Raw genomic sequence first — 421,465 nt, 5'->3', positions numbered from 1 at the left:
AAGATAGCTTAGTTGTGAGATTATAATAATTGATATGGTACTGAAAATCAGCACCATATCAAAAATGAAATTTTAAGAATTAGCTAGTATTTGAATGAATTATTCCCATTTGCGGGGGCCAATCCGATAGTGAAGGATGATTTTTAGCTGTCGCAAAAAATCTTTAAATTTATATAAGTCAGTGTCTAGTAATGTTTTGCTTTAGCAAAACGAGCATTCAAAAACTTAATTAAAGATTTTTTGTAGTGTAACGGAAAAAAATCTACATTAACTATTAATTCTTCATTCTTAACTATTAATTAAAAAATTGCTTCGTAATTTTTTATATTAAGTCAAAATTTTATATGTGCGAAAGTTGAGTATTTATAAAACTAAATTAAAAAGGAGTTTAAACACATGAAATTAAAAACAATTTTTAGTAAATTATTGATAGTGCTTATGGCTATAACTGTAGTTTCACCTATTTCAGGGAATAGAGTTTATGCAGATGCCTATAAAGTTGTAACCTTAGGAGGAGATCTAACAGATAGCCAAAAACAAGAAATGCTTAAGTATTTTGGAGTTACCAAACAGGATGCTAATGTAATAGATGTCAATATAGATGAAGAAAAAAAGTATTTAGGAGATGTTGCAAGCAGTGATAAAATAGGTACAAAATCTATATCCTGTGCTTATGTAGAACCAACATCAAGTGGTGGATTAAATGTATCTACAAATAACATATATTGGGTAAGCAGCAGCATGATAAAAAATGCACTGATTACTGCAGGAATAAAAAATGCAAATGTTAAGGCAGCAGCTCCTTTTAATGTATCTGGAACAGCAGCTCTTACTGGAATTTTAAAGGGGTTTGAAAATAGTGCAAATGGCGGCAAAATTGATGAAAATAAAAAGAAAGCTGCCAATGATGAATTGGTTACTACAGGAGAGTTAGGAGATAAGATAGGAAAAGACAAAGCTGCGGGTGTAATGAATGATATAAAAACACAAGTAGTTAAAGATAAGCCTACAACTGAAGCTGGGGTAAGAAAGATAGTTGAAAATGTAACTAATAACTATAACTTAAATTTGAGTACTGGAGATATTGATAAAATAACCAATGTTATGAATAAAATAAATGGTTTAAATTTGAATTTTGGAGATATAAAAAGTCAGTTAGGTAGTGTTGCAGATCAGTTAAAGGGTACTTTATCTAGCGAACAGACTCAGGGATTTTTTGCTAAAATTATTAATGCAGTTAAAAACTTTTTTTCTAATCTATTTTAGTATAGTTCAGAATTGAGAGTGGATAATTGAAAGTTATTATTTACTTTCAATTATCCACTTTAAACTTAAATATAATTGGAGGAATAATTTTGGAATATAAAAATTATAAGATGGAAACTTTTATACCTGAGGAATATGTGACAAAACTTCGAGAGAGTTTGAATGATATAGGAGCATTGACTATAGGCGGAAATTATGATAACTGTATGTCAGTTTCTAAAGTTACAGGGTACTGGAGACCACTTTCAGGAGCAAATCCATTTAAAGGAGAAAAGGGTGAAGTAAGTAGAGAAGAGGAATGTAAAGTAGAGTTTTGCTGTAAAAGTGAAATAGTAGAAAAAGCTATAAGCACTATAAGAAAGGTTCATCCTTATGAAGAACCGGTTATAAACGTAATACCCATTTCGAATTTTGTAAAATATTAAAAAGCATGAAGCTCTAGTAACTTCATGCTTTTTAATATATATTATATTTTTAATTTTGAAACTAATCCTTTAAGCTTTTCATTTCTTTCTTTAGCATATTCTGAAAGATGCTTAGCTTTCTCTGATTTTTCCACTATTGTATTAGTTTTCTCAGCAATAGTAGTAGTTCCATTTGCACCTTCATTTGCAGCAGTTGTTACACCATTTATTATTTCCGATAAATTTTTAATTGAATCAAGAATTTGGTTTGATGCATCATCAAATTCTGAAACCATGTTTTTAATAAAATTTGCATCTAAACTATACTTATCTGTTGCGTTGAGCATAGTTTGGTAATCTAGTTTAACGTTATTTGTCATATAATCCATCATACCATTTGCACTTTGTGCAAGATTATTTACTGAGGCTATTACTTTTTCTGTTATTTGTTTAATTTTTGAAACTGCATTAGAAGAATCATCTGCAAGTTTTGCTATTTCATCTGCAACTACTGAAAAACCTTTACCGGCTTCTCCGGCTCTTGCTGCTTCTATTGCTGCATTAAGAGCTAGAAGACTAGTTTGTTCGGTTATTTCCATTATAGTGTTTGAAAGAACAGTAATTTCATCAACAGATTTTGATTGTTCTAAGGCATTTTTAAGTTTTTCACTTGTTTCTTCATAAATTTCAAGTCTTTTTTTCTCTGATTCTAAAAAGTTTGCCTTCAATTTTTTAGCAGTATCATCAATTTCTTTAGCTGATACTGCACCTTCTTTAGCCTTGTTAGCTATAACTTCCACTGATTTCTCTATTTCATTTGATGTAGCATTCATTTCTTCTGTAGATGCTGCTGTTTCTTCCATAGTTGCTGATAACTCTTCAGTAGTTGAAGCAACATCTTCTATATTTGAATTTAATTCTTCCATATGTTTTACAGTATCTATAACTGCACCTTCTACATTTGAGGACTCATCTTTGACCCCTAGAACAAGCTCACCAATAGAACCTTGCATTTTATCAATGGATTTTGCAAGTATACCTATTTCATCTTCCTTATGTAAAAACTCTTCTGGCATTTTTTCAGTAAAATCAGCATTTGAAAGTACTTCCAGATGATTACATGCTACAGTTACAGGATAAATATTTCTTTTAATAAGCATAAACATTAATGCAATTACTGCTAGGGTAATAATTATAGCCATAAGCATTATTATTCTGAAAAGTTGGGTATATTCAACATACATTTGTTTATCTGAAATTATTGAGACAAAGGCCCATTTGTTAGCTACTCCATTTAAAACTATTGGAGAGTATGCTTTTAGTGATAAAGTTCCTGTTGCTATGGCTTTTTTGTGCGTTTGGAAACTTTCACCATTAGAAATTTTATCCAAAGTATCTTTTTCACTTTTATCCAAATCAACTACATTATTATTCACTAATTCTTGATTTTTACCATTTGCAACAATTTTACCTGTATTTGTAACTATTGATGCATAACCACCCATAGGTTTTGCTTTGTTGACAGTTTGTTGTAGATTTTGGAGTTTAATATCTGCTCCTACCACTCCTAAAAAATTTCCACTATCATCAAGTATAGGCATTGTTAGTGAAGTAATTAAAGTGCTTTTGCCATCTATTTTATATGTATATGGTTCTATTAAACAAGTTTTTTTCGTTTCCTTTGGAAGAAAATAATAACTTCCACTACTTTCGTCATTATAACCTGAGCAAGGTTCTAGTTTTATACTTCCATTTTCTCGTACGAGATAGGGAACAAATCTACCAGTAGCATCATAACCATCTTTATTTATATAGGAACTATCTTTCCCATCAAATGTATTAGGTTCCCAGGCTGTGTATAATCCTAGTATATCGCTATTTTTTTCTAGTGTAGTTTTTAAAATCTCAATTACCTGTTCTCTGCTTAAACTTCCTGATTTTTTACAATATAAGACAGTATTTTTTATTCCTTCCACGGTGGCCTGTGATACTTTAAAGTCCCCCTGTATATCTTTTGCGAAAGCATCTGATACCTGCTTTGCTTGTTCGTTGGCTTGGTTATAAGAACTTTGTTGAACTTTTTTAAGTGTAACTCCTTCAATAATAACAATTCCTAAAAGTACTACTATGCCAAGTATAATACTTAATTTCACTGCTAAATTTAATTTTTTAAACATCTGTGTCTCCTTTCAAATTTTGTAGGATAATTAGTAACATAATTATCCTATGCTTCTGCATTCTTCATCATTTTCCTTTACTTTTATTTATTCGTTATGTATGAGTGAAAAAATTAGTGCAAATACTAAATTTTGTGTAAAATTTTGTAGATAATTTATATTTTATGTATTGTATATACTAAAAAAATATAATGAACATAAAAATAAAATTAACAGTTGACAACAAAAATGAATTGTACTATACTTACAACATAATAATTTTTAGATAAAAACTTAGATAGGGATCAGTAGATTTGTATTATATTTTAAGAGAGTGGTGTAAGGTGTAAATCCACATATAGTATATTTTGAACTCGCCCTGGAGTTGTAGGCTGAATTACAGTAAGCTGAGCCGGCGAAAGCCGTTATTAAATTAAGTATAAATTTGGATGGTACCGCGACAGACTTCTCGCTCCAAGAGAAGCCTGTTTTTTATATTATAATTTTGCGGTATATAAAAAACTGAAAATAAGAAAACTGTGATAGGAAATAGTAAATGTAATTTATATTTTAAAGAGAGTGGGTAAAAGGTGAAAACCCATAGATGTTGTACATTGAACTCATCCTTGAGTCATAGGCTGAAATTACAGTAAGCTGTATCGGCAAAATGTCGTTATTGAATTGAGTAATAATTTGGGTGGTACCGCGAACAGACTTCTCGCCCCAAGAGAGGCCTGTTTTTTTTATACCCCTAAATATTCAGATAGTAGTTTTTTTACTGGCCAATAAAAAACTTGTGTTATATAAAAATAAATTTAGGAGGATTTAATTATGAGTAAGATAAATATATTTGATACTACACTTAGGGATGGAGAGCAGACACCAAATGTCAGTTTAAACATAAATGATAAACTCACTATTGCAAAACAACTTCAAAAGTTATCTGTAGATGTAATAGAAGCTGGATTTCCAATAGCTTCAGAAGGAGACTTTGAAGCAGTTAAGGCTATTGCACAAAATATAGAAGGACCTGTTATAGTAGGCCTTGCAAGAGCTGTAAAGAATGATATATCTAGAGCATGGGAAGCTATTAAATACTCTAAAAAGCCTAGAATACATGTTTTCATTGCAACATCGGATTTGCATATGAAATATAAACTTAAAATGGAACCTGATGAGGTTTTAAAAGAGGCAGTTGAAATGGTAACTTACGCTAGAAGCTTATGCCCTAGCATAGAATTTTCTCCAGAAGATGCTACAAGAACAAGACCTGAATTTTTATATAAAGTAGTGGAAGCTGTTATAGATGCAGGAGCAGATGTGGTGAATATACCAGATACAGTAGGGTATACTACTCCAAGTGAATATGGAGCATTAATAAAAGGAATTAAAGATAATGTGCCAAATATAAACAAAGCCATAATAAGTGTTCACTGTCATAATGATTTAGGTCTTGCCGTGGCAAACTCCCTGGCAGCTATTGAAAATGGAGCACAGCAGGTTGAATGTGCAGTAAACGGCTTAGGGGAGAGAGCAGGAAATGCAGCACTTGAGGAAATAGTAATGGCAATTAAAACTAGATCTGATTGTTTTAACTGTGAAACAGGAATTATAACAGAAGAAATAACGAGGACCAGCAAACTTGTAAGCCATATAACTGGAATGCAGGTTCAAAATAACAAAGCTGTAGTAGGTGCAAATGCTTTTGCTCATGAATCAGGTATACACCAACATGGAGTTTTAAATTGTAGAGAAACCTATGAAATTATGACTCCTGAATCTGTAGGACTTAAGAAAAGTCTCATAGTACTTGGAAAGCATTCGGGAAGACATGCTTTTATAGAACGTATTGAAGAATTGGGATATAAAAATTTAAGTAAAGAAAAAATAGATGAAATATTCAAAGAATTCAAAGACTTGGCTGACAAAAAGAAGCATGTATCAGATGAAGATATAGAAAGTTTAGTAAAAAATGAAATTTTCCAGGTACCAGAAGTATTTAATTTAAAATATTATCAGGTTTCTACAGGAAATGCTGTAATGTCCACTTCTACTGTAGAAATAGAGTACAATGGCAAAAGTATAAAGGAAGCTTCCTGTGGAGATGGACCTGTAGATGCTACTTTTAAAGCCATTGAAAAAGCTATAGGAATTGATGTTACTTTAAATGACTATTTTATAAAATCTGTAGGATATGGAAAAGATGCATTAGGAGAAGCTACTGTAAAGGTTGAAAAAGAAGGTAAAGTTTTTTCAGCAAAAGGAGTAAGTACAGACATAGTAGAGGCGAGTGGCAAAGCTTTTATAAATGCCATGAACAAGATTCATTATGAAAATTCTTTAAAGAAAGCTGCAGAATGTTAAAATAAAATTTTGATAGGAGTTGATAAACATGGGCATGACCATGACGCAAAAAATACTAGCTCACCATGCGAAAATGGATGAAGTAAAGGCTGGACAATTAATAAAGGTTAAATTGGATTTGGTACTTGGAAATGATATAACTACGCCAGTAGCTATAAATGAATTTAATAAAATTGGTCTTAACAATGTTTTTGACAAAAATAAAATAGCAATTGTCCCTGACCACTTTACACCAAATAAGGATATAAAATCTGCAGAGCAGTGTAAATATGTTAGAGAATTTGTAAAGAAAATGGAAATCAAAAACTATTTTGAGGTTGGAAGAATGGGAATAGAGCATGCTTTAATTCCAGAAAAAGGCCTTGCAGTTTGTGGAGATGTAGTAATAGGTGCAGATTCTCATACTTGTACCTATGGAGCTTTAGGTGCATTTTCTACAGGAATTGGTAGTACAGATATGGCAGCAGGTATGGCTACAGGGGAAGCTTGGTTTAAGGTGCCAGAAGCTATAAAATTTGTTCTTAAAGGAAAGCTTACTAAATGGGTAAGCGGGAAAGACGTAATACTTCATATTATTGGCATGATAGGAGTAGATGGAGCACTTTATAAATCAATGGAATTTACAGGTGAAGGAGTAAGTTCACTTACTATGGATGATCGTTTTACTATATGTAATATGGCCATTGAAGCAGGGGCTAAAAACGGAATTTTCCCTGTAGATGAAAATACTATAAATTATGTAAAAGAACATTCAAAGAAAAATTATACTGTATATGAAGCAGATAGTGATGCTGAGTATAGCAAAGTTATAGAAATAGATCTATCAAAAATTCGTCCTACAGTGGCATTTCCACATATACCTGAAAATACAAAGACAATTGATGAGGTAGGAGACATAAAAATAGATCAGGTTGTCATAGGTTCCTGTACTAATGGCAGAATAGGAGATTTAAGGGCAGCAGCTAGCATTTTAAAAGGAAGAAAAGTTAATGAAAATGTAAGAGCTATTATTTTCCCTGCTACTCAAGCTATATATCTTCAGGCAATGAAAGAAGGACTTATTGAAATATTCATAGAAGCAGGGGCAGTTGTAAGTACTCCTACCTGTGGACCTTGTCTTGGTGGACATATGGGAATACTAGCAGAAGGAGAAAGGGCAGTTTCCACTACTAATAGAAATTTTGTAGGTAGAATGGGACATGTAAAGAGTGAAGTATACCTGGCAAGTCCAGAAGTAGCAGCAGCTTCAGCAGTAACAGGTAAAATTTCATCACCAGAGGAGGTAGTAAAATAATGATAAAAGGAAAGGCAATTAAGTATGGAGATAATGTAGATACGGATGTTATAATTCCAGCTAGATATCTAAACACCAGTGACCATAAGGAACTTGCTTCTCACTGTATGGAGGATATAGATAAAGATTTTTTAAAGAAAATAAGTAAAGGGGATATAATGATAGCTGGTAAAAATTTTGGATGTGGTTCTTCTAGAGAACATGCACCTATAGCTATTAAAGCTTCTGGAATAAGCTGTATTATTGCTGAAACATTTGCTAGAATATTTTTTAGAAATTCCATAAATATAGGACTTCCTATAATGGAATGTGAAGAAGCTGCAAAGGATATAGATGAAAAGGATGAAGTATCTGTAGATACAGTTTCTGGAGTAATAACAAATATAACTAAAAATAAAACCTACAAAGCTGTTCCTTTTCCTGAATTTATGCAGAAGATTATAAAATCAGAGGGACTTATAAACTATATAAAAGAAGAGGTGGAAAACAAGTGAAGATAGCTATGATACCAGGAGACGGAATTGGAAAAGAGATAATTGAACAGGCAAAAAAAGTGTTAAAGGCAGCTTCTGTAAAATATAAATTTGATTTTGAATATGAGGAAGTACTTTTAGGTGGCGCTGCAGTGGATGCAACAGGAGTTCCTCTTCCGGATAAGACTGTTGAAGTTTGCAAAAAAAGTGATGCTGTACTTTTAGGCGCAGTAGGCGGACCTAAATGGGATAGTTTGCCTAGCAAACTTAGACCAGAAGCTGGTCTTTTGGGTATAAGAAAAGCCCTTGGGGTATTTGCAAATTTGAGACCCGCTATACTATTTCCAGAACTTATATCAGCTTCAAATTTGAAGCCAGAAGTACTTGGCGGCGGCCTAGATATTATGATAGTAAGAGAATTAATAGGTGGAGCGTATTTTGGAGAGAAAAACAGAATAGATATTGAAGGTGGAAAAAAAGCCTGGGATACTATAAGCTATACCAGCTTTGAAATAGATAGAATTACTAGAAAGGCTTTTGAAATTGCAAGAAAGAGAAACAATAAACTTACTTTAGTAGATAAGGCCAATGTACTTGAAAGTTCCAAGCTGTGGAGAGAAGTAGTGGGAAACATAGCAAAGGAATATAAGGATGTAGAAATAAATTATATGTATGTGGACAATGCTTCCATGCAGCTTATAAGAGATCCTAAACAATTTGATGTAATTTTAACTGAAAATATGTTTGGAGATATTTTAAGTGATGAAGCTTCAATGCTTACGGGTTCTCTTGGAATGCTGCCTTCTGCAAGTGTAAGGGGAGATTCTTTTGGATTATATGAACCTGTACATGGCTCTGCACCAGATATTGCAGGACAAAATAAGGCAAATCCAATTGGAACAATTATGAGTGTTGCTATGATGCTTAAGTACAGTTTTGATATGGAACAGGCCTATGTGGATATAAAAAATGCCATATCAAAGGTACTTAAAGAAGGTTATAGAACAGGTGATATAGCAAAAGAAGGATCAAAATTGGTTGGTACAGAAGAAATGGGAGACTTAATAGTTAAGAATTTATAAGTTGGACAATTATAACAATTTAATGAAATAGAATGCCCGAAAATACTTTAGCAAGTATTTTCGGGCATTCTATTGTCTTTTTTGAACAATAGAAAATAAATTAGAGGGCTAGTATTAAAATGATATATTTTAGTATTATTCTGATACTAAAATATATCATTTTGATAGAAATAGAAAATAAAAGCACAGTTTCAATAGATTTGTAATATTGGTATTAAAATTGCTGTAAATAAGTGTGAAGAAACTTTACACCAAATGGTTTAATAGGGGGGAAATTAATGGTAAATACAAAGACAAAAGTAATATTAGCAATGTTAGGAATACTGTTAGCACCTGCTGGATTGCCAGGTGTGGCTAAAGCTGATATTAACCAAACCCAAGTAACACAAAATATAATAACAGCACATAGAATAGCAGGCGCTGATAGGTATGCAACCTCAAATGCTCTGTCTGAAAAATTCATATCTGCAGATACTGTAATTATTGCAGCTGGTGATAATTTCCCGGATGCATTATGTGCAGCACCTTTAGCAAAAAAGTATAATACTCCAATATTATTGTCAAGTAGTACTGGACTAAGTAGTGATACAATTGCTGAAATAACTAGATTAAAGGCAAAAAAAGCTATAATTATAGGAGGTAGGAGTAGTGTAAATGCTGCTGTAGAGACTCAATTAAATTCTAAAGGAGTTACGTTCACTAGAATAGAAGGTAAAGATAGATATGAGACATCATTACTTGTAGCTAAACAATTAAATAAGCCCAATGCCGTAGTAGTGGCTTATGGTGAAGATTTCCCAGATGCTTTAAGTATATCAGCAATAGCTTCACAGTTAAACATGCCCATAATACTAAGTGGCAAAAATGGATTATCAGCAGATGCTCAAACTTACATAAAGAATAGTGGAGTAACAAAAACATATGTAATTGGTGGAAAAGGGGTTTTATCAGAAAAGATAGACGCAGAAGTATCTAATCCTGTTAGATTATCAGGCACTGATAGATATGCTACAGACCTAAAAGTATTGAGCGAATTTAGTTCAAAACTTAATTTCGATACTGTATATTTAGCAAACGGAAAAGGTTTTGCAGATGCATTGGCAGGTTCGGCAGTAGCTTCTAACACGTCATCACCAGTGGTATTAGTATCTAATGATATGGATACTAATATTAATAAATATTTACAAAAACGTATAAACTTAAATACTAAAGTAGTAGCTTTAGGTGGTGATTCTGTTGTAGAAGATTCTGTAGTTGGAAAAGTAATGGATGATAAATCATCAGTAAATGTTGCAAAAACATATTCAAATTCTGGAACTTTTACTGGGGATACTGTTACTGGATCAGCTATTATTAGTGCACCGGGCGTTAAACTAAAAAATACAACAATAACTGGAGATTTATTAATTGCATCAACTGTTGGAGATGGAAATATAGATCTTGATAATGTAAATGTAACTGGAAAAGTTATTGTTAATGGTGGTGGAAGTCATAGTATTAATTGCCATAATATGAGTGTTGATACAATTAGTTTGGATAAAGCTTTAGGTGAACAAGCTAGAGTAGTTACAGATGCAACATCGAGTATAACTTCTACAACCATAGAGTCTAATGGAAACGTAGATCAATCAGTAGCAAGTAAAACTGGGAAAGTTATAGTTAATCAGGGTGCTTCAGCTACTTTAAGCGGAAGTTTTGATACTGTTGAAGTAGCAGGAAGTGGAGTAAAGGTAAATGTTCAAGGTGCTAAAATATCTGTTTTATATGTTAGACCAGAAGCATCAAATAGTTCAATAAGTACATCTTCTAGTACAATTATAAAAACCTTAAATCTTAATGCAGCAGCGAGTGTTAAAGGAAATGCTAAAATAACTACAGCAAACATAGGAGTGAGTGGGGCTAGTATAGAAGCTAAGCCTACTACTGTAGCACTTGTTAAAGGTGTAACTGCTATCGTGGGCGGAAAAAATAGAAGTTCAGATGATGGAAGCTCCAAAGAAATTTCAACTGTGCCTACAACAAGCCCATCTACAAATACATCTTCAGGTGGTAGATCAAGTAATAATTCAAATACTATACATTATGAACCACTAAATAATGCAATAAAAGAAGCAAAAACAATAGAAGAAGCTGATTGTACACCAGAAGTGTATAAATCAATATTAAATTCAATAAAAAATGGTGAAGCTTTATTAAATAATTCTAAGGCTACACAAATAGAAGTAGATAAAGAAGTTAAGAAATTAGAAGATTGTTTAAAATTGGTTAAGAGCGAGCAGGGAAAAAAGCTAGTTTTGGAAGCCAGATATATGTTTGGTGAAACTGCAGATGTAAAAGATGTGGATGATAATAATTATATTGATATCTTTATAAAAGATGAGGACTACCTATTTTGTGAAGTTATGGAGAGCAAAGGATTCTTTAAATACATTAATGAGCATGGACAATTTATACAATTACCTACACTAAATGTAGCAGGTAGAACTCTTAAAGATGTAAATATGTTTGAATCAAATTGCAACAAAGACATTTGCAATGCTTTTATAAGTTTGGCAGGAAAGAATGATCTTAAAGAGGTTACATTAAAATCTCTAGAAGGGAAATCTTTTAGAGGAAGCCGTAAAGGTATTAATTACACAATTAATTTTAAGGGCAAGGACGAAAAGCCTACAACTCCAACTGATATCTTAGAAAAAACTATTAAAGAGGCACAGTCATTAAAGAAAACTGATTATACAAAGGAAGCTTATAAAATCATTATAGATGCTGTAAATGCAGGACAAAATGTAACTAAGAAGGAGAATGCAACAACAAAGGAGATAAAAGAAGCAATACAAGGAATCTTGGATGCTATGGAAAAGGCAAATGCATCTCAAGACAAAACCAGCGAAATAAGAGTCGCCTTAGCAAAATTGCCGGAAACAGAAGAAGCAGCAAATAAAATGTTGAAAAGTGAATTGCAGCCTTTATTGGAAGATTATGAAACAAAGGTAAAGGAATCAGGTTTATCTATAGGAGAAATAAATAAATTAGATGATCATGGAAAAGTTGAAATTGCAAATAAAAGAATGGCAGATATTGCTAACGGTGAAAAGGTCGTTCATGAAGCAAAGTTTATTTGTGCATATGATTCAAATGGAAAACCAGGAGCAACTTATCTTGAGAAAGATACGGCAGATGATCTTCCTAAAACTGATGGAAAAGAACATTATTTCCTCAATGTACAGGGTGTAGACTTAAACAATAATATTGATGTGCTGATTGATACTAAGAACTACGGCGTTCTGCTTAAAGATGCGGTGCATGGTAAAGATATGTATACGCCATATCAGAAAGCTAGCCAAACATATATGTTTGTTCCAAAAGCCATGACTATCGGGAATGAAACACCAAAATCCGTAAATATTGCTTTGACTAAAGTTAGGAAAGAAATTGATGCTGACTTAGCAAAATTAGCACAAAAGGATAAGTATGAAGAAGTTACCTTAAAAGATATGATAGGTAAGTCCTTTACTGTAACTTTTGGTTCCTATCTAAGAAATGGGACCCCTTCCCATGATCCTATAACTTATACTGTTCGATTTAAAGAAATTATTCCAACAACAGATAAAACATCACTAATTAATATAATAAAAAATGCAAAAACATTGAAAAAAGAAAATTATACACCAAAAATATATGAAGCTATATCAAATGCAATAAGAGATGCTGAGGTAGTATTAAATAATGAGAAAGCGTCACAAAAAGAAGTAGATAATGCATCAGACTTAATACTGAATGTAGAACTTAGAGCAAAAATGGCAAAAGAAAAAATTAGTTCTATAGGTGCTGCTTTATTAAAACTTCCTAAAAATGAACAAGAAGCCGATTTAGTAAATGAAAAAAGTGATTTAGTACTATTAATAAATGAAATTGAAAAAGATGCATATGATTTAAAAGCTTTTGGAGTTTCAAGTGAAGAGATTCAAGCTTTACCTAATTATGAAAGAATAGATATTGCAAAAAAAAGAGTGAATTTAATAGATCAAACTGGAATGTTTTTTGATCAAACAGAGTATCTATTTGGAAGATATGGAGTTGTTAATTATATTGCTCCTAATAATATAAATGTTAAAGTGGAAAAGGACGAAAAATTAGGAGAGGTATTCGATGGTCATAGTATACTTGACTATATAAAAGACAATAGTTCAAAGATAATACAGCCAATAGCATTGAAAATAGGTGATAGGGTAATTCAAAATGTAAACCTTTTTGACCCAAGCTGTAAAAATGATATTAATGCTGCTTTTACAAGTTTTGTGAATAAAACAAAATTTGAGGATGTTGTCCTTTATGATTTAAGAGGGAAATCTTTTACTGCAACACTTAAAGTTAATGATAAAAATATAGACTATATCTTTAATTTTGATGTAGGTAGCGTAAGTGAAGTTGTGCTAACAGATGAGATAAACGCTGTAAAGGCACTAAATAAGGATAAATATACAGCTGAATCATATAAGGTACTAGAGGATGCAATAACATTTGCAGAATCTGTATTAAAAAATGATAAGGTTATCCAAGCTGATATAGATACTGCATATAACAAAATAAAAGATGCAAAAAATTCATTGAAAGAAATAGTTCCAATAGGACCAGTAGATAAGACAGAATTAACAAAAGCAATAGAAAAAGCAAAAGCAGTAAAAGAGGGAGATTGTACATCAGAGATATACCTTATAATACAAGATAAAATAAAAACTGCTGAGGATTTATTAAGTAATAATGATGCTACTCAAAGTGATATAAATAAATTATCAGAAGAAATAATAAATATATTGGATGGAGCTACAAAAGCTAAAACTGATACTGATAAAATAATAGAAGAATTATCAAAATTACCTGAGAGCAAAGATGCGGCAGCCTTAATAGTTGATAAAGATGATTTACAATCTTTAGTAGATGATATCAATGCAAAAATTAAATCTGCAATGCTTTCAGGAGTAACTGATAAAGAAATAAAATCATTAGCTAATTATGAAAGATTATCCATTGCACAGTATAGAATAAAGATTATAGATCAAAATGCTAAGATTATAGATCAAGCTAAGTATGTTTCTAGCGTAGATTATGTAGATGTCAAAAATGTAGATGTTAACAATAATATTGACCTTACAATTAAAGATGGAACTATACTGCTTAAAGATGCTATTAAAGTAGGGAATATGAAAAATTATATGAAAGACACAAAAAAACTACCTATATATCCTAAAAATTTAAAAGTAGGAGATGTAACACTTAATAGTGTAAATATTTTATTACCGTCAGTTAAAAAGCAACTTGATGAGTCTTTTGCAAAGCTAGCTGGTAAAGATAAATTTGAAGATGTAACTTTGAATGATTTAAAAGGTAAGTCATTTACTGCAGCATTTAAGGTTGTGAGTTCAAGTGAAGTTATAACCTATACATTTAATTTTAAATAGAAGAAGGTTATTTTAAATAGAAGAAGGTTAATGTAGAGTTTCAAAATAAAAATAAACTTATACTCCGAATATTTTTACAACCACAAGTATGTTAAATATTTTGATAAGCCTAATCAGAAAATTTGTAAAAAACCTAAGGCATTTTGAAAACTCGTACCTCAGACAATTCAAAAAGCCTAAGTTTTTTAACAAATTTTCCATTAAGGCTTATATACAAAATATTTAAATATACTTGTTTATTGTAAAATATTCTTACGTATAAGTTTATTTTAGTTAGAAACAGTATATTATATAAATACTTTAACATATTCTTGAGAATCATTTTTATCTAAAATAGGAGAATTTCCTACAGAAATTTAGAGTAGTTTATCTAATGCATACACAATCGTATCAGTTGTATGGTTGATATAATTTATAGGTGTTACTAGTTGAAAGTTGAACTTATACATAAAATATACTAACAAAATTGAAATAACGCTTAAAAACTTTTTATATAAGTCTTAGTGAGGTATTTTAGAAAACCTTAGAAGCTTATATATGTCTGAGGTACGAGTTTATATAAGCTTCTTTAGATTTTCAAAATACCGAGCTTTAGACTTATAAAAAGTTTTTAGTGTGATGAAATTTGTTAGTATATGGCTGGTATAAGTTTAACTTTCAGTATAGAAACTCTACAGAGTAATTTACCTCAATTGATAACTATATTGTCCATCTTCTTCAACATTGTAAAAATCAGAATAATCTATGTCAAAAATATTTTTATGGATATTGCTTATATTTACTTTATTTTTTATGAGATATCCTAGTACGCCGCAGTAAGATATATCTCCAACTAGAAGTGCACCGTAGATTACTCCATCTTTGTGAACTATTTTTTGATAAACTCCATCTCCTTCTAATGTATCAACAGCATAACTTTCATCTGCTATATTTACATTACCAAGGGATACGCATGGAAGGTTAAATAAATTCATTGAGTTCTTCATGCCAAAAGTGTCATGTAATTCTCTATTTATACCTACCATGTTGTAAGCAGCAGTTATTCCCTGCTTTACAGCTATAGGCCATATAGGAGCAGTAAAAGTAACATCTCCTGCAGCATATATATTATCTACAGTGGTTTTACAATGTTTGTCTATGACAATGCCTTTTTCAACTTTTATCCTGCTGTCTTTTATAAAGCTTACATTTGGTCTAACACCAGCAGCAACTATTATCATATCGCAATCTATAGAAGTTGAATTTGATAGTACTGCTTTACTTACAGTTCCGTCTTTATTTAAAACTACCTCTTCCAATTTAACTGAAGTAAAGACATCTATACCTTTTTCTTTTAACAACTTTTCATATATAGTGGATGCAGTTTTGTCCAGTTGAAGGGGGAGAATCCTATCTCCCATTTCTACAACTGAAATCTTTATATTTTTCACCATAAGACCTAAAAGTGCATCAATTCCTACAAGACCTGCACCAAGTATTACCACTTGTTTTGCGTTTTTAAGTTTGTCTTGTATAGCAGTTACATCTTCAAAATTTCTAAGGGAGTACACTCCTTTAGCTTCTCTTAATTTTTTAACTGGGGGAATAAAGGAGGAAGCACCAGAAGCTATAAGGAGCTTGTCAAATTTGAAGCTGCTGTTGTCTTGAAGTAAGACTTTTTTCTTGTCAATATCAATATTGCTTACATCTGCATCTTTTATCCATTCTATATTATTTTTTTCAAAGAAATCAGAATCTACAAAATTTATGGTATCTAAATTTCTACTTCCCTCAAGTACTTTGTGGAGTATACATCTTGAATAAACTGCATCATCCTTTGAAATAATAGTTATTTTGGAGGATTTATCTAACTTTCTTAAAGTTTTAGCAGCATTTATTCCAGCAGCACTGGCTCCTATTATTACATATTTTGTGTGAAAAAATATTTTTATTGTTAAACCACTCATAGGAGATCTGCCTCCTTTTCAATATAAATTGCTTCTGTTGGACAATTTTCAACGCATCTAGGTGTATCTCTGTCACCACACAGGTCACATTTAACTACTTTACTTTTGGTCTGAGTATCTGGTTTCAATACTCCATAAGGACAGGACATGACGCACATAAAGCAGCTGGCACATTTATGCTCATCATAGGATACTATACCAGTTTCAGGATCTTTAGTCATGGCACCGCTCATACATGTCATTACGCACTCAGGTTCGTCACAGTGACGGCAAAATATAGGAAGCTTGTTTCCATTATCATCTTTAGATATATGATTTCTACTTTCAAGAAATTTATTGCTGAGATCCAGATCATAAAAAGATTTCCCATTTTCATTGTGTTCTGCCATACAAGCTAAAGTACAATTTAAGCATCCGGTACATAAATCCTTATTTATCATTATTCTTTTCATGAGATCACCCTCTAAATTTTAATTAAGACCTAAGCTTTTCCTTCTTGCAAGTATGGTTTCTTCTAATTTATCTGCAGCTTTTATTACATCGTCTTCTATTATAAGCTTGCCGCCTGTTAGATTTTCCATATCTTCACATAAAACTTTTGTTACCACTTTGCTTCCACCAATGAAAGGAGATATAGCAAGGTGAAGTGGTAATCCAAGGGCAAGACCAAAACTTCCATCTGCCAATGCTTGTTCTTCAAGCCATTGAGGTGCAGAAAGCACAAGTGGAAGCTGTGGAATATCTATTTTTAGGTATTCTGCTAGTTCTTTTGCTACAATTTCCAATCTTCCAATAGCAAGACATGGACCAAAATTTAGTACAGGTGGTATACCTAGGCTCTTACATACTTCTTTTAAGCTATCTCCTGCAAGTTCAGCAGCTCCTGGAGACATAAGTCCTACATTTTCAAGTCCACCACTTGAACAACCTGCAGAAAGTACAATTATATTTCTCTTTATGAGTTCTTTTGTAAGTTCTACTGTAAATACATCGTGACCTTTGGCAGTTAAGTTTGAACAACCTACTATTCCAGCAACACCTTTAATTTTTCCAGCAGCAATTAAGTCTACAAGAGGTTTCCAACTTCCGCCTAAGAAGGATTTTAAGGAACCTTCACTTACACCTGTTATGACGTCATCAAAGCCATGGTTTTTAGGAATATTCATTGTAACTTTAGATCTTCTTTCCTTATAACTTTCAATAGCCGTATCTATAACATGGTTGCTTATTTTTTCTCTATCTTTAAAAGAGTATTCTACATATTCTGCATTTGATTTTTTAGAAACGTCATCTAGGCATATCATTTTAACCATGAACTTATCAGCTATTGGCTCGATGCCAGGAAGAGTACAGTTAAATTCAGATACTATTGCATCTATACCTCCAGTTGCTATTAAGGCTTCACTTGTAAAGTTATTTCCTGCATGACCGGAGAAAACATCAGTATAGTATTTACCTCTTAACTGTAAATCCTGTCCGACACAGGTACATCCAACTAGTTTGAATCCTTTAGCACCAACTGCTTGGGCTTTTTTTACAGCTTCAGGTTTTACAAGTTCTTCTTGAAGGTGGGCAATCATGGAGTGCTGGTGGCCTGTTATCATCAAATTTATATAATCCGTATCTACAACTTTAAAACCAACTTTTGCAGGTCTTATAGCAGGTTCACCTAAAATTATGTCATTTAATAAATTTGTAAGGGTAAGTCCGTAAATCCCAGTGGATATTCCAAGTTTTAAACAATTTAGAAGCATATCTACAGGGTCGCTGTTTAGATTTGTAGAAGTTTTTACTACACCATCAAAAACTTCTGATTTTGCACCGCCAGGCATTATATTTAATTTGTTCCAATTTTCTAGTCTAGGTGCATAAGCTAATTTATTTATAACTTCCATTTTTTCGAATTTTGGTTTGTATAAGTCCTTTAATACGGCATCAGCTACTAGTACAGCTTTTTTATGTGGGTCAGATTCTGTTATACCAAGTTTTTCTGCTAGGGTGTTGAGAGCATTCATTCCTTTTATCTCTCCGCCGGTTTCACCTACTGATTTTACGTTTCTAGCTGTATTTTCGACTATATGGATATAACATCCACTGCCGGCAGCTACAGCTCTAAGAAAGTTTCTTGCAACCATGGTATCAGCACTAGCACCACATACTCCTCTTGGAGCTTTAGGTGTTATTCTGCAGGGACCGTTTGCACAGAGTCTACAGCAGACTCCTAGCTGACCAAAACCACATTTAACACTTTGGCTTTCTACCCTATGATGAGAAGTTTCTACACCATCTAGAGAACCTATAAACTTTTCAAGTACCTTATCTGCTGACTTACAAATTTTGTTATTTGACATAATAAAACCTCCAAACTATACTATTTAAGTATACTATTAAATTATTAAAATTACTGATTAGGATTATTCTCCTAAAGGATAACGTATTCTAAGTGCTAAAGATACTAAGAATACTTATACTAAGAATCAAAAACTGTAATAGTTTAATAGTATTAATTAATACTATTTATTTACAAGTACAACTAACTAAAAAATAATTGTTATCCAATAACAATAATATAAACCTTTTCGGTTTCCTTGTCAATATAAAATATAAAATAATTCTTATTTGATTGAAAATTATTCTATATTGATATAATAGAAGAATAGAAGTATTAAAAATTAAGGAGAAAAACATATGACAAAAGTTTTGTTTAATGAATTAGGTATAAATGGAGAAATAACAGAAGGACTAAAAAAAGAAGGCATTGAATATGCTGCAGAAATACAGTATAAGGCCATTCCAGAAGCTCTTTTAGGTAAAGATGTAGTAGGAGAATCAGAAACAGGCAGCGGAAAAACGTTAGCTTATATTGTTCCTATATTTCAAAAAATTGATTTTGAAAGTAAAGATGTTCAGGCATATATACTTGCACCCACACATGAACTTGCAATTCAAATACATAATGTAATAAAAAATTTAGCTAACAATTCAGGTATTCCAGTTAGGTCTGCAGCTATAATAGGAAATGTAAATATAAAAAGACAGGTGGAAATTTTAAAAAGTGAAAAGCCGCATATAGTAGTGGGTTCTACAGGAAGAATACTTCAACTTATTAAAATGAAAAAACTAAAATCGCATAATATCAAGACCATTGTAGTAGATGAAGCAGATAAACTTCTAGATAAGAACAACATAAACGATGTTAAAGCTATAATAAAAACTACATTAAGAGAAAGACAATTAATGTTTTTTTCAGCTACAATAGATGATAGAACTTTAGATATAGCAAGGGACTTAATGAAAGATTACAAATTTATAAAGGCAGAACAAACAACTTCTATGAATGAAAACATAAAGCACATGTGTTTTATGTGTGAAAGAAGAGATAAAATATTAATTCTAAGGAAACTTGTACATATATTAAATCCGAAGAGGGCCATTGTATTTGTAAATAAGCCAGATGAAATAGAAATGCTTACAGAAAAATTAAAATATCATAAATTAAGAGCAGAAGCTATATATGGAGCTGAAGACAAGAAAGTGCGTAAAAGAGCTTTAGAAAGTTTTAAATTAGGTAAAATTAATTTATTAGTAGCTTCAGATATAGCAGCAAGAGGACTTGATATAGAGGATGTAGATTATGTTTTCAGTTATGATATACCAGAAGATGCCGACAATTATTTACATAGATCAGGGAGAACAGCAAGAGCTGGCAAGGAAGGTACGTCTATATGCATAATTACAAATAAAGAGCAGAAATTATTAAAACAGTATGAAAAGGCATTTAATATAAAAATAGCTTTAAAAGATATGTACAAAGGGAAAATAATAGAGCATATATAAGAAAAAGGGTTATTAAGTATATTAAAGCTTGCAAAAAATGATCTCAGTGATAAAAAATTGCTGGGATCATTTTTTTAAATCCTTATAAAATCCTTAAAATTAGTATTTACAATTAGCATGAATTGATAAGGGAGGATTTATAAAGATGGAAAGATATATTTTACAAACAAAAAATTTATGCAAAAATTTTAAAGGACAGCTAGCGGCAAATAATATTTCACTTGCAATAAAAGAAAATTCCGTTTATGGATTGCTTGGCCCTAATGGTGCCGGAAAATCTACTACATTAAAAATGATTACAGGGATACTTAAGAAAACTTCAGGTGAAATTATTTTTGAAGGACATCCCTGGAGCAGAAAAGATTTAAAGGATATTGGAGCACTAATTGAAGCTCCTCCACTATATGAGAATTTAACTGCAAGGGAAAATCTAAAGGTCAGAACTACACTACTTGGACTTAAGGAATCACGTATTGATGAAGTACTCCAAACGGTTGATTTAACAGATACAGGGAAAAAGCGTGCAGGTCAATTTTCCATGGGTATGAAGCAGAGACTTGGAATTGCCATTGCACTACTTAATCACCCTAAGCTTTTAATTTTAGATGAGCCTACTAACGGACTAGATCCTATTGGTATTCAAGATTTGAGAAATCTTATTCGTTCTTTTCCAGAGCAGGGTATAACAGTTATTTTATCTAGCCACATATTGTCTGAGGTAGAGCTTATTGCAGATCACATTGGAATTATTAGTAATGGAATTTTAGGATATGAAGCAAAAATTAATCCGGGTGAGGATCTAGAATCACTCTTCATGGAAGTAGTTAAAAAATCTAAAAGGGAAATGAGGTAATTAAAATGAGTTCATATTTGAAGGCAGAGAACTTAAAGTTAAAAAGGACAATGACTAAAAAACTTGTTTTGATTTTCCCAATTGTCACACTTTTTTTTGGCTTTATGACAGGAGTTTATTATCAATTAAATACATTTAATTGGTGGTACATGCTTATGCTGCCGGGAGGTGTTTCACTTTTTTGCGCACTTGTAAATCAAAAAGAAGAGAAGAAAATTAAATATAGAGCTATTTTCTCTATGCCTATTGATTTAAAAAAAGTTTGGGTTTCAAAAGTTATTCTTATAGCTGTTTATGTTTTATTTTCTTGTATTCTTTTGGTGTTAGGAGTTGGTATAGTAGGAAAATATGTTTTGCCAAAAGTTATTTCAAGTTTTGCTTTAAGTTCTATAGTTACTATTCCAGGTATAAATGCAATTACAGCAGCTATTGTTATTGCAATAACGTCACTATGGCAAATTCCACTTTGTCTATTTTTAGCTAAGAAATTTGGATTTTTTGTACCGGTTATTTTAAATGTTGCAGTAGGTATAGGCCTTAATGGAGCAATGGCTGTGAAATCCATCTGGTGGATATGTCCGTATAGTTGGACGAGTCGTCTTATGTGTCCTATACTTGGTATACTTCCAAATGGACAGCTGCCAGTAGGAAAAGATACAATGCTTAACCCGGGTGTTATTCCTGTAGGAATTGTGTTATCTATTCTACTATTTATTGTGCTGCTTACTATTACATCAAGTTGGTTTAAAAATCAGGAGGTAGTATAAAATGTTATCACTATTTAGAGCTTTACGGGCTGACTTTCAAAAGTTAAAACATACTCAAATATTTTGGATTCACATTGTAATTCCGATAATAGGTGCATTATTTTTTCTGGTCTGTTACAATTTATTTAACAAGGTAGAGACTATTGAGAAGCACGTACTTTATTTTGAATTACTTGGCATGGTTTTTCCACTTCTAATTGGAATAATTTGCAGCATGGTTGTTTCACAGGAAGAACAAGCAGGTCAATTTCAAGTGCTGCTCGGCAGCACAAAGTCAAGAAGTATTTCATGTTTAAGTAAGCTGATTACCTTAATTTTTATGGGAATGCTTTCACTATTTTTAGCTCTTGCTATAGTACTTTTTGGATTAAAATTGTTTTTACATGTATCCAACATTCCTTATTTATTATATTTTCAGGCGTTTGGATGGCTTATTTTTAGTAATATATTTATTTATGTATTAAGTTTTTTTGTCAGTTTAAAGTTTGGCAGAGGAGCATCTATTTTTCTAGGAATTGCAGGTATGCTCATTGCTGCGCTAATGATTACAGGACTGGGAGATAGATGCTGGATGTATCTTCCCTGGGCATGGGGTGTAAGGTTTTGTGATTTTGCTACTTTGAATTTTATGTCTGCAGCTATGCATAAAGAAATTCCTTATCTTTTATATAATATTCAAAAAGCATCGTGTATTACAGGTGCATATACTTTGGGAATATTGATGCTGCAACTTTTATGGTTTAATTTTTGGGAAGGACGCAAGTGTGATGAATAATATTTTTAATTAATAGTTAAGAATGAAGAATTAATAGTTAATGTGGATTTTTTTTCGTTACACTACAAAAAATCTTTGATTAAGCTTTTGCTGATTTATATAAATTTAAAGATTTTTTGCGATAGCTAAAAATCATCCTTCACTATTAACTTTTCATTATTAATTCTTAACTAATTTGAGGGGGATAGCTATGGCCAAGATTCTTGTAATAGATGATGAAGAGGACATTTTAGTACTTGTAAAAAATGTTCTTGCGAAAGATGGACATGTTGTTACAATTGTCAATAATCCAAAAAAAATTCTGCTTAATGAGTACGCAAAATATGATCTTATTTTATTGGATGTTATGATGCCAGATATAGATGGCTTTGAATTATGTGAGAAAATTCGTGATATAGTAGACTGTCCAATCTTGTTTTTAACTGCTAAAACTATGGAAAATGACGTAATGTTTGGATTTGGAATAGGTGGGGATGATTATATAAAAAAACCTTTTAGTACAGGAGAACTTCGTGCTAGAGTAAATGCCCATCTGAGAAGAGAAAAAAGAGAAAAGCACAATATGATTTCTATCTCTGGTATGAAATTCAATTTGGCAAGTAAGGAAATTATTATAGAAGATAAAAAGGTGCCTATGACAAAAAGTGAATATGCTATTTGTGAATTTCTTGTACGCAGTAAGGGACAGGTTTTTACAAAAGAGCAAATTTACGAAGCTGTATACGGATATGAAAGGGAAAGTGACAGCTCAGGTATTGCAGAGCATATAAAAAATATAAGGGCAAAGCTTGCTATTTTTGATTTATCTCCAATTAAAACGGTTTGGGGGATTGGCTATAGATGGGAATAAATAAAAAACCAGTTACAATGAGAAGAATTTTTTTTAGATATCTAATAACGTTAGCTATTACATTTATTATTGTTTCAGCATTGTATCTTGAATTTGTTTTTTTGCTTATAAAGGCTAACGTATTTTTACCTGCAAATTATAGTGAAAATCTAGCCTCAAATGTAAAATCTAAACTTCAATCAGCACAGACTATAACAGAAAATATGATCCCTAAAGGATGCAAATTTGTTGTTTTCGATAAAAGTTATAGAGTAGTTAAAACAGATTTAAATTCTAAAGATTTAGACGAAGCAAAAAGGTATGCAAGGGGGCAGGGGTATAATAACCATTGGGCGACGAAACAGTATTATATCATACAAAGAAAAGATGGTTTATGCATACTTCAGTATTATATCATAATGAGGTACAGTTCTGACTTTTTAAATAGTAATTTACCTAATCCTCAAGGAATGTTTGTTTTGGTGTATATTTTTTTATTTGTTACCATTATTTTTATAATTTCAACGCTTTATGCACGAAAGCTAAAAAAGCAGTTAAATCCCTTACTTGAAGTATCAGAAAAAATTAAAGAACAGGATTTGGATTTTGAGATAACTCATTCAAGGATAAAAGAATTTGACAGTGTTTTATTGTCACTGTCAGATATGAAAGAGGAATTAAAAAAATCCCTAAAAGAGCAGTGGCATATTGAACAGGATAAAAGAAAGCAGATTTCAGCTCTTGCCCATGATATAAAAACACCCCTTGCGGTTATTAAGGGCAATGCAGAATTATTAATAGATTCACCTTTAAATGAGGAACAGAAGGAATATACAGCATTTATTCATAAAAATTCTAATCAAATTGAGAAATATATAAAAACACTTATTGAATTATCTAGAGCAGAAGAAGGCTTTTGCATACAGCTAAGTAAAGTGAATACAGGAAAGTTTGTAGAAAATATTCATAATCAATTAAATGCACTTGCATGTACAAAAAAGTTACAAGTTGAATTTGAGGAAGAGTGTTTGCCGCAAGAAATTATAATTGATGAAAGTTTACTATATAGAGCAATTATGAATGTCATTTCTAATGGCGTGGATTACTCACCAGATAATAGTAAAATTTATTTTAAAGCCGCAGGTTTTCAGGATAACATATGCTTTACCGTTACTGATAGTGGTAATGGCTTTTCAAATAAAGACATTAAATTTGCTGCAGCACAATTTTATATGGGTGATAACAGTAGAACCTCTAAAACACATTATGGCATGGGATTATTTATTGCCTATTCTATATTAAAGCAACATAAAGGAGATATGTATATAGGAAATTCACCTATTACAGGAGGAGGGCAAATCACTCTTCAAGTTCCACTAGAATGAAATTTATATGACATTTTTTGAAAATAAATTTGCATAATTTAAATATTACTTATATAATAATTTTGAAGTTAACTACCTTCTTTTTCGAGAAGGTTTTTTTTCGTAAATATGATGGAAATATAGAATTATTAATTATGAATATAAATATTTGAAAGGGGAAATTTTATGGAGGGCAAAGAAAGAAATGTCTATGATGTAAACTCCTTAACTTCATTGGAGAAACTTGAACCAGTACGTGTTAGACCGGGAATGTACATAGGATCAACTGGCAGTAAAGGTCTCCATCATTGCATATGGGAGCTTTTGGACAATGCTATAGATGAAATTTCCAATGGATTTGGAGATAGGTCATATGTTACCTTAAACAAGGATGGCAGCGTGTCTGTGCAGGATAATGGAAGAGGAATACCTACTGGACTTCATCCTGTAAAGAAAAAAAATGGAGTGGAAATGGTGTTTACCGAACTTCATACAGGAGGAAAATTCAATAATTCAGTATACAAGACTTCAGGAGGTCTCCATGGTGTAGGGGCAGCAGTAGTGAATGCTCTGTCTACTTGGATGGAAGTAGAAGTCAAGCAAAATGGACATATATATAAACAAAGATTTGAATATGCCTATGATAAATCAGTGAAAAAAAATATGCCAGGTACACCAGTAACAGCTATTAAAGTAATAGGAGATACAAGTGATACTGGTACAAAAGTAACCTTTATGCCTGACAACAAAGTATTTTCTACAATTGATTTTAAAATTGATGTAATAGATGAAAGGTTAAAAGAGTTGGCCTTCCAAAATAAAGGTATAACTTTAAAATTAATTGATAATACTGGAGAAGAAAGTATAGAAAGGGAGTACCATTCGGAAAGGGGACTTCTAGATTTTATAGATTATTTAAATGAGAGTAAAACACCTATTCATAAAGATCCAATATTATTTGAAGGAGAAAGAAAGATAAATGATTTAAGTATGTATGGAGAGGTGTGCATGCAGTTTACGGATTCTACTACCTACCATATAGCAAGTTATGTAAATAATATTCCTACTACAGAATCAGGAACTCATGAAAGTGGATTTAAAACAGGTATGACCAGGGCTTTCAAAGAGTGGGCTAAAAAATTAAATTTACTGAAAGAAAAAGATAAGGAATTTGAAGGGGACGACTTAAGAGAAGGGATGACAGCTATAGTTAAGATAAAAATAACTAATCCTATATTTGAAGGTCAAACCAAGACAAAGCTTGGAAATACGGAAGCCTATACTATGATGAATGATCTTGCCTATACAAAGCTTTCAGAATGGATAGAAGATAATAAAGAAATAGCATCTGCTATAATAAATAATGCTCTTCATGCTGCGGCAAGAAGAGAGAAGATAAAAAAGATAAATGATGCGGAAAAGAAAAAGATAGGTAAAGGTGCAGCTCCTCTTGCAGGAAAAGTTGCTGTATGCACATTAAAGGATTCTTCAAAATGTGAATTTATAGTAGTTGAAGGTGATTCTGCCGGAGGCTCTGCAAAACAGGCTAGAGATAGAAGATTTCAGACTATAATGCCTTCTAAGGGTAAAATTATGAATACGGAAAAACAGAAGCTTGAAAACGTCCTTGGAAGTGAAGAACTTAAGATATTTAATACTGCTATAGGTACTGGAATACTTGAAAATTATAATGAAAGTGATTTAAGATATGATAAAATTATAATTTTAAGTGATGCAGATGTAGATGGATATCATATAAGATCCCTTTGGATGACTTATATATATAGATATATGAGACAGCTCATTTCAAATGGCCACCTTTATATAGCACTGCCGCCCCTTTATAAAGTATATAAGCAGAATAAAGGTAAAGAGGTAATTAAGTATGCATATAGTGATGAGAAACTGCCAGATGCAAAAAAGCAAATAGGAAAAGGTGTGCTTGTACAGAGATACAAAGGACTTGGTGAAATGAATCCAGACCAGCTCTGGGAAACTACTTTAAATCCTGAAACGAGAACACTGCAGCAAATAACTATAGATGATGCTGCTAAAGCTGAAAAGATGGTATCACTTTTAATGGGAGATGTAGTTGCACCTAGGAAAAAATATATGTATAAATATGCACAATTTTAGATTATGCACAATTCGCAGTTAATGAAATTTTATTAGATAGCCTATAGCCTAAAGTGAAAGAATCGGAGGAAATGGATTTGGTTAAGAACACAGTAATTCCAAAAGATAATAATATAATAAAAATTCCTATAGAAGAAGCTATGCCGGACAATTATCTTCCTTATGCAGTAGAAGTGGCAAAGGATAGGGCACTTCCTGATGTCAGGGATGGTTTAAAACCTGTACATAGAAGGATAATATATGGTTCATATATGTTAAAAGCGTTTCCAGACAAACCGTATTATAAGTCTGCCAGGATAGTAGGAGACATTCTTGGAAAATATCATCCTCATGGAGATACTTCCGTATATGACGCCATGGTAATACTAGCCCAGGATTTTACAACTAGGATGCCAATTATAGATGGTCATGGAAATTGGGGAAGTCAGGATGGAGATAATGCAGCTGCTATGCGTTATACAGAAGCAAGACTTACACCTATTGCTATGGAAATGATAAGAGACATAGAAAAGGGTGTAGTAAATATGGTGGACAATTATTCTGGATCTGAAAAGGAACCGGAAGTTCTTCCTGCAAGATATCCCAACTTACTTGTAAATGGAGCTTTTGGAATAGCAGTAGGTCTTGCCACTAACATACCCCCACATAATTTAAAAGAAGTAATAGATGCGACTGTAGCATATATTGATAATAGAGATATAACTGTAGAAGAACTTATGAATTACATAAAAGGACCGGATTTACCTACAGGAGGAATAATTATAGGTAAGAAGTCTATGATTTCAGCCTATGAAACGGGTGAAGGAAAAGTTACACTAAGAGCTAAGACTTCCATAGAAAAATTGGACAGCGGAAGACTTGGAATAGTTATTACAGAGTTCCCTTATAGAAGGAGTAAGGCAAAATTACTTCAGGTAATTTCTGAAATGACTGCAGACAAAAGGTATGCAAGGGCACTAGAGCCTATATCAGACATAAGAGATGAATCTGATAGAAGTGGTATAAGAGCAGTAATAGAATTTAAAAAATCTACAGATATGAAATTGGCTCAGAAGATTTTAAAATATTTACTGAAGAAAACGGATCTTCAATGCAATATATCTTTTAACATGGTAGCATTAGGAGATGGAAAGCCAATAACTATGGGGTTAAAACTCATATTGAAATATTATGTGGAATACCAAAAGGAAATCATAACAAAGAGAACTAAAATGGAGTTGGAAGAAGCAAAAAAGAGATTTCATATTGTAGAGGGATTTATAAAAGCTCTAGGTATAATGGATGAAATTATAAAGACTATTAGAAGTTCTAAATCGAAAAAAGATGCCGCTTCAAATCTTATGGAACAGTTTGATTTTACATACCCGCAGGCGGAGGCTATATTGGAGCTTATGCTGTACAGGCTTACTGGACTTGAAATAGACTCTTTTGAAAAAGAACATGAGAAACTTTTGAAAGTTATAAAAAAACTTACTAAAATATTGGAAAGTGAGAAGGAAATTCTTAAAGTTATAAAAAAGGAACTTATTGAAGTTAGAGAAAAGTATGGGGACGATAGAAGAACTGCTATCGTTGAAGAAGATGAAAAGGCAAAAATAGATGTAGATGAAATTATAATAGATGAAGATATAGTTATCACTATGTCAAAAGAGGGATACATAAAGAGGACCTCTTTAAAAAGTTATAATCGATCTAGTGGAAAAGTCGAAGATATAGAATATAGAGAAGGAGATTTTAACGAGTATTTTATAAATTCCAGCACAAAAGATACCCTTATGTTCTTTACAGATTCCGGTGATATGTATAGGATTAGAGGAATGGATATTCCTGAGTTTAAGTGGAAGGAAAAAGGAGAAAAGCTGGATAATTTAATAAAGGGAATTAATTTAGAAGAAAATCATATAACTTCAGTATATAGTATAAAAGATTTTAATTTGCAAAAGGATTTTGTATTTTTTACTAGCATTGGTGGAATAAAGAGAACAGGAATTGAGTCATTCGTCACAAATTATACAAAACTTATGGCATTAAAATTAAAAAATGAGGAAAAACTTATAGGGGTAGAACTTGTTGATAGAAGTGCAAATGTAGAATTTATAAAAGTAGAAACTAAATCCGGACTTGAGTTTACTGTAAGAAGTCCAGAACTTAATTTAGAAGATAGAAATATAGTTACTACACCACTTGTTACATTACAAGGAGAAGGTTTTGCAGTAAAGATGGATTTTTCAACAGAGCCAGAATATAAAGAGTTTTATATAAACGTAAATAAGTCTGGAATAATTAAAGTTTTAAATTCAGGAAAATCTTCTAAAAGTGTGTTTACTAATTCTTCAAGTTACATATTGATATTTACATTAGATGGAGAAGTTTTTTCTATACCTGCTTTTATGCTTCAGAATGTAGATAATAGTGGCATAGATATTAAGGTATTTATGAAGAATATAGACGTAGGTAACATATTAAAGATAATTTCTGTGGAAAACTTTGATTGTGGATATGTATACTTTTTTACCCAATATGGTATGGTAAAAAAGACAGCATTAATGGAATTTAAACAGGTTGCTGGATGTTCTACTGCTTATAAATTTAAGGATAAAAAAGATTCTCTTGTAAATGTAGAATACAGTGACAAGGAAGAAATAGAAATATTTTTAATAACTGAAAGAGGAATGGGAATAAAGTTTAAAGCAAACACCGTAAATACTATGGGAAAATTAGCTGCAGGTGTTACAGCTATAAGTTTAAAGGAAGATGATAAGGTATCATATTGTTTTCTTATAGATGGTAATGATAGCAAAGATTATAAGCTAAACCTAATTTCTGAAAAAGGAAACAAAGAGCAGATAAATTTAAAAGATGTGGTCCTTCAAAATAGAGCAGGAAGGGGCAAAAGCATTATGCTCATAGTTATGGATGATAAGGTTAAAAAGGTTTATTAATTACTTAACTTTCGAACATGAAATTAACTTAATATAAAAATAATGCGAAGCAAAGCTTCGCAAGTTAAGAATTAATAATGAAAAATTAATAGTGAAGGATGATTTTTAGCTATCGCAAAAAATCTTTAAATTATATAAGTCAGCTCTTAGTAATGTTTTGGTTTAGCAAAACAAATGGTGAAAATCTTAATCAAAGATTTTTTGTAGTGTAACGAAAAAAAATCCACATTAACTATTAATTCTTCATTCTTAACTATTAATTGAAAATATTGCTTTGCAATATTTTTAAACTGCCAAATTTAAAGAGAGTCTTACTTTAAACTAACATAACTGGTTCTTTTAAAGTATGGCTCTTTTCTGTGAGTTTTAAAATAAAATATTAAATACTCAACTTTTCACTAATAAACTATATATAGTATAATTGAGTTATAGTAAAAAAATATTAAATAGGTATTCTATTTAAAAGTAAATTTATGCGTAGATATATTTTTACAATAATGAAGCACATTTAAATATTTTGTATATAAGCCTTAGTAAAAAATTTGTAAAAAGCTTAGAATTTTTTACTTAGACTTATCAAAATATTTAACGGGCTGAAGGTTGTAAAAATATTCGGAGAATAAATTACTTTTCAATCTAGAAATCATTATGTATTACATATGCGAAAAGGAGAAAAAATAATGATAAACGTTGTTAATAATTCAAATAATCCATATTTTAACCTTGCCCTTGAGGAGTATTTTGTGAAATATAAAGATTTAGGAGAAGATATATTAATATTGTGGCAGAATGAACCAGTTATAGTAGTTGGTAAAAATCAAAATACTTATGAAGAATTAAATCTGGAATATGTAGATAAAAACAATATTAAAGTTGTGAGAAGATTGTCTGGTGGAGGCGCAGTATACCATGATCTTGGCAATTTGAATTTTACTATAATAAAAAATAAATCCAAACTGCATAAAAACGATTTCTCTTTCTTTTCACTGCCAGTAGTATCCTGTCTAAATAAGCTGGGAGTTAAAGCAACTTTCAGCGGCAGAAATGACATTTTAATAGATGGAAAAAAGTTTTCTGGTAATTCACAGTATTTTCATAAGGAAAAGTTATTGCATCACGGAACGATTTTATTTTCAAGTGATTTAACTATATTGTCAAAGGCATTAAAAGTAAAAAAAGAAAAATTTGAATCTAAGGGAATAAAATCAGTAAAAAGCAGAGTTACAAATATAAGTGAAAATATTGATAAGGGATTATCACTTATAAAATTTAAAGATATGTTAATTCAGTGTTTTTTTGAAAGCAGAAAAGAAAATCCTAAAAATTATGTTTTAAGTGAGGAAGATACGAAAAAGATAAATGAACTTGTTGACAATAAGTATGGCACCTGGGAATGGAATTTTGGAAAATCTCCTAAGTTTAATTATAATAAAGAAATGAGATTTGATGCAGGAAGTATATGTGTAAAGGTAAATGTAATTGATGGAATAATGAAGGAATTTAAAGTAGAGGGAGATTTCTTTGAGGAAAATCCTATAAAGGAAATGGAAGATCTATTTATTGATAAAAAGTTTAATATTGCAGAGATAAAAAGTATTATAGAAAAAAATGATGTGTCAAAGTATGTTTTAAAACTAACTAATGATGACTTTATGAAATTGTTTTTATAATTTTACATGTATAATTATCAATTTAATACTGTGTTATAATTTATTTGAGGTGATTGTATTATGAAAAAGGCTATAGTTTTACTTGCAAGAGGTTTTGAGGAAGTAGAGGCTTTAACTTGTGTAGATGTTTTGAGGAGAGGTGGGGTACACTGTATAACTTGTTCTATAAATTCGGAAGATGATGTAATGGGTACCCATGAGATACATGTAAAAGCTAACGGCCTGTTAGAAAAAACAGATACGGATAAATACGATGCTTTAATAATACCTGGTGGAATGCCTGGAGCAGCTAATTTGAGGGATAGCTGTGAGGTTATACAAGTTGTAAAAGACTTTAATAATTCTAAAAAGATAGTAGCTGCTATTTGTGCAGGACCTATAGTATTAAAAAAAGCAGGTATTATTGAAAATAAAAAGGTAACTTCCTATCCAGGATATGAAAATGATATAGCACCTGTAAGCTATAGTGAAGATGTAGTGGTCCAAGATGGAAATATTATAACAAGTAGGGGCCCTGCCACTGCTATGCATTTTGCCTTTAAAATTTTAGAAAACTTAGCAGATAAGGACACTTTGGAAAAGTTAAAGAAAGATATGCTTTTTAATTTAGTTTAACAGTATTATAATGTAAATAGAAAATATGAAATACATATGGAGGCAAAACTTGCAAGAATATATACTAGATAATGGGTTGAAATTGTTATATGAATATAGAGCAGGAAAATTAACTTCTCTCTGTATAGGTTTTAATGCAGGGGCATTAGAGGAAGAAAAAAAATTTCATTTAGGTACAGCTCATGCAGTAGAACACCTTATATCTAAGGGAAGTAAAAATAGAAGTGAAAATCAGATAAATTTTGAAATTGAAAGTATATTTGGATTTGAAAATGCTATGACAAATTATCCCTATACAATTTACTATGGTACTTGTCTCTCAGAGGATTTGGAAAGAGCAGTTGAACTTTACAGCGACTTGCTCTTGAATCCTCTTTTTTCAACTAAAGGTTTTAAAGAAGAGATAAATGTAATACTTCAGGAAATTAAGGAATGGGAAGATGATATGTATAGGCATTGTGAGAGTACTCTTTTTAGAAATTCCTTTAAAAAAAGAAGGATAAGAGAACTTATAGTAGGTAATAAAAGCAGCATAGAATCAATTACTTTAGATGAAATAAAAAGTTTTTATGATGACTTTTATTTTCCTGAAAATTGTACCATTTGTGTATGTTCGTCTTTAAATATTAATTTTATTATAGATATAATAAGCACATATTTTGGATTATGGAAAAGTGATTTTAAAAAATATGTGCATGAAAAAAGTTTGTGCGAACCAGTGAGAACTGGAGTATTTGAAGAAATTGTACCAGGCATAACTGGAGCTAAAATTCAATATATATTTGATATACAAAAATTGAATCATAAGGAATTCAAAGCGCTGCTTCTTTTTAATGCTGCTCTTGGACAAGGCACAGATAGTATTCTTTTTAATAAGATAAGGACAGAAAATGCACTGGCTTATGAAGTTGGAAGCAGCATAAAAAATGAAAGGGGAATAAAACTTCTTTCTATAAACATGGGCACTTCTTTTGAAAATGTAAAAAAAGCAATTTCTATAACTTCCGATACAATAGACAAATTGAAATGTTTAAAAGAATATTTTACTGAGGATAAAATAAAGGCTTTAAGTAAAAGTATAAATTTAAAGAGAGAAATAAAATTTGAAAGATCCATTGAATTTTGTAAAGAAGTTGTTACTTCTGAACTTATGCAAAGAGGGTGCAGATATGATGGTTATTCAAATATATATAATTTAGATGATGTCCAAGAAGAAGATATAATTGAAGTTGCAAACAAGGTTATGGTTAAACCCTCTATACAGATTTTAACTGGAAACTAAATCAATTCACAAATTGTGCATTGTGAATTGATTACTAAAAAAGGGGGTGTGGTTATTGCAGGCAAAGTGGATGTTAAAAAGGTGTAAAAAAGATGTAAAAGCTATTGCCAAAATGGCAGGGATAAGTGAAGTTGTAGCTTCAATTCTTGTAAATAGGGAAATAGAAACACAGGAAGAGATAAAAAGTTTTATAAATCCATCCATGAGAGATCTCCAGAATCCGCTGCTCATGAAAGATATGGAAAGAGGCGTGGATATAATATATAGTGCTATAAAAGAGGGAAAAAATATAGCGGTATATGGAGATTATGATGTGGATGGAGTAATGAGCACTTATATATTATACTGTGGACTTTTAAGGTGTGGTGCTATGGTAAAATATCATATTCCTGACAGAATTACAGAAGGTTATGGAATAAATATTCATAGTATAGAAAAACTCAAAGAAGATGGAATACAGCTTATAATAACTTGTGACAATGGAATTTCAGCACTGGATCAAATTAAAAGGGCTGTGGAATTAAATATGCAGGTAGTCATAACTGACCATCATGATATACCTTTTTCAGATGATGAAGATGGGAAAAGAAAATTTTTAATTCCTGAAGCAGATGCTGTTATTGACCCAAAACAGCAAGATTGCAAATATCCTTTTAAAAAACTTTGTGGAGCAGGAGTTGCTTTTAAATTTATTCAGGTGCTTTATGATAAATTTAATATAAAAAAGGAAGAGGCACTTAAATTTATAGAGTATGCAGCTATTGGAACTATATGTGATGTGGTGGATCTCATAGGTGAAAATAGAATTATAGCTAAAAAAGGCCTTGGAATGTTAAATAACACAGAAAACTTAGGAATAAGGGAACTTATAAAAGAGACTTCATTAGAAGATAAAATGTTGAATTCTTACCATATAGGATTTGTAATCGGACCTTGTATAAATGCTACGGGAAGACTCGAAAGTGCAGTTTTAGCACTGGAACTTTTACTTTGTAAAGATCCGGACAGGGCACATGAACTTGCCAAAAAACTTCATGAATTAAATATTCATAGGCAGGATATGACGATTGATAGTCTAAATAAAATAATAGATAAAGTTGAAAAGTCAGATTTGAAAAAAGACAAAGTACTTGTGGTATATGAAAAAGGAGTACATGAAAGTATAGCAGGAATAGTTGCAGGAAGGCTTAAAGAAAGATATAATGTACCTTCTATTGTAATAACTAATGGAAAAGATTTTTCTAAAGGCTCTGGTAGATCTATTGAAGGTTATAATATGTTTGAAGAACTTGTAAAATGCAAGGAGCTAATGTGTCAATTTGGAGGTCATCCTTTGGCAGCAGGGTTGTCTATAGAAGAAGAAAATATAGATAAACTTAGAGATAGATTAAATAAAAATTGCAAACTTACAGATGAGGATATAATACCTAAGATTAGAATAGATAAACAGGTTCCCTTAAACAGCATATCTTTTAAAATGATAGAAGATATAAAGAGATTAGAGCCTTTTGGTAAAGGAAATTCTACACCTGTATTTGGAGAAAAAAATGTGGATGTATTCAGAATTTATTTCATAGGTAAGGACAAAAATACTTTGAAACTATTCTGCAGACTGAAAAATAGTTTAAACAAAATTGATGCACTATCTTTTGATGGAGGGGAAAAGTTTAGACAATTGGTATTTAAAGCTTATGGAAGTGGGGCAGCTTATAAAATTTTAAATAATGATTTTAAAAATCTAAAAATGGATTTTATATATTTGCCTTCTGTTAATGAGTATAAAGGAAATAAGAATATACAGCTTATATTAAAAGATTTTAGATTAGCATAAAATAGAAATAAAACTTGATTTATATTTTTTAAAATTGATAAATGGAGAGATTATATATGAAAACTGCGAGACATACAAAAATACTTGAAATTATTAATTCAAAGGATATAGAAACACAGGAGGAGCTAGTAGAAGAGCTTAAGAGTGCGGGAATAGAAGTAACTCAAGCCACTGTGTCAAGAGATATAAAGAAATTAAAAATTACAAAAGTAGTGGGCCAAAATGGAAAATCAAAATATTCTGTTGTAAGGCATACAGGAAAACTATTTCCTGATAAAATAGTAGCTATATTTTCACAAACAGTTATTGATGTACAAACTATGAAAAATTTTGTTGTAATAAAAACTTTATCTGGTTCAGCCAAGGCAGCAGCAGAAGCTGCAGACTCTTTGGCTTTCGATGGGGTTATTGGCACTGTAGCTGGAAATAATACATTATTTGTAATAACAACAGATGAAAAAACAGCCCTGAATTTGACTGAAAAAATTAGAAAGATGATTTCTAATCAATGAAAAGTACATATTCTTCTGTATAAGTGAATTCGTAAAATAGGTCTTTTCTTTTTTTAGATTCCGTATAATGTAAAATCCTAAGTCATAAATATGTATGTTGCTTCTATTGTTGTACAAAGTATAAATAATTACTATAATAAATTTAAGAGTTGGAAAAATTGTACGAGGAGGAAATAGAATTTGAAAAAAATAATACTTACAGGTGGAGGCTCTGCTGGACATGTTACACCTAATCTGGCCTTAGTTCCAAGACTAAAAGAACTAGGATATAACATACAGTATATAGGAACCGAAAATGGAATTGAAAGAAAAATAATAGAAGATCAAAAAATAGAGTATCATATAATATCCAGTGGTAAACTCCGAAGGTATTTTGATATAAAGAATTTTACTGATCCATTTAAAGTTTTAAAGGGAATACTTCAAGCTATACTTATAATAAGAAAGGAAAAACCCAATATAGTATTTTCAAAAGGAGGATTTGTTTCAGTTCCTGTAGTAATTGCTGCACATATAAATAAAGTACCTGTCATTGCCCATGAATCAGATATAACGCCCGGACTTGCAAATAGATTGTCTGCACCTTATTGCACTAAGATTTGTGCTACATTTCCAGAGTCTTTAAAAAACATAAAGGGCAATAACTCAGTTTTAACAGGAACTCCTATAAGGAAAGAACTTCTAGATGGAAGTAGAATAATAGGCAGGAGAATGTGCGGATTTGATAATGAGAAACCAGTACTTCTCATAATAGGTGGAAGTCTAGGTTCTACGTTTATAAATAATACAGTTAGAAATTCACTAAATGAGCTTTTGAAAAATTATAATATAGTTCACATATGTGGAAAGGGAAATTTAGATAGGTCCCTTAAGGAGAGAAAGGGATATGTACAGTTTGATTACATAAATGAAGAGCTGCCACATATAATGAATGCAGCAGATATAGTTATATCTAGGGCTGGTGCAAATGTAATATTTGAATTACTTGCTTTGAAAAAGCCAAACTTGCTAATTCCACTGTCTAAAAAATCTAGTAGAGGAGATCAGATTTTAAATGCAGCTTCTTTTGAAAAAAGTGGGTATAGTATGGTCCTCCAGGAAGATGAACTTACTTCTCAGGTACTTTTAGATAGGATTTTTAAACTCTATAGTTCTAGAAATGAATATATAAATAATATGGAGGCAAGCCCTGTACAGGATGCAGTAGGTAAAATCATAAATTTAATAGAAAAATACAGTATTTAAGTTTAATACTAAAAATTTATCCGATGACTACCTGCTCTAATACTCCCCTTCTTCAAATGGGAGTAAAGAACAGCTACGTACCTGGATAACGATTTCTAAGCGTCAGATGGAGTCAAAACTCCATCTGACGCCAAGAACTCTGTTTATAGAATAACTTAAAAAAACTGTCTTAAAAAGCTGTTATATAAAAAAATGTTAACAATTAAACAGCTATTTAGTGCAAAACAACCATAAAAATTTAAAAAATACCATAAATTACTTGAAAAATAGTAGAGAATAATGTAGAGTTATAAACGAAGGTGAAAAGCATTACTTGTATTCCTTTTTACAGACTATTATAAATTAAGATAAAGCTGTATTAGGAAAAATGCACACCTGTAATATAAGGTTTTAAATTAATTTTTAATTTTCCCAAAATGTATTTTACATGTTTAGAATTTTGATGTATATTAAAATAGTAGAATACATAAGATACTTAATTTAATAAAGATAGTTAAGTACTTTTCAATGTACTTTTTTAGATATTTAATACAAGTTTTTAATTGTAAAAAAATGCTGTGCTATTTACTGTACTAATGGTAGTACTATATCTGTATTAATTGTATGTAAAAAGTAAGTATAGTTATTTAAGATTATGTTTTGTATTAAATCTAAATAGTACAATGTAGGTTATGTTATACTATTGCTAGTTTAATAAAAAGATTTAATTATATACTTGAAAAGGAGAGGAATTTTTATGCGTAAAATGAAAACTATGGATGGAAATACTGCTGCTGCTTATATTTCCTATGCATTTACTGATGTAGCAGCTATTTATCCAATAACTCCATCATCACCAATGGCAGAACATGTAGATGAATGGGTAGCTAAAGGAAAGAAAAATATTTTTGGACAAAAAGTAAAAGTTATGGAGATGCAATCAGAGGCTGGAGCATCAGGAGCCGTACATGGTTCACTACAAGCAGGAGCATTGACTAGTACATATACTGCATCTCAAGGTTTATTACTTATGATACCTAACATGTATAAGATTGCTGGTGAATTATTACCAGGAGTATTCCATGTATCAGCTAGAGCAGTAGCTGCAAATTCACTTAACATATTTGGTGACCATCAAGATGTTATGGCAACAAGACAAACTGGATTTGCTCTATTTGCAGAAAGTTCAGTACAACAGGTTATGGATCTTTCAGCAGTAGCGCATTTAGCTGCAATAAAAGGAAGAGTTCCATTTGTAAACTTCTTTGATGGATTCAGAACTTCTCATGAAATTCAAAAAATCGAATTATTAGAGTATGAAGAATTAGCAAAATTAGTTGATCAGAAAGCTTTGAATGATTTTAGAAGAAGAGCTTTAAATCCAGATCATCCTGTAACTCGTGGTACAGCTCAAAATCCTGATATATATTTCCAGGAAAGAGAAGTTTCAAACAAGTACTATGAAGCACTTCCAGAAATAGTTGAAGATTATATGCAAGAAATGACTAAACTTACAGGAAGAGAATATCACCTATTTAATTACTATGGAGCAAAAGATGCAGAGAGAATTATAATAGCTATGGGTTCTGTCTGTGAAACTGTAGAAGAAGTAATTGATTACTTAACTGCAAAAGGTGAAAAAGTTGGATTACTTACAGTTCATTTATATAGACCATTCTCAATAAAACACTTTATGAAATACATACCAAAGACTGTTAAGAAAATTGCAGTTCTTGATAGAACAAAAGAACCAGGATCAATTGGAGAACCTCTTTACTTAGATGTTAAGAATGCTTTCTATGGACAAGAAGTACAACCAGTTATAGTTGGTGGAAGATATGGACTTGGTTCAAAAGATGTATTACCATCACATATTCTACCAGTATTTGAAAACTTAAAATCAGATAAACCTAAGGATAGATTTACATTAAGCATAGTTGATGATGTTACAAATAGTTCATTACCTATAGGAGAAGATATAAATACAACACCACAAGGAACTACAGCTTGTAAGTTCTGGGGACTTGGATCAGATGGTACTGTTGGAGCAAACAAGAGTGCTATAAAGATCATTGGAGACCATACAGATATGTATGCTCAAGGATACTTTGCATATGATTCAAAGAAATCTGGTGGAATAACAGTTTCTCACTTAAGATTTGGTAAATCACCAATAAAATCACCATATCTTATAGATAAGGCTGATTTCATTGCAGTTCACAATAAATCTTATGTTCACAAGTATAATGTACTTGAAGGACTTAAAAAAGGTGGTAACTTCTTATTAAATACAATCTGGACCCCAGAAGAATTGGAAAAAGAATTACCAGCTTCAATGAAGAGATATATAGCAAATAATAACATAAATTTCTATACACTAAATGCTGTTAAAATAGCACAGGAAATTGGACTTGGCGGAAGAGTAAACATGATATGTCAGTCTGCATTCTTCAAGATTGCAAATATCATACCAATAGATGATGCTGTTAAGTACTTAAAAGAAGCAGTTGTAACTTCTTATGGTAAGAAGGGACAAAAAGTTGTAGATATGAACAATGCTGCTATAGACAAGGGCGTAAATGCAGTAGTTAAAATAGATGTTCCAGCTTCATGGAAAGATGCTAAAGATGAAGCAGTAGAAGCTAAGAAAGATCCAGCATTCATAGAAAAGATAGTTAACCCTATGAATAGACAAGATGGAGATAAGCTTCCAGTAAGTGCATTTTTAGGAATGGAAGATGGTACATTCCCAGCAGGAACTGCAGCTTATGAAAAGAGAGGAATAGCTATAAATGTTCCAGAATGGCAAGTAGACAAATGTATACAATGTAACCAGTGTTCATTTGTATGTCCACACGCAGCTATAAGACCAGTTCTTACAACTGAAGAAGAATTAGCTAAAGCACCTCAAGGATTTGAAGCTAAAGATGCAAATGGAGCAAAGGGACTTAAATTTACAATGGCTATTTCACCACTTGATTGTTCAGGATGTGGAAACTGTGAAGATGTATGTCCAGCAAAAGAAAAAGCTCTTGTTATGAAGCCAGTAGATACTCAGCTGTCAAAGACAGAAGCTTGGGATTATGCTGTTAATACTGTATCTCATAAGGATAATCCAATGAAGGACAAATATAGTGTAAAAGCAAGTCAGTTTGAGCAGCCATTACTTGAGTTCTCAGGAGCTTGTGCAGGATGCGGAGAGACTCCTTATGTTAAACTTGTAACTCAATTATTTGGTGACAGAATGATGATAGCAAATGCTACAGGATGTTCATCAATTTGGGGAGCATCAGCACCAGCAACTCCATATACAACTAACTATAGAGGACATGGTCCATCTTGGGCTAACTCATTATTTGAGGATAATGCTGAATATGGATTAGGTATGTTCCTTGGAGTTAAACAGACAAGAGAAAGACTTCAAGATAAAATTGAAGAAGCTTTAAAGGGTAGTTTAAGTGCAGAACTTAAAGCTGCTTTTGAAGACTGGATTAAAAACTTTGCTGAAGGTGAAGGAACAAGAGAAAGAGCTGATAAAATAACAGCTTTACTTGAAAAAGAAAAGGGAAATAATGCTTTATTAAATGATATTTATGAAAATAGAGACTTTTTAGTAAAGAGATCTCACTGGATAATCGGTGGAGACGGCTGGGGCTATGATATAGGATACGGCGGAGTAGATCATGTTTTAGCTTCAAATGAAGATGTAAATATTCTTGTACTTGATACAGAAGTATATTCAAATACAGGTGGACAATCTTCAAAATCAACTCCAACAGCTGCTGTAGCTAAATTTGCTGCAAGTGGTAAAAAGACTAAGAAGAAAGATCTTGGAATGATGGCTATGAGTTATGGATATGTTTATGTAGCTCAGATTTCAATGGGTGCTGATAAGAATCAGGCATTAAAGGCAATTCATGAAGCAGAAGCTTATCATGGTCCATCACTTATAATAGCTTATGCTCCATGTATCAATCATGGTTTAAGAGTTGGAATGGGAAAGAGCCAGAGAGAAGCTAAGAGAGCTGTTGATTGTGGATATTGGGCACTTTACAGATACAATCCAGAATTAAAAGAAGAAGGAAAGAAATCATTTAGTTTGGATTCAAAAGAACCAACTACAGATTTCAAGGAATTCCTAATGGGAGAAGTAAGATACTCTTCACTTGCTAAACAATTCCCAGATCAGGCAGATGCATTATTTGAAAAGACTAAGAAAGATGCTCTTCAAAGAATTGCAGGATATAAAAAGCTTGACAGCGAACAGTAATCAAGCAATTTAATAAAAGGTATCAGATGGCGTAAGCTGTCTGGTACTTTTTTAATTAATAGTTAAGAATGAAGAATTAATAGTTAATGTGGATTTTTTTTCGTTACACTACAAAAAATCTTTGATTAAGATTTTCACCACTCGTTTCGCTAAAGCGCAACATTGTTGATTTATATAAATTTAAAGATTTTTTGCGATAGCTAAAAATCATCCTTCACTATTAATTTTTCATTATTAATTCTTAACTTGCGAAGCTTTTGAACTTTGTTATTTAAAAAATTAGTTTGTCCATTTAAAAATATTAAAAAAATACTTTTATTATAGAGCAATTAAGGTTAAAATTAGAACATAACAGTTAAAAGGAGGTGAAGATTCCTGGCAAATATATTTGTAACATACTGTTAAAATAATAAATGCCAGGTTTACTTTATGGATAAAGAAAATTTAAATGAATGCAACTGTGGTTGTACTAGCAAAGAAGAAAATTGTGGCTGCACAGAAACACATGAACATGAACATGACTGCGGCTGTGGATGCGGCTGTGAAGATTCCGATCCTTTAATAGTAGATTTAGAGGATGAAAATGGAGAGATAGTTTCCTGCGAAATAGTTGATGGTTTTGAATATAAAGAAGGAAAATATGCCGTAGTTGAGAATCCTGAGAATGGTTCCACTTATTTATTTAAAGTAGAAAATGAAGGAGAACTTGTTATTCCAGAAGATAACGAATTTGATGAAGTTTCAAAGTACTATGAAAAATTAATGGAAGAAGAATAATTAATTGGCAACATATAGTTTTTTTAACTATATGTTGCCAATTAAAAAGTTTAAAGTTCAAATAATGATGATTTTAATATTTTCTGACGTTAGGAGGAAAATTATCATTATATGTTATTTGTTCTTTGATATTTATTATTTAGTCGATTTTCAATTGACTTCACTTCCATCTTAAAACTTCAATTCCCTGGTTATCTTTTCTTGTGTAATTTATAAGATAAGGATTGCCTACCAATTTGAAGAGGGGCAAATCAGATAGTGAATCTGAGAACATATAAGAATTTTTAAAGTCAACTTCTATATTGTCTTTTTTTAAAGATTCCATAAGTCTTGCTACTTTTTCTTCTCCTTTGCAGTTTTGTCCTAGGATTTTTCTAGTGTGCTTTCCATTTACAATTTCAAATCGTGTACCTATTATTTTATCAACTTCCTCTATTTTATAGAGTTCTTTTAAATAAAATTCTGCAGAAGCAGATATTAGATATATTTTGCAGCCACTATTTTTTAATTTTTTCAAGGTATACAATGCATCTTTATAAAATATTTTACTCAATCTTTTTTCGTAAAATTCTTTTGTCAAAAGTTCCATATCCTTTTCACTTATTCCGTTTATAAATGAAATAAAGTTTTCTTTGGCTTTTTTAGCACTAAAAACCTTCAGTACAAATAAAAGGGCAGACATAATGCTAAAAGGTGCATATACTATGAGTCTAGGACGTCTTTTTACCATAAATATGTAAAATTCCATTAAGGTTTCACTATTTGTTAGAGTAAAGTCTACGTCGAATATTGCGAGTCTTTCCAAATAAATCACTTCCTTATTTAATTATAATATCATACTTTACCGCTATTAAAAACCTTATCTAGTGCAGGGAACTTTGTTTAGAATTATAATATAAAAAAAGTTGCGAAACAATATTTTAAATTAATAGTTAAGAATGAAGAATTAATAGTTAATGTGGATTTTTCTTCGTTACACTACAAAAAATCTTTAATTTAATTTTTGAGGACTCGTTTTGCTAAAGCAAAACATTACTAAGCGTTGATTTATATAAATTTAAAGATTTTTTGCGACAGCTAAAAATCATCCTTCACTATTAATTATTCATTATTAATTCTTAACTTGCGAAACTTTGCTTCGCAAAGTTTTTAAGTTTAATCATTGTAATGTAGAAAATAACTTGTAGATAATGATAGAATATAATAAGGATTAAATGGCAACATTTACTTAAATTCTGTTATAAATAATAATAAAATATAGGAAAAGGGGATTTACATGAGTGAATGTATTGAAAAATTTTTTTTATATAATAATGAATTAAAAGATAAAAAGGAATTCAGTGAAAGTGAATTTAAGCAAGGAAAGTCCATATATGAGGTAATACGTATTATAGATGGAAAACCACTTTTTTTAAAGTTACATTTGAAACGCATGGAAAACTCAGCAAGAATAACTAATTTAAGATTATGGCTTAATGAAAAAGATATTAAAAATAAGATATTAGAACTTATAAAGGCAAATCAAATTTCCATAGGTAATATAAAGATTATTTTTAATTTCTATGAAAAGAATACATTTTTGGCTTATTTCTTGCCTTATAATTATCCATCTCTAGAAGAGTATGAAGTAGGAGTAGACACAATCTTTTATCATGGAGAAAGAGAAAATCCAAATGCAAAAGTGATAAATAATAAGTTTAGAACTAAGGTAGACAGTACGATAAAAGAAAAGAAGGTGTTTGAAGCTATACTTGTGGATAATAGGGGGAATATTACAGAAGGGAGTAAGTCCAATATATTTATGATAAAGGGTAATACCATTGTAACTGCACCATTAAAAAATGTGCTTCCTGGAACTACGAGAAAGGTTGTAATGGATATATGCAGCAAAATAGGTCTTGAGGTGTCAGAGAAAGATGTAAGTTATAAAGATGTAGAAAAATTTGATGCGTTGTTTATATCCGGTACGTCACCAAAAGTACTGCCTATAAAGAAAGTGGAAAACGTTAAATTTGATTCTTCAAATAATAAAGTACTGCTTAAAATTATAAAAGCATACGATAAAGAAGTAAGAGATGATATAGAAAGTTTTGATAGAGATTAGAAATAGAGGGTTTAAGATATATTATATATGGTGTTGAAGTTTTTTATTAGGGGGAGATAATTATGAAAGAATTGTTTCATGGTACTTCACTAGAGGAATGCTTAGAATCTGCCAGCTGTAAGCTAAATCTGCCAAAAGATAAATTACAATATAAGGTTGTTAAGAAAAGCAAATTGCTTTTTAGAAAAAAAGTAATAATAGAAGTATCTTTTGGCGAAGAAGACCAGAGTAATGTAAATTCTGGGATTGAGAAGGAAATTGTAAAAACAAATGAAAAGGATGGAACCATAAAATTAGAAAATGGTAAGATAATTGTAAAGGATCCTATTGAAGATGGGGAACCTGCAGTATTGCATAGGGGACATAATATATCTATTTTTGTAGATGGAGCTGAAGTTAAGGATAAATGTGAAATATTTAGCAAAAATAAAATAGAAATAGTTTTTGAGGAAGATGAACCAAAAAGACAAATGAATATATATCTATCTGATGACAGGATGAAAGCATATGCTGAAGTTAAATATATAACTAAAAACGTTTACAAACTAAAAGACAAAGATGAAAGTCATAAAGTGAATTTTGAAGGAGAAATAATTCAATCAATAAAGCCTCCCATGTATACAGTAAATGAAATTAAGAACGAATTATCTAATAATAAAGTGGTTTATGGTATAATGGAAGAAAATTTGAAAGAAGCTGTAAACGGTGATAAAAAACTTGTAGTAGCTTGTGGAAAAGAAGCTATAAATGGTGAAGATGATTTTCTAGAGAATAAGTTTCAAACCTCGGTAGTTTTAAAAGAAGATACAGTGGGAAATATAGACTTTAAAAGTATAGGTACTATAAATGTTGTAAAAAAAGGAGATATAATTGCAGTAAAACATAATGGAACTTTAGGTAAAGATGGATTTGATGTTACTGGAAAGGTTTTAAAATGCAAACCAATAAAACAAATTAAAGTAAAGGTTGGAAATGGATGTATACTTAAAGATGAAAACACTGTTGAAGCATCAATAGATGGTAAACCCTCCATAAAAAGTAACACTTATTATGTCCATCAGGTACATGAGATTAATGGAGATGTGGATATAAGTACTGGAAATATAAATTTTATTGGTGATGTAATTATACATGGAAATGTAAAAGAAGGCATGAAAGTAGAATGTGGCAATGACCTTATTGTGGACAAAGAAGTAGAAAGGGCTACTTTAAATGTAAAAGGAGATATAAGTATAGGACAAACTGTTGTTAGTTCTCAAATATGTGGTGGTGGTGACAGCGTAAAGAAAATTAAGGCTGTGGAACACCTGAGCAAATTTAATAAGAATATGGAACAGTTAGTGGGGGCTGTAAAAGAGATAAAAGACTATAACCTGCTTGGTAAAAGTAAAAAGGATGGAGAAATAATAAAAATATTATTAGAAAGTAAATTCAAGGGACTTATTAAGATGGGCATAAATGTAATTGCAGACTTGAATGTTGAAAATGATGATTATCGAGAGGATAAAATTGTAAAGTATATCAAAACCAAACTTATAGGAATGGGACCCATAAGCATTAAAAGTTGTTCCGAGTTAAATGAGTTAATGAAAATTATTGAGGATAAAATAGAGGAACTAAAAGACACAAGGGCACTTCCTGTGAAAGTGGTTTTATCTTACTGTCAGGACTCCAATATACAGAGTTCTGGTGATATAATAATAAAAGGAAAAGGAGAATATGTGTCACAAATTGCTGCCAATGGTTCCATTGAATTTTTGCAAGAAAAGAGTGTGGCAAGAGGGGGAACACTAAAAGCTGAAAATGAAATAAAGTGTAAGATTGTAGGAAGTGTAGCAGGGGTTTCTACAAAACTTCAAGTAGGAAGTAAAGACGGCCATATATGGGCAGATGTGGCTTATCACAATACAGTATTTAAAATTGAAAACAAAGAAATTGTTCTAGATTCTCCAAGTAAAGATGTACATGTATATTTGAAGGAAGGGGATATGGTAGTCGATAAATTTGTTCTATAAAAATCCTGTTGCAAAATGCATGATATATGCTATTTTAAGTAGATATATGCTATAATTATGTAATAATTGATTTAAATAAGGATTTACAAGGATGGCTAACAATATTATTTAAGGAGGATTTCAAATGGATGGCAAAGAAATAAAAGTATTGATATTTAGTATAAATGGTGAGTACTATGCTACAGATATTATGGAAGTAGAGAGAATTTTGGGTTATGAAGAGACTACGAAGTTGCCGGATTCTCCTAACTTTGTAGAGGGAGTCATAAATTATGAAGGAAATATACTTCCTATAATATCCTTAAGTAAGAAATTTGGTTTTGCTTCAGCTGAGGAAAGTAATGAGGCCAAGATAATAGTTACAAAACAGGATGGAAATAAAATAGGAATAATAGTTGATGTTGTATCTGAAGTAACGGATGTAAATACTGCAGATATAGAAGAGGCACCTGATATAGCATCCCAAATATCAAAAAGATATATAAAAGGACTTATTAAAATAAAGGACAAGATAATAATATTCTTAAATCTTGATAAAATACTTACGGAGGAAGAAAAGGAACTCATATAATTAAAAATTGAAAGGTGTATATTTATGGATATAAAAGAGATAAGAGTGGGAATAGCAGACATGAATACTGCAAGTTCTCCTGATAGAATTATAACCATTGGTTTGGGTTCCTGTGTAGGTATAGCTCTATATGATAAAGAAAAATGTATAGGTGGGTTGGCACATATAATGCTGCCGGACAGCACCCAATTTACAAATACAAAAAATCCAATGAAATTTGCAGATTTAGCTATTCCTATTTTAATAAAAAAATTAGAAGCCTTAGGTGTAAATAAAAGAAATTTGAAGGCTAAAATAGCAGGTGGGGCTTCTATGTTTAATTTCTCAGATAAAAGTGTAGTTATGAATATAGGAAGTAGGAATGGAGAAGCTGTAAAAAGTATATTAAGAGAATATTCTATTTCAATATTAGCAGAAGATCTAGGAGGAAACAAAGGCAGAACTATGATATTTGATACTCATGATGGGGGTGTCAAGATAAAGACAGTAGGAATTGGGGTAAAGGAAATTTAAAAATTTAATGGAGTGATAATGCTTTGGAAAAAATTAAGGTTTTAGTAGTAGATGATTCTGCATTAATGAGAAAAATTATTTCGGATATGATAGGTGAAGATGAATCTATAAAAGTTGTAGGAACTGCTAGAAATGGGAAGGATCTTTTAGAGAAACTGTCGTTAAACTTTACTAAAAATAATATGCCTGATGTAATAACTTTAGATGTAGAAATGCCAAAAATGGATGGAATAACAGCACTAGGAGAATTGAAAAAAAGTAATATTAATATACCTGTAATAGTTTTAAGCAGTGTCTCCAAAGAAGGGAAAAAGCGTACTATGGAATGTCTTGATATGGGTGCTTTTGATTTTTTACCTAAGCCTTCAGGTACAATATCTTTGGATATAAATAAAGTTAAAACTGAGCTTGTAGAGAAGATAAAGGGAGCATACCTGGCAAATACAGTTAAAACAAATAAAGCACAAGAAAATATACAACTATCTATACAAAAAAATGAAAAAGCTTCCACATTAAAAGCTGCAAGTTCAAATGTAGATAGAAAAATTAAAAAAGATATAAATGCAGTGGTGATAGGAGCATCTACGGGAGGACCTAAAGCACTTTATTCAGTTATAACACAATTTCCTCAAAACATGGGAGTACCAGTATTTGTAGTACAGCATATGCCTGCAGGATTTACTAAGGCCTTTGCAGACAGATTGGATTCTAATTCAAAAATAAAAGTATTAGAAGCAGAGGATGGTATGAATGTTGAAAAGGATACTGTTTATGTAGCACCTGGTGGATTTCATATGGAAGTATGGAGAGATAAGAGAATACATTTGAACAAAGAACCTGCCATTTGGGGAGTAAGGCCTGCAGTGGATAAGCTATTTATATCTGCATCAAAAGTATATGGAGAAAATATTATAAGTGTAGTTTTGACAGGTATGGGAAGAGATGGAGCACAGGGAACTGTAGAGATAAAGAAAAATGGAGGAATTACACTTTCTGAAGATGAATCAACCTGTACTATTTATGGTATGCCTAAAGCAGCTTATGCCACGGGGAAAGTGGACTTAGTTTTACCAATAAACAAAATAGCAAATGAAATAGTAAAAATAATAAAGTTTGGTGGGAGGTAGACTTATGGATATGGCTTATTTTAAGCAGTGGGTTTTGAGAGAATTCAATATAAACTTAGCTGCATATAAACCAAACCAGTTACATAGGAGAATAAATAGCTTGATGTCCAGAGTAGGAGCGAAAAGTATAGATGAATATATAGAACTCTTAAAAAGGGATGAAGAGCAAAGACAGAAGTTTTTAGACTTTATAACTATAAATGTATCTGAATTTTTTAGAAATCCGGATATATTTGAGGAGTTAAAAGTTAGATTAAAGGAAGAACTACTTCCTAGAAATAGTACTTTGAAAATATGGAGTGCAGCTTGTTCAATTGGGGCCGAACCTTATTCAGTGGCTATGTATTTAGATGAATTGTCTCATGGAGTTAGACACACCATAATTGCAACAGATATAGATAATACTATAATTGAAAAAGCTAAAAAAGGAGAATATGTTTTATCAGAAGTAAAAAATGTAAAAAAAGAATATTTAGATAAGTATTTTACGATAAAGGACGATAAATATATTATAAGTCCTATAATAAAAAATTTAATCACATTTAAAAAGCATGATTTAATATTGCAAAATTATGAAAGTAACTTTGATTTAATAATATGCAGAAATGTGGTAATATATTTTAATCAAGATGTAAAAGATAAAATATATGAAAAGTTTAGCAAGTCACTAAAAAAAGGAGGACTACTATTTGTCGGGGCCACTGAAAGCATATACAATTATAGAGATTATGGCTTTGAGAAGGCTTCTACCTTTATATATAGAAAGCTATAAGGAGGGAATAAAATGGATACGTCGCAGTATATGTCTATGTTTCTAGAGGAATCAATGGACAACTTGCAAACACTTAATGAATCATTACTTCAGCTTGAGCAAGAACCAGATAACATAGATAAGGTAAATGAAATTTTTAGAGTAGCACATACAATAAAAGGAATGGCAGCTACTATGGGATTTAATGAAGTGGCTGAACTCACTCACAAAATGGAGGATGTATTATCTGAATTTAGGGATGGACAGCTAAAAGTAAATCAAGATGTAGTTACAGTCTTATTTAAGTGCCTGGATACTCTTGAGCAGATGATAAAAAATATAGAAGATGGGGTAGATGAAGAAACCCCTATTCAAGGTATCATTGAAGAATTGGAAAGTATATCTGGTCAAAAAGATGACAGTGAAGCTAAGAAGCCTAAAAAAGAAGATAATGTCCAGGAACAAAATGCTGCAGTAGAATCTAAAGGTAAAGATTCTATGGTAGAATTGAATGAATATGATATAAATGTAGTTAAACAAGCTGAGGACAAGGAATTTAACGCTTATGAAATAAAAATTAAACTTAGTGAAAGTACTCTTTTGAAATCTGCAAGGGCATTTTTAATATTTAAGGATTTGGAAGCAGTAGGAGAAATAATAAAGTCTATTCCTAGTACAGAGGATATAGAAAATGAAAATTTTGAATTTGAAATATACCTTGTTTTATTAACTAAAAGTACTGGTGAAGATATCCATAAAATTTTGATGAACATATCTGAGGTGGAAGAAGTTACTGTGGAAGATGTGGACATCCAGACAGAAAAAGCAAAGATAATGGGATCAGATTCAGCTAAAAAAGAAGAAGAGATAAAAGCTAAAGCTGAAAAGAAAGCTACTCAGGAAGTAGTAAAGCCAAAACCAGCAGCAATAGCTCAAAATAAAAGTAAAAATCCTCCTAAAAAGGAACCTCATAAAAAAATGCATCAGTCTGTAAGAGTTGATCTGGAAAGATTAGATAAATTTATGAATATGGTATCTGAATTGGTTATAAATAGGACAAGGATGGAGCAAATTAGCAGTAGCTATAAGTTAAACGAATTAAATGAAGTTTTAGAGCAGGTGGCAAGGACAACTTCAGATTTACAGGATTTAGTAATGAAGATAAGAATGCTGCCTCTTGATACTGTATTTAACAGATTTCCTAGGATGATAAGGGATTTATCCGTAGAACTTGATAAAGAGATGGAACTTATAATTGAAGGAGCAGATACAGAACTTGACAGAACAGTAATAGATGAAATTGGAGAGCCTCTAATTCATTTGCTTAGAAATGCAGCAGATCATGGTGTAGAATCTAAAGAAGAAAGAATTGCAAAGGGAAAAGATCCTGTAGGTAAAATAAAACTTATTGCTTATCAGGAAGGAACTAAAGCCGTAATAAAAGTTGAAGATGATGGAAGTGGAATACCTGTAGAGAAGATAAGGGAAAAAGCAGAAAATGCAGGTATAAATACTGAAGGAATGACAGAAGCTGACATAAAGAATCTAATATTTATGCAGGGAATAAGTAGCAATACTGAGGTAACAGATATATCAGGAAGAGGAGTTGGAATGGATGTAGTAAAGACAAAAATATCCTCTCTTGGTGGAACAGTAGAGCTTGTAAGTGAAAAAGACAAGGGATCATCTTTTATAATAAGACTGCCACTTACGCTTCAGATAATTCAAGTACTTCTTGTAGGCGTAGGGGATGAAACCATGGCCATATCTTTAAGCTATGTAGACAGAGTTATAGATTATAAAGATGATTTAGTGAAGATGACTAATAATAAAGAAGTTATAATATATAATGGAAATGTAATACCTCTTATAAGACTTTATGAAAAACTTGGTGTTGAAAAATCAGACAGCAACAAAAATTATATAGTAATAGTTAGAGTAGGAGAAAAAACTGTAGGACTTATGGTAGATTCCTTACTTGGACAGAGGGAAATTGTTATAAAACCTCTTGGAAAAACGCTGAAAAATTTGAAAGAATATATGGGAGCAACCATATTAGGAAATGGACTTGTAACTTTGATATTGGATGTTGCTGCCCTGGTATAAGGAGGAAAATAATGGACTATAAAAACCTTACTCCTATTCAACTTGATGCATTAAGAGAAGTTGGGAATATAGGTACAGGGAATGCAGCTACAGCATTATCTCAACTCATAAATAGAAAAGTTGATATGACAGTACCTGCTATAAATATAGTGCCTTTTGACGACATCTTTACAAATATTGGTGAAGGTGAGGTAGTTATAGGCGTAATAGTTAGAATCTTAGGCGATATACCTAGAAATATACTGTTTATATTTGAAAAGGATACTGCTATGGATCTGATTTCTATGTTAACTGGTCAGAAGGAAGAGGAATTAAGTGATATGGGTAACTCTGTTATATGCGAAATAGGCAATATAATATCTAGTTCCTATATGAACTCTATAGCAAAATTTACTGGACTGCATGTAATACCATCTGTCCCAGCAGCTACTTGCGATATGCTTGGGGCAATACTTTCAACTACATTTATAGAATCAGGACAGTATGATGAGTATGTTCTTGACATAGAAACACTTTTTATGCAAAATAATTCAGAGTTAAGTGGGCATTTTTACTATATTCCGGTGCCCGGTTCAATGGAAAAAATTTTAAGTGCTTTAGGAATAGGATAAATATTTAGTAGTAAATAATTTGGAGGGAAGAAAATGGCTAAAATATTAATTGTAGATGACGCTGCTTTTATGAGAATGATGATAAAGGATATATTAGAAAAGAACGGATTTGAGGTAGTGGGGGAAGCAAACAATGGATTAAAAGCTGTGGAGTTATATAAAAAGGAAAAACCAGATGTAGTTACAATGGATATAACGATGCCGGATATGGATGGTATTGAAGCTGTTAAGGCAATAAAAGGATTTGATGCAGGTGCAAAAATTATAATGTGCTCTGCAATGGGTCAGCAAACTATGGTTATGGATGCTATAAAAGCTGGAGCTAGAGATTTTATAGTAAAGCCTTTTCAACCAGATAGAGTTTTAGAGGCAATAAATAAAGTAGTAGCTTCTTAGTAATAAGAATATAATTATTTGTAAATTATGTAAACAGATAATCAGAAATTAAAATTTTATGGCTAGTATAAAGGTAATATGGTTTATTACGAAAACTATCAAGTAGAGTTAAATTTATTTCAAACCTTAAATAGCTAGATAGTATACTCCATATATTTAATTTCTGATTTCATCTGGTAAGCAGAAAATTAAGATCTGAAATTTTATGCAAAGATACTTGTTACATAGTTTGTGTACCTATGCATATGGAGGTGTAAATATGCAAGTTGTTATATTTAGATTAAATAACGAACAATTTGCTGTAGAAACAGCTAAAGTTCAAAGTATAAATAATTCTATGGAAATAACAAAAGTCCCACAGGCGCCAGCTTACATAAAGGGACTTATAAATTTAAGGGGAAATGTAATATCTCTCCTGGATATAAATCTCTTGATGGATATTCCCAAAGCTGAGATAAGCGAAAACAGTATACTTATACTGGAAATGGAAGATGAATTAGTGGGAATAACAGTAGATCAGGTAGATGAAGTTTTAGATGTAGAAGAAAATGCTATTGAAAAGATAAATGATGAAGGAAAAAAAGTCTATATAGAGGGAATAATAAATTTTAAAGATAGTATAGTTACTTTAATTGATATAGACAAACTTCTTTCAAATTAGAATTTTCTTAAGAAATGAGGGAAGAGAATGGCAGATGTATTATCACAGAATGAAATAGATGACCTTTTAGCTGCCTTATCTGCTGGAGAACTTACTCCAGATGAAGTACCCAAAGAAGAGGAAAAGCAGAAAGTAAAACCTTATGATTTTAGAAGTCCTCAGAAGTTTTCTAAAGATCACATAAGGACTCTTGAACTTATTCATGACAATTATGCCAGAATAATTTCAAATTATTTAACTGCGCAGGTTAGAGCTAATGTAAAAGTAAAAGTGGAATCTGTTCAGCAAATAACTTATGAGGAGTTTATTCATTCTGTACCTAATCCTACTGTTTTAACTATATTTAAAATGCCGCCTTTAAGCGGATCTGTTTTGTTTGAAGTGAATCCTCAATTTGTATTTCAAATTATAGACTTGCTCTTGGGAGGAAGTGGTAATAGAAAATACAAAGTTAAGGAATTTACTGATATAGATAAAAATATTATAAAAGTTGTAAATGCAGGGCTTATATCAAATTTGAAATTGGCCTGGGAAGATGTAATGCCTATAGAAACAGAAGTGGAAGGACTTGAGACAAATCCTGCACTAAATCAGACGCTTGCACCTAATGACCCTGTTGCACTTATAACTTTTTCAGTGGAGATGGGAAACAGTAGTACTTTTATAAACATATGCATTCCTTATCTGAGTATAGAAAAGGTACTTGATAAATTAGTAGTTCAATACTGGTTTCAGGACAGTGATGAAGATATATTGAATGAGTCCAGAGAAAAGCTTAGAAATAGGTTAGATATAGTTGATGTAGAACTCACTGCCATACTTGGAACTGTAGATGTTACGGTACAAGAATTTTTGAACCTTAATGTGGGAGACGTATTGACCCTAAAGGAAAAAACTACAAGCCCTGTGAAACTAATGGTGGAAGATAAGGTGTATTATTATGGAAAGCCTGGTGTAATAGACAAGAACATGGGCGTTGAGATATTAGATATTTTAGATAAGGATGTGGAAAATTATGAGTAATGGATTTCTTTCACAGGAAGAGATAGATGCACTTTTAAATGGAGGAGAAAGTACGCCGGATCCACCATCAGAAACAAATTCTCAAGATGACCCACAGTTGCCAGATATAGAGAAAGATTTACTTGGAGAAATAGGAAATATATCTATGGGATCTGCCTCTACAGCACTTTCTACAATAATAAACCAGCAGGTAAATATAACTACTCCGGTGGTAATTGTAACTACTCTTAAAGAATTGAAAAATGAATTTGAAGTTCCAAATGTTGCTTTGGAAGTTAAATATACAGAAGGTATAATAGGAGAAAACTTACTGGTAATGAAGATTACAGATGCAGCTGTAATTGCAAGTCTTATGATGGGCGGAGACGGTAAAATAGATCCAGATATTAAAGAATTAGGCGAGATAGAAATAAGTGCAGTATCTGAGGCTATGAACCAGATGATAGGGTCTGCCGCTACATCTATGGCTACTATGCTAATGAGGGAGGTAAATATATCCCCTCCTGTGTCTAAAGTATGGAATGATATTACAAAACCTCTTACTGAAGGAATATCTGAAGATGAGACGGTTGTAAAAGTATCATTTTCCCTTAAAATAGGAGAACTAGTAGATAGCAGTATAATGCAGGTATTACCTATAGCTACAGCTAAAAAAGTAGTTTCTATAATGATGGGTCAGGAAGAAACTGCACCAGAGGAGTCAGCTCCTAGTGTACCTGAAAATGATGGTACTAGTACTGAACCTCAACCTGAACCTGAACTTCAACCTGAAGTACCTATACAGCAGCCTCAGCCAGCACCAGCTCAGCCTCAAATGGAGCAAAGGACGCCGGTGTACGAGAAACCTATAGAAACAAATGTAAATAGGCAGCCTGTAGAAGTCAGTAAGGCATCTTTTCAGCCTCTTGGTGGATCTCAAGATACAGAAGTTGTTCCTAAAAATATAGATCTTATACTGGATGTACCTCTTGAAATATCAGTAGTACTTGGAAGAACAAAAAAGAATATTAAAGATATATTGAATTTGGGAACGGGTTCTCTTATAGAATTGGATAAATTGGCAGAGGAACCTGTGGAGATACTGGTAAATGGTAAGAAAGTAGCTTATGGAGAAGTAGTAGTAATAGATGAAAACTTTGGAGTTAGAATAACGGGAATTGTGAGCAATGAGGAAAAAATTAGATCTTTAGGAAAATAATATTATTATGGGTATGGATAAATTTAGAAATAAGATGTGTATCGTGAAAGCTATACACATCTTATTTTAATTTATAATATAATAAAATTTATTTGTGTATTAAAGTGGAAACATATAGGGACTTTTTATTTAAAATAAGCAATTTATCTTCAATTCAAAGTATAAATATTAAATATATGTACCCGATAATGTTACTAGTAAAGAAAAACGATATTTGAAGTAGTTATGGTTAGGGGTGTATTTTTATGAAAATAAATGGGATCAATTCCAGTAAGCTGGTGAACTTTTACAATAGGAATAATGTAGAGAAAAGTTTAAAGAGTGAATCAAACAGCAAGGATTCCATTCACATATCATCTATAGGAAAGAGTCTCAGCCCTTATTCCCTAGATGATAAATTTGTAAATTCTAAAGAGAGAGTAGAAAGCATAAAAAAGTCCGTAGCAAATGGAACTTATAAAGTAGATTCTAAGCTTGTGGCACAAAAAATTATAGATAATATAAAGGGTAAAGTATAATTTTTATATACCTGGGAGGTGATGTAGTTGGAACTGCAGCTGTCTGAGATTATGTTAGAAGAATATGAGATGCTTAAATCACTTTATGAAGCTTTAATTGAACAAAATAAATATCTTGTGGAAAGACAGGTGTTTTTATTAGATAAAATAGTTAAAGTCATAGAAGAAAGAAGTAGAAATGTAGCAAGGCTCGAAGTTCAAAGAAGGAAGATAACTGGGGACAGGCCTATGAGGGAGATTATAAGAGAATCAGGAGATAAAAAATTAGGAAAAGTATATTTAGATATAGTGGACTTGCTTGAAAAGATGAAATTTCAAAAAGATACAAATGAAGCACTTGTAAAACAGTGGCTTGGTTTTGCAAATCAAATGCTTAGGGCATTGAACCCAAACAAACAAGCCAAAACCTATAATGCTTTTGGAAGAAGCAGGTAAATAAAAAGTAAGGAGTTGAATTAAATGCCTGGGTTATTTTCAATATTTAATACGGCAAAAAGTGGACTTTTTGCACAGCAAACTGCCATAAACGTAACATCCCACAATATAGCAAATGCTAACACAGATGGATATTCAAGGCAGAGGGCAGATATGGTAACCACAACGCCCTATACTCTGCCAAGTATGGATAGTGCAGCTGGTGCAGGACAGCTCGGTACAGGAGTAACTATAGACTCCATTGAGAGAATAAGGGATAGTTTTTTGGATTATCAAATAAGGGTAGAAAATGGGGCTAGTGGACAGTATAAAGCACGTGATAAATACTTGAGTCAGGTAGAAAACGTACTGGGAACAGATACTGGGTCAACAGGCAGTGGAATATCCTCACTTATACAGAAGTTTTTTAGTTCCTGGCAGTCACTGTCTACATCATCTCAGAACGTAAGTACAGTGAAAGAGCAGGCCTATCAACTTACTAATGAATTAAACCACACTTATTCACAAATTTCAAATATTAAAACCAATACTAATACAGAAATAAAAAATGTGGTGGTAAATGTAAATACTATATTGGGAAAGATATCTAATTTAAATCAGCAGATAAAAGATACAAAGATGTCAGGACAAAATCCAAATGATCTTTTAGACAGTAGAGATGTACTTTTAGACCAACTCAGCAGTGAATTTGGAATAAGCATTACGGATAAAGACTTTGATGGAATTGATGTGACTACTTCAAATAGTGCTTCCGTCGAAAAGGATAATGGATCTGCACCTTTGTTAAATGGCAAACCACTTAATATAGTTCAAACAGATAATCCGGATGATACAAACGTAGCGACATTTTCCTATATAACTAGTATAACAAATGTAACGGATTCTAGTGATAGTGTTACAAAAGACAGTAGTGGAAATACCATATATAAATATAAAGTAGATTATTATAAAAAAGGAGATACCCTCACAGATGCTAACAAAGTAAGCATATATGTGAATATGACATCTGATCAAGAAAAAGAAATGGATGAAAATAGGGTGCTCTGGGCTGATCAAAATGGTGTTGCTTATAAAGTTACAGGAGGGCAGGATCCTTCAGGCAAAGCAGCAGTTGCTGATGGAGGAAAATTAGATGGTACTTCTACAGATCCCATAAGTTTTAGTGAGCTTGCTCTTTTTAAACCTCCAACAGGTGAACTCAAAGGTTATACATCAGTACAAAAGGATATAGATGATTATCAAGATGAACTCAATAAATTTGCAAAGGGACTGGCACTTTCTGTAAATGCAATAATAAGTCAAAGCAGCACCTGGGTAAAAGACAATCCTACAGATGGTTCTGCAGAGGGCGGAATAAATAATTTCTTTGTAAATGCGGATCAAAAAGATTCATCTAAATATTCAGCAGCAGATGAAAACAATATAACAGCAGCCAATATAACAGTGAATGTGGCAATAATGAATGATCCATCTAAAATAAAAGTAGATAGTAAATATGATTCAAAGGGAAATTCATTAAGCACTAATACTGATGGAAATAGAGCTGTAGCTGTAGCACAGCTTGCCAATAGTATTATGAATATTGGAAGCATAAATACTGATAAGGATACTTCAACTGGAACATCAGATCCTAGAAGTGATAGAAGTGATTTATTAAAGGATATATTTACGTCAAATAATACAATAAACAATGTATATTCTATAGGAAAAGTAAATGGAGGATCTACTTTAGATAACTATTTTAATGATCTTGTAAATAAGGTCGGTAGCCATGAACAGGAAGCTAAACAAACAGTAGATACGCAATCTGTTAAGCGTCAAAGCTATATTCAATCTAGAGAGGCGAACTCTGGAGTTTCAATTGATGAAGAAATGACAAATCTCATTCAATTTCAGCACTGTTATCAGGCAAATGCAAAGATGATATCCACAGTGGATGAACTTTTGGATGTAGTTATAAACCAACTTAAACGATAGGTAACAAAGTTCAAATATCAAATATCAAATATCAATTATATTTTTTATATTTTTTCTTTGATATTTGAACTTTGAACTTTGAAATAAAGGATGTGATTTAGTTTTGAGAATAACGAATAAAACACTATCGAACAATTTTTTAGCAGATATGCAGAGAAATCTTCAAAATTTAAGTAAAATACAGCAGCAGGTATCTTCTACAAAGAATTTTTCAAAGCCTTCTGATGATCCAATAAATGTTGAAAGAGCTATGCAGCTTCAAAGTTCTGTGAATTATACCACTCAGTATGGTTCTAATATAAAAACTGCAAATACGTGGATGGAAACGACAGACACCACTTTAGGACAAATAGGAACTGTACTTAGTAATATAAGAAACAATTTGGAGCAAGCAGGTGGAGTTTATACACAAAATGAAAAAGATAAAATTAATGATGCAGTGAGCCAGGAAGTGCAGCAGCTTGCTACATTACTTAATACGAACTTTCAGGGTGAATATATATTTGGAGGAACTGCAGGACTTTCAAAACCAATAACTACAACTACTGATGCTAATGGAATTGTTACGTTACAGTATGCTGATAAAAATGGAAATGCTGTAACTAATCTTCCTGATGTGGTGTCTAATGGATTTAACGTAAATAATTGGACAGGTAAAAGTATAACTTTTAATGTTGGTGGAACTGATTACCAGGTGGATTTAAAGTCTTCATACTCAGGAATAGATGATGTTGTCAAGGATTTAAATAGCCAGATACAAGGAAAAACTGGACTTACAGATAAAATCAGTGTAGTAAAAACGAATGACGGAAATGTGAAATTTATAGCTGTGAACAATTCGGACAATATAAAACTGTCTACAGATATAAGTGATATGTCCAGAACTTTTTCTGGAACTTCTTCAGCACAATCGAATGGATTTATATTAAGCAACTGGACAGGAAAAAATATAGCTTTTAATGTAAATGGAACGTCGGCTACATTAACAGTAGGTTCCTCAGATACAGATATAGACAGTGTAATTAGTGATTTAAGCAGTCAGTTAAAAAGTAATTCTACAATTAATGGAAAAATAAGTATATCAAAAGCTGAAGATGGCAGTATAAAATTTACTGCTGCGAATAGCAGCGATAGTATAAATATAGATTCGACTAATACTACTGTAGGTGATATGACAAATACTTTATTTGGAACAGCAGAAGTAGTTTCTAGCGGATTTACATCGAGTAACTGGCAAGGAACAGATAAAAATATAACTTTTACTGACGGAACAAATACACCAGTAAAATTAACTCCCTCAGGTTCAACTGCAAGTGATATAGTTAGTAATTTAAATAACCAAATACAATCATCTAGTTTAAAGGGAAAAGTTAATTTTCAAACTGACGGCACTAATATAAAAGTGATGGTAAATGGTAGTGACATAAAGATGACTACTAATATATCTGATATATCACCCCAGCTTTCAAACATGACTATGGAAAACATAGGTGCAGATAAAAACATAGAAATTTCTCAGGGAGTAGTGCTCACTTATAATGCAACAGCATCAGATATAATGCAGTATGGAAATGACTATAATACAACTTCAGGAGATAGTATAAATGCACTTATGGATAGAGTTCAGCACCATTTAGCAGGACAAGTGATGCGTTATACGGATAGTAATAATAATCCCATAACTAGTACTACACCAGGTGCTGTATTAGTTACAGTAAAGAATGATGATGGAACTGCGATAAGTAAATATGGTGTATGGACAAAAGATGCAAATAGTGAAAATGATGCAAAGAAAGAATTAATAGGGCAGGATCTTGTAGATATAGATGCAGCCTCGAAAAAGGTCCTTCAAGTTCGCTCAAAGATAGGTGCAAAAGAAAAGAGAATGAGTGATTTGAGTACTCAGAATGCAGCTTCAATAACTGACTTAAAAGAAGTACTTTCAAAAACAGAAGATATAGATATTACCGAGAAAACTATAGAATATTATACGTCTATTACGGTTTATCAGGCATGTCTCCAAACTGGTGGAAAAGTAATACAGCCTACGCTTTTAGATTATATTAGATAGAGGTAATTATTAACTCAACTTTTGCACATATAAAATTTTGACTTAATATAAAATGATGCGAAGCAAAGCCTTGCAAGTTAAGAATTAATAATGAAAAATTAATAGTGAAGGATGATTTTTAGCTGTCGCAAAAAATCTTTAAATTTGTATAAGTCAGCGCTTAGTAATGTTTTGCTTTAGCAAAACGAGTCTTCAAAAATTTAATTAAAGATTTTTTATAGTGTAACGGAAAAAAATCCACATTAACTATTAATTCTTTACTATTAACTATTAATTAAACATAGAGGGAGATAACAATGAAATTAAACACAAAATATCATGGAGTACTAAACTATGAAAATGAAGATATACTAATGTTTAAAAAAGGCATTCCTGGTTTTGAAAACTTGAGAAAATTTATACTGGTTCCTGCAGAGGAAAATAATTTATTTTATATACTTCATTCTATTGAAGATATTAATATAGGAATTGTGGTAGTTTCACCCTTTAATGTATTGAAAAATTATGAATTTGATTTGAACGAAATTAAGGTATGCGAACTTAATATAAAAAGCAAAAAAGATATTATTGTAGTAAATACAGTTAACTTAAGTACTAAACTAGAAAATATAACAGTTAATTTAAAAGCTCCCATAGTGATGTTTTGCAAACTCAGCAAAATGAAGATGTAGTTAACAAAACTGTAGATAATAAATTATCAAATAGTGAAAATGTAAATGAAAAAGATGTAAAAAAAGCTGTAGATAAAATAAACAAGTTAATGGAAGATACGCCTACTCATTTGAAATATGAAGTGTATGGAAAATTTAAAGATATAATGGTAAGCATAGTAGATAATAATACTAATAAAGTAATACAAGAAATACCACCTAAGAGTATAGTGGATATGGTAGATAAGCTTTGTGAATTGGCTGGAATTTTTCTAGACAAAAAAGTTTAAGACATTGATATTATTCTAGGGGGGATTTTAATGGAATTTAGGTTAAATAAAGTAGACCCGGAAGTTCGCCGCAGAGTAAAAGAAACTACAAGTGCAGGGAAAGTTCATAATAAATCAGGGATTTTTATAAATAAAGATTATAAAGGTAAAGAAAAAAATAATCAGGGAGATTTTAAGTCAGAACTTACAAAATACAAACAGGGCAAAAATAAAAAACGTATTTTTGTAGAAGCAAGTAAAGTGGAAAAAGTTGAAGTAAAAGCATTTAAAGAAGAAAAGGAAAACCTTTCAATAGATAATGAAAGAGGAAATATTTTAGATGTTAAAAAATAATTAATAGTTAAGAATTAAGAATTAATAGTTATGGATGATTTTCTTACGTTAAAACTTCAGAAAATCTAAAATGGAACTATTTAAGCAAAGCTTTGAAAAAACTTAAGTTTAAGATTTTTCGTAGTATAGTGGAGAAAAAATATCATTCATTATTAACTTTTAACTATTAATTTTTAACTTAAAAAAGGGAGGTTTATTGTATGTATGCAGGAAATGCTTATAAAACGTATAAAAGTAACAGCGTAAATTATGCCTCAAAGGAACAGCTCCTTTTGATGCTGGTAGACGGGGCATCAAAGTTTTCAAAAATAGCAAGACAGGCGATGATGGACAGGGATATAAAAAAAGCTCACGAAAATATAATCAAGACTCAGAATATATTTAATGAACTTATGATATCTTTGGATGTTTCCAAGGCAGGAAAATGGGGACAATCTCTTATGAGTGTATATGATTTTATAGTTAGAAGATTAGTAGACGCAAATATGAAAAAAGATGTAAAAATAATGGATGAGGTAATTCCATTAATAGAAGATGTTAGAAGCACATGGGAAGAAGCCTATAAGATTTCTAAAACAAGCAAGTAAAAGCTAAGAGTTAATAATTAAGAGTTAAGGAAGTTTTAGATTTTCTGAAGCAGAGCGTAAGAAAATCATCCATAACTATTAACTATAGACTATTAATTATTAACTAAATAAAAGAGGAGGTTATAAATGTGAGTGATGTAAGTTCAGTAGCATCCGGTACTACTGGTGCCGGCGGCGGTAATATGATTAGATTAACGGGTTTGGCATCGGGTCTTGATGTAGATGCATTAGTAAAAAAAATGATGGCAGGGGAACAGACAAAACTTGACCAGGCCCAGCAAACACAGCAGACTGAGCAGTGGAAGCAAGAGGCATATCAAGATATTATTAAGAACATAAAGGAGCTGCAAAGTAGTTTTTTTGATTCAGGAACCTCAGATAAGAATATTTTATCACAATCAAATTTTGCACCATTTACTGTAAGTGCTGCTAATGGGTCGTCTACAGTAGATACATCAGTGGCAACATTTACTCCAATAGTTGGAGCACAGACAGGAAAATATACAGTATCAGTTGCCCAATTAGCTAAAGGTGCAGGAGTAACTAATACATTAGCAGCAGGAGATACACTTGCTACAAAATTAACTGATATAACAGGTACGTCCGAAAAATCTTTTGGATTAATATTAAATGTAGGTGATGGAAATATAAACATCACTTTGGATAATACAGATGGAAAAGCTACAATAGGAGATTTAGTTAATGCAATAAATAATCAAAGTTCAGGATATGTGAATGCGAAATTCAGTGAACTTACTGGAAAGTTTACCTTATCTTCAGCTGCTACAGGTAAATCTTCAACTTTAACAATAGTAAATGGAACTTCAGCTTCACTTTCCAGTATAATTGGATTTTCTACTGATACTGTTGAAAATAAGGGTGCAGGATTGACTACTAAAGATGTTACAAAAGATGGGGTAACTACACAATTTGTTGTAACTGCAGGAGACTGGAAAATTACTAGTGATAGTGCAAGTAACTATAAGGTTAATGGTTCAGCTGCAATTCAAAATTCACAAAATGCAGATGTAACTATTACAGTGCCAGGAGGTACGTCAGTTCATTTTACAGACACTCCAGGTTCTGAAACCGGTACCCAACCAGGCAAGTCTACTAATAATTTTACTATAGATGGAATGAGTTATATGTTATCGAGTGAAGGCACTGCATCAGTAAATATTGGGTCAGATACGAGTAAGGTATATGATAAGATTAAATCATTTATTGATAAATACAATAGTATAGTAGACGATATTCAAACAAAACTTACTGAAAAGCCAAACAAGGACTATAAGCCTTTGACAGATGCACAAAAATCACAGATGACCACTTCTCAGATTACAGCTTGGGAAACTAAAGCTAAAGTTGGTATTCTTAGAAATGACGATAATCTTGAAATTATGCTCAATGATTTATCAACGGCATTTACTACTTCAGTAAATAATGTCGGACTTTCGTTAGGTCGTTATAGCAGTAATAATTTTGGTATAGATACATCTAAAGACTATACAACACCTTCTCATATTGATATAGTTGACCCAGAACAATTAAAAAGGGCTATAGCAACTAAAGGTGACCAAATATCCAAAATGTTTACCAATATATCTGCTATTCCCAATACTATAGCAAAAGATGGTACTGTAGAATACGACAGCAGCCTTGGACAATATAAAGAAGATGGAATTTTAACTAGAATTTCAAAGATATTACAAAAAAATGTTGGATATACAAATACGACTTTTAATAGTGCTATACTGACTTCTTTTGCAAATAAGCAGTACGACTTTACTCTTACAGGAACTGGAGGAAAAAATACACTTCCAGATCAAATATATGAACAGCAGCTTAAAATAAAAGATATTAAAACAAAAATGGCTACTAAGCAGGAAAAATATTACCAGCAATTCTCCAAACTAGAAACTGTAATGAATCAATTAAATGCTCAGCAATCAGAATTATCTTCTATGCTTGGAAGTTGATATAAAAATTAGAATGGGGAATAAATGATGGATTTATATTTGGAAAAAGATATGGAGAATTTAAGGAATATCACCTGTGAACTTATTAATAAACTTGAGAATGATGATTATGATGGACTTGAAAGTTTAATGAGTGAAAGACAGAAGTTGTTGGATAATTTAAAAGAGTTGAATTGTACAAAAGAACAATATAACGATGCAGTCAAACAATTTAAAATAATTGATTTTCAGAATAAATTATCAAAAATGATGTTTGAAAAGAAAAAAGATTTAAGAAGAAAAATTGATGATATATCTCAAAAAAGAACTTTAACAAAAAGTTATAGTAGACATATAGGTACTACTATATTTAGTAAGAAAATATAATTAGATTATAGAAATAAATAAAAAAACAATTTGAAAGTCGAAAAAAGTAGTAAAGTAAATAAAAATAGCAACGATAAAATAAATAACAAAGCGTAAAGTAAATAACAAAGTTCAAATAACAAATAACAAAAAATGAAGGTTTTCAGCTTTAGCTGAAAATCAACCTAAATTTGAACTTTGATATTTAAACTCTGAACTTTGATTTTGTTAGTAGACCTGAAATTAATTGTCAACTGTCAATTGTCAACTGATTAAGGGTTTAACTATAAATAAAACGGGCAAGGACGCCCAAGTAAAATTCAAGGAGGAATTTATTATGATAATCAACCACAATTTAGCGGCAAATAATGCAATCAGAAACATGAATGTTAATTCAGGTAATGCAAGTAAAGCAATGCAAAAACTTTCTTCAGGTTTAAGAATTAATAGTGCAGCAGATGATGCAGCAGGACTAGCTATATCCGAAAAAATGAGAGGACAAATCAACGGACTTGATCAGGCTTCAGCTAATGCTCAAGATGGTATTTCAATGCTGCAAACTGCTGAAGGTGCACTAAATGAAACCACATCAATTCTTCAAAGAATGAAACAATTAGCAACTCAATCAGCCAATGATACTAACGTAGGTGATGATAGAACTCAAATTCAGGCTGAAATGAACCAATTAACTTCAGAAATTAATAGAATAGGTAATACTACTGAATTCAATACTCAAAAGTTACTTAATGGTGGTGGAGTTGATCCTAAGTTAGCTTCTAAAGCAGGTGCTTTGACTGTACCTTCCCAGCTTGAAGGCGGTCAAGTTGGTGCAACTCAGTTAACTAAGACCTTTAGCATTACTAGTAACTTTACAACTGCTGATGATGGAAAAACAATAACTTTTAATCTAGGTGGAAAAGATTTAACATTTACCTTAAACAAAAATATTTCAGGTGCAAATTCAACTGCAACACAAATAGGAATTAGTGATACAGCAACTAATGTCAATTCTGCTGATGCAGTGGAAAAAGCTTTAGGACTTGCAATTGCTGCTGATGCTGATTTATCTAGCAAATATCAACTTACTGTAGCTTCAAATGCTGATGTAGTTGTAGTTGCTAAAGCATTATCCTTCAGTAATGGAAAATTAACGGGTACTGATGCTGGAATTAATGGCTCTGTAACTTATAGTTCAAGTGCTGCTATGGCGACTGCAACAGTAGCTGAAGCTGTTACAACTGCTGGAGCTGGTGCTAATGCAAGTGCTACAATAGATTTTACTGGCAAAACTGTAGCTGATTTAAAAGGCACGGGATTTGTAATTGACGGTAAGAAAGTAGATTTATATGATAGTACTGATGGAGCTTATAGTGGATATGCAGATTTTGCAGTTGATTTAAAAGGAGCTGGAAATGCTGAGGCAATAGTGGATAAAATAGTTTCTGCTTTATACAATGGAACGGGTGCAGCAGTTGACAAGTTTGGCGTTAGTGTTGCTGATGGTGATTCTTATCTACCAAATGAATATGTAAGCAAGACTGATGGAACCAAATTACAAATTACTGCAAAGACTACAGGAATAGCAGGAAATGCATATACGCTTTCAGATAATTCAGCTGTAGCTGTATCAAATTTTGTTGGAAGTGATAAGCTTACTAATGAAAGTGTAGTTTCAGCTAAAGGATTGAAGGATGGACAACAAACAGTAACTATTACAAATAAAGCTGCAAGCACAAGCACTTCAAGTAGTGCAGTTAGTGGCACAGTTGCTGCTGGTGATTTAACAGGTTTATCCATCAGTGCTAATACAAGCTTAGCTACAGGAACTTATCGTTTGACTAATGATGGCAGTGGTACTGTAGATATGGCTCAACTACAAGTTTTAGGATCGGATGGAACAACCTGGTCAACTGTATCGGGATATGATCATATTTCGATATCAGGTTCAGCACAAACTGCTGGTGATTTAACATTTGCTCTTGCAACAGGTGGTATTACTGCCACTGCTACAGTTGGTACAGATGCTGTTACATTCCAGGTAACTCAAAATCACTATGAAGCACAATTGACTGAAAAAGATGGAACAATAGGTAGTGCAGTAAATGTTGTTTCAGGTCAGCAAAATGTTAGAGTAACAGCTCAAGATGGAGTAGGTGAGGCTGTAATAAATGTAGGAGATATTTCTTCATCATTATCCACTGGAAGCAGTACAACATTTACATTTAATACAAGTGCAGCAGGTGTAAAAAATGAAACTGTTGGTGGAACATTTACAGCTAAATTCCAAATAGGTGCAAATCAGGGACAAAGCTTCCAAATGGATGTAAAGGATATGAGAGCACAAGCTCTTGGTATATCAGGAACAACTGCAGGAGCTTCCCAAGGAGTTGTTGATGGAGCTAAATTTACAACAGCTAAATCTGTATCAAATGGAACTGATAATGTAAGTGTTGAATCTTCTCTTGACATTTCCACACACGATACTGCTACTGCAGCAATTAAAGTTATAGATAACGCTATTAATGCAGTATCAACGCAAAGAGCACAACTTGGTGCTTACCAGAATAGATTAGAGCACACAATAAATAACTTAGGAACTTCATCAGAAAACTTAACTTCTGCTGAATCAAGAATAAGAGACGTTGATATGGCAAAAGAAATGTCAAACTTCTCAAAGAACAATATTTTATCTCAGGCTGCTCAAGCTATGCTTGCACAAGCTAACCAACAGCCACAGCAGGTTCTTCAGTTATTAAGATAATTTTAGATTTTTATAATAAAAGAGTCAGGGATTTTCTCTGACTCTTTTGCATTAAGGCATCTTCAAAAAATTTTATATGTGCGAAAGTTGAGTTACAAAATTAATACCGAGTTTAAAAAAATACAGAATTATTGTTTGTAATAAGAAATTTAATAAAATATGAAAAAGAGTAAGCTGCAAGATTAATATTTTGCAGTTATTTTTGTGCTTAAATATAAATGCATATGGTAAAATATAATATATAGTTGAAAGTTGAGAATTGAAAATTGAGAGTTGAGAGTGAAGGAAGTTATTTTTAACAAGTTAAAAATTTCCTTAACTCTCCACTTTCTACTCTCAATTCTCAACTAAATAAGTAATATGGAAGTGATAATAGTGAAGAGAATATCCTTAGGTTATAGTGATTTTAAAAGAACAGTAGAAGACAATTATTATTTTGTAGATAAAACTTTATTCATAAAAGAAGTAGTGGAGGATGGAAGTGCAGTTATACTACTTCCAAGACCGAGGCGATTTGGAAAAAGTATGAACATGAGTATGCTGAAATGCTTTTTTGAAAAAACAGAAGAGAGCAATGGAGAACTTTTTAAAGATTTAAAAATATATTCGGATAAAGAAATAATGAAAAAGCAGGGACAGTATCCAGTTATATTTATAACATTTAAGGATGAAAAATACTCTAAATGGGAATTTTGTGAAACAGGCTTGAGAAAAATTATAAAAGATGAATTTGCAAAGCATAGATACATTTTAAAAAGTGATATTTTAGATCCTTTTGAAAAAGAGGAGTTTATAAAAATATTAGAAGAAAAAGCGGATTATGTAACTTATTTAAGGGGATTGAAAATATTAAGTAATTATTTATATAGATTTTATAAACAAAAGGTAGTAATACTTATAGATGAATATGATGTACCTATTCAAAGTGGATATTTAAATGGATACTATGATGAAATAATAGAATTTATGAGAAACTTTTTAAGTGCAGGTTTGAAGGACAATGAAAATTTAGAAAAAGGCATACTAACAGGAATACTAACAGGAATACTCAGAGTGGCAAAAGAAAGTATTTTCTCCGGGCTTAATAATATAAATGTGTGTACAATATTAAGCAGTGAATATAGTGAATACTTTGGCTTCACAGAAGAAGAAGTAGAGGAAACACTAAAATATTATGGAATAGAAGCTAACATGGAGGAGTTAACGAACTGGTATAACGGATACATTTTTGGAGATAGAGTTATATATAATCCCTGGTCTGTATTAAATTATGTAAAGAGATGGAAAGATGGTTTTAAACCTTACTGGACTAATACCTCAAGTAATGATCTTGTAAAAACACTAGTTACAAAAGGTGGAGCTGATTTAAAGGGAGATTTAGAAGAACTTATTAAAGGCAGATCTATAGAAAAGCGAATAAATGAAGATATAGTTATGGGAGAAATAGATAAGAATACGGAAAATGTTTGGAGTTTCTTACTTTTCAGCGGGTACTTGAAGGTTGTAAAAAAGAGAATTGATATGGGAGAGATGTATTGTAATTTAAGCATACCGAATATGGAAGTAAATTATTTATACAGGCAGATAATATTAGGTTGGTTTAAGGAAAGCATAAATAATGATAAGTTTAATATAATGCTTAAAAGCCTTGTTACAGGAGATATAAAAACTTTTGGAAAGATATTGAAGGATTTTGTGAAAAACAGTATGAGCTATTTTGATGCAGCAGGAAGTGAAAGCGAAAAAGTATATCATGCATTTGTACTTGGAATGCTGTTAGGACTTGGAGATAACTATGAAGTTAAATCTAACCGTGAGAGTGGATATGGAAGATACGATGTTATGGTAATTCCAAAGGACATAAGTAAAATAGGAATAGTAATAGAATTTAAAAAAGTAGATGAAGATGATGAGGAAGATTTAGAAAAGGCAGCAGATTCAGCACTTAAACAAATTAGAGATAAAGATTATAAATCAGAGCTTATAGAAAAAGACATTAAAAATATAATTGAACTTGGCATAGCTTTTGAAGGGAAAAAAGTGTTGGTTAAAGAAAATGTGTAGATATAGATTATGTGATAGAATAATTGAATAATCACAAATTTCATAGTGAAACTTAATATGAAATTGGGTATAATATTAACAATAAGTATATTTCAATTGGGAGATGATATATTGAAAAAATATACATTTACGGTGCTTATAGAGAAGGATGAAGACGGTGGATTTGTTGCAACTGTGCCTGAACTTAAAGGTTGCCATACTCAAGGAGATAGTATGGTGGAATTAATGGCAAATGTAGATGAAGCAATTAAGCTGTGTTTAGAAGTTTCAGGAAAAGATGGTATAGACGTATTCAATACAGATTTTGTGGAAACAAAGCAGCTTGATATGGTGATGTAATGAGTAAATTGTCTATTATTTCAGATAAAGAATATGAAGAACTTAGAAGTAAATTGTAGTATATAGAGAACTAAAAATGATGGATTTGATTGAATAAGTACTGGTTAGTTTAAATAAACTGCTGGTGCTTATTTTTATGTTTATGGGTAAATCTATGTGGTAAAATATATATAGTTGAGAATTGAGAGTTGAGAGTGAAGGTCAATTTTTCGCTTTAGCGAAACGAGCCTTGAAAAATTTAATTAAAGATTTTTTGTAGTGTAATGGAAAAAAATCCACATTAACTGTCAATTGTCCACTGTCAACTAATTTTGCTTCGCAGTGTGCTTTTTAAGAGAAAATTTCCAATGTGAGAAGCTTTGTTATTTAAATATAAAATTTTTTTATTTTTTGTGTAAAGTTCCTTAAATTTAAAACGAAAATTTAAATAAGCAGAAACAACAGGAAATATAAGAAAAAAATATCTCAGATGGATATAAAGTTTTCTACGAATATACCGAAAACTGAACATAAAAGTTTATAAAGAAAAAGTCAGGACGACTAGTAAACCTATTATACTCTGCAGGATGCAGATGTGAATAGGGGTATTAGTTGTGTTTTTTGATTATAAAAATCCAGGGAGGGACATTAAATGTTAGTATTAGGCAGGAAGCCAGGAGAATATGTGGTAATTGGAGAAAATATAAAAGTTAAAGTTGTAAAAAGTGATAAAGGAGACTTAAGACTTGCTATAGATGCGCCTAAAGATGTAGAAATCACAAGAGGTGAAGTTTGGGAGCAGCAGAGTAAGTGAATAATTAATAATTAAGAATTAATAATTATTTATTTATTGGGAAAAGTTTTTTTACTATATTTGAAAAAATGGTAAATGATAATTAAATTTTAGATTTTCTGAAGCAGAGCGGAAGAAAATCATCCATAACTATTAATTTTTCACTATTAATTATTAACTGTTAAATAAGAACTCAGGAGGAGTCAATTATTTCCGTAATTCAGCAGGATGCTGATGAGGCGGAGATGGTTGGCTCCTTTTTTTAGTTAAGAATTAATAATTAAGAATTAATAATTAAGGAAAGTTTTTCTTCATTATGTTCAGAAAAACATATATAACTATTAATTTTTCACTATTAATTATTAATTGAATAAATCCTAACTAGTATGTCTAAAATTTTAGATATATTTACAAAGTTAGGAGATTAAAAAGTTGAAAGATAGTTTGATTTATAATAAAGCATTTAAATTTTCTATAAAAGTAGTTAATTTATACAAATATTTATGCAATGAAAAGAAGGAGATTATTCTTTCTAAACAGTTGTTACGTTCTGGTACAAGTATAGGTGCTAATGTTAAGGAAGGTTTGTTTGCTCAAAGTAAAAGAGATTTCCTATCAAAGATGAATATAGTACTTAAGGAATCTTCAGAAGCTATGTATTGGTTAGAACTTTTAACAGCAACTAATTACATAGATATTAATACATCAAAAACAATTTTAAGTGAATGTGAAGAGTTAAGTAAAATATTGGTCTCAATAGTTAAGACAACAAGACAAAATTTAAAAAATGATTGAGATTAAAATTAATATTTTAAAAGATTTTCTGAAGAGTAGCGGAAGAAAATCATCCATAACTATTAATTCTTCATTATTAATTATTAATTAACTTGTTAGTAAAGCCTTTGGGTTTAACTATAAATAAATCAAACCTAGCACAAGGAAGTGCAGGTCAAAAATCAGGGAGGGAAATATTATGATAATAAATCACAATTTAATGGCAAATAACGCTATAAGAAACATGAACATCAATTCAGGTAATGCTAGTAAATCTATGCAAAAACTTTCTTCAGGTCTTAGAATCAATAGTGCAGCAGACGATGCAGCAGGACTAGCTATATCAGAAAAAATGAGAGGTCAGATCAATGGTCTTGATCAAGCATCTTCTAACTCTCAAGATGGTATCTCAATGATACAAACTGCTGAAGGTGCATTAAATGAAACAACTTCAATTCTTCAAAGAATGAAACAATTAGCAACTCAATCAGCCAATGATACTAACGTAGGAGATGACAGATCTCAAATACAAGCTGAAATGAATCAATTGACTTCAGAAGTTAACAGGATAGGTAACACTACTGAATTCAATACTCAGAAGTTATTGAATGGTGGAGGAGTAGATCCAACAACAACAACTACTACTGGTAAAATTTTAGATATTGCAGCAAATTTATCTGGAGGTCAAGCAGGTACAACTGCAGCAACTTCAACTTATACTATTACTGATTTAACTTCAGTTAAAAGTTCTATTGATGGTAAAAATATCACATTTAATTTAGGTGGAAAAAATATTACACTTACATTCAATAATAATTTGAATACTGCAGATTCCACTACAACTCAAATAGGAATAAAAGATATATCTGACCAACCTTCATCAGCTTTAGCAATTCGTACTGCTTTAACTAAGGCTATTGCTGCTGATGACACTCTGAAAAATCAGTATACAGTTGATCCTACGGCAGGAAACACTGTTAAGATTACTGCTAATAGTTTATCACTTACCACTGATGGCACACTTACTGGAGTTGATTATGCTAAGGGATCAATTTCGTTTAATTCAACTGATTCAACTATAACTGGTAAGGTTGCTGAAGTTGCTACAGCAGGAGTTGGTAGCAGAGCAACTGCAACTATAGATTTTACTGGCAAGACAGCTGCAGATTTAGTTGGAACAGGTATATTTATTGATGGTAAAAAAATTGACTTTTATGATAGCACTAAAGGACAGTATAAAGGTGATGCTGACTTTTCAGTTGATTTAAAGGGAGCAGGAAGCACTGAAACAGTAGTTGATGATATTGTAAAGGCACTGCATACTGGAACAACTAGTAATATAGCATCAGTTTATGTAACAAAGGCAGATTCTACAAAACTTCAAATAACAGCAACTGCTTCTGGTATAGCTGGAAATACAATTCAGTTGCAGGATAATTTCTCAAGGACAGTATCAAATGTTAAAGATTCAGATAAGCTTACGGGTGAATCAGTTGTATCAGCAAATGGATTAAAAGATGGTACTCAGACAGTAACAGTTACCAATAAAGCTGCAAGTACAAGCACAGCTTCTAGTGCTTACAGTGGTACTACTTTAGTTGCTGCTGATATAGGAGGCATTTCTATTGCTTCAACAACTTCTCTTGAAAGTGGTACTTATAGATTAACAAATTCTGCAGTAGGTACAGCAGGACATGTTCAATTGCAAAAATTAGGAAGCGATGGGTCAACTTGGACAAGTGTATCAGGATATAGTGATATTACGCTTACAAATGGTGCAAGTGTTACAGCCGGTGATTTAACTATAGCAGGAGGCACAGCACCAGCTACACATTTTACAAATGGTGCAGCAGGTACAGATTATATGACATTTAGTATTACACAAAATCATTATGAAGCAGCTTTAACTGAACAAGATGGTACAGTTGGTACAGCAGTTAATGTAGAATCAAATGGTGGGAATGTGACATTAAAAGCACAAGATGGAACAGGAGAAGCTGTAGTTAATGTTGGAAAAGTTGATGATTCATTAGCAATAGGTGCATCAACTAAGTTTACTTTTGAAACTGCTACTCCTAAAGCTACAACTCAGGATACAGTTGGTGGAACATTTACAGCTGTATTCCAGATAGGTGCAAATATGGGACAAAGTTTCCAAATGGATGTTAAAGATATGAGAGCTAGAGCTCTTAATATATCAGGAACAACAGCAGGAGCAGCACAAGGAGTTGTTGCTGGAGCTAAATTTACATCAGCTAAATCAGTATCAAATGGAACTGATAATGTAAGCATTGAATCTGCTCTTGATATTTCATCACATGATACTGCTACTGCAGCAATAAAAGTATTAGATAATGCTATTAATGCAGTATCAACACAAAGAGCACAACTTGGTGCTTATCAAAATAGATTAGAGCATACAATAAATAACTTAGGAACTTCATCAGAAAACTTAACTTCTGCTGAATCAAGAATAAGAGACGTTGATATGGCTAAGGAAATGTCAAACTACTCAAAGAACAACATCTTATCACAGGCTGCTCAAGCTATGCTTGCACAAGCTAACCAACAGCCATCACAGGTTCTTCAGTTATTAAGATAATTGACACTCTAAATCTTTGATTTAGTTAGTGGAACTTACTCCTTCCGATATAAGGAGGAGGAGTTATCTTAAATTTTAGAACACAAATGAGTAATATTAAGGAGTCAGGGTGAATAACTCTGGCTCTTTTTAATAATTTGGAATAAAGGATGTGAGCTAAGAAATTGGCTAAGAGAAAGAATTTTTCAAATTATAGTATATCAAGTGAATGTTTTATTATTTGATAGATATAGAAAAAGAAAAAAAGGGAATAATTACGAGATATATTCTGTAACTAGGATGGTTATTTGTCTTTTGCAAAATTATATTGAAATAATTTTCTGGTATTCTGCTATTATAATAACAACTATAAAGTTATTTTCTGTAGTATCAATTTCATTAGGGGAGGTTATTATTTCTAGTGTATTATGTATGACGACTTATAATATGGATATTGTTAATAAAGTTAATAGTTCAGTTGGAAGAATAGTATCACATATAGTATTTTTTGAAATAATTTGTGGATTTTTAATGACATTAATTTCAGTATCAAGATTTGTAGGATTACTACCAGCAGTCAAAGAAAGAGAAAGTTATAATAAAGATAATAATTAAAACTAAATGTCGAAGGAAAATGTTTCATAATAAAACAGAAGATTAAATTGACTGTAAGTACGCTTTATTGTGAATGTGGCTAAAAAACTAAGAGGGAAATAAAAAATGCAATTTGCAGAAAAAAAGATAAAGGTGTTACAAGGTTTGCATGGTTTGCAACTAATTCAGATGATAATGCAAAGAAATTTGAAAGGGAATGTATTGATAAATATACTTCAATTAATAATTTAATATAAAGTAAAATTAGAAGTACCATGGTTATGTAAATTTAGGAGGTTTTAAGAACAGTCAGAAGCGGCTGCTCTTTTTTATATTTTTAAGGAATGAAAAAAGAATAAATATTTATATAAAATTAAATTTTTATGACTATAATAAAATAATATACTTTATGTTATAGAAAGAGATAACTGTTATATATTATAATAAAATAGAAGATGCAGTTCTCAAAAAGGTTTTTGTTTATCATATTTTGAAAGGAATAAAGTGATATGAAATTAAGCATATGTATGATGGTTAAAGATGAAGAAAAAAATTTAGAAAGATGTTTAAATAGCTTAAAAACTATAATGAGTACCATAGAATCAGAGTTAATTATAGTTGACACAGGTTCACAAGACAGGACCATAGAAATAGCAAAACGATATACAGACAAAGTTTACTTACATAAATGGAATAATGATTTTTCCGCAATGAGGAATATTACAATAAATTATGCAGCTGGGGAATGGATATTTATTATTGATGCAGATGAGGAAGTTTCAAATGAAAATGAATTAATTACTTTCTTAAAATCAGAAAAGTGTAATGAGTATAATACTGCAATTATGCCCGTTGAAAATTTAAATAGCATAAAGGATAGGTACGATTATAGTGTAATACAATCTCCTAGACTTTTTAAAAATGATGGAGAGTTTCATTATAAAGGAGTTGTTCATAATTACCCGATATTTAAAAATCCTGTAATTGTAATAAAAGCTAAGATAGTTCATTATGGATATATTAATGAAGATAAAAGTCTCATGGAAAGAAAATTTTCAAGAACTAGCAAATTGTTAAAATTGGAATTAGAAAAAGATCCAAATAACATTTATTATGGGTTTCAACTTTCTGTTACATATAGAATGCATGATGATTGTAAAGATGCGCTAGATCAGATTAAAAAAACTTATGAGATTATGAATAAAGATTATATCAATAAAAAGGATTTCTTGTATGTTTATTATCAGTATGTTATTTGTTTAATGGATTTTAAAAAATATTCTGAAGCAGAAGAAGTTTGCAGGGAAGGATTAAAATTAGATAATAATTATATTGATCTCGCATTTTATATGGCAAAATCTGAAGCTTTCAGTGAAACTTTTAAGAAATCCATTGAGAATTATAAGAGATATATTACTCTGGTCAAGGAATACAATAACTCTAAATTGAGGTATAATATAAATTTAGGACTGTATACTTTAGGTAGAATAGAAGAAGCGTATAATGATCTTGTTGTAGGCTATTATGGAATTGGAATGTATGAAAAATGTTTAGAATATAGCAAATTATTAACTTCAAAGGAATTTATACAAAATAGTATAGGAGCAGTTGTTAGTTCATATATAAAATTAGATAGGTATTTGGAACTTAACAAGTATTATGAAGATGTAATGATTCCAAATGGCATACAGTTTGAAAATAAATTTAATTATGTTTTAGAACAATGCATGAATGAATTAGAAAAAGGCAAGAGAGAACTTTTGATAAAGAGGTTTGCAGGCTATTCTAATTCTTATTCGTATTTAAATAAAATAAGAAGTTCAGAAGCAATAGCTAGTAATGATTTAAAGAAAATTATTATTGATTTTGTAAACAAAATGGATATGAATTTGCAGCCAAATTATTTTGGAGACTTGATATATTATATGCTTAAAGCTGGTGGAGATATAGGGTCATTGTTGTATAATGTGTGGGATTCTAAACTCAATAAATTTATGGAATATTTAAATGATACACATAAGGATTTATCCAACTTATTAATTGAGTATATTAATTCGCATGATGATGTTAATAATTACAATAATGTTAGGATTAATAGATTATTTTGTAGATATGTATTATTAATTGATAACATAGATGATAAGAGCTATCAATATATATTTAAAAAATATATAAAGTTTGGTATTTCTTACGTGACAACGATATATAGTAAGTGGTGTATAGATAATAAAATAGTATATGATGTAAAGAATAATGAGGATGCTTTTTTTATTTATTTATATCATGCTCAAAAATGCAGAGATAATAATGATATGAAAGGTTATTACAAATATCTGAGAATAGCTTTAGAAACATATACTTATATGAAAAAGGGAATAGAAATTTTAATGCAAAACGAAAAAGTCTTAACAGGCAAAGAAGAAAAAGAATTTGAAAATTATAAGACTAAATTAAAACAGAATATTTCAAAGTTAATTGATTGTGGAAAACTTGATAATGCACAATTTTTAATTTCACAATACGAAGATATTGTGAAAAATGATATTGAAATATATTCAATGAAAGCAGTAATTTACATGATGCAGCAAAAAAATAGCGAAGCTGAAAAAATTCTTTTAGAAGGACTAAAAGTTGACCCAGATAATGCAGATATATTGTTTAATTTAGCTTACGTTTATGAGATGAATCAAAACTATAATAAAGCAATAGAATACTATAAAACTGCATTTTTTGCATCTGATAATAAAGAACTAAAAGAGAAGATAAGAAACATTATTAAAAATTTGTTAGAAATTTTGGATTCTAATATAACAGTTGAAGATTTTTTTAAAAGTATATAAGGAAATTCAAATAGTAAAAAATAAAAGATATTGATGCTTTGTAATTTTTATTGTTTATGCTAATCTAATATTAGGTCAAGTGCTCATTTTGTTATGGAGGCTTAGGGCAAATAGGGCACAGTTTCCACCCTACTAATCCTACGAAAAAATAGTAGGGACAACCAAAAACAGCCGTGGATATCGGCACTACTGACAGTATTGTCATCTTATTTTTTACAATGTCAGTAGTGCTGATATTTATGCCTTCTTATATAACAATATATTTAGGGAGCAGAAAAATAGGCAGAGAACAAATTGTAATTAGAGTTAAAAATTTGATTAAGCAATGGTGACAGGCACCTGTAAAATAATGTAATAATATTTTTAGAACGGTCATTGAAATGGCTGCTCTTTTTAGTATATCTAAATGATTACGAAAAGAACAAATGTTCGTATAAAATTAATTTTTTATGACTATAATAAAAATATATTGTTTATAATGGAAAAAGATGATTGTTATAGATTATAATAAAGTAGAAGATGAAGATAAGCAGATAAATGCAGAAATTATCAATGAATCTTACTTAGTGGGAAAAGCAGATATCCCAAATCTTTGATTTGGTGATAGTCGCTTTCGCTGTGTGCAAGCAGATATCCCAAATCTATGATTTGGTGATAATCGCTTTCACAGAGTGCGTAGGAGTGTTACAGTAGGTAGTCATCAGATAAAATATGTAATAGACATATTATTAAAATAGATACAGGTGAGGTGTGAAAGTGATGAAAAAAAGGTTTAATGTAACGGGAACTTGCATACCGGAAAAACATTATATGGTAGATATTTCTAATAAAATAAAAAAGATAATGAATCTTATAGAAAATGAGGAGTATTTTGTAATAAACAGACCAAGGCAGTACGGAAAGACTACAACATTATTCTTACTTAATAAAAAACTTAAAAGTGAGGAACAATATTTACCTATAAAAATAAGCTTTGAGGGCATAGGAGATTCTGTTTTTGAAAATGAAAAAAGTTTTTCAAGAGCCTTTTTACAGATAGTGGAGAGAAATTTAATATTAAACAATAAAAATTTATCAGGTTTTCTGGAAGAAGAAAGAGTTAAGATTCAAAATTTAAATGATTTATCAAATGCTATAACCAAATTAGTTATGAAAGCAGATAAAAAGGTAGTTTTAATGATAGATGAAGTGGATAAGAGCAGTAATAACCAGCTTTTTTTAAGTTTTTTAGGAATGCTTCGAAATAAGTATTTACTAAGAAATGAACAAGAAGACATTACTTTCCATAGTGTAATACTTGCAGGCGTACACGATGTGAAAAGTTTAAGGTTCAAAATAAGATCGGATGAAGAACATAAATACAACAGTCCATGGAATATAGCCTCGGAGTTTGATGTGGATATGAGTTTTTCAAAGGAAGAAATAGAAACTATGATGGATGAATATGTAAAGGATAAGGGAGTAAAACTTGATAAAGAATATTTTTCAGAAAGGCTGCATTTTTATACTTCCGGTTATCCTTTTCTTATAAGTAAACTATGTAAGATAATAGATGAAAAAATAATGCCAGAAGGGGAACTTGAGTGGAAAAAAGAATATATGGATAAAGCTGTAAAGATACTTTTAAATGATGATAATACGAATTTTCAAAGTTTGATTAAAAATATTGAAAACAACAGTAAACTGAAAGAAATGGTAAAGAGTTTAATTATAGATGGAAATAAAATTAATTACAATATAAGTAATCCAATTATAAATATGGGAATGCTTTATGGAATATTTAAAAATGAAGACAATAGCTTGAAAATAAATAATAGAATATATGAACAGCTGATATATGATTATATGAGTTCATTAATAGAAACATCAACTGATGTTGGATTTTACAATGAAAAGTCAAATTTTATAAGAGAAGATGGAAACCTTGATGTAAAAAAGATATTTTTAAAATTTCAACAATTTATGAAGCATGAGTATTCAGAAAAAAGAAAGTCATTTTTAGAAGCAGATGGAAGACTCTTATTTTTAGCTTTTATAAGTCCTATAATAAATGGCACAGGCTTTGCTTTTAAAGAAGTACAGGGCGGAGAAGAAAAGCGTTTTGATATAGTTATAACTTATAATAAAAAAATGTATATATTAGAGCTTAAAATATGGCATGGTGAAGAATATCACAAAAAGGGACTCATGCAGCTCGGAGAATACTTGGATCAGTACAGTCTGGATCAGGGATATCTTTTAATATTTGACTTCAGAAAATCTAAGGGCGAATCAGAAAAAGTGGATGAGGTTAATATTAATGTAGGCAGCAGGGAAAAGAACATAAAGAATATAGTGGAAGTTTATTGTTAGATACTCCACTAGAAATTTATATGTTGAATTTGCAATAATGACATGTTAAACTTGTAATGTATATTAGATATAGGGTGGTGTAATATGGATAATGAATTATTAAAGGCATTGGGTAATTTACTTGACGAAAAATTAAAATATATAAATGATGATATTAAAGAAATAAAAAGTGATATTAGTGGAATGAAAAGTGATATTAGTGGAATGAAAAGTGATATTAGTGGAATGAAAAATGATATTGAACTTATAAGAATACAGCAGAAAGAACATGGTACTATACTTAGAATACTTGAGGATAAGGCTAATACTAATAAGGCTGAGCATGATAAATTAAGTAATGATATGATTCAACTTTCAGGAAAAGTTGAAGATATGAGAAAAGATTTAGCTACAGTTGAGGTAGTAACAGCTAGAAACATGGAAAATATAGCAAGCTTGAAGATTATAAAATAAATAATAGAATTTATGAGCAACTTATATATGATTATATGAGTTCGTTAATAGAGACATCAACAGATGTGAGGTTTTACAATGAAAAGATTAGTTGAAAGAGTCAAAAAGGTGTATATTAATGAATTTAATGATTTGGAGAAATTACTTAAAAGTAATCCGGGAGTATAAATTCTGGAAAATGTAAGTAGGCATCGATAGCTAGCATATAAGCTGTTGGTGCTTATTTTTGTTAAATGTAATTATTTATGATAAAATTACAATGTGAGGAAATTGGAGGGAGGCAGGCACATGGTAATCAATCATAATATAAATGCAGTAAATGTATTGAGATATATGTCAATAAATACGTCTAAGATGGCAAAAGCTGCTAAGAGACTTTCTTCTGGATTAGCCATAAATAGTGCATCGGATAATCCGTCAGGTTTGGTAGTTTCTCGAAAAATGAAGTCACGAATTATAGGACTAGAGCAGGCATCAAGAAATGCCCAAGATGATATTTCTGCTGTACAGGTTGCAGATGGTGCATTAGATGTGACTACTTCAATATTACAAAGAATGAAGCAGTTAGCAACTGAAGCTGCAAATGGAACATTAAAAGATCAAGATAGAAAAAATATTCAATGTGAAATCAATCAATTAACCTCAGAAATTAACGATATAGGTGACAATACAGAGTTTAATACTATAAAGCTGTTAAGCTTCGATGGTAAAAATAATGGAGTTAATTCTAAATTTGCGGCTCAAGCTGGAGCTAATTTAGGGCAATGCGATGTGATCAAGGTAGAAGATATGAAAGCTAAAGCACTAAATATAAGTGGAGAATCAGGTGGAAGTGTTACATCAAAGGATGGAAAAGTAACAGCAAAACTTGTAGAGGCAAATCCAAATGATAAAGATAATGTAGTTACTGATGGAAATGATAATAAAACTGTAGAGTATGCACTAGATATGACAGATCCTAAAAATGCTAGTGCTGCTATTAAAATATATAGTGATGCTATAGGAAAGGTATCTTGTTTTAGAGTAGGTTTAAGAGCAGCTCTTCAAAATGTATTACAGTGTAGGATAGATTGTCTTGGTGATACAGCAAGTAATATATCTGCATCAGAATCTAAAATAGAAGATGCTGATATGGCAAAGGAAATGATAAATTATTCAAGATACAATATTCTTTCTCAAGCATCACAGGCAATGCTGGTACAAGCTAATCGTAATTCATCAGAACGGATGTCGCAGTTATTAAAATCTTTTATAATGTAGCTTAATTTGTATGTGCAATAATACTAGATACTTAACTTTTGCACATATAAAATTTTGACTTAATATAATAATTTTGCGAAGCAAAGCTTCTCAAGTTAAGAATTAATAATGAAAAATTAATAGTGAAGGATGATTTTTAGCTATCGCAAAAAATCTTTAAATTTATATGAGTCACCTCTTAGTAATGTTTTAATTTAGCAAAACGAGTGGTGAAAAGCTTAATCAAAGATTTTTTGAGAGTGTGACGGAAAAAAATCCACATTAACTATTAATTCTTCATTCTTAACTATTAATTAAAAATATTGCCTCGCAATATTCTTAAACTGCGAAAGTTAGTTATACATAAGTACTTATTTTATCCTTCCCGGATTTTTTGTGAGTTTTTTTGGAAGAAGAAATATTCTTATTATCATCGACTACCGTATTATCCGTTTGACTTTTTTCGGAAGATTGTTTTCCTTGAGTTCCTACATTTTTCTTTGCAGCATTTTTAACTTCTTTTGTTTTAGATGAAATCTGTTCATCTATCCTTCCTATATTGCAGGATAGTTTATCCATTTCAGCGGTCTGAGAATTAGAATAGGTTCCCTTTATTGGATCAGGTTCACTTAGGATAACATTCATTTGTCTTTTCATACCAGCTTTAATAGTATACATTTTAGATAATTTAGAAACATTTGAAGCAATTTTTATTAAATTGTTTAATTGTATTGATTTCTGTGAGTTCTCATCATATGCTATTTTTTCAGTAGAATTTTCTTTCTTTTTTTGTTTTTCTTCATTTTCTTTTTTATGAGTTATTTGTTCTGATTTGATTTCAGCAATTTTTGAATCTATTTGCTGAATTTGTTTGTTTAAATCTTTAATATTTGATTGCTTGCTTTTTTCATCCATATTGCTATCTTTAATTCCCTGGATTTGATTCTGAATTGATTCTTTTTCTTTTTCTAAAGCTTGAATTACATTATTATTAGATTTAATATTACTTATTGAATTTTTTTTGTTTTTTTTGTCTAGTTTATTATCACGAGATAAACTATTTATATTTATAGTTTTTGATTGAATTGAGTTTATAGTCATGTAATCATCTCCAAAACAGGTTTTATATAATTAGACCTTCCCAAAACGTTTATCGTTACAAATATGGGAAACTTAACTATTTATTATTTACTTTGGTATAAAGATTTCTATTTATCTACGATAACATAAATAGTTAATGAAAGAGAAACGAAGTATTTAACTATCCGTTGTTAATTCTCAACTTTTAAGTAGAAAGGCGTGTAATTATGAATATTTCAAAAATTAAATTTAAAAGTAGTTTTTTAAGTATCTACAATAATCAAAACAAGAAATTGGCAAATGCAGTAAAAACAAGGCTAGATTCTCAAAAATCAATGGCTGATACTTTAGAAGTAAATGAATTAAAAGTTGAATTAAGTAAAGCACAAACTTCAGAGAAACATATACAAGAAGGAGTTTCTTTTCTTCAAGAGGAAAATAAAGCTGTAAATTCATTAGAAGATATGTCTGAGAAATTGAAACAAATATCTTCCGAATATAATAGTGGTAAATTGACAGATGAAGATAGAAAAGCTGCAGAAAAACAGGCCAATGAAATAATAAGTTATATGAATAGTGTAGTAAACTCCACTTTTGGAGATAATACTTTTAGAGAGAATCAGATTAATGTAGAAACTAATCATGGATCTGATATTGTTATAGATTTAAAACCTTTTGATATAAGTATAGATGCTGATGTGGATAAAGACAATAAAAAAAATGGTGATGGAAAATTTCACATTGAAGGGAAGCTAGGCATAAGAGATATATTGAAAGACACTAATAGAATAGAGAATAATTTGATAAAACCTTTAGATAAATATTCTGATAATATAAAAAGTCAAATAGGAGGACTTGCAGATGATGCTATGTATCAGAATATGGTAGTAGATATGTCAGTTACAAAATTATGCCAATTAAAAGCTATGGATAAGTATACTGCACGTATTGCATTAAATAATTCCAAAGCGATTTTAGAAAATGCAGCTAATGCACTGGATTGTCAATCATCTAGGTTAGAAAATAGTACTGTTTCACAGCTTCTAAGTTAATTTTATAGGTACAATTCTTTTACTCAGCAGAGAAAAAGTAATGGATATTACTTTAATATGATGGCAAGGGAGAAGAATTAGCAATGCTTAGATATGACGAAGCCATATTTATCCGATCGCTATCATTGCTAACACCCCATCTTCTATTAAAGTGGGGGATAAGCACTGCTACACGCCTGGATAAGTTCTTCCCCTAAAGGATAACAGTATTCTAAGTGCTAAAGACACTAAGAATACTGTTAATAAGGTTCAGCTGGAGAAAGTCATCCTTATAAGCAAACTCCATCTGAACCTAAGAATCACTTGATAAGATAAAAGAGGATATTAAATACTTTTATAGAATAAATTAAATAATATGAAGTAATCAGTTCACAACTAGAATTATTAATTCTTAACTCTTAATTATTAATTATTTTTATATGCGGAAAAGAGGTAGAATATGATGAACATATTAGTTACAGGAGGAGCTGGCTTTATTGGACATTGGATAGTAAAAAAACTGCTGGAAGATGGTCATAGGGTTACAGCCTTTGATAATTTATCTAATGGAAGAATTGAGAATATACAGGAATTTAAAAATAATTCTAATTTCAAGTTTATAGGTGGAGACGTAAGAGATGAAAATAAGTTAGATGAAATATTTAAAAAAAAGTTTGATATAGTATATCATTTGGCGGCATCTATAAATGTTCAAGAAAGCATTGAGGATCCAAGAACTACTTTTTATAACGACGTAGTAGGTACTTTTAATATACTTGAGAGAGCTAGAGTTCAAATGTTTGGTAGAAATGGAAAGATGGATGGAGACGGTTGGGTCCTTGATGCTAATGAAGATACTTATCCATGTAAAGTTGTGTTTACTAGTACGTGCATGGTTTATGATGTGTCAGGGCAGGAAGGAATAGATGAAAAGCATCCAGTAAAGCCTGTGTCACCTTATGGCGGAAGTAAAATAGCAGCAGAAAATATGGTACTTTCCTATTACAATGCATACAAACTTCCAGCGGTAGTTGTAAGGCCTTTCAATACTTATGGACCATTTCAGAAAACTGGAGGAGAAGGTGGCGTAGTTGCTGCATTTATAAACAATTCGCTGCATAGTAGAAATATAAATATATATGGTTCAGGAGAGCAGACTAGAGATCTTCTATATGTTAAGGATTGTGCGAGATTTTTGGCAATGGCAGGGTATTGTGATAAAGTTAATGGGCAGATAGTTAATGCTGGTACAGGAAGAGATGTTACTATAAATGAATTAGCCCAAATTATTACGAAAAACAGAGTTAAAGTAAGACATGTAAAGCATATTTACCCCCAAAGTGAAATTATGAAATTAAAGTGCAATTATAAGAGGGCAAGAGACCTTATAAATTGGGAGCCGGAATATACATTGGAGAAGGGAATTGAAGAAACTGAAGGTTGGATAGAAGGAACTAAACTGCTAAAATAATATCATAGGGGTGTAAAATAAAAAAGAACAGCTAAATATAGTTGTTCTTTTTTATTTTAAGGTGCCTGTCACCAGAATGGAATAAAAATGTCCCACTGCGGTGACAGGCACCAAATGGCAAAAAAATCATATAGAATAAACTATTAACATATGTTAATATAAATTTAATAAAATATTAATCGAAAATTACAACATTTCGAAACTTGGATATGAGGAGGCGTTAAAGTGAAATTTTGTGTTAAGTGTGGAAATAAACTAGAAGATAATGATATGTTTTGCCCAAAATGTGGACATAAATCTGGAGTAGAAAAGGGACAAGAGGATGATGTAGGAAATACTCAAACTTTTAATACTGGCCTTATAAATAAGCAAAATAATGATTCTCAGTTTAAAGAAGATCTTAATAAAGAAGATTTTAATGATGAAGAAGAAGTAGATGACAGTATATTTAATACATTTAGAAGAAAGTTGGGTTTGAATAAAAAAGTGGCAGTAATTATAGGAATAGGTGTTTTATGTATCACAATATTCGTGTCTTTTCTAATAGGTAATGCAGCCAGCAAACCTTCTAATGTGGTTTCAAAATTTCAAAAAGCGGTTGCATCCAGTAATAAAGGACAGTTAGTAGATATTCTTTATTGTAGCGATAATAGATTGAAAATAGATGAAAAGAGTGTAGCTCCTTTAATTAATTATTTTAAGGACAATCCTTCTTATTTAAATGAAGTCGTAAGTCAATTAAATAATGAAGTGGCGAGATCTAATGGAAATTTAAATTCTAATTCCAAAGGTAAATTTGATATAGTTTATGCAGGAAAAAAGTATTTGTTTTTCAAGGATTATAAGATAGGAATAAAGCCATCATTTATATCAGTAAAAACTGGAATAAAGGATGTTCAATTTTCTTTAAACAGTACTCAAATAGCAAAAAGTGATTCAAAGGATTTTTCCAAGCAGCTCGGCCCTTTTATTCCCGGGAAATATAAACTTAATGCAGATTACAAAAACAGTTATGAATCTTTAAATGAATCCCGTGATATAGATTTTATGAATTCAAACGAAGACAGCGAAAATGTAGAAGTGTTTAAGGATGTTTCTTATGTCAATATAAACAGTGATTATCCAGATGCAGAAATATTTTTAAATAATAAGGATACTGGAGTTAAAGCAAAGGATGCCAGTAATTTTGGACCACTGGCTGCTAATTCATCTGTATATGGTGTTGCGGCTGTAAACGGACAAAAATTGAGAAGCAGCGACTATATTCTGAAAAAGGATGATGATTATATAAAACTTGACTTTACTCAATCTCAAACTAGTATGCAAATTGATCAGTATAGAATGCGTAATTTAATATATTGGTATACCTATTATTTTACACAAGCAGTAAATACCGGTGATTTTGAAGATGTTGAGAATTATCTGTATCCTGGAAGCCCACTTTATAATGACCAAAAAAGTTATGTGGCAACTACTTACGAAAAGGGCATAAAGGAAGATATCAAATCTTTTAATGTAATCTCATACAACTTAAGTGATGATAAAAGATCTGGAACTGTAAGTACAGAGGAAGTTTATAATATATATCAAAGTGATAGTACTACTCCTAGTACTAAGACTTTTCACTATACTTATACGTTTAAGTACAATGAGCAATTTTCTGGATATCAGCTTTCAGACATAAAATCTAATTAGGACAGGCATCTTAGCGGGGTGTAAATGATCCCACTAAGGTGCCTGTCACTATAAGGGATCATTTTTGCCCCGCTTAAGCGTGAGATATCGAAAAGAAGATATTGCTAAATGTTTTTCCCTAATTTACGATAATATAGGTATAAAAAATTATTGGAGGGATAAATATGGATATAGCAGCGCTATCAGTGGCAATGAGCCAATCGAGTGCACAGCAGTCAGCTGGTATAGCACTTACAAAAATTGCCATGGATGCAGGAGAACAAAAGGCAGCTGGTATGACAGAAATGTTGAGCAATTCCGCAGTAGATCCTAATGTAGGTAGTCATCTAGATGCAATGGCATAACCCCAGGGGTGTAAAAATTGGTAATGAATCAAAAAGAGCAATTAAGGCAAGAACTGGAGGAAGAGCTTCAGTGGGTAAAGTATAGGCAGCAAATGCTCGATATTATGGAGAAAAAGTTGCTGAGAATGATAAAAATAGCAGAACAAGCTAAACAGGATAATATTGACGAAAAGTACTTAAAAGTTTTGAATGATAAAATAAATGATTTGGCAGCACAGGTTAAGGCGTTAGATGGAGAAAGTAGAAAAGCAGAAGATAAAAAAATATTGTAGGTAAGGTGCCTGTCACTAAGTGGGAACGTTAGTACTCCACTTAGATGACAGGTACCTTTTTATTAAAGTAATTTGTAAATTATACGAAAAATAAATAATGGGATTAAAGGATAACTAGTGCAAATGTGCCACATAGAGGCAAGTATGTGATAAACAAAATGTACTTAAAGATAAAAATTTAAAGGAATATGATAAAAATATCGGTGAAGACAGTAAAGATGACAAAGATAAGTCCATAAATGTATTTGTGTAATTTTAGATTTCTGTAATAGCTAAACTCTTTCCCGGAATTTGTGGGAGATTATATACTAATTTTATGGTGAAATTTGCTATTAAATTAGGTATAATATTAATAATGGAAATGTTTCTTGTTAGGTGCCTGGCACCGAGCGGGACATTTATTGCCCTATCAAGGTGACAGGCACCAAGAATAAAAATGCAAGCAATGGGGATTCTGAACAAAACTAAAGAAAGGAGTTGCCTATATATTAATATGAATAGTTTTAAATTGAAGGGTACGCTTAGAAGTAAGAGATTGGCTCTATTAGTTGCCTCTGCAGCAATTATAGGTATTTTAGGTACTACAAAAGTATATGCATCACCGACAGTAGATAGGTATGGTGGTATGGATAGGTATGAGACATCTGCTAGAGTATGTGATGCTGGATGGAGTACTAATACTGATTATGCTGTATTAGTAAATGGAGATGATTACCATGATGCTCTTTCAGCTGCACCTCTTGCTAAAAAGTACAATGCCCCTATACTTTTAACAAACACAGAAGTGATAAATCCTTATACATCTTCAGAACTTATTAGATTAAATGTAAAAAATGTATTTATAGTGGGTGGAAAAGGTGTAGTATCACAAAGTATAGAAGATTCACTAGTGGCTAAAGGAATGAAGGTTGTTAGAGTTGGTGGTAAAGACAGATATGAAACTGCCCTTCAGGTTGCAGCAAAGATTGGTAAGACCAGTGAGGTGGCATTAGTAAATGGAAATGATTTTAGAGATGGAATGACAATAGCATCGATAGCTGCTTTAAAAGGAATGCCTATAATATTGACAGATGGAGAACATATGCCTGCTTCTGTTAAAAAATATTTAGGTAATACAGCTAAAATGGCTCAAATATATGTAATAGGTGATGGAAATACTATAAGCGACAATGTCATAAGTGGGCTATCTAATGTTAAAAGAATAGGGTCAGGAGGCAATGCATATGCTAGAAATGTAAGCATAATACAAGCCTTTCAAAATGAAGTAAATACTGGTACTTTATATGTAGCTTCTGCTAAGAACTTTCCAGATTCATTGAGTGCATCAGCTTTAGCTCCTAAAACATCATCTCCAGTATTATTTGTGGATAGTCCAATGGATGAGGCTACATCAAATTTTCTTAAAACCCACATAGTAAATAATTTAAAAATATTAGGAGGAACAGGTTCTGTAAGTTATGATTCAGAAACTTCAGTTGAAAATATGACATTAGGGGTAAGCGGTATTGATAATATAGCTGATACTATATGGCAGGGTGAGAAATATACTCCAAGGGCGACTATGGTTATAACAGCTACAGATGGTACCAAAAAGGAAGTTGCTATAGATTGGAACTTAAGTCAAGTAAATACTGCAAATCCAGGCACTTATACTTTTACAGGAAAATTAAGAGGAACAGATACTACAGTATATGCAACTCTTACAGTAAAACCTCTTCCATATAAAATTGATGATTTAACTCAAACTGCGGTTAGCAGGACAAGCTTTGGACTTCCAACTACTGTTTCGGCTCAGATGACGGACGGTACAACAACTGATGTACCTGTGTTATGGGATTACGGTACACAGTCTGGGAATAAACCAGGAGTCTATGTCTTTTATGGAACAGTAGATAAATACAGTAAAAAGGTTAAGCTTACTTTAACGACAATTGATAATGGAACAGGTAAGACTATAAAAACTATAAATAACATAAAGGCAACTGTAACTACTAAATCTAGTTATGTATTTCCAACTACAGTATCAGCTATAATGACTGATGGTTCAACACAAAGTTTATCTGTAACTTGGGCAAATGAAATTAAATATTCTACTGGAGTGTATACTTACGAAGGAACAGTAAGCGGATATAGCAAAAAAGTAGGCCTTATGCTTATAGTTACAGGAGAGGGCGGAAAAGATCCTAATGATCCAAATTATCCTACTAACCCTAATGATCCAAATGTAATGGACTTAGGAGAATTGGAACCTATAATGCAAGATGAAAAATATCCAACCACAGTGAAAGATCCAACTACTGGAAAACAGGTGTCAGTTACATGGACAGATGCTGTTAGTATTGATTCTACTTTTTTAGATAATCAATATTTAGATGATTGTAGAGTTGCTAAATTTACTTTGAATGGAACTATAAGTGGTAATAAAAAGGTTAAAGCAACTATAGGAATAATTCCTAAAATTATTACTCTTAATGTAGATGGAAAAACTAGCAACGTTCCAGCTGTATCTATAAATATTAAGAAAAGTTACTATCCAAATGGTGTATTTAATATGAGTGAGTTATCAACTAGAATAAATGCAGTTATAAATGGGCCAAATGGAATTAGAGAAGCAAAAAATGTACATGTTCTTCTTTGGGATCCACCAGTTGTTGATATAAGTGATGCTAGTACATACTATGTAACGGCAACTATAGAGCATTATAGCACACCTGTGACCGTTACAATAAAAATTGAAAACTAACTAAGTGGTTGACAATATATTTTCTTATGATGTAAAAATTGTTGCTAGATTTCATATAAAAAAGGTAAAAAAATTACAAATTGTTACGATTATAAGAATATAAATGCTCTATTGGATATATTTAGTAAATTATAAAATTAAGTGAATTAACACCCGCGAATTTCACGAGTGAATAATTATAACACAATAATGTATGGAGGTAATAAATAATGAAGAAAACTAGGCTATTGGTAATGACAGCAGCAATTGTACTTGGAATAGGTACTAGTGTTTACGCCAAGTTGCCACCTAATTCCATAGTAGTAGGAAATAATGTTTATGATATAAGTTATTTTACAAATGATGCTAGTGGTACTAATACTGCTAAGGTAAATGATCAGCTAGCAAACAATTTAGGTAAATTATACTATGTAGATTCTACAGGTGTAGCAAAGGATATATTTACAGAAGCAACTGTAGATGATAGTCAGATAGTATCTAAAGTTGGTAACACTTTAACATATTATCCTGGAAATGGAACTACGGAAAAAATTGTTACTGATGCAAATAATAATTTTTTAGATCCTAGTACGATTACTGGTGGATATGTAATAGCTCATATTACTTATAAACAACTACTAGCACAAGGATTAAATTTATTTACTTGTCAGCTCAGTCAATTATCAGGTGTAAGTGGAGCAGCTTATTTTCAGGTAGGAAGCAGTCCAATGACTCCTTTAACAGATGTAGCTACTTATATGGGACAACTTTCTACTGGAGCTAGCAATATGGTACATTTATATGCTAGCGATGGTGCTACAGAATTAGCAAATGGATATTTGAATATAGTTACAAATGGGGCTGCATCAGGAGATAAGAATTTAACAGTTAATTTGACGTTAACTGGAAACTCAACAGATGTAGATAGTTCTACACAAGGAAATAAAGCTTATAATATAGTTAATAATGGATTTGTTACAATTGATAAAAGTGGAAAATGGATTTACTACAGTAACACAGGAGATAGTGGTAAACTTTATAAAAGAAGTGCAACAGGTACAGATGATACGCTCATTAGTAATGACAGTGCAAAATATATTAATGTAGTAGGAGATTGGGTATACTATAGCAATTATAACGATGGTGGAAAGATATATAAGGTTAAAATAGATGGAACTGAGAGACAAAAGGTTTCTGATGATATGGCATCTTGTGTAAGTGTAGTAGGAGATTCCATATATTATATAAATCATAGTGACAATGATAGAATATATGTACAGGATTCTACAGGTAAAAAAATGGTTTTAAGTGACCAAGCCAAATATTTAAGTGTTACAGGAAACTTTTTGTTCTATGTTAATGCAGGAGATTCAGATACGTTATATAGCTATGATTTAAGAAATAGTAGAAAAGCAAAGATAAGTACTATAAATACAAAATTTATTAATGCTTGTAATGATTATCTGGTTTTCTATACAGGCTATGATGGAGTGTTATATAGATCTACAAATGCACAAGGACAGATTCCAGTACCTATGAGTGTGACTACAAATGTACAAACATCTGCAAAAGCCAGTGCTTATAAGGCATTAACAGATAAACCTACAATTATATGTGCTACTGATGATAATAATATTTATTACATAAGTTATGTGGATGGTAATAAAATATATAAGTTAGATAACACAGGAAATGGATATAAAGTTGTAAATGATTCAGCAGATTATATAAATATAATAAATGATAGTCTATATTATATAAAATCAGGGAAAATCTCAGTTGCACCTAAAGATGGAGATGGAACTCAAAAGGGCATTTCCATAACAAAACCTAGATTAAATAGCAGGGTAGTAAGTGTTAACCCTATGCCAACATTTACTACAGATGATATAACAAAATTTAATTTTCCAGAAACTGTTTCTTGCATAATGAGTGATGGAAGTGAACAGACATTAGTAGTTTCATGGAATAAAACTGTACCAAAGCCATCAAAAGGTGTATATACATTTAAGGGCACGATACTTGGATATGGAACATCTGTTACTATGAATGTAGCATTAGATTCCGGAACTATTAATGCTAACAATGTTAAAATCGTAAACAATGTAGGAAGTAAAGACACTATAAGTATTACTGGATTGACTACTGGTGATGTGGTAAATGTTTATAATAGTAGTACTGATACAAAACCATTAAAATCAGCTGTTGTAGATGCAAGCGGAAAAGTAAATATGACAGGCTTAAATCTTTCTCCTGATGGTGGAAATGTATATATTAGTTTAACTAAAACAGGTAGACAAGAAGGTAACAAAGTAGGAGTTCAGTACCAGGCAGAGGCACCAACTGGATTTACAGTAGATGCTGCTAATCAAAATATAACTGGGTTACAGGCTAATAAGTTGTATAAGGTTTATATACAAGATGAAAATTCAAATGGAATAGTACCAGCTCTTCCTACAAGTTATGATGTTTCTACAAAAGCAGATGGTAATGGAGTTCTAAAGGTTCCTACTATGATATCTAAGATAGATGGTAATAAAGATGGAAAGCAAATGCTTAGAGTAGTTGCTACAGGTAATGTAGATAGTGCACCTTCAGCACCAATTGAAATAAGCAGAGCAACAGTACCTAGTTATGTAGGCATTGATCTAAATCTTGGAAGAATAACTGGAACTACTACAGGAATGAAATTCACGTATGATGATTTAAAAACTAACTCAAGCCCAACTTGGTATCCTTGTCAAGCAGGATCTACACCAATTCTTATGACTAGATCACTGCAGGTATCAGTTGAAGTATTAGGCAGTGGCCCAGTACTTGAAAGTAAGCCTGTGTCTTATGGATTATTCCAGATGCCTGTTATAAATGGAATAACAGATGGAGGAACATATACTACTGGAACAGATAAATCTACTGGTAAATCACTATTCCCAACTGTAACTTGGAATGATGATAACATTATTGATGCAAGTAATAGCACAAAATATTGTGCAGTCTTAACTAAAGATGGAAATCCTATTTCAGGAAATGATTCAAAAACATATTCTATGAATAATGGAGTTATTGATACAAATGGAACAACTTATAAGGCTATAAAAGATAGTAGTGATTTGGAAAGTATAATAAAGGCTAATGGTGATGGAAGCTATGCACTTATAGTTGTAGGAACAAAGACTGTATCAGGTATGAATCCATCTAGTGCAACAAATGTTACTACTGTTAAATTTACAGTAAATTCAGCAGTACCTGCAACGGTAGATATAAGATTTGCTGAAACAGCAGGAACACAGAAGTGGACAGATGGTACAAAGACTGCAGTAACTAATGTTACATCAGCTGATATACCAACTCTTTATCAGGCAACACCAAATTGGACGGATTTAGCAGGAACTATTGATACATCAGTAATACAGAGATTAGATACTGCTCCTACTTCGGATTTAAGTTGGAATTTAGCAGCTAAGGTAGCTTTTGAAAGAACTGTTATAAGTCAGGATGGATATTATAAGTTAACAGTTACATCTACAAGCACAGAAAATGGGGCAACAAATGTTTCTACAAAAGTATTTAAGGTTGATACACAAGATAAAGCTATATCACCATCAGTTTTAGGAGTATCAGATGGAGGAATCTATGATAAAGTTATTAGTGGAATTACAATAACAGATACACTAGCTAATACTACAAAAGCTACAATAACAAGAGATGGATATAAAACTGATTATATAGTAGATCCAACAAGTCATAAGGGTGGAACACTAACAGTAAATGGAAGCTATGTATTAACATTGGATACGACAAATAATATAAATGGTTCTAAGACAGAAAAAATTATTAACTTTAAAATTGATGATGCAGAGAGTAATCCAACTCAAGCAGCACCAAAAGCACCAGATAAAAATGGAAAAACAGCAACATTTACATTTAATGATGGCAATGGCAATATAGCAATTGGAAATGTTGATACTAGTGAAGAATATAGTGTAAATAATGGACAATCATGGACACCAGTAACATCAACTGGAACCCAGTTAATTACTTCATCAAATGAGTTAAACTTGTTAAATAAATCTACTACTACAAGTGTACAAGTAAGGTATAGAGCAAATGGAAATATACCGGCTTCAGAGGCACAGGTTATTAATTTGACTGCTTCACCTGTAGCACCATCTGCAAAATTTGAATTTAGCTATGATGCAAATCATAATTTAATAGGTGGATTAAAGAATTCAGATGGGACAGCTATTTCTAATCCTTCAAGTTATGAGTATAGTATAGATGGCGGATTAAATTGGAACAGTGTAGACAATAATGGAGCTTTGAAATCAGAAGATGTCAACATAATAAATACAACTAATGGGGTACAAGTTAGAACTAAGGCAAGTGGTCAAACTAAAGCTTCTAATGTTGAAAAGATATCAGTAACTCAAGCAGCAGCACCTAATGTAACTTCAACTCAAGCAGCAGGTGGAGTTAAATTAACTAGTCTTTCTACAGGACTTGAATATAGGGTAAATGTTGGCAGCACTACAGGAACAAAATGGAATGACTTTACTTCAGGAAATACTATTCCAGTTACACAGTCAGGTTCTATAGATGTAAGGAGTAAAGCTACAGGAACTGCAATGCCTGGTAACATAGCAAATATACCAGTTCAATTGGCAGCAGCACCAGCAATTAAGACTGCAGCAACAGCACCGATATTAAATGTTAAATATTCAGAAAAAGTATTATCAGATGGAAGAAATTTAGTAATAAATACTAAAGTTATTGCATTAACTTATACTTTACAATTAAGTGGTAGTAGCACTACTCCAATAACATTAACTCAGTTAGAAACTGCATTACAAACAGACATAAATACATCTATTGGAAGCGGTGTTATTAAAGTTGGTGATGATGGAACAGGAAAGTTAACTCTTACTACAGTAGCAACAGGAGCTGCAGCTAAAATAGACTTTACTGAACCATCAATAGTAGATGGCAAATCAATTACTACATCAACAGGAGACGGATCAATTAGTGCTGAATTAGGATTTACAGATATAACATCTGTTACAGGAACAAACTAATAATATTAATTAAGATGTCAAGTACTAGTTAGAAAATATAAAAAAGCAGTTCTAGTAATAGGACTGTTTTTTTCATCAAGATGAATGTTTATATAGAGTTTCTGAGTTTATTCGATACTTAAAAGGAGGAAGAAAAATTGAAAAAAGTTATTAAAAGAGCTGCCTTAATTTTATCATTTGTAATGATTTGTTGTATTTCCTATGGTTCCTTAAGTGTTTCAGCAGCAGATTTTAAAAATATGGGAACTAAAACTATAAGTGACGTAAACAAAGTATGGACAGTGAAATTTAGAGAACCAGTAGATATTAATTCTTTAAATAACAATATAAAGCTTCAAGATATTACAAATGGTAGTACTGTTAGTGTAAGTGTTTCAGCAGGTACTGATGAAAATTCAGCAAAGATTAATCCACCTTCTGGAGGATACAAATTATCGCATAATTATAAATTAACCATAGACAAAAATATTAAATCTAAAAAAGGAAGGCATTTATCACAACCTGCTGTACTAAATTTTAGTTTAGCTTCTAATAATAGTAGTATCAATACTGGCGGTAACAGTAGTAATAATAGTGGTGGTAACAGTAGTAATAATAATGGCGGTAATGGTAGTAACAATAATAGCTATACTGCTTCAGCAAATGTGGAAGTTTCCCCATCGGTTCCGTTGAGGAAAATAACGGTATCTACAAATTTACCAAATGTTACAAAATACAAAATAGAAGAAAATAATAATTTTTTTGCTATTAATAGTAGTACTATTACATTTGTATCAAAAAATACATTACAAATCTATTTATATGATAATAGTGGAAAATTGCTTGGAACATCTACATTGGATGTAAGCTCTACGAAAAATAACATTATTATGAATGTAACTTTAAATTAGAAAGGTGCCTGTCACCGACATGGAACAGAAATGTCCCACTGAGGTGACAGGCACTATTTTAAAAAGCAACTATATGTGCTAAAATATTCTCATTATACTTTATAAGACTTGGAATGAATGACATGCTGAAAAGGAAAAATATGCATTAGAAAGGAGAATCGAAATGAAAAAGGTTAGAATAGCATTAATGGGTCTTGGAAATGTTGGCGCAGGAGTTTGGACAATATTGAATTCTAATAAAAAAGAAATAATGAAAAGATCAGGATACGAAGTAGAGGTAGCAAAGATTCTTGTAAGAGATAGAAACAAACATAGGGATGTGGAAGTCCCAGATGAAATTGTAACTACGGATTTTAATGATATATTAGAAGATGACTCTATTAAAATTGTAGTTGAAGTTATGGGTGGTATAAATCCTGCGAGGGAATATATGCTCAAATGTATGGATAGAAAGAAGCAGATAGTAACTGCAAACAAGATGCTGCTTGCAACTGGTGGAGATGAACTTTTTGAAAAAGCAGACAGCAAAGGAGTAATGTTTAACTATGAGGCAAGTGTAGCTGGAGGAATTCCAATAATAAATGGAATAGATGAAAGTTTAACTGCCAATAAAATTGAAGAACTATACGGTATAGTAAATGGAACTACAAACTATATTTTGACTAAAATGCAGTTGGAAAAGTTGGATTTTGATGTGGCTTTAAAACAGGCACAGGATATGGGATATGCTGAAGCGGATCCTACGTCAGATATTGAGGGATTTGATGCCCAATATAAATTAGCGATACTTTCATCACTAGCTTTTGGAACAAAAATTAATGTAGATAATGTGTATAGAGAAGGTATTACAAAAATTAAATCTGTAGATATAAGATATGCTAAAAAATTTAACATGGTAATAAAGCTCCTTGCTATTGCAAAAGAAAATGAAGGTAAGCTTGAACTTAAAGTACATCCAACCATGATTCCAGAATCACATCCACTTGCTAACGTATATGATTCATTTAATGCAATATTTATAAAGGGTAATGCAGTGGGAGATCTGATGTTTTATGGAAGAGGTGCGGGAAGCTTACCAACAGGTAGTGCTGTAGTAAGTGATATTATTGCTATATTGAGAAGTAATATGGATATAGAAAATTTCAATTCTGTAGTGAAAAATAATTTATGGCATAGGGAAATAAAAAATATAAAAGATTGTGCAAGTAAATTTTATATTAGACTTTCTGTAATGGACCAGTCAGGTGTACTTGGCGAAATAACCACAATTTTAGGAAAACATAATGTAAGTCTCCGCTCAGTAATGCAAAAAGGCAGGGAAGAGTCAAAAGATAAAGTAACTATAGTATTGATTACTCATAAGATAGAAGAAGCAGAGATTAATTCTGCTATTAAAGAAATTGTTGATTTGAAATCTGTAATGCAAATAGACAATATTATAAGAATTGAAGATTTTAAATAAATTCAATTTAACCTAAGGCAGTTGTTACTTGAAAAAGTTTTTTATGTAACAGCTGCCTTAATAGATTAAAGTCCTATTTTGTGAAAAAATTTCAATCCCAAAGCAATCATTCCAGATGTTATCATAGGACCTACGGGAACACCGCCTAAAAAGGCAGCGGCAATTACTGCTCCCAAAATTAGCGCTGGCATTACTTCAGTATGACCTTGTACAGTTAAATACTGCATGCCAAGACCACTTAAATAAGTCGTAAAAAGGGATATGAGCAGGGCGAATATTCCAAGCCATGAGGTAAATACATTTCTAATACTTATATATTTCACACTTCCATTTGCAATTGGAATTAGAATTGAAGCTACTAGTATTACTACTCCCCAGAATATTCCGTTTTCCTGTAAAGTTGGGAATACATACTTGTCTATATTAAGAAGTTTTAGAAATAGAAGTATACAGGCAGCTAGAGCTACGGAATTTGCTTTTCCAAGAACTGCAGCTGCTAAAATTATGACTAAAATTATAGTTGATTCCATTTAAATCATCTCCTAAAATATAATAAACAATGGTTAGTATATAACATATAGTAAAAGTGACAAAATATCAGAGTAATAATATATACTATTTACAACTTAATAAAATGCAATTTAGGAGAATAATTCATGGAAAATTATAATAATTTTAATAAATTTTCATTGAAAAAAGTTATTCAATTGTATAGTATAATAGTATATGTTTTGATAGAATAGTTATATTAGGGTTAGTTAATAGATATTAAAAATGTATTTTTAAGGGGAGAACTTGTTATGGATGATAGAATCGTAAACTTCGATGAAATTAAAAATAGAGCTAGGGAAAAAGATGTAGAGAAATTTGAAGATTATGTATATGGACTTTCCTATGATATGTCTCAGGGAAAATTATCAATGGGAGATTTTTATAAAGACATTCAAGAATATATGGAAAAAAATAATATATCACAAGAAAAGCTATTTAACATTCAAAAAAAACTTATGGAAAGATATGGCTTTAATATGGAAGATGTAGAAAAGCAGATGAAAGACATGGGAATTGACATGCCTTCTGTAAATAAAAATGTTGACTATGAATCTTTGAGAAAAACAGTATCATTTCAGGAAAAATATAAGCAAGGCATGGGCAGTGCTTTAGTAACTACTTATAGTATAAATAATTCCTTGAACAGTCTTAGTATACTTATAAGTGAAGAAAAACTTACTTTAAAAAGTGAAAAAGATATAGATTTACAAGATCCCGAGTTAAATGAATTTTTGTGCTCCTATAAAAAGGTAGTAAAAGATAAAAAACTTAAAATATCATTATGCTCAAATGTTAAAGAATTTGAATACTAGTTTAATTATATGAAAATATTCCCTATATTGGCCAATATAGGGAATATTTTAATGTGGATTGGGGGGATTTAGTATGAGAAAATTTAAATTTAAAATATGGGATAAGGAAAAAAAGCGTTTTTATATAAGTGAAAATCCCTATCCAGAACAAAGCTGCAAAGTAAAAGATAAGTTTATATCCCTCGAGTTTACAGGCTTAAAAGATAAGAATGGTAGAGAGATTTTTGAGGGAGATATAATATCTATAAATAATGAAAAAACTTCTATTAAGCTGCCTGTGAAATTTGGAAGGTATTCTTTTGAAAAATTTATAGGCGAATGTGGAGAAATTACTGATGCAACTGAACTCTATGGCTTTTATGTAGAAAATGAATATCTGTATATCCAAATGTTGAAGGAAAATGTAATAGTTACAGGCAATATATTTTGTATATAATTAAATAATCTAATCTTATTTGTATTTGAGAAAGTTGAGTTAGCTATATTGATTTTTACTTTAAGCTGCTATAAACTTATAGTAAAATTTTAATTTTACTATAAGGGGTGGATTGCTTTGAGTAATGATTTTGTTGTATTGTTAAATTGTATGGATGGAAGGACTCAGCTTCCTGCAATAAATTGGATAAGAGATAATTTTCATGTAAAATATGTAGATATAATATCAGAACCAGGAATTGATAAAGTAATTTGCAGCGAAGATGAAAATTTTATCAATTCATTAAAGTATAAGATGGATATATCCATAAATTCTCATGGAGCTTCTACTGCATTTGTAGTAGGTCATTATGACTGTGCAGCAAACAAAGTAGATAAGACAATTCATCTAGAGCAGATAAAAAAGTCTGTTTGCATAATAAAAAAATTATATAAGAATATTGAAGTTATAGGTCTTTGGATAAATGAGAATTTCGAAGTGGAAAAACTTTAGGTATTTATATTGTGATTTTAATAAGGGACTTGTTGCAATAGCAATTTTTTAGATTGATATGAACAGTTCACCTTATAGATAAATATTCTTAAAAGTTAAGAACTATCAATTGTTAAAAAACACGTAGATTAATTGTGAAAGGATGTTTGTAATTTATGAAGCTATTAATAAAAAAAGTTAATGAGGACGCTGTAACTCCATTTTATGCACATAAAGGAGATGCAGGTCTTGATTTGTTTTCAGTAGAAGAAGTTTTAATAAAACCAATGGAAAGGAAGTTAGTAGCTACCGGGATTAAGATTCAGCTTCCACCAAATACAGAAGCTCAGGTTAGACCAAGAAGTGGTCTTGCATTAAAACATGGCATAACTCTTTTAAACACACCTGGTACTGTGGATGAAGGATACAGGGGTGAGATAAAAGTGCTTATGATTAATTTAGGACAGGAACCTTTTTTAGTTGAAAAAAGTATGAAAATTGCTCAAATGGTAATAAAGCCTGTGAAAAGAGTATATGTACAAGAAGTAGAAGAACTAAGTGACACTGAAAGAGGAGAAGGAGGATTCGGTTCTACTGGAACAAGATAAGAGTTAAGAATTAATTACTTCATGTTATTTTTAAACTTCGAAAGTTGAGTTATATGAATAAAAGCTTCTCTCCTGGATATAATTATAGAAAAATAACTAGGAGGTAAAATCTATTGAATAGTGTCACTCTTATTGGAAGGTTAACTAAGGATGCAGAATTGGTTCAGCTGGAAAATTACGATAGAAGTGTAGTTAAATTCATTCTGGCAGTAGGCAGAGATTTTGTAAGTAAAACTGGAGAAAGAGAAGCAGATTTTATTCCTGTTTCCTATTGGACTAATTATGGAAATAAAATGCTTCCCTATTTAAAAAAAGGAAGACTTATAGGAGTAAATGGTAAAATAATTACTAAAAGCTATACTAAAGACGATATAAAAAAATATTTCACTACTGTAGAAGCAGACAAGGTTCAGTTTTTAGACCGCGAAAAGGAAGCTTTGGCATAATTTAAGAAGTACAGTTATAGGATAGGTTGGGGTAAAATTAAAAGATTACCCCAATTTTTAATTGCTATTAAAGGTGCATTATTTATTGTTTTTTACATTATTCTAGAGTATGATATAATAGGAAAATATAGTGAAAAAGTGGATTTCTAAAACTTTTAATCACATTTTAACTTTAAATGTATAAATTTGGTCATAGTTACTTAAAGATAGGGAAATATCAATGAATCTTACTTAGTGGGAAAAGCAGATATCCCAAATCTATGATTTGGTGATAGTCGCTTTCGCTGTGTGCAAGCAGATATCCCAAATCTATAATTTGGTGATAGTCGCTTTCGCTGTGTGCAAGCAGATATCTCAAATCTTTGATTTGATGATAGTCGCTTTCACAGAGTGTGTGGGAGTGTTATAGTAGGTAGCCATCAGATAAAAATTGAAATTAATATTTGAAATTTTGTGTTAACTTAAGGGGGAAAAATATTTTATGTTTAATTTTAAAAGTATTAAAACTAAGTTAATACTGATAATTTCTGCAACAACAGCGGTATTATTATGTATACTTGGAATATCAATTTATGAAAAATCTTATGGGATATTGTATGAAAAGTTTCAAAACAGTTCTGAGCAAATTGTTATAAATGTAAATGGTTCTATAAATAAATTTTTAAACGGTATGGAAAGTCAGATTCAGGTTATTGCCAATAGTTCTGTTTTGAAAAATTTAGATATTAGTAATGATGGGAGTAGAAACAGTGCAGTAGAATTGCTTAAAAATACTAAAGACAGCAATGAAAATATGGTAAGTGTATATTTTGCTGATCTCAGTGGTATGAGAATAAATATGGATGGAAACATACGTCAGCCATCTAAAGAATATGATGCTAGACAAAGAACGTGGTATAAAGACGCTATGAATAAAAAAGGACAAGTTGTATGGACGGATCCATACAAAGATGTAAATACATCACAGATTATGATTACAGTAGCAAAAACTGTGGAGAAAGATGGCAATGTAGTAGGAGTAGCTGCTATTGATGTTTCTCTGAAAAATTTATCTAAAGATATAGCTTCTATAAAAGTAGGAAACACAGGATATGTTTATATTACTAATAAAGAAGGTAAAATAATAGTATATCCAGATTTTAATCAGGTAGGGAAAGACAGTGAGCTTAAAAAAAGTAAATGGGACTATATTAGCTCAAATAAAACTAGTTATTTTAAGAATACATATAATGGAATAGAGAAGCTGTATGCTTATACTACAAATGAGAAAAATTCTTGGAAAATTGTAGGCACAGCTAAAAATGCTGAATTTATAAGTGATACAAGTGGTATAAGAAGATTTATTTTCTGTTTAGTTATTATAGGAATAATAATATCTATAGTAGTAGCTATTTTAATTGGTAACTCAGCATATAAGATATTAAAAAAGTTAAAAGTAATAGTTGCTAAAGTAGGGGAAGGGGATTTTACTTACAGTATCCCTGAAAAGTTTTTAAATAGAAATGATGAGTTTGGAAGAATAAGCAATTACGTACAAAGCATGAATATGAATATAAAGAAATTAGTTGAAGATGTTAAGAAAAATTCTTCAAATGTTGAACAACAAGCTGAAGGTTTAAATGCAATTTCTGAGGAAATATCAGCTTCTTCCCAGGAAGTATCTGCAGTAGTTCAGGATTTAGCTAAAGGTGCTGAAGGACAGCAAAAGTATATAGATAATATGTTTAGTTTGTTAGAAAATGTAAACAAACACATGGAAAACATAAATGATAAATTAAATTCTGTAAAGGTAAGTACGGGTAATGCAGTGAATAAAGTAGATCTAGGGAAAAATGAAGTGGATTCATTGAAAAAGGCAATAGTCACTGTAGATTCTTCTTTTACAGTAGTTTCTGATAAAGTTTACAAGCTTAACGAGTCTATAAAAAAAGTAAGAGAAATAACTGATGTTATAGCACAAATAGCAGAGCAAACAGATCTTTTGGCTTTAAATGCAGCTATTGAATCTGCAAGGGCAGGCGAAGCGGGAAAGGGATTTTCAGTAGTAGCAGAGGAAATAAGAAATTTAGCCGAAGAGTCTCAGGATTCAGCTAAAAAAATAAGTGATTTAATTAGTTATATAAATAGTGATTCAAATGAGGTTATTGTAAATTCTAAAAAGGCTGAAGAATCTATAAATGAGCAGAATATAGTGGCAGAAAATATGGTGAAATCTTTTGAAATGATAGTGGATTCAATTAAAGAGATTGAACCTTTAGTTGATAAAACTTTTATTTCAGCAAATAGCACAATACAATCTAGAAAAGAATTTATGGACAGTATGAATCAGTTTGGAAATTTAATAAGAAACACCACTACATCTACAGAGGAAATAGCAGCATCTACAGAGGAAGTAAGTGCATCCATACAAGAAGTGGCATCATCTGCTGAAAATTTAAACTCTACATCAAAGAATTTAATAAATGTTGTAAATAAATTTAAAGTAGAATAAAAGTGTATAAGAGCTAGCTTAGGGTACTGCTATTAATTCTTCATTACTAATTATTAACAGAAGGGGATTTGTTTATACTACGAATTGAAGTTAATGGAATTAGTATTTGACAGTATGCTTGGTACATTGATAATATATAATATATAACTTGATTAAATTAAAAAGTAAATTAATAGATACAAAAAGTATGGAATAAAAGAGGGGGATTTAACTTGAGTGAACATGAAAAGATATTTATACCTAAAGAGTCTATAGATAAATTGGTTTCAGGATTAAAAAGTATAAGAATTACTACTAGAGAAAAAGCTACGCGGAAAGAAGTAGATAAACTCTTAGATTTACTACAAGAAGATTTAAGTCAAAAAAATATTCCTCTTAAAGAACAAATATTAGAAAAGATGAAGGAAAGCAAGGGAGTAGATCCTAACTTAAATGCTAATTTGTATATACTATATCGTAATTTAGATAGCGGCCAGATTACTGAAGAACATGCACTTGAATTATTTCAAATGTATGTTAAGATAGAGCCCTATAACAAAACTATACTATAATTTAATTCAACTTTCGCAGTTTAAAAACTTTGCAAAGCAAAGCTTTTTTAGTGGACAGTTGACAATTGACAGAGGACAGTGAAGGAATATTTTTCTCCGATGCACTACGAAAAATCTTTAATTTAAAAGAAACTCATGTTTTTTTGTTTCTAAGAAGTACTTTCTGAGCAAGTAATTATCTGAAAATCACAGATTTTAAAGCCTGCTTAAGCCATGTTTTGCATTAGCAAAACAAGCTTAAAAATAAATTAGTTTTCTGACGTAAGGAGGAAAACTCACCTTATCTGATATTTGAGCTTTGAACTTTGTTCTTTAAAAAAATTACGATGTAATTTTTAGTTCATATGTAACGTATATGGAAAATGATTTTAATTCATTGAATAAATGTTTTAATCTAAAGCATTCTATAGGAGATTCCGATAATAATTCATAAGGTTAAGTTTTATTCATTAACTACAGAATAAGTGCTTACCGTATGTAGAAAGGAGTAAATTTTATGAGACTGAGTTATAACATGCCAGCTTTGATAATGCATATGATCCAAAACCAAGCTTTAGATAGGCAAAGTGGAAATTTAGACAGAATATCCAGTGGATGTAAAATAAATAGTGCTGCAGATAATCCAACGGGACTTGTACAAAGCGAGAACATAAGTATTCAAGTTAAGAGTCTTGAGACCGTAACTAGGAATGTTCAAGATGGTGTTAGTATGCTCCAAAGCGCAGAAGGTGGATTAAATGAAATCACAAGTATGGTTCAGAGGGTTAGACAACTTACGCTGCAAGCTGGAGATGGCTCTTTTAATGATGAGGATAGACAAAAAATACAGGGTGAAATAGATCAGATGCTGGATGGAATAAATGAAATGGCAAATGACACGGAATTTAATGGATTTAAATTATTAGGTCAAAACAAAACTATTAGTATGACTGTAGGAACTAATGCTGGGGACGATGTAAATATACCTCAAATAGACTTGACTAATGGATCAGATAGTGTTGTTTCGGACTTGTATAAAATTAAGACTGGTGGAGGAAAAGATGTATTGAGCGGAGATACTGATAGTGCTTTAAGTGTTATAGATAGTTCTTTAAATAAAATAGTATCTTTGAGAAGCAAATATGGGGCTTTGGAAAATAGATTTACCAGTAGTTATGATAATATGCAGGAGTTAAATGAAAAAATGACTGATGCGTACAGCAGTATAAGGGATTCAGATATGGCAGATGAAATGATGAATTATTCAAAAGAAAGCATAGTAATACAGGCCTCTAATGCAATGATCGCTCAGGCTAACAAATTGCCTCAGGATGTTTTACAAATAATACAAAGTTTTAGAAAGTAATAGATTTGAAAAATTAAGTTAAGGTACCTTGCTTTTATAGCCTAGGTATCTTTCTTGTGGTTTTACCCCTAAGGTTATCCACTAAAGGATAAGAAACAATAAAATACCTTACAAATACAGTATTATTTACAATATGCAATATATTTCTATTAAAAGATAATAAACTTATAAAAATGTCACAAAAATATAGAATATAATTTATAATTGTGTTAATGTATCTATATAGAAAAGAATTTTAATTAAAAGTAAAGTAGAATTTAAAATTAAATTATTTAGAGAAGACTTGTAACATATTTGATGATTTTTAGAAAGGGGGAATTTAGGTTGAATATAAATAGTATGTCAAATGACCAATTGGTAAATAATTTGCTTACAAGAGGATTAGATGCAACTGCAGCTAGAAGTAAGGCTATATCAAGTAATATAGCTAATATTAATACTGCTGGATATAAAAGAAAATATGTAACATTTGAAGAAAATCTCAAAAATAGTATAGATAATTTAGAATTAAAAACGGATAGTAAAAAGCATATGAAGTTAGGTAATGATTATGGGGCAATAAATACGAATACAGATGATTCAACTAGTATGAGATCAGATGGAAATAATGTAGATATTGAGGTCGAAACTGTAAATCAAGCTGCAAATGAGCTTATGCAAGATGCACTTATAACCCTCGAAAACAATAGGTTAAGTATGCGAAAAACTGTAATAAGTGGAAATTAAGGGAGGATATTTATGATTCAAGCGTTTAATACATTGAGAATAAGTGCCAGCGGCCTTTCAGCAGAAAGGCTGAGAATGGACACAATAGCTTCCAATATGGCAAATGCAGAGACAACTCGTGGTGCAAACGGACAACCTTATAGAAGAAAAGTTGCAGTTTTTGGAGAAAATTTAAGCAAAGCTTTAAATAGCAATGGAAGTTATGAAGATGTTCCTATGGGGGTAAAAGTTGTAGGAATAAAGGAAGATACCTCACCTTTTAAGAGAGAGTATGATCCTACTAATCCAGATGCTGATGCCTCAGGATATGTTTCTAAGCCAAATGTAAATATATTGAATGAAATGGCTGATATGATGGTATCTGTTAGGTCTTATGAAGCTAGTTTAAGTGCTATTAATTCTGAAAAAAGTATGTTTTCGAAAGCCCTACAGATAGGTAAATAGGAGGACAAAATATGAAGATAAATGAATTTACTCCAGATACTGCTGTGTTTGATAAAGTAGGAGGAAATACTTATAAACAAAATGTATCAAATGATTCCAAAGATAATATAGTAAATAATGAAGATGGCATAGCCTCTTTTTCAAACTTGCTGCAAAGTAAATTAAATGGGGTTAATAATGACCAAGTACAGGCGAATAATAGTATCCAGGAATTTGTAGAAGGAGACAGAAACGATATACACAACGTTATGCTTGATGCTGAACAGGCTAAAATGTCATTAGAACTTGCTGTACAAATTAGAAATAAATTTGTTGAAGCATATCAGGAGATAAATAGAACACAGTTATAGAAGGAGAACCGGATTAAATGGGTAAAATATCGCAGATTTTTAAAAATTTAATAGGCAAGTGGAAAGATTTAAGCAGAAATAAAAAGATAGCTTTTAGTGTTATAGCTGTAGGAATTGTTGCAGCTTTGATATTTGGGGGATTAACTTTAGGAAAAACGAAATATGCGGTATTATTTTCTAACCTAGATGCTACGGATTCAGCTACAATTTATAAGCAGCTTCAAAGTGATAAAGTAGATGCAAAAGTACAGGGAAATTCTATATTAGTGCCTAAAGCTCAAGTGGACAAAATTAGAATGCAGACTCTTTCAGAAGTACAGCTTACTAATGGAAGTCAGGGATTTGAACTTTTGGATAAAAGCAATTTCGGACAAACAGATCAGCAGATGAATGTAAATTATCAAAGGGCTCTCCAGGGTGAACTTGAGAGAACTATAAAATCACTTCCACAAATTGAAAATGCAAGAGTTCATTTAGTACTCCCAGATAATACTGAATTTGTGAAGGACACACAACCAGGGAGTGCTTCTGTAACTATAAAATTGAAATCTGGACAAAGCTTGTCTCAAGATCAAACAAAAGCTTTGGTAGCACTAGTATCTGGCAGTGTGAAAAGTATACCTAAAGAAAATGTTGAAGTTATAGATGATAAGTTAAACCTTCTTTCAAGGGATCTATATCAAAATAAAGATGGCAAGGATAGTGACTCTACTGTTCCTGCTGAAAAACAACAAGAATTGCAGCAAAAATATGAGAATGATATGGAAAAAAGACTTCTTGCCATGCTGGAACCTATATATGGTAAGAACAAAGTAAAAGTAAAGGTAAATGCAGATTTGGATTTTGATGCAGTGCAACAGGAATCCACTACTTATGATCCCAAAAATGTGGTAGTAAGTGAGCATACTGTAAATAATACAAATACAGGTGGTACAAATAATGCAAGTACAAGCCCTGTAGATAATAATATGAGTAACACATCTGTAAGTACTACAAATAGTGGCAATTCAACTCAAAATGAGGTTACGAGAAATTATGATGTATCTAAGGTAGATCAAAAAACTATAAAGGCTCCGGGCAGTGTAAAGAGGCTTACAGCATCGGTTGCACTGGATGGAACTGTAGATGATGCTACTAAGACTTCTATTAGAAATCTTGCAGTGTCTGCTATAGGATATAATCAAACAAGGGGAGACACTATAAATGTTGAGGCAATTCCTTTTGATACTACGGCTCAAGACAATGCAAAGAAGGATTTAGATGCAATGCAAAAGGCTGAAGCCCAGGCAAATCGTAATAAGATTATTATAGGTGCATCTATAGCAGGAGCATTATTAATAGCTGCTATCGTCGGATTTATATTATGGAGAAGAAAACATGCAGAAGATGAGGAAGAATTGTTTGATGAAGAGCTTGGTAATACCCAGGGAATTGATGCTGTTATAGGAGACGATGATTTAACCAAAGAGCAGAATAAGCTTAAATTTAAGCCTGTAGAATTTGAAAATGAAACAGAAGATACTCATGTGGAGAATGAAATAAAGAAATATGCTAAGGATAAACCGGATCAAGTTGCAGACATAATCAAAGCATGGATAGCAGAGGATGAGAGGTGATAAAATGGCTAGGGACAGTAAGAATTTAACAGGAGTACAAAAAGCGGCCATACTATTTATAACTCTTGGACCGGAAGCTGCTGCAGGAATAATTAAAAAATTGCCAGAAGCAGAAATACAAAAAATAACTTATGAAATAGCTAATATCAACTCTGTAAAATCTGATCAAAAAAAGGAAATACTTCAGGAATTTATAGAGATGAATAAGGCTAAGGATTATTTGCTTGAAGGCGGAATAGAGTATGCTAAAGATCTTTTATCAAAGGCACTTGGAAGTCAAAGAGCTATTGAAATATTGGATAAAGTTACAGAGGCAACCCAGCAGTTTAGGCCTTTTGCTATAGCAAGAAAAGCAGATGCTCCTCAGCTTTTAAATATAATATCCGATGAGCATCCGCAGACTATTGCACTTGTACTGTGTTATCTTCAAGCGGACAAGGCTGGACAAATTCTTTCAGCACTTCCTGAAAATGTGCAGGCTGAGGTAGCATTTAGAATAGCTACAATGAGTAATACTTCACAAATGGTTGTAAAAGAAATAGAGAAAGTATTAGATGACAAGTTATCATCTATAGTTAAGTCAGATATGAAGGTAATTGGTGGTGTCCAAACTATTGTAGACATATTAAATCAAGTAGATAGAACTACAGAAAAGAATATTACTGAAGGCCTTGAAAAAGAGGATGCAGAATTGGCTGAGAAAATTAAAGGATCTATGTTTGTATTTGAAGATATCATTACTCTTGATGATGTGTCTATTCAAAGAGTACTCAGAGAAGTGGATACAAAAGAACTTTCTCTTGCACTTAAGGGATGTTCTGAGGAAGTGGCAGATGCAATATTTAGGAATCAATCAAAGAGAGCTTCTGCTGCATTAAAAGAGGATATAGAATTCTTAGGACCTGTTAGACTTATGGATGTGGAGAAGGCTCAGCAGAAAATTGTAGGTATAATAAGAAGATTGGATGAATCAGGAGAGATAGTTCTGGCAAGAGGAGGAGAAGATGCAATCATCGTATAAAGCTATATTAAAAGGTGACAGCATAAACAATTGCGGAACACAAAAAATACACACAGAGTTTAAAATAAGAGAAACATTTAGCAAAACATCCAATGAAAAAAATACTAAAGATGATTCTATTTTAAAAAGCTATGAAAATTTAGGAAGAACTATTTTACAAGATGCTAGTATAAAAAAAGAAAAAATTCTCTCTATGGCTTATGAAAGAGCATCTGAAATCTCCAAAAAAGCTTATGATGAAGCCTATGAAAAAGGATATGCAAAAGGTCAAGAAGAAGGTTATAATACTGCTTATGAGGAAGGTTATAAGAAAAATTTTGATAAAGCAAAAGCAGAGGGAGATCAGATAAAACAGAATGCAAATGATGTTTTAAATAAAGCTGTAGAAGAAAAGAAAAAGTACCTAGAGGAAAAGGAAGAGGAAATAAAAGAATTTATATTAAATTCTGTAGAAAGTATATTAAAACGTGAGGTAAGGGACGCGGATAGTTTAAATGCTCAGGTATTTGATGCTTTGAATCAAATGAAAAAAACCAGCACTTTTATAATAAAAGGTAAAGAAAAGTACTGCAGTGAATTCAAGAAACAAGTAACCTTATGGAAGGAACAGCTGCCTTTTAAAGGTGATATTTTTATAATACCAGATGAATCTTTAGAGGAAGGTAGTGTGGTTATAGAAAGAGATAATGGAAAAATGGTTCTAGGTATAGATATTGCCTATGAGAAAATAAGGAAGATAATTCAGGATGAAAGTTAAGTTTCTGCAGTTAGAGGTGATATTTTGTGATAACTATAAACTTTGATAGGCTTAATAGAAAAGTGAAGGAAGCTACTTATAATTATCAAGAAGGAATTGTGAAAAAAGTTATTGGCTTAACTGTAGAGGTAGAGGGTATTAGAGCTTTTGTAGGAGAAGTATGTCATATTTATAGTGAGGAAAATAGTAAGATTTCCTGTGAAGTTGTTGGATTTAATGAAAGCAATGTAATTTTAATGCCTCTTGGGGAACTTATTGGAATTTCACCAGGTTGCAGAGTAGTACCAGAGAGGATGCCTTTAAATGTGAGATGTTCGGATGAGCTTTTTGGGAAGGTACTTGATGGGCTCGGCAATCCTTTAGATGGTGCTGTTATATCAAGTGGAGAACCTTATCCACTTGATACAGAGCCCCCAGATCCCTTAAAGAGAAGGAGAATAACTGAAGTAATTCCTACGGGAGTAAGGGCAATAGATGGTTTGATAACCTGTGGTCAAGGACAGAGAATAGGAATATTTGCAGGAAGTGGTGTGGGAAAGAGCACTACTCTTGGTATGATTGCAAAATATGCTGAAGCAGACGTAAATGTAATAGCTTTAATAGGTGAAAGAGGTAGAGAAGTTAAGGATTTTATAGAAAAGGACCTGGGAGAAGAAGGAATGAAAAAATCAATCATAGTGTGTGCTACTTCAGATAAGCCAGCTTTGGTTAGATTAAAGGGAGCTTTTACAGCTACAGCTATTGCAGAGTATTTTAGGGATAAAGGTAAGAAAGTAATTTTGATGATGGATTCTGTAACTAGATTTGCTATGGCTCAAAGAGAAATAGGACTTGCTATTGGGGAACCCCCAGCAACTAAGGGATATACACCTTCCGTATTTGCCAAACTTCCGAGACTTATGGAAAGAGCAGGAACATCAGATATAGGATCTATTACAGCTTTTTATACTGTACTAGTAGATGGAGACGATTTAAATGAACCTATTGCAGATGCAGTAAGAGGTATACTTGATGGACATATAGTATTATCCCGTTCTCTTGCTAATAAAAATCATTACCCTGCTATAGATGTACTTGCAAGTATAAGTAGGCTTATGTCTGAAATAGCTGAAAGTGATCATAAAAAAAAGGCTTCTTTTGCAAGAGATATGCTTTCAACTTATAAAAATTCCGAGGACTTAATAAATATAGGTGCTTATGTAAAAGGAAGCAGCGAAAAAATAGATAAGGCTGTAGCCTATTACGATAAAATAATTGCCTATCTCAAGCAAGATGTAAATGAAAGTTCATCCTTTAAAGAAAGTGTTGAAGGATTGAAAAAAATATTTCAATAACAGCCTTAAATTGTGAATTGTGCATTGTGAACTGTGAATTGAATAGAGGGGGATATATGGGTAAATATAAATTTAGGCTTCAAAAATTACTTGACATAAGAATAGACAAGGAAGAAGAAAGCAAAAGAGAATTTCAGCAGGCTAAAAGAGAAAGCTTGAAAGTAAAAGAAAAACTAGATTTATTAAAAGCTAATTATGAGAAATACAATAATATGTCTAACTTTAAAAGTGTTATTGAGCAAAAAATAACCCATAAATATTTAAAAGCTTTAGTTTACAGTATAGATAATGCCCAAATTGAACTAAAGGATAAAGAAAAAGTAGTTGATATGAAGAGAAATGAACTTCAAAAGAGGCAAATAGATAGGAAAACAGTGGATATTTTAAAGGAAAAGCAAGAAACTGCCTTTATAAAAGAGCAGAATAGAATAGAACAGAAGGCAAATGATGAATTTGCCCTTTATGGGTTTATTAGAAATGTTCAAAATACATAGTTTTTTACTTTGAAAGGAGGTGAAATAAATGAATGTAAATATGTTAAATTTGATGTCTTCTATGAATGTACAAGCACCAAAAGTTAAATCAAGTTCTTTAAGTGAAAATAATGACTTTGCTTCTTTTGTTAAATCCAGCAGTAGTGATAATAGCAGTAAGATGGATACTAAAGACACTACGTATAAAGCATCTAATGAATCTATAGATAAAAATAATAGCGTAAGTGTAGAGAGAAATACAACAAAAATACAATCGTCAGATTCCCATAGCAAAAATAAAAATGATATAGATAGTGAACAAAATGATGATTCTAAAATTGAAACTCATTTAAAAAAAGCTGGATTTACAGATGAAGAAATAGCAGATATTAAACAGAAGATTAAAGAGGGAAGTATAGATAAAAACAGTGTACTTTCACTTTTAAGTTTGCTATTTGGAAATAATCAGGATATTCAAAGTAAATCAAATAATTTTTTAAATACAGTGACTAAAGAATTGAGTGATGAAATTTCAAACATTTTAAAAGATGAAAATTCGTCAGGGTCATCAAAAGGAAATTATCTGCAATTTATTTTAAACCAGGAAATATCCAAAAGCCTTAGTGATACTTCAAATAAAGATATAGCAGCTAATATTAAGGATGTTTTGAATAAGACGGTAGATAAGAAACTTGATTTCTTAGTGGATGTTTTAAATAATTTTGATAAAAGTGGACAACTTACTCAAAAGCTTTCTCAAAAAATAACAGATAATATTGTATCAAAATTATCCGGTCTTGTTGCAAATTCAACTGAAAATGATATAAGTGGTTTAAAATCTCAAATATACACTGAACTTTTACAAAAGTTAAATCCCAAACTAGCAGACAATTTAAATTCAGGAAAAAATGTATCAGGAAACAATTTGTTTCAAATTATAAATCAAAATAGACAAATGATTGAGAATTTGGATACAACAGGTAGCTCTCTTCAAAATTCTTCAAATAGTGAAAGTGGTAACGAAAACTCTACTGGAAGTAACAGTAAAAGTACTGACATATTAAATAAAATACTAGGCGGTGATGGAGAAGATACTAAGGACAGTAAAATTTCTAAAGCAGTTAATTTTATGACGCAATTTAATAATGTTAAGGGAGACAATATACTTGTAAATGGTGAGAATGTACAAAATCTTAATTTGAATAAGGCTACTTTTAATTCAGATATGATAAAAACACTCAGGTATATGGACTTAAATAATGTGAAACAGTTAACTGTTAAAATTAATCCTAAGGAATTGGGAGATATAACTATAAATCTTGTTATGGAAGAAGGAAAGATGAAAGCAGTTCTTACAGCTTCAAACAAAGATGCCTATAATCTTTTAAATTCAAATATGCAGGATTTGTCAAATAAACTTCAGAATAATGACATAAAAGTCCAGAGTTTTTCATTGAACTTATATCATGAAGACACAACTTTCTTCAAAAATGGAAGTAATGGAAATCAGAATCAAGATAATGAAAAAAAGAGTAAAAATTTAGCCGTAAATAGCATACAAGATGAAGATGCTCCAGAGGAAAATGACTATTATAGTGACAGCAATGTAAATATGCTGGCCTAGTTTCAAATTTAGTAAAGGAGGAAAACAAAATGCCTATTCCAGGTACAGATAACACTAGTACCAATCAGAAAAGTTATTCTTATCCCATTTCTACTGATAAGAGTTCAGATACTACTTCAAATGGAACTAAAGTAGTTAAAAAGAAAAATGATATAGACAAAAACATGTTTTTAAAAATACTATCTGCAGAACTTGCGAATCAAGATCCAACTAGCAGTGATTCTCAAAGTTCAACTCAGTATATAAGTCAGCTTGCACAATTTTCATCTCTAGAACAGATGGCAAACTTAAATAGTTCAACTAAGATGGGTACTGCAAATTCACTTATGAATAAATATGTGACTTTTAGTGATACAGATGAGCAGGGAAATAATATAAGTGGACAGGTAGTTGGAGTTATTAAAGATGGAGATGATATAGAGCTTAATGTGCTTATGGGACAGGGAAAAGACAAAGATGGAAATATAGTTGATAAATATGAAAAGTTCAACATAGATGATGCAAAAAAGATTGTTGATTTAGGAGATACAACTAATTTCACTGTTAGTAATAACATGTTGTTAAATGCAACTTCACTTATAGGAAAAAAGGTTAATGTAGATGAGAAAGATTCCAGTGGAAATAATTATAGTGGGATTGTTCAATCAGTATCAAGACTATTTGGTGGAGTAACAGTAAAAGTAAAACTTTCAGATGGAAGTACGAAGGATTTTGATTTTAAGGACGTCTCAGACGTAGAAAATTCATAGATAAGCAGGTGAATATCTATGAGCTATAGAGTTATTAATGGTAAGTTGTATTTTGCAGCGGATTTAAAAGCAGTATGTAATGAGAAAAATAGTACAAGAAATAATTTAAATGATTCTAAAGACAAAATATCCTTTAAAGATACTTTAACTAGTGAAATTAGCAAAGATACAAGTTTTACTATATCAAATCATGCAGCAGAAAGGCTGAAGAGCAGAAATATAAATTTAAATGAAAATGACATGAAAAATATAAATTCTGCTATAAATAAGGCAGAAAATAGAGGATGCAGTGAATCTGCTCTACTTTATAAAAATTCAATATTTATTACATCTATAAAAAATAGAACAGTAATTACAGCGCTGGATAAGAATTCAAGTAACGACAATATATTTACTAACATAGATAGTTTAATAATAGTATAAAAAATGGCTGGACCTAAGTGGAAGCCATGTTCTGTGGAGTGAAGGAAGCAGGACAACAATATATTAATAAAAAATTGGAGGAAAAAATATGTTACCATCATTGTACACAGCAATTAGTGGACTTAGAGTAAATCAGCAAAAGTTAAATGTAACGTCAGATAACATAGCGAATTCATCTACTACGGGTTTTAAATCTAAAAATATGATTTTTGAAGATATGCTGAGTCAAAATCTTTCCGATCCAAGTGCACCAGTAAGTGGTGGTCTTGGAGGAATAAATGGAAGACAAAGTGGCCTTGGAGTTAAAATGGCAGGTATAAATACGGATTTTACTGCAGGAAGTACCCAGACTACCAATAGAAGTTTGGATTTTATGGCAAATAAGGGAGGAAGCTATTTTGTAGTTAGTCCTGATGGAGATACTAGTGGCGACAATACTAGTGGCAGCACGGATACTACTACTAAAAGTTATTATTATACAAGAGATGGAGCCTTTACCTTAGATGAAGCAGGTAATCTTTTGACCCAAGCTGGATATCATGTTATGGGATATGATGTAAGTTCTGACAATACTACTAGTACAGATACTGCTAATAAGCCACCAACAAAATGTCTTAAAATTGCTCAGTATTATAATGATAGCGGTGAAGCTGAAGATACTCCTACTGATGCTACTAAGGAGAAGGTTACTTCTTGGTCTGTAGGGCCATCAACAGGAATTATAACTGTAAAAACTGCTGGTGGTGTTTCATATAATGTGGGGCAAATAGCGTTAGCTTCTTTTCAAAATGAAGGTGGCCTTGTAAAGGATGGAGGGAACCTATATGAATCATCTCCAAACTCAGGCGATGCAGCTTACGGAACCCCTGGTAAAAATTATGGCTCTCTTAATCAAGGAGCCCTTGAAATGTCAAATGTGGATTTGGCACAACAATTTACGGATATGATAGTAGCTACTAGAGCTTTTCAAGCCAATGGAAAAATAATAACTACAGATGATACTATACTTGAAGATTTAATTAACTTAAAGAGATAGACATTAATTAAAGTTGAAAGTTCAAATATCAAAGTTCAAATAATTATTATCATTAATTTGTTATTTATTCTTTGTTATTTGTTCTTTAGTAAAAGGTGATAAGTGACAAAGTTAGTGAAAAGATGTCACTTATCACTAAAAAATTACATTTTAGAATAATAGAGACGTTTTAAATCCTTGTTAAATGAAAAAATTGTACATATCAACTCAAATTGGAATTATAATATAATATATAACAGTACATTTAGGAGGACTTTTATGATAAGATTAACTGGACTCGACAATAAAGAATTTATCGTAAATGCAGATATTATAGAAAAATTAGAAGCTATACCTGAAAGTTTAATAACTTTAACTAATGGCAAAAAATATTTAGTAAAAGAATCTAATGATGAAATAGTAGAAAAAGTTATAAAATATAAAAGAAAAATATACACAGGAAATTTTCAATGAATTGTGCATTGTGAATTGTGAATTAAGTAAGGGGGATACACTATGGAAAATAAAGCAGAAAAAAAAGGCTCATCTAAAATTAAAATTATTGCTATAGGTATATTAATATTGGCGGTGGTAGCAGGAGGAGCCTTTTTTGGATATAATACTTTTCTAAAAGACAAAAAAAACACTACTAAAAATACTGTACAACAGCTTAATACTCAGCAGGTTGTAAATAATGGACAAACTACTGGAACAGTTGTAAATTCATTAGATCAGGTTGTATCTTCCCAAACTTTTCAACTTGATGAGATTACGGTGAACCTGGCAGATGAAGGTGGAAACAGATATTTAAAGGTTGCAGTTTACTTAGGATTTAATGAAAAAAAGCTTACATCTGAATTGACTGCCAAAAAACCAATTGTAACCGATGCGGTTATTCAAATTTTAAGAACAAAGAAAGCAGCAGATATAAGTGCTAAAAATATGAACAATATAAAATTGGAAATAATTCAAAAAATAAATCCTATGCTGGAAAAAGGACAACTAAACAATGTATATTTTACAGACATTGTAATTCAATAATACTTTTGTAAGTTTATCCTAAAGGAGAATATAAATGGATTTACAATTTATGTGGATGATTTTTAGAACAGTAATAGCTCTTCTATTTGTAATTTTTTTAATATATATTTCTGCAAAATATGGTGGAGAAAAACTTAAGAATGTTCAAAAGGGTAAATTTATAAGAATAATGGAAAGAGAACAACTGTCAAAAGAAAATAGTTTACTTGTAGTAAAAATAGGAGAAAAAATGCATGTTGTATCTTCTGCATCAGGAAAAATTGAAATAATATATGAATTGAATGAAGAAGAAATTTCGAAGTTTAAAAATAGAAGTACTATACCAGAATATAAAAATTTAAAAGATTTTTATACAAGATCAGGAATGGAGCAATTAGTTAAAAGAGCAAGTGACAAGTTAACTTTAAAAAAACTTATAGATAAAAAGGAAGATAAATGATGAACAGTAGAGATAAAAAGATTTTTATAACTATTTCAATTTTAATATTTGTCATTCTTGTTTTCAAAGCACATAGTGTATATGCAGCTCCAGATGCATCACAGGCAATGCCAATACCAAATATAAATGTATCTATGGATAATGCAGGTACTTCTACTCCACAGCAGTATGTACAAAATATAAAATTGCTTATATTTCTGACAATTATAACATTGCTTCCATCTTTTGCAATGATGATGACAAGTTTTGTAAGAATTATAGTTGTATTTGGTTTTTTGAGAAGTGCCATGGGAACACAGCAGTCACCTCCAAATTCAATTTTGATTGGACTTGCACTATTTATGACAATTTTTATTATGTATCCTGTTTATTCAAAAATAAACACAAATGCTATCGTACCTTATATGCAAAATAAAATAACCCAGGAACAGGCAATAAATGAAGGGGCTAAACCAATTAGAAGTTTCATGCTTAAGCAGACATATAAAAAAGATTTACAGCTATTTATAGATCAAGCTAAATTAAATTATAAGGTTACTGCAGATGGACAAAACGCTCCACTCTATGTAGTAGTTCCGGCCTATATGATAAGTGAACTTAAAACTGCCTTTAAAATAGGATTCTTAATATATATACCGTTTATGGTAATAGATATGGTGGTATCGAGTGTGCTTATGGCTATGGGAATGTTCATGCTTCCACCAACTATGATATCTCTGGCATTTAAACTACTTTTATTTGTAATGGTAGATGGATGGTATTTACTTGTAAAATCTTTAATTATAGGCTTTTCATGAGGTGAATTGAATGAGTGAAAACATGGTAATTAGTATTATAAAAGATGCAGTACAAACGGGACTTATGGTAGGAGCTCCTATACTTATAGTTTCAGTAGTGGTAGGTCTTATAATAAGTATATTTCAAGCCACTACTCAGATACAGGAACAAACACTTACTTTTGTTCCTAAGCTTATTGCAGTAGCTGTAATAGGACTTATTTCAGGAAGCTGGATGTTACAGCAAATAGTAGCTTTTACTGAGAGAATTTTTACGTATATATCCCATATAACACAATGAACATTGCTGCAAAGTATAATTGGAGTGGAATAAATTGATAAATACATTATATTTTACCGCCTTAATTTTAGTATCAATAAGAATTTTTTCTTTTTTCGTATTGGTTCCAATATTTTTTCCAAGTGGAATTCCAAATGTAGTTAAAGTGGGACTCACAGTAGTTATGGCATATATATTGATGCCAGGTATAGATTATGCTTCCATAAGCAGTATAGATAATACTATGTTTTTTGTAATGAATTGCTTAAATGAAGCGGCAGCAGGTCTTACCCTTGGATTTTTAACTAGCTTATGTTTTTCTATGGTGAGAATAGCGGGAAGCCTTATGGATATGCAAATGGGATTTGCTATGGTTAGTATGTTTGATCCTACTTCAAATAGTAATACGACTTTAATTGAGCGTTTACTTTATTGGTTTAGTTTGGTTATTTTCTTTATAGTAGATGGACACCATATGCTTATAAAATCTTTAATTCAAAGTTTTAGTGTAATAAAACTTGGAAGTTTCTTTTTAAATCAAGATTCAATTAATATAATTTTTAAAGCCTTTATAGAGTACTTTGGCATTGCAATTCAAATAGGAATACCTATAGTTTTAATACTCCTATTTACAGATTTGACAATGTCACTTATAGCTAGAACAGTTCCACAGTTAAATATAATGATATTGGGATTGCCTATTAAAGTACTTATAGGGTTTGCATCATTTTGTTTTGCACTTCCAATTTTTCTTAAATTAATAGAACATTTATTTACAGCTATACCTAATTCTATAGATGCTTTTTATAAGGCGTTACCAGTGCTTTTAATATTTGCAAAGGATGATAAGACAGAAGAGGCTACTCCTAAAAAGAAAAGTGATTCTAGAAAAAAAGGTCAGATAGCTAGAAGTAAAGAAATAGGACTTACTATGACACTGCTTGCATCAACTTTAGTTATAGCAGTTCTAGGAGGATATGTTGGAACATCTCTTGGTTCCACAATGGTAGCCTTTTTAAATGACTATATAAATACATCGCTTGATTACAGTAGTGTAAATAAAATACTATTTATAACCATATGGAGAATAGCTATAGTTTTTCTACCTATAGCAGTTCCAATACTTGTGATAGGAGTATTGGCAAATATGATTCAAACAAGAGGGCTTATAACTTTTGAAACCTTAAAACCGGATTTTTCAAAATTAAATCCTATAAATGGATTTAAAAGAATGTTTTCTGCTAGGTCTGTTATGGAACTTTTGAAGGATACCACTATAGTGTCTATAGTAGGATACGTAGGGTACAAATTTATAAAAGACAATTATATGTATATATTAAACTTAGGACAATTGGACTCTAGGGCTGTAGCAAAGGCTATAGGAAGTTTAGCTGTGGGTATATTTTTTAGAATAACTTTAATTATGCTTATAATTGCAATTCTTGATTATATGTTTCAAAGATATCAATATAATAAAGACCTTAGGATGTCAAAGCAGGAAATCAAAGAAGAATTTAAACAGGATGAAGGAGATCCACAAATAAAGAGCAAGAGAAGACAAAAGCAGAGAGAACTAGCTATGCGAAGAATGATGCAGGAAGTGCCAAAGGCTACTGTAGTAGTTACAAATCCTACTCATGTTGCTGTAGCTTTAAAATATGAAGAGGGACAAAATGCACCTGTCCTTGTGGCAAAGGGATTAGATGCTGTAGCTCTTAAGATAAAAGAAATAGCAAAAGACAATGATGTGCCAATAATTGAAAACAGGCCACTTGCAAGGCTTATATATAAAGAGGTTGAAATTGATATGGAGATACCAGCTGAGATGTATCAGACAGTGGCGGAAATACTTGCGTTGGTTTACAAGATGAGGTGATATTTTGGAAAGAAGTAAAAAAAAGTTTAAACTAAAAGATAACTTAGATATAATAATGGCATTAGTAGTTATTACAGTAGTGTTTATGATTATAATTCCAATGCCTGCACAACTTTTAGATGTATTAATTTCATTTAATATAACACTGTCTATAATAATTATACTTTTAACCTTGTTTACTACGGAAGTATTACAATTTTCCATATTTCCTACTTTACTTTTAATAACTACAATTTTTAGATTGGCTTTAAATATATCCTCTACAAGACTTATACTTAGGGATGGAGATGCAGGGGAAGTCATAAATGCTTTTGGCAGCTTTGTAGTAGGAGATAATTATATAGTAGGGGTAATAATATTCATGATTATAATTATCATACAGTTTGTTGTAATAACAAATGGTTCCGGCAGGGTTGCTGAAGTTTCTGCAAGATTTACTTTAGATGCAATGCCAGGAAAACAAATGAGTATAGATGCAGATTTAAACTCTGGTTTAATTGATGAAAAAGGTGCTAAAGATAAGAGAGAAAAACTTCAAGAAGAAGCAAGCTTTTATGGAGCTATGGATGGTGCATCTAAATTTGTAAAAGGAGATGCTGTGGCATCACTTTTAATTGTAGTAATAAATATAATAGCAGGTATTGTAATAGGTATAGTAATTAAGGGAATGGGTGCTTCTGAAGCTGCCCAAACTTATGCAAAGCTTAGTATAGGTGATGGACTTGTATCTCAGGTTCCAGCATTACTTATATCTACAGCTTCAGGTATACTTGTCACCCGTTCAGGGAGTGCTGAAGGTTTTGGTACTCTTGCTATTAAACAACTGACAGGTTTTCCTAAAGTAATAGCTATTGCCGGTGCAGTGTTATTGTTTCTAGCTATAGTGCCTGGTCTTCCACATACAGCATTCTTAATTTTATCAGTAGCTTGTATGATAGCTGCATATATGCTTTACAAAGATGAAGAGCAGCATAATATGCAGCAGCAGGAAATGAAACAACAGGAAATAACTCAAATAGAGAATAAAGAACCAGAAAATGTAATGAACTTAATATCTGTGGAACCCATGGAAGTGGAAATAGGTTATGGATTAATACCACTGGCAGATGAAAGTTCAGGAGGAGATCTACTTCAGAGAATAACCTCTGTAAGAAGGCAGTGTGCTATTGAAATGGGAATAGTAGTTCAACCAATTAGAATTAGAGATAATTTGCAGTTAAATACTAATAGTTATGTAATAAAAATAAGAGGTACAGTAATTGCAAAAGGAGAGCTTATGCCAAATATGCTTCTGTGTATGGACCCTACTAATTCAAACAGTGATATTCAAGGAATAAGCACTACAGAGCCATCTTTTGGGCTTCCTGCTATATGGATAAATAAAGATCAAAGAGAAGAAGCAGAAATAAAAGGACTTACAGTAGTGGATCCTACTACGGTTATGGTAACTCATCTTACAGAGTCAATTAAAAATCATTCTTATGAATTACTTGGAAGACAGGAAGTTAAGCTTATTGTGGATTCTGTAAAGGAAAAGTATCCTACTGTAGTTGAGGAACTCATACCTGACCTTCTTACTATAGGAGAACTTCAAAAGGTACTTCAAAATCTTTTAAGAGAAAGGGTTTCTATAAAGGATATGGTAACTATTATGGAATCTCTTGCAGATAATTCAAGAAATACAAAAGATATAGAAGTACTTACAGAGTATGTTAGATTTGCATTAGGAAGAAGTATATGCAATTCACTTATAGATGAAAATGGAGTTATTACAGTAGTCACTTTATCTAAACAGCTGGAGGATTTAATAGGAAGCAATATTCAAAAGTCAATGCAGGGTTCTTTCCCAGCAGTAGATCCGGATACTACAAGTAAGATATTAAATTCAATTAAAAGTTTACTAGAATCAGTCTATTTTTATGAAAATCAACCTGTAATTTTAGTTTCACCTAATATAAGGGCACCTTTCAGGAGATTAATTGAAATGGTATTTCCATCGGTAAATGTATTATCATTAAATGAAATACCAAATGATGTAGAGATAAAAACCGAAGGAGTGGTTTCAATATAATGATCATTAAAAGATATAAAGTCAATAATATGAATGAAGCTATTACGAGAATTAGGTATGAGCTTGGGAAGGAAGCCGTAATAATAAGCCAGAGAAAAATAAGAAAACCTGGCATATTAGGTTTTTTCTCTAGAAAAATTTTAGAGGTAACTGCAGCTGTAGACAACAAGAAAAAGGAAAACAACCGTGAAGAAGAAATGCAAGACAGTATTGCGGCAATAAAAAAAATTGTAAATGATAAAATGAAAAATAACACCTTATGTAATGACGTAAAAGGTGATAAAATTATAGATAATGATACTAAAGAAAATTACAATACATCGGAGTGTAATTATGAAAATAATATAGTGGATAAAAATAACAACTCTATTATAAAAGAAATGCAGCAGATGAAAGGCATGTTAAATGAAATGATGAAGGGTTCTTATGGCAATGTAGGAAAAAGCGCATTTCAGATAAAGCTTGAAAATAGTGATTTCAATAGTAAAGTAGTGAGCACAATTTTAAATGGAGTAAATATGATAGAAGATGATAGGGATGAAGAGGAGAAGCTAAAAGAAGTAGTTACAAGTATGATAAAAGTAGAAGATAAAGTACTTGAAAACATAGTAGTATTAGTGGGACCTACAGGTGTTGGAAAAACTACTACTATTGCTAAACTTGCAGGTAGGCTTTCTCTTATTGAAAAGAAAAAAGTAGGACTTATAACTATAGATACCTATAGAATAGGTGCAGTAGAACAACTTAAAACTTATGCAGATATAATGAATATACCTTTTCAAGTAGTGTTTACCATAAAGGACATGGGAAAAGCTATAGAGAATATGTCAGATTGTGATGTGATTTTAATAGATACTACAGGAAGAAGCAGCAAAAATAAGATGCAGATATCAGAACTCAGGGCATTTATAGATAAGGTAAATACGGATAATATACATTTAGTTATAAGTTGTACTACTAAAAACAGGGATATAGATGTGATAGTAGAAGGATACAAGGAGCTTAATTATAATAATGTTATAATAACTAAATTAGATGAAACATCTACTTATGGATCTATATTAAATATTTTACAAGCTGCAAAAAAACCTATAAGTTTTGTTACTACAGGACAAAATGTACCGGAAGATATAAAAGTTATGAATACAGAGGAATTAGTTAAACTTGTACTTGGGGAGGATATTATATGCTAGACCAGGCTGAAGAGCTTAGAAAATTAGCTCAAGAGGACAAAAAGACAAGAAAAGAAAAAGTACCTAGCAGTAAAAAACCTAGGATAATAACTGTTACTTCTGGAAAAGGGGGAGTTGGAAAGAGCAATTTTGTAGTAAATGTATCTATAGCACTACAGAAGATGAAAAAAAATGTACTTATATTTGATGCAGATATGGGAATGGGTAATGACGATGTTTTAATGGGATGTTTACCTAAATATAGTGTATATGATGCCATATGTAAGAATAGAAATATAGAAGAGGTTATCATACAAGGACCTTTTGGAGTAAAATTACTTCCAGGTGGAAGGGGAATTTCAAAGATTGCAGATATAACGAAATCCCAAAAAAAAGAATTTATAAAAAAGGTATCTTTACTAGAAGATTTGGATTATATAATACTAGATACAGGTGCTGGAATAAATAGAGATGTACTAGGATTTATTGCCTGTTGTCAGGAACTTATTATAATTACTACACCAGAACCTACATCGCTTACGGATGCATATAGTTTAGCAAAAGCTGTAAGTTATTTTAAATTAAACGATTTTATACAAGTAATTATAAACAAAGCTTCTAATGTTCAAGAAGGAGAGAAAACCTTTAATAAATTTAAGAGTGTAGTAGATAGATTTTTAAATGTGGAAATAAAATATCTAGGCTGTATATTAGAAGACAAAAAACTTGTTCAGGCTGTTAGAAATCAAGTACCATTTTTGATAAATTACCCCAACTCTCAAGCTTCTAAGGATATAAATTTAATAGCTAGTAAATTGTCAGGAACTGAAATAGACAGCAGGAAAAGTAGTATACAGGATTTATTTAAAAAGATTTTTAATACTTTTTCATAAGGAGAAGGAAGAAGATGGATTCCAACATTAAGTTTACAGTTAATAGCAGAATTGAAATAGAAGTGGACAATGAAATATATAAAAGTAATATTCAGGATGTGTCAGAAGATTGTATAAGTATAAGCATACCCGTAAACAATCATAAGTATATGCCTCTTTCAAAAAGTGAAAAGGTGGATGTTATATATTATGAGGGAAAAAATGTATACAAATTTAATACTGTGGTTGTAGGGCGTAAAATAGAGAGAATACTTATGATTATACTGAAGAAACCTGAAAAAGTTCAAATTTGTCAAAGAAGAAATTTTGTAAGAGTACCTTTGATTTTGGATGTGCTGTGTGCCATTTTTCCTTTAGAAAAGGACTTATATCACTTAAATGATCAAGTTGAAGTGTTTAAAGCATGCTCTGTAGACATGAGCGGCGGCGGAATGAAAATAGTTGTAGATGTAAAAATGAAAGATAAATTAAAACATGGAGACATTATTATAGTGACGATTCCAATGGAAAATGACAGTTTAACTTTAAAAGGAAAACTAGTGAGAATTAGTAACAGCAAGGATGAAAGTAAATTGACCTGTGGATTATCTTTTATAGATATGGACAAGAATAGTAGAGAAAGAATAATAAGGGTATTATTTCAAATTATGAGACAGCACATAAAAAAAGGAGCAAAGGAGGATTAAAATATGGCTTTGGCAAATAAATTAGATATAAAAGAAGAATTGGTAAAAAAGTATCTTCCTCTAGTAAAATACATTGCTTCTAGGGTTATAATAGGAAAGACCAAATACATTGAATATGAAGATTTGGTTAGTTATGGAATGTTAGGGCTTATTGATGCAATAAACAAGTTTGATAAAGATAGGGGAATGAAATTTTCCACTTATGCGTCCATAAGAATAAAAGGTTCTATGATAGATGAACTTAGGAGAAACAGTCCTATTTCTAAAGGAGCCATGGACAAGCTTAATAAATACAATGCAGCCATGGATTCCCTTCGCATTAAACTAGGAAGAGAACCTAGAAGTGAAGAAATAGCAAATGAATTAGGTATGCCTTTGAAAAAAATGATGGAAATTGAAAATTATATAAACTATATATCTATAGTATCTCTAGAAGATTTGATATTTTCTGAAGATGATGACATTCCACTTATGGGAACTGTAGAAGATACTAAAAGTCCAAGTCCAGAAAAAAGTTTGGAGAAAAAAGAAATGCTGGAGTATTTAGCCAAAGCGTTAGATCTTTTAAATGAAAAAGATAATTTAGTTATTACCCTATACTATTATGAAAGGTTGACTTTAAAGGAAATAGGACATATATTGAATGTATCCGAGTCTAGGGTATGTCAACTTCACAGCAGGGCAATTTTACATTTGAGAAAAAACATGACTAAATTGAAGTATGTATAGAAATGTTTTTAAGAGGGAGAAAATTTTATGGTTCCAATCATATTGATTATAGCAGGAATACTTTTAGTAGTATTAAATTTTAATGCAGTACGTAAAGAAAAAAACTCTTTTCAAGACAAATTAAATGTAAAGCAAAATGAAATGGGAAACTATGAATTGGAAATTGGCAAAATAAGAAAGGAATTTGCAGAAACTATACTTGAACTTCAAAAAGAAATTGAAGATTTAAAAAAGCAGGGTAATCAGGATTTTCATGAAGCTATTTTATCTGAAGAAGTAGAGGAAAAATTGGTGGAAGAAGAAATTGAAGATATCAAAGACGATGAAGATAATACTGAAGAAGAACCAAAAAAAAGTGAAAATTCAGATAAGGCTGCTGAAGAGTATGCAAATAATATTAAAATTGATGAAATAAGAGGATTATTAAAAGATAATATTTCTGTAAGTGATATATCTGAGAAAACTGGTATTGGTAAGGGGGAAGTTCTATTAATAAAAGAATTGTATGCAAAATAAAAATGTTTTTTGATTTTTTTAGTGATAGAAAGATACTTATAGGTATAGGTATAGGTATTTTAATAACTACTTTTATAATGAGCGGTGTTAAGATCCAATACCAAATGAGTAAAAGTCAAATTGAGGATAAGGCAAGGTCAATGGGAATGCATTATCCTGATGAAATGAAAGTTATGGATAAAGGAGGAAGTAAATGATTAGAAGTTTTTACTCTGCAGTATCTGGAATGATAACTCAAGAGGCAAAACAGGATGTTATAACAAATAACCTAGCAAATGCAAATACTGTAGGATTTAAGCAGGATGATCTTGTGGTGAAAAGCTTTAATGATATGCTTTTGCAAAATTATGACAAAACAGAAGGAAATAGAAGTGTGAGAAATATAATAGGATCTATAAGTCTTGGAAGTGAAATTGATTCAGTTAAAACAGGATTTACCCAAGGATCAATAGATTCTACAGGTGTGTCTACTGATTTTGCTATTGATGGAAGAGGATTTTTTACTGTTAGGGCACAGGATGGAAGAGAGTATTATACGAGAGATGGTCATTTTCACGTAAATACAAATGGAGTACTGGTAAATGATGCGGGAGACAGTGTTTTGGCAAGAAATACTAGGACAGGTGCGTTAGGTGAAATGAATGTGGGAAATGGGAACATGATCTCAGATGATCATGGAAATATAAGTATAGACGGAACTCCAAGTTATAAGCTCTATACAGTAGATTTTAATGATTATAACACTTTGACAAAGGTTGGAAACAATTTATATACAGGAACAAATGCTGCAGAGACAAATGCTGTGGTAAGGCAGAAGTCACTTGAAAAATCTAATGTAAATATAGTAAATACAATGTCTCAATTGCTTACAACTATGAGATCTTTTGAAACTAACCAAAAGGCAGTTCAATCAATAGATGAAACTTTGGAAAAGCTAATAAATGAAGGCGGTAAAGTATAATTAATAGAAAAGGGATGATTTTGTATGCTTAGAGCTATGTGGAATAGTGTAAGTGCTATGAATGCACAGCAGGATAAGTTAAATAGTATATCCAATAATTTAGCAAATGTAGATACTGTAGGATATAAAAAAGAAAATGTAGAATTTAGTGATCTAGTGTATGAAACCTTAAACAGAAAAGGATATCCTACTAATCCTAATGGGACAAATACAATAAATGGTACAGGGGTAAAGGCTACAGAATGGATTAGAGATAATACTCAGGGTCCAATTCAAGTAACAGGGCTTAAAACGGATATGGCTATAGATGGAGATGGATATTTTAAAGTAACTTTAGGAAATGGAACAGCAGCTTATGAAAGGGCAGGAAATTTTACTCTAGACAGAAATGGAAATTTAGTGGACAGTAATGGAAATAAGCTTGAAGTTAATCTTACAGCAGAAGGAAGCAGTTTATTTAATGCAGGGACAGTATTTAAAAATGATAATTTTAAAGTAGATGAAAAAACTGGACAAATATACATGAATGTTGGTAATCAAAGCGTACTTTATGGAAAGATAAATATATATAATGCAGTAGGGCAGAATTCCATGAAATCTATAGGAGCTAATTTATACCAGCCAGCAAACAATGTACAAATGAATATAAATACCAAAGCACATGTGGTTCAAGGCTATTTGGAGCAGTCTAATGTAGATATTGGAAGAGAAATGACAGATATGATAATGGCACAGAGGTCTTTTGAACTTGCATCAAAAGGACTTACTACTTCAGATGAAATGTGGGGACTCATAAACGGTATGAAGAGATAGAGAGTTTCTAATCATAAAATCAACTTATACTCCGGATATTTTTTACAACCTTCAGCTCATTAAATATTTTGACAAGGCTAAGCAAAAAATTTTAAAAAATGCTGAGAATTTTTGAAAACTCGTACCTCAAACAATTCAAAAGTTCTAGATTTTTTAAAAATTTTTCACTAAGTCTTATATACAAAATATTTAAAAGAGCTTCATTATTGTAAAAATATGCCTGCGTATAAGTTGATTTTTAAGTTAAAAAGCTTTATAAAGTATTTCTTCATATATATTTATTTTCAAGAGTAACACTGTATGAGGTATTCTGGGTTGAAACTTGAACTTATATATAAAATATAATAACAAAATTGAAATCACGTTTAAAAACTTTTTTAAATAAGTCTTAGCTTGGTATTTTAGAAAACCTTAGGTACTTAGATATGTCTGAGGTACGAGTTTATCTAAGTACCTTTAGGTTTTCAAAATACCAAGCTTTAGACTTATTAAAAGTTTTATAGTGATGAAATTTGTTATTATATGATCTGTATAAGTCAACTTTCAACTGAGAAACTCTATAATTTTATGAAACATATGCAAGGTACATACATATAATGTACAGATGTAATATTTTCAGGAGGATCAGTGTTATGTATAGATGTCCTTTTATGGACCAAGATGAATATATGGAAGAAGATTATATGTATGATGGGGATATGGACTATCCTCAGAATATGTACTCCCCTGACTTTTATAGAATGTGCCCTATGTTTTTAAATGCTAGGAAGAATGCATATATGAGGTGCATGTATCCTACAAATTATATGCAGACACCAGCACCAACATATCCATATTATGATTCTGAAGAAAAAACGGAATATGTACCTTTCGATGAAAAATATGAAGATTTGCAAGAAGAAACAGAACAAGAGGAAGAAGAGCCAGAAGAAAAAAATATGGAAGACGAACAGGAAACTGTAGATGACAGTTATGGTGGTACAAGAATTAGAACTGTAGATATATCGGATATTCAGGATTAAAAAGAAAAATGGACTACTCAAAGCAATTTCAAAAAATTGCTATTGCAGTAGCCCTTTTATTTGTATTAAGACATGGCAGCAGTAAGAGGTGGGATAACCTGTTTTTTCCTTGATAGAATACCAGGAACATAGGCACCATTATCAGTTAAAGTTATGTTAAAGGCTTTAGAAACTACATCCTGTTTTTCACCTATGGCAATTAATTCAGATCCACCTTTTAATATATCTGTTACCATAAGAACTATAAGACCATAATTTTCTTCTTTACATTTTGATTCCATAACCTTTATAATGTCTTTCCTAATGGATTTAAATCCTTCTGTATCCATAGTCGAAATCTGTCCAACACCTACTTTTACTTCTGAAATATTAAATGCTTTGAAATCTTGATTTAATAATTCTTCAGGAGTTTCTCCTTCAAGAGAAGAACCTGCTTTAAACATATCATTAGAGAAGGTTTCAGGATCTATTTCAGCTATAGCTGCTAATCTTCTAAGTATCATTTTGTCTAAATCTGTGGAAGTAGGTGATTTAAACATAAGGGTATCTGAAATTATAGCAGAACATAAAAGTCCTGCAATTTTTTGAGATGGTCTTATGCCATTTTCAAAAAATTTGGATGCAACTATAGTTGCTGTACAACCTACTGGTTCATTTCTAAAATATATAGGTGAACCAGTTTGGATATCTCCTACCTTGTGATGGTCTAATATTTCAAGTATTTCTGCATCCTCCAATCCTACAACAGATTGAGATTTTTCATTGTGATCTACAAGTATTACTTTCTTTTTGTTTTGTGATATTAAATGATATCTAGACATACTTCCAATAACTTTATTTTCTAAATTCACTACAGGATAACTTCTGTATCTGGTTTGAAGCATAACTTCTCTTACATCTTCTATTAAGTCATTTGTCTTAAAGCAGACTAAGTTATCTTTTTTCATCACATACCCTATAGGAATACTTTGAGGGATTAGCCTAGCAGTTGTAAAAGTATCATAAGGAGTAACTATAATGGAACAATTAACTTTTTTTGCTTTTTCCAGTATGTCATCATTTACTGTGTGATTTCCTGTTATTATCATAAGTGAAGCTTTGGAATCAAGTATAATATCCTGTGCGTCTACCCTGTCACCGCATATAACTATGTCCCCTTCTTCTATGAATTCACAGATACTTTCTGGCTGCATTGCAGCAATTATGACTTTTCCTGTAAACTTGATGTTTTCATTGGAAGCATAAGCACATTTGGCTGATAATGTATCCAGTATATTTTCAAGGGTAGTGCCGCTTTTTTGAATTACATTGGAATCCCATATGTCCATATAACAGGAGGTTATGTTGGATTGAGATGCAACACCTATTAATTTATCGTCTCCATCTACTACAGGGAGGGTTTTAACATTATTTTTACTTATCATTGACCAAGCTGTTTTTATGGAGGTTTCAGGGGATATAGGATTTACATTATCAATATCTAAATCAGAAATTTGAGGTTTAACATTTTCCATTAGTTTTGGTGGGGTAACTTTAAAGTAATCAAGTACAAATTGAGTTTCTTTATTTAGCTCTCCTAACCGTATAGGAATTGTTGTAACTCCTATTTTATTTTTAAATTCAGCATAAGCTATTGCGGAACATATAGAATCTGTATCCGGATTCTTATGCCCTGTAATGTATACAACATCGTTCATAATTTTTCCTCCTAAGTGTATATATGAATAATATATCTATTTACAAAAGTAATGTTACAAATACACATAATATTATAGCAAAAAATCACTTAATTATCTATATATAGGGTTATAATGAAAATTAACTTATACAGGTCATTATATTTTACGTATAAGTTTAAATTTCAATTAAAAACCTTATATTAATTATATCCAGATATTATTATAATTAACAGTTTACAATGCATAATTTTGGTAGATTTTTCTCCCAGAGTGTTATTAAAAATCTAAAAATTAAGCAGTATGAGCATTAAATTTTTAGATTTTCTGTGACAACAGAAAATCATCTTTAATTGTGAACTGTGCATGGTGAATTGTGCATCGTGCACCGTGGATTGTGAATTGACTGTCATAATGTAAGGCAAAAGGGGCATATATTTAATTAACGTAGAGAAAATAAATGCCTTGGAGGGATAAGATTGATTAATGAAAGGGAGTTAGAAAGTGGTTTAACTCAAGTTGAGGCAGAGAGAAGGCTTAAAAAATATGGAGCCAATGTACTTAAACAGAAAAAAAGAGTATCTCCTATAAAAATATTTATTTCTCAGTTTAATGATTTTATAACCTGGATACTTATAGTAGCCACAATTATATCCGGATTTATGGGGGAAAAAGCAGATGCAATAACTATACTCATTATTGTAATTATGAATTCCATACTAGGTTTTGTACAGGAATTTAAGACAGAAAAATCTTTAGAAGCATTAAAAGAAATGGCATCCCCTACTTCAAAGGTTATAAGGGATGGAAAAGTGAAGGTTATAAATGCAGGAGAACTAGTAATAGGTGATGTGATACTTCTGGAAACTGGGGATAAGGTTCCAGCAGATTGTATTTTACTTTCTACTGGAAATTTCATGGTAGACGAGTCCCTTTTAACTGGAGAATCTGTAGGAGTGGAAAAGGATAGTGGAGATAAAAATAATTCACTATACATGGGTACCATAGTGATAAAAGGCAAGGGAAGGGCAAAAGTTGTTGAAACAGGAATGAAGACAGAAATGGGAAAAATAGCAGGTATGCTTCAGGACATTGAAAAGGAAAGGTCTCCTCTTAAAGAAAAGCTTGCTTCCCTTGGAAAAGTGCTTGTAGTCATGTGTATTGCTATATGTATTGTAGTTACATTGACTGGAGTATGGAGAGGTCAAGACAAGTATGAGATGTTTTTAGTAGGAGTTAGTTTAGCTGTAGCTGCTATTCCGGAAGGCCTTGCGGCTATAGTAACAGTAGCACTAGCTCTTGGAGTATCTAGAATGTTAAAGAGAAATGCATTAATAAGAAAACTACCGGCAGTGGAAACACTTGGATGTACTTCAGTGATTTGTAGTGATAAGACAGGAACTCTTACTGAAAATAGGATGACTGTAAAGGCTCTTTATTTTAATGGAAGGGTACATAGGATAGGCAAGGATATTTTACCAGAAAATGTCCTTATGAAAAAAGCTTTTACATATTGTAATGATTGTAATTTTGATATGAAAAAAGCAGATATTTCAGGGGCGGTTATTGGAGATCCTACGGAAGTAGCTCTTATAAAAGCTTTTTTCAAAGATATTAAAACTTTAAACACCTTTTTAGGAAAGGCCAGGAGAACTTATGATATACCTTTTGATTCTGATAGAAAAATGATGTCTGTTATAATGAAAGAAGGTTCAAGAAAGATAGGTTATGTGAAAGGGGCACCGGAGAGAGTTATAAGAAGGTGCAAATATATATTAGATGGAAGTGAAGTACGAATTTTTACTTCAGATGAGAAAAATAAGGCTTTGAAAGCAGTGGAAAAAATGTCTTTTGATGCTTTAAGATGTATAGCAGGTGCTTACAAGGACAAAGAAGTGGTGCCAGGTAAGTCTTTGGAGGAGAATTTAATATTTATAGGTGTAGCGGGAATTATAGATCCACCTAGAAAGGAAGCAAAAGATGCAGTATTAAAATGTAAATTAGCAGGTATAAGGCCAGTTATGATAACTGGAGATCACAAGAATACGGCTTTTGCTGTTGGAAAAGAACTGGACATATGTAAACATGAATCAGAGGTTATAACTGGAGAGGAATTAGACAAGCTGAGTGATAGACAACTTGCAGTTAAGATACAAGACATATCCATATTTGCAAGAGTTAATCCGGGACATAAACTTAGAATAGTAAAAGCCTTTAAAGCTAAAGGTAATATTGTAGCTATGACTGGAGACGGAGTAAATGATGCACCTGCAGTAAAAGAAGCGGATATAGGAATTTGCATGGGAATTGCAGGTACAGATGTAACAAAGGAGGCTTCTTCTATGATACTACTTGACGATAATTTTGCTACCATAGTATCTGCTGTAGAAGAAGGAAGAGTTATATATGATAATATAAGAAAGTTTATAAGGTATCTCTTATCTTGCAATTTAGGAGAGGTTTTAACCATGTTTCTTACTTCTATTTTTTATTTAGATACTCCGCTTTTGCCTATACAAATACTAATGGTAAATTTAGCTACAGATGGTCTTCCTGCTATAGCTCTTGGAGTTGATCCACCTCAGGGAGATATAATGAGGGGTAAGCCTAGAGCTAAAAATGAAAGTATATTTGCACGAGGACTAAGTGAAAAAATTATTGTGAGGGGAGCACTTATTGGAGTGTGCACAGTGCTTGCTTTTGTAATAGGATTATATCTAGGCTTTGGACTTAAGACATCCAGAACTATAGCACTTTGTACTCTAATAATGTCACAACTTATACATGTATTTGAATGTAGATCAGAAAATCATTCATTATTTGAGATAAATTTATTTACAAATGTTTATCTTTTAGCTGCAGTTGCTACATCTATTACTATGGTTTTATGCATACTTTACTTGCCATTTTTACGTGGAGTTTTTCATACATCTGCACTTAGAATTTCACAGTGGGCAATAGTTTTGTTTTTCTCTGGGATAATTGCATTTTTAAACAGTCTTTACTTATACTTTAAATAAAAAAATTAGAATTGCTTAAAAGCAATTCTAATTTTTTTATTTAAATCTTTGAACTTTTTGAACTTTGGGCATTTTTCCCTCTATAGGAATTAAGTCCTTTTTTGTGGTCATATTTCGTATATTTATAAGTTCTACGCTTTCTCTATTCTCTTTTCCTCTTTTCCCTTTAAGTCCTTGAACTAAAACCAGATTGCCTTGATGTATAGATATGAAATCAGGCTTCTTAAACCATCTTTTTTTAATATAAGAGCATTTTACTATGTTTCTGCTTCTATCAGGTCTTACTAAAAGTGTTACTGTTAATTTATTAAATATCCATAATATAGTTTTTTTACTAACTTTGACAGATACAACAGTGCCTTGAACCTGAGTTAACCTGTCGCCATATTTTTTTAAATAAGATTTTGTGTAATATTGAGCAATTTTCTCCTTAAAACTCATGTATATACTAACTCCTTTGTTACTTTATTTTGTTTATACGATTATTAGAAATAACAGACAAAATTTGATTATATTATACCATAGTATATTTATTTTTGAAACACGCCTATAATTTTTAGTATGTTTTTTATATGAGGTTGATATACTTATTTTTTTATTTTCGTTCCTAAATAAACTTTTTAAGAATACTATTATATTAGACTAAGTATACAAGGAGAATGAAATATGAATTATAGGGAATTACCTAAAGAGCAAATCATATATGATTTTAAGTTGGATGATATTGACTTTAGTGAAGATGATAGAGATGATTTAAATAGAAATGTTGATTATATGCCTGAGTATAGTAGAGTATATGAAAATATGAAGGATGCATTAACAATAGATAAACAAGGATACAATGTTTATCTTATAGATGAATTTTCAAAAGATAAACTTAAAAATATTAACAAGTTTATAAATGAAACTATGAAAGATAAAATAGAACTTCAGGATATATGCTATATAGTTATGAAAGATATTAAAAATCCTAAAGTATTGTTTTTAAGGCCTGGGAAAGGTAAAAAACTAAAAAGTATGCTAAAGAAAATACAAAATATATATGCTAATTCTACTTATGAATTTTACAATGGATATGAGGACAAACAAAAGAAATTGTTGGTGCAAAACATTCAAAAAAAACGAAGTTATTTGATAAGTAAAATTGTAGAAATGTCTAAAAGTGAAGGATTTTCATTAAAAATTACGGAAAATGGTTTTAGCTTTGTTCCTTTAAAAGAAAATGGAAAAATGATGAATGAGATAGAGTATGAGTCTTTAGATTTAGAAAAAAAGGAACAAATAGTAAACAAAGTAAATGTACTTAAGATTCATGCAGAGAGGATATTAGATAAATTAAAAGATATGGAATCCTATGAAATGGAAAAGATTAAAATCCTCATAGATGAACATTATAAAAAAGATACAAAGAAATTAAAGGAAGAATATTTTAACGTATTTAGTAAGGATAATAAGGCATTAGAATTTTTAAGCAATATATGTAACAATATAGAAAGTGAAATTAAAGAGATATATTCTATAAACTATGAAGATGATGTAGATAATATACGGAATATAATATATAGGTATTCTGTGAATGTACTCATAGATAATAGTGATAAAGACAAACTACCTATAGTGTTTGAAGAAGATCCGTCTATAAATAATTTACTTGGAAGTATAGAATATGAAAATAAAAATGGGACTTATGTTACTGATCCAAGCCTCATTAGACCAGGATCACTTTTAAAGGCAAATGGTGGAATATTAGTACTTCGAGTTAGCAGTCTTTTAAATAATAAAGGAGCATATTATTATTTAAAAAAGTCTATTATAAGTGGCAAAGTTGACTTGAATTATAATAGAGGATATTTAGAATTATTGTCTTTAAGTGGATTAAAACCAGAACCTATAGAGTTTAATGAAAAAATAATACTTATAGGAGATTACCGTACCTATGATTTACTTTATACTTATGATGAAGATTTTAAAAAGATTTTTAGAATAAGAGCTGAGTGCAAATCTATTTTACAGATGGATAAGGATGCAAAGAAAGCTTTCTTATATAAAGTGCTTTCTATATGTAAAAACAATAAATTACATCCTGCGGATGAGGGAGCTGTAAAGGAGCTGGCGAAATTTTTATCCAGAAAAGCTGAAAATAGAGATAAATTTTTTATGGATGACTATGATCTAGAAAGAATTTTAATAATTTCAGACAAAAGAGTTTGTGAAGATCATAGGGATTTTATAAATGAAGAAGATATCACGAATACAGCTTATAAAGAAGAAATTATAGAGGGTCAGGTAGTGGATTCTTACACAGAAGGTCAGATATTTATAGACGTAAAGGGTAAAACGGTGGGACAGGTAAATGCTCTGTCGATAATTGACACAGGGTATTTTAATTTTGGAAAGCCTATAAGAATAACCTGCTCGTGTTACAAAGGTAATGGAAATATTATAGATATCCAAAAAGAAAGTGACTTAAGTGGAAAAATTCATAACAAGGCAATAAATATATTAAAGGGGCATGTTAAAAATTTAAGCGGTGGTTATAATAGAGTACCTGTGGATTTTTATTTAAGCTTTGAACAAATATATGGAAGAGTAGATGGAGATAGTGCTTCCGTAGCAGAGTTAGTTAGTATTATATCTGCACTTACGAAAATAAGTATAAAACAAAATATAGCTGTAACAGGTTCCATAAATCAGTTTGGAGAAATACAACCTATAGGAGGAGTGAATGAAAAAATAGAAGGTTTCTTTAAAATATGTAAAGTATTAGATAATACAAAAGGGAAGGGTGTACTCATTCCAAAGTCTAATGCAAGCAGCTTAGCATTAAAAAGTGAAGTGGAAAAGGAAATAGAAGATGGTAATTTTCATATTTATATTATGTCTAACTTAAAAGATGCAGTGGAAATTCTTATGGAAGAAAATTATGATAATGTAATTCATGAGGCTAAGAAGGAGCTTAAAAAGTACTATAAAAATAAGGAACAATAGCAGAATTCTTAAAGACTGCAGCTGATCTCGAGAAATCTGCTGCAGTTCTTTTTAGGATTTTATTTCTTCATTAGAAGAAGAAAGTTGATTCCTATTTCTTATAAATAAAGTTGCTATTAAAGCGACGATTACAAATACGGTACACAGCATCAGTGTATAATCAAAAGCATCTGAGTATGCTTGACGGCTTACTAGTTTTACAAGGGTACTTTTAGCTTGAACCTGCTTATCTACTGTAGATAGTCCAATCTGTGAAAGACTTTGCTGAATTTGGTTTAAAAGATTTAAAGCTGTATTGTTAAAAGGAGTTATTTGTTCTGAAAGCTTATGGTAATATATTTCTGCCTGGCTGCTAAGGGAATGGGTCATCATTGTTATTGAAACGGAGCCGGATATTTGTCTTATTGTATTTTGGATGGTAGAACCTTGAGTCACTAATTTTTGAGGCAGCAGATTCATTCCAAAAGTAGATAGAGGCATCATAGTGAGACCTATTCCTGCTCCACGAAGTATCAAAAATAAATTTGCAGTGTCTTTTGAAGTATTAGAGGTAAGCATGCCTAATTGATAACAAGAAAAAAGTAATAAAATTAATCCTGGTAGTATTACTATTTTTTCATTAACTTTATCTATTAGTTTTGCACTTATAGGCATCATAACACCGGTAACAATGGCAGAAGGAAGTAAAAGCAATCCTGTTTGCATTGCAGTGTATCCATCAATTTTTTGAAAAAATAAAGGCATTGCATATACTCCACCCATTAAACACATGTTTATGAGTGCCAGAGCAATTAAGGAAAAAGAAAAATCTAGTCGTGCTAGTAATTTTAAGTCCAGAAGCGGCTCTGGAACAGATAATTCGTTTATAATAAATAGTATTAAATTAAAAATTCCTATTGTTAGTAGAAGGGGATTTTTTATATCACTCCAATCTATAGGATTTTGGCTTAGTATATATAAAATACTTACAATGCCTACTGTTGAAAATACAAAGCCTAAAATGTCAACTTTTTCAGGGGCTTTATGTGGAAATTCCTTAAGCAGTAGTGCTGATAAAATTGTTGTCATAATTCCTATTGGTACATTTACATTGAAAATTAACCTCCAGCTTAGTTTTTCTATAATGTAACCACCTAGAGTAGGACCTATGGCAGGTGCTGCCATGCTTGCTATTCCCCAAAATCCCATGGCAAGTCCTCGTTCTTTGAAATTAAACATTTTAAGAATTATAGTCATACTTACAGGCATGATCATTCCTCCGCCAATAGCCTGAATTATACGGAAAATTATCATGCTTGTGTTGCTCCAAGCAATACCGCAGAGCAGGGAACCTATTGTAAATGATATTAAGGAAAAAATATATAGTTTTTTGTTTCCAAATTTTTCTGAAAGAAATCCTGTAATTGGTACAATTGCACCTAAAGTAAGGGTATAGGCAGTTAAGACCCACTGAACATCATCCAAAGATACATTGAAAACTGCCATCATTTTAGGTATTCCAATATTTACTATACTGCCATCGAGAATAGACATAAATGTGCCCATAATTACTACTGCAAGACTAAGCCATCTATATGAATCTGAGTTATTATCTTCTGCCATTTAAAACTACCTCCTTATTTAATATGAATTTTAACAATTGCGTTGGTTCCCGGCAGCAATTCACAGTTGGTAGTTTCAAATGAAATTTTTACAGGAATTTTTTGAACAACTTTTGTAAAAGTTCCACTAGTTGATGTAGGTATAAGTGCTAGATCAGAATTGGCATATTTACCAATTGATTTAACTTTACCTTTAAATTGCTTATCACCATATTCATCTACTGTAATGTCTACAACTTGTCCAGGCTTTATTTTTCTTGCTTTTGTCTCTTCTATATTGGCATTTACGTATAAATTGCTGGGATTTACCATTATAGCAATTTGCTGTCCTTGAGAAAGTACCTCTCCTACAGTGCCGCTTTTTTTGAGGACAATTCCGCTGATTGGTGCCCTTATAATGGAACTGTCTAAGCTTGTATCAGGAAGATTTCCCATGTCCTGTCTTGCAATTATTTGGTTTTTTTGTACGTAGTCTCCGTCATCTATATTTATTTCTACGAGCTTTCCTGAAATTTGAGGAGTTGCTTTAATCAAATCTCCTTGAATTGTGGAATCGTCTGTTGAAACGTAATACATATTGTTGTATACATAATAGGTAACTATTCCACCAATAGCTATCATCATAAGTAACAGTACTATTCCTATCAATACTTTTCTATTTTTCAATCTTAACACCTACCTTGTTTTTACAGCCTATTTCTGCAAACATTCCTAGTTTTAACACATTATTTTCATCTTTAATAGTAACTTTTACTAGTGCATCTTTGCTATGAGAATCTATCTGGGTGTCTATTACGGAAATTTCTCCTTGAAATATACCGTTATTGATGTTAGATACTTTTACATTAACCTGGTCACCAACTTTTATTTTAGTGAGTAATTCCTGAGGAACATAACTATCTACGTGCAATTGGTCAGCATTTACTATAGTAAGAAGAATTTGACCAACACCAGACATTTCTCCTTCATTTACATTTTTAACGGTAACTGTTCCAGATATAGGGGCTGTAATAACTCCGTAACTAAGTGAAGTTTTTGCTGTATTTACACTAGCCTGAGCTTGGTTTACAGTAGCTTCCACTGCATTTATATCACTTTCGGTTGATCCATTTTGAAGCATAGTTAAATTTTGGCTTACAGATTCATATTGAGCCTTTGAACTGGAAAGGACTTGCTCGGCTTGGTCTACATTTATTTGGGCAGCACTACCACTTGCAAGAAGCTGTTTTTCACGATCGTAATTTTTCTGGGCAATATCATAAGCGTCTTTAGCACCATCTACGGCTGCTTTTGTAGAAGCAATTTGTTCAGGTCTTGAACCGGATTTGATTTTAGCTAGGTTAGCTTGAGCGGTTGCCACAGATGCCTGAGCTTGGTCTACCTGAGCCTGTAGATCTTTTGTATCTAAGTAGATAATAGGATCTCCTGAGTTAACCTTGCTTCCCACATCTACTTTGATTTGAGATATTTTTGCGTTGATCTTAGCAGATACATTGGAAGAGGTATTTGCTGCAATTTTTCCACCAAAGAGGTATATGTCTTTGGATGATGAGGTAGAATTTTTTTTGTTAGATGAATCTAAACTGTCATTGTGAGAAGAACATCCAATAAATAGTAAAGTACATATTAATAATGTTGATATTAGCTTTTTCATTTTTATCCCCCTTAAATTGAAATTTATCTATTATAGAGATATATGTTTTAATCAATGTTTAAAACATTGTTTAATAAAATAATAGTATTTTATAGTAGGATTGTCAATATAAATTTAATATTATCAGCATTTATCATTAGAAATTCAAAATTCTTGAATGTAACTATTGACAAAAAACATATAAATAAGTAATATAATATTCAAAGATGTTTTAAACAATGTTTCATAATACATAGTTATTTTAGGAGGATATTAAATGAAATATAATTCAAAAGATATTCCAAATGCTAAGGATCGAATATTGAATTCTACTCTTTATATTATTGGAAAAGAAGGATTTCAAAATGTTACTATAAGAAAAATAGCAGCGACAGCTGATGTTAATGTAGCGTCAATTAATTATTATTTTGGTTCAAAGGAAGGTGTAATTAACGAGGCGTTAAAATGTCTTACCAGTAAATTTATGAGTTCTTTTGAAATTCTCGAAAATAAGCAGATTGCACCAATAGATAGACTTAGGAATTTCCTTAGGAGTTACTCTGATGCTAGCGTTGAGTATCCAGATGTATTTAGAAATTTTGTCAATCAACTTATTATATATAAGGATGACTTGAAATTTGATTATATTAAATTTATTGAAGATGAAGGAGTCTTTAAGATAAAAGATATTTTATCCGAAGTTACGGGAATTAAAGATGAAGAAAAATTATCCATGATGGCACTGCAGGGAATTGCTAGTTTAATTTTTCCTGTAATATCTGATAACCAAACAAGAAAATTTTCTAATTTAAATTATAAGGATAAAAATGTTAGGTATAAATATATAGATATGTTAATTAAGTCGCTTCAAGGCAATAGTATATAATGCAATTCACGATGTACAATTTGGAATTGTATTAAATTTCCACTCTCTGCTAGAAATTTGTATTGTAATATGCAAAAAAAGAACAAAATGTTTTAACATTTTGTTCCTAAATTATTAACTATGCATTGTGAATTGTCTAAACGTTGAACCTAAAGTTAACTACATCTCCATCCTGCATAATGTAGTCTTTTCCTTCCAATCTATAGCATCCCTTTTCTTTTGCAGAAGTCTCGGAGCCGCATTCCACGAGTTTGTCGTAGGATACAATTTCAGCTCGTATGAATCCCTTTTGTATATCAGTGTGTATCTTGCCTGCAGCTTCCGGAGCTTTAGTGCCTTTCTTTATGGTCCATGCTCTTACTTCTTTTTCTCCAGCAGTTAAAAAGCTCATAAGACCAAGTAACCTATAGCTGCTGTTTATTAATTTATCCAGACCTGCTTCATTTAAACCATATTCCTTTAGCATCTCAAGTCTTTCATCATCTTCTAGAGAAGAAAGTTCTTCTTCTATTTTGGCAGAAATTATTACTACTTCTGAGCCTTCCATTTTTGCATATTCTTGTACTTTCTTTACAAAATCATTTTCCAAATTTCCGGAAGTTAAGTCATCTTCAGAAATATTGGCTACATAGAGTACAGGTTTAGTTGTAAGTAAAAAGAAGCTTTTAACAAGTTCGGCTTCATCTTCATTTAGATCTAGAGTTCTTACAGGATTGCCTTCTTCTAGATGTTTTTTTACTTTTAACATAATTTCATATTCAACTTTTGATTCTTTATCTCCACTTTTCGCAAGTTTCGACACTTTTTCAATTCTTCTGTCCATTACTTCTAAATCTGAAAATATAAGCTCTAAGTTTATGGTTTCAATATCACGAATAGGGTCCACACTGCCATCTACATGTACAATATTCTCATCTTCAAAACATCTAACTACATGTACTATAGCTTCTACTTCCCTTATATGTGATAAAAATTTATTTCCAAGGCCTTCTCCCTTGCTAGCACCTTTTACAAGTCCTGCTATATCGTAAAATTCAATAGCTGTATATACCTTTTTCTTTGAATTGTACATTTTTTCAAGTACATCTAATCTTTTATCTGGTACACTAACCACTCCTACATTTGGTTCTATAGTACAGAATGGATAATTGGCAGATTCCGCACCTGCCTTTGTTATTGCATTAAATAGGGTACTTTTGCCAACATTTGGCAAACCCACAATTCCAAGTTTCATCTATGTACATTCCCTTCTTAAAATATAATTAACTGGTGTAAAATTCATCTAAATTATACTCTACAGAGCATATTATTTCAATAAATGTAGTTAATATAAACTAATTCTGCTGGTTAGTAGAAGGAGATGAAAAAAATTGATGAAAAAATAAATTTAATAGGTTTAAAAAAAATATTAAAAGTCTATTAAAAAAGAGGAAATTTTATGTTAATATAGAATAAGTAATTTGGTGGATTAAAGTGGTTGAAAGTGGAGCGTAATAGAAGTAAGAGGTGTAATGATGTTTTTAGGTGAGTATGAACATTCACTAGATAGTAAAAATAGAATAATTATACCTTCTAAATTTAGAGAAGAATTAGGGAACAAATTTATTTTGACTAAAGGTTTAGATAGTTGTCTTTATGCTTTCCCACTTTGTGAATGGCATTTACTTGAAGAGAAGTTAAAGAAACTTCCACTTACTAATAAAAATGCAAGGGTTTTTGTAAGATTTTTTTTCTCCGGGGCAAATGAAATGGAACCTGATAAGCAGGGGAGAATTTTAATACCCCAGACACTCCTAGAATATGCAGATATAAATAAGGAAATAGTAAGTATAGGAGTATCTAGCAGAATAGAGATATGGAGTAAAGAAAATTGGATAGAATACAATAATTTAAATATAAATTTTGATAATATAGCGGAACAAATGAATGAACTTGGAATATAAGCATCTTTAAAAAAATATCCGTCATATCTTTGACTTGTTATTTTTTTCAGATGCTATAGCAAAATTGGAGGATGTATTATATGAAATTTAAACATGTACCTGTACTACTTAACGAGACTATAAATAGTTTAAATATTAAAGAAGATGGAATATATGTAGACTGCACTTTAGGAGGAGGAGGGCATTCCTTTGAAATCTTAAAGAGGTTATCCCATAAGGGAAGGTTAATAGGAATAGATGAGGATACATCTGCTATAAATGCAACAAGGGAGAGACTAAATGAATTTAAAAATATTACTTATGTTCACAATAACTTTTATTATATAGATGAAATTTTAGAAGAACTTAAAATAGATAAAGTTGATGGTATACTTATGGATCTTGGAGTTTCTTCTTATCAACTAGATGAATCAGAAAGGGGATTTAGCTATATGAAGGACGCTCCCCTTGATATGAGAATGAATAGGGATAGTTCATTATCCGCTTATGAGGTGATTAACAATTATAGTGAGGAAAATCTTTATAACGTTATAAGGGACTATGGAGAGGAAAACTTTTCAAAGAGAATAGCAAAGTTTATAGTAACTGAAAGGGAAAAAGCTCCTATAAATACAACATTACAGCTTGTAGATATAATAAGAAATGCAATACCTGCAAGATTTCAAAAAGAAGGTCATCCTGCAAAAAGAACTTTTCAAGCTATACGTATAGAAGTAAACGGAGAACTTAAAATATTGAACAAAGCAGTAGAGGATAGCGTAAAAAGACTGAATACAGGCGGAAGAATATCAATTATAACTTTTCATTCTTTAGAAGATAGAATTATAAAAACTAAATTTAAAAAATTAGAGAATCCATGTACTTGTCCACCGGATTTTCCCCTATGTGTGTGTGGCAAAAAACCTATTGTAAAAATAATAAATAAAAAGCCTATAATACCTACAGAAGAGGAAAAAGAGAAAAATTCAAGAAGTAAAAGTTCTAAGCTTAGGACAGCAGAGAAAATTTAGTTCTAAAATTTAAAAGAGGTGAATAAAGTGATATTAATGAACAAAGAGAGTATGGTAAATGGAAATACTGCCCTTCAGCCAGAGTACAAGCCTTACAAAGAGACAGAAGAAAGAAAGATTAAAACTAAGGATCCGAATAGGGCGTTAAAGGTAAAAAAGAAACTAAAAGTAATTAGAAACATATGTGTGGTTTTTATTGTAGGTGTTATTCTGGTCTATAGATATTGTGCAATATACAATTCACAGACGGAGCTAAATTCTATAGAAAACGATATAAGTGAAATTAACAAACAAAATGAAAACTTGAGAGTAGAACTTGTAAAATACAATAATTTGGGATACATAGAGGATAATGCAATAAATAAATTACAGATGAAGGTACCGGATAAAGGAAATGCAGTATATACAAATTTAGATAAGAAAGTTATTAAAGTAGAAGAAAATTCGGATGAATCAGAAATGCACAAGGGGATATTAAGTGAGTTGAAGCAATTGATATGGAGGTAAATAATTTTGGCTAAAAAGGAATACAGAGATAGAGTAATTATCAGAAAAAGAATGGTAATTATTTTTAGTTTTCTATTTATGGTTTTCTTTTTACTAGTAGGGAGAATGTGTTATGTAATGATATACAGATCGCCACAGCTTAAATCCATGGCAATAGCTCAATGGACAAGTGATGTCAAAATTGATGCAAAAAGAGGAAGAATTTTAGATAGAAGTGGAAATGAATTAGCAGTAAGTGCTAATGTGTACAGAATTGATTTGGATATGAATACGTTGAGAGACACTATGGAAGAGAAGAAGATATCGGAAGATAAAATATCAGAAGAGTTAGCAGAGGCTCTTTCTATGGATAAGAAAGAAGTATCAAAAATAATGAAAAAAACTCTTCCAGGAGGGCTACCTATTGCTTCTGCTACGCTTAAAAGAAGAGTGGAAAAAGCTGAAGCGGATAAAGTTAGAAGTTTAAATTTAAATGGAGTACTTGTATCTGCAGATACTAAGAGATATTATCCAAATAATAATTTTTTAGCACAGGTAATAGGACATACTAATTCAGATGGAGTTGGACTTACAGGAGTAGAACTTTATTATAATAAGGATTTAGCAGGTACCCCAGGTCGTAGAATTGCAGAATTAGATAGAAAGAGTAAAGAACTTCCCTATACTATTTCAGAATTTACAAAACCTGTAGATGGAAAGGATATAGTACTTACTATAGATGAAATGATACAACATTTTGCAGAAAAATCTGCAGAGCAGGCACTTAAAGATTATAATGCAAAAGCAGTTTCTATAACAATTATGAATCCTAAAAATGGAGAAATACTGGCTATGGCAAATAAACCTGATTACAACCCAAATTCTCCTTGGGTAGATAATAAATCTTACTCAGAGCTTCAAAATATATGGAGAAATAGAGCAGTAAGCGATACTTTTGAACCAGGTTCCATATTTAAAGTTATAACTGCACAAACTGCGCTTGAAACAAATTCAGTTAGTGATAGTGATACATTTACATGTAATGGAAGCATAACCATAGGCAATAGAGTTATACATTGCTGGGTATCTGCTGGACATGGTGTACAAGGTTTTCCAGATATAATTAAAAATTCCTGCAATATAGGCTTTGCAGAGCTTGGCAAAAAAATAGGAAAAGAAAAATTAAATGATTACATACAAAAATTTGGATTTGGTCAAAAAACTGGAGTAGATTTACCAGGAGAAGCTAAAGGAATAATCAAAAAGACGGAAAATATAAGCGATGTAGATTTGGCAACTATTTCTTTTGGACAGACGGATACAGTGTCAGCAGTTCAGTATCTTAGAGCTTTTAATGCAGTGGCAAACGGAGGAACTTTAATTACTCCTCATGTTATGAAAGAAATAGAACATTATGATGAAAATAGTAGCAAAGAAGTTACAGATAAAAAATATGACTTAGCTGGTAATAGTAAAAAACTTTTGGATAGTAGTAAAACTGCAAAGCTTAGATCATACCTAGAAAGGGTAGTTACAGAGGGCAGTGGAAAAGGTACTTTTATAGAAGGTTATCACATAGCAGGAAAAACAGGTACAGCCCAGAAAGCTGGAGTTGGAGGATATCAGACAGGAAAATATGTTTCTTCATTTGCAGGTATGGCACCTTCGAATGACCCTAAAATAACAATTTTAATTTCTATAGATGAACCAGATCCATCCACTTATTATGCAAGTCAAACTGCGGTACCTACAGCAAAGCAGGTTTTTGAAGATGTACTTAATTATCTTGCAGTGAAAGGGGATACATCACCTTAAGGCATTTATCTGATGGATTCATTGATAAAAATAATTAACTTGTTCTTTACATGAAGTGATTAGAAAATTATAATAAAATAGTGAAAGATTTGATAGAAAATTACTTTAAGGCATGCAGTACTATTATTTATTAAGTCTGCATGCCAATGCTATGTGTAGATTATGCACAAAGTGTGATGGGAGTACTATGGATGGTAGTCATCAGACAATTTTAAATTAGGGAGTGTATACTATGAAATTAAAGAAAGTGATGAACGGACTTACATATGAAGTTGTTAAGGGAAATGGTGATTTAAATATAGGGGAAATTCAATATGATTCTAGAGAAGTCAAATCTGGAGATGTTTTTGTATGTATAAAGGGATATGTTACAGATGGACATAAATACATAGATAAGGCTTATAAAAATGGTGCGGCAGCTATTGTAATAAGCGAAGAAGTAGAAAATGTACCCGATTGTACTGTGATAAAGGTAAAGGATACAAGAAAAGCACTTGCTATTATTTCATCAAATTACTATGATAATCCTTCTAAAAAGATGAAAATAATAGGAATAACAGGAACTAACGGTAAAACTACATCTACATTTATGATGAAATCCATACTAGAGACAGCAGGTTATAAAGTAGGACTCGTAGGTACTATAGCAAATTATATAGGAGACAAGAAAATACCTTCTCATAGAACTACTCCTGAATCTTTAGAACTTCAGAAGTTATTTAAACAGATGGTGGATGAAGGAGTTAAGTATTGTGTTATGGAAGTATCTTCTCATTCACTCTACCTAGATAGAGCATACGGAGTGAAATTTTCAGAGGCAATATTTACAAATCTAACGAGGGATCATTTAGATTTTCACAAGACCTTTGAAAATTATTATAAGGCCAAATTAATATTATTTAAAAATACTATTAATTCTGTTATAAATATAGACGACAAATATGGAGATAGAATATATGAAGATGCATTAGGAACCAAGATAACCTATGCTATAAATAAGGAAGCTGATTTAAAAGCTGATGATTTAAATATACATTCTAGAGGAGCTAATTTTAATATAACATATAGGGGGCAGACAGCGCATATAAATTTAAATATACCAGGTAAATATAATATAATGAATGCTCTTGGAAGTGTAGGGGCATGCCTTTGCGAAGGTATAAGTTTAGAAGTTGTGAAAAAGGGACTTGAATCTATGGATGCTGTACCTGGAAGATGTGAAATAGTTACTAAAGGGTATAACCTTGGATACGAAGTCATAGTAGATTACGCCCATACTCCAGATGGGTTGGAGAACATATTGAAAACTGCTAGGGAATTTACTACAGGAAGACTTATAGCTGTCTTTGGCTGCGGTGGAGACAGGGATAATACCAAAAGACCTATAATGGGCAAGATAGGTACAGAGTTATCTGATTTTGCAGTTATAACTTCAGATAATCCAAGAGGAGAAGAGCCTATGGCAATAATTAATGAAATAGTAAATGGTGTTGAAAAAGATGATTACAAGGTAGTTGAAAATAGGAAAGAAGCTATAAAGGAAGCTATACATATGGCACAAAAAGGAGATGTAATTGTGGTTGCAGGAAAGGGGCATGAAGATTATCAGATATTAAAAGATAAGACCATACATTTTGATGAAAGAGAGATAATATCTGAAATTTTAGACAATGCACAGTGATCAATTTACAATTATAGAGTTTTTAGTTTGAAAGTTAACTTATACTAGAGCATATAATGACAAATTGCAGCACATTAAAAACTTTAATAAGTTTTTAAAATTGCCTTCAATTTTGTCATTACATGTTATGTATAAGTTCAAATTTCGATTAGAAAGCCTATAGAGTTTGAAAAAATAAATAACAGATAGCAAAGAACAAATATCAGGTAATGATGGAGTACTTTCTAGTATAAGAAAATATTAGGCTAAAATATTCTAAGACTTTAAAAAGTTATCATTTATTTGAACTCTGATATTTGAACTTTTAACTTTAAGATAATTGCCTAAAAGAGGGGAGAATAAAAATTTGGAATACATGAGTTTTGATGAAATAGTAAATGCTGTATCTGGACAAGTGATAATTTCTGGGAAATATAGTGGATATAGAAATGTAAGTACAGATACTAGAAAAATTGAAGAAAAAGATATATTTATTGCCCTTAGAGGAGAAAGATTTAACGGAAATAAATATGCTGCAGCTGCAAGTGATAAAGGTGCTTCTATATGTATTGTGGATGAAGTATATTTTAAAAAAAGTGAAATAAATGAGTGTACTAGTGTAATTCAAGTTAAGGATGGAAATCAGGCGTTGCTTGATTTAGCAGAATTCTATAAAAGTAAACTTAATGTAAAAGTAATAGGAATTACAGGTTCTGCAGGTAAAACAACAACAAAGGATTTAATAGCATCTGTATTAAGTGCTAAGTTCAAAGTGTTTAAAACAGAAGGCAATCTTAACAATCAAATAGGACTTCCACATATGATATTTAGATTGGATAATAGTTATGATGTGGCAGTGCTTGAGATGGGAATGAATAATAGGCAAGAAATACATAGCATGTCAAAATCTGCCAGACCAGATATTGCAGTAATAACCAATGTACTTAGGGCACATATAGGAAATTTAGGAACAAGAGAAAACATACTTGCAGCAAAACTTGAAATAACAGATTTTTTTTCAAAGGATAATACTTTAGTAATAAATTCAGACAATGATATGTTAGGCAATTTAAAAGAAGATAGATTTAACATAAAAAGAGTTGGACTAGAAGAAAATTCAGATATATCAGCTTATGATATAGAGGTAAAAGAAGATTTTATAAGTTTTAACATATGTGAAAACAATGTTAAGATGGAAGAGAGGTTTAAGGTAAATGTACCTGGAAAGTACAATGTATTGAATTCTCTACTTGCAGTTGCTTGTGGGAGAATTTTAAATATGACTTATGGAGAAATAAGAGAGGGTTTAAAAAATATAGAGACTACTGCAATGAGAATGGAGATATGTAAAGGAAAAAAATTCAATGTAATTAATGATAGTTATAATGCTAATCCTGAGTCAATGAAAGCAGCTATTGATGTTTTGAAAAATTTTAAATCAAAAAGGAGAGTAGCTGTATTAGGTACTATGGGGGAATTGGGAGATGAATCCTGCAAGATGCACGAGGAAGTAGGAAAGTATGCAGGAGAAAATGGCATAGATATCTTGATAGCCCTTGGGGAATATGTAGAAGATTTTAAAAGGGGATTCCAGTTAACAAGTAAAAAAGGAAAATGTATTAGTTTTGATACCTATGCAGAAGCTTTGGAGTTTGTTTTAAAAAAGTACATTGAAAAGGGAGACACAGTACTTGTAAAAGCTTCTAGAGTAATGAAATTTGAAACTATAGCACAAGAACTAAAGAGAAGCAGCAATAATTAGGAGGTGAATGCCCTTTAGCTTAGGGCAATATTATATGTATAGATTAATTTATTCTGTACTAATTGCATTTTTTATAGCTATTTTAGAAGGACCTATTTTGATCCCTCTTCTTCATAAATTTAAATTTGGCCAGAATATAAGAGAAGATGGCCCAAAGAGTCATTTGAAAAAAGCAGGTACTCCAACTATGGGAGGAGTATTGTTTATACTAGCAACTTTTATAACTATGGCAATTATAGTAAAAAAACCATCGGATGAGGCTATGATAGCCCTTTATGCTTTTGTGGCTTTTGGAGTAATAGGTGCTATTGATGATATGTTAAAGATATTGAGAAAGCAAAATTTGGGACTAAGAGCTTATCAAAAAATGATATTATTATTAATTGTATCTGGAATATTTGCCTACTATTCTGCCAATAATCCATATATAGGGACATCTATAATAGTTCCTTTTGCACATAGAAGTTGGAATTTAGGAGTATTTTATATTCCGTTTATAATAATATATTTTGCAGCAACTACAAATGCAGTGAATTTAACAGATGGACTTGATGGATTGGCAACGTCAGTTACACTTTTGATAATGACTTTTTTAGCTCTAGTAAGCTTTGCTATGGGACACGTTACTTTAGCTATTTTCTGTGCAGTTCTTGCTGGAGCACTTTTAGGATTTTTGAAATACAATGCTTTTCCAGCTCAAATATTTATGGGAGATACAGGATCTCTGGCACTGGGAGGTGCAGTAGGTGCAGTAGCTATGATACTAAAACTTCCACTATTGGTTATAATAATTGGAGGAATATACGTAATAGAGGCAGCGTCTGTAATGCTCCAAGTGGCTTCCTTTAAACTTACAGGAAAGAGGATATTTAAAATGGCCCCAATCCATCACCACTTTGAACTTTCAGGTTGGCATGAGACTAAAGTAGTTTCTATATTTTGTATAATTACAGTAATATTGTGTCTGTTAGGATTTCTATCTTTGTAAAATGAAAAGAAGAAGGTTATCTTTAAATATAGTAATTTTTAAATGCTTTTGTCAGCCTCATATAGTAATAATCTAGGAGGATTTTTATGAGAATTAGTAAACCAAATACTAAAATGGGCTCTATAGACTTTTTGCTCTTCTCAACTATAATGTTATTGGTAGCTATTGGAGTTGTTATGGTCTATAGTGCCAGTTCTTACAAAGCATTTTTTGATAAAAGTACAAGAGATAGCATGTTTTATTTAAAAAGGCAAGGGTTATGGGCAATAATTGGAACATTCCTTATGTTTTTTACAGTAAAATTTGATTATAAGAGAATAAAGAAATATACTAAATTGCTTATGATAGTATCTGTAATATTTTTACTTGCAGTTTTTGCCTTTGAATCTAGAAAAGGTGCACAAAGATGGATAACAGTAGGTTCTGTTGGATTTCAACCTTCTGAAATAGCAAAATATATTGTGGTTTTATATATGGCAAAAAGTATAGAGCTTAAAGGTGGAAGGAAGATAGAAACCATGCTGTATGGTGTGCTTCCATATCTTTTAGTTTCTGCATTTTATGCAGGACTTGTATTTGCAGAAAAGAATTTAAGTATAGCAGCTGTAATAATGATAGTTACACTCATAATTTTATATGTATCGGGAGCTAAAATAACCCATGTACTTGGCGTAGTTGGGCTTGTAGTCCTTGGGGGAATAGCAGGTATAATATTTGAACCTTATAGAATGGCTAGATTTACAAGCTTTCTAAATCCTTGGTCTGATCCTAAAGGAAAGGGATATCAATTGATTCAATCTCTTTTAGCAATGGGATCAGGAGGAATATGGGGAATGGGACTTGGTAGGTCAAGGCAAAAGTGTTATTACATACCAGAACCTCACAATGATTTTATATTTTCTATTATAGGAGAAGAATTAGGACTTATAGGATGTACTGTAATTGTTATATTATTTATAGTTTTTGTGTGGAGAGGAATTATTATTGCTATAAGGGCGAAGGATACTTATGGAACCATTTTAGCAACTGGAATAACTTCGGTTATTGCAGTTCAGGCGATAATAAATATTGCAGTTGTAACTGGTGCCATGCCTGTAACAGGAGTACCATTACCTTTTATAAGTTATGGAGGTTCGGCTCTCACAATCAATATGATAGCAGTTGGAATACTTTTGAATATATCAAGGCAAACAGAAAGTGGTTAAGAATAGCATTGCAAATTTTTTTGTAATGCTATTGTGGACTTTTAGGGACTTAGAAAGATAATCACTTAATGTAAAAATAATGCGAAGCAAAGCTTTTGAAAATTAAAAATTAATAATGAAGAATTAATAGTGAAGGATGATTTTTAGCTGTCGCAAAAAATCTTTGAATTTATATAAGTTAGCACTTAGTAATGTTTTGCTTTAGCAAAACGAGCCTTCAAAAATTTAATTAAAGATTTTTTGTAGTGTAACGAAAAAAAAACCACATTAACTATTAATTCTTCACTCTTAATTATTAACTAAAAAAGTTGAGTAAGCAAATTTTAATGAAGTAAAGTATATAAATATTTAATATAAATTTAAGGGTTATTTTAATGAAATTACTGTTATTAAGTGTTAATATATATATATCTTATGTTATTTTATATTATAAGTGAAAGGATAGGAAATGAGTCATATTATTACGAAAACAGATAATGAATTGATTTTGAAAAGACGAAAAAAAGTAAAAGTAAAACGAGTTCTTATGCTTATGGTATTTTTAATAGCATTATTTTTTACACTCTGCTTGAAATTGCCCTATTTTAATATAAAGTATATTAAAGTGTATGGAAATAAAAGTATTTCAAGTAATAGCATTATTGAGGATTCAAAAGTATATGGTGGAAATAATATCTTTTATATTAATCTAAAAGATGCATCAGAAAATATATTAAAGAATCCATATATAGAAGATGTTGATATAGGCAGAAAGCTTCCTGGAACCATTAATATTAATGTAAAAGAAAGAGAGGCAACCTTTTATATAGAAAGCAGCAAAAAATATTTCATTGTAGATAAAAATGGAGTTTTACTTCAAAGGAGAGACAACATAAATAATATGAAGTTAGTTAAGTTAAATGGAATTGATTGTAGTAAAGTTAAAGTGGGAGAATGTATTTTAAATAAAGATGATAATAAAATTAAGGCTGTAACTACCCTAGGAAGTATAATTCAAAATAATAAATTACCTTTTGAAATTACTTATATGGATGTAAGTAATTCTGTGGATATTAAAGTTTACTTTAAAGATATGTGTGTGGAATTGGGACAAGGAGATAATTTAGGTAAAAAGGTAAACAGGGCTTTAAATATAATGTTAAATGAAAAATTGGGCAGTGCCAGGGGATACATAGACGTAAGATTTGATGGAAATCCTGTATTTCACATTGAAAATTAGGAGGATAAAATAAAATGCGTAAAGTTGCTTCACAAATTAGTGTTGCTTTGGTGTGCTGTATACTTGGATTCATGCTTACCTACCAATTTAGAGTACTTATGAAACAGGATAATACATTAAATTTAAATAATCAAAATAGTTCTGATGTTACTGTGGAAATAGAGCAGTATAAAAAGGAAAAAGCTGCACTAGAAACGAAGGTAAATGATCTTCAAAATAAAGTAAAGGGCTATGAAGATGCTGCAGCAAGCAAGAGTGATTCTACAAAAAACCTTCTGGATGAATTAGAAAATTCTAGAATACTTATAGGAGAGGTAGATGTAAAGGGACAAGGTGTCGTTATATATCTTAATCCTAACAGCAATCTATTTGGAAATAGTGTTAACAATCACATAACCGATAAAGATTTAGTATATCTCGTAAATGAATTGAGATTTGCAGGTGCTGAAGCTATATCTATAAATGACATAAGAGTTGTTTCAAGAACGGGTATAAGGACAGCAGGAAATTATATACTTATAAATGATGAAAAAATATCACCATCAAAAAGAATAGTTATACAAGCTATAGGAGACAAAAGTTTGTTATATAGTGCCATGAGTTTTCCAGAAGTATTTTCAGATTTAAAAGCGATATGTGATGTTAAGTTTGAAAAATCTGATAGTTTAACTATAAAGAAATATAACAAACCATATAAATTTGAGTATGCAGAGCCTGTGAAAGAATAAATTAGAGGTGATAAAAAATGATAGGATTTGTTGGACTTATATTGGGAATAATTATAGGTGTGGTTTGGAATGTAAATATTCCAGATAAATTTTCACCTTATATGTCTGTGGCTATCTTAGCTTGTCTTGACTCGGTATTTGGAGCTATAAGAGCTAATTTGTCTAAAAATTTTAAAACAGATATTTTTATATCCGGATTTTTTGGAAATGCAGTACTTGCTGCAGCATTTGCTTATTTAGGGGATAAGCTTGGAGTACCTATATATTTGGCAGTGGTTATAGTTTTTGGAGGAAGGATATTTAATAATTTTGCAATAATAAGAAGAGTATTAATTGAAAAAGCTAAATCACATCAATGAGGTGAAATAAATGAAGAGTAGTGAAGCTAATACTTTTGTTTTTATAGCTTCTATAATAATAGGTATATTAATATCCACCAATATAAGTTTTACAAAAGGTAAGACTAATAAGAGAGTGTTTTTAAATGCAAAACAGTATCAAGATGCATATAATTATAAAAATCAGCTTCACAGTGAGATATCGGGATTATTAAAACAATATAATGATACCTATAACAAGCTAAAAAAATATAGAAGCAGTGAGAAGAATGAGGCTCAAGTTGTAGCTGGAATAAATCAGGAATTAAATCAAAACAATATTGTACTTGGAAAAGTAGCTGTAAAAGGTCAGGGAATAAATATATATTTGAATGATGCACCTATGAATGATGGACTTGATAGTTTTCAGTATCAGATGAAGCTTGTACATAATACAGATATAATACAGGTTATCAATGATTTGAAAAATGCAGGATCCGAGGCAATTTCTATAAATGGTCACAGAATAGTAGGGGTTTCCGAAATTTATTGCAGCGGTCCATTTTTAAGAGTAAATGGAGTAAAAATAGCTTCTCCTTTTTTGATTAATGCTATAGGAAATAAGGAAGTACTCTATACTTACATGATGTCAAATGAAAACTACTTAAAAATAATGATAACTAGAAAGATTGTGGTAGAGGTACAAAAATCAGATAATATAAAAATACCTGCCTATAAGGGAGAGTATAAAACAGAATTTATGAAAGAGATACAGTAGATTATTTTATAAATTTGTTGAAAATGATTAAAAAAATAATTAATTTTTGCAGGAATTTTGATGTCTATGAAGAATACTAATAATTGTATATGTTTGTGCTTAAATAAAGGAGACGGTAATATTGTCAATTGAACAAAATTTGAATAGGATAGAAGAAGAGTTAAAGGATAAAAATGTAACCTTAGTGGCAGTTTCAAAAACTAAGCCTATTGAAGATGTACAAGAAGCTTATGATGCAGGTATTAGAGATTTTGGAGAAAATAAGGTACAGGAGCTCACAAATAAAATACCAAACCTTCCACAGGATATAAGGTGGCATTTAATAGGCCATCTTCAAAGAAACAAGGTAAAATATATAGTTGGTAAGGTTTATCTTATCCATTCTTTGGACAGTATAAGACTTCTTAATGAATTAGAAAAACATTATAAAGATCAAAAATTAATTGCAAATACACTGATACAAATAAATATAGGGTTGGAAGAAAGTAAGACGGGTTTACCTCTAGAGGAATTGGAAGATTTACTAAATGCCTGTGAGAATTGTACCAATGTTAAAGTAAAAGGTCTTATGGCTGTAATTCCTAAAGGGGATGAAGAAAGTTGTAAAAACTATTTTCGAAAGCTAAAAGATATTTTTGATGGCTTGAAGAAAAGAAAGTTTAATAATATAAGTATGAATATACTATCTATGGGAATGACTCATGATTATAAAATAGCAATTAAAGAAGGAGCAACACTGGTGAGAATTGGCGAAGGTATATTTGGAAAGAGAAATTACAATAATAAATAGGAGGTATTTTTTATGGCAGGTAAAATGATAAACAAAATGATGGGATTTTTAGGATTGGAAGATGACTTGGAGGAAGATATAGAGGAAGAAGAAACAAAGAAAGGAGAAAATGAAAAAATCGTAAATGATTTTGCAGAGGTAGACCCTATTGTAAATAGTAAAAGACAAAATAAAGTTGTAAGCATACATACTACAATAGCAGCTAAGGTAAGGATAGTTAAGCCAACTACTTATGAGGAAGCAGCTGATATATGTGATGAACTTAAAAATAGAAAAATAATAGTTATAAATACTACAGGACTTGAAATTAGAATAGCTCAAAGGTTACTGGATTTTATGGGCGGTGCAAGTTATGCATTAGGAGGAAATTTGGAAGAAATAGAAAAAGGAATATACATACTTTCACCATCTAGTGTAGAAGTAAATAGTGATTTGAAAAATGAACTATCTGGAAAAGGAATATTTGGATGGAAGTAAGTATATTTACTGATAAATAATTGGAGGCAAAAATGATAAGTAGTACTTTAGCTGTTGCAATATCATTACTGTTTAGATTTCTTGAAGGTGCTATAATATTGGATGTAATTCTATCTTGGGTTATGCAGGGGAGAAGTAACGCATTTGTGGATTTTTTACATATATTTACGGAACCCCTTATGTGGCCTGGAAGAAAAATTCAGGAAAAACTTATGCCAGGGTTAATGATAGATTTTTCACCTATAGTGGCCTTTTTTATAATAGATATATTAAGAGGAATTGTATTTTCGATACTCTAGCATATGAAATAATGCATAGCAAATTAAGGGATAATTATGGATAAAAAAAGTTTTATAAAGAGATTTCATTTTTGCGATGAAAGTGAAATCTTACCTATATATGATAAAATAAGTTTAGCAAAAAAAACTAATAATACAGTATATACCTCAACATTTTATACTCCCAATGTATGGAATACTTTAGAAAACCTAAAGGAGGAAATTGACTTAAATATATGCAGTTGTGGCATATTTGAAGATGCAGAAAGAAAACTCATAGCATTTTCAAAGTTTGATATAAGGAATTATCCAATAAAATTAATGGAAATAAAATGTAAGTCTAAATTTGTTAAGTTAGAACACAAGGATTATCTAGGGGCTCTTATGGCTCTTGGACTTAAAAGAGAGAAATTTGGAGATTTAATATTAAAGGAAGATAAGCAATGTTATTTAGCTGTTTGTGAAGATATAAGTGATTACATAGAGATGAATTTAAATAGCGTAGGAAAGAGCAGCTGCAAAGCAAATGTTTTAGATATTAGTTCTGCGGAAATTCCCCTATATAATTTTAAAACTTCTGTTTTAAATGTTTCTTCCTTGAGAATTGATTGTTTAGTTAGTTCTCTATGCAATGTATCAAGAAATAAATCTCAAGAAATGATTAAGAGAGGTAAAGTCCTTTTGGATTATTTACCAGAAACGAGAAAAGATAAATCTATAGAAGATAATTGTATAATAACTGTAAGAGGTTGTGGAAAGTTTAAAATTGTGGGAGAAACGGGTTGGACGGGAAGCGGTCGATGCAAACTTCTTATAAAAAAATTTAGTTAATTTGTGAGGTGCTCGTGATGTTTATTACTGCTGCAGAGATAACAAATAAGGAATTTAAAAAAGGACTTAGAGGTTATAATATAGATGAAGTAGACGAATTTTTAGACAAAATAGCAGAAGATTATGAGTCTATATATAAGGAAAATTCTCTTTTAAAGGAAAAAATGCAGTCTTTGGATGAGAAAATAAGTCATTATACTAAAATGGAAAATACTATAAAAGATACACTTTTATTAGCTCAAAATGCTTCTGAACAGGCTAAAGAAAATGCTAAAAAGGAAAGTGAATTTGTAGTAAAAAATGCAAATGATGCTGCACAGAAGATAATAGATAAAGCCCATGGCGATGTAATTCAAATTACAGATGAGTTTGAAAATGTAAAACAGGAATTTTCTAAGTTTAGAACTAAGTTTAGAAATTTTATGAAAACTCAAATGGAAATGTTTGATGATATGGAAAAAGATTTTGTAAAGAATTATAACATCGGGTATGAATCAAATGAAAATGAAGTAGAAGATACTACTGTTAAGGAAAAGGAAATAGAAATAGTAGAGCCAAAAAAGGAAGATGTTTCTTTAGTTGAAAAGAGTAACAAAGAATTTGATGAAGATAATAAAGAGGACTCAAATCATACGGAAAAGGAAATTTTTCAAGATAAAGATGAACTCGAAGAAATTAAAAATTTTTTTATTAAAGGATAGAAAAAGCCACTCTAAAAGTAGAGTGGCTTTTTAGTATGCACAGATAAACAGAGCATATTTGACAATCAATGTTGATTTAATATATGCTAGTAATTATAGAAATAAAAATGAGGAGGACATACAAACATGGTTATTGGAATTATAGGAGCTATGGATGAAGAAGTAGAAATACTTTTATCTGAATTAGAACTGGAGAAAGTTGAAGAAAAAGCTAATATGAAATTTAATTTAGGAAAACTTTATAATAAAGATATAGTGGTAGTAAGGAGTGGTATAGGTAAGGTAAATGCAGCAGTATGTGCCCAAATACTTGTAGATGATTTTAATGCAGATTATATAATAAATGTAGGCATTGCAGGGGGTGCAGGAGAAAATGTATATCCAGGAGATATAGTAATAGCAGATAATTTGGTACAGCATGATATGGATACGTCTGCTTTTGGAGATAAAGTAGGACAGATACCTAGATTGGATACATATGATTTTAAATGTAATAGAAGACTTGTAGAAAAAGCTAAAGATGCCTGCAATAAATTAGGAAATATAAATAGTTTTGTAGGAAGAATAGTTACAGGAGATCAATTTATTTCAAGTACAGAAAAGGTTAGATATTTGAACAAGGAGTTTGGAGCACTGGCTTGTGAAATGGAAGGTGGAAGTATTGCACAGGTAGCTTATTTGAACAATGTACCTTTTGTAATAATAAGGTCTATATCAGATAACGCAAACAATGGTGCTAGTATGGACTATAAAAAATTTGCACCTATTGCCATAAAAAATTCTACACAAATAATTAAAAGTATGATTATGAGCTTGTAAATTTTACGCATTGCGTTTTGGGAGGAAAATAGTGGAAATATTTATAATATTACTTGGAATTTTAATAGATAGGGTTACGAAAATATGGGCCATTGAAGTTTTATCTAAAGTTTCTCAGGTAATAGTAATAAAAGATTTGTTTTCATTACTGTATTTGCAAAATAAAGGAGCTGCTTTTGGAATTTTACAGGGTAAGCTTTACTTTTTAACTATAATTACAATAGTTGTAGTTGGAGGAATGATATTTTATATTATAAAATATAAACCTAATTCAAAGCTTATAAGAATAAGTTTTTCACTTATAATAAGTGGAGCTTTGGGAAATTTGATGGATAGAATAGTGTATAAATATGTAGTTGACTTTATTTCTGTCCATTATAAAGACATTTATTCTTTTCCTGTATTCAATATAGCAGATATGATGGTGGTAGTAGGAACTGCACTTTTGGCATTCTATTTATTAAAGGAAGAAAAGTATGGAAAGTAAAAAATTTTTGGTTTGTAGTGAAGAAGAAAATATGAGACTTGATGTATTTCTGTCTAAATGCTTCCAAGATAAATCAAGATCATATATTCAAAATGTAATAGAAGATAAGTTGGTAGAAGTAAATGGAAAAGCAAAAAAATCCAATTATAAGATTAAAGCAGGGGATAATATAGAAATTACTATACCTGACCCTGTGAATTTAAATATACAGTCAGAAGATATACCTCTTGATATATTATATGAAGATAAGGATGTTATTGTAGTAAATAAGCCTCAAGGAATGATAGTACATCCTGCACCAGGAGTATATGAAGGTACTTTAGTAAATGCTCTTTTAAATCACTGCCATGATTTATCTGGTATAAATGGAGTGACAAGACCGGGTATAGTACATAGAATAGACAAAGACACTTCAGGAATACTTGTAGTAGCTAAAAATGATAATTCTCATAATAAATTAGCGAAACAGCTTAAGGATCATTCTATGACTAGAGAATACATAGCCTTAGTAGAGGGAGTCGTAAAGTTAGATGAGGGAACTGTAGATGAGCCTATTGCAAGACATCCTAAAGATAAAATAAAAATGGCAGTTTGTGTGAATGGAAAAAGGGCCATTACCCATTATAAGGTTATTAAAAGATTTAAAAATAATACTTTGATAAAATGCATACTTGAAACAGGAAGAACACATCAGATAAGAGTACACATGGCATATATAGGGCACCCTCTTGTAGGAGATCCAGTATATGGTTATAAAAAACAGAGGTTTAAACTAGGTGGTCAGCTCCTCCATGCTGAAAAGCTTGGCTTTATTCATCCAGCTACAGGAAAGTATATAGAATTTGAAACGGAAATACCAGATTATTTTAAAAAAGTGATAAAAGTTTTAGATAATATGAATTAAAAAAGCAGTCTATATAATTTTAGACTGCTTTTTTAGACTAATTTTTAAACAGCTTCTTTATTTGATTTCTCAGAAGCACTTTCTTCTGGTAATATTAAATTAAGTATTATTCCAACAATAGTTGCAAGAGCTACACCGGATATTTGAACTGGTGATCCACCTACAGAAAAGTTTATGGAAGCGCCGCCAATTCCTATTACTATTATGACAGATGTCAATATTAAATTTCTATTTTTACTAAAATCTATTTTATCCTCTACAAATATTCTAAAACCTGAAGAAGCTATTATTCCAAATAACACTATGCTTACACCACCTATTACAGGCATAGGCATATTTTCAATTACAGCAGCTACAGGTCCTATAAATGAAAGCAGTATAGCTATTACTCCAGCACCGCCTATAACCCATACACTGTAAACTTTTGTTATAGCCATAACTCCTATATTTTCTCCATAAGTTGTAGTTGGAGGTCCACCTGCAAAACCTGCAAATATAGTGGCTAATCCATCTCCTAATATAGATCTATGAAGTCCTGGATTTTTGGTAAAATCTCTTCCTACTACATTGTTTGTTACGTAAATGTGACCTATATGTTCTGCTAAGGTTACAAAAGAAATAGGGGCCATAAGCATAACAGCATTTATATTGAATTTAGGAAACATAAATGGAGGCAATTTAAAAAGTTTGGTACTTACAATAGTATCTAGCGCTTGTTTTGGTACTACACCTAAAATTAAAGCAGATATATATCCAACTATTATGGCTATTAGTATAGGTATTATTCCTAGAAATCCTTTAAAATACATGGTTCCAATAACAGCTACGGCAACTGTAATTGCAGACACTGTCATCCATGCCCATCTTGGTATACTTTGCATCTGATCAGTTGTATAAGTAGGGTTGAATCCTGCCCAGTTTATAGCTGTAGCTGCAAGACCTAGGCCTATTACTATTACTATGGAACCAACAACTACAGGTGGAAGGGCTCTGTTAAGCCAGTTTACACCGCAAAGCTTTATTATGCCAGCTACAATTAAATATACACAACCTGCTGCTATTACACCAGAAAGCATAGATGCTGGCCCATAGCTTTTAGATGCTATAAGAATTGGACTTATAAAAGCAAAAGAAGAACCTAAGTAAGCTGGAAGCTTGGCCTTGGTACATAAGATATAAATAAGGGTTCCAATACCACTGCAAAATAATGCTATGGATGGACTCATTCCTGTTAAAATTGGAACAAGGATAGTTGAACCTACCATTGCAAATAAATGCTGAAAACTAAGAGGTATGGTAACTCCTATGGGTAATTTTTCTTCTACATCAACAATATTTTTCATTTATGTGCTCCTTTTCTAGTCTCTCAAGGACTATTTTAAAAGTTTATAATTCATATATTTTTACTGAATCATTTTTGTCTATTTCTGCAATTTCAACGGATATCATTTCATTTCTAGAGGTAGGAATGTTTTTACCTACATAATCGGCCCTAATAGGAAGTTCCCTATGTCCTCGATCAACTAAAACTGCCAGCTGAATTAATTTTGGCCTTCCAAAATGAATAATAGCATCGATTGCTGCTCTTGCAGTTCTGCCTGTGTAGATAACATCATCTACTAATATAATTTTTTTGTTTTCCACATCTATTAGATTAGATCCTTTTAGTACAGGTTGTCCTGCAAGGCTGGTTAAATCATCTCTATAGAGGCCAATATCTACATCCTCTACTTTTAACTTTATTCCTTCAATTTTATAAATGTTCTCGGCTATCCTTTTTGCTAAGGGGTATCCCCTTCTTTTTATTCCTACAAGTATTATATCCTCTGTTCCTCTATTCTTTTCTAATATTTCGTGGGATATTCTTTTTAAAGTTCTATTCATAGCCTTTTCATCTAAAATAAGTGCTTTTAATTTCAACACATGTCCCTCCCTTCTTTTTTAATTTACAATTTACAATTTACAATTATAATTGTGCTTATTTCAATTTTATTTATAGTATAAGTATTATAAAAAATGTCCTTCACGTAGTGAAGGACATAATAGTCATACGGATATAAAAATACTTTATTGACCTCACTGGATCATTTTAAAAGATATTAAATTCACAACTTATTATAAGATAGTTTCTTTAATATTGCAAGTTTTTTTGGCATTACATTGGTTTTACAGAATAAATATGGTCTATTTTGTCTTAAAAGATTATTTAAAAAAACCTACTTGAAAATTTTTACTGAAGCTGTTTTATATCTGGTTTTGTGGGGTCTGTATAAATGGTTTGATTAGTATAATATATTACCATTCCCGGTTTGGCACCATTTGGTTTGTGAACATTTTTAATTTCTGTGTAATCTACGGCTACTTTGGAGGAATTTTTAGCTTTACTGTAGTATGCTGCAAGATTTGCAGCTTCTTCCAAAGTTTTATCTGGAACTTTGCCAAAATTTTTTATTATTACGTGAGACCCAGGAATTTCTTTAGTATGAAGCCATATATCTCTCTTGTCTCCAAATTTAAGGGTAAGATAATCATTTTGAAGATTATTTTTACCTACATATATTTCTATTCCATCACTGGATATAAACTTCATTGGTTTGGAGTCCCTACTCTTCTTTTTAGTATTTGATTTTTTAAATTTTATATACCCGCTTTCCATAAGTTCCTTTTTTATTTCCTCAATATCATCGTAGTTTTCACAATTTTTTATGTTGGTCATTACAGAAGTCAAATACTCCATTTCGTCTTTTGCTATTTTTAACTGTTCATTTGCAGCTTGTTCTGTTTTCTTTAATTTATTGTATTTCTTAAAATAGCGTTGTATATTTTCAGAAGGAGTTTTATTTTTATCAAGTTTTATATCTAAAGACTCCATTTTTTCACTATAGTAATTTTGAATTTCTATATGACTGTCACCCTTTTTTATATTGTAGATTTGTGAAGTTAAGAGTTCACCATATATTCTAAAAGTATCTTTATTTTTAGCTTCCTCAATGTTATCTGCTAGAATTTTTATTTTCTTGGTGCATCTTTCTAAGTTTATATTTATGAGTTTAGAAAGGTCAGAACTTTTGTTACTTAATCTATCACATTTGTCCTTTTCATAGTAAAATTCTTCTACTAACTGGGAAGGTGTAGTATAGTATTTTTCTTTGCATTTGTCTAAATAGGTTAATTTATAACAGTAGAAATCTTTTATTTTTTCATTTTCCATATAGGATGCAAAGTAAAAATCCCCATTTAGTAATTCATCAGAGATTTTCCTGCAAAAGTCGTATAGAAAGTCTAAATTGTTATTTCCTAAAAAATCTTTTTCACTATTTAATTTGTAGAACAATTCCTTTGAAAAAGAACTGCTTATGCCAGTAAACACTTTTGAAAAAAAGCTTTTATCAATTTTTGTTGAGGTAGTTGTTAAAAACTTTTTAAAATCTTCTTTTGTAAAGAAAATGGGATTTAGTTTATTTGAAGTTGGTGGAAATACGTACTTTATCCCGGGAAATAGGGATCTCACGGTGTTTATTTCAGGTGTTATATGTTTTATGCTATCCATGATCAAGTTATCTCTTTTTCGCACTAAAGTTATATTACTATGTCTTCCCATTATTTCTATTACTAATGTATATATACTGTTAAAGCCCAGTTCATCTGAGCTTTCAAAATCTAAAAAAACAATTCTATCTGTATCCAATTGTCTTATGTCAACTAATTTTGATGGGCTTAGGTGCTTTCTCAAAACCATGCAAAACATAGGCGGCTGAAGTGGATTCTGTTTGCTTTTAACTGTAATATGCATTTTAGGATATACTGGACTTGCACTTAATAAAAGCTTATAATTTTTCCTTCCATTTTTAATGCTTAATACTATTTCATCCTTTTCAGGTTGATTTATTTTTTCAACTTTTCCCCCTAGTATTTTTTCTTTCAATTCTTTTAAAATGCTGTGTATGAAAATACCGTCTAAAGCCATATTGTTCATCCTCTCGTAAGTTATGTATTTAATAAATTATATCATCTAGAATTTTTAAAATAAAGTTGTAAAAATTTTATTGATAAAAGATTATTACAGTAGTAAACTTAATTTGAAATATACAGCATCTTTATGGAAGGGTGAAATTTTAACATGAAGTTTACTAAAATGCAAGGTACTGGAAATGATTTTGTAGTAATAGATGACAGAGAGAATAGATTTTTAGGAAAAGAAAAAGAACTTGGATTAAAGCTTTGTAATAGACATTTTGGAATAGGCGGAGATGGAATATTGATAGTTCGCCAGAGTGAAATTGCGCAGATTAAAATGGTAATAATAAACTCAGATGGTTCTTATGCATCTATGTGTGGAAACGGAATAAGATGTTTTGCAAAATATGTATGGGAAGAAAATTTAGTAAAAGAGTCTCCTATAAAGATAGAAACGGGGGATGGTATAAAGGAAGCATTTTTGAATGTAGAAAATGGTAAAGTGAATGAAGTCACTATTGATATGGGAACACCTTCTTTTGATCCAAAAAAAATTCCAGTAAACTCCTGTGATGAAGTTGTAAAAAAGGAATTAAAAATTAATGAAAAAACTTATAGTATTACTTCAATGTTTATGGGAGTACCTCATACAGTTATATTTGGTGATCTTGAAAAGTATGATGTGAAAGAAGGAAAGGCTATTGAAAAATATTCTATTTTCCCTGAAGGAACTAATGTAAACTTTTGTGAAGTTTTAAATAAGGACGAAATTAAAATAAAAACTTGGGAAAGAGGAGCAGGTCCTACTTTAGCCTGTGGTACGGGAACTTGTGCCTGTGCTGTGGCTTCAAATAAGCTTGGCTTTACAGAGGGAAAAGTTAAAGCTCAGGTTCCAGGAGGAATTCTTTTTATAGAAGTGAAAGACAATAAAGTTTTTATGACAGGTCCTGCAGAGGTTTCGTTTAAAGGGGAATATGATATTTAATGAAAAACTTTAGAATGATAATTTTTTTTGTTTTCATGTCTTTTACATTTCTCATATTAAGTAGTTGTACACTTAGAGATGTAAACAAAGGTAAAAGTGGAGCAAATATTCATTATTCTAATGTTATAGCAGTTGAAGCTAAAGAAACTGATACGAAGATATTTAATGTGGGTAATTATAAGTTATCCCAAAACTTAACGAATAGCAATATAAATAATATAGAGGAAATGCTATATGACACAAAGAAAACCACTTTTATTTATTTAAACAAGGAAAAAGGTTCTAATAAAAATAAAATAGATATAATTACTAAGGATTCTGTGGATGAAGTTAAAAATTTTTATAATGCACGAAATATGAAAATAAATTCTACAGGAGATAAGATTGCCTTTAGGACTTTTAAAAACAATTCGGTATATAGTGCTGAGGGAATGAAAGTATACGATATAAAAAATAAAAAATATTTAGATATTAAATCGAAGGTTCTAGTTTCTGGAGATTTATATGAGTGGCTGGATGATCATAGAATAATTTATTATGGAAGCATGGAAGGAAAAGCAAATTCTAGTAAAGCATATATATATGATTTTAATACAGACAGAGAGCAAATATATTTAAATGATATTAAAGGATACTGTATATATTTTATTCCAGTAGGAAATGATATATTGTTTTTATCGAGAAATTACAATGAGTTATATTTATATTTTTATAATAATGAAAGTAAACAGTTTACACTTTTAAGTGATGAATTTACAGAAATATATAGTTCAGTATCAGATAAAAAGAGAAAAAGTGTATTTTTTATTGGAAATCAAAAGGACAATAACACTGCACTTTATGAGTTTAAAGAAGAAAGTGGTACAGTAAACAGGATTACCTATGATTTTCCACAAACTTTTGGTATTTCTTCAGGAATAGCTGAAGATGAAAATGGTAATGTGTATTTTACAGGTATGGAAAAGGAAGACCAGCAGGATAATGTGGATGTATTTATGTATAATGCAGATGAAAAGTCCATAAATGTTATGTCTGATCATTCTGGCAAGTATAGAATTTATAAAAATAATGAAATATAAGGATACTATGAAAATTACAGTTAAAGTAGTTTTTATAGTATTTTTTTTAATTAATAGTTAAGAATGAAGAATTAATAGTTAATGTGGATTTTTTTTCGTTACACTACAAAAAATCTTTGATTAAGCTTTTCACCACTTGTTTCGCTAAAGCGAAACATTGCTGATTTATATAAATTTAAAGATTTTTTGCGATAGCTAAAAATCATCCTTCACTATTAATTTTTCATTATTAATTCGTAACTTGCGAAGCTTTGCTTCACATTATTTTCAAACTGCCAAAGTTGAGTTAATTATATTTTATCAGCATTGTTTAAAAGCAAAAATGGTGGTTATAATTTAGATATGTAAATAATAATGAAGAGAGGAAAATAAAATGTTTCCTGTAGAATTAAAGAATATAAATATAGAAGACATTTCTCTGGAAATAGATGTGATAAAAAAAATACCTGAAGAAATAGCCAGGGATAATTGTTTAATAGCTTTAAAAATGGAAGAAAATAAATTATTTATAGCCGTAGATAAAGTACCAAGTTTTACTTTAATTGAGGAACTAAAATTTATATTGGGAAAAGAACTTAAATTTTTTAGGACTAGTAGGAAAGTTATATTTAAGCTAATAAATAAGTACTACTGCAAACAAAATTTAGATCATGCACTAAAGGACATAAAGTTAAAAGAGAGTATTCCAGAATTAATTACTAATCCACTTCAAGATAAATATAAATTTCAAGGTTCTCCAGTTATAAAGGCAGCTAATTATATAATTGACAAGGCTATAGATGAAAGAGCTAGTGATTTGCATATAGAACCATTTGAAAATAGTGTTACCATAAGAATGAGGGTAGATGGAATTATGAGGGAATATATTAAAATACCAAAGTCTATCTATCCTCTTTTGTGTACTAGAATAAAGATAATGTCAGAACTTGATATAGCAGAAAAGAGGATACCCCAAGATGGAAAGATAAAGTATGTTAAACAAAATCTAAACTATGATTTAAGGGTATCTACGCTTCCTACTATATATGGCGAAAAAGTAGTTTTAAGAATTTTATATAGAGATGAAAACATAAAAAACATGGCTACATTAGGATTTTCAAAAGAAGATGAAGAAAAGATAAAAAGAATGCTATGTTGTGATCATGGAATTCTTTTAGCTGTGGGGCCAACTGGTTCTGGGAAATCCACCACATTATATTCCCTATTAAATAATATAAATAGGTGTGAAAAAAATATAATTAGCATAGAAGATCCTGTGGAATATACATTAGAAGGTATAAATCAAGTAAATGTAAATACCAAGATAGGGTTTAACTTTGCAGAAGGATTGAGAAGTATTTTGAGGCAAGATCCAGATGTAATAATGGTAGGTGAAATAAGAGATGAGGAAACAGCTCATATAGCAATAAGGGCAGCAGTAACAGGACACTTGGTTTTAAGTACACTGCATACTAATAATCCTCTTGAGTCTGTCATAAGGCTTCAAGATATGGGAGTGCCAGAATATTTTATAGAAGACGCTCTGGTAGGTGTAATATGCCAGAGACTGGTTAGAAAAATATGTACTTATTGTAAAAGCAGATATGTACCTTCACTTCAAGAGGTTAAAGAACTAAATTTATCTTCTAATTGTTATTTATATAAAGGAAAAGGGTGTTCTAAATGCGGTCATACAGGATATAAGGGAAGAACAGTAGTATACCAGATTGTTAGCAGTGAAGATATTAGAAGACAGTATAGAAAAAATGATAAAATTAATTTTAAGGATGGTATAAAAAAATCAAATACGATTTCCTTGAGACAAAAATGTATAGAGCTTATTAAATCAGGAATTACAACTTATGAAGAATTATTAAGGCTAAATTTATCCGATGACTACCCGCACTAATACTCCCACTTCTTCAATTGGTAGTAAAGAGCGGCTACGTCCTTGGATAACGATTTCTAAGCATCAGATGGAGTTAAAACTCCATCTGATGCTAAGAACTCTGTTTATTTGATTACAATATTAAGGTTAGGTGATGGAACATAATAAAATACTGGGCAATTGATACAAAAGGTAAAAAAATTAAAGGCAAATGTGAAGAAGCTGCATTTACAAGCTTAAAATATACTTTAAGGGAAAAGAAATATTTTATATACCAGACTATTTCTTTAGAAAGTTATAAGAAAATTTTTTTAAAAAATCCAGGACCAATGGATATAAGCGTACTATGTAGTCAATTGAGTGTTATGCTTGGGGCTGGAATAAACATATCAAGAGTACTTGATAATTTAGAAACTCAGTGTAATAAAAGTTCCTTAAGATTAGCATTAAAATCTATAAAGGAAGATGTAATTAAAGGGCAAAGTATACACAGTAGTATGGCAAAGTTTAAAAATATATTTCCTAATTTTATGATTGAAATGATAAGAGTGGGCGAGATTAGTGGAAAGCTAGATGAAGTATTGGCAAAATTATCTGAATATTATGAAAAGAAAAACAATATAATTTCCACCATAAAAGCTTCCCTTATATATCCAGTAGTAACTTTGATAACTTCTATATTCATTGTAATGTTTTTGATGATTAAAATAATACCACAATTTACAGATATTATACAGTCAAATGGAGGTGAAATACCAACTTTGACCAGAGTGGTAATGTACATATGCCAATTTTTAAAGTTGTACTATTTGCAAGGGACTATAATTATAAGTTTAATTCTATTGTTGAGCTGTAAATTTAGTAAAAGCAGTAGGGGAAGAAAAATTAGAGAGAGTATAAAGTTTAGAATACCTTATTTTAACAAGATGTATAATAAAATGTTTATTTTTAAAATATGTTCAGCTATGACTGTACTTAGTGAATCAGGAGTTAACATATTGAAGGCTTTAAAAATAATTAGAAATTTGATTGGAAGTGAAGTTATGGCTGAAAGATTAGAAAACTCAATAAAATACATAGAACAAGGAGAAAACATGAGTGATGCCTTAAATAAGGCGAGAATAAATGATAAATTATTTATATCCTTGATTACCACAGGAGAAGAGACAGGGAAAATGGATTTAATGTTTGCTAAATTGGAAAAGTTGTTTGGCAGTGAATTGGATAGATATTTTGAAAAATCAACTAAAGTTATAGAGCCAATGATAATAATCATTCTATCCTTATTTGTTGGAATATTTATTATATCTGCACTTATGCCTATTTTTACTATAATGGATTCTACCCTATAAATTAAAAAGAAAGCTGGGTTATAAATTATGAAGGTACATAAAAAGGAAAAAGGTTTTACCCTTATAGAACTTATGCTTGTAGTTGCTATAATATTAGTTCTTTTAGGATTTTTGGTTCCTAAATTTTCTGGATATCAAAGTAAGGTAAGAACTGCTAAAGCCATAAATACAGCTAAACAGCTAGAAACAGCTGCTATGGCTAGCTATGGAAATAGTGATGGAAAATTTGATACAGCTGATGTGCAGGAATGTTTATCAAAGCTTACTTCTGCAGAAAACCCGCAAGTTTCAGCTGGGGACAGTGATCAATTTATAACTATAAGCTATAAAAGTGATGATAAAGATTATACTTTAGAAATAAATGCTCAGGAAAGCTCTTATAAAGTTAAAGATGGAGATAAGCAGGTATTTCCTAAATGAGAAAATTCATAATTTAATATTTAATTGTTCTTGTAAAAATTGTTGAATGAGGAGAATAATTTTATGGCTGATAAAATTAAAAAAAGGGGATTTACTGTTATAGAAATTCTCTTAGTACTCAGCATATTTTCAATACTTTTAAGTTTTAGTCTGATTAACTTAGGTACTTTTAGCAATCTTAAGAATAAGATAGATGTCGATTTTACTAATAACAATATTTTAAATTTTATAAATAAATCTAAAACCTACTGTAGGGACAAGAAAGAAGAAGGAGGATACATTTATTTTGATACAAAAAACAATGAAATAACTTTTAATGTAGAATTGGCCGAAATATTTAAGTTAAAGTTACCAGAAGGATTTGTATTAAACCATGTAAGGGAGGATAACAGAATAAAAATAGATAACATGGGAATTACAGAGGATGCCTGCAGTATAAAATTTAAAGACAGGAAGGGAGAAATGCATTGCATTACTATGTGCGTGGGAACAGCTTACGTAGATATAAAGTATTAATTTGTGAATTAAAAAACTTTGTGGTAAACATATTACCTCATAGGAAAAAGATACTGGTCAAAAGAGGATTCACATTAATTGAAGTGTTGTGCAGTATAACTATTTTCTCGGTATTATTTATGACTGCACTGTTTATTCAGGTAGATGCACTTAAAGTAAAAACATATAACGAGGAAATGAATAATTGTACTTTAGTTATGGAATATCTGAAAAATAGTATTATGTATAACTGCAGCTATGATAGTTTATTGAATTTAAGGATGAAGGAAAGAACATATATAGACTGCAGCAATTTAAAGTTTCAACATATTAAGAACATAAATGTAACTACTTTGTTTTCAGATGAAAAACCTTTAAAAGAGCCTTACATAATTTTAAAGGTAACGGGTGAAAAAGTGCTAAAGGTAAATTTACAGCTCCATGCTAAAATGTATGGAAATATAAAGGTTGAGGAATGTGATTTTTATAAAGGAAATTATAAAAAGTAGATTAGATGTAAAAAAAGGATTTACAATTATAGAAATGCTTATGGTCATAGCTTTGATAACTGCAATAACTACCACACAAATAATTGTTATATCAAAATATATGAGGCTACACAGAGAAGAAATAAATTATAGTAGGGAAAATTTTTATGTAAATGAAGCTTTTATAATAATTGAATATCAGATAAAAGCTGCAAAATACATAGATATAAAAAACAATATGATAATTTTAAGGAGATATGATGATAAAGGGTATGATTATATAAAAAAGGACAGAAAATCTAGTATCATAATTTCTTATGGTAGTCCTGATTCTTTTACTGTAAATAATGTGTTAAAAGATGTTGAGAACTTTTATGTGGAAAGACAGGGAAAAGTGTTCTACATATCTATAAATACAAAGAAAGGTAATTTGTATAGAAGATGTTTTGCTATGGAAAGAGAAAAGTTAAAAAAGGATTTATATTGATATATGTGCTTTTTATAGGATGTATGTGTATTTTAATTTCTCTTGGATGCTACAGCATGGAAATGCATATTAGATCAAACAATTTAAACAGCCATAAAAAGTCTATTCAGGTGGATGTAACTGAAAAATACAGAGAATACCTTTTTACGGAGCTAAATGAGTATATAAGTAAAAATCCATCTTGTGATGATAATGGAATAAAGCAATATATATCTTCTTTAGATAATTTTAAAATATATTTTGAAGAATGTTATATTTTCTATGACAAGAATATGGATTGCTTTAAAGTGGAGTATATTTTTAATGGTGAATTTTATAAAGAAGAAACTTATGAGTATGAAGTTAAAAATAAAGATATACTGTATAGTTGCATAGATTATTCTTTTAAGAAAGGTGGCTTAGAAAAGTGAATGAAAAAGCTATTTTAGAAATTAATAATAAAAATATAACATATAGAAGAATGGCGAAAAAGCATTCTATATTTAATTTATTGAAGAAAAATAAAATAGATGAGAATGTTATTCCTGTAAGTAAAATTGAGAACATAAGAATTGATCTGAAAAATAAGAGATTGTTCATATTAGTACACGGAGAAGAGATATATGTAACTTTTATGAAATTACCTAAATTAAAAAGTAAACTCCTCTACAAAGTCATAAGAGATGAATTAAAAAATAAATTTAAAAATCTACATAATATAATGTTTTCCTATGAAATAGTTCAATCTAATAAATACAATTTAAAAGTAATGGTTTCTTGTATGAATTGGCATAACATGGATATAGCAAAGATGTGTAGTGACAGTGGTGCTGATATTAAACAAATAGTACCAATTCAGTTTTATATGTGGTCAAAGTATAAAAACAGGATAAAAGATGAAAATTACATATTCATTTTAAATATGAATGATATTACATATTTCATGGCTTGCTATAGAGATAAGATTATATTGAATAATGTATATAAAGATATATATAAAGATAATTTTTTAGAAAATTTAGAACAATTTAGATTTAAATTAAATATTTTAATGCCAGATTTTAATTTTGCTACTATAATCTTTGTGAATTTTATTTACAAAGCTATAATAGAAAGTCTTTCTACAAGTTATAAATGTAGAGATTTAGGGGATTTAAGATAGTTTATTTTAGTTGTTGTCATAGGGTGTTATGAAATTAAAATAATGAAATTAAGAGGTAGTTTGGTACATGAAAAACTTATATTTTTTACCACAGTGGTGTATAGAAAAAGGAAAAACTAAAAAGAATAAAAGTCTTAAGTTACTTATTTTGATTATTTTAATAGTAAACATAATATTTTTAGATATACTTATGATGAATAAAAATCAATTAAATGATGTAGAAACTAGGTTGAAAGAACATAGTTCTGTAAAAAAGTTATCACATGATAAAAGTAGTACTTTTGAAAATTATTTAGATTTTTATAATTACATATATTTAGGAAGAAACTTTAAAAATGTAAATATAGAAAATAAAAGTCTAAATTTAGATTTTGAGGGAAATGAAAAAGAATGTTTTTCACTAATTAGAGATGCAGAAAAATCAAATAAGTTTATAATTAAAAATTTTAAGCTTATAGGAAATGATGAAGGAGGAAAGAAGCTGTGGAAAGTCAATCTAAAATTAAAATAAAAGGACTTTGTTTTATCCTAATTGTTATAAGTTGTTTAACGTAAACTGTGAATTGTAAATTTAATTAAGGTGGAATATTAATAATGAATATGGTAAATAATATATATAGAATTATTATAATATTTTTAGTGTGCAGTTGCACTGTACTTTTAATAAAAAATTATAATGTGCTCAAAAGCATAGATAGTGAAAATGTTAAGCTTCAATTTGTAGAAAAAAACTTAAAAAATCAAATAAAAGATAAAGAACAAGTGAGTTGTACTGATATTTTGAGAAAACTAAAGTGTATAGAAGGTATGCAGGTAATTAATGTTGCAAGCAATAATGATGGAAAACTAACCATACAGTTTGAAGTAATAGGAAATCAAGCTGAAATCAAAAGTATTCTAGAAAAAGTTAAAAAAATCAAATATTTTAGTAACATAGATAATATTAAAATTGAACAGGATAAGTTTCAAGGTGTAAAAACCAAAGCAGATGTAAAATTTACCCAATAAATACCTGCTCTAATGCTAAGAACTCTGTTTATAAAGAACTTAACTTTCGTAGTTTAAAAATATTGCAAAGCAAAGCTTTTGAAAATAACAAAGTTCAAATAGCAAAGAACAGATAAAGATGATTTCCATCGTACCTCAGGAAATCTATAATTTTAATGTTTTCTGACGTTAGGAAGAAAATTATCCTTATTTTGATATTTGAACTCTGGATTTTGTTCTTTAAGAAAATTGCTTTGCAATTTGCTTATATTAAGTCAAAGTTTTATATTGTGGATTGAAGCAAGCGCACATTAATATTTGCAAATAATCACAAGTTTTGATAAAATAACATTGTTCACTATGATGATAGAATAATATTATTTTAAATTTTATTTATTAAAATAACGATTTTATCATTTAAATTATTAGCTAAATTTGATTTCAAATTTAGCAGGGAGTAATCTACCATAAATTAAAGTAATTATAAAAATATTATGCCCTGCTAAAATTTAGGGGGGTAATTTAAATGTTTAAAAAAAGAATTGAAAAATTGAGAGAGGCTATGGATAGTCAACAGTTAGATGCTGTTTTGTTAGTTGGAGATCCTAATAGAAATTATTTAAGTGGATTTACAGGAGATGAAAGTTTTTCACTTATAACTTTAGACAAAGCATTTTTTATAACTGATTCCAGGTTTACTGAACAGGCTAAACAGCAAGTTAAAGATTATGAAGTTTTAGAATATGGTAAAAGCGGTTCTTTTGTAAAATTTTTATCGGGCTTGATAGGCAAGCTTAAAGTACATAGGCTTGGATTTGAGGAAAATATAGTTTCTTACAGCCAGTATGAGCTTTACCATAGTAATTTAGATTGTGAACTTGTGCCAATGAATGGAATGGTAGAAAAAATAAGAATTGTGAAAGATAGAGAAGAAATAAATTCAATAAAAAATGCTGCAAAAATTGCAGATAAAGCTTTTGACCACATGGTGAAATTTATAAAACCTGGTATGACAGAGAGAGAAGTTGGTTTAGAGCTGGAATTTTATATGAAAAAGTTAGGAGCTAAGGATTTATCTTTTCCATCTATAGTTGCTTCTGGAGAGAGATCAAGTCTACCACATGGTCAGGCTACAGAAAAAGTTATAAAAAAAGGAGAATTTTTAACTTTGGATTTTGGTTGCATTTATGAAGAATATTGTTCTGATATGACAAGAACAGTTGTAATAGGTGAACCATCACAGAAAATGCTAGAGATATACAATATAGTATTAGAAGCTGAAGAACTTGCCTTAAAGGAATATAAGCCAGAAATGCCAGCATCAAAAGTGGATGCAATTGCTAGAGATTATATAACTAGTAAAGGATATGGTCAGTACTTTGGACATAGTTTGGGTCATGGAGTAGGAAGAGAAATTCATGAGGCTCCTGTAATTGGATATAGAAATAATTCTAAATTAAAATCAGGAATGGTAGTAAGTGATGAGCCAGGTATATATATACCTGATTTTGGTGGAGTAAGAATAGAGGATTTGGTAATGGTAACTGAAGATGGAGGAGAAACCTTATCTAAGTCACCTAAGAATTTAATATGCATAAATTAAGTTCTTAGTATTACTTTATTTAGATAACATATTTATATAACATATTATGTTGTATAATATTAAATATATAAAAGAAAGTTCTATGAAAAATTAGATAAAAATCAAAACTAGGTCGAATAAGAATAAGAAAGGGGTTAAAACCGTTAATCCAACACTGCTTTTAAAAGTGTTGAAATATAGGGTTAGTTATATCCGAATTTACGTCCCTGGAGTGTGTGACCAAGCGAAAGTAGCTTATAGCGAAATCGGGCACTATGAATGGGAAAGTAAGCTTAAAATCTTAGACATATTTAATTAAGAGAAAAGTTTACATAACGGTATGTATATAATGATATCAGCAGGAGATTTAAGAAAGGGAACTACTTTTGAACAAGATGGACAAGTGTACACAGTACTGGATTTCCTTCATGTAAAACCAGGAAAAGGGGCAGCATTTGTAAGGACAAAACTTAGAAATGTTATAACAGGATCAGTTACTGATACTACTTTTAATCCAACTGCAAAATTGCAGGAGGCAGTTATAGAAAGAAAAGAGATGCAGTATTTATATTCAGATGGAGAATTGTATTATTTTATGGATCAGGAAACATTTGAGCAAATTCCATTGGAATATGAAAAGGTAGAGGATGCAATAAAGTTTTTAAAGGAAAATATGTTTGCTATAATTAAGTTTTATAAAGGTGAAGCATTTTCCGTTGAAGCTCCAAATTTTGTTGAACTTCAGATAACTCATACTGAACCAGGAGTTAAGGGAAATACTGCCACTAACGTATTAAAACCAGCTACGCTTGAGACAGGAGCTGTTGTTCAAGTCCCTATATTTGTAAATGAGGGAGAAACTATAAGAATTGACACTAGAACCGGAGAATATATGGAAAGAGTTTAGCCAATACTAATGGTAAAATAACTTTAAGGATGTGGTATTGTGAATTCTATTATATCTAAAGTATCCTATCTAAATGGTCTAGTAGATGGACTAAAAATTGATAAAAGTACTAATGAGGGAAAAATGCTAATAGAAATTGTTGATGTACTTAAAAGCATGGCAGAAGAAATTGATGATATGTCCAGAGCTCAAAAAGATATGGAAGATTATGTGGATGCCATGGATGAAGATTTAGCGGATTTACAAGACAACTTATATGATGATGATTATGAAATCTGTAAGTGTAAGGATGAAGGAGAAAACTTTACTGAAATACAGTGTCCAAATTGCAATGATACCGTATATGTAGATAAGGATATATTAGAACAACGAGAAGAATTAACGTGTCCAAATTGCCATAGTAGTATTCCTATTAAGGATGAACTTAAAAAAAGTAAATAAATAGTTTTAAATCCTATTGAAGTTTATAACTTCAATAGGATTTTTTTGTTTTATTTTTATTTATGAGGAATAATTTTTACATAATCAAAATAGGAATTAATATAAAGAAATAAAGGAGATGAGAGAGATAGATACTAAAGAAATTTTAAACATTATACCTGAAAATTTGAAAGTTGCCTTAGGTGATTTAATAGAATCCCCTAATTTACAAGAGATAAGGATAAGGGCGGATAGGCCTTTGATACTTCAGTTAGGTGAAAGGGAAATTGTATGCAAATATATTCCTAAATTAGAAGATATAAAGACAATAATTAAAAGGATGAGTAATTATTCTATATATGCTTTTGAAGAAGAAATTAAACAGGGATATATAACTATTAAAGGAGGACATAGAGTAGGAATATGTGGAAGATGTGTTATGGAGAAAGATGAAGTTAAAACCATAAAAGATATCGCATCTTTAAATATCAGAATATGTAGGGAAGTAATTAATTGTTCGGATTCAATTATGAAATTCATTTCAAAAGGAAATGAAATAATAAACACCATAATAATTTCACCTCCTAAGTGTGGAAAAACCACTTTAGTAAGAGATATTGTAAGAAATATGTCCCAGGGTGTTAAAAACATAGGACTTACGGGAAAGAAAGTATCTGTTATAGATGAAAGAAGTGAAATAGGAGCTTGTTTTAACGGGGTTCCCCAGTTAAATGTTGGCGTCAGAACAGATATATTAGATGGATGTCCCAAAAGTCAGGGAATAATAATGGCTATAAGAAGTATGTCGCCAGAAGTTATAGTCTGTGATGAAATAGGAACTTACAAGGATATGGATAGTATTGTGACTGCACTAAATTCAGGAATAAGTCTAATTATAACTATTCACGGTTACGGAATAGAGGATTTATATAATAGGCCTGTTTTTAAAGAAATAGTTGAAAATAAGGTATTTAATAGGGCTGTAGTACTTAGCAATAGAAAAGGTGCAGGAACAGTAGAATATATATATGACTTCCCGAAAAATTCAATAATATGGAGGGGATAAGATGTTAAAGTTTCTAGGATGTATTATGACAATATGTGCTTCCACTGGAATTGGATTTATATGGGGAGAAAATTTAAAAGGCAGAGTTAAGCAATTGAGGGAAGCACAAAGATGCATCAATCAACTTCAAAATGAAATAATATATACACATACTCCACTGCCAGAAGCTATTTTAAATACAGCATCTAAAAGTATAAATCCTATTAAAGAAGTGCTTGAAGAAATATCTCATATGTTAAAGGAAAATTCTGTTGACAGTGTATATGAAGCTTTTAATGCAATATTTGAAAAGAAAAAAGATGTTTTAAATTTAAAAAATGAAGATATAGAGACATTGATAGATTTATCTAAAACACTTGGGGAATCAGATATAGAAGGACAGAAAAGAATGTTTTCCCTAGCCCTAGAAAACATAAAAAAACAAATTGAAATTTCTGAAATTTCAATGAATAAAAACTTAAAAATGTACAGATGTCTGGGATTTTCTTTAGGTGCAGTGGTGGTGATAATTTTAGTCTAAACTGCAGGTACACATTAATTAAATTTCTTATAAGAAATGAAAGGGAGAGATAATTAAATGATGGACATAAGCTTAATTTTTAAAATAGCAGGAGTGGGTATGATTGTTATACTCATAAACAAAGTTTTAGAAGCCAGTGGGAAAGGTGATTATGCAGTGGTGACCAATTTAGCAGGAATTTTAATTGTCCTCATGATGGTAATTAATTTAGTAAATAAATTATTTACTACAGTCAGAACTATGTTTCAACTTTAGGAGAAAGTTATGGAGATAATTAAGGTAGTAGCGTTTGCTTTTATAGCACTGTTTTTAGTACTTCTGTTTAAAGGAAAGAGAGATGATATAGCAGTTTATATAAGTATAGCTGCAGGAATAATTATATTCCTATTTATGATAGCAAAGATAACGGCAGTACTTCAGTTTATTCAGCAATTAGCTGCTAAGGCAAATATAGATTTCATTTATTTAACCACTGTATTTAAAATAATTGCTATTGCATATTTAGCTTCTTTTTGTAGTGAAATATGTAAGGATGCTGGACAAGGAAATTTAGGAGCAAAGGTTGAATTTGCAGGTAAAATATTAATTTTAGTACTTGCAATTCCTATACTTATGGCTGTTCTTCAGTCAATTTTAAAGATTATGTAGGTGTTAATATGAAAAAGATTATATTCGGTTTAGTTATAGTTTTATTAATAGGCTTTAATGTACAAGCTTTTGACACCAGCAGCGGAGAAACAAATGTGCAGAATCAAATTAAAATAGAAAATAGTAATGACAGTAGTGTACAGGATGACAAATATAATAAAACTCAAAATAAACAAAGCGAATCTGAAAAAGAGCAGATAGAAAAATTTTATGATTATATATCTAATATGAAGACAAAAAATGAAGTCCTTAATGACATAGATGTAAGAGATTATGTGAAAGGTTTTCTGAAAACTGGGTCAGGAAATACATCTTTAAAGAAAATTATACGTGCACTTGCAATGTATGGGGTGAGAGAAGTAGCAGCTTCCTTAAAACTTTTAGTACTTTTGATAGTAATTTCACTTATATGTGCATTACTTACTAATTTGCAGAGAGCTTTTAATGGAGAAGAGTTATCTAATATAGCCTATTTTGCATGTTACTCACTAATAATAATAATAATGGCCAGAAGTTTTTACATAAGTGTGGATATTGCTAGATCTACTATAAAAGAAATGACTGATTTTATGGTTGCTTTAATACCTATACTTATAACTTTGGTGGCTGCAGTTGGAGGATTTGTAGAAGCATCAATTATGGATCCCATTGTAATAGGCGCTATAACTATAAGTGCCAATTTGTTTATGGATGTAATAATTCCTATAATATCCATGTCTTTTGTACTTCAGTTTGTAAATAACTTATCTTCTGAATATAAAATAGACAAACTTACCAAACTCCTAAATCAGGTAGCACTTTGGGCACAAGGAATTATAATGACTGTATTTATAGGGATTATAACTGTAAGAGGGATAACCTCTAAAACCATTGATGAAGTTACAGCAAAAACTGCTAAATTTGCAGTGGACAATTTTGTGCCCATAGTTGGAAAAAGTCTTTCAGATGCTATATCTACTGTAGCAGGATATTCCATTTTACTAAAAAATGCGTTAAGCAGCCTGGGACTTGTAATTATTGTAGCAATACTGCTGTTTCCAGTAATAAAACTTTTGATTATTGTAGTAGCATATAAACTTACTGCAGCGCTAATAGAACCTATAAGCGATGGAAGACTTGTAAACTGTATAAACTCTGCAGGAAGCTCCATTGTACTTATAATGGCGTGTCTCATATGTGTATCCGTTATGTTTTTCATAATGATATGTATAATAGCTGCAGCGGGAAAAATTACAATGTGAAAGAGAGGAATACAATATGCTTCAATCTTTAAAGGAGTGGCTGATAAATATATGCACTGCACTATTTTTTATTACAGCTATAGAAATGATATTGCCAGATAATAGCATGAAGAAATATTGCAAATTTGTATTGGGTCTCATTTTGATTACAGTTTTCATTAATCCAGTAGTGAAAATATTCAATAAAGATTTTGATATAAATCAGTATACTCAAAATGCTATAGAGAGTTTTGAAAAGGGATTTAACAGTAAAAGCCAATTAAACCAATTTAATGATTACAAGAAAAAGAGCATGGAAGATACTATTGAAACTTTTAAAATGAATCTTGAAACTAAGTGTGAAAAAAGTCTTAAAGAAAAATATCCAGATGAAAGTTATAAAGTAAAAATAGATGCAAATTATGATGAACAAAATAATAGTGTATGTATAAAAAATATAAATGTTCAAGTTAAAGATGGAAGTGTGGAAAAAATAAAAAAGGTTGATATAAATACCAAAAGTGCTTCTGTCAGCAATTTGGATTCTGGAGATGACGATAAAAATGTAAAGTTAAAAACTTATTTAAGCCAGGAATTAAATGTATCTAAAAATATTATACATGTAAATTCTTAGTTGGAGGAGTTAGTATTATGAATTTAAAAAAGTGGTTAAAGGAACTTTTTAATAAAAAGGTATCTAATGACAAAAAAAATATTTTCAATTTGGCTGTATTATTTTTGGTAGGAGTACTTATTATTGTTACAATAAGTTTTTTTAAAAATTACAATAACGAAAGTAGTGTAAATACTTCTAAAAATTTAAATGATGACGGTAGTAAAAGTAATAATCAGCAGAGTTCTACATCTTCCAAACAAAGTAAGACTGAGGATTATGAAAAGTCAATGCAGGAGAATCTAAAAAATACTTTAGAAAAAATGGATGGGGTAGGCAAAGTGGAAGTAATGATAAACTTTGAAAGTGGGGAAGAGAGTGTACCGGCAGTGAACATAACTGATTCAACAAATAATACAGAAGAAAAGGATACTGAAGGTGGTACAAGAAATACTACCCAAAAAAATAATGGAAGTACGGTAGTTGTTACAAATGATGGCAGCAAATCACAGCCACTTATAGTTAAGACATACAATCCTAAAGTTTCAGGCGTATGTGTTGTAGCTGAAGGAGCTGAAAATAAAATAACCGAACTCAGGATATCAAAAGCTATAACAGATTTGTTTGGGATATCGGAAGATAAGGTAAATGTATATCCTATGAAAAAGTAGTATATAAGTATATTTTTTAGCATATAATTCTTTAGAAGATAAATGGGGGGAGTTAAAATGAATAAAAAACAAGCTGTAATTATTGTGACTCTTTTAGCTTTAATTGTTTGTGTGGGAGTAGTTGCTACAAAGTTAAATAGTCCTATAAATTATGTAAATGGTGTGGACAATGGAAGCGGTAAAAGTGCAGTATCTTTTAATAGCAGCGATAGTAAGAGTTCACAGGATAAGAGTACTCAAGCAAAAAGTACTCAATCTAAAAGTGAACAGTCGCAATTCTTTGAGGAGACACGGCTTACAAGGGATCAAAAAAATGCAGAAACTCTTCAAACTTTAAAAAGCCTTATAGATGACAAAAATGTTTCTGACCCAAATCGTGCTGATGCTGAAAAAAAGTATACTGCATTAGCCATGAATACAAATTATGAATTAAAAATAGAAAATACTCTAAAAAGTAAGGGATATGAAGATGCTATATGTTCTATAGAAGACAACAAGGCAAGGGTAATAGTTAAAGGTAAGAATAAATTGGCAGATAAGGATACAAGACAGATAAAAGATGTAGTTATGAGTATTTCAAACATTCAGGAAGTTGAAATCGAGGTAAAACAAGGTTAAAACAAAGTGGAGCAATTACATAAATAAATTAATTGTAAAAAAAATATCCATTTGATATAATGTATGTAATGTGGGTCTTTCGATGATGTGAAAATCTAGGAGGTGAAACAATGGAGGAAAATACGAATAACGAAATTGATATGGGTATTGTAAAAATATCTGATGAGGTTGTAGGTGTAATTGCAGGTCTTGCTACTACTGAAATAAAAGGTATAGTTGGGATGAGTGCCAGTCTTGTAGGTGGAATTACTCAAATACTTACAGGAAAGAAAAACTTATCTAAAGGTGTTAAAGTGAGTGTAGGAGAAAATAGTGCAGCTATAGATTTATATGTAGTAGTAGAATACGGAGTAAGAATTCCTGATGTAGCACTTAAAGTTCAGGAAAATGTAAAGAGAGCAGTTCAATCTATGACAGGCTTAGATGTTTCAGCTATAAACATACATGTGCAGAATGTTATGATTTCTAAAACAGAAGAGAGCAATGATAATATAGAAGAAGAGCAATAGTATGCACCCTCTGGATTCAGAGGGTGTTTCTATTTAAAGATGTGTTTGTATACTTGAACTAGTGTATTAGTTTAAGTATAATTATATCTGAAATGACAATAATTATTTTTAGAAGAGTATATATCCAAGTAGGAGGAAAATATGAATAGAAAAAAATCCAGAGAACTGATAATGAAATTATTATTTGAAATGAGTATAAATAGAGAAGATTTTAGAAGTGTTTTGGCAAACTTAGAAGATAATTTAGAAAAAAAAAATGAGAGCAAAGAAACTGATGGTGCTGAGGAAGTTTACAGTGAAAATGTTGACAAACTAAAAAACGTTGATATGGAATATGTAAAAAGGGTTGTAGAGGGAATAGAAGAGAATAAGGATAGTTTGGATAAGGAAATTGAAAAATATCTTAGAAATTGGAAATTAAACAGACTGCCAAAAGTTGATGCTGCAATATTAAGAATTTGTACATATGAATTTTTATATGAACAGGATATTCCTGAAAAGGTATCTATAAATGAAGCTATAGAACTTGCTAAAAAGTATTCTTCCGAGAAATCTGCGCCATTCATAAATGGTGTGCTTGGAAATATGATAAAAGACAAAAGCATAAGTAAACAGTAAGTACTTAATTTTAACACATATGAAATTCTGATTTAATATAAAAATATTGCGAAGCAAAGCTTCATAAGTTAAGAATTAATAATGAAAAATTAATAGTGAAGGATGATTTTTAGCTGTCGCAAAAAATCTTTAAATTTATATAAATCACCAATGTTTCACTTTAGCGAAACGAGTGGTGAAAATCTTATTCAAAGATTTTTTGTAGTGTAACGGAAAAAATCCACATTAACTATTAATTTTTAATTCTTAACTATTAACTAAAAAAATTACATGGTAATTTTTTTAAGCTGCCAAAGTTAATAAATTACAGATTAAACGCAAGGGGTTAAATAATATGTATATTAAAACATTAACTGTGTCTGATATTAACAATTATATAAAAAAGACTTTGGATAATGATTTCATACTTGCTAACTGTTCTATTAAAGGAGAAGTATCTAATTTGAAATTACATACAAGCGGACATATATATTTTTCCCTAAAAGATAAGTTTAGTAAGATAAACTGCATTATGTTTAGAGGAGATGCCGAGAATTTAAATTTTATACCTGAGGATGGTATGAAAGTAATAGTTAAAGGAAGGGTGTCTCTATATGAAAAGGAAGGATTATATCAGCTTTATTGCAAGGAAATGAAACCAGATGGTATGGGAGAGTTGTATTTAGCCTTTGAAAAATTAAAAGTAAAGTTAGAACAAAAAGGATTGTTTAATGAATCACATAAAAGAAAAATACCCACTTATGCCAAGAAAATAGGTGTAATTACTTCTTCTACAGGAGCTGCGGTTAAGGATATAATAAATGTAACTAAAAGAAGAAACAAAAAGGTACAACTTTTGATTTATCCATCACTAGTTCAGGGGGCAAATGCTAGCAGTGATGTGATAAAAGGAATTGAAGTATTAAATTCTATAGAAGATGTAGATCTTATAATTATAGCAAGAGGAGGAGGGTCCATAGAAGAACTTTGGTGTTTTAATGATGAAAAATTAGCAGAGTCAATTTATAACTCAAAGAAGCCTATAATAACAGGAGTTGGACATGAGATTGACTATACTATAGTGGATTTTGTATCTGACAGAAGAGCACCTACACCTTCTGCGGCAGCAGAAATTGCGGTTTTTAACCTAGAAGAAACTTTACAAAAACTCAATAATTATAAAAATAGACTTTACACTTGTGCTAAGGATAAAATAAAAGATGAAAAGAATAGACTTAATTTTTTGAAAAAAACTTTAGATTTAAACAGTCCCCTTATATATATAGCAAATCAGTATAGTAATGTGGATAAACTCAAAGAACTCTTAAATTTCAAACTAAATGTTAAAATCAATGAGAAAAAAGAGAAATTAGCAAAGATAAATGCACTGCTTTCTGCCCATAATCCATTAAATATTTTAAATAGGGGATACTCTATAATAGAAGATGATGAGAATAATGGAATAAACTCCATTGAAGAACTCAATAAAAAAGATAAGATTAAAGTAACTATGAAAGATGGAACTTCTAAATTTAAGCTAATTCATTATTAGAAAAGAGGTACTTGTATGCCTAGGAAAACGGAAAGTTATGAAAATATAATGGAAAAATTAGAAAGCATAGTAGATTCTATGGATAATAGGGAATTATCGTTACAAGACAGTATGAAGAGTTACGAAGAAGGAGTAAAATTGTGCAATAAATTATATAAGATATTAAACGATGCGGAAGGAAAAATAAAAATTCTTACTGAAGAAGGAGAAGAAGATTTTAATGTTAAACCTCGAGAATAATATGCTGAATTAATAAGGCTATTTACATAGAATGGAGAATGTATTATGGAAATTAAAGGTGTGATTGAAACATTAAGAGAGGAATTGAATAAATACCTCCATGACTATATGGATGGAAAAGGATCTTATAATAAAAGGGTATATGAAGCTATGCAGTATAGCTTAGATGCAGGAGGAAAGAGAATAAGACCTCTGCTATTTCTTTTGACCTATAAGCTTTATAAGGCAGATTGTAGTGATGTTATGGATATAGCAGCAGCTATAGAAATGATACACACTTATTCCTTAATTCATGATGATTTACCTGCTATGGACAATGATGATTTAAGAAGGGGTAAACCTACAAATCATAAGGTATTTGGAGAAGCTATTGCTGTACTTGCGGGAGATGGACTTTTAAATGAAGCAATGAGTTTGATGTTTAGACATTGTGTTGGGAAAAATAATAATGCTATAAGAGCTTGTAGTATTATTTCTGAAAGTGCAGGAGCTGATGGAATGGTTGGTGGCCAGACAGTGGATATTTTAAGTGAGAACACTAAGATACCTATAGACCAGCTCTATTATATGCACAGTAAAAAAACAGGAGCACTCATAAAAGGATCTATAATATCTGCAGCAGTATATGCGGGAGCAAGTAAAGATGAAATAGATAAATTAAGCTATTATGGAGAAAAGTTAGGATTGGCATTTCAAATAAAGGATGATATATTGGATTTAACAGGAGATACTGCTCTTTTAGGTAAAAAGGTAAAAAGTGATCTAAATAATAACAAAACTACATTTATAAGTACTTATGGAATAAATAAATGCAAAGAAATGTGTAATTCAATTACAAGTGAATGCATAGAAGTACTGAATGGGATAAGTGGAGATACTTCTTATCTAAAAGATTTAACATCATTTTTATTAAATAGGGAAAAGTGAAGTTTAAGCTGTGCTAAAAATTTTAAAACTACTTTGTTAAAGGGATAGATAAGGATGAGTAATTTATTAGATAATTATAAAGATATAAATGACGTAAAGAAGATGTCTTTAAATGAGAAAAAAAAGCTAGCTAGAGAAATTAGAAAATTTTTAATAGACAAAGTATCTAAGACAGGAGGCCATTTGGCGTCTAACTTGGGGGTTGTGGAGCTCACTTTGAGTTTATTTAGTGTATTTGATCTAAATTATGATAAACTTATATGGGATGTGGGACATCAGGCTTATGTTCATAAGATCCTCACGGGAAGAAAGGATAAATTTGATACTTTAAGACAATTTGGAGGATTAAGTGGATTTCCTAAAAGGTGCGAAAGTATATATGATTTTTTCGAAACAGGGCACAGTAGTACTTCAATATCTGCAGCACTTGGAATGGCTAGGGCTAGAGATTTAAAGCACGAGAAATATAATGTGGTTGCAGTTATAGGAGATGGAGCGCTCACTGGAGGTATGGCACTAGAGGCTCTAAATGATGTGGGTTATAGAAAAACGAAGCTTATAATAATATTAAATGATAATCAAATGTCCATAGGAAAAAATGTAGGTGGAGTATCTAAATATTTAAATAGACTTAGAGTGGACCCTAAGTACAATAAATTTAAGGCAGATGTAGAAGCTAAATTAAAAAAGATACCGAATATAGGAACAGGAATGGCAAAATACCTTGAAAAGGTAAAAAATGCAATAAAGCAAATGGTAGTGCCTGGAATGTTTTTTGAAGATATGGGAATTAAGTATTTAGGACCAATAGATGGTCATAATATAAAAGAACTTACAGATGTACTCGCTTCTGCTAAAGACATACAAGGTCCAGTTATTATACATATAATAACTAAGAAAGGAAAAGGATATGAATTTGCAGAAAAAAATCCAGGTAAGTTTCATGGAATAGGGCCTTTTAATTGTGCCAATGGTGAACTTGATGCTGGCTCCTCAAATACTTATTCCAAGGCCTTTGGAAATGAAATAGTAAAGCTAGCAGAAAAAGACGATAGAATAGTGGCTATAACTGCAGCTATGAGGGACGGAACAGGCCTTAAAAGTTTTTCTCAAAAGTTTCCTGAAAGGTTTTTTGATGTGGGAATAGCAGAACAGCATGCTGTAACTCTGGCAGCTGGAATGGCACAGGCAAATTTAAAACCTGTATTTGCAGTTTACTCTACTTTTCTTCAAAGAGCTTACGATCAACTTATTCATGATGTATGTATGCAAGAACTTCCAGTAGTTTTTGCTATAGATAGAGCTGGAATTGTAGGAGAAGATGGGGAGACACATCAGGGAATATTTGATTTATCTTATTTAACGGAAATGCCACATATGACGCTTATGTCTCCTAAATGTATAGATGAACTTCCATATATGTTAAAATGGGCATTAGGCCAGAGTTTTCCTGTAGCTATAAGGTATCCAAGGGGAGGAGATAGTGTATGTCTCAATCCTGTAGAAAATTTTAAACTTGGAAAGTGGGACTGTATTTCAAATGAAGGCAGTGTAGCAATAATTGCTCAAGGGAAAATGGTACAAAATGCAGTGTTAGCAGGAAAAAAGCTTAAAGAAAAAGGTATAGATGTGAGGATTATAAGTGCATGCTTTATTAAGCCACTGGACAAGGAAATGTTAAACAGTTTAATTGAAGAAAAGGTAACTATCGTTACTGTTGAAGACAATATAATAAGAGGAGGATTAGGATCCTATATATTAGAATATGTAAATAAATTAAATAAAAAAGTAAAAATAGTAAACTTAGGGTTTGATGATAAGTTTGTACAGCATGGAAAATCGGATATTTTGTATAAGCTGTATGGTCTGGATCCTAAAGGTATCGTAAATAGTGTACTTAAAGCAGCAGAGGCAAGTCATATATTTTAATAGTGAGGTAGTTTATTATGTCAGAACCAAAGGAAAGATTGGACGTACTTTTAGTAGAAAAGGGCATTTTTCAATCTAGAGAGAGGGCTAAAGCCAGTATTATGGCTGGAGAAATATTTATTAATGGACAGAGAGTAGATAAATGTGGACAGAAGATAAAAAAAAGTTCCAATATAGAATTTAGAGGAGAAAAACTTCCTTTTGTAAGTAGGGGAGGATTGAAATTACAAAAAGCTGTAAAAGAGTTTAATATTAACTTAAATAATAAAGTATGCATGGATATAGGTGCATCTACAGGTGGGTTTACAGATTGCATGCTTCAAAATGGAGCTAAAAAAGTATTTTCAATAGATGTGGGATATGGGCAGTTTGCGTGGAAACTCAGGATAGATGACAGAGTGGTTTGTATGGAAAGAACAAATATAAGGTATGTAACGCCTGAGGATATAGGTGAATATGCAGATTTTGCAAGTATAGATGTTTCCTTTATATCTCTAAAAAAAGTTGTACCTGTAGTTAGTAACTTACTGAAAGAAAATGGCAGTATAATGGCACTTATAAAGCCACAGTTTGAAGCTGGAAGAGAAAGGGTAGGAAAAAAAGGTGTAGTAAGGGAAAAATCTACTCACATAGATGTGATAAATGAAATTATAACTTTTTTGAGAGAAAATAATTTAAAAATAATTTCATTGAGTTATTCTCCTGTAAAGGGTCCGGAAGGAAATATAGAGTATTTGGTTTATTTTACTAAGAAAAGTGATTTTAAGGAGTCGTTCATAGATGAAGATATAATAAACATAGTAAACTCATCTCATTGTGAACTAAATGGGGAGGAACTATGAAAAATATAGGAATTAACGTTAATACAACAAAAGATCCAGATAAAAAAATGTTAAATTTCATAAAAAAAACAATACATAGTATAGATAAAAGTGTGAAAGTAAAAGTATATGAAAATTGTGATGGATTAGATAAGGATGAAAGCACTGAGTTAGATGTAATTATAGTATTAGGAGGGGACGGTACTATATTAAATACATCAAAACATATACTTGATTCAAATACACCTATACTGGGAGTAAACATAGGGCATTTAGGCTTCTTGGCACAGGTAGAGGTAAACAGTATAGAGAACGCACTCAAAAAATTATTTAAGGGAAATTATGTAATTGAAGAGAGGAATATGATTCAATGTATCTATGATAGTGGAAATGGACCAAAGACATATGATGGATTAAATGATGTAGTATTATACAAGGGAATTAAGTCAAGAATACAGAGATATGATGTTTATATAAATGAGAACTTTTACAATACATTTAGTGGTGATGGTATTATTGTATCTACGTCTACAGGATCTACAGGATATAATCTTTCTGCAGGGGGACCTATAATATATCCATCTTTAGATATATTATGCCTTACTCCTATGTATTCGCAGTTTTTAACATCTAGAACTATTGTGCTGGACAATAAATGCTGTATAACTATAGCAGTTAGAAAAAGTTTAAAAAATATATTTTTATCAATAGATGGTCAGGAATGGATTGAAGTAAATGGTCTAAATACCATACAAGTAAGAAGATCTAAGAATAAAAGGAAATTTATAAAATTTGATGATAATAATTATTTTGACACATTAAAAGATAAAATTAATTTTAAGGCAAAAGAAGGTGAAGTATATGAAGGTAACTAGACATGCCAAGATACTTGAAATTATAAATTCAAATGATATTGAAACTCAGGAAGAATTAGCGGATAGACTAAAAAAAAGCGGAATGAATGTAACACAAGCTACAGTTTCAAGGGATATAAAAGAATTAAAACTTATAAAAGTATTATCTGATAGTGGAAAATATAAATATGCAACTATTTCACATACGAAAAATTTCTTATCTAATAAACTTGTAAATATATTTTCTCAAACTGTAACAAGCGTGGAAAATATAGAAAATTTCATAATAGTAAAAACAATTTCAGGGTCTGCTTCTGCAGCAGCTGAAGCCATAGATTCTTTAAATTTTGTTGGAATAGCTGGAAGTATAGCTGGTGATAACACTATATTTGTAATGACTAGAGACGTGGAAAATGCTCATATAATAACTCAAAAAATGAAAAAAATGATTTCTGAGTAGGAGGCTATTTTATGCTGCTTCAATTGAATATAAAAAATTTTGCACTTATAGAAAAGTTGACTATATCCTTTGAATCAGGTTTTAATGTATTTTCTGGTGAAACTGGAGCAGGTAAATCTATATTGATTGATGCAATAAACTATGCACTTGGAGGAAAATTTAATAAGAATTTGATAAGAACAGGGGAAAATAAAACTTTTGTAGAAGCAGTTTTTACTATAGAAAATCCAAAAACTTTTGAAATTCTAGAAGAAAAAGATGTGAAATCAGAAGAAGATTTAGTAATAATAAGCAGAGAATCTTTTCAATCAGGAAGAACTGTAGCAAAGATAAATGGTAAATCTATTTTATTGTCTGATTTAAGAGATATAAGTAGTACACTGCTTGATATACATGGCCAACATGATAATCAAAATTTGCTTTCAGAGCAAAACCATATAGATTATTTGGACTATTATGGTGAAAATTTTATTTCTGAGACAATGGAAGAATATAGAAAAAGTTATAAGAATTTAAATAATATAAAAGATAAAATATATGAACTTTCAGGTAAAAGTGAAGATAGAGAAAAGTTAATAGATTTTTTAAAGTACCAGATAAATGAAATAAATTCAGCAGATTTAAAAGAAACAGAAGAAACAGAACTGGATAAAAAATTTAATGTTTTATCTAATGCTGAAAAAATAAACAATGTAATAAACAAATGCTATATAACCCTTTATAGTGGAGAAGAAGAAAAAAATTCTATATATGATAATTTTGGAATAGTTTTAAAACAGTTGAATTCCATAAAAGATATTATGCCTCAAATAGGAGATATGTGCACTTCACTTGAAAATATATATTATGCTATAGAAGGTAATATAGATGAAATAAGAAGTATGAAAGACAGTGTTTATTGTGATAAAAATGAATTAGAATATATAAATAATAGAATATATCAGATAAATGGTTTAAAAAAAAAATATGGTAATACTATAAAGGACATATTAAATTATAGAGATAAGATAAAAACTCAATATGAGGAAATGAAAAATGCCTCTGATATAATAAAAAATTTAGATTCGGAAAAAATAAAATTAGAAAGTTTACTTAAAGTTAAAAGTAAAAAACTTCATGAAATGCGATGTAAAACGGCTCATGTTTTAGAAAAAAATATAAAAAATGAGTTAAATTTCATAGGACTTGAACACAGTATATTTAAAATAGAAATTAACTTTGAAGATAAATTTACTTCAAAAGGAATGGATAAAGTAAAATTTTGTATATCTACTAATCCAGGTGAACCTCTAAAACCTTTGGAAAATGTAGTTTCAGGAGGAGAACTTTCAAGAATAATGTTAGCGTTAAAAACTGTATTTGTAGATAAGGATCATATTCCATCTGTTATATTTGATGAAATAGATACAGGAATAAGTGGAAGAATAGCACAGAGTGTAGCGGAAAAAATGTATGCTATATCTAAAAAACATCAGGTTTTTTGTGTTACACACCTACCTCAAATAGCATGTATGTCTGATATCCATTATTGGGTTTCAAAAAATATTAGTAACAATAAAACCTATACGAAAGTTAAAAAGATGAAAAAAATAGAAAAAGAATGTGAAATAGCTAGAATGATAGGAGGGGAAAAAGTTACAAAACTTACTTTAGAACATGCGAAAGAACTTGTTAGGATGGCAGATTCTAAAAAGTGTAAAATTAAATAGTAGAAATTAAAGAAGTTATCTCCAAAAGTCAGGAGGTGACTTTTAACTTTTTGAATAAAATTTATATTTTTGAAGAATACATTAACTTTAAATGCATCTATATGATAGCATAATAAGATATTTAAAAGGGCAACTTAAATGTAGAAAACAGTGTAACACAGGAGGTAAAAGCATGGGTAAAAAAATTAAAAACAGATTATGCTGGATGTTCATTCCTATCCTGTTTATGATGTTAGCTGCCTATTATGCATTGTATGATGATGGAAAAGGATCCAATTTAGTTCAAGTTTCTCACGCTAAATCAGCATTTAATACAGCTGCAGCCAGTAATGTTAATGTATACTTAGGTGGAGAACCTATTGGGGTAAAACTAAATACTAAAGGAGTATTGGTAGTAGCTCTTTCAGATATAGAAACTTCAAAGGGAAAAGTTACAAGCCCTGCTGCACTAGCAGGAATACAAGTAGGAGATAATATAATTAAAATAAATGATGTTTATGTAAAAAATGCCGAACAAACTCAAGCTGAAATAAATAAAGCAAAGGAAAAAAGTATAAAAATATTAGTAGAGAGAAATGGAAAAAATATAGAAAAAACAGTAAAGCCAGTAAGTGCATTAGAAGGTAATAATTATAAGATAGGACTTTGGATAAGAGACTCTACCGCAGGAATAGGTACTTTGACTTTTTATGATGAAAAAAGTGGTATGTTTGCAGCATTAGGTCATCCTATAACAGATATAGATACAGGCACAAAGCTAAATATAAATTCAGGAGAAATAGTAAGTGCCTCTATTATATCAATTAAGAAAGGTGTTGAGGGAAATCCTGGAGAATTAAAAGGTATATTTGTAAATGAAGATGTGAAACTAGGAGATATAACAAGGAATACAGAATGTGGAGTTTTTGGAAAGGCAAATACAAATTTTAAATGTAAGAGTTCTAAAAGCATAAAAATATGCCCCAAAAAAGACATTAAGGAAGGTCCTGCTAAGATTTTTACAACTATATCTGGGGAAAAACCAGAATATTATGATATACAAATAGAAAAACTATTATCACAAAATTCACCTGGACCTAAGAGCATGGTTATAAAAGTAACGGACCCTAGACTTTTAGCCAAAACTGGTGGAATAGTTCAGGGAATGAGCGGAAGTCCCATAATACAAAATAACAAATTAGTGGGGGCTGTTACTCATGTGCTTATAAATAAGCCTCAGGTAGGATATGGAATTTATGTAGACTGGATGCTCAAAGATGCAAATATAATGTCAAAATAAAGAGTACAAAATGTTTTAAATAATTATAAAAAATATGGTAAAATAAAAATAGTATAGTATATGATACTAAAGATAGCATTTAATATGCTATCTTTTAATTTTTTTCGTAATAAAATTTTCATGTAATTTATATAAAAAGAAGGAATTAAAATTCCTTTGTCGAATTTATTATTTGTTAAGATATGGCAATATAACTAAAAAGAGGGGAGTAAATAGTATGGAGGAATCAAAAATAAGTGTAATTATTGCAGATGATAATGCTGAATTTTGCAGTATTCTCAATGATTATCTTTTAAATCAGAGGGATATATTAGTTACAGGAATTGCAAAGGATGGGATAGAGGCTCTTAAATTAATTGAAGAAAAAAAGCCAGACTTAGTAGTACTGGATATAATAATGCCTCACCTTGACGGACTAGGTGTTTTAGAGCGATTAAATAATATGAATATGAGTCCAATGCCAAGAGTAATAGTTTTGTCTGCAGTAGGGCAGGATAAAATAACTCAAAGAGCTATAACATTAGGTGCAGATTATTATGTAGTAAAGCCTTTTAATATGGAAGTGTTTACAAAGAGAATAAGACAGATGTTTAATAATGTTATAAGTAGTGGAGATGAAGTAAAGAAAACCGTATCCATTATGGATAATGAAGAAATAAGATTTTCAAGAGATGATCCTACTAATTTGGAACAGGAAATAACTAATATAATACACGAAATAGGTGTTCCAGCACATATAAAAGGATATATGTACTTGAGAGAGGCAATAACCATGGTAGTAAACGATATGGAACTATTATCGGCAGTTACAAAAGAGTTATATCCATCTATAGCTAAAAAATATAATACTACTGCAAGTAGGGTAGAAAGGGCTATAAGGCATGCTATAGAAGTAGCTTGGTCTAGAGGACAGGTGGAAACTATAAATAAAATTTTTGGTTATACTATACATAATGATAAGGGTAAGCCCACAAATTCAGAGTTTATAGCTATGGTTGCTGATAAATTAAGATTAAAAAATAAGGTAAGCTAAAAAGTTAAAATATCTTCCATTCATTTTAATTTAAAGAATGGAAGTTTTTTAAAAGGAGCATATAACCCATGAAAATAGAGTTAGAATTGGAAGATATAAAGAATATACAAAATTTAATTAAAAGTAGAATAAATGAACTTAGAGAGAAAATGTCAAATGATTCAGATAAGGAAGAGGAGCTAAGACAAATTATAAGATATTATAAAACATTAGCAAAGAACATAGAAAAACAACTTTAACTTCTCTTAATTGACAATGGGATTGGTAAAGTATAAAATTAATTAAAATAATTAATTTTATAGAGTTTTAAGTAGTAATTTTACAAAATAAATAAAGAGGTGCATAAATATGGATTTTACTGAAAAAACTATAAAGCAAGAAAACATATACAAAGGAAAAATTATTGATGTTAATGTCCATACTGTAAAACTTCCCAATGGTAGAGAATCTAAAAGGGAAATAGTAAATCACTGTGGTGGAGTAGCAATACTGGCATATAAAGACAGTAATACATTGTTTATGGTGGAACAGTTTAGAAAACCTATAGAACATGTGCTTCTTGAAATACCAGCAGGTAAAATTGAGCAAAATGAAGATATGGAAAGCTGCGGAAGAAGAGAACTGGAAGAGGAGATAGGATATAAGGCCAAAAAATTTGAATATCTGGGGAAGGTAGTTACGAGCCCTGGTTTTTGTGATGAATATATATATATTTTCAAAGCTGAAGACTTATATAAGGGAAGAAATGATATTTGCGATGAAGATGAATTCATAAATGTGCGGGAAGTTAAATTGAATAAAATTAAGGAAATGATAAAAAAGGGAGAAATAATAGATGCAAAGACCATTTGTGCGTTTATGATGGTATAACATAGTCATATAACTCTTTTGTAAATCATAAATTATAAAAAGATGATGAACAAAAGGGGGATAAAGTTATGTTGGAAAATAAACTATCAAGTTTAATAAATGGACACATTAAAAATAATTTTTGGTTATATGTTATAAGTATATTATGTGTATTTACAGGGATAGTACTAGGTATATATAGCGTTAGATACATGGGCGGATTTGAGAAAAGTGATCTTTTGAGCTACCTTAAAAATTTTACGACTACAATAGGATCAGGAAGTGTAAATTATAAATCTATTTTTTTAGAAACATTAAAAAATAATATTCCAATAATTTTAGCTGTTTGGTTTTTGGGCCTTACAATGATAGGAATACCAGTAATACTTATAATAGATATAATAAAGGGATTTACCATTGGATTTGCTATGAGCTTTATAATAAGTGGAATGGGAATAAAGGGTATGTGGATTTCACTTTTAGGTATACTTCCACAAAATATAATATATATACCCTGTATAATATTTTCATCAGTGCTTGCTATGGAATTTTCGCTTATGATATTTAAAGATAGATCTGGACTTAAATGGAAATCCAATGTTTTGGTTAGATTTACATCCTACTCTGTTTGTTTTTTACTGGTAACTACTGTCATGTTTATAGGCTTTTTTATGGAAGCATATTTAACCCCAAATATGATTAAACTTATTGCAGCAAGTTTTGGGATGATGATAGTATGATATTAGATGAGAAAAAGTCAGAATTTATTATAGTAACATTAAAATGCTTTTTTATACTTGTATTTTTTGGCGTATTTCTACCTAGATGTATAGACTTTGTTATATATAACTTTGTTGTTAAGCCTCATTCTTATGACAATAGTATATTTGTCTATAGCATATTTACTAAAAATATGAACATAATATATAATTACACTATTGTTTTTAACGAATTTCTTAAGTTTTAAAATTATAACTCTCGAAGAGTAGGTGGTAATTTTGGATGGACTTTTATTAGGTTATGAAGAAACCTTAGAAAAGAAACACATGAGTAAAAATACAATGGATGCCTATGTGAGGGACATAACCAGGTTTTATAATTTTATAAAAGATAGGGAAGAAAATGTAGAAAATGTAGAAGTTGTATCTATAATGGCATATGTACAGTATCTTCAAAAAGAAGGGAGAGCTATCTCCTCAATAGTAAGAAATATAGTATCTTTAAGAAACTTTTATAAGTATTTGATGCTAAAAGGTGTTCTAAATGAAAATCCTGTTTTGTATTATCAAATTCCAAAAGTTGAACATAAAGTTCCTAAGATATTAACTATAGAAGAAGTAGACAAGCTTCTGGGATCACCGAATTTAGATACTAATAAAGGAATAAGAGATAAGGCTATGCTAGAGGTTATGTATGCTGCAGGAATGAAGGTAATGGAGCTTTTAAGCTTAACTATCTATGATATAGATTTAAAACTTTCTTATGTAAGGTGTAGAAGCTTAAAAGAAGAGGAACGGATAGTGCCTATAGGTTCTGTGGCTGTGAAATATTTGAAAAATTATTTAAATATAAGGCCTAAATTAAATATATATAATTTGGATGTTTTATTTCTCAATTTAAGGGGAGTGCAAATGAGTCGCCAGGGGTTTTGGAAAATAGTAAAGTATTATGCAAAAGAGGCAAATATAGATAAAAATATAAATGCTTTTACGCTGAGGCATTCTTTTGCAGTACATTTACTTCAAAATGGAGCGGATATTAAATCTGTACAGGAACTTTTAGGACATAAAGAATTATCTGCTACTCAGATATACTCTGCAGTGATAAAAAGAAACAAAATTGCACAAGTATATAAAAAGTATCATCCTAGAGCATAGGAAATATTTAAAAGTTAATGAAGAGAACAAAGGATTTGATGTTAAAGCCAATTTTAACATCAAATCCTTTATTTTTATGTGATAATTTTCTTGACTTAAGGAAAGAATACATCTCAAAGGAGGAGAGAAATAAAATGAGGAAAAAGCAAGGAGCTTTTAGAATAGTAAGCAATATATTAATTTTATTTTTTATTACAGTAGTGTGGTTACCAGTTGTTAATGCAGAACCTTTAAGTGAATCTCATAAAAAAGAGATGAATAGTACAGAATCAGGTTTAAATATAAATGCTAGGTCGGCATTGCTTATGGAACCTGCAAGTGGAAAAGTAATTTTTGAGAAAGGTTCTCATGAAAAATTAGAACCTGCTTCAGTTACGAAAATAATGACTATGCTTCTAACTATGGAGGCAGTGGACTCAGGAAGAATATCATTGTCCGATAAGGTAACCGTAAGTGAAAATGCAAAAAAGATGGGTGGAAGCTCGATGTTATTAGATACTGGAGAAGTTAGAAGTGTGGAAGATTTAATAAAGGGAATAGGAATAGCTTCAGGCAACGATGCAGCAGTTGCTATGGCAGAATATTTAGGAGGAAGTGAAGATCAATTTGTACAGCTTATGAATAAAAGAGCAGCAGAACTTGGAATGAAAGATACAAGTTTTAAAAATTGCACAGGACTTAGTGAAGATGGACATTTAACTACAGCCTATGATATAGCATTAATGTCTAGAGAGTTACTTAAGCATACAAGGATACTGAAATATACTGGAACATATATGGAGACAATATCAGAAGGCAGAAAAAGTCCTATAGAGTTAGTAAACCATAATAAATTAGTAAGGTTTTTTAAAGGATGTGATGGATTAAAAACTGGGTTTACCAGTTCTGCTAAGTACTGTATATCTGCAACTGCAACTAGAGATGGTGCAAGAATGTTGGCTGTAATAATGGGCTCTCCTACATATAAGGTGAGGAATAAAGATGCATCTATGATGATGAATTATGGATTTTCCAAGTACTTTGCAAAGAATATTTTAAAAAAGGGAGCTAATGTAGAAAAGATTCCTCTAAATAAAGCAGGAGATAGATTTTTTATTGCCAAAGCTTCAGAAGATTTAAAGGTGGTAGTTGAAAAGGGAAAAGAAAGTAAAATTACTTATAAGTGTGTAATAGATAAAAATAAAAAGCAATACAAAAAAGGTGAAAAAGTTGGGTATTGTGACGTATATGTAAATGGAGAGGCTTTAGGGAAAGTTAATTTATATAGCGACAGGGATGTAAAAAAGTTGGGTATATTTGGAAACTTTAAAGATAGTTTAAAAAATATTTTACAGAAAGGGCAATAGTTTATATATTTTTAATATATAATGTATAATGAAAACAGGAAATTCGATTAGGGTTATTGGATTTTTAAAACTCGTTGAATTTCCTGTTGATTTGTTTAAGGCATTTGAAGGAAAATAACAAGCCAAAGATGCCTAAAGCGCAGGAAAGGAAAGAAAAACATGAATATTTTAAAGGCGTTTACTATAGAGCAAATACAAATTATAAATTTAATAAAAGCTATATGTAAAAGTAATGGTATAAAGGCTTATATAGTAGGAGGGGCCGTTAGAGATGCGTTCCTTGAAAATAAAGTAAAAGATATTGATATATGTATAGACAAAAATCCTAATTTTATTATAGGTAAATTGAATGGAATTAAATGCTTTCAGTATTATGATAAATTCCAAACAGCTTCTTTGTTATTTCAAAATGAGGTAAATATAGACTTAATAAGGTGTAGAAAAGAATACTATGCTAGAGATGGTGAACTTCCTATAATTGATCCGTCGGACATATACGATGACTTGCAAAGAAGAGACTTTACGGCTAATGCATTGGCTTATGATATAGTAACAGGAAGTTTAATAGATATTTATGGTGGATTGGAAGATATAAAAAATAAAAGCCTACAAAAGATACATTTAAATAGTTATAGAGAAGATCCTACTAGAATATTCAGAGCAGTAAAGTATGCAGTAAGATATGGTTTTGATTTAAAAGATAAGGATGAAATAATTAATTGTGTGAATGAAGGCGTGTTTAATTTGATAAGCAATGATAGAATAGTGAAGGAAATATACCTCTTATGTGAGGAAAAAATGTGGATAAAAAGTATTTTAATGTGCGGTAATTTGAAGATTTTTAATGTTAATAGAGAAAAATTAGAAATAGCAAACGAAAATTACAATAATATAAATAAAAGAATTTTAAGATTATTTTATGCGCTTGAAGACAAAAAGTGTGCTCATATATTAGGTGAAAATTCGGTTTTAGATAGTAAGTTAAAAATTTCAATAAAAAATTTTACAGAAAATTATCAAAAAATAACCGGCGCAGTTCTAAATGCTATGGATAATTATGAATTGTATAAAATATTAAAGAACATAAATGATTATGGACTTATACTTTTAAAATGGAATGACAAACTTAAGTATAAGATTTATAATTATGGTCATAATATGTATCATTATAAATCGTCTTTAAATGGAAAATTCATAAGTTCTATTGGAATACAAAATGGAAAAGCTATAGGAGAAGTTTTAAATTACATGACAAAGATTGAATTAAATTCTATGATAAAGTATGGAAAAAAATATTTAGTAAAAAATTTAGGAGAGATTATTTAGATGTCTTTAAATATAAAAATAGAAAATTTTGAGGGTCCTTTTGATCTGCTTCTTCACCTTATAAAAAAAAATAAAATGAACATATATGATATAAAAATATATGAGATTACGGAACAATATCTTCAGTACGTAAATAATATGAGAGACATGGACTTAGATGTGGCCTCTGAATTTATAGTTATAGCAGCATCACTTATAGAAATAAAATCAAAAATGCTTTTACCTAAAACTCAGTTAAATGAAGATGATAATGAGGATGAAAAAGATCCTAGAAAAGAATTAGTAGACAAGCTTCTTCAATATAAAAAATTTAAAGCAGTAGCTGAATTTTTGAAAAAGAGAGAGATAGGCTTAGAAAAAATGTTTGGAAAAAAACCAGAGATAATTGAACAAGTTAATATGAGTACAAGTCCGGAACAATTTTTAAAGGGAATTACTATGTTAGATTTGTATCGGGTTTACAGTCATCTTATGGATAGCTATGTAAATAAACTTAACAACGGAAATGTCATGGGCAGGGAAATATCCTTAGATAAGTTTAAATTACAGGATAAGATGTTATATATACGAGAAATTATTCAAACTAAGCCTCAAATTAGGTTTTCTGTTGTTTTAAAAAAATGTTCTTTTAAAATAGAGAAGGTCGTAACCTTTATTGCACTTTTAGAACTTATAAAACTTAAAGTAGTATCCGTAATACAGTATGAAAATTTTGATGAAATCTATGTGGAAAGGATAATTGAAAATGAGAAATAATAATGAGGAAAGTACTAGCAGCGAAATTACTCAAGAAAAGGACTTAACAAAAGATGAATATTTTTCTATAATAGAATCATTATTGTTTGTATCTGGTGAACCTCTTACTCTTAAGCAAATTGCTTCAATAATGAAACTCAGTAGTAAAGGTACAAAGGATTTACTTAAGGATATGACAGTTAAGTACAGACAGAAATCTAGAGGAATAAAAATTTTAAACAGTGAAGATAAGTACAGTTTAGTTACTAAAACGGAAAATAGTTATTATGTTGAAGAATTACTTGGGAATAACTCAAGACAATCCCTATCTCAAGCATCCCTGGAAACTTTAGCTATTATTGCTTATAAACAGCCTATAACTAGAATAGATATAGATGAAATAAGGGGAGTAAAAAGTGATAGGGCAATATCAACTTTGGTTGAAAGAAAACTGATAAAAGAAAATGGAAGATTGAGTGTACCTGGGAGGCCTATACTATATGGTACTACGGAAGAGTTCTTGAAATATTTTGGGCTTGAAAATATAAATGAAATTCCGAGTATTGAGGAATTTCATCTTGATTAATTTAGGTGTATTCAAAAAATTATAGTGTATTATGGTAAGTGAAGAAGAAATGACTATTCCTCTTCACTTTTTTCTTCTTCCTTCTTCTTATCAGAGTTATGCTTGGATTTTGAAGATTTAGAATTCATCATTCCCCTTATTACATCCATTACTTGTGGAATTGAATCTACTATTTTATCATAGGTATTATTTTGGTCTAAAGATAAAAGTCTTATAGAGTCACCTTTTGTGACTAAAAAAGCCACAGGTTTTACCGTAACTCCAGCTCCTGAGCCACCACCAAAAGGATATTCTGGATTAGGTGATTCTTCATGGCTTACGTCGAATTCGCTTCCTCCAGATGCAAACCCAAAGGATACCCTTGAAATTGGTATTATAAGAGAACCGTCTTTTGACTCTACAGCATCGCCTACTATGGTATTTACATCTATCATATCTTTTAAATTTTCCATAGTGCTTTTTAATAAATTTTCTATAGGATGATTATCCATAAAAATTCCTCCTTTACTATTCGTTCTTAGTTATTAATTCTTAACTCAAAAATATGCATAGATTATAGTTTTTTTACACTTTTAGCTGTGCTTAAATAGTTTTATATACATATAAATAACTTTAGCTAAACTAATGTAAATTATACTTGATATTTCTAAATTAAAATAAAAACAGTTAAAAACAGGTTTTATTTTAATTTCTTTTTTCTTCACTACAAAAATGTTTTTAATTAGAGCAAATATAAAAGTGATTAATGTTGGTATAAGCCCATAAGTTATGGCAGTATAGGCTGCATCATCTAACCCATAAATGAGTTTTACCTTAATTTTTATATGGGGTTTAAATTTTAATTTTTTAAGGGACTTCAAATTTACTTTGAAATTATTTATGAGGGATGAGGACTTTTTCTTTCCTTCAAGAGGGGGTTTGTTATGTTTTAAATTAATTTTATCTATAACATTTAAATTATAGATTTTTAGTGAGAAGGTTTTATTGCTATAGTTCATTTTTATTTTAAGAGGTATAGGAATAAATACCAAAACAAATAATATTAAGATAAATAAAATAAGTAATTTAATCAATATTTAAATCCCCCCATTTAAAAGGTTTTATTATTAATAATTATTACCTTAATAGTGAATTATATACTAATTTAGAATGAGTTTTACTAGTAATATATTTGCTTTGGGGAAAAATACTTAATAATCTATTGAGAGGAAGGAGATAAACTATAGAAATTATGAAATTAAAAAAGAGTTTATCATATATAGTAATAATATTTATAACTTTTAATATTTGCAGCTATACTGCGTTTGCAGATGATAAAAATTCATCTTTTCGAGAACCTAATATAAATGCACGCTGTGCCATAGCTATGGATAGTAGATCGAAAGTAGTTATGTATCAAAAAAATGCTTCTGAATTAGTACCGATGGCAAGTACAACTAAGATAATGACAGTACTAGTTGCAATGAAATATGGAAAATTAGATAAAAAAGTACAAATATCATCTAGATCGTCAGGGATAAGGGGATCTGTGGTAGGTTATAAAAAAGGAGAAAATATAACTTTAAAGGAACTTCTATATGGACTTATGTTGAGGTCAGGAAATGATGCGGCTATAGCTATTTCAGAAGGTGTAAGTGGAAGTGTAGAAGAGTTTGTAAAACTTATGAATGAGTATGCTAGCGAAATAGGAGTAATAAATACCCACTTTAAGACGCCTCATGGACTAGACAAAGAAGAGCATTATTCCACAGCTTATGATCTTGCAGTACTTACATCTATAGCTAAAAACAATGCATTGTTTAATGAAATTGTTAGTTCAAAAGATGTGGATGGATCCCAAAATGGATTTACAAGAAGTTATCACAATATCAATAAAATTCTTTGGAAAATTCCAGATGCAAATGGAGTTAAGACAGGTTATACTGGTAAGGCAGGAAAATGTTTAGTTACATCTACAAAAGTTCAAGGAAACGATGTTATAATAGTAGTTTTGAATTGTCCTAGAAGATGGGAAGAAACGGAAAAAATATATAAATATGTTGATAAAAATTTTAAGTTTAACAAGTTATTTTCTAAAGGAGATAAAGTTCTAGAGCTAAGAGTAAATAAAAAAGATTTAAAGTTAGAGTGTGAAGATGATGTTATAGTGCCTATAAAAAATGGATTCAAGTGCAGTGTTAAAATTATAAAACCTCAAAGAATAAAATATTCAATTAACGAGGGTGATAGAATAGGAATGCTTTGTATATATGAAGGGGATAAAAAGATATATAGTACGTCCCTTAGAGCTTCCAATAGCATAAAAGTGAAAAAATTTATGAAATGGACCTTTTAACTTAGAAATTCTATAGATTTTCTAAGTAGAAAGTTTACTTATACCAGCCATATACTAACAAAAATCATCACACTAAAAACTTTTTATAAGTCTAAAGTTCAGTATTTAGAAAATCTAAAGAAGCTTATATAAACAGAGTTCTTGGCATCAGATGGAGTTTTGACTCCACCTGATGCTTAGAAATCGTTATCCAGGGACGTATCTGCTCTTTATTCCCACTTGGATAAGTGGGAATATTAGAGCAGATAGTCATCGGATAAACTCGTACCTCAGACATATATAAGCTCCTAAGATTTTCTAAAATACTTCGCTAAGACTTATAAAAAAAGTTTTTAAGTGTGATTTCCATTTTGTTAGTATATTTTATATATAAGTTAAAATTTCAAGGTGTGATAAGGAGAGGCTATATCCCTGGGTACGTTCAACTAAGGGACTGTTCAAAGCAATCTAAAAATTGCTATTGAAACACCACCAAATTTCATTTAATCTAAGTTTCTTTAGATTTTCTGTGACAGTAGAAAATCTTCTTTAATTGTGAACTAATTACTTCCATTTAACGACAGAAAAAAAGTTCTTCTTTTTTTGAGTCTTCTAGTAAAGTGAATCTTTTTGTAGAATACGGATCGTTTTCTTTTATACTTTTTAAAGCATTTTCTAGAAACTTATCACTAAATTTAATTTGGAAATCTTTTTTAATTTCATTATATATAGTATATTCTATATGAGGTGGAGTAGTATCTACTATATAAATCGGAAAAAGATTTTCTATAGGCTTGTTTACAAGTGCATATTGATATAGTGAAGCATCGACAATAATACCTCGGTATATATTAAAACAATGGGCAAAACTTCTACTGTAGTGTTCATTTATGTAGATACGCAATATGCCTTGCATAGCAGGAACATCCATATCTTCATGTTTGCAAATTTGACATATAAGGGAAGCTATTAAAGGACCATTATTTGAAATAGTATATTTATTAATGCAATATTTACATACATTTTCTAAAAAAGTTTTCTCAGAAATGCTCATATCTATTATCATCTCCTAATTTTAAAACCTAATATATTTATTAAATCATATTTTGATATGTAAATAAACAAGTTTTTATGCAATTTTGAAAAAGGTAATTTGCATAAAACTGCTTGAAATCAATAGTTAGCGTAATAGTTATTCTTTTAGCATACATTAAGTAAGCAAAATTGATATGTAATAATTATGTATAATTATTACATATATTCAATATTATATTAGAAAAAGTACTTTGTTTTAAGTATAAAGTAAAAAATCAAACATAAATATAACAAAAATTGTTAATTTTTTATATCAATAATTTTTATTATATTATTTTAATTAAATTTTTCACATGTATAATTAAAAGTAAGATAGAGATAGTTAGGATATTTTAGTGCATTTATTTAGATAAAAAATATGTATACAAGATTAGAAAAAAATTATAACACATAATAGTTGCATTGAAGGTAATACTGTTCAATATCGATACAGATAAAAAAATTTATAATACAGAAGAAAAAAATATAAATTTGTGGTATAATATAAAATATAATAATTTAGATTTACACCCCGTGAAAACGCTAACAAATAAATAGGGAGATGTATTATATGAAAAGAGAATCGGAGGGTATTGTAATTGAAATAAGTGAAAGTATTGCAAAAGTAAGAGCTAGTAGACACGGAGATTGTAAAAGCTGTGGTGCTTGTCCTGGTGATAATGCTATAGTTGTAGATGCAAAAAATCCGGTTGGAGCAAAACCTGGTCAACATGTTATTTTTGAAATAAAGGATGCAAATATGTTATGGGCTGCCTTTATTGTATATATACTACCGCTTATTGGAATCTTTATAGGTGCATTAATAGGAACATGGATAGGTGGAAAATTAGGTCATTCTTTAAGAGAGTTTCAAATAGGTGGGGGAGTAGTATTTTTTATTTTATCATTGATATATGTAAAAATATTTGATAGATCTACAAGCAAAAATGAAAATGCAAAACCAGTAATCACAAAGATATTGTATTAAGTAATTTGTGTACAAACTTTAATTAATAAGAGTATCTTTTAAAGTTAACTGACATTTAATAGATAAATTGTCATTATATATTATTTCCTATAGTATATAATTTTATAACGGATTATGGAAAATTCTATAATCTGTTATAAAAATTATGTTTATATTTATTTTGCAGTTTCGTTTATATACATGCTGTAAAAATTATTGAAAGAGGTGTTTAAGAGTGTTAAAAAGTTTTCGAGGTGGAGTACACCCGGATGATAGCAAAAAGTACACAGCTAATAAACCTATAGAAATAGCACCTATACCAGACAAGGTGTTTATTCCCGTTAGACAGCATATAGGTGCTCCTACATCTCCTGTAGTACAAAAAGGAGATGAGGTAAAAAAGGGACAACTTATTGCGAAGAGTGATGCTTTTGTTTCAGCCAATATATATGCATCTACTTCTGGAAAGGTTGTAGATATAGGAGATTACCCACATCCTGGTTTTGGAAAGTGTCAAGCTATAGTTATTGAAAAAGATGGAAAAGATGAGTGGGTAGAAGGAATACCAACTTCACGTAATTGGAAAGAGCTAAGTGCAAAAGAAATGCTTGGAATAATAAGAGAAGCAGGCATTGTAGGAATGGGAGGCGCAACTTTTCCTGTTCATGTTAAACTTGCACCACCACCAGATAAAAAAGTAGATGTTTTTATTTTGAATGGTGCTGAGTGTGAACCTTATTTAACTGCAGATTATAGGTCCATGTTGGAAAAATCAGATAAGGTAGTTGCTGGAGTTCAAATAATTATGAAAATCCTCAATGTGGAAAAAGCATTTGTAGGTATTGAAGATAATAAACCAGATGCCATAGAAGCTATGAAAAAAGCTTTTGAAGGTACAAAAGTACAAGTAGTAGGCCTTCCTACTAAGTATCCTCAGGGTGCTGAAAAAATGCTTATAAATGTTTTGACAGGTAGAGAAGTTCCATCAGGTGGATTGCCTGCAGATGTAGGTGCGGTTGTTCAAAATGTAGGTACATGCATAGCAATAAGCGATGCAGTGGAGAGAGGAATTCCACTTATACAGAGAGTTACAACTATAAGTGGAGGTGCTATTAAAGAGCCTAAAAATATATTAGTTAGAATTGGAACTACATTTAAAGATGCCATTGATTTTTGTGGAGGATTTAAGGAAGAACCAGTTAAAATAATTTCAGGTGGACCTATGATGGGATTTGCCCAATCAAATTTGGATATTCCAATAATGAAGGGTTCATCAGGAATACTTGGTTTAACTAAAAATGATGTAAATGATGGAAAAGAATCTTCTTGCATTAGATGTGGCAGATGTCTAAAAGCCTGTCCTATGCACTTGAATCCAAGTATGTTAAGTATTCTTGGACAAAAAGATTTATATCAAGAAGCTAAGGAAGAATATAATCTTTTGGACTGCGTAGAATGCGGCAGCTGTGTATATACATGTCCTGCTAAACGAAGAATTGTACAGTATATTAGATATTTAAAATCAGAAAATAGAGCTGCAGGGGCAAGGGAAAAGGCTAAAGCAGAAAAGGCTAAAGAAAAGAAAGAAAAAGAAGAGGTCTTAAAATAATAAAGGAGTGATAATAAAATGGCGGAAGCACAGATAAAGAAAAATATTTTTACTATTTCGTCATCACCTCATGTTCGTTGTGATGAATCTGTTTCTAAGATAATGTGGAGTGTCTGTTTAGCACTAACTCCAGCTGCGATTTTTGGCGTATTTAATTTTGGAATTCATGCTTTAGAAGTAATTATAACAGGAATTATAGCTGCTGTAGTTACAGAGTACCTTGTAGAAAAAGTTAGAAATAAACCTATAACTATTACAGATGGAAGTGCTTTTTTAACAGGACTTTTACTTTCTATGTGTTTACCTCCTGATATTCCACCTTATATGGTAGCTATAGGATCTTTTATAGCAATAGCAATAGCTAAACATTCTATGGGAGGACTTGGTCAGAACATATTTAATCCAGCTCATATTGGAAGGGCTGCACTAATGGTTTCCTGGCCTGTAGCAATGACAACATGGTCAAAATTAAGTGCCAGTGGTGTAGATGCTGTAACCACAGCAACTCCTCTTGGAATTTTAAAGCTTCAAGGTTATTCAAAATTACTTGAGACTTTTGGAGGTCAAGGTGCACTTTACAAGGCAATGTTCTTAGGTACTAGAAATGGAAGTATAGGAGAAACTTCTACAATATTACTTGTTTTAGGTGGACTTTATCTAATATATAAAAAATATATTAACTGGCAGATTCCAGTAGTAATGATCGGTACTGTAGGAATACTTACCTGGGCTTTTGGAGGAACTACGGGACTTTTTACAGGAGATCCTGTATTTCATATGATGGCAGGCGGACTTGTAATTGGAGCTTTCTTTATGGCTACTGATATGGTAACAATTCCTATGACTATTAAAGGACAGGTTATTTTTGCATTAGGTGCAGGTGCGCTTACATCACTTATAAGATTAAAAGGTGGTTATCCAGAAGGCGTATGTTATTCAATATTACTTATGAATGCAGTTACTCCTCTAATAGATAAGTTTACACAGCCAGTTAAATTTGGGACAAGGAGGTAAGCTTTAATGGCTAAAGATAAAGATCAAAATAGTATTTTTGCAATTACTAAGAACTTAACCATTACGTGTTTTATATCTGGAATTATAATAGCTGCGGTTTATTATGTAACATCACCAGTGGCAGCACAAAAACAAGTTCAAATACAAAATGATACCATGAAAGTTTTAGTCAATGATGCTGATAAATTTAATAAAGTAAATGGTAAAAAGGATTGGTATGCAGCTCAAAAAGGAAACAAGACAATTGCATATGTTGTACCTGCAGAGAGTAAAGGTTACGGTGGAGCTATAGAGCTATTGGTAGCTGTTACTCCAGATGGAAAAGTAATAGATTTCAGCATTGTATCTCATAATGAAACTCCAGGACTTGGAGCAAATGCTTCAAAGGATTCTTTTAGGGGACAGTTTAAGGATAAAAAGGCGGATGCCTTAACAGTTGTAAAAGATAAGTCTAACACTAAAAACATTCAAGCTATGACAGGAGCTACAATTACGTCAAAAGCTGTAACTAAAGGAGTTAAAGAAGCTGTTGGGCAAGTTACTACGTTTACGGGAGGTAAGTAATTATGAAGAATTTGTGGAATATATTTAAAAAAGGATTGATTGCAGAAAACCCCATATTCGTACTTGCACTTAGTTTGTGTCCAGCACTGGCAACTACAAGTACAGCTGTAAATGGATTTACCATGGGGCTCTGCGTGCTATTTGTTATAACTTGTAATAATACTGTGGTTTCTATAATTAAGAATTTTGTAAATCCTAAGGTACGTGTACCTGTATATATCACTTGTATAGCAACTATAGTTACAGTAGTGGAACTTGTTATGCAGGCTTATGCACCTCTATTATATAAGCAATTGGGAATTTATTTAGCATTGGTAGTTGTATTTGCTATAATACTTGCCCGTGCAGAGACATTTGCATCTAAAAATCCTGTAGTTCCTTCTTTCTTTGATGGACTTGGAATGGGATGTGGATTTACTTTGGCACTTACTATAATAGGAATGATACGTGAATTATTTGGATCTGGAGCTATATTTGGTTTTAATGTATTTGGGGCTTCATATAATCCAGCTTTGATTATGATACTTCCACCTGGAGGATTCATACTTATAGGATATTTAGTTGCTATAGTAAAAGTTTATAACCAACATATGGAGAAAATTAAAATGCAAAAATTAGAACAAGCAAATGGAGGTGAAGCATAATGGCATCTTACCTTACTCTTTTTATAAGTGCAGTAGTTGTAAATAACTATGTTTTAACAAGGTTTTTGGGACTTTGTATATTCTTTGGTGTTTCTAAGAATTTAAATGCTTCTGTAGGTATGGGTATGGCTGTTACTTCTGTTATTACTATGAGTTCAATATTGGCCTGGGTAGTATATCATTTTGTACTTATACCATTTAATTTAACTTTCTTGAAGACAGTAGTTTTTGTACTTCTTATTGCTAGTTTTGTACAGCTTTTGGAGACTATTATTAAAAAGCAGGCACCAGCCCTATATAATATGTGGGGAATATACCTTCTTTTAATAGCTACAAACTGTATAGTACTTGCTGTACCTATATTAAATGCTGATTCTAACTTTAATTTTTTACAGAGTGTTGTTAATGCGATAGGATCTGGGCTAGGCTTTGCTATGGCTATAATTTTGATGGCAAGCCTTAGAGAAAAATTGAGATTAGCAGATGTACCTAAACCTTTAGAAGGTCTTGGAGTAGCTTTTATTTTAGCAGGAATGTTAGCCCTAGCTTTCCTTGGTTTTTCAGGTATGATTTCTATGTAGAAAGGAGCTAATAAAATGAATACTGTAATTATGATTTTAGTTGTAATGACTGTTATAGGTCTTATATTTGGACTTGTTTTAGCCTATGTAAATAAAAGATTTGCAATGGAAGTAAATCCACTTGTGGACTTAGTAGAAGATGTACTTCCAAAAGGCCAATGTGGAGGGTGTGGATTTGCAGGATGTAAAGCTTATGCAGAAGCTGTTGTTTTAGATGAGAGTGTACCTCCAAATCTTTGTGTACCTGGAAAAGCAGCAGTTGCAGAACAGGTGGCAAAGTTAACGGGTAAATCTGCTCCACCTATTGAACCTAGAGTTGCACATGTAAGATGTGGTGGAGATTGTACAAAGGCAGTTAAAAATTTTGAATATGAAGGTATACATGATTGTGTAGCTGCAAATTTACTTGAAGGTGGACCTAAAGCTTGTAAATATGGATGTCTGGGATTTGGGACATGTGTAAAGAGCTGTCCTTTTGGAGCTATGGCAATGGGTTCAAATGGACTTCCAATAATTGATACAGATATATGTACAGGTTGTGGTACCTGTGTAAGCGCGTGCCCAAAACAGGTACTTGGATTTAGGCCTGTAGGTTCTAAAGTAATGGTTAATTGTAATTCTAAAAATAAAGGTGGAGCTGTACGTAAGGCATGTAGTGTAGGATGTCTTGGATGTGGATTGTGTGCTAAAAATTGTCCAAATGATGCCATTAAAGTAGAGAACAATCTAGCAGTAGTAGACCAAAGTATTTGTGCGTCATGTAGTGAAGCTACCTGTCTTGCTAAATGTCCTACAGGAGCTATTAAGGCTATTGTAAGCGGTACAGACTTACAACAGCAGAGCAAGAATGAAGCTGCTGCAAATTCATAATGGCAGTGGAACAAAGCTTAAATTTGTTGATATTAATAATATAATTAGAGTAATATCAAGTGATTCTTAGGTTCAGGTGGAGTTTGCTTATAAGGAATACACTTTTCTCCATCTGAACCTTAGAAGAACTTATCCAGGTGCGTAGCAGTGCTTATCCCCCATTTTGAATAAGATGGGGGTGTTAGCAGTGGTAGCAATCGGATAAAAAATGTGCTGCGATTTTGCAGCACATTTTTTATACCTATGGTGGAGTTATTTATTTTTTAATTCTTTAAACATAGGAATTTTATATAAGTTATTAGTTAGAAATTTTACGCACCAACCTATAAAGTATCCTGTGATTATAGCAGAGATTAAAAGCACCGGTAGATATACGTATATTCTAAAGTCTTGAATTACTATAGAAGCTACTAAGAGTTGGCCTATATTGTGAAATATTGCCCCGCATATGCTTATAGTCCATAGACTTAAGGAATTTTTAAAATATTTGTATAGAAGAATCATAACAATGTTACTTAAAATTCCTCCAGCTATGCTGAACATAAAGGTAGACATTGTTCCACCGAACATAGATCCTAGAAGCGTTCTTAAAAACATAATTAGTAAGGCTTCTTTCCATCCTATAAGTATAAGTGCAGCTAGGGAAATTGTATTTGCAAGTCCTAACTTTATTCCGGGAAATAAAACTGGAACTTGAGCTTCTATTATGTAGATGACTAGAGCTATGCTTGTTAGAAAGCTTAAAAAAACCATTTTCCTTGTTTTGTTCATTAATCACACCTTGATTTTAAATATAATTTTAACTGGATATATCATCATATTTAGAATTATTTCCCTCTATTTTAATTATTAATTTATGGGGAAGACATATAATACTTTGACCTGGTTCAGATATCCATCCTGTTTTTACACAAATTTTATCAGGGCAGTCTGCGTCTTTTATGCGTATTTTACCATTTTCTATTTCTATCAAATTATAGTGAGATTTATTGTACTTTACTGTAAGTTCTTTTGCGGTTTTTACTTTAGTTAAGTCTATTGTATCTATAATTTTACCATCTTGCTTTATTACAGCTATTTTATGTGAACCCTTTACATATGAACGGTATATAAATACTCCAGCACAACTTGCAATTATTAGTATTAAAATTAATACTGCAGCAATCTTATCCCCTTTTTTCATACAAACACTCCCATACTTTGTATAATTACAGAAAATTAATTGGTAACCTCTCTATGATTTTACTATAACAAAAGGGCATTTACAATGTTACTGTAGTAAAAACTTAAATTTTAGTGTGATAAACTATTAGAACAGCTGTAAATAGAGTTAATCCCTAAAGGATACGGCCTTCTAAGTGCTGAAGAACTTAGAAGCCTGTTAATAAGCATCAGATGGAGTTAAAACTCCATCTGATGCTTAGAAATCTGTTTATCTGTGGTTCTGAAAAATTCTGTAGTTATGAGTAGAAAAAATAAAAAATTTAGTATAAGCTTATATATCGTTTTTAATGTAAATAACTGTTGCCATCTAGAGGAATTAGAACTTGAAGTTTAGGATCACGTGATACATTACCTACGGCATATACGCTGTAAAATCTGTTTGAAATAATTCTGATGTTTGGAATATAAAGAACTTTTTTACCAGAATCAAAGGTAAATACTTCTAATGTATATTTGCCAGGCCTTACAGGAAGATATTTAGTAATTCCTTTATAGGATACATTTGGAAACAATACATTTCCATTAGGCAATTTTACATCTACACTAGGTGCGTCTGGGGAAAGATGGACAAATCTTATAAAAGCTTTACCTGGTATCTTAGGACGTCTTACATCTTCTATAGATAGTAAACCCATATTTGGATAATTGCCTATAGAAGAAATAGTAAATATTTTTCCAGCAGGTATAGGCAACCTTTTATCCAAAATAGGATTCAAATTATTTCCTGATGGGAAAATTTTTATGTTGTATACCCCTGAAGGCACACTTACATAATCAGAGAAAGATTTATAGGTTAAATTTTTGAAGATACGTCTATCATTTAAATACACATCTATTGCAGGAGAATTAGGACTGGCATTTAAAAACCTTATATAAGAAATAGGATCTATTTCAGGCATTCTGTAAAAACTTTCATAGCTGTAATAAGGGCAAATAAACATTACAGTCACCTTTCATTAAATTGATACACTAATAATATATGTGTATTTTAGTATCTGTGATACAATAATAAAGTACTTTAATACTCATTGAAAATATATTTTCCCAAATAATATAAATTTAATGAAGCAGGTACTTTGCTCATATCTATATAATCTACAGGATAATTTCCATCCCAGGGATATATTGATAGATATTTTTCGTTATATACGTTTATCACCAGTTTTTCTTTATTAAAAGTAAAATAAATTATGTAGGCAGTTTTTTGTGGAAGGTCTTTTGGTTTATTTATAAAACTGGTCTTATTTAGATACTTTAACATGTTTTTTATATCTGTAATATTTTCATCCTTTAGTTCTGTTTCGTTGTGAAAATTATTTTCTTCTATAATGCATTTTAGAGAGGAAGACATAGTAAGATTTTTAGCAAGTAAATTGGTATAATAAAAGTTGTTAGGTTTTTTTGTAGAAAACATGTAATTATCTAATTTATAACTGCATCCTGAAAATGTAATAATTATAATTAAAAGTGTACTTAAAAACATAAAAATTTTTTTCATTTATATCACCTGACAAAAGTATTCTAGATAAAGTTATGTTTGCATTTTGCAGTTTATACCATATAAGATAAAAATTAAAGAGTTATATCAAGTGATTCTTAGGTTCAGATGAAGTTTGCTTATAAGGATGACTTTCTCCAGTTGAACCTTATTAACAGTATTCTTAGTGTCTTTAGCACTTAGAATACGTTATCCTTTAGGGTAAGAGCTTATCCAGGCGCGTAGCAGTGCTTATCTCCCACTTTCGTAGAAGGTGGGGGGTTAGCAATGGTAGCGATCGGATAAAAAATTTTTATAGTTAAAAGGAGAGATGGGATACCAATGAATTATAAAATCATTGCAATGGATATGGATGGTACGCTTTTAAATGATGATAAATCTATATCGGAATATAATGAAGAAATGATACATAAAGCGATGAAATCAGGTGTTAAGGTGGTTATATCGTCTGGCAGACTTCCTGTAACATTAGGATTTTATATAGATACAATATTTAAAAATCAGCCTGTAATATGTTGTAATGGAGCTATAATACTTGATGAAAATAAAAATATTATAAAATCAAATTTATTAGACAAAGAGGCTATTCTAAAAGTTATAGACATTTTAAGAGAAAAAAAGGATACATATTATTATTTTTACAGTGACAGTATACTATATAGTGAAAGAGTTAGTCATGCCACAAGAAAGTTTTATGGATTTAATGAGAAGATGGATAAAAATTTTAAACTGGAAATAAAAATTATAAAAGATTCTAAAGAGTTCATACAAAACAATGGTTCATGTATAAATAAAATAGTAGTAATAGATAAGGATATAGATTATTTAAATGAGTTGAGAGAAAAGATAAATAAAGTATCTAAAATTGATACTACAAAATCAGATATACATAACATTGAAATAATCAGTAAAGGTGTTTCTAAGGGGAGTGGATTGAAGTTCTTGGCAGATTATTACCACATACCTCTAAATGAATGTATAGCTGTGGGAAATGATGAAAATGATGAAAGTATGATAAAAGAAGCAGGTCTTGGAATTGCTGTGGCCAATGCCAGGGAGTTTTTAAAAAAGTCTGCAGATTATGTGACAGAAAAGGATAACAATAATGGAGCAATAGGTGAAATTATAAAAAAGTTTTTATATTAAGTCAAAATTTTATATGTGCGAAAGCTGAGAGTTTTATTATTCTGAATTATATTAGGAGTGATATTTTTGAAAGAAAAAAAACAAATTCAAACTAGATTGAAAAAGATAGAGGGACAGATAAAGGGTATTGAAAAAATGATTGAAAATGATATGTGTTGTAAGGATGTTTTAATACAAATTGCAGCAGTGAGAGCAGCAGTAAACAAAGTGGGAGGGTTGATGATACAAAACTATGCAAAAACCTGTCTTTTTGAAGAAGGGGACACGAGATGCAAGAGTGAAAAAATAGAGTCTTTAGTATCAACCCTCACTATGTTTTTAAAATAGAGATAGCTATATTTAACAATGCCATTTAAATTTTTTATCCTTAAACAATTTCTTTTTAAAAAGTGAAGAAGCTTTAAAGACAGAGGATACAAAAAATACACCTACGGCTATAGTTCCTGCAGTAGCCAGTGTTTTAAGACCGGTTGAAAGGGAAGCATTTATGTTGCCTTGTATAGATTGAAGCATTGCGTTATACATACCTCCTCCAGGTACTAGAGGAATAATTGCCCCTATGACGAAAGTTGTTACAGGTGTTTTTAGCATACGAGCCATTATTTCAGAATAAGTAGATGCAAATACTGAAGCTATGAAAAAGCAAGCTGCATTTGAAGAACTTATATGGGAGGAGCTAATTAAATATACAAACCAGGTTAACCCACCTCCTAGGGAGGTAAATATTAAATTTTTACCTCGTACATTCTCTAGTATATTAAAACCAAGGGTGGCAATTAAAGTATATACAGAATTTATTATTATACTTGTTATCATAATTTAAATCCTCCTAAAATAATCCACAATCGCAATATAACACCAGTACCGGCTGCAATTGCTACTGCAACTAAAAAAGCTTCTAGTCCCCTTGAAATTCCCGAGATTAAATCTCCTGATATTGTATCTCTTATAGCATTGGTTATTGCAAGACCAGGGACTAATAGCATAATAGAACTTATTATTATGGTATTAGTATGGGATGCTATATGAAGTTTAGTACACATAAGTGCTATTAAGGCAGCAGTAGCTCCACATATTATGTTTATGAAAAATTCATTTGTCTGAAGAGAATTGAGACCTGTGGAAATCAAGCTTATAAGGCAGCCTATAATAAAAGATATTATGAAATCTACTATATTACCTCCATAGGCTAGACAAAGAAAACTTACGGCAACTCCAGAGAACAGAACATTTGCTCTAAAAGGATAAGGTTTCACTGAATCTATTTTAGACAACTTGTTCTCAATTGAATCTAGAGTATAGCATTGGTCTTTAATATGTCTGGAAACGTTGTTTACTTGGGATATTTTTTCTAAGTTTAAGGTTCTTTGCTTTACTCTTTTTACAATCGATATAGTCTGATTATATTCATCTGATGCTGAAACTATAATTACATTCAAAGTTACAAAAGCATCTACATCACATATGTCATAACTTTTACATATCCTGGTTATAGTTTCTTCTACCCTATATATTTCAGCTCCACTTTTTAGCATTATTTTTCCCGCATAAGCAGCCAAATTTATTATTCTATTTATATCCATGCTTAATCTCCCTATACCAAAAATAAACTATGCATTTATATAGCATAAAAATTCTATCACCTTATAGCAATAATGGCAATACTGGAATATTAAAAACTATACTTGTGTAAAAGGAACTTATAAAGTAATATATTAATAAAGTTAAGCACTAGACAGTATAATTCTTTATTATAGGTAATTATACTGAAAATTTTTTGAAAAAGGAGAGAAAAAAATGGATTTTAGTAGCCTTAAAAATGGAGACAATGCTGTTTATCAAATAATCAAAGAAGAGTATGGAAGACAGGAAAATGGTATAGAACTTATTGCATCAGAAAATTTTACTAGTAAAGCTGTAATGGAAGCAATGGGTTCTTTTCTTACAAATAAATATGCTGAAGGGTATCCTGGAAAAAGATATTATGGAGGATGCTTTGTAGTTGATAAAGTTGAAAATTTAGCTAAAGAGAGAATGAAAGAACTATTTGGAGGAGAACACTTTAATGTTCAGCCTCACTCAGGGTCACAGGCTAACATGGCAGTTTACATGTCAGTTTTGAAACCAGGGGATACGGTTATGGGGATGAATTTAAGTCATGGAGGCCATTTAACTCATGGAAGTAAAGTTAGTTTTTCAGGAAAATTATATAATTTTGTTTCTTATGGGTTAAGCAAGGAAACAGAGAGAATTGACTATAATATGATAAGGGAGCTGGCACTTAAACATAGACCTAAGATGATAGTTTCTGGAGCAAGCGCTTATTCAAGAGAGATAGATTTTAAGACAATAAAAGATATATGTGATGAAGTTGGAGCTTATATGATGGTAGATATGGCTCATATTGCAGGATTAGTTGCAGCAGGAAAGCACATGTCACCAGTACCTTATGCAGACTTTGTTACTACTACTACACATAAGACACTTAGAGGACCTAGGGGAGGAGCTATAATTTGTAAAGAAAAATATGGTAAAGACCTTGATAAAACTATATTTCCTGGAATACAAGGGGGACCTTTAATGCATATTATAGCAGCTAAAGCAGTTTGTTTTGGTGAAGCATTAAAAACTGAATATAAAGACTACATAGACCAGGTTGTTAAAAATGCAAAAATTTTGGGAAAAGAACTTGTAAAATATGGATTTAGACTTGTAAGCGGTGGAACTGACAATCATCTTCTTTTAGTAGATCTCACAAATAAAAATATAACAGGAAAGGACACTGAGGAAATCCTAGAAAAAGTAAGCATAACAGTAAATAAAAATGCAGTTCCTTTTGATAAATTGGGGGCAAATATTACAAGTGGAATTAGAATAGGTACTCCAGCGGCAACTACAAGAGGCTTTAAAGAAGAGGAAATGAAGAAAATAGCTTATTTTATAAACAGTGCTGTAGAGAACAGAGATGGTGATCTTTCTAAAATTAAGGAAGAAGTAGTTGAACTATGTCATAAGTTTCCTCTATATAATGTGAATTTATAAACAGAGTTCTTGTCATCAGATGGAGTTTTAACTCCATCTGATGCTTATTAACAGGCGTCTTAGTGCTTTAGCACTTAGAAGGCGTTACCCTTTAGGAAAAATCGTTATCCAGGGACGCAGCTGATCGCAACGTAAACTTGGAGAAAAGCAGATATCCCAAATCTTTGATTTGGTGATAGTCGCTTTCGCTGTGTGCAAGCAGATATTCCAAATCTTTGATTTGTGCGGCTAATTTCATATATAGTAAATATTACATAAGGCTTAATATATTTTCACCTAGCACTAATTGCTTTTTACCATTATCTTCAATTACTGCTTCTACCATAGTTCTTGATGCTAGGGGATTTCCCCAGGGAGCATCCGAACTAAATAGAACTCTTTCTGGAAGTGCTTCCACAGCTAACTTTAACGCAATAGTTGCATAAACTGCAGATGTATCTAAATATATATTATTTATTTCCTTGGCAATTTCAATAGTATCAAGCCAGTTAAGTCCTCCCATATGGCCAAGTATTACAGGTATATTTGGATTTAATTTAGCTAAATTTGCTATACCTTTTATGTCACTTAAAGTTAAAGGACTAAAGGTGTGAATCCATATAGGTATTGGCTTAAAATTGTTCATTGAGTTGAATACAGTTTTAAGTAAGTTCGTACATCCAGAAGCAAGAGTAAATTCACCAATACCTATAAAGTTGTTTCTTATAATTTGATCTTCAATAAAATAGCTAGTTTCATCTTCCGAAATACCAACTGGAACACTTCCAAATCCCTTGAACCTCTTAGGGGTGTTTTTTACAACTGAAGCTAATTCTTTATTTATAATTTTCCTTGATTCTAAAGAATTTGTATTACCAACTAAGATATTGTTTAAAGCTAATATGCCATTTTTAACTTCACCTACTGTTTTAGCACCTTCTGGGTGTATTGATGTGGCAAATAAAATAGTTAAATTAACCTTTGCTTCATCCATCATCTCAATTTGTTTTTTTGTAGGTAGTATTACATGTTCATGGCTGTCTATAATCATTTTCATCTATCCCTTCTATATATTGTATATAAAGAGGATAAACCTTAGAGTCGACTCTAAGTCAATGGTGATTTTAAAATTTTTTTATAGATATTTCTCCTGTCTATAGAAACTTCGATTAGTTTATCTAATTCTTCTCTTTCCCTTTTTAGCTTTTGTATGTGAGTGTCCAATATATTTAATCTTTTCTGAATTATATCATGTATATTTAAACCATTTTTAAAATCTTTTATCATACAGCCTTCTTTAATGATTTCCTTGATATCATCAAGTGACATTCCTATTTTTTTGAAAAATATCAAACACTCTAGATACCTTATATCTGATTCTGTAAATATTCTAACTCCATTTTTGTTTCTTTTTAACCATGGTAAAAATCCTATCTTTTCATAATATCTTATGGTATAAGAGGTGAGACCTGTTGCATTTGAAACATCTTTTATGGAATAATATTTCACTATAATTACCAACCTTTCTGATATTTCAATTATACAATAGTTTGTTGAATACTCAACTTTCACACATATAGTATATTGTTTAAAATTGAAATAATATTTTATTATGTTTGTACATACAATTTATATTAAAGGAAGTATAAAGGAAGTATAGTGGGGAGGATATTATTATGATAAAAAGAGGAAGTTTAATTGAAGTGGAAAATACAAAATATTATGATGGTGGACAAATAATTAAGGTATTTTCAAGAGGTGCATGTTTAAGAGATTGTGAGATGGGAGAACAGGCAGAAATAATTACTTTTACAGGACATGTAATTAAGGGCATAGTTTCCAAAAATAGATGCTGTTATAATAGGCATTATAACTTAGGTAAAAATGTAAAGGAAGTATTATCAATTAAGGTTCATTAAAGATAAATAAACTAGCATAGTAGCTAGTTATTTTTTTAATATGATTAATGTAAAATATAATAACTTATAACTATATTATTCACAACGATATATATATATGATATAATATGTACGAACTATTATGACAAAAATGCAAAAAACGTTCGAAAAATAAGTAATGAGGAGAGAGTACAATGAGTGTTAAAAGACTATTTGTAGAGAAGAAAAAAGGATTTGACATAGAAGCTCAAGGCCTTATGAAAGATATTAGAGAAAGCCTCAATATTCATGATTTAGAAAATATAAGAGTAGTAAATCGTTATGATATAGAAAATATTGATGATAGTGAATATGAAAGATCAAAGTATATAATATTTTCAGAGAAAACTGTAGATGAAATATATGAAGAAGAATTACAAGCTGAAACGAATGCTAAAATTTTTGCCGTAGAATATCTTCCAGGTCAGTATGACCAAAGAGCTGACTCTGCATCTCAATGTATTCAAATATTAACCCAGAGTGAGAAAACTCAGGTTAAATCTTCAAAAGTATACTTACTTTATGGAAACATATCTAAAGAACAATTTATGAAAATAAAAAATTATTGTATAAATCCAGTAGATTCCAGAGAAGCTTCTTTGAAAAAAATAGATCATTTAAGTGAAAAATTAGACGCACCTTCTTCTGTAAAAGTTTTGGATGGATTCATAGAAAAAAATGATGATGAGTTAAAGGACATTTTAAATTCACTTGGTCTTGCTATGAGTTTGGAAGATTTGATTTTTTGTAGAAATTATTTCAAAGAACAAAAGAGAAATCCTACTATAACTGAAATTAAAGTTATAGACACATATTGGTCAGATCACTGCAGACATACTACTTTTACTACCGAATTAAGTAAAGTATCCATAGAAGACGGAAAGTTTTCCAAACCTATAAAAAAATCCTATGAAAATTACTTAAATTTAAGAGATGAGATATATGGGGAAAACAAAAAAACTGAATGTCTTATGGATCTAGCTATTATTGGAATGAAAAAGCTCAGAAAAGACGGTAAATTAAAGGATTTAGACGAATCAGATGAAATAAATGCCTGCAGCGTAGTTGTAGATGCTGATATAAATGGAAAAACTGAAAAATGGCTCGTAATGTTTAAAAATGAAACTCATAATCATCCTACAGAGATAGAACCTTTTGGAGGAGCGGCAACTTGTCTTGGAGGAGCGATTCGAGATCCTCTTTCTGGAAGATCTTATGTCTATCAAGCTATGAGAGTTACCGGAAGTGGTGATCCTAGAACTAAAATAGAAGATACTATAAAAGGAAGGCTTCCTCAGAAAAAAATAACTTTAGGAGCAGCTTCGGGATACAGTTCTTATGGAAATCAAATAGGTCTTGCAACAGGTATGGTTTCTGAAATATATGATGAAGGCTATAGGGCAAAGAGAATGGAAATAGGTGCTGTAATAGGTGCAGCTCCGTTTGAAAATGTAAAAAGGGAAGAACCAAAACCTTCTGATGTGGTAATACTGTTAGGAGGAAGAACTGGAAGAGACGGATGTGGAGGAGCAACTGGATCTTCTAAGAAACATACAGAAACATCACTTATTACCTCAGGAGCTGAAGTGCAAAAAGGTAATCCTGTTACAGAGAGAAAAATTCAAAGACTTTTTAGAAAATCAAAAGTGAGCAAGATGATAAAAAGATGTAATGATTTTGGAGCAGGTGGAGTTTCTGTAGCTATAGGAGAACTTACAAGCGGGCTTAAAATAAATCTGGATTTAGTTCCTAAAAAATATGAAGGATTGGATGGAACGGAACTTGCAATATCGGAGTCTCAAGAACGTATGGCTGTAGTTGTATCAAAGGAAGATGAAAAGAAATTTATAGAATATGCATCAGAAGAAAATCTTGAAGCTACTACAGTAGCAGAAGTTACAGATGACGATAAACTTAAAATGTACTGGAAGGGAAAACTTATTTTAGATTTAAGCAGAGAATTCTTAGATACTAATGGAGTTAGAGCAACTACAGAAGTTGTTATAAAAGCCCCAGAAGAAAATAGTTATTTTGAGAGCAGTAAGCAATACAAGAATATGAATGACGGCGAGATTTTAAATAAGTGGATCGAAACACTAAAGAATTTAAATGTATGCAGTCAAAAAGGACTTGTAGAGAGATTTGATAGCACAATAGGTGCTTCTACTGTATTTATGCCTTTTGGAGGAAAGTATCAAGATACACCAATAGAAGCTATGGCTGCAAAATTACCGGTATTAGATGGTGAAACAAATACAGCTACTTTAATGAGTTTTGGATATAATCCGGATATAGCTAAGTGGAGTCCATTCCATGGAGCTTTGTATGCGGTAGTTGAATCTGTAGCTAAAATTGCAGTTTCAGGTGGAGATGTTAATAGTATAAAGCTAACTTTTCAGGAGTATTTTGAAAGACTAGGTAAAGAACCTATTAGATGGGGAAAGCCACTTTCAGCCCTTTTAGGAGCATTACATGCTCAGAGAGAATTTGAAATAGCAGCGATAGGTGGAAAAGACAGTATGTCTGGAAGTTTTAAAGATATGGATGTACCACCTACTTTAGTATCTTTTGCTGCAGCACTTGGGGAGGCAGATAAACTTGAGTCTCCTGAATTTAAAGGATACAGAAATAATGTAATACTTTTGAAATCCTCTAAAGATGAATTTGAATTACCATATTTTGAAGAACTTAAAAAAATGTATAGTGTTGTAAGTTCTATGATAAGAAAAGGCGAAATATTAGCAGCTTCTACTGTTAAAACAGGAGGAATATGTGAGGCTGTAAGTAAAATGAGTTTTGGAAATAGGATAGGAATGAAATTTACAGAAACTATGAAGGGCGAAGAAATTTTTGCACCAGATTATGGTTCCATAGTTGTGGAAATGGATCCATCTGTAGACTTTGAAAAGAGCTTTAAGGGGCTTTCTTATAAGATTCTTGGTGTTACCCAAAAGGAACAAAGTATCAGTGTAAATGGAATTGAAATGAATATTTCAGATATGATAGGATATTGGGGAAAAACTTTGGAAAGTGTATTCCCTACACATACTGAAGTTGAAGATAAAAAAATAAAGTTTGAGCGTTTTGAAAGCAGACATAAAAATTCTCCAGTTGTGAAAGCTTCTGTACCTAAGGTTATTATACCTGTATTTCCTGGAACTAATTGTGAGTATGATTTGGGAAGGGCTTTTAAAAATGCAGGAGCAGAAGTTGATACTGTTGTAATTAAAAATTTAACTGGAAATCAGATAGAAGAATCAGTAGATCGAATAGTGAGCGGAATAAATTCGTCTCAGATTATAATGCTTCCAGGTGGATTTAGTGCAGGAGATGAACCAGATGGATCAGGAAAGTTTATTGCTACTTTTTTTAGAAATCCTAAAATAGCAGAAGCTGTAATGGAACTTTTAAATAAGAGAGACGGACTTATACTTGGAATATGCAATGGCTTTCAGGCACTTATAAAATTGGGATTGTTACCTTTTGGAGAAATAAGGAATATAGATGAGTCATGTCCTACCCTTACGTATAATAAAATAGGAAGACATGTATCCTGTATAGTAAATACTAGAATTGTTTCAAATTTGTCTCCATGGTTTAGCAATGTATCTGTAGGGGATGTACATTCAATACCTGTTTCCCATGGAGAAGGAAGATTTATAGCAAGTGATTCTGTAATTAAGGGTTTAAAAGATAAAGGTCAAATAGCTACACAGTATGTAGATTTTCAAGGAAATCCAAGTTATGACATAAAGTTTAATCCAAATGGATCATGTTTTGCTGTAGAAGGTATAACAAGTCCTGATGGAAGAATACTAGGAAAGATGGGACATTCAGAAAGAATTGGAGAAAGTGTTATAAAAAATGTTCCGGGAGTAAAAGACCAAAAGTTATTTGAAGCAGGTGTAAATTACTTTAAATTGTAGGTTTTAAAGTTGAAAATTGATGATTAAAAATGAACAGTAAACAAGGATTTTTATCCTCTATGTTGAGGAAATCTTAAATTTGAGATTTATTGATATTTCATTTATCTGATGGCTACCTGCTGTAACACTCCCACTTCTATCAAAGTGGGAGATAACAGTAGCTACGCCCCTAGATAATTCATCTAAATTTAGTGGGAGAACAAACTGCCACTAAGTAAGATTCATTTATAAAGAGAGTTCACAAATTGTGTTCTCTCTTTATTTTATCCATATTTATTAATATGCAGAGAAAAGATTTTAAATATTGGCTGGTTATTTTCATAGGACCGATTAAGCAAATTATAGATTTTCTCCTGATGCTTAAGTAACAAAACTGTTAGCTTTCTGTTATGTTATTCTATGGCTTAGAATTCTAAAAAAAGCTAATATATATATAAACATTTTAAAACAAATTTTTGGATTACTTATATTAAAGTTAGGGAGATGGTGAATAATTGAATATAAAGAAATTCATTTTTAAAAATGAAAATTATTATAAAATTGTAATGATCTTAGGAATGATATTATGCATATTATGGATATTGCTTGTGGACACAAAACCATATTCGGATTTTGACTATTATTATAGACTATCAGTAGATATAGCAAATGGTCTTCCATGGGGGGATACTTATACATCAGTTGGATATTGTATGCTTCTTGGTGGAGTTTTTAAACTTTTAGGGTCAGGTTTATTTAAGGCAAAGCTTTTTAATTTATTTTTAACTTTTGCAAGCTATATACTGTTTTATGGTGTTATAAAAAAAATAAATTTAAAAGAAAGAGATAGAAAGATAATATTTGCATTATTTGTTTTTATACCTAATAACATATTTTATAATAGTTTGGTGGCGACGGAGTCCTTATTTACTACTATACTTATTTTTATTACTTTTATATACTTTAGAGATATTAAACATAAGTATTTTTACATAGGTTTGCTTGTGGGATTAAATGCATTGGTAAAGCCTTTTTTTATTGCCTATTTCTTTGTTATACTTTTATTGGAATTATTAATAGAGAAAAAAATTATTGCTTCTATAAAAAATTCATTAATAGTTTTGATAGTTTGTGCTATCACTATAGCACCATGGATATACAGAAATACAAAGCTTATAGGTCAATATACTTGTATATCTAATAATAAGGGAATTGTCCTATATATAAACAATAATTCTCAAAATAAGATGGGGAGATGGATGCCTGCAGATCAAGTAGAAAATTCTATTGTGAAAACAGAGGAATACAAGAAGGCTAATATGACGCAGAAAAATAAGATGCTCACAAATGCGGCTAAAAAATGGATAAAGTCTCATCCAATGAAATTTATAGAATTAGGTTTCAAAAGATTATGTAATGTATATTTTCTGGGAGATGACATACTTTACAGTACTCATGGAAGCAATATAAGCAGTGCTGCCGAAGCTAATTTATTTGCTTTTACTAATAGTATTAGAAACGTGATTTTTGTGCCAGCTATAATATATATATTAATTTATAGTATGGCAATTTTAAAAGCTATATGGAAAAGAAAAACCCATCTTTTAAATAAATATACTGTATACAATATAATATTGTTTTATATGTTTACATGTGTATATTTTATAACAGAAGGACAGGGAAGATATGCTTTTCCGGAAATATTTATAATGATATACTGTTTTTATTATTCTATAAAGCCTTTAACATATAGGAGTTATTAACTTTATATTTTTAAATCTCAATTATGAAAAATTTGTTTTAAATTTGCATATGTTAGTATAGCTAATACAATATGTTTTTGATATAATATTATATGGAAACATATGTAAAGAAATTATGAGGTAGATAAGATATTATATTGGGGGAGATATTGGTGGCAATACCTATAATCATGACGGATGCATCCTGTGATCTGCCAGGAAGCTTTATGGAAAAAAATAATATACCATTTTTGGGGTTGATGTGTCATTTCAAAAACAAAGATTATGAGGACAATTTTGGTAAATCCTTAAGCTATGAAGAATTTTATAAGGGCCTTGAAAATGGAGAAATTCCATATACATCACAGATAAATGAATACAGGTTTACTGAAAAATTTAAAGAATTGCTAAAACAGAAAAGGCCTATCATATACATAGGAATGTCATCTGGAATAAGTGGAACTTTTAACAGCTCAAAACTAGCAAAGAATGCAATTTTAAGCGAATTTGAAGACGCAGATATAACTTTGATAGACAGTAAAAGTTCTTCTATTGGACTTGGAATTTTAGTATACTACGCTTGCAAGATGGCACAGCAAGGTTTAAGTAAAGATGAGATTGTAAATTGGGTAAACAATAATATGCTAAAGATGAATCATTGGTTTGTGGTAGAGGACTTAAAGCATTTAAAGAGAGGCGGTAGAATATCTTCATCTAAAGCTGTTATAGGTACTCTTTTGGATGTAAAGCCTATTATATACATTGAAAATGAAGGAGAACTTAAAAATGTAACCAATGTTAGGGGAAGAAAAAAAGCTATAAAATACCTGGTAGAAAGATTTAGAGAAAGAGCCTTAGATAATAAAAATCAGGTTATAGGTATATCTCATGGAAATTGTATAGAAGACGCAAAGCTTTTAAAAAATATAATAGAGAGAGAATTTCCTAATAATAAATTTATCATAAACACGTTGGGTATGGGTATGGCTGCTCACTGCGGCAGCGGAATGCTTTCACTTTGTTTTTTGGGAAATAAAAGATGATTGTATTGATTAAGGCATTTTCTTTCAAATGCCTAAATGAATATCGTAAATATAAGAAATTATTACTGTATTTAAATTCAGTAGTAATTTTTTTTGCAAAACATATTGAAATTTTATAAATTAACTGTTATTATATCAATAACGTTTAATTTATCACTACATCGAATTAAAGTGATGCTGTAGTAAAATAAGGAAGTGATACTTGTGACTAATTGGAAAAAGTATATACCTGAGGGAACAAAGGATATTTTGTTTAATGAGTGTGCGGAAAAAGTGAAGATAGAAAATATATTAAAAAAAATCTATATACAAAGTGGATTTATGGAAGTAAAATCACCAACATTAGAATTCTATGATGTGTTTAATGGGGAAAATGCAACTTTACCGCAGGAAAAAATATATAAATTGATTGATAACCAGGGAAGAATTTTGGCTTTGAGAGCAGATATGACTACCCCTATTGCTAGAATTGCAGGTACAAAATTGAAGGAAGTAGTTCATCCTCTAAGACTTTGTTATACTTCCAATGTGTATAGAGTCAGCGAAAGTTTAAATGGGAAAAATAGTGAGATAACTCAATCTGGTATTGAAATAATAGGCATAGAAGGTATCGGAGGAGACGCTGAAGTTATAGTAACAGGAATAAAGGCACTTTTAAGCTGCGGACTTGAGAATTTCAAAATAGAACTTGGACATGCAGAATTATTTAAAGCATTAGTAGATGGTGTAGATTTGGATTATGAAGAAAGAGAGAAACTTAGAAAGAGTATAAATAATAAAAATTTTACTGCTTTAAATAACATACTTCTTGAAAACAAAGATAAATTTGAAGAAAGTTCTTTAAAGTCTTTGGAAGAACTTCCTAAGTTATTTGGTGGAATGGAGGTAATTGAAAGAGCCTCTCATCTTATGGAAGATAACAAGAGAGCATTGAAGGCTTTAGAAAGTATAAAAAAGGTGTATGAGATTGTAAGGAGCATTGGTTTTGAAAAATATCTAGCTCTTGATTTAGGAATGGTACACAACATAGATTATTATACTGGCATAATATTTAGAGGTTATACTCATGGGTTTGGAGGAAATATATTAAGTGGAGGAAGATATGACAATTTGATAGCTCAATTTGGAGATGGTCAGCCTGCTACAGGATTTGCTATGGATGTAGATGGAATAATCACTTCACTTGAAGAAAATGGACAGTTGTGCTGTGAAAAAAATACTAAGGTTCTTGTATATTATGGAGGAGAAAACTTTGGAAAGGCTTATGAAAAGGCTGAAAGCTTAAGAAAGCAGGGTATAGTTGCAGAGTTAAGTCCTTTTAGGGATGAAAGTGAAGCAATAGAATATGCAGAGAAAAAAAATATGGAATTCACAAAAATATAGGAGCGGAGAATTGATATGTCAAATATGAAGAGGGTAAAAATAGCCTTAACTAAGGGTAGAATTGAAAAAGAAGCTGTAAATATATTTCAAAGGTCAGGTATAGATTGTAGTGAAGTTATAAATAAAGGCAGGAAGCTTATATTTCACAATGAAGAAGACAATATAGATTTTGTGCTTGTGAAGGCTCCTGATGTGCTCACTTATGTAGAACATGGAGTAGTTGATGTTGGCATAGTTGGAAAAGATACTTTACTGGAACAAAATAGAGATTTTTATGAGGTACTGGATTTGGGTTTTGGAAAGTGTAAATTTTCTGTAGCAGGGCCTAAAAATTCTAATTTTTATTCCGGATATAATAGAAAAAAGATTGCTACAAAATATCCCAACGTAGCTAGAAATTATTTTAGAAAATTGGGACAGGATGTGGAAATTATAAAAATAGAAGGTTCTGTAGAATTGGCTCCTATACTGGGACTAGCAGATGCCATAGTTGATATAGTGGAAACTGGAACTACTTTAAAGGAAAACGGACTGGTGGTTTATGAAAATATATGTGATATAAGTGCCAGAATGGTAGTAAATGTAGCTAGCATGAAGATGAAGAAAAATGAAATAGAGGACATAATAAATAGAGTTGAAATGCAGATAAAGGTAGAAGACATATTGACAAATTAGGAGGAAAATTCATGGAAGATAAAATTGTAAAGACAGTATATTTAGATACGGAAGGAGGAAGCAAATATTTAAAAAATTTTAGAAATATAGAAGAGAGTATACAGGAAGATGTAACTTTAAAAGTTTCTAAAATACTTGAAGATATAAAGAAAAATGGAGATGAAGCTCTTCTAAAATATACAAATTTATTTGATAGTAAAGAAGTTACTAAAAGTAATATAAAAGTGACACAAGAAGAAATAAAAAAAGCCTATGAGTTTGTAGAAGATGAGTTTATAGATGCATTAAAAACTGCAGCGGAAAACATAAAATTTTTCCATGAAAAGCAGAAGAAAACCTCCTGGATAATTACAAAAGAAGAAGGAGTAGTACTTGGACAGCAAATTAGAGCACTGGAGAATGTAGGAATATATGTACCGGGGGGAACAGCTGCATATCCATCCTCAGTTTTAATGAATGCAATTCCTGCAAAAGTAGCAGGAGTTAAAAATTTGCAAATGGTAACTCCACCTTCAGAAGATGGAGGTGTAAATCCTAATATTTTAGTAGCTGCTGATATAGCTGGAGTAGATGAAATATATAAGGCAGGAGGAGCACAAGCTGTAGGAGCACTTGCTTTTGGAACAGAAAGTATTTCTAAAGTGGATAAAATAGTGGGACCTGGGAATATATTTGTAGCTATGGCAAAAAAGAGCGTATATGGCCAGGTAGATATAGATATGATAGCAGGGCCAAGTGAAATACTTATAATTGCAGATGAAAGGGCAAAAGCAAAATATGTAGCAGCAGATTTGATGTCACAAGCAGAACATGATGTACTTGCATCTGCAGTACTTGTTACAACGTCTAAAGAATTGGCAGGAGAAGTAAAACTGGAACTTGAAAGACAAGTACAATCTTTGGAAAGAAAGGATATAATACTAAAATCTCTGAAAGATCGCGGAGCCATAATTATAGTAGACAGCATAGAAGAAGGCATAGATGTGGCAAATGAAATAGCTCCAGAACATCTGGAATTATGTGTTGAGGATCCTTTTTCCATACTTGGAGATATAAAAAATGCAGGTTCCATATTTATGGGAGATTTTGCACCGGAACCTCTTGGAGATTATATGGCAGGACCAAATCATATACTTCCTACGAGTGGAACAGCTAGGTTTTTTTCTCCCCTTTCTGTAGATGACTTTATAAAAAAATCAAGTTTTACTCGCTATTCCAGGGAGGCTCTCTCAAAAATAGGAGACAAAATTATAAAGCTGGCAGAAACAGAAGGACTTACAGCTCATGCAAATTCAATAAAAGTTAGAACTAAGTAGTAAATATTTCATTAAAAGAAGGTGTTTTGTTTGAGGATAGGAGAACTTTCTAGAAAGACCTATGAAACTGATGTAAATGTAAAAATAAATTTAGATGGCAGTGGAAAATACAATATAGATACGGGAATAGGATTTTTTAATCATATGTTGTGCATGATAGCAAAACATGGGATGACAGACCTTGATATAGCTGCTAAAGGTGATCTTGATGTGGACTTTCATCATACCATAGAGGACATAGGAATTGTCATAGGAAAATGCATAAAAGATTCCCTAGGAGATAAAAAAAATATAAAAAGATATGGAACATTTTTTATACCAATGGATGAAAGTCTTTCAATGGTATCTATAGATTTAAGCGGCAGACCTTATTTAGTATTTGATGCTGATTTTAAAACTGAAAAGGTAGGAGAAATGGATACGGAATTGGTAGAAGAATTTTTTAGGGCAGTTGCTTTTAATGCAGAAATGACACTTCATATAAAGGTGATCTACGGAAAAAATACACATCATATGATAGAAGGAATATTTAAGGCATTTGGTCATGCACTTAAAGAAGCAGTATGTATAGATAGCAGTATAAATGGAATAATGTCTACGAAAGGAACTATATAAATAAATTAATAGTTAAGAATTAATAATTAATAGTGAGTGGAAAGTTGATGAAGAAAATTATCCATAATTGTGCATTGTGCATTGAAGAAAGGGGTGTGTAAAATTGATTTCTATTGTAGATTATGGTATGGGAAATTTAAAGAGTGTTCAAAAGGCACTTAAATATATAGGAGCAAACAGTAAAATAACTTCAGATCAGTGTGAAATAGAAAAAAGTGAAGCAATTATACTTCCTGGGGTAGGTGCTTTTCCCGAGGCTATGAAGAATTTGAAAAAGAGAAATTTAGATAAAGTGTTAAAAAAGGAAGCAGAAAGCGGAAAGCCTTTTATGGGAATATGCCTTGGAATGCAGCTCTTATTTGACATAGGAGAAGAAATAGAAGAGTGTGAAGGATTAGGCTTGATACCAGGAAAAATAACAAAATTATATGGAGATATAAAAATACCACATATGGGATGGAATAATTTAATAATAGATAAACAGTGTAAAATTTTAGAGGATGTAGCTGAAAATAGCTATGTATACTTTGTGCATTCATTTTATGGAGAATTAAAATCTAAAGAAAATTTAAATGCCTATAGCACTTATGGAGAAATAAATATACCAGCTGTTGTAAGTAAAGATAATGTTTATGGAGCTCAGTTCCATCCAGAAAAAAGTGGTGACATAGGTATTGGAATGCTCAAAAATTTTGTGAAGATAATAGCTTAATTGGATAATTTAAGGGGGCTTTTATATGTTGATACTTCCAGCTATAGATTTAAGAAATGGAAAATGTGTTAGATTGTATCAAGGAAAATTTGAAAAATCGGAGATAGTAGGTGAGGATCCAGTAAAGGTAGCACTGGGTTTTAAAGAAAACGGTGCAGAGTATATTCATATGGTGGATTTAGATGGGGCACTTGATGGAAAAGTAAAAAATATGGAAGTCATATCAAAAGTAATAGACACAAGTAAGATTCCAGTAGAGTTTGGTGGAGGCATAAGAGATATAGAAACTATAGATATGCTTATAGAAATAGGTGTGTCCAGAGTAATACTTGGAACTGCAGCTTTAAAAAATCCTGATTTTGTGAAAAAAGCACTAAAAAAATACGGAGAAAAAATAGCAGTGGGAATAGATGCAAAAAATGAGAAAGTTGCAGTGAATGGATGGCTTAATGTAAGCAGTGTCCATTACATAGATTTTGCAAAACAAATGGAGGACATAGGAGTTAAAACTATTATTTTTACAGACATAAGTAAAGACGGAACGCTAAAAGGACCTAATTTAGATCAACTCTTTAAAATTCAAAACAGTGTAAACTGCAGGATAATAGCTTCTGGCGGAATAAAAAACATAGATGATTTGAAAGATATAAGTAAAATGGACATTTACGGTGCTATTACAGGCAAAGCTATATATTCTGGAAACATAGATTTAAAAGAAGCGATAGAAATTTGCAAATAAAAATTAAGGCAGAAGGTGGAATGAATCATGAGTAAGTATTGGAGTGAAATTACAAAGGGTGTAGAGCCTTATGTGTGTGGTGAGCAGCCTAAGGATAAAAAATATGTTAAGCTAAATACCAATGAAAGTCCTTATCCACCATCCCCTAAGGTAATTGAAGCAATAAAAAATGAAGCAAATGAAGATTTAAGGTTGTACCCAGATCCAGATTGCGATAAGTTAAGGGACGTTATTTCCAAACACTATGGTTTAAATAAAAACCAAATTTTTATAGGAAATGGGTCTGATGAAGTTCTGGCTATGTCTTTTCTAACTTTTTTTAATAAGGATGAAACTATAATTTTTCCGGATATAAGTTACAGTTTTTATCCTGTATATGCTAATTTATATAATCTAAATTATAAGCTTGCAAAGTTAAATGAAGATTTTTCAATTCCATTTCATGAATTTCTAACTGAAAATGGAGGAATAGTAATTCCAAATCCAAATGCACCTACAGGAAGATGTCTTGAAACCAAAAAAATTGAAGAAATTTTAAAATATAATCAAAATAAAGTAGTCATAATTGATGAAGCTTATGTGGATTTTGGAGGAAACTCTGTAGTAGGTCTTATAAAAAACTATCCTAATCTTTTGGTAGTACAGACATTATCTAAATCACGTTCTTTAGCTGGAATTCGTGTGGGATTTGCACTTGGACAAGAAGATCTCATAAATGGACTGAATAGAATAAAGAATTCTTTTAATTCCTATACTGTAGACAGAGTTTCAAATGCAGCAGCAATAGCAGCTTTTGAAGACCAGGATTATTTTGAAAAGTGTGTTAATAAAGTAATAAATACGAGAGAGACAACTGTAAATAAGTTAGAAAAAATGGGCTTTAATATTATACCTTCAAAATCAAATTTCATTTTTATAACCCATGCTAAATATGCTGCAAAAGAACTTTTTACAAAGTTAAGGGAAAAAGGAGTTCTTGTAAGATATTTTAACAAGGATAGAATAGACAATTACCTAAGGGTAAGTATAGGATCAGATGAAGATATGAAATTTTTTATAGATAAAATTAAAGAAATAATAGATGAGATAGAGAGGAGCTAAGATTTTGCTTACAAAAAGAATAGTTCCATGTTTAGATGTGAATATGGGAAAGGTTGTTAAAGGAATAAACTTTGTTGACCTACAAGATGTAGGAGATCCTGTTGAAATAGCTGAACACTATAATAGACAGGGAGCAGATGAAATAGTATTTCTGGATATTACAGCTACTCATGAAAAGAGAAAAACCATAATTGATTTAGTAGAAAGAACTGCAGAAAAAGTGTTCATACCACTTACAGTGGGTGGTGGAATATCTCAGATAGATGATTTTAAAAACATACTTAGAGCAGGTGCAGATAAAATATCAATAAATTCTTCTGCTATAAGGAATCCTAACTTAATATATGAGGCAGCAGACAAATTTGGATCACAGTGTGTAGTAGTTGCAGTGGATGCTAAAAAAAGGGATTCGGGAGATGGTTGGGATGTATTTATAGAAGGCGGAAGAAAAAATACAGGAATAGATGCATTAAAGTGGATTAAAAAGGCAGAAAGTTTAGGCGCAGGCGAAATACTTTTAACTAGTATGGATGCAGATGGTACTAAAAATGGATATGATATAGAACTTACAAGAACTGTAACTAATTTGGTAAATATTCCAGTAATAGCTTCAGGAGGATGTGGCTCTTTAAATGACTTCTATGATGTATTTAATGATGCAGGAGCAGATGCAGCCCTTGCAGCTTCACTTTTCCACTATGGAGAGCTTACTGTAGGTGAAGTTAAACAATATTTAAAAACTAAGGATATACCAGTGAGGGTATAAAAATATGAACAAAGGTGAAAATATGGAAAGAGAAATTTTAAAGAACATAGATTTTAAAAAAGGGAAAGGACTTGTACCTACAATTGTCCAGGACTTTCAAAATGAAGAAGTACTTATGATGGCGTATATGAATGAGGAATCGTTAAAAAGAACTATCGAAACGGGAAAAACCTGGTTCTTTAGTAGATCCCGAAATGAGCTTTGGAACAAGGGAGCTACTTCAGGCCATTATCAAAATGTGAAAAGTATAAGTGTGGACTGCGATTATGACACAATTTTGATAAAAGTTGAGCAAATAGGAGCAGCTTGTCACACAGGAAACAGGAGCTGTTTTTATAGAAAATTATATTAAATTGAAGGGGGAATATTTTTATGGAATTTCAAACTATATTAGAGGAATTAAGTAAAGTTATAGAGGAGAGGAAAGTAGATCCTATAGAAGGTTCTTATACCAGTTACTTATTTAAAGAAGGAATAGATAAGATATTAAAAAAAGTAGGGGAAGAAAGTGCAGAAGTTATAATTGCAAGCAAAAACAATGATAAAAAAGAGGAAGTTTATGAAATATGTGATTTGATATATCACCTTTTAGTTTTAATGTCAAATCAAAATATAACTTTAGATGACTTATCAGAAGAACTTGGTAAAAGAAGACAGAAAATATGTAATAAAAAACCTGACAGAAAAATTATAGAAGGAATACACTAATGTGAGTTTGCAGCTTGAAAGTTAACTTATACAAAGCATATAATGACAAATTTCATCACGTTAAAAACTTTAATAAGTCTAAAGCTTGGCATTTAGAAAATCTAAGAACCTTAGCTAAACTCGTACCTCAAACATATCTAAGCTCCTAAGATTTTCTAAAATGCCTCGCTAAGACTTATGGAAAAGTTTTTAAATGTTCCTTCAATTTTGTCATTATATGTTACCTATAAGTTTAAATTTCAATTGAAAACTTTGTAGTCTTTGATCTTAAATGAAAAAAGTAAGCCGTGCTCTTTATGTTCAAACACAGCTTACTTTTATAACTTTTCTAACTTAAAAATCAACTTATGCGTAGAAATATTTTACAATAAGCAAGTACATTTAAATATTTTGTATATACGTCTTAGTAGAAAATTCATAAAAAAACTTAGGGCTTTTGAATTGTCTGAGGTACGAGTTTTCAAAAGTCCTTAGGTTTTTGTGAATTTTCTGTTTAGACGTATCAAAATATTTAACGTACTTGTGATTGTAAAAATATTCGCAGCATAAGTTGATTTTTTGTTTATAAACTTTATGAGTAATCTTATAACTTAAGAAATTTTTAAGAATTTAGTTAACAAATATTAAGAAATTTTTTCTATAATAATAAGTATAGAATGTTATATAATAATTTTAGAAAGTTAGGTATTTAAATTTGAGAGTTGGTGTTGCAGTGAAGCGTTTAAAGTTAAATTTACTACCATTGAGTTTATTACTAATTATACCTGCGATAAATGTATCTTATGGTTTGCTAAATAATACAATTAGAGGATGTCATAGTTTAGTTACTAGTTTGGATATGGCCATTCCATTTATAAAACAATTTATAATTGCATATTGGATGTGGTTTCCGTTTATGTTTATATCGCTAGTATATCTGTGCTTTAATTATAGAAATAGCTATTACAAATGTGTGGTAACTATGGTTATAGGTATGATTACATGTTATATAATCTATTTTTTCTTTCAGACCATGGTGCCAAGGCCTGTTGTTAGTGGAAATGATATTTTTTCCCGTGCTGTAAGGTTTACCTATAGCTGGGATAAACCTTTTAATTGTTTTCCAAGCATACATGTGCTTGCAAGTTATATAATAATGATAGCATCAAGAAAATTGGATAAAAAACCTTTTATAAAATTTGCTATGAATTTTATGGGCATATCTGTAATAGTGTCTACTCAATTTGTAAAACAGCATGTGATTTTAGATCTGATTTTTGCTATACTATTGGCAGAGATAATCTATAGGTTTGTTGCTGGTTTCATTTTGGAAAGGGGACTAATATGGAAAAAGAAATTGTGTTGGTGGTTGACGATGAAAAAGAAATTAGAGACTTAGTTGAGATATATTTGGTAAATGAAGGATATAAGGTATTAAAAGCTTCCAATGGTTTAGAAGCTTTACAAATTTCAAGTGATAATGAAGTCGATTTAGTAATTTTAGATGTAATGATGCCTAAAATGGATGGAATTGAAGTTTGTATGAGAATAAGAAAAAGTAAAAACATGCCTATAATAATGTTGTCAGCTAAAAGTCAGGATTTAGACAAAATATTAGGTCTTACTACGGGAGCCGATGATTATGTAGTAAAACCTTTTAATCCCCTAGAACTTGTAGCCAGGGTAAAATCTCAACTGAGAAGGTATAAAAGGCTAAATATACCTAAAAAAGTTGATCAGGAAGTAATTGAAGTAGACGACTTAGTGATAAACACTAAAAATCACCAAGTAAAAGTTGGTAACAAGGATGTAAAACTCACTCCAAGAGAATTTGAAATTTTAGAACTTTTATCTTCAAATAGGGGTGTAGTGTTTAGTATTGAAAAGATTTATGAATCTGTATGGAAACAGGATTTTTTTGAATCTGATAACACTGTAATGGTACATATAAGAAAAATAAGAGAAAAGATAGAGGAAAATCCGAGAAGACCTCGTTTTATAAAGACCATTTGGGGGGTGGGATATAAAGTTGAAAAATGATTTTAAAATATCTTTAGAATCTAGCTTGAGTAAAATGAAAAACAGTATAAGGCTGGAGCTTATATTTGTATTTGCCCTTTGTTTTGTCACGTCTGCTGCACTTGGAAAAGTAGCAGGCGTTTTTTTACAAAATAGGAATATCACTGCTAGAATAGATTATAGTAAAGGTATAGATAGGATGTCTGTAAATGGCAACTTAATAGGGGATGAAATAAAGAGTAAAAGTATAAGTATAGACGATAAGAATAAAATACAAAAAATTATAGATAGTTGTAATGATACTTCAGATTTGGAAAAGATAATGATTACGGATTTAAACGGAAAGGTTTTGTACAAATCAAATAATGCAGATGAAACACAAATAGATGTATATACTACTATAAAGAATTCTATAAAAAATTCTCTTGAAATGATGAAAAATATTCAAAACATATATGCAACTAATAAAGGTAATGAAATAAGTAAAAATAGAGAATATATCAGTTTTTATCCTATAAATTTTATTGATGGAAAAGCCTATTTAGTCATTAAGGGTATGCCGCAATATGAAATGATTTATGAAAAAAGATACAATCCCATTCCTGGGACCATTGTATCTTTTATATCATTTCTAACAATGTTTTATTTTATAACTAATAAAAAAATGAAATATATAGAAAATATATCTTCTGGACTTATAGAAATATCAAGGGGAAATTTAGATTATAGAATAAAGAGTCAAGGAAGAGATGAACTGGCCTTGCTATCAAATAATATAAATTTTATGGCAGAAGAACTAAACAATAAAATGAAAGTTGAAAGGGAAGAGGAGAGAATAAAAAATGAGCTCATAACTAATGTATCTCATGACTTAAGAACACCACTTACTTCTATTAAAGGGTATTTAGCTCTTATTAAAGATAAAAGATATGAGGATGAAACACAAATGAAACAATATATTAATATTGCTTACAATAAATCTGAAAAGTTAGAAGAATTAATAAATGATCTGTTTGAATACACTAAACTTACCAATAAAGCAGTTAATTTAAATAGACAGAGTATATCATTAAATGGATTACTAGAGCAACTTATAGAAGAATTGGTTCCAATTTGTGAAGAGACAGGGGTAACTATTACTAGAAATTTTCGAAAACACAAATTTCTTGTTTATTTAGATCCGAATAAAACTGCAAGAGTGTTTGAAAATTTATTTATAAATGCTATAAGATATAGTATAAAACCAGGAGATGTAGAAGTTTCATTAAAAGAAGAAAAAGGCGCTGCAGTAATCTCTATAAAAAACAAGTGCGAGCCTGTAAGTAAAGAAGAAGTTGGTAAGTTATTTGATAGGTTTTATAGATTGGATAAATCCAGATCTTCCAATACAGGAGGAAGTGGGCTTGGACTCGCCATTGCTAAAAGTATTGTGGAAATTCAAGGTGGAAAAATAAAGGCAGAATATTCTTCTGGTTATATGGTATTTGATGTAATCTTCAATTTGGCAGATAGTAGGGCATAGGAACAATATTTTACACAAATTACATTCAAATTTTTATTCTAATAGATTATAATATAAATATGGCTTTTAAAGGAGGAATATAAATGGATAAAATCACCTTGTTAGATGAACTGGTGGAAGTAGCTGCAAAACCTGTACTTCAGGTCAGAAATTATTGGCATGCTAGTGTGTACAATGTTTTGAAGGCAAAGAAGGATTCTATAAACGATGAAAATAAGTATTTTTTAGAATTAAAGGCTGATATTTTGAGTATAAAAAGACTCTGGAAGGAAGAACTACATACTCTACATTCTTGGGGTAAAAAGCAAAATATGCCTTCCACATCGGAAATAAGTGAAACAATTTCAAATATGGAAAAGAAATGTGAAACAGAAGTATTAAATGGAAAAGCAGTTTTTAAAAATGGAGATGAACCATATAAAGATGATTTAGAATTTATAGAGAGATATAGTTCCATAAAAAACATGAATGAAAGATTGGCCTATATGGAAGAAGATTATCTATATTGTCGTATAAGGGATTATATAGTATTGAATATATATCAATTTTTATCTCAAAATAGGGAATTTGCAGTTAATATATTAAAAGACGACACTGATGAAGTTATAAAAAAAATGTCGGACTTAATTTCAAAGTATGCAGATATGGGAATGTATGCTGACATGGAGGAAGATTAATATTAATGTACTTAAATCTAGGGGCAGCAAAAGGCATTTTCAAAGAAATAACTAGTCAGTATGTTAGTCTATTTTTATCATGCTGCATCAGTAGATTTCTTTCAAATGCCTAATTAGGGGGAAAGTTTTTGAACGTCAGGGTAATAAACCAAGTAATAATTTTATCACTTATGATGCTTATAGGAGTCTTTGCAAAAAAGAAAAATATAATAACTGAAGAAGGAGAAAAAAGTCTGTCGAGTTTTTTAGTTAATATAACTCTTCCGTCACTTCTCATCACTTCCTTTAACTATAGGTATTCAGAAAAGATGATTGCTAATGCAGAAAGTATATTTTTGTATTCAATTATTATTCACATAGTAATTATATTGTTGAGTAAAGTTTGTGCTTATAAATATGAAGACAAAGTAAAGAAAGTAATGAGATTTATTATTATATTTTCTAACAGTGGATTTATGGGATATCCAGTATTAGAGGGACTTTTCGGTAAAGTGGGAATTTTTTATGGAGCAATTTTTAATATACCTCTTAACATATTTATGTTTAGTGTAGGAATTGCCATATATACAGGTAAAAATGATATTAAAAATATAAAGAATGTAATTTCTAATCCAGTTATAATTTCAACTATTGTTGGATTTTTAATGTTTGTATTTTCTATAAAACTTCCATATGTTGTAGATACCACATTGAGTAGTGTAGGTTCCATGACCACACCGCTTTCTATGATTATAGTAGGAACTATGCTGGCAGGAGTGAAACTCAAAGATATCTTTTCGGGATTCCAAGTATATTATACTTCATTTATGAGATTGATATTAGTTCCTCTAGTTACTGTTTTACTCTTAAAACTTATGAAGGCGGACAGTTTTATGATTCAAATATGTGCTGTAATTGAAGCAATGCCATCAGCTGTTCTAGCTTCTGTGCTTGCTCAGCAATATGGAGCAGATAGCAAATTGGCTGCTAGAAGCGTTTTTATAACTACTATAATTTCAATGATTACTATCCCTATTGTAGTTATATGTATACAATTTCTAACTAAAGTTTGAAGGAGGGTTACATATTGTTTGATACACATGTACATACTAATTTTTCTACAGATTCTGATATGAAAATAGAAGAAGCTATAAAATCTGCAAAAGAAAAAAGCATATCTTTTATAATAACAGAACATATGGATATCAATTTTCCAAAAGAAGGTCTGTTTTGTTTTGACGTAGATGAATATTTAAACAAGTATTTAAAATATAAAAATGATAATCTACTTCTCGGCATAGAGCTTGGAATGAAGGAGGATTGTTTAGAACAAAGCAGAAAGTTAATAAAGGATAATTCTTTTGATTATGTAATTGGATCTATACATTTAGTGGAGAACTTAGATCTCTATTATTCAGATTATTATGAAGGCAAAAGTAAAAAAGAGGCTTATTTTAAATATTTGCAAGATATGCTAGAAAATTTAAAACAATTTGAGTTTATAGATAGTTTGGGTCATATTGATTATATAGCTAGATATGCTAAATTTGAGAATAAAGAATTATATTATAGTGATTTTCCAGATATAATAGATGAGATATTCAAAGTGATTATAGATAAAGAAAAATGTTTGGAGTTAAATACCAGGAGACTTAAAAATCAAGATTCAGTAAAAAATATGCTGGAAATATATAAAAGATTTAATGAATTAGGAGGAAAATACATAACAGTAGGGTCTGATGCTCATAATTTAGAGTCTATGGGAAGTAACTTTAGAGAAGCAGTAGAAATTGCTAGAAGGTGTAATTTAAAAATAGTATATTTTAAAAATAGAAAAGAAGAGTATGATAAAGAGGTGTAGATTATGGATTTTACGAATAATTCGGCTGAAGTAATCAAGCAATTAGGTAAAGAAGGAGCTTTCCTTACAAGTAAATATAATGGAAAAGTAAATACTATGACAATAGGATGGGGAAGCATAGGTTTTGTGTGGAGGAAACCTGTGTTCACTGTGCTTGTGAGACAATCCAGATATACTAAGGAATTTATAGAAAACAGCGGTAATTTTACAGTGAGTGTTCCTTTTAGCAATGACATGAAGAAGGTTCTTGCAATATGTGGAACTAAATCCGGTAGAGATATAGATAAATTCAAGATGTGTAATTTACAGCTTAATTCAGGTAGAAGTGTAGATAGTCCGGTGATAGCAGGATGTGACATGTATTATGAATGTAAGGTTATATATAAACAGGACATGAAAAAAGAACTTTTGACAAAGGAAGTAGATTCAAATTGTTATCCTGATGGAGATTATCATACAGTCTATTATGGAGAAATAGTAAATTGCTATGAAAAATAAAGTTCTCATTGTAAAGATATTTAATTTTTATAGGTGAAACATATGTTGTATAAATACCGTGATGGTTAATACATAGTATTTATACAGTATGTGTTTTATTTTTTACTTTGGATTTAAATGAATGTTTTAAGGAGGTTAGAAAATGCAACCACTAGCGGAAAGAATGAGACCAAGGGACATTTGTGATGTAGTTGGACAGGAACATATATTGGGGAATGGAAAAGTTTTAAGTAACATGATAAAGAACAAGAAAATAATGAATATGGTTTTTTACGGTCCCCCAGGAGTTGGAAAAACTACTGTAGCCAATATAATATCTGGAAGTATGGACAAAAAGTTGTATAAATTAAATGCAACTAATGCTTCTGTTAAGGATATTCAAGATATAGTTAAAAGTTTAGATGGTTTTATGGGTTACAAAGGGGTAGTACTTTACCTGGATGAAATACAAAATTTTAATAAAAAACAACAGCAATCTCTCCTTGAATATATTGAAGATGGAAGAATAACGCTAATTGCAAGTACAGCAGAAAATCCTTATCATTGCGTTTATAATGCAATACTAAGTAGATCTATAGTATTTGAATTTAAGCCTCTTCAGAAATGTCATATAATAAGAAACTTAAATAGAATATTAAATATATTAGAACAAGAAGATAATCTAAGTATAAGTCTTGAAGAAGGTGTACTTGAGTATATAGCTTCTATATGTGGTGGAGATGTAAGGAGATCCATTAATTTTTTAGAAGTTGTAGTTTATTCTACAAAATCCATAAAAGGCAATGAGGTAAATCTAAAATTAGAAAATGTAAAGGAATGTCTTCAGGAGAAAGGTTTTAATTTTGATAAAGATGGAGATTATTTTTATGACGCATTAAGTGCACTTCAAAAAAGCATAAGAGGCAGCTCACCGGATGCTTCAATATATTATACGGCACTTCTTATAAAAGGTGGGCAGTTATCTGCAATTTGTAGGAGATTACTTGTAATAGCTTCTGAAGATATAGGTCTTGCATATCCTCAGGCAGCAGGAATTGTATATTCATTAGTTCAAAGTGCTCTTTATGTGGGATTACCAGAAGCTAGAATTCCTATTTCAGAGGCAGTTATACTTTTAGCTACAGCACCTAAGTCTAATTCCTGTTACAAAGCTATTGACGGAGCTTTAAATGATATAAATAGTATGAATATAGGGGATATACCAGACCACTTGAAAGACAGCCATTATTACGGCGCGGAAAAATTAGGCAGGGGTATAGATTATAAGTATCCTCATGATTATAAAAATCATTATGTAGATCAGCAGTATTTGCCAGACAAGTTGAAAGATGTGAAGTATTATATTCCAGGGGAGAACAAAATGGAAAGGTCTGCACAAAATTATATGAATTCAATAAAGTAAAACTTTATTGAATTCATATAATTTATTTAAAAAAATAATTTTAGAGTAAGTAATTATCGGATAAAACTAAGAAAAGAATAAAGGTAAAAAGTTGATTTTTTATTGTTGACAATTTTACTCGGATTTGATACTATAATATTAATTACAGTATCAAATCATACATTGGTTTAAGGAAGTGATTAATTGAAGCTATCCACAAAAGGAAGATATGGGGTAAAAGCTATGGTAGATTTAGCTATTCACTATAGTGATGAGCCGTCATCTATAAAAAGTATATCGGAAAGACAAAATATATCAGAATATTATTTAGAACAGTTATTTTCGAACCTTAGAAAATCTAATTTAGTAAAAAGTATTAGAGGCGCACAAGGTGGGTACATTTTAAACAGAGAACCCAAAGATATAACTGTAGCTGATATAATGAAAGTTTTAGAAGGACCTATAGAAATCTCAGATTGTGTAGATGAAAATAATGAAAATTCCTGCAGTAATATGGACTGCTGTGCTACCAGACTTTTATGGAGTAGAATTAAAGAAAGTATAGAACAAGTTATGAAGTCTACAACTTTACAAGACATGGTAGATGATTATATTCAAATGAAACAAGAAAAAACGAAAGGGGATATATAAATGGATAAGAAGGTTTACATGGACTATTCAGCTACTACTTATACAAAACCCGAGGTATTACAAGAAATGATTCCTTATTTTACTGAGAATTTTGGAAATCCATCTTCTCTGTATTCAATGTCAGATGTTCCAAGAGAGGCAATTAATACAGCTAGACAAAGAGTGGCTAAGGCAATAAATGCAGATAAGAATGAAATATTTTTTACAGCAGGTGGGTCAGAAAGTGATAACTGGATATTAAAGGGAATAGCTTTTGCAAATAAAAATAAAGGAAATCATATAATAACTACTAAGATAGAACATCATGCCATTCTACATGCATGTAAGTTTCTTGAAAAAAATGGATTTGAAGTTACTTATTTACCTGTAGATGAGTATGGATTTATAAATTTAGAGGATTTAAAAAAAGCAATTAAGGATACTACAATACTTGTATCTATAATGTTTGCAAATAATGAAGTGGGAACCATTCAACCTATAAAGGAAATAGGTGAAATATGTAAAGAAAAGAAGATATATTTTCACACAGATGCAGTTCAAGCTGTAGGACATGTTAACATAGATGTAAAGGATATGAATATAGATGCTCTTTCTATGGCAGGACATAAGTTTTATGGGCCTAAGGGAATAGGAGCAATGTACTTGAAAAAGGGAGTAAAAATTGAAAACCTGATACATGGTGGTGCACAGGAAAGAGGAAAGAGAGCTTCTACTGAAAATGTTCCAGGAATAGTTGGAATAGGAAAAGCAATAGAATTAGCAACTTCTGAAATGAATACAGAAAGTAAAAGACTTAGTGAATTAAGGGATAAACTTATAAAAGGATTAGTTGAAGAAATACCTTATGCTAAAGTAAATGGACCTAGTGGAGATAAGAGACTCCCTGGAAATGTTAATTTGAGCTTTATAGGAATAGAAGGAGAAACTTTGCTTCTAGATTTAAATGATGCAGGTATATTTGTTTCTACAGGAAGTGCTTGTGCATCGGCTTCATTGGATCCGTCACATGTACTTTTAGCTTTAGGGTTACCTCACGAAGTGGCACATGGTTCCCTTAGATTAACTTTAGGTGCTGGTACTACTGAAGAAGATGTAGATTATGCACTGCAGGTAATTCCGAAGGTAGTAGCTAGAAGAAGGGCAATGTCACCGCTTTGGGAAGACTTTCTTAAAACACAAAATAAAGGAGAGAAGGTAGAACAATTATGATGTACAGCGAAAAGGTTATGGATCACTTTAGACACCCTAGAAATGTAGGTGAAATTCTGGATGCAAATGGTGTTGGAGAAGTTGGAAATCCACAATGTGGAGATATAATGAAGATATATATAAAAGTTGAAGATGATGTGATAAAAGATATAAAATTTAAGACTTTTGGTTGTGGTTCTGCTATAGCATCTTCCAGTATGGCAACTGAACTTATAAAAGGAAAAAAATTAGAAGATGCATGGGAGCTTACTAACAAGGCAGTTGCAGAGGCACTGGATGGACTTCCACCAGTAAAGATGCATTGTTCTGTTTTAGCAGAAGAAGCTATCCATAAGGCAATAAACGATTATAGAGAGTCACAGGGACTTGAACCATGGGCAACTAAAAATCATTCTGAAACTATCCACGAACATGTTCATGGAAATTAATAATAATTTAATAATGTATAAGTAAGTTATCTGTAATATATAGAATTTTAACTTTGTTTATTAAATAAAAATATAACCTCTTTATGAGGTTATATTTTTATTTTTTGGATAAACTACAGGTATATATTTTTAAATTAAGGTGATATCTTTGTATAGAATAAGAGATTTTATATTTATGGATGCAGTAAATCTTTCGGGAAATTTACTGGGATTTATAAGTGATATATTTTTGGATTTTAACAAAAAACAAGTAAAGGGGTTTGTTATAACTCCTAACAACATATTTAAAAAAAGTTTAAACGTATTTATAAAGGATATAGTCAGTTTAACATCTGTAATAGTTGTTACTAATTCAAATAAGGATAAGTATTTTCAATTTAATGATGTAAAGAGAATGAATGTAGTGGATGAAAAAGGATGTTTAATAGGAATGGTGGAAGATATATTATTTGATGAAGAAAGTTTTTGTATAAAGGCAGTTATACTCTCCACTGGACTTATAAATAATTTTATAAGGGGAAAAAAAATATTGCTTATAGATGATTTGACTTTAGGAGAAGAAAACTTATTTTACAGAGGGAAAAAGGAGAATTTAAAATTTTTTAATTCTCCTCATGCACTATTTAACTCAGATAAGGTATCTGAAAGAAAATAGGCTAGCATACTGAATGGTTATTTCTTTGAAAATGTCTAAGAAAGGAAAATACTCAGATATAATTAAAATTGTGGAAGATGATATGATGAATATTAGTAAAAATTATGTCGCCAAATATGTACTTATAATAGCTATATTTGCAGCTGCTGCTTTGCTTGTTGCTAAAAGTTCTGTATTAAGGGAAATGTTATATTTAATTTTTATATCTTTTTTAATAGCGTATACTCTAAAACCTATAGAAATAAAAATGGTTAATGCTGGAGTAAATAAAAAAGTTAGTGCCATTATTATAATAGGTATACTGATTTTATTAGTTGTTTCTACATTTGCCCTTCTTATACCATCTTTGTTTAAGGAAAGCTTAAAGTTAAATGCCACTGCCGCCAGTATTCAGACATTAATAGACAAATTTTATGCAAAGCTAAAGTTAATCCAGGGCAATAGGACAATGCACTTATTAGTAAATAATTTAAATAGAAGGATTGACAGTGAAATTGCTTCTGTATTTGCTAAAATATTTGATTTCTTAATGAATATGGGAGAAAATATATTGTATTTAGTAGTTATACCAATAATAACTTATTATTTTTTAGCAGATGATAAATGTATAAATGAAAGTCTACTTTCGGCATTCCCAGTAAATAGTAGAAAACCTATTAAAAAAATATGCTGCCATGCAGATAAGATATTAGGACGATATATAGCAAGTCAGCTCATATTGAGTGCCCTTGTGGGAATAGCTACTTTTTTTATACTTATATTTTTAAAAGTGGAATTTCCTATAATATTATCTATATTAAATGCATTCTTTAATATAATACCTTATTTTGGACCTATATTTGGCGCTCTCCCGGCTATAGTTATAGCCCTTATAAAATCTCCAGAAACGGCTTTATGGACAGCGATATGGCTTTATCTCCTGCAGCAGATAGAAGGAAATATACTATCACCTAAGGTCACAGGAGATAGCATAGATATGCATCCTCTTATAGTCATTCTTTTATTAATAGTTGGAGGGAAAGTATCAGGATTTATTGGAATGGTATTAGCAGTACCTTTTGGAGTTGTAGTTAAAGTCATATATGAGGATCTGAATTACTATATGTTTTAGTGAGAATTTTTAATTAGTATAAGGTACTATAAAAGCCTACAATATTGACATAAAAGTGTATTTAAATTATAATTTGTATCATAATGGAATATAGGCAATGAATAGAAAAAGTAAATATTTTATTATACAAAGAGAGGGAGTGGATGGTGTAAACTTCTTATAATATATATTGAAGCTATCTATGAGTCATAACATATAATTTAAGAGATACAGGTTTTTTATTTTACATATCTGTTTAATTAGGGTGGTACCGCGGATTCAGCTTTCGTCCCTTTTCAGGGATGGGAGCTTTTTAATTAAAATTATTTTTTATATAATAAAATGGCAAAATTTGATTACATATGAGTGAAGAGGAGAGATACATATGGAAAAATTAGGATTAAATCAAATTAGAGAGATGTATTTAAGTTTTTTTGAAAAGAAGGGTCATTTGAGAATGCCAAGTTTTTCTTTAGTCCCCAATAATGATAAGAGCTTACTTCTTATAAATGCAGGAATGGCACCTCTTAAACCTTATTTTACAGGATTGAAGGTTCCACCTAGAAAAAGGGTGACTACCTGTCAGAAATGTATAAGGACAGGGGATATTGAAAATGTTGGAAAGACATCCAGACATGGTACCTTTTTTGAGATGCTTGGAAATTTTTCTTTTGGAGACTATTTTAAAGAAGAAGTAATTCCCTGGGCTTGGGAATTTACTACTGATGTTTTAAAAATTCCTAAAGATAAATTATATGTTACCATATATTTAGATGACGATGAAGCTTATGATATATGGGTGAAAAAGACGGACATAGATTCATCTAGAATATTCAGACTAGGAAAAGAAGATAATTTTTGGGAACATGGAGCAGGACCCTGTGGACCTTGTTCGGAGATTCATTATGACAGAGGCGAAGGAAAGATAACTACAGTAGATGAATTTGTAAAAGCAGGTGATAGTGATAGGGTAGTTGAATTTTGGAACTTGGTATTTACACAATTTGATAAAGATGAAGAAGGAAACTACAATAAGCTTTCTCATCCAAATATAGATACGGGTATGGGTCTTGAGAGAATGGCAACTATAATGCAGGGTAAGAACAGTATATTTGAAGTAGACACTATAAATTCCATATTAAAAGCAGTAAGCAATATGGCTGGTATAGAGTATGGTAAAAATGAAAAAAGTGATATGTCCATGAGAATAATAACAGATCATGTGAGAAGTGTTACATTTATGATAAGTGATGGAATACTTCCATCTAATGAAGGCCGCGGGTATGTGCTCAGAAGACTTTTAAGAAGGGCTGCAAAGCATGGAAAGTCCCTTGGCATTAAGGAAGGATTTTTGTATAAACTTACAGAAGTTGTCATAAACAATTCTTGCGGAAATTATTCTGAATTGAAGGAAAAAGAAGAGTATATAAAAAAGATTATAAAGCTAGAAGAGGAAAGATTTGATGAAACTATAGACAGTGGAATGCAAATTTTAAATGACTTTATATCTGACTTAAAGTCAAATAAAAATACTATACTTGAGGGTGAAAAGGCATTTAAATTATATGATACGTATGGTTTCCCTATAGAACTTACTCAAGAAATATTAGAAGAAAAAGGAATGACTGTAGATTTAGATGAATTCAATCAGAATATGAAAGATCAGAGGGAAAGAGCAAGATCTGCTAGAGCAGAGACCAATTATATGGGAGCAGAAAATACTGTATTAAATAAAATTCCTTTTGAAATAAGTACGCTATTTGAAGGATATGATAGATTAAAATCCAGTTCCAAAGTTAAATTAATGGTAAAAGACGAAGAATTTGTATCTGTTTTAAACGAAGGAGAAGAAGGAGTTATTATAACCTCCAATACGCCTTTTTATGCTGAAATGGGAGGCCAGGTAGGAGACAAGGGAACTGCATTTAGTGAAAACTTCAAAGGAGAAGTTTTAGATTGTAAGAAAAACTTAGCAGGAAAGGTACTACATTTTGTTAAAGTTATTTCAGGAAGTATAAATTTGGAGGATACAATTGAACTGAGTGTAGACGAGGATAGAAGAAATAATATAAGAAAAAATCATACTGCAACGCATCTATTAGATTCTGCTTTAAAACAAGTTTTAGGAGAACAGGTACATCAGTCTGGTTCTTATGTAGATGAATCTAGGCTAAGGTTTGATTTCAATCATTTTGAAGCTGTAAGCTATGAAAAATTAAGGAATATTGAAAACTTGGTAAATGAAAGTATAATGAAAGTTTATCCTGTAAAAACAACTATAATGTCCTTAGAGGAAGCCAAAGAAAGTGGTGCAATAGCACTTTTCGACAACAAATATAAAGATGAAGTAAGGGTAGTTTCCGTAGGAAATTTCAGCAAGGAACTTTGTGGAGGTACTCATGTAAGTAATTCTGGGGAGATAGGCTTGTTTAAAATAACTTCTGAAACTGGAATAGCAGCTGGTATAAGAAGAATAGAAGCAGTTACAGGTAAGATGGCTGTTGAATATGTTAATTCAAAAAGTGATATACTAAGAGAAATATCAAGCAAACTGAAATGTTCTGAAAAAGAAATTGTTCATAAATTAGATTTGCAATCTAGTGAACTGAAAGAATTGGAAAAGAAAATTGAAGAATTAAAATTGAAAGTTGCAGGAAGCGCAGAAGATGATATTCTAAAGTCAGTAGAGAAAATAAAAGGAGTAGATTTATTTACAGGTATATTGAAAGATGTAGATGGAAATTCTCTTAGGGAATTAGCTGATAAAATCAGGAGCAAATCTGGAAATTGTGTAGTTTTGCTTGGAAGCAGCATAGGACAAAAAGTGCAGCTTGTAGCTATGGCAACTAAAGAAGCAGTAAAAAGTGGAATACATTGTGGAAAAATCATAAAGGAAGTTGCAGCCATTACAGGTGGCGGCGGTGGAGGAAGACCTGATATGGCTCAAGCAGGAGGAAAGCTTCCAGATAAGTTACAAGAAGCTATAGGAAAAAGTAGTACAATTATTACAAAATTAGTTAAGTAGTATACATTTTATGAAATATGTTTTATAATATATTTATTAGAATGTTAGCGGGGTGATATATATGAGTAACGATAATACTATTCAGTTTGACATTTCTGAAAGTAAAAAAGCATTGACAAAGGAAATATTGACTGAGGTTTATGATTCGCTAATTAAAAAAGGCTATAATCCAGTAAATCAATTAGTAGGATACTTGATTTCTGGTGATCCAACGTATATAACAAATTATAATGGAGCAAGGTCATTGGTTAGGAAGCTTGAGAGAGATGAAATACTTGAAGAAGTCTTAAAAGCATACTTAGACATAAAATAAAAATGTCCTTTTGGACATTTTTATTTTAAATATGAGAATAATATAAAGTAGGAGAGTGAAGGTTTGAGAATACTTGGATTAGATATAGGTGACAGAACTATAGGAGTGGCACTAAGTGACCCACTTGGGATAACGGCACAAGGAATTACAACTGTGAGAAGAAAAAATCAGGAAAAGGATATTGAGGAATTAAAGTCTATATGTGAAAAATACGGTGTGGAACTTATTGTTTCTGGGCTTCCTAAAAATATGAATGGTACGTTAGGTCCTCAGAGTGAAAAAGTGTTAAGTTTTTGCAAGATTATAGAGCAAAGTATAGAAGTACCCATAAAGATGTGGGATGAAAGATTAACTACTGTAGCAGCTCATAGAGCTATGATAGAGGGAGATTTATCTAGGGCAAAGAGAAAAAAAATAGTAGATAAGATGGCAGCTATTTATATACTTCAAGGATATTTGGATAGCATTTCAAAATAGTATTAAGTGAAACTTGTTTGAACTTATTTAGGGACACAGCCTCTCTTTATCATAGTTTTGAAGAAAATCAGAAAATTAAAATCTATAATTTTTGTGAAGGATTTTTACAAAGTATTGTTAAGTGTTAAAGAGAGTAGTTATTGAATAAATTTGGATTTAGAAGAAAGGAAAACTCAATATGGATAATAACGTAGCAGATTTAATGTTAGAAGATGAAAATGGGAAAAAAGTTAAGTTCCAGGTGGTTACTAAATTTGATATAAAAGAAGAAGAATATATAATTGCGGTACCTGAAGAATGTGCTGATGAAGATACAGCTATAGCACTTAAAATAGTAAAAGATGATAATGGAGAAGAAGTTCTTGTAACAGTAGAAGATGAGGATGAATTTGATAGGGTTTTAGAAGTTTATGAAAGTTTATTTGGAAATGAAGCTTAGTTAATATAAAAGCTAGAGGCTAAAAGCTGTGGCTTAGATAGCTTTTAGCCTTTAGCTTTTATATTAATTGATTTTCAATTGACAATAACCTTATACTATATTAAACTTATAGTATTGTAATTTTTAAACAGTGTTTTTATCCGATGGCTATCATCTGTAATACTACCATCACACACAGTTGAGCAGCAGAAAAGGTGGTCATGGGACAAATTTAGGTTGAAATGGGGTATAGTAATGCCAAAACTTTCCTCTTCAGAAATAGAGAGATTAAAAAATAGCTTAAAAGAAAAGGGATATAAACTTACGCCACAAAGGCGTGCTGTAGTTGATATTATAATAAGAAATGAAGGAAAACATCTTACTACAGAAGAAATATATGACCAGGTTAAGAGTGAATGTCCTGAAATTGGTTTGGCTACAGTTTACAGGACAGTACAGCTTTTAGAGGATATAGGCGTTATATGTAAATTGGATTTGGAGGATGGATGCAATAGATACGAAATAGTACATGAAGAAGAAAACCATCAGCATCATCATTTAATATGTACTAAATGTTCTAAGATAATTGAAGTGACGGATGATTTGTTGGAACCTTTAGAAAAAAAGATAGAAGAAAAGTATGATTTTAAAATTTTAAACCATAGTTTAAAATTTTATGGCATATGTAATAAATGTACAAAAAAATCAAAATAAGTATAAAAAACTAAAATATAAAAAGGAGGGAAGATTTTTTTGCGTAAAGAAAAAGATAAAGTAAAAGTCATTCCATTAGGTGGTCTAGGTGAAATAGGAAAGAATCTTACAGTAATAGAGTATAAAAATGACATAATAGTAATTGATTGTGGCATGAGTTTCCCAGATGCAGATATGCTGGGCATAGATATAGTTATACCCGATATTACTTATTTAAAAAAGAATATTGACAGGGTGAGAGGAATATTTTTAACTCATGGACATGAAGACCATATAGGAGCGTTACCTTATGTGCTAAAAGAAATTAATGTTCCTGTGTACGGTACGAAGTTAACCCTGGGTATTGTTGAGAGTAAGTTAAGGGAACATAACTTAAATGATGTAGTAAAATTAAAGTGTGTAAAGGCAAAGGACGTAATTAAATTGGATAGTATGTCTGTGGAATTTATAAGAACTAGCCATAGTATAGCTGATTCAACTGCCCTTGCAATACATACACCAATAGGCATTATATTTCATACTGGTGACTTTAAGGTAGATTATACACCTATTGATGGAAGTGTAATTGATTTTGCTAGGCTTGCAGAACTAGGTAAAAAAGGTGTAATCCTTATGTTAGCAGATAGTACTAATGTAGAAAGACCGGGGTACACTATGTCTGAAAGAACTGTGGGAACAACTTTTCAAAAGTTTTTCTCGCTTGCAAAAAGTAGAATAATAGTGGCTACATTTGCCTCTAATATTCATAGAATACAACAGGTAATTACTGCTGCTGAAAAATATGACAGGAAAGTTGCAATTTCCGGGAGAAGTATGGAAAATATAATGGAAGTAGCTATGAACTTGGGATATATAGACATTAAAAAAAATACTCTTATTAATATAGATAATATAAATAGATATCCTGGCAATAGAATAGTTATAATAACTACTGGAAGTCAAGGCGAACCTATGTCGGCTCTTTCCAGGATGGCAGCTTCCGAACATAAGAAAGTAAATATTATTCCAGGAGATACAATAATAATTTCAGCAAATCCTATACCTGGAAATGAAAAATTAGTTTCTGGAGTTATAAATCAACTGTTTAAAAAGGGAGCAGAAGTAATATATGAAGCACTGGCAGATGTGCACGTTTCAGGTCATGCCTGTCAGGAAGAATTAAAATTAATTCATACTCTTGTAAAACCTAAATTTTTTATGCCAGTGCATGGAGAATACAGGCATTTGAAGCAGCATAAAGATCTTGCCGTAAGCTTAGGAATGCCTTCAAACAATGTAATTATAGCAGATAATGGAGATGTAATAGAAGTTTCAAGAGACTCTATAAAGAAAACGGGTACAGTAGTATCTGGACAGATATTTGTAGATGGACTTGGAGTAGGAGATGTTGGAAATATAGTTTTAAGAGATAGAAGACATCTTTCACAAGACGGTATACTTACAGTAGTAATTACCATTGAAAAACAAACTGGCACTGTTATTGCTGGCCCTGATATAATATCCAGGGGATTTGTATATGTAAGAGAATCAGAAGATTTAATGGAAGAAGCAAAGGAACTTGTACGAGGTGCATTAAATGAATGTGAGGAGAAACACATTACTGAATGGGCAAGTATAAAATCAAATGTAAAAGAAGTCCTTAGATCATTCTTATACGAAAAGACAAAGAGAAAACCAATGATATTACCTATAATTATGGAAATATAATATTTGGAAATATTGTCTAGGGAGGATGGTTGAAATGAGTATATGCGATAAAGCAAGTGAGCTTGCAGCAGAGCTTAAAAACTGTGAAGAAGTGACTGCATTAAGAGAGGCAAGTAAGGAAATAGAAAAAAGTGAAGCAAATATAAAAATGTTAGATGACTTTAGGAAAATACAAATGGAGGCTTATTCAGAGCAAATGCAAAATGGAGAGGTCTCTGAGAAAACTAAACAAAAATTTAAAAATATAGGTTCTGTAGTATCTATGAATCCTTCTGTAAATAACTATATACAGACAGAACAGAGATTCAGTATTATGTGGCAGAATATATTAAAGGTGCTAAATGATGCCATAGGAATAGACTTTTCTTTTGGAACAGGTAAAAATAAAAAATAGTTTTTACGTGAAAACCATTAGAATGATGTTTAGAAAGTTGACTTTTTAACACTATGATATTAAAATAAATATGTTACTTTAAATTGGATACAGGGAAGTATCCAATTTTTTTGAGTATTTATTCAGAATTTTAATATGTTTAGTCAGTTTAAGTGTAAAATTGGAGGAGTAATAATGAATTTGTTTACAAGAAATGATATAAGAAATGTGGCAATAATAGCCCATGTCGATCATGGTAAGACCACATTGGTAGATGCATTATTAAGACAAAGCAATATATTTAGATCAAATGAAAAAGTTGAAGAGAGAGTCATGGACTCAAATGATCTTGAAAAGGAAAGAGGTATTACTATACTATCAAAGAATACTTCTGTAATGCATAAAGGAATTAAAATAAATATAGTAGACACACCGGGCCATGCAGATTTTGGAGGAGAAGTAGAACGTGTACTTGAAATGGTAGATAGTGTCTTATTATTAGTAGATGCTTATGAAGGACCTATGCCTCAGACAAAATTTGTTTTGAAAAAAGCATTGGAATTAAAACTAAAACCAATAGTTGTTATAAATAAAATAGATAAGTCGGATGCAAGACCTTCTGAGGTATTGGATGAAATTTTTGATTTATTTATAGAGTTAGGTGCTAATGATGAACAGCTTGACTTTCCTGTAGTTTATTGTTCTTCAAAAGCAGGGTTTGCTAAAAAAGAGATGGAAGATGAATCAGATAATATGGAACCTTTATTTGATGAAATAATAAAGCATGTTGCTCCACCTCAAGGATATTTAGATATGCCACTTCAAATGTTAATTACAACTATAGACCACAATGAATATGTAGGCAGAATAGGTGTAGGAAAAATAACAAGAGGAAGTATAAAGAAAAATGAGCAAGTTGCACTTATAAGAAAAGGAAATAAAATAGAAAATGTAAAAGTGTCTAACCTTTATGTTTATGATGGACTTAAAAAGAAAGAGGTAGATGAAGCAAAACTTGGTGATATAGTTGCGGTATCAGGTATCCCTGATATAAATATAGGTGAAACTATAGCAGATGCTTCAGAACCAGAAGCACTTCCTTTTGTAGAGATAGATGAACCTACATTGAATATGAACTTTATGGTAAATGATTCACCTTTTGCTGGCAGAGAAGGAGATTATGTAACTTCAAGACATTTAAGGGATAGACTTATGAAGGAACTTGAAACAAATGTTGCCCTTAAAGTAGAGGAAACTGACTCAGCAGATTGCTTTAAAGTAAGCGGTAGAGGAGAACTTCATCTTTCAGTTTTAATAGAAACTATGAGAAGAGAAGGCTATGAATTTCAAGTTTCAAAACCAACAGTTATATTTAAAGAAGAAAATGGAAAAAAATTAGAACCTATTGAATATTTGACTATAGATGTGCCTGAAGAGTTTATGGGAGTTGTTATGGAAAAGCTTGGACCTAGAAAAGCTGAAATGGTAAATATGACTTCCGCAGTTAATGGATATACAAGATTGGAATTTAAAATACCAGCAAGGGGACTTATTGGATTCAGAAACGAATTTATGACAGATACCAAGGGAAATGGAATAATGAACCATGTATTGGATAGTTATGAACAATACAAAGGTGATATACCAGAAAGAACAAGAGGATCACTTGTAGTATTTGAGCCAGGTACTGCTATAACTTATGGACTTTTTAATGCTCAAGAAAGAGGAATTCTTTTTATAGAGCCAGGAACAGAAGTATATGAAGGAATGATAGCTGGTGAATGTTCAAGAGCTGAGGATATAGAGGTAAATGTATGCAAAAAGAAGCATTTGACAAATACAAGAACTTCAAGTGCAGATGATGCATTAAAGTTAGTTCCTGTAAATAAAATGAGTCTTGAAAAATCACTAGAGTTTATAGCATCGGATGAATTAGTGGAGATTACTCCTAAGAGTATAAGAATGAGAAAGAGAATATTAAATACAGATCTTAGAAAAAAGGCTGCAAGGAGAAAATAGTAAAAGTTTTTAAACATAAGAATAACTATTTAATTTGAAGTTATTTTGGAGGAAAAAATGAGCGGTGTTGCATATGAATACATGGAAAATTATATAAGATCATTGATAGGAGAACATGATGGGATATTAAATGAGATGGAAGAATACGCTAGATTAAATTCTGTTCCAATAGTTCATAAGGAAGTGGCAAGATTTTTAGAACTTATGATAACTGTTAAAAAGCCCTTAAAAATTTTGGAGCTTGGAACGGCAATTGGTTATTCTGCTATTCTCATGAGCTTAAGTTCCCATAAAAAAAGTCATATAACAACGGTTGAAAGAGATAAGCACATGATAGAAATCGCCAGGGAAAATGTGAAAAAATATAAATTTGAGCAGCACATTGACATTATAGAAGGAGACTGCCTGGAAGTACTTAAAAGTATGAAGGAACAATATGATTTTATATTTATGGATGCAGGCAAAGCACACTATAATCATTTTTTACCTTATTGTTTAAAACTTTTAAATGAAGAAGGCATGATAGTAGCAGATAATGCATTATTTAGAGGAATGATTGCTTCAGATGAATTGGTGAAGAGAAGAAAGATAACTATAGTAAAAAGAATGAGAGAGTACTTAAATACCATATCTGATCATGATAAATTTATAACATCAATTATACCTATGGGAGATGGTATAGCTGTTACAGTGAGGAGGAATTAAGATGAAAAAACCAGAACTTCTAGCACCAGCTGGTAATCTTGAAAAGCTGAAGACAGCTATAAACTTTGGTGCTGATGCAGTTTATCTTGGAGGCAGTAAGCTGAATTTAAGAGCTTTTGCAGATAATTTTGCAGATAATGAATTAAAAGAAGGAATAGAGTACGCCCATAAAAGGGGTAAAAAGGTATTTGTAACTGTAAATGTGTTCCCTCATAATGAAGATTTAGTGGGAATGGAAGATTACTTAAAAAAATTATATGAATTAAAAGCAGATGCAATACTTGTATCTGATCCAGGAATAATAATGACTGCGAAAGAAGTTGTTCCCAATTTAGAACTTCATTTAAGTACTCAGGCCAATAATGTGAATTGGAAATCAGCTATGTTCTGGCACAACCAAGGAGTAAAGAGAATAGTACTTGCAAGAGAGTTATCGCTTAAAGAAATAAGTGAGATACGATGCCATTTACCGGAGAGTTGTGAAATAGAGGCTTTTGTCCATGGGGCAATGTGTATGTCCTATTCTGGTAGATGTGTACTTTCAAATTATATGACAGGGAGAGATGCCAATAGAGGCCAATGTGCCCAGCCATGTAGATATAAATATTATTTGATGGAAGAAAAAAGACAAGGGGAATACTTCCCAGTATTTGAAGATGATAGAGGAGCTTATATATTAAATTCTAAAGATTTATGCATGATAGAGCATATTCCTGAACTAGTTAAGAGTGGCATAAATTCATTAAAAATAGAAGGAAGAATGAAGAGTTCATATTATGTGGCTACTGTAGTAAAAGCCTATAGAAGGGCAATAGATGCTTATTTTGAAAATCCAGATTCATATAAATTTAAAAAAGTATGGTTGGATGATTTAATGAAAGCAAGCCATAGAGTATATTATACTGGATTCTATTTTGGAGATCCGGGCAAACAGATATATGAAACCTCTTCATATATAAGAAATTATGATATAGTAGGAATAGTGAAAGATTATGATAGCCTTGAAGAAAGGGTTGTTATAGAACAGAGGAATAAGGTTCTTAACGAAGATGAAGTAGAAGTGCTTAGACCTAAAGATGATGGCTTTTGTATACGCCTTTGTGATATGAGAAATGAAAAGGGAGAAAAAATAGAATCGGCACCCGTAGCCCAAATGATATTTACAGCTAAAGTAAGTAACAAAATGGAAAAGGGAGATATGCTTTTAAAAGCAAAAAATGATAAGTAAAAAATAAATATGGTAAAAATCATAACATTATGAATAAAACACCTTATTTTGGACAAAATTTTAGTCTAGATGAGGTGTTTTTTATGTTTGAGATTAATAGAAATGTAATTAGAAAAAGACAGTGTTTTTTATTTATAGTAATTATTTTAATATTTTCAGTATTATATTTTAAAATAATAAAGGTGCAATATTTTGGATGGAACAAATTAAGTGTAATGGCGGATGCTCAGTATTCCTACAAAGAAGATCTAACAGATGCCAATTATAAATTATTTGATTCTTATGGAAGACAGCTTATGAGTTACAATAAAAAATATTATGTTGTAATACTGCCGGAAGTGTTTTTAAAAGATAATCAAAATGCAGATTCAGAGAAAGTTTTGACACTTGTATACACTCTTAGAAATTATAATAGTAGTTATGATTTATCTAAGATAGCTGTGCTAAATAGCAGTCAAAAAGTATATTATGAAATTGACGCGAGTACATATAATAAACTAAAAGATATAAAAGGTGTAAATGGATTTTATACTTATATATACTCCCCATTAAATAGGAGTGGAGTGTGGAGCATAGAAAATTTACTTGAAAACCCTAGAAGAACTAAGGATAATAAGATGAAATCTGGGAATTCTTTGGAAATGCAGATATATAATAAAACTAAGAACAACGAAAAATCTCAGGTAGTATTTGAGAGAGATGTAAATGGAAATATAATAGGGAAAAAGACCAATTTACCTAAAAACAATGTAAATGTTAGGTTGACTATAGACAAAGATATAGAAGATAAAATAAAAGAGGTGTTAAATAGCAGCGAAAATAAAAACTATGGCCAGATTGGTGTAGTTTTAATGGAGGCAAATACAGGAAAGATAAAAGCTCTAGTGCAGAAAGATGATAATAAGCCAAATGTAAATTTAGGGGTTTCTACTAATCATGGATTTTTCCCTGGATCTATATTCAAAGTTTTAGTGGAGGAAGCAGGACTCGATAAGAATATGATAAGTGTAAATGATAAGTTTACATGTAGAGGACTTTATGAAGAAAAAGATGAGTCCCATCACGGAACTTTAACTCCAGAGGGAGCACTTACACTGTCATGTAATGATGTATTTTCTCAAATAGGAAATAAGGTTGGATTTAACAATTTTTATGACAATGCAAAATCCCAAGGATTGTTTCAAAAAGTGTTAAATTTGGATAGTGAAAAAGAGGGCCGATTTGAGGTGAAAAACCCAAGTTATAGTGATGGAAGCCTGGGACTTGCAGCTATAGGTCAAAATGTAAGAATAACTCCACTAGAAGCTATAAGTATACCTAATACAGTTATAAATGATGGAGTATATGTTAAACCGTATGTAGTAGATAGTTACGTAGATGATAAAAATAATGTTATAGAACAAGTTAATACTACAAGTAATTCTGTAATTGAGAAATCTACAGCAGAGGAAATGAAGAAGCAGATGATAAATGTAGTTGACATGGGTACAGCAAAATCAGCGTATATAAATGACCAGGAAGTAGGAGGAAAGACTGGAAGCACGCAGAGAGTGGAACTTACTGGCAGCAGCAAAACTGCACAGGAACATTCAGATGGATGGTTTTCCGGTTTCTTTAAAGCAAATGGAAGATATTATTCGATGGTAGTTTTTGTTGAAGATATAAATAAAGACAGCGAAAGTGGAGGAAATACTGCAGCTCCTATTTTTAAAAATATAATTTTGAAAGTACAGCAGTATTTAAAGTGAAATTAAATAAATTTATTTATGTGTGCACTTTTTTAAAATATATTCATAGTATATTAATAAGCACTGTTAGGAGGAGCAACAAGTGTTTTTAACAAATTGCTTATTAGATATCCTGGGAAATGTAGTATTTATGACGGCTTACGTTACAAATAGTAGTTCATTTCCACAACCCTTAAGTGATGAAGAGGAAGAATATTATCTCAAAAAATTAGAACAGGGAGATTTGCTTGCTAAAAGTATTTTAGTGGAGAGAAATTTAAGACTAGTAGCACATATTGTAAAAAAATATTCATATCCTAGTAAAGAAGTAGATGAGCTAATTTCCATTGGAACTGTTGGTCTTATTAAAGCAATAGATTCTTTTGACATGTCTAAGGGAACTAGACTAGCAACATATGCAGCAAAGTGTATAGAAAATGAGATATTGATGCTTATAAGAAATAATAAGAAAATTAGAAATGAAGTATACTTGGAAGATCCTATAGGTGTTGATAAAGAAGGAAATGAAATATCTCTTATGGATGTTCTCAGTAGTGATGAAGGTTCTATAATTGAGATTGTAGAACAAAAATTACAGGTAAAAAAATTATATTCTAAAATAAACACTTGTTTATCTGAAAGAGAAAAAAGTGTTGTAGAAATGCGATATGGCCTTTTGGAGGGAAAACCAAGGACTCAAAGAGAGATAGCTAAGCTTCTAGGAATATCAAGATCTTATGTATCAAGAATTGAAAAAAAGGCTTTAAAAAAGTTGTACAAAGAATTAAATTACGGTACAGGATAATTTTGGATCAAACTTAGAGAGTAAAGGTTTTAATAAATTCCATTATGTATTTTTGCACAATTTTATGTAAATGCATATGGAATTTATTTTATTTTTTGATAATTATAAATAACTTTGGCCAAAAGTAAAATTGTTTATAAAAAAGTAGACATAAATGACGAATATAATAAGGTATAATATAATTTTATAAATAACTTTTAAATTTTGGAGTTAAAGTTTTATTGTATAAAATAATTATTGAAAATATAGATGGATTAGAGAGGGGAACTTAAATTGCTATCACTAAAAGATTTATTAGAAATAACTATTAAAGAAGAGGCATCAGATTTGCACCTTACTGTAGGGGTACCTCCTGTAATAAGGGTAAATGGAGAACTTGAAGTACTTGGAAAGGAAAAACTACAGCCATCAGATACAGAAAGATTTAGTAAAGAAATATTAGATAAAGATTATGATAAATATATGAAAATTGGAGAAATTGATATATCATTTTCTGTAGCTGGGCTTGGTAGATTTAGAGTAAATATTTTTAAGCAAAGGGGAAGTAGTGCCATTGCAGTGAGAGTTGTAGGATTGAAAATACCTACTTTAAATGAACTTAAATTTCCACAGGTAATAAAAAATCTTTTATCCTATAAAAAAGGACTGATTTTGGTAACAGGTCCTACAGGTTGTGGAAAAAGTACAACTTTAGCAGCTATGATAAATGAAATAAATTGTACAAGAGCGTCACATATAATAACTCTAGAAGATCCTATAGAATATTTACATAAGCACAACAAGTCTATAATAAATCAGAGGGAAATAGGAAAAGATTCTATTAGCTATGCTAATGCCTTAAAGTCAGTGCTTAGAGAAGATCCAGATGTAATTTTAGTGGGAGAAATGAGAGACCTTGAAACTATATCTGTTGTGCTTACGGCTTCTGAAACTGGACATCTGGTATTTTCGACGTTACATACTATAGGAGCAGCTAAAACTATAGATAGAATTGTAGATGTATTTCCACCGTATCAACAACAGCAGATAAAAATACAATTAGCAGCAGTCTTAAGGGGAATAGTATCTCAGCAGCTTATACATAGAGAAGATGGTAAGGGAAGAGTAGCAGCAGTTGAGACTATGATTGCCACTCCAGCCATTAAAAATATGATAAGAGAAGGAAAAACCTATCAAATAGAATCTTCAATGCAAACAGGATCAAAGTATGGTATGAAGACAATGGATATAGCACTGGCGGAACTTTATAAAAAAGGATTAATATCTTATGAATCTGCCATTGCCTATGCTTGTGATGCAAATATAATAACTAAAATAATTTCTTTATAGAGAATTTATGTAAAAAGGTAGAACTTTTAAGTGCTGCTTTTTTACATAAATAAAATATTTTAATTAATTATTATAATTACTATAGTAATTAATTTTTATTTGTGCTAAAATAACTTTGAATTAGGGGGGATTAAATTGAGCATTTTTAAGGAATTAATTCATAATGCCTCTCGTGTTTTAACTTATACAGTTTATATAATATCTATTTATTATTTGTTTATATCAATTTTTGGCATACGGAGAAAAAAAGATACTGGAGAGGTAAAACCAGAAAAAAGTTTTGCATTAATTGTTGCAGCTCACAATGAAGAAGTTGTAATTGATGACATTATAGAAAGTTTAAAAAAACTTGATTATCCTAAGGCATTATACGACATTTTTGTAATTGCAGATAACTGTACAGATAAAACTGCATTAAAGGCTAGAAAAAAAGGAGCCATTGTGTATGAAAGATTTACCGAAGGAAAAAGAGGTAAAGGTTATGCACTGGAGTGGATGTTTGATAAGATCTTTAAGATGAAAAAAAAGTACGATGCTGTTGCTATATTTGATGCTGATAATTTGGTTAATAGAAATTTCTTGAAGGAGATGAATAAGCAGCTTTGCAAAGGCTATAAAGTTGTTCAAGGTTATTTGGATAGTAAGAACCCTTGTGATACGTGGATTACAGGAAGTTATTCTATAGCATTTTGGACCTGTAACAGGATGTTTCAACTAGCTAGAAGTAATTTAGGCTTGTCAACTCAACTTGGTGGAACTGGTTTTTGCATAGATATAACTGTTTTAAAAAAATTAGGTTGGGGTGCCACGTGTCTTACGGAAGATTTAGAGTTTACATGTAAATTGGTATTGCATGGTTATAAGGTAGGATGGGCACATGATGCCATAATATATGATGAAAAGCCACTTACACTTTTCCAGTCTTGGAAACAGAGAAAAAGGTGGATGCAGGGATTTGCAGATGTATCTAGCAGATATTTTTTTAAACTTTTGATAAAATCAATAAAAAGTTGCAATTTTGTACTTCTTGATTGTGCATTTTATAGTATTCAACCTATAGTAACTGTTCTTATAGGAATTTCTGCTATAAGCGGTGTAATTCAATATTTTATGAAGACATATAATTTAATATCTAATTTCAATACAGTTGTATACTCTATAAATTTTGATTTATTTACGATTATAGCGGTGCTATTTTCTATATTACAATTTGTATATACTCCTTTTATACTTATTTTAGAAAAAAAATTAGATCTTAGGATATTTGGGTATTACATAATTTATCCTCTATATGTTATAACATGGTTTCCAATTTCTCTTCAAGGAATTATATACAAAAACGATAAAGAATGGAATCATACTATTCACAGTAGAAGTGTAAAGATAAAGGATTTAGAAAAAGCTAATTAAATAAATTTTTATTGGGGAAAAGGCTGCAAGTCTTTTCCCCTTATTGGGGTGTATTTGAACAGGATTTATTCCCAAATTAATTTAATATTGTTTAACTTAATTTGAGTTTTTATTAAAATGTGATAAAATATAAGAGGAAAATTAGATTTTTTGTTGAATATATATTTTGAATGTGTATTTTCTATAGTTTTCTTTATCCGATGACTACCTGCTCGTGCTCTAATATGTGATAATATTTTATATTTATAATAAAAACTGTATGAATGTAAAAAGATCTTTACTTTATGAAATTGAGGAGCGGTTGCGTACATGGATAACGTCTTCTAAGATTCAAAAAGTTGAATCTAGGAATTATGTTTATGCAAAGGAGGGAAAAAATACTTTAATGAATGAGTATATAATTGGCATAGATATAGGTTCGTCCAATATATGTGCTGCTGCTGGAAAAGTGGACAAACATGCTGGAGTACAGATAATGGGTATAACTTCTTCAAATTGTACGGGAGTGAAAAGAGGAATAGTTGTAGATATAGATAATACTTCAGAATCTATAAAAAAATGTATAAGTTCTCTAGAAAGAATGCTTGATACTAAAATATCAGAAGCGTATATATCTTTACCAGGAGGAATAAGTGAGATTATTTGGAATAAAGGTGTAGTTGCTGTATCTTCAGAAGATCGTGAAATAAAACAAAATGATGTAAAAAGAGTTTTAAAAGCATCTAAGATTATTACGGTTCCAAATGATAAAGAAATAATAGGGGTAATACCTGAGCAATACATAATTGATGGTTACGACAAAATAAAGGATCCCATAGGTATGAGCGGATTAAGATTGGAAGTAGACTCACAAATAATAATGGCTCAGTCAGCAATAGTAAATAATATTTTTAAAAGTGTAAATAAAGCAGGAATAAAAGTTTTAGGGGTAGTATTTCAACCAATAGCTATATCTGAAGTAGTATTAAAAGAAGATGAAATTCAACGGGGAGTAGCTCTTGTTGATGCAGGAGCGGAGTCTATAAATATTTATATTTATGAGGGTGGAAATTTGAGGAGTATAAGTACTATAGGCTTAGGTGGAAATATAATAACAAATGATATTGGAGTTTGTTTAAAACTTTCTGCTTCAGAGGCAGAAAAACTCAAAATAAAATATGGAAGTCTTGAAATAAACCATGATGAAGAAAACTTTAAGATAGAAGTCGATGCTGATTATAATAACAAAGTAAAAGTTGATTATAATATTTTAGTTCAAATTATACAAGCTAGGGTAGAAGAATTATTTTCTATAATAGATAAGGAAATAAGAAATTCTGAGTATTATGATAAACTTTCAGGAGTAGTTATGGTAGGAGGCGGAATGGCTGCTATAAATGGAATAGAAAAATTTGGCGAAAATGTGTTGAAGAAGCTTGTAAGAATTGGAATTCCAAAATACATAGGAGCAGCTAGTCCTATGTATGCTACAGCAGTTGGAGTAGTAAAAGATGTTTCAAATTCAATAAAAGTTAAAAATACGGCATTTACAGATCCGATTAAAAATAAAGATATATGTGATTATGAGGAAGCAGATCAAAAAGAAAAAACAAGTAAAAAAAATAAAGATAGTAGTTTTGTATCAAGAATAAAACAATTCTTTACAGATTTTTTTTAATAAAGGAGGCAGGGTATTGTGTTAGATTTTGATGTTGATGTTCAACAATTTGCTCAGATAAAAGTAATAGGATGCGGTGGCGGAGGAAACAATGCCGTAAATAGAATGATAAAAGAAGGATTAAAAAATGTTGAATTTATAGCCATAAATACAGATAAGCAAGCATTAATGCTTTCACAAGCATCGCAAAAAATACAAATAGGTGATAAGCTTACAAAAGGACTTGGTGCAGGGGCAAATCCTGAAATAGGAAAAAAGGCTGCAGAGGAAAATAAGGATGAAATATCTCAAGCTATAAAAGGTGCGGATATGGTATTTATTACAGCAGGTATGGGTGGTGGAACTGGTACAGGAGCAGCTCCTATAATTGCAGAAATTGCAAAATCAATGGGTATACTTACTGTAGGTGTGGTTACTAAACCTTTTCCTTTTGAAGGAAGAAAGAGAATGCTTCATGCAGAAATGGGAATAAAGGATTTGAAGGATAAAGTTGATACTTTGGTTACAATACCAAATGAAAGGTTACTTTCTGTGGTGGATAAAAAGACAACTTTAATGGAATCCTTTAGGCTTGCAGATGATGTATTAAGACAAGGCGTTCAAGGTATATCAGATTTAATTACTATACCTGGACTTGTAAATTTAGATTTTGCAGATGTTAGAACAATTATGATAGACAAGGGTCTTGCACATATGGGCGTAGGTAAGGGAAATGGTGATAATAGGGCACAGGATGCAGCAAAACAGGCAATATCAAGTCCACTTCTTGAAACTTCCATAGTAGGGGCTACTGGAGTACTTTTGAATATAACGGGTGGACAGGATCTAGGACTTTTAGAAATAAATGAAGCTGCAGAGATAGTTCAAGATGCAGCAGATCCTGATGCAAACATAATATTTGGAGCCGTTATAGATGAGGAAATAAAAGATGAAATAAGAATTACTGTAATAGCTACAGGTTTTGAAACGGGAAAGGATGAAGTTAAGAGGGATACAAAATCTGATATCAAATCTTCAAGGCGAAGTATGATGAATAATGAAGATGAAGCAGCAGCTTCCGTGGAATATGAGAAAATTGATGAAAATAATTTGGAAGTACCAGCTTTCCTAAGGAGACAGAGAAAGTAGAAAAAATCCGTGTATAGTTTAAAGCTATACACGGATTTTTTATTATCTAACTTTATCCGATGGCTACCAGCCGTAAATCCCCCCATCGCACACAGCGAAAGCGACTGTCGCCAAATCAAAGATTTGGAACATCTGCTTTTCTTATAAAGTGGGGGGATAACGGCTGCTACGCCCCCTGGATAACGATTTCCCCTAAAGGATAACGCCTTCTAAGTGCTAAAGCACTAAGAATCCTGTTAATAAGTTTCAGATGGAGAAAAAACTCCACCTGAAACCAAGAACTCTGTTTATGTAAATCATTTTAATTGAAATGATTTTAAATAGTACTAAAAAAAGATTTTCTGGCATAATATAGAAAATAAAAATATTGTATATGATTAGAAAATGACAAAATTTTGAAATATATAAGTATATAATAAAGGTAAATACAGGAAAACAAAAGTGGAGGTGAGTTTATAATTGGTAGTATATGCAGACTTGCTAATTTTAATAAACTTTATAGTAAACTTTTTTCTATTGTATATTACAGGAAGAACTCTTAAGTTAAAGGTAAAACTTAAATTTATGATTTTAGCTGCAGCCATAGGAAGTGGTTATACGGTTACATTAATTTATCCAGCCTTAAATGTATTTTCTGCTTTCTATTTTAAAATTTTGGTAGCAGCTATGCTAATTTATATTTCTTTCGGTAATAGGGGGTTTATATGTAATTTCAAAATTTCAGCTGTATTTATTTTATATTCTATGCTGCTGGCAGGTATTTGTATGTTTGTGGAATATAGTAATTGCTCCTATACAGGAGATTATATGATAATTAATTTCCCTTATGAATGGCTTTTTATTTCTATCATGGTGTTGTACATAACAATTGATAGGTTAGTAATTTATGTTAAGGATAGGAACAAGGTGTTTAAACTAATTTATGATGTAGATATTGTATTTAAAAACAAAAGCAAGACTGTAAAGGCTTTTTTGGATACCGGGAACGAACTTAGGGAGCCAGCTACCAATTTGCCAGTAGTGATAGTTGAGAAATCTGTATTCCAAAATATAAATCTGGAGGGAATGGATAAGTTTTATATACCCTATAGAGTTATAAACGGCAAGTGTGGCAAGCTTCAGGGATTTAAACCAGATGTAGTAAAAATAGACTTTGGACAAGAGACTAAATATAGAGAAGTTATAATTGCTATTTGCAAGGATAAATTGAGTAAATTTGACGATTATCATGCACTTCTTTCTAGGGGAGTGATATAGGCATCATGTGCTTATGTAAAAGGAAATTAAATGATGGAGGCTATGATTATGCTTAGGTTAAAAATATTGTTGAACAGAATACTTACAAAATTTAAATTTGTAATAAAAAATATATACTATATAGGGGGAAATGATGTACTACCACCTCCACTTAGCAAAAAAGAAGAAGAGGATTTGGTTTTGAAGCTAGTTTCTGGAGATGAGAAGGTAAGATCTACTCTTATAGAAAGAAATTTGCGCTTGGTAGTTTATATAGCTAGAAAGTTTGAAAATACAGGGGTAAATGTGGAAGATTTAGTATCAGTAGGTACCATAGGACTTATAAAAGCAGTAAATACATTTAATCCTGAGAAAAAAATAAAATTAGCTACTTATGCTTCTAGGTGCATAGAAAATGAAATACTCATGTATCTGAGAAGAAATAGTAAAACAAAGGCAGAAATTTCTTTTTATGAACCACTCAACATAGATTGGGATGGAAATGAATTATTGCTTTCTGATATTTTAGGAACGGACAATGACGTAGTTTACAATTTTATAGAAGATGAAGTGGATAAGCAGCTTCTAATGTTAGCCATGAAAAAATTAAGTGACAGAGAAAAGGAGATAGTTAATCTAAGGTTTGGATTAAATGGCAAAAGTGAAAAAACTCAGAAAGAAGTTGCAGACTTACTTGGAATATCACAATCTTATATATCAAGGCTTGAAAAGAGAATAATAAAGAGACTTAGAAAAGAAATAAATAAAATGTTATAGGGTTGTCTTTAGTATAAAACTCAGCTTCTTAGTAAATACTTAAAATGCTATATATTCTAAAGGGGCTGATTACATGATAATTAATAAAGTAGAAATTTGTGGCGTAAATACATCAAAATTGCCAGTTCTCAAGGGAAAGGAAATGAAAGAACTTTTAATAAAAATGCAACAGGGAGATAATGAATGCAGAGAAAAGTTTATAAAGGGTAATTTACGATTGGTGTTAAGTGTAATACAGAGATTTAATAACAGGGGAGAAAATGTAGATGATCTATTTCAAGTAGGATGTATAGGGCTTATAAAAGCCATTGACAACTTTGATTTAAGTCAAAATGTTAAATTTTCAACTTATGCTGTACCTATGATTATAGGAGAAATAAGAAGATACTTAAGGGATAATAATTCCATAAGGGTAAGTAGATCTCTTAGAGATATTGCTTATAAAGCACTTCAAGTTAGAGATAAATTAATAAGGGAAAATAATAAAGAGCCAACTATATCACAGATAGCGGAGGAATTAAATATACCAAGGGAGGAAGTGGTATTTGCATTGGATGCCATTCAGGATCCAGTTTCCCTGTTTGAACCAATATATCATGATGGTGGTGATGCAATTTATGTAATGGATCAAATAAGTGATACTAAAAATTTGGATGAAAATTGGTTGGAAAACATATCGATAAAAGAAGCCATGAAAAAGTTAAATGACAGGGAGAAATTGATACTTAATTTAAGATTCTTTGATGGAAGGACTCAGATGGAAGTAGCAGATGAAATAGGTATATCACAAGCACAGGTATCTAGGTTAGAGAAAACTGCCTTAAGGCATATGCGAAAATATATATAAATAGGTATAATGTTTAATTTATTATAATTATAAACTGAATTTTCACACATACGAAATTTTGACTTAATATAAAAAATTACGACGTAATTTTTTTAGTTAATAGTTAAGAATTAAAAATTAATAGTTAATGTGGATTTTTTTCCGTTACACTACAAAAAATTTTTGATTAAGCTTTTTACCACTCGTTTTGCTAAAGCAAAACATTACTAAGAGATGACTTATATAAATTTAAAAATTTTTTGCGAGAGCTAAAAATTATCATTTACTATTAATTCTTCATTATTAATTCTTAACTTGCGAAGCTTTGCTTCACAAAATTTTTAAACTGTGAAAGTTAAGCTAGGAAATAATTAAAAATGGGAGGATGTACATAAATGGAGTTAGAAGGAGATTTATTTTCTTTAACTAATCTAAGAAATATGGAAATAATAGATATAAATACGGGTGCAAAATTAGGTTTTATAAAAGATCTAAAGATAAATTGTGAAGAGCATAAGATAATGTCAATTATTTTACCATCTCAAACTTTTAAAATATCGTTATTTGGCAAAAATGAAGATATAGAAATACCATGGGATAATGTAAAAAAAATAGGTGTAGATGTAATTTTAGTCGATGGGAAAAATCTTGTAGAGGAGTAGAAGTTTCCACAAAATAAGTATATAATTATAATATGTATACTATCTTATATGAAGGACGTGAATTAAAGTGAAATGCCCTTATTGTGGATACAATGAAACTAAAGTAGTGGACTCCAGATCTACAGATGACAATATGGCCATAAGAAGAAGAAGAGAATGTTTAAGGTGTAATAAAAGATATACCACTTATGAAAAAATTGAAAATGTACCCATTTTAGTTGTAAAGAAAAATATGAATAGAGAATATTTTGACAGGACAAAAATATTAAAAGGATTGATAAAAGCTTGTGAAAAACGTCCTGTTTCAAGAAAACAAATTGAAAATATAACCGATGAAGTAGAGAAAAAGATAAATAATAATATGATTACAGAAATAAGTTCCTCGGAGATAGGGGAAATTATTATGGAGAATTTAAAAAAGGTGGATGAAGTGTCTTATGTCAGGTTTGCGTCTGTTTACAGGCAGTTTAAAGATATAAATACTTTTATGCAGGAAATAAAAAATCTTATTTCAAATAAATAAATGGTGTGCTTAAAGGCATACCATTTATTTTATGTTAAATTAAAGTTAAAAGATATTTATAGTCCCATCAATTAAAAAAACAATGTTAAAATATATTTAAGATAATTCTAAATATATTTTTGATTTTGAAATAAATTCTAGATGGAGGATTAATATGGAGAAAGTTACAGTAGAAGGTTATGAATTTATAAAAATAGATTTGCCAGGTGCAGAAGCAATATTTTCAACAGCTAAAAATGATTTAAGCTTTAATAAATCCACAGATGCTGGAAAGGAAAATATTAAAAATTTAAAAAGATGGTTTAATTTAAAAACTGTGGGATATTTGAATCAAGTTCATGGGTGCCAGAGTGTAGTTTATACGGGCAAAGATGAAGAGGATGCAGATGGAATAATTACAAATGAGCATAACACAGCTGTAGGGGTTTTTAATGCTGATTGTATTCCAATACTTTTATATGATAAAAAAAATAAGATTATAGCAGCAGTTCACAGTGGATGGAAAGGTACTTTAGCTTGTATTCTTTCTAAAACCATTGAAAAACTTGAAAGGGATTTCAAAAGTAAATCTAAAGACATAATAGTATGTGTAGGGCCACATATTCACGGCTGCTGTTATGAAGTTGGGGAAGAAGTAATGGACAAATTTAAAAACTCTGATTTTTATAGATTTAAGGATGTATTTAGAGATAGAAATCTTGATCTAAAAAAATGTATATTGTATCAACTCCAGGACAGAGATATAGAAAGTGAAAATATAAAATATTTAGATATATGTACTTATTGTAATACTGAATATGAAATGCATTCTTATAGAAAAAATAAAGACTATGGAAGAATGTTTTCATTTATTTATCTAAAATAAAAATGGGGGACTATTATGTTACAAGAAAAGATATTGATAGTAGATGATGAAGAACATATTTGTGAACTTATTAAATTTAATCTTGAGAAAAATGGATATAAGGCCATTGTGGCAGGAAATGGAATAGATGCACTGAAAATTGTAAGGGAAGAGATGCCTCAGTTAATTTTACTGGATGTAATGCTGCCTGGAATGGATGGATATGATGTATGTAAAGAAATAAGAAAGGACAATTCCATATCTTTTATTCCTGTAATAATGATAACTGCAAGAGGAGAGGAATTTGACAAGGTGCTAGGACTAGAACTCGGAGCAGATGATTACATGACAAAGCCTTTTTCTATAAGGGAATTGGTTGCTAGGGTTAAAGCTGTACTCAGGAGAACTGCAGTAAAACCTGTAGATAAATGCTATGTATTTGGACAGGTAAGCATAGATTTTGATAAACATGAAGTGATTAAAAATGGAGAAAAGGTAGAATTAACATTAAAAGAATTTGAGCTCTTAAAAATGCTTATAAAAAATAGGGGAAGAGTAATGACTAGAGATTTTCTGCTAGATAAAATATGGGGATATGAATACGTTGGAGAAACTAGAACAGTGGATGTTCACATAAGGCATTTAAGACAAAAAATAGAGGACTTTGACAACAAACCTAAGTATATTGAAACTATTCGTGGTATTGGTTACAGATTTAACTCAGAAGAGTAGTTGGTGATAAAAATGAAAAAAAGATTAACGGTTTCCATGCTTTGTACTCTTATATTTAATATGGTTATAACAACTATATTATTTATAGTAATTGAAAATCATGAATACATTGAGAACATGAAACAAACTTTAAAAGTGAATAACCAGATTATAATAAATGTACTGAAAAATGAAAAGATAGATAACAGGGGAAGTTTTTTTAAAAAGCAATTTGAAAATAAACTTATAAGAGAAACTTTAATAGATAGGAATGGCAAAGTAATAAGTGATTCTGTGGCAGTAGAAAAGGATATGAATAATCACAATCACAGAAAGGAAATTCAAGAAGCAAGAAAAAGTGGGACTGGTTATGATATAAGAGTGAGTGATACTACGGGTAAAAAAACACTTTATTTTGCCACTATATTTAAAGATGGATATGTAGTAAGAAGTGCATTTACCATGCAGACAATTAAGGGATTTGAGGATAATTATTTTAAATATTATATAATTATAACCCTTTTTTCCATACTTGTTTCTATAGTATTTGCCTTAAAGCTTTCAAAGTCCATAGTAGGCCCTATAAAAAAGCTTCAGTATACTACAGCTAGTATAGCAAGTGGAGAATTGGATAAGAGAGTGAGAATTAATTCTAAAGATGAAATAGGGGAATTGGCAAATACATTTAATTATATGGCAGATGCTCTTCAAAGTACCCTAAAGGATTCTCTAGATAAGCAAAACAAACTAGAGGCAATACTTAAAAGTATGGACAGTGGTGTAATAGCTGTTGATATTAAGTACAATATTATAATGATAAATCCCTATGCAAAAAAGATATTTGGTATAAAAAAAGATATAATGGGTGAAAGTTTGATAGATAATATAAGGGATTTTGAACTAGAAGATATATTTAAAAGTATGGAGGATGACTACAGAGAAATCAAAATACTATGGCCAAGAGAGAGAGAATTAAGGATAAAAACAGCCTATATTATAAATAGCAGTAAAAAAATAGGTAAAGTGGCAGTAATTCAAGATATAACGGATATAAAAAAGTTGGAAAATATGAGGTCTCAATTTGTAGCTAATGTTTCTCATGAATTAAAAACTCCACTTACTTCCATAAAAGGATTTGCAGAAACTTTAAAGTATGTAGATGATGCTGAAAATAAAAATAGATTTTTAAATATAATAAACGATGAAGCAGACAGGCTTACCAGGTTAATAAATGACATATTAACTCTTTCTCATATAGAAAGCAATAGTATAGATAACTTAGGAAAAGTAAAAATAGATGACATAATAAAAGATGTATGTTATATGATGAAAACTGCAGCAGATAAAAAGAATATTAAGATAGAAAAAATAGGAGATAAAGTACCTAGCATATGGGCTGATGCAGATAGATTTAAGCAAATGGTAATAAACCTCATGGACAATTCAATAAAATATACCAATGATGGTGGCACGATAAAAGTTGGAACAATGCTTCAAGGCAATAATTGCGTTCTATGGGTAGAGGACAACGGTGTAGGAATTTCAGAAGAACATCAAAATAGGCTTTTTGAAAGATTTTATAGAGTGGATAAAGCTAGATCCAGAAGCCAGGGTGGAATAGGACTAGGACTTGCTATAGTAAAACACATAGTTATAGGACTTAGTGGAACTATAGACCTCCAAAGTGAAGTTGGAAAGGGGAGTAAATTTACAGTTAAAATCCCTCTAGATGCTAATAGTAAAAATGAAAATATATAGTTAAGCAATGAATTAACATCTGTACTTAAAAAATAAGTATGGATGTTAATTTTAATTAACATGAATGTAATAAAGGAGTAACCTTTGAGGGATATTATAAACATTGTAGTAATTAAGTATTTCATAAAAACACATTGTTAGGGATCAAATTTTAAGGAGGTCTAATATTATGAAGAAAAAAGGCTTAAGAGCTCTTGTAGCAGCGATAACTATTACCGTAGTTGCAGGAGCATTTGTTGGATGCGGTGGAAGCAAAAATCAAAATAGTTCAGGAAGTACATCAGAAGGATCTAAACAGGAAGTATCAGGAGCTATAACATTAGCAGGATCCACTGCACTTCAGCCTTTAGCAGATCAAATTGGAAAGACATTTTCTGAAAAAAATACAAAGGCAACTATTAATGTTCAAGGTGGAGGAAGTGGTACAGGATTAAATCTAGCACTTCAAGGTACGGCTGATATAGGAAATTCTGATGTAACAGCAGAATCAAAATTAGATGCAGATAAGGCAAAGCAGTTAGTAGATCATAAAGTATGTGCAATAGGATTTGCAGTAGTAGTAAATCCTAGTGTTAAAGTAGATTCTCTAACAAAAGATCAAATACAAAAAATATTTACAGGAGAAATTACTAATTGGAAGGATGTAGGTGGAGATGACATTAAGATAAATGTAATAAATAGAACCAAGTCATCTGGTACAAGGGCTACATTTAAAGATACTGTAATGGGCGGAAAAGATGAAAAGGAAGGACTTGGAACAACTCAAGATTCTAATGGAAATGTAGAAAATTCAATCAAGACTACTCAAGGTTCCATAAGCTATTTAGCCCTTTCCTATTTAACAGGATCAGCAAAAAATAATGTTAAAACTTTAAAAATAGAAGGTGTTGAAGCTTCAACAAACAATATAACTTCTAAAAAGTATCCCTTCTGGTCCTTTGAGCATATGTATACAAAGGGAGAAGCAAAAGGACTGGCAAAAACATATATAGATTACGTACTTAGCAATGAAAATAAAGATACTATAAAAAAACTTGGATATATACCAATGAGTGATATGAATGAAAAATAATTTGGAAAATTTTAATGGCTGGCTGCAAAAGCAGTCAGCCATTAAAAATATAAATTTGAGGTCGGTGAATATGGAAAAAAAGTTATTTTGGAATAAACTGAAAAATGAGTATATAGGAAGAGGATTTGCCACACTTTGTGGACTAATTATTATAGTTCTTACGCTTAGCATAATAATTTTTATAGCTTCAAAAGGCATAAATACATTTATAAAATGGAGATATCCTATAACTGAATTTTTATTTACTTCTAATTGGGCTCCTGACAGCAGCAATCCAAAACTTGGGGCAGCTATATTTTTCGTAGGATCTATACTTGTTTCTGTAGGAGCAGTTATAATAAGTGCACCTATAGGTATAGCACTTGCTGTATTTATGCATTATATATCTCCTAAGGTAGGTTCTAAGATATTACAACCTTCTCTAGAATTATTTGTAGGTATACCTTCAGTTGTATATGGGTGGGTAGGATTTAGTGTGCTTCTTCCATTTTTGAAGAGAGGTTTTGGAGGAATTGGTTTTAGCTTAATTGCAGGTATATTGGTTTTAAGTATAATGATTTTACCTACTATAGCAAGCATATCTGCAGATGCTGTAAAAACTATTCCTAAAAATTATATGGAAGCATCTTATGGACTTGGTGCCACTAGATGGCAGACTATAAGCAGAGTGATAATTCCATCTGCTAAAAGCGGTATATTGACTGGAGTAGTATTAGGTCTTGCAAGAGCTTTTGGAGAAGCTCTTGCAGTGCAAATGGTAATAGGAAATACAGTGAAATTCCCTAAAAGTTTATTGAGTCCTACATCCACACTCACCAGCGTTTTGACTATGGATATGGGAAATACGGTATCTGGAACTGCATGGAATGACGCATTATGGTCTCTAGCACTATTTCTTTTAATAATTTCTTTTATATTTATTATAATAATAAGAGCTATTGAAAAAAGGAGTGAAATGAAATAATGGATGCTAAAGTTAAAGATAAAATTTGGACTGGAGTCTTTTATGCAGTAACTGTTTTTATAGTAGCTCTTTTGGTAGCTTTGATAGGATATATATTGTTTAAGGGCATAGGATTTTTTAAACCATCGTTTTTATTTGGAAGTGCAAAATTTGGAGAAGCAGGAGGAGGTATAGGACCTCAGCTTTTTAATTCCTTTTACATGTTAATAGTTGCACTTATTATAAGTGTTCCCTTTGGCATAGGAGGGGGAATATACTTAGCAGAGTATGCTAGAGAAGGAAAGCTTTTAAATATGATAAGATTGTGCATAGAAACCATGTCTTCTTTGCCTTCTATTGTAGTAGGATTGTTTGGGCTCCTCATATTTGTAAATATGACCGGTTGGGGATTTACGCTATTATCAGGGGCACTAGCCATATCTATATTGAATTTGCCAGCTTTAACTAGGGTAAGTGAAAATGCTGTAAGGATAGCATCAATTCCTGTAAAAGAAGCTAGTCTTGGACTTGGGGCAACTAGATGGCAGACTATATCAAAAGTAGTTCTTCCTTCGGCAATACCACAAATATTGACAGGTATAATACTTGCAGCAGGAAGAATATTTGGAGAGGCAGCAGCACTTCTATATACAGCAGGAATGAGTGCACCTAAATTAAATTTTTCCTATGTAAGTTTGATTGACAATGGTTCTGCTTTTAGCTTAATGAGACCTGCAGAAACCATAGCAGTATATATATGGAAGTTAAATTCTGAGGGAATGGTACCAGATGCGGCACAAATAGCTAATAAGGCTTCTGCAGTTTTGGTAATTATGGTATTATTGTTTAATTTTTTAGCCAGAGTACTTGGAAGAAAGATATATGAATCCTATACTGGTAAAAAATAAGGAGGAAAGTTGATGGATATAATATATACTAAAGATCTTGATTTGTATTATGGGTCTACTCAGGCTCTTAAAAAAGTAAGTTTGAATGTAGAAAAAAACTCTGTTACAGCATTAATAGGACCTTCCGGATGTGGAAAATCTACGTTTTTGAGAACTTTAAATAGAATGAATGACTTAATAGATTCAGTCAAGATAGAGGGAAAAGTGTTTTTTGAAGACAAGGACATATATAAGGATTATGATGTAATAGATTTGAGAAAAAGAGTTGGAATGGTATTTCAAAGCCCTAATCCATTTCCTATGTCAATATATGACAATGTATCATATGGACCTAGAATACATGGTATAAAGGACAAAAGTAAATTGGATGAATTAGTTGAAAATAGTTTAAAAGGGGCAGCCATTTGGGATGAAATTAAAGATAGGTTAAATAAAAGTGCACTAGGGCTTTCTGGTGGTCAGCAGCAAAGATTGTGTATAGCAAGAACTCTTGCAGTAGAACCAGAGGTGCTTCTTATGGATGAACCTACTTCTGCATTAGATCCTATATCTACATTAAAAATAGAAGAATTAATGGATGTATTAAAGAAAAAATATACTATAATAATAGTTACGCATAATATGCAACAAGCTGGTAGAATATCAGATTATACTGCTTTTTTCCTAAATGGAGAAGTTATAGAAGCACAAAAAACAGAAAATATTTTTTATAAACCTAAAGATAAAAGAACAGAGGATTATATTACAGGAAGATTTGGCTAAACTATAATTTTAAAATAAAAGTATATATTATATTTAAGAGAGGTGATATTGTGCCGAGAAGTAAATTTGATTATGAATTATCGGAAATGCATAATGATGTACTTAGGATGGGAAGTGTAGTTGAAAAGCAAATTCATCAATGTATAGAAGCTTTAGTTAATCAAGATGTAAAGATTGCAAAACAAACTATAAAAAATGACGATTTAGTAGATGATTTGCAGAAAGAAATAGAAAATAAGTGTATAAGATTGACAGCAAGAGAACAACCTATTGCTACGGATTTGAGGATAATATTTACTACATCTAAATTAGTAACTGACCTGGAAAGAATAGCTGATCATGCTGTAGACATAGCGAAAGTTACATTGAGACTGGAAAGTGAAAAGTATGAAAGAAAGCTTATATATATACCTCAAATGGCTGAGATAATAAATAAGATGATAAAGAGGGCATTAGATGCTTATGTGGACAGAAACGTGGAAGAAGCGTATGAAGTTTGCAAAATGGATGATGAGGTAGATAAATTATATAAAAGTGTATTTAAAGAAATGCTGGAATTGATGAATAAAGATAAAAGCAAGATAAATCAATTTGCCCAATTGTTATTTGTATGCAAATATTTAGAAAGAATAGCAGATCACGTAACTAATATATGTGAAGAGGCCATATATTTAGTTACAGGAGAACAAAAAGATTTAAATGAATAAATATATTTAGCAGTGCACTTAGGAAACTAGGTGCATTTATTTTGCAAAATATTAGCCTTTGGTGTAAATTAAGCTATCAGTAAATTCTTGTAGAATTTTTAATTATTTTTAATTTTTAATGTCATGTAATATATTAAAATGGTATAGTTCATGCATTTAGTTAGCATATTAATCGTATATTCGCATATAATATAGAGGTTAATTTTGTATTTAATTTTAGTTAATTATATGTTATACTTTATAAGGTCGAAAATATATATTTTCAATAATAGGGAGGGATATAATGTTTGCTTTTACTCCAAAAGAAGACAAATTCTATGAGTTCTTTGTGCAAACTGCAAATATTGCCTATACAGAAGCAAAATTGTTGTTAGATTTTTTAAATAACTTGGAAAATTCAGAAGAAAATTTAAAAAAATTAAAAGAGGTGGAACATGAAGGAGATAAAAAACAGCATGAGATATTGGAACAGCTAAATAAGACATTTATTACCCCAATTGATAGGGAAGATATATATGCAATAGCAAACGACATGGATAATATTATTGATTATATGGAATCTACAGCTAGTAGATTTGTTATGTTTAATGTAAATGAATGCACGGAAGATGCTATTTCATTAAGCAAAATGATAGTTCAGTGTTGCAAGGAACTTATCATTATAATGGAAGAATTAAAAAATATGAAGACAAGTAAACAGTTATCAAAGAAAATAATAGAAGTAAATAGGATAGAAGAAGAGGGAGATGTAGTTTCAAGAAAAGCTATTGGTGATATATTTAGAAAAGACATAGAAGTTATAGATGTTATAAAATGGAGAGAAATATATCAATATCTTGAGGATACTTTAGATGCTTGTGAGGATTTAGCTAATGTTATTGAAGGAGTAGTAATGAAAAATGCCTAGTACTTTAGTAATAACTATTTTAATAGTTGTAATTGCAGTTATATTTGATGTTATTAATGGTTTTCATGATAGTGCTAATGCTATAGCCTGTGCTGTATCTACAAGGTCTTTATCTTTAAGGCAGGCTGTTGTAATTTCTGCAGTTTTAAATTTTGCAGGTGCTTTTTTAAGCGTTTCAGTCGCGGAAACTGTGGGAAAAGGTATAGTTGATCCTAATAACATAACTCAGGAAGTAATTATAGCAGCCCTCATTGGAGCTATAATATGGAACTTAATAACTTGGTATTTCGGAATACCTAGTAGTTCTTCCCATGCCCTTGTAGGAGGAATAGTAGGATCAGCAATTATATATAAGGGTACATTTCTAATTGTCAATTGGTCAACTCTTTTTTGGAAAGTTATTTTGTGGCTCATATTGTCGCCAGTAATAGGATTTATAGTGGGATTTATTATTATGAATATAATAAAAGCATTTCTAGTAAATACGAGGCCTTCTACTGTAACAAAGATATTTTCAAAAGCTGAAATCTTTTCTACCATGTTTTTAGCTTTAAATCATGGTGAAAATGATGCTCAAAAAACTATGGGGGTTATAACTATGACTCTTGTAAGTGCTGGGTTTATAAAAGAATTTTCAGTACCTACATGGGTAAAAATAACCTGTGCACTTGCTATGGCATGTGGAACTGCAATGGGAGGAAAAAGGATAATTAAAACCATGGGTTCTAAAATGGCTAAAATAGTGCCTGTAAATGGTTTTGCAGCGGAAATGGGGTCTTCTGCGGTAATACTAACGGCTACTATGTTTCAGGCACCTGTTAGCACAACTCATATAATAAATTCAGCTATAATGGGAGTTGGTTCAGCTAAAAGACTTTCAGCAGTTAGGTGGTCTGTAGTTAAAGATATAGTTATAACCTGGGTATTTACCATACCAAGTTGTGCTGTTATTTCAGGAATTATATTGTTTTTAATAAATTTACTATAATTTTAACAAAATCTCTTCTATTAATTTAGGGAGATTTTTTATTTAAAAAGTTTAATAATTGACTAAATATGCATATTAGGTTATATTCTAAATGTATGTTAAAGTATCTAGAGTTCAATATTGTAACCCAATAGATTAAAAGTGTCATATCATAAATTTTATTCGGGAGTTGTATAAATGGGAAATAAAATAAAAGCAATTAAATTTGAAAGCATTGCTGAGGAAATGGGAATAGAAAAGGGAGATTGTCTTTTATCTATTAATGGAGAGAAAGTCAAGGATATTATAGATTATAAATTTTTGATAAGCGATGAGTATATTAAAGTTGAAATAGAAAAGCAAAGTGGAGAAGTGTGGGATTTAGAGATAGAAAAGGAATATGATGAAGAACTGGGATTGGAATTTGAGGAACCTATTATTGATAAACCTAAAAGTTGCCATAATAAATGCATATTTTGTTTTATAGATCAGATGCCAAAAGGAATGAGAGATACCCTTTATTTTAAAGATGATGACTCAAGATTGGCATTCCTTCAAGGAAACTTTGTGACACTTACTAATATGAATGATGAGGACATAGATAGAATAATTAAATATAGGATAAGTCCTATAAATGTATCTGTACATACTACTAATCCAGATCTTAGAATTAAAATGATAAATAACAAATTTGCTGGCAATATATATACATTATTAAAAAGACTTACCCAAAATGGTATAAAAATAAATTGTCAGATAGTATTATGTCCGGGTATAAATGATGGAGCAGAATTTAAAAGAACTGTAGAGGATTTGTATAGATTATATCCTGGAGTCACAAATGCGGCAGTAGTTCCTGTGGGAATTACAAAGTACAGGCAGAACCTTTTTAAATTATCTAGATACGATAAAAATTCTGCATCTAACCAATTAAAGATTGCAGAAGAATTGCAGCGTAAATATATAGAAGAAATAGGAGTTCCTTTTGTAAGATTATCTGATGAATTTTATCTTGTTTCTGAAACTGAGATTCCAAACTCTGATTTTTATGAAAATTACAGCCAGTTGGAAGATGGTGTGGGCATGGTAAGACTTTTTAGGGATAATATCTCAAGTCATCTTAAAAGTTTAAATAAAGGTGCACGAGGGTCGTTTACATTTTTAACTGGGGAGTTAGCCTATAATGAAATAAAAGATGCAGCAGAAAAAATAATGGAAAACAGTCCAGATATAATAATTGATGTAAAAAAAATAATAAATAATTTTTTTGGCCATACTATAACTGTGTCTGGGCTTATTACGGCAAGAGATATAATGGAACAATTAGAATATAAGACATTAGGAAAAAACATAGTAATACCAGAATGTATGCTTAGAAAAGGATATGAACTTTCAAATTCAGATAAAAGGGTGTTTTTAGATGATATAACTTTAGATGAATTAGAAAAAACTTTAAGTAGAAACATACTGGTATGTGATTATACAGGAAATGATTTAATACAGATTATAAATGAAAACAGTGAGGTGGAATAACTAATGGGAAAACCAATAGTTGCTATAGTAGGAAGGCCTAATGTAGGTAAGTCTACGTTATTTAACAAATTAGCAGGAAAGAGAATATCTATAGTGGAAGATACACCTGGAGTTACAAGAGACAGGGTGTATGCTGAAGCAGAATGGTTAAAATACAATTTTACCATAATTGATACAGGTGGAATTGAACCTGAAAGCACTGATGTAATAATTTCTCAAATGAGAAGGCAGGCTCAGGTAGCAGTAGAAACTGCAGATACAATAATATTTATAGTAGATGGAAAAGAAGGAGTTACTGCAGCAGATAGAGAAGTAGCCCAAATGCTTAGAAAAAGTAAAAAACCGGTTGTACTTGTTGTGAATAAAATAGATAATATAAATCAAAATGATTATGTTTACGAATTTTATAACTTAGGTATAGGAGAACCTATGGCTATATCTGCATCACAGGCATTAGGACTTGGAGATATGCTGGATAAAGTAGTGGAAAACTTTAAAGATGATGAAGATGATGATATAGACAGTGAGTATATAAAAATAGCTTTTATAGGAAAGCCAAATGTAGGAAAATCATCTCTTATAAATAAATTATTAGGGGAAGAAAGAGTTATTGTAAGTGATATTCCTGGAACCACAAGGGATGCTATAGATAGTTACCTGGAAACGGACTATGGTAAGCTTTTACTTATAGATACTGCAGGTCTTAGAAAAAAGAGTAAGGTTAAAGAGGAAATAGAGAGATATAGTGTAATAAGAACTTACACTGCAATAGAGAGGGCAGATGTGTGTGTGCTTATATTGGATGCAGTTCACAGTATAAGTGAGCAGGATGAAAAGATAATAGGCTATGCTCATGAATTAAGTAAATCTATTATGGTTATAATTAACAAATGGGACTTAATAGATAAGGATACAAAAACAGTTAACAAATATAAGACGGAAATAGGAACAAGTCTTTCTTTTATGCCATATGCTCCTTATTTATTTATATCTGCAAAAACAGGACAGAGAGTAAATAAGGTTTTACAACTTATAAAAGAATGTTATGATAATTATTGTAAGAAGATAAAAACAGGAGTGTTAAATGACATAATAAGTAAAGCAGTTATGATGAAAGAACCTCCTGTTATATTGGGTAAGAGATTAAAAATTTACTATGTAACTCAAATAGGAAATAAACCTCCTACTTTTGTATTTTTCGTAAATGACCCTAGCTGTGTTCATTTTTCTTATAGAAGGTATATCGAAAATCAATTGAGAGATAACTTCGACTTTACGGGAACAGGGATAAAGTTAGAGTTTAGGGAAAGGAAGGAATAATTGTGTATTCATCTGTATCTTTTTTGGGAGGGGGAAGTTTTGGAACGGCCCTCTCAGTTATACTTGCAAAAAAAGGTGTAAAGGTAAACTTGTGGGATAGAAATGAAAGTATAGTTGAAGATATAAATGTAAAGAAAGAAAATATAAGGTATTTGCACGGCGTAGTTATTCCACAAGATGTAAAGGCATCTAATGATGCAAAGGATGTAATTGAAAAAGGAGAAGTCTTGGTGTTGTCAGTGCCATCCCAGGCAGTAAGAGAGGTTTTGATAAATTTTAAAAACTTTATAAGGGAAGATCAAATAATTGTAAACATAGCTAAAGGTATAGAAGAAAAAAGTGGAAAGAGGCTTTCTAAAGTTATACAGGAAGAATTACCTTTAAATAAGGTAGTGGTACTTTCAGGACCAAGCCATGCGGAAGAAGTTGCTAGAGATATACCAACTACAGTAGCTGTATCTTCAGAAAATATGGAATATGCGAAAAAAATTCAAGATTTGTTTATGACAAATAAGTTTAGGATATATACAAATGAAGACATTATAGGAGTGGAAATTGGGGGAGCAGTTAAAAATGTAATTGCACTTGCCTGTGGAATTTCAGATGGTATAGGTTATGGCGATAATTCAAAGGCAGCTCTCATGACTAGGGGAATTGCTGAGATAGTAAGGATTGGTGAAAAATTAGGAGGCAGAAGGGAAACCTTCTCGGGACTTACAGGTATAGGTGATCTTATAGTTACTTGCACAAGTGTTCATAGTAGAAATCGAAGGGCAGGTATACTTATAGGACAGGGAATTCCTGTAAATAAAGCAGTAGAAGAAGTAGGAATGGTAGTAGAAGGTATAAAAGCTTGCAGAGCTTTTTATGAATTAAAAGAAAAATTAAATGTGCAGATGCCTATAACGGAGGCACTTTACAGTATATTGTTTCAAGGAAAAGAGCCTAAGTATACCGTATATGAGCTTATGACCAGAGCAAAAAAGGATGAAGTGCATTAATCAATAATATTAGTAATAAAATATGCCCTATAAAAATATATATATACTGATAATATTAGATTATTGGAGGGTATATTTTGGAAAATTTTGATATATACAAAGATATTGCAGACAGAACTCAGGGGGATATATATGTAGGTGTTGTGGGACCTGTAAGAACTGGAAAATCAACTTTTATAAAGAGATTTATGGAAATAATGGTTCTTCCTAACATAGACAATTCCTATAAAAAACAGAGAGCTAAAGATGAGCTTCCACAAAGCTCCTCAGGAAAATCTATTCACACTACAGAACCTAAATTTGTACCAAATGAGGCTATAGAGATAAATTTAAACGAAGGAACTAAATTTAAAGTTAGAATGGTAGATTGTGTTGGGTATATAGTTAAAAGTGCAGCTGGATATATGGAAGGTGAAGAGGCTAAAATGGTTACTACTCCATGGTATGACTATGAAATTCCTTTTGAAGAAGCAGCTGAAATAGGAACAAAAAAAGTAATAAACGAACATTCTACCATAGGACTTTTGGTTACTACAGATGGTTCTATAACGGATATAGAGAGAGGAGATTACGTTGAAGCAGAGGAAAGAGTGGTTAATGAACTAAAATCCATCAATAAACCATTTATAATGGTGTTAAATTCTCAGCATCCTTTTGATCCTGATACGGTAGCCTTGAAAAAAGAGTTAGAAGGTAAATATGATGTGCCTGTCCAAACTATGGATGTACTTAATATGAAAGAGGACGACATAACAAATGTATTTCAAAGAGTACTTAAAGAATTCCCTATTAAAGAGATAAATATTGATATGCCGGAATGGATAGAAAAAATGGATCCGTCACATTGGTTGAAGTTAGATTTTATAGGCCTAGTAAAAGATATGTGTAGTAATATATACAAGGTTAGAGATATAACAAAGTCACTAGAAAGTTTTAAAGATGTAGAATTTATTGGAGAATCTATGGTAAAAGAAATAAATATGGGAGAAGGTACTGCCAGAATTGATTTAACACCTAGAAAAGACCTTTATTATAAAATATTAAGTGAGGTCTGTGAGAAAAAAATCGAAGGTGAAAGTGACTTATTAAACATAGTAAAAGAAATGCACAGTGCAAAAGTGGAGTATGATAAGATAGCAGGTGCATTAAAGGAAGTAAAGGAAACAGGTTATGGACTAGTTGCTCCACAACTTTCTGAAATGAAATTAGAAGAGCCTGAAATTGTAAAGCAGGGAAATAGATTTGGAGTAAAATTAAAGGCAAGTGCACCTTCACTCCACTTTATTAGAGCAGATATTGAAACCGAGATTTCTCCTATTATGGGTACAGAAAGAGAAAGCGAAGAGATGGTTAAATCTCTTTTGGAGCAATTTGAAAGCGACCCATCTAAAATATGGCAGAGCAATATGTTTGGAAAATCTCTAGAGATATTAGTGAAAGAGGGATTACAAAACAAGCTTTATAAAATGCCAGAAGATATTCAAATTAAAATACAAAAAACACTTCAAAAAATCATAAATGAAGGTAACGGCGGATTAATATGCATTTTACTTTAATGTTTCATCATGGGGTTTACTTTACTTAAAAGTATCTATAATGGCGTAAATTTTAACATCTGTGCTTTTAAAATTTAGGGTTTTAGATGATTTTGATATTGTCTAGAGTCCTAAATTTTTGAGTATAATTTAAAATGATATATATAGCTCAAAATAAATTTTATTGAACATTCTTCCAGGTTTGTTTGTTGGAGATATTTTATGGTATAATCATTTTAAATCTTGCTTTTAAACTTAGGTTTATGATAGATCAATTGAAATTAAAGTACTCGTAAATTTTTCTTGAAATTGCTATTAATATGTATGTATAATAAAATGTGGATTGATGAGGCTTCATGGAAGGATGAAATTATAATGATTAAAAGTATGACTGGTTTTGGAAGAGGCACTATAGAAAGTGAAAAACAAAGTTTTATAGTGGAAATAAAAAGTGTAAATCATAGATACTGTGATTTAAATATTAAAATGCCAAAAAGTCTTATGCCTCTGGAAGACAGAATGAGAAAAATTGTTCAGCAAAAAATAAACAGAGGTAAAGTAGATGTTTTTATAACTCAAATGAATTTTGAAGATCAGTCTACAAAGGCTGTATTAAATGAAGGTTTAGCTAATAGCTATGTAGAATGTTTAAATGTTATTAAGGAAAAATACAATATAAAAGACAATATATCTCTTTCACTTATTGCTAAATTTCCAGAAATTATAACTGTAAAAAAAGACGATGCTGATCTTGAAAATATATGGAAGTATTTATTAAGTGCTTTTAATGATGCATTACAAATGCTAGTGGGTATGAGAGAAAAAGAAGGGGAGAAACTAGAAAAAAATATACTTGAAAAATGCAGTTCTATTCAAACTTTACTAAATACTATAGAAAATAAATCTTTTCAAGTAGTAAAGGAATATAAAGAAAAGCTTTCAGAAAGGTTGAAGGATTTGCTGGATAAATATCCAGTAGATGAGAATAGAGTTGCAATGGAAATAGCACTATTTGCAGATAAATCTTGTATTGATGAAGAAATTGTAAGGTTAAATAGCCATATAGTACAATTTAAAGAAACCTTAACATTGAAGGAACCTGTAGGAAGAAAACTTGATTTTATATTACAGGAAATGAATAGAGAGGCAAATACAATTGCTTCTAAATCAACAAATTTGGATATAACTAAAGTTACATTGAATATAAAAAACGAAATAGAAAAAATAAGAGAGCAAATACAAAACGTGGAGTAAGATAGGAGGAAATGTATGGGTATAAAATTAATAAACATAGGATTTGGAAATATTGTTTCAGCAAATAGATTGGTGGCTATAGTAAGTCCAGAATCCGCTCCCATAAAGAGAATAATTCAGGAAGCAAGAGATAGAGGAATGCTTATAGATGCTACTTATGGAAGAAGAACAAGAGCTGTTATAATAACAGATAGTGATCATGTGATACTTTCAGCAGTTCAACCTGAAACTGTAGCACATAGATTGTCTTCCAAAGATGGTGAAGATGATATTGGTGAGGTTGAGGAATAATGTCAAGAAAAGGATTGCTAATTGTCATATCAGGACCTTCTGGAACTGGGAAAGGTACAGTTTGCAAGGCATTACTGAAAAAAAATGATTTTTGGATTTCTACTTCAGCTACTACTAGGTCTCCAAGAAAAGGGGAGGTAGATGGAGTAAATTATTATTTTTTGACTGAGGAGACTTTTAAGGATAAAATAAAAAATAAGGATTTTCTAGAGTATGCCAAAGTTTATGAAAACTATTATGGTACACCTAAGTCTCAAGTTTTGAAAGCCATAGATGAAGGAAAAGATGTAGTGCTTGAAATTGATATTCAGGGAGCCTTAAAGGTAAAAGAAAGCTATCCAGAAGGAGTGTTTATATTTATACTTCCACCTTCAATGAAGGAACTTAAAAATAGGATTGTAGGTAGGGGAAGTGAAACACCTGAGTCCTTGAATCTAAGATTTAAGTCAGCTTATAAGGAAATAAATTATGTTTCAAAATATAATTATGCAGTTATAAATGATACTGTAGACAATGCAGTGGAAAATATAGAGAGCATAATTACAGCTGAAAAATGTAGAGTAGACAGAATTAAAGATGAAATATTAAATTCTAAGGAGGGTATTTTATATGAATAATTCAATGATAAATCCATCTATTGTGGATTTACTTAAAAAGGTAGATAATAGGTATACTTTAGTTACTATAACAGCTAAAAGGGCAAGACAACTAATCCAGGATTCGGAACCACTTGTAGATGTGGATTCAACTAAACCAGTTACTATAGCTATTAATGAAATAGATCAAGATTTGATTACCTATGAAACTGTAAAAGAGGGAATTAAATAATGGTAAATGGCAAGAAAACAGTTGTCATAGGGGTAACTGGTGGAATAGCAGCTTATAAAGCACTGGATGTTATAAGTAAGTTGAAAAAAAAGGATTTTGATATAGATGTAATAATGACAAAGTCTGCTGCAAAATTTGTTACTCCCCTTACTTTCCAGACTTTAAGTCAAAATATAGTGCACACTGATATGTTTGAAGAACCACGAGCTTTTGAAATACAGCATATTTCTCTTGCAAAGAAAGCAGATTTGGTAGCAATAGTTCCTGCTACGGCTAATATAATAGGAAAGGTTTCAAATGGAGTAGCAGATGATCTTCTAACTACAACTATTATGGCAACTAAGGCTCCTGTAATTTTTGCCCCTGCCATGAATACAAATATGTATTCCAATCCAATTCTGCAGGATAATATAAACAAACTTATGAAATTTGGATATGAATTCATAAAGCCAGCTGTGGGAAGATTGGCATGTGGCGATAGTGGTGAAGGAAAACTTCCAGATGCTGATTTTATAGCTCAGGTGATTGAAAGTATGCTTTATGGCATTAAGGACTTACGTGGAAAAAAGGTTCTTGTAACTGCAGGTCCTACTATAGCAGATATAGACCCAGTAAGATATATAACAAATAGGTCTTCAGGAAAAATGGGTTATTCCATAGCTGAAGAGGCTAGGGACAGAGGTGCAGATGTAACTTTGATATCTGGACCTACAAAGCTAAGTATTCCATTTGGAATTAATTTTATAAATGTAAGGACAAATGCACAGATGTTAAAGGCTGTGCTTGATAATTTTCAAGGACAAGATATAGTAATAAAAGCTGCTGCAGTATCCGATTATAAAGCAAAAAATTATTCAAAGAGGAAGATAAAGAAAAGTGAAGATGAATTTTCATTAGATTTTATTAGTGATGTGGATATATTGAAGGAGCTTGGAAAATTAAAGAAAAACCAAATTCTAGTTGGATTTGCTGCTGAAAGCAATGATCTTTTGGAGAATGCTTCAAAGAAGCTCGAGAAAAAGAATCTTGACTATATAGTTGCCAATAATATAACGGCATCTGATTCAGGATTTGCTTCAGATGACAACAGGGTAACAATACTATCAAGGGATGGAAAAAAGGTAGATTTAAATAAGATGAGTAAGAGAGAAGTTGCTCGAAATTTATTCAATATACTATCCCAAAGGTAATTTGATTTATCTAAAATATCGGTTTAAATGTTTGAGAGGGGTTTAAATTTAAAATACCTCTCTTATTTAATGTTTATATAAAGGGTGATTTAGTGTATACATATGCAGGTATAATTGTAAACAATAGTTCTGTAAAATTAGATAAAATTTTTACCTATAAAATACCAGACAAGTTAAGTGGAAAAATTAGTATAGGTTCTAGAGTAAAAATACCTTTTGGTATGGGAAACAATAAATTAGATGGATTTGTAGTTAGATTGTATGAAGATGATATAGAAAATAGGAAGATTAAAGAAATAAGTGATATATGTGAAGAATTTCCGCTTTTTACAAAGGAAGATCTGATTCTTATAGAAAAAATGAGAGAAGTATACTTGTGTACATATCTAGAATGTATAAAGGTATTTATTCCAAGGGGAATATTTAAAGGAATGAAAAAGAAAAAGGAAAACCTGATTCATATTGGTAAAGATTTAGAAGGAAACTTTAATAAGGAACCCTACATAGATATATATAAAGTAGTAAAAGAAAACAATGGAGTATACACTAAGAATTATATAAGCAAAAATTATAAATTATCCCTATCATCTATAAATACTATGATAAAACATGGATTCCTTGTGATTAGTGAGAAAACTGTAGATAGGTATGATGTAAGACAATATAATACGTATTCTAGAAAAGTACTGAATAGTGAGCAGCAGTATGCAGTAGACAATATAATAAACTCAGATAAAAACATATTTTTGATTCATGGAGTAACAGGTAGTGGTAAAACTGAGATTTACATGCATCTTGTTGAAAAGGCTATGGATAAAGGCAAAGAATCTATAATACTGGTGCCGGAAATTGCACTTACTCCACAGATGGTTGAAAGATTTAAAGGAAGATTCGGAAAAAATATAAGTGTATTTCATAGCAAGTTATCAGATGGGGAAAGATATGATGAATGGATGAGGGTAAAGCTTGGTAAGGTGAAAGTTGCAATTGGTGCAAGATCTGCGGTATTCCTTCCATTTAATAACTTAGGACTTATAATAATAGACGAAGAACATGAGTGGAGCTACAAATCAGATAGTAATCCAAAGTATAATGCTAGAGAAATTGGACAGATGAAATGTAAACAATACAATTGTAAAATGATACTTGGTTCAGCCACACCTTCTATAGAAACGTATTATAAATGTAAGACTGGTGAAATTGAACTTATAGATATAAAAAACAGGGCAGATGGTGCACTTATGCCAGAAGTTGAAATTGTAGACATGAGACAGGAACTTATAAATAACAATAAATCTATATTCAGTAGGGAACTTTATCAATATATTTGTAATAGACTTTCAAAGGGCGAACAGATAATATTGTTTTTAAATAGGAGAGGCTATTCCACTTTTGTTTCTTGCAGAAAATGTGGTTATGTATTTAAATGCAATAATTGTGATATATCCTATACTTATCACCAGAATCAAAGAAAACTCGTTTGTCATTATTGCGGAAGCAAGATAGAAGTACCTAAAGTTTGTCCTAAATGTGGTAGTAAATATGTTAAATATTTTGGTGTGGGAACAGAAAAGGTGGAAAACCAGATAAAAGCTTATTTTCCTAAAGCAAGAACACTTAGAATGGATTTTGATACTACAAGAAGTAAAAATTCTTATGAAAATATCTATAATACTTTTAAACAGGGAAAAGCAGACATACTTATAGGGACTCAAATGGTAGCAAAAGGTTTGGATTTTAAAAATGTAACCTTAGTAGGTGTAGTGGCTGCAGACTTATCCCTTAATTTGCCGGACTTTAAATCTACAGAGAGGACATATGAACTTATAACCCAAGTTTCAGGAAGAGCAGGTAGAGGAGAAAAGCCTGGAAAAGTAATTATTCAAACCTATAATCCTGAAAATTACAGCATAAGATATGCAGCTAAAAATGATTACAGTAGTTTTTATAGGGAAGAAATTGGAATAAGGGAAAATATGAGTTATCCCCCATTTGCAGATATACTTCTTATAAATATGAATAGTAAAAATGAAAATGTATTAATAAAAAATATACAAAATGTTGGTATATTCTTAAAAAAATTTCTTGAAAAAGATGATAAAATTAAAATATTAGGACCATGTCCCTGTCAAATATCTAAAATAAAGGAATTGTATAGGTGGCAGATAATATTAAAAGGAAAAATAACCATAAATATTGCACAAAATGTTAAAAAAGTAGTTTATGATTTATTGAAAGATGTTTATAATGATATAAGAGTTAGTATAGATAGAAATCCTAACAGTATGTTGTAAGATATATTAATTTAGATGCAATTATAAAGATAAAACAGGGAGGAGTTGAATAAGCCGTAAAAAATCTATCAATATATATTAGATTTCATTGAAACGGCGAATAATATGGCTTTGAGAAATGTCAGAAAATATGGAGATAGTATATTAAGAAAAAAAAGTAGGAAAGTAGAGGAAATAAATGAAAGAATCCATGTACTGTTAGATGACATGGAGGAAACCCTTTATGAAGAAGATGGTGTAGGACTTGCAGCACCACAAGTGGGTGTTTTAAAGAGAGTTATAGTTATAGATGTTGGAGAAGGAATTTTAAAGCTAGTGAATCCAGAAATTACATATTCTGAGGGTAAAGCCGTAGATATAGAAGGATGCCTGAGTATACCAGGAAGTGAAGGAGAGGTTGAAAGGCCAAAGAAAGTAAAGGTAAAAGCATTAAATGAGAAAGGTGAAGAGATTATAATAGAAGGTGAGGATCTGCTTGCCAGAGCACTTTGCCATGAAATAGACCATTTAAATGGCATACTCTTCATAGATAAAATCATAAAAAAAGGTGAGGTAACGAAGCAATGAATATAGTTTTTATGGGAACACCTGAATTTTCAGTGCCATCTTTAAAAAGACTAATAGAGGAATTTAATGTTGAAGCTGTATTTACTCAACCGGATAAGCCAAAGGGGAGAGGTAAAAAGCTATCTTTTTCCGAAGTTAAAGAAGAGGCTCTTAAACACGATATTCCAATATACCAACCTCTTAAGTTAAAAGATGATGCAGAGGCAATTTCTGCTTTAACGAAAATAAGGCCAGATTTCATAGTGGTGGTTGCCTATGGACAGATACTTACAAAACAAGTGCTGGATATACCTAAGTATGGATGCATAAATCTTCATGCTTCGCTTTTACCTAAATATAGGGGGGCAGCACCTATAAATTGGTGCATTATAAATGGAGAAAGTGAAAGTGGAAATACTACTATGTTTATGGATGCAGGGCTTGATACAGGAGATATGCTTTTAAGCAGCAGTGTTAAAATCGCAGACAATATGACAGCGGGTGAACTCCACGATGTGCTTATGGAAGATGGAGCAGAGCTATTGGTGAAAACATTAAAGGGACTGGAAAAAGGCGATATTGTAAGAAAAAAGCAGGGAGAAACTACAACTGAATATGCTGGAATGTTGAGCAAGAGTATGGCAAAGATAGATTGGAATTTAAACTGCAAAAATATAAAAAACATTGTGAGAGGTTTAAATCCATGGCCTATTGCATATACTCAATATAAGAATGATAATATGAAGATATATGAGGCAGAATGCTTAAATGAAAGTTATGATAAAGAACCAGGATGTATAATAGATGTGTCTAAAGAGGGTATTAAAGTTGCCTGTGGTAGTGGCACTATACTCATAAAGAAAATACAATTTCCTGGAAGAAAACCTATGAATGTAAGTGAATATATAAAGGGACATTCTATAGAAAAAAACATTGTATTAAAAAAGTAATTTGTGGAGGTGGTTAACCTATGTTTTTCTTTGACAGCAGTTTTATTATACTTATTCCTGCGATTTTAATAGCAGTTTGGGCGCAGTATAAAGTATCGGCCACTTTTAATAAATATTCAAGATATAGAAGTCAAAATGGATATACAGGTGCCCAGGTAGCCAGAATGCTATTAGATGGTAGTGGTTTATATGATGTACCAGTAGAATTAATACCAGGAAAACTCAGTGATCACTATGATCCTTCAAAAAGAGTTATGAGACTTTCAGAAGAAGTTTATTATGGAAATTCTGTGGCGTCAATAGGAGTTGCAGCTCATGAAACAGGGCACGCAATTCAGCACAAAAACGGGTATGTACCACTTATTATAAGAAACTCTATTGTACCGGCAGTTAACTTTGGTTCTAGTGCATCCTGGATACTATTTTTAGCAGGAATTATTTTAGGAATTAAGGGACTTGTGAATATAGGTATAATTTTATTTACTTTAGTAGTTTTGTTTCAGATAATAACTCTTCCAGTAGAATTCAATGCGTCAAGTAGAGCATTGAAAATATTAGAGAGAAGAAATATATTATATTCTGATGAGTTAGTTGGAGCTAGATCTGTTTTAAGTGCTGCTGCAATGACTTATGTAGCTGCAGCATTAACGGCTATAGCTAACTTATTAAGACTTATATATATAAGTAGGGACAGAGATTAAAAATATATATTTTAGGCATTTTGAAGAAAATAGGCTAGCATACTGACTGGTTATTTCTTTTAAAATGCCTTAAGTTAGAGGTAAAAAGATGAATGGAGCAAGAAGTACAGCTGTAGAAATACTTAATGAAGTATTGGGAAATAATGCATATTCTAATAAAATTTTAAATACGTATTTAAATAAGAATAATTTAAACAAAAAGGATAGGGGTTTAGTTACTGAAATAGTATATGGTACTTTAAAATATATGTATACTATTGACACTATACTAGGTGATTTTATAAAAAGCAATTTAAAGAAGATGAATATAGATATAGTAAATATACTGAGAATTTCTATATATCAACTCAGATATTTAGATAAAATACCTGAATTTGCAGTAGTGAATGAAGCTGTAGAACTTTCAAAAAAAAAGTCAAAGGGGCTCTCAAAATTAGTCAATGGAGTCCTAAGAAATTACTTAAGAAATAAGGATAATTTGCACTGTGAACATAAGGACAAAAAAATAGATAACCTGTGTTTTAAATATTCCTTTCCAAGATGGATGACTTTGCTTTTTATTCATCAATATGGAGAAGTTGTAGGTGAGAGTATATTACAAGCACTTAATTACGTACCTAAAGTTACAGTTAGGGTTAATGGATTAAAAATTGATTATAAAAGTGTTTGGGATGAACTTTTAAAAAATGGATATGACATAGAAAAAGGTGAAATATGTAAGGAAGCTGTAGTAATAAATAGAGGCAGCAATATAGAGAAAAATCCACTTTTTAAAAAAGGATATATAACAGCACAGGATGAAAGTGCCATGCTTGTAGCACATATTGTAGAACCAAAAGAAAATATGACCGTACTTGATATGTGCAGTGCACCTGGAGGAAAGTCCTGTCATATGGCAGAACTTATGAAAAATACAGGAGTGATATATGCCTATGATTTACATGAGAATAAATTAAGATTTGTAGAAGAAAATGCAAATAGAATGGATATTAAAAACATAAGGTGTAATAAGTTAGATGCGGAAAAATATGTAGAACAGTTTGAAGCTACAGCAGATAGAGTGCTAATAGATGTGCCATGTTCAGGACTAGGAATAGTAAGAAAAAAACCTGAAATTAAATGGAATAAAAGTAGGAAGTCTTTAAATAGCCTTATAAATGTGCAGAGAAAAATCATGTTAAATGCTTCAAGATATGTAAAAGATGGTGGAAAACTTATATATTCTACTTGTACCTTAAATAAAAGTGAAAATGAAGATAACATAAATTGGTTTATTAGAGAAAATCCCCAGTATAAACTAGAAAAAATTTATTGTGGTGATTTTGACAACATAATTTATCATAAAGAGGGATATATAACTATATTGCCCGATGATAATATGGATGGATTTTTTATTGCAAAAATGATAAAACATAGGTAGGTGCAATATATGGATAATATTCTTGACTTTGATATGGAAGAATTGAAAAGTTGGATGAATGACAATTGTGAAAGTGAATTCAGAGCAAAACAGATAATGGACTGGATATATAAAAATGGTCAATGCGATTTTGACAATATGACCAATATACCTAAGAAGTTACTAGAAAAGTTAAAAACAAATTTTTACATAGGTACTACTGAATTAGTTAAAAAATGTGAGTCAAAATTTAAAGATACTTTTAAATTTTTATATGAATATAAAGATGGAAATATGGTGGAAACTGTAGTTATGAAATATAAACATGGTAATTCCATATGTATTTCAACTCAAGTAGGATGTAGAATGGGATGTAAGTTTTGTGCATCTACAATAGATGGAATGGTTAGGAACTTGACAGCAGGAGAAATGTTAGGCCAAATTTTAAAATCCCAGAATGAAGTAGGAGAGAGAATATCCAATATAGTTCTTATGGGAAGTGGGGAACCCCTAGATAATTATGAAAATGTGTTAAAATTTTTAAAAATAGTAAATTCTGAATACAGTTTCAACATAGGCCAGAGACATATAACTTTGTCAACTTGTGGCATAGTACCTAAGATAAAGAATTTAGCAGATAGGGACCTTCAAATAACTTTGGCTATATCACTGCATGCTCCAAATGATGTTATGAGAAAAAAAATAATGCCTATTGCAAATAAATATTCCATAAAAGATATAATAGATGCATGTAAGTATTATATAGAGAAGACGGGTAGAAGGGTATCTTTTGAATACGCTTTGGTAAGTGGAGTAAATGACAGTTTAGAATGTTGTGATGAATTAACTGAACTTATAAGTGGATTATTGTGCCATGTTAATTTAATACCAGTCAATGAAGTTAAGGAAAATAACTTAAAAAAATCTTCTTCTGATGATGTAAAGAAATTTTACCATAGGTTGATTAAGAATAAAATAGAGACTACTATAAGAAGAGAAATGGGTTCAGACATAGACGCTGCTTGCGGACAATTGAGGAGAAGTTATTTAGAATCGAAAAAGTTATAGAGAGGGTGTAGAAAATGGTGGGGATCTTATCAGATGTAGGTAAGGTAAGAAAGCTAAATGAAGATTTTGTAGATTTCTATAATGGTAAAAATTTTAACTTATATGTAATAGCAGATGGAATGGGTGGACACAATGCAGGAGAGGTAGCTAGCAAAATTGCTGTGGAAACAACCATTTCTTACATGAAATCAAATGAAACATCAAATATGGAGGAAGACTTATTAAAAGCTGTAAGTGTAGCAAATGATAAAATTTATGAACTTTCTATTAGCCACAGTCAATTTGGTGGAATGGGGACAACTATAACAGTCTGCCTTGTAAAAGATAAAGATATGATAGTAGCAAATGTAGGGGATAGTAGTTGCTATGTTGTAAAATATGATGGTATAACAAAAGTGACTAAAGATCACTCTTTAGTACAACAACTGGTGGATGAAGGTAGTATAACTGAAGAAGAAGCTGCAATTCATCCTAATAAAAATATAATAACAAGAGCGCTTGGAACTAATAAGTCTGTAAAAGTAGATATATTTAAAGTAAATTTAGAAGATGTAAATAGGGTAATAATGTGCACTGACGGGCTATCTAATGGAGTAAATATGAACGAAATGTATGATATAATAATGAATAACAATAACGAAGATGCTTGCAAGCAGCTAATAGAACTAAGTAAACTTAGAGGTGGAAAGGATAATATATCAGTTATTGTATTTGAAGGAGAGTGTAAAAAATGATAGGGACTATGCTAGGGAATAGATATGAGTTGCTTGAAAAAATAGGAGAGGGAGGTATGGCTATTGTTTATAGAGCCAAAGACCACCTCTTGAGCAGAAACGTAGCTGTTAAAATTCTCAAAGAAGAATTTTCAAGTGACGGAGAATTTGTAGAGAAATTTAAAAGGGAAGCAGCAGCAGCAGCAAGTCTTTCAGATAATAATATAGTGAACATATATGATGTAGGTACACAGAAGGATATAAACTACATAGTAATGGAATGTGTTATTGGAAAGACTTTAAAACAAGTAATAAAAGAAGACAAGAAAATACCTCCTGCAAGGGCAGTAGAAGTAGCTATTCAAATAGCTAAAGCTTTGAAATGTGCCCATAAGAATAATATTATACATAGAGATATAAAACCTCATAATATTCTTGTGACAGAAGATGGTATAGTAAAAGTAACGGACTTTGGTATAGCCAAAGCCTCGGATTCAGTTACAATAACTAATTCTAATAAGATAATGGGTTCTGCACACTACTTTTCCCCAGAACAAGCAAAAGGAAGCTTTGTAGACTTTAGAACAGATATTTACTCCCTTGGCATAGTTATGTATGAAATGGTTACAGGACGTGTTCCCTATGATGCAGAAAGTCCTGTGTCGATAGCACTAAAACATATACAAGAACCTGTAGTTCCACCAAATCAGTTAAATGAAAATATACCAGATAGTTTAAATAGACTTATTCTGAAAGCTGTGGAGAAAGAGCCTATAAGAAGATATCAGACGATGGAAGATATGTTAGTGGACTTGAAAAAGATAGAAAATAATGAAAAAATCAATTTGGAAGATGATGACTTAAGTGGTGATATGACTAGGATAATGGATCCTGTAGATGTAAATAATGCTTATAAAAATGAGGACGATTATGATGAAGAAGTAGAGCCAGCAAGAAGACCAGTTAAATTAAACTTGGATCCTAAAAAGAAAAAAAGAATATTGACAACTGCAATAGGTGTTCTTGTAGTTGTAATAGGTATAATTTCAGGCTATATTTGGTATAACAAGGTATATAGCAGCGGAGACATAACTGTGCCGAGTATTGTAGGCATGAAACAGGATGATGCCAAACAGTTAGTAGAAAGCAAAAAGCTTAATTTTGTAGTAGGAGGCAAAGAAAAAAGTGACAAACCAGAAGGAACAGTAATAGAATGTTTTCCTAAATCAGGAACAAAGGTAAAAGCAAACTCAGATGTAAGGGTAATTATAAGCACTGGATCTGATTCACTGACTGTTCCAAATTTAGTTGGAGTAGATTTTGCAACTGCAAAGGATATTATATCAAATAGTGGACTCACTTTAGGAACAGTATCTTATAGGCACAGTGAGGATGTAGCAGAAGGAGACGTTATAAGCCAAGATCCTACAGCAGATAGCAAAGCTCAAAATGGTACAAAAGTAAATCTTGTGGTAAGCAAGGGAGCAGATGCAAAATATGTAACGGTACCAGATGTTTCAGGCAAAAACATAGAAGAAGCAGCTTCTATAATGGCAGGTTCAGGACTTAAGGTTTCTAAAAATCCAGTAGTTACTTCAGATAAATCTCAGAGTGGAGTTGTAACAAGTCAAAGCATAGGAGGATCACAGCAAGTTAAAGAAGGCACTACGGTAAGCTTAACTTATTATGAATATAAAGAAACTCAAAATGATCAAAGCAGTAATTTAGGGAATCAAAGTGGAGGAAAAAACACTGGAAGTAACGGACAAAGTAAGGATGTAAGCGGAACAGGCAGCGGAAGCGGGTCTAGCGGAAGTAAATCCGATAGTGGAAGCGGCACAGGTAGTTCTTCTTCTGATGGAGGTACAGGAAGCAGCGGAAATACAAGTACGGGTGGTACAGGAAATTCAGATAAAACAAATTAGGAGGAATTTATGCAGGGAACTATAGTTAAGGGTATAGGAGGATTTTATTATATAAAAACAGATAATGGGATAATTGAATGTAAAGCAAGGGGAAGGTTTAGGCATAATTCACTTTCCCCTATGGTAGGAGATAAAGTGGATATTGCACTAGAAAAAGAGCAGGGAGTTATTAATAAAATCTATCCTAGAAAAACTAAATTGAAGAGACCTGCTGTAGCTAATGTAACCCAGGCACTGGTAGTTTTTGCATTTACCCGTCCTGAAATAAATGAAGATTTATTGAATAGATTTCTTATAAGCTGTGAATTGAATAATTTGAAAATAGTAGTTTGCTTTAATAAGCTGGATTTAGCAGAAGAAAAGGAAAAATCCGATATAGCTAATACTATGAAAAAAATAGGCTATGACGTAATATTTTTAACGGCAAAAGAGAATTGCGGAATTGATAAAATTAAAGAAAAGCTTAAAGGAAATATTACGGTACTGTGTGGTCCATCGGGAGTTGGAAAATCTACTATTTTAAATGCCATTTCAGGAAAAGAGATTATGGAAACGGGTGAGATAAGTCAAAAATTGAAGAGAGGAAAACACACTACAAGACACAGTGAGTTAATAGAATTAGAAGAAGGGCTTATAGTGGATACTCCGGGATTTTCCTCTCTAGATATATCTGATATATCAGAGGAAAAACTTCAATATTGTTTTCCAGAGTTTACTGACCTTATAGGTCAGTGTAGATTTACGGGATGTTTCCATTATAAAGAACCAAATTGTGCCATTAAAGCTTCTGTCGAAGATGGCAAAATAGATAGAAAAAGATATGAGTTTTATATTAAGGTTTTAAATGAAATTATAAGTAAAAAAAAGTATTGAGCTGCTCATATAGCAGTATAAATTAAGGAGAGAGAAACATATGATAAGAATAGCACCTTCAATATTATCTGCAGATTTTTCAAAATTAGGGGAAGATATAAAAAGTCTGGACAAATATGGGGCTGATTTAATTCATATAGACGTAATGGATGGAAATTTTGTACCCAATATATCTTTTGGAGTACCTATTATTAAAAGTATAAGGCCGCTCACCAAGCTACCTTTTGATGTTCATTTGATGATAGAGGAACCTTCAAAATATGTGGAGGATTTTGTAAAAGCAGGAGCAGATATTATAACAGTTCATTTCGAAGCGGATAGGCATATAGATAGAACTATAAATTATATAAAAAGTTTTGGAGTAAAAGTTGCAATTGCATTAAACCCAGCTACCTTAGTAGATAATATAAAGTATTTAATACCTTATTTAGACATGGTTCTCATAATGTCTGTAAATCCAGGATTTGGAGGACAAAAATATATAGAGTATTGTTCTGATAAACTCAAGTACATAAAAGAATTAAGCAATAAATGTAATAAAAATTTAATGATAGAGGTAGACGGTGGTGTTTCAAAGGGCAATATAGCAAAAATAGTAGATAGCGGTGCTAATGTAATAGTAGCGGGTTCTGCTGTATTTAAGGGTGGAAATATAGAAGAAAACATAAGATTATTAAGAGGGGAAATTTAAAATGAAAGCAATTATAGTATCTGGGGGCAGTGCTCCATCTAGAAAATTAATTGAAGAGGAAATTGATGAAGATTCTATTTTGATTTGTGCAGATGGAGGGGCAAATTGTCTCTATGAGTATAAAATTATACCGGATTATTTAATTGGAGATTTTGATTCTATAGACAAGGATGTTTTAACGTTTTTTAAAAGTAAAGAATGTTCTATAGATACATATCCTAGGGCTAAGGATTTTACGGATACTGAAATTGCAGTAGAAAAGTCCCTGGCGTTAAAGGCAGACAAGATAGTAATGCTTGGGTGTACTGGAACCAGGGTGGATCATGTTTTAGCTAACTTAGGTATGCTTTTAAAATGTAGCCGCAGTGGAGTGAAGGCATATATAAAGGATGAACATAATACTATTGAGTTATTATGCAAGACAACGACAATAAAAGGATATCCTGGCGAAACATTTTCCCTTCATGCCTACTGTAATGTAGTCAAAAATCTAAATATAATAGGCGCTAGATATAAGTTAAGTAATTATGATTTGGCTTTAGGTGATGCAAGGACAGTATCTAATGAATTTATTCAAGAGGAAGCACGTATAGTATTTGATAGCGGTATGCTTTTGTGCATGCACAGCAAGGATTGAACAGATAATAAGACAAACTTCTAATGGTATAGATTTAAAGCTTGCAATTATAAAAAGTAGTAACGATATGAAGATATTATGCATATAATAGTATAAAGCAATTTTAAGGGATAATAGCGTGAAAAAGAAAAGCTGTATTAGAAGAAGAACAAAGAAAAAAATAGGATTGATAGCTTTATCTATAGGTGTTGGATTTTTAATGACAGTTATTATCCCAATATGGGGCTGGATAATAGCTGCAGGTATGGGACTAATTTATTGTGGATGGTATTTAATAAGTTATCATAAATAAGGGGGTAGTTTAATGAAAATTATTGCATTTAAGCTTCCAGGAGTTCTATCTGCGATTATAAAGTTTTTTACTAAAAAAAAATAAGTACTTAAAGACAAAAATGCAATTGTATATAAACAACTGCATTTTTATTTTTTATATAGCACGTTGAACCTTTCCTGAACGAAGGCATCTTGAACAAACATGTATAGTTTTTGGTGTTCCATTAACTATAGCTTTAACTTTTCTTACGTTTGGAGTCCAAGTCCTTTTAGATTGACGGTGGGAGTGGCTGTATTGTACTCCAAATACTACACCTTTTCCACATATTTCACACTTCTTTGACATTAAAAACACCTCCTTATGAGTCCTCTAAAATTCAAACACCACTTATTTTATCACAGAAGGCATAATAAGTGCAAGTAAATAGTAAAATTTAAGTAAATGTCCTTTTTCATAGAGTTAATATTTCCTTGAATAAATGTTTTATTTAATATAAAATATGTTTATGGTATTATAGAATACAATACTTTAGTAAGGAGGTTTTTGTATGATAGCTAGTATTGCCGAAGAAAATGGGTATATTGACTATTCGGAAGAAGTAGTTGCAAACATAGTTGGGTTATCAACTATGGAATGTTATGGAGTAGTGGGTATGGCTTCCAAAAACGCAAAAGATGGCTTTTGGGAATTAATAAAAGGTGGAAGCTTTAATAAAGGAGTAAGGGTTCGTTCTCAAAATAACGAACTTATAATAGAGTTATATATAATAGTGGAATATGGAACAAAAATATCAGTGATTTCAAATAGTATAATACAGAGGATAAAGTATAATGTAGAAAACTACACAGGACTCAAAGTATCAACGATTACAGTAAATGTTCAAGGTGTTAGAGTCTAGGGAGGTAATTCGTAAAAATGGAATACTTAAATATAGATGGACATCACTTTTACAACATGGTTGTAAATGCTAGCAATAAGCTGGAGAATCAAAAAGATTTTGTTAACTCATTAAATGTATTTCCTGTTCCCGATGGTGATACGGGAACTAATATGTCTATGACCTTTAAAAGTGCAGTACTTGAGGTAAGTAATTCTAAAGATAGTTCTATAGAAAGTATCTCTAAACAATTAGCTAGAGGTGCGCTTATGGGGGCAAGAGGAAATTCAGGAGTGATATTGTCTCAGATATTTAGAGGAATAGCAAAAGGTCTTCAGGGAAAAAAACAGGTAAACTCAGAAGAGTTTGCAAATAGCCTACAGGAGGGGGCAAAATCTGCTTATAAAGCTGTTATGCGTCCTACAGAAGGAACCATATTAACTGTTATAAGGGTTGCTGGTGAAAGTGCTGTTAAGTCTAGTAAAAAGGATATAACTGAGTTACTTCAAGATGTATGTAGTTATAGTAGAACTATATTGAATAAAACGCCTGACATGCTTCCTGTTCTAAAAAAAGCAAAAGTAGTAGATGCAGGTGGAATGGGCCTTCTAATAATACTTCAAGGAATGCAGGAAGCTTTAAGGGATGGTAAGGAAAATGTAGTTGTAGAAGAAGCTCACGATAAAGAAGTTAAATCTGCAGTTAAAGATTTAGGACAGCAGGATATAAAATATGGATATTGCACAGAATTCTTTATCCATTCTAAAGGAACTTGTATAAATGAATTTAAGAAAAAATTAGAGACCATGGGAGATTCCATGGTAGTGGTGGATGATGAAGATATAATTAAAGTGCACATTCACACAAATGATCCGGGCTGGATTCTTTCAGAGGCAATTAAGCTAGGGGAATTGTCAAAAATAAAAGTAGACAATATGAGAGAACAGCACAGACATCTTTTAAGTATAGAAAATTTTGAGGAAAATTCCAATGAAGATAAGGCTTATGATAGTGAAAAACTTAGTTATGAAGAAAAAACTGAGTCACAAAAGTATGCACTTATTTCAGTAGCTATGGGAGAGGGAATTAAGAGTATATTTGAGGATTTGGGAGTAGATTACGTAATAGAAGGCGGACAGACCATGAATCCTAGTACTGAAGACATATTAAATTGTATAAATAAAGTAAATGCTAAAAATATAATTATATTACCCAATAATAAAAATATAATTATGTCTGCTAATCAGGCAAAAGAGATATCCAATAAAAATGTAAAGGTTGTGCCTAGTAAGACAATACCACAAGGTATTACGGCAATAACATCTTTTAATTCAGATATGGATATAGATAAAAATATAAGTACTATGGAAAGGGCACTAACTACAGTGACTACTGGTTCTGTGACCTATGCAGTTAGGGATACGGAAATAGATGATATAAGCATAAAAAAAGGAGATATATTAGGACTTATTGATGGAAAGATAATGCAAGTTGGAAAGGATATGTTTGAAGTTTGTGGCAAGCTTTTAAAGCATATGATAAAAGAGGATAGCGAACTTATAAGTATATATTATGGTACAGATTGTGAAGAAGAAAAAGTAAAGCATTTTGTAGAAGAGTTTGAGAAGAAGTATACAGAAATGGATGTACAATGTTATAGTGGAAAACAGCCTTTATACTATTTTATAGTTTCTGTTGAATAAAAAAAGCGTAAAGCTTTTTTTATTTTTGGTATTTAATAAGAAGGCAGGTGAGAGGTTGTGAATCTAAGGGAGGATATTGGATCATTAAAAGGAGTAGGTGAGGTAACTTGTAAAAACTTAAACAGATGCTGTATATTCAACATACTTGACTTGCTCTTATATTTTCCAAGAGATTATGACATTATTTCTAGCTGCAGTGATTTAAAAGGGAATACAGAAGGAAAAGTCATGATAGATTGTACAGTTAATTCAATAGAAAGAGATATAAGGACTAAGACTGGTAAAATAATCTCTACAATTGTTTTTGAAAATAGAAATGGACTTTTTAAGGCAAAATGGTTTAATCAACCTTATGTGAAAAAGAAGTTTAAGATAGATGCTGAATATAGAATAGCAGGTAAAATTCAGCAGTACAGAGGAAGTAGTGTTATAACAAATCCTAAAGTGGTAAGTGTTAATTCAAATAGCAAAATGGAAGAAAAAATACTTCCTATATATCCTTTAAAGTCAGGAATAACTAACAATACATTTATAAAACTTATATCGTATGCACTTACTAAAGTAAGTATAGATGAAAATTTACCTAAGTGGATAATTACAAAATATAAGCTCTGTAGTTTGGATAGAGCTATAAGGATAATACATAACCCAGTTAATTTTAGAGAATTGAGAGAAGGAAAAAAGAGGCTTAAATTTCAGGAGCTTTTTACTTATTCCCTAAAAATTTTGATGTTAAAAGAGTACTTTGGAAAAAATAAAAAGGGAGTAGCCTTTAAAATAGCCCCAGAGTTAATAGAACTAAAGAATAAATTACCATATAAACTTACAAAAGCTCAAAATAAAGTTATAAGAGAAATACTTATAGATGAAAAAAGAGATGTTCCTATGAATAGACTGCTGCAAGGAGACGTAGGAAGTGGAAAGACTGTAGTGGCTTTAATATCTATTTTTAATGTAGTAAAAAACGGTTATCAAGCAGTTCTAATGGCTCCCACCGAAATATTGGCACAACAGCACTATGAAGAAGCTATGAAGCTTTTGAAGGGCTTTGATGTAGGTATAGGATTATTGTGTGGAAGTGTTACCCCAAAAAATAAAGATGAAATAAAAGAAAAATTAAAAATGGGTGAAATAGATATTATAATAGGAACCCATGCTTTAATTGAAGACAATGTGGAGTTTAAAAATATAGGAATAGTAGTTACAGATGAGCAGCATAGATTTGGAGTGATGCAGAGAAGTAAACTTGTAAATAAGGGAGATCATGTAGATACTCTTATTATGACAGCTACGCCTATTCCAAGAACTTTGAGTTTGTATTTATATGGTGATTTAAATGTATCAACTATAGATGAACTTCCTCCAGGAAGGCAGAAGATAGATACTTATTATAGAGATAAAAATTCAAGAGACAAAGTTTATAAATTTGCTTTGGAGGAAATAAAGAGAGGAAGACAAGTATATGTAGTATGTCCCCTTGTAGAGGAAAACGAGGAGTTGGATTTAAGTTCTGTAGAAGATATATATGAAGAATTAAAAGAGAAATATTTTAAAGATATACAGATAGATATACTGTATGGAAAAATGCAGCCGAAACTTAAAGAAGAAAAGATGAATAAATTTAAAAATGGTGAGATAAAGGTTATAATTTCAACTACGGTTATAGAAGTAGGTATAAATGTGCCAAATGCTACGGTTATGATAATAGAAAATGCAGAGAGATTTGGACTTGCACAGCTTCACCAATTAAGAGGAAGAGTAGGAAGAGGCTCTTATAAATCATATTGCATTTTGATTGCAGATATTAAAAATGACATAATAAGAAAAAGAATGGAGATAATGAGAAGCAGTAATGATGGATTTTTTATTGCAGAGCAAGATCTGAAGATAAGGGGTTCAGGAGAAATTTTTGGATTTAGGCAGCACGGGGAAGATGGACTTGTTTTCTCTAATCTGGTAGAGGACATAAATGTATTTAAGGAAGCTAATGGGGAAGCTAAAAGACTTTTAGCAAGTAAAGATGAGGAAGATATAAGAATAAAAGAAGAAATATTAAATAACTTAGAAAGAACTTCAAAATTTATAAGCTTTAATTAGTTTTTAAATCGGCCGCATAATCAAGTGATTCTTAGGTTCAGGTGGAGTTTGCTTATAAGGAATACATTTTCTCCATCTGAACCTTATTAACAGTATTCTTAGTGTCTTTAGCACTTAGAATACGTTATCCTTTAGGGGAAGAACTTATCCAGGCGCGTAGCAGTGCTTATCCCACACTTTGAAGAAAAGCAGATATCCCAAATCTTTGATTTGGTGATAGTCGCTTTCACAGAGTGCGATGGGGGTGTTAGCAATGGTAGCGATCGGATAAATTAACTTAATATAAGAATAATGAAAAATGAAAAATGAATTAATGTATAATTCACAGTAATTGAGAATTGTGCAGGGTGCATTATTAATTTTAAATAATTTTTGAATAATATAAAAATATATGCTAAAATATTATAGAATGACTATAGTATGTAAAAAACATAAAATAGGAGGAAAATTTATGAGAATAATTGCAGGTCTTGCCAGAGGAAGAAAATTAATGTCTCCTAATGGATATGATATTACAAGACCTACTTTAGATAGAGTTAAGGAAGCTATGTTTAATATAATTCAGAATAGAGTCTATGGTTCAAAAGTATTAGACGTATTTGCAGGTACAGGAAGCTTAGGACTTGAAGCTGCAAGCCGTGGTGCAGAAAAATGTTATTTAGTTGACAGAAGTAGTGACACTTTTTGCTTTTTGGACAAAAATGTGAGAAATTTAGGGTTCTCTGATATATGTAAAACTATTAATAAGGATTCTTATGAAGCCTTACAGGAGCTTTCAAGAAAAAATTTGATGTTCGACATAATATTTATTGATCCACCTTATAAAAAGGATATGATTCCACCAGCTGTAGAGATAATTGAAAATAAAAATTTATTGCAAAAAGATGGAATTATAGTTACTAAAATTGATACCAGTGAAGAACTATATCAAGGAAATATTAATATAGTTTTAATGGATCATAGAAAATATGGAAAAACTACGGTATGTTTTTATAAATATAAGGAGGATTAATTATTATGAAGACTGCGGTATACCCCGGGAGTTTTGATCCAATAACCAATGGGCATTTAGACATAATAAATAGGGCGTCTAAAGTATTTGATCATTTAATAGTTGGAGTACTAATTAATCCTGAAAAGCAGGGTCTATTTAATATTGAAGAAAGAGTAAAATTGATTCAAAAGGTAGTGAAAGATATACCTAATGTAAAAGTTGAGAGCTTTAGTGGTCTATTAATAGATTTTATGAAAAAAAATGACATTCAAGTTATAGTAAAAGGATTGAGAGCAGTATCAGATTTTGAATATGAATTTCAGATGTCTCTTATGAATAAAAAGCTAGATTCTGATAAAGAAACAGTATTTATGATGACTAGTGCCATGAATTCCTATTTGAGTTCATCCTCGGTAAAGCAAGTTGCTATGTTTGGGGGATGTATTAAAGGTTTAGTACCTGAAGAAATAAGGTTTGACATTATAAACAAGATTAACAGAGTTTATAAAAAGTGCTAAGGTATCTTAGGGGGAAAAATTATGGATGCTATTAAATTAATAGAATATCTTGAAGAAATTATAGATACATCTGCAAAAGTTCCTATGACAGGGAAGGTTATGGTAAATAAAAAGGAAATTTTAGATGTGCTACAAAAAATAGTTGATTACCTTCCTAGCGAGCTTAAAAAGGCACAATGGATAGTAAACGAAAAAGAGAGAATTTTAAGTGAAGCTGTACAAGAATCTGAAACTATGAAAAAAGAAAATTTGAGTTTGTTAAGACGTCAAATAGAAAATCATGATATTACCAAAGAAGCTAATATGAGGGCAGAGGAAATTATATCATCTGCGAAGAAAAACGCCAAGGCAATAAGACTAGGCGCTCGAGACTATGCAGATGAACTATTAAGCCAGCTGGACAATGAGTTATCAAGGAAAAATGATGAGATGCTAGCAACGCTGAAAGTAGAGCTTCAAAAGATGTTAAACAATTTAGTAAATAGTATGGATCTAAAGACTGAAGATATAAGAGCAAATATAAAAGAACTAAGAGACATGAAATAAATGTTTTAATTTATATAAAATCCAGGGAGTAATAAGTAAAAGTATAGTAAGTATAAACAAGTTGTTGAAGTATGTAGTTATTTTATAATAAGGTAGAAAAGTTTCTTGCGATAATTTTAGTGAGAATAGCTTATAAAGTGATAAGCTAAATATGGAGCATATTATTCCCTGTAGTATTTTCCTAAGAGAATATTTTTTTAAAGATATTTTAAATTTATAGGTAAAAGAGTATACTTGGGATATAATTGATAGTCCGCTAAAGGTGAATAAAAAACTTACTAGTATAATTTTTAAATTAAGGGAGGCAGTAGAAGACGATATTAAACTGCATCCATTAGTCATTTCTATCATTCCAAGGAAGATTCCTTCCATTATATTACCCGAAATATGAGTTACACTTGAAATACTATTGATTAGTAAATTAAATAGAATGTTATTTTTTAAAATGCTATTTAAAACAGAAAATAATATGACAAATCCACCTATTGATATGCAATTTTTTAAAGAATCTTCAATGCTGTTTTTAAATACTTTTCCGATGTTTTCACTTTCATGAGAATGATTTCTATAAGCAATAGGGTTGTAATATATTTTTTTAGAAGGTATCAAAAAACTCATAACTATACAGGATAGCAAATTAGAAAGTAATAGTATATATCCTATAAAAGGACTCTTTAGCATGGAAACTCCAACAGAACCTAGCATAAAGAGAGGACTTGCATTAGAAGCTATATTTAAAAGCCTCTCGCAGGTGAAAAGGTCTATTATTTTTTTTTCATAAAGCTGGCAAGCATACTTTGCTCCAAGGGGATACCCACAAAGTGTGCTTATGATTAACACGAAGCTGCAGCTAGTTGGGAGCCTTAAGGGTTTGCACAGGGCTTTACCTATTAATTTTGAGTATATGTATACTCCATCACAAGAGAGTATTATGTTGGATACAACTAAAAATGAAAATAAAGATGGAAATACTTTGTAAAAAAATAGCAGACTGCCTGAAATTACCCCATCTATACATAGTTTTGGTGCAAGTATAATTTCAATTATAAAAATTGAACATACTATAGTTATAAGTAAATTTTTATCTTTTAGTAAAATAAAAAGGAGTATTAATATTGCAAATATTAATAGATAAAATAAAACTTCCAAGAATATCACCTACTTTTTAAAAAATTTATTGAATATAAACAGAGTTCTTGGTATCAGATGGAGTTTGAGTCCATCTGATGCTTATTAACAGGCTTCTTAGTGCTTTAGCACTTAGAAGGCGTTATCCTTTAGGGAAAATCGTTATCCAGGGACGTAGCTGCTCTTTACTCCTTGGAGAAGTGGGAGTATTAGAGCAGGTAGTCATCGGAGGAACACAGTTTATTAAATTATATTTAAAAAGTAGGAAACTTATTCTAAATTTGATCTGCTATGATAGGACTTTGAAGGTAGTCACTGTTAAAGGATATGTTTTTGTTTAACAGACTATAGGCTTTTGAGGACTGTATGTCTAATTGCAGCATTTCATTTATTTTTCTTGGAATCTTTACATAAATTGGAATGGAAGAGCTATTTTTCATTTCCTTAAGTACTTTTATACCGGTAGAATTAAATCCTAAGACTCTTCCATAGGGGCATATATTTCTTCTCAATATTTCAGAATTTAAATTTTCAAATCCTAAAAAAAACTGGCATAATATTCTACTTATTCTGCTGTAAGTATATCTTTTTGTTTTGGATTTAATTATTATATCGTTGTAGGAATAATTATTCTGTAGGGATCTAAGTATTCTATTTTCAATTCCTTCGGATATGTCAGGTAAACTTTTAATTCTATTTTCATATAGGAAGGATTTATATCTTAAATAAGGTACCATACAATCTTCGAAAATAAAACCACATCCTGTAGATTGAACTTCCTTTAAAATAGAAAGTACATTTTCTGGAATATTAGAACTTAAGTCATTTATGTTGCCATTTAATTTTAAGAAATTACGTATAGATGATGCACTGGAAAAAGATTGCTCTATATTTAAGCTATTATATGAACTTCCAATTCTTTTTATTGATATGGGAGTAATATTGCTTTTTATCCTTATTAGATTTTTTAAATACTCTATACCTAAAATATTGTTTGGAGATTGAAGTATTTCATCTATATTGTACTTTGCAAGAGAACTTTTAGTATTTAATAGAAAATTATTTAAAGCACTATTTCGTGCAGAAGGATAGGACATACCCTGTGACATTTTTTCCTTTAAAAATAACTTAAATTGGTCAGGCTCTATTGCAAGAATTTTTGCAATAGATTTTAGCAAGTCTATATTACTGCATTCGCTTCCAAAGCAAAGATTTTTTACTACACCCAAATTTTCTAAGAGACTTACAGCACCGTAGGCAAAAAATTCAGCAGAAGATAGACTGTAGATAACAGGAAGTTCAAATACTAGGTCTACTCCATTTAGAAGTGCCATTTTGGTTTTAGTCCATTTGTCAACTATAGACGGTGCACCTCTTTGCACGAAATTACCACTCATAACTGCTATTACAGCATCGCATTTTGTAGCAGAACGAGCACTTTCAATATGATATTTATGTCCATTGTGAAAGGGATTATATTCAACTATTATTCCAGTTACGTTCATAGAAATTTTCCTTTCTAAAATATTTTATTCCATGTCAAGAACTCTGTTTATTTCATTAGAAAACTATAAGTACAGAGTACAGGGCATTTAAAAAAATAGGCTAGCATACTGATTGATTATTTATTTGAAAATGCCTAAGTAAAATATATACATATTATAACAATAAAATAAGTATTAGTGTAGGATTTTTAAATAGAGTATCTATTTTCAGATTAAATTTTTACTTATTTGATTTACATTGTATAATATTGAGTAAAGTATTGACTAGTAAAATTTTGTGATACTTTAATCTGTGAAATTTCTTAGCAAAAGTTATATTTTTGAATAATTTTTATTGAAAAATACAACTAAAAAGGATTATAGTATAAGTGTGTGTAATTTTGTGTTAAATTTAAAGGGAGGAAATAAACATGAAATTGATGGAAAAAATTTGGAATAAGGCAAAGGAAGACAAAAAAAAGATTGTCTTAGCTGAAGGAGAAGAAGAAAGAACTCTTCAAGCTTGTGAAAAAATAATTAAAGAAGGTATTGCAAATTTAATCCTTGTAGGGAATGAAAAGGTAATAGAGGAGAAGGCATCAAAATTAGGCGTAAGTTTAAATGGAGCAGAAATAGTAGATCCAGAAACCTCGGATAAACTAAAAAAATATGCAGATGCTTTTTATGAATTGAGAAAGAAGAAGGGAATAACACCAGAAAAAGCGGATAAAATAGTAAGAGATCCAATATATTTTGCTACGATGATGGTTAAGCTTGGAGATGCAGATGGATTGGTTTCAGGTGCAGTGCATACTACAGGTGATCTTTTGAGACCAGGACTTCAAATAGTAAAGACAGCTCCAGGTACATCAGTAGTTTCCAGCACATTTATAATGGAAGTACCAAATTGTGAATATGGTGACAATGGTGTACTTCTATTTGCTGATTGTGCTGTAAATCCATGCCCAGATAGTGATCAATTGGCTTCAATTGCAATAAGTACAGCAGAAACTGCAAAGAACTTATGTGGAATGGATCCAAAAGTAGCAATGCTTTCATTTTCTACTAAGGGAAGTGCAAAACACGAATTAGTAGATAAAGTTAGAAATGCTGTAGAAATTGCCAAAAAAGCTAAACCAGATTTAAGTTTGGACGGAGAATTACAATTAGATGCCTCTATCGTAGAAAAGGTTGCAAGTTTAAAGGCTCCTGAAAGTGAAGTAGCAGGAAAAGCAAATGTACTTGTATTTCCAGATCTCCAAGCAGGAAATATAGGTTATAAACTTGTTCAAAGATTTGCAAAAGCTGATGCTATAGGACCTGTATGCCAGGGATTTGCAAAACCTATAAATGATTTGTCAAGAGGATGTAACTCCGATGATATAGTAAATGTAGTAGCTGTAACAGCAGTTCAGGCACAAGCTCAAAAGTAATAACAAAAAGCATAAATGATTCATTTTTAGGAGGAATATTAAACATGAAAATATTAGTAGTAAACTGTGGAAGTTCATCTTTAAAATATCAACTTATTGATATGAAAGATGAAAGCGTTGTGGCAAAAGGACTTGTAGAAAGAATAGGAGCAGAAGGTTCAGTTTTAACACATAAAGTTAACGGAGAAAAGTTTGTTACAGAGCAGCCAATGGAAGATCATAAAGTTGCTATACAATTAGTATTAAATGCTCTTGTAGATAAAAAACATGGTGTAATAAAAGATATGTCAGAAATATCTGCTGTAGGGCATAGAGTTTTGCATGGTGGAAAAAAATATGCGGCATCCATTCTTATTGATGACAATGTAATGAAAGCAATAGAAGAATGTATTCCATTAGGACCATTACATAATCCAGCTAATATAATGGGAATAGATGCTTGTAAAAAACTAATGCCAAATACTCCAATGGTAGCAGTATTTGATACAGCATTTCATCAGACAATGCCAGATTATGCTTATACTTATGCAATACCTTATGATATATCTGAAAAGTATGATATCAGAAAATATGGTTTTCATGGAACTTCTCATAGATTCGTTTCAATTGAAGCAGCCAAGTTGTTAAAGAAAGATCCAAAAGATCTTAAGCTAATAACTTGTCATTTAGGAAATGGAGCTAGTATATGTGCAGTAAACCAGGGAAAAGCAGTAGATACAACTATGGGACTTACTCCCCTTGCAGGACTTGTAATGGGAACTAGATGTGGTGATATAGATCCAGCTATAATACCATTTGTAATGAAAAGAACAGGTATGTCTGTAGATGAAATGGATACTTTAATGAACAAAAAGTCAGGAATACTTGGAGTATCAGGAGTAAGCAGCGATTTTAGAGATGTAGAAGAAGCTGCAAATTCAGGAAATGATAGAGCAAAACTTGCATTAAATATGTATTATCACAAAGTTAAATCTTTCATAGGAGCTTATGTTGCAGTTTTAAATGGAGCAGATGCTATAATATTTACAGCAGGACTTGGAGAAAATTCAGCTACTAGCAGATCTGCTATATGTAAGGGATTAAGCTATTTTGGAATTAAAATAGATGAAGAAAAGAATAAGAAAAGGGGAGAAGCACTAGAAATAAGCACACCTGATTCAAAGATAAAAGTATTAGTAATTCCTACAAATGAAGAACTTATGATAGCTAGGGATACAAAAGAAATAGTTGAAAATAAATAAGACTTGACTTTTAATGCTCATCTCTATATAATAGGTTGTGGCTAATATATAGAGGTGAGTGATATGAAATTAAATGTATCAGATTTACTAAGTGAAGAAGTTGTTACAAAGAATGTAAATGTTACAGTAAAAGAAAAGGGATTCTATGATGGAAGTGAATACATAAAATTATTAGAGCCTCTAAAGTTTAGCGGAACTTTAAGTAAAGAGGAAGATATTCTTCTGTTAGAAGGAAGAATTAATACTTTACTAGAGCTCACTTGTTCACGATGTCTAAGTAAATTCTCTTATGCTGTGAATGTTGCTATTACTGAAAGATTTACAAATAATAATAAGGAAAATAAGGATGATGAAGCCATCTTTATAGATAGTAATATCATTGATATTACGGAAATAATAGAAAATAACATTATATTAATTTTACCAATTAAGAGGCTTTGCAACGAGAATTGTAAAGGGTTATGCCAACAGTGCGGCACTAACTTAAATAATTCTAAATGTCAGTGCAAAAGCGATGATATTGATCCGAGATTGGCAAAGCTAAAAGATATGTTTTTCACTGATTAAGGAGGTGTTTACTGTGGGAAATCCAGCCAGCAGAATATCAAAAGCAAGAAGAGATTCAAGAAGAGCACAGACTTTTAAATTAGGTTTACCAGGTTTAGTTGAGTGTCCTCAGTGCCATGAAATGAAACTTGCACATAGAGTTTGTAAGAATTGTGGATATTATAAGGGTAAGGAAATCATTTCAACTGAAAATAAATAAAAGAAAGTCATTTGACTTTCTTTTTTTGTTCATGGGGTCTACAAAAATTAGACCATATTAAGTAACAAAGGTCCAGATTATAGGATAGGATGTGAAAATATGATAATTGCTGTGGATGGTATGGGAGGAGATTTTGCACCTTGCGCTGTAGTGGAAGGTGTGGTAGAAGCAGTTAAAAAGCAAGACGTAAATATAATAATAACCGGCCAAAAAGAGCAAATTGAAAATGAATTAGCTAAATATAATTATCCTAAGGACAAAATAGATATTTTAAATACTAAAGAGGTTATAACTACAGGTGAATCCCCGGTTATGGCTTTAAGGAAAAAAAAGGACTCTAGCTTAGTTAAGGCACTGAATCTTGTAAAAGAAGGTAAAGCGGATGCTGTTATATCAGCAGGAAGTACAGGGGCATTTATGGCAGGTTCAACTTTAATCGTAGGGCGAATTAGAGGGGTAGATAGAGTAGCATTAGCTCCTGTAATGCCAGGAAAAAATGGAAACTTTATGGTGATAGATGCAGGAGCAAATGTGGACTGTAAGCCTCAGTATTTGCAGCAATTTTCTCTTATGGGCAAGATATATTTTGAAAGCATACTAAAAGTAAATAACCCATCTATAGGCCTTATAAATATAGGTGAAGAAGAAGAAAAGGGAAATGAACTGGCTAAAAGTGCATATAAACTTTTGAAAAGCATGGATTTTAACTTTGTAGGGAATGTAGAACCAAGAGATGTTACAAATGGAGATGTGAACGTATTAGTTTGTGATGGAGTAGTAGGAAACACAGTTTTAAAGATGTATGAGGGAGTAGCGTTAAATTTATTTTCCATGTTAAGAGAAGAGATTATGAAATCCTTTAGCAGTAAGTTGGCAGCTTTTATTTTAAAACCTGCTTTTAAGAGTTTAAAAAGTAAATTTGATTATACAGAATATGGTGGTTCTCCTTTTTTAGGATGTAATGGCATATGTGTAAAGGCTCATGGAAGTTCTAATGGAAAAGCTTTTAAAAATGCAGTAATGCAAGCCATAAGCTGTTATGAAAATAATGTTGTTGGAAAAATAAAATCTGAAATAGAAAAAATACATAATGCAGAAAGTAATAATATATAAAGTATATAATATAAATGTATTGATATAATATAAGTTAGTATAATAAATATATTTATTATTGACGGTATATAACTTATGTAATATTATTTATGTATGAAAAATTTTTGGAGGCGAAATTATGATTTTTGAAAAAATACAAAAAATAATATCTGAACAACTTGGAATTGGCTCTGATGAAATAAAAATGGAATCATCTTTTATTGACGATTTAGGTGCAGATTCCCTTGATATCGTTGAGTTAATAATGGCTCTTGAAACAGAGTTTGATATTGAAATACCAGACGAAGAAGCTGAGAAGGTAAAAACAGTGGGAGATGTAGTTGAGTACATAAAGGCTCATACTGAAGAATAAACAGAGTTCTTGGCATCAGGTGGAGTTTTTAACTCCACCTGATGCTTAGAAATCGTTATCCAGGGACGTAGCTGCTCTTTACTCCAAGGAGTATTAGAGCAGATAGTCATCGGATAAACAGAGTATATGCTTAAAAGTCCCGTTAAATCGGGACTTTTAATTTAAATCTTTGATTACAGTAATGAATTTATTCTTGAGTTTGTTTTTTATATAGTTGGTCTATGGCAAACTGAAGAATAAACTTCAAAAGGAGAATTAGAAAATGGAAGAGGTAGGCTTTATTGAATTACTAGAAAAGAAATTCAATATGAGTTTTAGCAATAAGGAAATCATAGAAGTAGCTTTGACTCATAGTTCATATGCTAATGGTAGAAAAAATATAAAATTCAATGAAAGATTAGAATTTTTAGGAGATTCTGTATTGCAGCTTTGCATATCAGAATATTTATTTTTAAAATATAAAAGTAAACCTGAAGGAGAGCTTACAAAAAAAAGGTCTCTTATAGTTTGTGAAAATTCCCTTTATCATGTAGCTAAAAAATGGAATGTTGGTAAATACATAAAAATGAGTAAGGGAGAAGAAATTACAGGAGGAAGAGAAAGAACCTCTATATTGGCAGATTGTGTTGAAGCGATTATTGCTGCAATTTATTTGAATTTTGGATATGAGAAGACAGGAAAATTTATAATTGAAAATTTTCAAGATATTATAGAAAATGCTATTAAAAATAGAATAATTATGGATTATAAAACCAAGCTTCAAGAAACTTTACAAAAAGACGGGGATGTATCTATAGAATATAACCTCGTAAAATATGAAGGACCTCCTCATAGAAGAAAGTTTTATACTGAAGTGTGTACAGAAAAAAATGCTTTGGGTAGTGGCGTAGGATACAGCAAAAAGGAGTCGGAGCAAAATGCAGCTCGGGATGCTTTGATGAAATTAAATGTAAAAGTAAGTATGCTTTAGGAATGAGGATAAGTCAAAATGAAACATTATATAATACCTATATTTGTACCTAATGAAGGATGCCCTCATAATTGTGTATTTTGTGACCAGACTGCAATTACAGGAAATGAGGAAAAAGTTGATGCCTGTTTTACTAGAAATACTATAAATGAGTATTTAAAAACTATAAAACGCGAAAATTCCGTAGTAGAAGTATCTTTTTTTGGAGGTACTTTTACTGCAATTCCTATGGAAAGGCAAAATGAACTTTTAAGTGTGGCTAAAGAGTATAAAGATAGAGGAGATATAGATCTTATACATATGTCAACAAGACCAGACTATATAGACAAAAGTATACTGGATAACTTAAAAAGCTATTCTGTAGACGTTATAGAACTTGGTGTACAGTCATTAGATGAAGAAGTGCTTATAAAATCAGGAAGAGGACATTCTGCGGAGGATGTTGTTAAAGCATCTTCTCTTATAAAGGAGTATGGATTCACATTAGGACACCAGATTATGCTGGGGTTACCTTCAGATACTTTCAAAAAAGATATGGAAACTGTAAAAAAGTCCGTACTTATGAATCCGGATATATACAGATTATACCCTGCTCTTGTAATAAAGGGAACTTTCATGGAGACCATGTACAAAAAAGGTGTATATAAACCTTATACATTAGATGAAGCAGTGGATATATGCAGAAATTTGTATTATATCTTGCGGAAAAATAAAATAAATGTAATAAGGATGGGACTTCAGCCTACAGAAGAAATAAATGTAGGTAAAGATGTAATAGCGGGTCCTTTTCATCCTGCCTTTAGGGAATTGGTAGAAGGAAGTATTTACAATAATATGATAGAAGACAGCATATCAGAGTCTTATGAGGGAAATGTAGTTATAAAGATAAACAATAGGGATATTTCAAAGTTGTATGCAAATAAAAGAAGATATTTTAATGAGATGAAAAAAAAATTTGGTAAATGTTTTGTAAAAGTTATTCAAGATCCTTCAATTAGTAGGGAAAACATAGTTATAATTGAAGAGGAAGTAACTAAATCCGTATCTATAGATGAATATATAGCAGATAAGTGTAAGGAAAGGTAGAGTTTTTTAAAGGAGTGTGTGTATTATGAAAAAGAATACTAGAGATAAAATGATGAAGGTAATGATAGTTTTTGTAGTGCTTATGTTTTTAGTTACGCTTCTTCCAATGCTTTTTAGATAAGGGGCTGCTTTTCGATGTTTTTAAAGAATATAGAGATAAGAGGATTCAAATCCTTTGCGGACAAGACGGAACTTATATTTAAAGGGGGAGTTACCTCTATAGTAGGGCCAAATGGAAGTGGAAAGAGCAATATTTCTGATGCAATTAAATGGGTGTTAGGGGAACAAAGCGTGAAAAGCCTTAGAGGCGGAAAGATGGAAGATGTAATTTTTGCTGGTACTCAATATAGAAAACCAGTTGGATTATGTCAGGTTTCTCTTACCTTAAATAATGAGGATAAGAAACTTCCTATTGATTATTCTGATGTAACTGTTTCAAGAAGACTTTATAGATCTGGAGAAAGTGAATACTACATAAATAATACTCAGTGTAGATTAAAAGATGTAAATGAACTATTTATGGACACAGGTATAGGAAGAGAAGGTTATTCAATAATAGGACAAGGTAAAATAGATGCCTTATTGAGTGGAAAACCTGAAGATAGAAGGAGTGTGCTGGAAGAAGCCGCGGGTATTGTTAAATTTAAGTGGAGAAAAGAAGAAGCAGAAAAAAAACTATCAAATACTGATGCCAATTTGGTAAGAATAGAGGATATTTTAGAAACTCATACTGAAAGGTTAGAATCACTTAAAGAGGAAAATGACAAGGCCAATGAATTTTTGAAACTATCAAAGCAGCTGAAGGAAAAGGAAATAAATTTATTAGTTCATTCTATGGAAAAAATAGAAAGTAAAATTGGAGAAAACCAAAAATCTACAGATTTTATGGATAAAGAAGTTAAAAAATTGAATTTAGAATTTGTGGATTTAAAGTGTAAGATAGCAACTGGAAATGAACAAATTGAGGATTTTAATAATAAAAGTTCTAACTGTAAAACAAATTACTATGGAGACCGAGAACGTGTTCAACAAACAGAGGGTGAAATAAAACTTTTAAAACAAAGAATAGAAAATTTAAAGGAAACTATAGAAAAAAATTTTTTAGAGTTAAAACAAGTTGAAGAATCTAAGAGAAAAAAGCTGCAGCAGGTGGAACTTCAAAAAAATAGCATTTCTAAGTTAAAAGAGGATAAGGATAAGTTAGAGAATAGTATATCTGAGTATAACGATAATATAGGAAATGTACAAAAAAATGCAGTAGAAAGAGAAGACTTATATAAGAAATTAAAGGATGATCAGATAGAATATTTAAGTAATATATCTAACTTAAAAAATGAAATATCTTCTGCACAAAAGGAAATAGAAGATACACTTGATAAAATTAATAATATGAAAAGCTCCTGCGAAAGCTATGTTCATTCTATAAAAATAAATGCTAGTACTAAAGATATGCTGGTTGCAAAAGTATCTAGTATAAAAAAACTAATATCGGAATATCAAGACAAAGTTAAAGAAAATAAAAAGAAAATTTCAAAATCTAATACTAATCTTGTTTTAGAAGAAAAAAATCTTAAAGAATTAAATAGAACTTATAACAAATTAGAGGCAAATTATACTGTGCTTTTGAATTTACAGCAGCACTATGAAGGATATAATAGGTCTGTAAAATCACTTATGAAGGATATAAAAGATAAGGCAGTAAGAGTGCCTGAAAACAGCTGCTTTTTGCTTGGAGAGGTTATAGAGTTACCTAAAGAGTATGAAACTTGTATAGAGGTTGCCCTTGGCAGTGCCATATCCAATATAATAACTGAAGACGAAATTACAGCAAAAGCTCTCATAAAGCATTTGAAGAATAAAAATATGGGAAGAGCTACTTTTTTGCCCCTTAATATAATAAAGGGAAAAAAGATTTCTAATAGTGAAAGGTTTAAGGGTATAAGTGGATATATAGGGGTCGCTAATGAGATCGTAAATTATAAGGATAAATTTAAAAATGCACTTGAATATGTACTTGGAAGGACAGTTATATGTGAGGATATGGATAGTGCACTTAAAATAGCTAAATTAAGTGGATATAGTTTTAGAATAGTTACTTTAGCTGGAGATGTAGTAAATTCAGGAGGATCCCTTACTGGTGGAAGTTTTCAAAAAAAGAGCAGTAATATAATAGGGCGAAAGCGTGAAATAGAAGAAAGTGCAATTAAAATAAAAAAAACAAGTGAATCCCTAAAAGATTTAAATGCAAAGGTGCAAGAATATAAAAAATGTATAAAAGAATTGGATGAAGAAATTTTAGATTTAAAGGAAAAAGGTTATTCTGAAAATATAGAATTGACTAAGATTCAGGGAAAAATAAATAATATAGATAATGAAAGCTCTAAATTAATAGAAAATATGAAAATATCAAATAGAGAGATAGATATTTTGACTAAGAATAAAGAGTTGAAGGAAAAGAATATAGAGGATAAGAAGAAGAAATTAGAAAATTCCTTGGGACAACAAAACGAAAATGACAGTTCTATTTTAAAAATAGAAGAGGAACTGGAAGAAAATAAAATCAATATAGAAAAAATGAAGGAAAAACTTTTAGATTTCAAAGTAAAAAAGGCTCAATTAGATGAAAGTATCTTAAATAAAAACAGAGAGCTTAAGAGATTGACAGATGAAATACAAGAATTAAGCGTGAAAAAATCCAGTATAATTGAGCAAAACAAAGATTGTGAAAATAATATACATAATCAAGAGTTAAAGGTAAATGAAAATAAAGAAAAAATACAAGTTTTAAATAAAAATATAGAAATTTTAAAAAATAGTATAGAGGAAAATGATAAAGAACTTATAAAATTAAAGGATAGCGTAAAAAAATGTAATGAAAAGTTAGAAAGTTTAACTCTTTTAATAAATAAGAAAGAAGAAAAGCTTCATAAAGTGCAGGTAGTTTTAGCTAGGCTTAATTCAGAAAAAGAAAATATGTGTTTAAAACTAAAAAATGAAATTAAAATTACCTATGAGGAAGCTCTAAAATATAAAAAGGACATAGAAAATTTAGATAAATATAATTCAGATGTAGTAAGTTTGAAAAATAGTATTTCCAAATTAGGAATAGTGAATTTGGGTGCTATACAGGAGTATAGTGATTTGAGAGAAAAGGTAACATTCTTAAGTACTCAAAGAGAAGATTTGGTAAAATCAAAAGAAGAGTTAAATAATGTAATAGATGCTATGACGGAAAAAATGAGAACCGTATTCAAAAAAAATTTTGATAGATTAAAAGAAAGTTTTAATGAAACGTTTAAAGAGTTGTTCAAAGGTGGAAGTGCAGATTTAATAATTACAGGTGGAGATGAACTTAGTGGGAATATAGATATAACAGTTCAGCCCCCAGGAAAAAGGCTTCAAAACATAAATCTAATGTCTGGAGGGGAAAAAGGATTATCTGCTATAGCACTTCTATTTGCAATACTTAAGATAAAACCTACTCCTTTTTGTATATTGGATGAAATAGAAGCTGCTCTTGACGATGCAAATGTAGCACGATATGCAAGCTTCCTAAAGAAATTTTCAAATGAGACTCAGTTTATTGTTATAACTCATAGAAGAGGAACTATGGAGGCAAGTGATGTGCTTTATGGAGTTACTATGGAGGAAAAAGGTGTTTCAAAAATTGTTTCTGTAAGTTTAAAAGACGAATATTAAATATACCTAAAAAAGATGAAAGGATGTGTCAAACATGCTAAAAGGATTTTTTGATAAATTAAAAAGTGGGCTTGAAAAAACCAAAAATAATTTAACTGGAAAAATAAGTGACATGTTAACTAGTGCTGTCAGTATAGATGATGACTTGTATGAAGAATTGGAAGAGATACTTATAACAGCAGATATAGGTGTTGAAACCACTACTTATATTATAGATAAATTAAAAGAAAAGATAAAAGATCAAAAAATAAAGGAACCTTCTCTTATAAATCAGTGCTTAAAGGAAGTTATTATAGACATATTGGGGGATGAAAAAAATAGTATTGAACCTGAAAAAACTCCTGAAATAGTCCTTGTAATAGGAGTAAATGGCGTGGGAAAGACTACTTCAATAGGGAAAATGTCTTCAAAACTTAAAGATAGTGGTAATAAAGTAATTATGGCAGCTGCAGATACTTTTAGGGCAGCAGCTATAGATCAATTAGAGGTGTGGAGCAGGAGAGCCGGTGTTGATATAATAAAGCATCAGGAAGGTTCTGATCCTGCAGCAGTTATATTTGATGCTATTCAGGCAGCAAAAGCACGAAAAGCTGATGTGCTCATATGTGATACTGCAGGTAGATTGCATAACAAGAAAAACTTAATGGACGAATTGAGTAAGATAAATAGGGTAATAGACAGAGAATATAAGGAGGCATTTAAACAAACTTTACTTGTATTAGATGCAACTACGGGACAAAATGCAGTACAGCAGGCAAAACAATTTACCGAAGTATGTCCTATAGATGGCATAATACTCACTAAGCTAGATGGTACCGCTAAGGGTGGAATTGTAATATCTATTAAACACAGTTTAGATATACATGTAAAATTAATAGGAGTTGGAGAAGGCATAGATGATCTTCAAGAATTTTGTAGCAGAGATTTTGTAGAGGCATTATTTTAAAATCTGTTAAGTAAAAATACTTGACACCACTCACAAATTTTGATATCATATATTTCGTTGGATGAAGAGCTTTTAATTTAGGCAGTCCAGCTTCTAATAAATTAATTTAAGTTGAGATGGTATTATGGAAGAGAGAGTACAGCTTTCCATATTACTTGATATATATGGTAAGCTTTTAACTGAGAAACAGCAAGATGTGATGGATTTGTACTATAATGAGGATCTTTCTTTAGCAGAAATATCTGAACACACTAGTACTAGTAGGCAGGCAGTATATGACATAATAAAGAGATGCCACAAACTTTTATTGCAGTATGAGGAAAAACTTCATTTGTTAGAGAAGAATGAAAAGCTGAAAAAAAGCAAGCAATCTCTTTTAAAATTTATAGATTCATTATGCTGTAGTGAAAATAAAGAAATGCTTAGTAAAATAAAGAATTACATAATAGATAATATTTGAATTTAGGAGGGTTATCATGGCTTTTGAAGGATTGGCATCTAAACTTCAGGAAACTTTAAAAAAGCTTAGAGGTAAAGGCAAACTTTCTGAAAAAGATATAAAAGATGCTATGAGAGAAGTGAAATTGGCACTTTTAGAGGCAGATGTTAATTACAAAGTTGTGAAAAATTTTATTAAAAGTGTCAGTGAAAAATGTATGGGAGAAGAAGTACTAAAAAGTTTGACTCCAGCGCAACAAGTTATAAAAATAGTAAATGAAGAACTTACATTATTGATGGGTAAAAATGAGAGTGGAATTGAGTATAATTCCAATGGATTGACTGTAATAATGCTTGTCGGACTTCAAGGCGCAGGAAAAACTACCATGTGTGGAAAATTGGCACTTCAACTTAGGAAAAAGAATAAAAAACCCCTTCTAGCAGCTTGTGATATATATAGACCTGCTGCAATAAAACAACTTCAAGTAGTTGGAAAAGAAATAGATGTTCCTGTATTTTCAATGGGAGATAAGGTGACAGCAGTAGATATATGTAAAGGGGCTCTGGAATATGCAAAAAACAACAATTTAAATGTAGTTATAATAGATACAGCAGGTAGACTTCAAATAGATGAAGAGCTTATGGGTGAATTGAAGCAAATTAAGGAAAATGTAACCCCTGATGAAATCATGCTTGTAGTAGATGCAATGACAGGCCAAGATGCAGTTAATGTGGCTTCCAGCTTTAACGAACAGTTAAATATAAGTGGGGTCATACTTACAAAATTAGATGGAGATACGAGGGGTGGAGCAGCATTATCCATAAGATCTATGACTGATAAACCTATAAAATTTGTAGGTATGGGAGAAAAAATGAATGACCTTCAAGTATTCTATCCAGATAGAATGGCCTCGAGAATACTTGGCATGGGAGATGTGCTTTCACTTATAGAAAAAGCACAGCAATCTATAGATAAAGAAGAAGCTGAAAAGTTAGGAAATAGAATGCTGAACAAGGAGTTTAACTTTGAAGATTTTCTGGCTATAATGCAGCAGACTAAAAAAATGGGACCTATAAGTAAACTTATGGAGATGGTACCAGGAGTTAACATGAAGGAATTGAAGGGAATAGATTTTTCTAAGGGAGAACAGGAACTTGCAAAAATCGAGTGTATAATTAGCTCCATGACAGTAAAGGAAAGAAGAAATCCTTCTATTATAAGTGGTTCCTCTTCAAGAAAAAAAAGAATAGCATTGGGTTCTGGTACTACTATACAGATGGTAAATAAACTTCTGAAGGATTTTGAAAAGATTAAGAAGACTATGAAACAGCTAAATGGAATGAAAAAAGGATTTAAAAAGGGATTATTTGGAAAAATGCCTTTTTAAAATAGAAGTAAGATTCATTGATATGAAAGCCATATGCTTGAATATTTTAAGGAGGTGATTATTAATGGCTGTAAAGATAAGATTGAGAAGAATGGGTGCTAAAAAAGCTCCATTTTATAGAATAGTTGTAGCAGATTCTAGATCTCCAAGAGATGGAAGATTTATAGAAGAAATAGGATACTATAATCCTACAACTGATCCAACCACTGTTAAATTTGATGAAGAAAAAGCTGTCAAATGGATAAAAAATGGTGCTCAACCAACTGATGTTATAAAAAAGCTTTTCGATAAAGCTGGGCTAAAAGATAAACTTGATAAGTAGTAACTGGGGGTGTATTGAGTGAAAGAGTTAGTGGAAATTATTGCTAAGTCATTAGTGGATAACCCAGATATGGTTCAAGTAAATGAAATTGCAGGTGAGCAATCTATAATTCTTGAATTAAAAGTTGCACCAGATGATATGGGAAAGGTAATAGGAAAACAGGGAAGAATAGCCAAGGCTATAAGAACTGTTGTAAAAGCAGCGGCTATAAAAGAGAATAAAAGAGTTGTTGTAGAGATAATATAAGAGTTAGATATTCTAACTCTTATATTTATATATATAATTTTAAAATTAGGCGAAGGGAGTGAAATTATCCTCTTTTAGAAATTAAGCTTAAAACCTTAATTTTTGATATTCGGGATATTGTTCTATGAAAGATTTTATAACTGTAGGACAGATAATAAATACTCATGGAATAAAGGGAGAGTTAAAGGTATATCCTTTAACTGATGATATTGAAAGATTTAGAAAATTAAAATCTGCATATATAGATGGTACACTAAAAAATATAGTAGAATGTAAACTCCAGTCAAATAAGGTTATACTTAAAATTGAGGGTATAGATTCTATAGAAGAAGCTATGGCTTATAAACAAAGATATATAGAAATTCCACGAAATGATGCAGTTAAATTGGAAGAAGGAACATATTTTATTACAGATATAGTAGGATGCAGTGTAGTGGATGAGGATGGAACTTTTTATGGCAAGGTTGGAGATGTGATTCATACCCATAGTAATGATGTTTACTGGATAAAGGGAGAAAATGAACTTTTAATTCCTGCTATAGAAAATGTTGTAGTTAGTATAGATGTAGAAAAAGAAAAGATAGTTATAAAGCCGGTGAAAACATGGATGTAAAAATAGATATATTGACACTTTTTCCTGAAATGTTTGACATATTTAACTATAGTATAATTGGAAGAGCAATTAGTAAAGATATTTTACAAATAAATACTTTTGATATAAGAGAATTTACTAGGGATAAGCATAGAAAAGTAGATGATTATCCCTATGGTGGAGGGGCAGGAATGGTAATGGCTGCCCAGCCAATTGTAGATTGTATAAGAAAAGTTAAATGTCAAAATGATGGAAAAGTGATTTATCTAGGACCTAGAGGAAAAACTTTTAACCAGTCTATGGCTAAAGAACTTTCAAAAGAGAGTGAAATGATATTTCTATGCGGACATTACGAGGGAATAGATGAAAGAGTTTATAAATATGTAGACACTGAAATATCTATAGGAGATTTCGTAATAACTGGCGGAGAAATGGCATGTATCCCAATTGTAGATAGTATATGTAGAATGATTCCTGGTGTACTTGCTAAAAGTGAAAGTTATATGGAAGAATCTTTTTATAATGGATCACTAGAATATCCACAGTATACTAGACCGGAATGTTTTGAGGGTGATAACGTACCAGAGGTTCTTTTATCTGGCCACCATGAGAATATAAAAAAATGGAGACGAATGAAATCGCTTGTAATAACTAAAAATAGGAGGCCAGATTTATTTGAAAAACTTAAATTATCCACAGAAGACAAAAAATTCATGGATTTATATGAAAAAAACATATAATGTAAATTTTTAATTATATATTGAATTTGATATGCAAATATGCTAGAATGTATTTTGTGTGCTATACAGACGTTCCTCTATTTGCTATAAGCTGGATAAGAACGTTGAATAATTATTAGGAGGTAATGCACAGTGTTAGATATAATAAAACAAATAGAAAGCGAACAGATAAGAACAGATCTTCCAAAATTCAATGTAGGTGATACAGTAAAAGTTCATGTAAAGATTAAGGAAGGAAATAGAGAAAGAGTACAGGTTTTCGAAGGTGTAGTTTTAAAAAGACAAAACGGTGGAATAAGAGAAACCTTTACTGTTAGAAGAGTTGCTTATGGTGTCGGTGTTGAAAGAACTTTTCCAGTAAATGCTCCTATAATAGATAAGATAGATGTAATTAGAAGAGGTAAAGTTAGAAGAGCTAAATTATACTATTTAAGAGATAGAGTAGGTAAAGCAGCTAAAGTTAAAGAGATATTAAAATAAGAAAAGGGGGCTTTATAAGTCCTTTTTTTGTATTTAAGGTGGCGAAAAGTTTTTATGAAGGAATTGCTAGATCTAGGTAAATCCATACTAGTAGCTATAATAGCAGCATTTTTAATTATAACTTTTGTATTTGAAACAGTAAGTGTAGATGGGCATTCTATGGATCCAACTTTAAATAATAAGGATAGATTAATTGTAGAAAAAGTTAGCTATTATTTTAGGGCTCCAAAGCCTGGTGATATAGTTGTAATAAAGTACCCTGCAAATCCTAAAGAAAAGTTTATTAAAAGAGTAGTTGCAGTAGGTGGAGACAAAGTTAAGATTGAAAATGGAAAACTTTATATAAATGATGTGGCTAAAGATGAACCTTATATATTAGAACCTATGGTTACAGGAGACTTTAATGAAGTTACTGTACCTAAAGATACGATATTCGTACTTGGAGATAATAGAAATAACAGCAGGGATAGTAGATTTTCTGATGTAGGCTTTGTAAGCTATAAACTAGTAGTGGGAAGAGCTGCTTTTAGAATATATCCATTTAACAGATTTGGAACGTTGAAGTCAGTCAATAAGTAGAAAGGAAGAAATTATATGGATATAAATTGGTTCCCAGGTCATATGGCCAAGACAAAAAGAGAGATGAAACAAAATCTTAAGTTGGTAGATGCAGTTATAGAGATGAGAGATGCTAGGATAATAAGGTCAAGCAAAAATCCAGAGGTAGATGATATTTGTGGATCAAAACCTAGAATAATACTTCTAAATAAGAATGATCTAAGTGAGGATAGTGTAACCAAAAAGTGGATTAAATATTTATCAAATAAAAACATCAAGGCTCTTGCTGTAAATTCAAATACAGGACAGGGTATTAAAGGTATAAAACCATTATTAAATGAACTCTTAAAAGAAAAGCATGATAGAATGAAAAATAAGGGCATTTCAGGTATAACTGATAGGGTAATGGTAGTAGGTATACCTAATGTAGGTAAATCTTCATTTATAAACAAAATGGCTAAAAATAGCATAGCAAAAACAGGAGATAAGCCGGGAGTCACAAGAAGCAAGCAGTGGATTAAAACTAAGATTGGAATAGAACTAATGGACACACCTGGAATATTGTGGCCTAAGCTGGAAAGCCAGGAAACCCAGCTCCATTTAGCCTTTACGGGAGCCATAAAGGATGAAATCATGGATATTGAGGAACTTGCATTAAGCCTTTTGAAGGACTTATGTGAAAGATATCCTAAAAGGCTAATGGATAGATATAAGTTATCTGAACTAAGTGAAGATCCTTTAGTAAATATGGATAATATAGCAAGAAAAAGAGGAGCTATAGTATCTGGAGGAAAAATAGATTACAATAGAGTTTCTGTTATAATTTTGGATGAATTTAGAGGAGGAAAGCTAGGACCTATCTCTCTTGAAGATCCATTAGATTTTAATTGAATTAAACTTCTGAAAGGTGTATTTTAAGCAATGGAAGATAGCGAAAGTGTAGATTTTGATATAAATAAAGAAAATTTTTCGTGGAATGAATTAGAAAATTTTAAATTTGACAAAATAAAGTATGCAATAAAAAATTTAGAAGAAGGCTATTTTGACTTAAATCAAGATGAAATCAAAAAAGTTATAGGAAATTTAAAGTTAGACAAAAGAAAAAATGTGAGGTCGTTGTCTTCAAGCTTTTACAAATTTATTTTAAATAAAAATTTAGAGATTTCCAGGGTAAGAAAAATGTATGAATTTGATAAGTCTTTTGGAAATCATATATATACAGCTGGTGTAGATGAAGTTGGAAGAGGACCTTTGGCAGGTCCAATAGCTGCTGGGGCAGTGATACTCAATTTGAATTATAGTGAAGATAGAGAATTGATTTTAGGCATAAAGGATTCTAAAAAGCTTACGCCAAAACGTAGATGCGAGCTTGCAAAAGCTATAAAAGAAAGGGCTCTTGCTTATAATATTGCAGTTATAAACAATATTGAAATAGATAAGAGGGGAATATCATGGTGTAATAATGAAGTGTTAAAAAGAGCAGTAGAAGGCCTCAAATTACCTGTAGCTATGGCATTATCTGATGGATATGCGGTAAAAAACTTGTCCACCAATAATGAGTTTGTAATAAAAGGTGATGCAAAGAGTGCCAGTATAGCTGCAGCTTCAATTATTGCCAAGGTATACAGGGATAGTCTCATGGAAGAATACTCTCATCTGTATACAAATTATAAGTTTGAGCAAAATTCTGGATATGGAACTAAAGATCATATAGAATCTATAAAAAAATATGGAATTTGTAAAATACATAGAGTAAGTTTTTTAAAAAACATATTGTAGATAAATTCATATTTCAAAGGCATCTTTAATTAGCCTTATAGATGAAATGCCGTCATGAGGGTTAACCATAACTTCTATTACATCAAACCTAAAATTGAATCTAAATAGCTTTTTTTGGGTTATATACATTTTAGCAGTATTGCATATTCTCATACGTTTGGTGTAATTTACGGCTTCACCAGGACTGCCATATAGAGTATTACAGCGTGTTTTCACTTCTATAAAGCAAATATAATTGCCGTCTTTTCCTATTATATCTATTTCACCAAGTTTACAATGAAAATTTCTTTCTAGCAGAGTATATCCAATTTGTTTGAGGTAAATTTCAGCTATATCCTCCCCTAGAGAACCTATATCTTTATTAAAAGAATGCATAAAAATCTCCTTTTATTTTTCAAATTATGAATACGATTACCATAGGCTAGATATACTTATTAAGCCTGTTTTTAAACTATGTACAACATCAGGTATATATATATTTATGAAAATCAATAAAAAGAATATAGAAAGTACGCTTCCAATACTTATGGTATCAGAATTTTTGTTTTGTATTCCAGTAAAAAATAATATGAAACTGAAAAACATACCAAGTATAACAAGTAAAAAGTACATACATATCACTCCTATTAAATTGATTTTATGTAAAAAAATAACTTAATTCTATTATACAATTTTTAAAACTTAAAATAAAGCTTTTACAGGAATTTTATGGAAATTACAAAAATTTCTCATCTAAAAATTTTCTATAGTGAAGAGCTTCTATTAGATGAGGTTCTTGTATTTTTTTGCTATTGTTTAAATCAGCTATAGTTCTGGCTACTTTTAATATTCTGCTATAAGCTCTGGTTGTTAAGTTGTACTTAACATAAATTGATTTTATAAGTAACAGAGATCGTTCATCTAGATAGCAGTATTTTCTTATTAATTTGCTGCTCATTTCTGAATTGTAGTGTATTCCTTCATTTTTAAATCTTTGTTTTTGAATTTTTCTTGCCTTTTCTACTCGGCTTTTTATATTTTTAGAAGGTTCACCTCTGGAGTAGTTTTCAATATCTTTGAAGTCTAGTGAATTTACGAAAGTAAATAAATCTATTCTATCTAGAATAGGGCCAGATAGTTTTGATATATATCTTTTCCTTTGAAATTCAGTACAATTGCACTCTTTTTTAGAGGCAAAATTTCCACAGGGACATGGATTAGTGGCTAATACAGTCATAAAATTACAGGGAAAAGTTACCCTACCATATGCTCTATTTATAGTTATCTTTTTTTCTTCTAAAGGCTGCCTTAAAGTTTCAAGGACATTTTTCCTAAATTCCAAAATTTCATCTAAAAAAAGCACTCCATTATGGGCTAAAGATATTTCACCAGGCATTAAATTTTTTCCACCTCCTATTAGAGAAGCGGTTGTACTTGTATGGTGTGGATTTCTAAAGGGAGGCTTTGTTATTAGACCTTCATTTTTGTTTAAACTTCCAGTTACACTATATATTTTAGTTACTTCTAGGGCATCCTCATAACTCAGATTTGGTAGTATAGTTGGAATCCTCTTTGCCATCATAGTCTTACCAGATCCTGGAGGACCTATCATTAGTATATTATGATTTCCCGCAGCAGCAACTTCCAAAGCCCTTTTACAGCTTTCTTGTCCTAATATATCTGAGAAATCTAATGCATTTTTACTTTCAATATTTATTGTTTTATGGCTAAATGGTACCAAATCTCTATATTTTATAAAATATACAACTTCCTTTAAATTATTGAATGCATAGCAATTAATTTTATTTATGGCAGAGCATTCTTCTGCATTTCCTATAGGAACTATAAAATTCTTAATGTTGTTTTTCATACCTTCTATTGTTATAGGAAGGACACCTCTTACCTTGTTAAGTTCTCCAGATAAAGACAATTCACCCATAATTAAAAAGTTTCTGCAATCAGCAAAATTTATTTGATTTGTGGCCATTAATATACCAAGGGCTATAGGTAAGTCAAATAAAGATCCAACTTTTCGCATATCAGCAGGAGCTAAGTTTACTATTATTTTTTTTACAGGAAATTCAAAACCTGAATTTATGATAGAAGCTTTAACTCTCTCTTTAGATTCTTTTACAGAAGTATCCGCAAGGCCTACTATATTAAAGCAGGGAAGCCCTCTTTCTATATCTACTTCTACGGATACTATATTTCCTTCTACACCTAAAAATGAAGCTGTATTCAGTTTAACTGCCATAATTATTATCACCTCTACTTAATTCTTGACAATAAATTTGTATTTTAAACTTTTAAATATAGGTGAGAATAAATCAAATTATGAAGCTAATACTAATTTTGATTTGAATAAAATGTATGGATTATGAGCATAATTTTTACATAATTATAGATATGGGATGTGAATAATATATGAATATATATGATTTGTGGTTTGCTTGTGTTAAAATATCAAATAAGTTGAAAATTTCTATCTTAAAAAAATTTAAAAGTACAAGAGAAGTATATGTTCACAGTATTTACAACGATGGTTTTACATTTTTACGCAAAAGTTATCCTAAAATATACGATGAATTTAAAAAGGCTTGGAATGGCTATGAATTGCAGAATATGCTGCAATACTGCAGTACAAATGGAATTAATGCTATAAACTTTTGTGATAAAGTATATCCTGCGAGATTAAAAAATTATGAAGATTCTCCAGCAGTTCTATTTTATAAAGGGAATATAAAAAAACTCAACGATAATTTTAGTGTGTCTATTGTAGGTGCTAGGGATTGTAGCTTGTATGGTAAAAATTTAGCTACATTAATAAGTAGGGAAGTTGCTGTAAATAATATAAGTATAATAAGTGGTATGGCAAGAGGAGTTGATAGTTATGCACAGAGTGCAGCTGTTGAAAAAAATGGATATACCTGTGCTGTGCTTGGATCGGGGGTAGATGTTATATATCCCAGACAAAATAGAAAATTGTATGAAAGTATTCTGAAGGGAGGATGTGTGCTGTCAGAGTTCGTTCCTAAGACAAAACCTTATCCTTATAATTTTCCACTCAGGAATAGAATTATAAGTGGATTGAGTGATGTGGTAATTGTAATTGAAGCAGGGGATAAAAGCGGAACACTAATAACAGCAAGCTGTGCTTTGGAACAGGGCAAAGATGTTATGGCAGTACCAGGATCTATATTTTCTCCTAAGAGTAGAGGAACGAATAAACTTATAAAAGATGGAGCTTATGTATTTACATGTTTAGAGGACTTATTTGATATACTACCTGTAGAGTATATTAATAAAACCTGTGAAAAAAAGAATAAATTAAGCTGTAAAGAAGAAAAAATATGTAATGTAATAGGACATATTCCCATGCATATAGATGAAATAAGTAGAACAACTAATGTTGACATAAAACGATTATATGAGTTATTATTTGAATTGCAGTTAAAAGGTGAAATAATGTGTCTTGCAGGTAATTATTATGTAAAAGCTGAAGGCAGCGAGAGTATTACAAGATAGTACATATAATTTAATTAAAAATAATATTTAGTCAAGGGTTTAAATATGATGGCTAAAATCTAAGGGGGGTGTACACTCTGGGGTGAGATTAAATATACCAGAGTATATATAAATGGGACAAAAATTAGTTATAGTTGAATCACCAGCAAAGGCTAAAACCATAGGAAAATATTTAGGTAAAAATTATGTAGTCAAGGCTTCAATGGGCCATGTTAGGGATCTTCCCAAAAGTCAACTAGGAGTTGATATAGATAATGAATATACTCCTAAATATATAACTATAAGAGGAAAAGGTGAGCTTTTAGATAAGCTGAGAAAAGAAGCAAAAAAAAGTGAAAAAGTCTATTTGGCTACTGACCCTGATAGAGAAGGAGAAGCTATTTCCTGGCATCTATCTCATGCGTTAAAATTAGATGAAAATGAAAAATGTAGAATAGAATTTCACGAAATTACAAAAAATGCTGTAAAAAGTTCAATAAAATCTGCTAGATTAATAAATATAAATTTAGTTAATGCACAGCAGGCTAGGAGAGTACTTGACAGGTTAGTTGGATACAAGATAAGCCCTATACTTTGGAGAAAAATTAAATGGGGTCTAAGTGCAGGAAGAGTACAATCAGTGGCTCTCAAAATGATATGTGAGAGAGAAAAGAAAATAGTAGATTTTGTGCCACAAGAATACTGGACTATAGAATGTGAGCTCAATAAAGAAAATGAGAGTAAATGTTTTAATGTAAAGCTTACTACATTTAATAAGAAAAAAATTGAAATTGGTAGTAAAGATGAAGTGGATAAAATTATAGAAGAGTTAAAAGAAGGACAATTTATTGTAAAATCAATAAAAAATACTAATAAAAATAGGACTCCTCTTCCTCCATTTACTACAAGTACATTACAGCAAGATGCCTATAAAAAATTAAACTTTTCTACTAAACGAACTATGTCCATAGCCCAACAGATATATGAAGGAGTGGACATAAAAGGGTATGGAACTATAGGTCTTATCACATATATGAGAACTGATTCAGTTAGAATAGCACAAGAAGCTCAGGAAGCTTGTAGAGATTTTGTAGCAAATAAATTTGGAAGGGAGTATATTGAAGAAAAGCCTAGAAACTTTAAAAGTAAAAAAAATATACAGGATGCACATGAAGCTATAAGACCTACTAATGTAGAAATAACACCTGAAATGGCAAAGGAAAATTTAAAACCAGAACAGTATAAACTTTATAATTTAATATGGAATAGATTTGTAGCAAGCCAAATGTCATCTTGCCAGATCGATGTTAAATCTATAGACATAGTGAATAACAATTATGGATTAAAAGTCAGTGGATCACGAATAAAATTTGACGGATTTATGAAAGTCTACAAATATGCCACAGAAGAAGAAAAATCCGATATATCCCTCCCTAAGCTTGAAGAAGGAGAGAAATTATTAAGAAAGTCTATAGATGGAAAACAGCATTTTACACAACCTCCAGCTAGATTTTCTGAGGCATCTCTTGTAAAAACCTTAGAAGAAAATGGAATAGGCAGGCCTAGCACTTATGCTCCAATTTTATCAACTCTTTTGGATAGAAAATATATACAGAGGGAGAAGAAAACTTTAATTCCAACTGAATTAGGAGATATAGTTAATAATATAGTAAGTCAGTATTTTAAGCAGGTAGTAGATGTGGAATTTACTGCTGCAATGGAGTCTAAGTTGGATAGTGTTGAAGAAGGAAAAGATGATTGGAGAAAAGTAGTAGGTGAATTTTATGAACCTTTAAAAAAATCCATTGAGATAGCAGAAAAGGAAGTTGCTAGAATTACTATAGAGGATAAGGTTACAGATATAAAGTGCGATAAATGTGGTAGAAATATGGTTATAAAGCATGGAAGATTTGGAGATTTTCTGGCATGCCCAGGATATCCGGAATGTAAGAATACAAAACCAATAGTGGAAGAGTTGGATGTAGAATGTCCTAAATGTCAGGGAAAAGTTTTGGTAAAAAGAAGTAGAAAGGGCAGAAAATTTTATGGGTGCAGTAATTACCCTGACTGCGATTTTGTAAGTTGGTTTGAACCTACAAACGAAAAGTGTAAAGAATGTGGAAATTATATGGTAAAAAAGTACAATAAATCCAAAGGAAATTATTTGGAATGTTCCAATTCAGAATGTAAACACAGAGAATATAAAGCTGTGGAAGATGGAGATGAAAAAACAGCTAAGTAAAAGTTATATATTTTACATTTTAATAAACATTTAAAATAAAAACTAGTTAAAAGTATAATCTTCGAGTGTAGATAAAGGTAAAATCTAGTCGAATTAAAATGATTATATTGAATTAGAATCATTATTATGTTATCATAATTAGTGGATAAAGAATAATTCTAAATATTTCAAAAAGTCTAAATTATTAATAATGTAATTAAAGAAAATTTTTTATACGGATATTTGCAAAAGATATATCTTTTTTATTAATAGGTAGGAATGTATATGCAATGTTTATGTGTAAGAGATAATGCAGCGGTAACAAGGAGGGTTATAAATGTCAACACTATTAGACAAAACAAGAAAATTAAACAAGATATTACAGAAATCAGGAACAGAACCAGTAGCTTTTGAAGATATATGTAAATTGTTAAGTGAAGTTTTGGAATGTAACGTTTACATTATAAGCAGGAGAGGGAAAATATTAGGATATAATTTCCCAGATGGTTTTGAATGTTATATGGTTAAGGAGAAAGTAATAAATGAAATGAAATTTCCTGAGCAGTATAACAATAAGCTTTTAAATGTACATGAGACTTTGGCCAATTTAAGTAATAATGGGATTTGTGTTTTTGAAGATGGAACTTCCTGTGATATAGATAATAAGCTTACAACTATAGTTCCTATAGTAGGTAATAGAGAAAGATTAGGAACCTTATTATTGGCAAGTTTTGGAGAAAAATTTACAGATGATGATTTAGTATTAGGGGAATATAGTGCAACTATAATTGGACTTGAGATATTAAGATCTAAAAATGAAGAAATAGAAGAGGAAGCTAGGAAAAAAGCAGTAGTTCAATTAGCTATTGGAACTTTGTCGTACTCAGAATTAGAAGCAGTGGAACATATATTTAGTGAGTTAGATGGAAATGAAGGATTACTTGTAGCATCAAAAATAGCTGACAAAGTGGGAATAACTAGGTCTGTTATTGTAAATGCACTTAGAAAATTTGAAAGTGCAGGAGTTATAGAATCTAGGTCACTTGGAATGAAGGGAACTCATATTAAGATATTAAATGAAAAATTAATGGATGAGTTGAAGAAGATCAAGTGATTCTTAGGTTCAGGTGGAATTTGCTTATAAGGAATACCTTTTCTCCATCTGAACATTAGAAGAACTTATCCAGGCGCGTAGCAGTGCTTATCCCACCACTTTGAAGAAAAGCAGATATCCCAAATTTTTGATTTGGTGATAGTCGCTTTCGCTGTGTGCGATGGGGGGTTGGCAATGGTAGCGATCGGATAAAATAAAAAATACTAATTTTTTATTGAATACATTTAAGCCTTGTGGTATACTACATAAGGTAATTAATACACACATTATCTAATTCACAAAAAGGTGCCAAAAGGTATTTTGTGAATATGAAGATGATGGAGGAAAAACCTAGGAGGGAAAAATTAATGTCAGTTATTTCAATGAAACAATTATTAGAAGCAGGTGTTCATTTTGGACATCAAACAAGAAGATGGAACCCTAAAATGGCTCCTTATATTTTTACAGAGAGAAATGGAATCTATATAATAGATTTGCAGAAAACAGTAAAAAAAGTAGAAGAAGCTTATAATTTTATAAGGGAAGTTGCAGCAGAAGGAAAAGATATATTATTTATTGGAACTAAAAAGCAAGCTCAGGAAGCTATTAGAGAAGAAGCAAAAAGAAGCAATATGCATTATGTAAACAACAGATGGCTTGGAGGTATGCTTACAAACTTTGCAACTATAAAGACAAGGATAGCTAAATTAGAAGAATTAGAGAAGATGGAAGAAGATGGAACATTTGAAGTTCTTCCTAAAAAAGAAGTTATAAAGTTAAATAATGAAAAAGAAAAGTTAGAGAAAAATTTAGGTGGAATAAAGACAATGAATGCTGAAAATGTAGGAGCACTTTTCATTGTTGATCCAAGAAAAGAAAAGAATGCTATATCTGAAGCTAAAATTTTAGGCATTCCAGTAGTAGCTATAGTTGATACAAATTGTGATCCTGATGAAATAGATTATGTTATACCTGGAAATGACGATGCAATAAGAGCTGTAAAATTAATTACGTCTAAAGTTGCAGATGCAGTAATGGAAGGAAGACAGGGAGAACAATTAGCTGAAGAAGAATAATATATGAAAATTAGAGAATGTTTATATATAGGTCGAATACAAGTAGGAGAGGAGCTGAAAAACCGTTGATTGGCAATTGCTTAAAAATTATGATTGCCATATAAGTAGGGTGTAATGCATCCGAATTTACGCTCTGGGAGTGTCAGACCAAAAGAAGACAAAGCTTCAGACACTGTGAGCAGAGAAGTAAGCTATAAGGTTTTATTGTATTTTTGAATAATCTATAGCTTTTAGATGACGGAATATAATTATGATAACTGCACAGATGGTAAAAGAACTTAGAGAAAGAACCGGAGCAGGAATGATGAACTGCAAAAAAGCTTTAAATGAAGCAAATGGTGATACTGAAAAAGCCATTGAAATATTAAGGGAAAAGGGTCTATCAGCTGCAGCTAAAAAATCTAGCAGAGTAGCTTCTGAAGGATTAGTTAAAACATATATTTCAGAGGATGGAAAAATTGCTTCAATAGTAGAAGTAAACTGTGAAACAGATTTTGTATCTGTAAATGAAGATTTTGTAGGTTTTGCAGATAATATAGCAAAACAGACAGCTTTAACAAGTGCAACTACTGTAGAAGAATTAGAAAAAGAAAAATATATAGCAGATGATACTAAGACTGTAAAAGATGCATTAGTAGACTTAATTGCAAAATTAGGTGAAAATATGACGCTTAGAAGATTTAAGAAGTTTTCTGTTTCAAAGGGTTTAATCGAAAGCTATATTCATGGTGGCGGAAGAATAGGAGTTTTGGTTAAACTTGAATGTGAAAATGAGAGTCCTGTTCTAAAGGAAGTGGCAAAAGATGTAGCTATGCAGGTAGCTGCTGTTAATCCACTATTCTTAGATAAGAATACAGTTGATAGTGATGCTTTAGAAAAAGAAAAGGAAATATATAAAGTTCAAGCTTTAAATGAAGGAAAACCAGAAAAAATCGTTGATAAGATAGTTATGGGAAAAGTTCAAAAATATTATAAAGAAAACTGCTTAGTAAATCAAGTATGGGTTAAGGATTCAGACTTTACTATCGATAAATACCTTAAGGATAAATCAAAGGAAGTTGGAGCTGAAATAAAGATTTCTGATTTTGTTAGATTTGAAAAAGGTGAAGGAATAGAGAAGAAAGAAGAAAACTTTGCCGAAGAGGTTCGTAAGCAGATGGAAGGTAAATAGTAACTGAAAAGAGAACACGCCGTGTTCTCTTTTTTTGGGGTATGAACTTTTTAAGTTTTATATTTCATTTTATCATAATTTGGAGGTATAATATAAATGGGTAATCTTAAATACAAAAGGGTAATGCTTAAACTTTCAGGGGAAGCTTTGGCAGGAGAAAAAGGATATGGGCTGGATTTTGATGTAGCAAAAAGTATAGCAATTGAAATAAAAGAACTCACATCTATGGGAATATCAGTAGGAGTAGTTGTAGGTGGCGGCAATATCTGGAGAGGAAGAAGCGGAGAAGGTATGGACAGAACCACTGCAGATTATATGGGAATGCTTGCTACATGTATAAATGCTCTGGCACTTCAGGATTCACTGGAAAATTTAGGCGTAAATACTAGGGTTCAGACAGCTATCGAGATGAGAGAAGTAGCAGAACCATTTATAAGAAGAAGGGCAATGCGGCATTTAGAAAAAAATAGAGTGGTTATATTTGCGGCGGGCACTGGAAATCCGTATTTTTCAACAGATACAACTGCAGCTCTTAGGGCAGCAGAAATAGAGGCAGATGTTATACTTTTGGCTAAAAAAGTAGATGGTGTATATGACAAAGACCCTCATAAGTATAAAGATGCTCAAAAATTTGATAAGTTAACTTATATTCAAGTATTGGATAAAGGACTTCAAGTTATGGATTCTACAGCTACATCACTTTGTATGGATAATGATATACCTATATTAGTATTTGGATTAGATAATCCAGAAAACATAAAAAAGATTGTTCTTGGAGAAAAAATTGGTACACTTGTTTGTAAAGAATAAAAATGAGGAGGTATTTTCTTATGATCAAGGATACTTTAAATAAAGCAGATGGAAAAATGGGTAAGACCATAGATGCTTTAAAAAGTGAATTAGCTTCTATGAAAGCAGGGAGGGCTAGTGCAGCACTTCTTGATAGAATAGAGGCAGAATACTATGGCTCAATGACTCCTATAAATCAATTGGGAAACATATCTATTCCAGAACCAAGGGTACTTTGTATACAACCTTGGGATAAAACGGCCTTAAAGGCAATAGAAAAGGCAATATTGAAATCTGACCTAGGTATAAATCCATCTAATGACGGAGAAGTTATCAGATTGGTTATACCTGAACTTACAGAAGAAACTAGAAAAGATATAGTAAAGAATGTAAAGAAAGCAGGGGAAGATTCAAAGGTTGCTGTAAGAGCAATAAGAAGAGAGTGTAATGATAATATTAAAGCTCTTAAAAAAGAAAATGATATTTCTGAAGATGAAATAAAAAAGGCTGAGGCAGATGTTCAGAAAAAAACTGATGATTTTATAAAAAAGATAGATGAAATAATTAGAAAGAAAGAAAATGAAATTATGTCATTATAAAGCAAGCAGTTATTGTATCAAAAATATATTTAGATTTTTAAAACCTGCGCAAATCCGCAGGTTTTTGTTAAATATGGTTTCACTAAAACTTTGTATTGTAAGAAATGAGGTGTACTATGGTAAAATTTTTTGGCTTAAATAAAAACAAAGACCAAGATGATAAAGAAGTACATATTGATTTAAACAATGTTCCAAAACATATAGCTATTATAATGGATGGAAATGGTAGATGGGCTAAAGAAAGAAACTTGCCTAGAGCTATGGGACATAAAGCAGGAGTAGAAGCTGTAAGAGAGATTGTAAAAGAGTGCAGTAAGTTAAATGTAAAATATTTAACGCTATATGTTTTTTCTACAGAAAATTGGAAAAGACCTAAGGATGAAGTAAGTGCTCTTATGAAACTTTTAGTTCAATATTTAAAAAAGGAATTAAATGAGTTAAATGAAAATAATGTTATTATAAACTATATTGGAGATATAAGTAAGCTGCCTGTGCCTTGTCAAGAGCAATTAATCATATCTCATAAGAAAACTAAAACTAATACCGGACTTGTTCTAAATTTGGCGGTAAATTATGGTGGAAGAAATGAAATTGTAAGGGCTTTTAAACTTATGTATGAAGATATAAAATCTAAAAAAATAAAAGAAGAAGATATAAATGAGGACACTATATCAAAGTATTTGTATACTAGAGGTATGCCAGATCCTGATATTATAATAAGGCCAAGTGGGGAACAGCGTTTAAGCAATTTTCTATTGTGGCAGTGTGCATACTCTGAATTTTGGACTTCCAACATAAAGTGGCCTGATTTTAAAAAAGAACATCTTTATAAAGCTATTTCTGATTATCAAAATAGAGATAGAAGATTTGGAGGATTAAAATAACTGTATATTGGGGATGTAAGTTAGTTTACTTAAAATCCCCATGGATACTTTATTCTATGGAGGTGGAGCTTTGAATAATAGATATTTGGGAGCATTTGCACTCATACCATTTATTTTAATATTATTCTTAGGTGGAATTTATTTAAAATATGGGATTATGATCATTTCACTTATGGGAATGTATGAATTTTATAAAGTAATAAAACAAAAAAATATAAATTCTATAAATATAGTAGGATATCTGCTTTGTATATCCTACTATGTAACCTTAAGAGTAGAGGTAAATTATAAATTTGTATTTTTTGCTATTATAGTGTCAATTTTTATGACGCTTTGTATTCCAGTTTTAGATGTGGAATATAATTTTTTAGATGTAGCAACTACGCTATTTGGTTTTCTGTATGTGGCAGTATTTTTTAGCACTATAGTTTTAGTAAATAGCAGTAGTTATGGTAACTATTTAGTGTGGATTATAGTTATATCTTCCTGGTGCTGTGATACAGCAGCTTATTATACGGGGAAATTTTTAGGTAAGAGAAAATTATGCCCTAAGGTTAGTCCTAAAAAGACTATTGAAGGTTCTATAGGTGGAATAATTGGTAGTGCAGTGGCTTGTGGAATCTTTGGATTTTTTTCAATTCAAAGGGGTGTTCCCATATCATTTTATCATTATATAGTAATGGGAATAATTTGTGGAGCATTTTGTCAGTTCGGGGATCTAGCAGCTTCTTCTATAAAGAGATATGTGGGAGTAAAGGATTATAGCAATCTCATACCAGGTCATGGTGGGATATTAGATAGATTTGACAGCATACTTTTTTCAGGAGTTATAGTTTATTACTATTTAACCTTTGTAGCTGTAATTTAAGCAGAGAACCCAAATCTTTGATTTGGAGTGAATCGCTTACTCATTCCACTGAAAGGAGAAGGAGTTACTAAAATTAGAACCCAAATCTTAACAAGTTAAGAATTAATAATTAAAAGTTAATAGTGAAGGATGATTTTTAGCTATCGCAAAAAATTCTTAAATTTATATAAATCAGCAATATTTCGTTTTAGCCAAACGAGTGATGAAAATCTACATTAATTATTAATTCTTCATTTTTAACTATTAATTAAAAAAGTTTTATATGTGCGAAAGTTGAGTTAATAATAGAGAAATATATTCTATAAAAGGGGTATATTTCTCTATTATTTTATTTCAAGTATTAGCTGTGAGTTTAATATAGATCATGTGCATGTTTATTTTATAGCATAAATATGGTATAGTTAATCATGTTAAAAATCTTATGTAATGTGGTATAAGGACTAGAGGGAAATAAGGAGTTGTTATGAATGAAAAGAATTTCAATAATTGGAGCCACAGGTTCTATAGGGACCCAAACTCTTGATGTACTTAGAAAACAAAAAGGAGATTTTCAGCTTATAGGCATATCTGCAAATAGTAGTATAGATAAACTTTTACATATAATAGATGAATTTAACCCCAAGTATGCGGTGCTAACCGAAAAAGAATCTTATTTAAAGCTTAAAGATATTTTTAGTAATAAAAAATCAAATACAAAAATATTATTTGGAGTAGATGGATTAAATACTATAGCTAGTCTTCCTGAAGTTGATATGGTGGTAACATCTGTAGTTGGAATGATAGGGCTTGTACCAACTATAAAAGCAATTAGGGCGAAGAAAGACATAGCCTTAGCTAATAAAGAGACATTAGTTGTAGGTGGAGAGCTGGTTACAAAATTATCACAGGAAAATAATGTCAAAATATTTCCCGTAGATTCAGAACATAGTGCTGTTTTTCAATGCCTTCAAGGAAATAATTTTGACGAAGTTGCTAATTTGATTTTAACTGCTTCAGGTGGACCTTTTAGAGGAAAAACAAAAGATCAACTCTCACAAGTAACTGTAAAAGAGGCGTTGAATCATCCAAATTGGAGTATGGGAAAAAAGCTCACGATAGATTCTGCTACTCTTATGAATAAGGGACTTGAGGTTATAGAAGCTCACTTCCTATTTAACTTACCTTATGAAAACATAAAAGTTGTAGTTCATCCACAAAGTATAGTACATTCTATGGTGGAATATAGGGATGGAAGTGTTATGGCACAGCTTGCCACTGCAGATATGAGGTTGCCTATACAATATGCACTGAATTATCCGAAAAGAAAGGAAGCTGTAATAGATAAATTGGACTTCTATAGTGTAGGAAATTTAAGTTTTGAAAAGCCTGATACAGATACATTTAAACCACTTAAATTGGCTTACCAAGCAGGAAAAACAGGAGGTACAATGCCAGCTATATTAAATTGTGCCAATGAGGAAGCAGTAAGTTTATTCCTTGCAAATAAAATAAATTTTTTGGATATAGGTAATATATTAGAAGAATGTATGAATAAATTTACTTCACAAAATAAATACACTTTGGAAGATTTACTTAACGTAGAAATAAAAGTTAAGAAATATGTAAAAGATAAATTTATCAAATAAGATTGGGAGGAATACCATTTGTATATAATAGCAGCGATAATAGCCTTTGGCGTATTGATTATAATTCATGAACTGGGACATTTTACTATGGCAAAATTAAATGGGGTAAAAGTTGAAGAATTTTCTATAGGAATGGGGCCTAAACTCTTTGGAATAAAGGGCAAGGAGACGGAATATCATATAAGACTTCTTCCAATTGGTGGATATGTGAAAATGCTTGGTGATGAGGGAGAAAGTGATGATCCTATGGCATTTAATAATAAAAGCCCTCTTAGAAAGCTAAGTGTAGTAATAGCTGGACCTATAATGAATTTTGTACTTGGAGTTATATTGTTTGCAATAATAGCTTCTGCAAGGGGGTATCTATCTCCTGTAGTAAATAAAGTAACCCCAAATCAACCTGCAGCTTTAGCAGGTATTAAATTGGGGGATAAAATAACCAGAGTGAATAATTCAAAGATATCTACCTGGGAGGATTTTGTAACAGAAGTTTATACTACAAGTGGAAATCCAATTAATATAACTTATGAACGTAGTGGAAGTACAAATCAAGTTAGAGTAACTCCTGTAAAAGATAAAAAAGAGAATAGATATATTGTAGGAATTGAAGCAACTCAAGTGACTAAACCTACTTTAGGGCAGTCAGTATCCTATGGGTTTATAGAAACTAAATCCTTAATCAAGCAGACATTTAGCTTTTTTAAAACACTATTTAGAGGAAAAGCATCTATGAATGATGTAGGGGGACCTGTTACTATAATAAAGATATCAGGTGCAGCAGCAAAAGCAGGTATATTGAGTTTGATGGCATTTTCAGCTTATATAAGTATACAGCTTGCTATATTTAACATAATACCTTTTCCAGCTTTGGACGGAGGATATATATTTTTATTTTTGTTTGAAATAATAACAGGTAAAAAGGTAGATGAAAACAGGGTCGGAATGATAAATTATGTTGGATTTGCAATACTTATGGCACTTATGGTACTAGTTACAGTAAAGGATATATTCTATCCTATAAAATTTTAAGTAATACTAAAAAATCAATTCACAATGTACTATGCACAATTTACAATTAAGCATGATTTTCTGTGGTAACAGAAAATCTAAAAATTTAATGTTCATACTACTTAGTTTTTAGATTTTTCATAGTATTAATGAAAAAACTACCGAAATTGTGAACTGTGAACTGTGAATTGTGAATTGTGAATTGTGAATTGAATAAATTGGTGGTGAAATTTTGAATAGAGCAAAAAAGAAAACAGTAAAAGTGGGCAATATATTTTTGGGTGGAGATTTTCCAGTAGCCGTACAGTCTATGACAAATACAGATACTAGGAATGTAGAAACCACTACAGCTCAGATATTTGAGCTAAAAGAAGCAGGTTGTGATATCGTCAGATGTGCAGTGCCTGACGATATAGCTTGCAGTTCCATGAAAAAAATCATAGAAAAAGTAGATATTCCACTTGTAGCAGATATACATTTTGATTATAAGCTGGCACTTAAATGTATAGAAAATGGAATATCTGCACTTAGAATAAATCCTGGAAATATTGGAAACATAGAAAGAGTACGAGAAGTGGCAAGAGCAGCAAAAGAAGCTAATATTCCAATTAGAATAGGGGTAAACTCTGGATCATTAAAAAAGGATATTTTAAATAAATATGGTAGAGTTTGTTCAGATGCACTAGTAGATAGTGCCTTAGAACATGTAAAAATATTAGAAAATGTAGGATTTTATGATATAGTCATATCCATAAAATCTTCAAATGTAAATCAAATGGTAGAAAGTTACAGAAAAATATCTCAAATTGTAGATTATCCACTTCACCTTGGAGTAACAGAAGCAGGAACTATTTGGCGCGGAACTATAAAATCGAGCATAGGCATAGGTACTCTTTTGATGGAAGGTATAGGAGACACTATAAGAGTATCCCTTACAGGAAATCCAGTGGAAGAAGTAAGAGTGGGAAAAGAAATATTAAAATCTTGTGGACTTATAAAAGAAGGTGTGGAATTTATATCATGTCCTACCTGTGGCAGAACTGAAATTGATTTAATTAAAATAGCTGAGCAAGTGGAAAAAAGACTTTTAAATATGCATAAAAACATAAAGGTTGCAGTTATGGGATGTGTAGTAAATGGACCAGGTGAGGCTAGGGAAGCGGATATTGGTATAGCAGGTGGAAAAGGTGAAGGCATTATATTTAAAAAAGGAAAAATAGTAAAAAAAGTAAGTGAGGAAAATTTAGTAGAATCACTTATAGAAGAGATAAAAAACATTTAAATTTTGCATGATTAATTCAAATTATTTACATTTTGGGTAACCTTGTGAATAATTTTTCTTGAAATAAGAATTACAGTGTGTTAAAATATAAATGGTAAATCTACAGAAGTTTATTTAGAATGTAGGAGTGGGTTTTAACCCGCTCTTTCTATTTGTGAAAAACGCAGCGAAAGTTGCGTTTTTAAATTTAATTAGCTATTTAACATTTTTTTTAGCAAGATTGTATAACATAAACGTATAACCTGTAAATAGAGGAGGATTTAAATGACAAAAAATACTTTTATGGAAAGAATGTCAGCATTAATACAGCCTATAGTTAATAATTTAAATTATGAATTATACTATTTAGAGTTTAAAAAAGAAGGTAACAATAATTATTTAAGAATATACATAGATAAAAGAGAAGGAAACATATCGTTAGAAGATTGTGAAAGTGTAAGTAGAGCAGTTAGTGATATGTTGGATAAAGAAGATCCTATAAAAGATCCTTATTACCTAGAAGTTTCATCGCCAGGTTTAGAGAGAAAGCTATATACGGAAGAACACTTAAAAAGATACATTGGATATAGCGTACAGGTTAATATATCAGGACTTTTAAAAGGAAAGAAAAAGTATGAGGGGGAACTTCTGGATTTTAATTCAGAGGAATTGAAGATAAAATGTGAAGAAGAAGATATCGCTATTCCAAGGGACAAAATTTTAAACGTAAATTTAAAAGGTGATTTTTAGGGGAGGTATATTTTAAAATGAATCAGGAGTTTATAGAGGCCTTAAAAGAAATAGTTAAGGAAAAGGGAATAAGTGAGGATTTACTATTTACTACCATAGAGGATGCATTAGTAGCTGCGTATAAAAAGAATTATATGGGGCATGGAGTAGGTAGCCAAAATGTTAAGGTTACTATGAATAGAGAAAATGGAGAAATTCATGTGTATTCACAAAAAAATGTAGTAGAGGAAGTTTGTGATAAATTCGGTGAGATAAGTGTAGAAGATGCTAAAGGCATGGATTCAAGTTATGAGGTAGGTGATATAGCAAACATAGAAGTTACACCTAGAAAATTTGGAAGGGTAGCTGCACAGGCTGCAAAACAAGTAGTTATACAGAGGATAAAAGAAGAAGAAAGAAGAATTATATACAGTGATTTTGCGGAAAAGGAAGACGATATAATAACAGGTACAGTCATAAGAAAAGATAAAAACAATGTACTTATAGACTTAGGAAAGACAGAAGCAGTACTTGGACCAAATGAACAGATACCGGGAGAAAAGTATAACTTCAATGACAAACTGAAATTATATATTATTGAGGTAAAGAATACTACAAAAGGAGCTCAAATTGTAATATCAAGAACTCATCCTGGACTTATAAAGAGATTGTTTGAACTAGAGGTACCTGAAATATTTGATGGAACGGTTGATATAAAGTCCATAGCAAGGGAAGCTGGCTCTAGAACAAAAATTGCAGTACACTCTAATGATGAAAATGTAGATCCTATGGGAGCTTGTGTAGGACCTAAAGGAGTAAGGGTTCAAAATATAGTAAACGAGCTAAAAAATGAAAAGATAGATATAATAAAATGGAGCAAACTTCCAGAAGAGTATATAGCTAATTCCCTAAGCCCTGCTAAGGTATTAGATGTGGATTTAAATGAAGACATTAAATTTGCACAAATTGTAGTAGATGACAATCAGTTATCTCTGGCTATAGGTAAAGAAGGTCAAAATGTAAGACTGGCAGCAAAACTTACAGGATGGAAAATAGACATAAAGAGCAAATCACAGGCTGAGACGCAAGATGAAGAAAATTAATTAAGGTGGTGTTTAGAATGAAGCAAAAAAAAGTACCACAGAGAATGTGTACAGGATGCATGGAAATGAAGCCCAAAAAAGAACTCATACGAATAGTAAAAAGCAAAGAGGGTGAAGTTTCTGTAGACCCTACAGGAAAGAAAAATGGTAGGGGAGCCTATGTATGCAAAAATGTTGAATGTTTGGAGAAAGCTTTTAAGAACAAAAGGCTCCAGAAAAATCTTGAAATTCAGATAGACGAAACCTTATACCAAAGTTTAAAGGAACAGATAGAAAATGGTAGATAAATTTCTTCAGTTTATGGGATTAATAAAGCGTGCAGGAAAACTTTTAGAAGGATATAATAAATGTGAAGAAGCAATTAGGAGGAATAGAGTGCATTTTGTGATAATGTCTCAAGATGTTTCTAAAAATACATGGGAAAAATTTTTAAACTACAATGATAAATATAAAGTACCAGTTGTAAAGACAATATATACTGGAGAAGAAATTGGAAATGCAATTGGATCAAGTGAAATAAAAGTTGTAGGGGTTACAGATAAAAACATGGGTAAGGCACTAATGAATTTATTGAAGAAAAATGAGAAACTTTAGTTTCGGGGGTGTATAATTTGTCAAAAATAAGAATATATGAATTAGCCAAAGAGTTAAATATATCCAGTAAAACATTAATATCCATACTTCTAGATGAGTTTGGAGTAAAAGTGAAAAACCATATGAGCGTAATAGAAGAGGAAGATGCAGAACTAATTAAAGAATTTATGGAAGAAAATGAAAGCAGCGAAGACGGAGAAGAGGGCATAGAGGATAAATACAAAAATTTAGTGCAGGAAAATTCTCCAAAAGTTAAAAAGAAAACTATAGGTGTTAAAAATAATACTAAGAGTAAAAACACTCAAGGAAAGAAAGAATCAAAGGATGGAGAGTTACAAGAAACTGAAAGAGCTGAAATAGAAATGGAAGACACTATAACTGTAAAAGAGTTTTCTGAAAAAATAGGTAAACCATCTACAGAAGTTATTAAACAACTTATATTTATGGGAGTAATGGCAGCTATAAATCAAGAAATAGATTTTAGTACAGCTGAAAAATTAGGAGAAAAATTTGATGTAACCGTACTTCGAAAAGAAGAAGACATTAATAAGGAAGCAGTGGAACAAGAAGTAGAACAAGAAGATGCTGAGGATGATGATCCTAATTCAGAAAAAAGACCGCCAGTTATAACTGTTATGGGACACGTTGACCATGGTAAGACTTCTCTTTTAGATGCTATAAGGAAATCAAAAGTAACTGAGACAGAAGCTGGAGGTATAACCCAGCACATAGGTGCTTATACTGTTAATATAAATGGAGAAAAGATAACTTTCTTAGATACTCCAGGTCACGAAGCTTTTACTGCCATGAGAGCAAGAGGAGCTCAAATTACAGATATAGTTATTTTAGTTGTAGCTGCAGATGATGGAATAATGCCGCAAACTGCAGAAGCAATAAATCACTGTAAAGCTGCAAATGTACCTATAGTAGTAGCTATAAATAAAATAGATAGACCAGGAGCTAATGTAGATAAAGTTAAACAGGAATTATCCGATTATGGGCTAATACCAGAGGACTGGGGTGGAGATACTATATGTGTACCAGTGTCTGCTCATACTAAAGAAGGTATTGATAGTTTACTTGAAATGGTACTTTTAACTGCTGAAATGCAGGAAATTAAGGCAAATCCTCATAGAAATGCAAAGGGAACAGTAATAGAAGCAAAACTGGATAAGGGAAGAGGAGCAGTTGCTACACTTCTTGTTCAAAATGGAACTCTTCATGTTGGAGATTCTATAATAGTTGGAAGTACTTATGGTAGAATTAGAGCTATGTTTGATGATAAAGGAAAGAAAATTAAAATTGCAGGACCTTCTATACCAGTAGAGATACTTGGATTATCAGAAGTGCCTGCAGCAGGAGACAGATTTCATCAAGTTAAAGATGAAAAGACTGCAAGGGATATAGCAGCAAAGAGAAAACAAAAGGTAAGAGAGGAATATCTGCAGTCCGCTCATAAAGTTTCTCTGGAGGATCTTTACAATCAAATAAAAGAGGGAAAAGTAAAGGAACTTAACATAATAGTTAAGGCAGACGTACAGGGATCTATAGAGGCATTAAAACAATCTCTTCAAAAATTATCAAATGAAGAGGTTAAGGTAAGAGTACTTCATGGAGCAGTTGGTGCTATAACAGAAACAGACGTCACATTAGCATCTGCATCAAATGCTATAATAATAGGATTTAATGTTAGACCTGATAGCAATGCTCAGGCAGCGGCAGAAAAAGAATCAGTTGATATAAAAACTTATAGAGTTATATATAATGCAATAGAAGATATAAAGGCTGCTATGGTTGGTATGCTTGAACCTGATTATAAAGAAGTTGTGCTTGGAAAAGCTGAGATTAGGCAGACTTATAAAATATCCAATGTAGGAACTATTGCAGGATGTTATGTACAGGAAGGAAAGATAGTTAGAAACTCCCAGGTAAGGATAATAAGGGATGGTATAGTTATATTTGAGTCTGAGCTTGCTTCCCTAAAGAGATTTAAAGATGATGTAAAGGAAGTAGCAGAAGGATATGAATGCGGACTTTCTATTGATAAGTTCAATGATATAAAAGATGGAGACATAGTTGAAGCTTATACCATGGAGGAAATTAAGAAAAAAGAGTTATAAATAGTGAGGTGGTAGTTTATGACTAACTACAGAAGTGGAAGAATAAACGAAGAAATGAAAAAGGAAATAAGCAATATAATTAGAAATGATATCAAGGATCCTAGAGTTACTGCTATGATAAGTGTTACTAAGGTTGATGTTACAAAAGATCAAAAATATGCAAAAGTATATGTGAGCGTTTATGGTGAAGGCAAATCAAAGGAAGATACTTTTGAGGCACTTAAAAATTCAGCAGGTTTTATAAGGAGAGAAGTTGGGCATAGAGTAAAACTTAGAAATACTCCAGAAATAATTATAGAACTGGACAATACTATAGAATACGGCATGCATATAGATAAAATTCTCCAAGAGATAAAGGAGAATGAGAAAAATGATAATGAATGATATTATAAGTGAGATAAGAAGAAGTAATAAAATTGCAATTACTTTTCATTCTTCTCCAGATGGTGATTCTATAGGAAGTTCTTTAGCACTATTTCAAGGCATGAGAAAATTGGGAAAGGAAGTTGAAATACTCTCAAAGGAAAAAATTCCGGAGAGTTTCAGCTTTTTACCCTATAGTGAAAATATAAATGGCAAAAAGTTTGAAGTGGACCCTGAAGTAGAATGTGTTATAGTGCTTGATTGCGGAGATGTAAAAAGAATAAATGCAGATTTGAAATTTGAGCAAGGAAGCTATACTGTAATAAATATAGACCATCATCTAACAAATGAGTTATATGGAAATTTAAACTATGTAGATACTAATGCAGCTGCTGTATCTGAAATAGTATATCAGTTATTAAAACTTATGGATGTTGAACTGGATAAAAATATAGCTCAGTGTCTTTATACTTCAATAATAACAGACAGCGGATCCTTTAGATATCCCTCAACTACTTGTGTAACCCATACTATAGCAGGAGATTTGATAAATACAGGTATGGATTTTAGTGAAATTCACAGGATAATTTTTGAAAACAAGAAGTTTAGTAGAATAAAACTTTATGGAAAAGCAATTGAGAGTATGGAGCTTATAAAAGACAGTATCTGTGTAATAAGTATCACTAAAGATATGCTGTCTCAAGTTGGTATAGAAGGAGATACAGACACTTCAGATATTGTAAATATAGGCATGAAGGTGAATACTGTAGAAGTTGGAATTTTGTTAAAGGAAGTAGAAGATAAGATAAAAGTAAGTTTGAGGTCTAAATCAAAGGTAGATGTAAGAAAGATAGCAGAAAAATTCAATGGCGGGGGACATGTAAGAGCAAGTGGTCTTGCAGTTAGTGATAAATCTATAGATGAAGTAAAAGATATGATATTAAAAGAGGTTGAGAAAGAACTGATATGATTGATGGAATTTTAAACATAAATAAACCTGTTGGAATGACTTCCTTTGATGTAGTTAAGAAAATTAGATCAATATCAGGTAATAAAAAAGTTGGCCACACAGGTACTCTTGACCCTATTGCATCAGGAGTACTTCCCATTTGTATAGGTGGTGCCACAAAATTTGCAGATTATATAATGAAAAGCCACAAAATTTATCTAGCCGAGTTGAAGCTTGGAGTTAATACGGATACCTATGATAGGGAAGGAACTATAGTAGATACTTTAGAAGTTAAGCTTGATGAAAAAAGTGTAAGAGATACAATTTTAAGTTTTCAAGGGGAAATAGAACAACTTCCACCTATGTATTCAGCAATCAAGATTAATGGAAAAAAGCTTTATGATTTAGCAAGACAAGGTATAGAAATAGAGAGAAATAAAAGAAAAATCAACATATATTCTATAGAAATTATTAATATGAAATTACCTTATGTAGTGTTTCAAGTTAAGTGTTCTAAAGGAACTTATATAAGAAGTTTATGCCATGATATTGGTGAAAAATTAAATTGCGGTGGAATAATGTGGAACCTAAAGAGAATGGCTACGGGAAATTTTAATATTTCAAATTCCATTTTACTAGAAGACCTGCAGAAAGATAGCATATCAAAATACATTATTCCAGTAGATAAAGCACTAGAAGAATATCCTAAGGTTATAGTTGGAGATAGATATTTAAAACACGTTTTAAATGGTATCACAATAAAAGACAAAGAGTTTATAGATAAAGTTCAAGAAGGTAAAATCTATAGGGTATATATACATGAAAATAAATTTATAGGTATTGGAAGTAGGGGAACTTTTGGATTTAAGATGGTAAAATTATTCGTTAGAGGTAACTAATTATGATAATAATGGAAGATAATTTTAAAAAACATTTTACGAAAAGTACATATATTGCTTTAGGAAGTTTTGATGGACTTCATTTAGGACATATAAACCTTATAAATAAAACTGTTAAACTTGCAAGAAATAACAAGGCAAATAGCATGGTGTTTACCTTTAAAAATCATCCACTTTCTACAATAAACCCTGAGGTATCTCCTAAAATTTTAATGAATAATGAATCCAAAATAAGTGTATTGAAAGATGCTGGTTTAGACATAATAAATATGGCTAACTTTAATGAAGAATTTATGAAAATATGTCCTGAGGATTTTGTTATTCATCTTTTAAACAATTATAGAGCTAAAGGACTCGTAGTTGGTTTTAACTATAGATTTGGGTATAAGAACTTGGGAGATGTAAGCTTACTTAAAAAAATGAGCAAGGCACATAAGTTTTCTTTAAATGTTATAGATTCAGTAAAATATAAAGGTCAGGTAGTTAGTAGTTCAATAATAAGAACTATTATATCCGATGAAGGGGATATAAAAAAAGCGAATAAACTTTTAACAAGACCTTTTATGCTGCAGGGTGAGGTAATACACGGTAAACAACTAGGAAGAAAATTAGGATTTCCAACTGTAAACCTTGATTATGACAAGAGATTTGTTATACCTAAAGGTGGCGTATATTACACTATAGTTGAATGCAATAATGATTTGTTTAAAGGTATAACAAATGTAGGTTATAATCCGACTACCTGTGACAATAAGTTGAGCATTGAAACACATATACTTAATTTTAATGAAAACATGTATGATAAGAATATAAAGATATATTTTATTGAGAGAATTAGGGATGAATCAAAATTTGGCAGTTTAACAGAACTGGCAGATCAATTAAAAAAGGATAAGATGTATGCAAGTAAGAAAAGAATAGAAATTAATTTAAAAAATTAATTTACAATAACGACTTTATTTGCTATAATTACAATCGTGATCCGTATGCTAAGAATTCCGAATTGCCGACGACATTCTTGGAATATAGGGGATTAACAATTGGAGGTGTAACAAAATGGAAAAGGCATTTAAAGAAGAAATAATGAAGAAATATGCAAGACACGAAGGAGATACAGGCTCACCAGAAGTTCAGATAGCATTACTTACTGAGAGAATTAATCATTTAAATGATCATTTAAAGATTCATAAGAAAGATCATCACTCAAGAAGAGGTCTTTTAATGATGGTTGGTAAGAGAAGAGGTCTTCTTAACTATTTAATTAAGCAAGATATTGAAAGATACCGTGCTATTATTAAAGCGTTGAATTTAAGAAAGTAATCTTTAGAGCGGCTGTAACCGCTCTATTATTTTAACAAAATTGTAACCTATTGAGAGGAGGTATGTTTTTTATGAGTGAAATTATTCAAACTACTATTGCTGGAAGAACTTTGAAAGTTGATTATGGTAAAATAGGAAGACTTTCTAATTGTGCTTTTTTTATAAGTTATGGTGATACGGTAGTTTTAATCAATGCTAATGCTTCAGATAAACCTAGAGAAGGAGTGGACTTTTTTCCTTTAAGTATAGAATATGAGGAAAGGTTGTATTCTGTTGGAAAAATACCTGGAGGTTTTATAAAGAGGGAAGGAAAGCCTTCTGAAAAGGCTATATTACACGCAAGGGCAATAGATAGACCTCTTAGACCACTGTTTCCAAAAGGATATAGAAATGATGTTCAAGTCGTTTGTACGGTGGTATCTGTAGATCAAGATAATGCACCAGATATATTAGCTATAAATGGTGCATCACTGGCTCTTTGTATGTCAAGCATTCCTTTTACTACTCCAGTAGGAGCAGTATCTGTAGGACTTGTAGATGGTAAGTTTGTAATAAATCCTGGTTTAGAGGAAAGAAGTAAAAGCAGTTTAAATCTTACAGTATGCGCTACGGATGAAAGAGTTATGATGGTAGAGGCTGGTGGAGATGAAATACCAGAAGATACCATGTATGATGCTATAATGTTTGGATTTGAAGAATGTAAGAAGATAGTTGCATTTCAAAAAGAGACTATGAATAAATATGGAAAACAAAAGGAAGAACCAGAACTCTATAAAGTAGAGGAATCCATAGAAGAAGAAGTTAGAAAATTTGCATTTCAAAAAATAAAGGATGCCATGTACATAATGGATAGAGACGAGAGAAATGCAGCTTTAGAAGATGTGGATAAAGAGTTAAATGAGCAATTTTCAGAGAAGTATCCTGATAATGGATCAGATATAGCAGATGTAGTATATAAGATTAAGAAAGAAATAGTAAGAAATATGATGTTAAACGAACACAGGAGAGTTGATGGAAGGGCTTTTGATGAAATAAGGCCAATAAGTTGTGAAGTTGGTATTCTTCCAAGAACTCATGGAACTGGATTGTTTACAAGAGGATTGACCCAGGTAATGACTGTTGCCACCCTTGGTTCTTTAGGTGATGTACAAATACTTGATGGAGTAGGCACTGAAGAATCAAAGAGATATATACATCATTATAATTTCCCATCGTACAGTACGGGTGAGACTAGACCTTTAAGAGGACCTGGAAGAAGAGAAATAGGACACGGTGCGTTAGCTGAGAAAGCATTAGAACCACTTATACCAAGTGAGGATCAATTCCCATATACCATAAGACTTGTATCAGAGGTATTGAGTTCCAATGGATCTACTTCCCAGGCAAGTATATGTGGAAGTACACTAGCACTTTTAGATGCAGGAGTTCCTATAAAGAGACCAGCAGCTGGAATAGCCATGGGACTTATAACTAGTGAAGATTTGTCAAAGGAAGAAATAGTTACTGACATACAAGGAATTGAGGACTTCTTTGGAGACATGGATTTTAAAGTTGGTGGAACAGAAAAAGGTATTACTGCCATTCAATTTGATACAAAGATTCATGGATTATCTGAAAACTGTATAAGAGAAACTCTTAACAGGGCAAGGACAGCTAGGTTATTTATATTGGATAAAATTCACAAGTGTATTCCAGAAGCTAGAGAAGAATTATCAGAGTATGCCCCAAAGACATATACAATGTCTATATCTCCAGATAAAATAAGAGATGTAATAGGAGCTGGCGGAAAAGTTATCAACAAGATAATAGCAGAAACTGGTGTAAAGATAGACATAAAGGAAGACGGAAAAATATTTGTAATGTCAGAGGACAGTAGTAGTGCTAAGAAAGCATTGAAGATTATAGAGGACCTTACTAGAGAGGTAAAAGCAGGAGAAATATACTTAGGTAAAGTAACTAAAACAACTAATTTTGGTGCCTTTGTAGAAATACTTCCAGGAAAAGAAGGATTAGTACACATATCAAAATTAGATTTTACCAGAGTTAATAAGGTAGAAGATGTAGTTTCAGTAGGAGATAAGATATTAGTAAAGGTAACTGATATAGACAATCAGGGTAGAATAAATTTATCCAGAAAAGATGCGATAAAGGATTCTGAAGAAAATAACTCTAAGGAAAATAGTTCTAAAGAAAATAACTTAAAGCAAAATAAGTAATAAATAGAAGGGCTTATATGCCTTTTTATTTTTTAAAGATGAAAGGGGTGAAAACTCTTGCAGTATAGTGTGTAGGGTTAATATCACTATAGGGCAGTAAAAGCCAATGTATAATCTGTTTCAATTGGATAATGGACTTAAGGTAATTGTAGAGAATATAGATTATGTAAATTCTATAAGTGTAGGTCTATGGGTAAAAAATGGATCTAGAAATGAAAATGAAGAAAATAATGGCATCTCACACTTTATAGAACATATGTTTTTTAAAGGAACATCAAATAGAACATCTCTTGAAATAGCTGAATGCATAGAAGATGTAGGAGGGCAGATAAATGCTTTTACAGGTAAAGAAGCTACATGCTTTTACGTAAAAGCACTGGATTCACATTTCGAACTGGCAATAGATGTTATATCTGATATGCTATTTAACAGCAAATTTTCCCCTGAAGACATAGAAAAGGAAAAGGGAGTTGTAATTGAGGAGATAAATATGAATGACGATTCTCCAGAAGATGTACTTTCAGACCTTCATAGCAAAGCTATGTGGGGAGATGATTCGATATCATTACCAATACTGGGGAATGCTGATACTGTAAAATCTTTTACAAGAGAAGAACTGCTAGAATATATAAGGTCTCATTATATACCTGAAAATTCTGTAGTGTCCATAGCAGGCAAAATTGACATGAATACAGTTGAAAAATTGATGGAAAAGTATTTTGAAAAATGGAATTCCAATGGAAAGAGCCTAATAAATTATTCTAGACCCCAATTTTTAAAAAATCATCTTTTTAAAAGAAAAAGTATAGAACAGTTACACATAAGTCTTGGTGTACCTGGAGTTGAAAATGGCAATGATGATATTTATGCACTTTTGCTTTTAAACAATGTGTATGGGGGAGGGACTTCTTCCATACTATTTCAAAAAATAAGAGAGGAAATGGGAATTTGTTATTCAATTTATTCTTATCCAGCTTCCTTTAATAACATAGGAGTAGTTAATATTTATACTGGATTAAATGTGAAATATTCTTATGATGTAATATGCAGGATAAAAGATGAACTGCAAAAATTTGTAAAAGAAGGCGTAGACTCTAACAGATTGAAAAAAGCAAAGGAACAATTAAAAGGAAATTACGTACTAGGACTTGAAAGTATGAGTAGTAAAATGTTTAGTAATGGGAAATCAGTCTTGTTTCTAAATAAGTTGAGTACTCCCTCGGATATAATAGACAAAATAAATAAAATAGATCAAGATACTATTAAAAGGGTTATGAAAAATACTTTTTGTAAGGGAATAGTAAATTCTGCTTTTGTAGGAGAAAAAGTAGATATATATCTTATGGAAAATTTATTAGAGAAAGATACAGATTTATTTCCAAAATCAGAACACAATTTATTGTAAAGCATTTAATTATTAAAAAATTAGTTGGTAATAAAGAGAAAATATCCCTCATAATATTTAATATACAATTGAATAGGGGGATGTAATATGGATGAAAATATAAAGTTTTATAGTGAAATGGAAAGATATGAGATTATAAATGTAAATGATGGAAATAAATACAATTGCCTTGGAAATAATGATATAATAGTGGATTCTTCTGGAAACTTAAAAATACTTATTTTAAGTGAAAGTAAATCAAAATTTTCAATTTTTGGTAAAAGCGAATTTATAGAAGTTCCTTGGGAATACGTAAAAAAAATAGGGGCTAAGACTATTATAATAGATGTAGAAGAAAAATCTTTAAAAAGAGTTCATTAAAATAAATATGATTTTAATATAAAAGATCAACTTATGAGCTCCATTCAGAAAGGTATATGAATCTCCTAAAATGCATAAGCTAAACTTGTTCAAGGAGGAGATTAAAATGCCAGAAGATGAAACTAAGAATAGAAAATTGGAAAATATTAAAGAACTAGGGTCTGTAAATGTAGCTGAAGGAAGAGACAATATTCAGATACTTCCAATAATAGGTCAAATAGAAGGTCATGTAAATCTTTCATCTGAAACTAAAACCACTAAATATGAACATGTGATACCAAATTTAATAGAAATTGAAAATGATAAAAGAGTAGAAGGATTGCTTGTAGTTTTAAATACTGTAGGAGGAGATGTAGAAGCGGGCCTTGCTATAGCAGAGATGATAAGAAGCTTAAGTAAACCGACGGTATCTCTTGTTATAGGAGGAGGACATTCTATAGGTGTGCCACTTGCTACAGCCTCTGATTATTCCTTTATATCTCCTAGTGCAACCATGATTATACATCCAATAAGAATGAGTGGTATGGTTATTGGAGTACCTCAGACTTTTGAATATTTTAATAAAATGCAGGAGAGAATAAATGAATTTATAGTTCGAACATCTAAAATAACTGGAGAAAAGTTAACTGAGTTGATGCTTCAGACAGATGAACTTTTAAATGATATGGGTACTATATTGATTGGGAAACAGGCAGTGGAGCAAGGCTTAATTGATGAAGTGGGTGGAATAAGTCAGGCTATTAACAAACTAAATGAAATGATGGCAAAATAAATTTACTTTTATTAAATTAGCCATAGGATTTATCCTATGGTAATTTATGTTTTAATATAAATATTTAAAGTCTTATCTATTAAAAACATTAAAGGAAAAAGGAAAGCTATGTAGAATATTTAATTTAGAAATATCTATTTTTAAATTAAAGTGTGTCTGTAATTTACTGGAGGCGATATAGATATGGCTAAAAGCAGAAAAAAAGAAACTCATGTACTTGACAAAGAAATAAAGGGCATAGTGCTATTTACAGTAGGCGTGCTTATGATAATAAGTGTATTTTCACCGTCTTCCTCTGGTATTATCGGTAGATTTATAAAAAAAATCTTAATAGCAGTATTCGGAATAGGATCTTATATATTACCATTTTTTATAATATTTATAGGATGCTGCTGTATAGCAAAGAAAAATAAGATAAATTTCAACAAAAAATTTTATGGAATTTTACTCTTTATTATAAATACACTGTTATTCATACAACTAATAGTTATGTCTGACTATTATGTAGAATATAGCTTGATTTCAGGTATAGAACGATTGTATGAATCAAATACTGTATTTCATGGAGGAATAATAAGTTTCCTAATAGATGTTCCACTTTTTAAATTGTTTGGAAAAACAGGCTGCTATGTTATATTTATATCAATTTACATAATATCTTTTATAATAATGAGTAAGGTTACTATATACGATGTATTACATAATATAAAAGCTTTTTTCCTTGAAAAAAATACAAACAATGACACTAAAATAGAAGACAAAATTTTAAATCAAGGTAAAATTGAAAATGAAGAAGTAAACAAAGATGATTTCATTAAAACTATAAACAATAGAATAAAGATATTAGATTTTATGAAATCATCAGATATAAAGGATAATTATAGATCAGAAAAGCCTAAGGAAAACAGTGAAAATTTAACGTATCCTACTGAACTTGAAAATGACACTTACAAAAAAAATTGTGAATTAATAAATGAAGAGCTTGAAAAAAATATGACAGAAAGTGAAAAAAACTTAGTTTCAGTATATAATTTTCCTTCAGTGGATTTATTGAGACAAAATGTACAGTCAAAGTTAAATAAGCATGATAAAAAGGAATTAATAAGCAGTGCCAATAAGCTAGAAGAAACTCTTGGAAATTTTGGAGTAGATGCAAAGGTGCTTCAAGTAAGCAAGGGACCTTCTGTAACTAGATTTGAACTTCAGCCAAGTCCTGGAGTTAAAGTAAGTAAAATTGTAAATTTATCAGATGACATAGCCCTTGGACTTGCAGCTTCAGGAGTGAGAATAGAAGCTCCCATACCAGGAAAATCTGCCATAGGTATAGAAGTGCCAAATAAAGATTTGACACCAGTTTATTTAAGGGAAGTTGTAGAATCAGAGGAGTTTATAAATTCAAAGTGTAAACTAGCTTACTGTCTTGGAAAAGACATAGGAGGAAATTGTATAGTATCAGATCTTACTAAAATGCCACATATGCTTATTGCAGGTGCAACGGGGTCAGGTAAAAGTGTGTGTATAAATGCTCTTATAATAAGCTTGATCTATAAGTATTCTCCTGATGATGTTAAACTTTTGATGGTAGATCCTAAAGTGGTGGAATTAAATGTATATAATGGCATCCCACATCTTCTTATACCCGTAGTTGTAGACCCTAAAAAGGCATCAGGTGCATTAAATTGGGCTGTACAAGAAATGACAAGGAGATATAAGCTCTTTGCAGAAAATAATGTAAGAAATATAGAGGGATATAATCAATTGTTTCAAGAAGGAAAAACAGATAGTAAGCTTCCTTTTGTAGTTATAATAATTGATGAACTTTCTGATTTAATGATGGTATGTCCAAATGAAATTGAAGATTATATAGGACGTCTCGCTCAAATGGCAAGGGCAGCTGGAATGCATTTGGTTATAGCTACTCAGAGACCTTCTGTAGATGTAATTACTGGAGTAATTAAGGCAAATATACCTTCAAGAATATCTTTTGCAGTATCTAGTCAAATTGATTCTAGAACTATACTGGATAGTGCTGGAGCTGAGAAATTACTTGGAAAAGGAGATATGTTATTTTATCCTGTAGGTGAAGCAAAACCTATAAGAATACAGGGAGCCTTTATATCCGAAGGTGAAGTTGAAAAAGTAGTAAATTATATAAAAGATGAACAAGGTGGACCTAATTATGAGGATAAAATAATCGAGCAAATAGATACAAATGTAGTGAAAACTAGTAGTGATAGCGATGAACTTTTAGATGAGGCAATTAGAATTGTAGTAGATGCAGGACAAGCATCTACATCTTTACTTCAAAGAAGGCTTAGAATAGGATATAATAGAGCGGCTAGAATAATAGAAGAAATGGAAGACAGAGAAATAATATCAAAAAAGGATGGAACAAAGCCAAGACAAATTCTAATTGACAGAAATCATTATGAAAATACGTAAATTAATGCAATAGTAATATTTTATATAAGATTAAAAATAACTAAATAGGAGGAAGTTTGGTGGATAAACTAAGAGTTGGACTAATAAGTTTAGGCTGTGACAAAAATAGATTGGATTCTGAAATAATGTTAAGTAATTTAAATCAAGAATACAGTTTAGTTCATGATCCTAAATTAGCGGATGTAATAATTATAAATACATGTGGGTTTATAGAATCAGCTAAGCAGGAATCCATAGATACAATACTTGAAATGTCACAGTATAAAGAAAAATTTAATTGCAAATTAATTGTGGCAACAGGATGCCTGGCTCAAAGGTATGGTAAGGAACTTATGAAGTTATTACCTGAAGTAGATATAATGCTTGGAGTAAATGATTATGATAAGTTAAATGAAACTATAAAGAAATGTATTGAAACTAACAACAGTAGGATTTATAATTGTGATTACAGTGATTCTAATATAAATGAAGGAAAAAGAATACTTACTACGTCAACACACACTGCTTATTTGAGAATTGCAGAAGGATGTGACAATCATTGTACCTATTGTATAATTCCTAAAATAAGGGGAAAGTATAGAAGTAGAACCATTGAAAACATAATAAACGAATGTAATGATTTAGCTAATCAAGGTGTTAAGGAGATAATACTTATTGCACAGGACACTACAAGATATGGAATAGACATATATGGTAAAAAAGTGCTTCCTGAACTCATTCAAAAAATATCTAAAATTAATGGAATAGAGTGGATAAGGCTTTTATATTGCTACCCTGAGGAATTAACGGATGAAATTATAAATGAAATTTCAATAAATGATAAAGTATGTAAGTATATAGATATACCTATTCAACATATAAGTGATTCTATACTGAAGCTTATGGGAAGAAGAGGAAGAAAATTAGACATAATAGAAAATATAGATAAGCTTAGAGCTAGAGCAAAGGGTATTGCAATTAGGACTACAATAATAGTTGGCTTTCCTGGAGAGACAGAAGAAAATTTTGAAGAACTAAAGGACTTTGTAAGTACTATGAAATTTGATAACTTAGGTGTATTTAAGTATTCCAGAGAGGAAGGAACTGCAGCTGCAGAAATGAAAGATCAGGTTCCTGAGGAGATTAAATCTGCAAGGGAAGGAGAACTTATGGTACTTCAAAAGAAGGTAATGAGTTCCATAAATAAAAGTAAAATTGGGAGAACTTATAAAGTAATTATAGAAGGAAAAAAAGGAGAACTGTGGTACGGAAGAAGTTATGAAATGGCTCCAGATATAGACGGAGTTATATATATAAAGTGTAAAAAAACTTTAAAAATAGGTACTATGGTTAATGTAAAAATTACTCATAGCCTTGAATATGATTTGGTAGGAGTTGTATGAAATGAATCTAGCAAACAAGCTTACAATGCTTAGAATGATATTGATTCCGTTTTTTTTAATATTTATAACGGTAAAGGGGATGCCCTATGGTAAACTTATTGCAATAGCTATTTTTATATTAGCATCTATTACAGATAAATTAGATGGGTATATAGCTAGAAGCAGAAACCAAATAACAAATTTTGGAAAATTTATGGATCCCCTAGCGGATAAACTTTTGGTCACTACTGCACTTATATGTCTTGTAGAGTACCATATAATACCATCTTGGGTTGCGGTGATAATAGTAGCTAGAGAATTTGCAGTTACAGGACTGAGAACAATTGCAGCAGCAGAAGGAATGGTAATAGCTGCAAGTCCTTGGGGAAAAGCTAAAACTGCAACACAAATAATTGCTATAATTCTTGCTCTTTTAAATTTAACTTATAATCATGTATCATTAAGTTTACTTAGGGGATTTTTGAACCGTCCTCACAAAGTTTTAAATTTAGTTACAGATGTTGCTATGGGTATAGCTATAATAATGACTTTAATTTCAGGTATAGATTACTTCCTAAAAAATAAAGAAGTTATAAGGACAGACAGATAATTAAGTAATATTGATTAAAATGTTTTTAAGTGTTCATAATTAAAGCTAAATACACAATTATGAAAAAAACTGTTGACTGTATAGTGTAGATAGTATATAATTTATACAGAACATGCGTTCGTATTAGAGAGGAAGTGAACTTCTTGGCAAATTTAAGTAATGAGAAATTACAGGCTATAGAATCAGCTATGGGACAGATAGAAAAACAATTTGGAAAAGGTGCCATAATGAAACTAGGAGAACACAGTGTATTAAATGTGGATGCCATTTCAACAGGCTGCCTTGACTTAGATATAGCATTAGGTATAGGTGGTGTTCCAAGAGGAAGGGTAATAGAAATATTTGGCCCTGAATCTTCAGGTAAGACTACGGTGGCACTTCATATAATTGCAGAAGCTCAGAAAAATGGAGGTGCTGCAGCTTTTATAGATGCAGAGCATGCACTGGATCCTTCTTATGCCCAAAATTTAGGAGTAGATATAAATAATCTTATTGTATCTCAACCAGATACTGGAGAACAGGCTATGGAGATAACAGAAGCACTTGTAAGATCCAATGCTATAGATGTTTTGGTAGTGGATTCAGTAGCAGCACTTGTGCCAAAGGCTGAAATAGAGGGAGAAATGGGAGACTCACATGTGGGACTTCAAGCTAGGCTTATGTCCCAAGCTCTTAGAAAACTTACATCTTCTATAAATAAATCAAAGTGTGTAACAGTATTTATAAATCAATTAAGAGAAAAAGTAGGAGTTATGTTCGGCAATCCTGAGGTTACGCCTGGTGGAAGAGCTTTAAAGTTTTATTCTTCAGTTAGAATGGATGTAAGAAGAATAGACTCTATAAAGCAAGGAGATACCATAGTAGGTAATAGAACAAGAGTAAAGGTTATTAAAAATAAAGTAGCTCCACCTTTTAAACAGGCAGAGTTTGACATAATGTACAATCAAGGTATTTCAAGAGAAGGAAATGTGTTGGATGTAGGTGTTAGAGAAGAATTGGTACAGAAAAGTGGTGCATGGTTTTCCTATAAAGAAACACGGCTTGGACAAGGCAGGGAAAATGCAAAACAATTTTTGAAAGAAAATAATGATATATTAGTTGAGATAGAAAGCAAGATAAGGGAAAAATATAAATTGCCTTCTTTAAAAAAGAATTCTCTTGAAGACAAAGATAAAAGTAATGTTGGTAGTAAAACTGATTCAAAAAAAGATAATTTAAAACATTCTGATAAATAGCTTATAAAAGGGAGTAATTTACTCCCTTTTATAAGTAAAAATAAGTACCAAATTTTGTTTAAGAGAATAAAATGCATATAACTTGACAATAATTAAAATATAATATAAAATTAAGACAAATTCTGGTTTATCATGTATTTAGGAATTACCAATTGAATAAATATGGCACCTTTTCTATGCTTGCATATTTAACTGAATTATAGATTTACATAATAAGAGCAAAGGAGGTGTTCATGTGAATTCCATAATAATATATGAGGTTATTGCTGGTATAATAATAGCAGCTGCCTTGATAGTTCAATTCAATATGATCAAAAAGAAAGCAGTTGTTATAAAATCACAGGCTTTAGAAGAGTCTAATAGATTGAAGGAAGAGGCAAAAAAACAAGCTGAAACCCAAAAAAAAGAGGCTATACTAGAAGCTAAAGAGGAAATTCATAAATTAAGAAATGATTTTGACAAAGAGTCTAGAGATAGAAGAAATGAAAATCAAAGACTTGAAAGAAGGTTAATCCAGAGAGAAGAGTTATTAGATAAGAAAAGTGATACTCTTGAAAAGAGAGATAGTGGCCTAGATAAAAAACAGCAGGACATAGATAAATTACAGATAAGTGTAGAGGAATTATATAAGAAACAAAGAGAAAAGCTAGAAAAGTTATCAGGACTAAGTTCTGAAGAGGCTAAGAATATTTTACTAGAACAAGTTAATAAGGAAATAAAACATGAATCTGCGATGATGATTAAAGAAATTGAAACAAAAGCTAAAGAAGAAGCTGATAAAAAAGCAAGAGAAATTATAACTTGTGCTATCCAGAGATGTGCTGCTGATCATGTAGCAGAGACTACAGTACATGTTGTACCTTTACCTAATGACGAAATGAAGGGCAGAATAATAGGTAGAGAGGGTAGAAATATAAGGACTCTTGAAACGTTAACTGGTGTAGATCTTATAATAGATGATACACCTGAAGCTGTAATATTGTCGGGCTTTGATCCTATAAGGAGAGAGGTTGCAAGAATAGCACTGGAGAAACTTATAATTGATGGAAGAATACACCCAGCAAGAATCGAAGAAATGGTTCAAAAAGCTGAAAAAGAAGTTGAAAATAATGTTAAAGAAGAAGGAGAACAGGCCACTTTTGAAACTGGCGTGCACGGCCTTCATATGGAATTAGTAAAGTTATTAGGAAGATTGAAGTATAGAACCAGCTATGGTCAAAATGTTTTAAAACACTCTGTGGAAGTTGCCTATTTGGCTGGACTTATGGCATCAGAAATTGGCATAGATCCAACTATAGCTAAAAGAGCAGGATTGCTTCATGATATAGGTAAAGCAGTGGATCATGAAGTTGAAGGCCCTCATGCTGTTATAGGTTCAGAGGTTGCTAAAAAATACAGAGAATCACCAATAATTGTAAATGCTATTGCAGCTCATCATGGAGATGTAGAATTTCAATCCTTAGAAGCTGTACTCGTTCAAGCGGCGGATGCTATTTCTGCTGCAAGGCCTGGTGCTAGAAGAGAAACACTGGAAGCTTACATTAAGCGTCTAGAAAAACTTGAAGAAATAGCAAATACATGTGAAGGTGTAGAAAAGTCATATGCCATTCAAGCGGGAAGAGAACTTAGAATAATGGTTAAACCAGAAAATATTGATGATGCAGGTGCTATTGAAATGGCAAGGAACATAGTAAAGAAAATTGAAGAAGAGCTAGAGTATCCTGGTCAGATTAAAGTAAATGTCATTAGAGAGACTCGTGCAATTGAATATGCAAAATAATAAATAGTATTGTTATAACATAGAAAAATATTCCTTTTAGGTTTTGTAACCTAAAAGGAATTTTTGATTTTTTGTAGAATACTATATATATGTAGTAGTAATAATTAAAGTTAATGTAAAGAGTTATTATAATATATAGGAGGTTTAATTATGGAAGTATTAAAAGTTTCAACAAAATCAAGTCCAAATTCGGTGGCAGGAGCATTAGCAGGAGTTTTAAGGGAAAGGGGAGCAGCAGAGATACAAGCTATAGGAGCAGGAGCGTTAAATCAAGCTGTTAAAGCTGTAGCTATTGCTAGAGGGTTCGTAGCACCTAGTGGAATCGATTTAATATGTATTCCGGCATTTACGGACATTGAAATAGATGGAGAAGAGAGGACTGCAATTAAATTAATAATACAGCCAAGATAACAATAAAAATTAATTTTTATCAAAGGACTTGTGATTTATCTCAAGTCCTTTATTATATTACGATTAAAATGACATATTGACTATAACATAGACTATGTTAAAATGTAAAAAGACGCATAATTCAACTTTAACATATATACAGCTAGGGAGGAAAGTTATGGGAGCAATAATTGAACTAATGAGACCTAAGCAGTGGAGTAAAAATTTTTTTGTTTTCGCTGCAATTATTTTTTCAGGAAATTTTTTACACACCAGTGTATTAGAGAATAATATATTAACTTTTATTTTATTTTGTATGACATCTTCTACTATTTATGTATTAAATGATATTGTAGATGTTGAAAAGGACAAGTGCCATCCTGATAAGAAAAACAGACCTATTGCAAGTGGCCGTGTATCTAAAAATAAAGCTATCACCTTAGATATACTATTATTTATTTTAGTAATATGCCTTACTTATATATTTCTAAATGTAGAAATTTTGCTTATTTTTTTGTTGTATATTATAGTGAATATATTCTACTCCTTTAAACTTAAAAATTTAGTTATAATAGATGTTATGACTATTGCTTTTGGATTTGTATTAAGGGTTGAAAGTGGAAGTATAGCTACAGGGGTTCAGGTTTCACCCTGGTTGTTTTTATGTACGATACTTCTAGCACTGTTTTTAGGTTTAAACAAAAGAAAAAGTGAGATTGTAACTTTAAAGGACAAGAGAAGTTCTTCTAGAAAGATATTAGAAAAATATTCAATTGAGAATATTGATAAAATGTTAACTATAGTAAACCCATCTGTACTTATGGCTTATTGCCTGTATACTTTTAGTTCTACACAAAGTAGAACTATGATGTTTACTATTCCTTTTGTATTGTATGGTATACTCAGATATGAATATTTAATGGATAAAGAAAATATAGGTGGAAAGCCGGAGGATGTATTTCAAAAAGATATACCTTTTCTTGCGGATATATTAATATGGATTATAGCTGTTATAGCTATAATATATTTTAAATTATAGAAGGGAAACCAGTTTTAAATGAAATCTAACGTTTTTGAATATAATTACTACCAATCAAGAAATGATAACTACAATAATAACAATAGGTATTATTATATTATGATGGCTTTAGGTATGACTTTATCTATACTATGGGTAATTTTTGTGAATGCTAAGCCATTTTCAGATTTTGATTACTATTATAGTTTGGCAAAGGAAATATCAAGAGGACTTCCTTGGGGAGATACATATACTTCTGTAGGCTATCCCATAGTTTTAGGGGGGATATTTAAGCTATTTGGAGCTAGTGTATTAACGGCTAAAATATTTAATTTGTGTATTACTTTTATAAATTACTTGTGTTTTAAGTTTATCTTATATAAGGTGAACTTAAAGGAAATAGATAGGAAAATAATATTTGGATTATTTGTGTTGTTCCCTAATAACATACTTTTTAACAGTATTTTAGGTACAGAACTTATTTTTACAAGTATAATGCTTGCAGCCACTTGTCTTTATTTTAGTGATTTGAGATTTAAGTATTTTTTTATAGGAATATTTACAGGACTTAATACAATAGTAAAGCCCTTTTTTATAGTATTTTTCTTTGCTATATTTTTAGTAGATGTAATAAAGCATAAAAAGTTGATTTGGGCTTTTAGAAATTCTCTTATTGTTCTTATAATGAGTATAATTGTTATTTCTCCCTGGATATATAGAAACACAAAATTAATGGGACAACATACTTTTGTATCTAATAATGGTGGAATAGTACTTTATATAAATAATAACTCACAAAATCATTTGGGAAGATGGATGCCTGCAGCAGATGTGGAAGATTCTATTGTAAATAAACCTGAATATAAAAAGGCAAATAGAACAGAACAAAATAAGATGTTAAGTGCTGCTGCAAAAAAATGGATAAAAGGCCATCCTGTTGATTTTATAGAATTGGGATTTAAAAGATTGCTTAATACATATTTTTGGAGTGATGATGTAACGTATAGTACTTATGGTAGTGGAGTTAATAAGAGCTATGTTCACACTCTGTTTGCAATTGACAATATTATAAGGGTAATTGTGTTTTTATCCACTATTATATATGTTTTGTTATATTCGTTAAGAACACTTTATAGTATCTTTAAAGGCAGAAGTGATGAATTAGATAAATTTAAACTTTATTTAGTAATGTTATTTTTTATGTTTACCTCTGTTTATTTTGTAACAGAAGGACAAGGGCGGTATTCCTTCCCAGAAATATTTATAGCTGTTTATTGCTGTTATTTTTCTTTAAAATACTTATTACATCTATTATTAAAAGTTAAGGGGATAAGGGCATGATTGTATTGATATTAATATCGGTTTTTTTGGGAGCCATTGGACAGGTACTTGTAAAGTATGGAGCAGTAAATCTCAATCTAAACTTTACTATAAAATATTTAATTCCAAGTATTTTAAGCATATTAAAAAATTTACCCGTTATGCTAGGAATTATATCCTATGGATTAAGTTTCTTACTATGGATAAAGGTTTTGAGTAAGGTAGAATTAAGTTATGCTTATCCTATGGTTAGTTTAGGATATATAATAACTATGGTGTTTTCTTATTTTATGTTTAAGGAAAACATATCTTTTATAAGAATACTAGGAGTAGCTTTTATAATGCTTGGGGTAATACTTGTTTCAAGAAGTTAGAATAAAAAACTCTGACTTATCTTATTATAAATAAAGAATGTTGTAAATTAAATTGTAATGGAGGAATGAAAATGATATTGTCAAAAAAAGCTGAAAAAATTCAACCGTCTATAACTTTAGCTATAACAGCTGAAGCTAAAAGAATGAAATCAGATGGAATTGATGTAATAGGTTTTGGAGCAGGAGAACCTGATTTTAATACACCAGAAAATATTCAGGAAGCTGCAATAGAGTCTATGAAAAAAGGGTGCACAAAATATACTCCAGCGTCTGGTATTTCAGAGCTGAAAGAGGCTATTGTTAAAAAATTTAAAAAAGATAATGAACTGAACTATAATATAAATCAGATTATAATATCTACAGGGGCAAAACAGTGCCTTTCAAATACATTTTTAGCTACATTGAACCCTGGAGATGAAGTTATAATACCTACGCCATATTGGGTAAGCTACCCTGAACTAGTTAAACTTGCAGATGGTGTGCCTGTATTTGCAGATACAAAAGAAGAAGATGGATTTAAATATACTTTAGAAACTTTAGAAAAAGCATATACTAAAAATACTAAAATGATTTTGTTAAATAGTCCTAATAATCCAACAGGAACTATTTATTCAAAAGAAGAACTTAAAGTAATAGCTAATTTTGCAAAGGAAAAGGATTTGCTCATTTTATCTGATGAAATATATGAAAAATTAATATATGGTACTAATGGACACATAAGTATAGCAAGTTTGTCAGAAGATGCTTACAACAGAACAATAGTTATAAATGGAGTTTCAAAAACCTATGCTATGACAGGATGGAGAATAGGCTATGCTGCAGCAAATAAAGATATAATAAAGGTAATGTCTAATATACAGAGCCATACTACTGGAAATCCTAATTCTATAGCACAATATGCAGCTGTGGCTGCTTTAAATGGAAAAGATACTCAGATTAAAAGTATGGTAAGTGAGTTTAAAAATAGAAGAGATTGTATGGTAGGTAAAATAGATAAAATGAAAAATGTTTCTTGTTTGAATCCAGAAGGAGCTTTTTATGTAATGTTAAATATATCAAATCTTTTTGGTAAAACTATAGATGATGTAGTAATAAATAATTCTTTAGAATTTTCACAAAAATTATTGGAGAAAGAAAAAGTAGCAGTAATTCCAGGTCTGGGTTTTGGACTAGATGGATACATAAGGTTATCCTATGCTACATCCATGGAAAATATACAAAATGGAATGGATAGGATAGATAAGTTTATATCTCAATTAAAATAGCCTATGACAGTTTTTGTCATAGAACAAAAAAATTGTATTGAAACGTAAACAAAAAATGGTATAATAAGTAGAGAAAGATTTGTCACATTGTGGTATATAATATTAAAGCATAGAGGTGAATTAAATGATTTCTAAAGAAGTTATAGTTAAAAGTTCTACAGGATTACATGCAAGACCTGCAACTCTATTAGTAAAAAAAGCTTCTTCATTTAAATCAGATTTATCCATAGAATTTGATGGAAAAAAAGCTAACATAAAGAGTTTAATTGGAGTTCTTTCATTAGGAGTAACTAAAGATTCTAAAGTTAAAATTACTGCATCAGGTAATGATGAATCACTAGCAGTAGAAGAGATTATTAAATTAATAAACTCACTAGAAGAGTAAGATAATAAATATAAGACCTATATAAAAGTATAGGTCTTATATTTATTTATCTGATGGCTACCTACTGTAACACTCCCACTTCTATCAAAGTGGGAGCTAACAGTAGCTACGCCCCTAGATAATTCATCTAAACTTAGTGGGAAAAACAAAATTCCCACTAAGTAAGATTCATTGATAGCCTTTTTTGGCTTTAAAAAATAGTATAATCATATCTATTCCTGCAGTTCCTATAAGTATATATAGTATTCTTCCAATTAAATTAACAGGGTCACCAAATAAAATCTCCACTATGTTAAAATCTAATAAACCTATTAGTCCCCAGTTTATGGCTCCGATAACTACTAAAATTAAAGAAACTTTATCTATGATACTAAGTTTATACATATTTTGCTTACTGGGTGGGTAAATCTGCCCAAACCCAATAAAGTTCACCTCTTTCTTTTTTTATTAGTTCTTAATTAAAGTATATTAGCTATATAATAAAATAGAACAGCTTGTATATTTTATTTGTTGGATAAAATTTGTTAAATCTATTATTTTAGTGAATATAAACGTGTAATATAGGAAAAATATATGTTATAATATGAATGATAAAAACAATTATATTACATACGTACGGAGGTATTTTTAAAATGAGAGACACATATACTACTCCTTTAAACACAAGATATGCATCTAAAGAGATGAGCTATATATTTTCTGATGAAAAGAAATTTAAAACTTGGAGAAAACTCTGGGTAGCTCTTGCAGAGTGTGAAAAGGAGCTTGGACTTAATATAACTTCTGAGCAAATAGATGAGCTGAAAGCTAATATGGAAAATATAAATTATGAAGATGCAAAAAAAAGAGAAAAGGAAGTAAGACATGATGTAATGAGTCATGTATATGCTTATGGTTTACAATGCCCTAAAGCTAAGGGAATAATACATTTGGGTGCAACTAGTTGTTATGTGGGGGATAATACTGATCTTATAATTATGAGAGAAGCCCTTCATATAATAAAGAGAAAAGTTATAAATGTAATAAGCTATCTTACTAAGTTTGCTTTGAAATATAAAGATATGCCAACTTTGGGTTTTACACATCTTCAACCTGCACAGCTTACTACAGTAGGAAAAAGGACAACTTTATGGCTTCAAGACCTTTATTTAGATATTGAAAATATAGAATTTGTCATACAAAATATGAGATTTAGAGGTGTAAAGGGAACTACCGGAACTCAAGCTAGCTTTATGGAACTTTTTAATGGAGATGAAGAAAAAGTAAAGAGATTAGATACAATGGTAACTAAGAAAATGGGATTTGAAAAGGAGTTTATGGTTACAGGACAGACTTATACTAGAAAACTTGATTCCATAATATTAAATACCCTATCAGAAATTGCTCAAAGTGCATATAAGTTCAGCAATGATTTAAGAATATTGCAGAATATGAAAGAGATGGAGGAACCTTTTGAAAAAAATCAAATAGGATCTTCTGCTATGGCATACAAGCGAAATCCTATGAGATGTGAGAGAATAGGTTCTCTTGCAAGATATATAATAGTAACAGCTTTAAATCCTGCTATAACAGCTTCAACTCAATGGTTTGAAAGAACTCTTGATGATTCAGCAAATAAGAGAATATCTATACCAGAAGCTTTTCTAGCTCTTGATGGAGTGCTAAACTTATATATGAATGTATCGGAAAATATGGTAGTTTATCCTAAGGTAATTGAATCTCATGTGGCTTCTGAACTTCCTTTTATGGCTACAGAAAACATAATAATGGAAGCTGTTAAAAAAGGTGGAGATAGACAGGAACTTCATGAAAGAATTAGGGTTCATTCTATGGAAGCAGCTAAAGTGGTAAAAGTTGAGGGAAAGAAGAACGACTTATTGGAAAGAATAATAGGAGATTCTTTCTTTAAGATGAGTGAAGAAGAGATACTTTCACTAGTGGATTCTAAGAAGTTTATAGGTAGGGCACCTGGCCAGGTAGTTGACTTTATCCAGCAGCAAATAAAACCTCTTCTTGATAAAAGCAAAGATATTTTAGGAGAAGAAGCTGAAATAGATGTTTAGGCATTTTCAAAGAAATAACTAGTCAGTATGCTAGGATATTTGACTTGTTATTTTCTTTCAAATGCCTTAAGCTATAGAATAAATATGTAAAAATAAAAATTAAATCTGCAACTTAAATTAAAGCCTTCATATTCTAATACTATAGGATTACCCTATAGCCTTAGTTATGGAGGTGTTTTAAATTGTCCAAAAGAAATAATGCAGATGATTTAATGCAATTAGCTTTATATATGGTGCCAAAGTATATGAAAAGAATACAAAAATATAATAAGATGTATGCTGATTCTGATAATGAAAAAGAGTACTATGAGCAGGAATATGCTGACAATAAAGAAATATTTGATTTTATACAGAAAAATATTATAGAAAAAAATATAGATCTATTAAAAAGTGAATCAGGAGATAAGACTAAAAATGTTATTGAGAAAGACAAAAATGTAAAAGAGGGAAATGAGAAAAAAGAGGAAAAAGATAAGAAAGAAGAAAAAGATAAATCAGAGGAAAAAAAGAATGATGATAAAAAGCAAGCATCAAAAAAACATAGCTCCCATGGAAAAGATAAAAATTTAAAAAAGTTGGATGGAAAAATTAAAAAGGATGGCAGTATAATGTTTAAAAATAAATGTTTTTTAAACTGTAATTCAGGAGTAATGGATTTGCTGAATAAATTAGGCAATGAAAAATTAGACTTGTATGTTAAAAATGATACAAGTGATATTTTTAAACAGGTAAATGTAGTGCATTCAGATGGGGAACTTGTTAGATTTAATGGTGAAGATTCTGATATTGTAGTACCTATAAAAAATATAGTAGGATTATATTCTACTAAGCTGTCCTCTATGGAAAAGCTATCAGAGGAAGAAAACTATAAAATTAGCTGTCCTCTTGAAAAAACTATGAGAGAGTATTTTAGTTCTTTAAAGGGAAAAGTTATAGAGCTTTGTACAAAGGGTGAAGAAAGCTTTAAGCATTTAAAAAATAAGACTGTTACAAATGTAGGTAAAGGATTTGTTATAGTAGATAATAACACAATGGTAACATTTTACAATATACTATTTGTAAGAGAATTAAAGAAAGCACATGGGATGCCAGAGCAGAAAACTGATAATAAAAACGTACCTAAAGTATAGGTACGTTTTTATTATTGAGCATTTTTTAACTTTTCAATACCAATTTCTGTTCTCCTTATAGATTCTTCTTTGCCGATAATATCGGCTATTTCAAAAGCGCCACCAGGGGTAGATTTTTTACCGGAAAGGCCAATTCGTACAGGCCACAGTACTACTCCGTTTTTAACATCCATTTCGGATATTAAGTCCATGCAGCATTTTTCTATATTTTCAAAAGTCCAGGGTGATAGTTCTTTAAACTTTGGAAGAATTTTTTCAAGTACTGTAAGTGAGCTTTCCAAATTTGATTTCATTCTTTTGTGAACATATATGTCTTCAGTGTATTCTGGAAGCTTCTCAAAGAAATCTAGAAAGTCTGGTATCTCGCTTAATACCTCAACTCTTGTTTGGAGTAAACTACTTATCTTTAAAAAATCTAAGTCCTTTGAAATTACTTTCTTATAATAAGGAAGGGCAAGAGAATTGAACTCTTCTAAAGGTAGTTTCTTTATATATTCTCCATTCATCCACTTGAGTTTTACATTATCAAATATGGCAGGTGATTTATTGATATTTCTATAGTCAAATTCTTTTACAAGTTCTTCTAAATTGAAAATTTCCTGTTCACTCCTTGGGTTCCATCCTAAAAGTGCTATATAATTAAGCACAGCTTCTTTTAAATAACCTTTTTCTATCAAGTCCTCAAAAGATGCATCACCGTTTCTTTTGCTGAGTTTATTATGTTCATCTTTCATTATTGGGGGACAGTGAACGTATATTGGAATTTCCCATCCGAAAGCTTCATATAATCTATTGTATTTAGGAGCAGAAGAAAGATACTCACTTCCTCTTACTACATGAGTTATTCCCATAAGATGATCGTCTATTACGTTTGCAAAATTATAAGTAGGATATCCATCTGATTTTATAAGTATCATGTCATCTAATTCAGAATTGTCCACAGATATGTTACCATAAATTTCATCGTTAAATGAAGTAACACCTACTTCAGGGTTGTTTTGTCTTATAACATAGGGAATTCCTGATGCTAAGTTTTTTTCTATCTCTTCTTTTGAGAGGTGTAAGCAGTGTTTATCATATTTATAAGTATCTGAATTATTTCTGAGTGAGTCTAGTCTTTCCTTTGTACAGAAGCAGTAGTATGCTTCACCTTTTTCTATAAGTTCTTTTGCATATTTTAAATAAACATCCATTCTTTGACTTTGTACGTAAGGACCAACAGGACCTCCTATATCAGGTCCTTCATCATGTTTAAGACCTGTAGCTTTTAAAGTATCGTAAATTATATCTAGAGCGCCTTCTACAAACCTTTCTTGATCTGTATCTTCAATTCGGAGTATGAAATCTCCACCTGCATGTTTTGCAATTAAATATGTATACAGCGCAGTTCTTAAGTTCCCAACGTGCATATATCCTGTTGGACTTGGCGCAAATCTCGTTCTAACTTTAGCCATTTTTTTCACTCCCATTATTTTAAAGTAAAAACCTTTCATCTATTTTAGACGAAAGGCTGTAAGTTTTCTACTACCCTTAAATAATATAATAATAGAGATTTTGTGTCAAGCAGGTTTATTATGAACTTATTTGTAAAATAGAGAAAATGCATATTAAATGTAGATAATATTAATATATGAAAGGAAAATAAGTATATCATAATAAATGGGCAGGAAAATAAATTTGACATATATGCTATCTATTGATATAAATAATATAGCACATATATTATTTATACAGCATATATTTAAAAATATAAAGATAAATGTTATGTAATAATAAAGTAAAAGTACATAAATTTTTTATAGGGGGAAAAGATAATGTCCATAAAAGTTGGAATTAATGGTTTTGGAAGAATAGGAAGGTTGGTTTTGAGAATTGCCCAAGAAAGACTGAAGGACAATATTGAAATTGTAGCAATTAACGCAAGAGCAGATAACGAAACTCTGGCACATCTTCTAAAATACGACTCCTGCTACGGAAGATTTAATGGAAATGTAAAGGCAGCAGAAGATTCAATTATTGTAAATGGTTCTAAAATAAAAGTGTTTAGGGAAAATGATCCTGAAAATTTACCTTGGGGTAAATTGGATGTAGATATAGTTATAGAATCCACAGGGAAGTTTAAAGATAGAGAAAGTTTATACAAGCATATAAAAGCTGGAGCAAAAAAGGTTATAATTACAGCTCCTGCAAAGGACGAAGATATAACTATAGTTATGGGAGTAAATCAAGAAAAATTTGATGTTGAATCTCACAATATTATTTCAAATGCATCCTGTACGACTAATTGTTTAGCACCTTTTGCTAAAGTATTAGATAACAATTTTGGAATTATAAGAGGCCTTATGACTACCGTTCACTCTTATACAAATGACCAACAATTACTTGACAAAACTCACAAGGATTTGAGAAGAGCTAGAGCTGCAGGAGAATCTATAATTCCAACTACTACTGGAGCAGCTAAGGCAGTGGCAAAAGTATTGCCTAATTTAAAAGGAAAATTAAGTGGTTTTGCACTTAGAATACCTACACCTACAGTTTCCATTACAGACTTGGTCTGTGAACTTTCGAAATCTGTTACGGTAGAAGAAGTAAATGAAGCTTTTAAAAGAGCTTCTGAGGGATCTATGAAAGGAATACTGGGATATTCTGAAGAACCATTGGTATCTATAGATTATAAAGGAGACGACAGGTCTTCTATAGTAGATGGTCTTTCAACTATGGTATTAAAGGATAATATGATTAAAGTAGTATCTTGGTATGATAATGAATGGGCTTATTCTTGTAGAACTGTAGATCTGGCAAATTATGTTGCAGGTGAAATGGAGAAGGCTAGTGAAAAACCTATGGATATGGTTGCAGAAGGAGTTTAAAATATCAATTAAGTTGAAATCCAATAAAAAAATTGTTCCTATGAAATTTCATAGGAACAATTTTTTATCTTAAATTAGCTTGGTTAGTTTTTTACATAAGGCATTTGAAAGAAAATAACAAGTCAAAGGTGCGACGAATATTTTTTATCCGATGACTAACCCGCTCTAATACTCACACTTTCCCAAGTGTGAGTAAAGAGCGGCTATGTCCCTGGATAATAATTTCTAAGCATCATGTGCCAAGAACTTTGTTTATCAGACAAGGAGGCAGGTTCCGCAGATAGTGAATCCTATCTAAGGGTTCTACCGACGCAGTATGATAAAAAATAGGCTAGCATACTGACTAGTTATTTCTTTGAAAATGCCTAAACTATTATAAATAACGACGCCTTTTATTACGTCTTCTCTTTATACGTGCCAGGATAAAAATAAATATCAATGCCAATATAAAAATTGCAGCGTAAAAGGAAATAACATTTTTATCTAAGGTCTGTTTTGGCAGATCTGAATAAATATTATAATCCTTGGAGAACTCACGTTGGCTTACAGTAAGTGTTCCCAGGGGAACTTCACCTTTTAGAGCTTCCACAGAAGTATTTTTAATGCTTATCGTTTCTTTCAAGTCTTTTTTATTCAAATCATTATCATAATATGTTACATCATCTTTAATTTTAATAGGTACTTCTAAGCTTTTTTTAATACCTATAAAAGAAATAGGATTGTAGCTAACTTCTTTTCTTCCTATTATAGAATCCTTTTTATGTAAAACAACAGGTTGTTTTGAATAACTCCAATTTATTATTTTTTCCATATCATTAAATACATAACTGTCTGCAGGATCATAAACTGAACCCATTACGACTCCTACCATTTCTTTTCCGTTTCTGCTATAAACTGCAACTAGACATCTTCCAGCTGGATCGGTATATCCAGTTTTACCTGCAATGCAACCATCTTTGCCTAAAAGTTTATTTGTGTTTTTAATGGGAAAAGCAAGTCCTTTTGTAGTTTTTATAGTATTTGCAGGTCTCTCCATAGCCTTTTGTATACGTGGAATTTTAAAGGCTTGTCTTGCTATAACACTCATATCGTAGGGTGTAGTATAGTGATTTGGATTATGGAGACCATTTGGTGTTACAAAGTGAGTGTTTTTTAAATTTAGTTTTTTTACTTCTTCATTCATCTTGTCAGAAAACGTAGGTGCATCCTTAGATACATTTTCTGCTATGACGTATGCTAAGTCATTGGCAGAATACATTAAAAGCCCATCCATTACATCTTCAGCAGACATGGTATCACCTACATCTATAGCGTGTAGATCTCTATTTAAAGAGGATGGTGGTTGAGCTTTAGCATCAGCTGTGTATGTTAGCATATCCCCTGGTTTTTTATTTTTTTCAAGAAGAATAGCTGTTAAAAGTTTTGTAGTGCTAGCAGGGTACATTTTAATATCTGCATTCTTTTCATATATTATTTCATTTGTCTGCATGTCCACTGTTATGGCTGCTTTACCGTATATTTCAGGTAGAGCAGTTGAATTATCAGCAAGTACATTAAAAGATAAACAAAATATGAAAATAAATGTAAGTAATAAACTAGTATTTTTACATTTCAAAGTACATCACTCCACTTATTTAATATTTATGTATATGTTTTATTAAAAACATTATATAATTAATCATGACATTTTAAAGTATAACATTATAAAATTCATTTTACAATTGAGGATTATTTGATTTTAGGAGGTAAACAATGATAGATAAAATAAATGATATATTTAAATCTAGAAAAGCAAATATGATTGGACATTATAATAAAAATTCAGTGATGATTCCCTTATGCAGCAGGGATGGAGAATTAAATTTGTTATTTGAAGTAAGGTCTTTAAATTTAAAACATCAGCCTGGTGATGTATGTTTGCCTGGAGGAAAAATGGAAAAGGGGGAGGCTCCAAAAGATACAGCTATTAGAGAGACTATGGAAGAGCTGAATTTAAATAGGAAGGATATAGAATTTATAGGAGATATGGATTACATTGTTACTCCCTATAATTTTGTAATGTATCCTTTTGTATGCAAGTTAAATAGGGAAGATATAAGTCCAAGTAAGGAGGAAGTAGATCATGTATTTACGGTACCTCTAAATTTTTTTATGGATAAAGAACCTGTATTACATGAAATTGAGATAGTTCCACACCCAAAAGATGACTTTCCCTATAATCTGATAATAGGTGGAGAAAACTACAAATTTAGGAGGGGGAAAATGCCAACATATTTTTATACATATAAAGATTATACTATATGGGGGTTTACGGCATTAATAATAAAGAAATTTACGAATATAATTAAAAATGAGATATAACTTATTAACAGTATTCTTAATGTTTTTAGCATTTAGAAAGCATTGTCTAGAGGCTTCAGCCATAGAACAGAGGAACAGGTAATAAGTTTATTACCTGTTCCTCTACAAATTGTATTGATATTATTCTACATAAGTTGAAGAATATTTACTGAGAAGTTGATGTTTTAAATCCCAAAGTTTTTCAGATAAATCTACATAGTAGTGATGAGGATTTTCAAATCTCAGCACTTCAGGCCATAATCTGGACAATTCTTCTTTTGCTCTATCTCTTATGTCTAGCACATCAGGGCAGGTGTATACAAGTTTCCCCTTATCAAATATTTTTACTCTTAAATCTTTTATATAATAATCTCTTATTTTTTTTCTTTTCCACGTAAAAACTGGATCAAATATTTCTATAGGCTCATCCTTATTTATTTCTTCATCTTCTAAAGTTATTAAATCTGCCATTGCTTTATTTCCTTTTTTACTATAAATTCTATATACTTTTTTAAATCCAGGGTTAGTTATTTTCTCTTCATTTTCACTTATTTTTATTTTAGGTATTATTTTACCTTCCTTATCCTCTATGGCAGATAGCTTATATACTCCACCAAATACTGGTTCTGATCTTGCAGTTATGAGTCTCTCTCCTACACCAAAAGAATCAATGCAGGCACCTTCTCTAAGTACATCAGTTATGATAAATTCATCTAATGAGTTTGAAATAACTATGTTAACATCTTCAAGATCGGCCCTATCAAGTATTTTTCTACATTCTTTTGTTAAGTAAGTTATGTCTCCACTATCAATTCTTACTCCCTTAGGTTTATGACCATTTGGAATTAAAATTTCTTTGAAAACCTTTATAGCATTGGGGAGACCAGATTTCAGTACATTGTATGTATCAATAAGTAGTACACAATTATCAGGATATACTTCAGCCCAGGCCTTAAAAGATTCATATTCTGATGGGAAAAGTTGTATCCAACTATGGGCCATTGTACCAACTGCAGGCATACCGAACATTTGCTCAGATATAGTACAAGCAGTGGAATTACATCCACCTATAACCGCAGCCCTAGCACCATATATAGCTGCATCAGGAGCTTGAGCACGCCTAGAACCAAATTCCATTACAGGTCTAGTGCCTGCTGCTCTACAAATCCTACTTGCTTTTGTTGCAATTAGGGTCTGGTGATTTATAGTTAGAAGTATCATGGTTTCAACAAACTGAGCTTGAATAGCGGGACCTCTTACAGTTATTAGCGGTTCATTTGGAAATATAGGAGTTCCTTCGGGTACTGCCCATACATCACAGCAAAATCTAAAATCTTTTAGGTAATTTAAAAAGTCTTCTGAAAATTGTTCCTTATCCCTGAGATACTCTATATCTTCATCTGTAAAACTTAAATTTGACAGGTATTCTATAACTTGTTGAACACCTGCCATTATGCAATAACCACCTTCATCTGGAATCTTTCTGAAAAACATATCAAAATAGGCTATTCTATTACCCATATTGGTTTTCAAATACCCGTTACCCATAGTAAATTCATAGAAATCTACTAGCATTGTGAGGTTTCTTTCGTTTCTCACATTAAAGTTCTTTGTGCTTTCCATAATGAAAATCTCCTCTTATCTATGTTTTGATTATGATAAAAAAATATACATATGTATACATTGTAATACTTAAATTAACATATTACAAGGTTGTACATTTATGGAATTCTGAACTTTATTGAAGAATGTAAGTCATGGATACCTTCATCTTTTAAAATGTTTTTTTAGATTATAAGTTGTAGTAAAAGGGTCATCTGAAGTCATTACAAGAGACATTACAGCTGCACCACGAACTTTGGTTCCTAATACTATATCTATATTGGTCTCAGTTATTCCACCTATTGCAATAACTGGAATTGAAACGTTATTTAGGATTTCTTTTAAAAATGAAATACCCCTGCCTTTTAGTCCTTTTTTACAGTCTGTTTCAAAAATATGTCCTGCAAGGAGATAATCTGCACCTTTTTTTTGTGCATTTATAGCTTCCAAAGTATTGTGTACAGATACGCCTACAGTACATTTTAATTTAAAATTGCTATTCATATAATTTTGATAACTTGTGTGAAATCCTTTGGCATTTACTTTTAAGGCTGTTTCTATATTGCTGTTTATTATTAAGGGTATATTGTTAGGTCCTGTAATTTTTTCTATTTCCTCAGCAATTGGAACTAATTGCCTGTAAGTAAGATCTTTTTCACGCAAGATTATGGCATCTGCACCACCTAATATGGAACCCTTTAGTATATCAATCATGTTCTTATTTTTTACAAGCTTTCTGTTTGTTACTACATATAATTTTTTGTTCATAGTATCATGGACTCCCAATTTTTCATTTTCTGGATAAATTTGTTTTTAAAAATAAAAAAGAGTGTTTATATTGTAAACACTCCTTGAAATATATCTTTATTAATTTGCCTCCCTACGGTAGTGTTAACTACATCAAGTTCAAAGGGTCAGGTTTTACCTTCTCAACCAAACTGGTACCCCCGCAACAATTTATTAATTTATAGGTATATAATACTACTTAGTTTTATATATGTAAATGATTTAGAATATTGTTTGTAATAAAATGGCATAAACTATAGAAAATTATTTTAATATTTTGTATAATTAAAATATGAATTTGTGATTATTTGTATGCTTAGGTAACTTTATGGTTGATTTACAAAATTAATGGGAGTGTTACAGATGGTAGCGATCGGATAAAAAGTATTAAATTAGATAAACTTTATGAGGGGAGTTTTAAAGAATTATGGGTAAAAAAAATATATTAATAATTGATGATTCTTTAAGTGTGAGACAATTTATAAGAAAAATTCTAGAGGAAGCAAATTATAAAGTATATGAAGCAGGGGATGGTGAAGAAGGAATTAAAGTATTTAAAGAAAGCGGTAATATTGATCTAGTAATCACGGATATATATATGCCTAAAAAAAGCGGAATAGAAGTTCTTATAGAATTAAAAAAAGAGTATAAAGATTTAAAAATAATTATTCTTTCGGATGGAGGGGAAAAAGACTTTTCAGATGAAAATGGAATATGTGAAGATCTTGGAGCCACTTACTTTTTTAAAAAGAATTGGGTAAAGGATGAACTTATAGAATTAGTAAATAGGATATTTATCAAGTGATTTTTATGAAGCAACTTTTTTAGTTAATAGTTAAGAGTGAAGAATTAATAGTTAATGTGGATTTTTTTCCGTTACACTACAAAAAATCTTTAATTAAATTTTTTAAGGCTCGTTTTGCTAAAGCAAAACATTACTAATCACTGACTTGTATAAATTTAGAGATTTTTTGCAATAGCTAAAAATCATCCTTCACTATTAATTCTTCATTATTAATTCTTAATTTGTGAGAGTTGAGTAATTAATTTAAGATTAAGCTACTATATAAGATATAGCAGCTTAATTTTGTCAATTAGTTAATTTTAAATTTATTTATTTCAGCTGCTAATTGTTCTGCCAATATTTGAAGATTACTTGAATGTTTTGTAAGTTCTTCCATAGTGGCTGATATCTCTTCTGTTGAAGCTGTAGTTTCTTGTGAAGCTGCAGCTGTTTCCTGTGATATAGATGAAATATTATCAATTTCAGATATTGTAGATTGTTTTTTCTCATTTATATCGGAAATAGATGTTTTTACCTCATCAACTTTAGCAATCATTGATTCAATTGATTTTAGAATTACTTTAAATATTTTATGAGTTTGATCTACGGCTAAATATTGGTCATCTACTGCATTTTCAGCGGATTTAATAGCACTTACTGCTGTCTCTGATTTATTTTGTATACTTTCTATAATTTTCTTTATCTCATTGGTTGAATTTTGAGATTCTTCAGCGAGTATCCTTATCTCTTCTGCTACTACTGCAAATCCTTTGCCAGCTTCGCCTGCACGTGCAGATTCTATACTTGCATTTAATGCTAAAAGATTAGTTTGGTCTGTTATTTCAGATATTGTTTCAGATATACTATTTATCTGTTTAGCACTTTCGTTCATGTCACGAACTATATCATTGACAGAGGTAGTAACTGTTTTAGCTTTATTTGATTTTTCAGTTAAAGTATCTACTACAGAGAGTCCTTTTGTACCTAATCTTTTAGTGGCATTTGAAATCTTATCCATTTCATCAGAAGTAATACTAACTTCTTTTAACCTATTTGATAAATCCTCCATTTCAGAAGCGCCATTTTGAGCACCTTTAGCTTGTTCGGTTGCACCTAAGGAAACTTCTTCAACAGCTTTTGCTACTTCGCCTACAGAAGCGGTTACTTCTTCAGACATACTTGCAAGACTTGTTGACGTTTCTAGAACTGTTTTAGATGATTTTAGAACATTATTCATGAGCTTGGATATATTTTTCATCATTAAGTTAAATGATTCAGCCAAATCTTTAAATTCATCCTTTGTGGAAGCAGTTATACACACCGTTAAATCTCCATTTGAGGCTTTGGAAAATACTTCCTTCAATTTTTTGATATTATTAGATATTCCTTTGCTTAAAAACAATGAAAGAAATATTGCAATTATTCCCATTATTATTATTATTAAAAAAGTTGTAACTAGTATAGAGTTTGTATCCTTGGTGAGTTCACTTTTATCTAAAGCCGCCACTAGCTTCCAATCTGTTAATTTATTTGTCTGATATACCGCAAATTTACTGGTACCATTATAGGTATAATTAACAAATCCACTGTTTCCTGATTTTGCTTTATCCCAAAAAGATAGCTTAGTGGCTGCATTTGTATTGATAAGTTCTTTTTGGGGATGTGCTAAGGTATTACCTGATGCATCAGAAACAAACACATATCCTGTAGTACCCACTTTCTTTGTAGATATTCTTTCTGTAAGTGTAGCTAGAGAACAATCCAATCCAATAACACCAACTATTTGACCATTTTTTTCTACTGTTTGTACAACTCCAACAAGAGTTTTACCAGTTACAGCGTCTTTATAAGGAGGAGTTATTACCACTTTACCCCTATTTGTTAAAGCTTGTTTATACCAGGGCCTTGTAGTTGGATCATATCCTTCAGGCATTGTTGAAATAGGATATATAGTAAACTTTTTGGAGGCAGTTCCGTAATATACATCAAATATGTCCTTATCGCTTTCTTTTATACCTTTTAGCATATCTGATATCATTGGAGTATTATTGTCTGTATCAATATTTATAATACCGGGATTATTTGCAGTAAGATCAATTATATCTGAAAATCCATTAAAGTAATTAGTTAATCCGCTGTCTATTTCTGTGAGAGTTTGAGTACTTGTAAGCATTAACTTATTTGTGAGAATTGACTTTGATTGCATATAGGAACCAAGGCCTCCTATAGCTAGTGGAATTACACAAATTGCTACTAAGCTAATAATTAATTTAGTTCTAATACTGTTTAGTTTGAAATCCTTAAAAGTCATTTTAATCCCCCTTTATTATTTTATACCAATCACTTAAAAATTTAGTGCTAACTCTAGTTAATATGTAATATAATAAAATAATAAAGTACATATTAACAAAAATCAACATAATTTAATAAATTTTTTAAATAAAAATAATTTAGAAAATATAGAAAAATGATACTATCTTAAGATAGGCACTATATAAAATACTATTGATAATTATTGAAAAAGGGGATATGATATATATCATAGATTACAAACGTAATTATACTTTCAGGAGGAGTTATCATGACGAATATACCAAAAATATCTGAATCAGAGTGGGAAGTAATGAAAGTCATATGGGACAAAAATCCATGTTCAGCAAATGAAATAGTAAAGAAGTTGGAAGATAGTACAAGTTGGAAACCTAAGACAGTTAAATCACTTATAAGCAGACTCTTAAAGAAAAATGTGATTGGATTTAATGAAGAAGGTAGAACTTATTATTATTATCCTCTATTTGATGAAAAAGAATGTGCAAGGCAGGAAAGTAGTTCTTTTATTAAAAGAGTATACAATGGTGCTGCTAAAAATATGTTATTGAATTTTATAGAAGACAATAAATTGACAGAAGAGGATTTAGACGATTTAAAAAAAATATTAAATGATAGGGATTAGGAGCTTATGTTTAAATTTATTATTTTATATAAATGGGTGTTATATTTATCACTTCTAGCTAGTTTTTTAATAATATTTTTTCTAGCTGCTAAAAAAGTTTTAAAACAGAGATTGAGAATAGAAGTTCAATATATTATTGGAATTCTGATTTTGGTAAGACTTATTGTGCCGGCTTTACCTAAGAGTTCACTTAGCATATTCAACATAATTCCGTTTTACTTTAATAGACCGCCTGTTACATCGGCAATAGATAAATTTGATTATGATCAGTATCTTACTGAGAGTGTAAGTGAGGAAAGTGTAGGTAGTGCTAAAGGTGATACTGATTATGCTTACTTAAATCCAAGTATTATTAGGGATACATTTAACATACCCGAATCATATATGCAAGTCACATTTGAAATATGGTATGCAGGTTTTATTTTAGGCATGATTTATATACTTATATCATATGTGACATGTTTGAGAAAAGTAAGTAAATATGAATCAATAAGGGATAAAAGAATTATTGATATTTTGCAAAAGTGCAAAAACAATATGAATATAAAGAAGAATATAAATGTTGTACAAGGCATAGATATAAAAAGTCCAGCAATTTTTGGCATAATCGCACCTAAGATATTGATGCCTTTAACTGTGATTAAAGATATGAATGACAATGATATTAAAAATATATTTTTACATGAACTTTCGCACTATAAGAAAAAAGATATTTTAGTAAATTATGTTATCAGAATAACTAGAGTAATTTATTGGTTTAATCCCATTATATGGTATTTCGCAAATGAAATGAAAAAGGATATGGAATTATCCTGTGATTCTATAGCTCTTAATTATATAGAATCTGAGAAGACCAAGGAATATGGATATACTATGATAGACCTCATAAAATACTCAAAGTTTGTTAAAAAATCTAGAGTAAGTATGGCAGTTGGCATATCTGTAGATGCTAAATATATGGCCAAAAGAATTAGCATGATAAAGAAGTTTGAAAGAATTTCACCTAAGGCTATTATAAGCTCTATAATTGTATTCTGCTTTTGTATATTAATTATGCTTACTGAAGCAAAAATAAACAATGTATTTTCACAAGATGCGTTAAATAGACAGATAACGTCCAAATATGTAGTAGATGAACTTGGAATAAATAGAATAGAGGATAACACAAGTTATCCTTATGAATGTGATCCTGAGGCTTTGGGAAACTGGAAATCTGTAGATATTGTTGATAATATATCTGATTTCAAAAAAGATAAGAGACAGTGGAAGGATAACATGTATATAAAAGAAATTAAATTTTTTAATGGAGGTACTACAGATAAAAGCTGGTTAACGTGGACAAAAGGAATTGCAATCAATAAAAGTGATAAACTTTCTAGTGAATATGTAATAAAAAATATAGATGGAGAAAGTTATATGTTTTTTAGGTGGAAAAATGGCGACTATGCTTTTGGTTGTAGAAAACCAGTTTACTATGTTTTGAAAAAGGTTTAAATATAGAGTTTGCAGCTTGAAAGTTAAATTATACAAATCATATAATGACAAATTTCATCATCATAAAAACTTTTAATAAGCCTAAAGCTTGGTATTTTGAAAACCTAAAGGAACTTAGATAAACTCGTACCTCAGACATATCTGAGTTTCTAAGGTTTTCTAAAATACCAAGCTAAGACTTATTTATAAAAGTTTTTAAGTATGATTTCAACTTTGTCATTATATTTCATGTATAAGTTTAAATTTCAATTAGAAACGCTATATAGATATTGTAACTTGAAAATAATCCTGCATATAAATTCATTCTTAAGTTAGAAGGTCTACAAAATTTAATGAGTGGGGAAATTACATAATTAAAAACCCAAGAATAAAAAATTAATTATGGATAGAAGGAGAATGAAAGATGAAGAAAAAAATTTTAATCATTACGATTACAATCGTAATTCTATTTGCAATTGGAGGGGGCATTTTTGTAAAAAATGTTATGGAAGAAGGTGACCCTAAAAATTGGGGAATAAATCCTTCAAAAATTTCAGACATAGTAACAGACAGGGTTTTGCAAAAATGCAACTCAGATCTTGAGAGAATATATGGATTTCAAGATAAAGATATGTCTAAAAAGGATTTGTCACAGGTCTCTTTAGATGCTATTTCAAATATAAGCTTTGATAAGTCTACAAAGTGGCCCGAAAAAAACAAACTTCCAGGTGGATATGATCCTAATAAGTGGTTCGATACTGGTAAAGATCCAGGACTCAATTTAAGTAAAATTCATGAAAAGGGAATTACAGGTAAAGGAATTAGTGTAGCAGTTATAGATAAGCCAATAAGGTCAACTCACGATGAATTTAAGGGCAAGATGAATTATTATAAAGTTGGTGATCATCAAACAAGTCCTCATTTTCATGGACTAGCTTGTGCCTCTATTTTAGCAGGTAAAACTTGTGGAGTAGCAAGTGGATCAAAATTATATTACTTTGCAACTCCAGATTCAAAAGATAGACAGGAATATTATATGGAGGCTATAGATAAAATTATTGATGTCAATAAATCACTTTCCAAAAATGAAAAAATACGAATTGTATCCATATCAGATGGTGTAAGTAAACGGGCCAAATACTATGATAAATGGCAGCAAACTATAAAAAGAGCAAATTCTAGTGGCCTTACGGTAGTATATTCTAACTTACTTTATGATAGAAAATTTACATGGGGAGGATGTAATCCTTCAAAGGATAGAAATAATCCCCTAAATTATGAACTTAGTAAATACTTAAATGAAAGAAAAGTAAGTAAGTCCAATATAATTGTCCCAGGAGATTTTAGAACTACTGCTGGTAATAGTTCTGATAATACTTATGTTTACTGGGGCGAAGGAGGATTTAGCTGGGCCATTCCTTATGTTACAGGACTTGCAGCTTTAGCATGGCAGGTGAATCCAAATTTAACGTTTGATCAAATATTAGATAAGCTTATAGAAACAAAGACTACTACATCAGAAGGTAGATATATAATTAATCCAGAAAAATTTATAAATTCTATAGCTAAATAAATTGTATTAAAAGATGATTTCTATATTTATAGAAATCATTTTTTTAAGTTATAATAGTTCTTAAATTCAGCATAAATTTAAGAAAAATTGATGTCAGAAAATATATTGTATCTTCGTATTAATATGTGAGAAGCTTCTTAAGGAGGAAAAATGTGAAGATAGATGAAAATAATTTTATAGAACACATAAAAAAGAAAAATCCAAAAGCTATTGAATTTGTAGTGGATAAATATAGTAATTTGGTATTTAAAGTAGTGCGCACAGTGTTGAATTCTAAGTTTGAAGCACAGCATTCGGAAGAATGTGTAAATGATGTGTTTTGGGCTGTGTGGAACAATATTGAAAGCTTTGACAGCGAAAAGGGAAACTTTAAATATTGGATTACTGCTATAGCAAAGTATAAATCCATAGATTGTAAAAGAAAACTTTTTAGCAAAGGTACAGATAAAAGTATAGATGATTACAGACTTGAGGATGAACTTAATGTAGAAAATGAATTGATATCAAGGGAAAATAAGGAGGAACTTTTAAAGGCTTTAGATATTATGAAACCTCAGGACAAGGAGATATTTGTGAGAAGGTATTTTCTATATGAAGGAATAGAAAACATAGCAAAGAGCTTTGGAGTTGATAGGAGCTTAATTGACAAGAGACTTTCAAGGGGACGTAAATTTTTGAAAGAAAAACTTATAGTCTTGAAGGGAGAAATATTATGAATATGAATGATTTTAATATGGAAGAAAAAGATATATATAAATTGTTTAACGATGTAAAGATTGAAGAAAGCGAGTTTGATCCTATGGATGAAGAAGTTACTGATATAGAAAAGCAGAAGATAAACAAAAATTTAAAGAAAAGAATAAAAGGTCAGAGAAAATTTAAAGCATTAAAATATTCTTCTATAGCAGCAGCATTAGGTTTGATATGTACTATAGGTATAGGTACTATTTCTCCAGCCTTTGCAGAAAATATTCCAATTTTAAATTCTATAACACAAAAACTAAATGATGAATTTGGTTCTCATGGATCTTATGCTGAGTATTCTCAAATTGTAAATAAACCTGTTACGAGCAATGGGATAACTCTTACTATAAATGAAGTAATAGCAGATGATTCAAAGCTTGTGATAGGCTATACGATAAAAAGTAATAAAAAGATTGAAAATTTAGAAACATTTAGTTTGAGTATGTTTTTGAAAGTTGATGGAAAAACATCTGGTTCTACTGGAAGTTCTGCAGGAAATTATATTGATGATTGCACCTATGTTAAAAGTGAAGAAATTCATACTGACTTATTAAAGAAGGCTTCAAATAAGATCAATATAACTTTAAATGTAGATGAAATATCAAATATAAAAGGAAAGTGGAATTTTGCCTTTAGTGCATCCAAGGACCAGTTAGTTAAAAATAGTGTTGTATTTAAACCGAACATTAAGCTGGATTTTCCAAATAGCATTGCAAAGGTAGATAAGATTGTTTTTTCTCCTATAGATACTTCTATCTTTGTAAGTGGAAATTATAAAGATAAGGAAAAGGTTAAAAAGAATATGGAGGTAAATCATGATGATAGCTTAATGGATTATGATTATTGGGCTGCTTATGATGACAAGGGAGTTGAACTTATACCTAAAGGAATAGGTGGTGGAAGCGGTGATTCTAATACAGGAATATTCAATATTGAAATGCAGTATAACAAACTTAGTAAGATCCCAAAATATTTAACTATTGTTCCATGTAAAATTACTCCTTCAGGTGGGGGTGGTGTGAGTATGGATAAGAATGGCAAAGAAGTACATTACACTGTTAAAGCTAAAAAGCCGGTAGAAATAAGTAAGACAATTGATGGAGTGTATCCTATAGAACTTTCTCAAGGTAAAATGGGAAAGATTACAATAGAAAGTATAGAAACGGATAAGGATGGTACTACAGTTAAATACAGAGTAGATGGTAAAGCACCATACTTTCAGGCACAAGATCTTTGGATAAAAGATTCTAGTGGAAAAGAAGTTGATTACAAAAGCTATGATATAAGAAAAGACGACAGCAAGCCAAATGAATTTGTAAGGCAATTTAAGAAACTCGGCCCAAACAAGAAATATACTATATTTACTAATGATTTTAGCAACGTGGAGTTCAGAGAGGACTTGAAATTTACAATTAATTTAAGTAAATAATATAAAAATTCCAGGTGATTTAATTAAATTATCTGGAATTTTTATATTTATAAGTCATAAAGTTTTTCTTTAACCAAGTAGTTTATCCAAAGGCTATTGTTTGTTGGGTCAGTTAAGTTAAACCTACAATTTATAAAAAAATATGACTATTTTTAAAAAAAAGAGACTTTGAAAAAGATATTGACAAGTCATGAAAAAGTGTTTATAGTACAATTGTAGTGTTTGTGAACGCGGTTCACACATGCGAACAATAATTAACTAAGGTGATAGTATGTCTAATTATAAAGAAAATAAATCAGCAGCACGAGTAGTAGATATATTGGTACTATTGGCTCATAGTGGGAAGACTTTAACATTAAATGAAATTTGTAGTAGTAAGGATTGGCCTAAAAGCAGTACCTTTGAATTGGTTCAAACTCTAGTAGGTAAAGGTATTCTTGAAATGGATGACAAGAGACTTAAAACCTATAGATTAAGTTTACTAGCATTTGAAATAGGAAGTGCATATCTTTCAAATTTAGGTGTTACTGATGTAGCAAGAGCATATATCCAAGAACTTAATAAAAAGACAGGTAGTACAGTATTTCTAGGAATAGAAGATAATGGAGATATTGTATATCTTGATAAAGCTGAGAATCACTCTATTATGAAACCTACAGCAAAATTGGGATCAAGGCGCCTTATATATACAACAGGGGTTGGTAAAGCATTACTTGCTGCATATACTGATGATAAAATTGTAGAAATACTTCAGAAGAAACCTTTGTTAGGCAAAACTAAATTTTCACATACGTCAGTAGATGAGATACTAAGAGATATGCATGAAATAAAAAAACGTGGATATTCAATAGATGACCGTGAAGACAACATAGAGATGTATTGTATGGGTGCTGCAATTTATGATCAGTTTGGCAAAGCAGTTGCTTCTATAAGTGTTGCAAGCTTATACAATTCAATGAATGATGAAAAAAAGCTATTTGTTTCTAATGCAGTAACAGATACTGCTATGCAGATTTCTAAAAGGCTTGGTTATATGGGCAATAAATTATACATGGACAAATAAGATTATGCCATGTGTATAAATTTATTTTAATAAACAGAGTTCTTGGTTTCAGGTGGAGTTTTTTTTCTCCATCTGAAACTTAGAAATCGTTATCTAGGGGCGTAGCAGCCGTTATGCACAGCATAAGAACTCTAAATCGCTGAAGCTCAAGAGTTCTAATATTCCCCACTTTATGAGAAAAGCAGATATCCCAAATCTTTGATTTGGAGATAGTCGCTTTCGCTGTGTGCGAGGGGGTATTACGGCTGGTAGCCATCGGATAAAATGTTATGGAGTACTTAATTTATTAAAAAGGAGGAGTTTTTAGATGTGGGAAAAACTAGAAAGCTTAAAAAAGATTGAAGAAACTGGAATTCTTTTGATGATTCGTTTAGATAGTGAAGATGAAGCTATGAATGTAGCTGAAGCAGCTATAAAGGGTGGAATTTTGGCACTAGAAATTACTATGAGTGTACCGAATGCACTTGGAATTGTTAAAAAACTATCTGAAAAATATAAAGAAGAGGGACTTGTTATTGGAGTAGGAACTGTTCTTGATGCAGAAACCGCACGGGCAGCTATTCTTGCAGGTGCAAATATGCTTGTAAGTCCTAATTTAAATCCTGAAATGATTAAGATGGGAAAACGCTATCAAACAGTTATTATTAGTGGTGCATTTACACCAACGGAAATTGTGAATACCATAGAAGCAGGTGCAGATATTGTAAAATTATTTCCAACTGACTTCATTGGCCCAGCTTATGTTAAAACAGTTAAAGGTCCATTGGTTCAAGCAGCTATTATGCCAAGCGGCGGAGTAACCCTAGAAAATGCCGGAGAATGGCTTCAAGCAGGGGCAACATGCCTTGGAGTTGGCAGTGGTATAACTAAAGCAGCTCAAAAAGATGGCGATTACACAAAAGTAACTAAAGCAGCTGAACTATTTTTAAAAGTAGTTAAAGAAAGCCGCTAAAGTAATTAAAAATTCAATTTGTCTCGTATTGCATGGACACCTTTGCAAAGGCATTTGACGGTGTAACTTTGCAAAAGTAAGTGCAGTACCTGAAATCACACATAAAGAACGATTGCAAATTATGAAAACGGTTAATTAAGTATGATTGGAGGATTAATAATGAAACAAGAAGAAAACATGTCTAATACACAATCTATGGATAATTCTAAAAGTAAATTAAACATTCGCTGGGCTTTTGTCATTTTACTACTAATTGGGGCAATTGTCAATTATTTAGATAGGGCAAATCTTAGTGTTGCCAATACAACTATTGCAAGGGAATTTCATTTATCATCAACTCAAATGGGGCTTTTGTTATCTGCATTTTTATGGCCCTATGCTATTGCAAATTTGCCATCTGGATGGTTAGTAGATAAATTTGGACCTAAGAAGATGTTTTCATTTGCATCAGGATTTTGGTCTACAGCAACTATTATATGTTCTTTTATAAGTTCATATCCACTATTTTATTTAATGCGTATGATTTTGGGAGTAGCTGAGTCACCATTTTTTACAGCTGGACTTAAAGTAAATCAGAGGTGGTTTTCAGATGAAGAAAGGGGATTGCCGGTTGCAATTATAAATACAGGCTCACAAATTTCTAATGCAATTGCTCCACCAATTTTAACACTTTTGCTAGTTGCTTTTGGATGGAGAAGTATGTTTGTTATAATAGGTGTACTTGGTATTTTGGTTCTGTTAGTATGGCAAAAACTATATAGAGATCCTACATCTGAAGAAACAATTGCAATAAAAGGTTCTCTAGAAGCTGCTCAAGAGGTTAGAAAATCAGGGAAACAAGCTTCATGGGGAGAATTATTTAAACATAGAAACACATGGTTTATGATAATAGGAAATTTCGGAATAATGTTTACTATATGGGTATACCTAACATGGCTTCCATCTTATTTACAAAAGGAGCGAGGTTTTAGTTTAACTCAAAGTGGTTTTATAGCTTCCCTTCCATATATATGTGGTATTATAGGGGTACTTTTAGGTGGAACTATATCAGATTATTTAATTAAAAAAGGTGTTCAGGCTATAACTTCACGTAAATTTCCTATAGTTGGAGGAGCACTTATTGCAGCAATATCTACAGCTCCACTTCCATTTATAAAGAGTACTAGTGTAATTATTGTACTTCTTTGTGTTGGATACTTTGCATCACAATTGCCTTCAGGAGTTATATGGACTCTTGCAGCTGATGTTGCACCAAGTAATCAAGTTGCATCGCTAGGAGCAATCCAAAATTTTGGTGGATTTTTAGGAGCGGCGATAGCACCAATAGCAACAGGAATTATACTTGACAAAACAGGAACTATAGGCGGCGTATTCTTAATAGGGGCAGGACTCCTTATCCTTGGAGCTATTTCATATGGAATATTCTTAAAGCCAGTAAATAGGGGAGGCGCAAATTAATGACTCCGAGAGTTGTATTTTTAGTTGGACCTGCTGGTTCCGGAAAATCAACAGTTGGAAAACTTATTGCATCACATTTTCAATTTGCATATTTAGATAAAGATGTAGTGTGTAATAAATTTACGGGTAAATTGCTAGAAACTCAAGGAATTTCTCCTAATGCTCGTGATGGTTGTGAATTTTATCAAAAGCGGATTATGCCGATAGAATACGAGACTTTGCTTCAAATAGCGGCAGACAATATAAAAAGTGGTATATCAGTAGTATTGGATGCTCCATTTGTAGGATATTTTACAGATGAAAACTATATAAATAAGTTGAAAGAAAAATATAGCCTTGAAAACTATGTTCCCTTGGTTTTAAGAGTAGCAGTATCAGCTGAAGTATTACTTAAGAGAATTAGAGAGCGTAATTTTAAAAGGGATGAGTGGAAACTTAAAAACTGGGATATTTTTATAGATAGTTTAAAATCCAAACAGTGTCTATGGAAAAACGTTAAGATAAAGGAATTTGATAATAGTAACGAAGAGATTGACACAAATAATTTATTTAAAATAATAGAAGAAAATTGTTAATAGTGTTTTATTAACAAAGTTAGAAATGGGTATAGAATTTTTTGAAAAACAAATCTATACCCATTATTTTATTATCTAGTTATCCTAAAATGTATCAAGTTTAAAATTCTTACGGTATGTGTAAAAATTTACCTTATTTAATTATAGATGGTGAAGTATTGTTTATTGACAAAAAAAATTGCATAATATATAGTGAAAAAATATTTTGTGACGGAGGTTTTTGAAATGGCATTAAGAAATATACGTACTTTAGGTGATGAAATATTGAGGAAGAAGTGCCGGGCTGTAGAAAAAGTTGACGATAGAATTTTAACTTTACTTAAGGATATGGTAGATACGCTGCATAACACAGAAAATGGCGCAGCAATAGCAGCACCACAAGTTGGTGTCCTAAGAAGGGCAGTTGTTATAGATATGGGTGAAGGTATAATATGCCTAGTAAATCCAGAAATAATTGAAGAAGAAGGAAGCCAGGAAGTTATAGAAGGATGTTTAAGTATTCCTAATAAGTGGGGAAAGTTAATTAGACCTGCAAAGGTAAAAGTAAAAGCATTAAATGAAAAAGGTGAGGAATTTACAATAACAGGAGAAGGAGATTTAGCTAAGTGTTTATGTCATGAAATAGAACATTTAGATGGAATACTCTTTATAGATAAAGTAACAGAATTTATAGAATAAGGATAATATTTATTTATGTGAGTCTGCTGTAAGGCAGACTTATTTTTTTACCTGTAAAACCTAAGCCATATATGTACAAAAAATCACAGTAATTGATTGCAATTATGCATCTTATAAATTTGAAAAGACATGAAAGTGGCTTCTCCAACTTTATTTGGAGAAACCACTTTTGTTATTTTTAAGTGTACAAGTTAATATCTGCTGTGGGTGTCTTTTCCACAAACTTGGTAACCTTTTTCACTGCTGTAAATCTTCCACTGTGTTTTTGCACCAAAGTCATTGTTATTTATATTTATAGGCTCTTCATCATTTTTTGATTTTTCTACCTTTTTATTATCAATTTTATCTTCTAGTTTTTTTGTCATAGAAAACACCTCCTTTTATAGTTTTACTCCAAGATGTTTTTTTATGATATGTATCTTAAGGTTCTATTTCCATAAGATTATATTATAATGTATAGAATTTCTAAACGAAAAATGAAATTATACTTCGGATATTTTTTACAACCTTCAGCTCGTTAAATATTTTGATAAGGCTAAGAAAAAAATTTAAAAAAATACTGAGAACTTTTGAAAACTCGTGCCTCAAACAATTGAAAAGTTCTAGATTTTTTAAAAATTTTTTTCTAAGTCTTATATACAAAATATTTAAAAGAGCTTCATTGTTGTAAAAATATGCCTGCAAATAAGTTCATTTTTAAGTTAAAAAATCCACATACTGTAAATTGATTATAAATAATTAAAAGAAGATGTTATAATTAACTAAATAGTAAAGATAATCTAAAATAAAGAGATCTGCTAGATTATATTTTAGATAAAAATAGCAGATAATAAACGTAAAATATTAAATTATTAAAGTAAGGTGATATTATGGGAAAAATATATGGATTTTATACAATGCCGCATCCGCCCATTGCAGTTCCTGAAATAGGACGCGGTCAGGAGGCAAAAATAAAAAGTACATTAGATGCCTGTTATAAAGTTGGGGAAGATATAGCATCTATAAAACCAGATACAATAATAATAATTACTCCCCACGGCCCAATGTTTAGTGATGCAATTGCAGTGTCTTATGAGAATAATATACATGGTGATTTAGGAAAATTTGGGGTTCCTGAGGTAAGTCAGAGTTCAAATATAAATCTGCCTTTAACAGAAAAGATAATAGAATATTCAAAAGAACAAAATATTTTAATAGGAAAGATAACAACAAGGTCTGCCCAGGAATATGGGATGGAATATGAATTAGATCATGGTGCCTTAGTGCCATTGTACTTTGTAAATAAAAAGTATCCAAATTACAAGCTAGTTCATATAACTTATGGAATGCTTTCTAAAATGGAACTCTATAAATTTGGAATGTGTATTAAAAAAGCTGTAAATGAGGTCAATACCAAAGCAGTATTCATTGCAAGTGGAGATTTATCTCATAGGCTTATAAAAGATGGACCTTATGAATACAGCCCTTATGGGGAAAAGTTTGATAGGGAAATAACGTCATTACTTGAAAAAGGCGATGTTTTCAAAATATTTAACATGGATAAAGAAATTGTAAGTGAAGCAGGAGAATGCGGACTTAGATCTTACTATATAATGTTAGGAGCTATGGATGGATGTGACATCAAAGGTAAAATTCTCTCTTATGAAGGACCCTTTGGTGTTGGATATGGTGTAATGAGCTTTTCACTTAAAGATGATGGTAGGGACACTTATAGTAAATTAATAGAAGAGAGACAGAAAATAATTGCAGTAAAAAGAAAAACTGAAGATCCTTATGTAAGGCTTGCTCGTGAAAGTTTAACTTCTTATTTGGTTTATCATAAATATTTAGAAAATCCTGATTATATAACTGACGAAATGAAAAATAGTAAAAGGGGAGTTTTTGTATCAATGAAGAAGGAAGGCCAACTGAGGGGATGTATTGGAACTATTTTTCCAACAACAAAGAATACAGCTGAAGAAATTATCAAAAATGCCGTTTCATCAGGAATAAATGATCCTAGGTTTATGCCAGTTAGAAAAGATGAACTTGAAGATATAGATTTTTCCGTAGATGTGCTTACAAAGCCAGAAGAAGCTTCAAAAGGGGAACTTGACCCTGAAAAATATGGTGTAATAGTTCAAAAAGGTTCTAGATGTGGTCTCTTACTTCCAGATTTGGAAGGAGTTGATACTGTAGATAAGCAGCTTCAAATTGCACTTGAAAAGGGAAACATATCTCCTAATGAAGACTATACTATTGAAAAGTTTGAGGTTATAAGGCATAAGTAAAGTTTTTGAGTATTGGAGGAAGATAACTTTTGTTACACGAAGGACTGTTTTATCAAAAACAGAATGATAGGGTAAAATGTATGTTATGTCCCCATAACTGCATTATAGGTGATAAAAAGCAGGGAAGATGTTCTGTTAGAATTAATGAAAATGGTGTACTTCAATCTACAAATTATGGTGAAATAACATCTATGGCAGTTGATCCAGTAGAAAAAAAACCTCTTTATCATTTTAAACCTGGCAGAAACATTCTGTCCGTAGGAAGTTTTGGATGCAATTTTTCATGCAGTTTTTGTCAAAATTATGCCATAGCCCAGTATAGACCTAAAAGTGAGTATGCATCTCCTGAAAAATTAATAGAAGCATGCTTGGATATAAAAGATAATATTGGTATAGCTTTTACTTATAATGAGCCCAGCATATGGTATGAATATGTATATGAAACCTCGAAAAAGCTGAAAGAAAGTCATCCGGAATTTAGTGTAGTACTTGTTACAAATGGATATATTGAAGTGGAGCCACTTCAAAAACTTTTACCCTATGTAGATGCCATGAATATAGACTTAAAGGCATTTAATCCAAAATACTATGAAAAAGTATGTGGAGGAGATGTTGAATCCGTACTTAAAATTATAAGTGAATCAGCCAAGAAGACTCATGTAGAGGTAACCACGCTGCTTGTAAATGATCTAAATGATTCTGCTTCGGAGGTGGAAAGTATTGCTTCCTATCTTGGAAATTTAGATAGAGACATTCCACTTCATCTGTCAAGATATTTTCCAACTTATAAGATGGATAGACCAGCTACAGATATAGATGTAATGGTAGAATCAAAAAAAATTGCAAAAAAATATTTAAATTACGTCTACCTTGGAAATGTTCAAGGTGTTGACAGTTATACATATTGTCCTAAGTGCGGAGAACTTTTAGTAGAGAGAGCGGGATATTTCACTGAGGTTCGTATGGATAGCAATAAATGCCCTAAGTGTGGATACCCTATAAATATAGTATTTTAAAATTTAAAGCAGGTGACTTTGTTAAGGTTACCTGCTTTAAATTATGGCAAATAGTATTTAAGATTCATTGGATAATAATTTAAAATGGTCATTCTAATCATTTCATTTGAATTATTTATATATGTATGGGTTTTAGAGGCATCAAATGAAATCGAATCTCCTGGACTTAAAACATATGTTTTATTGTCTGTTTCAAGAGTAAGCTCTCCATCAAAAACCAGAATGTACTCATACTCATCCTCACCGTGAGAATTTGAAGTATATGAACTTGCTGTATCTAATTCAACCCTAAACAATTCAAAATTTCTCTCATTTTGAGTAGAAAAGTGGCAATAAACTCTGTACTTTCCATCTTCACTGCATTGATTTATAGTATCTTCTTTTTTTACTAAAGTAGTTTTACTTTTAGGTTCATCTATAAGTGCTGTATAGGGAACTTTGAGCCCATTTGCCAGTTTCCATATTGTATTTATAGTTGGGTTTGATTGACCTCTTTCTATTTGCCCTATCATAACCTTGCTAACACCTGAGAGTTCAGAAAGATTGCTTAAGCTTAGCTTTTTATCACTTCTAAGTTTCTTGAGATTTGAAGCAATTATATTATTTAAATTCATTTTATTTCACCTCTTGACAAATATAACGTACGGTTGTATAAATATAGTATACCAAACTAAACTATAACGTACAATATTTATATTATAACATACGAAATGAAACTATTAAATATTAGGGGGCAAAAATGGCTGAACAAGATACAACTTACTCAAACAAGAATTCTTTTATAAGTGGGGCAATAGATTGCATTCCAACTTTGTTTGGATATTTAAGCATAGGATTTGCCTGTGGGGTAGTGAGTAAATCCTGTGGTATGACTATCTTAGAAACAGTGGCTATGAGTACTTTCATATATGCAGGTTCATCTCAATTTGCTGCTGCAGGAATGATACTGTCATCAGTATCAGTTCCAGGTGTAGTCTTGACTGTATTTTTAGTGAATTTAAGACATCTTTTGATGAGTGCATCCATAGCACCTTATTTTAGTAAAAATTCACTTTTTAAAAATTTTACAGTAGGGGCACTTTTAACGGATGAAACTTTTGCACTTGCTTCATCAAAGGCAAATAGTGAAGACAAAATAGACTACAAATGGATGATGGGAATAAATCTGACAGCCTATATAAATTGGATATTTGCAACTTTTATCGGGGCATGTTTTAGCAGCTTGATATATGACTATAAAAAGTTTGGACTTGATTTTGCACTTCCAGCTATGTTTATAGGTTTATTGATTTCAAGTGTGAAGGAAAATTCTAATTTAAGAAAATCCTGTGTAATTATAATTTGCTCTGCTGTAATATTGCTTATTTCTATTAAATTTTTATCTGCAAATACGGGAATTATGATCGCAGCCATACTTGGAGTAATTATAGGGGGGGTAATAAGAAAATGAATATGTATATCTGGTACATAATTATAGGCGGCTGTATAGTAACAATACTTCCTAGGACACTTCCTGTAATGTTGATTTCGAGAATTAATATAAATGATAGAACAGCGGAATTTTTAAAATATATTCCCATTTCTATTTTGACAGCCCTTGTAGTGTCATCACTGTTTATTTTAAATAATAAATTTTCTATAGATATAGCTACTGTACTTGCATCAATTATAACTGTAGCAGTAGCTGTTAAAAAGAATAATCTGCTTTTAACTGTAATAGTAGGAGTAATATCTATAGCAGTGTTAAGGATGATATTTTAATTCAAAAATTAATAAATATTTATGAGGAGGATTTAAAAATGACTGAATTGTTGTTTCAAAAAGATAGTTATTTAAAGGAATTTAAATGTAACATTGTTAGTGTAGATGAGGAGCAAAATGCTGTAATTTTGGATAAAACGGCTTTTTACATAGGAGGAGGTGGCCAACCTTGTGATACTGGAATACTTGAGAATGGCCAAAGCTTGTATACTGTGAAGAAAGTTAAAAAGATAGGCAATAATATATATCATTATATTGATGGAAAGCTTCCTGAAGTTAATGAAGGTTGTATTGGGAAAATAGATTGGGAGCATAGGTATAAATTAATGAGAACTCATACTGCAATGCATATTTTGTGCGGTGTGGTGTGGAGAGATTATAAAGCACAGGTTACTGGTGGAGATATGGATTGCCTCAGTGCAAGAATGGACTTTGAATTTGAAAACTTTGATAAGGAGTTAATAGATGAAATTCAAGAGAAAATCAATAAGGAAGTAGAAGCTAAGAGAAACATTAAGGTAAATATTCTTAAAAGAGAAGAAGCATTTAAAATACCAGATTTGATAAGAACAAAAATAAATCTTCTTCCAGAAGGAATTAATGAAATAAGAACAGTTGAAATTGAAGGACTTGATCTTCAAGCAGATGGAGGAACACATGTAAGAAATACTTCAGAAGTTGGAAAGATTAAGATAGTAAAGTTTAAGAGCAAGGGAAAAATCAATAAAAGAATATATGTTGAAATAGAAGAATAGTAACGTAGTAATAAGTAGATTTATTATAATAAATCTACTTATTACTAACTACATTTTTAAGAAGTAAATCCACGTCTTTCTTTATTTTTTTTAATGTTTCTATATCTGTATTTGTAGATTTTAAAATGCACTCGGGAATAGTTAATGCTTGATTTTTTAAATTTTGTCCTTTTTTAGAAATAGTAATAAAAAGAAATCTCTCATCTTTGGAAGATCTTTGCCTATGGATTAAATTTATATTTTCCATTCTCTTTAGCAAGGGAGTAAGTGTTCCTGAATCAAGGTGTAATTTAGATTCAAGATCTTTTAGCGTTATAGAATTTTCTTCCCAAAGTACGAGCATTACTAAGTACTGAGGATATGTTATACCAAGTTTATTTAAAAAAGGCTTATATATTTTAGTAATAGCTCTTGAACATGCGTATATAGAAAAACACAATTGATTTTTAAGTTTAAGTTGATCGTTATTTTGCATTAAAATGAACTCCTTTTTCAAATCTATTTTAAATATATATTATAAATGAAAATAAGTTTTTTGTTAACAGCAATTAAATTAATTGTGCAAAATTTAATTGCATAAAATTAAATTGGTGATATAATTTAAACATAAAAAGAATATGATTGGAGGAAAAATTTTATGTTAATATATGATTTTAAAGTTAAAACTATAGATGATAATGAAATATGCCTGCAAAAATATAAAGGGAAAGTGCTCCTTATTGTAAATACTGCAAGTAAATGTGGATTTACACCGCAATATGAAGAACTTGAATCTCTTTACAAGAAGATTGAAAATGAAAAGTTTGAAATCCTAGGCTTTCCATGTAACCAGTTTGCAAATCAAGAACCAGGAACAAATAAGGATATAAAACAGTTTTGTAAAATAAATTATGGAGTTACATTTCCTGTATTCGCTAAAATAAATGTTAATGGATGTGATGAACATCCCCTCTATAAATATCTAAAAGAAAAAGCTCCTTTTAAAGGATTTGATGAAAGTAGTTCAAGTGGCAAACTTTTAAGTACATTTTTAAATGAAAAATTTCCTGATATGCTTATTGGAAACTCAATAAAGTGGAATTTTACAAAGTTTTTAATAGACAAAAATGGAAACGTAGTTAAAAGATTTGAATCACCAGTTGAACCTATGCAAATAGAAAATGAAATTTTACAGCTTATTTCCAAATAAGCATTATTAGTGATATTTTGATTTTTTAACTAGCGGTTAAGTTTTTTATATAAATTCAACTATACATCCATTGGTATAAGAGCTCTAATAAGGTATACTAAGTGTTGTAAGGCCTTATAATCAAATTATGGAGTGAATATGATATGGATAAATTGCAGATAGGTGAAGTAATATTTAAACTTAGAAAAGAAAGGGGAATTACACAGGATCAATTAGGAGGATTTATTGGAGTATCCACAGCAGCAGTGTCAAAGTGGGAAAGTGGTAATTCCTATCCAGATATAACTCTTCTTCCTGTACTTGCATTATATTTTAATGTTTCTATAGATAAACTTTTGAATTATAAAATTGAACTCTCTGAAAAAGAAGTTATGGAGATATTTAAGAAATGTGAAGTATTGTTTAGTAGTGATAAAGTTGATGAAGGAATTAATAAATCCATGGAATATATATCAAAATATAAATCAAGTTATTATTTGAAATATATGATAGGATGCCTGTTTAACATGTATTCGTGGAAAAAGGGAGAAGAAAAAATAGAAAATATAATGCTTAAAAATTCTGTTGAATTGCTTGAAAATGTAGTGGAAAATTGTAATGATATAAAATTAGTTGAGCAATCACTATTTCAGCTTGGTGGTATTTATTCTTCCATTGGAGAAAATGATAAGGGAATAGAAGCATTAAATAAAATTCATAAAAATCAATTTAATGTTGATTTTATGCTTGCAAATATATACCTAAGTAAAAATAAGATTAAAGAAGCGAGAAAAATACTTCAAAGTCAGTTGTGGAAAAATATATTTGGAATTAGTTTTACCTGTTTAGCATTGGCTAAATCTTATATTAAAGATAAAAACTCAGATGTTATAGATAAATATTGCAATTTGGCTGTAAGTGTTAAAAAGTTATTTTCTCCAGAATGTGATAAAGTTATTGGTATGCATGTAGAATATATGAATTTTGCACAAATTTATCTTAGGCTTGACGAAAATAAAAAGGCAATAGAAATGTTGTATAAGTGGATACAATGCATTAAAAATAATGATATAAATGCACCTAAGGATTTTTCATCTACCTGGTGTTTCAATGAACTTTCAGAAGGAGAACGTGCCTTTACTTTGGATTTGTATGAAAACATGATGAAGGTGTTAGAAGATCCAGTATTTGATCCTATTAGGAAAAGTAATAATTTTGAGGCTATTTTAAAAGATTTGAAGGAAATTAGAAAACTTAGATAGATTACGCTTGATTCCATAATTGTAAATATTGCTTTTTAAAACTGTACAAAAAAATACTCCATATGGAGTATATTAAAAAATTTTTTTCTCTATACAATTGTAGTTGTATGGAGAAATTTTTTTATCTTCAATTATATTACATTTAATTACACTTGACAATATTTTGCTTATGCTGAGAGACTAATAAAGGTGAGTCTTGAGAAAAGCAAATATGTGATTACAAGTTAGCACCATTAACACTTACTATAGGTTTTGATGGTGCTGAAGTAATACAATAAAGTATTATGAAAAAATGAAAAGTTACTGTATAATAATATTGATCCATTGTAAACAAAAGAAGGGAAGAATGTTTATGCCATATATAAATTCAAGATTAACAGTAAAGCTTTCATATGAGCAAAAAAAACGTATAAAAAGTGAAATGGGAAAAATAATTTCAGAGATTCCTGGAAAATCCGAAGAGTGGCTTATGGTAAGTTTTGATGATGATAAAACAATTTATTTTAGAGGAAATAAAATGGAAAAGGCTGCCCTTGTTGAAGTAAAAATATGTGGAACGGCTGAAAGGGCTTATAAAAATAAGGTTACTGATTTAATATGTTCTTTTTATGAATCAGAGTTTAATATACCAAAGGATAGTATATATGTAATCTTTAGTGAAGTTAGCGATTGGGGATTTAATGGAAATTTATTCTAGATATTTAATTATAGGCTTGCGCCAGGCAGGTCTATTTTTTATCAATGAATCTTACTTAGTGGGAGTTTGTTTCTCCCACTAAGTTTAGATGAATTATCTAGGGGCGTAGCTACTGTTATCTCCCACTTTGATAGAAGTGGGAGTGTTACAGTAGGTAGCCATCAGACAAATAGTATATATTCGGAATTATTTATGTTGAGCAATAATTTTAAGGGGAGTTGGAAATGAATATTCAAATATTTGGAGTGAAAAAGTGTTTTGATACAAAGAAAGCTGAACGTTACTTTAAGGAAAGAAGAATTAAATATCAGTTTATAGATTTAAATATTAAGGAAATAAGTAAAAGGGAATTACAGAGCTTGAAGGCAGCAGTAGGTATTGATAATTTGATAAATAGTAAGGTAAAAGAATATGATAAATTAAATATTGGACTAATAAGGAGCAGTGATATAAAAGAAGAGATACTTTTAAAGAATCCAAAGCTTTATAAAACTCCAATTGTTAGAAATGGGAAACAGGCTACAGTGGGATATGAGCCTTCAATTTGGAGTAAATGGGAGTGATCGGATAAAAATGTTAAGTAAAATAAATATATTAGCTAAAAATGCAGAAATATGATAAAGTAAATGGTGAGATAAGAAACATAAGGTTAGCTTAAGAGAGAGAGGGGAAAATGAAAATAGATAAAAAATTACTAAAATACTGTATATATGCAGGAGCAACAGTGATTCTAATTTATATTGGTATAGCATTTTTAAATAATATAGGTAATATATTTGCTCTGCTGTGGAATCTGTTAAAAAGAATCATTAACCTTGCAAAACCTTTTTTTATGGCACTAGTAATTGTGTACTTATTGAAACCAGGAGTGGGAAATATTGAAAAGTTCTTAGAAAAGAAAAAGATACTAAAAAAAGCATCACACAGAAGAGTAATAGGAATTATAGGGGTGTATACATTAGTAGCAGCTATTTTTGCAGCCGTTGTAAGTGGAATATATATTATGATTGGTGGAAAACTCTCTCACAATACAAATATAGCAAATATGGCGTCGTATTTAAATGAATATTTAAATAACCCAACATTGTCAGTTAGTTCTGTTAGTGAAAAATTAAAAAGTTTAAATATTTCAATACCTACAAGTTTAAATGATAAGATTGCTCAAATAGTAAGTTATGTACAATCTTATTTTTCAGCAAGTATAGGAGCAATGACAAATTCTATTGTAGCTATAGTAAGCAATATAGCTTTATTTTTTATAGCTATAATATTAAGTATTTATTTAATACAAGATTCCGAGTATTTTGTAGGGTTATGGAATAAAGTTTTTAGCCTTGTATTTGGAAAAAGTAAAACAGGAAGCAAATTAAAAGAAGTATTACATGTTATGGATGTTACATTTTATAAATATATAAGAGGACAATTGCTAGAGGCATCTATAGTGGGAGTTCTATCAGCTATTGTACTGTATTTTATTGGCATAGATTATGCTTTAGTTATAGGAGTTATTGCAGGTATTTGTAATATGATACCATATATAGGAGCTGTTGTTGGAACTGTTTTGGCAGTAATTATGGCACTACTAGGTGGACAACCTATTACAGCAGTATGGGCAATTATTGGAATGCTTGCAGTTCGGCAGGTAGATGATAGCTTATTGGCACCTAAAATTGTAGGAAATAGTGTAGGACTGCATCCTGTATTTACTATGATTGCAATACTTGTAGGTGGAAATTTGGGAGGGCTTATAGGAATGCTTGTAGCTGTACCTACTGCTGCTTCACTAAAAATACTATTGGGTAAATGGTATGCTTCTCATATGGAGAAGTCTGCATCTTAAAAAATAATTGTTAATATTGTTTTTTAAAAGTTCATAAAAAATACTCCATATAGAGTATTTTCAAAAAAAGTTTTTCTCTATACAATTATAATTGTATAGAGAATTTTTAGTTAGTGGAATTCTTTGTGTGTAAAAAAATTAAATTGGAGGTATATAAATGAAATGGGAGGTAGTAAAAAGGCAAACTAAAACTGGTATGTACATTAGCACAATAAAGTCATTTGAGTTTGATAAACAGTCTAAAGGTAAAGTATATGGTGAGGCCTTAAAATATGCTGAACATAAGAATAAAATATCATTTATAAAAAAATATTATTATGAGGTGGAATTTAATTGGAAATAATCTGTATATTTAAAAACTCTTATTGCTGCTAAAAGCATCAATGAATCTTATTTAGTTGGGGAAACAGAAAGTCGTGGGATGTAGATGTGCTTAAACATAACACAACGTTTTGTAAATTAATATTTTATTAAATATTTTGACAAAATATACGAAAATAAGGTTAAATAAAATAATGTATTTTATGCAGTATATGGAGGAGATGCTTATATGTCTATAAAAAGAAAAATTCCACTTTTAGTAGCAATAATTGTTATCATTTTAATGACTTTAACTACCATATTTATTGATAATAGATCCAGCAACTTAATAGAAACTAAAACGGAAAGTGAAATAGAAGAAATATGTAATCATTCGTCTCAAACTATAAGTGCAATAATTGAAAAAGAAAAGTTGGGGGTTAGAATATTTTCAGAAAAAAATGTGGTTGTAAATTTACTTAAGACAAATAAAGATTCTAGTAACATTGAGGATTTAAATAAGCAAAAACAAGATATGAATTTAACTTTACAAAACTATGTTAAAGAGAACAAAAATCTTGAGCACATATTTTTGGTTGACACAAATGGAAATATAATTGCAGACAGTGATAAGAACTCTCTTGGTAAAAACGTAAATGATAGATCCTATAATAAACCTAGTTTGGAAGGTAAAGCTTCAGTAAGTGAAGTTATGATGTCAAAAGTAACTAAAAATCCAATAATAGTGTTTACGAATCCTGTAGTAGGAAATGGTGAAATTTTAGGATATGTGGGTACAGCAGTATATGGAAGTAGCTTTTCAAAGTATCTAGCTGGTTCTAAAGTAAGTAATTTTTCATCTAGTTATGGATTTTTATTAGATTATAAAGGCAATACCATTTACCATCCAACTAAGAGTAAAATAGGTAAACCTGTTGAAACGCCTCAGATAAAGGATGTAGCTGATAAATTAAATAAGGGTGGAAATGTAAGAGAGGATGTCCTTGAATACAATTTTAAAAATGTAGATAAAATAGCAGGATATAAGGTTATCCCTGAAACAAATTGGATTATAGTAGTAACTTCTGATAAATTAGAAGTGCTAAAAGATGTTAAATCTATGAGAAATATTATAATACTTATAGCAATAATAGCATCAATTTTAGCTATAGCAGCAGGATATATGTTTTCAACGAGGATTACCACCCCTATTACTCAAATAGTTAATCTTATAAATAAAACAGCAAATTTAGATTTGAACCATGAAAAAGATTTTGACAAACTGTGTAAATATAATGATGAAATAGGGACAATGGCTAATTCTATAGAAAATATGAGAAAAGCATTAAAAACAATGGTTAAAGATATGAAAATGTCTTCGGATACAATAAATTCAAATGCTGTGTTAGTGGAAAAATTAACTGGTGAGTTAAAGCTCAATTTAGAAGGTGCATCAGCAGAAAGTCAAAATCTTTCAGCTGGTATGGAACAAAATGCAGCTTCGGTAGAGGAAGTCTCAGCTTCATCTGATGAAATTGGAAATGCTGTGAATTCCATGGCCCAAAAATCTGTAGAGGGTTTAAATAAAGCTAACGGTATTGAAAAGAGAGCAGAAGAATTAAAAAGAGATGCAGTTGAGTCAAATGAAAAGGCCAATGAAATATATTCCTCTGTGAAAGATAATCTTGAAAAAGCTATTGAAAATTCTAAGGCTATTGAAAAAATAAAGTTGTTGTCTACGGATATAATTTCTATTACTGATCAAACAGGTTTGCTTGCTCTCAATGCTTCAATAGAAGCAGCTAGAGCTGGTGAAGCAGGAAAGGGATTTTCTGTTGTAGCTGATGAAGTCAGACAATTGTCAGAGGAATCTGCAAAGACAGCTGGAAACATTCAAAATGTAGTTAATGAGGTTACAGAAACAGTAAAGAATTTATCAAGTAATTCAGTAAAGCTTCTTGAATTTATAAATCAAATTGTTTTAAAAGACTACAATAAGTTAGTTGAGACAGGTAAAGAGTATAGTCAAGATGCTGAAACAGTGAACAATTTTATGAACGATTTTAGCAGTTTAGCAGAAAAATTGAGTTCATCAATTAATGAAATAAACAATGCTATGGGTGAAGTGGCAAATACTGTGACTGACGGTGCAAAAGGTATTACTGAAATTGCTAGTAAAATAACTAATATAGATGAAAAGTTGGGTACGGTAAAGACGACTACTGAAAACAATAAACAAAATGCTGATAAACTGCAAGAAATTATATCTCAATTTAAACTTTAAATTTTATCAAAAAAGCTGGACTTAAAAGTTCAGCTTTTTTGATATTAAATTAAAAGATTATGGTTATGATTGTACCTTCTCCTAAAGTGCTTTCTATATGTATACTTCCTCCGTGGGCATCTATTATCTGCTTGGATATTGCCATACCAAGGCCCGAGCCTTCTGTTGAAGCACTGGTATTTGTCCCCCTATAATATCTCTCGAAAATGTAGCTTAAATCTTTTTTAGGTATGCCTTTACCGTTATCCTTTATTATGATGTAGACCTTATCTTTTTCATAAATTGAAATATCAACTTGGACATCCTCCTTATTGTGAGTTATAGCATTAAAAATTAAATTACTCAGGGCTCTTTTAAAAAATTTTTTATCAATAAAGGCTTTTATTTTTTCATTTTCGGGATAAAAATTTACATTTCTATTTGAGTACATTGGATGATTTAAAATTCCTATAATTATATTTTGCAAAAGAGAGGTTATATTTACCTCTTCTTTTTTTAGAGGAACAGCTTTATTTTTTAACTTGTAGGTCAAATTTAAATCTTCCACTAATGACTGAATATAGGAGGATTTATTGTAGATTATTTCTGAATACTCGTGAATTTCGTTTTCAGAAAAAGTATAATCCGGGTCCTTCATTATTTCAGCATATCCTTTTATAGAAGATAGCGGCGTCTTAACATCATGGGATATGGATGAAATCCAGGTGTTTCTCATTTTTTCAAGTTCTTCTCTTTTTGTTTTGTTTTCCCTAAGTGTTTTGCTTAAATTATTTAAGTTAGAAAAGACGCTTTTATAAACACTTTTTTCTGGATAATTTATTTCATAATTGCCTTTTGCAAGATTATTTATGCCGCTTATTATGTTTTGAAGCGGTTTAGCCATTCTCTTTCCAAATAGGAAATAAGCTATAATTATGGCTGCCAGTATATTTATGCACAGTAATAGAATAACACCATTCCAAAAGAAACTTTTTAAGGCAGAAGGATTAAAGGTAAGAGTATGTTTTGCCACACGATTAAGTGGAAAACCTATTATATAGGCAAAACTCCTATTATGGTATTTCCTCTCGCTTACAAACACAGAGGAATTTGCTATGTCATATTTGTAAATATGGGTATATTCTATTGGTGTATATTTAGTAGGGACTGCTTTTGGCTTATTAAAAGAATATGCTTCTTTAAAATTTTCATCTATTATTTGAACCCACGCGTTATTTTTTAAAATTTTATTTTTACCATCTTCTTTTACAAATGGTACTCCATTTTTAAAGTCTATGTATTCAGAAAAGTTTAAGGTAATCCTTTCGGGGGATAAACTAGTTAAATTTTCATTAGTATATACAATTACCTCATTCCAAACAATTAAATTTATGAATAATTCAATTATGACTATAAATATTAGTGTTACAAGAAATTTTGTAGTCAGGGTCCAGTTGGTTTTAATTTTACTTATAAATTTCATTTGTAGTTACCTCAAAATTAAGATTATAAAAGTCTAAATATCAAAAACAAATATTTGTTATTTAGAAATTTTCAATTTATATCCTAGTCCCTTAGCAGTGACTATGTATTTTGGATTGGAAGGGTTATCTTCTAACTTTTGTCTTAGCTTTCTAATATGAACCATTATTGTATTGTCATATCCTTCATAGTCATCATTCCAAACTTCATCACATATCATTTGCTTGGTTAGTATTTGATTGGCGTTTTGAGCCATATAGCATAAAAGGTGGTATTCCTTTGGAGTAAGCACTACATTTTTATCGGATTTTGATACTTCACCTTTTTCAAGATCAATTACTATATCTCCAAAACTTATCTTTTCCTTTTTCATGGACATTTCATTTTTAATATATATGTTTCTTCTCAAATGAGCTTTAATTCTAAAGGCAACTTCTTTAGGGCTAAAAGGTTTAGTTACATAGTCATCTGCACCTAGTCCAAGGGCAAGTATTTTATCTACATCATCAGATTTTGCAGATAAGAATATGACTGGAACAAAAGAAAAGGTTCTTATATTTTTGCATACCTCAAAGCCGTCCATATCTGGCATCATTATGTCCAAAACTACTATGTCAGGTTTTTCGGTTTTGCACAATTTTATACCCTCTGTGCCATTTTTAGCCTTAAATATTCTTCTAAAACCTTCTTTTTTAAGCACTGTTTCCAGGAGCTTTAACAGCTCCACTTCATCGTCTATTAAAAGTATCTTCCTATCTAAAATGTTATCGTACATGGTTATCTCCTTTAACTATCAATTGTCAATTTTATTATAACATTATTTACATATTGTTTAATTAAGTAGAAAAATTTTAAGGTTCCGTTAAGGTTTAGGTAAATGAAATTTAAGCTTGCAGCTTTATTATAGGGTCATAAGTTAATTGAGGGAGGAAATCGTATGTCACAAGAAATTTTACAAACAAAAAATTTAGCAAAAAATTTTAAGGACTTTAAGGCAGTAAAAGGAATAGATTTATCAATAAAGAAAGGTAGGGTATATGGATTTTTAGGTCCCAATGGTGCCGGAAAATCCACAACTATAAGAATGCTCCTGGGACTTATAAAGCCAACGAGGGGACAAGTTAAAGTCTTTGGTAAAGACTTAAGAAAAAATAGAATGAGCATTTTGAAAAAAATAGGATCTATGGTTGAAGCACCATCCTATTATGGAAATCTAACAGCTTATGAGAATTTACAGGTAACAGCAGAACTTTTAGAGCTTGACAATAAGTATATTGATGAGGTTTTGGAAGTTGTAAAACTCACTGAATGGAAAAATAGACAGGCCAGTAAGTTTTCACTTGGTATGAAACAAAGACTTGGTATTGCCCAGGCACTTATATCAAAACCAGAACTTTTAATATTGGATGAACCTACTAATGGACTTGACCCATCTGGAATTCATGAAATAAGAGGACTCATTAAAGAACTGCCCAAACTCTATAACATGACAGTTATTATATCAAGTCACAATTTAAGTGAAATTGAACTCATAGCAGATGATATTGGAATTATAAATAGAGGAAAGATGTTGTTTCAAGGAACACTTGAAGAACTTCATTCAAAGAGTAAAGGACAAATTTGCATAGAATCTAAGGATTTAAAGAAGATAGAAGATACGCTAAATAGTGGTGGATATAAGTATAAAGTAAGGGAAAAAGAGATTTTCTTAAAACCTGAAGGAAGAGAGCCGGATGAGATTTTAAAACAACTTATATTAAACGGCAATAGAATATTTAAATTTGTAGAAGTACAAAAATCTCTTGAGGAAATATTTCTTGACCTTACTGAGGGAGGAGAAAATATATGAGATTTATGTCAATTTTAAAATCTGAACTAATAAAATACAAAAGATCAGTGTTGTGGAAAGGTGTATTTTTTATTCCGATTCTTTCATTTGTACTTTTATTTATGGATTTGCATTTTAGATGCAGCTTTTTAATGTCAGATAGTCATATAAAGTATTTAGCTGAAATTGGAATTTACGGTAAGGTAGGTGCTCTGCTCTATGAAAGTCATCTTGCTACGTTATGGTGCATACTTTTAAATTTGTCCATTGTTGTAGTGGCAGTTATCGTAAATTATACGGAATACAGCGAAAATACCTGGAAGCAAATAATAGCAAGGCCTGTTGAAAGAAAAAAAGTTTATTTATCCAAATGGATTGTAGTACTTATAGCTGCAGTTATATTAGTGATGTTAAATGGAGTATTTTTAATGATTATAAAAAGTTTGTTTCATATAGATGGCAGCTGTGCAGTGATTTTTAAATATGCGGGGCTAGAACTGTGTACAGTTTTAGGTGTAGTAAGCTTTCAGCAATTTATAAGCTGTTATATGAAAAATTCTCTAGCATCAGCAGCTGTAGGATTTGCAGGAAGTATAGGAGCCTATATGTTTGCACAGAGCAAATTACTTTCATATATAGTACCATATGCTAATGTTCTACTGGCACTGCCTTCAGGAGGCAGTAAAGATGTATATACTGTAGCTTTCTTTGGAATAGTGTCTGGAATCTTATGGCTTGCAATTGGAATTTTAGAATTTAATAAAAGAGATATTAAGTAGGGAGTGAGCAGTATGAAAAACATATATAAAGTAGAATTACTAAAATTAAGACATTCAAAAATACTTAACATAGTGATGTTTCTTCCACTGTTTTTTGTAATACTTGGTTTTACAAATTTCTTAAGATACAAAAAGCTTTTTACGGAAAAAGGACAAAATGTATGGAGTCAAGTATATACTCAAAGTTCAATATTTTATGGATTGTTTATCATAGGATTATTTATTACAATTGCAATTGCTGTTTTGGTTAGAATAGAAAATAGTGAAGATAATTTTAAAAGAATGCTGACGCTGCCTGTGAAAAGAAGTGAATTATATATAGCAAAGCTTGTTATAGGCTGCGGTATAGTATTTTTAAATCTTATATTATTTATGCTTCTTACGATCTTAGCAGGTGCAGTTATAGCACCACATAGTCAAAGTATGCCAAGGGAAATGATATATGCTCCGCTGCTTGCAATTATAGCTTCACTGCCTGTTATAGCAGTTCAATATTATCTGAGTATGAAATTCAAAAATATTGCAGTACCGCTGGGAGTAGGACTAGCCTTTTCTTTTCCCTCAGTTCTTATTGACAATACTAAGTATTGGATGCTTTTTCCCTGGGATTATCCAGGAAGGGTATTACTGGGTGGTTCAAATATGAGTTTTAATTTTCCACCATATATGTATGTAGTATCTGTTATTTTATTTATAGTAGTTACATTAGTTGGAGTGTGTGAATTTAACAATAGAGATGTTTAACTTACTCAGCTTTTGTATATACAAATTTTTAATTAATAGTTAAGAATGAAGAATTAATAGTTAATGTGGATTTTTTTACGTTACACTACAAAAAATCTTTGATTAAGCTTTTCATCACTCGTTTCGCTAAAGCGAAACATTGATGAGTTATATAAATTTAAAGATTTTTTGCGACAGCTAAAAATCATCCTTCACTATTAATTTTTCATTATTAATTCTTAACTTGTAAAGCTTTGCTTTGCTTTGCAGTATTTTTAAACTGGGAAAGTTAATCAACATCAACTTTCCCGCTTTTTATTTGTTCAAAGCAATAATTAGAATAAATTTGTTTAATAATACTAGCTTTATCCTTACGAATAGGAACTTTAGCACCATTTTTTAAAAGGAAGTCAATTTCTAGCATAGAAGATATATAAAACATATTTATGATATAGCTTCTATGACATCTTAAAAAGGATGACCCACTTAGGAGATCCCATAATTTTTTTAAAGAAGAACAGGTTTTTATAATGTGAGTACTTGTGTGAATAAGACAAGTTTTATCATATACTTCGATATAATATATATCCTTTAGGAGGATTTTCATAGAAATACCTTTACTGTAAACTTCAATAAATCGCATATTGTTTGAAAACTCATTTTGACATTTGTCCAGTAAACGTTTAATCTTATCATAACTAACTGGTTTTATAAGGTATTGCATTGCGTCTACTTCGAAGGCATCAAGAGCGTGACTTTTACTGCTGGTAACAAAAACTATTATGCACTTTTCATCATGAATTCTAATTTGTTTTGCAATTTCAATACCGTTAGAGTAAATTTTATCGTCTATATAAATATCTAAAAATATCAGTTGAAAATTTACTAGTGTAAAATCTGAGAGTAATTTATTTCCACTTTTATAAGTGAAAATTTCAATTTGAAAATTATAATTATTACAATATTTTTTAATCATATGAATTAAAACTTGCATATCAGATTCTAAGCTATCACATATTGCAACATTCAAAATTTAATTCCCCCAATTTATATAATGTTATGAATAAAATTTATTGATTCCAATGAAAACTTTAAATTCTTAAGTATAATTTTATCATCAAGTTTTGCTTTTAGGAAGAACTTACGAAATAAAATGTTATTTTGCGAAATGTTACTTGATTTTCTATAAGGATTTATATATAGTTTATAAACAGAGTTCTTGGCATCAGATGGAGTTTTGACTTCACATGATGCTTAGAAATCGTTATCCAGGGACGTAGCTGCTCTTTTACTGCCACTTGGGGAAGTGGGGGTATTAGAGCAGGTAGTCATCAAACAGTTACAATTCATGCTCAAAATTTATCTTCATGGATTAAAGCTAGATTATCACAGGTGGAGGTAATTGCAAATACTGAATTGGTATCGAGCATGAATTATAATGAAATAATACCTTATTTTAAAAGAGAACAAAAAAATTATAACGGAGTTTTTAATAGCATTGGAATATCTGATACATCTGGAAAGTTGGTTATGCAAAATGATGTTACGATTGATATAAGCTCGGAAGATACATTTCCAAAGGTTATTCAAGGAAAACAAATTATATCAGATCCATTTAAAGATAAGCAAAATCCTTCAAATTTAATAATCTCTATGGAATGTCCTGTAAAAGACATAAAAAGTGGAAAAGCAATTGGACTTGTGAGTGGTGCTTGCCTTGTTTCTACAGTTTTCAAGGAAAATACCAATTTTCATATAGGACAAACTGATAAAGTGTATATATTGAGTAATAAAGGTGATGTTTTATATAAGCAAAGTAATGATGGACTTAATGAAACTAATTTATTGAAGAGTTCTAATAGTGAGCTTAATGGGTTAGTTAAAGAGGCACTGTCTAAAGATAGTTTTTTAGGACAGTTTAAAGACAAGGATGGAACGAAGATGCTGTTTTCTGCTCATGTAGACGGAACAAATTGGTATATGCTTCTTCAGGTTCCTACAAAAGAGTATACTTCTAGCTTAAATTCATTATTATATTTAATATTAGCAGTTAGTGTTCTTGCAATAATATTTTTAATAGTAGTGTTGATTATTTTACTGAAAAAGTTTTTTAATAGGCTTTTAAAGATATCTTTACTTGCAGATAAGGTAGCAGAAGGAAATTTAATGAATTTTTTGCCGGAATCTTCAGATGAACTTGGTAAAATTAATATAACTTTTAATAAAATGATAAATAACTTAAAGAATATAATAATCAAAATAAGAAGTGTTTCAGAAGTTGTTGTTGAATCTTCAAATAGTTATAAAGAGGTTAGTTTAGAAGTGGTACAAGAAGGAAAAAACATTAAGCAATCAATAGATAATTTAACTTCAGGATCAAAAAATATAGCGGAGGAAATACAAAACATTACTGTATCGGTAAATGATGTTGAAGATAAATCCAGAGAACTTGCGGAAATAAGTACTAGAATTGATGAAATGATAGCTGAAGCAAAAGATAAAACTTCAGACGGCTCTAAAAATTTGCATACCACAGTAGAATTATTAAGCAAAATGGAACAAAAAGTAAATATTTCATCAGATGTTGTAACAGAACTTTCAGAGAAGTCTAAGACTATAGCAAATGTAACAACTACTATAACGGATATAGCTGAACAGACAAATCTATTAGCTTTGAACGCTAGTATTGAAGCAGCTAGAGCAGGGGAACAGGGTAAAGGATTTGAGGTTGTTGCAGAAGAAGTTAGAAAGTTAGCTGAACAGTCTGAAGTGGCTGCACAAGAAATTTCAAAGGAAATACAAGAAATTCAAGGCAAAATAACAAATGCTGTAGTATCAATGGGTGAAAGTATTAATTATGTAGGACTAGGGATTAAATCTACAGATAATATATTAGTTATATTCTCAGAAATTGAAAAAGAAATTGATAGAATTAAAACTATGAGTTTCAATGTATCTGAAATAGCAAAAATAGTATTACAGAATAATAGCAAAATATTTGAGTCAGTTTCAAATACGTCTGCCATGAGTGAAGAAGCAGTTGCAAGTGCATTGTCTTTTCAAGATATGGTAAGTAAGCAGGAAGATATATTTTTAAATCTTAAAGGAGCATCAGAACATTTAGATGAACTTTCAACAGCATTATCAGGAGAAATTTTTAAGTTTAAAATCAACTAGGAAAGAGCACTTTTTTCAATTATTAATAGAATGATAGTATATTAATAATTGAGAGAGGATATATATGTTTTTTAGATTTCCTGATGAGTTTATGAAAAACAAAGATAAGGTATACATTATAGACAAAAAATTTGCAGATGTAAATGGGGATGGACGTGTTGAAACTTTAATTATTACGGGAAAGAAACCTTATGGAGAAAATGGTTTTATAGATGACATAGCTCTTGTTGTAAGAAATAAAAAGACAGGGTTAAATATAAAGGTAAAACCAAAAGAAAATTCTGGTTATGATCCTAAATTATTTATAGGAAAATTTGATAAAAAGAGCAGTATACCTTTTGCATTTTTATCTATAGATTCAGGTGGCAGTGGTAGATATTATTTTGATTATATTTATTCTTTTAAAAACAATGTGACAAACCTTGTTTTTGATTATGATAAATTTAATGATGAAAATATGTATGATGCTGTATATGAAAATTTCTATAGGGTAAGTGTAAAATCACAAAATAGAAATTTGAAGGGTGTAATAGATCTTAAATCTATAAGAGATGAAGAATATTTATCAAAGATTTACAATAAAGATGGGACCCTTAAAAAACCTGAAGCAGCAGGAGTGCTGTCACTTTCCAATCTTTCACCTTTAAGCATAAATGGGTCTGGGATTTTTGATCTTTTAGCAGGTCAGAGGATAATAGGACTTTATAATTCAGATACTTTGGGATATGTGGAATCCATTTTAAGATGGGACAAAGATAAGTTTATGACTATAGAAGTTAGACTAGTAGTATCAATGTAAATTATAAAAGCTAAAGTGTATCTGCACTTTAGCTTTTATACTCTTTAAAATTTAACGTTGTGAGAATTACCCTGCATATCATAGAATGTTGCATCAGCCTGGTCTATGTAGAATGTCTCGAAAGTAGGATCGCCTACTTTATACATATTTTTAAGCATAGGCATAGTATTCAAAACAGCTTCTTGTGATTCTTTAGAGGTATTAAAAACTGCCTTTCCATTTAACCTGAGCCATTTCCCTTCTGGAGAAGTTGCACTGATTTGCATTGTAGAATTAGCTTTTAATTGCTTATATACATTTTTTGTATTGGCAGTGCAGAAATATAATTTGTTGTCGTATTTCATTGCAAATCCAAAAGGACGTAATGCAGGTGCATCTCCATTTACAGTAGCAAGATAAAAAACTTTGTTGTCAGTTAAGAACTTTAAAACTTCATCCATAATTAGTATCTCCTTTTACTATAAAATATTTTTAAAATGTAACTAATTACATTTTAACACAAAAATTAGAATAGATAAATTATATGGTGAATTTTTCTATTGATTGTTGAAGCTCACTTAAAAAATCAAAAATTTTGTTTGCAAAACATGTTTTTTTATGAAGAATTATGGTAAGTGTATGGCATTAATTAGACCACAATGATATAATTGCCATGTAACAAATGAATAAAATTATTCAAATTAAAATAATTAGTATATGATAATTGGGAGGAATCATTTTTGTTTGATAAGTTATTAAAAAAAACAGATACAAAAGAAGATCAATATGTGAGTTCAGATTATATACATAAGGACATACTTGTAAAACTTTTTTCTGATGCAGCACAAGGTAAAATGACAAAACTAAGTTTAAGAGATGTAAAGTGCAGTGATGTGGTAGAAAAATGGAATGAAGTTATAGACGTGATGTGTGAATCCAGAAAAAAAAGCATTCTTGAAACAAATGATGTATTACAAATGGTAATTAGGATGGATTCAATTAGAGATATTATCAAAAGTGTGGATATACAAACAGAGCATTTACATTCCATGTCTCAAAATAGTGAAGAGCTAGAGGCATCTATTGAGGATGTTTCTAATATATCACAAAAAATGTCAAAGAGTTCAAGTGATGTAAAAAAAGTATCTGAAACAGGAATAAAAAATGTGTATGATTCAGTTGAATTTGTAAAAAAATCATTTGATGATATTGACATAATAGACAAGCAAATGAAAGGTGTTAAGGAAAAAACTCATAAAATAAATGAAATAGTTGATATTGTAAAAGGTATTGCAGATCAAACAAGTTTACTGTCACTAAATGCTTCAATTGAGGCAGCAAGAGCAGGAGAGCAAGGTAAAGGATTTGCCGTTGTTGCAGATGAAGTAAGAAAACTTGCTGAAAATACTACAAGTTCAGTTTTAGATATACAAAAAAATGTTTCGAATTTGCAAAAAGATATTGACTCATCAGTTGATAAAATCAACCAGACAGCTAAGCAATTAGAGTCAGGTAAAGATCTAGTTAACAGCTCACTGGATTCAATCAATATAATTGGTAATTCAATAGACAGTGTTAACGAAACAATTAATCAAGTTGCAGCAGATACAGAGGAACAAACTGCAGCAACCCAGTCTTTTGCTAGTAGTATTATGGAGCTATCCCAGCATGCTGATCATATAGACAGTAATTGTAAAGGTATTGGAAAATTTATATATGATTTAAGTAAAAGAATAGACTCTATGAGAGTTGAAATGCTTAAAAATAAAGAATGTCTCACAGATTCTGATATGGTAGAAATCTATAAAACTGACCATTTACTTTGGAGATGGAGAATATATAATATGCTTCTTGGTAACGAAAAAGTAAATATTAGTGCTGTAGAAGATTATAAGGGATGCAGACTTGGAAAGTGGTATTATAATATAGATAGTGATAAGTTTAGAAATAGCAAGGCCTTTGTAGAGTTAGAAAAATCACATATAGAATTACATGAAGTTGCAAAAGAAGCTGCTCTTGCATATGAGAAAAATGATATAAAGCTGTCAGAAGAATGCCTTGAAAGAATGGATATGTGTTCAAAAAAGGTATTTGCTCTAATGGATGAGATAAAAAACGCCAAACTAAACTAGTGAAATTACATTTATAGTGATTCTAACTAAAAAATCAACTTATACGGAGTATAAGTTGATTTTTCGTTTAGAATCACTATAGATAAAAAGTCAATATTTATTAAGCAATGTTTTCTTCTTTGTCGATAGCAGATTCAACTTTATTTTTATCTATTGAATTAACAATTATATATGAAAGTAATCCTACAATTATACCAAAGATTATTGGATAATTAGAATCAACTCCATATTTAAAAAATGTTCCAGAAACTACTATAGTACTTAAAAATAATGATACAAGGCCTGCTTTTGGACTGAATTTTTTAAGTACAAATGCAGCAAGTACAGGTACGAATACACATCCTGACAGATAAGCATAGGCCATATCCAGTGCTGTAAGTACATCTTGAATCAAAAATGCTATTATCATAACTCCAATTCCAATTAAACAAGCAAATAGTCTATTAATGGCAATTGATTTCTTTTCATCAGGATTCTTATTGATAAAACGAGTATACACATCATTGTAAAGTATAGTAGAAGATGCAAGGATAGAACCGCTAGCAACTGACATTGTAGCAGCCATAGCAGCAGCTATAACAAAACCTTTAACTCCAATTGGCAGGAATAAAGAAACTCCTGAAACAAAGGCATTTTGAGGATCTTTTAATGATGGCAAAGCTATGTATACACACATACCTAGTAAAATAGCAGCAGCTCCATATATCATGCTGTAGAACCCCGCTAAAATAGTTCCTCTTTTAGCAATCTTTCCATTTCTTGCCGTAAAAATACGCTGCCATATATCCTGTCCAATTATCAAACCAGGGATATACATTAGAAGATACATTACAATACTATCATATCCTATACCTGTTATACTAAGGTGTGATTGAGGTACTGATGTTAAGATGTGGTGAATACCGCCCATTTTTACTATAGCAAATATAGGAATTAATATAACAATACCAAGAGTTTTTATGACAAATTGTATAATATCTGTCATGGAAACAGACCACATTCCTCCTATAAAAGTATAAAATATTACAATTCCACCGCCAACTAGCATAGAAACTTGTGTATTCCAGCCCATTATACCGCTTATTATTGCTCCAACAGATACAACTTGTACAACACTCATCATCATTGTATATACGAATGTAAGTAATGAACTAAATATTCTTGCAGATTTACCGTAGTTATTTTCTATAACTTCATTAATACTAAGTGCTTTCATTTTTGAAAGCTTGGAGGAAACTAAAAATCCAAGGGCTATTAAGCCTAAGCCTAAACTTCCTGCTAGCCAAATACCAGATATACCAAATGTATATCCTAATTTTGCACCACCTACTGTTGCTGCACCGCCTATTGCAAGGGCAGCCATGCATCCAAAAAACATTGGAAATCCTAGTCTTCTACCAGCTACTAGATAATCTTCCTTTGTTTTTGTAAATTTTGTTGAGAAAATACCAATACTTATCATTACAATAAAGTATAAAATAATAATACCGTAATCAAATGTAGTTAACATTTAATAGCCTCCTTTAAATTTGTCTATACTTGATAGATTTTTAAATATAATTTTTTTGAATATTTATTAAAAAAATTCATAATCTGTTAGTATTAAATTTTTCATGCATATAATCATTTGATATTAATGGTAAATGGGAATATGCCGCTATTACAAATATAAAATTATATTACTTGAAACGACGTTTCTTGATATAATATTATCACTTATAAAATTAAAATCAATACAAATATGCAAATTTTTATTATTTTCTTTGCATAATAATTCATATTTTATATTGACTTAGTGCTGTCTTAATGATATTCTACGTGGTAAGACCACTAGGAGGAGTATTTATGAAGATAATTGTACTTATAAAAGAAGTTCCAGATATGGAAAAAGTAAGATTTGATAGTGAAAAAGGTGTTGTGGACAGGTCATCTGCTGAAGCTGAAATCAACCCCTTTGATCTAAATGCCCTGCAGGAGGCAGTTAATTTAAAAAACGAATTTGGAGGAGAGGTAACTGTTATTAGTATGGGGCTTCCAAGATCAGAAAAATCACTAAAGGATGCCTATGCTAGAGGTGCAGATAGAGGAATCCTTTTAACGGATAGAAAATTTGGTGGAGCTGATACATGGGCAACAGCCAATACCATTGCAGCTGAAATAAAAAAGATAAAGGATTATGATCTTATTATTTGTGGTGAAAAGTCTGTTGATGGGGATACAGCTCAAGTTGGAGCAGAAGTAGCTGAATTTTTAAATATACCCCATGCTTATTATGTTGAAAAAGTTAATGCTGTTTCCAGAAATGAAATTGAAGTAACCATTGAAAATATTTGCGGAAAGAAACAAAATAGAAAAATGAAAATGCCAGCACTAATAAGTGTAACTAAGAACGTCAATTATCCTGAGTTGCCTTTGTTAGAAAGAAAGCTTGAATCATTAAAAATTGAAATAGAAAAATGTTCTTTAGAAAACCTTAATGGGTATATAAAAGGAGAAGAAGCAGGTTTTAACGGTTCTAAGACTAAAGTTGTTAAAATAGTGGTGCCAAAGGAAGTAAAGCGGGAAAGTAAAATTTATAAAGGTAATTTAAATTGCTACATGAAAGATGTAATTCATATGATGAAAGACAAAAATATAATATGAGGTGGTGACAACATGAAAGATTATAAGGGTATTCTCATTTATGTGGAACAACATGAAGGTACTATACACAAAGTAAGTTATGAACTCATTAATAAAGCAAAGGAGCTCTGCAAACAGAGTAATGCACCACTATGCTGTCTAGTCCTTGGAGATGAAGGCATAGATGTTAAAGGGCTGAATTACTGTGGAGCAGATAAAGTATTTTATATGAAAGATAGATGTTTTGAAAATCCAGAAGAATATCTGTTTAAGGAGAACATAGTTAAATTTGTGAAAGAATACAAACCAGAAACCATATTGATAGGCGCTACTAATTTTGGACGTTCTCTTGCACCTAGAATTGCAGCGGCTTTGAAAATAGGGCTTACGGCAGATTGCACAGATTTGAAAGTGGATGGAGATGGAAAACTTATACAGGTTAGGCCAGCTTTTAGTAATAATATCTTTGCTCATATAAAATCCAAAGGTTTTCCCCAAATGGCTACAGTGAGGTACAAAGAATTTAATGAGGCAGAGAGAAATGAAAAAAGGGATATAAATGTTTCAGTAATAGAACCTTATGTTAGGTCATATGACAAAATAAGCTGGATACAGGAGTTTAAGAAAGAAAATTTTGATATTACAGAAGCAGAAGTTGTAGTTGCTGCTGGCAGGGGAATTAAAAAAGCAGAAGATTTACATATGCTTGAAGAACTTGCTTCATTACTTGGCGGCAAAATTGGAGCATCAAGAGCTCTTGTAGATGCAGGAATGATTGGAAGTGCCCACCAAATAGGCTATAGCGGAAACAGGGTAAAACCAAAGATATACATTGCCTGTGGTATATCGGGTGCTCCCCAGCATATAGCAGGTATGAAGGAATCGGAAGTTATTGTTGCTATTAACAGTGATCCTTCTGCACCTATATTTAATATTGCAGACTACGGATATGTAGGAGATTTATATGAAGTTATTCCGAAAATGATTGAAGAAATAAACTCAACTAAATAATGGAGGCTTGATGATGGAACAAGGAACAATTGATTATTTAATAAATACTGTTGGCAGCGATTTTGTAATAACAGATCCTGAGCAAAAGTTATCTTATATGTATGATGAAATAGAACACAATGTAAGACCTAAGGTAAATATGGAATCGGTAGTTGTAAAGCCACTTAATTCAAAGGAAATATCTGAAATTGTAAAATATGCAGGTGAAAACAAAATTCCTATTGTAGTACACGGTGGTGGGACAGGGCTCTGTGGAGGCGCTAGTCCAATAAAAAAAAGTATTGTAATTTCAATGGAAAGAATGAATAAAATCATTGAAATAGATGAGAAAAATATGATGGCAGTAGCTGAAGCAGGCGTTACACTGGCTCAGCTGATTGAAGAATTGGAAAATCACAGCGGAATATGCTTCCCTGTGCACCCTGGAGACGAGGGAGCGCAAATGGGAGGTATGGTTGCAACCAATGCAGGCGGAGCAAGAGCTGTAAAACACGGTATTATGAGAAATCACATAAAAGGTATTGAAGTAGTTCTTCCAAATGGTGAAATACTAAACCTTGGAGGGAAATTGCTTAAGGATAATACAGGATATAACCTTTTACAATTGATTATGGGAAGTGAAGGAACTCTTGCCATTATAACAAAGATCACATTTAGATTATATCCTGAAGATAAATTTACGGCTTCGATAGTATTGGCTTTTGAAAATATAAGTGATGCCTCAAATGCAGTTCTCGAAATTATGAAAAATGGAGTTGCTCCACTTGCAGTAGAATATCAGGACAGATATTTAAATGTAAAATCTGCTGAAATACTTGGACTTCACTGGCCTCTTGATAAGGGCATGGCGGATCTTCTTATTATTTTATCAGAGAAAAGTGAGGAAGCACTATATGCCTCCTGCCAAATAATTAATAATGTATGCAAGAAATATAATGCAAGTAAAGCTGTATTTGCAGGTACTAAAAAAGAGCAGGCTGAAATGCTTGCTATAAGAAGCGGCAGTTATGAAGTAATAAAGGAGAATATTGCTTATTCTTTTGATATGGCAGTTCCGGCAGGATATATGCCTGACTTTTTAAATGATTTGTGGAAGCTTGTGGATTCTTATGGTACAAATTCTTATATAACAGCACATTTGGCTGATGGAAATGTACATAATGATATTTATATGGTGGATGGCAAAAATCCTGAATATCTGGAAGAACTTAAAATGAAAATGTACAAGCTCTGCTTTAAATATGGCGGTACTTTAACTGGGGAGCACGGCATAGGAAAGCTGAGAATAAAGGATTTAACTCTTCAGAAGTCGAAAGCGGAAATTGAGCTTATGAAAAGCATAAAAAGGGCATTTGACCCGAATAATATTCTCAATCCAGGTACAGTACTGGAAATGTAACTGTAAAATTATAGAGTTTCTAAGCAAAAAATCAACTTATACTTCCGGATATTTTTACAACCTTCAGTTCATCAAATATTTTGATAAGTCTAAGTAGAAAATTTGTAAAAACTTAAGGACTTTTAAAAACTCGTACCTCAAACAATTCAAAAGTCCTTAGTTTTTTAACAAATTTTCCACTAAGACTTATATACAAAATATTTAAAAGAACTTCATTATTGTAAAAATATGCCTGCGTATAAGTTGATTTTTAAGTTAGAAACCCTATATAGGGTTTCTAACTAAAATATTAACTTATACAGAATAATTAAAATTCTTCTCCAAATACTAAATGTACGGAGAAAGGAGTTTTAATTATGGGAAGAAAATCATTTGAAATAGAATCACTGTATGATTATAAAATTGAAGATTTAATTGAGCTAAAAAACACTACGAATTCTAAATTTACTAGATTAGTATTAGCTGTGGTTACTATGAGATATCGAGGATGCTCAAAT

Annotated in this window: 403 protein-coding genes, 3 pseudogenes, 1 riboswitch and 3 other annotated features; of the genes and pseudogenes, 359 read left to right on the top strand and 47 right to left on the bottom strand. The window is 30.9% G+C overall.

The annotated features are described in order from the left end of the window. The first annotated feature begins 396 nt into the window (after positions 1-396). Both CLRAG_RS06890 and cutA read left to right on the top strand, forming a co-directional pair. On the top strand, positions 397-1,266 hold the full coding sequence (locus tag CLRAG_RS06890; RefSeq protein WP_065077713.1) for a DUF1002 domain-containing protein: 870 nt from the start codon (positions 397-399) through the stop codon (positions 1,264-1,266). An 89-nt stretch (positions 1,267-1,355) separates the two neighbouring features. Next, on the top strand, positions 1,356-1,691 hold the full coding sequence (gene cutA / locus CLRAG_RS06885; protein ID WP_065077712.1) for a divalent cation tolerance protein CutA: 336 nt from the start codon (positions 1,356-1,358) through the stop codon (positions 1,689-1,691). Positions 1,692-1,732: 41 nt separating this feature from the next. Here cutA and CLRAG_RS06880 read toward each other — a convergent pair whose 3' ends face one another. Next, a complete protein-coding gene (locus CLRAG_RS06880) occupies positions 1,733-3,847 on the bottom strand; it encodes a methyl-accepting chemotaxis protein (protein ID WP_065077711.1) in 2,115 nt (704 codons plus the stop codon). A gap of 265 nt (positions 3,848-4,112) precedes the next feature. Next, positions 4,113-4,306: a binding site (T-box leader), on the top strand. Positions 4,307-4,356: 50 nt separating this feature from the next. After that, positions 4,357-4,555 (top strand) — a binding site (T-box leader). A gap of 99 nt (positions 4,556-4,654) precedes the next feature. Here CLRAG_RS06880 and CLRAG_RS06875 point away from each other — a divergent pair. The 5 genes from CLRAG_RS06875 (at position 4,655) to CLRAG_RS06855 (ending at position 14,498) form a co-directional block, all read left to right on the top strand. Then, positions 4,655-6,190, top strand: coding sequence for a 2-isopropylmalate synthase (locus CLRAG_RS06875; protein ID WP_154104948.1), 1,536 nt, complete (start codon positions 4,655-4,657; stop codon positions 6,188-6,190). A 22-nt stretch (positions 6,191-6,212) separates the two neighbouring features. Continuing rightward, on the top strand, positions 6,213-7,484 hold the full coding sequence (leuC, locus tag CLRAG_RS06870; protein WP_476695872.1) for a 3-isopropylmalate dehydratase large subunit: 1,272 nt from the start codon (positions 6,213-6,215) through the stop codon (positions 7,482-7,484). Continuing rightward, on the top strand, positions 7,484-7,978 hold the full coding sequence (gene leuD, locus CLRAG_RS06865) for a 3-isopropylmalate dehydratase small subunit (protein ID WP_065077708.1): 495 nt from the start codon (positions 7,484-7,486) through the stop codon (positions 7,976-7,978). Before leuC ends, leuD begins: the two co-directional genes overlap by 1 nt. 8 nt (positions 7,979-7,986) lie before the next feature. Then, on the top strand, positions 7,987-9,039 hold the full coding sequence (gene leuB, locus CLRAG_RS06860) for a 3-isopropylmalate dehydrogenase (RefSeq protein WP_207644793.1): 1,053 nt from the start codon (positions 7,987-7,989) through the stop codon (positions 9,037-9,039). 278 nt (positions 9,040-9,317) lie between these two features. After that, positions 9,318-14,498, top strand: coding sequence for a cell wall-binding repeat-containing protein (locus tag CLRAG_RS06855; RefSeq protein WP_065077706.1), 5,181 nt, complete (start codon positions 9,318-9,320; stop codon positions 14,496-14,498). Positions 14,499-15,181: 683 nt separating this feature from the next. On the opposite strand, the gene CLRAG_RS06850 is transcribed toward CLRAG_RS06855, so the two are convergent. From CLRAG_RS06850 to cooS, 3 genes are read right to left on the bottom strand one after another with little or no spacing between them, the layout of a single operon-like run. After that, the gene (locus CLRAG_RS06850; protein ID WP_065077705.1) at positions 15,182-16,444 is read right to left on the bottom strand and encodes an NAD(P)/FAD-dependent oxidoreductase; all 1,263 of its coding nucleotides are present in this window, start codon (positions 16,442-16,444) and stop codon (positions 15,182-15,184) included. Beyond that, the gene (locus CLRAG_RS06845) at positions 16,441-16,896 is read right to left on the bottom strand and encodes a 4Fe-4S dicluster domain-containing protein (protein WP_065077704.1); all 456 of its coding nucleotides are present in this window, start codon (positions 16,894-16,896) and stop codon (positions 16,441-16,443) included. Before CLRAG_RS06845 ends, CLRAG_RS06850 begins: the two co-directional genes overlap by 4 nt. Before the next feature lie 18 nt (positions 16,897-16,914). Beyond that, positions 16,915-18,795: an anaerobic carbon-monoxide dehydrogenase catalytic subunit gene (gene cooS / locus CLRAG_RS06840; protein WP_065077703.1), complete on the bottom strand. Its 1,881-nt coding sequence runs from the start codon at positions 18,793-18,795 to the stop codon at positions 16,915-16,917. A gap of 337 nt (positions 18,796-19,132) precedes the next feature. Between cooS and CLRAG_RS06835 the strand changes: the two genes are divergently transcribed. From CLRAG_RS06835 to CLRAG_RS06760, 16 genes are all read left to right on the top strand, one after another. Then, positions 19,133-20,281: a DEAD/DEAH box helicase gene (locus CLRAG_RS06835; protein WP_065077702.1), complete on the top strand. Its 1,149-nt coding sequence runs from the start codon at positions 19,133-19,135 to the stop codon at positions 20,279-20,281. Between the two features lie 145 nt (positions 20,282-20,426). Further along, positions 20,427-21,134, top strand: a complete 708-nt coding sequence (locus tag CLRAG_RS06830; protein WP_065077701.1) for a lantibiotic protection ABC transporter ATP-binding protein — start codon at positions 20,427-20,429, stop codon at positions 21,132-21,134. A 5-nt stretch (positions 21,135-21,139) separates the two neighbouring features. Next, a complete protein-coding gene (locus CLRAG_RS06825) occupies positions 21,140-21,901 on the top strand; it encodes a lantibiotic immunity ABC transporter MutE/EpiE family permease subunit (RefSeq protein WP_065077700.1) in 762 nt (253 codons plus the stop codon). A gap of 1 nt (position 21,902) precedes the next feature. Then, positions 21,903-22,676 (top strand): lantibiotic immunity ABC transporter MutG family permease subunit, encoded by a 774-nt coding sequence (locus tag CLRAG_RS06820; protein WP_065077699.1) that lies wholly within the window; start codon positions 21,903-21,905, stop codon positions 22,674-22,676. Between the two features lie 190 nt (positions 22,677-22,866). Then, positions 22,867-23,526 carry a response regulator transcription factor gene (locus tag CLRAG_RS06815; protein WP_065077698.1) on the top strand — a complete coding sequence of 220 codons (660 nt, stop codon included), beginning with the start codon at positions 22,867-22,869 and terminating at the stop codon, positions 23,524-23,526. Next, positions 23,517-24,890 carry a sensor histidine kinase gene (locus CLRAG_RS06810; RefSeq protein ID WP_065077697.1) on the top strand — a complete coding sequence of 458 codons (1,374 nt, stop codon included), beginning with the start codon at positions 23,517-23,519 and terminating at the stop codon, positions 24,888-24,890. Before CLRAG_RS06815 ends, CLRAG_RS06810 begins: the two co-directional genes overlap by 10 nt. 165 nt (positions 24,891-25,055) lie before the next feature. After that, on the top strand, positions 25,056-27,005 hold the full coding sequence (locus tag CLRAG_RS06805) for a DNA gyrase/topoisomerase IV subunit B (protein WP_065077696.1): 1,950 nt from the start codon (positions 25,056-25,058) through the stop codon (positions 27,003-27,005). Positions 27,006-27,082: 77 nt separating this feature from the next. Further along, positions 27,083-29,947 (top strand): DNA topoisomerase IV subunit A, encoded by a 2,865-nt coding sequence (locus CLRAG_RS06800; protein ID WP_065077695.1) that lies wholly within the window; start codon positions 27,083-27,085, stop codon positions 29,945-29,947. A 680-nt stretch (positions 29,948-30,627) separates the two neighbouring features. Continuing rightward, positions 30,628-31,617: a lipoate--protein ligase gene (locus CLRAG_RS06795; RefSeq protein ID WP_065077694.1), complete on the top strand. Its 990-nt coding sequence runs from the start codon at positions 30,628-30,630 to the stop codon at positions 31,615-31,617. A 60-nt stretch (positions 31,618-31,677) separates the two neighbouring features. Then, positions 31,678-32,232, top strand: coding sequence for a DJ-1 family glyoxalase III (locus tag CLRAG_RS06790; RefSeq protein ID WP_065077693.1), 555 nt, complete (start codon positions 31,678-31,680; stop codon positions 32,230-32,232). A gap of 49 nt (positions 32,233-32,281) precedes the next feature. Next, positions 32,282-33,514 (top strand): M16 family metallopeptidase, encoded by a 1,233-nt coding sequence (locus tag CLRAG_RS06785; protein ID WP_065077692.1) that lies wholly within the window; start codon positions 32,282-32,284, stop codon positions 33,512-33,514. 55 nt (positions 33,515-33,569) lie between these two features. Then, on the top strand, positions 33,570-35,345 hold the full coding sequence (recJ, locus tag CLRAG_RS06780; protein ID WP_065077691.1) for a single-stranded-DNA-specific exonuclease RecJ: 1,776 nt from the start codon (positions 33,570-33,572) through the stop codon (positions 35,343-35,345). A 56-nt stretch (positions 35,346-35,401) separates the two neighbouring features. After that, complete coding sequence (locus CLRAG_RS06775; protein WP_065077690.1) at positions 35,402-35,857, top strand: arginine repressor; 456 nt, start codon at positions 35,402-35,404, stop codon at positions 35,855-35,857. 180 nt (positions 35,858-36,037) lie between these two features. Next, positions 36,038-37,102, top strand: coding sequence for an undecaprenyldiphospho-muramoylpentapeptide beta-N-acetylglucosaminyltransferase (locus CLRAG_RS06770; protein ID WP_065077689.1), 1,065 nt, complete (start codon positions 36,038-36,040; stop codon positions 37,100-37,102). A 736-nt stretch (positions 37,103-37,838) separates the two neighbouring features. After that, on the top strand, positions 37,839-41,351 hold the full coding sequence (gene nifJ / locus CLRAG_RS06765; protein WP_065077688.1) for a pyruvate:ferredoxin (flavodoxin) oxidoreductase: 3,513 nt from the start codon (positions 37,839-37,841) through the stop codon (positions 41,349-41,351). 429 nt (positions 41,352-41,780) lie between these two features. Continuing rightward, the gene (locus tag CLRAG_RS06760) at positions 41,781-42,128 is read left to right on the top strand and encodes a DUF1292 domain-containing protein (protein WP_065077687.1); all 348 of its coding nucleotides are present in this window, start codon (positions 41,781-41,783) and stop codon (positions 42,126-42,128) included. 160 nt (positions 42,129-42,288) lie between these two features. Here CLRAG_RS06760 and CLRAG_RS06755 read toward each other — a convergent pair whose 3' ends face one another. Next, positions 42,289-42,933 (bottom strand): HAD-IB family hydrolase, encoded by a 645-nt coding sequence (locus tag CLRAG_RS06755; RefSeq protein ID WP_065077686.1) that lies wholly within the window; start codon positions 42,931-42,933, stop codon positions 42,289-42,291. A 471-nt stretch (positions 42,934-43,404) separates the two neighbouring features. Here CLRAG_RS06755 and CLRAG_RS06750 point away from each other — a divergent pair, with 471 nt between their 5' ends. From CLRAG_RS06750 to CLRAG_RS06590, 34 genes and pseudogenes are all read left to right on the top strand, one after another. Then, positions 43,405-44,232, top strand: coding sequence for an aminotransferase class IV (locus CLRAG_RS06750; protein ID WP_065077685.1), 828 nt, complete (start codon positions 43,405-43,407; stop codon positions 44,230-44,232). A 62-nt stretch (positions 44,233-44,294) separates the two neighbouring features. Next, positions 44,295-46,247 carry a DUF342 domain-containing protein gene (locus CLRAG_RS06745; RefSeq protein WP_065077684.1) on the top strand — a complete coding sequence of 651 codons (1,953 nt, stop codon included), beginning with the start codon at positions 44,295-44,297 and terminating at the stop codon, positions 46,245-46,247. Positions 46,248-46,371: 124 nt separating this feature from the next. Further along, complete coding sequence (locus tag CLRAG_RS06740) at positions 46,372-46,818, top strand: chemotaxis protein CheW (RefSeq protein WP_065077683.1); 447 nt, start codon at positions 46,372-46,374, stop codon at positions 46,816-46,818. A 24-nt stretch (positions 46,819-46,842) separates the two neighbouring features. Then, positions 46,843-47,331, top strand: coding sequence for a chemotaxis protein CheD (locus CLRAG_RS06735; RefSeq protein ID WP_065077682.1), 489 nt, complete (start codon positions 46,843-46,845; stop codon positions 47,329-47,331). A 23-nt stretch (positions 47,332-47,354) separates the two neighbouring features. Next, positions 47,355-48,458 carry a protein-glutamate methylesterase/protein-glutamine glutaminase gene (locus tag CLRAG_RS06730; protein WP_065077681.1) on the top strand — a complete coding sequence of 368 codons (1,104 nt, stop codon included), beginning with the start codon at positions 47,355-47,357 and terminating at the stop codon, positions 48,456-48,458. Between the two features lie 4 nt (positions 48,459-48,462). Continuing rightward, a complete protein-coding gene (locus CLRAG_RS06725; RefSeq protein ID WP_065077680.1) occupies positions 48,463-49,230 on the top strand; it encodes a CheR family methyltransferase in 768 nt (255 codons plus the stop codon). Positions 49,231-49,242: 12 nt separating this feature from the next. Next, positions 49,243-51,315, top strand: coding sequence for a chemotaxis protein CheA (locus CLRAG_RS06720; protein WP_065077679.1), 2,073 nt, complete (start codon positions 49,243-49,245; stop codon positions 51,313-51,315). A gap of 11 nt (positions 51,316-51,326) precedes the next feature. Beyond that, positions 51,327-51,926 (top strand): chemotaxis protein CheC, encoded by a 600-nt coding sequence (locus tag CLRAG_RS06715; protein WP_065077678.1) that lies wholly within the window; start codon positions 51,327-51,329, stop codon positions 51,924-51,926. Positions 51,927-51,959: 33 nt separating this feature from the next. Continuing rightward, a complete protein-coding gene (locus tag CLRAG_RS06710) occupies positions 51,960-52,322 on the top strand; it encodes a response regulator (protein WP_013237610.1) in 363 nt (120 codons plus the stop codon). Positions 52,323-52,581: 259 nt separating this feature from the next. Further along, complete coding sequence (locus CLRAG_RS06705; RefSeq protein WP_013237611.1) at positions 52,582-52,983, top strand: chemotaxis protein CheW; 402 nt, start codon at positions 52,582-52,584, stop codon at positions 52,981-52,983. A 27-nt stretch (positions 52,984-53,010) separates the two neighbouring features. After that, entirely contained in the window at positions 53,011-54,006 is a 996-nt protein-coding gene (gene fliM / locus CLRAG_RS06700; RefSeq protein ID WP_065077677.1) for a flagellar motor switch protein FliM, read from the top strand. Continuing rightward, the gene (gene fliY, locus CLRAG_RS06695) at positions 53,999-55,204 is read left to right on the top strand and encodes a flagellar motor switch phosphatase FliY (RefSeq protein WP_065077676.1); all 1,206 of its coding nucleotides are present in this window, start codon (positions 53,999-54,001) and stop codon (positions 55,202-55,204) included. The genes fliM and fliY overlap by 8 nt, the downstream gene beginning before the upstream one ends. 245 nt (positions 55,205-55,449) lie before the next feature. Beyond that, positions 55,450-55,722, top strand: coding sequence for a flagellar biosynthesis anti-sigma factor FlgM (gene flgM, locus CLRAG_RS06690; RefSeq protein ID WP_065077675.1), 273 nt, complete (start codon positions 55,450-55,452; stop codon positions 55,720-55,722). A gap of 27 nt (positions 55,723-55,749) precedes the next feature. Beyond that, complete coding sequence (flgN, locus tag CLRAG_RS06685; RefSeq protein WP_065077674.1) at positions 55,750-56,157, top strand: flagellar export chaperone FlgN; 408 nt, start codon at positions 55,750-55,752, stop codon at positions 56,155-56,157. A gap of 24 nt (positions 56,158-56,181) precedes the next feature. Continuing rightward, complete coding sequence (gene flgK / locus CLRAG_RS06680) at positions 56,182-58,134, top strand: flagellar hook-associated protein FlgK (RefSeq protein ID WP_065077673.1); 1,953 nt, start codon at positions 56,182-56,184, stop codon at positions 58,132-58,134. 103 nt (positions 58,135-58,237) lie between these two features. Beyond that, positions 58,238-60,205 carry a flagellin N-terminal helical domain-containing protein gene (locus CLRAG_RS21045; RefSeq protein ID WP_242872098.1) on the top strand — a complete coding sequence of 656 codons (1,968 nt, stop codon included), beginning with the start codon at positions 58,238-58,240 and terminating at the stop codon, positions 60,203-60,205. Between the two features lie 296 nt (positions 60,206-60,501). Beyond that, a complete protein-coding gene (gene fliW / locus CLRAG_RS06670; protein ID WP_065077672.1) occupies positions 60,502-60,876 on the top strand; it encodes a flagellar assembly protein FliW in 375 nt (124 codons plus the stop codon). Beyond that, entirely contained in the window at positions 60,849-61,145 is a 297-nt protein-coding gene (locus CLRAG_RS06665; RefSeq protein WP_065077671.1) for a flagellar protein FlaG, read from the top strand. Before fliW ends, CLRAG_RS06665 begins: the two co-directional genes overlap by 28 nt. 30 nt (positions 61,146-61,175) lie before the next feature. Then, entirely contained in the window at positions 61,176-61,478 is a 303-nt protein-coding gene (locus CLRAG_RS06660; RefSeq protein WP_065077670.1) for a hypothetical protein, read from the top strand. A 200-nt stretch (positions 61,479-61,678) separates the two neighbouring features. After that, a complete protein-coding gene (fliS, locus tag CLRAG_RS06655) occupies positions 61,679-62,065 on the top strand; it encodes a flagellar export chaperone FliS (protein WP_065077669.1) in 387 nt (128 codons plus the stop codon). Between the two features lie 128 nt (positions 62,066-62,193). Next, complete coding sequence (gene fliD, locus CLRAG_RS06650; RefSeq protein ID WP_065077668.1) at positions 62,194-64,044, top strand: flagellar filament capping protein FliD; 1,851 nt, start codon at positions 62,194-62,196, stop codon at positions 64,042-64,044. A 27-nt stretch (positions 64,045-64,071) separates the two neighbouring features. Then, positions 64,072-64,410 carry a flagellar protein FliT gene (locus CLRAG_RS06645; protein ID WP_065077667.1) on the top strand — a complete coding sequence of 113 codons (339 nt, stop codon included), beginning with the start codon at positions 64,072-64,074 and terminating at the stop codon, positions 64,408-64,410. Positions 64,411-64,726: 316 nt separating this feature from the next. Next, positions 64,727-67,150, top strand: a complete 2,424-nt coding sequence (locus CLRAG_RS21375) for a flagellin N-terminal helical domain-containing protein (protein WP_065077666.1) — start codon at positions 64,727-64,729, stop codon at positions 67,148-67,150. Between the two features lie 372 nt (positions 67,151-67,522). Further along, a complete protein-coding gene (locus CLRAG_RS06635; protein WP_065077737.1) occupies positions 67,523-69,214 on the top strand; it encodes an AAA family ATPase in 1,692 nt (563 codons plus the stop codon). 111 nt (positions 69,215-69,325) lie between these two features. After that, entirely contained in the window at positions 69,326-69,553 is a 228-nt protein-coding gene (locus CLRAG_RS06630) for a type II toxin-antitoxin system HicB family antitoxin (RefSeq protein WP_207644789.1), read from the top strand. A gap of 631 nt (positions 69,554-70,184) precedes the next feature. Beyond that, positions 70,185-70,346: a carbon storage regulator gene (locus CLRAG_RS06625; protein WP_065077665.1), complete on the top strand. Its 162-nt coding sequence runs from the start codon at positions 70,185-70,187 to the stop codon at positions 70,344-70,346. A 411-nt stretch (positions 70,347-70,757) separates the two neighbouring features. Then, positions 70,758-71,120, top strand: coding sequence for a four helix bundle protein (locus CLRAG_RS06620; RefSeq protein ID WP_065077664.1), 363 nt, complete (start codon positions 70,758-70,760; stop codon positions 71,118-71,120). Positions 71,121-71,298: 178 nt separating this feature from the next. Continuing rightward, a pseudogene (locus tag CLRAG_RS21370) lies at positions 71,299-71,713 on the top strand (flagellin N-terminal helical domain-containing protein); the annotation flags it as partial. A 1,730-nt stretch (positions 71,714-73,443) separates the two neighbouring features. Beyond that, positions 73,444-73,701, top strand: a pseudogene (locus CLRAG_RS21365) (flagellin); the annotation flags it as partial. A 294-nt stretch (positions 73,702-73,995) separates the two neighbouring features. Further along, entirely contained in the window at positions 73,996-74,295 is a 300-nt protein-coding gene (locus CLRAG_RS06610) for a hypothetical protein (protein WP_065077662.1), read from the top strand. 488 nt (positions 74,296-74,783) lie between these two features. Next, entirely contained in the window at positions 74,784-77,114 is a 2,331-nt protein-coding gene (locus CLRAG_RS06605) for a glycosyltransferase family 2 protein (protein ID WP_065077661.1), read from the top strand. Between the two features lie 759 nt (positions 77,115-77,873). Then, on the top strand, positions 77,874-79,466 hold the full coding sequence (locus CLRAG_RS06600) for an AAA-like domain-containing protein (protein ID WP_065077660.1): 1,593 nt from the start codon (positions 77,874-77,876) through the stop codon (positions 79,464-79,466). A gap of 84 nt (positions 79,467-79,550) precedes the next feature. Beyond that, a complete protein-coding gene (locus CLRAG_RS06595) occupies positions 79,551-79,919 on the top strand; it encodes a hypothetical protein (RefSeq protein WP_065077659.1) in 369 nt (122 codons plus the stop codon). A gap of 288 nt (positions 79,920-80,207) precedes the next feature. Beyond that, positions 80,208-81,179: a flagellin N-terminal helical domain-containing protein gene (locus CLRAG_RS06590; protein WP_065077658.1), complete on the top strand. Its 972-nt coding sequence runs from the start codon at positions 80,208-80,210 to the stop codon at positions 81,177-81,179. A 336-nt stretch (positions 81,180-81,515) separates the two neighbouring features. Here CLRAG_RS06590 and CLRAG_RS06585 read toward each other — a convergent pair whose 3' ends face one another. Beyond that, positions 81,516-82,259 carry a hypothetical protein gene (locus tag CLRAG_RS06585; RefSeq protein ID WP_065077657.1) on the bottom strand — a complete coding sequence of 248 codons (744 nt, stop codon included), beginning with the start codon at positions 82,257-82,259 and terminating at the stop codon, positions 81,516-81,518. 206 nt (positions 82,260-82,465) lie between these two features. On the opposite strand from CLRAG_RS06585, the gene CLRAG_RS06580 reads away from it, so the two are divergent. The 9 genes from CLRAG_RS06580 to CLRAG_RS06540 all read left to right on the top strand — a co-directional run bounded on the left by CLRAG_RS06580 (position 82,466) and on the right by CLRAG_RS06540 (position 97,197). Next, positions 82,466-83,290 (top strand): hypothetical protein, encoded by an 825-nt coding sequence (locus CLRAG_RS06580; RefSeq protein ID WP_065077656.1) that lies wholly within the window; start codon positions 82,466-82,468, stop codon positions 83,288-83,290. Between the two features lie 442 nt (positions 83,291-83,732). Beyond that, positions 83,733-84,740 carry a dTDP-glucose 4,6-dehydratase gene (locus CLRAG_RS06575; protein WP_065077735.1) on the top strand — a complete coding sequence of 336 codons (1,008 nt, stop codon included), beginning with the start codon at positions 83,733-83,735 and terminating at the stop codon, positions 84,738-84,740. Positions 84,741-84,965: 225 nt separating this feature from the next. Continuing rightward, entirely contained in the window at positions 84,966-86,435 is a 1,470-nt protein-coding gene (locus CLRAG_RS06570; RefSeq protein WP_065077655.1) for a zinc ribbon domain-containing protein, read from the top strand. 164 nt (positions 86,436-86,599) lie between these two features. After that, positions 86,600-86,779, top strand: coding sequence for a YjfB family protein (locus CLRAG_RS06565; protein ID WP_065077654.1), 180 nt, complete (start codon positions 86,600-86,602; stop codon positions 86,777-86,779). Between the two features lie 23 nt (positions 86,780-86,802). After that, positions 86,803-87,051, top strand: coding sequence for a hypothetical protein (locus tag CLRAG_RS06560; RefSeq protein WP_065077734.1), 249 nt, complete (start codon positions 86,803-86,805; stop codon positions 87,049-87,051). A gap of 493 nt (positions 87,052-87,544) precedes the next feature. Next, positions 87,545-89,794, top strand: coding sequence for a cell wall-binding repeat-containing protein (locus tag CLRAG_RS06555; RefSeq protein WP_065077653.1), 2,250 nt, complete (start codon positions 87,545-87,547; stop codon positions 89,792-89,794). Positions 89,795-90,003: 209 nt separating this feature from the next. Continuing rightward, the gene (locus CLRAG_RS06550) at positions 90,004-94,845 is read left to right on the top strand and encodes a DUF5050 domain-containing protein (protein ID WP_065077652.1); all 4,842 of its coding nucleotides are present in this window, start codon (positions 90,004-90,006) and stop codon (positions 94,843-94,845) included. 137 nt (positions 94,846-94,982) lie between these two features. Continuing rightward, positions 94,983-95,735 (top strand): Ig-like domain-containing domain, encoded by a 753-nt coding sequence (locus CLRAG_RS06545; protein WP_065077651.1) that lies wholly within the window; start codon positions 94,983-94,985, stop codon positions 95,733-95,735. A 163-nt stretch (positions 95,736-95,898) separates the two neighbouring features. Further along, a complete protein-coding gene (locus CLRAG_RS06540; protein WP_065077650.1) occupies positions 95,899-97,197 on the top strand; it encodes a homoserine dehydrogenase in 1,299 nt (432 codons plus the stop codon). A 65-nt stretch (positions 97,198-97,262) separates the two neighbouring features. Here the strand turns inward: CLRAG_RS06540 and CLRAG_RS06535 are convergent, their stop codons facing one another. Continuing rightward, positions 97,263-97,727 carry a DUF441 domain-containing protein gene (locus CLRAG_RS06535; RefSeq protein ID WP_013237675.1) on the bottom strand — a complete coding sequence of 155 codons (465 nt, stop codon included), beginning with the start codon at positions 97,725-97,727 and terminating at the stop codon, positions 97,263-97,265. Between the two features lie 270 nt (positions 97,728-97,997). Between CLRAG_RS06535 and CLRAG_RS06530 the strand changes: the two genes are divergently transcribed. The 36 genes from CLRAG_RS06530 (at position 97,998) to CLRAG_RS06355 (ending at position 128,716) form a co-directional block, all read left to right on the top strand. Then, the gene (locus CLRAG_RS06530) at positions 97,998-98,561 is read left to right on the top strand and encodes a DUF3867 domain-containing protein (RefSeq protein WP_065077649.1); all 564 of its coding nucleotides are present in this window, start codon (positions 97,998-98,000) and stop codon (positions 98,559-98,561) included. 73 nt (positions 98,562-98,634) lie between these two features. Beyond that, a complete protein-coding gene (locus CLRAG_RS06525; protein WP_065077648.1) occupies positions 98,635-98,997 on the top strand; it encodes a YopX family protein in 363 nt (120 codons plus the stop codon). Positions 98,998-99,114: 117 nt separating this feature from the next. Then, complete coding sequence (locus CLRAG_RS06520; RefSeq protein ID WP_065077647.1) at positions 99,115-99,489, top strand: carbonic anhydrase; 375 nt, start codon at positions 99,115-99,117, stop codon at positions 99,487-99,489. A gap of 155 nt (positions 99,490-99,644) precedes the next feature. Then, positions 99,645-100,076: a dUTP diphosphatase gene (gene dut, locus CLRAG_RS06515; protein WP_065077646.1), complete on the top strand. Its 432-nt coding sequence runs from the start codon at positions 99,645-99,647 to the stop codon at positions 100,074-100,076. Positions 100,077-100,189: 113 nt separating this feature from the next. Beyond that, positions 100,190-100,522 (top strand): single-stranded DNA-binding protein, encoded by a 333-nt coding sequence (locus tag CLRAG_RS06510; protein WP_065077645.1) that lies wholly within the window; start codon positions 100,190-100,192, stop codon positions 100,520-100,522. Between the two features lie 481 nt (positions 100,523-101,003). Then, complete coding sequence (locus CLRAG_RS06505) at positions 101,004-103,013, top strand: methyl-accepting chemotaxis protein (protein WP_065077644.1); 2,010 nt, start codon at positions 101,004-101,006, stop codon at positions 103,011-103,013. A 212-nt stretch (positions 103,014-103,225) separates the two neighbouring features. After that, on the top strand, positions 103,226-103,564 hold the full coding sequence (locus CLRAG_RS06500) for a hypothetical protein (RefSeq protein ID WP_065077643.1): 339 nt from the start codon (positions 103,226-103,228) through the stop codon (positions 103,562-103,564). 496 nt (positions 103,565-104,060) lie between these two features. Then, a complete protein-coding gene (locus CLRAG_RS06495) occupies positions 104,061-104,909 on the top strand; it encodes a flagellin N-terminal helical domain-containing protein (protein ID WP_065077642.1) in 849 nt (282 codons plus the stop codon). 324 nt (positions 104,910-105,233) lie between these two features. After that, positions 105,234-105,635 carry a flagellar basal body rod protein FlgB gene (gene flgB / locus CLRAG_RS06490; protein ID WP_065077641.1) on the top strand — a complete coding sequence of 134 codons (402 nt, stop codon included), beginning with the start codon at positions 105,234-105,236 and terminating at the stop codon, positions 105,633-105,635. Between the two features lie 12 nt (positions 105,636-105,647). Next, positions 105,648-106,079: a flagellar basal body rod protein FlgC gene (gene flgC, locus CLRAG_RS06485; RefSeq protein WP_065077640.1), complete on the top strand. Its 432-nt coding sequence runs from the start codon at positions 105,648-105,650 to the stop codon at positions 106,077-106,079. An 11-nt stretch (positions 106,080-106,090) separates the two neighbouring features. Further along, positions 106,091-106,429 carry a flagellar hook-basal body complex protein FliE gene (gene fliE, locus CLRAG_RS06480; RefSeq protein ID WP_065077639.1) on the top strand — a complete coding sequence of 113 codons (339 nt, stop codon included), beginning with the start codon at positions 106,091-106,093 and terminating at the stop codon, positions 106,427-106,429. A gap of 17 nt (positions 106,430-106,446) precedes the next feature. Beyond that, entirely contained in the window at positions 106,447-108,045 is a 1,599-nt protein-coding gene (fliF, locus tag CLRAG_RS06475; RefSeq protein WP_065077638.1) for a flagellar basal-body MS-ring/collar protein FliF, read from the top strand. A gap of 4 nt (positions 108,046-108,049) precedes the next feature. Beyond that, a complete protein-coding gene (gene fliG, locus CLRAG_RS06470) occupies positions 108,050-109,066 on the top strand; it encodes a flagellar motor switch protein FliG (protein WP_065077637.1) in 1,017 nt (338 codons plus the stop codon). Next, entirely contained in the window at positions 109,050-109,823 is a 774-nt protein-coding gene (locus CLRAG_RS06465; protein WP_065077636.1) for a FliH/SctL family protein, read from the top strand. The genes fliG and CLRAG_RS06465 overlap by 17 nt, the downstream gene beginning before the upstream one ends. A 26-nt stretch (positions 109,824-109,849) precedes the next feature. Then, positions 109,850-111,157 carry a flagellar protein export ATPase FliI gene (gene fliI / locus CLRAG_RS06460; RefSeq protein WP_065077635.1) on the top strand — a complete coding sequence of 436 codons (1,308 nt, stop codon included), beginning with the start codon at positions 109,850-109,852 and terminating at the stop codon, positions 111,155-111,157. A gap of 56 nt (positions 111,158-111,213) precedes the next feature. Next, positions 111,214-111,651, top strand: a complete 438-nt coding sequence (gene fliJ, locus CLRAG_RS06455) for a flagellar export protein FliJ (protein WP_065077634.1) — start codon at positions 111,214-111,216, stop codon at positions 111,649-111,651. A gap of 28 nt (positions 111,652-111,679) precedes the next feature. Then, a complete protein-coding gene (locus CLRAG_RS06450; protein ID WP_065077633.1) occupies positions 111,680-113,254 on the top strand; it encodes a flagellar hook-length control protein FliK in 1,575 nt (524 codons plus the stop codon). Between the two features lie 29 nt (positions 113,255-113,283). Beyond that, entirely contained in the window at positions 113,284-114,003 is a 720-nt protein-coding gene (locus CLRAG_RS06445; RefSeq protein ID WP_083985579.1) for a flagellar hook assembly protein FlgD, read from the top strand. Positions 114,004-114,021: 18 nt separating this feature from the next. Beyond that, a complete protein-coding gene (locus tag CLRAG_RS06440; RefSeq protein ID WP_065077632.1) occupies positions 114,022-114,426 on the top strand; it encodes a TIGR02530 family flagellar biosynthesis protein in 405 nt (134 codons plus the stop codon). An 88-nt stretch (positions 114,427-114,514) separates the two neighbouring features. Beyond that, the gene (locus CLRAG_RS06435; protein WP_065077631.1) at positions 114,515-115,462 is read left to right on the top strand and encodes a flagellar hook-basal body protein; all 948 of its coding nucleotides are present in this window, start codon (positions 114,515-114,517) and stop codon (positions 115,460-115,462) included. A 258-nt stretch (positions 115,463-115,720) separates the two neighbouring features. Beyond that, positions 115,721-115,915: a flagellar FlbD family protein gene (locus CLRAG_RS06430; protein ID WP_065077630.1), complete on the top strand. Its 195-nt coding sequence runs from the start codon at positions 115,721-115,723 to the stop codon at positions 115,913-115,915. Between the two features lie 42 nt (positions 115,916-115,957). Next, positions 115,958-116,482 carry a flagellar basal body-associated FliL family protein gene (locus CLRAG_RS06425; RefSeq protein ID WP_065077629.1) on the top strand — a complete coding sequence of 175 codons (525 nt, stop codon included), beginning with the start codon at positions 115,958-115,960 and terminating at the stop codon, positions 116,480-116,482. A 34-nt stretch (positions 116,483-116,516) separates the two neighbouring features. Beyond that, positions 116,517-116,921, top strand: a complete 405-nt coding sequence (locus tag CLRAG_RS06420) for a flagellar biosynthetic protein FliO (RefSeq protein ID WP_065077628.1) — start codon at positions 116,517-116,519, stop codon at positions 116,919-116,921. Further along, positions 116,918-117,718, top strand: coding sequence for a flagellar type III secretion system pore protein FliP (gene fliP / locus CLRAG_RS06415; protein WP_154104945.1), 801 nt, complete (start codon positions 116,918-116,920; stop codon positions 117,716-117,718). The genes CLRAG_RS06420 and fliP overlap by 4 nt, the downstream gene beginning before the upstream one ends. 10 nt (positions 117,719-117,728) lie before the next feature. Then, a complete protein-coding gene (fliQ, locus tag CLRAG_RS06410; RefSeq protein ID WP_065077626.1) occupies positions 117,729-117,998 on the top strand; it encodes a flagellar biosynthesis protein FliQ in 270 nt (89 codons plus the stop codon). Between the two features lie 34 nt (positions 117,999-118,032). Next, a complete protein-coding gene (locus CLRAG_RS06405; RefSeq protein WP_065077625.1) occupies positions 118,033-119,853 on the top strand; it encodes a fused FliR family export protein/FlhB family type III secretion system protein in 1,821 nt (606 codons plus the stop codon). Positions 119,854-119,857: 4 nt separating this feature from the next. Further along, on the top strand, positions 119,858-121,924 hold the full coding sequence (gene flhA / locus CLRAG_RS06400; protein ID WP_065077624.1) for a flagellar biosynthesis protein FlhA: 2,067 nt from the start codon (positions 119,858-119,860) through the stop codon (positions 121,922-121,924). Further along, a complete protein-coding gene (gene flhF, locus CLRAG_RS06395) occupies positions 121,924-123,117 on the top strand; it encodes a flagellar biosynthesis GTPase FlhF (protein WP_065077623.1) in 1,194 nt (397 codons plus the stop codon). The genes flhA and flhF overlap by 1 nt, the downstream gene beginning before the upstream one ends. Next, on the top strand, positions 123,111-123,989 hold the full coding sequence (locus CLRAG_RS06390; RefSeq protein WP_065077622.1) for a MinD/ParA family protein: 879 nt from the start codon (positions 123,111-123,113) through the stop codon (positions 123,987-123,989). Before flhF ends, CLRAG_RS06390 begins: the two co-directional genes overlap by 7 nt. A gap of 14 nt (positions 123,990-124,003) precedes the next feature. Then, positions 124,004-124,675 carry a flagellar brake protein gene (locus tag CLRAG_RS06385; RefSeq protein ID WP_065077621.1) on the top strand — a complete coding sequence of 224 codons (672 nt, stop codon included), beginning with the start codon at positions 124,004-124,006 and terminating at the stop codon, positions 124,673-124,675. Positions 124,676-124,678: 3 nt separating this feature from the next. Then, positions 124,679-125,404 carry a FliA/WhiG family RNA polymerase sigma factor gene (locus CLRAG_RS06380; RefSeq protein WP_065077620.1) on the top strand — a complete coding sequence of 242 codons (726 nt, stop codon included), beginning with the start codon at positions 124,679-124,681 and terminating at the stop codon, positions 125,402-125,404. Between the two features lie 27 nt (positions 125,405-125,431). Then, positions 125,432-125,920, top strand: coding sequence for a hypothetical protein (locus CLRAG_RS06375; protein WP_065077619.1), 489 nt, complete (start codon positions 125,432-125,434; stop codon positions 125,918-125,920). Positions 125,921-125,922: 2 nt separating this feature from the next. Beyond that, positions 125,923-126,117: a hypothetical protein gene (locus tag CLRAG_RS06370; protein ID WP_035788091.1), complete on the top strand. Its 195-nt coding sequence runs from the start codon at positions 125,923-125,925 to the stop codon at positions 126,115-126,117. Beyond that, complete coding sequence (locus tag CLRAG_RS06365) at positions 126,114-126,881, top strand: flagellar basal-body rod protein FlgG (RefSeq protein WP_065077618.1); 768 nt, start codon at positions 126,114-126,116, stop codon at positions 126,879-126,881. Before CLRAG_RS06370 ends, CLRAG_RS06365 begins: the two co-directional genes overlap by 4 nt. A 24-nt stretch (positions 126,882-126,905) precedes the next feature. Next, positions 126,906-127,694, top strand: coding sequence for a flagellar basal-body rod protein FlgG (locus CLRAG_RS06360; RefSeq protein WP_065077617.1), 789 nt, complete (start codon positions 126,906-126,908; stop codon positions 127,692-127,694). Between the two features lie 632 nt (positions 127,695-128,326). Further along, a complete protein-coding gene (locus CLRAG_RS06355) occupies positions 128,327-128,716 on the top strand; it encodes a hypothetical protein (protein WP_154104944.1) in 390 nt (129 codons plus the stop codon). A 65-nt stretch (positions 128,717-128,781) separates the two neighbouring features. Here CLRAG_RS06355 and CLRAG_RS06350 read toward each other — a convergent pair whose 3' ends face one another. Continuing rightward, positions 128,782-130,413, bottom strand: a complete 1,632-nt coding sequence (locus CLRAG_RS06350; RefSeq protein ID WP_065077615.1) for a putative manganese-dependent inorganic diphosphatase — start codon at positions 130,411-130,413, stop codon at positions 128,782-128,784. A 458-nt stretch (positions 130,414-130,871) separates the two neighbouring features. Between CLRAG_RS06350 and CLRAG_RS06345 the strand changes: the two genes are divergently transcribed. Next, complete coding sequence (locus CLRAG_RS06345; protein WP_065077614.1) at positions 130,872-133,412, top strand: calcium-translocating P-type ATPase, PMCA-type; 2,541 nt, start codon at positions 130,872-130,874, stop codon at positions 133,410-133,412. Between the two features lie 36 nt (positions 133,413-133,448). Here CLRAG_RS06345 and CLRAG_RS06340 read toward each other — a convergent pair whose 3' ends face one another. Beyond that, positions 133,449-133,853 carry a hypothetical protein gene (locus CLRAG_RS06340; protein ID WP_065077613.1) on the bottom strand — a complete coding sequence of 135 codons (405 nt, stop codon included), beginning with the start codon at positions 133,851-133,853 and terminating at the stop codon, positions 133,449-133,451. Between the two features lie 225 nt (positions 133,854-134,078). On the opposite strand from CLRAG_RS06340, the gene CLRAG_RS06335 reads away from it, so the two are divergent. After that, entirely contained in the window at positions 134,079-136,400 is a 2,322-nt protein-coding gene (locus tag CLRAG_RS06335; RefSeq protein WP_065077612.1) for an AAA family ATPase, read from the top strand. 51 nt (positions 136,401-136,451) lie between these two features. Here the strand turns inward: CLRAG_RS06335 and CLRAG_RS06330 are convergent, their stop codons facing one another. Genes CLRAG_RS06330 through CLRAG_RS06320 form a run of 3 tightly spaced genes read right to left on the bottom strand, consistent with a single transcriptional unit; the run spans position 136,452 to position 139,655 of the window. After that, complete coding sequence (locus CLRAG_RS06330) at positions 136,452-138,002, bottom strand: DHA2 family efflux MFS transporter permease subunit (protein WP_065077611.1); 1,551 nt, start codon at positions 138,000-138,002, stop codon at positions 136,452-136,454. 14 nt (positions 138,003-138,016) lie between these two features. Then, positions 138,017-138,625, bottom strand: a complete 609-nt coding sequence (locus CLRAG_RS06325; protein WP_065077732.1) for an HlyD family efflux transporter periplasmic adaptor subunit — start codon at positions 138,623-138,625, stop codon at positions 138,017-138,019. A gap of 31 nt (positions 138,626-138,656) precedes the next feature. Next, positions 138,657-139,655, bottom strand: a complete 999-nt coding sequence (locus CLRAG_RS06320) for an HlyD family secretion protein (protein ID WP_065077610.1) — start codon at positions 139,653-139,655, stop codon at positions 138,657-138,659. 256 nt (positions 139,656-139,911) lie between these two features. On the opposite strand from CLRAG_RS06320, the gene CLRAG_RS06315 reads away from it, so the two are divergent. Beyond that, a complete protein-coding gene (locus CLRAG_RS06315) occupies positions 139,912-140,520 on the top strand; it encodes a TetR/AcrR family transcriptional regulator (RefSeq protein ID WP_065077609.1) in 609 nt (202 codons plus the stop codon). Between the two features lie 136 nt (positions 140,521-140,656). Here CLRAG_RS06315 and ychF read toward each other — a convergent pair whose 3' ends face one another. Further along, on the bottom strand, positions 140,657-141,754 hold the full coding sequence (ychF, locus tag CLRAG_RS06310; protein WP_065077608.1) for a redox-regulated ATPase YchF: 1,098 nt from the start codon (positions 141,752-141,754) through the stop codon (positions 140,657-140,659). Positions 141,755-142,034: 280 nt separating this feature from the next. Between ychF and mraZ the strand changes: the two genes are divergently transcribed. From mraZ to CLRAG_RS06210, 20 genes and pseudogenes are all read left to right on the top strand, one after another. Beyond that, positions 142,035-142,463, top strand: coding sequence for a division/cell wall cluster transcriptional repressor MraZ (mraZ, locus tag CLRAG_RS06305; protein WP_065077607.1), 429 nt, complete (start codon positions 142,035-142,037; stop codon positions 142,461-142,463). A gap of 80 nt (positions 142,464-142,543) precedes the next feature. Beyond that, the gene (gene rsmH, locus CLRAG_RS06300) at positions 142,544-143,473 is read left to right on the top strand and encodes a 16S rRNA (cytosine(1402)-N(4))-methyltransferase RsmH (protein ID WP_065077606.1); all 930 of its coding nucleotides are present in this window, start codon (positions 142,544-142,546) and stop codon (positions 143,471-143,473) included. 36 nt (positions 143,474-143,509) lie between these two features. Next, positions 143,510-143,980 carry a hypothetical protein gene (locus tag CLRAG_RS06295; protein WP_207644791.1) on the top strand — a complete coding sequence of 157 codons (471 nt, stop codon included), beginning with the start codon at positions 143,510-143,512 and terminating at the stop codon, positions 143,978-143,980. A gap of 6 nt (positions 143,981-143,986) precedes the next feature. Next, positions 143,987-145,762 (top strand): annotated as a pseudogene (locus CLRAG_RS06290) (stage V sporulation protein D); the annotation flags it as partial. 244 nt (positions 145,763-146,006) lie between these two features. Next, a complete protein-coding gene (locus CLRAG_RS06285; RefSeq protein ID WP_065077603.1) occupies positions 146,007-147,455 on the top strand; it encodes a UDP-N-acetylmuramoyl-L-alanyl-D-glutamate--2,6-diaminopimelate ligase in 1,449 nt (482 codons plus the stop codon). 346 nt (positions 147,456-147,801) lie between these two features. Beyond that, positions 147,802-149,196: a UDP-N-acetylmuramoyl-tripeptide--D-alanyl-D-alanine ligase gene (locus tag CLRAG_RS06280; protein WP_065077602.1), complete on the top strand. Its 1,395-nt coding sequence runs from the start codon at positions 147,802-147,804 to the stop codon at positions 149,194-149,196. A gap of 34 nt (positions 149,197-149,230) precedes the next feature. Next, positions 149,231-150,184 (top strand): phospho-N-acetylmuramoyl-pentapeptide-transferase, encoded by a 954-nt coding sequence (mraY, locus tag CLRAG_RS06275; RefSeq protein ID WP_065077731.1) that lies wholly within the window; start codon positions 149,231-149,233, stop codon positions 150,182-150,184. A gap of 92 nt (positions 150,185-150,276) precedes the next feature. Continuing rightward, the gene (gene spoVE, locus CLRAG_RS06270) at positions 150,277-151,389 is read left to right on the top strand and encodes a stage V sporulation protein E (RefSeq protein WP_065077730.1); all 1,113 of its coding nucleotides are present in this window, start codon (positions 150,277-150,279) and stop codon (positions 151,387-151,389) included. A 448-nt stretch (positions 151,390-151,837) separates the two neighbouring features. Beyond that, positions 151,838-152,608 (top strand): cell division protein FtsQ/DivIB, encoded by a 771-nt coding sequence (locus CLRAG_RS06265; protein WP_065077601.1) that lies wholly within the window; start codon positions 151,838-151,840, stop codon positions 152,606-152,608. Positions 152,609-152,622: 14 nt separating this feature from the next. Next, positions 152,623-153,336 (top strand): DUF881 domain-containing protein, encoded by a 714-nt coding sequence (locus CLRAG_RS06260; RefSeq protein ID WP_065077600.1) that lies wholly within the window; start codon positions 152,623-152,625, stop codon positions 153,334-153,336. A 17-nt stretch (positions 153,337-153,353) separates the two neighbouring features. After that, on the top strand, positions 153,354-153,695 hold the full coding sequence (locus tag CLRAG_RS06255; protein WP_023163035.1) for a small basic family protein: 342 nt from the start codon (positions 153,354-153,356) through the stop codon (positions 153,693-153,695). 10 nt (positions 153,696-153,705) lie between these two features. Next, on the top strand, positions 153,706-154,431 hold the full coding sequence (locus CLRAG_RS06250; RefSeq protein ID WP_065077599.1) for a DUF881 domain-containing protein: 726 nt from the start codon (positions 153,706-153,708) through the stop codon (positions 154,429-154,431). 121 nt (positions 154,432-154,552) lie between these two features. Further along, positions 154,553-155,221, top strand: a complete 669-nt coding sequence (locus tag CLRAG_RS06245; protein ID WP_065077598.1) for a YggS family pyridoxal phosphate-dependent enzyme — start codon at positions 154,553-154,555, stop codon at positions 155,219-155,221. A gap of 12 nt (positions 155,222-155,233) precedes the next feature. Continuing rightward, complete coding sequence (locus tag CLRAG_RS06240; RefSeq protein ID WP_013237731.1) at positions 155,234-155,698, top strand: cell division protein SepF; 465 nt, start codon at positions 155,234-155,236, stop codon at positions 155,696-155,698. 32 nt (positions 155,699-155,730) lie between these two features. After that, positions 155,731-155,997: a YggT family protein gene (locus CLRAG_RS06235; RefSeq protein WP_065077597.1), complete on the top strand. Its 267-nt coding sequence runs from the start codon at positions 155,731-155,733 to the stop codon at positions 155,995-155,997. A 36-nt stretch (positions 155,998-156,033) separates the two neighbouring features. Further along, positions 156,034-156,807, top strand: coding sequence for a YlmH family RNA-binding protein (locus CLRAG_RS06230; RefSeq protein WP_065077596.1), 774 nt, complete (start codon positions 156,034-156,036; stop codon positions 156,805-156,807). A gap of 17 nt (positions 156,808-156,824) precedes the next feature. Continuing rightward, the gene (locus tag CLRAG_RS06225) at positions 156,825-157,508 is read left to right on the top strand and encodes a DivIVA domain-containing protein (RefSeq protein ID WP_065077595.1); all 684 of its coding nucleotides are present in this window, start codon (positions 156,825-156,827) and stop codon (positions 157,506-157,508) included. A 126-nt stretch (positions 157,509-157,634) separates the two neighbouring features. After that, positions 157,635-158,327: a 5'-methylthioadenosine/adenosylhomocysteine nucleosidase gene (locus CLRAG_RS06220; protein WP_065077594.1), complete on the top strand. Its 693-nt coding sequence runs from the start codon at positions 157,635-157,637 to the stop codon at positions 158,325-158,327. Between the two features lie 31 nt (positions 158,328-158,358). Continuing rightward, positions 158,359-158,814 carry a signal peptidase II gene (gene lspA, locus CLRAG_RS06215; RefSeq protein WP_065077593.1) on the top strand — a complete coding sequence of 152 codons (456 nt, stop codon included), beginning with the start codon at positions 158,359-158,361 and terminating at the stop codon, positions 158,812-158,814. Next, positions 158,804-159,718 carry an RluA family pseudouridine synthase gene (locus CLRAG_RS06210; RefSeq protein WP_065077592.1) on the top strand — a complete coding sequence of 305 codons (915 nt, stop codon included), beginning with the start codon at positions 158,804-158,806 and terminating at the stop codon, positions 159,716-159,718. Before lspA ends, CLRAG_RS06210 begins: the two co-directional genes overlap by 11 nt. A 44-nt stretch (positions 159,719-159,762) precedes the next feature. Here CLRAG_RS06210 and uraA read toward each other — a convergent pair whose 3' ends face one another. The 3 genes from uraA to CLRAG_RS06195 form a co-directional block, all read right to left on the bottom strand. Next, a complete protein-coding gene (uraA, locus tag CLRAG_RS06205) occupies positions 159,763-161,061 on the bottom strand; it encodes a uracil permease (protein ID WP_065077591.1) in 1,299 nt (432 codons plus the stop codon). Positions 161,062-161,104: 43 nt separating this feature from the next. Further along, positions 161,105-161,638 (bottom strand): bifunctional pyr operon transcriptional regulator/uracil phosphoribosyltransferase PyrR, encoded by a 534-nt coding sequence (gene pyrR / locus CLRAG_RS06200; RefSeq protein WP_065077590.1) that lies wholly within the window; start codon positions 161,636-161,638, stop codon positions 161,105-161,107. Positions 161,639-161,948: 310 nt separating this feature from the next. Next, on the bottom strand, positions 161,949-163,685 hold the full coding sequence (locus CLRAG_RS06195; protein WP_065077589.1) for an Rqc2 family fibronectin-binding protein: 1,737 nt from the start codon (positions 163,683-163,685) through the stop codon (positions 161,949-161,951). Between the two features lie 153 nt (positions 163,686-163,838). Here CLRAG_RS06195 and dapF point away from each other — a divergent pair, with 153 nt between their 5' ends. From dapF to scpB, 44 genes are all read left to right on the top strand, one after another. After that, positions 163,839-164,660, top strand: a complete 822-nt coding sequence (gene dapF, locus CLRAG_RS06190) for a diaminopimelate epimerase (RefSeq protein ID WP_065077588.1) — start codon at positions 163,839-163,841, stop codon at positions 164,658-164,660. After that, positions 164,660-165,739 carry a hypothetical protein gene (locus CLRAG_RS06185; RefSeq protein ID WP_065077587.1) on the top strand — a complete coding sequence of 360 codons (1,080 nt, stop codon included), beginning with the start codon at positions 164,660-164,662 and terminating at the stop codon, positions 165,737-165,739. Before dapF ends, CLRAG_RS06185 begins: the two co-directional genes overlap by 1 nt. 373 nt (positions 165,740-166,112) lie before the next feature. Further along, complete coding sequence (locus CLRAG_RS06180) at positions 166,113-167,627, top strand: GspE/PulE family protein (RefSeq protein ID WP_065077586.1); 1,515 nt, start codon at positions 166,113-166,115, stop codon at positions 167,625-167,627. Positions 167,628-167,935: 308 nt separating this feature from the next. After that, the gene (locus CLRAG_RS06175; protein ID WP_083985575.1) at positions 167,936-168,958 is read left to right on the top strand and encodes a type II secretion system F family protein; all 1,023 of its coding nucleotides are present in this window, start codon (positions 167,936-167,938) and stop codon (positions 168,956-168,958) included. A gap of 27 nt (positions 168,959-168,985) precedes the next feature. Next, entirely contained in the window at positions 168,986-169,378 is a 393-nt protein-coding gene (locus CLRAG_RS06170) for a type II secretion system protein (RefSeq protein WP_065077585.1), read from the top strand. Positions 169,379-169,441: 63 nt separating this feature from the next. Continuing rightward, the gene (locus CLRAG_RS06165) at positions 169,442-169,894 is read left to right on the top strand and encodes a type II secretion system protein (protein WP_065077584.1); all 453 of its coding nucleotides are present in this window, start codon (positions 169,442-169,444) and stop codon (positions 169,892-169,894) included. Further along, the gene (locus tag CLRAG_RS06160) at positions 169,846-170,382 is read left to right on the top strand and encodes a type II secretion system protein (protein ID WP_242872096.1); all 537 of its coding nucleotides are present in this window, start codon (positions 169,846-169,848) and stop codon (positions 170,380-170,382) included. The genes CLRAG_RS06165 and CLRAG_RS06160 overlap by 49 nt, the downstream gene beginning before the upstream one ends. Next, positions 170,351-170,848, top strand: coding sequence for a ComGF family competence protein (locus CLRAG_RS06155; protein ID WP_083985572.1), 498 nt, complete (start codon positions 170,351-170,353; stop codon positions 170,846-170,848). The genes CLRAG_RS06160 and CLRAG_RS06155 overlap by 32 nt, the downstream gene beginning before the upstream one ends. A gap of 56 nt (positions 170,849-170,904) precedes the next feature. Next, positions 170,905-171,258 carry a hypothetical protein gene (locus tag CLRAG_RS06150; protein WP_242872095.1) on the top strand — a complete coding sequence of 118 codons (354 nt, stop codon included), beginning with the start codon at positions 170,905-170,907 and terminating at the stop codon, positions 171,256-171,258. Further along, the gene (locus CLRAG_RS06145) at positions 171,255-171,989 is read left to right on the top strand and encodes a hypothetical protein (RefSeq protein ID WP_065077582.1); all 735 of its coding nucleotides are present in this window, start codon (positions 171,255-171,257) and stop codon (positions 171,987-171,989) included. Before CLRAG_RS06150 ends, CLRAG_RS06145 begins: the two co-directional genes overlap by 4 nt. Positions 171,990-172,056: 67 nt before the next feature. Next, positions 172,057-172,500, top strand: a complete 444-nt coding sequence (locus CLRAG_RS06140) for a hypothetical protein (protein ID WP_065077581.1) — start codon at positions 172,057-172,059, stop codon at positions 172,498-172,500. 83 nt (positions 172,501-172,583) lie between these two features. Further along, the gene (locus CLRAG_RS06135) at positions 172,584-172,997 is read left to right on the top strand and encodes a hypothetical protein (RefSeq protein WP_065077580.1); all 414 of its coding nucleotides are present in this window, start codon (positions 172,584-172,586) and stop codon (positions 172,995-172,997) included. 505 nt (positions 172,998-173,502) lie between these two features. Next, the gene (locus tag CLRAG_RS06130) at positions 173,503-174,579 is read left to right on the top strand and encodes a M24 family metallopeptidase (protein ID WP_065077579.1); all 1,077 of its coding nucleotides are present in this window, start codon (positions 173,503-173,505) and stop codon (positions 174,577-174,579) included. 328 nt (positions 174,580-174,907) lie between these two features. Then, on the top strand, positions 174,908-175,465 hold the full coding sequence (gene efp / locus CLRAG_RS06125) for an elongation factor P (RefSeq protein WP_029170128.1): 558 nt from the start codon (positions 174,908-174,910) through the stop codon (positions 175,463-175,465). Between the two features lie 39 nt (positions 175,466-175,504). Further along, a complete protein-coding gene (locus CLRAG_RS06120; RefSeq protein ID WP_065077578.1) occupies positions 175,505-175,906 on the top strand; it encodes a CD1247 N-terminal domain-containing protein in 402 nt (133 codons plus the stop codon). 127 nt (positions 175,907-176,033) lie between these two features. Continuing rightward, on the top strand, positions 176,034-176,951 hold the full coding sequence (gene spoIIIAA / locus CLRAG_RS06115) for a stage III sporulation protein AA (protein WP_207644790.1): 918 nt from the start codon (positions 176,034-176,036) through the stop codon (positions 176,949-176,951). A 1-nt stretch (position 176,952) separates the two neighbouring features. After that, the gene (spoIIIAB, locus tag CLRAG_RS06110; protein WP_065077576.1) at positions 176,953-177,471 is read left to right on the top strand and encodes a stage III sporulation protein SpoIIIAB; all 519 of its coding nucleotides are present in this window, start codon (positions 176,953-176,955) and stop codon (positions 177,469-177,471) included. Between the two features lie 57 nt (positions 177,472-177,528). Then, positions 177,529-177,726, top strand: a complete 198-nt coding sequence (gene spoIIIAC / locus CLRAG_RS06105) for a stage III sporulation protein AC (RefSeq protein WP_013237770.1) — start codon at positions 177,529-177,531, stop codon at positions 177,724-177,726. Positions 177,727-177,735: 9 nt separating this feature from the next. Beyond that, a complete protein-coding gene (gene spoIIIAD, locus CLRAG_RS06100; protein WP_013237771.1) occupies positions 177,736-178,119 on the top strand; it encodes a stage III sporulation protein AD in 384 nt (127 codons plus the stop codon). Between the two features lie 8 nt (positions 178,120-178,127). After that, complete coding sequence (gene spoIIIAE / locus CLRAG_RS06095) at positions 178,128-179,360, top strand: stage III sporulation protein AE (RefSeq protein ID WP_065077575.1); 1,233 nt, start codon at positions 178,128-178,130, stop codon at positions 179,358-179,360. 16 nt (positions 179,361-179,376) lie between these two features. Next, a complete protein-coding gene (gene spoIIIAF, locus CLRAG_RS06090) occupies positions 179,377-179,973 on the top strand; it encodes a stage III sporulation protein AF (protein ID WP_065077574.1) in 597 nt (198 codons plus the stop codon). Between the two features lie 17 nt (positions 179,974-179,990). Continuing rightward, a complete protein-coding gene (gene spoIIIAG, locus CLRAG_RS06085; protein WP_065077573.1) occupies positions 179,991-180,623 on the top strand; it encodes a stage III sporulation protein AG in 633 nt (210 codons plus the stop codon). 57 nt (positions 180,624-180,680) lie between these two features. Next, on the top strand, positions 180,681-181,241 hold the full coding sequence (locus tag CLRAG_RS06080) for a SpoIIIAH-like family protein (RefSeq protein WP_065077572.1): 561 nt from the start codon (positions 180,681-180,683) through the stop codon (positions 181,239-181,241). Positions 181,242-181,351: 110 nt separating this feature from the next. Further along, positions 181,352-181,750: an Asp23/Gls24 family envelope stress response protein gene (locus CLRAG_RS06075; RefSeq protein ID WP_063601606.1), complete on the top strand. Its 399-nt coding sequence runs from the start codon at positions 181,352-181,354 to the stop codon at positions 181,748-181,750. A gap of 141 nt (positions 181,751-181,891) precedes the next feature. Continuing rightward, on the top strand, positions 181,892-182,368 hold the full coding sequence (nusB, locus tag CLRAG_RS06070; RefSeq protein WP_065077571.1) for a transcription antitermination factor NusB: 477 nt from the start codon (positions 181,892-181,894) through the stop codon (positions 182,366-182,368). A 334-nt stretch (positions 182,369-182,702) separates the two neighbouring features. After that, on the top strand, positions 182,703-183,899 hold the full coding sequence (xseA, locus tag CLRAG_RS06065; RefSeq protein WP_065077570.1) for an exodeoxyribonuclease VII large subunit: 1,197 nt from the start codon (positions 182,703-182,705) through the stop codon (positions 183,897-183,899). A gap of 15 nt (positions 183,900-183,914) precedes the next feature. Then, positions 183,915-184,139 carry an exodeoxyribonuclease VII small subunit gene (locus tag CLRAG_RS06060; protein ID WP_065077569.1) on the top strand — a complete coding sequence of 75 codons (225 nt, stop codon included), beginning with the start codon at positions 183,915-183,917 and terminating at the stop codon, positions 184,137-184,139. 45 nt (positions 184,140-184,184) lie between these two features. Beyond that, positions 184,185-185,066, top strand: a complete 882-nt coding sequence (locus CLRAG_RS06055; RefSeq protein ID WP_065077568.1) for a polyprenyl synthetase family protein — start codon at positions 184,185-184,187, stop codon at positions 185,064-185,066. A gap of 54 nt (positions 185,067-185,120) precedes the next feature. Next, positions 185,121-186,995, top strand: a complete 1,875-nt coding sequence (dxs, locus tag CLRAG_RS06050; protein WP_065077567.1) for a 1-deoxy-D-xylulose-5-phosphate synthase — start codon at positions 185,121-185,123, stop codon at positions 186,993-186,995. Positions 186,996-187,012: 17 nt separating this feature from the next. Then, complete coding sequence (locus CLRAG_RS06045; RefSeq protein ID WP_065077566.1) at positions 187,013-187,837, top strand: TlyA family RNA methyltransferase; 825 nt, start codon at positions 187,013-187,015, stop codon at positions 187,835-187,837. Then, positions 187,834-188,691 carry an NAD(+)/NADH kinase gene (locus tag CLRAG_RS06040; protein ID WP_065077565.1) on the top strand — a complete coding sequence of 286 codons (858 nt, stop codon included), beginning with the start codon at positions 187,834-187,836 and terminating at the stop codon, positions 188,689-188,691. The genes CLRAG_RS06045 and CLRAG_RS06040 overlap by 4 nt, the downstream gene beginning before the upstream one ends. Then, the gene (locus tag CLRAG_RS06035) at positions 188,678-189,130 is read left to right on the top strand and encodes an arginine repressor (protein ID WP_065077564.1); all 453 of its coding nucleotides are present in this window, start codon (positions 188,678-188,680) and stop codon (positions 189,128-189,130) included. The genes CLRAG_RS06040 and CLRAG_RS06035 overlap by 14 nt, the downstream gene beginning before the upstream one ends. Before the next feature lie 11 nt (positions 189,131-189,141). Beyond that, on the top strand, positions 189,142-190,839 hold the full coding sequence (recN, locus tag CLRAG_RS06030) for a DNA repair protein RecN (protein ID WP_065077563.1): 1,698 nt from the start codon (positions 189,142-189,144) through the stop codon (positions 190,837-190,839). 172 nt (positions 190,840-191,011) lie between these two features. Next, on the top strand, positions 191,012-192,118 hold the full coding sequence (gene spoIVB / locus CLRAG_RS06025; RefSeq protein WP_065077562.1) for a SpoIVB peptidase: 1,107 nt from the start codon (positions 191,012-191,014) through the stop codon (positions 192,116-192,118). A gap of 217 nt (positions 192,119-192,335) precedes the next feature. After that, positions 192,336-193,151, top strand: a complete 816-nt coding sequence (spo0A, locus tag CLRAG_RS06020) for a sporulation transcription factor Spo0A (protein ID WP_065077561.1) — start codon at positions 192,336-192,338, stop codon at positions 193,149-193,151. Positions 193,152-193,219: 68 nt separating this feature from the next. Then, positions 193,220-193,390: a hypothetical protein gene (locus tag CLRAG_RS20835; RefSeq protein ID WP_167351554.1), complete on the top strand. Its 171-nt coding sequence runs from the start codon at positions 193,220-193,222 to the stop codon at positions 193,388-193,390. Between the two features lie 109 nt (positions 193,391-193,499). Beyond that, the gene (locus CLRAG_RS06015; protein WP_013237789.1) at positions 193,500-194,021 is read left to right on the top strand and encodes an NUDIX hydrolase; all 522 of its coding nucleotides are present in this window, start codon (positions 193,500-193,502) and stop codon (positions 194,019-194,021) included. Between the two features lie 68 nt (positions 194,022-194,089). After that, entirely contained in the window at positions 194,090-194,740 is a 651-nt protein-coding gene (gene spoIIM, locus CLRAG_RS06010; RefSeq protein ID WP_065077560.1) for a stage II sporulation protein M, read from the top strand. Then, positions 194,737-194,967 carry an endonuclease III gene (locus tag CLRAG_RS06005; RefSeq protein ID WP_065077559.1) on the top strand — a complete coding sequence of 77 codons (231 nt, stop codon included), beginning with the start codon at positions 194,737-194,739 and terminating at the stop codon, positions 194,965-194,967. Before spoIIM ends, CLRAG_RS06005 begins: the two co-directional genes overlap by 4 nt. Positions 194,968-194,998: 31 nt before the next feature. Beyond that, positions 194,999-195,877 (top strand): site-specific tyrosine recombinase, encoded by an 879-nt coding sequence (locus CLRAG_RS06000; RefSeq protein ID WP_065077558.1) that lies wholly within the window; start codon positions 194,999-195,001, stop codon positions 195,875-195,877. A gap of 134 nt (positions 195,878-196,011) precedes the next feature. Next, positions 196,012-197,223 carry a D-alanyl-D-alanine carboxypeptidase family protein gene (locus tag CLRAG_RS05995; protein ID WP_065077557.1) on the top strand — a complete coding sequence of 404 codons (1,212 nt, stop codon included), beginning with the start codon at positions 196,012-196,014 and terminating at the stop codon, positions 197,221-197,223. A gap of 159 nt (positions 197,224-197,382) precedes the next feature. Next, positions 197,383-198,549, top strand: coding sequence for a tRNA nucleotidyltransferase/poly(A) polymerase family protein (locus CLRAG_RS05990; RefSeq protein WP_065077556.1), 1,167 nt, complete (start codon positions 197,383-197,385; stop codon positions 198,547-198,549). Continuing rightward, the gene (locus CLRAG_RS05985; protein ID WP_065077555.1) at positions 198,550-199,305 is read left to right on the top strand and encodes a segregation/condensation protein A; all 756 of its coding nucleotides are present in this window, start codon (positions 198,550-198,552) and stop codon (positions 199,303-199,305) included. It begins immediately after the preceding gene. Beyond that, positions 199,295-199,870, top strand: a complete 576-nt coding sequence (gene scpB / locus CLRAG_RS05980) for an SMC-Scp complex subunit ScpB (RefSeq protein WP_065077554.1) — start codon at positions 199,295-199,297, stop codon at positions 199,868-199,870. Before CLRAG_RS05985 ends, scpB begins: the two co-directional genes overlap by 11 nt. A 53-nt stretch (positions 199,871-199,923) precedes the next feature. On the opposite strand, the gene ytfJ is transcribed toward scpB, so the two are convergent. After that, complete coding sequence (gene ytfJ / locus CLRAG_RS05975; RefSeq protein WP_065077553.1) at positions 199,924-200,361, bottom strand: GerW family sporulation protein; 438 nt, start codon at positions 200,359-200,361, stop codon at positions 199,924-199,926. Positions 200,362-200,442: 81 nt separating this feature from the next. Further along, positions 200,443-200,943, bottom strand: coding sequence for a DUF2953 domain-containing protein (locus CLRAG_RS05970; RefSeq protein ID WP_083985570.1), 501 nt, complete (start codon positions 200,941-200,943; stop codon positions 200,443-200,445). A gap of 158 nt (positions 200,944-201,101) precedes the next feature. Here CLRAG_RS05970 and CLRAG_RS05965 point away from each other — a divergent pair, with 158 nt between their 5' ends. Then, positions 201,102-202,205 carry a D-alanyl-D-alanine carboxypeptidase family protein gene (locus CLRAG_RS05965; protein ID WP_065077552.1) on the top strand — a complete coding sequence of 368 codons (1,104 nt, stop codon included), beginning with the start codon at positions 201,102-201,104 and terminating at the stop codon, positions 202,203-202,205. Positions 202,206-202,758: 553 nt separating this feature from the next. Here CLRAG_RS05965 and CLRAG_RS05960 read toward each other — a convergent pair. Then, positions 202,759-203,238, bottom strand: a complete 480-nt coding sequence (locus CLRAG_RS05960; protein WP_065077551.1) for a hypothetical protein — start codon at positions 203,236-203,238, stop codon at positions 202,759-202,761. A gap of 591 nt (positions 203,239-203,829) precedes the next feature. Between CLRAG_RS05960 and CLRAG_RS05955 the strand changes: the two genes are divergently transcribed. The 7 genes from CLRAG_RS05955 (at position 203,830) to rnfB (ending at position 209,507) form a co-directional block, all read left to right on the top strand. Then, positions 203,830-204,246, top strand: coding sequence for a SoxR reducing system RseC family protein (locus CLRAG_RS05955; RefSeq protein ID WP_065077550.1), 417 nt, complete (start codon positions 203,830-203,832; stop codon positions 204,244-204,246). Between the two features lie 214 nt (positions 204,247-204,460). Then, positions 204,461-205,834, top strand: a complete 1,374-nt coding sequence (rsxC, locus tag CLRAG_RS05950; protein ID WP_065077549.1) for an electron transport complex subunit RsxC — start codon at positions 204,461-204,463, stop codon at positions 205,832-205,834. A gap of 18 nt (positions 205,835-205,852) precedes the next feature. Then, the gene (locus tag CLRAG_RS05945; RefSeq protein WP_065077548.1) at positions 205,853-206,848 is read left to right on the top strand and encodes an RnfABCDGE type electron transport complex subunit D; all 996 of its coding nucleotides are present in this window, start codon (positions 205,853-205,855) and stop codon (positions 206,846-206,848) included. Between the two features lie 6 nt (positions 206,849-206,854). Then, positions 206,855-207,412 carry an RnfABCDGE type electron transport complex subunit G gene (locus CLRAG_RS05940; RefSeq protein WP_065077547.1) on the top strand — a complete coding sequence of 186 codons (558 nt, stop codon included), beginning with the start codon at positions 206,855-206,857 and terminating at the stop codon, positions 207,410-207,412. A gap of 2 nt (positions 207,413-207,414) precedes the next feature. Beyond that, complete coding sequence (gene rsxE, locus CLRAG_RS05935; RefSeq protein ID WP_065077546.1) at positions 207,415-208,056, top strand: electron transport complex subunit RsxE; 642 nt, start codon at positions 207,415-207,417, stop codon at positions 208,054-208,056. Further along, on the top strand, positions 208,056-208,637 hold the full coding sequence (locus CLRAG_RS05930) for an electron transport complex protein RnfA (protein WP_065077545.1): 582 nt from the start codon (positions 208,056-208,058) through the stop codon (positions 208,635-208,637). Before rsxE ends, CLRAG_RS05930 begins: the two co-directional genes overlap by 1 nt. A 15-nt stretch (positions 208,638-208,652) precedes the next feature. After that, complete coding sequence (gene rnfB / locus CLRAG_RS05925) at positions 208,653-209,507, top strand: RnfABCDGE type electron transport complex subunit B (RefSeq protein ID WP_065077544.1); 855 nt, start codon at positions 208,653-208,655, stop codon at positions 209,505-209,507. A 252-nt stretch (positions 209,508-209,759) separates the two neighbouring features. On the opposite strand, the gene CLRAG_RS05920 is transcribed toward rnfB, so the two are convergent. The 4 genes from CLRAG_RS05920 to CLRAG_RS05905 form a co-directional block, all read right to left on the bottom strand. After that, entirely contained in the window at positions 209,760-210,278 is a 519-nt protein-coding gene (locus tag CLRAG_RS05920; RefSeq protein ID WP_065077543.1) for a Gx transporter family protein, read from the bottom strand. Positions 210,279-210,306: 28 nt separating this feature from the next. Next, entirely contained in the window at positions 210,307-210,690 is a 384-nt protein-coding gene (locus tag CLRAG_RS05915; protein WP_065077542.1) for a NusG domain II-containing protein, read from the bottom strand. Between the two features lie 325 nt (positions 210,691-211,015). Next, a complete protein-coding gene (locus tag CLRAG_RS05910; protein ID WP_065077541.1) occupies positions 211,016-211,672 on the bottom strand; it encodes a DUF4397 domain-containing protein in 657 nt (218 codons plus the stop codon). A gap of 77 nt (positions 211,673-211,749) precedes the next feature. Further along, on the bottom strand, positions 211,750-212,229 hold the full coding sequence (locus CLRAG_RS05905) for a DUF4883 family protein (protein WP_065077540.1): 480 nt from the start codon (positions 212,227-212,229) through the stop codon (positions 211,750-211,752). 321 nt (positions 212,230-212,550) lie between these two features. Between CLRAG_RS05905 and CLRAG_RS05900 the strand changes: the two genes are divergently transcribed. Both CLRAG_RS05900 and CLRAG_RS05895 read left to right on the top strand, forming a co-directional pair. After that, complete coding sequence (locus CLRAG_RS05900) at positions 212,551-213,375, top strand: Cof-type HAD-IIB family hydrolase (protein ID WP_065077539.1); 825 nt, start codon at positions 212,551-212,553, stop codon at positions 213,373-213,375. Positions 213,376-213,441: 66 nt separating this feature from the next. Then, positions 213,442-213,702: a metal-sensitive transcriptional regulator gene (locus CLRAG_RS05895; RefSeq protein WP_083985568.1), complete on the top strand. Its 261-nt coding sequence runs from the start codon at positions 213,442-213,444 to the stop codon at positions 213,700-213,702. 12 nt (positions 213,703-213,714) lie between these two features. Here the strand turns inward: CLRAG_RS05895 and CLRAG_RS05890 are convergent, their stop codons facing one another. Both CLRAG_RS05890 and CLRAG_RS05885 read right to left on the bottom strand, forming a co-directional pair. Continuing rightward, on the bottom strand, positions 213,715-214,191 hold the full coding sequence (locus CLRAG_RS05890) for a threonine/serine exporter family protein (protein ID WP_207644787.1): 477 nt from the start codon (positions 214,189-214,191) through the stop codon (positions 213,715-213,717). Further along, a complete protein-coding gene (locus CLRAG_RS05885) occupies positions 214,188-214,958 on the bottom strand; it encodes a threonine/serine exporter family protein (RefSeq protein WP_065077537.1) in 771 nt (256 codons plus the stop codon). Before CLRAG_RS05885 ends, CLRAG_RS05890 begins: the two co-directional genes overlap by 4 nt. 214 nt (positions 214,959-215,172) lie before the next feature. Here CLRAG_RS05885 and glyA point away from each other — a divergent pair, with 214 nt between their 5' ends. Next, complete coding sequence (gene glyA, locus CLRAG_RS05880) at positions 215,173-216,417, top strand: serine hydroxymethyltransferase (RefSeq protein WP_065077536.1); 1,245 nt, start codon at positions 215,173-215,175, stop codon at positions 216,415-216,417. A 250-nt stretch (positions 216,418-216,667) separates the two neighbouring features. On the opposite strand, the gene CLRAG_RS05875 is transcribed toward glyA, so the two are convergent. Both CLRAG_RS05875 and CLRAG_RS05870 read right to left on the bottom strand, forming a co-directional pair. Beyond that, positions 216,668-217,453: an amidohydrolase family protein gene (locus CLRAG_RS05875; protein WP_242872094.1), complete on the bottom strand. Its 786-nt coding sequence runs from the start codon at positions 217,451-217,453 to the stop codon at positions 216,668-216,670. Positions 217,454-217,503: 50 nt separating this feature from the next. Further along, a complete protein-coding gene (locus CLRAG_RS05870; RefSeq protein WP_065077535.1) occupies positions 217,504-217,905 on the bottom strand; it encodes a MerR family transcriptional regulator in 402 nt (133 codons plus the stop codon). A 167-nt stretch (positions 217,906-218,072) separates the two neighbouring features. Between CLRAG_RS05870 and CLRAG_RS05865 the strand changes: the two genes are divergently transcribed. From CLRAG_RS05865 to CLRAG_RS20460, 79 genes are all read left to right on the top strand, one after another. After that, positions 218,073-218,315 carry a hypothetical protein gene (locus tag CLRAG_RS05865; RefSeq protein ID WP_065077534.1) on the top strand — a complete coding sequence of 81 codons (243 nt, stop codon included), beginning with the start codon at positions 218,073-218,075 and terminating at the stop codon, positions 218,313-218,315. A 173-nt stretch (positions 218,316-218,488) separates the two neighbouring features. Next, positions 218,489-222,259, top strand: a complete 3,771-nt coding sequence (locus CLRAG_RS05860; protein ID WP_065077533.1) for a phosphoribosylformylglycinamidine synthase — start codon at positions 218,489-218,491, stop codon at positions 222,257-222,259. A gap of 545 nt (positions 222,260-222,804) precedes the next feature. Next, positions 222,805-224,001, top strand: a complete 1,197-nt coding sequence (locus CLRAG_RS05855) for a glycosyltransferase family 39 protein (protein WP_154104951.1) — start codon at positions 222,805-222,807, stop codon at positions 223,999-224,001. A gap of 170 nt (positions 224,002-224,171) precedes the next feature. Further along, positions 224,172-225,023: a DegV family protein gene (locus CLRAG_RS05850; protein ID WP_065077723.1), complete on the top strand. Its 852-nt coding sequence runs from the start codon at positions 224,172-224,174 to the stop codon at positions 225,021-225,023. A gap of 204 nt (positions 225,024-225,227) precedes the next feature. Then, the gene (locus tag CLRAG_RS05845) at positions 225,228-226,406 is read left to right on the top strand and encodes an ATP phosphoribosyltransferase regulatory subunit (RefSeq protein ID WP_065077531.1); all 1,179 of its coding nucleotides are present in this window, start codon (positions 225,228-225,230) and stop codon (positions 226,404-226,406) included. A gap of 15 nt (positions 226,407-226,421) precedes the next feature. Further along, entirely contained in the window at positions 226,422-227,081 is a 660-nt protein-coding gene (gene hisG, locus CLRAG_RS05840; protein ID WP_065077530.1) for an ATP phosphoribosyltransferase, read from the top strand. Between the two features lie 11 nt (positions 227,082-227,092). After that, positions 227,093-228,397, top strand: coding sequence for a histidinol dehydrogenase (gene hisD / locus CLRAG_RS05835; protein WP_065077529.1), 1,305 nt, complete (start codon positions 227,093-227,095; stop codon positions 228,395-228,397). Positions 228,398-228,427: 30 nt separating this feature from the next. Then, entirely contained in the window at positions 228,428-229,012 is a 585-nt protein-coding gene (gene hisB, locus CLRAG_RS05830) for an imidazoleglycerol-phosphate dehydratase HisB (RefSeq protein WP_065077528.1), read from the top strand. A gap of 103 nt (positions 229,013-229,115) precedes the next feature. Continuing rightward, positions 229,116-229,724, top strand: a complete 609-nt coding sequence (hisH, locus tag CLRAG_RS05825) for an imidazole glycerol phosphate synthase subunit HisH (protein WP_065077527.1) — start codon at positions 229,116-229,118, stop codon at positions 229,722-229,724. Positions 229,725-229,749: 25 nt separating this feature from the next. After that, positions 229,750-230,463 (top strand): 1-(5-phosphoribosyl)-5-[(5-phosphoribosylamino)methylideneamino]imidazole-4-carboxamide isomerase, encoded by a 714-nt coding sequence (hisA, locus tag CLRAG_RS05820; protein ID WP_065077526.1) that lies wholly within the window; start codon positions 229,750-229,752, stop codon positions 230,461-230,463. 27 nt (positions 230,464-230,490) lie between these two features. Next, positions 230,491-231,564, top strand: coding sequence for a histidinol-phosphate transaminase (gene hisC / locus CLRAG_RS05815; RefSeq protein ID WP_065077525.1), 1,074 nt, complete (start codon positions 230,491-230,493; stop codon positions 231,562-231,564). A 4-nt stretch (positions 231,565-231,568) separates the two neighbouring features. Continuing rightward, a complete protein-coding gene (gene hisF / locus CLRAG_RS05810; protein ID WP_065077524.1) occupies positions 231,569-232,330 on the top strand; it encodes an imidazole glycerol phosphate synthase subunit HisF in 762 nt (253 codons plus the stop codon). 22 nt (positions 232,331-232,352) lie between these two features. Continuing rightward, positions 232,353-232,682 carry a phosphoribosyl-AMP cyclohydrolase gene (gene hisI / locus CLRAG_RS05805; RefSeq protein ID WP_065077722.1) on the top strand — a complete coding sequence of 110 codons (330 nt, stop codon included), beginning with the start codon at positions 232,353-232,355 and terminating at the stop codon, positions 232,680-232,682. 20 nt (positions 232,683-232,702) lie between these two features. Beyond that, positions 232,703-233,038 carry a phosphoribosyl-ATP diphosphatase gene (gene hisE / locus CLRAG_RS05800; RefSeq protein ID WP_065077523.1) on the top strand — a complete coding sequence of 112 codons (336 nt, stop codon included), beginning with the start codon at positions 232,703-232,705 and terminating at the stop codon, positions 233,036-233,038. A 712-nt stretch (positions 233,039-233,750) separates the two neighbouring features. After that, positions 233,751-234,416, top strand: coding sequence for a phosphatase PAP2 family protein (locus CLRAG_RS05795; RefSeq protein WP_065077721.1), 666 nt, complete (start codon positions 233,751-233,753; stop codon positions 234,414-234,416). Further along, positions 234,362-235,057, top strand: a complete 696-nt coding sequence (locus CLRAG_RS05790) for a response regulator transcription factor (RefSeq protein WP_065077522.1) — start codon at positions 234,362-234,364, stop codon at positions 235,055-235,057. Before CLRAG_RS05795 ends, CLRAG_RS05790 begins: the two co-directional genes overlap by 55 nt. Beyond that, the gene (locus CLRAG_RS05785) at positions 235,047-236,558 is read left to right on the top strand and encodes a sensor histidine kinase (protein WP_065077521.1); all 1,512 of its coding nucleotides are present in this window, start codon (positions 235,047-235,049) and stop codon (positions 236,556-236,558) included. The genes CLRAG_RS05790 and CLRAG_RS05785 overlap by 11 nt, the downstream gene beginning before the upstream one ends. Positions 236,559-236,641: 83 nt before the next feature. Beyond that, on the top strand, positions 236,642-237,235 hold the full coding sequence (locus CLRAG_RS05780) for a hypothetical protein (RefSeq protein ID WP_065077520.1): 594 nt from the start codon (positions 236,642-236,644) through the stop codon (positions 237,233-237,235). Positions 237,236-237,363: 128 nt separating this feature from the next. After that, positions 237,364-238,287, top strand: coding sequence for an AEC family transporter (locus CLRAG_RS05775; RefSeq protein WP_083985565.1), 924 nt, complete (start codon positions 237,364-237,366; stop codon positions 238,285-238,287). 14 nt (positions 238,288-238,301) lie between these two features. Further along, entirely contained in the window at positions 238,302-239,075 is a 774-nt protein-coding gene (locus CLRAG_RS05770) for a histidinol phosphate phosphatase (protein WP_065077519.1), read from the top strand. 3 nt (positions 239,076-239,078) lie between these two features. Continuing rightward, complete coding sequence (locus tag CLRAG_RS05765; protein ID WP_065077518.1) at positions 239,079-239,573, top strand: flavin reductase family protein; 495 nt, start codon at positions 239,079-239,081, stop codon at positions 239,571-239,573. A 142-nt stretch (positions 239,574-239,715) separates the two neighbouring features. Next, positions 239,716-240,975, top strand: a complete 1,260-nt coding sequence (locus CLRAG_RS05760; protein WP_065077517.1) for a replication-associated recombination protein A — start codon at positions 239,716-239,718, stop codon at positions 240,973-240,975. A gap of 183 nt (positions 240,976-241,158) precedes the next feature. Further along, positions 241,159-241,605, top strand: a complete 447-nt coding sequence (locus CLRAG_RS05755) for an RrF2 family transcriptional regulator (protein WP_013237875.1) — start codon at positions 241,159-241,161, stop codon at positions 241,603-241,605. Then, entirely contained in the window at positions 241,606-242,814 is a 1,209-nt protein-coding gene (gene nifS / locus CLRAG_RS05750) for a cysteine desulfurase NifS (RefSeq protein WP_065077516.1), read from the top strand. Continuing rightward, positions 242,814-243,242, top strand: a complete 429-nt coding sequence (nifU, locus tag CLRAG_RS05745) for a Fe-S cluster assembly scaffold protein NifU (protein ID WP_154104950.1) — start codon at positions 242,814-242,816, stop codon at positions 243,240-243,242. Before nifS ends, nifU begins: the two co-directional genes overlap by 1 nt. 148 nt (positions 243,243-243,390) lie before the next feature. After that, the gene (locus tag CLRAG_RS05740; protein WP_065077514.1) at positions 243,391-243,897 is read left to right on the top strand and encodes a PRC-barrel domain-containing protein; all 507 of its coding nucleotides are present in this window, start codon (positions 243,391-243,393) and stop codon (positions 243,895-243,897) included. Between the two features lie 82 nt (positions 243,898-243,979). Further along, entirely contained in the window at positions 243,980-245,008 is a 1,029-nt protein-coding gene (locus CLRAG_RS05735) for an AI-2E family transporter (protein ID WP_065077719.1), read from the top strand. An 88-nt stretch (positions 245,009-245,096) separates the two neighbouring features. Then, positions 245,097-245,284 (top strand) — a binding site (T-box leader). A gap of 88 nt (positions 245,285-245,372) precedes the next feature. Then, positions 245,373-248,012 carry an alanine--tRNA ligase gene (gene alaS, locus CLRAG_RS05730; RefSeq protein WP_065077513.1) on the top strand — a complete coding sequence of 880 codons (2,640 nt, stop codon included), beginning with the start codon at positions 245,373-245,375 and terminating at the stop codon, positions 248,010-248,012. A 61-nt stretch (positions 248,013-248,073) separates the two neighbouring features. Then, positions 248,074-248,325, top strand: a complete 252-nt coding sequence (locus CLRAG_RS05725; RefSeq protein WP_013237881.1) for an IreB family regulatory phosphoprotein — start codon at positions 248,074-248,076, stop codon at positions 248,323-248,325. A 63-nt stretch (positions 248,326-248,388) separates the two neighbouring features. Continuing rightward, complete coding sequence (ruvX, locus tag CLRAG_RS05720; RefSeq protein ID WP_065077512.1) at positions 248,389-248,802, top strand: Holliday junction resolvase RuvX; 414 nt, start codon at positions 248,389-248,391, stop codon at positions 248,800-248,802. A gap of 178 nt (positions 248,803-248,980) precedes the next feature. Further along, positions 248,981-249,241: a DUF1292 domain-containing protein gene (locus CLRAG_RS05715; RefSeq protein ID WP_065077511.1), complete on the top strand. Its 261-nt coding sequence runs from the start codon at positions 248,981-248,983 to the stop codon at positions 249,239-249,241. A 234-nt stretch (positions 249,242-249,475) separates the two neighbouring features. Continuing rightward, entirely contained in the window at positions 249,476-249,934 is a 459-nt protein-coding gene (locus tag CLRAG_RS05710; RefSeq protein ID WP_013237884.1) for a Fur family transcriptional regulator, read from the top strand. A gap of 39 nt (positions 249,935-249,973) precedes the next feature. Then, positions 249,974-251,641, top strand: coding sequence for a ribonuclease J (locus CLRAG_RS05705; protein WP_065077510.1), 1,668 nt, complete (start codon positions 249,974-249,976; stop codon positions 251,639-251,641). A 34-nt stretch (positions 251,642-251,675) separates the two neighbouring features. Then, positions 251,676-252,035, top strand: coding sequence for a YlbF/YmcA family competence regulator (locus CLRAG_RS05700; RefSeq protein ID WP_065077509.1), 360 nt, complete (start codon positions 251,676-251,678; stop codon positions 252,033-252,035). A gap of 174 nt (positions 252,036-252,209) precedes the next feature. Further along, positions 252,210-254,033, top strand: a complete 1,824-nt coding sequence (typA, locus tag CLRAG_RS05695) for a translational GTPase TypA (protein ID WP_065077508.1) — start codon at positions 252,210-252,212, stop codon at positions 254,031-254,033. A gap of 57 nt (positions 254,034-254,090) precedes the next feature. Continuing rightward, positions 254,091-254,738: an O-methyltransferase gene (locus CLRAG_RS05690; protein WP_065077507.1), complete on the top strand. Its 648-nt coding sequence runs from the start codon at positions 254,091-254,093 to the stop codon at positions 254,736-254,738. Between the two features lies 1 nt (position 254,739). Beyond that, the gene (locus CLRAG_RS05685; RefSeq protein ID WP_065077506.1) at positions 254,740-255,966 is read left to right on the top strand and encodes a peptidase U32 family protein; all 1,227 of its coding nucleotides are present in this window, start codon (positions 254,740-254,742) and stop codon (positions 255,964-255,966) included. Between the two features lie 83 nt (positions 255,967-256,049). Further along, positions 256,050-257,714: a penicillin-binding transpeptidase domain-containing protein gene (locus CLRAG_RS05680; protein WP_065077505.1), complete on the top strand. Its 1,665-nt coding sequence runs from the start codon at positions 256,050-256,052 to the stop codon at positions 257,712-257,714. An 82-nt stretch (positions 257,715-257,796) separates the two neighbouring features. Continuing rightward, positions 257,797-258,498, top strand: a complete 702-nt coding sequence (gene sigK / locus CLRAG_RS05675; RefSeq protein WP_013237891.1) for an RNA polymerase sporulation sigma factor SigK — start codon at positions 257,797-257,799, stop codon at positions 258,496-258,498. A 273-nt stretch (positions 258,499-258,771) separates the two neighbouring features. After that, positions 258,772-259,827, top strand: a complete 1,056-nt coding sequence (locus tag CLRAG_RS05670; RefSeq protein ID WP_065077504.1) for a type IV pilus twitching motility protein PilT — start codon at positions 258,772-258,774, stop codon at positions 259,825-259,827. A gap of 135 nt (positions 259,828-259,962) precedes the next feature. Further along, positions 259,963-261,237, top strand: a complete 1,275-nt coding sequence (locus CLRAG_RS05665) for a glycosyltransferase family 2 protein (RefSeq protein WP_065077503.1) — start codon at positions 259,963-259,965, stop codon at positions 261,235-261,237. 385 nt (positions 261,238-261,622) lie between these two features. After that, on the top strand, positions 261,623-262,894 hold the full coding sequence (gene ftsA / locus CLRAG_RS05655) for a cell division protein FtsA (protein WP_065077501.1): 1,272 nt from the start codon (positions 261,623-261,625) through the stop codon (positions 262,892-262,894). An 18-nt stretch (positions 262,895-262,912) separates the two neighbouring features. Beyond that, positions 262,913-264,022, top strand: coding sequence for a cell division protein FtsZ (gene ftsZ / locus CLRAG_RS05650; RefSeq protein WP_065077500.1), 1,110 nt, complete (start codon positions 262,913-262,915; stop codon positions 264,020-264,022). 459 nt (positions 264,023-264,481) lie between these two features. Next, positions 264,482-265,279 (top strand): sigma-E processing peptidase SpoIIGA, encoded by a 798-nt coding sequence (spoIIGA, locus tag CLRAG_RS05645; protein WP_065077499.1) that lies wholly within the window; start codon positions 264,482-264,484, stop codon positions 265,277-265,279. Positions 265,280-265,327: 48 nt separating this feature from the next. After that, entirely contained in the window at positions 265,328-266,035 is a 708-nt protein-coding gene (sigE, locus tag CLRAG_RS05640; protein ID WP_065077498.1) for an RNA polymerase sporulation sigma factor SigE, read from the top strand. Between the two features lie 73 nt (positions 266,036-266,108). Next, on the top strand, positions 266,109-266,882 hold the full coding sequence (gene sigG, locus CLRAG_RS05635) for an RNA polymerase sporulation sigma factor SigG (protein ID WP_065077497.1): 774 nt from the start codon (positions 266,109-266,111) through the stop codon (positions 266,880-266,882). Positions 266,883-267,256: 374 nt separating this feature from the next. Then, on the top strand, positions 267,257-267,523 hold the full coding sequence (locus CLRAG_RS05630) for a YlmC/YmxH family sporulation protein (RefSeq protein ID WP_065077496.1): 267 nt from the start codon (positions 267,257-267,259) through the stop codon (positions 267,521-267,523). 67 nt (positions 267,524-267,590) lie between these two features. Further along, entirely contained in the window at positions 267,591-268,046 is a 456-nt protein-coding gene (gene nrdR, locus CLRAG_RS05625) for a transcriptional regulator NrdR (protein WP_065077495.1), read from the top strand. Between the two features lie 154 nt (positions 268,047-268,200). Then, complete coding sequence (gene pgeF, locus CLRAG_RS05620) at positions 268,201-268,911, top strand: peptidoglycan editing factor PgeF (protein ID WP_065077494.1); 711 nt, start codon at positions 268,201-268,203, stop codon at positions 268,909-268,911. A 15-nt stretch (positions 268,912-268,926) separates the two neighbouring features. Next, on the top strand, positions 268,927-269,622 hold the full coding sequence (locus CLRAG_RS05615) for a response regulator transcription factor (RefSeq protein ID WP_065077493.1): 696 nt from the start codon (positions 268,927-268,929) through the stop codon (positions 269,620-269,622). A gap of 12 nt (positions 269,623-269,634) precedes the next feature. Then, positions 269,635-271,359 carry a two-component system histidine kinase PnpS gene (gene pnpS, locus CLRAG_RS05610; RefSeq protein WP_065077718.1) on the top strand — a complete coding sequence of 575 codons (1,725 nt, stop codon included), beginning with the start codon at positions 269,635-269,637 and terminating at the stop codon, positions 271,357-271,359. Between the two features lie 169 nt (positions 271,360-271,528). After that, the gene (locus CLRAG_RS05605; protein ID WP_065077492.1) at positions 271,529-272,431 is read left to right on the top strand and encodes a phosphate ABC transporter substrate-binding protein; all 903 of its coding nucleotides are present in this window, start codon (positions 271,529-271,531) and stop codon (positions 272,429-272,431) included. Positions 272,432-272,501: 70 nt separating this feature from the next. Next, positions 272,502-273,395: a phosphate ABC transporter permease subunit PstC gene (pstC, locus tag CLRAG_RS05600; RefSeq protein WP_065077717.1), complete on the top strand. Its 894-nt coding sequence runs from the start codon at positions 272,502-272,504 to the stop codon at positions 273,393-273,395. Then, positions 273,395-274,282, top strand: coding sequence for a phosphate ABC transporter permease PstA (gene pstA, locus CLRAG_RS05595; RefSeq protein ID WP_065077491.1), 888 nt, complete (start codon positions 273,395-273,397; stop codon positions 274,280-274,282). The genes pstC and pstA overlap by 1 nt, the downstream gene beginning before the upstream one ends. A gap of 12 nt (positions 274,283-274,294) precedes the next feature. After that, entirely contained in the window at positions 274,295-275,044 is a 750-nt protein-coding gene (pstB, locus tag CLRAG_RS05590; protein WP_065077490.1) for a phosphate ABC transporter ATP-binding protein PstB, read from the top strand. 50 nt (positions 275,045-275,094) lie between these two features. Then, positions 275,095-275,751 (top strand): phosphate signaling complex protein PhoU, encoded by a 657-nt coding sequence (gene phoU / locus CLRAG_RS05585; protein WP_065077489.1) that lies wholly within the window; start codon positions 275,095-275,097, stop codon positions 275,749-275,751. 283 nt (positions 275,752-276,034) lie between these two features. Further along, on the top strand, positions 276,035-276,658 hold the full coding sequence (locus CLRAG_RS05580) for a DUF47 domain-containing protein (protein WP_065077488.1): 624 nt from the start codon (positions 276,035-276,037) through the stop codon (positions 276,656-276,658). Next, positions 276,651-277,646, top strand: a complete 996-nt coding sequence (locus CLRAG_RS05575) for an inorganic phosphate transporter (RefSeq protein ID WP_065077487.1) — start codon at positions 276,651-276,653, stop codon at positions 277,644-277,646. Before CLRAG_RS05580 ends, CLRAG_RS05575 begins: the two co-directional genes overlap by 8 nt. A 177-nt stretch (positions 277,647-277,823) precedes the next feature. Further along, the gene (locus tag CLRAG_RS05570; RefSeq protein ID WP_065077486.1) at positions 277,824-279,158 is read left to right on the top strand and encodes a DUF512 domain-containing protein; all 1,335 of its coding nucleotides are present in this window, start codon (positions 277,824-277,826) and stop codon (positions 279,156-279,158) included. Between the two features lie 3 nt (positions 279,159-279,161). Beyond that, the gene (gene der, locus CLRAG_RS05565; protein ID WP_065077485.1) at positions 279,162-280,478 is read left to right on the top strand and encodes a ribosome biogenesis GTPase Der; all 1,317 of its coding nucleotides are present in this window, start codon (positions 279,162-279,164) and stop codon (positions 280,476-280,478) included. Between the two features lie 2 nt (positions 280,479-280,480). Further along, positions 280,481-281,479, top strand: a complete 999-nt coding sequence (locus CLRAG_RS05560) for an NAD(P)H-dependent glycerol-3-phosphate dehydrogenase (protein WP_065077484.1) — start codon at positions 280,481-280,483, stop codon at positions 281,477-281,479. Between the two features lie 77 nt (positions 281,480-281,556). After that, positions 281,557-283,035 carry a stage IV sporulation protein A gene (gene spoIVA, locus CLRAG_RS05555; RefSeq protein ID WP_065077483.1) on the top strand — a complete coding sequence of 493 codons (1,479 nt, stop codon included), beginning with the start codon at positions 281,557-281,559 and terminating at the stop codon, positions 283,033-283,035. A gap of 354 nt (positions 283,036-283,389) precedes the next feature. Further along, positions 283,390-284,268 (top strand): YicC/YloC family endoribonuclease, encoded by an 879-nt coding sequence (locus CLRAG_RS05550; protein ID WP_065077482.1) that lies wholly within the window; start codon positions 283,390-283,392, stop codon positions 284,266-284,268. 15 nt (positions 284,269-284,283) lie between these two features. Next, positions 284,284-284,559: an extracellular matrix/biofilm regulator RemA gene (remA, locus tag CLRAG_RS05545; protein ID WP_013237916.1), complete on the top strand. Its 276-nt coding sequence runs from the start codon at positions 284,284-284,286 to the stop codon at positions 284,557-284,559. After that, the gene (gmk, locus tag CLRAG_RS05540; RefSeq protein WP_065077481.1) at positions 284,559-285,176 is read left to right on the top strand and encodes a guanylate kinase; all 618 of its coding nucleotides are present in this window, start codon (positions 284,559-284,561) and stop codon (positions 285,174-285,176) included. The genes remA and gmk overlap by 1 nt, the downstream gene beginning before the upstream one ends. Further along, on the top strand, positions 285,169-285,387 hold the full coding sequence (rpoZ, locus tag CLRAG_RS05535) for a DNA-directed RNA polymerase subunit omega (RefSeq protein ID WP_013237918.1): 219 nt from the start codon (positions 285,169-285,171) through the stop codon (positions 285,385-285,387). The genes gmk and rpoZ overlap by 8 nt, the downstream gene beginning before the upstream one ends. Further along, on the top strand, positions 285,387-286,577 hold the full coding sequence (gene coaBC / locus CLRAG_RS05530; protein ID WP_065077480.1) for a bifunctional phosphopantothenoylcysteine decarboxylase/phosphopantothenate--cysteine ligase CoaBC: 1,191 nt from the start codon (positions 285,387-285,389) through the stop codon (positions 286,575-286,577). The genes rpoZ and coaBC overlap by 1 nt, the downstream gene beginning before the upstream one ends. 92 nt (positions 286,578-286,669) lie before the next feature. Then, a complete protein-coding gene (gene priA / locus CLRAG_RS05525; RefSeq protein WP_065077479.1) occupies positions 286,670-288,871 on the top strand; it encodes a primosomal protein N' in 2,202 nt (733 codons plus the stop codon). Positions 288,872-288,976: 105 nt separating this feature from the next. Further along, positions 288,977-289,438, top strand: coding sequence for a peptide deformylase (gene def, locus CLRAG_RS05520; protein ID WP_065077478.1), 462 nt, complete (start codon positions 288,977-288,979; stop codon positions 289,436-289,438). Continuing rightward, a complete protein-coding gene (gene fmt, locus CLRAG_RS05515) occupies positions 289,435-290,367 on the top strand; it encodes a methionyl-tRNA formyltransferase (protein WP_065077477.1) in 933 nt (310 codons plus the stop codon). The genes def (CLRAG_RS05520) and fmt overlap by 4 nt, the downstream gene beginning before the upstream one ends. A gap of 20 nt (positions 290,368-290,387) precedes the next feature. Next, a complete protein-coding gene (locus tag CLRAG_RS05510) occupies positions 290,388-291,068 on the top strand; it encodes a zinc metallopeptidase (protein WP_065077476.1) in 681 nt (226 codons plus the stop codon). An 88-nt stretch (positions 291,069-291,156) separates the two neighbouring features. Next, the gene (rsmB, locus tag CLRAG_RS05505) at positions 291,157-292,488 is read left to right on the top strand and encodes a 16S rRNA (cytosine(967)-C(5))-methyltransferase RsmB (RefSeq protein ID WP_065077475.1); all 1,332 of its coding nucleotides are present in this window, start codon (positions 291,157-291,159) and stop codon (positions 292,486-292,488) included. A 9-nt stretch (positions 292,489-292,497) separates the two neighbouring features. Continuing rightward, on the top strand, positions 292,498-293,535 hold the full coding sequence (rlmN, locus tag CLRAG_RS05500) for a dual-specificity RNA methyltransferase RlmN (RefSeq protein WP_065077474.1): 1,038 nt from the start codon (positions 292,498-292,500) through the stop codon (positions 293,533-293,535). A 14-nt stretch (positions 293,536-293,549) separates the two neighbouring features. Continuing rightward, positions 293,550-294,269 (top strand): Stp1/IreP family PP2C-type Ser/Thr phosphatase, encoded by a 720-nt coding sequence (locus tag CLRAG_RS05495; protein ID WP_065077473.1) that lies wholly within the window; start codon positions 293,550-293,552, stop codon positions 294,267-294,269. Then, positions 294,266-296,173: a Stk1 family PASTA domain-containing Ser/Thr kinase gene (pknB, locus tag CLRAG_RS05490; protein ID WP_065077472.1), complete on the top strand. Its 1,908-nt coding sequence runs from the start codon at positions 294,266-294,268 to the stop codon at positions 296,171-296,173. The genes CLRAG_RS05495 and pknB overlap by 4 nt, the downstream gene beginning before the upstream one ends. 9 nt (positions 296,174-296,182) lie before the next feature. After that, a complete protein-coding gene (gene rsgA / locus CLRAG_RS05485) occupies positions 296,183-297,046 on the top strand; it encodes a ribosome small subunit-dependent GTPase A (RefSeq protein WP_065077471.1) in 864 nt (287 codons plus the stop codon). A gap of 40 nt (positions 297,047-297,086) precedes the next feature. Continuing rightward, entirely contained in the window at positions 297,087-297,737 is a 651-nt protein-coding gene (gene rpe, locus CLRAG_RS05480) for a ribulose-phosphate 3-epimerase (protein WP_065077470.1), read from the top strand. Between the two features lies 1 nt (position 297,738). Next, entirely contained in the window at positions 297,739-298,374 is a 636-nt protein-coding gene (locus tag CLRAG_RS05475) for a thiamine diphosphokinase (RefSeq protein ID WP_065077469.1), read from the top strand. A gap of 118 nt (positions 298,375-298,492) precedes the next feature. Continuing rightward, positions 298,493-298,666 carry a hypothetical protein gene (locus CLRAG_RS20460; RefSeq protein WP_154104942.1) on the top strand — a complete coding sequence of 58 codons (174 nt, stop codon included), beginning with the start codon at positions 298,493-298,495 and terminating at the stop codon, positions 298,664-298,666. 135 nt (positions 298,667-298,801) lie between these two features. Here the strand turns inward: CLRAG_RS20460 and rpmB are convergent, their stop codons facing one another. Beyond that, on the bottom strand, positions 298,802-298,993 hold the full coding sequence (rpmB, locus tag CLRAG_RS05470; protein ID WP_013237932.1) for a 50S ribosomal protein L28: 192 nt from the start codon (positions 298,991-298,993) through the stop codon (positions 298,802-298,804). A gap of 202 nt (positions 298,994-299,195) precedes the next feature. On the opposite strand from rpmB, the gene CLRAG_RS05465 reads away from it, so the two are divergent. From CLRAG_RS05465 to CLRAG_RS05440, 6 genes are all read left to right on the top strand, one after another. Beyond that, positions 299,196-299,546 carry an Asp23/Gls24 family envelope stress response protein gene (locus tag CLRAG_RS05465; protein WP_065077468.1) on the top strand — a complete coding sequence of 117 codons (351 nt, stop codon included), beginning with the start codon at positions 299,196-299,198 and terminating at the stop codon, positions 299,544-299,546. A gap of 17 nt (positions 299,547-299,563) precedes the next feature. After that, on the top strand, positions 299,564-301,228 hold the full coding sequence (locus tag CLRAG_RS05460) for a DAK2 domain-containing protein (protein WP_065077467.1): 1,665 nt from the start codon (positions 299,564-299,566) through the stop codon (positions 301,226-301,228). Positions 301,229-301,285: 57 nt separating this feature from the next. Continuing rightward, complete coding sequence (recG, locus tag CLRAG_RS05455) at positions 301,286-303,325, top strand: ATP-dependent DNA helicase RecG (protein ID WP_065077466.1); 2,040 nt, start codon at positions 301,286-301,288, stop codon at positions 303,323-303,325. A gap of 451 nt (positions 303,326-303,776) precedes the next feature. Continuing rightward, on the top strand, positions 303,777-304,337 hold the full coding sequence (gene rsmD / locus CLRAG_RS05450; protein WP_065077465.1) for a 16S rRNA (guanine(966)-N(2))-methyltransferase RsmD: 561 nt from the start codon (positions 303,777-303,779) through the stop codon (positions 304,335-304,337). A gap of 5 nt (positions 304,338-304,342) precedes the next feature. Then, a complete protein-coding gene (coaD, locus tag CLRAG_RS05445) occupies positions 304,343-304,837 on the top strand; it encodes a pantetheine-phosphate adenylyltransferase (RefSeq protein WP_013237937.1) in 495 nt (164 codons plus the stop codon). 21 nt (positions 304,838-304,858) lie between these two features. Continuing rightward, positions 304,859-305,383 (top strand): hypothetical protein, encoded by a 525-nt coding sequence (locus tag CLRAG_RS05440; RefSeq protein WP_023163109.1) that lies wholly within the window; start codon positions 304,859-304,861, stop codon positions 305,381-305,383. Here the strand turns inward: CLRAG_RS05440 and ylbJ are convergent. Together ylbJ and CLRAG_RS05430 are read right to left on the bottom strand one after the other, a co-directional pair. Beyond that, positions 305,366-306,532 carry a sporulation integral membrane protein YlbJ gene (gene ylbJ / locus CLRAG_RS05435; protein ID WP_065077464.1) on the bottom strand — a complete coding sequence of 389 codons (1,167 nt, stop codon included), beginning with the start codon at positions 306,530-306,532 and terminating at the stop codon, positions 305,366-305,368. The two genes, CLRAG_RS05440 and ylbJ, sit on opposite strands and share 18 nt — an antisense overlap. A gap of 254 nt (positions 306,533-306,786) precedes the next feature. Further along, a complete protein-coding gene (locus CLRAG_RS05430) occupies positions 306,787-308,016 on the bottom strand; it encodes a nucleotidyltransferase (RefSeq protein WP_065077463.1) in 1,230 nt (409 codons plus the stop codon). A gap of 410 nt (positions 308,017-308,426) precedes the next feature. Here CLRAG_RS05430 and pta point away from each other — a divergent pair, with 410 nt between their 5' ends. The 21 genes from pta to CLRAG_RS05330 all read left to right on the top strand — a co-directional run bounded on the left by pta (position 308,427) and on the right by CLRAG_RS05330 (position 326,144). Next, a complete protein-coding gene (gene pta / locus CLRAG_RS05425; protein WP_065077462.1) occupies positions 308,427-309,428 on the top strand; it encodes a phosphate acetyltransferase in 1,002 nt (333 codons plus the stop codon). Positions 309,429-309,472: 44 nt separating this feature from the next. Beyond that, the gene (locus CLRAG_RS05420) at positions 309,473-310,669 is read left to right on the top strand and encodes an acetate kinase (RefSeq protein ID WP_065077461.1); all 1,197 of its coding nucleotides are present in this window, start codon (positions 309,473-309,475) and stop codon (positions 310,667-310,669) included. Between the two features lie 63 nt (positions 310,670-310,732). Beyond that, a complete protein-coding gene (locus CLRAG_RS05415) occupies positions 310,733-311,236 on the top strand; it encodes a YceD family protein (protein WP_065077460.1) in 504 nt (167 codons plus the stop codon). Between the two features lie 13 nt (positions 311,237-311,249). Next, positions 311,250-311,435, top strand: a complete 186-nt coding sequence (gene rpmF, locus CLRAG_RS05410) for a 50S ribosomal protein L32 (RefSeq protein WP_065077459.1) — start codon at positions 311,250-311,252, stop codon at positions 311,433-311,435. 99 nt (positions 311,436-311,534) lie between these two features. Then, on the top strand, positions 311,535-312,548 hold the full coding sequence (gene plsX / locus CLRAG_RS05405) for a phosphate acyltransferase PlsX (RefSeq protein ID WP_065077458.1): 1,014 nt from the start codon (positions 311,535-311,537) through the stop codon (positions 312,546-312,548). Between the two features lie 118 nt (positions 312,549-312,666). Beyond that, positions 312,667-312,900 carry an acyl carrier protein gene (acpP, locus tag CLRAG_RS05400; protein ID WP_013237947.1) on the top strand — a complete coding sequence of 78 codons (234 nt, stop codon included), beginning with the start codon at positions 312,667-312,669 and terminating at the stop codon, positions 312,898-312,900. Between the two features lie 262 nt (positions 312,901-313,162). Continuing rightward, entirely contained in the window at positions 313,163-313,870 is a 708-nt protein-coding gene (gene rnc / locus CLRAG_RS05395) for a ribonuclease III (protein ID WP_065077457.1), read from the top strand. Between the two features lie 18 nt (positions 313,871-313,888). Next, positions 313,889-314,956 (top strand): elongator complex protein 3, encoded by a 1,068-nt coding sequence (locus CLRAG_RS05390; RefSeq protein WP_065077456.1) that lies wholly within the window; start codon positions 313,889-313,891, stop codon positions 314,954-314,956. 25 nt (positions 314,957-314,981) lie between these two features. Then, entirely contained in the window at positions 314,982-315,077 is a 96-nt protein-coding gene (locus CLRAG_RS20455; protein ID WP_023163115.1) for a hypothetical protein, read from the top strand. Between the two features lie 14 nt (positions 315,078-315,091). Beyond that, entirely contained in the window at positions 315,092-318,655 is a 3,564-nt protein-coding gene (smc, locus tag CLRAG_RS05385) for a chromosome segregation protein SMC (protein WP_065077455.1), read from the top strand. Positions 318,656-318,689: 34 nt separating this feature from the next. Beyond that, a complete protein-coding gene (gene ftsY / locus CLRAG_RS05380) occupies positions 318,690-319,601 on the top strand; it encodes a signal recognition particle-docking protein FtsY (RefSeq protein ID WP_065077454.1) in 912 nt (303 codons plus the stop codon). 124 nt (positions 319,602-319,725) lie between these two features. Next, entirely contained in the window at positions 319,726-320,061 is a 336-nt protein-coding gene (locus tag CLRAG_RS05375; protein ID WP_065077453.1) for a putative DNA-binding protein, read from the top strand. A 16-nt stretch (positions 320,062-320,077) separates the two neighbouring features. Beyond that, positions 320,078-321,427: a signal recognition particle protein gene (gene ffh, locus CLRAG_RS05370; RefSeq protein ID WP_065077452.1), complete on the top strand. Its 1,350-nt coding sequence runs from the start codon at positions 320,078-320,080 to the stop codon at positions 321,425-321,427. 64 nt (positions 321,428-321,491) lie between these two features. Continuing rightward, complete coding sequence (gene rpsP, locus CLRAG_RS05365; protein WP_065077451.1) at positions 321,492-321,749, top strand: 30S ribosomal protein S16; 258 nt, start codon at positions 321,492-321,494, stop codon at positions 321,747-321,749. Between the two features lie 18 nt (positions 321,750-321,767). After that, entirely contained in the window at positions 321,768-321,995 is a 228-nt protein-coding gene (locus CLRAG_RS05360; protein WP_013237955.1) for a KH domain-containing protein, read from the top strand. A gap of 124 nt (positions 321,996-322,119) precedes the next feature. Continuing rightward, positions 322,120-322,608, top strand: coding sequence for a ribosome maturation factor RimM (gene rimM / locus CLRAG_RS05355; RefSeq protein WP_065077450.1), 489 nt, complete (start codon positions 322,120-322,122; stop codon positions 322,606-322,608). Next, complete coding sequence (trmD, locus tag CLRAG_RS05350; RefSeq protein ID WP_065077449.1) at positions 322,599-323,327, top strand: tRNA (guanosine(37)-N1)-methyltransferase TrmD; 729 nt, start codon at positions 322,599-322,601, stop codon at positions 323,325-323,327. Before rimM ends, trmD begins: the two co-directional genes overlap by 10 nt. Positions 323,328-323,459: 132 nt before the next feature. Further along, positions 323,460-323,807: a 50S ribosomal protein L19 gene (gene rplS / locus CLRAG_RS05345; RefSeq protein ID WP_065077448.1), complete on the top strand. Its 348-nt coding sequence runs from the start codon at positions 323,460-323,462 to the stop codon at positions 323,805-323,807. A 54-nt stretch (positions 323,808-323,861) separates the two neighbouring features. Further along, positions 323,862-324,386, top strand: a complete 525-nt coding sequence (lepB, locus tag CLRAG_RS05340) for a signal peptidase I (protein ID WP_065077447.1) — start codon at positions 323,862-323,864, stop codon at positions 324,384-324,386. Positions 324,387-324,401: 15 nt separating this feature from the next. Further along, on the top strand, positions 324,402-325,256 hold the full coding sequence (ylqF, locus tag CLRAG_RS05335; protein ID WP_065077446.1) for a ribosome biogenesis GTPase YlqF: 855 nt from the start codon (positions 324,402-324,404) through the stop codon (positions 325,254-325,256). Positions 325,257-325,286: 30 nt separating this feature from the next. After that, positions 325,287-326,144 (top strand): ribonuclease HII, encoded by an 858-nt coding sequence (locus CLRAG_RS05330; protein ID WP_065077445.1) that lies wholly within the window; start codon positions 325,287-325,289, stop codon positions 326,142-326,144. A 6-nt stretch (positions 326,145-326,150) separates the two neighbouring features. Here the strand turns inward: CLRAG_RS05330 and CLRAG_RS05325 are convergent, their stop codons facing one another. The 3 genes from CLRAG_RS05325 to CLRAG_RS05315 form a co-directional block, all read right to left on the bottom strand. Continuing rightward, complete coding sequence (locus tag CLRAG_RS05325; protein ID WP_065077444.1) at positions 326,151-326,519, bottom strand: YraN family protein; 369 nt, start codon at positions 326,517-326,519, stop codon at positions 326,151-326,153. A 36-nt stretch (positions 326,520-326,555) separates the two neighbouring features. Further along, complete coding sequence (locus tag CLRAG_RS05320) at positions 326,556-326,756, bottom strand: hypothetical protein (protein ID WP_065077443.1); 201 nt, start codon at positions 326,754-326,756, stop codon at positions 326,556-326,558. Positions 326,757-326,859: 103 nt separating this feature from the next. Beyond that, complete coding sequence (locus tag CLRAG_RS05315; RefSeq protein ID WP_065077442.1) at positions 326,860-328,377, bottom strand: YifB family Mg chelatase-like AAA ATPase; 1,518 nt, start codon at positions 328,375-328,377, stop codon at positions 326,860-326,862. A 170-nt stretch (positions 328,378-328,547) separates the two neighbouring features. Between CLRAG_RS05315 and dprA the strand changes: the two genes are divergently transcribed. From dprA to CLRAG_RS05130, 37 genes are all read left to right on the top strand, one after another. Further along, the gene (gene dprA, locus CLRAG_RS05310) at positions 328,548-329,648 is read left to right on the top strand and encodes a DNA-processing protein DprA (RefSeq protein WP_065077441.1); all 1,101 of its coding nucleotides are present in this window, start codon (positions 328,548-328,550) and stop codon (positions 329,646-329,648) included. A 112-nt stretch (positions 329,649-329,760) separates the two neighbouring features. Beyond that, positions 329,761-331,869 (top strand): type I DNA topoisomerase, encoded by a 2,109-nt coding sequence (gene topA, locus CLRAG_RS05305; protein WP_065077440.1) that lies wholly within the window; start codon positions 329,761-329,763, stop codon positions 331,867-331,869. A 316-nt stretch (positions 331,870-332,185) separates the two neighbouring features. Then, on the top strand, positions 332,186-332,962 hold the full coding sequence (codY, locus tag CLRAG_RS05300; protein WP_065077439.1) for a GTP-sensing pleiotropic transcriptional regulator CodY: 777 nt from the start codon (positions 332,186-332,188) through the stop codon (positions 332,960-332,962). A gap of 347 nt (positions 332,963-333,309) precedes the next feature. Further along, complete coding sequence (gene rpsB, locus CLRAG_RS05295; protein WP_065077438.1) at positions 333,310-334,017, top strand: 30S ribosomal protein S2; 708 nt, start codon at positions 333,310-333,312, stop codon at positions 334,015-334,017. A 250-nt stretch (positions 334,018-334,267) separates the two neighbouring features. Further along, entirely contained in the window at positions 334,268-335,188 is a 921-nt protein-coding gene (tsf, locus tag CLRAG_RS05290) for a translation elongation factor Ts (protein ID WP_065077437.1), read from the top strand. Positions 335,189-335,284: 96 nt separating this feature from the next. Further along, positions 335,285-335,998, top strand: a complete 714-nt coding sequence (pyrH, locus tag CLRAG_RS05285; protein ID WP_065077436.1) for a UMP kinase — start codon at positions 335,285-335,287, stop codon at positions 335,996-335,998. Positions 335,999-336,018: 20 nt separating this feature from the next. Beyond that, complete coding sequence (gene frr / locus CLRAG_RS05280; protein ID WP_065077435.1) at positions 336,019-336,576, top strand: ribosome recycling factor; 558 nt, start codon at positions 336,019-336,021, stop codon at positions 336,574-336,576. A 116-nt stretch (positions 336,577-336,692) separates the two neighbouring features. After that, on the top strand, positions 336,693-337,460 hold the full coding sequence (locus tag CLRAG_RS05275) for an isoprenyl transferase (RefSeq protein ID WP_065077434.1): 768 nt from the start codon (positions 336,693-336,695) through the stop codon (positions 337,458-337,460). 70 nt (positions 337,461-337,530) lie between these two features. Continuing rightward, entirely contained in the window at positions 337,531-338,328 is a 798-nt protein-coding gene (locus tag CLRAG_RS05270) for a phosphatidate cytidylyltransferase (protein ID WP_065077433.1), read from the top strand. A gap of 467 nt (positions 338,329-338,795) precedes the next feature. After that, positions 338,796-339,953 carry a 1-deoxy-D-xylulose-5-phosphate reductoisomerase gene (locus CLRAG_RS05265; RefSeq protein ID WP_065077432.1) on the top strand — a complete coding sequence of 386 codons (1,158 nt, stop codon included), beginning with the start codon at positions 338,796-338,798 and terminating at the stop codon, positions 339,951-339,953. 18 nt (positions 339,954-339,971) lie between these two features. Continuing rightward, the gene (gene rseP / locus CLRAG_RS05260) at positions 339,972-340,982 is read left to right on the top strand and encodes an RIP metalloprotease RseP (protein WP_065077431.1); all 1,011 of its coding nucleotides are present in this window, start codon (positions 339,972-339,974) and stop codon (positions 340,980-340,982) included. 211 nt (positions 340,983-341,193) lie between these two features. Next, on the top strand, positions 341,194-342,243 hold the full coding sequence (gene ispG, locus CLRAG_RS05255) for a flavodoxin-dependent (E)-4-hydroxy-3-methylbut-2-enyl-diphosphate synthase (protein WP_065077430.1): 1,050 nt from the start codon (positions 341,194-341,196) through the stop codon (positions 342,241-342,243). 264 nt (positions 342,244-342,507) lie between these two features. Then, positions 342,508-342,972 (top strand): ribosome maturation factor RimP, encoded by a 465-nt coding sequence (rimP, locus tag CLRAG_RS05250; protein ID WP_065077429.1) that lies wholly within the window; start codon positions 342,508-342,510, stop codon positions 342,970-342,972. A 17-nt stretch (positions 342,973-342,989) separates the two neighbouring features. Then, on the top strand, positions 342,990-344,054 hold the full coding sequence (gene nusA / locus CLRAG_RS05245; RefSeq protein ID WP_063557321.1) for a transcription termination factor NusA: 1,065 nt from the start codon (positions 342,990-342,992) through the stop codon (positions 344,052-344,054). Between the two features lie 17 nt (positions 344,055-344,071). Continuing rightward, positions 344,072-344,341, top strand: coding sequence for an RNase P modulator RnpM (rnpM, locus tag CLRAG_RS05240; RefSeq protein WP_013237978.1), 270 nt, complete (start codon positions 344,072-344,074; stop codon positions 344,339-344,341). Then, positions 344,331-344,648, top strand: a complete 318-nt coding sequence (locus CLRAG_RS05235) for a 50S ribosomal protein L7ae-like protein (RefSeq protein WP_063557323.1) — start codon at positions 344,331-344,333, stop codon at positions 344,646-344,648. The genes rnpM and CLRAG_RS05235 overlap by 11 nt, the downstream gene beginning before the upstream one ends. 17 nt (positions 344,649-344,665) lie before the next feature. Further along, positions 344,666-346,768 (top strand): translation initiation factor IF-2, encoded by a 2,103-nt coding sequence (infB, locus tag CLRAG_RS05230; RefSeq protein ID WP_065077428.1) that lies wholly within the window; start codon positions 344,666-344,668, stop codon positions 346,766-346,768. A gap of 18 nt (positions 346,769-346,786) precedes the next feature. Beyond that, positions 346,787-347,152 carry a 30S ribosome-binding factor RbfA gene (gene rbfA / locus CLRAG_RS05225; RefSeq protein ID WP_065077427.1) on the top strand — a complete coding sequence of 122 codons (366 nt, stop codon included), beginning with the start codon at positions 346,787-346,789 and terminating at the stop codon, positions 347,150-347,152. Then, positions 347,139-348,101, top strand: a complete 963-nt coding sequence (locus tag CLRAG_RS05220) for a DHH family phosphoesterase (protein WP_065077426.1) — start codon at positions 347,139-347,141, stop codon at positions 348,099-348,101. The genes rbfA and CLRAG_RS05220 overlap by 14 nt, the downstream gene beginning before the upstream one ends. Then, on the top strand, positions 348,101-348,979 hold the full coding sequence (gene truB, locus CLRAG_RS05215; protein ID WP_065077716.1) for a tRNA pseudouridine(55) synthase TruB: 879 nt from the start codon (positions 348,101-348,103) through the stop codon (positions 348,977-348,979). The genes CLRAG_RS05220 and truB overlap by 1 nt, the downstream gene beginning before the upstream one ends. A 2-nt stretch (positions 348,980-348,981) precedes the next feature. Continuing rightward, entirely contained in the window at positions 348,982-349,920 is a 939-nt protein-coding gene (locus CLRAG_RS05210; protein WP_065077425.1) for a bifunctional riboflavin kinase/FAD synthetase, read from the top strand. Positions 349,921-350,035: 115 nt separating this feature from the next. After that, a complete protein-coding gene (gene rpsO, locus CLRAG_RS05205; RefSeq protein ID WP_063557328.1) occupies positions 350,036-350,299 on the top strand; it encodes a 30S ribosomal protein S15 in 264 nt (87 codons plus the stop codon). Between the two features lie 71 nt (positions 350,300-350,370). After that, positions 350,371-352,515, top strand: coding sequence for a polyribonucleotide nucleotidyltransferase (locus CLRAG_RS05200; protein WP_065077424.1), 2,145 nt, complete (start codon positions 350,371-350,373; stop codon positions 352,513-352,515). Between the two features lie 106 nt (positions 352,516-352,621). Next, entirely contained in the window at positions 352,622-353,920 is a 1,299-nt protein-coding gene (locus CLRAG_RS05195) for a M16 family metallopeptidase (RefSeq protein ID WP_065077423.1), read from the top strand. 87 nt (positions 353,921-354,007) lie between these two features. Then, entirely contained in the window at positions 354,008-354,280 is a 273-nt protein-coding gene (locus tag CLRAG_RS05190) for a YlmC/YmxH family sporulation protein (protein WP_065077422.1), read from the top strand. Positions 354,281-354,386: 106 nt separating this feature from the next. After that, entirely contained in the window at positions 354,387-355,052 is a 666-nt protein-coding gene (locus tag CLRAG_RS05185; protein WP_065077421.1) for a ClpP family protease, read from the top strand. A gap of 183 nt (positions 355,053-355,235) precedes the next feature. Continuing rightward, complete coding sequence (locus CLRAG_RS05180; protein WP_065077420.1) at positions 355,236-357,494, top strand: FtsK/SpoIIIE family DNA translocase; 2,259 nt, start codon at positions 355,236-355,238, stop codon at positions 357,492-357,494. A gap of 59 nt (positions 357,495-357,553) precedes the next feature. Then, on the top strand, positions 357,554-358,876 hold the full coding sequence (gene rimO / locus CLRAG_RS05175; RefSeq protein WP_065077419.1) for a 30S ribosomal protein S12 methylthiotransferase RimO: 1,323 nt from the start codon (positions 357,554-357,556) through the stop codon (positions 358,874-358,876). Between the two features lies 1 nt (position 358,877). Then, the gene (gene pgsA / locus CLRAG_RS05170; protein ID WP_013237992.1) at positions 358,878-359,465 is read left to right on the top strand and encodes a CDP-diacylglycerol--glycerol-3-phosphate 3-phosphatidyltransferase; all 588 of its coding nucleotides are present in this window, start codon (positions 358,878-358,880) and stop codon (positions 359,463-359,465) included. A 188-nt stretch (positions 359,466-359,653) separates the two neighbouring features. Beyond that, positions 359,654-360,700: a recombinase RecA gene (gene recA, locus CLRAG_RS05165; RefSeq protein ID WP_065077715.1), complete on the top strand. Its 1,047-nt coding sequence runs from the start codon at positions 359,654-359,656 to the stop codon at positions 360,698-360,700. A 235-nt stretch (positions 360,701-360,935) separates the two neighbouring features. Then, the gene (gene rny / locus CLRAG_RS05160; RefSeq protein ID WP_065077418.1) at positions 360,936-362,480 is read left to right on the top strand and encodes a ribonuclease Y; all 1,545 of its coding nucleotides are present in this window, start codon (positions 360,936-360,938) and stop codon (positions 362,478-362,480) included. Between the two features lie 150 nt (positions 362,481-362,630). Beyond that, the gene (locus CLRAG_RS05155) at positions 362,631-362,891 is read left to right on the top strand and encodes a stage V sporulation protein S (RefSeq protein WP_023163135.1); all 261 of its coding nucleotides are present in this window, start codon (positions 362,631-362,633) and stop codon (positions 362,889-362,891) included. A 157-nt stretch (positions 362,892-363,048) separates the two neighbouring features. Next, the gene (locus CLRAG_RS05150) at positions 363,049-363,909 is read left to right on the top strand and encodes a decaprenyl-phosphate phosphoribosyltransferase (protein ID WP_065077417.1); all 861 of its coding nucleotides are present in this window, start codon (positions 363,049-363,051) and stop codon (positions 363,907-363,909) included. An 18-nt stretch (positions 363,910-363,927) separates the two neighbouring features. Beyond that, positions 363,928-365,229 carry a hypothetical protein gene (locus CLRAG_RS05145; RefSeq protein WP_065077416.1) on the top strand — a complete coding sequence of 434 codons (1,302 nt, stop codon included), beginning with the start codon at positions 363,928-363,930 and terminating at the stop codon, positions 365,227-365,229. Next, positions 365,226-365,582 carry an EamA family transporter gene (locus CLRAG_RS05140; RefSeq protein WP_013237998.1) on the top strand — a complete coding sequence of 119 codons (357 nt, stop codon included), beginning with the start codon at positions 365,226-365,228 and terminating at the stop codon, positions 365,580-365,582. The genes CLRAG_RS05145 and CLRAG_RS05140 overlap by 4 nt, the downstream gene beginning before the upstream one ends. 71 nt (positions 365,583-365,653) lie before the next feature. Then, positions 365,654-366,847: a pyridoxal phosphate-dependent aminotransferase gene (locus CLRAG_RS05135; protein WP_065077415.1), complete on the top strand. Its 1,194-nt coding sequence runs from the start codon at positions 365,654-365,656 to the stop codon at positions 366,845-366,847. A gap of 124 nt (positions 366,848-366,971) precedes the next feature. Continuing rightward, complete coding sequence (locus CLRAG_RS05130) at positions 366,972-367,232, top strand: HPr family phosphocarrier protein (RefSeq protein ID WP_013238000.1); 261 nt, start codon at positions 366,972-366,974, stop codon at positions 367,230-367,232. A gap of 168 nt (positions 367,233-367,400) precedes the next feature. On the opposite strand, the gene CLRAG_RS05125 is transcribed toward CLRAG_RS05130, so the two are convergent. After that, positions 367,401-367,616, bottom strand: coding sequence for a DUF378 domain-containing protein (locus CLRAG_RS05125; RefSeq protein ID WP_065077414.1), 216 nt, complete (start codon positions 367,614-367,616; stop codon positions 367,401-367,403). A gap of 248 nt (positions 367,617-367,864) precedes the next feature. On the opposite strand from CLRAG_RS05125, the gene purB reads away from it, so the two are divergent. Beyond that, positions 367,865-369,295 (top strand): adenylosuccinate lyase, encoded by a 1,431-nt coding sequence (purB, locus tag CLRAG_RS05120; protein WP_065077413.1) that lies wholly within the window; start codon positions 367,865-367,867, stop codon positions 369,293-369,295. 182 nt (positions 369,296-369,477) lie between these two features. Further along, positions 369,478-370,425, top strand: coding sequence for a hypothetical protein (locus CLRAG_RS05115; RefSeq protein WP_065077412.1), 948 nt, complete (start codon positions 369,478-369,480; stop codon positions 370,423-370,425). 11 nt (positions 370,426-370,436) lie between these two features. On the opposite strand, the gene gltX is transcribed toward CLRAG_RS05115, so the two are convergent. Next, positions 370,437-371,879: a glutamate--tRNA ligase gene (gene gltX, locus CLRAG_RS05110; RefSeq protein WP_065077411.1), complete on the bottom strand. Its 1,443-nt coding sequence runs from the start codon at positions 371,877-371,879 to the stop codon at positions 370,437-370,439. 360 nt (positions 371,880-372,239) lie between these two features. On the opposite strand from gltX, the gene gap reads away from it, so the two are divergent. Then, positions 372,240-373,295: a type I glyceraldehyde-3-phosphate dehydrogenase gene (gene gap / locus CLRAG_RS05105; protein WP_065077410.1), complete on the top strand. Its 1,056-nt coding sequence runs from the start codon at positions 372,240-372,242 to the stop codon at positions 373,293-373,295. Between the two features lie 373 nt (positions 373,296-373,668). Here gap and CLRAG_RS05100 read toward each other — a convergent pair whose 3' ends face one another. Next, positions 373,669-374,910, bottom strand: coding sequence for a D-alanyl-D-alanine carboxypeptidase family protein (locus tag CLRAG_RS05100; RefSeq protein WP_065077409.1), 1,242 nt, complete (start codon positions 374,908-374,910; stop codon positions 373,669-373,671). Between the two features lie 137 nt (positions 374,911-375,047). Between CLRAG_RS05100 and CLRAG_RS05095 the strand changes: the two genes are divergently transcribed. Next, positions 375,048-375,656: an NUDIX hydrolase gene (locus tag CLRAG_RS05095; RefSeq protein WP_065077408.1), complete on the top strand. Its 609-nt coding sequence runs from the start codon at positions 375,048-375,050 to the stop codon at positions 375,654-375,656. Positions 375,657-375,776: 120 nt separating this feature from the next. Here the strand turns inward: CLRAG_RS05095 and CLRAG_RS05090 are convergent, their stop codons facing one another. Then, positions 375,777-377,258: a nicotinate phosphoribosyltransferase gene (locus tag CLRAG_RS05090; protein WP_065077407.1), complete on the bottom strand. Its 1,482-nt coding sequence runs from the start codon at positions 377,256-377,258 to the stop codon at positions 375,777-375,779. A 144-nt stretch (positions 377,259-377,402) separates the two neighbouring features. Next, the gene (locus CLRAG_RS05085) at positions 377,403-378,005 is read right to left on the bottom strand and encodes a thiamine phosphate synthase (RefSeq protein WP_065077406.1); all 603 of its coding nucleotides are present in this window, start codon (positions 378,003-378,005) and stop codon (positions 377,403-377,405) included. 91 nt (positions 378,006-378,096) lie between these two features. Continuing rightward, positions 378,097-378,196, bottom strand: a riboswitch (TPP riboswitch). Between the two features lie 254 nt (positions 378,197-378,450). Between CLRAG_RS05085 and CLRAG_RS05080 the strand changes: the two genes are divergently transcribed. Next, positions 378,451-378,828 carry a response regulator gene (locus CLRAG_RS05080; protein WP_063555868.1) on the top strand — a complete coding sequence of 126 codons (378 nt, stop codon included), beginning with the start codon at positions 378,451-378,453 and terminating at the stop codon, positions 378,826-378,828. Positions 378,829-379,117: 289 nt separating this feature from the next. Here the strand turns inward: CLRAG_RS05080 and CLRAG_RS05075 are convergent, their stop codons facing one another. Then, complete coding sequence (locus tag CLRAG_RS05075) at positions 379,118-381,118, bottom strand: methyl-accepting chemotaxis protein (RefSeq protein WP_065077405.1); 2,001 nt, start codon at positions 381,116-381,118, stop codon at positions 379,118-379,120. 270 nt (positions 381,119-381,388) lie between these two features. Between CLRAG_RS05075 and CLRAG_RS05070 the strand changes: the two genes are divergently transcribed. The 10 genes from CLRAG_RS05070 to def (CLRAG_RS05025) all read left to right on the top strand — a co-directional run bounded on the left by CLRAG_RS05070 (position 381,389) and on the right by def (CLRAG_RS05025) (position 391,705). Further along, complete coding sequence (locus tag CLRAG_RS05070) at positions 381,389-381,760, top strand: BlaI/MecI/CopY family transcriptional regulator (RefSeq protein WP_065077404.1); 372 nt, start codon at positions 381,389-381,391, stop codon at positions 381,758-381,760. A 6-nt stretch (positions 381,761-381,766) separates the two neighbouring features. Continuing rightward, positions 381,767-383,254 carry a M56 family metallopeptidase gene (locus tag CLRAG_RS05065; protein ID WP_065077403.1) on the top strand — a complete coding sequence of 496 codons (1,488 nt, stop codon included), beginning with the start codon at positions 381,767-381,769 and terminating at the stop codon, positions 383,252-383,254. A gap of 403 nt (positions 383,255-383,657) precedes the next feature. Further along, positions 383,658-384,806, top strand: a complete 1,149-nt coding sequence (locus CLRAG_RS05060; protein ID WP_065077402.1) for a S8 family peptidase — start codon at positions 383,658-383,660, stop codon at positions 384,804-384,806. 152 nt (positions 384,807-384,958) lie between these two features. Next, positions 384,959-385,522, top strand: a complete 564-nt coding sequence (locus tag CLRAG_RS05055; protein ID WP_065077401.1) for a sigma-70 family RNA polymerase sigma factor — start codon at positions 384,959-384,961, stop codon at positions 385,520-385,522. Next, entirely contained in the window at positions 385,516-386,979 is a 1,464-nt protein-coding gene (locus CLRAG_RS05050) for a DUF4179 domain-containing protein (protein ID WP_420808091.1), read from the top strand. The genes CLRAG_RS05055 and CLRAG_RS05050 overlap by 7 nt, the downstream gene beginning before the upstream one ends. Positions 386,980-387,250: 271 nt before the next feature. Then, positions 387,251-388,042: an IclR family transcriptional regulator gene (locus tag CLRAG_RS05045; protein WP_065077399.1), complete on the top strand. Its 792-nt coding sequence runs from the start codon at positions 387,251-387,253 to the stop codon at positions 388,040-388,042. A gap of 307 nt (positions 388,043-388,349) precedes the next feature. Further along, positions 388,350-388,994: a bifunctional 2-keto-4-hydroxyglutarate aldolase/2-keto-3-deoxy-6-phosphogluconate aldolase gene (locus CLRAG_RS05040; protein WP_065077398.1), complete on the top strand. Its 645-nt coding sequence runs from the start codon at positions 388,350-388,352 to the stop codon at positions 388,992-388,994. Positions 388,995-389,153: 159 nt separating this feature from the next. Continuing rightward, positions 389,154-390,452 (top strand): MFS transporter, encoded by a 1,299-nt coding sequence (locus CLRAG_RS05035; protein WP_065077397.1) that lies wholly within the window; start codon positions 389,154-389,156, stop codon positions 390,450-390,452. Next, a complete protein-coding gene (locus CLRAG_RS05030) occupies positions 390,452-391,027 on the top strand; it encodes a P-loop nucleotide/nucleoside kinase family protein (protein WP_065077396.1) in 576 nt (191 codons plus the stop codon). The genes CLRAG_RS05035 and CLRAG_RS05030 overlap by 1 nt, the downstream gene beginning before the upstream one ends. Before the next feature lie 225 nt (positions 391,028-391,252). After that, positions 391,253-391,705, top strand: a complete 453-nt coding sequence (def, locus tag CLRAG_RS05025) for a peptide deformylase (protein ID WP_065077395.1) — start codon at positions 391,253-391,255, stop codon at positions 391,703-391,705. 191 nt (positions 391,706-391,896) lie between these two features. Here def (CLRAG_RS05025) and CLRAG_RS20450 read toward each other — a convergent pair whose 3' ends face one another. Beyond that, the gene (locus CLRAG_RS20450; protein ID WP_154104940.1) at positions 391,897-392,070 is read right to left on the bottom strand and encodes a hypothetical protein; all 174 of its coding nucleotides are present in this window, start codon (positions 392,068-392,070) and stop codon (positions 391,897-391,899) included. A 504-nt stretch (positions 392,071-392,574) separates the two neighbouring features. Here CLRAG_RS20450 and amrA point away from each other — a divergent pair. Continuing rightward, complete coding sequence (gene amrA / locus CLRAG_RS05020) at positions 392,575-393,975, top strand: AmmeMemoRadiSam system protein A (protein WP_065077394.1); 1,401 nt, start codon at positions 392,575-392,577, stop codon at positions 393,973-393,975. Positions 393,976-394,004: 29 nt separating this feature from the next. Then, a complete protein-coding gene (amrS, locus tag CLRAG_RS05015) occupies positions 394,005-394,991 on the top strand; it encodes an AmmeMemoRadiSam system radical SAM enzyme (RefSeq protein ID WP_065077393.1) in 987 nt (328 codons plus the stop codon). A gap of 41 nt (positions 394,992-395,032) precedes the next feature. Here the strand turns inward: amrS and CLRAG_RS05010 are convergent, their stop codons facing one another. Next, positions 395,033-395,605: a helix-turn-helix domain-containing protein gene (locus CLRAG_RS05010; RefSeq protein ID WP_065077392.1), complete on the bottom strand. Its 573-nt coding sequence runs from the start codon at positions 395,603-395,605 to the stop codon at positions 395,033-395,035. 125 nt (positions 395,606-395,730) lie between these two features. Here CLRAG_RS05010 and CLRAG_RS05005 point away from each other — a divergent pair, with 125 nt between their 5' ends. The 3 genes from CLRAG_RS05005 to CLRAG_RS04995 are packed head-to-tail and all read left to right on the top strand — an operon-like array spanning position 395,731 to position 397,507. Beyond that, positions 395,731-396,441 (top strand): AzlC family ABC transporter permease, encoded by a 711-nt coding sequence (locus tag CLRAG_RS05005; protein WP_065077391.1) that lies wholly within the window; start codon positions 395,731-395,733, stop codon positions 396,439-396,441. Then, positions 396,438-396,752, top strand: a complete 315-nt coding sequence (locus CLRAG_RS05000; protein ID WP_065077390.1) for an AzlD domain-containing protein — start codon at positions 396,438-396,440, stop codon at positions 396,750-396,752. Before CLRAG_RS05005 ends, CLRAG_RS05000 begins: the two co-directional genes overlap by 4 nt. A gap of 38 nt (positions 396,753-396,790) precedes the next feature. Continuing rightward, positions 396,791-397,507, top strand: coding sequence for an alanyl-tRNA editing protein (locus CLRAG_RS04995; protein WP_065077389.1), 717 nt, complete (start codon positions 396,791-396,793; stop codon positions 397,505-397,507). A 34-nt stretch (positions 397,508-397,541) separates the two neighbouring features. Here the strand turns inward: CLRAG_RS04995 and CLRAG_RS04990 are convergent, their stop codons facing one another. Continuing rightward, positions 397,542-397,982 carry a MarR family winged helix-turn-helix transcriptional regulator gene (locus CLRAG_RS04990; RefSeq protein WP_065077388.1) on the bottom strand — a complete coding sequence of 147 codons (441 nt, stop codon included), beginning with the start codon at positions 397,980-397,982 and terminating at the stop codon, positions 397,542-397,544. 162 nt (positions 397,983-398,144) lie between these two features. On the opposite strand from CLRAG_RS04990, the gene CLRAG_RS04985 reads away from it, so the two are divergent. From CLRAG_RS04985 to CLRAG_RS04955, 7 genes are all read left to right on the top strand, one after another. Next, positions 398,145-398,696 (top strand): glutathione peroxidase, encoded by a 552-nt coding sequence (locus CLRAG_RS04985; RefSeq protein WP_065077387.1) that lies wholly within the window; start codon positions 398,145-398,147, stop codon positions 398,694-398,696. A gap of 143 nt (positions 398,697-398,839) precedes the next feature. After that, the gene (locus CLRAG_RS04980) at positions 398,840-399,937 is read left to right on the top strand and encodes a helix-turn-helix domain-containing protein (protein ID WP_065077386.1); all 1,098 of its coding nucleotides are present in this window, start codon (positions 398,840-398,842) and stop codon (positions 399,935-399,937) included. A 352-nt stretch (positions 399,938-400,289) separates the two neighbouring features. Next, a complete protein-coding gene (locus CLRAG_RS04975) occupies positions 400,290-400,634 on the top strand; it encodes a phenylpyruvate tautomerase MIF-related protein (protein WP_065077714.1) in 345 nt (114 codons plus the stop codon). A gap of 224 nt (positions 400,635-400,858) precedes the next feature. Further along, positions 400,859-401,197 carry an arsenate reductase family protein gene (locus CLRAG_RS04970; RefSeq protein WP_065077385.1) on the top strand — a complete coding sequence of 113 codons (339 nt, stop codon included), beginning with the start codon at positions 400,859-400,861 and terminating at the stop codon, positions 401,195-401,197. A gap of 110 nt (positions 401,198-401,307) precedes the next feature. Continuing rightward, the gene (locus CLRAG_RS04965; RefSeq protein WP_065077384.1) at positions 401,308-402,474 is read left to right on the top strand and encodes an AI-2E family transporter; all 1,167 of its coding nucleotides are present in this window, start codon (positions 401,308-401,310) and stop codon (positions 402,472-402,474) included. 157 nt (positions 402,475-402,631) lie between these two features. Then, entirely contained in the window at positions 402,632-402,817 is a 186-nt protein-coding gene (locus tag CLRAG_RS04960; protein ID WP_065077383.1) for a hypothetical protein, read from the top strand. Positions 402,818-403,024: 207 nt separating this feature from the next. After that, on the top strand, positions 403,025-405,058 hold the full coding sequence (locus CLRAG_RS04955; protein ID WP_065077382.1) for a methyl-accepting chemotaxis protein: 2,034 nt from the start codon (positions 403,025-403,027) through the stop codon (positions 405,056-405,058). 49 nt (positions 405,059-405,107) lie between these two features. On the opposite strand, the gene CLRAG_RS04950 is transcribed toward CLRAG_RS04955, so the two are convergent. Then, positions 405,108-406,520, bottom strand: coding sequence for a sensor histidine kinase (locus CLRAG_RS04950; protein WP_065077381.1), 1,413 nt, complete (start codon positions 406,518-406,520; stop codon positions 405,108-405,110). A 57-nt stretch (positions 406,521-406,577) separates the two neighbouring features. Continuing rightward, positions 406,578-407,294: a response regulator transcription factor gene (locus CLRAG_RS04945; protein ID WP_065077380.1), complete on the bottom strand. Its 717-nt coding sequence runs from the start codon at positions 407,292-407,294 to the stop codon at positions 406,578-406,580. Between the two features lie 162 nt (positions 407,295-407,456). Between CLRAG_RS04945 and CLRAG_RS04940 the strand changes: the two genes are divergently transcribed. From CLRAG_RS04940 to CLRAG_RS04930, 3 genes are read left to right on the top strand one after another with little or no spacing between them, the layout of a single operon-like run. Next, entirely contained in the window at positions 407,457-408,368 is a 912-nt protein-coding gene (locus CLRAG_RS04940; protein ID WP_065077379.1) for an ABC transporter ATP-binding protein, read from the top strand. Next, on the top strand, positions 408,365-409,126 hold the full coding sequence (locus CLRAG_RS04935) for an ABC transporter permease (RefSeq protein WP_065077378.1): 762 nt from the start codon (positions 408,365-408,367) through the stop codon (positions 409,124-409,126). Before CLRAG_RS04940 ends, CLRAG_RS04935 begins: the two co-directional genes overlap by 4 nt. Before the next feature lie 12 nt (positions 409,127-409,138). Further along, a complete protein-coding gene (locus CLRAG_RS04930) occupies positions 409,139-409,870 on the top strand; it encodes an ABC transporter permease (protein WP_065077377.1) in 732 nt (243 codons plus the stop codon). A 268-nt stretch (positions 409,871-410,138) separates the two neighbouring features. Here the strand turns inward: CLRAG_RS04930 and CLRAG_RS04925 are convergent, their stop codons facing one another. Next, positions 410,139-410,879: a LytR/AlgR family response regulator transcription factor gene (locus CLRAG_RS04925; RefSeq protein ID WP_065077376.1), complete on the bottom strand. Its 741-nt coding sequence runs from the start codon at positions 410,877-410,879 to the stop codon at positions 410,139-410,141. A 230-nt stretch (positions 410,880-411,109) separates the two neighbouring features. Here CLRAG_RS04925 and CLRAG_RS04920 point away from each other — a divergent pair, with 230 nt between their 5' ends. Then, entirely contained in the window at positions 411,110-413,026 is a 1,917-nt protein-coding gene (locus CLRAG_RS04920; protein WP_338030848.1) for a methyl-accepting chemotaxis protein, read from the top strand. A gap of 64 nt (positions 413,027-413,090) precedes the next feature. Further along, a complete protein-coding gene (locus CLRAG_RS04915) occupies positions 413,091-413,825 on the top strand; it encodes a hypothetical protein (RefSeq protein WP_065077375.1) in 735 nt (244 codons plus the stop codon). A gap of 44 nt (positions 413,826-413,869) precedes the next feature. Here the strand turns inward: CLRAG_RS04915 and CLRAG_RS04910 are convergent, their stop codons facing one another. Next, on the bottom strand, positions 413,870-414,265 hold the full coding sequence (locus tag CLRAG_RS04910) for a pyridoxamine 5'-phosphate oxidase family protein (RefSeq protein ID WP_065077374.1): 396 nt from the start codon (positions 414,263-414,265) through the stop codon (positions 413,870-413,872). Positions 414,266-414,544: 279 nt separating this feature from the next. Here CLRAG_RS04910 and CLRAG_RS04905 point away from each other — a divergent pair, with 279 nt between their 5' ends. Beyond that, positions 414,545-415,936: a methyl-accepting chemotaxis protein gene (locus tag CLRAG_RS04905; protein WP_065077373.1), complete on the top strand. Its 1,392-nt coding sequence runs from the start codon at positions 414,545-414,547 to the stop codon at positions 415,934-415,936. A gap of 100 nt (positions 415,937-416,036) precedes the next feature. Here CLRAG_RS04905 and CLRAG_RS04900 read toward each other — a convergent pair whose 3' ends face one another. Further along, a complete protein-coding gene (locus tag CLRAG_RS04900) occupies positions 416,037-417,446 on the bottom strand; it encodes a sodium:solute symporter family protein (protein WP_065077372.1) in 1,410 nt (469 codons plus the stop codon). 335 nt (positions 417,447-417,781) lie between these two features. Here CLRAG_RS04900 and CLRAG_RS04895 point away from each other — a divergent pair, with 335 nt between their 5' ends. The 3 genes from CLRAG_RS04895 to CLRAG_RS04885 are packed head-to-tail and all read left to right on the top strand — an operon-like array spanning position 417,782 to position 420,968. After that, the gene (locus CLRAG_RS04895; protein ID WP_065077371.1) at positions 417,782-418,579 is read left to right on the top strand and encodes an electron transfer flavoprotein subunit beta/FixA family protein; all 798 of its coding nucleotides are present in this window, start codon (positions 417,782-417,784) and stop codon (positions 418,577-418,579) included. A 12-nt stretch (positions 418,580-418,591) separates the two neighbouring features. Continuing rightward, positions 418,592-419,569, top strand: a complete 978-nt coding sequence (locus tag CLRAG_RS04890) for an electron transfer flavoprotein subunit alpha/FixB family protein (RefSeq protein ID WP_065077370.1) — start codon at positions 418,592-418,594, stop codon at positions 419,567-419,569. A gap of 13 nt (positions 419,570-419,582) precedes the next feature. Next, entirely contained in the window at positions 419,583-420,968 is a 1,386-nt protein-coding gene (locus tag CLRAG_RS04885; RefSeq protein WP_065077369.1) for an FAD-binding oxidoreductase, read from the top strand. Positions 420,969-421,465: the final 497 nt, after the last annotated feature.

Origin of the sequence: Clostridium ragsdalei P11, from assembly GCF_001675165.1 — a bacterium.
In the GTDB taxonomy this organism is placed as follows: domain Bacteria; phylum Bacillota; class Clostridia; order Clostridiales; family Clostridiaceae; genus Clostridium_B; species Clostridium_B ragsdalei.
Note: the sequence above shows the minus strand (reverse complement) of the source record. Positions and strands in the feature narration are given on the sequence as shown.

Bases quoted from the DNA above. Each gene is read 5' to 3' on its own strand.
- CLRAG_RS06890 (WP_065077713.1), top strand. From the start codon at position 397: ATGAAATTAAAAACAATTTTTAGTAAATTATTGATAGTGCTTATGGCT.
- CLRAG_RS06880 (WP_065077711.1), bottom strand. From the start codon at position 3,847: ATGTTTAAAAAATTAAATTTAGCAGTGAAATTAAGTATTATACTTGGC.
- leuD (WP_065077708.1), top strand. From the start codon at position 7,484: ATGATAAAAGGAAAGGCAATTAAGTATGGAGATAATGTAGATACGGAT.
- leuB (WP_207644793.1), top strand. From the start codon at position 7,987: ATGATACCAGGAGACGGAATTGGAAAAGAGATAATTGAACAGGCAAAA.
- CLRAG_RS06855 (WP_065077706.1), top strand. From the start codon at position 9,318: ATGGTAAATACAAAGACAAAAGTAATATTAGCAATGTTAGGAATACTG.
- CLRAG_RS06850 (WP_065077705.1), bottom strand. From the start codon at position 16,444: ATGAGTGGTTTAACAATAAAAATATTTTTTCACACAAAATATGTAATA.
- CLRAG_RS06845 (WP_065077704.1), bottom strand. From the start codon at position 16,896: ATGAAAAGAATAATGATAAATAAGGATTTATGTACCGGATGCTTAAAT.
- cooS (WP_065077703.1), bottom strand. From the start codon at position 18,795: ATGTCAAATAACAAAATTTGTAAGTCAGCAGATAAGGTACTTGAAAAG.
- CLRAG_RS06835 (WP_065077702.1), top strand. From the start codon at position 19,133: ATGACAAAAGTTTTGTTTAATGAATTAGGTATAAATGGAGAAATAACA.
- CLRAG_RS06830 (WP_065077701.1), top strand. From the start codon at position 20,427: ATGGAAAGATATATTTTACAAACAAAAAATTTATGCAAAAATTTTAAA.
- CLRAG_RS06825 (WP_065077700.1), top strand. From the start codon at position 21,140: ATGAGTTCATATTTGAAGGCAGAGAACTTAAAGTTAAAAAGGACAATG.
- CLRAG_RS06820 (WP_065077699.1), top strand. From the start codon at position 21,903: ATGTTATCACTATTTAGAGCTTTACGGGCTGACTTTCAAAAGTTAAAA.
- CLRAG_RS06815 (WP_065077698.1), top strand. From the start codon at position 22,867: ATGGCCAAGATTCTTGTAATAGATGATGAAGAGGACATTTTAGTACTT.
- CLRAG_RS06810 (WP_065077697.1), top strand. From the start codon at position 23,517: ATGGGAATAAATAAAAAACCAGTTACAATGAGAAGAATTTTTTTTAGA.
- CLRAG_RS06805 (WP_065077696.1), top strand. From the start codon at position 25,056: ATGGAGGGCAAAGAAAGAAATGTCTATGATGTAAACTCCTTAACTTCA.
- CLRAG_RS06795 (WP_065077694.1), top strand. From the start codon at position 30,628: ATGATAAACGTTGTTAATAATTCAAATAATCCATATTTTAACCTTGCC.
- CLRAG_RS06790 (WP_065077693.1), top strand. From the start codon at position 31,678: ATGAAAAAGGCTATAGTTTTACTTGCAAGAGGTTTTGAGGAAGTAGAG.
- CLRAG_RS06775 (WP_065077690.1), top strand. From the start codon at position 35,402: ATGAAAACTGCGAGACATACAAAAATACTTGAAATTATTAATTCAAAG.
- nifJ (WP_065077688.1), top strand. From the start codon at position 37,839: ATGCGTAAAATGAAAACTATGGATGGAAATACTGCTGCTGCTTATATT.
- CLRAG_RS06760 (WP_065077687.1), top strand. From the start codon at position 41,781: ATGGATAAAGAAAATTTAAATGAATGCAACTGTGGTTGTACTAGCAAA.
- CLRAG_RS06750 (WP_065077685.1), top strand. From the start codon at position 43,405: ATGAGTGAATGTATTGAAAAATTTTTTTTATATAATAATGAATTAAAA.
- CLRAG_RS06745 (WP_065077684.1), top strand. From the start codon at position 44,295: ATGAAAGAATTGTTTCATGGTACTTCACTAGAGGAATGCTTAGAATCT.
- CLRAG_RS06740 (WP_065077683.1), top strand. From the start codon at position 46,372: ATGGATGGCAAAGAAATAAAAGTATTGATATTTAGTATAAATGGTGAG.
- CLRAG_RS06735 (WP_065077682.1), top strand. From the start codon at position 46,843: ATGGATATAAAAGAGATAAGAGTGGGAATAGCAGACATGAATACTGCA.
- CLRAG_RS06725 (WP_065077680.1), top strand. From the start codon at position 48,463: ATGGATATGGCTTATTTTAAGCAGTGGGTTTTGAGAGAATTCAATATA.
- CLRAG_RS06720 (WP_065077679.1), top strand. From the start codon at position 49,243: ATGGATACGTCGCAGTATATGTCTATGTTTCTAGAGGAATCAATGGAC.
- CLRAG_RS06715 (WP_065077678.1), top strand. From the start codon at position 51,327: ATGGACTATAAAAACCTTACTCCTATTCAACTTGATGCATTAAGAGAA.
- CLRAG_RS06710 (WP_013237610.1), top strand. From the start codon at position 51,960: ATGGCTAAAATATTAATTGTAGATGACGCTGCTTTTATGAGAATGATG.
- CLRAG_RS06705 (WP_013237611.1), top strand. From the start codon at position 52,582: ATGCAAGTTGTTATATTTAGATTAAATAACGAACAATTTGCTGTAGAA.
- fliM (WP_065077677.1), top strand. From the start codon at position 53,011: ATGGCAGATGTATTATCACAGAATGAAATAGATGACCTTTTAGCTGCC.
- fliY (WP_065077676.1), top strand. From the start codon at position 53,999: ATGAGTAATGGATTTCTTTCACAGGAAGAGATAGATGCACTTTTAAAT.
- flgM (WP_065077675.1), top strand. From the start codon at position 55,450: ATGAAAATAAATGGGATCAATTCCAGTAAGCTGGTGAACTTTTACAAT.
- flgK (WP_065077673.1), top strand. From the start codon at position 56,182: ATGCCTGGGTTATTTTCAATATTTAATACGGCAAAAAGTGGACTTTTT.
- fliW (WP_065077672.1), top strand. From the start codon at position 60,502: ATGAAATTAAACACAAAATATCATGGAGTACTAAACTATGAAAATGAA.
- CLRAG_RS06660 (WP_065077670.1), top strand. From the start codon at position 61,176: ATGGAATTTAGGTTAAATAAAGTAGACCCGGAAGTTCGCCGCAGAGTA.
- fliS (WP_065077669.1), top strand. From the start codon at position 61,679: ATGTATGCAGGAAATGCTTATAAAACGTATAAAAGTAACAGCGTAAAT.
- CLRAG_RS06645 (WP_065077667.1), top strand. From the start codon at position 64,072: ATGGATTTATATTTGGAAAAAGATATGGAGAATTTAAGGAATATCACC.
- CLRAG_RS21375 (WP_065077666.1), top strand. From the start codon at position 64,727: ATGATAATCAACCACAATTTAGCGGCAAATAATGCAATCAGAAACATG.
- CLRAG_RS06625 (WP_065077665.1), top strand. From the start codon at position 70,185: ATGTTAGTATTAGGCAGGAAGCCAGGAGAATATGTGGTAATTGGAGAA.
- CLRAG_RS06605 (WP_065077661.1), top strand. From the start codon at position 74,784: ATGAAATTAAGCATATGTATGATGGTTAAAGATGAAGAAAAAAATTTA.
- CLRAG_RS06600 (WP_065077660.1), top strand. From the start codon at position 77,874: ATGAAAAAAAGGTTTAATGTAACGGGAACTTGCATACCGGAAAAACAT.
- CLRAG_RS06595 (WP_065077659.1), top strand. From the start codon at position 79,551: ATGGATAATGAATTATTAAAGGCATTGGGTAATTTACTTGACGAAAAA.
- CLRAG_RS06590 (WP_065077658.1), top strand. From the start codon at position 80,208: ATGGTAATCAATCATAATATAAATGCAGTAAATGTATTGAGATATATG.
- CLRAG_RS06585 (WP_065077657.1), bottom strand. From the start codon at position 82,259: ATGACTATAAACTCAATTCAATCAAAAACTATAAATATAAATAGTTTA.
- CLRAG_RS06580 (WP_065077656.1), top strand. From the start codon at position 82,466: ATGAATATTTCAAAAATTAAATTTAAAAGTAGTTTTTTAAGTATCTAC.
- CLRAG_RS06575 (WP_065077735.1), top strand. From the start codon at position 83,733: ATGAACATATTAGTTACAGGAGGAGCTGGCTTTATTGGACATTGGATA.
- CLRAG_RS06565 (WP_065077654.1), top strand. From the start codon at position 86,600: ATGGATATAGCAGCGCTATCAGTGGCAATGAGCCAATCGAGTGCACAG.
- CLRAG_RS06560 (WP_065077734.1), top strand. From the start codon at position 86,803: ATGAATCAAAAAGAGCAATTAAGGCAAGAACTGGAGGAAGAGCTTCAG.
- CLRAG_RS06555 (WP_065077653.1), top strand. From the start codon at position 87,545: ATGAATAGTTTTAAATTGAAGGGTACGCTTAGAAGTAAGAGATTGGCT.
- CLRAG_RS06550 (WP_065077652.1), top strand. From the start codon at position 90,004: ATGAAGAAAACTAGGCTATTGGTAATGACAGCAGCAATTGTACTTGGA.
- CLRAG_RS06540 (WP_065077650.1), top strand. From the start codon at position 95,899: ATGAAAAAGGTTAGAATAGCATTAATGGGTCTTGGAAATGTTGGCGCA.
- CLRAG_RS06535 (WP_013237675.1), bottom strand. From the start codon at position 97,727: ATGGAATCAACTATAATTTTAGTCATAATTTTAGCAGCTGCAGTTCTT.
- CLRAG_RS06530 (WP_065077649.1), top strand. From the start codon at position 97,998: ATGGATGATAGAATCGTAAACTTCGATGAAATTAAAAATAGAGCTAGG.
- CLRAG_RS06525 (WP_065077648.1), top strand. From the start codon at position 98,635: ATGAGAAAATTTAAATTTAAAATATGGGATAAGGAAAAAAAGCGTTTT.
- dut (WP_065077646.1), top strand. From the start codon at position 99,645: ATGAAGCTATTAATAAAAAAAGTTAATGAGGACGCTGTAACTCCATTT.
- CLRAG_RS06505 (WP_065077644.1), top strand. From the start codon at position 101,004: ATGTTTAATTTTAAAAGTATTAAAACTAAGTTAATACTGATAATTTCT.
- CLRAG_RS06495 (WP_065077642.1), top strand. From the start codon at position 104,061: ATGAGACTGAGTTATAACATGCCAGCTTTGATAATGCATATGATCCAA.
- flgC (WP_065077640.1), top strand. From the start codon at position 105,648: ATGATTCAAGCGTTTAATACATTGAGAATAAGTGCCAGCGGCCTTTCA.
- fliE (WP_065077639.1), top strand. From the start codon at position 106,091: ATGAAGATAAATGAATTTACTCCAGATACTGCTGTGTTTGATAAAGTA.
- fliF (WP_065077638.1), top strand. From the start codon at position 106,447: ATGGGTAAAATATCGCAGATTTTTAAAAATTTAATAGGCAAGTGGAAA.
- fliG (WP_065077637.1), top strand. From the start codon at position 108,050: ATGGCTAGGGACAGTAAGAATTTAACAGGAGTACAAAAAGCGGCCATA.
- CLRAG_RS06465 (WP_065077636.1), top strand. From the start codon at position 109,050: ATGCAATCATCGTATAAAGCTATATTAAAAGGTGACAGCATAAACAAT.
- fliJ (WP_065077634.1), top strand. From the start codon at position 111,214: ATGGGTAAATATAAATTTAGGCTTCAAAAATTACTTGACATAAGAATA.
- CLRAG_RS06450 (WP_065077633.1), top strand. From the start codon at position 111,680: ATGAATGTAAATATGTTAAATTTGATGTCTTCTATGAATGTACAAGCA.
- CLRAG_RS06445 (WP_083985579.1), top strand. From the start codon at position 113,284: ATGCCTATTCCAGGTACAGATAACACTAGTACCAATCAGAAAAGTTAT.
- CLRAG_RS06440 (WP_065077632.1), top strand. From the start codon at position 114,022: ATGAGCTATAGAGTTATTAATGGTAAGTTGTATTTTGCAGCGGATTTA.
- CLRAG_RS06435 (WP_065077631.1), top strand. From the start codon at position 114,515: ATGTTACCATCATTGTACACAGCAATTAGTGGACTTAGAGTAAATCAG.
- CLRAG_RS06430 (WP_065077630.1), top strand. From the start codon at position 115,721: ATGATAAGATTAACTGGACTCGACAATAAAGAATTTATCGTAAATGCA.
- CLRAG_RS06425 (WP_065077629.1), top strand. From the start codon at position 115,958: ATGGAAAATAAAGCAGAAAAAAAAGGCTCATCTAAAATTAAAATTATT.
- CLRAG_RS06420 (WP_065077628.1), top strand. From the start codon at position 116,517: ATGGATTTACAATTTATGTGGATGATTTTTAGAACAGTAATAGCTCTT.
- fliP (WP_154104945.1), top strand. From the start codon at position 116,918: ATGATGAACAGTAGAGATAAAAAGATTTTTATAACTATTTCAATTTTA.
- fliQ (WP_065077626.1), top strand. From the start codon at position 117,729: ATGAGTGAAAACATGGTAATTAGTATTATAAAAGATGCAGTACAAACG.
- flhF (WP_065077623.1), top strand. From the start codon at position 121,924: ATGATCATTAAAAGATATAAAGTCAATAATATGAATGAAGCTATTACG.
- CLRAG_RS06390 (WP_065077622.1), top strand. From the start codon at position 123,111: ATGCTAGACCAGGCTGAAGAGCTTAGAAAATTAGCTCAAGAGGACAAA.
- CLRAG_RS06385 (WP_065077621.1), top strand. From the start codon at position 124,004: ATGGATTCCAACATTAAGTTTACAGTTAATAGCAGAATTGAAATAGAA.
- CLRAG_RS06380 (WP_065077620.1), top strand. From the start codon at position 124,679: ATGGCTTTGGCAAATAAATTAGATATAAAAGAAGAATTGGTAAAAAAG.
- CLRAG_RS06375 (WP_065077619.1), top strand. From the start codon at position 125,432: ATGGTTCCAATCATATTGATTATAGCAGGAATACTTTTAGTAGTATTA.
- CLRAG_RS06370 (WP_035788091.1), top strand. From the start codon at position 125,923: ATGTTTTTTGATTTTTTTAGTGATAGAAAGATACTTATAGGTATAGGT.
- CLRAG_RS06365 (WP_065077618.1), top strand. From the start codon at position 126,114: ATGATTAGAAGTTTTTACTCTGCAGTATCTGGAATGATAACTCAAGAG.
- CLRAG_RS06360 (WP_065077617.1), top strand. From the start codon at position 126,906: ATGCTTAGAGCTATGTGGAATAGTGTAAGTGCTATGAATGCACAGCAG.
- CLRAG_RS06355 (WP_154104944.1), top strand. From the start codon at position 128,327: ATGTATAGATGTCCTTTTATGGACCAAGATGAATATATGGAAGAAGAT.
- CLRAG_RS06350 (WP_065077615.1), bottom strand. From the start codon at position 130,413: ATGAACGATGTTGTATACATTACAGGGCATAAGAATCCGGATACAGAT.
- CLRAG_RS06340 (WP_065077613.1), bottom strand. From the start codon at position 133,853: ATGAGTTTTAAGGAGAAAATTGCTCAATATTACACAAAATCTTATTTA.
- CLRAG_RS06335 (WP_065077612.1), top strand. From the start codon at position 134,079: ATGAATTATAGGGAATTACCTAAAGAGCAAATCATATATGATTTTAAG.
- CLRAG_RS06330 (WP_065077611.1), bottom strand. From the start codon at position 138,002: ATGGCAGAAGATAATAACTCAGATTCATATAGATGGCTTAGTCTTGCA.
- CLRAG_RS06325 (WP_065077732.1), bottom strand. From the start codon at position 138,625: ATGATGATAGCTATTGGTGGAATAGTTACCTATTATGTATACAACAAT.
- CLRAG_RS06320 (WP_065077610.1), bottom strand. From the start codon at position 139,655: ATGAAAAAGCTAATATCAACATTATTAATATGTACTTTACTATTTATT.
- CLRAG_RS06315 (WP_065077609.1), top strand. From the start codon at position 139,912: ATGAAATATAATTCAAAAGATATTCCAAATGCTAAGGATCGAATATTG.
- ychF (WP_065077608.1), bottom strand. From the start codon at position 141,754: ATGAAACTTGGAATTGTGGGTTTGCCAAATGTTGGCAAAAGTACCCTA.
- mraZ (WP_065077607.1), top strand. From the start codon at position 142,035: ATGTTTTTAGGTGAGTATGAACATTCACTAGATAGTAAAAATAGAATA.
- rsmH (WP_065077606.1), top strand. From the start codon at position 142,544: ATGAAATTTAAACATGTACCTGTACTACTTAACGAGACTATAAATAGT.
- CLRAG_RS06295 (WP_207644791.1), top strand. From the start codon at position 143,510: ATGAACAAAGAGAGTATGGTAAATGGAAATACTGCCCTTCAGCCAGAG.
- CLRAG_RS06285 (WP_065077603.1), top strand. From the start codon at position 146,007: ATGAAATTAAAGAAAGTGATGAACGGACTTACATATGAAGTTGTTAAG.
- mraY (WP_065077731.1), top strand. From the start codon at position 149,231: ATGTATAGATTAATTTATTCTGTACTAATTGCATTTTTTATAGCTATT.
- CLRAG_RS06265 (WP_065077601.1), top strand. From the start codon at position 151,838: ATGAGTCATATTATTACGAAAACAGATAATGAATTGATTTTGAAAAGA.
- CLRAG_RS06260 (WP_065077600.1), top strand. From the start codon at position 152,623: ATGCGTAAAGTTGCTTCACAAATTAGTGTTGCTTTGGTGTGCTGTATA.
- CLRAG_RS06255 (WP_023163035.1), top strand. From the start codon at position 153,354: ATGATAGGATTTGTTGGACTTATATTGGGAATAATTATAGGTGTGGTT.
- CLRAG_RS06250 (WP_065077599.1), top strand. From the start codon at position 153,706: ATGAAGAGTAGTGAAGCTAATACTTTTGTTTTTATAGCTTCTATAATA.
- CLRAG_RS06240 (WP_013237731.1), top strand. From the start codon at position 155,234: ATGGCAGGTAAAATGATAAACAAAATGATGGGATTTTTAGGATTGGAA.
- CLRAG_RS06235 (WP_065077597.1), top strand. From the start codon at position 155,731: ATGATAAGTAGTACTTTAGCTGTTGCAATATCATTACTGTTTAGATTT.
- CLRAG_RS06230 (WP_065077596.1), top strand. From the start codon at position 156,034: ATGGATAAAAAAAGTTTTATAAAGAGATTTCATTTTTGCGATGAAAGT.
- CLRAG_RS06225 (WP_065077595.1), top strand. From the start codon at position 156,825: ATGTTTATTACTGCTGCAGAGATAACAAATAAGGAATTTAAAAAAGGA.
- CLRAG_RS06220 (WP_065077594.1), top strand. From the start codon at position 157,635: ATGGTTATTGGAATTATAGGAGCTATGGATGAAGAAGTAGAAATACTT.
- CLRAG_RS06210 (WP_065077592.1), top strand. From the start codon at position 158,804: ATGGAAAGTAAAAAATTTTTGGTTTGTAGTGAAGAAGAAAATATGAGA.
- uraA (WP_065077591.1), bottom strand. From the start codon at position 161,061: ATGAAAAATATTGTTGATGTAGAAGAAAAATTACCCATAGGAGTTACC.
- CLRAG_RS06195 (WP_065077589.1), bottom strand. From the start codon at position 163,685: ATGGCTTTAGACGGTATTTTCATACACAGCATTTTAAAAGAATTGAAA.
- dapF (WP_065077588.1), top strand. From the start codon at position 163,839: ATGAAGTTTACTAAAATGCAAGGTACTGGAAATGATTTTGTAGTAATA.
- CLRAG_RS06185 (WP_065077587.1), top strand. From the start codon at position 164,660: ATGAAAAACTTTAGAATGATAATTTTTTTTGTTTTCATGTCTTTTACA.
- CLRAG_RS06180 (WP_065077586.1), top strand. From the start codon at position 166,113: ATGTTTCCTGTAGAATTAAAGAATATAAATATAGAAGACATTTCTCTG.
- CLRAG_RS06175 (WP_083985575.1), top strand. From the start codon at position 167,936: ATGGATATAAGCGTACTATGTAGTCAATTGAGTGTTATGCTTGGGGCT.
- CLRAG_RS06170 (WP_065077585.1), top strand. From the start codon at position 168,986: ATGAAGGTACATAAAAAGGAAAAAGGTTTTACCCTTATAGAACTTATG.
- CLRAG_RS06165 (WP_065077584.1), top strand. From the start codon at position 169,442: ATGGCTGATAAAATTAAAAAAAGGGGATTTACTGTTATAGAAATTCTC.
- CLRAG_RS06150 (WP_242872095.1), top strand. From the start codon at position 170,905: ATGGAAATGCATATTAGATCAAACAATTTAAACAGCCATAAAAAGTCT.
- CLRAG_RS06140 (WP_065077581.1), top strand. From the start codon at position 172,057: ATGAAAAACTTATATTTTTTACCACAGTGGTGTATAGAAAAAGGAAAA.
- CLRAG_RS06135 (WP_065077580.1), top strand. From the start codon at position 172,584: ATGAATATGGTAAATAATATATATAGAATTATTATAATATTTTTAGTG.
- CLRAG_RS06130 (WP_065077579.1), top strand. From the start codon at position 173,503: ATGTTTAAAAAAAGAATTGAAAAATTGAGAGAGGCTATGGATAGTCAA.
- efp (WP_029170128.1), top strand. From the start codon at position 174,908: ATGATATCAGCAGGAGATTTAAGAAAGGGAACTACTTTTGAACAAGAT.
- spoIIIAB (WP_065077576.1), top strand. From the start codon at position 176,953: ATGTTAAAGTTTCTAGGATGTATTATGACAATATGTGCTTCCACTGGA.
- spoIIIAC (WP_013237770.1), top strand. From the start codon at position 177,529: ATGATGGACATAAGCTTAATTTTTAAAATAGCAGGAGTGGGTATGATT.
- spoIIIAD (WP_013237771.1), top strand. From the start codon at position 177,736: ATGGAGATAATTAAGGTAGTAGCGTTTGCTTTTATAGCACTGTTTTTA.
- spoIIIAE (WP_065077575.1), top strand. From the start codon at position 178,128: ATGAAAAAGATTATATTCGGTTTAGTTATAGTTTTATTAATAGGCTTT.
- spoIIIAF (WP_065077574.1), top strand. From the start codon at position 179,377: ATGCTTCAATCTTTAAAGGAGTGGCTGATAAATATATGCACTGCACTA.
- spoIIIAG (WP_065077573.1), top strand. From the start codon at position 179,991: ATGAATTTAAAAAAGTGGTTAAAGGAACTTTTTAATAAAAAGGTATCT.
- CLRAG_RS06080 (WP_065077572.1), top strand. From the start codon at position 180,681: ATGAATAAAAAACAAGCTGTAATTATTGTGACTCTTTTAGCTTTAATT.
- CLRAG_RS06075 (WP_063601606.1), top strand. From the start codon at position 181,352: ATGGAGGAAAATACGAATAACGAAATTGATATGGGTATTGTAAAAATA.
- nusB (WP_065077571.1), top strand. From the start codon at position 181,892: ATGAATAGAAAAAAATCCAGAGAACTGATAATGAAATTATTATTTGAA.
- xseA (WP_065077570.1), top strand. From the start codon at position 182,703: ATGTATATTAAAACATTAACTGTGTCTGATATTAACAATTATATAAAA.
- CLRAG_RS06060 (WP_065077569.1), top strand. From the start codon at position 183,915: ATGCCTAGGAAAACGGAAAGTTATGAAAATATAATGGAAAAATTAGAA.
- CLRAG_RS06055 (WP_065077568.1), top strand. From the start codon at position 184,185: ATGGAAATTAAAGGTGTGATTGAAACATTAAGAGAGGAATTGAATAAA.
- dxs (WP_065077567.1), top strand. From the start codon at position 185,121: ATGAGTAATTTATTAGATAATTATAAAGATATAAATGACGTAAAGAAG.
- CLRAG_RS06045 (WP_065077566.1), top strand. From the start codon at position 187,013: ATGTCAGAACCAAAGGAAAGATTGGACGTACTTTTAGTAGAAAAGGGC.
- CLRAG_RS06040 (WP_065077565.1), top strand. From the start codon at position 187,834: ATGAAAAATATAGGAATTAACGTTAATACAACAAAAGATCCAGATAAA.
- CLRAG_RS06035 (WP_065077564.1), top strand. From the start codon at position 188,678: ATGAAGGTAACTAGACATGCCAAGATACTTGAAATTATAAATTCAAAT.
- recN (WP_065077563.1), top strand. From the start codon at position 189,142: ATGCTGCTTCAATTGAATATAAAAAATTTTGCACTTATAGAAAAGTTG.
- spoIVB (WP_065077562.1), top strand. From the start codon at position 191,012: ATGGGTAAAAAAATTAAAAACAGATTATGCTGGATGTTCATTCCTATC.
- spo0A (WP_065077561.1), top strand. From the start codon at position 192,336: ATGGAGGAATCAAAAATAAGTGTAATTATTGCAGATGATAATGCTGAA.
- CLRAG_RS20835 (WP_167351554.1), top strand. From the start codon at position 193,220: ATGAAAATAGAGTTAGAATTGGAAGATATAAAGAATATACAAAATTTA.
- CLRAG_RS06015 (WP_013237789.1), top strand. From the start codon at position 193,500: ATGGATTTTACTGAAAAAACTATAAAGCAAGAAAACATATACAAAGGA.
- spoIIM (WP_065077560.1), top strand. From the start codon at position 194,090: ATGTTGGAAAATAAACTATCAAGTTTAATAAATGGACACATTAAAAAT.
- CLRAG_RS06005 (WP_065077559.1), top strand. From the start codon at position 194,737: ATGATATTAGATGAGAAAAAGTCAGAATTTATTATAGTAACATTAAAA.
- CLRAG_RS05995 (WP_065077557.1), top strand. From the start codon at position 196,012: ATGAGGAAAAAGCAAGGAGCTTTTAGAATAGTAAGCAATATATTAATT.
- CLRAG_RS05990 (WP_065077556.1), top strand. From the start codon at position 197,383: ATGAATATTTTAAAGGCGTTTACTATAGAGCAAATACAAATTATAAAT.
- CLRAG_RS05985 (WP_065077555.1), top strand. From the start codon at position 198,550: ATGTCTTTAAATATAAAAATAGAAAATTTTGAGGGTCCTTTTGATCTG.
- scpB (WP_065077554.1), top strand. From the start codon at position 199,295: ATGAGAAATAATAATGAGGAAAGTACTAGCAGCGAAATTACTCAAGAA.
- ytfJ (WP_065077553.1), bottom strand. From the start codon at position 200,361: ATGGATAATCATCCTATAGAAAATTTATTAAAAAGCACTATGGAAAAT.
- CLRAG_RS05965 (WP_065077552.1), top strand. From the start codon at position 201,102: ATGAAATTAAAAAAGAGTTTATCATATATAGTAATAATATTTATAACT.
- CLRAG_RS05960 (WP_065077551.1), bottom strand. From the start codon at position 203,238: ATGAGCATTTCTGAGAAAACTTTTTTAGAAAATGTATGTAAATATTGC.
- CLRAG_RS05955 (WP_065077550.1), top strand. From the start codon at position 203,830: ATGAAAAGAGAATCGGAGGGTATTGTAATTGAAATAAGTGAAAGTATT.
- CLRAG_RS05945 (WP_065077548.1), top strand. From the start codon at position 205,853: ATGGCGGAAGCACAGATAAAGAAAAATATTTTTACTATTTCGTCATCA.
- CLRAG_RS05940 (WP_065077547.1), top strand. From the start codon at position 206,855: ATGGCTAAAGATAAAGATCAAAATAGTATTTTTGCAATTACTAAGAAC.
- rsxE (WP_065077546.1), top strand. From the start codon at position 207,415: ATGAAGAATTTGTGGAATATATTTAAAAAAGGATTGATTGCAGAAAAC.
- CLRAG_RS05930 (WP_065077545.1), top strand. From the start codon at position 208,056: ATGGCATCTTACCTTACTCTTTTTATAAGTGCAGTAGTTGTAAATAAC.
- rnfB (WP_065077544.1), top strand. From the start codon at position 208,653: ATGAATACTGTAATTATGATTTTAGTTGTAATGACTGTTATAGGTCTT.
- CLRAG_RS05920 (WP_065077543.1), bottom strand. From the start codon at position 210,278: ATGAACAAAACAAGGAAAATGGTTTTTTTAAGCTTTCTAACAAGCATA.
- CLRAG_RS05915 (WP_065077542.1), bottom strand. From the start codon at position 210,690: ATGAAAAAAGGGGATAAGATTGCTGCAGTATTAATTTTAATACTAATA.
- CLRAG_RS05910 (WP_065077541.1), bottom strand. From the start codon at position 211,672: ATGTTTATTTGCCCTTATTACAGCTATGAAAGTTTTTACAGAATGCCT.
- CLRAG_RS05905 (WP_065077540.1), bottom strand. From the start codon at position 212,229: ATGAAAAAAATTTTTATGTTTTTAAGTACACTTTTAATTATAATTATT.
- CLRAG_RS05900 (WP_065077539.1), top strand. From the start codon at position 212,551: ATGAATTATAAAATCATTGCAATGGATATGGATGGTACGCTTTTAAAT.
- CLRAG_RS05890 (WP_207644787.1), bottom strand. From the start codon at position 214,191: ATGATAACAAGTATAATAATAAATTCTGTATATACTTTAATTGCCACC.
- CLRAG_RS05885 (WP_065077537.1), bottom strand. From the start codon at position 214,958: ATGGATATAAATAGAATAATAAATTTGGCTGCTTATGCGGGAAAAATA.
- glyA (WP_065077536.1), top strand. From the start codon at position 215,173: ATGGATTTTAGTAGCCTTAAAAATGGAGACAATGCTGTTTATCAAATA.
- CLRAG_RS05875 (WP_242872094.1), bottom strand. From the start codon at position 217,453: ATGAAAATGATTATAGACAGCCATGAACATGTAATACTACCTACAAAA.
- CLRAG_RS05865 (WP_065077534.1), top strand. From the start codon at position 218,073: ATGATAAAAAGAGGAAGTTTAATTGAAGTGGAAAATACAAAATATTAT.
- CLRAG_RS05860 (WP_065077533.1), top strand. From the start codon at position 218,489: ATGAGTGTTAAAAGACTATTTGTAGAGAAGAAAAAAGGATTTGACATA.
- CLRAG_RS05855 (WP_154104951.1), top strand. From the start codon at position 222,805: ATGATCTTAGGAATGATATTATGCATATTATGGATATTGCTTGTGGAC.
- CLRAG_RS05850 (WP_065077723.1), top strand. From the start codon at position 224,172: ATGACGGATGCATCCTGTGATCTGCCAGGAAGCTTTATGGAAAAAAAT.
- hisG (WP_065077530.1), top strand. From the start codon at position 226,422: ATGTCAAATATGAAGAGGGTAAAAATAGCCTTAACTAAGGGTAGAATT.
- hisD (WP_065077529.1), top strand. From the start codon at position 227,093: ATGGAAGATAAAATTGTAAAGACAGTATATTTAGATACGGAAGGAGGA.
- hisA (WP_065077526.1), top strand. From the start codon at position 229,750: ATGTTGATACTTCCAGCTATAGATTTAAGAAATGGAAAATGTGTTAGA.
- hisC (WP_065077525.1), top strand. From the start codon at position 230,491: ATGAGTAAGTATTGGAGTGAAATTACAAAGGGTGTAGAGCCTTATGTG.
- hisI (WP_065077722.1), top strand. From the start codon at position 232,353: ATGGAAAGAGAAATTTTAAAGAACATAGATTTTAAAAAAGGGAAAGGA.
- hisE (WP_065077523.1), top strand. From the start codon at position 232,703: ATGGAATTTCAAACTATATTAGAGGAATTAAGTAAAGTTATAGAGGAG.
- CLRAG_RS05790 (WP_065077522.1), top strand. From the start codon at position 234,362: ATGGAAAAAGAAATTGTGTTGGTGGTTGACGATGAAAAAGAAATTAGA.
- CLRAG_RS05780 (WP_065077520.1), top strand. From the start codon at position 236,642: ATGGATAAAATCACCTTGTTAGATGAACTGGTGGAAGTAGCTGCAAAA.
- CLRAG_RS05765 (WP_065077518.1), top strand. From the start codon at position 239,079: ATGGATTTTACGAATAATTCGGCTGAAGTAATCAAGCAATTAGGTAAA.
- CLRAG_RS05760 (WP_065077517.1), top strand. From the start codon at position 239,716: ATGCAACCACTAGCGGAAAGAATGAGACCAAGGGACATTTGTGATGTA.
- nifS (WP_065077516.1), top strand. From the start codon at position 241,606: ATGGATAAGAAGGTTTACATGGACTATTCAGCTACTACTTATACAAAA.
- nifU (WP_154104950.1), top strand. From the start codon at position 242,814: ATGTACAGCGAAAAGGTTATGGATCACTTTAGACACCCTAGAAATGTA.
- CLRAG_RS05735 (WP_065077719.1), top strand. From the start codon at position 243,980: ATGATGAATATTAGTAAAAATTATGTCGCCAAATATGTACTTATAATA.
- alaS (WP_065077513.1), top strand. From the start codon at position 245,373: ATGGAAAAATTAGGATTAAATCAAATTAGAGAGATGTATTTAAGTTTT.
- CLRAG_RS05725 (WP_013237881.1), top strand. From the start codon at position 248,074: ATGAGTAACGATAATACTATTCAGTTTGACATTTCTGAAAGTAAAAAA.
- CLRAG_RS05715 (WP_065077511.1), top strand. From the start codon at position 248,981: ATGGATAATAACGTAGCAGATTTAATGTTAGAAGATGAAAATGGGAAA.
- CLRAG_RS05710 (WP_013237884.1), top strand. From the start codon at position 249,476: ATGCCAAAACTTTCCTCTTCAGAAATAGAGAGATTAAAAAATAGCTTA.
- CLRAG_RS05700 (WP_065077509.1), top strand. From the start codon at position 251,676: ATGAGTATATGCGATAAAGCAAGTGAGCTTGCAGCAGAGCTTAAAAAC.
- typA (WP_065077508.1), top strand. From the start codon at position 252,210: ATGAATTTGTTTACAAGAAATGATATAAGAAATGTGGCAATAATAGCC.
- CLRAG_RS05690 (WP_065077507.1), top strand. From the start codon at position 254,091: ATGAGCGGTGTTGCATATGAATACATGGAAAATTATATAAGATCATTG.
- CLRAG_RS05685 (WP_065077506.1), top strand. From the start codon at position 254,740: ATGAAAAAACCAGAACTTCTAGCACCAGCTGGTAATCTTGAAAAGCTG.
- CLRAG_RS05680 (WP_065077505.1), top strand. From the start codon at position 256,050: ATGTTTGAGATTAATAGAAATGTAATTAGAAAAAGACAGTGTTTTTTA.
- ftsA (WP_065077501.1), top strand. From the start codon at position 261,623: ATGAATGAGTATATAATTGGCATAGATATAGGTTCGTCCAATATATGT.
- sigE (WP_065077498.1), top strand. From the start codon at position 265,328: ATGCTTAGGTTAAAAATATTGTTGAACAGAATACTTACAAAATTTAAA.
- sigG (WP_065077497.1), top strand. From the start codon at position 266,109: ATGATAATTAATAAAGTAGAAATTTGTGGCGTAAATACATCAAAATTG.
- CLRAG_RS05630 (WP_065077496.1), top strand. From the start codon at position 267,257: ATGGAGTTAGAAGGAGATTTATTTTCTTTAACTAATCTAAGAAATATG.
- pgeF (WP_065077494.1), top strand. From the start codon at position 268,201: ATGGAGAAAGTTACAGTAGAAGGTTATGAATTTATAAAAATAGATTTG.
- CLRAG_RS05615 (WP_065077493.1), top strand. From the start codon at position 268,927: ATGTTACAAGAAAAGATATTGATAGTAGATGATGAAGAACATATTTGT.
- pnpS (WP_065077718.1), top strand. From the start codon at position 269,635: ATGAAAAAAAGATTAACGGTTTCCATGCTTTGTACTCTTATATTTAAT.
- CLRAG_RS05605 (WP_065077492.1), top strand. From the start codon at position 271,529: ATGAAGAAAAAAGGCTTAAGAGCTCTTGTAGCAGCGATAACTATTACC.
- pstC (WP_065077717.1), top strand. From the start codon at position 272,502: ATGGAAAAAAAGTTATTTTGGAATAAACTGAAAAATGAGTATATAGGA.
- pstA (WP_065077491.1), top strand. From the start codon at position 273,395: ATGGATGCTAAAGTTAAAGATAAAATTTGGACTGGAGTCTTTTATGCA.
- pstB (WP_065077490.1), top strand. From the start codon at position 274,295: ATGGATATAATATATACTAAAGATCTTGATTTGTATTATGGGTCTACT.
- CLRAG_RS05580 (WP_065077488.1), top strand. From the start codon at position 276,035: ATGTTTGCTTTTACTCCAAAAGAAGACAAATTCTATGAGTTCTTTGTG.
- CLRAG_RS05575 (WP_065077487.1), top strand. From the start codon at position 276,651: ATGCCTAGTACTTTAGTAATAACTATTTTAATAGTTGTAATTGCAGTT.
- CLRAG_RS05570 (WP_065077486.1), top strand. From the start codon at position 277,824: ATGGGAAATAAAATAAAAGCAATTAAATTTGAAAGCATTGCTGAGGAA.
- der (WP_065077485.1), top strand. From the start codon at position 279,162: ATGGGAAAACCAATAGTTGCTATAGTAGGAAGGCCTAATGTAGGTAAG.
- CLRAG_RS05550 (WP_065077482.1), top strand. From the start codon at position 283,390: ATGATTAAAAGTATGACTGGTTTTGGAAGAGGCACTATAGAAAGTGAA.
- remA (WP_013237916.1), top strand. From the start codon at position 284,284: ATGGGTATAAAATTAATAAACATAGGATTTGGAAATATTGTTTCAGCA.
- gmk (WP_065077481.1), top strand. From the start codon at position 284,559: ATGTCAAGAAAAGGATTGCTAATTGTCATATCAGGACCTTCTGGAACT.
- rpoZ (WP_013237918.1), top strand. From the start codon at position 285,169: ATGAATAATTCAATGATAAATCCATCTATTGTGGATTTACTTAAAAAG.
- coaBC (WP_065077480.1), top strand. From the start codon at position 285,387: ATGGTAAATGGCAAGAAAACAGTTGTCATAGGGGTAACTGGTGGAATA.
- def (WP_065077478.1), top strand. From the start codon at position 288,977: ATGGCTTTGAGAAATGTCAGAAAATATGGAGATAGTATATTAAGAAAA.
- fmt (WP_065077477.1), top strand. From the start codon at position 289,435: ATGAATATAGTTTTTATGGGAACACCTGAATTTTCAGTGCCATCTTTA.
- CLRAG_RS05510 (WP_065077476.1), top strand. From the start codon at position 290,388: ATGTTTTTCTTTGACAGCAGTTTTATTATACTTATTCCTGCGATTTTA.
- rsmB (WP_065077475.1), top strand. From the start codon at position 291,157: ATGAATGGAGCAAGAAGTACAGCTGTAGAAATACTTAATGAAGTATTG.
- rlmN (WP_065077474.1), top strand. From the start codon at position 292,498: ATGGATAATATTCTTGACTTTGATATGGAAGAATTGAAAAGTTGGATG.
- CLRAG_RS05495 (WP_065077473.1), top strand. From the start codon at position 293,550: ATGGTGGGGATCTTATCAGATGTAGGTAAGGTAAGAAAGCTAAATGAA.
- pknB (WP_065077472.1), top strand. From the start codon at position 294,266: ATGATAGGGACTATGCTAGGGAATAGATATGAGTTGCTTGAAAAAATA.
- rsgA (WP_065077471.1), top strand. From the start codon at position 296,183: ATGCAGGGAACTATAGTTAAGGGTATAGGAGGATTTTATTATATAAAA.
- rpe (WP_065077470.1), top strand. From the start codon at position 297,087: ATGATAAGAATAGCACCTTCAATATTATCTGCAGATTTTTCAAAATTA.
- CLRAG_RS05475 (WP_065077469.1), top strand. From the start codon at position 297,739: ATGAAAGCAATTATAGTATCTGGGGGCAGTGCTCCATCTAGAAAATTA.
- rpmB (WP_013237932.1), bottom strand. From the start codon at position 298,993: ATGTCAAAGAAGTGTGAAATATGTGGAAAAGGTGTAGTATTTGGAGTA.
- CLRAG_RS05465 (WP_065077468.1), top strand. From the start codon at position 299,196: ATGATAGCTAGTATTGCCGAAGAAAATGGGTATATTGACTATTCGGAA.
- CLRAG_RS05460 (WP_065077467.1), top strand. From the start codon at position 299,564: ATGGAATACTTAAATATAGATGGACATCACTTTTACAACATGGTTGTA.
- rsmD (WP_065077465.1), top strand. From the start codon at position 303,777: ATGAGAATAATTGCAGGTCTTGCCAGAGGAAGAAAATTAATGTCTCCT.
- coaD (WP_013237937.1), top strand. From the start codon at position 304,343: ATGAAGACTGCGGTATACCCCGGGAGTTTTGATCCAATAACCAATGGG.
- CLRAG_RS05440 (WP_023163109.1), top strand. From the start codon at position 304,859: ATGGATGCTATTAAATTAATAGAATATCTTGAAGAAATTATAGATACA.
- CLRAG_RS05430 (WP_065077463.1), bottom strand. From the start codon at position 308,016: ATGAACGTAACTGGAATAATAGTTGAATATAATCCCTTTCACAATGGA.
- pta (WP_065077462.1), top strand. From the start codon at position 308,427: ATGAAATTGATGGAAAAAATTTGGAATAAGGCAAAGGAAGACAAAAAA.
- CLRAG_RS05420 (WP_065077461.1), top strand. From the start codon at position 309,473: ATGAAAATATTAGTAGTAAACTGTGGAAGTTCATCTTTAAAATATCAA.
- CLRAG_RS05415 (WP_065077460.1), top strand. From the start codon at position 310,733: ATGAAATTAAATGTATCAGATTTACTAAGTGAAGAAGTTGTTACAAAG.
- plsX (WP_065077458.1), top strand. From the start codon at position 311,535: ATGATAATTGCTGTGGATGGTATGGGAGGAGATTTTGCACCTTGCGCT.
- acpP (WP_013237947.1), top strand. From the start codon at position 312,667: ATGATTTTTGAAAAAATACAAAAAATAATATCTGAACAACTTGGAATT.
- rnc (WP_065077457.1), top strand. From the start codon at position 313,163: ATGGAAGAGGTAGGCTTTATTGAATTACTAGAAAAGAAATTCAATATG.
- CLRAG_RS05390 (WP_065077456.1), top strand. From the start codon at position 313,889: ATGAAACATTATATAATACCTATATTTGTACCTAATGAAGGATGCCCT.
- CLRAG_RS20455 (WP_023163115.1), top strand. From the start codon at position 314,982: ATGAAAAAGAATACTAGAGATAAAATGATGAAGGTAATGATAGTTTTT.
- smc (WP_065077455.1), top strand. From the start codon at position 315,092: ATGTTTTTAAAGAATATAGAGATAAGAGGATTCAAATCCTTTGCGGAC.
- ftsY (WP_065077454.1), top strand. From the start codon at position 318,690: ATGCTAAAAGGATTTTTTGATAAATTAAAAAGTGGGCTTGAAAAAACC.
- CLRAG_RS05375 (WP_065077453.1), top strand. From the start codon at position 319,726: ATGGAAGAGAGAGTACAGCTTTCCATATTACTTGATATATATGGTAAG.
- ffh (WP_065077452.1), top strand. From the start codon at position 320,078: ATGGCTTTTGAAGGATTGGCATCTAAACTTCAGGAAACTTTAAAAAAG.
- rpsP (WP_065077451.1), top strand. From the start codon at position 321,492: ATGGCTGTAAAGATAAGATTGAGAAGAATGGGTGCTAAAAAAGCTCCA.
- rimM (WP_065077450.1), top strand. From the start codon at position 322,120: ATGAAAGATTTTATAACTGTAGGACAGATAATAAATACTCATGGAATA.
- trmD (WP_065077449.1), top strand. From the start codon at position 322,599: ATGGATGTAAAAATAGATATATTGACACTTTTTCCTGAAATGTTTGAC.
- lepB (WP_065077447.1), top strand. From the start codon at position 323,862: ATGAAGGAATTGCTAGATCTAGGTAAATCCATACTAGTAGCTATAATA.
- ylqF (WP_065077446.1), top strand. From the start codon at position 324,402: ATGGATATAAATTGGTTCCCAGGTCATATGGCCAAGACAAAAAGAGAG.
- CLRAG_RS05330 (WP_065077445.1), top strand. From the start codon at position 325,287: ATGGAAGATAGCGAAAGTGTAGATTTTGATATAAATAAAGAAAATTTT.
- CLRAG_RS05325 (WP_065077444.1), bottom strand. From the start codon at position 326,519: ATGCATTCTTTTAATAAAGATATAGGTTCTCTAGGGGAGGATATAGCT.
- CLRAG_RS05320 (WP_065077443.1), bottom strand. From the start codon at position 326,756: ATGTACTTTTTACTTGTTATACTTGGTATGTTTTTCAGTTTCATATTA.
- CLRAG_RS05315 (WP_065077442.1), bottom strand. From the start codon at position 328,377: ATGGCAGTTAAACTGAATACAGCTTCATTTTTAGGTGTAGAAGGAAAT.
- dprA (WP_065077441.1), top strand. From the start codon at position 328,548: ATGAATATATATGATTTGTGGTTTGCTTGTGTTAAAATATCAAATAAG.
- topA (WP_065077440.1), top strand. From the start codon at position 329,761: ATGGGACAAAAATTAGTTATAGTTGAATCACCAGCAAAGGCTAAAACC.
- codY (WP_065077439.1), top strand. From the start codon at position 332,186: ATGTCAACACTATTAGACAAAACAAGAAAATTAAACAAGATATTACAG.
- rpsB (WP_065077438.1), top strand. From the start codon at position 333,310: ATGTCAGTTATTTCAATGAAACAATTATTAGAAGCAGGTGTTCATTTT.
- tsf (WP_065077437.1), top strand. From the start codon at position 334,268: ATGATAACTGCACAGATGGTAAAAGAACTTAGAGAAAGAACCGGAGCA.
- pyrH (WP_065077436.1), top strand. From the start codon at position 335,285: ATGGGTAATCTTAAATACAAAAGGGTAATGCTTAAACTTTCAGGGGAA.
- frr (WP_065077435.1), top strand. From the start codon at position 336,019: ATGATCAAGGATACTTTAAATAAAGCAGATGGAAAAATGGGTAAGACC.
- CLRAG_RS05275 (WP_065077434.1), top strand. From the start codon at position 336,693: ATGGTAAAATTTTTTGGCTTAAATAAAAACAAAGACCAAGATGATAAA.
- CLRAG_RS05265 (WP_065077432.1), top strand. From the start codon at position 338,796: ATGAAAAGAATTTCAATAATTGGAGCCACAGGTTCTATAGGGACCCAA.
- rimP (WP_065077429.1), top strand. From the start codon at position 342,508: ATGACAAAAAATACTTTTATGGAAAGAATGTCAGCATTAATACAGCCT.
- nusA (WP_063557321.1), top strand. From the start codon at position 342,990: ATGAATCAGGAGTTTATAGAGGCCTTAAAAGAAATAGTTAAGGAAAAG.
- rnpM (WP_013237978.1), top strand. From the start codon at position 344,072: ATGAAGCAAAAAAAAGTACCACAGAGAATGTGTACAGGATGCATGGAA.
- CLRAG_RS05235 (WP_063557323.1), top strand. From the start codon at position 344,331: ATGGTAGATAAATTTCTTCAGTTTATGGGATTAATAAAGCGTGCAGGA.
- rbfA (WP_065077427.1), top strand. From the start codon at position 346,787: ATGACTAACTACAGAAGTGGAAGAATAAACGAAGAAATGAAAAAGGAA.
- CLRAG_RS05220 (WP_065077426.1), top strand. From the start codon at position 347,139: ATGATAATGAATGATATTATAAGTGAGATAAGAAGAAGTAATAAAATT.
- CLRAG_RS05210 (WP_065077425.1), top strand. From the start codon at position 348,982: ATGATAATAATGGAAGATAATTTTAAAAAACATTTTACGAAAAGTACA.
- rpsO (WP_063557328.1), top strand. From the start codon at position 350,036: ATGGAAAAGGCATTTAAAGAAGAAATAATGAAGAAATATGCAAGACAC.
- CLRAG_RS05200 (WP_065077424.1), top strand. From the start codon at position 350,371: ATGAGTGAAATTATTCAAACTACTATTGCTGGAAGAACTTTGAAAGTT.
- CLRAG_RS05195 (WP_065077423.1), top strand. From the start codon at position 352,622: ATGTATAATCTGTTTCAATTGGATAATGGACTTAAGGTAATTGTAGAG.
- CLRAG_RS05190 (WP_065077422.1), top strand. From the start codon at position 354,008: ATGGATGAAAATATAAAGTTTTATAGTGAAATGGAAAGATATGAGATT.
- CLRAG_RS05185 (WP_065077421.1), top strand. From the start codon at position 354,387: ATGCCAGAAGATGAAACTAAGAATAGAAAATTGGAAAATATTAAAGAA.
- CLRAG_RS05180 (WP_065077420.1), top strand. From the start codon at position 355,236: ATGGCTAAAAGCAGAAAAAAAGAAACTCATGTACTTGACAAAGAAATA.
- pgsA (WP_013237992.1), top strand. From the start codon at position 358,878: ATGAATCTAGCAAACAAGCTTACAATGCTTAGAATGATATTGATTCCG.
- recA (WP_065077715.1), top strand. From the start codon at position 359,654: ATGGGACAGATAGAAAAACAATTTGGAAAAGGTGCCATAATGAAACTA.
- CLRAG_RS05155 (WP_023163135.1), top strand. From the start codon at position 362,631: ATGGAAGTATTAAAAGTTTCAACAAAATCAAGTCCAAATTCGGTGGCA.
- CLRAG_RS05150 (WP_065077417.1), top strand. From the start codon at position 363,049: ATGGGAGCAATAATTGAACTAATGAGACCTAAGCAGTGGAGTAAAAAT.
- CLRAG_RS05145 (WP_065077416.1), top strand. From the start codon at position 363,928: ATGAAATCTAACGTTTTTGAATATAATTACTACCAATCAAGAAATGAT.
- CLRAG_RS05140 (WP_013237998.1), top strand. From the start codon at position 365,226: ATGATTGTATTGATATTAATATCGGTTTTTTTGGGAGCCATTGGACAG.
- CLRAG_RS05135 (WP_065077415.1), top strand. From the start codon at position 365,654: ATGATATTGTCAAAAAAAGCTGAAAAAATTCAACCGTCTATAACTTTA.
- CLRAG_RS05130 (WP_013238000.1), top strand. From the start codon at position 366,972: ATGATTTCTAAAGAAGTTATAGTTAAAAGTTCTACAGGATTACATGCA.
- CLRAG_RS05125 (WP_065077414.1), bottom strand. From the start codon at position 367,616: ATGTATAAACTTAGTATCATAGATAAAGTTTCTTTAATTTTAGTAGTT.
- purB (WP_065077413.1), top strand. From the start codon at position 367,865: ATGAGAGACACATATACTACTCCTTTAAACACAAGATATGCATCTAAA.
- gltX (WP_065077411.1), bottom strand. From the start codon at position 371,879: ATGGCTAAAGTTAGAACGAGATTTGCGCCAAGTCCAACAGGATATATG.
- gap (WP_065077410.1), top strand. From the start codon at position 372,240: ATGTCCATAAAAGTTGGAATTAATGGTTTTGGAAGAATAGGAAGGTTG.
- CLRAG_RS05095 (WP_065077408.1), top strand. From the start codon at position 375,048: ATGATAGATAAAATAAATGATATATTTAAATCTAGAAAAGCAAATATG.
- CLRAG_RS05090 (WP_065077407.1), bottom strand. From the start codon at position 377,258: ATGGAAAGCACAAAGAACTTTAATGTGAGAAACGAAAGAAACCTCACA.
- CLRAG_RS05085 (WP_065077406.1), bottom strand. From the start codon at position 378,005: ATGAACAAAAAATTATATGTAGTAACAAACAGAAAGCTTGTAAAAAAT.
- CLRAG_RS05080 (WP_063555868.1), top strand. From the start codon at position 378,451: ATGGGTAAAAAAAATATATTAATAATTGATGATTCTTTAAGTGTGAGA.
- CLRAG_RS05075 (WP_065077405.1), bottom strand. From the start codon at position 381,118: ATGACTTTTAAGGATTTCAAACTAAACAGTATTAGAACTAAATTAATT.
- CLRAG_RS05070 (WP_065077404.1), top strand. From the start codon at position 381,389: ATGACGAATATACCAAAAATATCTGAATCAGAGTGGGAAGTAATGAAA.
- CLRAG_RS05065 (WP_065077403.1), top strand. From the start codon at position 381,767: ATGTTTAAATTTATTATTTTATATAAATGGGTGTTATATTTATCACTT.
- CLRAG_RS05060 (WP_065077402.1), top strand. From the start codon at position 383,658: ATGAAGAAAAAAATTTTAATCATTACGATTACAATCGTAATTCTATTT.
- CLRAG_RS05045 (WP_065077399.1), top strand. From the start codon at position 387,251: ATGTCTAATTATAAAGAAAATAAATCAGCAGCACGAGTAGTAGATATA.
- CLRAG_RS05040 (WP_065077398.1), top strand. From the start codon at position 388,350: ATGTGGGAAAAACTAGAAAGCTTAAAAAAGATTGAAGAAACTGGAATT.
- CLRAG_RS05035 (WP_065077397.1), top strand. From the start codon at position 389,154: ATGAAACAAGAAGAAAACATGTCTAATACACAATCTATGGATAATTCT.
- CLRAG_RS05030 (WP_065077396.1), top strand. From the start codon at position 390,452: ATGACTCCGAGAGTTGTATTTTTAGTTGGACCTGCTGGTTCCGGAAAA.
- def (WP_065077395.1), top strand. From the start codon at position 391,253: ATGGCATTAAGAAATATACGTACTTTAGGTGATGAAATATTGAGGAAG.
- CLRAG_RS20450 (WP_154104940.1), bottom strand. From the start codon at position 392,070: ATGACAAAAAAACTAGAAGATAAAATTGATAATAAAAAGGTAGAAAAA.
- amrA (WP_065077394.1), top strand. From the start codon at position 392,575: ATGGGAAAAATATATGGATTTTATACAATGCCGCATCCGCCCATTGCA.
- CLRAG_RS05010 (WP_065077392.1), bottom strand. From the start codon at position 395,605: ATGAATTTAAATAATATAATTGCTTCAAATCTCAAGAAACTTAGAAGT.
- CLRAG_RS05005 (WP_065077391.1), top strand. From the start codon at position 395,731: ATGGCTGAACAAGATACAACTTACTCAAACAAGAATTCTTTTATAAGT.
- CLRAG_RS05000 (WP_065077390.1), top strand. From the start codon at position 396,438: ATGAATATGTATATCTGGTACATAATTATAGGCGGCTGTATAGTAACA.
- CLRAG_RS04995 (WP_065077389.1), top strand. From the start codon at position 396,791: ATGACTGAATTGTTGTTTCAAAAAGATAGTTATTTAAAGGAATTTAAA.
- CLRAG_RS04990 (WP_065077388.1), bottom strand. From the start codon at position 397,982: ATGCAAAATAACGATCAACTTAAACTTAAAAATCAATTGTGTTTTTCT.
- CLRAG_RS04985 (WP_065077387.1), top strand. From the start codon at position 398,145: ATGTTAATATATGATTTTAAAGTTAAAACTATAGATGATAATGAAATA.
- CLRAG_RS04980 (WP_065077386.1), top strand. From the start codon at position 398,840: ATGGATAAATTGCAGATAGGTGAAGTAATATTTAAACTTAGAAAAGAA.
- CLRAG_RS04975 (WP_065077714.1), top strand. From the start codon at position 400,290: ATGCCATATATAAATTCAAGATTAACAGTAAAGCTTTCATATGAGCAA.
- CLRAG_RS04970 (WP_065077385.1), top strand. From the start codon at position 400,859: ATGAATATTCAAATATTTGGAGTGAAAAAGTGTTTTGATACAAAGAAA.
- CLRAG_RS04965 (WP_065077384.1), top strand. From the start codon at position 401,308: ATGAAAATAGATAAAAAATTACTAAAATACTGTATATATGCAGGAGCA.
- CLRAG_RS04960 (WP_065077383.1), top strand. From the start codon at position 402,632: ATGAAATGGGAGGTAGTAAAAAGGCAAACTAAAACTGGTATGTACATT.
- CLRAG_RS04955 (WP_065077382.1), top strand. From the start codon at position 403,025: ATGTCTATAAAAAGAAAAATTCCACTTTTAGTAGCAATAATTGTTATC.
- CLRAG_RS04950 (WP_065077381.1), bottom strand. From the start codon at position 406,520: ATGAAATTTATAAGTAAAATTAAAACCAACTGGACCCTGACTACAAAA.
- CLRAG_RS04945 (WP_065077380.1), bottom strand. From the start codon at position 407,294: ATGTACGATAACATTTTAGATAGGAAGATACTTTTAATAGACGATGAA.
- CLRAG_RS04940 (WP_065077379.1), top strand. From the start codon at position 407,457: ATGTCACAAGAAATTTTACAAACAAAAAATTTAGCAAAAAATTTTAAG.
- CLRAG_RS04935 (WP_065077378.1), top strand. From the start codon at position 408,365: ATGAGATTTATGTCAATTTTAAAATCTGAACTAATAAAATACAAAAGA.
- CLRAG_RS04930 (WP_065077377.1), top strand. From the start codon at position 409,139: ATGAAAAACATATATAAAGTAGAATTACTAAAATTAAGACATTCAAAA.
- CLRAG_RS04915 (WP_065077375.1), top strand. From the start codon at position 413,091: ATGTTTTTTAGATTTCCTGATGAGTTTATGAAAAACAAAGATAAGGTA.
- CLRAG_RS04910 (WP_065077374.1), bottom strand. From the start codon at position 414,265: ATGGATGAAGTTTTAAAGTTCTTAACTGACAACAAAGTTTTTTATCTT.
- CLRAG_RS04900 (WP_065077372.1), bottom strand. From the start codon at position 417,446: ATGTTAACTACATTTGATTACGGTATTATTATTTTATACTTTATTGTA.
- CLRAG_RS04895 (WP_065077371.1), top strand. From the start codon at position 417,782: ATGAAGATAATTGTACTTATAAAAGAAGTTCCAGATATGGAAAAAGTA.
- CLRAG_RS04890 (WP_065077370.1), top strand. From the start codon at position 418,592: ATGAAAGATTATAAGGGTATTCTCATTTATGTGGAACAACATGAAGGT.
- CLRAG_RS04885 (WP_065077369.1), top strand. From the start codon at position 419,583: ATGGAACAAGGAACAATTGATTATTTAATAAATACTGTTGGCAGCGAT.